This is a genomic window from Bradyrhizobium sp. SZCCHNRI1029 (assembly GCF_032487555.1).
GTDB lineage: Bacteria > Pseudomonadota > Alphaproteobacteria > Rhizobiales > Xanthobacteraceae > Bradyrhizobium.
Window position 1 is genome coordinate 1 of sequence record NZ_JAUEUK010000001.1, and the last position, 460349, is coordinate 460349.

The window sequence follows — 460349 nt, forward strand, 5'->3', positions numbered from 1 at the left end:
GATCTCGTCACCGTCAACGGCGTCCGCGTCACCGTCGAGGACGGCAGCTGGGGTCTGGTGCGAGCGTCATCCAACAAACCCGAGCTCGTGGTGGTGGTCGAAAGCCCGGTGTCCGAGCGGCGCATGCACGACATGTTCGAGGCGGTCAACGAGGTGCTGCGCACACACCCCGAGGTCGGCGCCTACAATCAGATGATCTAGAGATGTTCTCACGCAGCCGGCAAGATGCAGCGCTTTTGAGCACTCGGCTTCTACGAACCTGTTCAACCGCTGACGGACCCCGGCTGGCGATGATGATTTGCCTTCCTTGCCGCGACACCGGTTCGTGTGCAGGCTCAATCGATCCGGCCCTGGATCGACAGCCCACACGGATGCCGGTGGGGTGCACGAAGCGATCCGTGCCGACCTGCGCCCACGAACTGGGCGGGACTGGACGATTCATGCGGCTGATCTCAACGATGTCGTGGATGACTCAACGCGATTGACCGATACCGGCGACGTCGTGATGACGCACAGGCCGTCCCACTCTGCAGCCGAGCCTCGCTCGCGCGTTCCTCGCCGGCTTCGATCGTTGGGACGAACCGCCTCAGAGCATGCTTTGGATGCCTGGCGTCGCGCCCCCGAGCGAGCGACCTGACGACATGCCGAACGCCTGACCACCAACTGATCTCGTTTGAAAACTCGACCTAAGCTGGTCGATGAAGTGCATTTCTCGAGATGCGCTAGCCTTCTCTACTACTAAGCCGTGGCCAGCGTTATGCCGGATGCAAGAAATGGTTGTCTTGCTCACTGTAATCAATTTTTCGTATTTCAGTACCTCAATGATTATCCCATAGTCATCGCTGGACATCGTGTCCTAATAGCAACGCGCGTGTTCTTTATGGAAAATCTTAAACCGCTGAGATGCACTCAGGATTATGGTTAATGTACAAGCCGAACTATAAGTGAGAGGCAATCCATTTTGTTGTACGCCATAGAAATAAAACTTGTGCGGGTACTGACGAAAATCTCAATATGGCTTCAGAAAGATTCTTTTCCAACACAGAAGCCAAATGGAGCCCCTTTTGAGCTTTGCAAGATCGGTGATATAGATTGCGATTTTCCGAAATGCTCATGCGATGCGGCGAGGAAATATTTCTTGCGGCATCTTTCCAGTGATCACCTTGGACCTGTCCAGTGATCGCCTTGAATTAGCAATTACGGACGTGTTGACGCCACTCTGCTGCCGAAAAATGCCTAGGCTTGCGACCTCTCCAATGAAGCGGTCATCGTTTCTTGGACTGTACGAGACTGAATACTGAGCCGTCCGAAGAAGAGGTAAATGGCTGGTCCGGACTGGCTTTTCCGCACCTTGAGTGTTTTGGATTGCAGGCTTTCACAGGCAGTGGCTCGGAAGCCTGCAATTGCACATTGAGATTCCCTTGAATCGCTGAGCCTGCTCGATGGGACATCGGCGGGACCGACGGGACCGAAGAAGCCCGTGAGAGAGCGAGGTGAGCGAGGTCGTGTCCCCGGGCGTGGTGTAACTCGGTAGAGCAAAGCCGTCCGCCCGCGCGCTCCCCAATTGCGCCGTAGCGGGTGGACGGCTTTGCGGTGGTCACCGGCGATTGCCCGGTAGGTCGGGTTGCTGACACCAACCTGATTCGAGGAACCACCGATGACCGACGAGATGATGAACCGTCGCGCGCTCGTGGAGAAGGCCCCGGACGCCGATCTTCTGCGCGAGATGATCGGCTTTGCCGCCCAGCGGTTGATGGAGATGGAGGTCGCCGGGCTGACCGTGGCGGCCTATGGCGAGAAGAGGTCCGAACGCCTGGCGCAGCGCAACGGCTACCGCGACCGGAGCTGGGAGACGCGCGCCGGCGCGGTCAAGCTGCGCATCCCCAAGCTGCGCAAGGGAAGCTACTTTCCGGGCTTCCTTGAGCCGCGCCGGATGGCTGAGAAGGCGCTGACCGCAGTGATCCAGGAGGCCTATGTGCAGGGCGTCTCGACGCGCTCGGTCGACGACCTCGTACAGGCGATGGGGATGAGCGGCATCTCCAAGAGCCAGGTGAGCCGGCTCTGCGGCGAGATCGACGACAAGGTGAAGGCCTTCCTCACCCGTCCGATCGAGGGCGACTGGCCGTATCTGTGGATCGACGTCACCTACGTGAAGGTGCGCCAGAACGGGCTCATCGTCTCGGTCGTGGTGATCGTCGCGATTGGCGTCAACAGCGATGGCCGGCGCGAGGTGCTCGGCATGGACGTCGGCCCGTCCGAGGCCGAACCGGTCTGGACCGCGTTCCTGCGCCAGCTCGCCCGCCGAGGTTTGCGTGGCGTCAAGCTCGCATGCTCACGAGGGCATCAAGGCCACCGTAGCCAAGGTGCTCAATGCCACCTGACAGCGTTGTCGCGTTCACTTCATGCGCAACGTCCTGGCCCATGCCGGCAAGAGCGGACGTCGCGTGGTCTCCGCCTTCATCGCTACAGCCTTCGCCCAGGACGACGCCGAGGCAGCCAAGGCGCAATAGCGCCGATCAGCTCCGTCCCAAGGTGCCCAAGCTCGCCGCCTTCATGGATGAGGCCGAACCTGATGTGCTCGCTTATATGAGCTTCCCGGCGCAGCACCGCGCCAAGCTGCACTCGACCAATCCAATCGAGAGAGTCAATGGCGAGATCAAACGCCGCACCGAGGTCGTCGGCATCTTCCCAAACGAGGAAGCCATCGTCCGTCTCGTCGGTGCGATCCTGCTCGAACAGAACGACGATCGGGCCGTCCAGCGCGCCCGTTACATGAGCTGGAAACCATTGCGCCTTTGAGCGATGATCCATTGCCGGCCTGCCCGCCGCGGCAGGCTGACAGCTTGGCCCGCACCGGATTTACCCGGTGACCCACCATGCCAGCTACACCACTCTATGGGATACGATCCGTGAGCGAGGAAGGCGATCTATTCCTGGCCAGACTCGAATCGGATCGTCAACATGTTGCACGAGCTGGTTAAGCTCGCGGCCAAGCTCGACCGGGACTAAATTGGCAAGCAAGGCGCAGCTTAGCGCTGATGTTGAGGGCTTTGCTGGCTGAAATCCTGATTGCCCGTTGGTGGGCCGGCGCATGCTATCCGGCATCAAGCAGGCTTCCCTCAGCGGACGACCATCGAACGAATGCTTTGAGCGGGTGCTCGGCAAGATTGGCGAATGAGGCAATAAACCGATATAAGGCGAGAACCGTATGAGCGGCTGCATCATGGAACCAGTCGCAACCAGTCGCGGGAGAGAAAGGTTCTCTGCCTCCTACTCGCGGCGGTAATCGTCCTCGATCCGGATTATGTCGTCCTCGCCGAGATAGGATCCGGTCTGGACCTCGATGAGCTCCAGAAGGATCTTGCCCGGGTTTTCCAAGCGATGAACGGAGCCCATGGGAATGTAGATCGACTCGTTCTCGTGTACGGTTTTCACCGTCTCGTTCACGGTGACCCGCGCCGCCCCGCGCACGACGATCCAATGCTCGGAGCGGTGATAGTGCTTTTGCAGCGACAGCCGCTGCCCGGGCTTCACGATGATGCGCTTGACCTGGTGCCGCTCGCCATTGTCCACTGACTGGTAGCTGCCCCAGGGACGGTGCACCCTGATGTGGGCTTCGGTGACTTCGGGCGCCACAGTCTTCAGCTTGGCCACCAGCCGCTTCAGCCCATTGCCGTCCCGCTGGCGCGACACCAGCACCGCATCCTGAGCCGCAACGACGACGAGATCCTCCACACCTTCGAGCGCGACCAGCGCCTTGTCGGTAATCACGTTGCAGTTGCGTGACTGCTCGAAAACGGCCGCGCCTCGCGCGGCATTGCCCTGCTCGTCCTTTTCCGACAGCTCCCAGATCGCATGCCAGGACCCCACGTCCGACCAGCCGCATGACAGGGGGACGACGGCCGCGCGCTCCGTCTTCTCCATCACGGCATAGTCGATCGAAATGGGCTTGGCCGCGGCGAACGCATCAGCATCCAGAAGGATGAAACCGAGATCTCGGGCAGCCTTGATCACCGCATCGGTGACCATCTGCACGCTGAATGAATCGAACTTGCGATACTGGTCCAGGAGAACGCCAGCGCGAAACATGAAGTTACCACTGTTCCACAGGTAGTCCTCGCTGACATAGCACTCGGCCGTCGGCTGGTCCGGCTTCTCGACAAACCGCGCGACCGCCCGAACGGCGCCCGAAACTGGCGCACCCGGACATATGTAGCCGTACTCAGTAGCGGCGCGTACCGGAGTCACCCCGAAAGTAACCAACAGCCCGGCATCGGCCGCTCCAAGACCTTCGCGGCAGGCAGCTAGGAACGCCGCGTTGTCCCGCACTACGTGGTCAGCCGCGAGTGCCAGGACGACCGCATCCGGATCGCGCGATTGCGCGAACGCTGCACCGGCTGCGATGGCGGGCCCCGAATCGCGTCGCATGGGCTCCAGCAGGACATCTGCCTCGATCCCGATCTCCGCAAGCTGCTCCAAGACCATGAACCTGTGGGCCGTGTTGGTGATGATGATTGGCCGCTCGAACAAGTCGGCGTCGCTGACGCGCAGCAGCGTGTCCTGGAACGTGGAGCGGGCGCCGAACAGAGGCAGGAACTGCTTCGGCCGAACCTCACGCGAGGCCGGCCAAAGTCGCGTGCCGATGCCACCGCACATGATGAGAGGAATGATGCGTCTGGTCATGAACTCTGTCCGTAAAATCAATGGCTGTTATAGTTCGGCTTGCTTGGCTCGATTATGAGTGCATAATTTGCGAGCGCATCCGCAATCGCGCGGCGTCAGCTTAACTCCCACCTCCACTCTCCGAGGCAGGCATTAAGCATGCCGCGTTCGAGCTTTCGTCCCCGAAAAACGCCCCGGGGGTCGAATATTGCACAGGCGGGCTGACGCGCGATAGCGCCTAGGTTTTTTATGAGTGTAGCTTGCTAATTCCGTTCCTTGGAACCAGAACGTGCCTCTCAAATCCACAAGCACATTCATACTCGTCAACAACATATTCCTCACCCAAGTCAATTCAGCTCGCGACCGTCGAATTATGAAATGTCAATGAGTCTCGTTTCATGTAAGCACTTTTTCCGCAGCATTTGTGGTATACGCCACTTTGAGGCGCACCCTTAATCGCCGCGGCTCAATCTTTCTTCACGCGCTCGGAGCCAGTCCGCTTCTAACAATATATGCTGTTGAGCAACTCGCCCATTACCGTTATCGACGTGATTTCCAGGCGTCAAGACTAACACCTCTAGTCGCGCCAGAAAGCGCCTAAACTAAGATACCGGGGCGGCGTATTACGATTCTACAAGGCCCGTTTCGTGAGCCGTGACTTGGTCCACCTCTCAGCCGAGGTCTTGATGGACCAGACTGCGGTCCGTCATAGATCATAACGCATATAGATACTGAGCGTATCGATTCACGGAGCGGGACCGGGTAAAGGCCGGCCCCCGCTAGCACGCGGCGGTATCGGATCGCCACAGAGGGCTCGCCGACTGAGAAAAGCGATTGACTGTGTGCCCACCGTCATCGTCCACGGAAGATTTGTATCTAGCCAGCGCCTTGCTTGATAACGTTGCGATGGCGAGCCGGCCGATCACTCTCTCGATTTCTTCTCGACGATTTCGTAGCCACATTCGTCTAACCACGCGAGTAGTCGATCTGCCATATCATAGTCCCATCCAGGATAGGAGCGCGCGATCACCTCTCGCGCGGACAGCCTGCGTCGTATCGCACTCCCTTTCGAATTCTCGGATGTCATACGCCCCCCCCCAAATCCGCATACTCAATGTGCCTCGAAGCCCAACAACGTGCAATGAAAACGCATACTTTAAGAAAACACAGAGCTACTCCAAGAATTCAACCGGCCCTGTTTGACTTCTGCTCTGGGTATCGATCTGCGTATCGTTGCGGCGGACTGGGCAGAAAACCAACTCAACCAAAACAGGAACATTTACTCATCTCGCCTGACTAGATACATCGGAGCCCTACGCCTTGTCCGCCAACCACTCGGGCTTCGAAATCTAGCTATTCGTGGTCCCGACAAAACCGGGATAGCTCAGTTCTATCACGCTGTGACCGAGTGACCTGCCACCGAAGTTTCATCCAGCCGCAGTTAGAGCCCCGTTGGTTTGTACGCCGATTGGCGCGGTCGGCGGAGCTGGTCAAGCTGACCAGTACCAGTTTTGGTCCAACACGACTTCGAGTAGCCCAGCCGCGCTGGCTTCCCACGTCAGCTGGCCAATTGCGCTCGAACTAGGAGCATTGCCCGAATTCTTGATCAAACTCCACGCCGCAGCAAGCTCATCCGCCAGCTCCTTTGCGCCATCGATCCCCACGTAGATCGCATGCTCCTGAGCGACCTCGACGAAGCTTTGAATGCGTGAGCAGACGATCGGTCGACCATAATGAGCGGCCTCGACCAACGGCAGGCCGAAGCCTTCGCCCTTGCTGATGAACAACAACATTGAGGCGTTGCGGTACAGAAACGCAATTTCTGCGTCTGTTGCGGCTTCGAACAGGAATATTCGCTTATTGAGCTGGATGTGGGACCGCAGCCGGTCCATCAGACCATCCACCATCCAGCCGGGATTACCAGCAATAACGAGATTGAGATCAGATCCTGACGCCCAAAGAAGCTCGAAAGCATCGAGCGCAAGCGTATGGTTCTTCCGGGGCTCAATCGTGCCGACCATTAGCGCATAGGGTCTAAGGGACGCATTGCGCACACGGTTCGCAGCGTCGGGCTCAGCGGAAATTGGCAGTGTCGATCCCAAGTGCCACCAACCGACCCTGAGGCCAGATCGGGCCAGCTTGTTCTCACGAATGTACGCGATAAGGTCGTCGGCAACAGCTTTCGAGATGCAAACGAGCCCATCGCTTGTCGCAATGGCCTTACGCAACCAGGCCTCGAACCACTCCCTGCCACCGGGCACAAAGTTGCCCGGAGGCAGGGTAATCGGTAATAAGTCATATACGGCAGTGATGATTGGAATACGCGCTTTCCGTGCGGCGGCGAAAGTCGCCGCGAACTCATCATAGGCCGCCCAGGACGAGTCGAGCATCAGGAGATGGTCTCCGACCTCAAAGCGGACTGGGATGCTATCGCTCGCAGTGGTCTCGTGGGGAAGCAATAACCGTTGCTGAGAGAGCCAACTGACCGCTGGCACGATCTGATCGCCGATCCTTTCAACAGCTATCGCCTCAAAGCCAGGACGCGTGCTGCAGTACGCCGCCCGTACGGTTTCCCGAACGACGCGCTGAATTCCCGTCCCATGGTCATGTTGTACGATATGACTACAATCGACGATCAGGCGCGCGCGCCCGAAGCGCGACCTCGGCCGCGCTTCGAAGTACGCTGAAGCGAGCTTTGCTGCCCCCCCGGCATCCGACACCGTGGCCAGATGCGGCGCGACGTTGTCGACAAAATGATCGGCCGATCGAACTCTGTCACGAGCTGTGAAGTCGTGTATCGCGGCTGCATACTGCGCAGCGAGGCCCTCCGGATCATGAACATCTTTGACGTACTGAAGTCCTCGCTCTCCCAATTCTTTGCGTCGGTCTGCATTCTCGTGCAGGTCGACGAGTTCCATAGCAATCTCGCCTGGGGTCGGGTTCGGGGTCAGCTTGACGACGACATCATCGGGATAGTCTTCGTAGCTCGCCTCGTTATTGACGACCACAGGCACTCCGAACGCCAGACAGTCCAGAACGCCCCTGGGGGTGCCGCCGCGGGATTTCGTCCGCAACTGCACGGCGACGTCGGCAATGCGCAAGTAACGTCGATAGTCTTCCTCAGAGAGAAATCCAGTTATTCTTATTCGATCGCGCAAGCCTGATCCACGAATTTGGTCATTCAGCTTCAGTCCAAAATCATCCTTTGACAATTCGCCAGCAAAGATCAGATGGCACTTCGGTTTTCGCGCGAGCTCCGATTGTAAGAATGCCTGGAGCAATCGATCGCCCCACTTGGTCCAAGCTACGTGGCCGAAGGTCGTGATGATAAAGTCATCCTCCTCGAACCCGAGCTCCGCCTTTATGGAAGCAATCTCGCCTTCACTCTTAGGACTTGCCACCCTGATCATTTGCGGAATGATCCGATAAGGAGCCAGCCACCCTTGCGGATAGTTTGTTCGCGCAATCTCTAGATTGAACTTCGAATGTGAGATGATGCCGATAGATTGGTCGATGACACGCTTTGTGCACGGTAGATTTATCATCGCAGCACCGTTCGGGTCGGACTCACCTCGCACTGGAGCGAACAGTCGCCGGGCCACCGCGCCATGAGCGTGAATCATTTCTCGGCTAAATCGATTGGCCTGCCCCATGTTGAACTCAAGGTATCCAATCAGTCCGCTCAGATATGCATCGTGAAGGCCAACCACGCCAGGGAACTCCTCCAGCAACGGCAGCATGTACTGATGAAACTCAGAGTTGCCGAACTCGTAGAAAATGACATCGTACGACGTTGCGCACTTGCGCAGATCGGCGGCGTCGAAAATACGAAACGACGAATTTAGTGCAATGTCCGTGCATTGATAGCCATCAACGAAGAGATCGATGTCGAAGTGATTGGCCAAGTACGGCAGGAACTGGGCGTTGTAGTCGGCGATTCCAGAACGGCACGGCGGCAATGGTGTCAGCATTGCCATGCGCGGCTTGGGCAGATAACCCGCGACTGCTGCGGAGGCAGCTGCCGTCCGTTTGCGCGCCAAGGCCTCGTCGAACGCTTCGAGCGCGCGTCGGGCCACGCCGGACCAAGTGAACGCCTTGGCGCGCTCTAAACCGTAGAGTCGCAGATCATCGGCAAAGGCCTTTTCGGTCAGAACTGCAGACAGCCGTTCCGCTATCGACCCGGCGCTGGCGGAATTGAATGTGGCATCACGCCGGGCGACTAACTCCGGCAGGCTCGAGTTGTCCCCGCATAGCACGGGCGCACCACAAGCCATGGCTTCAATGACGGGAAAACCTAGACCCTCGTATAAGGATGGAAAGAAGAACACGTCGCACACAGAATAGAAGCCGACGAGATCTTGCTCGGGAACAAAACCAATAAAGTGCACGTCACCCGTAGTTAGTCCCGCTTTCCGCGCGAGCGAGCGGAGCCACTCTCTCCGATGATCCTCCAGGGCGCAGATCACAACCAGTTGGTTGGCCTCCCTCAGTGCATTTGGCAACGCAGCGAAAGCCTCTATCGCACCGATAAGATTTTTCCTGTGATCATCACCACCGGTGTATAGGACGATGCCTGGGCGGTTAAGCCCGTATCTCCGCCGCAGATCAGCCCTTGTCGCCGACCGATCCAAGACGGGTTGAAAATGCTCCGAGACACCACCCAAGATAGTCACAATTTTGTCGGGTGAAATGCCCAGCAACTCGATCGCATCCTGGCGGCTGGCCTCGGAGATCGCTAGCAGCAGGTCGGCTTGATGGTAGAACGAAAGACGGTGAAAGTACCATCGCTTGAAGTCGGTGCTCTGGAAATATTGTTCGGGAAAGCGCATTGGGATGAGGTCATAGAGTGTCGCCGACAAGACCTGTCCGGGCGCACGATTCAGAACCTCTGGAATTGCGACGCGATCTCCGAACCCCTCAAATACATGAGAGACATGAATAACATCGGGCGAGACCGTCGATGCAACTGCAGAATACAAACGCGAGTCAATAGCATCCTGCTCCCCACCAGAGAAGAACCGATCTGTTTGGAAGTCAGGGAGCGGGTCAGCCCACAACAGGTTTGCGCGAGGGAACCTGGATAGAACCGGCTCGATTGCGTGTTGAGCGCCAAGGAGTCCAAAAATCTGGCGTGGCCAAGCCAAAACGGTCATCGCCTCGAACAGCGCTTTGGAATAGCGTCCAACGCCCCTTTGAGCAGAGCCCGCAGTCTGGCAAGCTTGGAGGTCGACCAGGACGCGAATGGAGCGCAAGTCAACTTCACGCATGAATTCTCTTTCCTAAACGCCACTTGGAAATAGCGGAAAGTAATTTGGGCTCCGCTTGCTTCGGAATACTCTCATTCAGCATGGACCCGTCCCTGTCTGCGGGAGTCAGAGGTTCTTGAGCGGGATGCTGTTCCATTCCCTTCGGGCGGGCAGGAGGGGACAGGGGGGATTTAGTAATCTGCTTGTAGATGGACCTTAGCCACCGTGCCGCCGCTAGTCTTGAGTAGAACCGAGGTGCACGACGGTGCACGAACAGCGCCACGCGCCGTACAATGCCTCTTGGAGCCGGACGTATGAGCGACGACCCGCTCTTAACAACGACTCCTACACGCCGAATGGGGGCTGTGATTTGCCACGAGGTCGAATTGCGCAGCGACTCGATCTCCGCTGCTAGCTGGTTGACATGGCGAACTGATGCCTCGCCCCACGTGCTTTGCTCGCGAATGACGTCATGTAGACGCGACACCTCCTTCGCCCCCGCCTCGACTCGGGCACGTAGTTCAACCTCTCGCGCGGCATGCTCGGCAGTTAGCCGTCCAAGCTCGGACTCTGCATGCTGCTTCTCGGTCGTGACCGCCTCGAGTTTCGCGCGGAGGTCAGAGTCGCGCGCGACATGCTCGGCAGTTAGCCGCCCGAGCTCGGAATCCGCAAGCTGCCTCTCAATCGTAACCGCGTCGAGTTTCGCGCGGAGGTCAAACTCGCGCGCGGCGTGCTCGGTCGCCAGGTGCTCAAGCTCGGCATTGGCTCGCTGCTTCTCGGCCATGGCCGCCTCGATCCGCGCAACGAGATCCGCTTCACGCGACGTGATATATCTATCTATCGGGTTGGGTTGGATCCACGCACAGGAAAGGATCTCTGTTTCTTCCCGTGAGACATAGAAGCTGTTTAAGCCATCGAAATAGACATGAACATAATCGTTTTCAGCTAGGAACGCGTCGATCTCTCTCGCATCGACGCTCTTTACATTGGACCACGGCTTCGTGATCTCACAAACAATTACCTTAGGCCTGTAACTGACGAGATCGCTTCCGCGCAGGACCTCCAATTCATTGCCCTCGACGTCGATCTTCAAGAAGTCGATTGGCGTCGTAACGAATCTGTCGCAAACCTTGCGGAGAGTCCAGACATCGATGTCAAACCTCTTGCCTCCGGTTCCTCCGACAATTGAGGCCTCGCCAGCGGAAGGGCCTTCAACCAGCACCCCCTTTCCAACATTAGACGATATCCCGACTTGAAGATTGACGTCCCGAGGACGGGCGTTGCAGAGCGCTTTGAATGTTTCCGGATGCGGCTCGATGTTGATACCGCTCCAGCCCGCGTCGTAAAATAGCTTTGTAACGGACCCGTCATCGGGCCAGCAGGCACCCACGTCGATGTAGAAACCTTTCTTCCTTGCCCCCAGCACTCGCCAGAGAATAACGTCCTCTCCGTTCTGAGCATACGAGACAACCATTACTCCTGCTCTCCACTTTCGACGCGATGCTCGCAACTAACGTTCAGCATCGATGTGCCGATGGCAAACGGCCGCTTCGTGTTAGCCACCTCGAATGCTAGCATGTTCTCCACCCAATCGTAGTTTTCGACCAATACGGCATCACTATCGACGGCGGCAACGGAGATAGAGTAGACACCCTCGCCAAGGTTCATTTCAAAGCTGAAGTCGATCTGGACCCGCTCGCCGCGCTTTAGATCCTTGATGTCATGACGGAGATAGAATGTATTTGTTCCGAAAACGTCGTTTCCACGCCTGTCTCGGATCAGGAATCCTTGCGTGAGCCGGGCAATGTCTTCAGTGACGCCTAGTGTGACAGTGAGGACGGCCTCGGTCCCCACCTTCAAGACTTCAAGGGGCTTGCCGCGCTCCCTAGCCGAAGATAGTCGCACCGATTCGATTTTCACCCGACCTGAGCCCGACCGCGTAACGACACGGCCTTCACGAAACTCCTGTCGAATGGATTCTTTCTCGAGTCTGTTTGACACTATGCCCTGATAGTAGTCGCAAATATCCGTGGCCGGCCCATGGCGCTGCACCCGCCCGGCCTCGATCAGATAAGCCTGATCACAGATCGACTTCACCGTGTTGAGATCATGGGACACGAGAATGACGGCAACGCCGTTCGAGGTGAGCTTTTTTACGCGAGCGAAGCTCTTGGCCTGGAAATAGGCATCGCCCACCGACAGGACCTCATCCACCACCAGCAGGCTGGGCTTGATGGACGTTGCGGCCGCAAACGCGAGACGGGCGACCATTCCGCTAGAGTACGTCCGCAGCGGCTGCTCGAAGAACCTTCCCAATTCGACGAACTCTATGATGTCGGGCAATATCACATCGATTTCAGATGAGGACAAACCCATCATCCCACACGCCTGGAAGACGTTCTCGCGCCCAGTGAACTCCGGGTTGAAGCCCAAACCCAATTCAATAATAGCACCTAGGCGCCCATTGATATGGACGCCGCCTGTGGTCGGCTTGATGATACCGGCAAGGATCTTCAGTAGGGTACTCTTTCCGGCTCCATTTGGGCCGACCAACGCTATGGATTGTCCAGCCTCCAGTTGAAAGGACACATCGCGGACTGCCCAATACTCTTCCACCGGTTCGATCGGAAGGTTAAGCCAATTCATGGCCCGACTGGCAATCGATGAGTAATTGACGTACCGCTTCGATATATTCTCGACTTTAAGAACGAAGTCGCTCATAGCGCGTCTACCAGTTCGGAACTAGACCGTCGAAATAGGAACAACGCACTAAATAGAAACCCGACCGATACTATGCTCGGAAAGATGAGCCCAGCTGGATCGGGCCATTGGTTTCGCAGCAGAGCGTCGTGGTAGATGTTGACCACGGATGTCATGGGATTCTTGTCGAGCATGGCCCTCACTGCGTCGGGCAATGCCTCCGGAGGATAGGCGATCGGGGTCAGCCAGAACCAGATCTGCAGGATGACGCCGAAGGCGTTTCCGACGTCGCGCGAGAAGACATTGAACACACCAAAGATCAAGCCAATTCCGAAGCCGAGCGCAGCCACCAGAACAATACCTAATGGCAGTGTCAGCCATGTTACGCTAGGGTAATAGCCAAACAGACAACATAGCACCATCGTCGCCATAAGGACCATCGCGTGATTGACCAGTGCGGTGCCCAGAACGATGACGGGTAGGCAGAGTCGCGGGAACGCGATCTTCTTCAAGGTGGAGCCGTAGTCGGTGAAGATGGTGATGCTACGGTTCACGATCTCGCTGAAGAACCCCCACGCCGACATGCCTGACAGAACGAACGCAGCATAGGCATATTTGTTCTCGACATTGGGCAAGCGAGCACCAAGTCCCTCTGAGAGCACCATCGTGAAGATCAGGGCCTGAGCCAAGGGTTGGAGAATGAACCAGCCCGCGCCGATATAGGATCTTGCTAGCCGCGCCTTCAACTCGCCGCGGATCATTGCAAGAACGAAATGACGATATTGCCAGAGCGCGCGAAACACGGACACCTCTGCTTTCGTTAATGAGTTGATCGCGGAGGATTTTCGCAAATGGAGCGTCGGCACACCTGCTCCATACCCCCACCCACGCTAGCGTTGAAGCTGTCGCGCGGCCTCCACTCGACGAGTAGCTTGGCCATCTCTGCAGAGCGGCGAAAATACGGCCTGGCCGCATGCCTCATTCGGGGCGGATCGCCTTCAGTCGAGATCTCACTGCCGTCGTGTTCGGCCTCCCTAAGCTTGCCCACTCCGCGCGATGGGGCCGATGTGACAACATTTACAGGCGCTGCGAGGGTGAAGGGATCGAACCTGACGATCGCGAAAGCATGCGCTCCCTCGAAATCACGTGCGGAAATAGAGCCGCGCTCAGCCTTGAGAGATCCCAACTGTATGAGGGGGAAGGCTGGGGACCCTTCAATCATTTCGATCTGCATCGCAACCGCACCCCGAGCCTTGCGTCGGATCCAAGCTATCTTTTGCCGGACTAATTGTATGAACATTGCCGCGATTGTCTCCCCCCAAATGACCGGCTCGCCCCCAGGTCCGGCGCGTCAGACCCGCTGTGTTAGACGCTCCTTCAGCCGCTCCCTCCGACGGCCGGACCGCGTGCCGACGAGACATCATCGCACCGCCCGCGATTCCTACCGCGAGCACGTACAGCCAGAGTTCGTATGAATCGACCAGATGAGAGTTGAAGACGGAGCTTGCGATGTTTTGTGCCGTTGCGAGCATGCCCACCCACGCAGCGAAACTCGTGTTCGACAAGAATAGTCCGAGATGTGCGATCCACATCATCCAGACAATGAGAACACCGAGAATTCCCCATTGGATCGCAGCCGCAAGTGTTTGACTATGCGGATTGCTGACGGCCAGCGCCTCGATTCCGGTCTTGCCAACCGCAGCGTTCTCGAACAGCCGTCTGATCGAACCCGTGCCGTGGCCCAGGATCGGCGCGCTTTCCACAAATCCTACCGATTTGCGCCAGAATTCGAGACGAACGGCTGCTGACGGCTGCTGTTCACCAACAGGCGCATCCGATCGCACGTTGAGCTCTGCGAAAGTGGTACGGACCTTCGTTTGGATGTTCGGCGATATCTGCCAAAGTCCAACCATCGCTACGGGCAGCACGAGCATTCCGAGAAGTGCCGCTCGTCCGGTACAATACCGAGCCATCAGAATGGCGATCATGAGCGGCCCATAGATGAAGGCTGTCCGAGCGAGGCTCACGAAAATCAAATTGAGAAGGAATAGGCCGGAAAGGGCGCCGATGGCGACAGCGTCCTTCGATCGATTTGACATCCACGCCTCAATGGCGCCCCCTGCCAAGATCACAGCACAAAACGTAAACCCCTGAGTTTGATCGATATAGTTTCTGACGGGTACACCTGATTGATTGAGCCGCACGACCATCGAGAGCGTTGGAAACGTGGCAACGATAAAGGAGTACGCGAGCAATACCACGTTGGAGCTGATGAAGGCTGCCATCAGCATTCTGGCTCTCGGGCTCCCCTGGAAATGTACGAGAAGAAAGGGAAGGAGAGCTAGCTTGCTCATTTTCTCGACTGCACTGAGGCGCTCTAACCACGGCACGTCGGTTGCCCATAGCGTCCCCGCCGCGACCAGCAGAATGAGCACGATTGGCATCGCTCCGGCTGGGCGGCGCACGCTATTCAGGAGACCAACTGGGTCCGCGGTGACGAGAAGTCCGATCACCATCGCAGCACCGAATATACTGGTCGCAGTCGATGACCACGGCAAAACGATCAGCAGACAGGCAGCGAGGTAATCGACATTGCGAAGTCTCAGGTGGTCCGCAAGCGGCTTTCCGGGCCCCCTCCAGACCGTGAATGCCATAGCAATCTCTTTGGCATATCGGCCCGCCGTCCTCGGGACGTTTTCAGCGGCCGCACCCACAACTTTTACTTGCACTTGACCGGCCATTTCCCATTATCGGCATTTTGTTCGACAGATGCACTCCGAACCGGTCAAAGCGCCCCCTCCAGCAACCGGCCCTGTCCACGCGTTCACAGCACTCAGGTCTCATCCGCTCGTTCATAGAACGACGGCCCTTTGCCCCGCAACTCGACAGCGAGGATGACTGGGCGCTGTTTCTATGCCGGATTGGCGGTCGTGCATTGCTATACCCGTTCCGGTTGCTCGCGGCGTGGTCAATTGTTTCTGGCCTACTTTCCGTCCAGCTTCTGTTGACTCCTCAACGGGCGACACGCCACTTGGCGAACAAACGTTTCATCAAGCAACAAACTTGCCACTTCCTTCGACGATGTCTCGCGGTGCCGCATTTTACCACTTGCCGCAATTTAACGGATCTGTATAGTGCAAAAAAAATCTACCCATGATTGCAAATCGAGAGCGAATTAGGCTTTTTGTTTGTTCTACCATCGGTTGCACCGACAATTCCATTAACCCAGGGAAGCCCTGATTGGCGGGGCGAGTATCGAGTGAAGAAAAAGACAGCCCTTATCACTGGTGTCACGGGCCAGGACGGCGCGTATTTGGCTGAATTACTTCTCGAGAAGGGCTATTCCGTCCACGGCATTAAGCGGCGCAGCTCGCTTTTCAATACGCACCGGATCGACCACCTTTATCACGACCCGCACGAAAAAGGGGCCGACTTCACTCTTCATCACGGCGATCTGACGGATTCATCGAGCCTGATCCGAATCGTTCAGCACGTTCAACCAGATGAGATTTACAATCTGGCCGCGCAAAGTCACGTTGCGGTCTCGTTTGAGGAGCCCGAATACACGGCGAATTCGGATGCATTGGGCACTCTGCGTCTGCTTGAGGCCATCCGCATTCTCGGTCTTGAGAAGAAGTGTCGGTTCTATCAAGCCTCGACGTCCGAACTCTATGGCCTGGTTCGTGAAACGCCTCAGACTGAGGACACTCCGTTCTATCCGCGTTCTCCATACGGGGTGGCCAAGCTCTATGCGTATTGGATCACGGTCAATTACCGCGAGTCATACGGAATTTATGCGTGCAATGGCATCCTCTTCAACCATGAGTCTCCATTGCGTGGCGAAACATTCGTTACACGCAAGATCACGCGAGGACTCTCACGCATCAAGCTGGGTTTGCAGGAGCGTCTTTATCTCGGAAATCTCGATGCTCGCCGTGATTGGGGGCACGCTCGCGACTACGTCCGCATGCAGTGGCTAATGCTGCAACAAGACCGGCCCGAGGATTACGTCATCGCGACAGGAGAGCAGCACAGCGTACGCGAGTTTGTGGAGATTGCTTCGCGCAAACTTGGAATGATTATCCGGTGGGAGGGTACAGGCATAAACGAGAAGGCTTTCGACGCCGAAACGGGTCGCTGTGTGGTCGAGATCGACCCTCGCTATTTCCGTCCAGCCGAGGTCGAAACCCTTCTTGGAGACGCCTCAAAGGCGAGGCGTCAACTCGGATGGGAGCCGACCACGAGCTTTGAGGCATTGGTAAGTGAAATGACCGCTGAAGACTTCAAGGGCGCCGAACGCGATGCGCTCGTCAATCGTCATGGCTATCGGACATACAGATTGAGCGAGTGACCGCCTTAACATCGAACCGAGCAACCGAGGATGGCTTGAGCAGGCGAGTTCTCATAACAGGCGCTACCGGGCAAGACGGCCGGTACCTGATAGAGTTGCTGCGCGGTGAGGATTGTGAGATCCACGCGCAGACACGCGGTCAGCCGCCGCAGGACCCGCATGGTGTGGTGTGGCATCGCGGCAATCTGGTTGATTTGGAGTTCCTGACCTTTCTATGTGTCGAGCTTAAGCCGGACGAGATCTACAATCTTGCAGCGCAATCCCGCCCCATCAGGTCCTGGGAGTCGCCAAGAGACACCACGCAAATCAACGCCATCGTCCCTCAGAGCATTTGCGAGCTCCTGGTTCGCTATAATCCGACGGCCAGGCTATTCCAGGCGACGTCGTCGGAAATCTACGGGGAATGCATGGGCGAGTTTCAGAGCGAGGAGACGGCCTGCCTCCCGCTCACGCCGTACGGCATCGCCAAGCTCTACGCTCACCACGCCATCGGTGCTTTTCGGCGGCAATATGGCTTGCACGCCTCGTCGGGGATCCTATTCAATCACGAGAGCCCCTATCGGCCCGTTTCGTTCGTATCTCAGAAGATCGCACATGGGGCGGCTGCAATAGCATGCGGGCTCGACAGCACTGACGCGGTCGACGATCTCGGATTTCCAATCGTCAAGGACGGCGTTCTCTCGCTTGGCAACCTAGCTGTGCGCCGCGACTTTGGCTTTGCGCGCGATTACGTCGAAGCGATGCGCTTGATGGTCCGACATACCACTCCTGGCGATTACGTGGTTGGGACAGGCCTGACTCATTCTATTGAGGAGTTCTGCGAAACAGCTTTTGCTGCGGTGGGCCTGGACTGGCGCGACCATGTAAAGGTCGATTCCAGCATGATCCGCAAAACCGATAGCCATTTCACTTGTGCCAGCGCCTGGAAAATCACTCGCCTGCTCGGTTGGCGACCAAGCGTTACATTTCAAGAACTCGTCACTATGATGGTTCGAGCGCAAATGGACCTCCTCCGCTCCAAGCCGCTGTGCACCGAAGTCGCAAGTCGCACCGGAACGGCCGAATAGATCATGCGCGTGCTCCACGCCTATAAAATCTACCGTCCTGATGTTTACGGTGGCATCCCCCACGTCATGTCCACCCTGAGTGACATGGATGGCATGACCAGAGACATCCTTGTGGCTCGCCGCGTCGGAATGGGGCGTCGGTTCTGGGACGGAACCGACCGAGTGACGGCGGTTTCCTCGCTCGGCACCCTCTTCTCCACTCCGGTCGCTCCGACCTACGTATTCGCGCTGGCGCAGATGGCCCGCGCGGTCGATTTGGTCGTTCATCACGCCCCTTTTCCACTGGTCGATTTAGGTCTATCGGGCGGCCTGCCTCCGACGACGGCGCTCGTCGTTCACTGGCACGCAGAAATGGTCACCCGTCCATTTCTCGCAAAGCTCATCGCTCCTCTGGTCCGCCGAACGTTGCAACGGGCCGATCGGATTATCGTGTCCGATTCCGTCATCATCCAAAATTCCGAATTTCTCCCTGGGTACGAGCGGAAGTGCGTGGTTCTACCCTACGGGTGCGACACGGATTTCTGGGCCCGATCGGAAGAACTGGGTGATCAATCAAGACCGCTCCCCGGGTTCAATGGATCCAAGAGGATCGTCTCGGTCGGGCGCCTCGTCGCCTACAAGGGTTTCGAGGTTCTGCTCAGAGCGCTGCCATCGCTAGACGCACATGCCGTGATCATCGGAGACGGGCCACTCCGGCCTAGTCTAGAAGAGAAGGCCAAGGCCCTCGGGGTCAAGCACAAGGTCTCATTCGCCGGAAATCTATCGAACGATGAAGTTCGGCAGTATCTGCAGGCAGCAGATGTGTTCGCATTTCCCTCCATGACCTGTGCCGAGGCGTTCGGTCTTGTCCAGATCGAGGCCATGGCCGCCGGTTTGCCTATCGTCAATACCTCGCTCAAAACGGCCGTGCCCTTCGTAGCCCGCCACAATCGTGAAGCACTCACTGTGCCGCCGGGAGATTCCGTCGCGCTTGCAGATGCACTGCGACGCATCCTCGAGGATCCCCAGCTTGCCTACCGGCTCGGTCGGGCAGGTGCCGATCGAGCGCGATCTGACTTCGACCAGAGGCGGTTCGTGGCTCAGATTCGGGATGTCTACAAGGAGGCTGTCGCAAGCCGACAGTTGCCGTCGTGAACAGCTCGCCGCCGACACGGACCGGGGGATTGCACGGCAACTGGTCAATGGTTGCTCCCGGCAGCAGCCGATTTCGTCGCAGCGTCTTTCTTGCGGCATTGGACATTCGGGACGCGCTCTTATTGTGGCGCCTCTGGGGAACGCTCGGCTGGAACGATATCGTCCAACGATATCGCCGCTCGCTACTAGGCCCTCTCTGGCTAACGGTGAGTATGGCTATCATGATAGTGGCGCTGGGCATCGTTTATGCCAAGATCTTCAAGACGGACCTTGATGACTTCGTGCCCTTCTTGAGCATTGGGCTTATCATCTGGGGCCTGATCAGCTCGGTGCCGATGGAGGCCGGCAGCATCTTCACGGGCGCAGAGTCGTTCATCAAGCAGGTGCGTCTACCGTACTCGTTCTACGCGTTCCGGTTCGTCTGAAGCAAGATCATCATATTTGTGCACAACGTCGTCATCTACTTCGGAATTCTCGTGTATTTTGGCATCTGGCCTGGCACCGCGACGAGATCATCGAAAAATACGCAACTAGCATCTAAACACGGCCACGGAGTCACACATGAGCGGCAATCGGCGCTACAAGGCTATCGAGAGATGCCGGATCAGCCAAAGCCCCAATCTTATTCCTGTCCTAAATCTGGGACATCAGAAGCTGACCGGCGTGTTCCCACGCGACCCCTCCACCGAGCTGACGACCGGACCGCTCGAGCTCGTTTGGTGCCCGGACTCGGGGCTGTTGCAGCTTGCCCATTCATACGAAGCTGAGGAGATGTACGGCGAAAATTACGGCTATCGATCCGGACTTAACCAGTCCATGGTCGACCATTTGACCCGAAAGATCCGCCAGCTCTCAGTCCGTGCCGATCTTTCGGCCGGCGACACCGTTCTGGATATTGGCTCCAACGACTGCACGTCTCTCAAGGCGTACACCACCGCCGGAATCCATCGGATTGGTATCGATCCGACGGGGCAAAAGTTCAGGGAATATTACCCTGAAGACGTAAAGCTGGTACCCGAGTTTTTCTCGGCCGAGGCATACCAGAGCGTCTCGCGCGAGCCGGCCAAAATCGTGACGTCGGTTGCCATGTTCTACGATCTCGAGGATCCAATTGGATTCGCACGGTCTGTCGAGAATATCCTGGCCAATGACGGCATCTGGCACTTCGAGCAGAGCTATATGCCCTCGATGCTGCGGATGACCTCGTATGACACAATCTGCCACGAGCATCTGGAGTTCTATTCGCTTTCGGTGATCAAGCACATCCTGGACGCAGCGCAGATGAAGCTGATCGACGTTCAGATGAATGCGGTCAATGGCGGCAGCTTCGCCGTTACGGCCGCGAAGAAGGGGGGGCCTCACAAGGCAAATGAGGCCGTGCTGAATTGGACGCTCGAACAGGAGGATCGCGCAGGCCTCCATACGCCGCGGCCTTATCGAGAGTTTGAGGAGCGTGTCTTCCGGCACCGCGAGGACCTGCGCCGCCTCCTAAAATCTCTCGTTGCCGACAACAAGCGAATTGTCGGCTATGGGGCATCTACGAAGGGTAATGTTGTCCTGCAGTTCTGCGGAATCACAGAAAAGGAGGTGTGCGCGATTGCCGAAGTAAATCCCGACAAGTACGGCGCATTCACTCCGGGCACAAACATCCCGATCGTCTCCGAGGCCGACGCCCGGCGCATGAAGCCGGACTACTTTCTCTTGCTCCCCTGGCATTTCAAGGACGGAATCCTCAGGCGTGAGCAGGCCTTTCTCGACAACGGTGGCAAGATGATCGTTCCATTCCCTGAAATCGAAATCATCTGATGCCGTCCCCCCACCAGCGATCGGCGAAGCGCGTCTTGATTACGGGCGCTGACGGGTTTGTCGGAAAACACTTGTGCGCGGCATTGCTTGCGCGCGGGAATGACGCCGCAGTGCTGAGGACATGCCGGCGATCGACGACGGCCGGCGGCGACGCGCGCGTTGAGCTCCTTGACGTGCGGGACGCCCGGGCTGTCGAGGGCCTCTTGTCGGACTTCAGGCCGAGTCATGTGGTGAATCTTGCGGGAATAAGCACGCTTGCCGAGGCCGATGCGGATGTCGATCGCACTTGGCAGGTTCATCTGCAAGGCAGCCTCAACATTGCACGAGCAATCCTCAGATCCGTACCGGATTGCGTGATGCTGGCGGTCGGCTCCGGCGAAATGTACGGTTCGAGCGCGCTTTCGGGGATGCCCTTGGATGAACAGACGGTGCTTGCACCCGTCAGCGAGTATGCAGCGAGCAAGGCCGCCGCCGATCTTGCGATCGGCGCGCTGACACGCAAGGGACTGCGGGCAGTGCGATTGCGTCCCTTCAATCATAGCGGGCCAGGGCAATCCGACCGCTTCGCCTTGCCAGCCTTTGCCAGACAGATCGCCGCAATCGAACTTGGGGGTGCCGATCCCGTGATCAAGGTCGGCAATCTCGAGGCCGAGAGAGATATCGTCGATGTTCGGGATGTCGTCGAGGCCTACATCACCGTGATCGAAGGGTCCGACAAGCTGCCATCAAATGCCGTCTTCAACATCGCGTCCGGCAAGTCAGTCAGGATCGGTGATTTGCTCGATCTGATGCTTTCCTTTGCCTCCAAGAAGATACGGATCGAGCCAGATCCAGGCCGAATGCGGGCCATCGAAATTCCTCGCTACGTGGGCAATGCAAACCTCGCTCGCGAGGTACTCGGATGGAAGCCAGAATTCACTATCTCCAGGACGCTCAGGGACATGTATGACGCTTATCGCTCAACCACGACGCCTAGCTGACGATGTGTTCGCCCACTATGAGCAGAGATCCGTATCGCGGCAGAAGCACTCCAGTCGGGCCTGGCGGCATCAACTCAACCCGGCCAGTAGAGGTCATCTGACTTCCGATCTGCCGGAGGCAATCACGCTAACACCAACATGAGCTTGCCTTCGGGACCTATAAGGGAGTGAGAATGCAGATCGGAATAGAGCGATCGGTTCTAAGTCAATCGACCACGGGAATCGCAAACTACGCGCGGCACATTGTCGGCGCCGTCTGTCTGGCCTACCCAGATGTCCGCTTCAAGACGTTCGGCCGAATTGATTGGCGACCACTGGATAAATCGGAAGCTTCGTTTCTCAGCGGTGCTACTAAGGTGGACGAATTCATCGCCGAACGCCGCCCCACCCTCCCCGGTCGTCTTCTCAGGACGATGCGGCCCATCGCCTCTGATCTAGCTTTGGCCCGCGAGCTCCGCGCGATCCTCCGCAGATTCAAGCAGGCGGCATTTGCACGTTCCGCACGGACCCAGAACCTCAATATCTTCCACGCATTCAATTTCCGTCCGCTGGCCGACCCAGGAGTTCCGGTGCTTCCGGTCGTCTATGACCTCTCCACCTTTCGCTATCCGGAATTCCATCCTCCGGATCGCGTTCGCTGGCTGAGTTCGCTTGGGAAGATCGTCGAGCGTGCCCCCCTTGTGCACACCATCTCGTCCTTCAGTAAGAGAGAGATCGCGAGCTATTTCGGCTACCCGAGTAGCCGGATCTTTGTTGCGCCGCCAGCTGCTGCGGCAATATACGTGCAACGGCGAGAAGACGTGACGCGAAGAGAACTTCTGCCACTAGGCGTGAACTATGGTGAGTTCTTCTTGACAGTCGGAACGCTGGAGCCGCGCAAGAATCTCCGCATCATTATAAGCGCCTACGCGAGACTTCCTGCGCACGTGCGCGCGCGCTTTCCTCTCCTGGTCGTCGGCGGACCAGGATGGGGCGCGCTAAACCTGCCCCGTGAGACGGATTCGCTCGTGGCTGATGGGCATCTCAGGCTGTTCAAAGCCTTGTCCGATGGTGGTCTTCGCACGTTGTATGAGGGGGCGCGATTGATGCTGATGCCGTCCCTCTACGAGGGATTTGGCATGCCCGTCGTTGAAGCGCTGTCCTGTGGCACGCCCGTGGCCGTCAGCGCGGGAACGGCAATGGAAGACGTGGCGGCTGAATTTGGAAGCGCTGTCGACCCTCTGAATATCGACCATTGGACCGAGATACTTAACAGGTCGATCGATTCGTCCGATTGGAGCGATCAAACGCTTCGAAATGCTCGGAGCTCACACGCGGCGAAATACAACTGGGGACGGAGCGGCGCAATGGTTGTCGAAGCCTATCGGCAGATCATGTCCATATGAAACTCTGAATTGGCTTGCCCAGCTTCGCTGAGAGGGAACCAGACTGGCTCCCATAGGCAATCCCTCGCGCAGAAGCGACATTCCGAGAATCCTTATCCCCCTTATTCTGTGCGGAGGCGCAGGTACACCGCTGTGGCCCGTGTCGCGCGACACTCATCCGAAGCAATTTGTTTCGCTGCTCGGGCTTCGCTCCACCTTTCAAGCTGCTCTTCTGCGCGTTGACGATCCAGATCTTTTCGATAGGCCAATCGTCGTGACTCAGGCCTCCTACCTTTCCCTTGTTCAAGGTCAGATATAGGCGGTTGGGATGCAAGCCGACGTTGTTCTGGAACCGTTTAGAAGGGAGTCCGGTCCCGCTATCGTCGCCGGCACGATGCTTGCCGACGCGCAGTCCGGTGATGCGATTATCCTTTGCGGCAAACTCTGATCAAGCGATCGACGATGTTGACGCCTTTCGCGTGACCTTGCCCCCAAGTTTTATCCAGATCTGAGTTCGTTCGGGCGGTTTGATGTGCCCATCTGGGCGGTCGTAGCGGCGGGAGCTGGCGCGGAGCTCTCGGCATAGCGCAGCGCCAGATCCCGACGCGGATTGCAGGTGGCGGCGAACTCGGATGGCGTCTTCGTGCGGCCGAGCGTCGTTATAGTCGGTCCGCCAGCATCGGAGCGCGACGCGTGCCTGAGCAAGCGAGGTGAACAGCGTCTCGTTCAGCAGTTCATCCCGCAGGCGACCGTTGAAGCTCTCGATGAAGGCGTTCTGCATGGGTTTGCCCGGCGCGATGTAGTGCCAGGCGACACGGCTCTGATCGGTCCATGTCAGGATGGCATTGCTCGTGAGCTCGCTGCCGTTGTCGCTCACCACCATCTTGGGCTTGCCGCGCTCGGCGACCAGCCGGTCCAGCTCCCGGGCGACCCGGGCGCCCGAGAGTGAAGTGTCGGCCACCAGCGCCAGGCACTCGCGGGTGCAGTCGTCGACCACGGTCAGGATGCGGAAGCGCCGGCCATCGGTCATCTGATCCGACACAAAGTCGAGTGACCAGCGATCATTCGGGAGCAGCGGCACCGTCATCGGCGCTCGCGTCCCGATAGCGCGCTTGCGGCCACCTCTGCGGCGCACCGTGAGCCGTTCCTCCCGGTACAGCCGGAACAGCTTCTTGTGATTGACCAGGTAGCCCTCCCGCTTGAGCAGGACGTGCAGGCGACGATAGCCGAAGCGGCGACGCTCATGGGCGATCGCCCTCATGCGCTCCCGCAGCCCGGCATCACCGGCCCGGCTCGTCCGATATCTGACCGTCATGCGGCAACAGCCGATGGCTTTACACGCCCGCCGTTCGCTCATCCCGTGAACGCGCACGAGATGTGCGACAGCTCTCCGCTTCGCCGCAGGCGTCACCACTTCTTTCCCAGGAGATCCTTCAGGGCGGCATTGTCCAGCATGGCGTCCGCCAGCAGCCGCTTGAGCCGCGTGTTCTCGTCCTCCAGCGTCTTCAGACGCTTGGCCTCCGAGACGTCCATTCCGCCGAACTTGGCCTTCCACTTGTAAATGCTGGCGTCGCTCACGCCATGCTTGCGGCAGAGATCGGCGACCGGAACGCCAGCCTCGTGCTCCTTCAAAATCCCGATGATCTGCTCTTCCGTAAAGCGGCTGCGCTTCATGCTCTGGTCCTCGTTGGGCCAGAACGAACTTCAAACTGGATTAAGCCCCAGGGGCAAGGTCAGCAGGGACGAGTTCGATGTAGGCAAGGAGGTGTTGTAGATCGTCGTTGGCACCGCTCGACTGTCAAGAAGCGTGGCCTCGATCCCGCTGGGCTTCTCGCCAATCGTCACAGGTACCGCGCAGAAGGAGCGGTACGCGCTGATAGCGTCAAACGTGATGTCGTGGCGGAGCGGATTGTTGTTTGCTGCTGTGGGTAAGCCGCACTGGTCGTCTACATCTCTGCACAACTGACCGTCGCGCCGAATCAGGCCGCGCCATTTGGTCGCGCTCGATCGAACTAAAGCGGCGTGATGTCGACGTGCAGCACCGTGGCGCGACCGCCATCGACGGCTGCGATGCAGCGTTCGATGGCTGCATCGAGCGCCTCGGGATCGTCGACCCGCTCGCCATGGGCGCCGAATGCGCAGGCGATGTCGGCAAGACGACGCTGCTCGTCCTGACGGCCGGTGCAGAGCCGGGAAAGAAATGAGTCGGTCTGCTGTGCCACGCCGTCCGGATAGACGCGCTGAACCGATGCCTTCACCGCCTGCCAGCCGTTATTGTCGAGGATCACGGTCAGGATCGGGAGCTGATATTGCTGCGCTACGGCGTAGACGGAATCCGGCGCGGCGAAATGATAGGCGCCGTCGCCGACGATCTGCACCACGCGCGCTGAGGGATTGGCGAGCTTGAGTCCGAGCGCCATGCCGCCGCTGAAGCCGAGGCCGCCGCCCGCCAGGCCCACATAGGTCATCGGCCTGGTGCGGCGAAGCTGCTGCTGCAGGACCGGCGCGTTGCGGACCGCCTCGTTGACAACGATGTCGTGCTCCGACAGATGCGCCTGCAGCCGCGCGAACAAATGGGCCGGGTTGATCGCGCCGATTGAGCCCTTCTGCGCGGCCGCCGACGTATGTCTCGCATGCGCGGCCTTGCGGGTTGGCTGCCAGCTCGCGATCCTGTCGCGCACCTTCCTCAAATATGTATCGTCGGCACGGGCGACGACAAGCTCCAGGACCTGCCGAAGAATGACAGCCGAATCGCCCTGAATGCGGAGGTCGGTGGCAAATCCCCACATCGGGATGTCCGCCTTCAGGGCGTCGATGTCGATCTGGATCCAGCGCAGCCGATCGGCCGCCTTCAGCGTCTGCGGAATGAAGGGGACGTCGATGTCGATGAGCAGTCCGAGATCGGCGCCAGCAATAAGCGCGGCGGGGTCGGCGCCCGCAAAGCAAGGGGAGTCCTGGCAGATGTTCATCGTGATGGGATTGAACTCGGCGACCCGGATTCCGCAGACCAGCGCCAGTCGCTCCAGCACAGAGACGGCCTCGGCGCTGCGTCCGAGGTATGCGGTCACTGCGATCGGATTATCCGCCTTCATCAGCGCGTCCGCGATCGCCTGCGCGCGTTCCGGCTCGATGCCTCCCGCTTTGACGCTGCCATAGCGCGCGGCCGGGTAGGCCGGCATCGCCTGTTCGTCCCAGGTCTCGGCAAGGGTTTCTCGCGGCAGCATCATGTAGACCGGGCCGGGCGGATCGCTGTGCATGAACGCGGCAGCGCGGGCCACCGCCTCCTTGACGACGACGCCCGACGGCAGGGTGTATTCCCATTTGACATAGGGCCGCACGACGCTGCCCTGATCGAAGCTCTCCTGCACGAAGTGGACGTAGGTGTCACGTCCTCCCGGCAGCTCGCCATGCAGCGCGAACGGAGCCCGCCCAGCGAACAGCAGCACCGGCAGCCGGTAGCGAAAGGCGTTCTGAATGGCCATGCACGCGTTCGCCGTGCCGGCATCGACGTGGACGAACACGGCCTGGCCGCGGCCGGTCGCGCTCGCATAGCCCATCGCCATGTGCACCGCGACCACCTCGTGGGGGCACAGGATCACCTCGGGGTGCCGTCGACCTTCGCTGTCCCAGCGTGCAAGTTCCTCGATCAGCGAGACATGATCGGTGCCGAGATTGGCAAAGATGTAGTCGATGCCGATCTCGACGAGCGCCTCGAGGAAGTAGTGCGCGGTGGTGTGGCGTGTCATGGCGCGCTGGCGAGGATCAGGCGACGACGACATTGTCACGGCGCACGGCCTCAGGCCGGGTTGGGAGGCCGCGCAGGCGGTCCAACAGGTCGTCGGGCTCCTGAGGTGCGGCAGCGCCGCGCCAGGCGATGTGCGAATCCGGTCGCACCACGAGCAGGCTGTCAGCGAAGTCGTAGCCGGCCTTGGCCCGGTCGACGTCGACGAGCGTCAAGGGAACGCCCTGGCGGGCTGCGGCCTCGACCAGCGCCTCGGCATTGATGGTTGGATCGAACCGGACCAGCGTATAGGCCGGGCCGAGCGCGTCGAGCAGCGAGCGGCCATCGGCGAGCCACACATGCGGGGCGCGTGCGCCCGGCACGGTCGACGCGGTGAAATGGCCCATGCCGTAGGGCGGCGGCGTCTCGCCATCGTACGAAATGGCCGGTGACCGGTCGTAGTAGTAGCCGAAGTTCAGGCCGGCGCAGCAATATTGCTGCACGTTGAGGTCGTAGGCGGCCTGTCCCACCTTGCGGCGCGCCTCATCGCCCACGGGGCCGTCCATTTCGACTTCGGCAGGCACGCTGCGTCGCTGGCTCATCACGGCGAGCGCATGGTTCATCGCGAAGTGCGACACCTGTTCGGTGATCGGCTGCCGCTCCGCCTCATAGGCGTCCAGCAGGGCAGGGGCAGCCCAGCCGTGCAGCACGCCGGCGAGCATCCAGCACAGGTCGACCGCATCGGCGATCCCGGCATTCATGCCGTAGCCCGCATAGGGAATCCACAGATGCGCCGCATCGCCACAGATGAAGGCACGGCGATCGCGAAAGCGATCCGCCACCAGGCGGCGTCCGATCCAGTCCTCCTTGCTGATGACCTCGTACTCGAAGCGGTCGTCGACACCGAGAATGGTGCGCAACGCCCAATCGCGATCGACACTGTCGAATTCGACTTCCTCGGCCGCGAGGTGGTTGTGGATCAGCCAGTTGTCGCGGCCGTCGATGGAGACGGTGGTGCCGCAGCGCCGGGGGTTGAGCGACATCGTCATCCAGGCCGGCTTCTGGGTGATCAGGTCCTTCAGCGCAGGGGCATGGATGTAGGTCGACTGCACCCGCTGCACGACATCGGTGCCGCTGAGCCGCGCGCCGATCAGCTTGCGCACCGCGGAGCGGCCACCGTCGCAGCCAATCAGATAATCGGCCGAAATGGTGATGTCCCGGCCGGCGTCGAGATCGCGTGCCCACGCGATCACGCTGTTTTCATCCTGGTCGAACCGATCGACCTCGACGCGGTTGAGAATCGTGATGCCGCGTTGCGCCTCGGCGCAAGCGAACAGGATGGGCTCGAGATAGATCTGGTTGATGCGATGGGGCGGCTCGGGCGTCGGCCAATCGGTGTCGGGTCCACCGGTCGCCGTATAGCGGTCCTGGCGGGACGGAATCGGGATGCGCGTCAGCTCGCGGCCGACGACCGCGGTGCGATAGGCGCAGTCGTTGGGAAAGTCGGCCGGCAGGCCGCCTTCGCGCACTTGTTGGACGATGCCAAGGCGGCGGAACACCTCCATCGAGCGCGCGGAGACGTGGTTGCACTTCACATTGGGCGGCTCTCCGGCGCGCCTGATCTCCGCGACCACGACGTCGATGCCGCGCGAGGCGAGATCCATGGCGGCGGTCAGTCCGACCGGGCCGGCGCCCACGATGAGCACCTGGGTTTGAATCGTCTTCATGTCAGTTATCTTCTGCTTTGAACCTAGGCACGCTCGGCTGTCGAAAGCGCATCCCGCTGCGTGTCGTCGGCGGTCGGAAGACTGCCGCGCATGCCGAGGACGGCAAGGCCCAGGATCACCAGTGCCGAGAACAGTTGCGGCACCGCGCTGGCCTGAAACAGCGAGGACACGTCCCATTTCGCCGCGAGCATCAACCCGCCGATCGTGACGCCGAGGATCGAGCCGAAGCGGCCGATGCCCAGTGCCCAGCCGATGCCGGTGCCGCGGATGTAGGTCGGATAGATGCGCGCCGCGTAGGCGTTGCAGCCGATCTGTCCGCCGATCACCGCGACGCCGGCAATGAAGACGGCCGGCACGAGAATCGGCAGTGACGCTCCTGCGATACCGATGGTGATGATCGAGAGGAAGCCGGCAACGTAGGTCGCGAACAGGACGCGATCGAATCCGAACTTTTCGATCAGCAGGCCGAGCCCGACGGTGCCAAGCATGCCGCCGAGCTGGAAGGCGATGCCGACGGCGATCGCCGCCTGGACGTCAAGCCCGACACCATGTGTGAGCGTGGGCAGCCAGCTGTTGAGGAAATAGATGTCCATCATGTTCATGAAGAACATCACCCACAGCAGCAGGGTCGGGAGCAGGCGCCGCTTGGTGAACAACTGCGGCAGCAGGAAGCCCTTGCCACTCTCCTCGATGATCGTAAAGCGCGCGTCGGCGGGGAGGCGGTCCGACGGATCGATCCGCCTCAGCAGCGCGCGCACGCGATCATTCTTGTTGTCGTCGAGAGCCAGCAGCGAGAGCGATTCCGGCAGCCAGATAATGAGGACCGGACAGAGGATGAGCGGCAGAATGCCGCCGATGAGAAAGATGATCTGCCAGCCATAGGCGGTGATGAGCTTCGCCGCGACCGCTCCGCCGATCGCCGATCCGAGCGACACCGTCATGAACATCAGCATGATCAACAGGGTCCTGCGACGCTGCGGCGAATATTCGCCGGTCAGCGCGATCGTGTTGGGCAGGACGCCGCCGAGCCCGAGGCCGGTGAGGAACCGAATGATGACGAGGTCGGAGACGCTCGTGGCCTGGGTGGTCGCCAGCGAGCCCAGCGCGAACACGAGAACCCCGGCGACGACGAGCCATTTGCGTCCGAGATAGTCGGCCAGCGCGCCGAACACCAGCGAGCCGATCATCACGCCGAACAGGGACGCACCGAACACGGGCCCCAACGCGCCCGGCGCCAGATGCAGGTCCTTGCTGAGGGCAGGGGCGACGAAGCCGAGCGCCTGGGCATCGAAGCCGTCGAGCCCGACGACCAGCGCGCACAGGCAGATCACCCTGATCTGGAAGCCCGACAGCGGCCGCTCGTCGACGTAGCGCGTGAGATTGATCGCTTGCGTCAAATGTCCCTCCCCATGTGCTTGTTGTTGCCTGGCGCGCTTCGCAGCAGCCGCCGGCTGTTTGCAAATATGTTGCATGATCAAACTCTTTCGATTAGCCACAAAATTCTCATTCATTCATGAGGAAAGCTAATGCCCCCGACCTTGCGGCAATTGGAGGCCCTGGTCCTGGTGTATCGGCTCGGCAGCATCACCAGGGCGGCCGCCGAGCTGCGCGTCACGCAGTCGGCGATCAGCCTGCTGATCCGGCAGATCGAGGAGAACTTTCAGCTCAAGCTGTTCGATCGCACGACGCGGGCGCTGCACCCGACGGCGGCCTGCCGTGAGGCGATCACCGCCGCGGAACGCATCCTGGCGGGGACGCAGGGGCTGTCGCAGCGGATGCGCGACCTTGCCGAGATCAAGGCCGGCCGAATTTCCATCGCGGTCTCAGCGGGCGTCGCGTCGGCGCTGCTTCCACGCGTGTTTGCGACGTTTCGATCGCGCCATCCCGAGGTGAGGATCGATCTGCGCGATGTCGCGCCCGACGAACTCCTCGCGATCGTGATGGCCGGGCATGCGGAGTTCGGCCTCGGCAGCGTCGAGGACGAGGGCGTGCCGGAGGTCCGGATTGACACACTGATGCAGAGTCCGCTCTCGGCCATCGGCATCAAGGACGGCCGGTTCGAGAAGCACCGCCGCCTGACGTGGGACGGCATCATGAGCTCGGACCTGATCACGATGCGTCACGGCACGCGGATCCGCAGTCAGATCGACGAGGCGCTGGCGCAGACCGGGCGGGCGCTGAAGCCGGCCTGGGAGGTGTCGCTGATCACGACCGCGCTGGCGCTCACGGCGGAGGGCGCCGGCATCAGCATCCTGCCCGCGCACATGCTGCCGAAGGCACAATTTCCGACGCTTGCCGCGGTCCCGCTGTCGCAGCCGACGATCCATCGGCATGTCTCGCTGCTGAGCCGCGCCGACTTTGGATTGTCACCGGCCGCGCAGCGCTTCGTCGAGATCGCGAAGGCCGTGCTGTCGCGCAAGGGCGGCTGATCACGGCTTCGAAGACGGGGGGCGCTCCTTTTCCAGTCGCTTCGCCTCATTCCACAATTCGTCCATCTCGTCGAGCGACGCTTCTTCGAGTGTACGGCCCTTGGCCGTCAGCGCCTGTTCGATGTGCGCGAAACGGCGCTCGAACTTGGCGTTGGTGCCCCGCAATGCGGTCTCCGGATCCACCTCGGCATGGCGGGCAAGATTGACCAGCGCGAACAGGAGATCGCCGGTCTCCTCGGTCAGCTCGGTCGCATCCTTGTTGTCGAGCGCGGCCTCGATCTCGTCGGCTTCCTCGCGGATCTTCTCCAACACCGCGCGCGGATCGTTCCAGTCGAAACCGACGGTCGCGGCCTTGCGCTGCAGCTCCATCGCGCGCACCAGCGCAGGCTGTCCGGCCTTGACGCCTGACAGCAGCGAGGACTTGCCCGTCTCCGCCTCGGGCGGCCGTCGCGCGGCGCGCTCGGCCTTCTCCTCGGCCTTGATGCGGTCCCATGTGCCTTTGATGGGCTGGGTGACGTTGCCGTCCTTGTCCGGAAACACATGCGGATGGCGGCGGATCATCTTCTTCGTGATGCCCTCGACGACGTCGCCGAACGCGAACGCGCCTTGTTCTTCGGCGATGCGGGCGTGATAGACCACCTGCAGCAGGAGATCGCCGAGCTCCTCGCGCAGATCGTCGAGATCGTCGCGCGTGATCGCATCGGCCACCTCATAGGCTTCCTCTATGGTGTAGGGCGCGATGGTCCGGAACGTCTGCTCGATATCCCACGGGCAGCCGGTGACCGGCGTGCGCAGCGCCGCCATGATCTCGATCAGGCGTGAGATGTCGCGGGAGGGGATCATGGGCAGGTCCTGACAGCATCGTTCGATCGTGTCCTGTATGCCCCAAGCCGCGCGCGGCTCCCAGCAAAAAGGGCGATTGCGCGGGATCGCTCCGCGGGTTGGCCCGACCCGTCGATGATGCTAAGCGGGGGGCCATGAGTGAGCAGGACATGACAGCCCTGGTGCTGTTCTCGGGCGGGCAGGATTCCACGACGTGCCTGGCCTGGGCGCTCGACCGCTTCGCGCGCGTCGAGACGATCGGATTCGCCTACGGCCAGCGCCATGCCATCGAGCTCGCCTGCCGCGACCGGCTGGTCGAGGGCATCGCGCGCCTGCGTCCCGACTGGGCGGCCAAGCTCGGTGACAGCCAAACGCTGGACATTCCAACGCTGGCTGCGATCTCCGAGACGGCGCTGACGCGCGACGTCGCGATCGAGATGGGTGCTGACGGCCTGCCCAACACCTTCGTGCCGGGCCGCAATCTGGTGTTCCTGACCTTTGCGGCGGCGCTCGCCTATCGCCGCGGCATCCGCCACATCGTCGGCGGCATGTGCGAGACGGACTATTCGGGCTATCCTGACTGCCGGGACGAAACCATCAAGGCGCTGCAGAGCGCGCTGAGCCTGGGCATGGCGCGCGCCTTCGAGCTGCACACGCCGCTGATGTGGCTGTCGAAGGCCGCGACCTGGCAGTTGGCGCATGATCTCGGCGGCACCGGGCTCGTGGACCTGATCCGCGACCGGTCGCACACCTGTTATCTCGGCGAGCGCGGCGCGCGGCACGATTGGGGGCACGGCTGCGGACAGTGTCCCGCCTGCGAGCTGCGCGCCAAAGGATGGCGCGAATACATCGTGGCGGGCGGGCCATCCTGAATCGGAAGCGGGGCCCTCGGGCCCCGCGGAGAGTTGCGCGACAGACGAGCGCTCAGGCGGCTTCGTTGTCCGACGGCTCACGCTGACTGACGATGACGAGATCCGCATCGGCGAGGTCGTGGCCGTCATCGGCCTCATTGGCTGCGGTGGAGGCCGCCTGCGCGACGAGGCGCGCGGTAATGTCGTGATTGGCGTCCTTGCCGCTCTTCTCCCAGGCAGGCGCGTTCAGCACCACGATGTCGTCGTCGTGGGCGGCACCGTCGTGATCGGCGGGCACGATCGACGGCGACTTCACCGGCTTGTCGACGACACGCAGGGTCGGGGCCTCGGCTTCGACCGGCACCGGTGCGGCTGCGGCCGGTTCGTCCTCGGCCATTTCTGCCTGCTCCGGCGCCGGGTCTACGGCCTCTTCGGCGGGAGCATCCGTGTCGGCGCCCGCAGCGCTGGCCACCGCCTCGGCGGCTTCGGCGGGCTGTTCGGCGGCCGCGGCAAGGCTCTCTGTGGCCGGCGCATCATCATGCGGCGCGAGACCGAGATGCTGCGAGATCTCCTTGATCACGCGGTCGATCGCCACCAGCACGCGATATTCCGGGATCGAGGCCATGTGCTGCTCGAACCGGTTGCGCGCATATTGCAGCGAGTCGATCACGTCGGTGGCGATGGAGGAGCCCGACGCTTCGGTGCCGTGCAGGGCTCCGGCGGCCTTCTCGGTCGAGCTCTCGATCAGCAGGAAGGCCTCGTATTGCGGAATCGATTTGAGCTTCTCATGATAGTCCTGACGCACGCCGGCGAGCGTGTCGACGATGGTGGCGAACTCTGGCGCGGGCATTTTCAACGTCCCCTCAACTTCGGCAAAGAAGATGCGGGACGCTACGGACGCACTGATGAATGTTCAATTTCGAACGAATACGGCTGTTCGCGGCATGAATAGCCGGCCGTTAAGACCGCACCATCAAAAGCAGGATCGCCCGCTCACCGGGCATTAAGCATCCTCGCGACCCTTGCGAAACGCTCAGCCGGCAAAATCCTCGGGCCGGAGCTCGATGGGCTTGCCATGTGGGGTGCGATCGGCCGCGTGATCCCAGGCGTCGCGGTAGCGCGCGAGCGCATCGGCGGAGGTGACGCCCTTCTCGGCGACCAGACGTTCGAGCGTCGCCAGCCAGTGTCGATAATACGTATCGCCGCAATCGGCGTCGCCGGCCGCTTGCGCGCGTGAAATCTCCTGGGCGAGCGCAGCGGCCCATTCGGGCCAGGTGAATAGCCCGCGGGCGTGCAGCGTGACGGCCATCGCGAAGGCGTGCGCTTCCCACGGCTCGCGAAATACGGGCCCGCTGTCATCAACGGGAATGCCGGGCAGGGCGCGCGTCGCCGCGACCGCCGCCTCACGGTCCGGTTTCATCGGGCTGGCTCCAGATAGGGCTCGAAAGCGTCGACCGTAACCTCCAGCAGCGGATCGGGCGCATCGGCCCACAGCTCGGCGCCGCTGAACGCCACCGTGTAGAGCCATTGCGGATCTTCGCCGCCGCCATGGGCGTTGCTGTCCGGAAACACGTGCATGCCTCTGACCGCCGCGACGCGGCCGAGATGGCCGCGCACGTAGCGCGGCAGCCGCGTGTGTGTCGACGGATTGATGTCCTTGGCCCGAACACTGTCGCCGACGGCGAACAGCGCCGGCTGCGTCGCCACGCGTTCGGTCGGGCCACCGCGACGCAGTGTCGGCGCGACGGCATCTGCAGTGAGGATCTTGGCGACGGGCTTGGCCGGATGCAGCACCTTGCCGGCGGCGATCTCATCGGCGTCGACCAGATGCCGCTCCTGCATCAGCCGTTCGAGGCCCGCGAGCCAGATCTGGTAGTAGCTCATGCCGAGGTAGTCGTCTGGGGGACGGTTCTCGCGCGCGAACCGCGACATGTCGATGTTCCAGCCGCCGGGGGTCGCCATCGCCAGCGTCATGGCGAACGCGCGGCGCTCCCATTCGGCGTGAAACACCGGCTCGTTCGGCTCGGGGCGGACCGGGCCGAAGCCGGCGACGCCGCCCATGTCATGCGCACCATCCATCAGCGGCCGACCTCGTGCGGCTGCTTCGGCAGCCCGGTGCCGATCATGCTGTCGCGCGTGACGAGCTCGGCGAGCCGCTCCGCGCTCCAGCCGTCGGTCCCCGCGGGACGCATCGGCAGCACGAAATAGCGGACCTCGGCCGTCGAATCCCACACCCGGATCTTCGTCGTCGGCGGCAAGTCGAAGCCGAAATCCTTCAGGACGCCGCGCGGATCCTTCACCGCCTTGGCGCGATAGGGCGCCGACTTGTACCAGACCGGCGGCAGGCCGAGCACGGGCCACGGATAGCAGGAGCACAGCGTGCACACGACCATGTTGTGCAGATCCGGCGTGTTCTCGACCGCCACGATGTGCTCGCCCTGGCGGCCGGCATAGCCGAGCTCACCGATCGCCGGCGTGGCGTCGGCAAGAAGGCGTGCCCGATAGGCCGGATCGGTCCAGGCCCGCGCCACGACCTGGGCGCCGTTGCGGGGACCGACCTTGCTCTCATAGGTCTCGATGAGCACGTCGAGCGCAGCGGGATCGATATATCCCTTCTCGGTCAGGATGCTTTCGAGCGCGCGGACCCGCAGATCGGTCTCGGACAGGTCCGAGTGATCGTGCGGATGGTCGTGATGGTGGCCGTGATCCGTCATGGTACAACCATAGGCGTAATCGGGCACCGCTGTCGAGCCGAGGACGTTACAAACCGACGGTGCGAGCAGTCGCGTTTCAACGCTGCCGCAGCCGTGCGGCGGTCACAATGCCGGGCGCGGCGCCGTCGGTCATTGACGCGCCGATTCCGGACGCAGATGTGATCGAGGCCGCTCCCTTGCCGCCACCTCGGGCTGTTCAAATCGGAGCGCAGATATGGTTCGTGATGCTTTCGCCGTCCCGATCGGGCACGATAGCAACAGAGGTTTGAGGTTCATCAATGCCGAACGACGTCTCCCGCCGTGATCTTGCAAAGCTGGCCGGGCTGGCCGCCCTCGGGGCGGCCAATGGCCCGGCGCAAGCGGAGGAGGGCGCGGTGAAGGAGGATGCCGGGCGGCGGTTTCCCGCCGATTTCGTGTGGGGGACGGCGACGTCGTCGTACCAGATCGAGGGCGGGGCCACGGCCGATGGCCGTGGGCCGTCGATCTGGGACGTGTTCACGCATTTGCAGGGCAACATCGAGGACGGCAGCACCGGCGACGTCGCCTGCGATCACTACAACCGCTACAAGGACGACGTGCGGCTGATCAAGGAGCTCGGCTGCCGGGCCTATCGGTTCTCGATCGCCTGGCCCCGGCTGTTTCCCGACGGGGGGCTGACTCCCAATCCGAAGGGCCTCGACTTCTACAACCGCCTCGTCGACGAGCTCCTGGCCAACGGCATCACGCCGTACGCAACGCTGTATCATTGGGATCTGCCGCAGGCGCTGCAGGACCGCGTCGGCGGCTGGCTCTCGGTCGACACGGCCAGGGCCTTTGCGCACTATGCGGGCTACGTCGCCGAGCATCTCGGCGACCGTGTGAAGACCATCTTCACCATCAACGAATGCGGCCGCTTCGTTCCGTTCGGCTATGGCCTCGGCGTCGACGCGCCCGGGCTGAAGCTGCCGCAGCAGCAGGTCAACCAGGCGCGCCATCACGTGGCGCTGGCGCACGGTCTCGCCGTCCAGGCCATCCGATCCGGCGGGCGCGCCGGCATGCGCGTCGGCATGGCCGAGAACATCACGGCCTGCCTGCCGGCGATCGACACGCCGGAGAACATCCGCGCCGCCGAGATCGCGACGCGCGAATTGAATGCCGGCTTCCTCAACGTCATCCTCGAGGGGCGCTACACGGAGGGTTTCCTGGCGTGGTCCGGCAAGGATGCGCCGAAATTCACCGCCGACGAACTGAAGATCATTTCGGCGCCGGTCGATTTCGTCGGCCTCAACATCTACGCGCCGCAAGCGTATGTCGTCGCGTCGGACCGCGCGACCGGATTCGACGTGCTGCCGATGCCGTCCTCGTTCCCGCACATGAGCTCACCCTGGCTGCTGGTCGGTCCGGAGACGGCCTATTGGGTGCCGAAGCTCGCCGCCAAGATCTGGAATCTCCAGACCATCTACATCACCGAGAACGGCACCTCCTCGGACGACAAGCTGACCGCCGATGGCAAGGTCCACGACCTCGACCGCGTGATGTATCTGCGCAACTATCTCGCCCAGCTGCAGCGCGCAACGTCCGAGGGCGTGCCCGTGAAGGGCTACTTCCTGTGGAGCCTGCTGGACAATTTCGAGTGGGTGTTCGGCTACAAGCAGCGCTTCGGCATCTATCACGTCGACTTCGACACCCAGGTGCGCACGCCCAAGCTCAGCGCGTCGTACTACCATCACGTGATCAGCCGCAACGCCGTGAGCGCGTGAAGCGCCGCGACGCCACCCGGGGTCCCGCCGGGCGCAGTCCGCGCCATTCAGGCGGCCGATGTGCCGTCGGCATCCGACGCATTGAGTGTCGGCGCGCCGGCCTTCACGTCGCGATTGCAAATCCATGATGCGGAAAGCACACCTCGTGCGACTCTTTTGCGCGCATGCCGTTTTCGTGGCGAAAGCTGGCTGCAGATGACGTAAACCGGCAATCTGCCGGCCCCTCAAGCGAGTTTTCCAGCATGCAAGTTTCCGTTGTTTGTCCGCCAGCCGTCCGCGCGGGCGTTCTGTTCTGCGTCCTCGGAGTGATCGCTGGCTCCAGCGCCTGGGCCCAGGGAGCCGCGAACGATGCGGCCAAGCCCGCCACGGAGCAGTCTGCCGCGCCGACGGCCGAAAAGCCCGTAGAGTCCGAGCCGAAACCCGCGGTTGCTCAAACCAGGCCCGCCGAGCAGCCCTCGGATGCCGCCGGCAAGCTTGCGGCCGAGCCTAAGAAGACGGCCGAGAAGCCCGGCGAGCCAGCCGCTGCGGACACCAAACCCGTTCAGGCCACAGACAGCGCGAGCCAGCAGCCGGCGGACAAAGTATCAACCGAAAAAACCGCGACGGATGCTGCGGCCGAGAGCAAGCCGGCCGAGGCCAAATCCGAGACCAAGGTCGAACCGAACTCCGGCACCGACGTCGGCCAGAAGCCGGCCGTGACCGAGTCGAAACCGGCAGAGCCCGCTCCGGCCGTTCAGCCCGCCGCCGTCGCCAAGGACGCGCCCGCACCGGAGAAAGCCGAAGAGAAGGCTGCGGAGAGCAAGCCCGCAGCCGCGGCGCCCGCCGAAAAGCCGGCTGCCGCCGCCGAGGTGAAGCCCGCGGTTGCGCCGGCCGAGCCCAAGACATCCGCGCCGCCGGCCGCAGTTTCTTCCGCGGCCACGCCGGGGAAGGCGGCTGCGAAGCAGGACACCGCGTCCCCGTCGGCCAAGCCCGGACGGCACGGCCACGCGCATGCCCAACATGCCGAGGACGACGCCAAGCCCGCCAAGCGCGAGCAACGCGTCCGCAAGCCCAAGAGCGAACAGAAGAGCGAAATGAAGCGGGAGGCGAAGAGGCGGGGTGTGAACTGCAAGAGCTTCCGCACCTATGACGCGGAGAAGGGCATCTACCGCGGCTACGACGGGCGCGTTCACACCTGCTCGTAACGGGCCGATAAGGGGCCGATCGGCAAGCGCGCGGATCGGCGGCGGCCAAGACCGCCACCGGTGAGCACGGCCGATCACACCATCAACGCGGCATCGGCGGCTGAATGCCCGAGGTGTTGCGGGTAAAGAGTGTCCCGAACGTCGAGCCCTGCGGCTGCGCCGGCTGCGGCCGGGCCATTCCCGTGGTGGTCCGCTGCTGCGGCGTCACGATGATCTGCTGGGGCGGGCCTGGGGGCACCGTGCCGCGTGCCTGCACCGACTGGTTGGACATTCGTGACACCAGACGCATCAGCTGATCCTGGCCGGCTTGCAGCTGCTCGATGGCGCGGGTGTGATCGCGGCTGGCCTGATCCTGCGTCGACTTGATCTGTTCGATGCCCTGCTGCAGATCGGCGATGTCACGCGCCATCCTCTGCATCAACGTCGCGGGCTCGCGGGGGCCGGTGGTGTCTTCCGCTCCCCTCAGCGAGGCATTCGACATCATGGCATCCTCGCTACCCTGCTGGGCTGACGCCTCGTCCTGCGGAGCTTCGCTGGCGCCCGGCATCCAACGGTCCATCAGCGAGGTGCCGGCGTCGCGCTGCGACCAGGCGACCGAGCCACCGACCAGCACGACCAGCAGAGCGAGACCCACGGCGTTGCGCCCGCGCAGCCTGCCGAGCGGTGCCTTCATCCGCGCCCAGCGGCTGGCCCCGGCGTCTGCCGCCCCGCTCGTGCTCGCTGCCGCCGCGGCATCCGCCGCCACGCCGGGCCTCTCGATCGCCGCGAGCCGCGTATCGATCCGGGTCAGCACCTCACGCAGGACCCGCCGGTACAGTTGATCATAGCTTGTCTTCTCGGGCTTCCCAGGGGCGAGGCCGATCTCGCTCTGATCAATCTGTTGCACGTTCTGTGTGGACTGCATTGCTGATCCCCAAACCCTTGGCCCGCCGCCGACGCCGATGTTCTCTTTGAATTTTCAAACGTGACTCGACCCGCCGCTTTGGCCGAAAGCAAGACAGCGTCGTGACGAGGAGGGGGCCTTTTCGGACCATCTCTCCCTCGCTGCAGCGCCAGTCGATCGCTTCGAGAGGCCTGAATCGCCCTCTTGTTGCGCGCTGCCGAGCCTTCGAGGTACTATCCGACCGATGTTCTTGGGGGGATTGGGGCCGGTGCAAAGCTTGATTGTCATTGCGCGCGCAATGTTGTGCGCAGCGTTCGTCGTCCTGTCCGCTCACGCGCAGGCCGTGCCTCTGGATGAGGCCACGCGCAAGGCTGAACTGATGGCGGCCTGGCAGGCGGCGAGCCAAGCGGGCACCGACGGACCAAGCGACATCGTGCTGATCGACCAGGGCACGCTGAAGCTGCCGGCCGACTACTTCTACGTCCCGAAGAACGAAGGCCTGCGGGTCCTTCGCGCGCTCGGCAACGTCGTCAACGACGCGACCTTCGTCGGGCTGGTCGTCGGCAGACGCCAGAACGACGACTGGATGGTGGTCATCAAGCACATCAAGGAAGGCTACATCAAAGACGACGACGCCAAGAGCTGGAACGCGGACGATCTGCTGAGCAACCTTCGCGCCGGCGCCGACGAGGCGAACAAGGACCGTGCGGCGCGCGGATTTCCGGAAATGGCCGTGGTCGGCTGGGTCGAGCCGCCGGCCTACGACGCCACGACGCATCGTCTCGTCTGGTCGCTGCTCGCCAAGGAGAAGGGCCAGCCCGACGATGCGCCGAAGAACGTCAACTACAACACCTACGCACTCGGGCGTGACGGCTATTTCAGCCTGAACCTCCTGTCCGGCTCGGAGCGGATCGCGGGCGACAAGGCGGTGGCGCACGAGCTGCTGTCCGATCTCTCCTACAATGCCGGCAAGCGTTATGAGGATTTCAGTGCCAGCACGGATCGGATCGCCGAATATGGATTGCTGGCGCTGGTCGGCGGCGTTGCCGCGAAGAAGCTCGGGCTGCTGGCGCTGGCCGGTGCGTTCGTCCTGAAGTTCGCCAAGATCATCATCTTCGCCGTCGTCGGCGCCGGGGCCGCTGTCATGAACTTCCTGCGCCGCAAGCCGCGCGGCGACAACGCGGGCGGGCCGACGTGAAGGCTCTCCTGCTGATCCTGTTCTCCGGCCTGAAATGGGGGAAGCTCGCCATGAGCGGCGGCACGATGCTGCTGTCGCTGGTCGTCTATGCCGGCATCTGGGGCTGGCGCTATGCCGCCGGCTTCATTGCGCTCCTGTTTGCCCATGAGATGGGACACTACGTCGCCGCACGTCAGCGCGGCCTCGACGTCGGCGCTCCCGCCTTCATCCCGTTCGTCGGCGCCCGGATCGCGCTCAAGGAGCAGCCGGTCGACGTCGAGACGGAGGCCTATGTGGCACTCGCCGGTCCGCTAGTCGGGACCGCGGCCGCGCTTGCGGTCTATCTGTGGGCGCGATCGGACGACAGCAATCTGCTGCTTGCGATCGCCTATTCCGGCCTGTTCCTCAACCTGTTCAACCTGCTGCCGATCTCGCCGCTGGACGGCGGCCGCGTCACCAGCGTGCTGAGTCCGCGCATCTGGCTGCTTGGCGTTCCCATGCTGCTGGCCTTGATGCTCTATCGGCCGAGCCCGATGCTGATCATCATCGCCATCCTCGCAGCCCCGCAACTGATGAAGGCCTGGCGCTACGATCCCGGCGCGCCCGAGAACGTCGCCTATTATGGCACGACGCTGCAGACGAAGCTCGAATATGCCGGGACTTATCTCGCGATCGCGGCGCTTCTCGCCGTCATGACCTACGACGTGCACGAGATGCTTGGGCACGTGCGTCAGTTTGGCTGAGTTGAGGTTGCCGCTTCAGTCGAGAAGCTTCATGTAGGTCAAAGGGCACCGCCTCGTCGTAAGGGATCGCCTCGTCGTAAGGACGTGGCCCTCTTCAACTCGGAATATCCGCTGCTGCAATGCAGCGGATATATTTGGTCCGCGCGCAGGAACCATGCAGTCCTGTAAGACATTCCGTGAGCCATGAGCGCGGCGCGCTATCACAATGCGCTGAGCGCAGAGCACGTCTCGGGATGTTCCCTTGCTCACTGGCATGTGGGAGACCAAAGTCGAGCCTGCCCGTCAGAGGCATAAGGATTCGGGAGGTTTCATGATTTCGCTCAAGTCCATCTTGCTTGCGAGCTGCGCAACTGCGCTCGTCTCCTCGGCCGCCTGGGCCGCAGACCCGATCAGGATCGGTGTCATCTCCGAGGCACAGGCCGTCGCCGGCTCGTCGATCGCACCCGCAGCGCAATTGGCCGCCGAGGAGATCAACGCCAAGGGCGGCATCGACGGGCGCAAGATCGAGATCGTCGTCTACGACAATCACTCCTCCTCGGCGGAATCGGTGCGCGCCTTCCAGCGCGCCGTCAGCGAGGACAAGGTCAACGCGGTCATCGCGAGCTACATCTCCGAGGTCGTGCTGGCGCTGGAGCCGTGGGCAGGGCGCTTCAAGACGCTGATGATCACGCCCGGTGCCGCGTCCGACGTCATCACCCAGAACATCGCCAAGAACTACGACCAGCTCAAATACACCTTCCACGGCTATCTGACCTCGACCTCGTTGGCCGGCCTCGTCTGCGACGCGGCCAAGGACCTGCTGGTCGAGCCCTACAAGATGAAGACCGCGGTGATCATGAGCGAGGACGCGGCGTGGACGACGCCGCTCGACGCCGGCTACGAGAAATGCCTGCCGGAGATCGGGCTCAAGGTCGTCGACCATATCCGCATGTCGCCTGACACCACCGACTTCACGCCGATCTTCAACAAGATCGAGGGCCTGAAGCCGGACGTCATGATCACCGGCATCTCGCATGTCGGCACCCAGCCGACCGTGCAGTGGAAGAGCCAGCAGGTGCCGATCCCGATGTTCGGCATTTCCTCGCAGGCGACCAACTCGACCTTCTGGAAAGACACCAACGGCGCCGTCGAGGGCGTCATGTACAATGCCGTGTCGGGACCGGGCGTCGCGGTGACGCCGAAGACGCTGCCGTTCGTGGAGGCCTATCAGAAGAAGTTCGGAAACTTCCCGTCCTATGCCGGCTACACCTCCTATGACGACGTCTACATGATCGCGGATGCGATCCATCGGGCCGGCGGCACCGATCCCGACAAGATGGTCGAGGCGATGGAAGCGACCGACTATGTCGGGACGATCGGCCGCATCGCCTTCAAGCCGAAGGGCGACCCGAACCCGCACGCGCTGCGGACCGGAAAGGGCTACATCACCGGGCTGATGCTGCAATGGCAGAACGGCAAGCAGGTCAACGTCTGGCCCAAGGAGCTCGCCGCCGGCACCGCCACCTGGCCGTCCTTCATCAAGCTCAAGGCGGCCAGCAACTGACGCATCGCGGGCCGCTCCTTCAAGGAGCGGCCCATTTTCTTGGTGCCTCAGTCTGACGTTGCAGGTCGATTTTCAATGCTTTTCTGGCAGATCTTGATCGATGGCTTTGCCATCAGCGCGCTGTATGCCCTCGGCGCGACCGGCTTCACACTGATCTTCGGTGTCTCGGGCGTGCTCAACCTTTCCCACGGCGCCATCATGGTCGGCGCCGCGGTTGCAGCCTGGGCTGCCGCCAGCGAATTCGGTGTCGGGCCCTACACCGGCGCGCTGATCGGAGTCCTCGCCGGCTTCATTTTGGCCTTCGCCACCTACTTCATCGCCGTCAGGCCGATCCAGCGCTCCAAGGTGATTGCTGAATCGGAGAAGGAGATCTTCATCCTGACCGCGACGCTGCTGTGGGGCATCATCATCCAGGAGGCGATCGCATATTTCTTCACCAACAATGCCAAGACCGTGCTGCCGATCGTCGAGGGCGTCACCACGGTGTTCGGCGTGCGCACACCACGCAACGAATACTTCACCGCCGTGATCTGCTGGGTGGCCATCGGGCTGTTGTGGTTCCTGGTCAACCGCACCAGGCGCGGCAAGGCTGTCATGGCGGCGTCGATGAATCCGCGCGGCGTCACCTTGCTGGGCATCGAACTATCGTCGATCTACCTCACCGTCTGGGCCATCTACGGCCTGCTGGCGGGGGTGGCCGGCATCCTGCTCGGCATGTTCTTGGGGGTCAGCTCCTACAGCGTCGGGCCGCTGACGGCGAGCGCGTTCTCGATCGTGGTGCTCGGCGGCCTCGGCAGCGTGTCGGGCTCCCTGATCGCGGCCTATGTGGTGGGCTATCTCGAGACCGGAACGGCCTATCTGATCTCGCCGGCCTACCGGACGATCCCGGCGCTGCTGCTGCTCGTCGTCGTCATGTATCTGCGCCCGCAAGGGCTGTTCGGACGGAGGTGAGCATGCCTGCATTCGTTACGTCGCGGCTGTTCTGGATCGCGCTCCTGACCGTGATCGTGGCTCTGGTCCTGCCGGCCTACGTCTCGGGCTACGTCCTCGGGCTGCTGACGGTCGCGTACTACACGGCCGTGTTCGCGATGTCCTGGGACCTGCTGTTCGGCTTCGCCGGCGAGGTCAATTTCGGACCGACCTTCCTGATCGGCGTCGGCGCCTATACGGCCGGCATTCTCGATGCGCACTTCTCGCCGGGCCTGTCGATCTGGCTGTGCATCGCCGCCGGCGCCCTGGCGGCGGTCGTCGGCGGCGTCGTGCTGGCGCTGCCGGCGCTGCGCGTCAGCGGGCCGTATTTTGGCCTGACGACGCTGGTCGCCGTGCTGATGCTGCAGAACTTCATCGTCGTCGCCGCGGGGCTGACCGGCGGCGAGATCGGCCTCGCCGTGCCGGACGTGATCTCGATCGACGCCAAAACCAACTACTGGATCGCGCTCGGCTTCATGCTGGTGAGCGGTGCGATCCTGTTCGGCTTGTCGCGCAGCGCCATCGGGCTGATCCTGCAGGCGAGCGGGCAGGACAAGATCCAGGCCGGCGCGCTCGGCTTCAATGTCACCAAGCACAAGCTCGCCGCCTTCGTCGTCAGCGCGTTCTTCTCCGGGCTCGCCGGCGCACTGATGGTGTTCTACATGGGCACGGCCTCGGTCTCGACCTTTGTCGATGTCGGCGTCGGCGTGCAGATCATCATCGCCGCGGTGCTCGGCGGCCGCCGCACCGTCATCGGCGCCGCGATCGGCGCGATCTTCCTGATCGGCATGGGCGAGCTGCTGCGGCCGCTCGGCGAGCTCGCCACCCTGATCGTCTCGGTGATCGCGCTCGTGGTCATCCTGTTCTTCCCCGACGGCTTCCTCGGCATGATCAGGGGAGGGGCCAAAGCATGAAACAAGGCATGAGCAGCGCTCCGATGCTGGAAGTCAGCGGCCTCACCAAGCGCTTCGGGGGCCTCGTCGCCGTCAAGAATTTGAGCTTCTCGATCCGCCGGGGTGAGATCCTCGGCCTGATTGGGCCGAACGGCTCGGGCAAGTCGACCGCGATGAAGAGCGTCATGGGCGTCGAGCGGCCGACCGCGGGCTCGGTCAGGCTCGACGGCATCGAGCTCGCCGGCCTGCCGTCGCACCGCATCGCGCGCATGGGCGTCGGGCTGGTGTTCCAGCATTCGCGGCCGCTGGCGCGCCAGACCGTGCTGGAGAACATCAAGGTCGCGCTGCTGCCGGACAAGTTGACGCGGCTGTTCGCCGACAAGGACGTCGATGCCAGGGCGCGCGCTATCGCCGAGCGCGTCGGCCTCGGCGGCGTCATCGACCGGCGGCCGCCGACGCTGGCGTTTGCCGATCTGCGCCGGCTCGAGCTCGCCAAGGCTGTCGCGCGCAGCCCGAAGCTGGTGCTGGTCGACGAACCCTTCGCCGGCCTCACGGCGTCCGAGGTCGCCGACTTCTCCGAGCTCATCCGCGAATTCCGCGACGACGGCCACGCGGTGCTGCTGGTCGACCACAACGTCAAGAGCGTGTCGGCACTGGTCGACCGCGTGCTGGCGATGTATCTCGGCGAGAAGATCGCCGAGGGCAGGGCGACCGAGGTGATGCAGGACGAGACCGTCCGCCGGGTCTATCTCGGCGGCGCGCTGGTCTCGACCGCGCGGCCGGAGGCGAGCTTCAAGGACGTCACGCCGGCGCTGCAGGTCGACAAGGTCGGCGTGCTCTACGGCAAGGCGCAGGCGCTGCAGGACGTCTCGCTGCACGTCCATGAGGGCGAGTTCGTCTCGGTCGTCGGCCTCAACGGCGCCGGCAAGACGACGCTGTTCAACGCGATCTCGGGCCTGGTGCCGTATTCGGGCGACGTGAAGTGGGCAGGGCGCAGCCTTGCCGGCGGCACGGCGGCGCAGATCGCCCGCTCAGGCATCGTGCAATGTCCGGAAACGCGCGAATTGTTCGGCGACATGAGCGTGCGCGAAAATCTCGAGCTCGGCGGCAATGCGCTGTCCGACGCCGAGCGTGCCGAGCGGCTCGAATGGCTGTTCGGTCTGTTTCCGATCCTCAAGTCGCGGCAGCCGCAGCTGGCGCGCACGCTGTCCGGCGGCGAGCAGCAGATGCTGGCGATCGCGCGCGCACTGATGATGAAGCCGAAGCTCCTGATCCTCGACGAGCCGACGCTCGGACTTGCGCCGGTGATCCTAGAGACGTTGTCGAAGGCGCTCGATCGACTGCGCGAGACCACCAAGATCACGGTGCTGCTCGGCGAACAGAACGTCACCTTCGCGCTCCCGCACGCCGACCGCGTCTACGTGCTGGATCATGCCAAGATCGTCTGGGAAGGCCCGCCGGATCGGTTCGAGGCCGAAGCCGCGGCGAACTATCTGTGAGGGACGGGGGCAGGGAGCAGGGGTGTCCCTGCGCCCTGCCCGGATCTCATGAGTTCGGAGCTACGGGAAACGAGGCGGGCGCGCCTGTGGCGGCCGGGGCGCGAGGCGCGCCGCGGCGCCGACGGTCGTCGGCTCGGTCTTCGCTGCGCGGAACGCGCGTGCGAGCTGGTCCTGGCTGGCCTGCAGCTGTTCGATCGCCCTGGCGTGATCGCGGTTGGCCTGCTCCTGGCTGGACTTGAACTCCTGAAACCCGCTCTGCAGTTCGGCCACGTCATGCGCGATCTTGTCGATCAGCGGCGCGACGTCCCGGTCGGGAGCAGAGGGCACGTCATGCTCCGGCGTAGCCTCCGCCATCGCGGAGGATGGATCGCTGGCGCGCGTTGAGGTCGATGCCGATGACGTCTCCGGTGTTGGTGAAACGGATGGTGATGGTGAGGCAGGGCCCGTCTCGGCCGCACTCGATCCGTTCGCCGCCGTCTCCAGCGCCACCGGCGGATTCGCCGCCTGAGCATTCTCACGCCGGATGGATTGAACCGCCGCTTCGATCCGGTCGGTGACGGAGGTGATGGTCTCGGTATGGTCCCGCGCCAGGGTGATGGCAGCGCCGATGAGCCCGGCCGAGGCCATCAGCGTGATCATGGCCCGCAATACGGGCCGGCGCCGGGCCGGAGGAGGCGTTTCCACGTGCTCGCTGCCTGCAGCGGGTTCGATAGCCTCGACCGCATCAGCGGCGGCCTGGGCCTCGATGTCGGCGATCCGCTGATCGATACGTGCGCGCACCTCGGCCAGCACCCGCTGATAGATCTCCTCGCAGACAGCGTCGTCAGGCGGCAGCGCGACATCACCCGGATCAACTTCCTTCGACGTCGACTGAACTGGCATGTCTTCGGATCCCATTCACGATACGCCCGTGCCCAATCCTGAAGGATGCGGTTTTGACCTCTGGGCTTTGACCAAACGAAGACTGCGGGGTGACGAGGCGGGGGCGATTTCGCACAGGCGCCGACGTGCGCTGGGCGGGCCGATGTGCGGCTTCCACCGTCAGGCAGTCGTCCATAGCCAATTCGCATAAGGTATATTATGGAATATTTATATGCGTAGCGAGTTCAACGACTTGGCGCCAAATCCTCGAATTTGCGGCAGCCGCGGGCCCTTCAGAACCCCCGGCCAGCCCGAGCTGACGGGCGTTCGCCATAGCCGAGACTCGCGCTGCGCATGACCTGCTGCGAACGCCGATATTGCTGCTGCGGCTCATCGCTGCAATAAGCGCAGACGACGTCGCTGATGTCGCTGGATTCGTCCGGCGATGCTTGCGGCGGCGCGATGCAACAAGAAGAAGCTTCTCCAGGGAGAAACGAGCATGAGCCTGTCACGACGCGCGCTGTTGAAGGCCTCCGCGGCGACAGCCGTACTGGGTGGAATTGGCACCGTCGCAGCGCCGCATGTGGCGCGCGCGCAGAGCGCCGAGTTCACCTACAAATACGCCAACAACCTGCCCGACTCCCATCCGCTCAACGTCCGCGCCAAGGAGATGGCGGCGGCGATCAAGGCCGAGACCGCCGGCAAGTTCGACCTGCAGATCTTCCCGAACAACCAGCTCGGTTCCGACACGGACATGCTGAGCCAGATCCGCTCCGGCGGCGTCGAGTTCTTCACGCTGTCCGGCCTGATCCTGGCGACCCTGGTGCCGGCCGCGTCGATCAACGGCATCGGCTTCGCGTTCCCGGACTACGACACGGTCTGGAAGGCCATGGACGGCGATCTCGGCGCCTACGTGCGCGGCCAGATCAACAAGGCCGGCCTCGTGGTCATGGACAAGATCTGGGACAACGGCTTCCGTCAGACGACGTCGTCGACCAAGCCGATCAATGGGCCCGACGACCTCAAGGGCTTCAAGATCCGCGTGCCAGTGTCGCCGCTGTGGACCTCGATGTTCAAGGCGTTCGAGGCCGCGCCCGCCTCGATCAATTTCAGCGAGGTCTATTCGGCGCTGCAGACCAAGGTGGTCGAGGGCCAGGAAAACCCGCTGGCGATCATCTCGACCGCCAAGCTCTACGAGGTACAGAAATACTGCTCGCTGACCAACCACATGTGGGACGGCTTCTGGTTCCTGGCGAACCGCCGCGCCTGGGAGGCCGTGCCGGCCGACATGCGCGCGATCGTCGCCAAGCACATCAACGCGGCCGCCGTGAAGGAGCGTGAGGACGTCGCCAAGCTCAATGCCGGCCTGCAAGCAGAGCTCGCGTCGAAGGGCCTGACCTTCAATCAGCCCAACGTCGCGCCGTTCCGCGACAAGCTGCGTACCGCCGGCTTCTATGCCGAGTGGAAGGGCAAATATGGCGACGAGGCCTGGGCGCTGCTGGAAAAGGCCGTCGGCAAGCTGTCGTAACCTAGAGCGTGATCCGGAAAAGTGGGACCGGCTTTCCGAAACGATCATGCTCAAAACAAGAATGACGTAGACGCGTTCGGGTGACGTCATGGCGCATGCCGAGTTCACGGAAATTGCGATCAGCGAGGTGGTCATCGAGATCCCTCGCCGCCGGTCCTGGCTCGATGGCTTGGATGCCTTGCTGGGTCTCCTGGTCGAGATCCCAGCCGCGCTGCTGGTCGTGGCCGAGATCGTCATCCTGTTCGCGGGCGTCGTGGCGCGCTACGTCCTGCACCGGCCGCTGATCTGGTCGGACGAGCTGGCCTCGATCCTGTTCCTGTGGCTCGCTATGCTCGGCGCTGCGGTTGCGTTCCGCCGCGGCGAGCACATGCGGATGACGGCAATGGTGGCGCGCGCCAGCCCCGGCTTGCGCGCCTATCTCGATCTGGTCGCGACGAGCGCGGCGCTGGCGTTCCTTGTCATGATCGCCTGGCCGTCCTGGGAGTACGCCTACGAGGAAAGCTTCATCACGACGCCGGCGCTGCAGATCGAAAACATCTGGCGCGCCGCCGCGCTGCCGGTCGGCATCGGACTGATGGCGCTGTTCGCCCTCGTCCGTCTCGCCCGCACGGCCAGCGTCAGGATGATGCTGCTGGCTGTCGTCTCTATCGCAGCGATCATCGCGCTGTTCTGGGTGGCGCAGCCGCTGCTGAAGCCGCTCGGCAACATCAACCTCGTGATCTTCTTCGTCGGCGTGGTCGGCTTGTGCGTCTTCGCCGGCGTGCCGATCGCGTTCGCCTTCGGGCTCGCGATCTTCGGCTATCTGGCGCTGACGACGCGTACGCCGCTGATGGTGCTGGTCGGGCGCATGGACGAGGGCATGAGCCATCTCATCCTGCTGTCGGTGCCGCTGTTCGTCTTTCTCGGCCTGCTGATCGAAATGACCGGCATGGCCCGCGCCATGGTCGCGTTCCTGGCGAGCCTCTTGGGTCACGTCCGCGGCGGGCTACATTACGTGCTGGTCGGCGCGATGTATCTCGTCTCGGGCATTTCCGGCGCCAAGGCGGCCGACATGGCGGCGGTCGCGCCGGTGCTGTTTCCGGAGATGAAGGCGCGCGGCGCCAAGCCCGGCGATCTCGTCGCCCTGCTCGCCGCCACCGGCGCACAGACCGAGACAATCCCGCCGAGCCTGGTGCTGATCACGATCGGCTCCGTCACCGGCGTCTCGATCGCGGCGCTGTTCACGGGCGGCCTGCTGCCGGGCGTGGTGCTGGCGATCACGCTGTGCGCGCTGGTGTGGTGGCGTTACCGCAACGAGGACATGAGCGGTGTCCGCCGCGCGACCGGAGCCGAGATCGGCAAGGCCTTCATCGTCTCGCTCCCTGCCCTGGCCCTGCCCTTCGTGATCCGCGCTGCCGTCGTCGAGGGCGTCGCGACGGCGACGGAGGTCTCGACCATCGGCATCGTCTATGGCGTGCTGGCGGGCCTGCTGGTCTATCGCCGCTTCGACTGGCGCCGGCTGATGCCGATGCTGATCGAAACGGCGGCGCTGTCCGGCGCCATCCTGCTGATCATCGGGACGGCGACCGGCATGGCCTGGGGCCTGACGCAGTCCGGCTTCTCACGCGCGCTGGCGGCGGCGATGACCGGGCTGCCGGGCGGCCCGGCGACGTTCATCGCGGTCTCGATCGTCGCCTTCACGATCCTGGGCAGCGTGCTCGAGGGCATCCCGGCGATCGTGCTGTTCGGGCCGCTGCTGTTTCCGATCGCGCGTGCCGTCGGCGTGCACGAGGTGCATTATGCCATGGTGATCATCCTGGCGATGGGAATTGGTCTGTTCGCACCGCCGTTCGGGGTCGGATATTACGCCGCCTGCGCGATCGGCCGGGTCGATCCCGCGGAGGGCATCCGCCCGATCTGGGGCTACCTGCTGGCGCTTCTCATCGGCCTCGTCATCGTTGCGATTTTTCCGTGGATTTCGATCGGGTTCCTGTAAACTCTTCAGATGACGAGGGAGGGTGGTGATGAGCACGAACCAGTATCAGCTCGGTCTGGACAAGACGCCGGCCAACTACGTGCCGCTGACCCCGCTCAGCTTCCTGGCGCGCAGCGCGGCCGTCTATCCCGACCACGTCAGCACGGTCTATGAAGGCCGCAGCTTCACCTGGCGCCAGACCTATGACCGCTGCCGGCGCTTCGCGTCGTACCTCGCGGGCCGCGGCATCGGCGTCGGCGACACCGTGGCGGCGATGCTACCGAACATCCCCGCGATGAACGAGGCGCATTTTGCCGTGCCGATGGCCGGCGCCGTGCTCAACACGCTCAACATCCGCCTCGATGCGTCCTCGATCGCGTTTCAGCTCGACCACGGCCAGGCCAAGATCATCCTGGTCGATCCGGAATTCTCCGGCGTGATCAGCGAGGCGCTCAAGCTGATGAGCGGCCCCAAGCCGTTCGTGATCGATGTCGACGATGCCTCCTATGCCGGCGGCAGCCGCATCGGCGAGATCGAGTACGAAGCAGCCGTCGCCTCGGGCGATCCCAGCTTCGAGCCGCGCCGTCCCACCGACGAATGGGACGCGATCGCGATGAGCTATACGTCTGGCACGACGGGCAATCCCAAGGGCGTCGTCACCCATCACCGCGGCGCGTACCTCAACGCCGTCAGCAACATCCTCGCCGGCGGGCTCGGCCAGCATCCGGTCTATCTCTGGACCCTGCCGATGTTCCACTGCAACGGCTGGTGCTTCCCCTGGACCATGGCCGCTGCGGCCGGCGTCAATGTCTGCCTGCGCAAGGTCGAGCCGACCAGGATCTTCGAGCTGATCAAGACCCACGGCGTGACGCATATGTGCGGCGCGCCGATCGTCTACAACGTCCTGATCAACGCGCCCGACGCGCCCAAGGGCAAGCGCGACAAGCCGGTGGTGGGGCTGATCGCGGGCGCCGCGCCGCCGGTCGCCGTGCTCGAAGGTGCCGAGAGCATCGGCATCAAGCTGACCCATGTCTACGGCCTGACCGAGGTCTACGGCCCCGCCTCGGTCTGCGCCGAGCAGCCCGGCTGGGACGACCTGCCGGCGCCTGAGCGCGCGCGGCTGAAGCGGCGCCAGGGCGTGCCCTATCCGCTGCAGGAAGCCGTCACCGTGCTCAATCCGGAGACGATGCAGGAGGTGCCGCGCGACGGCGAGACCATCGGCGAGGTGATGTTCCGCGGCAACATCGTCATGAAGGGCTATCTCAAGAACGAGAAGGCGACGCAGGAAGCGTTTGCCGGTGGTTGGTTCCACACCGGCGACCTCGGTGTGCTCGACCAACAAGGCTACGTCATCATCAAGGACCGCTCCAAGGACATCATCATCTCCGGCGGCGAGAACATCTCCTCGGTCGAGGTCGAGGACATCCTCTACAAGCACCCCGCCGTGATGTTCGCGGCCGTCGTCGCCAAGCCCGATCCAAAATGGGGCGAAGTCCCCTGTGCCTTCGTCGAGCTGAAGGACGGCGCGCAGGCGACCGAGGCCGAGATCATCGCCTATTGCCGCAGCCACATGTCCGGATTCAAGACGCCGAAGGTGGTAGTGTTCGGCCCGATCCCGAAGACGTCGACGGGCAAGATCCAGAAATTCCTGCTGCGCAACGAGGTGAACTCGGCCAAGGCGATCTCGGCGTAGGTGCCCATGAGTAGGGCGGGTTAGCGCCTCGGCGCGTAACCCGCCGTCCTTGACGCCAGAATGGCGGATTGCGCTCCGCTAATCCGCGCTACGCACTGCGCTCGCAATGACGAAAATGATCAAGAGCCCCTGCTCTTCTCCGAATAATATTGCGGCGCCTCGCGTCGGTCGTACATGCCGTAGTCGCGGGTGACTTCGACGACGCGGATGTTGTCGGCGCCGGGTTCGGTGAGCAGGCGCGTGCTCATGGCAATGCCCCTAGCTTCGTCCGGCAGTTCGATGAGATGCGCGAAGCGTTCTTCCCGGTAGACGCTGGAGAAGCTCGCGACCGGCAGGTCCTTCACGCCGCTCAATTGCGGGGCCGCCGTCTCGACGGCCAGCACATAGGTCGGCGCACGCCGCTTCGGATCGTTGTAGGTGCCACGCCGCTCCGGCTGCCACGCCGCCTGCCCCGGCCTCACCTCGTGGACCAACTCCGCGACGCGCAGGCGGTAGTCGGAGAACACCTTGTCGCGGCCGAGGGTCTGGATGTCGTGATGATGGGCATGGACGCGCCAGGCGGTCATGGCGCCCTCGTCCTGCCAGATCTGGTAGGACAGGATCAGATTGTCGCGCGACAGGCTCCGGAAGCGGTCGAGGAACAGGCAGCCGCCGAGCGCATCGAGCTCGGGCCGCAGCGCCGCGGCGAGTTGCAGATACTGGTCGAGGCGGCCCGGCTTGACCTCAACCTCGAAGAACAGCGACAGCATGGCAGCGTCTCCGTGTTTTTGGACGTCGGCTGAACTTCAAACGCGGTGGCCATCGCAGCCGGCCGCGCATGAAGGTCATTGCGAGCGAAGCGAGGCAATCCAGAAGCATTCCGACGACTCTGGATTGCTTCGTCGCCTTCGGCTTTTCTCAATGACGGCCTTGGCCGACGGACGATCGCCCTACCCGACCTCCAGCCGCATCCCGTCATAGGCCGGCACCACGCCCGCCGGCAGGCTCTGGCGCAGCACCTCGTAGTCGAGATCGGCGGTCATGTTGGTGATGACGGCGCGCTTCGGCTTGAAGCGCTCGATCCAGGCCAGAGCGTCGTTGACCGAGAAATGGCTCGGATGCGAGGCAGGGCGCAGGCCGTCGACGATCCAGAGGTCGAGATCCTCCAGCGCGCCCCAGCTCTCCTCGGGGATGTCGTTGAGGTCCGGCGTGTAGGCGGCATCGCCGATGCGATAGCCGAGCGCGGGGATGTTGCCGTGCTGGACCAGGAACGCCGTCAGCTTCAGCTCGCCGCCCTTGCCTTCCACCGCCTGGGTCTCGCCCGCCTCGATCGCGTGCTGGGTCAGGATCGGCGGATAGTCGCTTCCCGGTGGCGAGATGAAGCAATAGGAGAACCGGTGCATGATGTCTTTCGCGGTCGACTGGTTCAGGTAGACCGGAATGCGCCGGCGCTGATGCATCACCACCGAGCGCAGATCGTCGATACCATGGGTCTGGTCGGCGTGCTCGTGCGTGAGAAACACCGCGTCGATGTGATCGACGTTGGTGTCGATCAACTGCTCGCGCAGATCCGGCGACGTGTCGATCACGACCCGCGTGACGCCATGGGCTCCGCAGCGCTCAGCCAGAAGCGAGCAGCGCCTGCGGCGGTTCTTCGGGTTGCTGGGATCGCAGGCGCCCCACCCCAGCGCCGGGCGCGGCACGCCGGCCGATGAGCCGCAGCCGAGGATGGTGAGCGTCGTCGTCATGCAGGCACCTCGGGCCGCGGCACCTTGGAGAACAGCTTGAAGAAGGTCTCGGTGGTCTGGCGCGAGAATTCCTCGAACGAGACGCCGCGGGTTTCCGCCAGCACCTTCGCCGTCTCGACGACGTAGGCCGGCTCGTTGCGCTTGCCGCGGAACTTGCCGGGCGCGAGATACGGCGCGTCGGTCTCGACCATGATGCGGTCGGCCGGCACCTCGGCGGCCAGCGCGCGAAGTGCGTCCGACTTCTTGAACGTCACGATGCCCGTGAACGAGATGTGCAGTCCGAGGTCGATCGCCTTCATCGCCAGCTCACGCCCGCCGGTGTAGCAATGCAGCACGGCCTGGAAAGGTCCGCGCGCCATCTCCTCCTCGAGGATGCGGCTGCACTGCTCGTCCGCTTCGCGGGTGTGGATCACCAGCGGCAGGCCGGTTTCGCGGGCGGCTGCGATATGCGCGCGGAACCCGCGCTCCTGGGCGTCCTTCGAGCCGTGATCATAGAAGTTGTCGAGTCCGGCCTCGCCGAGCGCAACCACCTTGGGGTGATCGGTCAGCGCGATCAGCTCCTCGGCCGGAATGCCGTCCTCCTCATCCGCATTGTGCGGATGGGTGCCGACCGAGCAGAACACGTTCTCGAACCGCTCGGCGATGGCGAGCAGCTCGGGCAAGCGCCGCACCCGCGTCGAGATCGTCACCATGCGGCCGACGCCGGCGGCGGCGGCACGCGTGACGATGCCATCCAGATCCTCGGCGAAATCCGGAAAATCCAGATGGCAATGGCTGTCGACCAGCATCACGCCGCCGTCGGCTCGATGTAGCGCGGGAACACCGCCTGCGGTGCCGGCAGCTGCGTGCCAGCCGCAATCCGGACGTCGCCGCCGAGTCGCGCAAAATTCCGTTCGTCCTCGGGAATGCCGAGGCTGTCGAGCAGCTTTGCCGACGCGGCCGGCATCACCGGCTGGGTCAGGATCGCGACCTGACGGATGACCTCGGCGGTGACATAGAGCACCGTATGCTGGCGCTGCGGATCGGTCTTCGCCAGCGCCCACGGCGCCTCGCCCGCGAAATAGCGGTTGGCCTCGGCCACGACCGACCAGACCGCATTGAGCCATTGGTGGATCTGCTGCGTCGCCATGGCTTTCCGCGCCGCGCCGATCATCGCATCGGCCTCCGCCAGGATCGCCTTGTCATTGGCCGAGAACTCGCCGGGCTCCGGCAGCACGCCGCCGAGCTGCTTTGCGATCATCGACAGCGAGCGCTGTGCGAGGTTGCCGAGGTCGTTGGCGAGATCGGCGTTGATGCGCGCGACGATCGCCTCGTGATTGTAGTTGCCGTCCTGGCCGAACGGCACTTCGCGCAGGAAGAAATAGCGCAGCTGGTCGACGCCATACTGGTCGGCAAGATTGAACGGATCGACGACGTTGCCGACCGATTTCGACATCTTCTCGCCCCTGTTGAACAGGAATCCGTGGGCATAGACCCGCTTCGGCACGGGCACGCCCGCCGACATCAGGAACGCCGGCCAGTACACCGCATGGAAGCGGATGATGTCCTTGCCGATGACGTGCACGTCGGCAGGCCAGTATTTCCAGTTCGCATCGCTCTCGTCGGGAAAGCCGACGCCGGTGATGTAGTTGGTCAGCGCGTCGACCCAGACATACATCACGTGCTCGTCGTCGTGAGGCACACGGACGCCCCAGTCGAAGGTGGTGCGCGAGATCGACAGGTCCTTCAAGCCGCCCCTGACGAAGCTGATGATCTCGTTGCGGCGCGCATCCGGCCCGATGAAATCGGGCTGGCTCTCATAGAGCGCGAGCAGCTTCTCCTGATAGGCCGACAGGCGGAAGAAATAGCTCTTCTCCTCGACCCACTCCACCGGCGTGCCCTGCGGTCCGCGGCGGACGTTGTCCTCGCCGACGACGGTCTCATCCTCGGCGTAATAGGCCTCGTCGCGTACCGAGTACCAGCCCGCATAGCTGTCGGCATAGATGTCGCCATTCTCGCGCATGCGGTTCCAGATCGCCTGGACGGAGCGATGGTGCGCGGGCTCGGTGGTGCGGATGAAGCGGTCGAACGAGACGTTCAGCCGCTCGTCCATCTCGCGGAACCGGCCGGCATTGCGGGTCGCGAGTTCGGACGGCGTCATGCCCTCGTTCTGCGCGGTCTGCACCATCTTCAGACCGTGCTCGTCGGTGCCGGTCAGGAAGTACACGTCCTTGCCGTCGAGCCGCGCAAAGCGCGCGATGGCGTCGGTCGCGATCGCCTCATAGGCGTGGCCGATATGCGGGTTGCCGTTGGGATAGGCGATCGCTGTCGTGACGTAGAAGGTGTTCTTGTCGACGGGAGCTGCGGCGACCTGCGCTACGATCTCGTCGATCTCGACGACCACGGCCTCGACCTTCGGCTTGCGGGGTGCCTTCGGCTTCGCGGCGCGTGGCGGCTTCGGCGCTTCAACGATGGCCGGCGCGACCTTCTTCGGTGCGGCCGGCTGTTTCGGAGCGGCGGGCTTCTTCGCTGCCGAAGGCTTGTTCGTTGCTGCCGCGGGCTTGGCGGCCGTCTTCTTGACCGGCGGCGTGGCGGGCTTTGCCACGGCCTTCTTGGCCGCAGACTTCGCAGCTTTCTTGACCGCTTTCTTGGCGGCGCTCTTCGAAGCTTTCTTGGCCGCGCTCGCCGCCGGGGCTTTGCTCTTGGCTTTCGCGGGCGCCGTCTTGGATTTGGCGGTCTTTTTCTTGGCGTCCTTGTCCTTCGCCGCCTTCGCCTTGGCGGCGCTGGCCTTGCCCTTCGCAGGCCCCTTGGCGGCAGCCTTCTTCGCGCCGCTCTTGCTCGCGGGCTTGCCCTTCTTCACGCTTGTCTTGCTGGCCTTCGCCACGGCAGATTCCTCTTTGACGACGTCGGTCGACGGATTGATCCTGATGATCCCGGGATGATGGTCGGTGCGGTTACCGCGTGGCTTCGGCGAGCATCCCGAACACCGAGAAAACCAGCGGTTTTCGCTCCAGATTATAGGATTCGGTGTCGCGCGCGGCGCGGACGATCTTTTCCCATACCTCCGCCAGCCGTGCAAGGCGCGGCAGTTCCGCGTTGGGATCTGCAGCCCGCAGCCGTTCCGCCACCCAGCGCTCGATGCTGTCGAGGAAGCTCGCCAGCGCGACGCGGTCGCTGGTGCCGAGCGCATCGCCCAGGGCATGCAGCTCGCCCGGGTCGATCCGGGGCAGGCTCGCGAGCAGCGCGGCGGTCCGGGACTGCAGCTGCAGCCCGTCGCCGCCCATCAGCATCAGGGTCCGCGCGACGCTGCCCTCGGAGGCCCAGGCGGCCTCGCGCAGCGCCGGATCGGCTCCGTCCATTCCGGTGGCCTCGGCCGCGGCGCTGACGACATCGTCGGTGGACAACGCCCGCAGCGCCAGCCGGCGGCAGCGCGACTTGATGGTGGCGAGCACCCGCGCCGGAGCGTGGCTGACCAGCAGGAACAGCGACTGCTGCGGCGGCTCCTCGAGGATCTTGAGCAGCGCATTGGCGGCGTTGGGATTGAGCTCGTCGACGGTGTCGACGATGCACACCCGCCAGCCCTCGACCGCCGCCGTCGAGCCGAAGAACGAGATCGTCTCGCGGGTCTCGTCCACGGTGATGACGGTGCGCAGCACGCCCTTGTCGTTGGCCGAGCGCTCCAAGGTGAGCAGCCCGCCATGAGCCTCGGAGGCGATCAGGCGCGCGACGTGGTCCTCGGCGTCGACGTACAACGAATCGGCAGCGCGCACCTCGGCGGTGGTGGGATCGCGGTGAGCCAGCACGAAGCGCGCCATGCGGTAGGCCAAGGTGGCCTTGCCGATGCCTTGTGGGCCGCCGATCAGCCAGGCATGCGCCATCCGTCCGCTGCGGTAGGCGGACAGCAGCGCCGCCTCGGCGTCGCGATGCCCGAACAAGGCGGTGGTTTCGCGTGGATGGCGGGCCGCGATCTCCGGCTCGACCTTGCGTGCGCTCATGACGCCGCCGCCACTTCCGTGAACAGGCGCTCGCGCACGGCGTCCCAAACGAGCTGCGAGACCGTTTCCGCGCTCGCCGTAGCGTCGATCAGCACGCAGCGCCGGGGATCCTCGGCGGCGATCTTGTGAAAGGCGTCGCGCAGCCCCTTGTGGAACTTGATGTCTTCGCCTTCGAACCGGTCCGGGGTTCCGGCGCCGCGCCGCGCCCCGGCACGCTGCAGACCGATCTCGACGGGAACATCGAGGATGAGGGTCAGATCCGGCTTGAGGTCGCCGATCGTCACCCGCTGCATCGCATTGAGCACGTCCGGCGCGACCTTGCCCTGGCTGCCCTGGTAGGCCCGGGTCGAATCGAAGAAGCGATCGCACAGCACCCAGCTGCCCTGGTTCAGCGCCGGCAGAATCACGTTGCGGACGTGGTCGTCCCGCGCGGCCGCGAACAGCAGTGTCTCAGCTTCCGGGCCCAGCAGCTTGCCCATGCCCGACAGCACGAGGTGGCGCATGATCTCCGCGCCGGGCGATCCCCCGGGCTCGCGGGTCAGGACAACGCGCACACCCTCTTTCTGCAGATGGTCCGCCAGCATCTTGATCTGCGTCGATTTTCCGGCGCCCTCGCCGCCCTCGAAGGTGACGAATCGGCCGCGGCCAGGACCACGTTTCAAAGCTGCATCCGCCATCTCTCTAGAGCTTCTCGGCCCCGGCGCGGAACATCCCGATCACGAGCTCGCTGACCCCATCGATCGCACGCCGCATCGTGGATCCCCTGCCCACCGCCTCCGCAGCATAGACAGGGGCCTCCATGGCGATATTGGGGCCGCGCCAGACCCTGACAACCCCGACCTTCTGCCCGGGCTCGATGGGAGCCCTGACCGGGCCGCTGTAGACGATGCGGGCGATCAGCTTGTCGCCGCCGTTCTTCTGAACCATGACCTTGACCGGCACCGGGCTCGACAGCTTGACCGAGCGGCTCTCGCCGCCGAACACCTTGGCATAGCCGATCGGCTGCTCCGCGGCGAACAGGGTGCGGGTCTCGAAATTGCGGAAGCCCCATTCCAGCATCTTCTTGGCCTCGGTGGCGCGGTCCTCGGAATCCTCCAGGCCATTGACGACCACGATCAGCCGCGTGCCGTTCTGCACGGCCGAGCCGACCATGCCGTAGCCGCCTTCCTTGGTGAAACCCGTCTTGAGGCCGTCGGCGCCTTCCATCGCGTTCAAGAGCGGGTTGCGGTTCTGCTGGCGGATCTTGTTCCAGGTGAACTCCTTATCGCCGAAGATCTTATAGAACTCCGGGAAATCCAGGATGATGTGCCGGGCGAGCATGGCGAGCTCGCGCACCGTCATCTTGTTGCCGGGATCGGGCAGCCCGTTGGAATTGGCGAAGGTCGATTTGGTGAGGCCGAGCTCGCGCGCCCGCTTGGTCATGTAGTCGGCGGCGAAGATCTTCTCGTTGCCGGCCATGCCCTCGGCAAGCGCGATGCAGGCGTCGTTGCCGCTCTGGATGATCGCGCCATGCAGGAGGTCGCTCACCGACACCTTGCTGTTGAGCGCGGCGAACATCGTCGAGGTGCCGGAGGGCGCCCCGCCCCGGCGCCAGGCATTCTCGCTGATGCGGTATTCGTCGTTGAGCTTGATCGTGCCCTCCTTGACGGCGTTGAACACCACCTCGGCGGTCATCAGCTTCATCATGCTGGAGGGCGCTCGCAGCTCGTCCGCGTTCTTCTCGAACAGCACGCTGCCGCTGTTGGCCTCGATCAGGATCGCGGTCGGCGCATCGCCGTCGAAGCCGCCATCCTCCTTGCGCGCGCCCTGGACGCTCTGGTTGGCGGCGTACAGCGCGCCGCTCCAGCCGACGGCAACCGCCACCGTCAAGGCGATGAGCGCACGCGTCGCCCGTCCGGACGTGAAACCGGAGCGGCGCAGCGGTAAGGTCATGAAATTCATCGGCTAAGCTCTGGAGCGCACTGGGATTCTAGCAGTTGCGGGGGACGCAAACAACTCGGCAATCCCGCGGATGCGTCCGCTGTCCCGTGGATTTGCACGGCCCGTCGCGCGGTGCGATAGGTCGAGCGTCGGCAATCAACACGGCCAACTCGAAAATCGAGCGATCGAGGGTGGAAACAGTGTCATCGACGCGGATCATCAAGGCCAACGGAATCGAGCTGTTCGTGCGCGAACAGGGCGAAGGCCCCCTCGTGGTGCTCTGCCACGGCTGGCCCGAACTGTCGTATTCGTGGCGGCACCAGATCCCGGCCCTCGCCGCCGCCGGCTATCGCGTCGTGGCGCCCGACATGCGCGGGTTCGGCCGCTCGCAGGCGCCTGAGGATATCGGCGCCTATACTATCTTCGACACGGTCGGCGACATGGTCGGACTGGTCGGGGCGCTCGGCGAGCGTCAGGCCGTCATCATCGGCCACGACTGGGGCGCGCCGGTGGCCTGGCATGCGGCGCTGTTCCGGCCGGACGTGTTCACGGCCGTCGCGGGCTTGAGCGTCCCTCCCCCGTTTCGCGGTCGCGCCCGGCCGCTCGACACGCTCAGTGCCGGCGGCATCGAGAACTTCTACTGGCAGTATTTTCAAACGCCCGGCGTGGCGGAGACGGAGCTCGAGCGTGACGTGGCGCTGACGATGCGCACGATGCTGGCGCGCGGATTCTCCGATCCGCAGTCGCTGTTCGTCGCACCGGACAAAGGCTTTCTCGGCGACGTCGCCCCCGATCTGCCTTTGCCTGCGTGGCTGAGCGAGGACGATCTCGCCGAGTTCGTCGCGGCTTACGGCGCCTCCGGCTTCCGCGGTGGCCTGAACTGGTACCGCAACATCGATCGCAACTGGGAGCTCACCGCGCCGTGGCAGGACGCGCAGATCCGCCAGCCGTCGCTGTTCATCGCCGGCAGCGCGGACGCCGTCGTGACCGGGCTGATTGGCGCCAAGCGCGTCCAGGACATGGCGCGAGTTCTGCCGGATCTGCGGCGCAAGCTGATCATCGAGGGGGCCGGGCACTGGATCCAGCAGGAACGCTCTGCCGAGGTGAATGCGGCGCTGATCGCGTTCCTGCGCGAGGTGGCTCCTGCTCGCTAGCGCGCGAGCGGTAGCTCCATCATGCGATGCGACGCCATCGCCTCGTCCGCCACATCGCGGAACCCCAGCCGCACGTAGAATCGGATCGCGTCCTCATTCGTCGTCGCGACCGCGAGCGAGAGCACGTCGGCGCCCTGCTCCCCTGCCGCCGTGGCGACCGCCTGCATGATCTCGCGTCCGACACCGGCGTTGCGCGCGCCCGGCAGCAGCGCGAGATCGACCACGCGCCATCGCGACACCGCGCGGTCGAGCAGCAGCCGCCCGACCGGCGCGGCATCGCGGAGAATGATCAGCGACTGCGCTACAGGACATTGCGCCGCGTGGCCCGCGACCTGGGCGCGATACTGCTGCGCCAGCACGAGATCGAGCATCGCCTGCGGCAGACCGGCCGCGGCGAGCTGCGCACCTCTGACGGAGCCAAAGAGGTCGCGCAGGAACGGCTCGTCGGCGGTCTCGGCGGGCCGCAGCCGCAAGCGAACATCCCGCGAGACGATCTCGCTCCCGGTCGTCACTCCGAGCCTGCTCGGCTCAGGAGTTGTTGAACGACGGGAAGATGCCCGCATAGCAGATGCACCAGATCAGTGCCTGGGTCGGCTGCATGTTGTCGTGCGGGATGCTCTGCCCGGACGTCGTGACCGCGTTGGGAGCGAAGTTGACGTTCGCCGGCGGCGCCACGAAGCCGTTGAACGAGGGATCGATCGCCACCATCGTCCCGGGCGTCCCCGGCCCGGGGGCCGCGTTCGGCGCGGACCTGCTGCCGAGCTGCAGGTTATGCGTGTGCGCGGGCATTTCGGCCGAAACCAGCCCGACAGTGCTGCTGCCCATCATCTCGCCGATCACGCGGGGCTGCAGGCCGGGTCCGTCGCCTTGGCCGTTGGTGATCGCGCCGCTCAGATTGGGGAGCTGGAAGTTGGTCGTGCCGTTGCCGCCGAAATAGGTGCCGATCAAGGCGAACAACGGCGTGTATTGCTGAATTGGAAGCAGCTGGCCGAAGCACGGCAACCACGCACTATTGAAGCCGCCGGTTGCAAAAGTGAAGGGAAAGGCCTGGATTTCGCCAACAAAGGGATCAGACACGTCGTCTCTCCTCGAGAATGTGCGATGAAGCCGGTCGAACCGCGACGCCTCAGCCTGGCGAGGGATAGACGCCGTTGATGCAGATGCAGTAGTTGCCCACGACGGTCGGCATGATGTTGTTGTGCGGGACGCTCTGTCCCGCGGCGGCCACGCAGGGCGCCATGACCGAGTAGGTGCCGGCATCGGCGATGGGGGCATCGAGATTCCCGGTGGACGCGGTCGCCAGATGGACCGTGGGTCCGGGGATCGCCGTGTCGGCCGTGACCGTCGACGACAGCAGGGCATGGCTATGCGCGGGCAACTCGGTCGTGATCAGCAGGTGCTCGTCCTCGCCCGCGACCTCGCCAAGCACATACGTCGCGCCACCGGGCGGCGTGCCCTGCCCGAGCGGCACGCGGCCGCGCAGATCGGGCAGGTTGAACGTCTGGATGCCGTCGCCGCCATAGGTCGTTCCGAGGATCGTATAGAGCGCATCGTAGTTTGAAATGGACAGCGAGCTGCCGTCGCAGGCCAGCCAGCCGTCCGGTATGCGCGGAAAGGCGAACAGCCTGATCTCACCGAGAAACGGGTCTGACATCCCGACATCCTTTCATTGAGCCGTGGGCGCCGCGAGAGCAGGCGCGGCGCGGAACTGGGGGGATTCGATCGATCCGAAGACGCTCAGTTGCGCGAGGGGAAGACGCCCTGCATCGCGATCAGGTAGTTGATCACGAGGTAGGGCTGCATGTTGTTGTGCGCCTGCCCGCCGCCGATCTCGGGAATGTTCGTGCCCACGGCCAGCGGGACCTCGCCCGATCCTGCGGTCGCGAAGATCTTCTTGGGATCGTCCGCCGGCAGCGTATTGGTCCCGAACAGATTGTTCGTGGGACCCGCGCTTCGGCCGGCACCATTGGTCGTCGAGGCCTGCACCAGGTGATTGTGAGCCGGCATCTGAGCGAGGGTCAGCGTCACGGTCGTTTCGCCGCTGACCATCCCTGCGGGAAACTGACCGGAGCTGCCCGTCGATCCGAGGATGGCCCGGCCACGCAGATCCGGCAGCGCGAATGTCGTCACGCCGTTGCCGCCGTAATAGGTGCCGAGCAGTGAGAACAGCGCCTGGTTGGTCTGGATGGCGAGTAGCGCGCCGTTGCAGAACGCCCACCCTCTCGGCGGCTGAGATCCCGCAAAAGGCATGATCTGCCCCAACACAGGCGTCAACGGCATGCGCGTCTCTCCCCAATGTCATTTTGAAACGAATGGCGGCGGCTTGATCAAACAGCCTCCGCATTGAAATTTTTGAGAGCGTGAGAAACAACCTGTAGGAGAAGTCTAGGTTGCGTCGCTCGGATCCGTCAAGACAATAAAGTTCCGTAGATTGCGCTGTTGCCGCTATGCAACGCCAAGCAGAAGTCGTGCCCGGTCTGGTTGAATCGACTTGCCCGGAAGGCGCTGCTTCTCCAAGGTTACGATTGCGTTACCAAAATTTCTTCGAACCAATTTTTTTCAGCGGCACTCTCAGCCAATGAGGGGCCGTAAGGGGCACGACCAAATTGTCAACCGGGACTTGGCGCCGGAATTTTCATGCGGCATGCACGCCTCTGCGGCGTGCGCTGGGTTTTGTTTCGGTGGTTCTTGCCTTGATGCTCGCCTCGATGGTGGGCGCGCAGGCGGCCTGTAACTTCACGACCGGCTCGACCACCAGCACCAGCATCACCATCAACGGAACGGGCGCCGGCAATGCCGTCGGTCTGTGCGTCACCAACGACGTGGTGCTCTGGGGTCTCTACGGACACTCGAATGGCACCAACAGCCCGCCGATTGATGCGTTCAACAATCTCCCGATGACGGCGGGCGGCCTGAGCTACACCAATCTCAGCTACACCGGCGCCAAGGCGACCTACACCCTGATTCCCGTGCCGATCGGCGGCGACTTCACGCAGGTGCCGGAATACACCATCCGGATCGATTCGCTGTCCGGATCGGGAACCGAGAACATCACGCTCTTTTATGCGAGCGACTGCTCGCACACCGCCGGCAATTGTAGCGGCGCCGGCACCACCAACACCTCGTTCACGATCACCGTCACGTTGCCCGGCCCGACCGCGACGCAGGCCATCGCGTCGAAGTCGCTGACCGTCAATACCGCCGCGACATCCTTCACGCCGGTCACCGGCTCCGGCGGCACCGCACCGCTCAGCTATGGCATCGCCCCGACGCTGCCGACCGGTCTGTCCTTCAACACGTCCACGGGCGCCATCACCGGTACGCCCACGGTCACCAGTGCCGCGACCACCTACACGGTCACGATCACCGATGCCAACTCCGCGACCGCCAGCAATACCTTCAGCCTCACGGTCAACGGCGCGGTGACGGCCACGCAGTCCGTTGCCTCCAAGACGCTGACGCAGAATCAACCATCGACCAACTTCACGCCGGTCACCGGCGGCGGCGGCACCCCGGCCTACACCTACAGCGTGTCACCGTCCCTGCCCACCGGTCTCACGCTCAACACATCGACCGGCGCGATCACCGGCACGCCGACGGCCGCGAGCGGCGCCACGACCTACACCGTGACCGTGACCGACGCGAACAGCGCGACCGCCTCGAACACGTTCAGTCTGACAGTCAACTCGGCCGTGACCGCGACCCAATCGGTCGCTTCGAAGACGCTGACGCAGAATGTGGCCGCGACATCGTTCACGCCGGTCACCGGCGGCGGCGGCACCCCGTCGCTCAGTTACAGCATCGCGCCCGCGCTGCCCGCCGGCCTCTCGCTCAACACCTCCAGCGGCGCGATCACGGGCACGCCGACCGCAAGCAGCGGCGCGACCACCTACACGGTGACCGTCACCGATTCCAACAGTGCCACAGCCAGCAATACGTTCAGCCTGACGGTGAACACCGCCGTCACCGCGACGCAGTCGGTGAGCTCGGCCACCGTCACCGTGAACACGGCCATCACGACGTTCACCCCTGTCACCGGCGGTGGCGGCACAACGCCGCGGTCCTATGCCATCGCGCCGACCTTGCCGACCGGACTCAGCTTCAACACCAGCACCGGCCAGGTCAGCGGCACGCCGACGGTGACCAGCAGCACGACCACCTACACGGTGACGGTGACGGATTCCAACGGCGGCACCGCCAGCAACACCTTCCAGCTCACCGTCAATGGGCCAGTGAGCGCGACGCAGGCGATCGCCTCGAAGACGCTGACGCAGAATGCCGCAGCGACGTCGTTCACGCCGGTGACCGGATCGGGCGGCACGCCGCCGCTCTCCTACGGCGTTGCCCCCGCGCTGCCGACGGGCCTGACGCTCAACACCTCGACCGGCGCGATCACCGGCACACCGACCGTGACCAGCGGCGCGACGACCTACACGGTCACGGTCACCGACGCCAACACTGCCACGGCCAGCAATACGTTCAGCCTGACGGTGAACAGCGCGGTCACCGCGACGCAGGCGATCGCCTCGCGGACCTTCACCGCCAACCAGGCCATCACCGCCTTCACCCCGGTCACCGGTGGCGGCGGCACGGGGACACTGACATATTCGATCTCTCCGTCCCTTCCGGCCGGCCTCAGCATCAGCGCCTCCACGGGCGCGATCTCCGGCACGCCTTCGACGAGCGCGGCGACCGCGACGTACACCGTGACCGTCACCGACACCAACAACGGGACCGCCACGAACACCTTCAGCCTGACAGTCAACGGCGCTGTCAGCGCCACCCAGTCGATCCCGGCCAAGTCCCTGACCGTCAATGTCGCCGCGACATCCTTCACCCCGGTGACCGGGGGCGGCGGCACGTCGCCGCTCACCTATGGCATCGCACCGACACTGCCCGCCGGGCTCAGCTTCAACACCTCGACGGGTGCCATCACGGGCACGCCAACCGCGATCAGCACGGCCGCGACCTATACGGTCACCGTGAGCGACGCCAACAGTGCCAGCGCCAGCAACACGTTCAGCCTGGCCGTCAACGGTGCCGTGACGGCGACCCAGGCGATCGCGTCCAAAGGATTGACCGTCAACACGGCGGTGACCTCCTTTACACCGATCACCGGCGCCGGCGGCACCTCGCCGCTGAGCTACGGCATCGCGCCGGCGCTGCCCGCAGGGCTCGCCTTCAATACGACCTCGGGTGCGATCACGGGCACGCCGACGGCCACCAGCGGCGCCACGACCTATACGGTCACGGTCACCGACGCCAACACTGCGACGGCGACCAATACGTTCAGCCTGGCGGTGAACGGCGCGGTCAGCGCGACCCAGGCGATCGCGTCGACCACCCTGACTGCGAACCACGCCGTGACGCCGTTCACGCCGGTCACGGGCGGCGGCGGCACCGCGCCGCTCGCCTATTCCGTCTCGCCGACGCTCCCCGCGGGACTGTCCCTCAATGCGGCCAACGGCAGCATCTCCGGAACGCCCACGGTGACCAGCGCGGCGACGACATTCACCGTGACCGTGACCGACGCCGCCAACGCGACCGCGAGCAACACATTCAGCCTGACCATCAATGGTGCGGTGACGGCCACGACGGCCGTGCCGTCCAGCTCGCTGCCGATCAACCAGGCGGTGACGCCATTCACGCCGGTCACGGGCTCGGGCGGTACGGGCACGCTGGTGTTTGCCGTTTCACCGGCCCTGCCGGCCGGCTTGAGCTTCAACACGAGCAATGGCCAGATCACCGGCACGCCGACGGTTCCGGCGGCAATGACCACGTATACGGTGAGCGTGACCGACACCAACAGTGCCTCGGCCAATGCCACCTTCAATCTGTCGGTGGGCCAATTGGTCACGACGGTCGCGCTGACCTCGTCGCAGAACCCGAGCCAGTTCGGGCAGCCCGTGACCTTCACGGCCACGGTTTCAGCGTCGGGCGGCACCCCGACCGGAACGGTCACCTTCAACGACAATGGCACGCCGATCGGCACGGCGACGCTGGCGGGCGGCGTTGCGACGTTCGCCACCTCGACGCTCGCGGTCGGCAGCCACACGATCACGGCGAGCTATGCCGGCACCACGCTGTTCACGGCGAGCACCTCGCCCGGCCTTGCCCAGACCGTCAACGTGCCGGTCGACAGCGTTCGGCTGCGCTCGCTGCAGCAGACCGTGAGCAAGCTGGTCGCGCAGAATTCCGGGCAGGCGATCTCCGGCGCGATCGATGACGCCATCGCCGACGGCTTCAACGATGGCGGTTCGTTCCTGACGCCCGGCAATGCCCGCATGCGCTTCAACTTCTCGGCCGATCCGCGCGATCAGGACGAGCGCTCCCCGGCCGGCGACCGCGCCGGCAGCGGCGACAGCAACGCCTATTCCTCGCTGCTGCCGGGCGCGTCCCAGCCACGTGGACGTGGTCGCGGCCGGATCGACGATGCGTTCGCGGCCATCGATCGCGGCGACAGGAAGCAGGCCGCGCCGAAATGGCACGAGCAGAAGGAGTGGCTGCTGTGGGCCGATGTGCGCGGTTCTGGCGTCGACCGCTGGGGCAGCACCAGCATCGGCGGCGTCACCCAGGCCAGCCAAGCCTCGATCTATGGCCAGCAGCTCAACGCCACGATGGGATTGACCTACCGCGCCGCGCCGAACTTCCTCGTCGGCGTGCTCGGCGGCTACGAGACCTTCAGCTACACCCAGCAGGACATCAACGGGAAGCTGAAGGGCGACGGCTGGACCACCGGCGCCTATCTCGGCTGGAAGATCATTCCCACGCTGCGCTTCGATGCAGCCGTGGCCTATTCCGGCATCGGCTATGACGGCAGTGCCGGAACCGCCCAGGGCAATTTCAGCGGCCAGCGCTGGATGGTTTCCACCGGTCTGACCGGCACGTATAAATGGGCCGGCCTGGTGCTGGAGCCGTCCACCAAGGTCTACGCATTGTGGGAACACCAGAACGCCTATACGGACTCGCTGGGCACGCGGCAGGGCACCAATGATTTCGCCAGCGGCCGCGCGTCGGGGGGCCTGCGCGCCGCCTACCCTGTCGTCTGGCTCGATAGCGGGCTTCTTCTGACGCCGTTCGTCGGCCTGTACGGCGACTACTACTTCACCAGGGAGGATGCCAACACGCTTGCCGCCGGCGCGCTGGCCTCGACGCCGCTGCTGCAAGGCTGGTCGGCCCGCGCCACCGGCGGTCTCGGCATCCAGACAGCCGGCGGCATCGGTGTCGGCCTCGGTGCCGAGCTCGGCGGCATCGGCAGCAACACCCGCGTCTGGACGTTTTCGGCCAAGGCGCGGGTGCCGTTCAGCGCCCAATAGGCATTCCCAATAGCCGTTGGCGGCGCACTCGAATCGAAACCGCCCCGGCTGGGGCGGTTGGTTCGACGTGCGAGATCGTATGGAAGATCAGTACAGTCCGCGGCCGCCAAGGATCTCGCGGGCCTCGTCAGCGCCGTCCGCCGCGCCGCTCGATGACGGCACGTATCGGCCGCCCTGATCGTAGGACACCGCGCGCGGGTTTTCGAGGCTCCGTCCGCGGGTCCGGCTGGAGGCCGACATCTCCGACGTCGCGGCAACCGATGCCAGGTCGGCGGAGGTGTTGCCGAGCGTGTAGGGACGCCCCTCGGGCAGCGGGACCTCGCCGCGAATCGGGCGGCCTGCGCCGATCTCGGGAACGAACGGCCGGGCGGAGGCGACGCGGACGAGAGAAGGCGCCGGCGCCGGGATGCCGGTGCGCAGGGTTGCCATCAGCTGGGTATCGTCGGACCCTTCGAGAGGGGCGCGGCCGACATATTCGACGCGGACGCGGGCGACGCCGTTGCCCTTGAACTCGAGCAGATCGGCCGCCTTGTTGGAGACGTCGATCAGCCGGTTGCCGTGGTACGGGCCGCGATCATTGATGCGGACGATGAGCGATTTGCCGCTGGCGAGATTGGTGACGCGGGCGTAGCTCGGCAGCGGCAGCGTCGGATGGGCAGCCGTCAGCGACGTCATGTCGAAGACCTCGCCATTGGCGGTCAGCCGGCCGTGAAAATCATCGCCATACCAGGAGGCCATGCCCTCGGCGCGATAGTTGGTATCCTCCTCGGGAACATAGGTCTTGCCGGCGACGGTATAGGGCTTGCCGATGCGGTAGACGCCACCGCCCTTCGGCACCGGCTCGCCGAATCCGACGACGCGCGGGCTCGACGACACGCCGTATTTCGGATCGACCTTGCTGGCGAATTTGTTGGACGAGGCGCAGTTCGCGACCATCAGGCAGGCGAGGACGGCGACGGCACTGCGCACCGCTCTCTCGACCGGATCTGTTTGACCAATCCCCATCGACCCCAATTACCAATGTGCCGGTCGCAGCCGAGCCCTCCCATCAGGCCCGCGCGTCCCGGCTTGTCCCCGAGTCGCATCCCCGCAACTCAATGCACAAGGATAACGCAACCCGAAGACGGCGGAAATGGGGTGGGCCCCGCCGTGGTTAACCGGAGCTTTCCTGCGGTTGTGACGTGGACGGTGGCCGCCCAGGCGTGCACCTCCGCTGTGCCTCCGTGTTGCGAGTGCACCTTTTTGGACACATATGTTGCGTGAAATCCTCACCTACGAGTGTTCTCATTTCCCGGGACCTGAATCATTTTGACTGTGCAGGGCTGCACGTCGTTTGCTTCACGTGGGGCGCAACAGGGTGTGTTCGCTATGATCGAAGCAATGACGGCAGTGATGGGCTTGGTTGGCGCCGGGATCTTCCTTGCTCATGCGTTTGAAGGCGTCCGCTCGCGGGCCTGAGTCCGGACATATCGGACAGCCGACGCCATGGTCGGCTCTCGTCCGCGTCGATGTTTGCGTCCGCTTCAATAACGACACTTCAGGAGCATCCCTGAAGCTGGCAGTTTCGACCAGCAGATCATCCAGACCGCTCATCGCCCGGCCCTCGGTTTTCTCCGGCCGGTGCGAGATCGGACCGGTAGCGCAGCCGCAGCAGGTGGCCCATGCGACACCAAGATTTACGACATCAAGCGTTGCGACACCAAGACTTGCTCTCGGGGAGCTTTCTCGCCCTGGCAGCGCTGAGCACCGCAATCTTGTGCTCCGGCCTGATGGCTTTTGCGCTCAGGTGAGCGCGGGCCTTGAGCTGAGGCCGTCCGGGCAGGCGTGAATGCGCCGTTGACGAGCCGCAAGCCCGCACCCTAAACAAGGATCGCGTCGATACCGCGCTGCCGTGGCGTGGACGTCGCCGACGTCCCGGACACGACGCCGGATGGAAGGGTGGCCGAGTGGTTTAAGGCACCGGTCTTGAAAACCGGCGTGCCCGCAAGGGTACCGTGGGTTCGAATCCCACCCCTTCCGCCAGTCCGGAACAGAACTGCGCACCCCGCCTGTAAGCCGATTCTACGCCCGAAATGGCGGCGAGCGTTCTGAGCAAGTTGCTCTTTGGACCCATGATTCGGGCCTCCCGGTCGTCCACCTCAACCCGCTGGGCTAGGCGCGAAGACGATCGCGGCGATATCCCGCCTTCGATTCGCATCCGCTTACGGACCGTAGCAGCGAATTTGTGTAGCGCCGTTGTGGTGATTGGCTCTCCAACAAGGCGGATGCCGGAAACCTCATCACTCTGCGGACAAATGTCTCCGTGCCCGCACAGCGGGATAGCGTTCCTACGTGCAACGCCAGCGCTGGTTCATAGTCGTCGGTCCTGATGCCGAATTAGCGACCAGGGCGCAAGCTTTCGCCACGGCTCTAACGTCCGTTCCACGAGTCCAAGCTCGGCTCGATGGTCTCAAGTGAGCGTTCCGCCAAGCATACCATCGTCACTGGCGGCGACCATAGAACGCCGGCCGGCTCAGTGCTAAGTTTGATCAACCGCGTGTCAAATGGAGCCGTTGGCTGCGAGGTTGAGTACCCGTTGAGAGACAGATCTGTATGAGCGCACCAATTCTTGAACCGCAGATTTTTGATGAACTGAAAGCCGCGCTTAACCACGGCATCGCGTCAGGCGAGTTGCTGACACCGTTGCAGATCGAGCAGCAGACAGCGCTCTTCCGTGATCGCTTTGGACCCGCCGTGTTGCGCGATCTTGACGGTGAATCCCTGCTGCGTCTGATGCACGGACGCCTGAGTGGTGAAACTCGGTGTTTGGCCTATTGGTTGGAGTTCAAGAACGATGACGAGTTCTCCGGCAACCAATTTGGCGGTATTGGTGGTGGGTCAGCGCTAAAATTTGGCATCTTTCAGCGCCAGAGTGACAACGCCTGGATGACGGGGTCGCCGAAGGCACAGAATGTCCTGTCGCTTGAGGACGCCATAGACATTGCACGAAAACAGAGGGACCAATTGGTGGCTGGCGCTGACGTGTTGTCGTCGCTGAATACAGGAGATACTTCAGATGAGGCATACGTCAAGCTTCAAGCTGCCATGGAGAAGGCTGCTCCAAAACTAGCGCATGACGGCTGGGCTCACAAATACTGGTTTCTTACCAGCCCAAACCGACTCGATACCTACCATAGCCCCCGTTACCAGCGATTCCACCTCTTTAAGCTTCTACAAATGCCTCCCGACAAGGTCGGGATCTTGGATGGCGGTTCGCCTCGCTTCGTCTGCGCAGGACGTTTCGTTGCCGCTGCACAGGAACTTGAGGTGCCGGTCACAACACTCGACACAATCCTCAACCGGCGCGATGGTGCCTTTCACCGATATTGGAAGGTAGGCACTACAGAAGGGAGTGACGGCCGAAGCCACTGGACAGAAATGCGCGAGGGCGGTTTCGTGTCTATCGGTTGGTCCGAGCAAGTTCCCGACCTGTCAAAAACGATTAGTCAGGACAAGACGACTGCGAAAAATAAAATCCGGGATCTTCTGCTTCCCGTTTACACTGCTAACGTAGGCGTCGCGTCTAGAAAGGCTGGAGAAATACTGAATTTTGCTCAAGAAATATCGGAGTTAGATTTAGTGCTCGCGTGTGAAGGCCAAACCGTTCTGGGCGTAGGGAAAGTCCGCGGGCCTTATGAGTATGACAGCAAGCTTAGCTTCCCACACAAACGTCCTGTTGAGTGGCTTAGCCTCGACTCCTGGCGAATGCCCGACCAGGAGGGGTCGCGTACCACGATTTATGAACTTGGCAGGAGCGCAGCTAACCTCCTTGAGCTTGAACAGCGGCTATCCCGACGAGGGGCGGTGCCTGCCACAGTATCTGCACCGCATCCAGTTGTTCCGGCAGCCGAAACCGTACCTATGCCGCCGCTCGATCAGTTTGCCGCGCGAATCGAAGCCATCCTACGCCGCAAGGGTCAGGTGATATTGTACGGGCCGCCTGGCACGGGGAAAACCTACCGGGCGTTGGCCGTCGCCAACGAACTTGCCGCCCGCCATGCGTTCCGGAAGAGCTTTGTCGATTTGATCCCATCTGAGCGCAAGACGGTAGCCGACAGCGAGGGCTTCGTGCGCGTCTGTACCTTTCATCCCGGGTGGGGTTACGAGGACTTCATCGAGGGTCTACGGCCTACGACAGTGAACGGCCAGATGGTTTTTGAACCGCGCGGCGGCATCTTCAAACGTCTCTGTACAGATGCATCCAAGCAACCGAACCGCAATTTTTTTCTTGTCGTGGATGAGATTAACCGTGGCGACCTACCACGCATCTTTGGGGAATTAATTACGGCGATTGAATACGATAAACGGGATCGACAGATCGTATTACCAGTCACCGGCGCACTGTTTTCCGTGCCAAAAAATGTGTTCGTCATTGGCACGATGAACACGGCGGATCGTTCTATTTCTCTTATGGATACCGCGCTTCGCCGGCGTTTTGGTTTCGTCGAAGTGATGCCAGAAAGCAATTTACTAGTTGGACGGAAAGCTGGAGGGTTGCCGCTTGGTCCTTGGCTGGACGCGCTGAATACAAGACTTCGCCTCCATCTGAAACGGGACGCCCGCAACCTTCAGATTGGCCACGCCTATTTGATGCCACCTCAGCCCGTCACTTCGGTAGCGGAGTTTGCTCGCATTCTACGCGACGACATTATCCCCTTGCTCGAAGAATATTGTTACGACGATTTCGGTATGCTCAGAGACATTCTTGGTGGTGAGCTGGTCGATGCAGAGGCTGGGCGTATTCGAGAAGAGATATTTGGCACCAACCGGGAAGGAGATCTGATTCAGGCTGTGTCATTCGAGGAAATGCAGCCACTTGTACTCGATCAGGAGCCGGCCGATAGCACTTTGGTTGGCGAGCCGTATGATCTCCCAACCGACGACAGCGAGGGAGACGATGACCCCGCACCCTGACGGCACGCCCCCATTCGTCGTCGAGCTAACGGAATGGAACCGGGTCGGCCCCGCAGAGGACTCGCGCTTAAGGGGCCGTTCTCTAGCGGGCGATATGCCGTCGCGCCGACTGGCCGAGACGCTGCGTGGACGGTTGGACATCCGCGAGGCATACGACGGACTTGAAATCACCAGCACATCTTTCGTCGGCCGCGTGGACGTGGGGCCGCTTCGCATCGCGATTGAGCCCAAGCTGCCAGCGATGCCGCTCGCTCGACTGCTCCGCTACGCTTATGGGCTGCGCGATGTCTCGGCGGTCGAGGAGACGAGGTCACCAACCACTCGGCACGGTCTACACGACTTGCTAGTTTCGTTGCTCGCGGCGGAGGTGGAGGAATTAATGCACCGGGGTCTGGCGCGTCGCTACATTCCACTATCGGAGAATCTGGAGAGCCCACGCGGCCACATCATGATAGATCAAGTGATCCGTCAGGGCGGCGTGCGGGAGGCTCGGCTTCCCTGCGGGCACTTCGAACGTCGGGCTGACTGGCATTTGAATCAAGTGTTGCGCGCAGGCCTTGAGGCTGGTGCGCGACTTGTTGAAGACAGGAACCTCCGACGGCGTGCGCATCAACTTTCGTCGATGTTTGGAGATGTCAAGCGCTTGGTGAGCCTCGGTGCTGATGACATCGACCGGGCGGACCGTGGCCTTACCCGTCAGACCGCCGCCTGTGGGCCGGCGCTGACGATCATCCGGCTACTGCATGACGCCCAGGGTATCGCCTTCGATTCGGGACAAGTGCCGAGCCGGACGCCCGGGTTTCTGTTCGATATGAACGTCTTCTTCCAACGCCTGCTCTCTCGCTTTCTGCACGACAATCTTGCCGGTGCGCGGATCGCGGACGAACTTGCGATCCGCAACCTGTTTGCCTACGCGCCTGACGCCAATCCGAGGCGGCGCCGTGCGCCGGCACCGCGGCCAGATTACGCTTTATTTTACAACAAGGTGCTGCACGGTTTCCTCGACGCAAAATATCGCGACGTTTGGGAAAGGAGCCTCCCTGCGGAATGGCTGTATCAACTTTCAATATACGCACTTGCCTCGCCAAGCGAAGTTAGCGTGCTGCTGTACGCCTCGATGTCTACGGAAGCACGTGACGAACGCGTGGAAGTTCGCCAGCCTGTGACGTGGTCCAACAAGCGGCCTGCTTCGGTCATCTTGCGTCCGGTCTCGCTACCTTACCTAGCCGAACTTCTCGATCCCGACCGAGCGAGGAGTCTGGCCGGCGAGCGGCGGCGGTTAGCAGACCAACTGGTGGCGCCCGGAACTCGTCAGAACGACATGCTAGCGGCCTGATGGTCGTATCTCATCGGCTTATGCGCTTCTGGTGTCGCTCATAGGGATATGGCGTAAACATAGTCCTCATCATCGTCGTTCGTGGCCCGCCAAGTCTCCTGCCACGTCCCCCGAACTTGCTGCTGACCGCAGCCCGCCCGCCGCCTCCCCGTGCTCAGAGCCGGGCGCCTGGCCTACGACCAGGGTGCGCTCCAGGGCTTGCCTGCGGCGCGCGGTGGCCGTTCACAGCGCCGGCGGTCTCGGGCGGCACGCCGACCCGCTCCATCAGTTCGCGAACGTCGCGGATGCGGCTGTCGAGAAGGCCGTGCATCTCAGTCAGCGTCCAGCGCAGCTCATCCACCGCGCCCGGCGCCGCGTCGGGAAAATGCGAGAGATGATAGATCATCTCGTTGAGCACCTGCCGCAGCCCATACAGGTCGTCATGGGCGAGCTTCTGGACGTCGAGCTGGCCGAGCAGCCGCTGCACGAAGCTGCGCCGATCGGGCGGCACATGGCGCAGATCGACGAACCGGTTGACGTGGAAGGCGCGCGGCGCCTCGGCACTGCCGGCCGCTTGGGCCAGCGCGAGGCGCACGCTGTCCGCGTTGAGGTCCTCGGTATCGACGGAGAGCGTGTTCGGGAACAGGCTCTTGTAGCGTTCGATCAAGGCGTGGGTCTTGTCGTAGTACCAGCCGAACTTCTCGGCCAGCGACAGATCCATCCATTGCTGCTTCGACATCTCTCCGAGGTGGAAAGCGGTCGGACGCTTGCGCTGCGCGGCCGGCGAGTCGGCGTAGTAGAGGTGGTTCTGCGGCGACAGCTCGGCATTCTCCACCAGGCTTGCGATGCATGCCGCGCGGTCACGCCGGCGCAGATGCACCAGCGTGACCTGATCGCCGAGGAGCTCGGCGATGATCGGCAGCACGGCCGCGTAACCGTTGCCGACGACGCAGGCATGGGGGCAATCGAGGATCGTCTGACGAATCTGATCCGCGAAGCCGGGATCGTTGGTTTCCTTGAGCTGGCAGAACAGCTCATTGAGCTCGCTCGACGCCCATTCGTGCACGGCCCTGTCGCCGTTGCCCTGGTTGTCGAACACCTCCTGCATCATCCGCGTCAGCGACGTCGTGCCGTCCCGGCCGGTGCCGACGCACAGCACCCGCAGCGTGGAAGGCGGAGAATTCCTCAGGGCCGCGTCGCGGCCATTGCCGGAGGGGCGCGTCGCTCCATTGTCCGAGACCACGGCCAGGCGCTTACGCGCCAGCCGGCGAAGCTCCGCGGACGCCGCCTCCCACTCGAGCCTATAGCCGTCGCGCTCGTCGCGCAGGCGGCCCATGATCACGCCCCTTTCTTCCGTGATGCGCCTGTACCGCTCGGACTCGTCCTTCGCGGCGATCAACTCCGCTTGCAGCGCATCGACGAAGCGTTTCACATCCGCATCGAGGCGGCTTTCGGTGCTGGCGGTGTCAATCCCCAACCGGTTCTCGATCCACCGGCGCAGTCGCACTCTCGACAACAATAATCCTCCAAGAAATCGAGCCGAACGGCCTGCTGATCGTCTGCCGCAAAGGCCGCCTTGCCGGCTCCGGCTCTCCATGTAATACAATTGCAATGTACATCAAACTGCATCGCAATTCGGTTGCAGAGGCAGCGATGTTGGCCGGCACGTTGCGCGAGCCGCGCCCGCTCGTGCCCGAAAAATGTGCATGCCGCGCGACTAATGGCCATTTGAGGGTATTAATACACCGCGATGCGGCGCGGGCGCGGTGGTCATGCGTCACGGCACGCCGCCGGCGCCGCTGCTGCCAACGGGCACGGCCGCGACGACGCCAACTCCGTTGAGCTAGTCCAGCCCGCGCTCGCGACTCAGGCGCACCATCTCGTCGATGAAGATCTGCTTCTGCTTGTCGTCGAGGCTGGTGAACAGCGGTTCCGATGTGTCGGCCACCGCGCGCTGGTCGGCGGCGCGATCGACCAGGAACTGAGCCTCGTTGCGCATCTGCTCGACGATGTCGTCCGGCGGATCGCGCTTCGACCGCGCGATGCGCAGCTCGAGTCGATCCGCGCCGTTGCGGCCGAGCGCGTGCATCGCGTTGGCGAACGGACCCCAGTTCTTCGCCTGCTCTTCCGTCAGGTTCAGCCCGGTCTTCAGGCGCTCGATATTGCTATCGCTGTTGGCGACGATCTGTTCGGCCGTGAGTTGCGGGACGCCCGGCTGCGTCAGCATCGGCGTCGCCTTGGCGACCTTGCTCGTCTTCGTCGCCTTGGAAGGCTTCGCCTTCTTGCCCTCGGCCGGCGGTGCCTCGGGCTGCGCACTCTGCTGGCCGCTGTTGCCGGTGAACGCCCCGGTCACGCCGGTGACCACGCCGACGACACCGCCGATCGCGCCGCCGATCGCGCCGCCGAGCACACCGCCGACCGGGCCCGCCGCCCTGTTGCCTTCGCGCGCCCCCTGCTCGACGCCCTTGAACAGGCCCTGTGCGGCAGGCTGACGCGGCAGGCCCACAAGGCCGATGAGGCCTATTGACACTCCTATTGCGATGCACCGGAAAGACCGGCGCCAGATGCCGGGGCTCATCATCATCAGTTCAGGCTCCGTGCGCAGTCGCAGGTCGTGACGACCATGATTCCAACGAATTCTACCGTTGCCGCAACGCGCAAGTCCATCTGCCGCATGCAGTGCGATGCATCGGACGCGCCCAGCTACACTGATTCCTCTCGGCTTCCTGCTCGGCCGAGACGCGCTTTGCACTGCAACGCTCAGTACTGCGATGCAATCAGTTGCGGAACCTGCGACGAATTGTGCACGCCATTAGTTCTAGGATTCGCCTCACCGGCTTTCTCGACAGCCGCTCGCAATTCTGCTCTGATTGCATCCAAGCGAAATCCATGCGCGCATGACGCGACGCAACAACTAACAAATCGGATTCGCATCGACAGAATGCTTGGCTCACCAGGGAGGGAACGCCATGTCACGGAGGAAGCTGAACCGCCGACAATTCGTTGCTGCGACTGCTGCCACCTCGGCGGTCATGATTGCCGCGCCCTACGTGCGCGGCGCCCACGCCGCCGGCAAGCTCTCGATCGGCTTCTGGGACCATTGGGTTCCGGGCGCCAACCAGGCCTCGACCGATCTCGTCAACGAGTGGGCCGCCAAGGAGAAGGTCGAGGTCCAGATCGACTACATCACCAGCCAGGGCAAGAAGATCGAGCTGACGATCGCCGCCGAGGGCGCCGCGAAGTCCGGCCACGATCTGATCGCCATGCCGACCTGGTGGCCGCATGCGCATGCGGAACTGCTGGAGCCGGTCAACGACATCATGGGGCCGATCATCCAGGAGAACGGCGAGGTCAACGGCACCGTCAAATATCTCGGACAGTCCGGCGGCAAATGGCTCGCCGTGCCGGCCTGCGTCGGCAGTCAGATCAAGGGTCCCTGCTCCCGCAGCGATCTGATGAAGAAGCATGCGGGCATCGACGTGCAGGAGATGTATCCGGCCGGATCTCCACCGAAGGCCGACAATTGGACCACGGAGACCTTCCTGAAAGCGGCGGAGGCCTGCCATAAGGCTGGCGTGCCGTTCGGCATCGGGCTTGGCGAAACCACCGACAGCGTGGACTCCGCCGGCGCGTTCTTCCAGGCGTTCGGCGCGGATCTCGTCAACGCCAAGGGCGATGTCACGGTGAAAACGGATGCCGTGCGCCAGGCGCTCGAGTTCTACAAGCGGCTGATCGCGGCGCTGCCGCCGGATGTCGCCTCGTGGGACGACGCGTCGAACAACAAATGGCTGGTCTCGGGCAGGGGCGCGATGATCATGAATCCGCCGAGCGCCTGGGCGGTGGCCAAGCGCGACGCGCCGCAGATCGCCGAGCAGTGCTGGACCCACGGCTTCCCGGCCGGCCCCAAGGGCCGCTTCGCGCCGTTCCTGCCCTACTTCTGGAGCATCTGGTCGTTCTCCAAGAACAAGGAGGCGGCCAAGAGCCTGATCGTGCACCTGTCGAAGCCGTCATCGATCGAGAAGATGGTGGTGGCGAGCGGCGGCTACGATCTGCCGGCCTATCAGAAGCTGACGACGCTCAAGGTGTGGCAGGAGGAGGGACCGCCGAAGGGGACCCTCTATCACTATCCCAACCCCTATAATCACCAGACGCTGTCGATCGCAGCCTCCCCTGCTCCGCCCAAGATCGCGCAGCAGATCTATGCGCAGGCGACGATGACCAAGATGTGCCTGCGCTACGCTCAGGGCGAGAAGATGGAATCGACCCTCGCCTGGGCCGAAGGCGAGTGCGAGGGCTTCATGCGCAGCTGAGGCATGCTCGAAGCAACGCCGGCGGTCCGCTTCAGCAGGCGGGCCGCCCCCTTTCACCTTGTCAGTGTTTCCCATCCAGTGAGGACCCCGCTGTCGCAGGGGACATCACGAGGAGCCTTTTCTCATGGTTGATGCCGCCATCGGTGAGAACGCCGTCGCCCGCCCTCGCGCGGCCCGCCGCAATGGTCTGCACAGGGCGTTGAAGCGGAAATCGACCGCCGCTTTCCTGATGACGCTGCCGCTGATCCTGCTGATCGTGCTCCTGGTCGTCTATCCCGCCCTGTATTCGGTGCATCTGGCGACCCTGAACAAGTCGATGCAGCGCTTCGTCGGCTTCGGCAATTTCGAGTTCCTGTTCAAGCGCGACACGTTCTGGCTGGTCGTCAAGCAATCCTGCATCTTCGCGATCACGGCCGTCGTGTTCAAGGCGCTGATCGGCTTCATCGTCGCTCATTTCGTCCACAACATCCCCGCCAAGGGGCAGCGCAAATGGCGCGGCATGCTGCTGGTACCCTGGGTGATCCCGCCGGCGATGAGCACGCTGGCCTGGCTGTGGCTGTTCGACCCGTCCTACAGCGCTTTCAACTACACGCTCGCCTTCTTCGGCATCGGCCCGATCCCGTGGACCGGGGAAGCCGCCTGGGCGCGGTTCTCGGTGATCCTGGTCAACATCTGGTACGGCGCGCCGTTCTTCATGATCATGTACCTGGCCTCGCTGAAATCTGTCCCGGACCAGCTCTATGAGGCCGCGGCGATCGATGGCGCCAATTGGTGGCAGCGGATCTGGTACGTGACCCTGCCGATGATGCGCAACATCATCGCGATCACGACGCTGTTCTCTCTGATCGTGACGTTCGCCAATTTCGACATCGTCCGCATCCTCACCGCCGGCGGCCCGCTGGACAAGACGCACATCTTCGCGACCTGGGCGTTCCGCGTCGGCATCGAGGGCAGCGACATTCCGCTCGGCGCCAGCGTCTCGCTGTTCATGGTGCCGATCCTGGCGGTCGCCGCCATCTTCATCCTGCGCGACGTCAACAAGCGGGGGAACGAGTCCTGATGAGCACCGTCACGATCGACAAGGCCGGCCCGACCCGTACCGTCAAATATGGCTCGATGAGCCGCGACCGCGCCTGGGCGCTGCGCTGGTCGTATTTCTTCCTGACGCTGTTCGCGATCTTCTCGCTGGTACCGCCGCTCTACATGCTGATCACCTCGCTGAAGGGCAGCGCGGAGATCTCCGCGGCGACCAATCCGTGGTGGGTATTCCATCCGACGCTGGAGAACTATGTCGAGCTGCTCACCTCGAACCAGTTTCAGCGCTTCTTCTTCAACTCGGCCATGGTCTCGATCGTCGTGGTGATCATCACCATGCTGATCAGCATCCCCGCCGCATTCGCGCTGTCGCGGATGAAGTTCTGGGGCTCGGCGACGCTGGCGACCGGCGTATTCCTGACCTATCTGATCCCGGACAGCCTGCTGTTCATTCCGCTGTTCAAGATGTTCGCGCTGATCGGCGACGTCACTGGCATCCAGTTGATCAATCGCTGGTACGTGCTGCTGTTCATCTATCCAACCCTGACGGTGCCGTTCTGCACCTGGATCATGATCGGCTATTTCGCCTCGATCCCGAAGGAGCTCGACGAGGCCGCGATCATCGACGGCGCCTCCTGGCTGCAGACGCTGACGCGGATCTTCATTCCCGTCGCCCTGCCCGGTCTGATCGCCGCGACGATCTTCGCCTTCACCGTCTCCTGGGCGCAGTTCCTGTATCCGCTGGTGTTCACGACCTCGACCGACCAACTGGTGCTGCCGGTCGGCATCGTCACGAGCCTGATCAAGGGCGACGTCTTCAACTGGGGACAGATCATGACCGGCGCGCTGCTGGGCGCGGCGCCGCCGCTGATCATCTACGCGTTCCTGATGGACTATTACATTGCCGGGCTCACCGCCGGCGCGACCAAAGGCTGATGACGGGGGTTGATCACACATGGCTGAAGTGAGCTTGCGCAAGGTCGTGAAGCGTTATGACGACGTCGAGGCGGTCAGGGGCATCGATCTCGATATCGCCGACCACGAGTTCGTCGTGCTGGTCGGCCCGTCCGGCTGCGGCAAGTCGACGACATTGCGGATGATCGCAGGGCTCGAGGACATCTCCGACGGCGACATCACGATCGGCGGCGATGTCGTCAACGACGTGCCGCCGAAGGATCGCGACATCGCCATGGTGTTCCAGAACTACGCCCTCTACCCGCACATGACGGTGGCCGAGAACATGTCGTTCGGGCTGCGGCTGAAGCACTACCCGAAGGCCGAGATCAAGAGCCGCGTGGCGGAGGCCGCGCGCATGCTGGATATCGCCGACCTCGTCGACCGCAAGCCCAAGCAGCTTTCCGGCGGCCAGCGCCAGCGCGTCGCGATGGGCCGTGCGATCGTGCGCAATCCCAAGGTGTTCCTGTTCGACGAGCCGCTGTCCAACCTCGACGCCAAGCTGCGCGTGCAGATGCGCATCGAGATCAAGAAGGTGCACCAGAAGGTCCGCACCACGACGGTCTACGTCACCCACGACCAGGTCGAGGCGATGACCCTGGCCGATCGTGTCGTGGTCATGAACAAGGGCCGCATCGAGCAGATCGGCACGCCGAACGAGCTGTACCACAATCCGGCGACACGCTTCGTCGCCGGCTTCATCGGCTCGCCCGCAATGAACTTCGTGCCGTGCCGGCTCGAGGAGGCCAATGGCCGGCTCCACATCCGCCTCACCGACCGGATCGCCTTTCCGCTGCCGCCGGCGCGCGCCGCGCGCTATCAATCCGTGTCGCGGAACGAGCCGCTGCTGCTCGGCATCCGGCCCGAGCACATCGCCGAGACCAAGCCGCATGCGGAGCCTGGGATTGAGCCGTTCGAGGCGCTGCTCGACGTCACCGAGCCGATGGGCATGGAGACGCTTGTCTACTTCACCCTCAACGAGACGCCGGTCTGCGGGCGGGTCAACCCCAACGCCGGCGCGCGGGATGGCAGCCCTCTGCGCATGGCAATGGACCTCAACAACATGCACCTGCTAAATGAGGCTTCAGGCCTCGTCATCTGACGAGCATAAGAAGCTTCAAGGGCAGGACATGACCACCAGGACGGCAACCAACAAGAACAAGATCCTCGTCACGGAATCCTTCTCGGCCAAGGGCCGCGCGCTGCTGGCGGCGCGCGATGATGTCGAGATGATCGAGTTCCCCAACATGATCTCGGCGGTGGATTTTTCCGACCTGCTGAAGTCCCACGCGCCGGTGCACGGCGTCGCGCTCGGCGCCACGCGCTTCGGAGAGCCGGAGCTGATCGCGGCCGGCGACATGAAAGTCGTCACCCGAATCGGCGTCGGCTTCGACGCGGTCGATGTGCCCGCGCTCTCCAGGCACAAGGTGCCGCTGATGGTCGCGGGCACGGCGAACTCGCCCTCGGTTGCCGAGCAGGCGCTGTTCATGATGCTGACGCTGGCCAAGCGCGCCAACGAGATGCATGCGATGGTCAAGGACGGCACCTGGGGCGCGCGGCTCGGCGTGCTGCCGTTCGATCTCTACGGCAAGACCGTGCTGATCATCGGCTTCGGCCGCATCGGCACCCGCACCGCCAAGCGCTGCCTCGCGATGGAGATGCAGGTCCTGGTCTACGATCCCTACAAGCCCGCAGCCGACATCACCGCCGCGGGCTGCGAGCCCGTTGCCGATCTCGACACTGCGCTCCCGCGCGCCGACTTCGTCAGCATCCACTGCCCGAAGACCCCGGAGACCATCGGCCTGTTCAACGCCGCGCGTCTCAAGCTGATGAAGCCGACGGCGTATCTGATCAACACCGCGCGCGGCGGCCTGATCGACGAGGCCGCGCTCTATGACGCGCTGTCCTCGGGCCGGCTCGCCGGCGCTGGCCTCGACGTGTTCGAGCAGGAGCCGCCGCCGGTCGGCCACGCGCTGCATGCGCTGCCCAACGTGATCATGGCTCCGCACGTCGCTGGCGTGACGCGAGAGGCGGTCGACCGCATGAGCGAGCAGACGGCGCGCAACATTCTCAGCGTGCTCGATGGCGATCCGATTCGGCAGAACGTGATCAATCAGGACGTCTTGTAGTCGTCCGGCCGGTGCAATGGTCCTGTCCCGTCGGCGACGAGGCAGGACCCGCCCTCATCACGCGGATGTCAGGACCTTTCTCCACCGCTTTGGCGCCCAACTTTCAACGCATTCTTGCAACTTGGCCAAATCCAGCTACAACTGTGACTATCGGCGCCGGATTTTACGCGCGCCGGTAGGAACAGAGGCGGCCATGAGTGTTGCGACCGAGCACGCGCTCGCAACGATAGCGAGCATTCTCGATCAGCCTGAAGCGACGAGGTCGGCAGACAAGGCGGCGCCGTCGTCGAAGAAGGCTGCCGCGACTGTCGTCTCTCTCGATCAGGCCGACGGCTACACCAAGCTCGGACCTGGGCCGATTTCCGCGATCCGCTTCCGCTGGACGGCACGGCGGGGCGAGGACGGCTACTATGTCGACGAGACCGTCGGGCCGACCTCGATCGCCGTGAGCAGCGGACCGATGACCGCCGAAGCTGCCGTCAAGACGGTCGACACCCGCGCGCGAGAGGCGATCGAGCGCTTCGAGGCGCTGAAGAACGAGATGACCGGCAAGGGCCCGGTTGCGCCCAGCGAGAGGTAGCGCTCCGGCCGCCCGGACCACTCCGTCTTCGTTGCGATGTCTCCAAATCCCATGGCCGGGTTCCATCCTGGCCATTCGTATTTTGTGGACCTTGAGGCCGCCTGCCGTCCCGCTCCGGAAGGGCCTACCTCCGCGCGCCCAGATAGTCCGGCTTCGCCAGCGGCACGCCGGCGTGACGCAGGATGTCGTAGGCCGTGGTGACGTGAAAGAAGAACTGCGGCAGGCTGAACGTGAGCAGCAATGAGCGACCATCGTCGAAGCTGCGCGTCGCACCGTTGCGGAAGGTGAAGCTGACCTCCCGCTTCGCGCCCTCCTCGATCGCCGCAGGTGGCACGCTGCGCACATCGTCGATCGCGGTTGCAATCCGCGCCTTCAACCCGGCCATATCCGTGTCGCTGTCGGCAACGGTCGGCTGCGCGCGGCCGGCGAGCAGCGCGCAAGCAATGGTGGCGTGGCGGTTGGCTTCGCAGACCTGCCGGATCAGGTTGTACATGTCGGGCGCGAGCCGGGCCTGCAGCAGGTCGGCGGGATCGATGCGGCGCGCCTCGGCAAAGGCAGCGGCCTTGTCGAGCACCCCCGAGAGGTTGTGAAGATAAGGCACGAACACCTCGACCGACGCCTGCACCAAGGAAATGCTCATCAACCAACCTTCCTGCTTGCCCCTCGTCGCGCGTGGCGACCTCCGCTATGAATAGCGCGGCCACATCATGCGAGGTGATTCAATATGGGATTTTTCAACCGGACCGTCGCCGCCGTGACCGCAGCCGTGCTGGCCTGCGGTCTCGCCACTGCCGCACTCGCCGACCAGCCCTCGCGCCTCGACGAGATCGTGCAGCGCGGCAGCTTACGGGTCGGAATGACCGGCGACTACAAGCCCTTCACCTATCTTGACAAGGCGACCGGAAAATTCTCCGGCTTCGACGTCGACATGGCCGAGTCGCTCGGCAAGGCGCTCGGCGTCAAGGTCGAGTTCGTGCCGACGAGCTGGCCGCAGCTCATGAAGGATTTCGAGGCCGACAAGTTCGATGTCGCGATGGGCGGCGTATCGATCACGCTCGACCGCCAGAAGAAGGGCTTGTTCTCGACGCCGATCATGCGCGAGGGCAAGACCCCGATCGCGCGCTGCACCGACACCTCGAAGTACCAGACGCTGTCCGACATCGACAAGCCCGGCACCCGGGTCGTGGTCAATCCGGGCGGCACCAACGAGCGCTTCGCCCGCGCCAACATCAAGTCAGCCGACATCCGCGTCCACCCCGACAACGTCACCATCTTCGACGAGATCGCCAAGGGCGACGCCGACCTGATGATGACCGACGCCTCCGAGACGCGCTATCAGCAGAAGCTGCATCCCGGCGTGCTCTGCGCCGTGCACCCGGAGAAGCCGTTCGATTTCTCCGAGAAAGCCTACTGGCTGCAGCGCGACGTGGCGCTGAAGGCGTTCGTGGACCAATGGCTGCACATCTCGACGGAGAACGGCAGCTACCAGGCGATCTACAAGAATTGGTTCGATTGAGGCCGGCGTGCCGCGCAGACGGCAGGTGCTGACTGTCTGCCGTCTTTCCTACCAAAGTCAGACAAATCAAGCTGCATGAATGAGGTCCCGGCTCGGAGGCCGGGACGACAGCGGAGTGTGGTGTTGGAGCTCGCCTCACCGCGACGCTGCGGGGGATGGTGAAACCGCCCTCAGCCGTTGCGATACGTGTAGCTGTAGCCGTTGATCGCCGGGGCGCCGCCGAGATGCGCATAGAGCACCTTCGACCCTTCCGGGAAGTAGCCCTTCTTGACGAGGTCGATCATGCCCTGCATCGACTTGCCCTCATAGACCGGGTCGGTGATCATCGCCTCGTTGCGGGCGGCCAGGCGAATGGCCTCGTTGGTCTCGGCGCTCGGCACGCCATAGGCCGGATAGGCGTAGTCGTTGAGGATCACGATCTCGTCGTCGCGGACCTTGCGGCCGAGCTCGACGAGCTCAGCGGTGTTGTCGACGATCTGCCGCACCTGGCTGCGGGTCTGCTGCGGCGTGCCGGAGGCGTCAATGCCGATGACGCGGTCGGCGCGGCCGTCGGCAGCGAAGCCGACGATCATGCCGGCCTGGGTCGAGCCGGTGACGACGCAGACGATGATGTAGTCGAACTTGATGCCCATCTCGGCTTCCTGCGCCCTCACCTCCTCGGCGAAGCCGACATAGCCGAGACCGCCGAACTTGTGCACGGAGGCGCCGGCCGGAATGCCGTAGGGCTTGCCGCCGGCATCCTTGACCGACTGGATCGCATCTTCCCAGCTCTTGCGGATGCCGATGTCGAAACCGTCCTCGACGATGCGGCTGTCGGCGCCCATCAGGCGCGTCATCAGGATGTTGCCGACCCGGTCATAGACGGCGTCCTCGTGCGGCACCCAGCTCTCCTGCACGACGACGCACTTCATGCCGATCTTGGCCGCGGTCGCCGCCACCATGCGGGTATGGTTCGACTGCACGCCGCCGATCGAGACCAGGGTGTCGGCATTCGATTCGATCGCATCGGGCACGATGTATTCGAGCTTGCGCAGCTTGTTGCCGCCCATCGCGAGACCGGAATTGCAGTCGTCGCGCTTGGCATAGATCTGCACCTTGCCGCCGAGCGCCGCGGTCAGCCGCGGCAGATGCTCGATCGGGGTGGCACCGAAGGTGAGCGGATACTTCTTGAACTTGTCGAGCCGAAGCACGGGTCTCTCCGTGGGTGGATGAAAGGGCCGGCCGAAACATACGAAAAAGGCGGAGAAAGGTGCTCTCTTTATTGGCCTGCGTTTTTGTGCTCACGTCCGCAAGAATTGATACCGGCAAGAGATATGTCCGCACATGACGGAAAAAATGAGAGAATCTTCCACCGCTGATCTCGACCGGGTCGATCGGCGCATCCTGCAACTGCTGCAGAAGGACGGCCGGATGAGCAATGCCGAGCTTGCCGCCACCGTTCATGTCAGTCCGGCCACCTGCCATCGCCGCACCCAGCGCCTGTTCGAGGAGGGCTACATCAAGGGCGTGCGCGCCCAGATCGCGCCGGAGAAGGTCGAGCGCAGCGCGCTGGTGCTGGTCGGCGTCGTGCTCGATCGCTCGACGCCGGAGAGCTTTCGCACCTTCGAGGCGGCGATCCGCAAACTGAAATTCGTGCTCGATTGCCATCTCGTCGCCGGCGATTTCGACTTCTTCCTGAAGATCCGCGTTCGCGACATGCACGACTTCAACCGGATGCATGGCGACCAGCTGATCTCGCTGCCGGGCGTGCGGCAGACGCGCACGTTTTTCGTGATGAAGGAGGTGGTCGACAATGCGCCGCTCGATTTCTGAGCAGGCCGGGCATTGAACCGGTGGCGCCGCATCGGCGACTTACCAGCGCGTGAGCTCGCTCACATCAGCAACCGACATCGCGGAGACACGGATGAAGAGGCTGTTGGCCGTCGCGGCTTTGGTTCTGGCCAGCAGTGCCGCCGAGGCGCAATACGTCATCGAGTATGGCGGCAAGACGATCCGCATCGATCCCGACCGCGGCACCGTGCAGATCCCCGGCGTCTACGACAATACCGAGCAGAAGAAGACCAAGCGCACCAAGCGCGACCAGGACAATGCGACCAAGCCGCCTCCGGCGCCCACCGAGGCGGCGGTCACGCCGGCCCCGCCCGCGCAGGCTCCGGCTACGACCGCGCCCCCTGCTCCCGTCCCTGCGGCGCCCGCTCCGACGGCAGCCGCACCAGCGAGCCCGCCGGCGGCGCCTCCTCCCGTCCAGGCGGCCGCGCCACCGGCGCCGCTGCCGCCACCTCCGGTGGCCCCAGCCGCCAACGCCACGGCACCGGTTGCGCCGCCAGCCGCTGCAACGGCCGCTGCGGCTCCTGCTGCCGCGCCGGCTCCCGCCGCCGCGCCGCCGCCACCGCGGCCAGCCCAGACGCCTGCCGTGACCACGGCAGCTGCGCCGCCCGCCGCGGCGCAGACCGCCGGTCGCGATCCCAGCTCGCCGGTCGGCATCTGGTTGACCGAGGAGAAGGAGGGCCAGATTCGCATCGAGCCCTGCGGCACCAATCTCTGCGGCTACGCCGTGGATGCGAAGACCAAGCAGAACGGCGAGCAGATCCTGATCAACATGCGGCCGAGCGACAAGGCCCAGGAGAAGAAGTGGACCGGCCGCATCTTCGATCCGAACAGCGGCAGCACCTACGATTCGACGATCGCGCTGAAGGGGTCGGACAGTCTGCGCGTGCAGGGCTGCGCCTTCGGCGGCATGTTCTGCGGCGGCCAGACCTGGACGCGGGTGAACTGAGCCCGGCGCGCGACGCGCCTCCAAACGCAAAGCGCGCGGCCCTGCGACCGCGCGCTCGCACCGTTCTCAGTGATGTATCAGCCGACCGGGGTGGCGTATTCCTCGTCGGTGACGTGCTCCATCCAGGTCACGTGCTCGCCATTGAGCGATTCATGCATGGCGACGTGGACCATGCCGGTGGTCGGCGCGGCGCCATGCCAATGCTTCTCGCCCGGCGGGATCCAGACGACGTCGCCGGCCTTGATTTCGCGCACCGGCCCGCCCTTGGCCTGCACCCGGCCGACGCCCTGGATGACATAGAGCGTCTGTCCGAGCGGATGAGTATGCCAGGCCGTGCGCGCGCCCGGCTCGAACGCGACGCGCGCCGAGGCGACGCGGGCTGGAGCCTGCGGCGTGATGATCGGGTCCTGCCAGACCGTGCCCGTAAAGCTTTCCGCAGCTGCGCGGCGCGTGGGACGCGAGCCCGCGAGATAAACATCGACCATTGTTCTGCCTTTCCTGAAGCTGTGTCGTTGATCAATCGGCGCCGTGAACTACTTCTTCGACGCGGCGTAGCGCGCCTTGGTCTCGGCGTTCATCGGATAGAGACCCGGCAGCACCGCGCCCTTGTTCACCTCATCGACGATCCAGGCTTCCATGCGCTCCTGCTCGGGACCTTCCGCGAGCACGTGATCGAGCATCGCCTGCGGGATCAGCACGGCGCCATCCTGGTCGGCGACGATGACGTCGTTCGGAAACACGGCAACACCGCCGCAGCCGATCGCCTCGCCCCAGCCGACGAAGGTGAGCCCTGCGACCGACGGCGGCGCGGCGTAGCCATCACACCATACGGGAAGGCCGGTGCCGAGCACGCCTTCGAGGTCGCGCACGACACCGTCGGTGATCAGCGCGGTGACGCCGCGCTTGACCATGCGGGCGCACAGAATGTCGCCGAAGATGCCGGCGTCCTTGACGCCCATCGCATCGACCACGGCGATGCAGCCTTCGGGCATGGCCTCGATCGCGGTGCGGGTCGAGATCGGCGACGACCAGGATTCCGGGGTCGCCAGATCCTCGCGCGCCGGCACGAAGCGCAGCGTGAAAGCGGGACCGACCAGCCGCTTCTGTCCCGGGCGCAGCGGCTTGGCGCCGCGCAGCCAGACATTGCGCAACCCCTTCTTCAGCAGGACCGTCGTGATGGTCGCGGTGGTGACTTGAGACAGGGTGGCGATGGCTTCGGGAGTGAGGGACATCTTGAGACTGGTGCTCCAAACGGGCTGGCAGAAAAAGTAGGCGCATCTTGCGAGCGACGAAGGCGGCGTCAAGGGCGTGCGCGGTGCGTCCGGCGCATGCGGGGCTTGCGTGCACCCGATAAGGCCTCCTTATCGCAAGACATCCGATTAATTTATTGAATTTTCGAGACTTTTTGCCTTGGACCCAATTCCACTGGCGCCTGAAAACAGCTAGATGAGGAACACCAACGCGGATCACTTCGGACTCATGGCCGACCCTTTTCCACCTCCTCGCCTGCTGCCCAGCGGCGACAGCGCCGTCACCGTCGAGTTCAGCCGGACGATCGACGAGACCGCCAACCGCCGCGTCCTGGCGCTCGACCATGCGGTGGCAGCGGCCGGGATCGAGGGCATCACGGAGACGGTGCCGACCTATCGCTCGCTGCTGGTGCACTATGATGCAGGTGTGATCGACCACGACACCCTTGGAGCAAAGCTGCTGGCGCTGTCGGCCGGGTCGCTCGCGCCGGAAAGTGAGGTCAGGCGCTGGCGGGTTCCCGTCTGCTATGGCGGAGAGAATGGCATCGACCTCGAGGATGTCGCCAAGGCGTTGAGCCTCACGCCGGACGAAGTCGTCGCACGCCATATCGCCAGCACTTATCGCGTCGCAATGATCGGCTTCACGCCGGGCTGGTCCTATTTGTCCGGTCTCGATCCCACGCTGCAGATGTCGCGCCGCCAGAATCCGCGGCTCTGGACACCGGCCGGCATCATCGCCATCGGCGGCATCCAGACCGGCATCCAATGCCTTGCCGGGCCGTGCGGCTGGCACCTGCTTGGCCGCACCGCGATGCGGACATTTCAACTGCATCGCGAGCCGACCTTTCTGCTCGAGCCCGGCGACGAGGTCAGCTTCTATGCCGTTGACGTCAAGACCTTCGCGGAGCAGGAGCGCGCCGCCGAGGGCGGCGTGCTCATCGCCGAGCGGATCGCCGCATGAGCACGCTGGTCGTCTCACAGATCGGCCCGGCAAGCTCGGTCCAGGATGGCGGGCGTTTCGGCGCGCAGCGCTACGGGCTGACGCCGTCCGGCGCGATGGACAAGCTGGCGCTGGCGGCAGCCAACAGCCTCGTCGGCAATGCGCTGATGGCGGCTGCGATCGAGATCGGCCCGTTCGGCGCGACGTTCGCGGCGAAGGGCGGCGCGGTGCGCGTGGCGCTCGCCGGCGCGCAACGGCTGGCGGATGTCGCCAAGCGGCAGGTCGAGATCAACACGTCGGTGACGCTGAACGACGGGGAGCAGCTCACGCTCGGCTTTGCGCGCGGCGGCTCGTTCACCTATCTCGCCATCGCCGGTGGCATCGCCGGCGAACCGATGTTCAACAGTCTCTCGGTGAATGCGCGCGCCGGGCTCGGCAGCCCCTACCCCCGCCCGCTTCAGGCCGGCGACGTGTTCGAAGTCGCGCCCGCCGGCGATGCGCCGGAACTGCGGATCGATCTGCCGAAAGCCGGCGGCGCGATTCGTGTCGTCATGGGACCGCAGGACGACGAGTTCAGCGACGAGATGAAAGCGCTATTCCTCGGCAGCGACTGGATGGTCTCGGCGACCAGCGACCGCATGGGCTATCGCCTCGAGGGGCCGCAGATGCGCCACCTGCACGGTCACAATATCGTCTCGGACGGCACCGTGGACGGCAGCATCCAGGTGCCCGGCAACGGTTCGCCGATCGTGCTGATGTCGGACCGCGGCACCAGCGGCGGCTATCCGAAGATCGCGACCGTCATCACGGCCGATTTCGGCCGCCTGGCGCAGACGCCGGCCGGCACGCCATTCCGCTTCAAGGCCGTGAGCATGGCCGAGGCGCAGGCCGAACTGCGTCGTTACAAGGATCTGCTGCGCAGCTTGCCCGGCCGCGTCACCGAGCTTGCGAGCAGCGACTTCAACGTCGATGCGCTGTTCACGGCCAATGTGGCCGGTCATGCCGTCAGCGCAACCGACGCCACCACCTGGCCCGGAGTCACTCCCGATTAGTTTGATCACATCTCACGTTGCTTCGGACCCATCAACGAGCGGACCCTGACATGACCAGCACCGTCGATCTGAACTGCGACCTCGGAGAGAGTTTTGGCCCGTGGGAAATGGGCAATGACGCCGCCATGATCGAGCTGGCGACATCGGTCAACGTCGCCTGCGGCTTTCATGCCGGTGACGCTGACATCATGCGGCGGACGGTCGAGATGGCGAAGGCCAAAGGCGTCAGCGTCGGCGCGCATCCCGGCTATCGCGATCTGCATGGTTTCGGTCGGCGTCCGATGCCGGGGCTGAAATCATCGGAGATCGAGAACCTCGTCGCCTATCAGATCGGCGCCCTGCAGGCGATCGCCACCGCGGCCGGTCACAAGGTCACGCATGTGAAGGCACACGGCGCGCTGTCCAATGTCGCCTGCGAGGACGACATGACGGCGAACGCCATCGCCAAGGCGATCAAGGCCGTCGATCCGAGCCTGATCTTCGTCGTGCTCGCCAACTCCAAGCTGGTGACCGCTGGCGAGAAGGCCAATCTGAGGATGGCTCACGAGGTGTTTGCCGATCGCGCCTATGGCGACGATGGACTCCTGGTGTCGCGCAGCAAGCCCGGCGCCGTGCTGCACGATCCCAAGGTCATCGCCGATCGTGTGGTGCGCATGGTTCAGGACGGCGCGGTGATTTCGGTGACTGGCAAGGTGATGAAGATGCGGACCGACACCGTCTGCATCCATGGCGACACCGCCGGCGCGGTCGAGATTGCGCGGGAGGTCCGCAAGGCGCTCGACGCGGCCGCCATCACGGTCGCGCCGTTCAAGAGGTGATGAGAATCAGAACGGATGCGTGAAAGACGTGCCCAGGGTGATCGCGGCAATCAGCGCCATCGCGCTGTAGAAGGCAACCAGCGCGACGGTTGCGCCGCGTTCGCGAATGGCGCGGGCCTGGGGCATCTGTCGCAGGGGCGTCGATATCGTGCGCATGGCCGGTCTCCTGAAGTTCCGGCCATGAGAAAAGCGTTCCCGCGGCCGGGTGCAAGGCAACCGGCGAAATAACGACAAGCCCCCTGTTTCGGGTCCGCTTGGAACCAAAAAATTCTCGGCCGATGTTGCGACCGAGAATATTCTCCGCCGGTTCCAGCTCAGTAGACGTCGAGCTGGAACCGGCCCTTCTTCTTGAGGTCCGCGACGAAACTCACCGCCTCGTCCGTCGAACGCGCGCCGAACTGGGCGACGATGTCGACCAGGGCGCGCTCGACGTCCTTGGCCATGCGCTTGGCGTCGCCGCAGATGTAGAGATGGGCGCCGTCGGCGAGCCAGGTCCACACCTCGCGGCCGACCTCGCGCATGCGGTCCTGGACGTAGAATTTCTTGTCGCCGTCGCGCGACCACGCCAGCGACAGCCGCGTCAAGAGGCCGGCGGTCTTCATGGCGTTGAGCTCGTCGGCGTAGAAGAAGTCGCAGTCGCTGCGCTGATGGCCGAAGAACAGCCAGTTCTTGCCCGGCGCGCCGGTCGCCCTGCGGTCGTGCAGGAAGGCGCGGAACGGCGCGACGCCGGTGCCGGGGCCGACCATGATGATCGGCGTCTTCGGATCGGCCGGCAACGCGAAGCCATGCGCCTTCTGCACATAGACGCGCAGCTTGTCGCCGGGATTGATCCGCTCGGCCAGGAAGGTCGAGGCAAGTCCCAGCCGCTTGCGCTTGCCAACGACGTAGCGGACGCAGTCGACCGTCAGCGACAGCTTGCCGGGCGTGGCATTGTGCGACGACGAGATCGAGTAGAGCCGCGGCTGCAGCGGCTCCAGCGCCTCGACGAAGGCCTCGGGATGCGGCCGGACGCCGGAGAACTTCTGCAGCACCGCCATCACATCGAGCGTCGCCGCGTCGCCATCGGGATCCTCGCCCTGCGCCAGCTGCCGCGCCTTCTCGCGGGTCGCGCCGCCGGTGATGAAGGAGATCAGCTCGAACAGCGAATCCGGCGCCGGCGCCAGCGAGACGTCCTCGAGCAGGCACTGCCGCAGCGGCTTGCCGTTCACCTCGGTCATGTGCGAGGCGCCGAGCAGCGCGATGATCTGATCGACCAGGCCGAGATCATTCTTGGCGAAGATGCCGAAGGAATCACCGACGACGTAGTCGAGCCCGCTCTCTCCGAGATCGAACTCAATGTGCCAGGTCTCCTTCTCCGAGCCCGGCTTGTTGAGCAGACGCCGCGACAGGAACGTCGCCTCGACCGGATTGTCGCGCGAGCGACCGGGCTCGCTGACGACGACGGAGACGGTGGCCGGCGCAGCCGCAGCGGGCTTGGCCGCGGCCGGAGCCTTGTCGATCTCCTCGTAGAGCGCCTTGAGCATTCGCGCGGTTTCCTTGCCGCCGGGGACGCACAGGTTGAGCCGCGCCTCGCTGCGATCGGCAATCGCATCCGAATAGTCGCTGCAATTGTAGCCGCATTGGCCGCAGTCCTGCTGTGCCATGGCCGCCATCATGCGCCGGCGCAGCGGACGGCCCTCGGCGAGCTTCATGCGCTCGCCGATCGGCATGGTCTGATCGTGCCATGGCGCCTCGCCGTCATCACCGTCGCCCGCGGGCGCGAGCACGGCGCCGTTCTGCGCCGGCGACAATGCCGTCGCGCCGTCGAGACCGAGCGCTCCGGCCAGGAAGCCGTTGAGCCACGAGCGCTGCGCCTCGGAAAATGGCGCCGTCGGAGGAATGATCTCGATCTTGGACATGGGCGTGATCTGGTTCATGCTGAGACCTCCGACGAAATCTGGGCTTCGGCGAGATTGCGCAGCGTTTCGCCGTCGTGACGACGTGCGAACGACAGGAAGGTCTCGTCGGGTGAGGTGCGGTGCGCGAGATAGGCCTTGAGCAGCTTCTCGACGGTGCGGGGCGCATCCTCGGCCTTGAGATCGCGATAGACCTCGCGGCCGATATCGGCCTGCGGGCCGAAGCCGCCGCCGGCGAACAAATGATAGCCCTCGACGGTGTCGTCGCCATCGCCGACCGGCACCTTCGCGCCGATCATGCCGATGTCGCTGATGTAGTGCTGGGCGCAGGAGTGATGACAGCCGGTCAGATGGATGTTGAGAGGCGTGTCGACATCCACCCTCGTCTCGCACCAGTCGCCGATCTCGGCCGCATGTTTCTTGGTGTTGGATGCTGCGAACTTGCAGCCGGCGTTGCCGGTGCAGGCGATCAGTCCGGCGCGGATGTGCGAGGCCTTGACCGACAGTCCGATCTGCTCGACCGCGGCGCAGGCCAGCGCGACCTTGTCGTCGCGGACGCCCGATAACAGCAGGTTCTGCCACACCGTGAGCCGGATCTCGCCGTCGCCGAGATCCGCAGCGATCTTGGCGAGCGCGCGCATCTGTTCCGTGGTCAGCTTGCCCAGCGGCAGCACGACGCCGATCCAGTTCAGCCCCTGCTGCTTCTGCTGGTGCACGCCGATATGGGCCATCCGGTCCGAATCGGGACGCGGCTCGAGCGCCTCGTCGGGGACGCGCGCCAGCTTGCGGCCGAGCCTTGTTTCAACGGCTTCCATGAATTTGTCGTGGCCCATGCTGTCGAGCACGTATTTGAGCCGCGCCTTGAGGCGATTGGTGCGGTCGCCGGTCTCGATGAACAGCCGCACGATGGCGTCGGCCACCTCGGTCGCCCGCTCCGGCTCGACGATGATTCCTGTCGGCTTGGCGAAATCCTTGTGTCCGGTGATGCCGCCGAGGCCGAGCTTGAACCACACGCCCGGCGCAACGCCGAATCCGTCCTTCACCTCGACCGCCGAGAACGCGATGTCGTTGGTGTCCTCCAACGCCGCGATCCGACCGGCGCCGTCGAAGGCGACATTGAACTTGCGCGGCAGGCCGTAGAGCGAGCGGTCGTTGAGGATGTGGAAGTGCCATTCGCGCGCGAAAGGACGCGTGTCCAGCAGCTCCTGCGGATCGATGCCGGCGGTCGGCGTTCCCGTCACGTTGCGGATGTTGTCGGCGCCGGAGCCGCGCGCCGTCAGGCCGAGATCCGACAGACCTTCCAGCAGCATCACGGCATGCTTGGGCGGGATCTCGCGTAGCTGCAGATTGGCGCGCGTCGTGACGTGGCCATAGGGACCGCAGAGCCGGTCGGCGAGGTCGGCAAGCCCCGCGAGCTGCCAATGCTTCATCACGCCGTTGGGAATGCGCAGGCGGCACATGTAGGAGTCCTGCGCCGGCGCGACATGAAACAGGCCGTAATAGCGCCAGCGGAAATTGTCCGCCGCGGACGGCGCAGCATTGCTGCGGGCCTGCTCCTTCAGCCGCTCATAGGCATCGAACGGGTGCAGCTCGCGCTTGACCTTCTCCTGGTCGGCGAGCTTGCGCCCGGATGCGATGACCTTGTCCTGCGCCTTGATGTGAATGGCGTCAGGCCCGGTCGGCTCAGCAATCGTCGTCGCGGCAGCAGCCTGCCCGCGGCCGGCGAGCGTGACCTTGAGGCCGGCGGCCAACCCCTCAAGGTAGCGCTTCTGCTCGTCGTTGAAGTCGACTGACAAGGGTTCGATTTTCATGATGGCGGACGAAGCTCCAGCGGCCAGGACGAATGGCGTTTGCGGATGGGACGAGGATCGCGTCGTCGAACGGCCGATGGGGGGGCGGTTCAAATGAGCGATCCGACCAGCTTCGTTGCTGCGGAAATCCGGTAATGGACTGCAGTCAGCGGCATCTGTGGCGGCTGACTGCACTGCAATATTCAAATTGCGTGCCAGCCGGGACAAGCAGGAAATGTAAGAGAATTCAGAGGGCTGCTCGAATCGGCGAACCCGCGCTGGCAAGGCTCAAGCCCTCAAACGCGGGCACTCCGCCCAAAATTTGATCGGCGGAGCGAGTTGCCCAAATTGAGTACTGAGTGGAAGACCTCAGGCCGTCCAGCGGCCGATCTTGAAGGCCTTGAGGTGGCCGATCACGTCGTCCGCCGCGAAAGGCGGACCGGCGAAGGCGCCGATGGCGCCATCCGTGCCGACCGCGGCCGTGCCCATCGCCGCGTCGTAGATGTCCGGCCGGAACACGCCCATGGCGGTGCCCAGGGCTTCAGTGCTGAGGGGAGTCTGGCCCCACCGCACCATCTGGGCATAGAGCCAGGCCGCCTGGATCTTCTCGGGCCGTCCCGCCTCTTCCCGGCCCACCAGCAGATAGCGCGAGCTTTCGCGGAAGGTGCCGTCCGGCGAGATTTTGAGGCGGCCGTCCAGCGTGCGCTGGAGCACCTCCGCATCGACGCCGATCCGCTCCGGCTGGGCTAGGATACGCGCGGCTTCTGCGTGGTTCTGCTCGATGAATTCGGCGGCCTTGGCGCAGGCGCGGACCAGGCCGGCGAGGGCGTCGGGATTCTTGTCAGCCCAGCTCTGCCTGACCGCCAGCACCTTTTCGGCCGCGCGCACCAGCACGTCAGACACGAAGTGGAGAATATGGCCGATGCCGAGATCGACCGCGATCGAGTTCCACGGTGCTCCGACGCAGAACGCGTCGACGTGACCGTTGGCGATGCTCTCCACCATGTAGGGCGGCGGCAGCACCACGAGACGGACGTCCTCATCGGGGTCGACACCGCCTGCGGCCATCCAGAACCGCAACTGATAGTTGTGGGTCGAGAACGGAAACGTCATGCCGAACGTCAGCGGCTCGGCGCCGGACTTGCGCCGTTCAGCGACGACGCGCGCCAGCGCCAGCGCCGTCGCCATCGGGTCGAAACGATCCCCCTCGAGGTGGGCCATGATCGCCGCATGCAGCGCTGGCGTCACGGTGATCGCGTTGCCATTCACTCCGAGATTGAAGGGAGCCACGATCGGCACCTTGACATGGCCGATGCCCAGGCTCGACGCAATGGCGACGGGAGCCAGCAGATGCGCCGCGTGGAACAGGCCGATGTTGAGCTTGTCGCGCACGTTCGACCATGACACTTCGCGGACCAGCGTGACATCGAGACCTTCAGCCGCGGTGAATCCGTTGTCGACGGCGACGATCAGCGCGGCGGCATCGACCAGCGGGATGAAGCCAATGCGAAGCGGGCCGGTCATTTCAACATCTCCGAGGCGGTCAGGATCGATTGCGCGATCTCGCCGATCTTCTTCTTTTCGCGCATCGCCGTGGAGCGCAACAGCACATAGGCTTCCTCTTCGGTGAAGCCCTTCATCTTCATCAGAATGCCCTTGGCGCGGTCGATCACCTTGCGGTCTTCGAGCGCGGACTTGGTGCGCTCGAGCTCGTCCTGAAGCTTGGAGAACGCATTGAAGCGGGAGATGCAGAGATCGAGGATCGGCTTGATCCGCTCCTTCTTCAGGCCGTCGACGATGTAGGCGGAGACGCCCGCCTCCACCGAGGCCTGGATCGAAGCCGCGTCGCTCTGGTCCACGAACATCGCGATCGGCCGGCGGACGGCGCGGCTGACCTGGAACATCTGCTCCAGCACGTCGCGACTCGGGTTCTCCAGGTCGATGACGATGACGTCCGGATCCAGGGCATAGATGCGCGCCAGGAGACCCTGCATCTCGCTGACATGCACGACGCCGGTAAAGCCCGCTTCCCGCAAGCCTTCCTCGAGGATGGCCGCGCGGATCGGGCTTTCGTCGACGATCACGATTTTAGGCGATTGCTCGGCGCTCATCGATCACCAGGTTGTCCGGGCCCTCACCCATAGCATGGACGTGGCCGCGTCAAAGCCTTGTCTTTCTGGGCAATTCGGACTAGCTGACGCCTATCTCATCAGGCAGTTCCAAGATGCAGCAGGGTTCGGCGCCCAAGATCAGCTTTGTTTCGCTCGGATGTCCCAAGGCTTTGGTCGATTCCGAGCGCATCATCACGCGCCTTCGCGCCGAGGGCTACGAGCTTGCCCGGAAGCATGACGGCGCCGACGTCGTCATCGTCAACACCTGCGGGTTCCTCGACAGCGCCAAGCAGGAATCCCTGTCGGCGATCGGCTCGGCCATGGCCGAGAACGGCAAGGTCATCGTGACCGGCTGCATGGGCGCCGAGCCGGAGCAGATCGAGCAGGCCTATCCCGGCGTGCTGTCGATCACCGGCCCGCAGCAGTACGAGAGTGTGCTGGACGCCGTCCACCGCGCATCGCCGCCTGCGCACAACCCTCATCTCGACCTGGTTCCTCCGCAGGGCATCAAGCTCACGCCCCGGCACTACGCCTATCTGAAGATCTCCGAAGGTTGCAACAACCGCTGCACCTTCTGCATCATCCCGAAGCTGCGTGGCGATCTGGTGTCGCGCCCCGCAGCCGACGTGCTGCGCGAGGCCGAGCGGCTGATCGCGGCCGGGGTCAAGGAACTCCTGGTCATTTCGCAGGACACCTCGGCCTATGGGCTGGACCTGAAATATGCCGAAAGCGCCTGGAAGGACCGCAGCGTCCGGGCTCGCTTCCTCGATCTGGCGCGCGAGCTCGGCGAGCTCGGCGCCTGGGTCCGGCTGCATTACGTCTACCCCTACCCGCATGTCGACGAGGTGATCGGCCTCATGGCTGACGGTAAAATATTGCCTTATCTCGACATCCCGTTCCAACATGCCAGCCCGAACGTCCTGAAGGCGATGCGCCGCCCGGCGGCGCAGGACAAGACGCTGGACCGGATCAAGGCGTGGCGGACCACCTGCCCTGACCTTGCGCTGCGCTCGACCTTCATCGTCGGCTTCCCCGGAGAGACGGACGCCGATTTCGCCTATCTGCTGGACTGGCTGGATGAGGCCGAGATCGATCGGCTCGGATGCTTCAAATACGAGCCTGTGGCCGGCGCGACCTCCAACGCCCTACCCGACCAGGTCCCGGACGCGGTCAAGCAGGAGCGCTGGGACGCCCTGATGGCTCGCCAGCAGAAGATCTCGGCACGCCGGCTCAAGCGCAAGGTTGGAACGCGTCAGCAGGTGATCATCGACGAGGTCGGGCCAAGCGTCGCCAAGGGCCGCACCAAGGCTGATGCCCCCGACATCGATGGCGCCGTTTATCTGTCCAGCCGGCGGCCGCTGCGTGTCGGCGAGATCGTCACGGTCAAGATCGAGCGTGCCGACGAATACGACCTGCACGGCACGGTTGCTGGGTTCTAGCGCGGCTCTCTCGCGTCTCGGGCCACCCGCCGGGAACTCGGGGTAATCGCAGACGGGCGTGTAAATGAGTCCTGGACCTGCGACCGCCCCTCAGTGCGAGGAGCCCGTGGTGCGAACCGACCAGAGATTCAGCAGGCGAAGCGCCTCGTCCTGCTTCAGTTCGAGATATTTGTTCTTGAGCTTGGTCAGCTCGTCGGGGGGCGTTGCACCTGAAACGAACCGGCTATCGAGGATCGCGGCAACCGTGACCCAGCTCAGTCCAGCGGCCTTGCACGGCACGAGAATGCCGTCGCTGCGCAGGCTCTGCATCAGCGGCCGTACCAGCTCGATACTGCATTTCGCGACCTCCGCGATGGCCGCGATCGTCTCGCCGTAGCGCCGCTGGCGGGCAAATTCGAGCAACTCGGCCTCGGTGAGCTTTCCGCCCTGTTTGAGTTGGCCGATCGCCGCCTTGGCGCTGCCGCCGACGCGGTTTCGTGACATATCGCGCTCGGCGTCGAGCGTGGCCGCTGAAATGGCGCTGCGGATTTCCTCGTAGAGATGCGGCGGCGCCGAGGCGAGCAGGCGCACCCTCACCGCCTCCGTCGCGCGCTGCAACAGGGTCCTGCGCAAGGCTGCCGGCAGATCGGCGCGGATGCCGGCCGCGACCGTGAGCTCCGCATCTCCAGCCGCTTGCGCCACGATGGCGGCAAATCCGGCGGGAGACACCCGCGCACCGGGATTCTTCATCAGTTGCCGGCTCACGCTCGGATAGCGTCGCGCGAGCAGCGCATCGGTGACGATCTCCTGCAGCCACCAGCGCCCGGCGATCGCCACCAGGTGCTTCTCGCTGCGCGTCTGCGCGATCTCGATCAGATCCTCGCTGCTCAGCCGCGGCGATTCCGAAAGCACCGGCCCCGCGACGGCGATGTCGTCATGATGAGCCAGCCGCCGGATCACGCCAGCCGGCGCCTGCGGGATCGGGGCAAGCTGGGCGCTGAGTTCGGCGAGTGCGATCCGGGCACCGACGTCGGCCAGCGCGCGCAGCTCGATGGTGTTGACGAGACGCTCGAAGACGTCGGCAAACAGCGCGTGCTGCTCGATATCCAGGCTGCCGGCGGAGGCGACGAACAGGGAGGCGACTCGCTCGGCCACGCCGGAGCAGCGATCGGCTGAGCCGGTGGCTATGGCCGCCTGCACTTCTTCGGCGATCGTGAGATGGGGGTTCGACATCGCTCATCCTGAGCAGCTTGCATTTTCAAGCTGGCCGGCAAAGTAAACGCAGCCGCTAAATGTTTGGTAAAGTTGTCACTAAAGCGCGAGACCCGAGATTGGATCGTGCGGCCTTCGCGCCGGCCGGCGCTTCCCTCGCCGCTTCCCGGAGCGGCGGCCCGTATTGCACCCTGCAGGCCGGCATCTTGACACCGGTTGCGATTTGCCTGTATGGCCGCCGCATGATCTTCAACCGGACCAACCGCCGCGCCGCCGTTTGCCGTCGTCACCGCCGTGACGATGCCGGGGCGCGCCATGTCCGAAGACGTTGCTGATCAGCTAGCTCATCAGCTCCAGGTTTTCGAGAAGGCCGCTCCCGCAAAGGAGCGGCCTTCTCGCTTTTTGGCCCACCGTTTCCCCCTGAGCACAGGAGATTGCACATGCTGACCGCCTCCCATCCCTACGACGCTCTGATGGAGATCACGGCGCGTCCGCGCACCGTCTTCGTTCAGGGCAAGGGCTCCTGGCTATGGGACGACGACGGCAAGCGCTATCTGGACTTCATCCAGGGCTGGGCCGTGAACTCGCTCGGCCATGCGCCGCCGGAGCTGGCCAGCGCGCTCGCCAGCCAGGCGGCGCGCCTGATCACCCCGAGCCCAGCGTATTTCAACGACACCAGCCTGCAGTTCGCCAAGGCACTCGTCGACCGCTCGTGCTTCGACCAGGTGTTCTTCACCAATTCGGGCGCCGAAGCCAATGAAGGCGCCATCAAGCTCGCGCGCAAATACGGCGCTCTGCGCAAGAACGGCGCGTATGAGATCATCACCTTCGAGGGCGGCTTCCACGGCCGCACGCTGGCGACGATGTCGGCTTCTGGCAAGAAGGCGTTCGAGCCGCTGTTCGAGCCCAAGGTCCCGGGCTTTCCAAAGGCACGCCTGAACGACATCGCCTCGGTCGAGGCCCTGATCTCCGACAAGACGGTGGCGATCATGCTCGAGCCGATCCAGGGCGAGGCCGGCGTGTGGCCCGCGACGGACAGTTTCCTGCAGCAGTTGCGGGCGCTGACCACCAGGCACGGGCTGCTGCTGATCGTCGACGAGATCCAGACCGGCATGGGCCGCACCGGAAAGCTGTTCGGCTATGAGCACGCCGACGTCCTCCCGGACATCATGACCTTGGGCAAGGGCATCGGCGGCGGCGTTCCGCTCGCCGCCCTGCTGGCGACCGAAGCGGCGTCTTGCTTCGAGCATGGCGATCAGGGCGGTACCTTCAACGGCAATCCGCTGATGTGTGCGGCGGGACTCGCCGTGCTCGACGTCATCGAGAAGCCGGAGTTTCTGAAGGCTGTCACGGACAACGGGATCTATCTGGAGAGCGAGTTGCAGCGCATCTCGGCAAGGCACGGCCTGGGCGAAGTGCGCGGCCGTGGTCTGTTGCTTGCGCTCGACGTGATCAGGCCGATCGCGCCGGCGATCGTCGCGCATGCCTTCGAGCTCGGCCTGCTGCTGAACGCGCCGCGTCCGGATGCGCTGCGCTTCATGCCGGCCCTCAATGTGACTCGCGATGACATCGCGGCGATGATCGACACGCTGGACGGAATCCTGACCAAGGTCGGCGCCGCGCGCTGCGTCGCCTGATCGAATGCCGTTCGGGACGCAGGCTCCGTGCCATACGCGAAGCCTGCGTCCCGCTGCCTACAGATGAGGCACAAACATCGAGGTCGGGCTCGCCGCCATTTGACCTGGATCAAGGACAGCCGTCCCTCTGAACAACGATCCTGATCGCGCCAAACACCTGCGATCCGATGACTTACGTTATATCTCTACTGATATAGCGTTGTACGGGATGTGATCAGCTCGGAGGAAAGAGGCTTGCCGGGACCAAGCTGATGATCATCCGCCGACAACGAGGTCGGCACGATAGAGGAGATGTAAGAATGGCGAGAGACAATCTGGCTCGGGCGTTGCCGGTCGAAGACAGCGGCAGCCAAATCGCCCTGGCCGCGACCGAAGAGGTGCTGATCCACGTTCGCTTCTTCCCGAACTCGGACATCAACTCGATCGGCGAGAAGCCCGCCAGCCTGACCGCCAATGAATGGTATGAGCGCCTGCTCGACATGGCGCGTCCGCATTATCAGACCTTCGCCGGCGGCCGCGGCTTCTTCCGCATCCCCCGCCCCTGTTTCGAGGCGATCCTGAAGGGCGTTGCTGCCTGACGTCGGCTCTCTCTCCGGATGAGGCCGCGAGCGTCCTCTCTGCCTCATCCCTGTCGACCGCGGTGCGCCGGGTGCGCCGCGGTCGCTGGCGTTTTGGTCCGTGCGCGCGTCGGAGGACAACATTGAGCGAAGCGGCTTTCAACGGACTGCGACGGGTCTTCAACGCGCTGCTGGCGTCCGGGCTGGCCTCGCAGAACCTGGCAGACATGCTCGCCGACCGCGCCTTCGATCTGTTCGAAGCCAACATCGATGCCCAGACGGCGCATCTGCCCACCCTCGCCTGCGCCAAGGGCTGCCCCTCCTGTTGCGCGCTGCGCGTGACCGCGACGGCACCGGAGATCTTCCTGCTCGCGCGCTACGCCCGGCAGATCGATCAGCGCATGCCGGCGACCGCGCTCGGCTCGCTGTCACGTCGGATCAAGCTCGCCAACCGCGCGACGCGTGGCTTGAGCGAGACCGAGCGAATGAAGCTGCGCCAGCCTTGCCCATTCGTCGTGCGCGGTGGCTGCATCATCCATCCCGCGCGTCCGCTCGCCTGCCGCGGCCATGCCTCGTTCGACCGGCGCGCCTGCGCGCAGGCCATGGCCGGTCGCGAGGTGGACGTGCCGGTCTCGGCGCCACACGTCGCGCTGCGCGCCCTGGTGCAGGATTCGCTCAGGGAAGCGCTCGGTGCTGCGGGGCTCGCCTCTGGCCTCTATGAGCTCAACCAGGGTCTCGTTCTGGCGCTCGACGCCCCCGAGCGCGAGCGCGCCTGGCGCGACGGACAAGACAGCCTGGCGCCGGCGCGGATCGAGGCGTCGACGACGGCAGCGCAGACGGACGCGGGGCTCTGGAGCCGGGCGGCGGGTGACGCTTCGATCCGGGACGAGGTTGCAGCCGCAGAGCCAGGTCGCCAATCTCCTATGGCTTGAGGATCGAGGCCCCGGTCGTGACGCGGCTTTCGAGATCGGCGTGCGCCCGGCCCGCATCCTTGAGCGCATAGGCGTGATTGATCTGCACGTGCAGCTTGCCGCTGATCACCGCCGAGAACAGCGTGTCGGCGCCCTCCAGCAGCTCGGATCGTTTGCCGATGTAGTCGTTGAGCTTCGGCCGGGTCGCGAATAGAGAGCCGTGACTGTTGAGCTCGGCGATCGAGAATGGCGGCACCGGACCCGAGGCATTGCCGAAGCTAACGAACAGACCGCGCGGCTTCAGGCAGGACAAGGAGCCGGGGAAGGTCGACTTGCCGACGCCGTCATAGACCACGTCGCACAATTCGCCGCGGCTGATCTGCTTGACCCGCGCGACGAAGTCCTCCTCGTTGTAGAGGATGACGTGGTCGCAGCCATTGGCCAGCGCCAGATCCGCCTTCGCCGTGGAGCCGACGGTGCCGATGACGTGCGCGCCGAGCGCGCGCGCCCACTGGCAGGCCAGCAGGCCGATGCCGCCCGCGGCGGCGTGGATCAGGACGCGATGGTGCGGCTCGACCTTGAAGGTCTTGTGCAGCAGGTACCAGACCGTCAGCCCCTTGAGCATCAGCACCGCGCCCTGCTCATAGGTGATGTGGTCGGGCAGCTTGACCAGCCGCTGCCAGCCGATGTTGCGCTCGGTGGCATAGCCGCCGAGGTTCTCATAATACGCGACGCGATCGCCGGGATGGAAATGCGTGACGCCCGGCCCCACGGCGATCACCTCGCCGGCCGCTTCGTTGCCGGCGATGAACGGCAGGCCGGGCGCCTTGTACAGTCCGGTGCGATAGTACACGTCGATGAAGTTGAGGCCGATCGCGTGCTGGCGGATGCGGACCTCGCCGGGGCCGGGCGCGACGAGATCAACCGGCTCATAGACGAGCGCTTCGGGGCCTCCCACCTTGTGCACGCGCACCGCCTTGACCATCCCGCCATCTCCCCTTCGGACTCTCCATCGCCGCCTCCGGGAATCCGGCGAAAGAACCTTCGACACTTACCTGATTCTCATCGACATCCGGCTCCGTTGAAGGAGCCGACCTCCGGCCGCGCATCCGGCGCTGCCGGCGGCAAAAGCGAAGGCGATCACGACGGCCTTGTCAACTCGGCGCCTGTCAGGCGTTGCGCTTCCTGCGGTTGCGCGAGGCCATCACGTTGAAGGCTTCGACTGCCAGCGCAAAGACGATCGCGAAGTAGATGTAGCCGCGCGGGATGTGGAACTCGAAGCCGTCGGCGACCAGCGCGACGCCGATCAGCACCAGGAAGGCGAGCGCCAGCATCTTGGTGGTCGGATGGTTTGCCACGAAACGCGCGACGGGTCCCGAGGACACGTACATGATGACGACCGCGATGATGACGGCGGCGATCATGATCTCGAGATCCTGGGCCATGCCGATCGCGGTGATGATCGAGTCCAGCGAGAACACGAGATCGATGACGATGATCTGCAGAATCACCCAGAAGAACTTGTTGGCGCCGCCGCCCTGCGACCCCTCCTCCCCCTCACGCGCCTCGACCTCGGCATGGATCTCGTGCGTGGCCTTGGCGATCAGGAACAGGCCGCCGGCGATCAGGATGATGTCGCGCCAGGAGAAGCCGAGGCCACCGATCGTGAACACCGGCTGCGTCAGCCCGATCAGCCAGACCAGCACGCTGAGCAGCAGGATGCGGAAGATCAAGGCCAACGCCAGCCCGATCTGGCGGGCGCGTGTCGCCTGCGGCTGCGGGATGCGCGAGGTGATCACCGACAGGAAGATGACGTTGTCGATGCCGAGAACGATCTCGAGGGCGGTCAGGGTGAGCAGCGCGGCCCACGCTTCGGGACTGGTCAGAAGGTCGATCATGCTTTCAAGGATCTCAACAGGCGGATCGCGGAGTCGCTCGCGACGATGTAGAGGGCGATCGCGCACAACAGCGTCGTTACAATCGGGCCCACGGCGAAGTTGTTTCCCAGCGCGTCGATGACCAGGACGCCCCAGAGCGCGACCAGCGGCAGCGTCAGCCAGCGCAGCCGCTCGACGCGCACCGGGTGGATGACATGGAATGGGACGAAGGTCAGCGCGATCAGGACCGCGAGACCCAAGGTCGCCAACGATGGCGAGGGATGCAGCAGGAACAGGTAGAATGCCGCGATGTTCCAGAGTCCCGGAAACCCGCGAAAATGATTGTCGTCGCTCTTCATGCGGCGATCGGCGAAATACAGTGCGCCGGTGATGGCGATGCCGACGCCGATGACCGGCGCGGCGAGCGGCAGCAGCATCCCGCTGGCGGTGATGGCGTAGGCCGGCACGAACACATAGGTCGTGAAATCCACCACCAGATCGAGCACGTCGCCCGACCAGTCCGGCTGCACATGGACGACGTCGAGCCGGCGCGCCAGCGGCCCGTCGATGCCGTCGATGATGAGCGCGCCGCCGAGCCACCAGAACATCGCAGTCCAATGCTCGCGCACGGCCTCGAGCATCGCGAGCAGCGCGACGCCCGCACCGAGCGCGGTGAAGACGTGCACCGAGAACGCCGCGGCACGATGCGCGGGCGTTGCGGCCACCCTGCTCTCTGGTCTCAACTGATCCATGCGACGCCAGTGCTATCAGGAATCGGAGCCAATTGCATATCCGCCGTTGCGGCCATGCGCCGCGCAGGCTCACGCAATACCCTTGAAAAAGCCCTGCAGGAACGTCAAATGTTCCCGCATGAGCAACACAGACGCCAGCTTTGATGTCATCGTCGTCGGCGGCGGACCCGCCGGGCTCGCCGCCGCGATTGCATTGTCGCAGACCGGGGCGCGGACGGCGCTCGTGGCCCGCAAGGCTCCATATGCCGACAACCGCACCACCGCCCTGCTCGGCGGCTCGGTCGATTTCCTCGACGAGATCGGCGTCTGGTCATCGTGTCGTGACCGCGCCGCCGGCCTGAAGGCGATGCGGCTGGTCGACGATACCGGCCGGCTGTTCCGAGCCCCGGAGGTGCGCTTCGTCGCCGACGAGATCGGTCTCGACGTGTTCGGCTACAACATCGCCAATGCCATCCTGGTCGAGGCGCTGGAACAACGCGCCAGCGAAATCGACGGCCTGGTGCGGATCGCCGAGGATGCGGAAAGCGTGCGCAGCGATGCCGATGCGGTGACCGTCACCAGCGCATCGGGCCGCGTGCTGACGGCGCGGCTCGTGGTCGGCGCCGATGGCCGGCATTCGCTGTGCCGCGAGGCCGCCGGCATCGGCGTGAGCCGGCGCACGCTGCAGCAGTCTGCGCTGACCTTCAACATCACCCATGCGCGGCCGCATCACAACGTGTCGACGGAATTCCACACGCCGCAGGGCCCCTGCGTGTTCGTGCCGCTGCCGGGCGACCGCTCCAGCGTCGTCTGGGTCGCAGCCCCGAAGGAGGCCGACCGGCTGTTCGCGCTCGACGACGACGCCCTGTCCGACGCCGCCGAGCGGCAGTCGCATTCGATCTTCGGACGCGTTCGCGTCGAGCCGGGCCGCCATGTGTTTCCGCTCGCGATCGAGCGGCCCCTGCGCTACGCGCAAAACCGCATCGCCCTGGTCGGCGAGGCCGCGCATGTGGTGCCGCCGATCGGTGCGCAGGGACTGAACCTCGGCCTGCGCGACGGCATCGACATCGCCGATGTCGTGCGCAAGGCCAATGCGGCCGGCGAGGATATCGGTGCCCCGCAGGTGCTCGCGCGCTACGGTGCCGCGCGCCGCGCCGACATCCTGAGCCGCACCTTCGCCATCGACGTCGCCAACCGCTCGCTGCTCAGCGATCTCCTGCCGATGCAGTCGCTGCGCGCCGTCGGCATGCACCTGATGAGCGGCATCGGTCCGCTGCGGCGGCTCGCGATGCGCGAGGGCTTGGCGCCGTCATGGAGAGCCACGCGCAGGGCCGGTTGAGCACCGTCAGGGAAACACCAGCCGGCCAGTCTGGATCAGCCACATCACGCTGGTCAGGGTGATCACCGAGGCGAAGGTGCCGATCAGCACCGCCGATGAGGCCGGCTCGATCCAGCTGTCATTCTGGCGCGCGATCACGAACACATTGAGCGCCGGCGGCAGCGCCGCCATCAGCACCGCGGTCGCCGCCCAAGGCTGCGCGAACGGCCCGAACAGCAGCATCAGCCCGAACGACAGCAGCGGGTGGACGACGAGCTTCACCACGGTCAGGACCGGCACCTCCCAGGGCAGCCGCTCGAACGGGCGCAGCGCCACGGTCACGCCGAGCGCGAACAGCGCCGTCGGCGCAGCGGCGTTCTGCAGGAACTGCAGGGTGCGGTCGAGCACGGTCGGCGGATGCAGCTGAAACGCCGCCGCCAGGATGCCGGCTGCCGTCGCCATGATCAGCGGGTTCTGCAGGATCTGGCGCAGCACCGTGCGCAGCGCATGCACCACCGAGGCGTGGTCGCGCTCGGTCAGCTCGACGAGCAGCGGCACGATCGAGAACAGGAAGATGCTGTCGCAGCAGAAGATCAGCGCGGTCGGCGCCGCCGCCTTGGTCCCGAGCACGGCCAGCGCCAGCCCAGGCCCCATATAGCCGATGTTGCCGTAGCCGCCCGCGAGCCCGGCCATGGTCGCCTCGCGTAGCGACAGCCGCCCGATGGCCTTGCCGAGCACGAGCGCCAGGGCGAAGGTGAGCATGGTAGCGAGCGTCGTTGCAACCAGGAAGGGAGGGTTGCTCAGCTCCGTGAACGGCGTGCGCGCGATGAGGTTGAACATCAAAGCGGGCAGCGAGACGTAGAGCAGGAAGAAGTTCATCCAGGCGAGCCCGGCTTCGGGCAGCCTCCTCCACTTACCGCAGGCGAAGCCTATGAAAACGACGCCGAAATAAGGCAGGGCCAGATTGAGAATGTCGAACATGGGCTCGGAAGATGACCCCCTGAGGGGGCCTGGGAAGGGCCTGGAATGCGGGGGCGTCGCGGCTTGACACGAATCGGATCGGTCTAGATCAAATCCGCCCGCGGGGCACTAGCATCGCTCCCCATCCTGGTCTATTCGACTGGGATGATCAAAGCGCGAACTGCCAAGTTTCAGATCGGCCAGATCGTCCGGCATCGGGTGTTCTCGTTCCGGGGCGTGATTTTCGACATCGATCCGGAGTTCAACAACACCGAGGAATGGTGGTTGTCGATTCCCGAGGAGGTCCGTCCGCACAAGGACCAGCCATTCTATCACCTGCTGGCCGAGAACGCGGAATCCGAATACGTCGCCTATGTCTCCGAGCAGAACCTGGTTCCCGACGAGTCCGGCGAGCCGATCCGCCATTCCCAGGTTGCGGAGATCTTCATCAAGGACAAGTCCGGCGGCTATCGTCCGCGCAATCCGCTGATGAACTGACCTGTCGACCGGAGGGCTTCAACCCAGCGCCGGCGGCGCAGGCTTGATCTTTGGTCCCGGCGCGCAAGTTCCCCTCACATCCGTCCGCAGAACGAAAAAGGCGCTCCGAATGGAGCGCCCTTGATTTTGCGGAATGGACCCGACCGGCGTTACTGCTTCGCCTGCGGCTGGCCCGGCTGGGTCTGCTCGAGCTTCTTGCGCTGCTCCTCGGCGCGCTTCTGCAGCTCTTCCTGCAGCTTCTTCTGGGTTTCTTCGAACTGCTTCGGGTCGGTCGGCGGACCATCATAGGCCTTGGCGAAGCTGCTGTTGCCTTCCTGCAGCGGCAGCGGCAGCGTCAGCGCGGTGCCGTTCGAGTTGATCGCCTGGACGTAGAGGGTCTGGCCCTTCTTGAGGCTGTTCACGAATTCGGGCGTTGCTTCGTAGTCCGACATGCAGCCGTTCTGGAAGCAGATGACGTATTTGCCTTCCATGAACTGGTTGTTGTCGATGACGATGCGGGTTCCGGGCTGCAACTGCATGCCGAGCGGCAGGGTCACACGCAGGATCTTCTTCGGCTCGCCTTCGGGCTCGATGATGACCGCTGCAACCACAGGCTGACCGGATTCGATGCGGCCGTCCTTGCCAATGAAGCAGACCTGCTTGGCGTTGGCATCCTGCCCCTTCAGGCAGAACTTGGTCCACGGCGCATAGATCAGCTGCGGCATCTCCTGCTGAGCCTGGGCCTGAGGCTGGCCGCCGGCGGGAGGAGTGGCAGGGGCCTGGGCGGCCGGAGCGGGAGCCTTGGGAGCGGCAGCCGGAGCCTTCGCCTTCGGCGCTTGAGCCTGCGCAACCGAAGGAGCGAAGGAAACGGCCAGCGCGGTGACCGCGAGCAGCGCGACAAGCCGCCCACGCGGCCCAACCGACGAGGCCAAGTCACGGAAATTCATTGCGGAAAACCCTTTCTGAACGGCAGCGCCCGAGACCGCCAAAGGCGCCACACCAAGCCGTTGAAGCGGCTGTCTCCTCAGGAAATGAGGCGGTTAAGTGACAGGCGTTGCCGCCTTCACTCAATCGCCCGCCTTCTTAACGCGGTGCGCGGAAGAATCAATGCCGCGAGACCATGTCGAAGCCGCGGTCTAGCGCTGGCGAGCCTGTGGTAAAAGCCCCTTGTGACCTGTTCCGAATCAAATGCTTGCGCCCCGATCCTGATGCTGCAGCGAATATTCAGTGCGGCCGCGAGATGGGCCGCCGTGATCCTGGCATTGTTGCCCGCGGTCTACACCCCCACGGCGAACGCAGCAGAAACTGCGGCGATCGCCATGCATGGTCACCCGGCCTTGCCGGCCGACTTCGACCACATGCCCTATGCGAATCCCGACGCGCCCAAGGGCGGTCGTCTGGTCTGGGGACTGCTCGGCACCTTCGATAGCCTGAACCCGTTCATCGTCCGCGGCATCGCGGTGCAGCAAATCCGCAGCTATGTGGTCGAGAGCCTGCTCACTCGCGGCAATGACGAGCCGTTCACGCTGTATGGCCTGCTGGCGAAATCCGTCGGGACAGACGAGAACAGGACCTATGTCACCTTCCGGCTCGACCCGCGTGCCCGCTTCTCCGACGGCAGCCCGGTGCTCGCCGAGGACGTGGCGTTCTCCTTTGCGCTGCTGCGCGATCACGGCCGCCCCAACCACCGGCAGTTCTACGGCAAGGTCGCCAGGGCCGACCTGCTCGACCCGCTGACCATCCGGTTCGATTTCGGCGGAGCCGAGGACCGCGAGCTGCCGCTGATCCTCGGCCTGATGCCCATTCTGGCGAAGCACGCGACGGACGTGGCGAGCTTCGAGGACACGACGATGACCGCGCCGCTTGGGTCAGGCCCGTATCGTGTCACCGCGGTGCAGCCGGGATCCAGCGTCACCCTCACCCGCAATCCGGACTATTGGGGACGCGACCTGCCGGTCAACCGCGGATTGTGGAACTTCGACGAGATCAGGCTCGATTACTACCGCGAGTCCAATGGACAGTTCGAAGCCTTCAAACGCGGGCTGTACGACTTCCGCGTCGAGACCGAGCCGCTGCGCTGGCACGACGGCTACGACTTCCCGGCCGCGCGCAATGGCGAGGTCATCCGCGACAGCTTCACCTCGGGGATGCCTCAGCCCTCGCAGTTCCTGGTGTTCAACACGCGGCGGCCGGTGTTCGCCGACGTGAAGGTGCGCCGTGCGCTGACGCTGCTGTTCGATTTCGAATGGATCAACCGCAACTACTTCTTCGGGCTGTACCGCCGCAGCGGTGGCTATTTCGCCGGATCCGAGCTTTCGGCCTATGGACGTCCAGCCGATGCGGCCGAGCTCGATCTGTTGAAGCCGTACGCCGCGCAGATCCCCCCCGATATCATGGACGGCAGCTACCGCCTGCCGATCACCGACGGGTCCGGCCGCGACCGCGCAACGCTGAAGGCGGCGCTCGATCTGCTTGGCGAGGCCGGCTATGGCTTCGACGGGACGGTCTTGCGGTATCGGACGACGCGGGCCCCCCTCGCCTTCGAGATCCTGGTCACGACGCGCGACCAGGAGCGTATTGCGCTGGCTTACGCCGGCAGTCTCAAGCGGGCCGGCATCAATGCGTCCGTCAGGGTCGTCGATCCCGTGCAGTTCGACCAGCGCCGCCTGAGCTTCGAGTTCGACATGATCCAGAACCGCTGGGACCAGTCGCTGTCTCCCGGCAACGAGCAGGCGTTCTATTGGGGCAGCGAGGCCGCCGACCGCACCGGAACCCGCAACTACATGGGCGCCAAGGACCCGGCGATCGACGCCATGATCGCGGCGCTGTTGCGCGCCCGCGACAGGCCGGAATTTATCTCGACGGTTCGCGCATTGGACCGTACCCTGATGGCGGGGTTCTACGCTATTCCAGTGCTCAATGCCGCCGAGGAATGGATCGCGCGGTGGAATCGTATAGAACGGCCAGAGAGGACAGCTTTGACGGGAGCGCTCCCGGAGAGCTGGTGGCAGCGGCCGGAGCCGGCACGGAAGTGACCAATCGGGGCAATTGGTCGTGGCCGGGTCCGTGAAAGTACGGGGCAACAGGTGAATCAGGCCAATACGTCGCCGACGCTCGACGCGTTGTTTCAACGCATCCTGGCGCGCAAGCCGGATGCGGTTGCGCTGGTCGATCCGATCAACAAGCAGCGCGTCACCGGGCGACCGCCGATGCGCCTGACCTATGCCGAAGCCGATCGCGTGATCTCGGCGCTGGCCGCGCACTTCGTCGACGCCGGCCTGCCGGCTCATTCGGTGATCGCGGTCCAACTGCCCAACACGATCGAGTTCGTGCTGACGGTGCTGGCCGCGCATCGCGCCGGCCTCGTGGTCGCCGTATTCCCGCTGCTGTGGCGTCAGTCGGAGCTCGTGGCGGCGCTGAACCGCACCAGCGCGCGCGCCATCGTCACGATGTCGAAGATCGACGGCGTGATTCACTCCGATCTCGCGATGAATGCGGCGGCGGAGGCGTTCTCGATCCGCCACGTCTGCGGCTTCGGCTCCGATCTGCCCGAGGGGATGTATTCGCTGGACCAGTCGATCGCAAAACCCTCGCGCTCGACGCGCGGGCTCATGCCGGACGGCCGCAAGGCCGCGATCGTCTCCTTCGACGTGACCGCCGACGGCTTCCGCGCCGTGCCGCGCACCCATTTGAGCCTGATCGCCGGTGGGCTCGCCGTCTCGCTCGAGAGCGATCTGCCGCAGGGCGTGAACATGATGTCGGCCTTCCTGCCGTCGTCATTCGCCGGCCTCGCCGCCTCGGTCGTGACATGGCTGTTGTCCGGCGGCACCCTTGCGCTGCACCACCCGTTCGACGCCGACGCGCTGGAACAGCAGCTCGCGGAGCTGGCCTGCGATACGCTGGTCGCCCCGGCTCAACTCGCCTTGCGTCTCGACGAGGGCAATCTGGCCGCGCGGCTGCCGAACCTGCGCTATGTGCTCGGCCTGTGGCGCGCGCCCGAGCAGGTGGCGTCGAGCGCATCGTGGAAGACGCGCGACATCGAGATGACCGACGTCTATCTGTTCGGCGAAGCCGGACTGTTCGCCGTGCGCCGCACCGCGGCCGATGGCAGTCCCGGGCCGGTCAAGCCGGGCCGCCAGGGCGCGCCGCGCGAACAGCCGGGCTCGTCGATCGCCGGCGAGATCCTGGTGACGCCGAAGGGCACGCTCGGACTGCGTGGGCCCATGGTCGTGTTGGCCGCCTACGCGCCGCCGCAACCGCCGAGCGACTCGCTGATGCCGGCAGCGCCGCGCGACTACGTCGACACCGAATACGCCGTGCGCCTCGACCGCGCCCAGGACACGATCTCGATCACGGCGCCGCCGGCCGGCGTGATGGCCGTTGGCGGCTACCGCTTCCTCGCCCAGGATCTGCACGAATGGTCGAGGCGGCTGGGCCAGGGCGCGCTGCTCACCGCTCTGCCCGACCGTCTCAGCGGTCACCGCCTCGCGGGCCGCGCGATGGACAATGCGCGCGCGCGGGAAGCGCTCGCCGAGCTGGGACTCAATCCGCTGATGGTCGAGGCCTTCCGCGACCGCGCCGGCTCGGGCGGCTGATCCTGCCGTCCGGACAGCTACGGAACCGTCATGTTTGGAACAGTGTTGACGCTGCGTTAACGGGAGGGACCTAGGATCGCGATGTAACGTCAGCGTATCCTGAGTTCCCTGGATGTCCCCACAAGGCCCGCTTCTCATCGTCTCCTCGTCCACGCGGCCTTCGCTGAGTGCGGCCCTCGCGGTGGCGCAAATTCTCCCCTCCGTCGAGACGCGCTGGGCTGATGCGATCAGCATGATGTCCAAGGTTCAGCCGGCCGCGGTCGTTGCCGTCGTCGAGGATGCTGATGCAACCGAGCTTGCGGCGTTCTCGCGTCATGTCGGCGCGCGCAAGCCGTACGTGCCGCTGATCGCCATCGCACCCGGCGGCGCTATCCTGCCCGACCACGCCATTCCCTTGCATGGCAGCGACAATCACGAGCGGCTGCTGGCGCGGCTGCGCGCGGCGTTGCGCGTCCGCACGCTGCACACCACCGTGCTACGCCGTCTCGATGAGAAGAAAGCACCCGACGCCACATTGCCGGAAACAGATCCGCTCGATGACGCGACCGTGCTGCTGCTCGGCCGCGGCAGCTCCCTGCCCGGCCTGTCGGTCGCGCTCGGCGAACGCATGGCGGTCGTCGGCGCGCTGAGCATCGAAGCCGCCGCCAAACATCTGTCGAGCCGCGACATCGACGGCATCGTGCTCGGCGAAGGGTTTTCGCCGCGCGTGGTCGATGCGTTCCTCGCGGTGCTCGCCGAGGACACCCGCTTCCGCAACCTTGCCGTCGTCGTCACTGCCAACCAGCCGGCGCCGCTGCAGGAACTCGCCAATCTCGAGATCATCGCCGGCGCTCCCGCGCACATCGCGGCCAGCGCGCTGCCCTTGATCCGCCAGCACGCCTTCGAAGCCCGCCTCAACCGCACGCTGCGCGCCATCGAAGCCGGCGGCATGCTCGACCCGCAGACCGGCCTGCTCACCCGGAACGCCTTTGCGCGCGACTTTGCCACCGCCGTCAGCCAGACCCAGAAGAGCGGCGGCAGCCTGGCGGTGGCCCGCTTCGCCTTCGATCCGGTCAATCCGCGCGCCCAGTATGACGGCGCCCGCATCATCAGCCGCCTGATGCGGCGGATGGATTTCGGCACCCACGAGGACAACGGCTCCGTCGTCGTCGTGTTTGCCGAGACGGATCTGCGCTCGGCCCACGCCATCGCCCGCCGCCTCTCCAGCGTGATGCGCCACACCTCGCACGGCAAACGCGACACGCGCACAGAGCCTTCGGTCACCGTCGCCGCGCTGCAGCCGGGCGACACCGCGCGCACCTTGCTGGCCCGCGTCTACGGCGAGGCGCAACGCGCGGCTTCATAGAACGATGTTGCCTGCGTCACGGGCGTCATTGCGAGTGACCTGCCACCGAAGTTTCATCCAGTAGCATTTAGAGTCCTGTTGGGTTTTACGCCGAGTGGCGTGGGTGCAGCAACGGGCGATTGGCGGAGCTGGTGGTGGTTGCGCATCCGATCGCCCGTTGCGGTGAGATTGGCCGCATAGGCCGCAAACTCCTAGGGGCAGGTCACTACAACAAAGTATATAACGTCAGATCTGAGCCCTTCGTCTGGACCAAGAAAAAGGCCCGGCAACGCCGCTTCAAAGACCGCCGTATCACCGAGCTATGATTCCGGGTACCAGGTCCGCTTACGCACGCCAGTTGAAACGGTCTCGTGTGCACGCACATGGGTGCAGATCGTGATAACGAGCGCAAGCCGGCTGCACTGCCAGTCAGCGCCGAGCGCGGCGCTAGTGGGTGACGTCACGTTGACCGACAATAATGCCGCTACGCTGGCAAACATCACGCACGCCGCGATCAGCACCGCTCCCTTGTGGGTCCTTGGGTGGGAAATCATGGCCTTGGCTCCTGTACGATGGCCGGAAGAATAAAGGGCAGGCTCCACAGTCCTTGTGAACTAATTCACGACCTGACCCACAGTTTTCGCTGGTGGCCCGAAGGCGTGCGCGATTGCTGGCGCTGGATCAGCGCCGCAGCCGGACTCGCGCGCCGGAGCAAACAGAATCTTTGTTCGGCCACCTCGTCGGCCCGAGGCGGGCGGCGTGGACGGAATGTCAACGCCGAGCGCCTTGGCTGTCTTGAGATTGACGACCAGCTCAAACCTGGTTGTCTGCTCGACGGGCTTCGCGTCCGGCTGCTGCCTCGGCTTGATCTTGATCAAGTTCAGCAGCGTCGCCGCCACGATCATCACCAGGACGCCACCAACACTGAGCGCGATCTGCATCGTCAGCCCCTCCGAGATGCCGAGCAGCGCCAGGCGGCTGGCGAACGTCAGCAGAACGCCGAGGCAGTAGATTGGCAGCGAATTCTGGCCACAGAGAATGGCGCCGCGCATCACCGGCGTCGTCAGCCCTCGCCAATTGCGAGGCACTAACCATACCACCAAAACCGCAAGGGCCAAGAAATGCAGCAGTCGCAACGGATCGAGATTAGATTTGTCCATCGGGTAAAGCAGCGTCAGCAGCGCCTGCGGGAGCAGCGCTTCCAGCGGTTTGATGCTCCAGCTCAATGCGATGATGAGGCTGAACACCAGATAGAGAGCGGCAGCCACAAGCGCGGTGCGTGAGGTCACCCATGGCCGGGCTCTCTTGTCTTCGATCATCCACCACACGCCAAGCACGACCAGCAGCTGCCAAGCCAGCGGATTGAAGGCCCAGTGGCCGTTCGGCCATGCCGGGATGGTCCATCCGAAGACGTGCACCAGTGCGTAAAGCAACAGCGACGCGCCGAGCGTTGCGTTCGGCGCTCGCAGCAGCAGCCACAGCAGCGGCGCGAACAAAAGGTGATAAAGCACGAAGAGCGGCAAGACGTCGGTGTTGACGGGGCAGTATTGCAGGATCGCCGCGTGCGCGAGCGTCACGCCCGGCTGTTCCAACAGAATGCGCGTATTGCTCTCGTCGGCAAGATGGCCGCCGCCTGCGAGGTGAACCATGATGGCGCAGGCGAGCGTGAGCAGCAGAAATGCGACATAAATATCCCAGCTTCGCCACAGCGTCCGGCCGATCACGCCGGTCCACCCCCCGCAGCGCCATGCCTTGCCGTAGGCCAACGTGCAGCTTACGCCCGACACGAACATGAACACTTCCGCGGCATCGCTGAAGCCGTAGTTCCGCAGTGTCAGCCAGCTCCCGATGTTGTTGGGGACATGATCAAGAAAGATGCACCAGAGCGCGATGCCGCGGCAGGCATCAATGCGCAAATCGCGGCCGTAGCCTTTCAGCTCCGGCAACGCGCCTACCGATGGCTTCAGGTCGGCAGTTCGATCATGCATCTGATTGCCCCGTCCGGCGTACGAGCACGCTTCAAGAGGGACCGAATTTGACAGAAAGTCACCGCCGCGCTGCCGGATCGTGACAACGCCGCAATCTAGATTTGCTTCACGCCGACCCCGGCCACCAAAGCTATTACGATAATGATCATATGGCGGCTGGCGGCGCTTGGTAGAACCTGCTGGCGCGTGAGGCTGTCCGTTTGACGATCATCGTTCAAACGGCAGAGCGCGTAAATCAGCCGGAGGTCCACAGAGAGAGGTTCCTAGGTCCTATGATCAAGGTACCGTACAGATCTCGGCATCAATCACCTTTGCCTACAGGCGAAGGAGACCCTGAGTCCCACGACTTTCGTGGTCCGTACTCGCGCTCCTACCGTGCGGTGACTACAATTACACCACACAACGGCATTCGGCTCCTACCTTGAGTGCCCGGCGGCGCACCGCTGGTTGGGCCAAGGATGATGGTGGATAGACGGTATCGAGAGCCAGTCTTCCGCCAGCTTCTTCCTCGCCAAAGACCCGAAGGTGGGTGTATGTTTTTTGAGTTGGATCTCCGTGCAATGGGATGACGGAGAGCTTTTATGAAAGTTCTTATTGTCGACGACCATGCATTAATCCGCGAGGCGTTGCACGCTGTCGTGAAACAACTGAAGCGAGACTCCGTCATTTTTGAAGCTTCGAACGGCCGTGAGGCAGTGCACATAGTCGAGGAACATCCTGACATCAGCCTCATTTTGCTTGATATCAATTTGCCTGATCGAGATGGCTTCTCTGTCCTCCGCGAACTGCGTGACCGCTATGCGACCATTGCTATCGTCATTCTCTCGTCCTCGGATGATCAAGATACAGTCAAGCGTGCCTTCAAACTTGGCGCTCTGGGTTTCATCCCGAAAACTACCGAACGTGAGGTCATGCTCAACGCCATCAAGTTAGTGTTCTCTGGCGGCATTTACATTCCCTCGGAGATACTTGAGGAACCAACGTCTCCGCGGCCTGCAAATAAGCTAGCGACGCGGGACTCTCCCAAGGGTCTCGGGTTGACCGATCGGCAGATTGAAGTGCTTGCGCTCCTGATGAAGGGAAAAAGCAACAAGATCATTGCCAAGACCCTCGATATGGCCGTGCCGACCGTGAAGAACCACATCACGGTCGTTCTCAAGGCACTCAATGTAACGAGTCGCACCGAGGCAGTAATAGAAGTAGGAAAAATGGGCTGGGACTTGTCGCCGAAATCTGATTCATAACGCCGCCCCGGTGTCTCTCCGATCGCCTTGATCCCTCAAGAACTCGTGCATGACAGCGCGGAGCCGCATTGGGTCGACAGGTTTGTGCAGCAAAATGTACCCTCTGTCCTTAGCGTCACGTAATGGTTCGGGTGCCGTATCGCCGCTGGTGAGGATAGCTGGAATTGACGAGCCAAACGCCGCACTAATTTGTTCAATTGCTCGGATACCGGTCTTTCCGCTGGCAAGATGATAGTCCGAGATTATAAGATCGAGGCGTTGTTGGCGCTCAGCCAGTCGGATGAGCGCAGCTTCGTCGGATCCGGCGGTAAGGACGGAGTATCCCCATTTGCCAAGCAATCCGCCCGTCTCCTCTCGCACAATTGGAGCATCGGCAATAACAAGAATTACCTTACCTTCGACCGCTGCGGGGCGAGGTGAGTCGACGGGCTCAGTGGACCTGACGCATTTATCGGCCATCGGAATCAGGATTGAGAATCGCGAACCTCGGCCCACAGTCGAAGCTAAGTCGACTTGATGGTTGAGAAGTACGCGAAGCCTGTCGACAATAGCCAGGCCGAGCCCCAGGCCGCCGTACCGGTTCCGTTCTGGGCCGGGTAGTTGAAAAAACTCGCCAAAGATATTCTGCTTCTGATCCTCAGGAATGCCGGGACCGCTATCCCATACTTCGATACGCAACATTTCACCGCGCCGACGACATCCGACGATGATCCCGCCCCGTGACGTATAGCGCACAGCATTGGATACCAGATTGAGCAGTATGCGTTCGAGCAGCATGGCGTCGCTCCGCACCCAGGCGTCACTTCGCCGAACGCGTAGACGCAAGCCTTTTTCTCGCGTTGCCTGATCAAACCTAGTCTCAATTGTTTGCAACAGGCGCGCGATCGGGAATTCGGTAATTTTGGGTGTAAGGATTCCAGCATCGAGCCTGGAAATATCCAGGAGCGAGTTGAACATTTCATCCATTTCTTTGCGCGTTGCATCGATCCGCTCGATCGTCTTTGTCCTTTCCCCCGATTTGAGCGGCGTGCGCAGCTGTGCAACGAACAGGCCTAGTGCATGTAATGGCTGCCGCAAATCATGGCTTGCCATGGCAAGAAAGCGCGATTTTGCTGCATTGGCGAGCTCCAGCTCTTGCGTACGCTCAGCGACCTTCCGTTCGAGTTCCATCTGCGCGTGGCGCAGACTTTCCTCCGCTTTCTTGCGCACCTCGACGTCGGCGCTCAGTAGCAAGCTTGGAACGGCAATACTGATCAAAAACATCAATACTAGCAGGAATGAAACGTTGAGATCCACGGTCGTGAAGGGGCCGCCGCCCGTGAGCGTCCCCCAAATCGTGATCCCCGCAAGCACCAGCGCAACCGTTGCGGTGTCACGTGGACCGCGGCGCAGCGCCGCCCACAACATTGGCAGGATCGCGAGAAAACCCAATGGATTTCGGCTCGGCGTTTGCTCGATCAGGGGGCTGAAAGCAATGAGTCCAACAGCCGCCGCTGTTGCGAGGACGCCGACCGTCTCCAAAAATTCCTTGCGGTTGAAAGCATGGTAGGGGCTTGATGCCCAAAGCACGATAACGGGGGCAATGACCAGCGCGCCGGTCACATCTCCCAGCCACCATGTGACCCAGGCGTTTGCGAAATTCGTCCGTTCGATGTACCCGGCGGTTGCCAGGCTGGACAGTCCAATGCTGGCGCTGATCGGTGTCGCGATCACGAGGCAAATCAAGGTAAACTTCGCGACAGAATATGGCGTCGAAAACGTATTACATCCGCTCGACCATCGATTGATTAGGTAAGCGCCAACAACCGCTTCAAGAGAGTTACCGGTCGCAATCGCAATCGCGGTGGCAACCGAGCCGGCGGTCGTCGCATTGGCGATCACCGCCGCCGTGAAAATTGCGGGCCAAGTCCGATATCCCCACAACAGCACCGCCGCCAGCGCGACACCTGTCGGTGGCCAAATTGGCGTTGCACTGGGATGAATAGAGGCGAGAGCAAGGCCACCTTTTGCCAGGGCGAAATAGATCAGTCCAATTGCGACCAGACCGCCGGCATAGCTAATGCCTCGGCGGAAATTTATCTCCGGCGATAGTGATCGTGGATCGGACATCGTCGATGCCTGAACTAGGCAGTTGGATCGCCCCCCACAACTGACCTTTGATCTTCTTGAAGATCTGCGAAACTGATCTCGTTGATAAAAATCTGTGAAACATTAATCCTCTTTAGGGACTCGTGCGACCATCTCAAGGTTGCACACGCGTTCGAGCCGGACTTAGCTAGCGCTCGCATGATGCCGATACCGGCGAGCATCGCAGGCCCGCCCTGTTCTGCAACTGACCTGCCACCGAAGTTTCATCCGGTAGGATTTAGAGTCCTGTTGGGTTTGACGCCGAGTGGCGCGGGTGCAGCAACGGGCGATTGGCGGAGCTGGTCGGGGTTGCGCAGCCGTTCGCCCGTTGCGGGGAGGTTGGCGGCTGAAGAATGGCGGCGGCCTTGCCGTCGCGCGCTTCGCCTTCGATCACGTCAACCCCCGCGCCCAATATGACGGCGCGCGCATCATCAGCCGGCTGATGCGCCGGATGGATTTCGGGACCCACGAGGACAACGGCTCGGTCGTGGTCGTGTTCGCCGAGACCGATCTGCGTTCGGCCATGCGATCGTGCGGCGGCTGTCGAGCCGTGATGCGCCATACCTCGCATGGCAAGCGCAACGCGCGCATGGAGACGGCGGTGACCGTCGCCGCGCTGTAGCAGGGCGACACCGCACGCACGCTGCTGGCCCGGGTCTATGGCGAGCCGCAGCGCGCGGCGTCGTGAAGCCCACTAGTAAGCCTGCCTCAGGCAAGCACTTCAATTCCGATGAGCCGCCCATCCGCATCGAGATCCAGGATTATGTCGGCGCCAACGTATGAAAGAAGGTCAGACAATGGTACTTGCCTGGCAGAGCACCCCTTTGTTCCTGACCCGGGATGCTCAGGCAACATCAGATACGCCACGTTCGGATCGTCTGCACTGATGCGAAGTGCGATGTTACGTTGCGTCATCGACATCTCCCAAGCAGGCGCATCAACGTCCGTAAGGTGGGTACACGCGCATGCACGATCTCGCCATATGTGAGCGCAAGACGGCGCCGTGCCCGCCATCGCAAGAAATTAGCCGAGCGTACCATAAATTGTAAGGGATCGCTTCCAGCAAGTCCAAGACACGGCGTGTGCGCGTGGCTCGCATATCCTGACTTCGGTCGTCAGATCTCATCGGCTTGGCCACGATCTCAACCGAACACTGGCATCTTCAGATCGCGCATTTGCCCCACTCGTCTGATGCTATCACCCTTAGTTCGGGGGCGTCTGACGAAGCGAAGGATGGCGCGATGCAAAACCGACAATCTCGCGATGAGACCGACTGGATCAGCGTGATCGCGATCGTCTCAGTCTTCACGATCGCCAGCCTTGCGTTGCATTTCGGCTGGATGCTTCGCTAACGCTCCATTGCGCTACGCCGCCTTCTTCTTCTCCGCGAGCTCCGCCAGGTCCTTCAGAATATCCGTGGTCCCGGCCAGCCGCTCTTCCAGCGTCTCCCAGACCTGCAGGAACACGACCTTCATGTCCGGGCGGACCTTGGCGGCCTGGCCGTGACGCTTGATGAAGGCGACGAGGCGGTCCGGATAGGCAAAACTGTTGTCGCGGAAGGCGATGACGGCGCCCTTCGGGCCGGCATCGACCTTCTCGACATTGGCGCGGCGGCAGTAGTTCTTGATCGCGGCGACCTTGAACAGATAGCGCGTCTCGTCCGGCAGCTTGCCGAAGCGATCGCGCAATTCGGCGGCGAAGTTCTCGATCTCGTCGTCGGTCTCGAGATCGGCGAGCCGGCGGTACAGCGACAGCCGCACGGAGAGGTCGGAGACGTAGTCCTCGGGGATCAGCACGGGCATGCCGATCGTGATCTGCGGCGACCAGCGGTCGACCGTCGGCTCGGTGATGCCGGCCTTGAGGTTCTCGATCGCCTCCTCCAGCATCGACTGATAGAGCTCGAAGCCGACCTCCCTGATGTGGCCGGACTGTTCGTCGCCCAGCAGATTGCCGGCGCCGCGGATGTCGAGGTCGTGGCTGGCGAGCTGGAAGCCGGCCCCCAGCGTCTCCAGCGACTGCAGCACGCCCAGGCGCTTTTCGGCCAGTGGGCTGATCTTGTGCGTCGACGGCAGGGTGAACAGCGCATAAGCGCGCAGCTTGGAGCGGCCGACGCGGCCGCGCAGCTGATAGAGCTGGGCAAGGCCGAACATGTCGGCACGGTGCACGATCAGCGTGTTGGCGCGGGGAATGTCGAGGCCGGATTCGACGATCGTGGTCGACAGCAGGATGTCGAACTTGCCGTCGTAGAATGCGCCGATGATGTCCTCGATCACGGTCGGCGCCATCTGGCCGTGCGCGACCGCGACCTTCATCTCCGGCACGGTCTTGTCGAGGAACTCCTTGACCTCGGCGAGATCGTCGATGCGCGGCACCACGTAGAACGCCTGGCCACCGCGATAGCGCTCGCGTAAGAGCGCCTCGCGGATCATCACGGGATCATGCGGCGCGACGAAGGTGCGAACGGCGAGACGATCGACTGGCGGCGAGGCGATGATCGACAACTCGCGCACACCGGTGAGAGCGAGCTGCAAGGTGCGCGGGATCGGCGTTGCCGACAGGGTCAGCACATGCACCTCGGCGCGCAGCTGCTTGAGCCGCTCCTTGTGGCTGACGCCGAAATGCTGCTCCTCGTCGACGATGACGAGGCCGAGATCGCGGAACTTGATCGCCTTGCCGAGCAGCGCATGGGTGCCGACGACGATGTCGACCGAGCCGTCGGCGAGGCCCTTCTTGACCTGATTGAGCTCCTTGGTGCTGACCAGCCGCGACGCCTGTGCGACGTTGACCGGAAAGCCCTTGAAGCGCTCAGCGAAAGTCTTTGCATGCTGGCGCGCGAGCAGCGTGGTCGGCACGACGACGGCGACCTGCTTGCCGTCGAGCGCGACCGCGAACGCGGCCCGCAACGCCACCTCGGTCTTGCCGAAACCGACGTCGCCGCAGACCAGCCGGTCCATCGGACGTCCCGCTTCGAGATCGGCGAGCGTCGCCTGGATCGCAGCGAGCTGATCCTCGGTCTCGTCATAGGGGAAGCGCGCGCAGAACTCGTCATAGAGGCCGGCCTGCACCGGCAGCTTCGGCGCCTCGTGCAGCATGCGTTCGGCGGCGATCTTGATCAGCTCGCCGGCCATCTCGCGGATTCGGTTCTTGAGCTTGGCCTTGCGTGTTTGCCAGCCGGAGCCGCCGAGCTTGTCGAGCTCGACATTGGTCTGGTCGGAACCGTAGCGCGACAACAGCTCGATGTTCTCGACCGGCAGATACAGCTTCGTTTCGCCGGCGTAGCGCAGCTCGAGACAGTCATGCGGCGCGCCGGCGACCTCGAGCGTCTGCAGCCCGACGAAGCGGCCGATGCCGTGATCGACATGAACGACGATGTCGCCGATCGCGAGGCTCGTCACCTCCGAGATGAAATTGTCGAGCTTGCGGCTCGCCCGGCGCGGCCGCACCAGGCGGTCGCCGAGAATGTCCTGCTCGGAGATGACCGCGATCTGATCGGTCTCGAAGCCGGTCTCGAGACCGAGCACCGCGAGCATGGTCTCGTTGCGCGGCGTCGCCTGCACCACGCGCCAGGTGTTGACGCTGGTGACATGGATCAGCTTGTGATCCTTCAGCATGCTCGCCATGCGGTCGCGCGAGCCTTCGCTCCACAGCGCGATCACGACCTTCTTGCGCACCGATTGCAGCGCTTGCACGTGCGCCACCACGGCCTCGAATACGTTGACGGCGGAATCGTTGCGCTCGGGCGCGAAGTTGCGGCCCTGTCGCGCGCCGATGTCGACGACGTTGGCGCTCTCCGGCACCGCGAACGGAGTGACACGCGCCAGCGGGACGGCGGCGAGCCGCTCGGCCCATTCGGAGGACGTCAGATAGAGGCGGTCGACCGTCAGCGGCTTGTAGATCGCCCCGCCGCCGGGATGCTCCATCGCCTCGCGGCGCGCGTCGTAATAATCGATGATCTGCTTGAAGCGCTCGCGCGCGGCATCCTCGCCCTGCGGCTCGATCACGATGGGTGTGTTCGGCAGATAGTCGAACAAGGTCTCCATCTTGTCGTGGAACAGCGGCAGCCAGTGCTCCATGCCCGGATAGCGGCGGCCTTCGCTGACGGCCTCGTACAGCGCATCGTCGCGCTCCGGCGCGCCGAACTCGGCGACATAGCCCATGCGGAAGCGGCGGATGGTGTCGGTGACGAGCTGGAATTCGGAAACGGGCACGAGGTCGAGCGAGCGCATGTCGAGCAGGGTGCGCTGGGTCTCGGCGTCGAAGGTGCGGATCGATTCCAGGCTATCGCCGAAAAAGTCGAAGCGCACGGGCTGGTCGAGGCCGGCCGGGAACAGGTCGAGGATGCCGCCACGCACGGCATATTCGCCGCTTTCGCGGACGGTCGACGAGCGGTGGTAGCCATTGTGCTCAAGCCAGGCGATCACCGAATCCATCGGCACGACATGGCCCGGAGCGACCGACAGCGCCTGCCCCGCCATGGTGTCGCGCGAGGGGACGCGCTGCACGATGGCGTTGACGGTGGTCAGCACGATCAGCGGCTTGTCGCTGCCGGCGAGGCGCGACAGCCGTGCGAGCGTGGTCACGCGCTGGGCGAGGATGCCGCCATGTGGCGAGACGCGGTCATAGGGCTGGCAGTCCCAGGCCGGGAACTGCATCACCGGCAGATCCGGCGCGAAGAAGTCGAGCGCTCGCGCCAGCTGCTGCATCCGGTTGCCGTCGCGGCAGACCACGGCGAGGCTCACCGCCGGCGGCTTCGGCTTGGCCGCGGTGGCGCGCGCGAGGTCGGAGACGACGAGGCCTTCGGCGCCTTCCGCGACGTTGGCGAGCGTGAGCGCGCGCCCCGGCGCGAGGTGCTCGGCGGGCGACTTGACCGGGCTCTTCATCAATCGGCGCCCACCGCGCGGAACGCCTTGATGCGCTCGAACAGCGCCGGAGTCTGCTCCGGCGGCAGCGGCCGGGCGCCGGTGACCGCGGCATAGAAGTCCGGGTCGGGGACTTCGAGCAGTTGCTCAAGCTCGGCCAGCTCGCCTTCGCTGAGGGCGCCGATCTCGGCGTCGGCAAAGCGGCCGAGGATCAGATCCATCTCGCGGGTGCCGCGATGCCAGCAGCGGAACAGGAGCCGCTTGCGGCGGTCGTCAAGGCCTTGGCTCGATCGGGTCGTTCCGGTCATCGCGACATCCTGCTGTTCAACGCCAAAAGCCCGGACGGTGCCGGGCGCGGTTGATATAGCGGTGCACAGCGCCCCTGTCAGCCCCTCCCGGGCTGCAGAACCGGCATGCCCGGCACCTCGAACCTGAGAAAAAGACGTGGATGTCTCGGCATTCGCGGCTATTCCGGCTCCCAAACGGCTTTAAGTGTTCGCTCCATGCGCCCCAGCATCCTCAATCCTCTGTTTGCGCCGGTCACGACCCTGTCGGGGGTCGGACCGAAGCAGGACAAGCTGCTGCGCTACCTGCTCGGCTGCACCGAGACGCCGCGGCTGGTCGACCTGCTGCTGCATCTGCCGGCCAGCGTGATCGACCGCCGCAACCGGCCGAAGGTCCGCGACGTCGAGGTCGGAACCGTGGTGACGCTCGAAGTCACGGTCGACCGCCACCGTCCCTCGCGCAACGCGCGCGCGCCATACCTCGTTTACGCCAGCGACGAGACCGGTGACGTCGTGCTGACGTTCTTCCGGCCCAAGGGCGACTACATCGAGAAGATGCTTCCGGTCGGCGCCAAGCGCTACGTCTCCGGCACCGTGCAGATGTATGACGGCGTGCCGCAGATCGTGCATCCCGACCGCATCCTGGACGAGGCCGGCTTCGCCAAGCTCTCGGGCATCGATCCGGTCTATCCGCTGACCGAAGGCTTGGCGCTCGGCTCGCTGCGGCGGGCGATCGCTGTGGCGCTGACCAAGCTGCCTGAGCTGCCGGAATGGATCAGTCCGGAGGTGCTCCGACGCTGCAACTTCCCCTCGCTGAAGGAGGCGCTGACGCGGGTGCACGTCCCGCAGGAGCTGACCGACATCCTGCCGGAGAACCCGTTCTGGTCGCGGCTGGCCTTCGATGAGCTGCTCGCCGGCCAATTGGCACTGGCCCTGGTGCGGGCGCAACTGCGCCGGCCCGCGGGCAACCGCCATGCCGGCGACGGCCGGCTGCGCCGCAAGATCATCGACGCCCTGCCCTATGCGCTGACGAACTCGCAAGCCGAGGCGATGGCCGCGATTGCCGCCGATCTCGAAAAGCCGGTGCGGATGCTGCGGCTGCTGCAGGGCGACGTCGGCTCCGGCAAGACGGTGGTGGCGTTGCTGGCGGCGGCCGCCGTGGCCGAGGCCGGCAAGCAGGCCGCGCTGATGGCGCCGACCGAGATTCTGGCGCGCCAGCACGCCAAGACCATCGCGCCGCTCGCCGCGCGCGCCGGCATGAACGTGGTCATCCTGACCGGACGCGAGAAGGGCAAGGAACGCCGCGACATCCTCGCCCGGCTCGAAGCCGGTGAGATCGACATCCTCATCGGCACGCACGCGCTGATCCAGGACGACGTGATCTTCAAGTCGCTGGCGCTCGCCATCGTCGACGAGCAGCATCGCTTCGGTGTGCGCGAGCGGCTGGCGCTGACCTCGAAGGGCGAGGCCGTCGACGTGCTGGTGCTGTCGGCGACGCCGATCCCGCGCACCCTCGTGCTGACCTATTTCGGCGACATGGACATTTCCGAGCTGCGCGAGAAGCCGGCCGGTCGGCAGCCGATCGACACCCGCGCGGTGGCCGACACCAGGCTCGGCGAGGTCGTCGACGCCGTCGGCCGCGCGCTCGATGCCGGCAAGCTGGTGTACTGGATCTGCCCGCTGGTCGAGGAATCCGAGGCCGAGGGCATCGATCATCTCACCAACGCGACGGATCGCTTCGAGAGCCTGCGCGAGCGCTTCGGCGACAAGGTCGGCCTCGTCCACGGCAAGATGAAGGGCAGCGAGAAGGACGACGTCATGGGGCGGTTCGCGGCCCATGAGCTGCGCCTGCTGGTTGCGACCACCGTGGTCGAGGTCGGCGTCGACGTGCCGGCGGCCAGCATCATGGTGATCGAGAACGCCGAGCGCTTCGGCCTGGCGCAGTTGCACCAGCTGCGCGGCAGGATCGGCCGCGGCTCGGAAGCCTCGACCTGCATCCTGCTCTATCACGAACCGCTCGGGCCGATGTCGAAGGCCCGCCTCGCCGTGATCCGAGAGACCACAGACGGGTTCCGCATCGCCGAGGAGGATCTCAAGCTGCGTGGCGAAGGCGACGTGCTCGGCATCCGCCAGAGCGGCCTGCCCGGCTACCGCATCGCGCGGCCCGAGGTGCATGCCCAACTGATCACCCAGGCCCGCGACGAGGCGCTGCGGATACTCAAGGAAGACCCGAAGCTGAAGGGCCCGCGCAGCGATGCGCTGCGCTGCCTGCTGTATCTCTACGAGCGCGACGAGGCGATCCCGCTGCTGACGGCGGGTTGATCAGCAGAAGGTGCATCAACAAACTCACCTGTCGTCCCGGCCTTGAGCCTGGACCCATAACCCCAGGGAGCAGTTTGAGGCAGGGTGGCGATTGGCTTTTTCGCACCTCACAACCGCCGCGGAGTATGGGTCCGGGTCTGCGCCACGATGGGCTATCGCGCGTCGTGGCTCGCACGGGACGACGAGCTGAAATCGTCTACTTCGTTTTGCAACTCTCGGCGAACGCCACCAGCTGCGCCGCGTCGGTGCCCTCGCCCTGCACGTCCGCCGCAATGTGCTCGAACAACCGCGCAAAGCCCTCGTAGATCAGAGCAGCCGGATGATCCTCGCCGAGGAACCCCGCGATCTCGCGCATTTCGGCGACCCAGCGATAGGCCTTCGGCAGCATGTCCGGCAGTGCGTTGGCGAGACGGGCCTGGACGTGCGGCAGGCTCAGCGCCAGCTCGTCGCGCAGCGCGTCGGCTGCGCCGGCGCGGGTGGCGGCCAGCACCATCGCGGCGCCGAGCCCTGTCAGTCCCTTGTTGATGCCGGCATAGGCCATCTTCAGCGCCGAAGCCGCGCCGATCGGCCCTTCGATCCGGCGCAGATCGAGCCCGAGTTCGCCCAACGCGGCGACATCGGCGGACGCCTCGCCGCTCACATAGAAGGCCGGTCCCTTCGTGCCGGGCTTCGGCGGCAGACCGATGATGGCGGCGTCGACCAGGCGCGCGCCCGACGACAGCACGATGTCCTCGATGGTCCGGATGGTCTCGACGTTGACGGCGTTGCAGTCGACGATGATGGGCTTCTTCGAATTCCGGTTGATGACCGTCGCGAGCTGCTCCGCCAGCGCCACAGCCTCGCCCGGCGGCACGATCGACAGGATGATGTCGGCATTGGCGATCTCGGCGTCGCTGGCGCCGACCATGCCGGATGCGGCCGCCCTCGCCCGCGTCGCCGCGCTGCGCTCCTCGAGCGACGTCAGGACCTTGCAGCCGTGCTCCACGAGACGGGCGGCGATGGCGCTGCCCATGGCGCCGGGCGCGATGACGGCAATGCTGGGAGGCATGATGACGCTCCGATTCCAACGATGGTCTCGAAGACTATGCGCACCCCATGACAAAATTGAAGGCACGAAAACGAAGGGCAGCCCTTCCGGGCTGCCCTCGCCTTGGCCGCAACGTCAACGCTCCCCTCAGAGCCCCCGAGAACGCTGACCGCCGCGGCAGACCTCAGAACGCAATCTTCAAGCCTCCGCTGCCGAAGAAATCGTCGCCACCCGTGCGTCCGATCGTGCGCGACACGTTCACCGTCAGCGCCACATTGCTCCAGAACGGCGCCACGACGCCGGCGCTCACCCGGCCGTAGACGTTGTGCGAGGTGCCGTTCGGAACCGTCCAGTTATTGACGATGACGGGCGCCGAGGTCGCGTTGTACTGAATCAGGCGGCCGTTGCCGATGATGTCGTCATCGAGCGTCAGGTTCAGGTACGGATTGATGACGTTGCCCTGCACCTGGAACGGGGTGCGCAGCTGCACGCCGACGCTGCCGATCAGGGTCTCGGCGGTCTGCGAGCCGACCGCGAGCGTGAGCGCAGGATCGCCGGTCTCAGTGAAGCCGTCGACGCGGGCGCGGGCATAGGTCAGCCCGCCGATCGGGCCGAGCTTCGCCCCGCCTGCATCGAACAGGTAACCGGCTTTGCCGGCCGCGACGAAGGTGGTGCCGCCGGGATTGGAGGTGATGGTGTCGACCACGCCCGGCCGCGTGTTGCGATAGTCCTGATGGCCGATCGTCGCCAGGCCCTCGGCAAACAGGCTGCTGCTGGCCCAGGCCCCGTAGAGGCCGAACTGATAGGAGTTGGCATCCGTGGTGCCGGCGCTGTTGAACAGCCTCGCCTTTGGATTGGAATAGTCGAAGGCGGTACCGATCATGGTGTTCGCCGACAGCCGGTACTCGACGCCAATGGTGCCGCCGATGCTGTCGAGATTGAAGCCGTTCGAGGCGGCGCTGCCCTGGCGGTCGCTGACGCCACCATTGCCCTGCATGTAGAACGACCATGGACTGACCGGCGCGAGCGGCGGCGCCTTGGTGTAGGGCGGGCGGCCCATTGCCCCATAGGCGTTCATCGTCGACGGAGCAAAGCCCGCGGTCTCGCGGAACATGTCGAGCTTGCCGAACAGGGTCGAGGCGAAGCCCATCGCGGTGATCGACCCCACCTCGCCTTGCGGCGCGAAGGTCAGCGGCGCGTTGAGGCGGTTGACGATGTACTGCCCCAGCACCTCGAAGCCGTGTGACGTCAGGTGCACGCCATCGACGTAGAACAGATACTGGTTCTGCAGCGCAGGATTGCCGATGCAGGCGATCGGACAGGAGCCGACATTGGTGAAGCCATAGCGCGACGGATTGGCCTGGATCAGCGTGCCGATCAGTCCGGTGTCGACGTACTCGACACGCACGCCCGAGCGCGCGACGCCAGCGAGCGACTGCTGCATGAGGCTGTTGTAGGTCGTGCTGTAGGCCTTGCCGGCCGGGGCATTGGCGTTGCCAACGGCCTCCGGCAAGGTGCTGACATCGCCGGCCGTGAACACGATACTGCGCGCGCCGTCCCCGACCAGCGCGTTGATGCCGGCCATGGCCTGCTGGGCCGTGACGGCCGCGGCCGTCGGCGCGCCAGCGAGCGAGCCGCCGGCGCGGTAATAGGCCCGCGCATCGTTGCCGCCGACCGAGATCTCGACCAGGTCTGTCGACGAGATCCTGCCGGAGAAGCCCGTCAGTCCGCTCCATTCCTGGAAGAAGCCGGGAATGCCCGGCGCCACCACGTTGGTATCGCCCGCCATGGCGCCGCCGATCGCGTAGTTGAGCTGGGGAATGCCGAGCAGCGCCGAGGTCGTGTCGACGAAATTCGTGCCGCCGCTGAAGCGACCGGTGGGATAGAGCGGCAGCTTGCCGGCGCCGCCGGTGAAGGTCCAGAGATTGCCCGTGTCGGCGTAGCTGTCGCCAAAAGCCTGAATGCGCGTATAGGTGGTCTGGGCCGCTGCCGGCGCGGTCAGTTGCAGGGACGCCGCGGACAGCGCGACCGCACACAACGATGTCGTCCTACTCACAGGCATCCTACGCGCCTCCCCAACGCCCTACTTTTGTTTGCCCGATGTTTCCATGGTGACCATTCGAAACACCACCGCCCGCTGGTTGTAGGAACGACGACATCCGTGGCTGTGCTTTCCGCGCATCATCATGCAGTGCAAAGCGCCGCGATGCGCACGTTTGCCCGCTGGGCGGACCGGACCGCCACCGACCATGCTCACGAAGGCTGCTGACAGAATCTGGCAGAGGGCTCGGCTAGTCGTGTGGCTGAAGCGCCGCAACCGGCGCCGCCACCGGAGAGACGATGATGCCCGACTTCAATTTTCTTATCCTCTATGTCGACAACCCGCCGAGGAGCGCGGCCTTCTATGCGGATCTGCTCGGGCGGCCCGCGGTCGAACAATCGCCGACGTTCGCCATGCTGCCGCTGCGCGAGGGCGTCATGCTGGGCTTGTGGTCGCGGCACACGGTCGAGCCGCCAGCGACGGGCGCCGCAGGCTTCGGCGAGGTCGCGTTCGCGGTCGGCGATGCCGGCGAGGTCCAGCGGCTGCACGACGACTGGAAGGCGCGCGGACTTTCGATCGCGCAGGCGCCGACACGGATGGATTTCGGAACGACGTTCGTCGCGCTCGATCCGGACGGGCATCGCCTGCGCGTGTTCGTTGCGCAGGATGCGGCCTAGCTCTTCCGCGGTGGCTGGCCTTTCGCGCCAGTCGGCCTTTCAGCCTAGTCCGCCTTGGCCGGCTCGGGCTCGCGGTGCGGCGCTGGTTGCGCGGGTGTGTTGGCGAGGCGCGCGGCGTTGGCCATGTTGGCCAGCGCCGCGACCTTTTTCTGCTGGTCCGATCCCGGCTGCACCACGCCGCAGGACATGATCAGCGTCGCCGCGTCCTCGGCGCTCATGTCGACCTCGATGATCTTGCTCCGCGGCAGATAGAAGAAGAAGCCGGTGGTGGGGTTCGGTGCGCACGGCAAGAACACCGAGATCTGCTCGTCGTCACCGGGCAGCCGGCTCGAAATCTCCGCGCTCGGCGGCTGCGAGATCAGGACGATCGACCACATGCCGGGCGAGGGAAACTCGACCAGCCCGACACGGCGCAGGCTCGATCCCTTGCCCGAGAACAGCGTTTCGAACACCTGCTTGAGGCCGCGATAGATCGCGCGCACCGCCGGGATGCGGCCGAGCAGCCGCTCGCCGAGGTCGACCAGGGTGCGGCCGATCAGGTTGGCCGTCAGGAAGCCGAGCAGCGTCAGTCCGATCACGGCCACGATCAGGCCGGAGCCGGGCACGCCGAACGGCAGATAGGTCTCCGGACGATAGACCAGCGGCACGAACGGCCGGACCAGCCCGTCCACCCAGGTCACGAACCACCAGGTGATGTAGAGCGTGATGGCAACGGGACCGGCGACGACGAGGCCGGTCAGGAAATAGTTGCGAAACCGGAACATCAGCCCATGGTGGGGCGTCTCGGCCGGAGCATCGGCCAAGGGATCGGTCTCAGGCGGCAGGTCGTCGCGGGAACTCATGCGAACTTCCGGGTCGGATCAAATCTCACCTAGGGGTCTTAGCAGATTTTTGAAGGGCGAAGGCCCTCTTTCCGACACATGCGCGCTTTGCCGCTGACCTGTGGCCCGGCAGCCGGGCACCAAGTCAACGCGCAAGGCGTCGATTTCAATCCCTGCTGCGGCGAGGAGCCACTCAAAAGGGCAAACGCGCTGCCCTAGGCGCTACGCAGCGGCAGGGCCAGGCCGACCGCCACGAAGATGCCGCCGCAGACCTGGTTGAAGCGCCGCCCGACCCGGGCGAGCCATGGACGAACCTGGGCCGCCGCGCTGGCAATGGCGCATTCGGTGACAAACTCGGTCACCGTATAGGTGACGGCCACGACGGCGAACTGCACCGCCAGGCTGCGATCGGGGTCGATGAACTGTGGCAGCAGGGCGCTGAAGAACAGCAGGCATTTCGGGTTGGTCGCCGCGGTCAGGAAGCCCTGGCGGAACAGCACGTGCGAGCGGGCCGCCACGATCTGGCCGGTCAGATCGACGCCCACCGGCGGCGCGAACCATAGCTTGATCCCGAGCCAGGCGAGATAGAGTCCGCCAACCCACTTCAGGACCACAAGCCAGGTGATCGACGATTGCACCAGCGCACCGATGCCGAACATGCACAGCGCGATGACGAGGATGAAGCCGATCAGGCCGCCCGCGATCGTGAACAATGTCCTGCGGCCGCCATGCAGCGCCCCGTGGGTCAAGGCGAGCAGACCGTTCGGCCCGGGCGTCAGGGAGATGCCCACCGACGTGACGAAGAACAGCAGCCAGGTGTTGAGGGCCATCGGGATCCCTATCCGGAAGCGGACCGGCCGATCCGCTGCCGGGGTCGTCGCGACATGCTGATGTCGGATTGTGGATCCGATGACAAGCGCGTCGTCGGTAAAATCAGGGCTGCGCCAAATCCGGCAATTAACTCCGGGCCATGCCCCGGCTCGTCCCGCCTGCGCGGCCGAAGCCGCTTCGGCGAGGCGACGGCCCGGGCATCCACGTCGTTCTCAGCGCGCCGGAGAACGTGAATGGCCGGGACGAGCCCGGCCATGACGATGTGACGAGAGCGAGGCATGAGCCCACAAGGTGCTGGCTCCAGCAGCGAAGCATCCCAGGCGACGTCGCCGCCTACTCCACCGTGACCGACTTGGCGAGATTGCGCGGCTGGTCGACGTCCGTCCCCATCACCACGGCGGTGTGATAGGCCAGGAGCTGGACCGGGATGGCGTAGACGATCGGCGTGAACGTCGCGGCCATGTCCGGCATGATGATCGTGACCAGCGAGTCCACGGTCGCCTCCTCGGCGCCCTTGGCATCGGTCATCAGGATGATCTTGCCGCCGCGCGCGGCGACCTCCTGCATGTTCGACACCGTCTTCTCGAACACGCGATCATAGGGCGCAATGACGACGACCGGCATGGTCTCGTCGATCAGCGCGATCGGGCCATGCTTGAGCTCACCGGCGGCATAGCCCTCGGCATGGATGTAGGAGATCTCCTTCAGCTTCAGCGCGCCTTCCAGCGCCAGCGGATAGGAGGTGCCGCGGCCGAGATACAGCACGTCCTTCGACTTGGCGATCTCGCGCGCGAGCTTCTCGATCTGCGGCTCGACCGTCAGCGCCGCCGCAATCAGCCGCGGCACCTCGACGAGGCCGTGCACCAGCTTGGCCTCGTCGGCCTCAGAGAGCTCGCCGCGGCCGCGGCCGGCGGCAATCGCCAGCGCCGCCAGCACCATCAGCTGGCAGGTGAAGGCCTTGGTCGAGGCGACGCCGATCTCGGGGCCCGCAAGCGTCGGCATCACGATCTCGCTCTCGCGCGCGATCGTCGAGGTCGGGACGTTGACGACGGAGAGCGTATGGACGCCCTGCGACTTGGCGTAGCGCAGCGCCGCCAGGGTGTCGGCGGTCTCGCCGGATTGCGAGATGAAGATGGCGAGATCGCCCTTGCGCAGCGGCGCCTCGCGGTAGCGGAACTCGGAGGCGACGTCGAGCTCGACCGGCACCCGCGCGAAGCGCTCGAACCAGTATTTGGCGACGAAGCCGGCGTAGCTTGCGGTGCCGCAGGCGGTGATCGAGATGCGCTGGATATCTTTGAAGTCGAACGGCAGCCGCGCCGGCAGCATCACGCGCTCGGTGCCCATGTCGACGTAGCGTGCCAAGGTGTGGCCGACGACCTCCGGCTGCTCGTGGATTTCCTTGGCCATGAAATGGCGATAGTTGGCCTTGTCGACCAGGAACGACGACGCGCCGGATTTCAGCACCTCGCGCTTCACCACCGCGCCCGTTGCATCGTGGATGATGCCGGCGTCGCGGGTGATCTCGACCCAGTCGCCGTCATCGAGATAGCTGATCGTATCGGTGAACGGCGCCAGCGCGATCGCGTCCGAGCCCAGGAACATCTCGCCGTCGCCATAGCCCATCGCCAGCGGCGAGCCCTTGCGGGCGCCGATCAGGAGATTGCCGTGGCCCTTGAACAGGAACGCCAGCGCGAACGCGCCCTTCAACTGCGGCAGCGACGCAGCCACGGCCTGTTGCGGGGTGTGGCCCTTCAGCAGATAGGAATTGACCAGATGGACGACGGTCTCGGTGTCGGTCTCGGATGCGAATTTGGCGCCCTGCTTTTCGAGCTCGGCCCGTAGTTCGCGAAAATTCTCGATGATGCCGTTATGCACCACGGCAACGTTGTCAGTCGCATGCGGATGCGCGTTGCTCTCGGTCGGTTTGCCGTGGGTGGCCCAGCGGGTGTGACCGATGCCGGCGTGTCCCTTCAGCGGCTGCTGCTCGAGCCGCTTCTCGAGGTTCTTCAGCTTGCCCTCGGCGCGCCGCCGGTCCAGATGATCGCCCTCGAGCGTGGCGACGCCCGCGGAATCGTAGCCGCGATATTCGAGACGTTTCAGGGAATCGACGAGATGCGCAGCAACCGGCCCGCGTCCCAGGATCCCGATGATTCCGCACATCAGCGCCAGTCCCCAAATCGTCGAGAGAGATTCAAAAGCGTGGCATTGTCTTAACGAAAACGGCGCGCTTTCAGGATTCAATAATTATTGCGGATTGCGACAGGGTTAAGTGGGAGCCCTAACCGAGGGCCTGCAGGCAACTCCGGTTCGATGCGGAGGTCCAGTTCGGAGCGCACTTAACGCCAGGTCAACGCTTTTGCGCAGAGACTGTCGCGTCGGAGAGGACGCCATGACCTATAGCCGCCGCCCAACTGATCCCAAGGGCACCAGCCCGCTGAGCCTGTCGCATCCGACGTCCGGGAGCCATCTGGCGCACTGGCCGCCGCCGACCTTGAGCAACGAGCTCAAGCCGATGCCTATCAAGCACCGTACCAACGAGCCGGTCAAGCACGCCACCCGCCGCGGCTGGCGTTTGACACGTGCGATGTTCGCCGAGTTCCAGGACGACGAAGGCTGATGTTTCAGCTCACTTCTTGTGGCGTTGCTTGGCATTCCGAAAGCGCGCCGCGGCGCCTTCGCGCGTCGTTTGCGGGCTGCGCTCCAGCGCCAGCGCATCGTCGGGCACGTCGCGCGTGATCACCGAGCCTGAGCCGATATAGGCGCGCGCGCCGATGTTGATCGGCGCCACCAGCGAGGTGTTGGTGCCGATGAAGGCGCCCTCGCCGATGTTCGTCTTGTGCTTGTTGAAGCCGTCATAGTTGCAGGTGATGGTGCCGGCACCGATGTTGGAATTGGCGCCGACATGGGCGTCGCCGATATAGGACAGGTGATTGACCTTCACGCCCGCCTCCAGCACTGCGGCCTTGGCCTCGACGAAATTGCCGATCTTGGCGCCTTCGCCGAGCGACGTACCGGGCCGCAGCCGCGCGAACGGCCCGAGCAGGCTGTTGCGGCCGAGCTTGGATTGCACGATGTGCGAGAACGAATGCACCACCGCGCCGTCGCCGATCGACACGCCGGGGCCGATCACGACGAACGGCTCGATAGTCACGTCCTTGCCGAACGTCGTATCCGCGGCGAGATAGACGGTCTCCGGCGCGATCAGCGTCACGCCCGCATCCATCGCCGCGCGGCGCAACCGGGTCTGCATCACGGCCTCGGCCTCGGCGAGCTGCGCCTTGGTGTTGATGCCGCGCACTTCGTCTTCAGACGTCTCGATCACGACCGCGTCGAGCCCCTGCTCGCGCGCGATCGCCACCGCGTCAACGAGATAATACTCGCCCTTGCTGTTGGCGTTGCCGATCCGGTCGAGGATCGCGAGCGCGCGACGGCCGTCCATCGCCATCACGCCGGCGTTGCACAGCGTGATCGCCCGCTCCGCTTCGCTCGCATCGGCCTGTTCGCGGATCGCGACCAGCTTCGATCCGTCGAGCAGCAGGCGTCCGTAGCCGGTCGGATCGGCGGCGCGAAAGCCGAGCACGGCGAGCGCTGCGCCCTGCGCCAGCGCCGCCCGCAGCCGCGCGAACGTCTCGGCCGTGATCAGCGGCGTGTCGCCGAATGCGACCAGCAGATCGTCTGCGCCGCGCGCGATCGCCTGCCGCGCCGCCAGCACCGCATGCGCCGTCCCCAGCCGGTCGCGCTGGACGAAGATATCCGCATCCGGGCGCAGGCGCCTGGCTTCCTTCTCGACCGCGTCGTGCCCCGGCCCCACCACCACCGCGATGCTGGCGCCATCCCCATGCGGCGCCGCCGCCAGGACGTGCGCGAGCAGTGATTCGCCGGCGATGGGATGCAACACCTTGGGCACGCTCGTGCGCATCCGGGTGCCCTCGCCTGCCGCAAGCACGATGGTCAGACTGGATCGAGCGGTCATGAAACACCTGGGATGAAGGGAGCGCATAGGTCGCGCTGTCATAATGCGTTTTCTGCGCGGGGCAAGCCGCACCGGCTCAAGCCCCTGGTGGTTTTCCTGTTAATGTTCGCTTCGTGATTCGATTAAGGCAGGTTCATGGCTAGGGACTCCCGCAAATCCGCCGGCACGAATGGAGCTGAGAAGACGGGCGCGACTCTGTCCGGACTGTTTGCTGACGAGAACGAGTTCGATCGCCGCGCGCTGTGGCGGCTCGGCTGGTGGGGGGCTGGCGCCGTCGGCGCCGTCGGCCTGGCCGTTTTCACCAATCAGGCCGCACAGGGATGGCGGCAGGACCGTGTTTCCGCGGCCGATCTGTCGCGCCAGGCGCAACTGCTGCAGTCGCTGGCCCGTGAGACCCAGGGCGAGGCGCGCCAGCTCGGCGCGGCCATCGAGACGCTCAACACCGATCGCGACCGGCTGTACGCGCGCGTGACGGTGCTCGAGCAGGGATTGGACTCGGTGACCGGCGCGCTGGCCAAGCAGAGCGCCCAGGCGACCGCGAATCCCGCCCCCGGCAGCAAGGCGCCCCCCGCGCCACAGATCGCTGCCGTCGAGTCCCAGGCCCCGGTGGCGGCCCCGTCGGGTTCCCCGCCACCCGGCCCCTTGCCCGCATACGCGAACGCGTCGCCGTTCATGCCGGTTCCCAACGGGGCGGCCGGAACCAGTCCGGCTCAGCCGAGTACCCCGCCGGCTGCCGCGAGCGCCGACAAGACGAAACAGGAGCAGGCCAAGCCGATGTCGGCCGGGCTATCGGGGGCTTCGTCATCGCCGGTCTCTTCCGCCCCTTCGCCGACACCGTCAGCCTCGTCCGCATCGCCGGCTGCGACCGGTTCCAAGCCGACTGGTGGTGCCTCGGACCCGGCCGGCAAGCCGGCCGAGACCGACAAGCTCGCAAGAGCCGAACCCGCAGAGGCCGCCGGCGCCAAGGGCAGTGACAGCACCGACGCCGCGGTCACGGCGGTCCAGAAGACCGAATTCGCCGTCGATCTCGGCGGAGCCAACTCGCTCGGCGGCCTGCGGGCGCTGTGGCGGGATCTCGTGAAGACCCATGCCGACCTCGCCCTGCTCAGGCCGATCATCATCCTGAAGGAAGGCCGGAGCGGTCCAGGTATGCAACTGCGGCTCGGCGCCGGCCCATTGGGCGACGCGGCGACGGCGGCGAAGATCTGCGCGGTCCTCGCCGAGAGCCAGCGCGCTTGCGAGACCACCGTCTATGACGGCCAACGCCTCGCGGTCCGCGAGGAGCCGGAGGCGGCCAAGCCGGCCGCGCCCGCGGCTGCCGCCCAGAAGCCGGTGCAGCGCCGGCGCACGTATCAGCCACAGGCCCAGCAGCAGCGTCACGGCAAGCGCGAGGAGCCGCCGGCCGCGGCCGCGCCGGCACCGCCGCCGGCAGAGGCGCCCAAGCCCGAACAGCCGTCGGCGCTGTCGTCGTTCTTCCGCCGCTCCTGAGGCTCGAATCGACGTGCGGCCAAAGCCGGTTGGGACGGATTGTGAAAGCAGTCCGCGAACCGGCTTTGCGGCTTGTCCGCACGTCCTTTCCGCAGCATAGTCCCGCGCATGAAAAAGACCCCGTTCCGCCTCTCGCCCTATCAGGTGCAATGGCTCCTGATCATAGGCTTCGTCACCGTCGGCTATGCCCTCTATCTGCGCTATCTGGCGATCGAGCTGTCGAGCGTCGCGCTCGCCTGCGACGCCGGCCTGCAGACGCTGGCCTGCAAGAGCCGGGCGGTTGCGACCACGCTGTTCAAGAATTCGGTGTTCGGCGCCACGGCGCTGGTGATCGCAGTGCTGCACGTGATGCGGCCGTCGATCGTGCTGCTGACCGGCGGGCTGATCGCCGCTGGCCTCGGCATCGTGCTCTACAACATCGTGCTGTCGGGACTGGCGATCGGCCTGCTCATCCTCGGCTTTGCGCGGCCCGCGCCCGCCACAGCGTGAACGCCAGCAGCAGATACATCGCGCAGGTCCACATCGCCTGCCAGTTGTCGCGGCCCTCGTTGTAGATCACGTAGACCGAGGAGATCGCGAGCAGGCCGGCGAAGCTGGCCTCGGCGATCGGCCGGGGACCCTGCGCCGGACGATTGCCGAGCAGCATCGCGAACGGCACCACCGCCATGGTCAGGCTGGCGAACGGGAAATCGCGGTAGCGCGGGTCGAACACGAAGCCGAGCGCCGTCTCGGCCGCAATCAGCACCGTCACGACGAGGACCAGGCCCAGCAGGTAGGTGATCTTCAACTGCTTGCGGCCGTCATTCGGTCCGAGCAGGTCGAGGAAGGTCGGCAACGGCCGCCCGGCCATCGTCGCATTGGCGCTGAGGATCGGCGCCAGGACGCCGGCCGCGAGCAGCGCCCCCCAATGCAGCCAGCCGCCGGCACCGAGGCTCTCATAGAACATCTTGTCCGCGGCCATGCCGAACAGCACGCCCGCTGTCGTCGCGGAGAACCCGACCCCGATCCAGGCCGAGACGTGCGGCGGCCAGGGCCGGCGCCGCACCGTCAGCCACCCGGCCAGGAACACCACGAACGACAGGATCATGCCGCCGCCCATCTGCAGCTTCCACAGCGGATAGTTGCTGACGGGCTCGCCCGGCGGATATTTCAGCGCCCGCGTATCGTCGCTGATCAGGCCCCAATAGCCGCCGACCGTGCCTTCGAGCTTGCGCTTCCACGGCTGGTCATAGGCCTCGATCAGGTTGACGCGGAAGTTCTCGCGCTTGGCGAGGCTGAGGATCTCCGACACCACGCGGGCCTGGTTGGCCCGCGACGGCAGCGCGCCCTCGCGCATGCGCCCCTCGCTCGGCCAGCCGGTCTCGCCGATCAGGATCTCCTTCCCCGGAAAGGCGACGCCGACCTGCTGGCGGATGGCGTCGACATGGGAGGCGGCGAATTTCGCGCGCACCGGGATGTCCTCCCAGTACGGCAGGATATGAACCGTGACGAAGTCGACGATGTCGTAGAGCTCGCGGTTGCGCAGCCAGAACTCCCAGACGTCGGCATAGGTGACGGGAATCGTGACCTGCGCCTTGACGCCGCGGATGGTCGCGGCCAGATCGGCTGATGTCATCTCGCCGCGCAGCAGCACCTCGTTGCCGACCACGACGGCCGTGATCACCTTCGGATAGCGCTTGATCAGGTCGACCGCGACGCCGATCTGCTGCTGGTTCTTCAGCTTGTTGGAGCCGAGCCAGATACCCTGGATCACCTTGATGCCGACGCGGGCGGCGATTCCCGGCACCTGGTCGAGACCGTTCTCGATCGAATAGGTGCGCACGCATTCGGAGATCTTGGCGAGCTGCACCAGGTCCTGCTCGATCTGCTCGGCGTCGATATGGGTGGTCGGATCCAGCGGGCTCTGCTGGCCGCGGAACGGCGCATAGGACACGCACTGCAGCTTCGAAGCTGGTTCGATCGGCGCGCGCGCGAGCATGATCGGCTGGGCCAGCCACCACCACGCGGCGGCGATGACACCCAAGGATATGAGCAGAAGCGCCAGCGGCGTAGGAAGGGATTTCAGTTCCGTGTCTCCAGGCAGGGTGGTGTCGATTACCCGGTCGGCGGCGATCTGCCAAGTAGGCGATCGGGCCCTCCGGCGCTCCCGGCGTACCCGCTCCACATCGCCCTTTTACGATGACGCGAGAAAGTTGGTACGTTGCTGGACAAAATCCGAGATTCCGGTCATTGGGAATCCCGGTTGGCCCCGGCCGTCGCAACGTCGCAACCCAGATTGGGCCCCTGCGCAAGCGCCCGTTAGGAACGCTCTGCGACAGTCGGAATCAATCTCCCGCCGCAATCGGGGCTGATTTGATCGGCATCAACACTGCGTCCGTCAGGGGACGGCACGAAGGCAACAATCGGGGAATTTATGGGTCGACGCGTGCTCCACTCCAAGTTTTCGGTTTCGCGCCTGTCGGCGGCTCTGGGCCTCGTGCTCCTCATCGGCGCGCCCGGCGCGCTCGCCCAGAGCGGCAGCGACCATCCCCAGGACCAAAAGCCGCAGGCGGCCAATCCGGCCGACGTGTCGAAGGAGAACCAGCGCAAGGCCGACGAATTCACCGAAGCGTCCCAGGCGCTCAGTGGCGGCCCGGCCGGCAATCCCGAATGCGTCTGGCTCGGCCGCCGCGTCGTCCAGTTGATGTACAACGACGACCTCGATACCGCCTTCCGCCACCTTGATCTCTATGACCGGTTCGGCTGCCCCGGCGGCCACGTTCAGGCCGCCTTCCGCTGCCTGACGCGCTTCATCCCGCAGATCGATCCGAAGATGCCGAACTCGCTGAACAACCACGTCCACGGCTGCTGGATCAATCCGGACGCCAAGCCGCAGGTGGCTGCGGCGCCTGCGCCGGGCCCGGCCTCGACCCCGGCCGCGCAGGCTTCGCCAGCGCCGACGCAGCAGCCCGCTCCCCAGGCATCGCCCTCGCCCGCGCAGCCTCCGGCGAAGTGACCGGCGCCTGAAGGCAGGCGGGACGCACGATCCCGACGACCAGGCGCCATGCGCGGCTGCGGCATGACAGCGCTCCGATCACGTGGCAGGATACGGCCGAGATACGATCGAGGTCCTCGACGCGCGCCTGAGCCTCGCCCCGGTTCAGGCACCGTTCAGCAGGATTGGGCTCTGTTGGGATGACATATGATGTCGCGGCCTTCGGCTGTGACGGCGTGAGAATGATCGCCTTCGCCGCTCGTCGTCGGACGTCGCCCGCGAACGTGATCCCGGTAGCATCGGATACCCGAGATGGAACGGCGATCGACCGCTCCGCTTCACCGCTGACTTGATCCTAGGAATGGTTGCCCCTCCAATGCGTGCCGTTGTCGCCGTCCTGCTCCTCGTCACCGCTGTGCACGCCGCCCTCTGGGGACTGCTGCAGGACAAACAGGAGGCCCCCAGTTTTACCGGCCTGCTGCAGAGCGTCTCCTACGATCCGCATGAAGGAACCGGGGCTCCCGGCGCCAACACCGTGGCCTCGCCGGAACGCATCCGCGCCGACATGAAGAAGCTCGCCACGATGACGCGGGCCATCCGGCTCTACTCGTCTACCGGCGGCCTCGAGATAGTGCCGCCGCTGGCGGCGGAGGCGGGGCTGAAGGTGATGCTCGGCGCTTGGATCGACAAGGATCCAGACCGCAACGAGCGCGAGATCCAGTCGGCCATCACCCTGGCCCGCCGCAACAGCAACGTCATCGGCATCGTGGTTGGCAACGAGACCATCCTCACGGCGACCCAGAAGGTCGATGAGCTGATCGAGAAGATCAAGCGCGTGAAGAAGTCGGTCAACGTGCCCGTCACCACCGGCGACGTCTGGAACACCTGGCGCGACAACCCCGAGCTCGCGGCTAATGTCGACTTCATCGCCGCGCACGTCCTGCCCTATTGGGAATTCTTCACCGACGACCAGGCCGTCGATCAGGCGGTGGATCGCTATCAGCTCCTGAAGAAGCAGTTCCCCGGCAAGCGCATCATGATCGCCGAGTTCGGCTGGCCGAGCCAGGGCTACAGCCGCAGCGGCGACAACCGCGGGCCCGCCGTGCCCGGCCCGCTCCGGCAGGCGAAGGTGCTGCGCAATTTTCTGGCCCAGGCCGCCTCGATCGGCATGGAATACAACATCGTCGAGGCGATCGATCAGCCCTGGAAATATTTCGAAGGCGGCGTCGGCCCGTACTGGGGCGTCCTCAACGCCGCGCGCGAGGCGAAATTCGCCTGGACCGGCCCGATCGTGAATCCCGACTATTGGCAGCTCGCGACCATCGCGCTCCTGGTCGGCGTGCTCTTGTCGCTGCCGATCGTGCGGCTGCGCCAGCCGACCGTGCTGCAGGCGATGATGCTCGCCATCACGGCACATGGCGTCGGCGCCTGGGTCTCCAACGTCTTCGCCTATTGGAACGTGCACTATTTCGTCTGGGGCTCGACCTTCGCGCTGACGCTCGGCCTGATCCTCCTGGTTCCCCTGATCCTCATCGCGATGGCCCGCATCGAGGAGATCGCCGCGATCGCCTTCGGCCGCGAGCCGCGGCGCCTCTTGACCCGCGACAAGGTCGCGCAAGAGCGCGCCGCGATGCCCGAGGGCTACTGCCCCAAGGTGTCGATCCACGTGCCGGCCTATTTCGAGCCGGTCGACATGATGAAGCAGACGCTCGATGCGCTGGCCCGCCTCGACTACCCGAACTACGAGGTCGTGTGCATCATCAACAACACGCCCGACCCGGCGTTCTGGCAGCCGATCCAGGATCACTGCCGCATGCTCGGCGAGCGCTTCAAGTTCATCAACGCCGAGAAGGTCAAGGGCTTCAAGGCCGGCGCGCTGCGCATCGCGATGGAGCGCACCGCTGTCGATGCCGAGATCATCGGCATCATCGACGCCGACTATGTCGTGACGCCGGACTGGCTCTCCGACCTCGTGCCGGCCTTCGCCGACCCCGCCGTCGGCTTGGTGCAGGCGCCGCAGGAGCATCGCGACGAGCACCTGTCGCTGATGCACTACATCATGAACGGCGAGTACGCCGGCTTCTTCGACATCGGCATGGTTCAGCGCAACGAGGAGAACGCGATCATCGTGCACGGCACGATGTGCCTGATCCGGCGCGCGGCGATGGACATGGCCGGCGGCTGGTCGAGCGACACGATCTGCGAGGACACCGATCTCGGCCTCGCGATCCAGGAGCTCGGCTGGCAGACCCACTACACCAACACCCGCTACGGCCAGGGCCTCCTGCCCGATACCTACGAGGCGTTCAAGAAGCAGCGCCATCGCTGGGCCTATGGCGGCTTCCAGATCGTCAAGAAGCACTGGCGCCGCTTCCTGCCCGGCCACAGCCGGCTGACCACGGACCAGAAGCGCGAGTTCTCGCTCGGCTGGCTCAACTGGCTCGGTGCCGAGAGCCTCGGCGTCGTGGTCGCGATCCTCAACCTGATCTGGACGCCGATCGTGGCCTTCGCCGGCATCGCCATTCCCGACAAGATCCTGACCATCCCGATCCTCGCCGCCTTCGTGGTCTCGCTTGCCCACTTCCTGATCCTCTACCGGCTGCGGGTGGCGGTGAAGCCGTGGCAGATGCTGGGCGCGATGGTCGCGGCGATGTCAGTGCAATGGACGGTCAGCCGCGCCGTGGCGCAGGGCCTGATCACCGAGCACCTGGCGTTCGCCCGCACGTCCAAAGGCGGCCTGTCGCGGATGTCGATCGAGTTCCAGGCGTTCTGGGAGGCCGTGATCGGCGCCCTGCTCCTGATCGGCGCCACCATCCTGATCGTGACCAACACGCTTGCCATCACCGAGCTCTACATCTTCGCCGCCGTCCTGATCCTGGAGAGCCTGCCGTTCCTCTCAGCGGTCGCCATCGCGCTGCTGGAGATGTCCCGCATCAACTCCTTCGAGTTCTGGCGCCACGCCACCGTCCGCACCGCCGAGCTGATCGGCCTGCGCCCGGTCTGGGTGCCCGAGCTGGCCGGGCCCGGAATGCAACCGGCGCCGCTGAGCGCGGCGGCAACGAAGGCGGCGGATAAGGCGTAGCGCCGAGCGAGGCCTGCGGAAACGTAGGCCGCGTAGCCCGGATGAGCGGACGCCTGGGCCCGAGGGGGCGCAGGCGGCAGCGACATCCGGGGTCATCGCGACGGCCCGTGAGCCCCCGCAGGTCGCCTCCGCCGCCGCTCTCTCGAGCGCCGACGGCGTCTCATGACGGCGCCTCATGGCGGGCTACGGCACCGTCATCGCCGCGCCCGAAACGATCGTCGATCTCCCGTGGTTTCCCCCGCCCGCCCTATTGACCGGAACGGACCCACCCCCTACACAGCGCCCACGACAGCATGCGGCCCAAGGTCGGGGTTTTTTGCCGCCCCGATCTCATGCCGCAGTGAACCACGGCCACGCCTAAAGCGTTCCGATGGGGACCTGCCGACGATCCGGACAGTGACGGCCCTGCCGTCGCACCGCTTCTTGGAAGCGAGCGCGTAGCTCAGCCGGTAGAGCACGTGACTTTTAATCATGGGGTCCCGGGTTCGAGTCCCGGCGCGCTCACCAAGATCCCGAACGATCGAATAGTCAGCCTGGCAGACGCCTCCCTTGGCCACGTCGGCACATCGGTAAGACGATGCGTGGCCTGGATCGCCCGTAAGCGGCAGCCTGAATGCGTCTCGATCGGAACTCGATTTCATACTCGATGAGTCGAACGCCCTCGATCCTCACGCGGCTTTGGATCCTCAGTCATTCCCTTGGCTACGATGCTCGCGCGAAGCTGGCGGGACGTCTCCATGATCTCTTCCACCAAGGCGATGTCACGAAGAAGCTGCCCAATCACCGCGCGTCAGCTCGATCATGTCGGCACCTCCGCGTCTGCCGGAATTGCAGTCTGCGCAACCAGGGTGCTAAGGTCGACAACCAAAGGTATCGCAAGTCATTTTCATCGAATTCCAGTAAGGCCTTTTTGGCTAGGCGTTCGCGCCAGTGGAGCCAGCATGTCTGCAAGCTATGGCGCCGTGATCAACCGGCTGCTCAACGGCGTCGGCTTCCAACTCATTCGCCAATCGACGCTCCATCAGCTGGTCTCGTCGGCCCGCAATGCCAGCGAGCAGGACAACGAAGCAGGACCGAACGACGCCGCCGAACTCGATCCCGCGCGATTGGGCAACGAAGGTGAGGATCAAGTCCCACCGGATTCGCAAGCCAGCGAACCGACCGAGACGGTATCGGCCAGCTATCTCCAGAACCTGCAGCGCGAGAGTTTGGCGCTTCGTGAGATGTCGACCGAGCTCATCAAACTCAAGCTGCAACTGGCCGGAGCGAACGACGGCACCAACTCGAGCGAGCCCTCGACTCCGGACGTTGCCGGCCCCCGGCTCTACACACCCGTATACGACTACGCCGGACTGCGAACCGATCCCGCGATCGTGCACAACCATGACTTCATGCGGGATCCCGGCTTCGTCGCCGCCTACGAACGAGGCGCCGCCGCCGAGGGCTATGAGCCTCGCTATTTCTGGCGGACGCATGTTGCACTGTGGTGCGCCAGCATCGGCGTCAGCCTTGGCGGCGATTTCGTCGAATGCGGCGTCTGTCGCGGCATGCTCAGCTCTTCGATCATGCACTATCTCGACTGGAACAACCTCCAACGTCGATTTTTTCTGTTTGATACGTTTACCGGTGTCGACGAGCGCCTCGTCACCGATGAGGAGGTCGCAAGCGGCAACCTCGGCTACTTCAGAGAGATGTACAAGACCGACATCTATGAGGATACCGTTCGCAACTTCTCCGAATACAACAACGTCGAAATCATTCGTGGCAGTGTCCCATCGAGCCTGTCGACCGTCGACATCAATGCCGTCGCTTATCTCTCGATCGACATGAACAACGTCACGCCCGAGATCGCGGCCATCGACCACTTCTGGAGCAAGCTCCAGCCCGGCGCCCCGGTTCTGCTCGACGATTATGGTTTCGTCCGCTACGAAGCCCAGAAGCGTGCATTCGACGCTTGGGCCTCTCAGCATGGCGTCGCCATTCTCGCGCTTCCCACAGGGCAAGGCCTGATCATCAAGCCGCCACCGGCGCCGGGGGCTGTACGCCGGAAGCGGCGCTTCATAGCTCCATTTTTGTGCACCGCCACCGTGAAGCGGTTTTTTGGGATGACGACGGCGTAAGGTTGTCCACATGCCGACTGGCTAGTTCGGCCAATCCAAGGCACAATCGAGCGTTGCAGTCCTTGATTTATTGAATTCGGGAAGTACGGTGACGGTGCACAATATTAGCCGTCGCCTTTCCCGAGGGGGCACCGATCGTTCAACTTGGTGCTCCGTCTTCGTAGTCCAGGGATATTTCGGCGCGTCATTTTTTCTGTATAGACAGCAGCCGTTTCTTTGATTTTGTGCACTCGCATTTGGCATCGCCGCTGATAGAGCTACAGTAGCAATCCGCTCTTTCGCCAGGATCGCAGCTAGTGCTACAGCTGCTTCCATTCGAGCACGACTGACTGCATGACTTTCCTTTTGGCGTAGGTGTGCTCACCTGCTTGTTGCTTTGCTGGGCCAGAATCCAAGTTTCAGCACGACTATTGACCGGCTCAGCCGCCGCTGTAATAGTCAGTGTCGCCGGCAGCAGCAGGATTGCGACGAGCATCATTCCAAAAGTACGCACTTTCGCCCCCGAGAGAATATACGAATTCCACCACCCACCATTTATTCGGCTTGCAGTTGCATCATTGATAGAGATCAAACTTCGATATCATCTTGATTTCAAATTCTCGTTACGGCAGACCAGAGCTTTCCATTAGTAAGCGACGACCGAAGTCCGGAATTACGGTGACAGTGCTGGACTGCCCCCCTGAAGTGAGACACGATAATCTCGGTGACAGAGCGGTTGCCACAACGTGCTATCGTGCTTTGTTTTGCGCGAACGCGGCTTCGAACTCAAGAGGCGATCGGTAGCCGAGCGCCGAGTGCAGGCGTCGCTTGTTGTAGACGTCCGCGATGAAGCGATCGATCCGGCGACGAGCGTCTTTGATGTCGGAGAACGCCTTGCCGTTAACCTCTTCGGCCTTGAGCGTCTTCATGAAGCTTTCAGCCTTGGCGTTGTCGAACGGGTTTCCAGGTCTGCTCATGCTGATCGTGATGTCACGATCCGCCAAGATCTGGCGATAGGCGATCGAGGCGTACTGCACGCCGCGATCTGAGTGATGGATCAGGCTGCCGCGCTCGGGCTTGCGGGTCTCGGTTGCCTTTTCCAATGCCGAGATTGCGAGCGAGGCATCGAGCGTGCTCTCGAATGCCCAGCCAACCGCCTTGCGCGAGAACCCGTCGAGTATGACCGCGAGGTAGGCGAAGGTCGTGGCGAGATGGACGTAGGTGATGTCCGCGACCCAGATCTGGTCAGGAGCGGACGGCACCAAGCCACGCACGAGGTTCGGTACGACAACAATGTCCCTTGGCCGCTCTGCCAGCGGCTTCAGGAATGGCACCTTACGCTGCGCGAGAAGATTATCCTCGCGCATGAGTCTAAGCACTTTCTTGGCATTGACGACCATGCCTTTGCGCCTGATGGTGGCTGTCACGCGCCGGTAGCCGTAGAACGGATGCTTGAGGCAAATGCGTTGGATCTGGTCGCGCAACTCGCAGTCGGCCACCTCACGACTGCGTCTGTTGAGATGCCGGTAATAGGTCGCGCGCGGCAGACCGGCCAAGCGGCAGAGCCGTTGCACATCGGCATTGGAGTCCGTCGTCTCCGACGTCATGGCTTGGACGACTTCGACGATGCGGGTGCGGGTTTGCCTTGCGCTACCGGCCGCTCCAATGCGCGCAAGGCTTGCCGAAAAAAATCGAGATCCATCTGCTGGCGGCCGACCAGCCGTTCGAGTTCGACGATGCGGGCATTCGCCAGCGCCAGTGCGGACCGCTTGTCGTCGTAGGTTGCTGGAGCTTTGAGCTTCCGGGGGCCGGGCTTCGGTCCCGGCTTGCGGTTTAAGCCGTCGGGCCCTTGCGCCTTCCAGGCCTTGATCCAGTCGTGCAGGATCTTGCGCGATATCCCAAGCTCTCGCGCCACAGGCAGAACGCCTTCGCCTCGCTCGACACGCTTGATCGCCTTCAGCTTGTAAGCCGTCGGAACTGACGCTTCTTCCCTCTTGCTGCCACAGGTCATCCTCGGAATGCCTGTCACCGAGATTATCGTGTCTCACTTCAGGGGGGCAGTCCAGCACTGTCACCGTAATCCAATGAGGGGGATCAGCGCGAGGGCTCTCATGGCGTGAATGCCTGGCATTGATGTCGCTCCGCAGCATGGCGCCGGCGCGGGGATCGAACGCACTGTCGCCGCACCAACCGGCGATGTCATCACGATTCCGGGCCGGCATGTCCCGTTGATCTGAATGTCCTGACCATTCGGGCGACACCAGGGCGCACGAGGCAACCGGCGAAGATCCCCAGCAGGGCGGCGCCGGCGAGTTGATGATCCCATCGCGCCCCGGCATGCCCCATCGCGTTGACGAGCACCTTGTAGGCGATCAGGAACAGGACGGCGCTGAAGACAAATCGGCGCAAGAATTCTGACCAACGAGAAGAGTGTTCCGAACACCACGCCAACCAGAATGGCGGGCCAATAGGTCGTCAGCCATTCCGACATTCTGCTTCTCCGACCGAGTGCTTCTTGGAGCGGCCAGATTACGGTGACAGTGCACTAAACTTCCATCGACGTCAGGTAACGCGGCCGCACTGCCTTAGCCCCTCACCCGCTCACCGCAAACCCAAGCACCAGCTGCTTCGGGCTCTGCTTGAATTCCTTGATCACCGCGGCCCGGACCTTCTCCGACAGCTCCGACAGCGGCTTGGCGGTGTAGAGCTTGGGGAAGGTCACCATGACCGACGTCAGCGTGCCGTTGTTCCAGTTGAAGCCGACTGCGGGACGCACGCCGGTTTCGGCGAGGAGGTCGGCTTCGACAGCCCGGCTGTAGGCAAGTCCGTTTTGAACGGCGTCGACCATCCCGCAGCCGGCGAGGCATGCGATCAGGGGGATCAGCGCGAGGGCTCTCATGGTCGTCCACTCCAGGGTTCAGTATCCGGCGACGCGCCGTCGCCACGCGTGGCGCCTGCCGAGGTTGCAGCGGCCGGCCAGCATGAAATGCGGCCACGGCCGGATCATGGCGCGACGGCGCAACGTTTTCCAGCGTGACGCGCCGGGACAGGTTAGACGGGCGTGAGCCATCCATGAAGGCGGACAATCGTCAGGCATTGGCGTGCATGGTGCTGATCGCTGTCCTGATGGTCGCGCTCCTGTCGGCCAAGTATCAAGTATGACGACTGCCGGTGGCGCGGACAGTCTGAGACCGAGTGCTTGCGGCAGGCCCGGGGACTGCCTCCGGTCGGGCGGCCTTGAGCGAGAATTCCGGTGCGCTAAATTGACCTCGCTACTTGGCGCGGCAGTTTCATGCACTGTCACCGCAACCGTAACCGCCAATGACGAAAGATCCGTCCCTTACCTGCCGGGGGCAGCATCGGCCTCCAGCACGACCTTCGCCACGGGATAACGCCAGTCGTTCTTCGTGTTGTCGGCGGCCGCATCGATGCCTGCCACGATGACCGCACCAAGGATCCCGCCGTTGACGCCGCTGGCCAGACGAGCCTGGCGCGTCGCATCGAACGGCGCGACCGTGATCATCCGCTTTTGATAGCCGGGCTTTTGGCAGGTCACGGCAAGCGTGCTCGACTGTCCGCGATAGAGCGGCACGCGCACCTTCGCGGGGCTCGTCATGGTTGCGCTGAAACCGGTGGCTTCCAGTGAGCAGGAGGCCCCGGCCATCTCGACCTCGCCTCCTCCGCCGGGATTGTGAAAAGTCCGCACCTCCACGAGCTGGTCACCCGCGAACTCGGGCACGCTTGCGTCGGTTCGGCGCTTCGGCTCGTAGACGTCGATTCCTCGGCTGCCCGTGCTGGACCTGATGTCGGTCACATTGTTGACCGCAAGCGGCGCAGCACACCCGCCAAGGCACGCCCCTCCAAGGATGGCCACCCAGGTGGCCATCCAACGCAAATAGTCCATTTGAGCCCCCACAGCACCCCTACTGTTGTTGACTAGCGGTAGCAGGGGCCGATCTGGGGAACAATAGCCGCAACCTTAGGGGGAATAGAGCGACTATCAAAAACCGATGACGTTGCCGACAGGACACAGTCGCTGTCGTCCCCCAGCATCAAATACGTCGGTGGTCATGTATCAGACGATCGCCAGCGGCGGGAATTCAGGGTCATCAACATGACGCGGTTGCTCCGCCACGACCTTCCTCGCGATCAATGCCAAGGCGGCGCGTTCGGTACCCGCGCAGGTTGCGGTGACCGGTGGGCATTCCCGGATCATGGCGCGACGGCGCTGCGCTTTCCAGCAACATGTGCTGTGAGGATGCGCGGACAAACTTATTTCATCAGGCCGCTCAACACGATCACCCCTGTCCAGTCCGCTTCTGAAAAATATTCCTCTTCCATTTTTCCGAAATTCATGATTGACTGTCCCCATCCCGTGCTCCTCGAGAGGGGCGGATCGCGATCGTCACGGACGTTGGGCGCGGGATGCGGTGGCCGCAGGCGGGTCGCAGCGTGCTTGAGGCGCGCGGACGAACGACTCCTTGCGGACGCGAAATCGCGTGGTCCTGGCGCCCCGAAGCTGGCGCCAAGTCCTGGGGGTGATGATCCCCGAGGGCGACGGTGGCTATCAAGCCGGACACCGGGGAGATCGCGTATAAGCGTGAAGACCATCGCGCGGGGAATGCCGGGTTGATCCGGCTGAACCTGTGGTGACTGCCGCCTGCTTTTTCTTCTGCAGGCGGGCCATGGGTGAGGCCCTCACCCGGCATTCCCCGCGCCCTCTGTTTCATGGGGGCGAGACGACCGGCACAGCTCGGGCGCGCAAGGCGTTGCGATGACGGTCGAACACGTCCCCTGCCCCGCCCCCCCCCCCCTGCAACGTGATGAGGTTCAGATGATCAGGCCGATCGATCGTCATGCGGCGGGACTGAGCGACGTCGCCCGTTGCGTCCCTGCGGTGCGGACGCGCGCGGCTTGCAATCACCGGCTGCCGGGAGTGCGCGCACGAACAGCAACAAGATCTTACATGGCGACATCCGACCTGCGCAAAAGCGCCGCGTCCGCGGCGTGTGTTCGCATGTGTGGCCGCACCCGATCGAACCGATGGCGATCGTCGCGGTGCAGTCGCGATCGCGTCAACCGTATCGTGAGGAAGTCCCGATGTCGTCACCCGCGCCAACAGGACGGCGGGCCATGCTCGTCCTGCTCGCCGTTCTCCTCCTCGGCAACATCGCCGCCATCATCGCCTGGCCGTCGCATTGCGGCACGAGCCCACGGCTCACGATCGGCGGGGTCATGCTCGCCGGCTGCGGCGAGGCCGACGCCGCCGGCCCTCGCCTCGAGGCGATGCAGCGGCCGCATCGGGCGTCCGAGCCGGTTGAAATGGCGAGGGCTCCCTGACATCGTGGCCATCACCCGTGTTCAGCGATCGGCAGCCCGCCGAGATCGAGCGCGGCGATGCGCCGAGGCTGCTGCCGCGCCTTGCGGGCTGATGCGCCTCGTCTCGCCCAAGGAGCTTTCCCGATGTCCACCGCCTTCCTCTTGACCTCGCTGATCGTGGTGGCCTCGCCCGGCACCGGCGTGCTCTACACGCTCGCGGTGGCGCTGACGAAGGGATCGCGGATGAGCGTCGCCGCGGCGTTCGGCTGCACGCTCGGCATCATCCCGGCGATGCTCGCTGCGATCATCGGGCTTGCCGCCGTGCTGCACACCAGCGCGCTGGCCTTCGCCGCGCTGAAATGGTGTGGCGTTGCGTATCTCTTGTACATGGCCTGGCAGACGCTCGGTGAGCGTGGCGCGCGCTCGGTGGAGGCCAAGGATGACGCGAAGGACGCGGCGCGCTCGGCCGGGCGCGTGGTGCTGACCGGCTTTTTGATCAACATCCTCAATCCCAAGCTGTCGATCTTCTTCCTCGCCTTCCTGCCGCAGTTCATCGCCGCGGACGACGCGCATCCGCTCGCCGCCATGCTCAAGCTGTCGGGCACGTTCATGGCGATGACGTTCGCGGTGTTCGTGGTCTACGGGCTGTTCGCGGCAGCGGTGCGCGATCGCGTCGTCAGCCGCCCCCGGGTGATGGCGTGGCTGCGCCGGGCGTTCGCCAGCGGCTTCGCCCTGCTCGGCGCGCGGCTGGCGCTGAGCGAGCGCTGAGGGCTCCCGCGACCGGATGAGACAGTCGCATATGGGAACATCGTCAGCCACACGACTTGGTGTCGATTTGTTACTCGTCATGGCCGGGACAAGCCCGGGCATGACGTCGCGGAGGGAGCCGAACATGAACTTGCAGATGCGCGGTCGCTGCCCGCCATGCGGCCTGGCCCCAAAAAGCGAGACCCGCCTGAAGCCATCGGCTCCAGGCGGGTCTCTTTACTAATCAGTCAGCCAAGCTCAGCCGAACTGGTTCATCGTGTTGTGCGCGCCGCCGGCCTTCAGGGCCTTCTCGCCAGCAAAGTACTCCTTGTGGTCGTCGCCGATGTCGGAGCCGGCCATGTTCTGGTGCTTGACGCAGGCGATGCCCTGGCGGATCTCGGCGCGCTGGACGTTCTTGACGTAGCCCAGCATGCCCTGCTCGCCGAAGTACTCGCGGGCGAGGTTGTCGGTCGAGAGCGCGGCCGTGTGGTAGGTCGGCAGCGTGATCAGGTGGTGGAAGATGCCGGCGCGCTTGGCCGAATCCGCCTGGAAGGTGCGGATGCGCTCGTCGGCTTCCTTCGCCAGCGGGGTGTCGTCGTACTCCGCCTTCATCAGCTCGGCGCGGTTGTACTTGCTGACGTCCTGGCCCGCCTCCTTCATCGCGTCATAGACCTGCCAACGGAAGTTGAGGGTCCAGTTGAACGACGGCGAGTTGTTGTAGGCCAGCTTGGCGTTCGGGATCACCTTGCGGATGCGGTCGACCATCTTGGCGATCTGCTCGATATGCGGCTTCTCGGTCTCGATCCACAACAGGTCGGCGCCGTTCTGCAGCGAGGTGATGCAGTCGAGCACGCAGCGGTCCTCACCGGTGCCGGGACGGAACTGGTAGAGGTTGGAGGGCAGCCGCTTCGGACGCAGCATCTTGCCGTCGCGGTTGATGATGACGTCGCCGTTGCGGGCGTTCTCGGGCGTGACCTCCTCGCAGTCGAGGAAGCTGTTGTACTGGTCGCCGAGATCGCCGGGCTGGCTAGAGAAGGCGATCTGCTGCGTCAGGCCGGCGCCGAGCGAGTCGGTGCGGGTGACGATGATGCCGTCCTCGACGCCGAGCTCCAGGAAGGCGTGGCGGCAGGCGCGGATCTTGGCCAGGAAGACGTCATGCGGCACGGTGACCTTGCCGTCCTGATGGCCGCACTGCTTCTCGTCAGAGACTTGGTTCTCGATCTGCAGCGCGCAGGCGCCCGCCTCGATCATCTTCTTGGCGAGCAGATACGTCGCCTCGGCATTGCCGAAGCCGGCGTCGATGTCGGCGATCACAGGGACGACGTGGGTCTGGAAGCCGTCGATCTTGGCGATGATCTCGGTCTCCTTCGCCTTGTCGCCGGCCTTGCGGGCCGCGTCGAGGCTGCGGAACAGGTCATTGAGCTCGCGCGAGTCGGCCTGGCGCAGGAAGGTGTAGAGCTCCTCGATCAGCGCGGGCACCGAGGTCTTCTCATGCATCGACTGGTCCGGCAGCGGGCCGAACTCGGAGCGCAGCGCCGCGATCATCCAGCCCGAGAGATAGAGGTAGCGGCGGTCGGTCTTGCCGAAATGCTTCTTGATCGAGATCAGCTTCTGCTGCGCGATGAAGCCATGCCAGCAGCCCAGCGACTGGGTGTACTTGGTGCTATCATTGTCATAGGCGGCCATGTCGGCGCGCATCACGGCCGCGGTGTAGCGGGCGACGTCGAGGCCGGTCCTGAAGCGGTTCTGCAGGCGCATGCGCGCCACGGCTTCGGCGGTGACGCCGTTCCAGGTCGGGTTGGTCTCGAGCAGCGCACGCGCCGCCTCGACCTCGGCCTGGTAGGACGAGGGGCCCTGGAGAGCCTGGTCGTTCAGTCCACGCGGTTGAAAGTTCATGTCCGTGATCCCTTGGTTAAGGACAACCTGGGACCTGTTGTAAGCACCCGGCGCCGGCGGACCAGACATTGCGCGGAAAACTTGTCACACTTTACAAACTTCTCGTGTATAGCTGTAAGGGGATTACAAGACCGGAATTTGGCCATGACCACCGCCACGGCACGATCGATCTTCATGGGCCCGCGCCTGCGCCGGCTCCGGCGCGAGCTCGGCCTGACCCAGGCCGACATGGCCGCGGACCTCGAAATCTCAGCGCCTTACGTGGCGCTCTTGGAGCGGAACCAGAGGCCGGTGACGGCCGACATGCTGCTGCGGCTGGCGCGGACCTACAAGATCGACCTTGCCGATCTCGCCGGCGACGGCGGGGCCGACCACACCGCGCGGATGCAGTCGGTCCTCAAGGACCCGATGTTCTCCGACATCGACATCCCCGCGCTGGAGATCAGCGATCTCGCCGTCAGCTATCCCGGCATGACCGAGGCGTTCCTGCGCCTCTACACGGCGTATCGCGAGGAGCAGCTCGCGCTGGCCGAGCAGCGCGCTCCGGTGCCGGCCGGCAGCGCGCCCCGCGTTGGCAATGACGGCTTCGACGCCAACGATCCCGTCGCCGATGTCCGCCGCTTCCTCGCCGCCCGCCGCAACAACTTTGCCCAGCTCGACGATGCCGCCGAGCGGCTGGCGCAGGCCATCTTCCAGGGGGCGCCGACGGGGGCTCCGCAGGTCTCCGCCGGGCCGGCCGGCTTCATCGAGCGCTTTCGCGTCCGGCATAATCTCCAGGTCCGCTACATGCCGCCGAACGTGATGCTTGGCTCGCTCAGGCGGCTCGACCTGCACCGCCGGCAATTGCTGATCGAGGACTCGCTGGACAGCGCGAGCCTGAAATTCGAGCTCGCCCGGCAGCTCGCTTATCTCGAGCTCGACACCGAAATCGGCGCGGCACTCGAGGATGGCAAGTTCGCCAGCAAGACCGCCGAGCTGCTGGCGCGCCGCGCGCTCGCGGCCTACGCGGCGGCTGCGATCATCATGCCCTATTCGATCTTCGCCAAAGCCGTCGATGCCAGGGCCTACGATCTCGAGGCGCTGGCGCGGCAGTTCGGCACCAGCTTCGAGCAGACGGCGCATCGCGTCACCACCCTGCAGAAGCCGGGCGCGGAACGGATCCCGTTCTTCCTGATCCGCGTCGATCCCGCCGGCAACGTGTCGAAGCTGCTCGACGGCGCCGGCTTCCCGTTCGCCCGGCATGGCGGCGCCTGCCCGCTGTGGTCGGTGCACGGCATCTTCAAGACGCCGCGCCAGATCGTGACGCAATGGCTGGAGCTGCCCGACGGCCGCCGGTTCTTCTCGATCGCCCGCACCGTGACCGCCGGCGGCGGCTCCTATGGCGCGGTGCGCGTCGAGCGGGCGATTGCGGTCGGCTGCGCCGCCGAGCATGCGGGGCAGCTGATCTATACCCGCGACGGCCACGGGCCTGATGCCGACGCGCCGACCCCGATCGGCGTTGCCTGCCGGGTCTGCCACCGGCCGAAATGCGCGGCACGCTCCGCGCCGCCGATCGGGCGCGAGATCCTGCCGGACGATTTCCGGACGTCGTCGGTTCCGTTCGGGTTTTCGGCGGATTGAGCAGGGGATGGTCGTGGAACCAGGAACTGGTCGGTATGCCTGGCCGCGGGCGATAATCCATCGGATCGGGCTGCAAATCGTCCCGGGACGCCTGGGCCCTTGACGGAACAGCCATAAACCGGACAAAGATTGCGCCAAAATGTCGCGGCGGAGGTTGGCCATGAGATACGTCGACGGCGTTGTGATGTTCCTCAGCCTGTGGCTGCTGGCATCGATGGTTCTGGACGCCGTGACGCCGCCCGAGCTGAACTTCTACATGATCGGCCCGATCATTGCGCCGGCCGCGATCATCACCGGCTTCCTGTACTGGCTCCGCATCCCCTCCCGCGACTTCGTGCTGGCGTCCGCAGCCATCTGGATGGTCTGCGAGATGACGATGGAGATGGTCACCCCCAAGCCGCTGTCGCCGCTGCTGGCGGTGGCCGCCGTCGCGCCGCTGCTGGTGGCCGGCATCCTCCTGCACGTCCAGCACTGGCGCCAATCGCGCGGCCGCTTGCCACCGCCCGCTTCGACGCCGACGACCAATCTGCCAGGCTCCTCCAACGCGATGTCGAGCCGGCGGCCGTTCTGAGCCGCGCGACGCCGCGGCAATGGCGGATAGCGTGCAGATTTTCCGTTGTTCTACGGGATCGAATGTTTACGAGGAAATCAGAAACCCCCTCTTAAGTTCCGCGGGTCCATCTGTAGCCGACACACCAGCCGCACGGGGACCATGCTGAACGAACTTCTCGTGATCGAAGATGCCGACGTTCATCTGTCGATCCTGCGCAAGATCGCCGTGCAGGCAGGCTTTGCGACGACCGGCGTGAACTCGGTCGACGGCGCGATGAGCGTGCTGCGCCGGCGCAATTTCGAATGCATCACGCTCGACCTGAATCTCGGCGAGCGCTCCGGCACCGAGGTGTTGCAGCTGTTGGCGGACATCAAATCCCGCACCCCGGTGCTGATCATCAGCGGCTCCGACGATCAGACCCGCGACGTCACGGTCCGCGCCGGCAAGATCCTCGGCCTGAATGTCTATCCGCCGTTCTCCAAGCCGGTCGACCTCGCTTTGCTCCGACAGACGCTGCGCCAGATCGCCGCCGACACCGACCGGCAGCGCCTCGTCAAAGCCAGCATCCGCTAGCCCGAACGCACGCTCGTTTTCCCGCTTGATCCAGATCAAGGCGCCATACCTCTGCCGCTTGTTGGCTGCAGAGGGGCGAGCGGAAATGAGATGCGATGACGGCAGCGAATTCGGCCAGCGAAGCAGAAGCAGTTGTGAACGAGGCGACGCCCTATGAGCTCGTCGGCGGCGAAGCCGGCGTGCGCCGTCTGGCGGAGCGCTTTTACACCATCATGGACCAGGAGCCCGGCGCCAGCCGCATCCGCGCGATGCACGACGCCGATCTCGGTCCGATCAAGCAGTTGCTGTTCGAATTTCTCAGTGGATGGCTGGGCGGGCCAGCGCTTTATTTCGAGCGGGCCGAACATCGCTGCATCATGTCCGCGCACCGTCCGTATCCGATCGGCGACGCCGAGCGCGACGAGTGGATGACATGCATGCGCCGCGCGATGTTCGATTGCGACATCACCGGCGACATGTATGCGTTGCTGGATCAAGCGTTCCTGCGGATGGCGAATGCGTTCCGGAGCCGCAAGGCGAGCTGACAGGAACGCCCGTCAGCCCGACTTGGTGGCGGCCTCCCGCGCCAGACGCTCGGCCCTGAGCCGCTCGCGGTTGGCGTAAAAGGCCCGCTGGGCCGCCTCGTGATCGCGCATGGCCTGCTCGGCATCAGCCCTGCGGGTGGCGTCACGCGCCCGACGCTCTTCCGGCGTGAGGACGCGAGGCTGTCTGTCTGTGCTATCGTAAGGCATGGGCAGATAACGCCCAAGCGGCCGGGATGTTCCCAGCATACGATGGTTCAGTCCGACTTTCGTGGAAACAGCTGGTCGCGGATGTAGCGCGACGTCGGCGTCAGGCTGAGTCCGTAGGGCTTTTGCCACACCGCGCGGTCGATCTCCTTCTTGTCTCCGATCTCCAGGCGCCCTTTGGCATGCTTGGCGATGAAGATGGCGTCGCTCATCTTGCGACCCGAGCGCTTGTTTTTGGCGGTGACTTCCTTCCATAGCCGCAGCCGGCCGAGCTTGAGCTTGGGAAGCTCCTCCTTGATTTCGCGCTTCAGGCAGTCCTTCGCCGTCTCCTGCGCGCGTTTGCGGCCACCCGGAAACATCCAGCGCCCGTCGGCCCGGCGCCGGACCAGGAGAACCCTTCCGCCCTTGGCGGCAACCAGCTTGGACGCCTTGGTCATGGCCCCGGAGCTCTCACCTCTCGAACAGTGACGAACAATGAAGTGGAGTCTATCAAGATTCGCTCCAACTCCCGCTCCGGAGCTTTGCGGAGATTCGGCCAGAGCTCCGCAGCGGCCAACCAAGCTCACTGCAGCGCTCCGACCGTCGGCAGCGCTCAGTAGCAGGAGCGCGGATCGACCGCCACATACTCTCCCGACGGATATCGATAGTAGCAATTGCCCTGCGACAGATAGTAGCCTGGTCGCGCCGCAGCCGTAGCGCCGGCGATCGCGCCGGTGGCACCACCAAGCACGGCGCCCGCCGCGGCACCGCCCGCCTTGCCGGTGAGGATACCGCCGAGCACCCCGCCGATGATCGCGCCCCCGAGCGCGCTGGCGCCCGGATCGACTTCGGCCGGAGGCGGCGCCGGCTCGTAGGCAACCGGCGGGGGCGCCTCGTAGGCCGCCGACGGCGCATAGACCACATCGTCAGCATAGTCCTCCGACACGTAGGTCGGCGGCCCTTCCATGGGCTCGGGATAATAGTACCAGACGCCGCCGACGTCCCACCACCAGCCCGGGCGGCCGTTGTGAACCTCGTGCCGCCATCGGCCACCCTCCCAGCCGACGCGGCCGCGATAAGACTGCCCACCATAGTCGCGCACCGCGACCCGGCCGTGCGCATAACGCGCATCCGGTCCCCGCCCGGCCATCGCCGGACCAGGGCCCGGGCCGTGGCCCGCTGCGAAGCCCTGACCGGCTCCCGGCGGACGTCCCTGAGGGCCAACGGCAGCCCGCGGCGGTGCGCCCGGCTGTGCTCCCTGCGGCTGGCCGGCCATGGGGCCGGCTTGCCGCGGGATCTGGACATGGGGCTGGCCGGCCGGTTGCCCACCCTGGGTCGGCGCTTGGCGAATGACACCCGGCGGGCGGGCCTGGGGCGAATGCCCGGCGCCAGGACCAGCCTGGTCCTGGGTTTGCGCCCAGGCTTGGGCGGGGATCACGACCGCGGTCAGGATCGCGATCGCGGGCAGCCACCGTGTGCTCTGGTTGGACAACGTCATTCTCCCCTACCCTTGATCGCCCGCCGTCTGCGCTGGTTGCCGCGCACGCGGGGTGTGATGCGGATTGATGATCCCGGATCGCCGGCTTCGGCGTGGATGGTCCGGACACACCATAGTTTGCGCGACAAACGGGTAAAATCCCGACGATTTTGCGGCCAAGTCAACCTGCTGCCGTCAACCTGCTGCCGTCAGGTTAACCGAGACGCCGGCTGATTCGCCGCTCCGATCATGCAAACTCGCCGGCGCGGCCTTGCCGATCCGGTACGGGCAGATCGGCGGTCACCGGTCGGGCACGATCACATTGCAGTTGGTTCGTCCCGACATCAGGCAGTCCTGCATCCGGCTTGCGGAGGTCAGGCTGCGGGCCAGCCACAAGCCGAAGGCCACGACGAGCGCCGCGAACACGAGTGCCGCCACGGCGCCACGTCTATCCGGCCCCTGCGTACTCATCGCCGGTGCGCCTAGGCGGCACGCAGGCCAGCGGCCTCACCGTGCGGTTGCTGCTGCTGGCGCGATGCCGGCGAGATCGATTCGATCCGGGTACAGCTCGTCACCCAGAACAGCTGCCCGCATTCCCATTCGGAACCCAGCACACCGGCCGAAACGGGCCTCGGGCGGGCGAGGACCGCCGTCATCACGCATGCGCTGACCACGAGAGCGACGAGCGCGAGGCCGAGCGCCATGCGCCCGCGGCGAACAGAGGTCATGCCGGTCAACTCCGTTGGATGTCGCACCCGGGCGGTGCGCTGGTGCCCGCGAGGCGTGAAGCGACTCACGGCCGGCCGACCTGCGTCAGCGACGGGGATGGTTACATAGCCTCCGGCGAGCGCCATGCAAGCGCCAGGCAGGACGGATGTGGAGGAGCGGCGATAAAGCATTTGTCATCGACGCATGCGATCCTATACACACGGGCTCGCGTCGGCCTCCGCTCGTGTTCACGAACTCGTGGAAGAATTGCCTGGCGGCGCGTGCAGCCCCTGACCGACCACACCCTGATCGAACACCCAAATAGCGAAGTGACGACGTCTCCATGAGAGGATTCAAGGAACCTGGATTTGCCGATCGGCAGAAGGCCGCGCAGCAGGCCCGCCAGAGCATCGTGCAGAAGTTCAAATCGCAGCCGGGACCGGACGATCCCGAAGTCGTGAAGCGACGGCAGGAGCGCGAGGCCGCCGCCACCCGCCGCGAGCAGCAGCGATTGGAGCGCGAGGCCGCCAAGGCTGAGCAACAGCGTCTCGAGGAAGAGGCCAAGGCCGCCGAGAGTGCCCGGCTTGCGCGCGAGGCGGAAGAAGAAGCCGCCCGCTTGGCCGAGATGGAAGCTGAGCAGAAGGCGAAGCGTGATGCGCGCTACGCCGCGCGCAAGGCCCGTGGAAAGAAGAAGTAAGCAGCGACGCCGCCGCCACGAGACCTGCGTGTCGTCGCGTCCGGCATCGCGCGACTCCTCAATTCATCGGCGATGGGACTGATACGGTCGTCCCATCGCACGATGCCGTGCGAGACGAGCTAGTTCTTCTTCATCATGCCGTCGTCCTTCTTCATCCCGTCCTTGGACATGGCATCGTCCTTCTTCATGGCGTCTTTCGCCATCGAGTCCTTCTTCATGCCGTCGTGGGACATCGCGCCCTTTTTCATCCCATCGTCCTTGCTCATCTTGTCCTCCGCGAAGGCCGCCGGCGCGACGGCCACGTTGAACGCGAGGGCGGCAGCGGAGATACCGAGGATGAGGCGGCTACGATTGGTCATGATGATCGCTCCTTCGTATGACGGGGTTCGACGGCGACGGACGCGCCGTTCTTGGATATCGACGTTCCGATGAAGGCGATTGTTACGAGCGCGGGCGAGAATTTTGTTCGATCAAATTTGACTCGAATGCGTCCCGTTCCGGAATCGAGGACACAATTTTGCCCGGCAAGATCATGTTAGTACAACCGCGCAAGGGATTCACAGGCCGGTACGTGCGCCGCAGCAATATGTCGCTTCCCATGCATTTGGCCTCGAACGAACTGTCTAGTTCGGCTAGAGGTAAGCTCGACAGATTGGCTGGTATAAGTCACGCCAACGAACCGGGTCGGGAACCCAACCAGAAGTTGTTCAGGGGAAATCTCATGCTCACACGCCGTCATGTCATCGCATCCGCGCTCGCTGCGCCGGCCATGCTGCGTTTTGGAACCGGTACGGCCCACGCAGCAACGACGCTGAAGATCTCTCACCAGTTTCCCGGCGGCACCATTGACAAGGGCGATTTCCGCGACCGGCTCTGCCGGGTGTTCTCCGAAGAGGTTGCGAAGCGCTCCGGCGGCGAGATCGCGACCGAGATCTATCCCAACTCCTCGCTCATCAAGACCGTCGCGCAGTTCTCGGCCATGCGGAAGGGCGCGCTCGACATCAGCCTCTATCCGATGCCTTACGCCGGCGGCGAAGTGCCTGAGACCAACATCGCGCTGATGCCGGGTCTGGTCACGACCTACGACCAGGGCATGCGCTGGAAGAATGAGCCGGTCGGCAAGACGCTGAGCGATTTTCTGGCCGACAAGGGCATCATCCTGCTGACCTGGGTCTGGCAGGCGGGCGGCGTTGCCAGCCGATCGCGGCCGCTGGTGACGCCGGAGGACGCCAAGGGCATGAAGGTGCGCGGCGGCTCGCGCGAGATGGACATGGTGCTGCAGACCGCCGGCGCCTCGGTGCTGTCGGTGCCATCGAACGAAATCTACACCGCGATGCAGACCGGCGCCTGCGATGCCGGCATCACCTCGTCGACCAGCCTGATCTCGTTCCGCCTGGAGGAAGTGTCGAAGGCCCTGACCTCCGGCGCCAAGGCGTCGTACTGGTTCATGCTCGAGCCGCTGATGATGTCCAAGGCCTCGTTCGACAAGCTGCCGAAGAACCAGCAGGACATCCTCCTGGCGGTCGGCGCGGAGATGGAGGCGTTCGGGCGCAAGGGCGCGCAGGACGACGACATCGAAGTTGCCAAGGTCTACGAAAAGGCGGGCGCGAAGGTTGTGGAGCTCGATGTCCAGACCGTCAACAAATGGCGCGACATTGCCCGTGACACGGCCTGGAAGGACTATGGCGGCAAGTCTGCGAACTGCGCCAAGCTCCTCAAGCTCGCTTCCGACGTCGCGGCCTGATTGATGCACGCGCCCGTTATCGATACCGAGGCCACGACAGCCATCGGCGCCAGCGGTCCGCTGGCGCCGCTCCAGCGTGTTGTCTCGCTGCTCAATCGCATCATCGTGGTTCTGGCCGCGTTCGCACTGGTCGCGGCCTGCCTCATCCTGAGCTACAGCGTGGCGGGCCGTGCACTGTTCAAGGCCGCCAACTACTGGCAGGACGAAGCCGCCGTGTTCTTGCTCGTCGGCGCCACCTTCATGACTGCGGCCTATGTGCAGGAGCATCGCGGCCACGTCAGCATCGAAGCCTTCGTTGGGCTGATGTCGCCGCTCGCCAACAAGATCAGGCTCTGGCTGGTCGACGTCGCGAGCTTTTTGTTTTGTGCCTTCTTCACTTGGAAATCCTGGACCCTGACACATGAGGCCTGGGTCGATGGTCAGGTCTCGAATTCGATGTGGTCGCCGCCGCTGGCGATTCCTTACGGCCTGATGGCCGCCGGGATGACCCTGCTGTGCCTGCAGATGCTGCTGCAGATCGTGGCTCCGCTGACCGGAGCGCGTCGATGAGCGTGTTCGGGATTGGGGTTGCCTACGGACTCTCGACCCTGTTTGCGATGTTCGCGGGCATGCCGATCGCGTTCGCGCTCGGCGCCGTGGCCGTCGTGTTCATGGCCATCTACATGCCTGCCGCGTCGCTCGATACGGTCACGCAGAACGTCTACGAGGAAATGGCGTCGATCACGCTGCTGTCGATCCCGCTGTTCATCCTCAAGGGCGCGGCGATCGGCCGCTCCCGCGCAGGCCAGGACCTCTACTCGGCGCTGCATGCGTGGCTGCATCGCGTGCCCGGCGGATTGGGCGTCGCCAACGTGTTCGCCTGCGCGCTGTTCGCGGCGATGGCGGGATCATCCCCCGCGACCTGCTCGGCGATCGGCTCGGCCGGAATTCCCGAGATGCGCAAGCGCGGCTATTCCGGGGGCTTCGCCGCCGGCATCATCGCGGCCGGCGGCACGCTCGGCATTCTGCTGCCGCCCTCGATTACGATGATCCTGTTCGCGATCGCGGCGGAGAAATCGCTGGGACGGCTGTTCCTGGCCGGTATCGGCCCCGGGCTGCTGCTGGTGACCCTGTTCGGCGTCTATTCGGTGGTGCGCTTCCGGCAGGAATATGCGCGCGCGAAAGCCGTCTATGAGAAATCGGGCGCGTGGTCGGACATCCTGACCAAGGACGATTTTACGATGGCGCAGCGCTTCTCCGTGCTGCCACGCGTGATTCCGTTCGTGCTGCTGCTGACCGGCGTCATGGTCGCGCTCTATGGCGGCCTCGCCACGCCATCGGAAACAGCCGGTCTCGGCGGTATCCTCGCGCTCGTGCTGATCGCGATCATCTACCGCGTCTGGAGCCCGGCCGATCTCGCGCCCATCATGAAGGCGACGCTGCGCGAATCGACCATGCTGATGCTGATCATCGGCATGTCGCTGCTGTACTCCTACGTGATGAGCTACCTGCACATCTCGCAGTCGGTGGCGGAGTCCATCGTGGCGATGCACCTGCCGCGCTGGGAACTGTTGTTCGCGATCCTGCTGATGGTGGTCGTGCTCGGCTTCTTCCTGCCGCCGGTATCGATCATCCTGATGACTGCCCCGATCATCCTGCCGCCTCTGCGGGCAGCAAACTTCGACATCATCTGGTTCGGCGTGGTGATGACGATCGTGATGGAGATGGGCCTGATTCACCCGCCGGTGGGTCTGAACATCTTCGTCATCAGGAACGTCGCGCCGGACATCCCGCTGCGCGAGGTGATCTGGGGCACGCTGCCGTTCGTCCTGCTGATGATGGCCGCCGTGCTGCTGCTCTGCTTCGTGCCGCAGATCTCGACGGCGCTGCCGGATCTCGTGATGGGGCCGGATCTGAGCCGCTGACGCGGCCCGTGAATGGCGAATAGGCATTAGCGAATAGGGATCTAGCGAGTGGGCCCCCTATTCGCTACTCGCCATTCGCTATTCGCCTGTTCTTCGCGTTCAGCGCCGCTGCAACACGGCTGACGGGTGGCCGACCGAGCAGCCGGCTCATGTCGTTGGTGGCGGCCAGCAGTTTCGTCATGTCGACGCCGGTGCGGATGCCCATGCCTTCGAGCATGTAGACGACGTCCTCGGTCGCGACGTTGCCAGTCGCGCCCGGCGCAAACGGGCAGCCGCCGAGGCCGCCGGCCGCGGCATCGATGACGCGGACGCCCTCCTCCATGCCCGCATAGAGATTGGCCAGCGCCTGGCCGTAGGTGTCGTGGAAATGCATCGCCAGATGCGTCACCGGCACATCGTCGCAGACGGCGCGCAGCATCTGCTTGGCCTTGAGCGGCGTCCCGACACCGATCGTGTCACCCAGCGAGACCTCGTAGCAGCCCAGATCCCACAGCGCCTTGGCTACGCCGGCTACGGCCTGCGGCTTGATCTCACCTTCATAGGGACAGCCAAGCGCGCAGGAGACGTAGCCGCGCACCTTGATGCCGTCGGTCCTGGCGTGGGCGATCACCGGCTTGAAGCGCTCCAGCGACTCCGCGATCGAACAGTTGATGTTGGCGCGGGAGAAGCTCTCGGAGGCCGCAGTGAACACGGAAATCACCCTGGCGCCGGCGGCGCGCGCGGCCTCATAGCCCTTCACATTGGGCACCAGCACATGGAATTCGCCGGGCAGTGCAGCCACGCTGCGCATGACCTCGTCCGAGCCCACCATCTGCGGGATCGCCTTGGGCGAGACGAAGGCGCCGACCTCGACCGTGGTCAGGCCCGCCGCGACCAGCGCGCGGATGAAGGCGATGCGATCGGCGACGCTGATCGACATCTTCTCGTTCTGCAGGCCGTCCCGCGGGCCCATTTCGATGATGCGCACGCTCTCGCTCATGCCGACCTCTTCGGTTCGAGGATCAGGCGGACGGTTCGAGGTCCGCCAGTTCGACGCCTTCCTGCACGATGTCGCCGACCTTGCACTTGATCGCCTTGAGCCGGCCTGCGAACGGCGCCCGCAGGGTCTGCTCCATCTTCATGACTTCGAGCGTCAGGATCGCCGCACCCTTCTCCAGGACGGCGCCTTCCTGCGCAAGCAGCGCCACGACGGTCCCCGGCAACGGCGCCACGATCTTGTCCTCGCCGGCCTGCTCCTCGTCGTCACCGCCGAACGGATCGATCCAATGCAGATCGAAACGGCCGTTGCGGGTCCGCAGGTACAGCTCATGGCCCTCGATGACGGCCACCACATGGGATTTGACGCCGTCGCACACAAGGTCGAAGCCGCCGTCATCAGTCGGAAGTGCCGAGAACGAGGTCTCACGGCCCTCGATCGACAGGCGCTGCACGCTGGGACCATAGGCCAGCGTGGCGGTCCGCGGTTCATTCCCAGCGCTTTGGCGGAACGAGAACACGCGCTGCCGCAGCCCCACCGGCATCCAACCGGATGCGCGCCACGGCGAGCCTTGCTCCTTGGCCGCAGTCTGCTCGCCGATGAGAATGGCCGCGACGGCTGCACTGAGCTCGAGGTCGCCGGCCACCGCCCCCGACGGGGTCAGATGTGTCAGATGGCGCTCGATGAAACCGGTGTCGATCGCGTTCGCCACGACGTCGGGATGCGTTAGCAGCGACGACAGGAACGGGATGTTGCTGACGATACCTCGGACGTCGGTGTCCTCAAGGCCGCGGTTGAGCCGCTCGATCGCGACCTCGCGGGTCGGCGCCCAGGCGATCATCTTGGCGAGCATCGCGTCGTAATAGGGCGAGACCACATCGCTCTCGCGATAGCCGGCATCGATGCGCAGGCCGCCGGTTTCAGCGGGAAGCCGCCAGGTCTTGATCGTGCCGACCGAGGGCATGAAATTCTTGGCGGGATTCTCCGCGTAGACGCGTGCCTCGATGGCATGGCCATGCAAGCGGATCTGGTCCTGCGTCAGCGGCAGCGCGTCGCCGAAGGCGACGCGCAACTGCCATTCGACGAGATCGACGCCGGTGATCAACTCGGTGACGGGATGCTCGACCTGCAGGCGCGTGTTCATCTCTATGAAGAACACGTCGCGGCCGTCGGAGACGAACTCGATGGTGCCCGCCCCGACATAGTTGACCGCGCCGGCCGCGCGACGCGCCGCGGCGCAGACCGTCTCCCGCTGCTCCGGCGTCAGCGTCGGCGACGGCGCCTCCTCGATCACCTTCTGGTGCCGACGCTGCAAGGTGCATTCGCGCTCGAACAGCGACACCAGATTGCCGTGGCTGTCGCCGATGATCTGCACCTCGATGTGGCGCGGGTTCTGGACGAATTTCTCGATCAGCACACGGTCGTCGCCAAACGCCGCCTTGGCCTCGCGCTTGGCGCTGGTGACGGCATCAGCGAGATCGCCGGCTGCATTGACCACGCGCATGCCGCGGCCGCCGCCACCGGCGGAGGCCTTGATCAGAACGGGAAAGCCGATCCGCGCGGCTTCATTGGCGAGCGTCGCCTCGTCCTGCGCCTCGCCGTGATAGCCGGGCACCAGCGGCACGCCGGCCTGCTCCATCAGGAATTTGGAGCCGGACTTGGAACCCATCGCGGTGATCATCGCGGCCGTCGGCCCGACGAACACCAGGCCCGCGTCGAGACAGGTCTGCGCGAATTCGGCGCTCTCGGACAGGAAGCCATAGCCGGGATGAACCGCCTCGGCGCCTGTCTGCCTCGCAGCCTCGATCAAGCGCTCGATGTTAAGATAGGAATCGCGGGCGCGTGCGGGGCCGAGCAGCACCGCCTCGTCGGCGAGCGCGACATGCAGCGCGTTTCGATCCGCCTCGGAGTAGACCGCGACGGTCTTCAATCCCATCGCGCGTGCCGTGCGGATGACGCGCACGGCGATCTCGCCGCGGTTGGCGATCAGGAGCTTGCGAAAACGACGATACAATCCGGGACGAGCCATGATCACATCCTGAACAGGCCGAATTTGGTCGGCTCGACCGGGGCATTGGCGGCGGCAGACAATCCGAGCCCGAGCACAAGGCGGGTATCGGCGGGATCGATCACGCCGTCGTCCCACAGCCGCGCCGTCGCGTAGTAGGGATTGCCCTGGGCCTCGTATTGCGCACGGATGGGGCTGCGGAATTTCTCTTCCTCTTCCGCAGGCCAGCTCTCGCCCTTGGCCTCGATGCCGTCGCGGCGGACCTGGCTCAGCACCATCGCGGCCTGCTCGCCGCCCATCACCGAGATGCGCGCGTTCGGCCACATCCAGAGGAAACGCGGCGCATAGGCGCGGCCGCACATGCCGTAATTGCCGGCGCCGTAGGAGCCGCCGATCACCACGGTGAACTTGGGAACCGACGCGGTCGCGACCGCAGTCACCAGCTTGGCGCCGTCACGGGCGATACCGCCGGCCTCGTATTTCTTGCCGACCATGAAGCCGGTGATGTTCTGCAGGAACACCAGCGGAATGTTGCGCTGGCAGCACAGTTCGATGAAATGCGCACCCTTCAGCGAGCTCTCGCTGAACAGGATGCCGTTGTTGGCGATGATGCCGACCGGATGACCCCAGATGTGGGCGAAGCCGCACACCAGCGTCTGGCCGTAGAGCTTCTTGAACTCGTCGAACTCCGAGCCGTCGACCACCCGCGCGATGATGTCGCGCACGTCGAACGGCTTGCGGCCGTCGACCGGCACGACGCCGTAGATCTCTTCCGCCGCATAGCGCGGCTCGCGCACCTCGCGCATATTCAGCGCGCTGCGCGCGCCCGGCGGCTTCAGCGTGCCGACGATGCGACGCGCGATACCGATCGCATGGGCGTCGTTCTGTGCGTAGTGATCGGTGACGCCCGACTGGCGTGAATGCACGTCGGCGCCGCCCAGTTCCTCGGCCGTGACGACCTCGCCGGTCGCCGCCTTCACCAGCGGCGGGCCGCCAAGAAAAATCGTGCCCTGATTGCGCACGATGATGCTCTCGTCCGACATCGCCGGCACATAGGCGCCGCCGGCGGTGCACGAGCCCATCACGATCGCGATCTGCGGGATGCCTTGCGCCGACATCTGCGCCTGATTGTAGAAGATGCGGCCGAAATGCCGCTCGTCCGGGAAGATCTCGTCCTGCAGCGGCAGGAACGCGCCCCCGGAATCGACCATGTAGACGCAAGGAAGGTTGTTCTGCCGCGCGATGTCCTGGGCGCGCAGGTGCTTCTTCACCGTCATCGGGTAGTAGGTGCCGCCCTTGATGGTGGCGTCGTTGGCGACGACGACGCATTCGCGGCCGGCAATGCGGCCGATGCCGGTGACGATGCTCGCCGAATGGACGTCGCCGCCATAGAGCCCGTGCGCGGCCAATGGCGACAGCTCCAGGAACGCCGTTCCAGGGTCGAGCAGCAGGTCCACACGCTGACGCGCCAGCATCTTGCCGCGCGACAGATGCCGCTTGCGCGAGGCCTCGCCGCCGCCCTCGGCGACCTGCCCCAGCTTCGTCCTGAGGTCGGCGACCAGCGCGCGCATGGCGTCGGCATTGCGGGCGAAATCGGAGGACGATGGATCGATCGTGGAGTGAAGCGTCATGACCGGCGTCTTCGTTGCGAGGCTGGAGGGGGAAGCCGTGGGAGCACGCGTCAGAGCGGTCGCGGCCGTTCAGGCCGCTGAGAGCCCGGGTGTACCATCTTTGCCCGCATGCTGTCCTCCCTGCCCGTCGGCGGCCCGGTCTGCGGCCGTCCGTCCTTCTCGAATTAAACGATCATACGTTTTTAAATTCTATTCTCAAGCGGATTGTTGTAGGGTCCGGGGCGAGCAGCATTTGCTTGAGACCACGGAATTTTCAGACTTCACTACGGGCCCCTCCCGTGGCGGATCCGCCGCGATCGGCACCGGGACGGTCCAGCGAGGACGAGATGGCGCGCACGATCGGGTCACATGGTCCGACGACGATGGAGGCGATCCGCAAGGCCGGCCTGCGGCTGATCTTCCAGCACGGCTATGAGGCCATGAGCCTCCGCCAGCTCGCCGCCGAGGTCGGCATCCAGCCAGGCTCGCTCTACAATCACATCAGCACCAAGCAGGAGCTGCTGGCGGAGCTGATCCAGGACCACATCAACAATCTCCTGCGCGAGCTCGACCAAGCGCTGCGCGACACCCATGGCCCCGTCGAACGCCTGCGGGCGTTCGTCGCCTTCCACGTCAGCTATCACATGACCCGGAAGCGCGAGGTCTTCATCGCCAATTCGGAGCTGCGCAGCCTCGATCCCCGCAACTATGAGGCGGTGGTGGCGCTGCGCGGCGCCTATGAGCGCCGGCTGGCCGACATCCTCGGCGACGGTGTGGCGCAAGGCGTGTTCGACGTCGACGACATCCAGGTCGCGACCTTTGCCATCATCGCGCTCCTGACCGGGCTGTGCAGCTGGTACCGTCCTGGCGGCCGGCTCACCAGGGAGGCGATCATCGCGGCCCACGAGAAGCTCGTGCTCTCCGGCGTCATGCCGCGCACCGTCGGGACCGATCAGGCCGGCGGTGGCCGGCCTGATCACCCGATCGGCTGAACGGGCCGCGCCGATGGCTGGCAGCCCGGAGCTCGACGCGATCGATCGCAGGATCCTGGCGGAGCTCCAGGCGGATGGCCGGATCCGCATGAACGAGCTCGCCGACCGGGTGGGGATCTCGCATCCGAACTGCCTGCGCCGGGTGCGGACGCTGCGCAGCAGCGGCGTGATCAAGTCCATCCGCGCCAGCGTCGATGAACGGTCGCTGGGCTATGAGGTGGTCGCGTTCGTGTCGATTCAGCTCGACAGCCAGCACCAGACGGCGCTGGAATCGTTCGAGGCCGCGATCGTGACGTTGCCCTGGGTCCAGCAATGCTGGCGGCTGTCGGGAGATGCGGATTTTCTGCTGAAATGCGTGTCGACCGGGGTCGAAGGCATGAGCCGCCAGCTCCGCCAGTTCGCCGCCCTGCCCGGCGTCCGGGCCATCAGGAGCTTCCCGGTGCTCGGCCTGTCCAAGGACGCGCCGCTGCCCATCCCCGGCGGGCCGCCTCAAACAGGGTGAACGGACGACGGCCGGGCCGGCCCCTCAATGCGTCCAGGGCTCGCCGCGGCGGAACGAGAAATTGTCGGCATAGGCGATCTGCCGCTTCACCGGCTCCTTCGGCTCGATCACCTGATAGGGAATGCCCTTGCGCTCGCAATAGGCGATCGCCTCGTCCTTGGTGTCGAAGCGCAAGGTGACCTGCTGCTTCATGTCCGAGGAGGACGTCCAGCCCATCAGCGGCTCGACCGAACGCGGCTGCTCCGGCTCATAATCCAACTGCCAGTCCCGGGTCTTGGCCTTGCCCGATTGCATCGCGTTCTTGGCGGGCTTGAAAATGCGTGCGGTCATGGCTGGAAGAGCCCCTGGAAGCTGCGTCGTCATGCGTTTGGCGGAAACGGCCGGGATGGGGTACAGGCAAGCGTCGGCACGGAACGGTGATTCCCATCCTGGACATGACCGTCTATCGTGCCCCGTATAGTCATTCTGCCGTCCCGTGACAATCTCGGTCGACTGCCACGGCGCCTCTGCTCCCCGAACGCTTTCCATTCAAAACAGTGCGTTGAAGCGGCCATGAAAATCAATGCCACGCTGCCCGAGCGAGGGCGCGACCTTCGGCTCGACCTGTTTCGCGGAATCGCCAACTGGGCGATCTTTCTCGATCACATCCCGGACAATGTGGTGAACTGGATCACCACGCGGAATTACGGCTTCAGCGACGCCGCCGACCTGTTCGTGTTCATCTCCGGCTATACCGCCTCGTTCGTCTATGCGCGCATGATGATCGACCGCGGCTTCATCGTCGGCGCCACCCGGCTGTTCAAGCGGGTGTGGCAGCTCTACGTCGCCCACATCGTGCTGTTCGTGATTTATATCGTGGCCATCAGCTATCTGGCGACGCGGTTCGGCGTCTCCGAGATCATCGACGAGTTCAACGTCGCAGGCCTCGTCGACCACGCCAGCGATACGCTGGCCCAGGGACTGATCCTGAAGTTCAAGCCGGTCAATCTCGACGTGCTGCCGCTCTACATCGTGCTGATGGGCTTCTTCCCGCCGGTGCTGTGGATGATGCTGCGCCAGCCCGACCTGACCATGATCGCCTCGATCGTGCTCTGGCTCGTGGCGCGACAGATGGGCTGGAATTTCGCGGCCTATCCGGCGGGCACCTGGTACTTCAATCCGTATTGCTGGCAGGTGCTGTTCGTGTTCGGCTCGTGGTGCGCGCTCGGCGGTGCCCGCCGCTCGATGGGCATCATCATGGCGCCGGCCACGCTGTATTTCTGCATCGCCTATATGGTGCTCGCCCTGGTCATGACGATGGCCGGCCGCTTCCCCGAGCTCGGATCGATGTTTCCGAACTGGCTCTATTCGGCCTTCAATCCCAACGACAAGACCAATCTCGCGCCGTACCGCTTCCTGCATTTCGTGGTGATCGTCATTTTGGTCATCCGGTTCGTGCCGAAGGAATGGCCGGGCCTGGAGTGGAAGGCGTTCGATCCCCTCATCGTCTGCGGCCAACAGTCGCTGGCGGTGTTCTGCGTCGGCGTGTTCCTGTCCTTCATCGGCCACTTCACCCTGATGCTGAGCTCAGGTTCGCTGCTGGCGCAGATCCTCGTCAGCGCGGCGGGCATCGCGATCATGACCACCGTGGCCTACTACATCTCCTGGTCGAAGCGGCAGGACAAGCCGCTGCCGAAGCCGCCTGCGCCGAAGTAAACCCCGCACATCATGGGCGCGGGGGGTGGTCCCCGCGTCCGTTGACCTGCATCAAGCCGGCCACGATCGGGCTCGCTAAGGTTTGCTTCACAACGAGTGCCGCCTTCCGCGGCGGGCGTTCCCTAGCGAACGCGCAAGGCCGCCACGCGGCGATTTGCTGACAAGGACCAGAATATGCCGACCCATTTCCATGCCGTCGTGTGGCTCGATCACAGCGAGGCCAAGGTGTTCCATATCGGACTGACCGGTGCCGACGAGTTGACGCTGCATCCACACCTGCAGACCAAGCACCTGCACCACAAGGCCAACGAGATCGGCAGCGGCCACGCGGCGCCCGACAAGAATTTCCTCGAGGAGGTCGCGCACGCGCTCGATGACGCCGGCGAGATCCTGATCATCGGCCCGGCCGGCGCCAAGACCGAGCTTGCCAAGTACCTGCACGAGAAGCATCCTGCGGTCGGAAAGCGCATCGTCGGCGTCGAAGCTGCCGATCACCCGACCGATCGCCAGATCGTCGCCTATGCCAAACAGCACTTCAAGATGGCTCCGCCCCGCGTGGCGACGGGTACTGCCGGCTAAGTATAGCCTTTCTCCCGTCGCAGGGTCCGTTCGATCATGGACATGCTGACGCCGGACCGATCCAACGCCATTGCTGCCCCGCCGGCCGTCGATCGCGGCCGGCGTCGTTTTCCGTGGCGCGGCCTGCTCTCGATCATCCTGCTGTTCGGCGCGCTGGCCGGGCTTGCCGCATGGTGGGTGCGTGGACCGCTGATCGCGACCGCCCGCATCACCCGCGGCACGGCGGCCGAGATCGTGTATGCGACCGGCGCGGTGGAGCCTGAGACGTGGTCGCGGAGCACGCCCCTGGTCCGCGGCCGCATCGTCGAGCGCTGCCGCTGCGAGGGTAAGCTGGTCAAGGCCGGCGACGTGCTGGCGCGGCTCGACGACAAGGAGGCGCTGGCCACCTTGAACGATCTGCGCGCACAGGAGGAATTCCAGCGCCTCGAATTCGAGCGGCAGACGCAGCTACTGGCACGCGGCGCGGCCACCTCGCAAGCGTACCAGCGCTCCGAAAGCGATCTTGCCCGCATCCGCGCCCAGATCGCGGCCCAGACCCAGCGCCTCGACTACTTCAAGCTGGTGGCGCCGATGGACGGCGTCGTCCTCAAGGAGGACGGCGAGGTCGGCGACATGGTCGATCCCGGCACCATCCTCTACCGCGTCGGCCTGGAGAAGCCGCTCTGGGTCGTCGCCGACGTCAACGAGGAGGACATCCCCCGTGTCCAGGTCGGGCAGAAGGCGCTGCTGCGCGCCGATGCGTTCGGCAACCAGGCCCTGCCCGGGACGGTGAAGCAGATCACGCCGGCGGGTGATCCCGTGGCCAAGACGTTCCGCGTGCGGATCGGCTTGCCCGACAACACGCCGCTGCGCGTCGGCATGAGCGTCGAGGCCAACATCGTCAGCCGCGAGACGGGCGACACGCTGCTCGCGCCGGCCAATGCCGTCGTCAACAACAGCCTCATGGTGATCGATGGCGGCCGTGTGCACCGGCGCGCGGTGCGGATCGGCATCCGCGGCTCCGCGGCGGTCGAGATCCTCGACGGCGCCCGCGAGGGCGAGCTGGTCGCGGCGCCGGCGACGGCCGACATCAAGGACGGCGAGCGGATTCGCGTGATCGAGCCCGAGACGTCCGTGCCATGAGCCTCGTCCTGACCATCGCCTGGACCCATGTGCGCCACCGCGCCCGCCAGACGCTGGTCGCGATCGCCGGCGTCATGACCGGCGTGGCGTTTTCGGTGATGATGGCGGCGATGATGGAGGGCTCCCAGGACGACTTCATCCGCACGCTGGTCGACGCGCTGCCGCACATTTCGATCACCGACGAGCTGCGCCAGCCGACCCGCCAGCCGGCCGACCAAGTCTATGCGGCGGCCGAATATCATCGATTGACCCCGAATATCCGCCGCCCTGGCATCAAGAACCCGATGGCCACCATCGCCTCGCTGCAGGGCTGGGTGCCGGGCGCGCTGACGGCGTCGGTGCAGTCCAAGGCCGTGCTGCGCTTCGCCGGCCGCAACCTGACGGTCGCAATCATCGGCATCGATCCGCGCACGGAGGGCCAAGTCTCGACGCTGGCGAGCCACATGCGGCAGGGCAACCTCAATTCGCTGTACCGGTCCTCGCATGCGATCCTGCTCGGCGACCGGCTCGCGGCCAAGATCGGCGCGCGGGTGAACTCCAACATCACCCTCGCCTCGGCCCAGGGCATCAGCATGAACGCGACCGTCGTCGGCATCTTCCATTCCGGCTTCCGCGGCACCGACGAGACCACCGGCTACGTGCTGCTGCGCACCGCGCAGATCCTGGAGCGCCAGACCGGGATCATCAACGAGATCCGCGTCCGCACCAACGATCCGATGCAGGCGCGCCTGATCAGCGAGCGCATCGGCGAGCAGACCGGCTACAAGGCGGTCTCCTGGCAGGAGGCGCAGGAGGACCTGCTGGCGGCGATCACGCTGCGCAACGTGCTGATGTACACCATCGTCGGCGCCATCCTGCTGGTCGCGAGCTTCGGCACCTACAACATCATCTCGACCATCACCCACGAGAAGACCCGCGACATCGCCATCCTCAAGTCGCTCGGCTTCCGCGACCGCACGGTCCGCACCATCTTCATCGTCGAGGCGCTGTTCATCGGCCTGACCGGTGCCGCCCTCGGCTGGGCGCTCGGCTACCTGCTTACCCGCGGGCTGGCCTCGCTCGAGTTCAAGACGCCGTTCTCCGACTACAATCATCTGCCCGTGCTGTATTCGCTGAAGCACTATCTGCTGGCGGGCGCGGTCGCGCTGATCTCCAGCGCGGTCGCCGGCTACTTTCCGGCCCGCGCCGCGGCGCGGTTGCATCCGGTCGACATCATCCGGGGGGCGACGTGAGCCCGCCCCTGATCGAGGCGCGGCAAGTGACGAAGGTGCTGCCTGGCGAGGTGCCGGTGACGCTGGTCGCCGACATCGATCTCGTGATCCATCCGCGCGAGCTCATCGCCATCACCGGACCGTCGGGCTCGGGCAAATCCTCCCTGCTCTACCTGCTTGGCCTGCTCGACCTGCCGAGCCAAGGCGACGTGCTGATCGACGGCCGCTCGACGACCGGCATGAGCGAGGATGAGCGCGCCGAGGTGCGGCTGTCGCGGCTCGGCTTCGTCTTCCAGTTTCATTTCCTGCTGCCGGAATTCTCGATCACCGAGAACGTCGCGCTGCCGATGCGCGCGCTGGCACGGCTGTCGCCGCGCGCCATCACCCAGCGTGCCGAGGAGCTGCTGGCGTCGCTTGGGCTGGCCGAGCATCTGCGCAAGACGCCGGACAAATTGTCGGGCGGCCAGCGCCAGCGCGTGGCGGTGGCGCGCGCGCTCGCCAACGATCCGCCGGTGATCCTCGCCGACGAGCCGACCGGTAGCCTCGACACCGCCGCGACCGCGCAGGTGTTCGGCATCCTGCGCGATCTGGTCACGCTGCGCGGCAAGACTGTCGTCGCGGTCACGCACGACCTCAACCTCGCCGCTCAGATGCAACGGCGCGTGCACATCATCGACGGCCGGCTGGCGCAGGACGAGTTGGCGCGCTGATCCACCCGCCGCGACCTCGGCACGGTCGACGCGCGAACCGCCTCCTGCGCCTGATTTGATTTAGCGCAAAGACGCGAGATTTCGATTCAGAGGATGCTGACGACCAGCGGATGTTCCTTCCCCGGATTCACCCGCACACTTCGGATGCTCCCGGGTTTTGCCGCTGCGGGAGCATCCGAATTTTTTTGGCCAGGCGCGCTCGCGGTCGCTCGTGCCGATTGACGGCTGGCGTCTGGCGGCCTGGCCGAAATCCTTCTCGCTATCGTGAGCGTCGAGCCGGAGTTCGCACCAGCAATTGGCCTCACCTGGGAAGCCGCGCCGCTGCGGAGATGGTCGGGGCAGCTGGATTCGAACCAACGACCTGCAGTACCCAAAACGCTTAATGTGCGGAAAATTGACGAAACGGTACGAAGATGTACGAAGGTTATCTCTTTGAAAATGCGGAACTTTGCTTCTCACATCCTCGTACATCATCGTACCGTTAATTTCGCAAAAAGGGTTCTGAGAACCCTGGGACGAATCCTGCCAGAACCCTTCCTGTAGCTAAGCAGGGCGAACGTAGACCCAATGGTATCCTTCTAACGGTACGCTTCCGCGAGCACCCCTAGCGTATTTATCAAAGCCGACAACTCGTAGGTTCCCATTTCAATGCTCTGATCGCCGTGCACGATTGCGTTCCTTACGCGAATCATTTGGCGAAGCGCACGGCCGGTTCCGCTATCTACGTGCCCCTGACTGACGAGCCATTCAACGATTGCACTTGGAATCATTGGCTCTAATGAGAACTCCTCGCTTTCGATCCGTAAACCCCGAGCGATGGCCTCTAAGGCGGCCCACCCCATCACAACAGCGGCCCGGACAAATCCGGCACTCGCCAACTGACGAACCTCGTCGACCAGCAAGCTCACTTCACCCTTAGTGGGTCTTCTGTACGCGGTTCTTGGAAAGTCGCCGCCGTAGTAGACCTCAAACTTCCAATTAGGTTGTCTTGCGACCAACTGAGCAATTCGCGATAGGCTTTTCTGCGACGCCGGGCTTCGAGCCGCTTTAACTTCGATTACGACCGACTCCCGTTCAGAGATTGCGAGCGCATCAGGTGTGTAACCCTGTAAGAATGGCGGCACGAGATCGCGAGCTGGATGCGCAATGAACGTAAAACCTCTCTGCTCATAGCGACTGCGTAAGGTGCGCAGTATGTCCGCCTCACGCTTTTCAGTGTCCGTTGTCATGTGATCACTTGTCCGAGCTGGCTTCGTTGTCGACGCGAATGTACACGACGGGTCGATCGGTTTCGACCGCTGACGCCAACCGCGGAGTTGGATCTTCGAACTGGAACGACCTATCGCTCTCGAACTTCTCAACCCATACTCGTTGCACTTGGTTGTCGTCCACGTAAATCCTTGGCATCAGCGAGTCGAGGATCGGCTTCACAATGTTGTCAATGTCGCCATACATTGGGCCGTCAGGAAAGTACAATATAGTGACCCGAATGGGCGATTGGGTGGCCCAGCCGGCAGGATCTAAGACGTTGTTGATCTCGGCTCGGATATCGTTCTTCCAGGCGTCCCTCGACCGCGCACTTGCCTGCAAGGATAGAGGAACGGCTTCGAGCACCAGCTCGATTGGAAACGAGGGATCCATCTCATCGGAAAGCTCGAGATTGATCTCATCGACCACTACAGGCTTTCGCACGGCGAATTTGCTCATTATGCTTGCCGCAAAGGAGCGACACCTACCGATCACGAGCATCAGCACCAAGGGCCTCATCGTAAGCCGTGCATTCGATTGCGCTTCACCGGGAAACTTTAGCGTTCCGCGCTCCTAGCCTCTTTTCGACATAGAGCAACAACCTTTTCCGTAAATGGCTGCGTGCGAACATTGTCGCGATTGAAGTTTCCGGTAGCCGCTTTTTCAACGATTGCGGCGGCCTTTGCGCATAGGTCATCGGCTTTCGCATTGTCCCAAAGTATCTTTTGTATGCGGTCACAATAGCGCTGCATCTCATGTGCGTTCATGCGCGGGAGCACAGTCGGATTTGCCAACAATCTCATGGCGAGCAGAATATGAAAGCGAGCCGCTTTCAGTTTGGGATCGAGGCGCTGGGTTCTAAAGTTTACGTCCAACTTGTAGAGACTGAATGCTGAAACGTAATACGGCTCGAGACGTTGTCCCTTTGCAAATATCTCCTTTCCGATTGTCTCTCGCAGAGATTGATAGCTTCGGGTAGTTTGGTGCGGCACGCCCATAAACATCGCGCCAACAGCCCTCACCAAATTTCGGTGAGCCACAATCCTAGTCGCATGGACGGTTTGAAGTCGGGAATATTGACCGGACCTCCTTTCGTAGTAGAGCCTGTGCGCATCTGGTAGCGTCAGAAAATAATCTTCAAGCTGCTCGGCAAAATCGGTAAGCGCAAAAAATTGATCATCTTCAACCTTCGTTTGCCTATTTGTACCGCGGATGATGGATTTGATAACGTTCTCGTCTTGCGTGGCAACGATCCGAAGCGGAATTAATAGAGAGCTATCGGCTGAGTCATGACAATCGAATAGGATGTGCGTTGTCTGGCATCCATTGACGATCTGGAAATCCTCAATGTGAAAGCGGTCTCGTCTCAGTGCTCGTAGCGTTCGCGCAATCATGGTGATGCCGTTGTTCATAATCACGAAGCGGTCTTTGTGGTCCGACATCACCGTTTCGCGAATTTCGTCGTTCACGGGAGCCGTGTAGTCCTGCCAATCTCTGACATTTTCATAGAAGATGCTGCCTAGTAACTCCCCTTCATCATCACTTACAATCGACAGAAAATCATCCAGCGTGATGAAACCGATATATGCTTCCGTTACGCCATTTATCTCCGGCAGCAGTGTTCTGTTCGGAAAATTGAACTCCGCGCTAACGGCATTTTTTGTCTGCCGATAGAGCTGCTGGAGCTGCTCGGCACCCACGCAATTTATTGACACATCCCTAAATATCTTCAGCGAACGCAGATCCGCCTCGATAGCAGTACGACGCGCTTCCAAGTCATGGTCGTTCTGCCAAGTACCAGTAGTCACAAAGTATAGGCGGCATATTGGATTGCCCGGACGAAATTTGGTGCCGCTCTTGTAAAGTGCATCCATGATCTCGGCTGCATTCTTGATCGCGTCGTTGCGGGCCAATTTCGGCTTCGACTCAAAGAAGTCTTTCACGCCAAAGCCGAAGTCGCTCAGCTTTTTTCCGTCAAAGCCCGCTCCGCGATCTGCCTGTACAAAGATGAAGGAAACATCGAAGTGGCCACTCAAGTCCGCGTGCTCGGCCAGCCCCTCCACGTCCACGATCAGTGAGCCGTTCACTAGGATCGCGATCGCATCAATACCGGTATCCCCTGAACCGCCTGTGTGGATTTCGTCGGTTAAAAAGGTCTCGCCGTTATAATGGCGGCGAACGGCTACGAACGACGCGAAATGCTCGAATTTTTTGTCTGCTGCCAATCCAGTCAATTCATGCTCAACAACGAAATCAGCTAAAAATGAATCTGTTACCCTATCCATTTGCGCCCCTCACTAGAGTTTACGGAGGATGCTCTTTGAGGTGGTAGCCAAGCAAGCGGCTATCCGTTTAGCGAGGTAGAAATCCCCGACTTTGAGAAAGACGCCTTCACCCCGTTCTTGAAAGGGGTCTCATTTAGCCTTTGCGCGGCGTCCACCGGATAGCGGTTTTGGCGGCCGCTCCCCTCGTACTGGCACTCGAAAGAGATCGGAAATTGGGATCGAAAGCGCTGCCGCAAGCCTATCGAGCACGGATACCGTCGGATTCTCGATGCCTCGCTCCAAGCTGCTCACATACGTGCGGTCCACTTGGGCGTCGACGGCGAGCTTCTCCTGCGAGAGCCCGCGATCGACGCGATGCCGCCGCAAATTCCAAGCTACGAGTCGCCGACCGTCCATCCAGCGATGCGAACATTTCGCTGTTTATAAAACCACGGTCCATAGTCGACATATTTTGTAAGTTGGGGTTCTCTGTCAGCATCGTCGATACTGAATCTAATGATTGGAAAGATCAGGGAGATGAATGTGACAAACGAGAAAGAGGCTGATCAGGTGCCCTCCTTGCGACCGATGATATCGATAGCGGAAGTGCTTGAGCGGATCCCAATCTGCAGAACAACGCTCGACAAAATGGTCAAAGAAGGCGCCTTTCCGAAGCCTTACCATCTCACTCCGATGAAGCTGCGCTTCCTTCTCGACGAGGTCATCGAGTGGCAGCAAAGACTGATTGGCGAGGCCGGAGGTGCAAAACAGCAGCGTTAGGGTTCTGAAAGGGTTCTGGAGAACTGGAGGTCCAAATAACACCTCCGTAAGCTATTTATTTTATTAGTGTTTTGGTCGGGGCAGCTGGATTCGAACCAACGACCTGCAGTACCCAAAACTGCCGCGCTACCAGGCTGCGCTATACCCCGATGGTCTCAAGGACAATTGTCCTCGAGGACCCGTCACTACACGGTCGCGGCCTCCGCAGCAAGACTGCGGCCCGTCCGTGAAGATGGAGCCGGCATGAAAAACGGCCCCAGGAAACGCCGTTCCGGGGCCGTCAAATGCGGTGGTCGCAGGAAGCATCCGCTCAGTGCGAGGACGATGCCGGCGAGCCCGTCTCGGGGTGGATCTCGGCCGCCATCATGCCCTTGGAGCCGGGCCCGTAGCGGACCAGCACCCATTGACCGGGGCGCAGCTCGGTCATGCCGTAGCGGCGCAGGGTCTCCATGTGGACGAAGATGTCCGGGCTCCCTTCCCCGCAGGTCACGAAGCCGAAGCCGCGCAGCCGGTTGAACCACTTGACCTGGGCTCGCTCCAGCCCGCTGGTCGGCGTGACCGTCACATGGGTGCGCGGCGGCAGCATCTGTGCCGGATGGATCGCCGTCGACTCGTCCATCGAGACGATGCGGAAGGCCTGGTAGCCCTTGGAGCGCTGCACGCACTCCACCACCAGGCGAGCACCTTCATAGGCGGTCTGGTAGCCGTCGCGCCTGAGCACCGTGACGTGCAGCAGCACGTCCGGCCAGCCATTGTCGGGAACGATGAAACCGTATCCCTTCGAGGCGTCGAACCATTTGATGACACCGCTGATTTCGACGAGGTTCTCGCCAAGACCGGTCATCGCATCGATTGCCGAGTCGCGCGCGACGCCGGTTTGATATTCCGCCCCGAGCCGGGTTGGTGTCGATACACCAACGACCGGCACCCCAAGCTTCTTGGACTCAAATCCGTCCGACCCCATAACCCCGGACCTCACATATGAATTGTGAGCCGCCACCCCTGCAACGGCGCCCTCATACACGTGCTCACCACCTATACCCACGATGAGTCACGCGAATCTCTCGAATCAAAGATAACATTCCCTCGTGCCGCGCATAGATAAAAATCGGTTTCAGTGAGGCATATGAACAGAGATGCCGACAAAAATGCATCAATTTCCGTTCAATTACGGACGAACGATCCGAGTACTTCGCCGATGTCGTGGTGGATAACGAGGTCTGCAACGTCGTCCTGATCGGTCGGTTCCCGGTTGATGATCACGAGTTGCGCGCCAGCCCGCTTTGCCATCAATGGAAAGCCCGCGGCCGGCCACACAACCAGCGATGAGCCGATCGCGACGAACAGATCGCAGTGCTGCGCGAGTTCGCTGGCACGCTGCATTTCATGCTCGGGCATCGACTGACCAAAGGATACCGTCGCGGTCTTCACCGGCTCCGCGCATTCGGGGCAATCCGGCGCGGCACCGTCGGCCTCGAAGCGCTCGCGCACCCAGTTGAGCTCATAGCGCTGCCCGCATCCGATGCATCGCGCGTAGGTGGTGTTGCCGTGCAGCTCGATGACGTGATCCGGGGCGAAACCGGAGTCCTGGTGCAGGTTGTCGATGTTCTGAGTGATGACGGCCGGAATTTCCCCCGCACGGTAGAGCGACGAAAGCGCCAGGTGGCCGCGGCCGGGCCGCGCCGCGGCAAACGTCTCCTGCATCGCGAAGCGCCGCCGCCAAGCCTCGTCCCGCGCCTCCTGGCTGGCGACGAATTCGTCGAAATGGATCGGCCGGTTGCGCGTCCATAGACCGCCGGGAGAACGGAAATCCGGAATGCCCGTCTCGGTCGATATTCCAGCACCGGTGAAGGGGACGATCACCCGCGCCGCAGCGATCATGTCTCCCAGGCGGTTCACCCCGTCGTGCAGATCGGATGCAATCATCAGCGGCGGCCCCGAAGCATGAAACCTCGCATCATCATTGTCCTCCCTTCATAGCACGGCAAGCTGGCCCCCGCCTCTGGGCGTGTCCGGCTCGGCTGCGTCGTTGCGCCACTCCGCATCCACCGGAACCGGTCGTGAACGACGCAACTGCAAGCAAAGCGAGTCAGATTGTTTCGTGTCTACCGGAAGACGTTGGCGTTGCTCGCCTTCCGTCCCCAGCAAAACGCGCGAGCCGCCTGCAGCCGGGGCCGACCGTCCGCAATCACGCCCCAATCGGACATCCACATCGCGCCAGCGATTCGCCAGGAAGTTTGTCACGCGTCTCAGGGCGAGGCTCGCCGGATAGCGACCGGAGCAGAGAGGATCCGTGAGGCAGAACGAGACGCAGGACGACCGCCGCGCGAAGGAGCGCGCCGACATCACCGCAAGGATTGCACGGTTCAAGTCGACCCAGGAGAAGTTCGCGCGCGAACGCGAGGAATATGCCCGCTTGGCGTGGAAGAAGGCGCAGCGCGGCGAGGCCGCGGAATAGCAGGGATGAAAAAAGAGCCCGGAGGCTTTCGCCGTCCGGGCTCTCCTTGTCACGACTGGCGCTTACCAGTGATGACGCCAGTGGTGGTAGCGATGATAGTACGGTCCGCCGTAATAGGCATACGGCCCGGGCGCGTAGACGTAACGCGGGCCGTAGTCGTAGTAGTCGTAGCCGTAGCCCGGACCATAGTAATACGGGTGCGAGGCCGCGATCGCGCCGGCAGTCAACGCTCCCGCCGCGAGGCCGAATGCGAGACCCGGGCCGATGCCGCGCGCCTGTGCCGGTGCGGGTGCCGCGAGTGCGGTGATGGCGACGGCGCCCGCGGTCGCCAGAACAGCCAATGTCTTTCTCATGATCGAATGTCCTCCAATTCCCATGCGTCCAAACAACGCAGATGCGGGGGAGTTGGTTGCAGCCCGGCTCACCGCCGCGCGCGTTGGAACCGTGACCGTCGCCACACGTTCACCGCCATGAGGGAAATCCCCGATGGCATCCTGGCTGGAACTTCTGTTCAACATCATCGGCTATGGCGGATTCGTCGTGCTTGCGTCCTGTCATCCCAGGACCGAGGCGGCCGGTGCGGCGCCTGAAATAGCTGCGGACGACAGAGCGGATCTGACCGGCGAGCGCCGCTGAAGCCGAGCTTTGCGGGCGAGCGCCGGGCCTTCATCCACAGCCGATCCAACGCTTATCCACAGCTCCTCGCCTGGGCCCTTCGGATCGCGGATCAACGGCTTGCTGCGCCATATCCACCGGCTTCTCCCCAGCGCGCGCGACGGCGCTCCCGCGCAGGCCGGAGGGCGTACGGGCCGGTCAATCTTCCCGCAAAGACCTTTGAACCTTCCTGCGCCTCCCCGAGACACATCAGTACTGGGGATTTCAGGGCCCAGTTTCGAGGGTGGCGCCACGCGACGAAGATATTCCGTCGCGCTGGCGCTGCTGTCGTTTTTCGGGCCCCCCGCGGTGCCAACCTTCGCGGTCCGGGGACGCCGGCGCTTCGGCGACCGCAACACTCAGCCGCGCTGCAACCACACAGCCCGCAACGAAAAAGGCCTCCTTTTCAGGAGGCCTTTGACGTGATCACGACCGTGACTGACGGTTCAGATCAGGCAACCGCGTCCTTGGCGGCCTTGACCGGACGGGCGCGCACGATCTTGCGGGCCGGCTTGGCCTTGAACATCATCTCTTCGCCGGTGAAGGGGTTGGTGCCCTTGCGCGCCTTCACGGCGGGCTTCTTGACGACGACGAACTTGGCGAAGCCCGGCACCAGGAACACGCCGTTCTTCTTCAGCTCCTTGTGGCCGACGTCGGTGAGCGTCTCCATGACGTTCTTGACGTCGCGCTTGGACAGCTCGGTCGAGGTCGCAATCTTCTCGATCAGTTGCGACTTGGAAAGTTGGGTAGCCATCGTATCTCCTTGTGATTGATACCGGTGAATGACGTGACGACTGCGCGGCTATCAGCGCATTGCTGCGCAGACTGGTCGGGGCTTTCTGGCTGCATTGCACAGCCGGGACTTCAGTCGTCTAGTGGCGTATCACCCCGCGATTTTCGGGATTCTCCTGCATTTCAAGGGGCCCCGAAGCACCCACAGCGGCGCCAAAATTCCAACGGAGCGCGCAGAAGTCAAGCTGCGATGGCGATCGAACGGAGCAAGCGATTCATTTTCCCCTATATTTCCAGGCATTTTCGACGGTCCTGCGTGATTTTGGCCGCACATTGCAGGGGAAACATGCTGAAATCCCTGCATGCGGTCGCATCGCGCTCGTTCATCCATGCCGCGAATCACTGCCAAAACAGCGATTCGCTGGCATACGGAGGGGCTCTCGCAACACCGCGCAGCCCCGTCGAATGCGTCGTCGCGCGCACCGCACATCCGAGCGAGCCGGCGCCGCCGCAGCATCAGGCTCGATACACGGGCGGGCGAATTGCTGCTATGGATCGGCGTCCGCAGGCGGCCGTTGACCATCCGCTTCGAGTTCAGGGAGAGAAGACACGATGCGTTATCTCCACACCATGCTGCGCGTGCGCAATCTCGACGCCGCGCTCAAATTCTATTCCGATGCGCTCGGCCTCAAGGAGGTGCGCCGGATCGACAACGACAAGGGTCGCTTCACACTGGTGTTTCTCTGCGCACCCGAAGATGAATACCTGCTGAAGAGCCTGCCGCCGACGCGTGGCGCCCCGCTGGTCGAGCTCACCTACAATTGGGACGAGGAGAGCTATGGCGAGGACCGCTTCTTCGGCCATCTCGCCTATGAGGTCGACGACATCTACGCCACCTGCGACCGGCTGATGAAGCTCGGCATTACCATCAACCGGCCGCCGCGCGACGGCAACATGGCCTTCATCCGCTCGCCCGATCTGCACTCGATCGAGCTGTTGCAGAAGGGCGAGCCGAAGGCGCCGGCCGAGCCCTGGCTGTCGATGCCGAACACCGGACATTGGTGAGTCATTCGCCTTCATGATCCAGCCGGAACATCGTGGCCACCCTCGCGTTGTCGCTCCGATTGATGGAGAGGATTCGAGGAGGCCGAGATGGGTCGAGGAATTCTACTGTGGTTGTTGGGCGTGCCGATTCCGGTGATCATTCTGCTGTGGCTGTTCTTCGGCCACTGATCGCCGCGAACGACGCGTTCGACGGAAAAGCCCCGCTTCGAGCGGGGCTTTTTTGCGTAACATTCGCTAGCAATGCCGCTCGCCCAGACAGGAGCCGGACGTGTCCGCCGACAACAGACTGACGATCTGGGGCCGCCCCAATTCGGTGAACGTGCAGAAGGTGCTGTGGTGTCTCGCCGAGCTCGATGTCGCTTATGACCGTATCGACGCGGGCATGCAGTTCGGCCGCAACAACGAAGCGGATTATCTCGCGATGAATCCGAACGGCCGCATCCCGACGCTGGTCGAGGGCGATTTCGTGCTGTGGGAGAGCAACGCGATCATGCGCTATCTCTGCCTCGCCCATGGCGATGGCACGCCGCTTTATCCAACGACACCGCGGCACCGCGCCGCAGTGGAGCGCTGGCTGGACTGGACGCTGTCGACGGTGCAGCCGATCGAGCGTCCGCTGTTCTGGGGATTGGTGCGAACGCCGGCGGAGCAGCGCGACATGGCCGCCTTGCAGAAGGCGGCCGACGACGCCGCGGCGATGTGGCGCATCCTCGACACGCATCTGGCCACGCGCAGCCATGTCGAGGCCGAGCGCTTCACGCTCGCCGACATCGCGCTCGGCGCCTATGCCCGGCGCTGGTTCGGAGTCGAAGGTGTCGTCAAGCCGGAGCTGCCGAACCTCGCGCGCTGGTACGGACAGATCGCGCAACGCCCGGCCTTCATCCGCCACATCGCGCCGCCGCTGTCGTGAGCAGCTCAGCGGCTGGTCGAGGTGCCCATCTCGACGCGCAGGGCGCCGCCGACCTTCACGCAGGTATCGGTTCCCTCGACGCGTACGAAGTTGGCGCCGTAGGACGCGCAGGGATTGCTGATGGCGGCGCCTGAACGGGGTGCGGCCTTATTCGGTCCAGCCGCCTTCGGCCCGGGAAGCGATGGCGCAAGAAGCGACGACCCCGGCGAGCCAGCGGCTGCCACGGTCACGGCGGCGAGCACCGCGAGGGCGCCCAGGATGAGAGATCGACACATGCCGCTTGTTAGCGCGTCTGCCGCAGCGAAGCGACACCGGCCGCCTACTTGCCGATGAACTTGACGCCGACCGAGGCGCCGCGGCGCCACACCACCTGGCACTGGCGGCCCGTTCTTGCGTCGCGCGCGAAGGCGAGCCGGATGGTCGCCGGCAGCGCCGCCGCGTCCTGCAGGGTCAGCTTGGCGCCGGCGCTGGAAATGTCCTGAACCAGGCAATGGCGCACGGCGAACCCGCCATCCAGCGTGATCCACGCCGGCTGCTTCATCGATTTGCGGGCTTCCCGCTTCTTGGGCGCGGCCATCATCCTGCTCCTGCTTCGCCCGCTGCAGTACGGCAAGGACCCTAATGGACGGTTGACCGGACCACGTACTCGCCTGCGGTGCATGAGCGCAGACCTCGCGCCGACCGCATCTCGACACGGACCGTGGATTTCAAGATCGGGGGATGGGTAAGGAAAGCCGGCGCGGAGTGGCGCTCCCTAGCGGAATCGAACCGCTCTCTCCACCGTGAAAGGGTGGCGTCCTAACCGATAGACGAAGGGAGCAATACACACGATGCCAGAGGGCACGAGGCCCCGGTGCCATCGCCGCTTGCACGTTTCGGTAAAACCTTCAGCAAATCAGTCGCTTGAGGCGGTGACCTGCGAGGTCGGCTGAACCACCGACGGTGATTCCGTGCCGCGCGCCGAACGTATAGAGGCGTTTCGCCGGCCGGGCAAGCCACCCCTCGGCGGTCTTTCCGCGCCTCCTCCAGCCATGCTCAACGCGCCGCAAACAGCGGGGAGATGCCGTCCGTGTCGATGTAGACCACGCCCTCCTCGACCTTGACCGGATATTGCGCCAGCGCGCTCTCCGGCGGGTGGAGCGGCGTACCGGTGAAAGCATCCCACGTCCAATTGTGCACGGGGCAACTGAGCACGCGGCCGTCGAAGCCGGCCTCCTCCATCGGCGCCGCCGTGTGCGGGCAGACGCCCTGGAACGCTTTGAGCTCGCCATTGTCGGGCCAGGCAAGGATGACGAGCTGGGCGTCGGCGATGACGAGGCGCATGCCGCCTTCGTCGATGGTGTCGGCCTTGCAGACGCGGGTGAACATTCGCTGGCCTCATGCTCCATTGCGACCATCGCAATCGAAGGACCACGAGCAAAACTCGTTCCGCGGACCGCGCTGTGCCCGCGAGCCCGACAAGACCAAGCCCGACAAGACCGTGGCACCCTTCTTGCTGCCCTTCCCGGCATCTCTCGTCGAACGAGCCATCGTGTCGCAAAGGCGACAGACCGCTCGGCGGCGAGTTGCGGCGGAGTGCGACATGACCGACATGACCGAGCTGAGAACACGCAAGGAGCCGCTCAATCTCGCCATCGTGCATGTCGATCCCGACGCCTTCATCGCCAACCTCATGGCTTGGCTCGAGATCACCACCTTCATCAAGGCGCAGCGCGCCGGCGAGGCCGCGGTGCCTGCCGACGGCAAGACACCCGCATTGTCGGCGGCGCAATTGCAGAACGGCGGCGTCCACGAGGTCGGCAACGACGCGCTGTTCGCCTTCGCGATGACGGCGTCGCTGAAGGGCGACAAGGCCGCGGTCGACAAGGTCGAGACCGCCTTGCTCGATGGCATGGGCAAGGATTTTCCCGGCTCGTTCGCGCTGTGGCACTTCCGCGCCACGATCGATGCGCCGACCACGCTCGACGATTTCGTCGGCCAGGCCGGCAAGAAGATGCTGACAGGCGATCTGCCGCCACCGCCGCTGCGCGCCAAGGAATATTGGAGCGCCGGACTGCGCTTCTTCGAGAAGGCGCGCAAGTCGAACTTCGTCCACGAGATCATGTATCCGCTGGCGAAATGGACGCGGGCGCGCTGGACCGAGACGGCGGAGAAAGGCGTCGCCTTTCTGCATCACATCGAGGACAACGTCCCGGTGCTGCGCGAGGTGCTGGAGGAGCCGCGCAACGACCAGGCGTTCATCGCCAATGTCCTGCTGAAGCTCGCGCCTGCCGTCGATATGGAGTTGAACGAGGAATATCAGGGCTTCCTGCGCTCGCTGGCGCGGCGCAACTGACGCAAGGGTGCGGTGTCATTCCAGCCGACCCGCCCACGCAAAAAGGCCGGCGGGCGTTACGCCGCCGGCCTCTTTTCGCGACTGCCGGCTCCGGCCGTCCGGTTCCGTCGCATTCCTGGGGTATGCGAACAGGGTCGCGCGATCTGGTTAATGATAGGTTAACGCGCGTATACCGGAATAACCACGATCATGAACTACAACCATGATCCCGGGTTTGCGTTCCGGCCATGAACCAGCGCGGGGACCAGCGAGCGGCGAGATCGGACAAGACCGTCAGCTCAGTTGCAAGGCGCGCTTCGTCTCACGGCGCAGCGCCTGCTCCTGGCAGCCCGACAGCCGGACGAGTTCCTGGGGATACATGTCATAGCCATGGCTGCCAAAGGCACTCTGCTGCGCCATCGGGACCTGCGCAGGCGTTCGGGCCGCATCTGCCCCTGCCCCTGCATTCGACGAACCTCGGACCGGATCGAGCCCAGTGTTCAAAGCGGCCATAGCCAGCTCCGCGAAAGAGTGCCTGCCCCGACTGGAACTATAGTCCACCGGTCGCGGGGCGCAATTGGGCAAAACGCCATCAGCCGGCGGTGGCGCGCGCCTGCTCCGCCTCATGTTCCCAGCGCAGGATGGTCCGCTCGAGATTGTGGAATTTCTCGGCGACGTCGCCGTCGAACAGCGGGTCCTTGCGGTCCGACATGCGGGCGTCGATATCGGCCCAATCCTCCGCCTGAAGGGCGCGCAGCGCCGCCGGAAACAGCAGGGTCTCCTCCTTGCGCAGATGCTCGCGCTGGCTGTCGATGAACTCATGCACGGCGGCGTGGAAGCTCTCGCGCAGGATCTCCTGGTCCGACAGCACCGCGTTCACGGCGTCGGCAAAGCCGCGCAGCCGCTGCGCCTCGGTCTCGTGCTCGTCGTCGACGTCGCCATAGGCTGCGGCCGCGGCAGGGTCGCGTTCGCGCAGCTTGCCGAAGATCATCTCCTCCTTGGGATGATGACAGCGCTGCGGATAGTCCTCGAAATAGGCGATGATGCTCTGCAGGATGTCGTAGTCCGGCCGCCGATTGTGATCGAACAGCTCCAATTCGTGCTCGAGCACCGAGAGAAGCTTCTCGAGATTCTCGTGCTCCTGCAGCAGCGCTTCGATGATCCTTGCCATGGCCGCCCTCGCCTGTGCGCCGGCTGGGCCTTGCCGAACCGGCATTTTCCCTGAACGCAACAGACTACGCCCGCGCGAGCGCGGGCGGCATTGCGGCAGATCAAACTGACAGACCGATGTGACAGGTCAGCGGAAACGGCTCACTCCGCGGCCAGCGCCTGCGGCGCCCGCGCAAGGCCGAGCCGGTCCCAGACGTCGACCAGCGCCTCGGCCAGGGCGTCGATCAGGCCGTCATCATGGTAAGGCGATGGCGTGATGCGCAGCCGCTCCAGGCCGCGCGGCACGGTCGGATAGTTGATCGGCTGGATGTAGATGCCGTGCTCGGACAACAGCAGGTCGGACGCCGTCTTGCACTTCTCGGGATCGCCGACATGCACCGGCACGATGTGGGTGTCGGACGGCATGACCGGCAGGCCCGAGGCGTTCAGCACGGCCTTGAGCCGCGCCGCCCGGTCCTGGTGCCGGTCACGCTCCCACTGCGAGGTCTTGAGATGGCGGATCGCGGCGGTCGCGGCGGCGCAAACCGGCGGCGGCAAGGCGGTGGTGAAGATGAAGCCCGGTGCATAGGAGCGGACGGCGTCGATCAGATTGGCATTGGCGGCGATGTAGCCGCCGAGGCAGCCGAAGGCCTTGGCGAGCGTGCCCTCGAGGATGTCGATGCGGGCCATCACGCCGTCGCGCTCGGCGATGCCGCCGCCGCGCGGGCCGTACATGCCGACCGCATGGACCTCGTCGACGTATGTGAGCGCGCCATAACGCTCGGCGAGATCGCAGATCCGGTGCAAGGGCGCGACATCCCCATCCATCGAATACAGGCTCTCGCAGACGATCAGCTTGGGACGGTCGGGATCGGCCGCCCGCAGCAGCTCTTCGAGATGGGCGAGGTCGTTGTGCCGCCAGACCTGCTTCTCGCTCCCGGCCTTGCGGACGCCCTCGATCATCGAATTGTGGTTGAGCGCGTCCGACAGCAGCAGGCAGTTCGGCAGCAGTTTTGCAATGGTCGAGATGCCGGTCTCGTTGGAGACGTAGCCCGAGGTGAACACCAGCGCGGCTTCCTTGCCGTGGAGATCGGCAAGCTCGCGCTCGAGCTCGATCAGCGGATGGTTGGTGCCGGCGATGTTGCGGGTGCCGCCGGCGCCGGTGCCCATGCGCGCGGCGACGTCGACCATGGCGCCGATCACCTTCGGATGCTGGCCCATGCCGAGATAGTCATTGGAGCACCAGATCACGACATCCTTTGGCCCCTCCGGCGAATGCCAGATCGCGCGGGGGAAGCGGCCGGCGAGGCGCTCCAGATCGGCGAAGACGCGATAGCGCCGTTCCTGGTGCAACTGGTCGAGGGCACGGTCGAAATAGCTGTCGTAGTTCATCACCTGATCCGTCCTTCCCCTGCCCGCGTCCCGAACCTGCGTTCCGGCGCGCCCTTGGAGGCCTGTTCGGGGTCGGACCAAAGCGCAATCCGTCGCGTCCTTCGTTGATCCAGATCAGGGATCGCGCACGATGCCGGGCATCCGGATGCCGCTCGCCGCGGTCCGCGACGCCCCCCCGGAGGCGTTCAGGCGCGCAGCGGATTCTCCGCATCGGCAACCTCGAGCCGCAGCGGCGCACCGGTGTCGAGGAAGGCGGACAGAGCTGCCTCGTACGGCGCGGGGTCGAGACCGCGCGCGGAGAGCCATTGCGGCTCGTAATAGGTTTGGCGATAGCGCTCCCCGGAATCGCAGATCAGCGTGACCAGTGAGCCGCTCTGTCCATCCTGCCGCATCTCGGCCGCCAGCCGGCAGAGCGCCAGGAAGTTGGTCCCGGTCGAGCCGCCGACCGGCCGGCGCAGCCGCCGCGTCAGGACGTTCATCGCCGCGACCGAGGCGGCATCCGGCACCTTCATCATGCGATCCACGACCCCCGGCACGAAGGATGGCTCGCAGCGCGGACGGCCGACGCCCTCGATCAGCGACGGCCGTTCGCACGTCCGGGCGCTGTCGCCGTTGCAGAAGGCGTCGAAGAAGGCCGAATGCTCGACATCGGCGACGCACAGCCGCGTCGGGTGCCGGCGGTAGCGCAGATAGCGGCCGATCGTCGCCGACGTGCCGCCGGTGCCCGCGCCCATCACGATCCATTCCGGCAGCGGACGGCGCTCGCCCTGCAACTGGTTGAAGATCGACTCGGCGATGTTGTTGTTGCCGCGCCAGTCGGTAGCGCGCTCGGCGAAGGTGAACTGGTCCATGTAATGGCCGCCGAGCCGGCTCGCGAGCGCGGCCGCCTCGGCATAGAGAAACCGGCCGTCATCGATGAGATGGCAATTGCCGCCGTAATGCGTGATCGCGGCGATCTTCTCTTCCGAGGTGGTGCGCGGCATCACCGCGTAGAACGGCACGCCGATCATCTGCGCGAAATAGGCTTCCGATACCGCTGTCGACCCGGAGGAGGCCTCGACCACGGGCGTGCCTTCCCGGATGTGGCCGTTGCAAAGCGCATAGAGAAACAGCGATCGAGCCAGCCGATGCTTGAGGCTCCCGGTCGGGTGGGTCGATTCGTCCTTCAGGTAGATGTCGATGCCGGCGAGCGCGGGCACGATCAGCCGGATCAAGTGCGTGTCGGCGGTCCGGCACTGGTCGGCCTCGATGGCCGCCACGGCGTCGTCGACCCAGCCACGGCGATAGCGTGGACCACAGGCTCTGTCGGAAGCTGACCAAGACGGCGAATTCATCGCGGCAACCGACCATGATCCCTTCGCCGCATCAAGCCCGCCCGGCCGCCCATGCCGAGCAAGCTGGGGGCAAATGGCAGTTCGGCGCCGGCTGCCGCGCCTTGGCACCGCAACGGAGCGAAAGGGCTTCGCGTTTGCGCCAGCGAAAAACGCTCGCATCGCTTGCAACTCATGGAATGCACGCGCGAATTTCGGAAGAATTTTTGAATGACGGCGAGAATGGTCAAATATTTGCACGCTTTTGCGGCCAAGCTGGGCATCATCGAATGGCACGACCGAGTCGAGCCTGCATCACGGGCGACCCAAGCCTGCTCCGAGGGGCACCATGAGAGTTCTTTCGATTGTTCTGGTTGCGTGCGCGATCAGTCAGGCCGCTTTCGCTGAAGGTCTGGAATGCCGGCGTGTGGCCGACCCGACACCACGATTGAGCTGCGTGGAAACGCCGACGACCGCCCAGGCGCCAACCACCTCCCGCACCGACGCCTGGACCCCGGTCGAACCGCGCCAGGAGGCCCCGGTGCGCGGCGGCGATGCGACGGCGCCGAGAGCCTCCCGGCCCCGTTGAGACCAGCCGGGCGGCAGCCGACGGCGGCTGCACTCGGCCCTGCAGCGGTCCCTCCCCCAATCGAGCCCCCGGACGGGGTTCTTTCCCTTGAAGGGCGGCTCATTCTGCCGACATGTAGATCTTGCCGTGCGGCCACGGACCGATGTCAAATCCATTCTCCGCGCGGGTGGTGGAGGGTCGGTTCGGCCCCGCCGCATTGGATGATCGGAGACCATGGCTTACTTGCCATCGCAAATGAACCTTCTCGAAGCCCTCGCGACCGTGATCGGCACCGCCGCGATCGCGCCCGCGCTGCTGATCCTCTGGCTGGTGGTCGCCGCCGGTGACAATTCAGGCCCTCCGCTCAAGATCTGGACCGCCTTCCTGCTCGGGGCAGCCAGCGTGCTCCTGCTCGGCATTATCAGGACGCCGTTCCAGCATGTCGGGCTGACATTGGAGAATCCCTGGATCGCCCAGGCGGTCCGGGCCCTTTTTGGCGTCGCCTTGCCGGAAGAGCTCGCCAAGGTCGCGGTGATCGCCGCGCTGTGGTCGCGGCGCCGGCAGGTCGGCAATGCCATGGACACGGTATTCTACGGTGCCGCCGTCGGGCTCGGCTTCGCGGCTTACGAGAACCTGGCTTATCTCGTCCAGCATGCCGAGATGTGGCGCTCGCTGGCGGTGCTGCGCAGCGTGCTCACCGTGCCGTTTCATGGCGCGCTCGGCATCATTGCCGGTGCCTATCTCGCGATCGCCCGCACCAGTACGGCGCTTGGCGCCAACCGCCACAATCGCGAAGGGGCGCGGCTGTCGAGCTGGGCGCTGGTGCTGGCCGCACCCGTGATGCTGCATGCGGCCTTCGACTATCCATTGCTGTTGCTGCAGCGGGCATCGACCCTCGACACCGCCGCGCGCCTCTGGCTCGGCGGCATCAGCGTGCTGATCGGGTTCTCGTCGATCGCCCTTGCCGTGCGGCTGGTGCGCCGCGTCGCCCATCACCACACGCCGCGCACCGAGGTGGCGCGGGCAAGGCTGAGCCAGCTGCGCAGGATGTGGGCGCTGCTCCTGCTCGGCGGCGCCGCCGGCTTCGTCGGGCTCGGATTCGTGCTGACCTCCATCCGGCATTGGCTGCTCAACCCTGACCGCAATGTCGCCGCGGTTCTGGTTCCCCTCGGTCTCACCGCGATCATCGTCGGGATGGCCCTTCTGATTGTCACAACGACGATCTATGTTTTCGGTCGCAACCGGATTCGGACGACGGCATAATCCCGGCATCGCGGGGCCGGCAGAGCAACCAAATGCGCATTGCGCGCTTGTCCGGGCCGCAGGTCCTCACCATGTGCGTGGGCAGGCGGCCGCGGCGTTAAGCGCGTGAGCTTGCCCGGAGTGACGATCATGACCCTTCCCCAGGATACGATTCCGCCCGAGCTCGAGCGCATGAAGTCGCAGATGGGCGCAGCCGTGCGCGCGCATTGGAAGGCCTTCCTGATCGAGGGCATCCTGCTCGCCGTTCTCGGCCTGCTCGCGATGATCCTCACCCCGCTGGCAAGCCTCGCGGTCACGATCTTCCTCGGCTGGATGTTCCTGATCTCGGGCATCGCGGGACTCGCGCTCACCTTCTGGGCCCGCGGCATGCCCGGCTTCTGGTGGTCGCTGTTGTCGGCAGTGCTCGCCATCGTCGCCGGAGTCATCCTGGTGGCGCAGCCGGTCCAGGGGACGGTGACGCTAACGATCGTGATCGGCGTCTATTTTCTCGCAGAAGGCGTCGCCACCATCATGTATGCGCTGGAGCACCGCCGCGAGCTGTCCGGGCGCTGGTCGTGGCTGGCAATCTCGGGCGTGGTCGACATCGCGATCGCCGGCATCATCATTTCCGGTCTGCCCGGCACGGCGTTGTGGGCGATCGGTCTGCTGGTCGGCATCAACCTGCTGTTCGGCGGGCTGTCGATGATCGGCATGGCGCTCGCCGCGCGCAACGGTTGACGCCGGAGGGCTCGATTTTCGGGATGACAAGCGGCCGCGCGGCCGCTATAGGATGGGCATGATCAACGCCGCCACCAGCTTTTATTGGTACTTTAGCTACGACAGCTCGCTGGCGGCGGGAGGATCGCGCTCAATCTGACACATTGCAGCAAGATATCCGAACGAGCCGCCAGACCTGGCGGCTTTTTTATTGCCGGCAGGTGCCCACCCAAGAGACCCAGGAGCCCGCCGTGCTGAGCACCACAGACGATCTTCGTATCAAGGAAATCAAGGAATTGAGCCTGCCGGCGGAGGTGATGGGTGAAATCCCCCGCACCCTCACCGCCACCCGTGTGGTGATGGCCGCCCGCAATGCGATCCATGCCATCCTGACCGGCAGCGACGACCGCCTGCTGGTCATCGTCGGCCCCTGCTCCATCCACGATCCCGACGCGGCGGTCGACTACGCCGGCCGCCTCGCCGCCTTGCGCGAGCGCCTCGCCGACCGCCTCGAAATCGTGATGCGGGTCTATTTCGAGAAGCCGCGCACGACCGTCGGCTGGAAAGGCCTGATCAACGATCCCGGCCTCGACAATTCCTTCGACATCAACAAGGGCCTGCGGCTCGCGCGCAGCGTGCTGTCCGCCGTCAACAATCTCGGCCTGCCGGCGGGATGCGAATTCCTCGACATGACGACGCCGCAGTACATCGCCGACCTCGTCGCCTGGGCCGCGATCGGCGCGCGCACCACCGAGAGCCAGATCCACCGCGAGCTGGCCTCCGGCCTGTCGTGCCCGGTCGGCTTCAAGAACGGCACCGACGGCAACATCCGCATCGCCGCTGATGCGGTCAAATCCGCGGCCCACCCGCACCATTTCATGGCGGTGACCAAGGGCGGCCGTTCGGGGATTGCGGCCACAACCGGCAACGAGGACTGCCACATCATCCTGCGCGGCGGCAGCGGCCCCAATTACGACGCCGCCCATGTCGAGCAGGCCGCGGCCGAGCTGATCAAGTCCGGACTGCCGGCGCGGCTGATGATCGACACCAGCCATGCTAATTCGAGCAAGAAGCCGGAGAACCAGCCGCTGGTCGCCGCCGACGTCGGCCGCCAGCTCGCCGCAGGCGAGCAGCGCATCATGGGCGTGATGATCGAGAGTCACCTCATCGCGGGACGCCAGGACGTCAAGCCGGGCGTGGCACTGACCTACGGCCAGAGCATCACCGACGGCTGTATCGGCTGGGACACGACGGTGGAGGTGCTGGAGCAGCTCGCCGAAGCCGTCGCCGCCCGGCGTGCGGCGCTTCGCAACTCCCCGCGTGAGCGCTCGGCGTAACACTCACGACCGATCAAGCGGCGCGCGTCGGGCGCGCCGCAGATCGCGCTCAGCAGCCGCGGCAGATGCCCTTGATCTTGCGATCGAGCTCGCGGTCTTCCTTGGTCGTGCCGCTCATCGAATTGTCCTCGGCCTGCTCGGCCTTCGGCAGGTCGCTGGGGCGCACCTGACGATGGCCGACCGGCGCCTGCGGCGGCATGCCGCTCTTCGATCCGGTGCCGGCGGAGGAGCCGCTGCCGCTCTGCGCCAGCGCGATGCCATCGGTGACGGCCATCAGGAGCCCCATCGCGATCGCAAATTTCTTCATGTTGCTCCTCCGTGTCAGCGGAATCGGCAGGACACTTCATCCCGCGGCGGGCGGATAGAGGTGCGCCTCACCGCAATAGTCAATCACACGATAGCGCGTTTGCGCAGCTGCCGCATGATCCTGCTCAACAGTTTCATCCGCAGTGAGGTATTGCGGCCCCACCGGCGCCTTGCCGTAGCCGCCGGGGATGTCGAGCACGTAGTCGGGCTGGCACAGGCCGGACACCCGGCCGCGTAGCGTTCGAATCAGCGCCTGCCCTTGCGCCAGCGTGGTGCGCAGATGCGCCGTGCCCGGCGCGAGGTCGCCATGGTGCAGGTAATACGGCTTGATGCGGGTCTCGACGAAGCCGCGCATCAGCGCCTCCAGGGTCGCCGCGTCATCATTGACGCCGCGCAGCAGCACCGACTGGCTGACCATGGGAATGCCGGCCTCGATCAGCCGCGCGCAGGCCGCGCGCACCGGCGGACTCAATTCGCGCGGATGATTGGCATGCAGCGCGATCCAGGTCGTTGCGCCCGGCGCCTTCAGCGCGTCAACCAGCGCCGGCGTGATGCGCTGGGGATCGGCGACCGGCAAACGGGTGTGGATACGGACGATCCTGACGTGATCGATGCCGGCGAGATCGGCCATGATCTCCTTCAGCCGCCGCGGCGACAGCATCAGCGGATCGCCGCCGGTGAGGATCACCTCCCAGATCTCGTCATGTGCGCGGATGTAGTCGAGCGCCGCGCGATAGGCCTCCTCCGACAGCGCATTGTCCTTGCCGGGCCCGACCATCTCGCGACGGAAGCAGAAGCGGCAATAGACCGCGCAGACATGCACCAGCTTGAGCAGCACCCGATCGGGATAGCGGTGCACGATGCCCGGCACCGGCGCATGCGAATCGTCGCCGATCGGATCGCCGCGCTCGCCAGGCGCGGCCTTCAGCTCATCCGTGCTGGGCACGAACTGGCGCGCAATCGGATCATTCGGATCGTCGACGTCGATCAGGTCGGCGAGATGCGTCGTCACCGCCACGGCATAGCGCTGCGCCACGCGCGCCAGCGCCGGCTGGTCCGCCGCGTCAGCCAAGCCCTGCGCGACGAGATCCTCGGCGCTGCGCAACGTGGTCGGACGTTCGATCCTGTTCATCGCTCACCTGCCGGCGGCGTCCACACCACCTGATCGATCCTGGTGGCGCCGGCCGCCAGCATCACCAGGCGGTCGAAGCCGAGCGCCACGCCGCTCGCCTGCGGCATCGCGGCCACGGCGGCGAGGAAGTCCTCGTCGAGCGGATAGCGCTCGCCATAGCGGCGCTCCTTCTCGGCCATCTCCTGCTCGAAGCGGCGGCGCTGCTCGGCGGCGTCGGTGAGCTCGCCGAAGCCGTTGGCGAGCTCGACGCCGCAGGCATAGACCTCGAACCGCTCGGCGACGCGGGGGTCGGCCGCCACCCGCGCCAGCGCGGCCTCCGGCGCCGGATATTCATGGAGCACCGTGAGCCGACCCTGCCCGAGATGCGGCTCGACATGCTCGACCAGCACCTTGCTGAACAGGTCCGACCAGGTGTCGTCGTCGCTGATCCGGATCTTGCCGGCGGCGGCCTGGGCCAGCGCCCCACGGTCGCCCGCACCGTCGCGGATGGTCGCGAGCAGGTCGATCCCGGCATGGCGCGCGAACGCGCCGGCAACCGTCAGCAGCTCTGGCTCGGCGAAGGGATCCGCGGTGCGGCCACGGAAGGCGAACCGCCGGATTCCGGTCGCCTGAGCCGCATGGGCGATCACCACGACCGTGTCGGCCATGATCGCGTCGTAGGGCACCTCCGCCCGATACCATTCCAGCATGGTGAATTCCGGCAGATGCAGGTCGCCGCGCTCGCGGTCGCGGAACACGCGGGCGAACTCGAAGATCCGCCGCTCCCCGGCCGCCAGCAGCTTCTTGCAGGCGAATTCCGGCGAGGTTCGAAAATACCGCCGGTGCCGGGTCCCGTCCGGCGCCGTCAGGTCGGTGCGCGGTGCGTGCAGATGGGTCTCGTTGCCCGGCGACACCTGCAGGATGCCGGTCTCGACCTCGGTAAACCCCTGCTCGTCGAACCAGGCCCGCAACGCCCTGGTGATGGCGGTCCGGGCGAGCAGGAACGGCCTGACATCGGCGTGCCGCTGCGGCGACCACCACGGCGAAGGCGCGGGCTCCCGGGACATCAGGAGGTCGCCCGTTCGGGCCGCAAAAGACTGGCAACCCCGGACAAAATCAGTATGTTGCCGCCCGAAACCGCATTCCGCGTCGCGTGGCGCCCCGGCTTGGTCCGGCGCCCCCTTTTCAGTGTCAGGAAAACAGCTTTGAAAGTCATCGCCAGCTCTATTCGCAAGGGTAACGTCATTGAGCAAGATGGAAAGCTCTATGTCGTCGTGACCGCCGAGAACATCCATCCCGGCAAGGGCACCCCGGTCAGCCAGATCGAAATGCGCCGAATCAGCGACGGCGTGAAGATCTCCGAGCGCTTCAAGACCACCGACCAGGTCGAGAAGGCGACGATCGAGGAGCGCAACTTCACGTACCTCTACGAGGATGCCGACGGCTTCCACTTCATGAACCCGGAGACCTACGACCAGGTCCAGGTGCCGAAGGACGTGGTCGGCAACCAGGCCGCCTATCTCCAGGAGAACATGACGGTCAAGCTGTCGATGCACGACGTGGTCCCGGTGGCGATCACGCTGCCGCAGCGCGTCACGCTCGAGGTCGTCGAGACCGAGCCGGTCACCAAGGGCCAGACCGCGTCGTCGTCCTACAAGCCGGCGGTGCTCTCCAACGGCGTTCGCACCGGCGTGCCGGCGCACATCACGGTTGGCACCCGCATCGTCGTCATGACCGAGGACGGCTCCTACTGCGAGCGCGCCAAGGACTGAGGCATCTCGAGGATCTGACGCCGGGGGGCGCGGGGGGATTTGGGGGCACGGATCATCACACTCATCGCCGCCCTGGCGGCGATCATCACGCTGGCCGCGCCGTCCACGATGCGCGCGGCCGATGACTTTGCTCCGCCCGCCCTCACCATCAACCGCGCCGACTGGCGCGCCGCGTTGGACCAGCTCCGCTCCGAACTCAACGCGGCGCCCGAGGTCGCTGCCGACTTCGCTCTGTCCGCGCACCGGAGCAGCGTTTCGGCCGGCGATGCGCGGCGCAGGCCAGCGCTGGTCCAGCTCAACGGCGTGACCTCGACCATCTTCACGGGGATCGGACGCAGTCCGGTCCCCGTTTTGCTGCCGTTCGACGCCACATCCTATCTTGCTGCGCGCCGCAGCGCCGCCATCGCGGCGCGCGATCTGCCGCGCTATCAGGCCGACTTCCAGACCGACCTGTTCGATGCCGGCCCGTCGGGCTACGACGCCGTGTTCTCGCTGCCGCCGGAGATGACCTCCGGCCTGCCGCCGCGCGTCTTCGCCAAGCCGGTCGAGATCCAGATCACCGGCTCGCTCCTCACCTACGAGGTCGCCGATCCCGCCGGCGGCAAGGGCGAAGGCGTCAAGGCGCTGTCAGCGCAATATCCCGATCTGCGCCGCTTCATCCGCGAGGGCTATGTCCGCTACGCCTTCACGCGTTTCGGCGTGCCCTATGTGGTCTCGATCCAGTGCCTGGACAGCGCGCCGCGGCCGCGCCGGCTCGCCTGCCGCGAGGCCTATCCCATCGCCGAGCGCTTCCTCAAGGCGCTCCGCATCGCCGGCGGACAGCCGTCGCGAATCCCGCCGGAGATCGCGCCGCTCGCCGCCGAGCGCCCGCTCACGCTGGATGCCGATTTCACCTATCGGCCTGTCGGCGACATCGTCGCCAACAGCGGCGGACGCGGCCGGAGCGGGCGGCCCGACCGCACCGTCTATTCGCAGATCCGCTATCCGCTGGATGCGCCGGCCTATGTGCATTCGCAGTCGTTCGGCCGCCGGCGCGCGAGCGACAAGTTCGACCAGCCATGGAGCCAGTATCCCTGGCGCGACAATTTCTGCGAGGCGCGCAGCTTCAACGTCGGCCAGTGCGCCAGCGGCTTCGGCCATCAGGGCCAGGATCTCAGGCCGGGCGCCTGCCCGGTGCGCCGCGACGGCGCCGACGGCTGCAACCCGTGGCGGCAGCGCGTGCTCGCCGTGCGCGACGGCGTCGTGATCCGCTCGACCCGGCAGCAGGCGGTGACGGTGCAGGTCAACAGCGGCACCGAGCACATCCGCTTCCGCTACATGCACATGAACCCCGCGGCGATGGATGCCGACGGCCTGCTCAACGGCCGCAGCCTTCGCGAGGGCGAGCCGATCGGCGTGGTCTCGAACTATCTCGACCATCCCAACGGCACCACGCGCCATCTGCATTTCGACGTCCAGTTGTTCACGCGCGACGGCTGGATCTGGGTCAATCCCTACGTGACGCTGATCACAGCCTATGAGCGCCTGATCGGCGGCCGCGGCCGCGAGGTCGGGCTGGAGGAGATCGCCGCGTCGCCGCCGTCGACGACCGGCGCACTCGGATCCTCACCGCTCGGACCAGCGGCCGACGCCGCCGCAGGGCGCGACCGGAACTGATCGCCGGCGGGCCCGGAACCGAGACCCACCGCTCCGGGTTGTCTGTCAGGAGGATCGCAGATGATGACAGCCAACCCGCATCGCAGAGCCGGACCCGCGCTCGTTTCAACCGCGATTGCGCTGCTCTGCGTGGGCGCGCTGACGATGCTGGTGCGCGACCGCTGGCATCCGCCGGAAATCAAGTCCGCCGAGGCGGCACGGCATTCGATGACCGGCCAGGTCGCCCGCGCCGCCGGCGCGCGCGTGATGCCGACCGACCCCAGCCTCGCGGTCGAGCCGAAGCCGGAAGGTCCCCAGCGGGCGCAGCCGGCGAATCCGTTTTGAGCGCAGCCCCCTTGCTGATTGGTTCGAGCTGACTGCAAGCGGCATGTGTCTCTTGCAACTCCAAGGAGACGGCCAAGGAGCAAGGAGTCACGCCGACCACTTGTCCTCTTCGCGGCGGTGCTCCTCGGCGTTGAGACGATCCGCAATCTCTTGCGCCATCGCCTCGTTCTTCGTCGTTGCGATCGGCTTGCCGTCCTGGCGCTGCACGCGCTCCTTGTCGGCTTCCAGCGGAAAATCCTCCGGCTTGAGCGGTTCGTCCGTCCCGGTCATGCGCGCCTCCTCTGCCTCCCGCGTACAATCCGCCGGGCCGTGCTGCGGTTCCGGACAACTCACGAAGCCGCCCGCACCGGCCGCTCCGCCGGCGTCCAGCGGAAGGCGACGCCATAGCGATTCCAGAGATTGATCACGCCGACCGCCGACGTCAGGAACACCAGCTCCGTTTCCGAGAATTCGGCCCGGGCCTGAGCATAGACCTCGTCGCTGACGCCGCCCTGCAGCGTGGTCAGCGCCTCGGTGAACGCCAGCGCCGCGCGCTCGCGGGCCGAGAATTGCGGCGCCTCGCGCCACACCACGACGAGATTGATCTTGTCGGCGGACACGCCGAGCTTCTCGGCCAGCAGCACATGATGCTGCACGCAGAATGCGCAGCCGTTGATCTGCGACGCCCTGATCTTGACGAGTTCGAGCAACTGCTTGTCGAGGCCGGCCTTCGCCGCCTGCTGACTCACCGCAAGGATGGCATCGTAAAGCTCCGGCGCCTGGCTCCGGAACGCGGTGTACTCGCTTCGCGCATGTGACATGGGCCTGTCTCTCGTGTTATCAGATGTCTGACAACTTATCAGGGCTCTGATGATATGCGCAAGGCACCGGAATTGACGACCGCGCGAGCGCCGCGAAAGGCCGGCCCCGCGCGTCGGCCCAGGAGTCAAACCCGGACTCGACCCAGGACGGCGGCCCGCCCGCCATCGCCCGGCGAGGGCAAGCGCGGCGAGGATGGCTACCTCGCCTATCTGCTGCGCCAGGCGCAGGCCGCGGCGCGGCTGTCGCTCGACCGCGCGCTCATCCCAACCGGGCTGACCCATCCGCAATTCGTGGTGCTGACGATGCTGAAGGCCTATCCCGGGCTGTCCGGCGCCGACCTCGCCCGCGTCGCGCTGCTGACGCCGCAGACCGTCAACGTGATCATCGGCAATCTCGAACGCGACGGCGCCATCGAGCGCACGCCGCATCCCGTCCATGGTCGGATGCTGCGATGGAGCCTGACGCGCCGCGGGCTGGCGCTGCTGGCCAAGGCGCGCCGGCAGGCCACCATCATCGAGCGCAGGCTGGCCCGCGGCTTGAAACGGAGCGAGCTCGCGACCATCCGCCGCTGGCTGGCGCACGTCGCGGCCGACCTCCACGGCGCCTAGCCGGTTCCCGCCGCTCCCAAGGCTTTGCCGCGCCCCGCCCTGACCGGGTAGACTGGCGCCATGACCCAGCCCGATTCCATGACCCGCCGCGCCTTGCTCCGCTCCGGCTTTGGCGCTGCCGCGCTGCTCGTCCCCGCGCTGCCAGCGGCGGCTGCCCCAGCCGAATTCGAGACCTGGCGCGACGGCTTTCGCGCCCGCGCGCTTGCCAAGGGCATCTCGCAGGCCACCTGGACCCGCGTCATGGCACGGCTCGAGCCCGACATGACCGTGTTCAAGGAGATGCGCAACCAGCCGGAGTTCAAGGAGCAGCTCTGGCAATACATCAACCGTCGCGTCTCCGACTGGCGCGTCATCAACGGCAAGATCGCGCTGCAGAAGAACGAGGCGCTGTTCGCGCGCATCGAGAAGGATTTCGGCGTCGAGCGCGGCACGCTTCTCGCGCTGTGGGGCGTCGAGTCAGCGTTCGGCGATCCCCTGGTGCAGCAGAACCACATGCGCCCGGTGTTTCCGGCGCTCGCCGCGCTCGCCTGGAACGAGCCGCGGCGCAAGGCCTATTGGGAGACCGAGCTCACCAATGCGCTGAAGATCGTCGACCGCGGCTGGAGCACGCCGGAGGAGATGCGCGGCTCCTGGGCCGGCGCCATGGGTCACACGCAATGGATGCCCGAGGTCTGGCTCAATGTCGGCTTCGACTATGACGGCGACGGCAAGATCAACCCGTTCGGCCGGCCCGACGACGCGCTCGGCTCGACCGCGCGCTATCTCGTCAACCGCGGCAAATATCACCGCGGCGAGCACTGGGGCTACGAGGTGCGCGCGCCTGGCAACATGTCGGGCAGTCGCAGCTATGCGGCGTGGCAGGCGGCCGGCGTCACCCGCGCCGACGGCCAGCCGTTCCCGCAGCCCGATGCGTCAGCGCAGCTCTGGATCCCGGTCGCAGGCGGCCCCGCCTTCCTGCTCGGCCCGAACTTCTACTCGGTGAAGTCCTACAATCCGGCCATGAGCTACGCGCTCGCGATCTGCCATCTCGGCGACCGCATCCTGGGGGCACCGCCGTTCCTGCAGCCCTTCCCCGGCTCCGAGCGCGCGCTGACCTTGGCCGAGGTGCAGGAGATGCAGAAGCGCCTGACCGCAGCCGGCTTCGACACCGGCGGCACCGACGGCCGCGTCGGCAACGACACCATGAAAGCGATCCGCGACTTCCAGGCCAAGGCCGGCCTCCAGCCGGCCGACGGCTATGGCGGGCTCAAGGTGCTGGCGAAGCTGCGGCAAGGCGGCTGACGGCCGTCCGCGCGGGTCGGATCGCGCATACGTGCTTACCGCTCGCCGCACGAATTCATCGGGATCAGGAACCTATCGACCGGAGTGAGCAATGACGATGATCGTGGCCGAGCGCACCTACCGGAATGTGGCGACAGGCAACGATGTCGCCGCGCGGGTGTTCCCGCCCGAACGGGTCGACGACTTCGAGTGGCGCTGCAGGATTGCCATCGAGGGGTTGGAGAGCCCCGTCGACAAGTGGATCAGCGGTGTCGACTCGTTTCAGTCGCTGTGTCTGGGGCTGAAACTCCTCTGCAGGCTGCTTACGGAGGACGAGGGGAGCCTCGCCTTCCTCAATGGAGACCCCGGTGACGTCGATGTCCCGCTGATCGCAGACTGCTGCTTTCCGCAAACGCGGACCGAGGCTTTGCGCTTCATCACCGAGCGCGACCGCGAGCTGCTCGACGCCCTGCCTGGTCCGATCCCGTCGGTGCCGCCGGAAAATGTACCCGAGACGAAATTGACCGAGGTCGTCGCCGAGCGTGTGCTGCGCGATGTGACGACGGACACCGCCGTCGTCGCCAGACTGTCCGCGCCCAGACGGGCCGGACCGAGATCCTGGTACTGTGACATTGAAATTCGCGGCTTGGGCAACCCGTTCGAAATGGCCATCTCCGGCGTGGATTCGTTCCAGGCCTTGTATCTGGGCCTTTACCGGATCTGCGTCCATCTGGAGAAGCACGAGCATCACCTGGCCGATGCCGTGGACGGCGCACCGGCGGGAGACGCCAATCTTCCCTTCATCTCGTTCTGTCCGCCCGAGGCGAAGCAAGAGGTCCATCGCGACATGCGCGACAAGCTCACGACGGAGGCCCGGCCGTAGCGACGGCGCGGAGTACGACGACCACTGGTCATTGTTCGCGATGACGGAGGGCTGAGGGCCTCCTCGATTGCGGCCACGGTCACACCTTGGCCGCCCACACGCCGGCTAGACTTCGGTGCCCTAGCTCTGGGCGGCGAATACGAATTGCGGGGATTGTTTGCAGGTTCCGTGAACTACACCATGGGAACTCAAACTTCATAGGACAGTCGTATTGTCCAACTGGACACAATTTACCCATTCTTTTGATCTGATTTCGAGCATCTGACGGCATGTTTATCAGTATGCGTGTGTACATCAACTAACAACGGAGCGACGCCATGCGTGTCGCGTTGATCCTCATCGTCATGGCAACCATGACGTCTCCATCGCAAGCGTCTCCTTCGTGTATGAACAAGAGCGAGGCGCGTCATCACTTCGGTTCGGTGCATATTTACTGGCATGGCTCAAACCACTGTTGGGACGCCACACCAATGACGAGGCGCCGCCACATAGCGAGAGTTGAACGCCAAACTGCCGAGCGCAAGCTGCAGAAGGAGCAGCCGCCGCATTGGCGCGACGCGCGATCGGAAATGTTGGCCGCCGCCCGGCCGTTTGAGCCGAGCACTGAATCAGACGACCCGCCCGAGACGACGATGACCAGATCCAACTGGTCAGCGCGGTGGATCGATGTCGCGCAAGTTGGTCCAGTGTCTCTACCCCAGAGCCTCCCCGCCTCCATACCCGCAGCGTCAAATTCCAAACATCAGGCCGAATCCGGCGCGGAGTCTTATGGCGTCGCCCTGATCGTTGTAGGCTCAATGTTGCTGCTTATCGTTGTCGTCGGATTCATGTTCCGACCTGGCGATACGCGCATAGGAGTGATGTTCGCGGCCGTGCACCGCCGAATGTACTCTTGAGTTCGTGGCCGCTCGCAAGTTCTCTCCGACCACGACACGCTGCCACCGACTGGATCACGATTTGGCCGTCGCCTCGCGGTGGCCGGACCTCGACGCCCGCGCCTTGGGCTGCGACGCGCTCGCCGCCTTCACGCGGATGCGCACCGAGCCGCCGCCCTTGGACTGTTCCTCGATCTCGAAGCCGCCCGTCTTGCGCACGAGGTCGCTGAGCTTGCGGCAGCCATAGGTGCGTGGATCGAAGTCGGAGACCAGGTTGGAGAGCTGCTTGCCGACCTCGCCGAGCGCGACCCAGCCGTCCTCGCTCTCCATCTGCGTGATGACCTTCTTGATCATCGGCGTCGCCGCGCTGATCGGCAGCAGCGACTTCGGCGCCGCAGCGCTGTCCGCGTCCTTGCTGCTCGCCGCGTCGCTGCGCAAATTCTCCGTGTAGATGAACCTGCGGCAGGCCTGCCGAAAGCTCTCCGGCGTCTTCTGCTCGCCGAAGCCGAACACGTCGATGCCCTGCTCGCGGATGCGCGCCGCCAGCCGGGTGAAGTCGCTGTCGGACGACACCAGGCAGAAGCCGTCGAAGCGTCCGCTATGCAACAGGTCCATCGCATCGATCACCAGCGTGATGTCGGAGGCGTTCTTGCCGGTCGTGTAGGCGAACTGCTGCTGCGGCACGATCGCGTGGCGCGCCAGCGTATCGGCCCACGGCCTCGAGCGCGGGCTGGAGAAGTCGCCATAGATCCGGCGCACGCTCGCCTCGCCGATCTTGGCGATCTCCTCGAACAGCCCGTCGACGATCTTGGCGGAGGCATTGTCGGCGTCGATCAGGACGGCCAGACGCGGCGAGCGGGGTTCGGACGGCATCAGATGGTCCTTGAGTAGGCCTTGGTCTCATTCCTTATACGCGGGCCGACGTCCATTCGAATGATTTTCTTGAGGCGAATGACGGGACTCGCGATGCGCGACAGGGCGCGGCCACGCGAGGCGCGGCGTGCAGAGGCCACAGAGATATGCGCTGCTGCGCCCCCCACCATTCGTATACGAACAAATTCCGGGTTCCCGGCCTGTTCTGGCGATCGTTTTCACCTTCCCTTAATTTGGGTCGCACAACGATGCGCTCACCCAACGATGGGATCTGCGGCAGATGATCAAGGAAGGCACTTATTCGGCCTGGTTCAGGACCCCCAAAGGCCAGGGAACCGGGATCGTCGAGCTGGTGGGCGGCAAGGTGTGCGGCGGCGACACCGTGCTGAGCTATGCCGGAAGCTACGAGGCCCATGGCGATCGTTTCACCGCCATCATCAGGACGAAGCGCCATGCCCCGGGACAGCCGTCGTTGTTCGGCCCGGACGAGCTGACGCTCAGCCTCGAAGGATGCTGCAGAGGCACGCCCGTCACGTGCACCGGTTATGCCGCGGAAGCACCCGACGTGCCGTTCGAGGCGTTGCTGCTGTTCTCGGCGTCCGACGACGCCCCATCTCCGCCCGCGCCCCGGCCGACGGCAAAATTCAGTCCCGATCATCTGCCGAAGCCGTCCTGGCGCTAGCATCCGACGCGATTGACGTCATCCTTTCCCCTGGGAACCGAACGCCTACGCGGTCGCAGCGGCAGCTTGCGTTCGGCCACGATCCGCACCGGCGGAAACACGACGCAATCAATCGCATCGGAGGTTGATCGCCAGGGCCATCGACGTCCTGCTCAAGGAACCGACGCGCTGATCTTGCCGACGAGATCGAGGAAGCGCTGCGTTCGGACGCCTGTCCGATTCACGGCCAGATCGACCAGCTCGACGACCACCAGGTGCTTCGAGGGAACGACCACGATCTGCTGTCCGCCGTAGCCGGAGGCAAAATAGCCGCTGATGCCGGATCGGACGCTGCTGAAGGTCCACCAGAGATAGCCGTAACCCCGTCCGGGCTGCTCGGTGTCCGAGAGACGGCTGGTCGATTCCGTCACCCATGTCGGCGGGATCAGTTGAGCCCCATTCCAGCGTCCGCCGTTCAGGAACAGCAGGCCAAACCTCGCCAGGTCTCGCGCGCTCATCCGAAACACATAGGCCGGATGCGACGAGGAGGCTTCCTTCACGTACACGCCGTCTGCGGCGGAGAAATCCTCCATCCCGATCGGCCGGCCGATCCGTCTGTCGAAGCTTGCGAACACGTCGTCGACGGACTGCCGATAGATCGTGCCGAGCGCGTTGAAATCCCAGTTGTTGTAGTACCAGAAACTGCCCGGCGGATGGCTCTCGCGCGCCGGCCGCCTCTGCTTCATCTGCCCCGTCTCATAGGACGCGAGATGATAGACCCCGGAGCGCGCCATCAGTAGCTGACGCACAGTCGCGGTCTGCTCGGCCGGCGAAAGCCCCGGCGGAACGTCGTCGATCTCGAGCGCGGCAAGCGTGCTGTCGAGGTTGATCCGGCCGGCTTCGACGGCGATGCCATACAACGCGCTGAGCAGACTCTTGCGCACGGACCGGACATTGACCTTCGCACCGAGATCGCCGAACGAGGCAACAATGTCGTCGTCCCTCACGACCATGATCGCTGTCGGCTTCTGTTCGACCGCAAACTCCTGCACCTCGCGTGCGATCGGTGCAGACCAGGGCGTCTCGTCCGGGCTTGCCGTCCGCCAATGCAGTCCCGGCTCGGCCTGAGCCCAGGACCAACCCATCGCAAGGATTGCCAGCACGGCAAGCGGACGTCGCATTGGCACGTTCATTCCCGTCTCGACAAAACCGATGTCGAGAATGCTAGAGCAAGACCGACGGACGGTACAGAGGTCACCGGCCATCGATGTCTCTGTCTGCATGGCCGCGGATCTCCACCGCTCGATGACGCAACATGCCCCGTTGCAATTTTTTTATTTTCACCCGCAGCATCAGCCAGATGGCCGCCGCAGCCAGCCCCGCCCTCAAACTTTCCGCTTGCTTTTGTTCCGAAAATCGGAAATAACATCCGCATCCCGTCCTCATGAGAGGGACGTTTCGCGATCGTCATGAACGTGGAGGGCGGGATGCGGTGGCCGCGATCGTGTTGCAGCGTGCTCGATGTACGCGGACGAACGGCAGGTTGCGGACGTGAAATCGCGTGGTCCTGGCGCCCCGATGCTGGCGCCAAGCTCTTGGGAGATGATGATCCCGGGGGCGACGGTGGCTAACAAGCCGGACACCGGGGAGATCGCGTATAAGCGTTAAGACCTCCGCGCAGGGAATGCCGGTTGAAACGGCTTTGCCTGTGGTGACTGCCGCCTGCTTTTTGTTTGCAGGCGGGCCATGGGTGAGGCCTTCACCCGGCATTCCCTGCGCCCTCTTTCATCGGGAGGGTCCTTGACGATGCATCACTCGGGCGCGATGGCGCGGCGGGATGTGAAATCATGCGCGCATTATGGGAAGCGCGACGGCCGTCATACTCCGATGTCGTCCCGGCCTCCGCGCCGGGACCCATACCTACCGGGAGCAGTTCGAGGCACGATCGAGGTGGGCATCTCGTTCTCACAACAACGGCTGCGGCATATGGGTCAGGATCGGCGCTTCGACGACGCACGCAGCTTGTCCGGGACGACTCGTCGATGTTGCTCTACCTGATCATCGCCGGCCCATGGTCCGGCACGGCGACATCGAGCACGCGCAGCTGCACGCGCTCGACACCCTGGTAGCGGTCGACGGTGAGGGTGCCGGCGACGTGCAGGATCTGGCCGCGATGCTGAACCAGGGCGTTGCCGAGCTTCTGGCCCACGCTGCGGAATGCGATCGCATTCACGGCGGCGCCGTCGCCGGATTTGAAGCGCAGCTTGAGATGCGCCTGCCCGACCTCGTCGGCGTAAACCAGCTGATGCGACGGCAGCGCCACGATGGGCTCGGGATTGCCGCTGCCGAAGGGACCGGCGCGATTGAGCGTCGCGACCAGCTCGGGTGTCGCGGCGCGCGCGCTGATGGCGCCGTCGATCAGGATCTCGTTGACGTGACGTGCGTCGGCGACGTCGGCGGCGAGCGCGCTTTCGAGAAAGGCGCGAAACTCGGCCAACCGCTCCTTGCGCAAGGTGACGCCGGCGGCCATCGCGTGCCCGCCGCCCTTCATCAGGATGCCCTGCTCCACGGCGTGGCGGACGGCCTTGCCAAGATCGACGCCCGGAATCGAGCGGCCCGACCCGGTGCCGATGCCGCCCGGCTCGAGCGCGATCGCAAACGCCGGCCGGGCAAACTTTTCCTTGAGCCTGGATGCGACCAGCCCGACCACGCCGGGATGCCAGCCTTCGGATGCGGTCACGATGACGGCGCCCTTGTCCTCCAGCCCGAGCGAGGCCAGCGCCTCCGCTTCGGCCTGCGCTTCGGCCTGCTGCTCGATGATCCGGCGCTCGCTGTTGAGCCGATCGAGCTCGGCGGCGATGCGCGCGGCTTCGGAGATATCGCTTTCCAGGAGCAGGCGCACGCCGAGATCGGCGCGGCCGATGCGCCCGCCGGCATTGATGCGCGGTCCCAGCATGAAGCCGAGATGCCAGGCTTCGGGCGGACCGTTGAGCCGGGCGACATCCATCAGCGCGGTGTGCCCGACATGGTCGCGCCGGCGCATCGCGATCAGGCCCTTGGCGACGAAGGCGCGGTTGAGCGCGATCAGCGGCGCGACGTCGGCGACGGTGCCGAGCGCGACGTGATGCAGCATGCTGAGCAGATCCGGCTCCGGGCGCGTGCTGCTCCAGAAGCCGCGGCCGCGCAGCTCGCGATTGACCGCAACCAGCGTGACCAGCGTCAGCCCGACCGCGGCGAGATAGCCGAGGCCGGAAAGATCATCCGGCCGGTTCGGATTGACCAGCGCCTCGACCTCCGGCAGCTCCTCGCCGCATTGATGGTGATCGATCACCACCACGGACATGCCGAGCCGCCGCGCCTCCGCCAGCGGCTCGAGGCTGGTGGTGCCGCAGTCGACCGTCACGAGCAGCGTCGCGCCCTTGCCGGCGAGCGCCCGGATGGCGTCGACGTTCGGGCCGTAGCCTTCGAAGATGCGGTCGGGAATGTGGATCAGCGGATCGAGCCCGCAATGGCGCAGATGCCAGGCGAGCAGCGCCGCCGAGGTCGCGCCGTCGACATCGTAGTCGCCGAAGATCGCGACCTTCTCGCCCTTGACCACGGCGTCGGCAATGCGCTGCGCCGCCGCCTCCATCTGCGTCACCGTGAACGGATCCGGCATCAGCTTGCGGATGGTCGGATCGAGGAAGTCGTTGACCGCGTCGATCTCGACGTCACGCCCGGCGAGCACGCGCGCTAGCATCTCGGGCAACTGATAGCGCTGCACCATCGCAAGCGCGCGCGCCGCGCCGCGCGCATCCAGCCGGTCGCGCCACAATTTGTTGGTCAGCGACAGCCGCACGCCCAGGAACGCCTGCGGGGCGCTCAGGGGCAGTGCAAGGGCGGATGGTGCCATGATGCGCGGGGCCTCGCTTGCAGCGCAGCGATTCGAAATGGACGCAGTCGAATCTACAGCAACTGGCCTGCCTCAGCAGGTTCCATCCATGAAACCCACCAGAATCGTCCCAGAACTTGGCGGAACTCACAGGAAATCAGGGAAATGCCGCCATATACGGCTGGTTGCCTAAAATTAGAGCTGCGTTCGATGGAGTGCATTAAACAGCCATTAGGCGAACTCCGTAACATTTCAATCAATTATTACGTCCGATTTGTCCGCCCTCTTCGTGCCGACCAGGAGGCGCGGCAACATGGAGTTCATTGCCGATGCTGACCGCGCCCGAGTTGAAGACGCAGCCCTCCGCCGCTCCGGCACAAACGACTCCCAAGGATGACGAGACCGACGTCTCGGCGCTGATCGCGCGGCTCACCGGCGAGGTCAATCAGATCGCCTGCGAGAAGACCAAATCGATCCAGCAGATCACCAACCAGATGAAGATGCTGGCGCTGAACGCGCTGATCGAGAGCTCGCGGGTGGGCGCGCAAGGCGCAGGCTTCGCCGTGGTGGCCCAGGAGGTGCGCGCCGTCGGCCAACTCGTCGAGACCATCGCGCGCGAGCTGGAGGGCCAGCTCACGACGCGCACCGGCAATCTGAAGAGCTCGATCGAGCGCATGACCGAACGCGCCCGCGGCGAGCGCATGGTCGATCTGGCGCTGAACGCGATCGAACTGATCGACCGCAATCTGTATGAGCGGACCTGCGACGTCCGCTGGTGGGCGACCGACTCCGCCGTGGTCGATTGCGCCGCCGCGCCCGATGCCGCCCGCGTCACGCACGTCTCCGAACGGCTCGCGGTGATTCTCTCCGCCTACACCGTCTATCTCGATCTGTGGCTGTGCGATCCGAGCGGCAAGGTGATCGCCAACGGCCGCGCCGACCGCTTCAACGTCGTCGGCCAGAGCGTCGCCGACACCAAATGGTTTCGCGAGGCGCGGGGCTTGCGCTCGGGCGACGACTACGTCGCCGGCGACGTCGAGTGCCAGCCGCTGCTCGGCAACGCCCAGGTCGCGACCTATTGCGCCTCGGTGCGCGAGGACGGCAAGGCGCATGGCAAGCCGCTTGGCGTGCTCGCGATCCATTTCGATTGGGAAGCGCAGGCGCGCGCGATCGTCCAGGGCGTGCGCGTCAGCGAGAGCGACAAGGCCCGCGTGCTGCTGGTGGATTCCAATCTGCGCGTGATCGCATCCTCGGACGGTCAGGGCATTCTCAGCGAGCGCGTTTCACTGAAGCTCGATGGCAAGCGCAGTGGCTTCTATCAGGACATCTCCGGGCGCATGGTCGCGTTCCACGCCACGCCCGGTTACGAGACCTACAAGGGGCTCGGCTGGTATGGCGTGATCGTGTCGGGCGCGTGAGGCAGGGCGATCAGCAGCCGAGCCGGTCGGCGATGCCGTTGAAATCATCGGCGACGATGTCCCAGGCGCCGGTGGCGTCGAAGTCGCGGCTCTGCAGCGGGCCGTATTCGGTGGGGCGGGCGACGAAGGCGGTCTTCAGTCCGTAGCGTTGCGCCGCCTCGAGATCATTGTTGTGCGCGGCGACCATCATCACCTCGCCGGGCGCAAGACCGAGCAGACGCGCGGCGCCGAGATAGGTTTCGGGGTCGGGCTTGTAGTGCGCGAACAGCTCGGCGGAGAGCACGAGGTCCCAGGGCAGACCCGCGAACTTCGCCATGTTGGTGAGCAGCGCGACGTTGCCGTTGGAGAGCGGCGCGATGATGTATTTGGACTTCAGCCGGGTCAGCCCGGCGACGCTGTCGGCCCACGGATGCAGCCGGTGCCAGCCACGGGTGAGATGATCGAGATCGGCTTCGGTCAAGCCGGTGATGCCGAGCTGGGCGACGAGCGTCTCCAGCGAGCGCCGGTGCAGCACGTCGAGGATGACGTAGCCGCGCTCCGGATGCCTGCGGACCTCGTCCATCGAGCCGACATAGAGCCCGCGCCAGCCATCGACCAGCGCGGTCCAGTCGCCCTGGATGCCGCGGGTCTTCGACCACGCGGTGAAGTCGTTGATCAGGCTGGTGCGCCAGTCGACGACGGTGCCGAACACATCGAACACCAGCGCCTTGACCATGGACAGGTCGGACATGCTGAGTCGCTCTCCAATTTCGTCATTCCGGATGCGCGCACAGCGCGCAGACCCGGAATCTCGCGCCACGATCTCGAGATTCCGGGGTCACGCTCCGCGTGCCCCGGAACGACTGTGCTGGATCAGTCGAGGTGGAACTTCGCCAACTGGCGATGCTCCGCGCGGATGTAGCGCACCGTGCCGGTGACCGAGCGCATCACGACGGTCTCGGTCTCGATCACGCCGTCCTTGCGGAACTTGACGCCGGAGAGCAGCGAGCCGGTAGTGACGCCGGTGGCCGCGAACAGACAGTCGCCGCGGGCCATGTCCTCGATGCCGTAGATCATCTTGGGATCACCGACGCCCATCTTGTGGGCGCGCTCGCGCTTCTCCTCGGTGTCGAGGATCAGGCGGCACTGCATCTGGCCGCCAATGCAGCGCAGCGCCACCGCGGCCAGCACGCCTTCCGGCGCGCCGCCGGTGCCGAGATACATGTCGACGCCGGTGTTGTCGGGATCGGCACAGTGGATCACGCCGGCGACGTCGCCGTCAGTGATCAGGCGCACCGCAGCGCCGGTCGAGCGGACGCCCTGAATGATGTCAGCGTGGCGCGGACGGTCGAGCACCAGCACCGTGATCGCGCCGGGCTCGACGCCCTTGGCCTTGGCGAGCCGTCGCACGTTGTCGGCCGGCGTCGCGTCGATGTCGACGACGCCCTTGGCGTAGCCGGGGCCGACCGCGATCTTCTGCATGTAGACGTCGGGGGCATGCAGCAGCGTGCCGCCATCGGCCATCGCCATGGTTGCGATCGCGCCCGGCATGTTCTTGGCGCACAAGGTCGTCCCCTCGAGCGGGTCGACCGCGATGTCGACCTTGGGCCCGGCATTGAGGCCGACCTTCTCGCCGATATAGAGCATGGGCGCCTCGTCACGCTCGCCCTCGCCGATCACGACCGTGCCCTCGATCGGCAGCTTGTTGAGCTCGCGGCGCATCGCATCCACGGCCGCCTGGTCGGCCGGCTTTTCCTGGCCGTGGCCGCGCAACCGCGCCGCCGACACCGCCGCCCGTTCGGTCACGCGCACCAGCTCCAGCGTCAGGATGCGCTCGAGCAGCAATTGTTGCGGGACAGAAATCTGCGTCGACATCGATCAACTCCTCAAGACGTCAAGGCGGACATCCGCCATCAAAATCTACCGCTCGCACGCCGCCCCCCTGGGCGGCATCCGGGTCAGGCGGTCGGCACGAACGGCCGCTCCCCGCCTGTCTATTCTCCCGGTTTGAGCATGAACCTATACCAAACGCCACGCGTTTGTTTGAGCAGGGACAAGTGGTTCCCTGGGCATCATGCGCTAGTTCTTCTCGATCCGGATCACCTGCGGCTTGCCGCTGATGACCTTGTCGCGCTGCACCGCCTGGAGCGCGCGATGCACGGCGTCCTCGTGTGTCGCATAGGTGATCAAGATGACCGGCACCGGCGCAGACTTGCCGGCCGTCTTCGCCGGCTCGCTGCCATTGGGATGGCGCTGCACGATCGATTCGATCGAGATCTTCTGCTCGGCGAGCCGGGTGGCGATGGTCGCGGCCGTGCCGGCGTGGTCACGCGCCATCAGGCGGATGTAATAGCCACCCTCGTGCCGCTCCATCGGCGCCTTCTCGGTCGCCTGCAGCCTGTCGACCGGACGCCCGAACGGCGCGGCGCGGATGCCGCGCGCGACGTCGGCAATGTCGGCGACGACGGCGGACGCCGTCGCGGCGCCCCCTGCTCCCGGACCGACCAGCGTGATCGGCGGGATACCGTCGCCGTCGATCGTGACCGCGTTGGTGACGCCCATCACCTGGGCGATCGAGGAGGATTTCGGCACCATCGTCGGGTGCACCCGCTGCTCGATGCCCTTGGCGGTGCGCACGGCAACGCCAAGCAGCTTGACGCGGTAGCCGAGCTCCGCCGCCGCGCGCAGGTCCTCCGGCGCGATCGAGGAGATGCCTTCGACATAGACCGAGTTCTGCGCCACCTGGGTGCCGAAGGCGAGGCTCGCCAGGATCGCGAGCTTCTGCGCGGTGTCGTGGCCATGGATGTCGAACGACGGATCGGCCTCGGCATAGCCGAGACGCTGGGCGTCCTTCAGACATTCGTCGAACGACAGCCCCTCCTGCTCCATCCGAGTCAGGATGTAGTTGCAGGTGCCGTTGAGGATGCCATAGACGCGGCTGATGCCGGTGCCGGTGAGTCCTTCGCGCAGGGTCTTGACCACCGGAATGGCCGCGCCGACGGCGGCTTCGAAGTTCAGCGCACCGCCATGCTTCTCGGCCGCCTTGGCGAGCTTCAGGCCGTGCTTGGCGATCAGCGCCTTGTTGGCCGTCACCACCGACTTGCCGGCCTTGAGAGCGGTGTCGATCGCCGACAGCGCGGGATCGCCGGCACCGCCCATCAGCTCGACCAGGCAGTCGATTTCGGGATCGCTCGCCAGCGCGATCGGATCCTTGGCCCATTTGATCCCGGACAGATCGATGCCGCGCTTCTTGGCCTTCGACCGCGCCGTCACGGCGACGACCTTCACCGGGCGCCCCGTGCGTTCGGTGAGCACGCGTCCCTCACGCTCGATGAGACGAACGACCTCGACACCCACGGTGCCGAGGCCCGCGATGCCCACTCTCAGGGGTGCGACCATGGAATCAAAGAACCTGTCGAAAGGAAAGTACGGGAGTTCTCAGCGCCGGTTGGCGATGGGAACGACGTTGTGCAACGTTTCGATCCCGCTTTCAAGGAAGCGGCGGACGCCGCGCGCGGCCTGCCGGATGCGCTGCTCGTTCTCGACCATCGCGATGCGGACATAGCCTTCGCCATGCTCGCCGAAGCCGACGCCCGGCGACACCGCGACGCCGGACTTCTCGACCATGAGCGTCGCGAACTGCATGCTGCCGAGGCTCTTGAACTTCTCTGGCAAAGGCGCCCAGGCGAACATCGACGCCTCAGGCGACGGAATCTCCCAGCCGGCCCGGCCGAACGCCTCGACCAGCGTGTCGCGGCGCTTGCGGTAGACGTCGCGCATCTCGCGAATGCAGTCGTCGGGACCGTTCAGGGCAGCCGTGGCCGCGACCTGCACCGGCGTGAACGCGCCGTAGTCGAGATAGGATTTCACGCGCGCGAGCGCCGCGATGATGCGCTCGTTGCCGACGGCAAAGCCCATGCGCCAACCGGCCATCGAATAGGTCTTCGACATCGAGGTGAACTCGACCGCGACATCCATCGCGCCAGGCACCTGCAGCACCGACGGCGGCGGGTTCTTGTCGTCGAAATACACCTCGGCATAAGCGAGGTCCGACAGGATCAGGATCTCGTGCTTCTTCGCGAATGCGACGAGGTCGCGATAGAAGTCGAGGCTCGCGACATAGGCGGTCGGGTTGCTCGGATAGCAGACGATCAGCGCAAGCGGCTTCGGGATGGAATGAATGATCGCGCGCTCGGCCGCCTCGAAGAACTGCGGCGTCGGCTCGGACGGCACCGACCGGATCACGCCGCCCGCCATCAGGAAGCCGAAGGCATGGATCGGATAGCTCGGATTCGGGCAGAGAATGACGTCGCCCGGCGCGGTGATCGCCTGCGCGACGTTGGCAAAGCCTTCCTTGGAGCCGAGCGTCGCCACGATCTGGGTGTCGGGATTGAGCTTCACCCCGAAACGGCGATCGTAATAGGCTGCCTGCGCCCGGCGCAGTCCGACGATGCCGCGCGAGGCCGAATAGCGGTCGGTCCGCGGCTTGCCCAGGGTCTCTCTGAGCTTCTCCAGCACGTGCGGCGGCGCCGGCAGATCCGGATTGCCCATGCCGAGATCGATGATGTCGGCCCCGGCGTTCCGCGCGGCCGCCTTGGCCCGGTTGACTTGCTCGAACACGTAAGGCGGCAGACGGCGGATGCGATAGAAATCTTCCATGGGTCTCTCGGCTCCGGCAACCGGGGGCGGATTCGCCAGCAGAGCTGGCGCCGCGGCGGCGCACGCCATGCCTTGAAACCGGTGCTGGATCAGGAGCTTAGCACGGGCTCGCGGCTTGGCTGGCAACGACACGCGGAGGTGTTGATTCCGGTTGTTTTATCATGGCCGCCGCGCCGCGCCAGACAATTACGCCGCTCCGGGCGTCCGATCGCCCAGCCCTTGTCCCTGGCCGATCATTTGGGCCTGGTGCTGGTGCCCGCCGAGGCTTGGCGGTCGCGCGCCGCGAGCAGCTCCTTTTCGATCTTGTCGCGCTCCTGCGGCGAGATGATCGGCGCATCGCGGTCGCGCGGCACGTCGTTGACGGGCAGATACCCGCCCGGCTCCTTGGGCCGGGCGATCGCATCCGCGTCGAGCGAAGGCATGTCCGCTATTGGACTGGAGCACCCGGCAAGCGCGAGCGCGCCGAACACAACGAGCCCCGCAACAAGGGCGCGCCGTCCCGAACTCCAGCCTCGCCCCTGCGTCCCCACGCGCACGTCCCTCAGCCCCCAACTTCCAGTCGACGGTCCCCGGCCCGACCGCAACGCGGCGCATTTTGCCGCAGCACAACCAATTGTCACTCGAAACGTGACCGGCTTGAACAGGAATTTCATCCAGCTACGTGATCATGATGTCGGAAGCGAGAGATTTTTTCGCAGCGCAACAATCAGAAATCGAATTTGCCGCAAACTCGCGGATTATTGATCTCGCTCGGTGACGAAACGGTCCCGACGCGATAGTGTGATCCAGCCATGACCGACGTTCAGAACAGCAGCAATCCAGAAAAAACATTCGATGCGGAAGCGTTCGCGATGAACATCGCGAAAGCCATGGAAAGCAGCGGCAAGGCGCTCTCGGCCTACCTGAAGCCGCGCGAGACGGGCGAAGTTCAGGACCGGCCACCAACCGAATTGACCGAAGTCGTCAAATCCTTCACCGCCGTCGCCGACTACTGGCTGTCGGACAAGGATCGCGCCAGCGACATCCAGACCAAGATCGCCAAGGGCTATCTCGATTTGTGGGGCTCGGCCGCGCGCCGTCTCGCCGGCGAAGACGTACCCCCGGCCATTTCGCCCTCCCCGCGCGACAAGCGCTTCGCCGATCCGGAATGGAAGTCGAACCAGTTCTTCGATTTCGTGATGCAGGCCTATCTGCTGACGACGCAGTGGGCGCAGGACCTTGTCCACAATGCCGAGGGCCTCGATCCGCACACGCGCAAGAAGGCCGAGTTCTACGTCAACCAGATCACCAATGCGCTGGCGCCCTCGAATTTCGTCCTGACCAATCCGGAGGTGCTGCGGCAGACGGTAGCGTCGAGCGGCGATAATCTTGTGCGTGGCATGCAGATGCTCGCGGAGGACATCGAGGCCGGCAAGGGCTCGCTGAAGATCCGCCAGTCCGACCCGGCCAATCTCGAGGTCGGCGTCAACATGGCGACGACGCCGGGCAAGGTGATCTTCCAGAACGAGATGATGCAGCTGATCCAGTACGCGCCGTCGACGGAGAGCGTGCTGCGGACGCCGCTCCTGATCGTGCCGCCCTGGATCAACAAGTTCTACATCCTCGATCTGCGCCCGGAGAAATCCTTCATCAAATGGTGCGTCGATCAGGGCCTGACGGTGTTCGTGATCTCCTGGGTCAATCCCGACAAGTCGCTCGGGACCAAGACCTGGGAGGACTACATGAAGGAAGGCCCGCTCACCGCGATGGACGTCATCGAGAAGGTGACGGGCGAGATGAAGGTGCACACGCTCGGCTATTGCGTCGGCGGAACCATGCTCGCGACGACGCTCGCCTGGCTGGCCGACAAGCGCCGCCAGCGCGTGACCTCGGCGACCTTCCTCGCCGCACAGGTCGACTTCACCCATGCCGGTGATCTCCTGGTGTTCGTCGACGAGACCCAGATCTCGGCGCTGGAGCGCGACATGCAGGCCTCGGGCGTGCTCGAGGGCAGCAAGATGGCGATGGCCTTCAACATGCTGCGCTCGAACGACCTGATCTGGTCCTATGTCGTCAACAACTACCTGAAGGGCCAGCCGCCGCAGGCATTCGACCTGCTGCACTGGAACTCGGACGCCACGCGGATGTCGGCGGCGAACCATTCCTACTACCTGCGCAACTGCTATCTGGAGAACCGGCTGACGCAGGGCACGATGGTGCTGGACAACACGCTGCTGGATCTCTCCAAGGTGAAGGTGCCGGTCTACAACCTCGCCACCCGCGAGGACCACATCGCGCCGGCCGACTCCGTGCTGTACGGATCGCAATTTTTCGGCGGTCCGGTGAAGTACGTGCTTTCGGGCTCGGGCCACATCGCCGGCGTCGTCAATCCGCCCTCCTCCGGCAAGTATCAGTACTGGACCAATGACCAGATCCACGACATCTCGCTGAAGGACTGGATGAAGGGCGCGCTGGAGCACAAGGGCTCGTGGTGGCCGGACTGGCGCGAATGGCTGAGCCAGCTCGATCCGGAGGAGGTTCCCGCGCGCGGCGTCGGCAGCGAGGCCTATCCACCGCTCGAGGATGCGCCGGGCTCCTATGTCCGCGTCCGCGCATAGCGCGATCCGCCGCGATTGACTATAAACGCTCCGTCCCGCCGGGACGGGACGGGAATCAGTTGAGGGGATCTCGATGACGCGCGAACTGTTCTGGCTGACGCTCACGGTCATTCTGACCGGCCTGCTGTGGGTTCCCTACATCCTGAACCGCTGCCAGGTCCGCGGCCTGACGGGCGCGATGGCCAACCCCTCCCGCAACGACAAGCCGCACGCGCCGTGGGCGACCCGGCTGATGTTCGCGCACGACAACGCGGTCGAGAACCTCGTGATCTTCGCGCCGCTGGTGCTGATCCTCAACGCGATCGACTATTCGACCAAATGGACCGTGCTCGCCTGCGCGGTCTATTTCTGGTCGCGCGTCGCCCACGTCATCGTCTACGCGATCGGCCTGCCCGTATTTCGCACCCTTGCGTTCGTCGTCGGCTTCATCGCCCAGGCCGTCCTGGCGCTCGCGATCTTCGGCTGGCTCTAGGCCTATCGGCTAGGGAAGATTGTCCCGCAGGAAGATATCGATGCGGATGCGCTCCTGATCGGGGCTGATCGGCTCGCCCGAGCAATGCGCGAGCAGGACGCGCGCAGCCGAGCGCGCCTCGTGGCCGGGATCCTGGTTGATGATGGCGTCGCACGTGCCGCGGACCAGGAACCGCCTGGTGTGCTGGGTCAGCTCATGGGTGATCCAGACCACCTCCCGGGCGCGGCCGGATGCCTCGAGCGCATCGGCGATGCCACGGTTGCCGGCGCCACAACAGTAGATGCCGCGCAGATCCGGATGGCGCGCGAGCAGCGCGGCGGTCAGCTCCCGCGTGCGCTCGCTCTCATCGCGGCCTTCGATGGCCGGAAGCGCGAGCAGGTTCGGGTACTCGCTGGACAGGATCTGGTGAAAGCCGAATTGCCGCTCGGCGTGATCGCGCAGCGACAATGATCCCGCGATCACGGCAACCGTCCCCTCGCGACCGCCGAGATAGCGCCCCATCAGCGTGGCCGCCGTCCGTCCCGCGGCAGGGTTGTCGATGCCGACGTAGTGCAGGCGGCGCGAGCTCGGGGCGTCCGAGACCAGGGTCACCACCGCGACGCCGCGCGCGGTGAGCTCGTCGATCGCGGCGCGCACTCTGGGGTGATCGAGCGCGATGACCGCAACGCCCTGATAGGCCGGCGACAGGTTCTCCAGCGCACCGGCCAGCACGTCAGGATCGAACACGTCGACGTGGAGGATATCGATGAAGCCGCGCTGACCGGCCAGCCACTCTGCCGTGCGCTGGACCTGCTCGGTCAGGATGGTCATGAAGCTGTTGCCACCGGTCGGCAGCACGAAGGCAAAGCGGAAGCTCTGGCCGCGCGCGAGCCGTGCCGCTGCGACGTCGGCGCGATAACCCAGCTTGGCAACAGCGGCCTCCACCCGGGCAACGGTCTTGGCACGCACGCCCTCGCGCCGGTTGATGACGCGGTCGACGGTGGCGAGCGACACGCCCGCCGTCCGCGCGACGTCCTCCAGCGTGGCCCGGACCGGTAACGGGTTCGCGTCAGCCGTCACTCGCGCGCCGCCCATAGCATGCCGCGGGTCATCAACGTCCGGATCTCCGGCACGTCGAGCTCGTAGGCACGGTGGCCGAGCGAGGAATAGAATACCCTGCCCGCGCCGTAACGCTTCTTCCAGACCACCGGCATCACCACCCCCTCGATCCATGGGGCGTGCTCTCCGGTGAAGGTCGTGGTCGCCAACACCTCGTTGGCCGGATCGACGTGCATGTAATACTGCTCGGAACGGTGCTCGAAACTTGTCAGGCCCTTCATGATGGGATCGTCCGGCCTGGTCAAGTCGACCCGGTAGTCGATGATGTTGCCGGGATGGGCGACCCATTGCCCGCCGCACAGGAACTGGTAGTCGACCGAATCGCGGAAGGCATCGCACATGCCGCCATGATGGCCGGCGAGCCCAACGCCGCTGCGCACCGCCGCGCAGAGGTTGAGCGCTTCCGCCTTCTCGATCTTGGACATCGTGTAGATCGGGATGATCAGCGACAGATCGTGGATCGCAGGATCTGCGAACGCGGCCGTCGTGGTCTCGATCCGCACCTCGAAGCCTTCCGCCTTGAGCCAGCCGCGGATCATCGAGGCACAGAGATCGGGGTCATGTCCTGGCCAGCCGCCCCATACAATCATTGCCTTGCGCATGTCTCTGTCCTCAGTCGATCTGTCCGGTGTCGCGTCCAACAGGCAACATCGCCGGCCGCTCCACGCGGCTCTCGATCTTGACCCGCCGCCCTTCGCTTGCGGAGGTCTGGAACGCCTCCATGACCTCCAGCACGTGGAAGGCGAGCGCACCGCTGGCCCGATGCGGCCGGTCGTTCAGGATCGCGGTCGCCATATCGGCCACGCCGATGGAGCGGAACTCGCCGTCGACGTGACCATGCGTCAACGGCATCGTCTGCCAGTCGCCGCCGGTCTTGGCGACCTGCACCTCGCCGCCGAAGCGGTTGGGGTCCGGCACCAGCATGCTGCCCTCGGCGCCATAGATCTCGATGGGCGCGTGCCGGTGCTTCGGAACGTCGAAACTCATGGTGACCGAGACCACCGCCCCGCTCTCGAACTCGAGCGTGCCCGCGACGTGGGTCGCGACCTCGACCGGGATCAGCGTGCCGTTCATCGGCTGGCTGGTGACCAGGCGTTCGGATCTCGGGCGCGCGGTCGAGCCCATCACGCTCGCGACCGGGCCAAGCAACTGCACCAGATCGGTGATGTAGTATGGGCCCATGTCGAGCATCGGGCCGCCGCCGCGCAGGTAATAGAAGCCCGGCGCCGGATGCCAGCGCTCATGGCCGGGACAGCCGAAGAACGCGCTGCCCGCGACAGGCGTGCCGATCGCGCCGTCGTCGATCAGCTTGCGCGCGGTCTGGTGGCCGCCGCCGAGGAACGTGTCGGGCGCGCAGCCGACCCGCAGGTTCTTCTGCGCGGCAAGCTCGATCACCTTGCGGGCTTCCGCGACGTCGATTCCGAGCGGCTTCTCGGAATGAACGTGCTTGCCGGCATTCAGCACGGCGAGACTGACGTCGGTATGGGCGAGCGGCACGGTGAGATTGATGACGATCTCGACGTCATCGCGCTTCAGCAATTGATCGACCCGCATCGCCGGCAGGCCGAAGGCTGCGCCCTGTCGCTCGGCTGCGTCGCTGCGCATGTCGGCGAGCGCCTTGATGTCCAGAACGGGGAAGCGCTGGGCCGCCTTCAGATAGGCGGTGCTGATGTTGCCGCAGCCGATGATGCCGATGCCGACTTTTCTCATTGGGGTCTCCGTGAGGTCCCGTTCATCCCTTGACCGCGCCCGACGTCAGGCCGGCAACGATGTGCTTCTGCGCCAGGAGGAAGAGGATGATCGTTGGCAGGATGGTCAGGGTGATGAAGGCGAGGATCAGGTGCCACTCGGACGAATACTCGCCCTGATAGACCATGATGCCGAGCGGCCATGGATACAGCGCATCGGTGTTGAGCATCACCAGCGGCAGCAGATAGGCGTTCCAGCTGTTGACGAAGGTAATGGTGCCGACCGTCGCCAGGATCGGGCGCGACAATGGCAACGTCACGTAGCGGAAGAATTTGATATAGCTGCAGCCGTCGACCAGCGCGGCCTCGAGCAGCTCGTAGGGGATGTCCTTGAAGAAGCGGCGCAGCAACAGCACGCTCATGGCGAGGCTGAAGGCGACCTGCGGCAGCGCGACGCCGAAATAGGTGTCGAGCAGCCCGAGATCGCGCACCTTGATGAACAGCGGCAACACCGCGGTCGCCGCCGGAAACAGCAGGCCGAGCGTCAAATAGCTCAGCAGCATCGAGCTGCCGTAGAATCGGACATGGGCAAAGGTGAAGGCCGCCATCGACGCGACGATGAGAGTCAGAACGACCGTCAGCGTGGAGATGATCAGCGAATTGCGCAGGAGCTGCCAGTAGCGCCCGGAGAACAGGATATCGGCATAGTTCTGCCACGCCCAGTGCTGCGGCAGGCCGAACGGATTGACGCGCAATTCCCCGAGCGACTTGAAGCCACCGAGCAGCGTCGCAAGCAGCGGCACCAGCACGAAGATGGCGACGATCGCGAGGAAAACCGTCTTGAACAGCACGGCGGGATCGAATGGTGCCCGGGTCGTCTCCACCTTATTCATCGCGCATGAACCATCGCTTGTAGGTGAAGGCAAAGGTGACGCAGATCACGAACAGGATGACGCCGATGGCGCTGCCATAGCCCACCCGCATCCGGGAGATGCCGTTGTTGTAGAGAAAGCTCACCATTGTATTCGAGGAGTCGGCGGGCCCTCCGCGCGTCAGCGGCATCACCAGGTCGAACAGCTGCAGCGAGCCGACGATGGCGAAGAACACCGAGAGCCGAATCGTCGGGTAGAGCAAGGGAATGACGATGTGGCGCAGGCTCTGCGACCGCGTCGCACCGTCGATCCGGGCGGCCTCGATCAGGCTCTTGTCGATGCTCTGCAGCGCGGCGATGAACAGCATCATGTGGAAGCCGAAATACTTCCAGACGATCACGATCAGCACCGCCAGCATCGCCGTGTCGGTCGAGGCCAGCAGATGCGGCGGCTCGGCGCCGAAGCTGCGCCAGATCGACGCGACCAGGCCATAATCGCCGTCATAGACGAAGCTGAAGATCAGCCCGGTCGCGATCTCGGCGAGGATATAGGGCATGAAGAACAGCATCCGCAGCGCCACCGCGCCGCGGAACCGCTCCGCGAGCATCAGGGCCAGCGTCAGCGCCAGCGGCAACTGGACACACAGCGAGACCGCAATGATCAGGCCGTTGTTGCGCAGCGCGAGCCAGAACGCGCGCGTCTCCAGCACGAAACGATAGTTGTCAAAGCCGATCCAATGGGTCGGCCTGCCGAACCCATTCCAGTTGAAGCCCGAGTACCAGGCGGCCTCGCCGATCGGCAGCACCACGAAGAGCGTGAACAGCAGCAGCGCAGGCGGCAGGAACAGGATCAGGACGGTGAAGCGGCCGTCCCAGCTCGGGCCGCCCACCGCGCGCGTGGAGAGCGATGCCGGCGATACACCCATCGCCGGCGAACTCGCGATCGGACGTGCCACGTCAGTTGCCCTGCTTCCGCGCTGCCTCGATCGCCTTGGCAGCCTCCTGCGGACTCATGCTGCCGCCGGCTATCTCCGCGGAGACATCGTTGACGACGCGACCGACGGAGGGGCCGAGGCTCTGGTCATAGAAGTTCTGGTGATAGTTCGATTTGGCCAGATTGGACGCGATCAGCTTCATGAAGGAATTGTTGAGGCCGGCGTCCGCGCCCTGCACCACCGGGATGATGAAATTTCCCGCCGCCAACCGTGTCTGGACGTCCTTGGAGATGAAGTACTTCAGGAAATCGACGGCTTCCTTGGGCGAGCCCTTGGTGACCAACCAGCCGGTGATGCCGCCGAGCGTATCCGTCGGCGCGCCCTTGCCGCCTTGCACGACCGGAAAATCGAACCAGCAGATCTTGTCTTCGCTCAAGCCGACCTTGTCGGCGGCGAGCGCCCGCTGCAGATTGTAGACGGAGCTGATCGCGAGCGTCATCGCCGCCTTGCCATCGCCGAAATATCCGACGGCCTGCGGGTTCTTGAAGCCAAGAAAGCCATTCTGGAATGGCTGGAGATCGACGAGCTGCTTGAACAGCTCGCCTGATTTGACGAAGGTGTCGCCGGCAAAGCCGCCATTCTCGCCGCGCAGCGCCGCGTCGAATGCCGGCTTGCCGCCGATCCGCACCGCAAGATGCGTCCAGTAGAAATGCAGCGGCCATTTGTCGGCGCCGCCGACCACGATCGGGGTCACGCCGGCCGCCTTCAACGTCTTCACGGCGCTCAGCAGATCGTCCCAGCTCTTGATCGCCGTGGGATCGACCTTGGCCTTGGCCATCAGCTCCTTGTTGCAGACGAAGCCGACCTGCGACAGCGAGATCGGAAGGCCGTAGACGTGGCCGCCATCGGTGAATGCCGCGAGCGCCGCCGGAGTCACGCTGTCGCTGTAGCCTTTCACCTGCTCGGTGATGTCCTCGAGCACGCCAGCCTCGATCTGCGCCTTCAGGACACCGCCAGCCCAGCTATAGATGATGTTCGGCCGGTCCTTGGACTGCAGGATGGTCGGCAGCTTGGCCTTGCAGGCCTCGTTTTCGAGGAACTGCATCTCGATCTTGACGCCCGGATGCGACGCCTCATAAGCGCGGGCCACCTCCTCCCAGATCTTCACCTGGGCTGGATTGACCTCGATATGCAGCCATTTCACGGTGGTATCGGCGCTCGCGACGGTGGCCCAGAGCAGGCATGCGGCAGCGGCGAGTCCCAGCTTCGCGAGCAGTCTCATCACAATCCTCCCAACCGTCTTCTTTGTTGCGGTAATCCTGTCCTCATTTTTTGAGGTACGCAACTAAAAAACTGACCTGACAACCTCAGACGATGAGCGTCGCGCGTGCGACCGGAATGACGTGCCTCACTCCGCGCGCGTGAGTTCCATTCGACCGCGTGAGCAGGTCGTGGCGCAAAGAAGCGAGAAAGGTGCAGATAAGGCAGCAAGCACCGCGTCGGCGGAGGCGTGTTGCTGCAATGCAATGGACGTCCACGACCTCGCTGCGCGAGGCCGCTGGCGGCCTCAGCCGTCGAGAGCGTCGATCAGCGTTTCGTCGACCAACGGACGCAGGCTGAAATCGTCCTTCAGCCGCGTGCGTCCATACCAGTCGAGCAAGGTGACCTCCTTGCCGAGATAGCGCTGCATCGCCAGGCCGAACAGCGGATTGTCCTTGTTGGCGATCGCAAAGCTCTTGCGGTCGAGATCGCGGTCACGCTGATAGACGGCCTCGATCTCATCCAGGAAGCGGGAGAGCATGCTTTTCAGTCGCGCCTCCACCTCATTCACCGCGGCCAGATCGACACCTGCTTCGACCAAGTGGCCTTTGACGTCGTCCAGCTCTTCATTGAGCGCCAGCCAGGCGATGTCGCGCTCGCGCAGGAACGACAGGCTGCGATGGATGCGCAGGTACCAGGGGCACTTGATCTTGACCATGTCGCCATTGGCGAACTGGATGACGTAGCCTTCCCTGCCCTCCATGTCGGCCAGCGAGTCAATGGCGGCGGCAAGCGACAGCCCGTCGAACCGATGCACCAGCGGAACGCCGTGGCCGGCGACCAGGTCATGAACGGCATGACCGCTGTCCAGCATGACATATTGGCCGGTGACGTTGTCGCGCACATGCAGCAGCCGCAGCTCGGGCTGCTCCTGCGCGACGACGATCCGCGCATCCGGATGGGTCAGCTCGAAGATCGCGGTCATGCCGGCGCTCGCGACCTCCTTGGCGAAGGCGTTGATGTGGGCGTGCTCTGGCTGGTCCAGCAGCCCTGCAGCCAAATGGACCACATCCGAGTTGAAAGACTTTTTCGACCGCCACTTCAGCTGGCCCTCGACCCAGGCGGTCGCGACCATGCTGCCGTCGAGCTTGTCGTAGATCGCGACGATGTCGTCACGCGACAGCAGCCGGTCCGGCGCCAGCCATTCCTTCTCCCCGACGTTGAAGAACTTGTGCAGCGGCCGCGAAACGATGTGGCCGGAGCGGTCGAACGCGATGCCGCGGCACTCCAGCGCCTCCGGCGAGTCGAAGGTCTTGGAGTCCATGAACAGATAGCAGCCGAGCGTGATGCCGTTGGGCTGGGAGAGGAAACGAATCTCCTTCTTCCCAGCGACCGCAGGCTCGACGTCGGAGATGTGCCGAATGGTCTTGAACATCGTTGACGTTCCACAATCCGTATCGTTGGGAGGCGCGCTCAGGTGCAGCGCGCCTTGAAATTTGCGGCGACAAGCTTCGCCATCACGTCGTTGAGATGCGCCTGGTCGCGCGTCTCGATCACCAGCTCGAGCAGGGTCGCCTTGGCCGGCAGGTCCGAGAACGTTCGCTGATGCGACACCTCGATGATGTTGGCGCCGGCATCGGCGAGCAGCGTCGACACGGCAGCGAGTTGTCCGGGACGATCGACGATGTCGATCGACAGCTGCGTCAGCCGCCCCTCGCGAGCGAGCTCGCGGGTGAGCACCGAGGCGATCAGTCGGGTGTCGATGTTGCCGCCGCTCAGCACCAGGCCGACATTGCGGCCGGCAAACTGCGCGGGATGCGCGAGCACTGCGGCGAGACCGACGGCGCCGGCGCCTTCGACCACTGTCTTCTCGATCGAGATCAGCGTGGCGAGCGCACGCTCGATCTGCGCCTCGTTGACCAGCAGGATATCGTCGACGAGATGGCGGATGATCTCGGTCGTGATCCGGCCCGGCGATTTCACCGCGATGCCCTCGGCGAGCGTGTCGCCGCGCATCGGCAGCTGACTGCTGCGGATGGCGTTGTACATCGACGGATAGAGTTCGGCCTGAACGCCGACGATGCGCAAGCCCGGCTTGATTGCGCGCGCCGCGACCGCCATGCCGGAGATCAGCCCGCCGCCGCCGATCGGCACCACGAGCGTATCGAGCTCGGGGACCACCGCGAGCATCTCCAGCGCCACCGTGCCCTGCCCTGCGATGATCAGTGGATCGTCGTAAGGATGGATCATGGTCATGCCGTGCGCCGCGCCGTGCTCCCTGGCGAACGCGCCCGCCTCCTCCAAGGTGGCGCCGGAAATCACGACCTCGGCGCCGTGCCGCTTGGTGTTCTCCACCTTCACCATCGGCGTGCCCACCGGCATCACGATGGTCGCGGGAATGCCGAGACGCCGCGCGTTATACGCGACGCCCTGCGCGTGGTTGCCGGCCGACATCGCGATCACGCCGCGTTCGCGCTGCTCGGCGGACAGCGCATTCAGCCGGTTCAGCGCGCCGCGCTCCTTGAACGACGACGTGAACTGCAGGTTCTCGAATTTCAGCCAGACGTTGCAGCCGCAGATCTCGCCGAGCGTCCGGCTCTGGTTGCAGGCCGTCGCGAGCACGGCGCCACCGATGGTCTCGGCGGCGGCCCGCACATCGTTGGCGGTGACGGGCAGCGCGTTCAGATCAGTGGCGGTCATGGGTCTGCCCATCCCTCAGCGTGCGTCATTGCACGCGATGCCGGCGGCGCGCCGACCTCGCATGATGTTGCCGATCGTGCCGGCGCGTCTGCGGCCGGACGATCCAGATCGGTCTCAGCTCCCGAGATCGGGCAGTCCGAGCATCAGCCGCATGTTCTGCACGGCCGCGCCCGAGGCGCCCTTGCCGAGATTGTCGAGCCGCGCCACCAGCACCGCCTGGTGATGCTGGTCGCTGGCGAAGACGTAGAGCTCGAGCTTGTTCGTCTCGTTCAGCGCCTCCGGCTCGAGCCGGCCGCTCTTGGCCGCCGCGCCATCGAGCGGCATCACCGAGACGTATTTGCTGCCGGCATAATGCTTCGTCAGGGCCGCCTGCAGGTCCGAGCCTGACGGCTTGCCCGGCAGTGTGTCGAGTTGCAGCGGCACGGAGACCAGCATGCCCTGCCGGTAGTTGCCGACGGAGGGAATGAAGATCGGCCGCCGGGTCAGCCGCGAATAGAGCTGCAGCTCAGGCAGATGCTTGTGCTCGAGGCCGAGACCGTACAGCTCGAAGTTCGGCGCGGTGCCATTCTCAAAGGCCGCGATCATCGTCTTGCCGCCGCCGGAATAGCCGCTCACCGCGTTCACCGTGACCGGATAGTCCTGCGGCATCAGTCGGGCATCGACCAGCGGCCGCAGCAGCGCGATGCCGCCGGTGGGATAACAGCCGGGATTGGAGACCTTGCGCGCATTCCGGATCTTGTCGGCCTGGTCGGCGGCGAGCTCGGGAAAGCCATAGGCCCAGTCCGGCGCGACCCGGTATGCGGTCGACGCGTCCAGCACCTTCGGCGCAGAGCTGCCCATGCCGTCGATCAGCGCCACCGTCTCCTTGGCCGCATCGTCCGGCAGGCAAAGGATGACGAGATCGACCTCGGCCATCAGCGCCCGCTTGGCCGCCGGATCCTTGCGCTTGTCCTCGGCGATCGTCTTCACGACGATGTCCGGCTGGTGCCGGAGACGCTCGGCGATTCCCAGGCCGGTCGTTCCCGAGCCGCCGTCGACGAACACGGCGCGTGTCGCAGTCCCGGAGGCGGCGTGAGCTTTCGGCACGTTGCTGTCGATCACGGTCATGACACGCTCCTTAGGTCTGGGTTTCGCCGGCAAAGGCCTGGGGCCGCGCCTGCCGCATGAGAGAGGAAATCTGTTGCGAGCCGATGTCGGGCTGCTCGCCGAGCCTCGTCGCGATCGTCGCGTAGTCGGCCTCGGACTTGTGCTGGTTGAGCTTGAAGCTGCCTTCGACCTGGTCGATCGTCATGACGATGCCCACAATCGCCTTGCGCATCGCCTCGAGGCGTCCCGCCGTCATCTTGTCCGAGGTCCAGGGCTTCTTCGGCAGCAGCCGCTGCTCGAACTTCGCACTGACCTCATCCGTCTGCCGCGCGAGCTCGGCCTCCGACAAGATCCGCGCCGTACCGGTCAGATGCACGGCCTGATAGAGCCAGGTCGGCACCTGGTCGGGCGACACATACCAATCGGCGGAGACGTAAGCATCGGCGCCGCTGACGGCCAACAGCCAGGGCGTCGTACCGTCGGCGATCCTTGCCAGCGGATTGCCGCGCGCGACATGGAAGAACGCCTGCGGCGTGCCATCGTTCAAGGCGCCCAGGTGAAACGGTACCGGTGACGCGATCGGCTTTGTGCCGTCCCACGCGCAGACCATGCCGAAGCCGCGCGCGTCAGCGAAGCCGAGGCTCGCGGCGCGATCGGGCTTGAAGGGCGGTGGCGTGTACATCGGAAACTCCTGCTGGACGAAGGAGCCGCCTGATCAATCGCGCTGCAAGGAGAAAGTCTGCCGCGGGATCGGATCCGGCGGCAGGGGCTGTGATCTAGACGCAGATCATCGCCCGTACCGCGGAGGTACGACGGCGCATTTCGGCGATCATGTGGGTCGCTGCGTTGATCATGGGGGCAGGCCTATAAGGCTGCCGGGTTCCTGCGTCAAGCTCGCAAGTCGGCCCGGCGCGTTCAGGGCTGGCGTCAGACCGCATGCCACAGCCATTCCATGATGCGCCCGATGATGTCGCCGAACAGCAGCAGCACCGCCGACCACACCAGCGCCGACACGAAGTTGGCGATCTGGAACACCATGTAGGGCATCTCGAAAATGCCCGCCGCCAGCGGCACCGATGCGCGCAACGGGCCAAAGAACCGGCCGATGAAGATGCTCGGCACGCCCCAATCGCGCACGAAGGCCTCGCCGCGCGGCAGCAGCTCCGGGTAGCGCGACAGCGGCCACATCTGGGCGACGCGGTCCTTGTAGCGGTAGCCGAACCAGTAGGAGACCCAGTCGCCGAGCGCGGCGCCGATGCCCCCGGCCAGCCATATCGGCCAGAAGCTGATCCCGGTGGCGCCGATCAGGGCGCCGATCGCGACCAGGGCGCCCCAGGCGGGAATCAGGAGCGAGACGAAGGCCAGGGACTCGCCAAAGGCAAGCAGCAGGACGATCGGAGCAGCCCAGGCCTGATGGTCGCGCACGAAGTCGGCAACCGCGCGGCCAAAATCTTCCATCTGCTCGACGCCTTTCTGCTCCGCGGCGCTTAAGTGCTTGAAGGCCTTCGCGGTTCCATGGCGCAGACTGGTACGCCACCGAACCCGCCCACTTCAAGTCACAACAACCGGCTGAACCGCGTGAACAGCGGCGATCCAGCGTTCGGAACCGGCCAAGACGTGGCGGGCCGGTGAACGTCGTTGTTTCCCGGGGTCATTGTTTTATGCCGGTCCATGGCATAGTCAGGCCCAACGATTCGTTCCATCTTGCGCACACGCAACATCAGATTCCATGGGTAAGCCGTTGAAATCAGCTGCAAAAGCCAAGGCCAAGGGCGTCACGGACCCGTTGGCGGCGTTCGCCGCCAAGGGCAAGGCTCCGGCCAAGCCAGCCGCCCGCTCGGTGGGTGCCGAGGGCGATTACACTGCCCGTGACATCGAGGTCCTCGAGGGCCTGGAGCCGGTGCGGCGCCGCCCCGGCATGTATATCGGCGGCACCGACGAAAAGGCGCTGCACCACCTGTTCGCCGAGGTCATCGACAACTCGATGGACGAGGCGCTGGCCGGCCACGCCACCTTCATCGAGGTCGAGCTCGACGCCGAAGGCTTCCTCACCGTGACCGACAACGGCCGCGGCATTCCTATCGATCCCCATCCCAAATTTCCGAAGAAGTCGGCGCTCGAGATCATCATGTGCACGCTGCACGCGGGCGGCAAGTTCGATTCCAAGGTCTACGAGACCTCGGGCGGCCTGCACGGCGTCGGCATCTCCGTGGTGAACGCGCTGTCGACCCGGCTCGAGGTCGAGGTCGCCCGCAACCAGAAGCTCTACCGCATGGTGTTCGAACGCGGACATCCCAAGGGCAAGCTCGAGGAGGTCGGCAAGGTCGCCAACCGGCGCGGCACACGGGTGCGTTTCCAACCCGACCCGACCATCTTCGGCGCCAAGGCGACGTTCAAGCCGCAGCGCCTGTTCAAGATGGCGCGCTCGAAAGCCTATCTGTTCGGCGGCGTCGAGATCCGCTGGAAGTGCGATCCGTCGCTGCTGAAGGGCATCGAGGACGTCCAGGCCGAGGCGACGTTCCATTTCCCCGGCGGTCTGAAGGACTACCTGGCCGCAGCGATCCATGCCGACACGCTGGTCCATCCGGATATCTTCGCCGGCAAGTCGGGCCGCACCGGTGGCCATGGCGGCTGCGAATGGGCGGTCGCCTGGACCGCCGATGCCGACGGCTTCCTGTCCTCCTACTGCAACACGATTCCGACGCCGGACGGCGGCACGCACGAATCCGGCATCCGCAGCGCGCTTCTGCGCGGCCTGAAGGACCACGCCGAGCGCGTCGGCCAGGGCAAGCGATCGGCCAACATCACCTCCGAGGACATCATGGCGGGCGCCGCCATCATGCTCTCGGTGTTCGTGCGCGAGCCGGAATTCCAGGGCCAGACCAAGGACCGCCTCGCCACGGCAGAGGCCCAGCGCATCGTCGAGCAGGCCGTCAAGGACCCGTTCGACCACTGGCTGTCCGGCAATCCGGTGCAGGCCAACCGGCTGCTCGATTTCGTCATCGAGCGCGCCGAGGAACGCATCCGCCGCCGGCAGGAGAAGGAGACGGCGCGCAAGACCGCGACCAAGAAGCTGCGTCTGCCGGGCAAGCTCGCCGACTGCACCGACGCCGGCACCGAAGGCTCCGAGCTGTTCATCGTCGAGGGCGATTCGGCCGGCGGCAGCGCCAAGCAGGCGCGCGACCGCAAGAAGCAAGCGGTGCTGCCGCTGCGCGGCAAGATCCTCAACGTCGCCTCCGCCGGCAAGGACAAGCTGACCGCCAACGCCCAGCTCGCCGATCTCGTGATGGCGATCGGCGCCGGCACCGGCACGTCGTATCGCGAGGAGGATCTGCGCTACCAGCGCATCATCATCATGACCGATGCCGACGTCGACGGCGCCCACATCGCCTCGCTGCTGATCACCTTCTTCTACCGGCAGATGCGGCCGCTGATCGACGAGGGGCATCTCTACCTCGCCGTGCCGCCGCTCTACCGGCTCACCCATGGCAGCAAGACGTTCTATGCGCGCGACGATGCCCATCGGGACGAGCTCCTGAAGCGCGAGTTCAATGCCAACGCCAAGGTCGAGATCGGCCGCTTCAAAGGTCTAGGCGAGATGATGCCGGCCCAGCTCAAGGAAACCACCATGGATCCGGCCAAGCGCACCCTGCTGCGCGTGGTTCTGCTGGCCGAGGATCGCGACGGCACCGCCGACTCGGTCGAGCGGCTGATGGGGACCAAGGCAGAGGCCCGCTTCGCCTTCATTTCGGAAAAGGCCGAATTCGCCAGCGACGAGCTGCTCGACGTCTAGCTTTTGACCCGATTTCACGCCTCGATTGCAGGTTCCATTGGCTCGCGCGAGCCTGCAATCGACCTTTCCAATCAGAGGGTTACGAGAATCCCGAGCATCCCGCAGCGCACTTTCCCCTCCGGTGTGCTCAACCTGCAACAGCTTTTGGGCACCAATCGGCTATAGTTCGGGCACATCTGGCGAGGGAATCGCCGCCGCAACCCGGCACCTGCGACACGACGATCTTGGGGAATTGGATATGAAGAAGTTTTTGCTTGCTGCCACTGCGCTGGTTGCGATCACGGGTGCCGCCTCAGCTGCTGATCTGGCGGCTCGCCCCTACGTGAAGGCTCCGATGATGCCGGTGGCGCCGAGCTGGACCGGCTTCTACATCTTCGGTGGCGCCGGCGGCGGTATCTGGGATGCCGACTCGCACACCAACTTCAACGGCGTGCCGGTGACGATCGATCAGCGCGTCGGCGGCGACGGCTTCCTCGGCACGGTCGGTGCAGGCTATGACTGGCAGGTCAATCCGACCTGGGTCTTCGGCGTGTTCGCTGATGGCCAGTTCGGCAGCCTGCGTGGCACCTTGCAGGATCAGTTCGCTGCCCTGACCGGCCGCATCAAGATGGAAACCGCCTGGGCCGCTGGCGCCCGCGTCGGTTACTTGGTTGCGCCGAACGTGCTGTCCTACGTCAACGCGGGCTACTCCGGTTCGCACTGGTCGGGCACCGGCCTGACCACCCTCACGGGCGCGGCGTCCGGCTTCCACACCGACTCGTTCAACCGCAACGGCTGGTTCGTCGGCGGCGGCGTCGAGAACAACCTGAACATCTTCGGCATCTCCGCGCCGGGCTGGTTCATGAAGACCGAATATCGTGCTGCCTATTACGACCGCAAGGACATCGCGGTCCGCACCGATGTCGGCAACCTCGTGACGACCGACTCGGTCAGCTTCAAGCCGTGGGTGCAGACCATCAGCACCTCGCTGGTCTACCGCTTCAACTGGACCGGCCCGGTCGTCAAGTACTGAGCCGAACGCACTCGGTCTTTCAATAATTCTGCGAAAAGCCCCGGTTGATCCGGGGCTTTTTGTTTTTGGCTCGGATATTGGCGGCTGGAGCCGCTGGTCATCTGCCGCGCCGGCCGCTAGCCTCCTCGTCACAAAACTTCACAAAAAAGACGGCAGCAGCGTTTCCGATGCTGTGACGCGGTCGACGAGGGAGGACATGGTCATGCGGAAATTCCTGATGATCGGCGGCCTGCTTCTGCTCGCCATCGGCCTGCTCTGGGTCGGTCAGGGCACCGGGGTGGTGGCATGGCCGCGGACGAGCTTCATGATCAACCAGCTGCAATGGGCCGGCTATGGCGTCGGCATGGGTGCACTCGGCCTGGTGATGATCTGGCAGGGCACCTGCTGACGTCTGACAACAACGACATGGAGACACGACATGGCGGGCCGTTTCGACCTGAGTGGCAAGGTTGCGATCGTGACGGGAGGCAACGGCGGAATCGGCTTGGGGATGGCGCGCGGGCTTGCCGATGCCGGCGCCGACATTGCCGTGGTCGGCCGCAACGAAACCAAGTCACGGGCGGCGGTGGCTGATCTCGCCGGTCGCGGCGGCCGTGCCATCACCGTCACAGCCGACGTCAGCGACAAGGACGACGTCGCCGCCATGGTCGCGCGCGTGACCAGCGAGCTCGGTCGCATCGACATCCTCATCAACAATGCCGGCATGAGCATCCGCAAGCCACCGCACGTGCTCGAGCTGGAGGAGTGGCAGCAGGTGATCGACACCAATCTAACCAGCGCGTTCCTGTGCTCGAAGGCCGCCTACCCGGCCCTCAAGGCGAACGGCGGCGGCAAGATCATCAACATCGGCTCGATGCTGTCGATCTTCGGCGCCAGCTTCGCGCCGGCCTATGCGGCCAGCAAGGGCGGCATCGTGCAGTACACGCGCGCCTGTGCCTGCGCCTGGGCGCCCGACAACATCCAGGTCAACGCGATCTTGCCGGGCTGGATCGACACCGACCTGACGCGCGCGGCGCGCAGCCAGATCGACGGCCTGCACGACCGCGTGCTGGCGCGCACGCCCGCGGCACGGTGGGGCGACATCGACGACTTCGCCGGCATCGCGACGTTCCTGAGCTCGCCGGCCTCGGACTTCGTCACCGGCACAGCCATTCCCGTCGATGGTGGCTATTCGATCATGGCCTAGCCGAGGCCTCAGCGTCGAAAGCTCTTGATCTCGGAGACGCTGCCGTCGCGATAGGTCAACTCCACCGAGACGAACTTCGTCGCTGGCGGCAGCTTCAAATAGGGCGTGGCGTTGGAGGGAATCGCAATGGGATCGCGCATGTCGCAGCCGGGCATGTTGAGGACCTTGTCCGGCACCGCCGTGTCGATGCCGATGCGGACCTCGCGGATGGCGCAGCGATACGACATCAGGTGCGTGTAGTAGACCAGGAGACCGTTGAACTCGCGGAACGACAGCCAGCTCGTCGCGGTCATGTCGAGGATCTTGCGCTGGTCATGCACCAGCGCGGCCTCCGGCTCGAAGCGGATCGGGAACGGTCCCTGCATCTCGCCGGATGCATCGACATAGCGGACCTGGATTGTGCCCGCGGGCGCATCCGCCGGCAGCTGGATCGAGGGATTGGGCATGCGCTTGCGCGTGCGCGGATCGAGCACGTCCATGAAGCCGGTCTCGCGAAACTCTCCTGCCTCACCCATGCGCCAGGAAATGCCGAGCGTCGGATCGGCGATCGAGAACGTGACGGTCCAGCCGCCATTGTGGCGCGAGAACATCGCAATCGGTGCGTTCAGGCTCTCGTTCGCCGGCGGAATGCGCGGCGCCGAGACGGGAGGCAGCGCCGCCAGCTTCTGCTGCGGCTCGGCCGGCTTGTCGGCTGCAGCCGGCCCCTTCGCCATGCCGTTGAGAAAGACATCGTCGACCATCTGGTCGAAATAGACCGGAATCTGCTTGTGCCGCACGGTCTCGGCGAGCTCGCTGACCAGCCGGCGCGTGCGTTGCGCCACCTGCACCAGATTGACGCCGGGCTGCGTCAGCTCCTTGGCGAAGGTGCGCGTGAACACCGAGTTTGGATTGACGTCATCGTTGGAGAGCCGGTCGAGCGCGGTCTGGCGCGGACCGGCCGAGAACACTGAGAATACGCCTTCCGGCAACTGCGTCATCGGCGCCAGGCCACCCCCGCCCGCCACCGCGCGCGTGCCCGAGCGCTCGAACGGATTGTTGCGGCAGGCGTCGAACACCAGGATCGAGGTGCGCGCCTTCTTGTTCTGCAGCCGCTCGATGACGCGGTCCGCGAGGATCGAGGCGTCGCGTACCAGCTCTTCCTGGCCTTCGGTGGCCGCGGGCACGTCGGTCGGCAACAGGAAGTTCTGACCGGCGATTTCGAAGCCGTGACCGGCATAGAAGAAGAACGCGGTGTCGCCCGGCTCGACGGCGTTGTCGAACGCCAGCAGTGTCTGGCTGAACTGCTGGCGATTGAGATTCTCCGCGACCATGACATTGAAGCCGAGTTGCTTCAGCGTGTCGCCCATCGTCCGCGCGTCGTTGACGGCCTTCTGCAGCTTCGGCACGAAGCGGTAGTCGTTGTTGCCGATCACGAGCGCAATGCGCTTCTCGGCACGCGCGGCGGCCGGCGCCAGAACCACTGCCAGCATCGCCAGCCCGCACGCCAGCCACGTCCGCATCGATCTCATCGTTCGTCCCTGCCCTCATCGCGTGGGCTGCCGCCCTCGGATAGTCGACGGCACCGCGCCACCGGTTCATGCCCGGCGGCACACGCGGCTGCTCCCCTGCCGAACACACGCCGCAATTCCATCGACAATTCGACCAGAGCGCTTTCCGCGACCGGCCGTAGGAAGCTTCGGAGCACCCGAATACGACAGCTCGACGACAGGTTGCCTGCAAATAATGCAAAAACATTAAGCTTTTTCGGTACTTCGCTCCCCTCTTCCATTGACTTTGCAGAATTCGCCCCTATCTTCCGGAGCAGCGCGGCCGGATCGCATCCGATTCCTGAGAGATTGACCGCGGGTCGGCGTTAGTCAGAAAACCCCCAGCTTCGTTAGAGCATGCCGTTTCGGGGTTGAGCGCGACCACAGCCTTTTACCCTCGATTCCTAACGGCGGCGTCGAATAGAGGCCCCGTCGCCTATCGGCGCGTGACATAGAGGCTCGATGTCTTTTTCCAATCTCGGCTTGTCCGACAAGGTGTTGGCTGCAGTTGCGGCCACTGGTTACACCACCCCGACCCCCATTCAGGAACAGGCGATTCCTCATGTGCTGGCGCGCCGCGACGTGCTCGGCATCGCCCAGACCGGCACCGGCAAGACCGCCGCTTTCGTCCTGCCGATGCTCACGATCCTCGAGAAGGGCCGCGCCCGCGCCCGAATGCCGCGCACCCTGATCCTGGAGCCGACCCGTGAGCTGGCCGCCCAGGTCAAAGAGAACTTCGATCGCTACGGCGCCGGACAGAAGCTCAACGTCGCCCTGTTGATCGGTGGCGTCTCCTTCGGCGACCAGGACGCCAAGCTGACTCGCGGGGTCGACGTGCTGATCGCCACGCCAGGCCGACTGCTCGATCATACGGAACGCGGCGGATTGCTGCTCACGGGCGTGGAACTCCTGGTCATCGACGAAGCCGACCGCATGCTCGACATGGGTTTCATCCCCGACATCGAGCGCATCTGCAAGCTCGTCCCCTTCACCCGCCAGACCCTGTTCTTCACCGCGACCATGCCGCCGGAAATCCGGCGCATCACCGAAACCTTCCTGCACAACCCGCAGAAGGTCGAGGTCTCCAAGCCGGCCACGACCGCCGTTACCGTGACCCAGTTGCAGGTCCCATCCGGACGCGAGGCGCATCAGAAGCGCGAGGTGCTGCGCAGGCTGTTGCGGAACGCCAAGGATCTCAACAACGCGATCATCTTCTGCAACCGCAAGCGCGACGTCGCCATCGTTCACAAGTCGCTGCAGAAGCACGGCTTCAGTGTTGGCGCCCTGCACGGCGACATGGACCAGTCGGCCCGCACCGCTGCGCTCGATCAATTCCGCAAGGGCGAACTGCCCTTGCTCGTCGCCTCCGACGTCGCCGCACGCGGCCTCGACATTCCCGAAGTCAGCCACGTCTTCAATTTCGACGTGCCGCATCATTCCGACGACTACGTTCACCGCATTGGCCGTACCGGCCGCGCCGGACGGACCGGCACGGCAATCTCGATCGTGGCCCCGGCCGACCAGAAGTCGATGGTCGCCATCGAGAAGCTGATCGGACAGGGCATTCCGACGATCGAGGGTGACTACGAAGTGCAGGAGTCCTCGGGCGACGAGGATACGCGTGAGCGACGTCCGCGTGACGCCGCGCGTCGCGGCAGCCGCGGCAAGGCCCGGGAGCGCGATGCGGCCCCGCGCGAGCGTGATCCAGCCCCGCGGGAGCGCGAGCCGCGCGCGGCAGCTCCGCGCGCCGCACAGGCAAATTCTCCGCGGCCTGCGCCGAGCGCTCGCAAGGAACAGCCTCGCAACGAACAGCCTCGCAATGAAGCGCGGCGGCCGCGGCGCGACCACGACAACGAGCCCGCCGATCACTCACATCTGCCCGCCTTCCTGCTTCGCCCGGTGCGGGCACCGCTTCCCTGAGCGCGGGCACAAGATTCCGGGCTGCCCCCCATGCGGTCGCCCGGAACATCAGCCGCTGCATTCGTAGACCTGACTTAAGTCGACAGCGCTGAGCTCTCGGCGAGGCGTGCGTCGAGCGAACAGTTCCAGCTCGCGTCAGCAGTTTCCGGCAGCATCCTATGTAGCTCATTGAACATATGAGCTGCCGTTCCCGTATCCACGGCGCGGCGCATCCGGGACTCTACGGCCGTATTTACCCCTGGTTCACAAACGTCCTTTAGCTTGGCCGGCATTGTTTATTTCATTGCTGTGACGACGACGGCGACGCGGGCGATTGGGGGGAACCTGTGGTGGTCAATGCGCTTGACGAGCACGAACGCACGATAGGCTTTGCCGAAGTCGCGCTCAGCCAGATCAGAACGCTCCGCCATTCGGCCAATCCGCGCAATTACGAGGTCTGGTACGTCTACGCGACGGGCTACAACGCACCGCTGAACGAGATCATCAACGAGACGCTTTCGCGCAACGGCAAGCTGTCGCAGTCCGATCTCGATCAGCTCTACGACTCCTACCTCGCGCAGCTCAAGACGTCGGATCGCATCGACAAGGTCGGCGCGCGCGTCGTCGGCGAGATCGACGACCTGGTGAACATGCTCACCGATGCTCTCGGCAGGACGGCGAGCTACGATGCGAGCCTCGCGGGCGCCGATCAACGACTCGCGTCGGCCACCAGCCGCGAGCAACTGGTCGACATCATCGAGGCGCTGGCCCATTCGACCAAGCAGATGCGCGAAACCAACCGGATCCTCGAAGAGCGGCTGACGCTGTCCAAGGACGAGATCAGCGGGCTGCAGCACAGCCTGGAGGTAATTCGGGCCGAGAGCCTGACCGATCCCCTCACCGGCCTCGGCAATCGCAAATATTTCGACCGGATGATCGAGACGACGGTGCAGTCGGGGCTCGCGACCGAGCAGCCGCTGTCGCTGTTGATGTTCGACATCGACCACTTCAAGTCCTTCAACGATTCCTACGGACATCTCACCGGAGACCAGGTGCTGCGCCTGGTCGGGATGACCCTGAAGCACGCCATCAAGGGCCAGGATATCGCAGCGCGCTATGGCGGCGAGGAGTTCGCCGTCGTGCTGCCCAACACCTCGCTACAGCACGCGCTGACGGTGGCCGATCACATCCGCCGCGCCGTCACGGCAAAGGAGCTCAAGAAGAAATCGACGGGAGAGATTCTCGGACGTGTGACCATCTCGGTCGGCGTATCCGTGCTGCGGGCCGGCGATGACACCGACGCCCTGATCGAGCGCGCGGACGCCTGCCTCTATGCCGCCAAGCGCAACGGCCGCAACAAGGTGGTATGCGAGAACGATCCCGAATACGCGACGACGACGCGAGGTCAGGTCGCCTGACGGCAAGGTCGCCAGCGACGCATATGGAGCATCAGCGTGCTCGCGATGATGCTGCGCGCGACGTCTGCCGGCCCCGCGCCACTGTCGCGCTGCGTGTTTTGCGACCGGCGGGACCCTTGTCTGCGCTCTTGTCAACGCTCTTGGCCACCTTTCCCGTCTTGGCCGGCTTGGTCTTTTTCACTGCCGGCCTGGTTGGTCCAGGCTTCGCCCCACCCCGGGTCGGGACCAGTCCGTTGCCCCGCGCCGCCCGCTTCTTGCTGGTCCGCTTGCTCAAGGCCGCCCTCTGGGCCGCTGCGAATGCATCTCTCGCCCAGACCGCGAACTCGTCGGTGTCATCGAACAGATGTGCCGGCACCTGCCAATACGACCGCACCGTCATGGTCCGCGCGCGGGTCTCGTAGGAAAACGGCTTGGATCCGGCCTCCTCGAATCTGGCAAAGCTGGTTTCGTCAGCACGGAGATAAAGGCCGCTGCGCAGCGCGAGCGCGAAGTTGATGCCGTCGGCGGAGATGCCGAAGCCGGAGAACATCCGCCGGATCGTGACCGGACCGAAGCCGGCGAACAGATCGATCAGGAATTCGCGGTCCATCGCGCCAGCTCCCGCCAACACCCCACTTGCTCGCCCGGAGTTTTCGGTCGGGAAGGTGGCGCGTGTCAATGTCCGGAACGCGACAGCTCCGGAGCCGCACTGGCTGGAAGCGGACGATCAGACCTCGGCCGGCTTGAGCTGCACCGACTCGCCGCAGCCGCAGGCACTGATCTGGTTCGGATTGTTGAAGACGAACTGGGCCTGCATCTTGTCAGCCTGATAGTCCATCTCGGTGCCGAGCAGAAACAGCACGGCCTTGGGATCGACCAGGATCTTGACGCCCTTGTCCTCGACGACCTCGTCGGTCGGCCGGATATCATGGGCATACTCGACCGTGTAGGACTGACCGGCGCAGCCGCCATTCTTGACACCGACACGCAATCCGATGATCTCGGACTCGGCGCGATCGGTGAGCTCACGGATGCGCTTGGCCGCCGCATCGGTGAGCCGCATCACCTGCGGGCGGGGCCGCGGCTTGGGCTTGGCAACAGGCGCTGTCGAATTCGTCGTGCTGGTCATGGCGTCATCCCGGCGGGGTATGTGATCCGCCCTTACTATTCAAACTTCGTGCCCGCTCGTCTCACCACATGTTCAGGACGAGCCGGGCCTCGTCGCTCATCCGGTCCGGCGTCCATTGCGGCTCCCAGACGATGCTGACGTTGACGACGCCGACACCCGGGACGCTCGCGATCGCGTTCTCCACCATCGTCGGCAGCTCGCCGGCCGCCGGACAGTTCGGCGTCGTCAGCGTCATCATGACGTCGACGCTGCGGTCGTCCTTGATGTCGACCTTGTAGATCAGGCCGAGCTCGTAGATGTCGGCCGGGATCTCCGGATCGAACACCGTCTTCAGCGCCGCGATGATCTCGCTGGAGAGCCGCTCGGTCTCCTCCGGCGGCAGCGCCGAATGCGTTTCGACGGACTGAGTTTTGACGTCGGCCGTGTCGGTCATGCAAACAATTCCCGCGCCTTGATCAATGCCTGTGCAAGCTGATCGACCTCTTCCCTCGTATTGTACATGCCAAACGAGGCCCTGCAGGTCGCCGTGACGTTGAATCTCTCCAAAAGCGGCATCACGCAGTGCGTGCCCGCACGCACCGCGACGCCCTGCCGATCGATCACGGTCGCGATGTCATGGGCATGCGCCCCCTTCATCTCGAACGAGATCACAGGGCCCTTGCCCTTGGCGGTGCCGATCAGCCGCAGCGAGTTGATCTCACGCAGCCGATCCTGGGCATAGGTGAGCAGGTCGTGCTCATGCGCGGCGATGCGCTCCTTGCCGACCGAGTTGACGTAATCGATCGCGGCGCCGAGCCCGACCGCCTCGACGATCATCGGGGTGCCAGCCTCGAACTTGTGCGGCGGATCGCCATAAGTGACCCAGTCGCGCGCAACCTCGCGGATCATCTCGCCGCCGCCATTGTAGGGGCGCATGGCAACGAGGTGGTCGTACTTGGCGTAGAGCACGCCGATGCCGGTCGGCCCGTACAGCTTGTGGCCGGTGAAGACGTAGAAGTCGCAGTCGATGTCCTGGACGTCGATGGCGAGATGCACGGCGGCCTGGCTGCCATCGACCAGCACCGGAATGCCGCGCGCATGCGCAATGCGCACGACCTCCTTCACCGGGACCAGCGTGCCGAGCATGTTCGACATCTGGGTGATAGCGACCAGCTTGGTTTTCGGCGTGAGCAGCTTCTCGAACTCGTCGATCAGGAAATTGCCGTCGTCGTCGACCGGAGCCCACTTGATCACCGCGCCCTGGCGCTCGCGCAAGAAGTGCCAGGGCACGATGTTGGAATGGTGCTCCATGATCGAGAGCACGATCTCGTCGCCCTCGCCGATGTTCGGTCCGCCCCACGACGACGCCACGAGATTGATCGCCTCGGTCGCGTTGCGGGTGAAGATGATCTCCTCGCTGCGCCGTGCATTGAGAAAGCGCGTGACCCGCTCGCGGCCGCCCTCATAGGCCTCGGTCGCGGCGTTGGCGAGATAGTGCAGGCCACGATGCACGTTGGCGTATTCGCTGGTGTAGGCCTGCGTCATGCGATCGAGCACCGCGCGCGGCTTCTGCGCCGACGCCGCGTTGTCGAGGTAGACGAGCTTCTTGCCGTAGACCTGCAGCGCCAGCGCAGGAAAATCCTCGCGGATGCGGGCGACGTCGTAGGATCCGTTGGAGACGGCGGGATGCGTGCTCATGCGCGCGCCTCCATCCAGTCCTGGGCGGCTGCAATGACGCGCTCGCGCAGAGCATCGTCCTCGATCGCTTCGATCGCCTCGCCGACGAAGGCCTGGATCAGCAGCGCCTGGGCCTGCTTCTCCGGCAGGCCGCGGGCCTGCAAATAGAACAACAGGCTGTCGTCGAGCGCGCCGGCAGTGGCGCCGTGGCCGCAGGAGACGTCGTCGGCGAATATCTCGAGCTCCGGCTTGCTGTCGGCCTCGGCCTCGTCGGACAGCAGGAGCGCACGGGTCATCATCTTGCCGTCGGTCTTCTGCGCGTGGGGGCGGACGACGATGCGGCCCTGGAACACGGAATGAGCACGATCGTCGAGCACCGCGCGGAAGTTTTCGCGGCTGGTGCAGCCCGGCACCGCGTGATCGACGACGAGCGTCAGGTCGCCATGCTGCTTGTCACGCAGCAGGTTGACGCCGTTGACGATCAGCTCGCTGCCTTCGCCCTTGAAAGTAATGAAGCCCTGCAGACGACTGACGGCGCCGCCTGTCGCCATGTTGAAGAGATTGAGTTTCGACCGCGCACCGACCTCGTACTTGGCTGAAGTGATGTTAACGGCGTCCCTGGCATCGCGCATCAGACGAATGGTGGACAGCGCAGCGTCATCACCGAGGGAGACGACCACGGCGTCATTGGCCTGATAGCCTGAGGCACCATCGGCGGCGATCGCGCTTTCGATCAAGGTGGCCTGCGCGCCGTTCCCCACCGAAAGATGTGAGCGACTGGCACGCGATGCTTGCGATGCTGTCGCGATGTGAATGATCTGCAGCGGATGCGAGAGCTTTGCACCGTCCGCCACGGAGATCAGGACTCCGTCGGTCGCAAGCGCCCCGTTCAACAGGACCATCGCATCGTTGACGGTCGTCTCCAGCAGCCGCTCGCTGCCGGCGCTCTGCAGCGCCTCGCGAAGCGTGCGAACCTTGACACCATCCTCGGAGGCCGAAATATCCGAGAGCTCCGCCACGAACACGCCGTCGACCAGCACCAGCTTCCGAGCACCGTCGACGGCAACAGAAGCCAGCACGGCCTTAGCCCGCGCCAGCGCCGCCGCATCCGGCGCGCCTGCCAGCGGCAGCACCTCGCGCATCAGCGCACGCAGATCGGTGTACTTCCATTCCTCGATACGACGGTGCGGCAGGCCTGTGCGCTCGAAAGCCGAGAAGGCTTCGCGCCGGATATCGGCCACCTTGCCGGTGCCGGGCAGACGGCCCCAAGCGGCAGAGAGCAAGCTGCTCGCCGCCGGACCGCTGTCGTTCTTGACCAAAGCTACGTTCATCACAGATCCATTCACGCGAGGCTCAGGCCGCGTCTTCGAACTGGGCGTAACCGGACGCCTCCAGCTCGAGCGCGAGCTCCTTGCCGCCGCTCTTCACGACGCGGCCCTTCGACATCACATGAACGACGTCGGGGACGATGTAGTTCAGCAGCCGCTGATAGTGGGTGATCACGATCATCGAGCGCTCCGGCGAGCGCAGCGCGTTGACGCCGTCGGCGGCGATGCGCAGCGCGTCGATGTCGAGGCCGGAATCCATCTCGTCGAGGATGCAGAGCGACGGCTGAAACAGGGCCATCTGCAGCACCTCGTTGCGCTTCTTCTCGCCGCCGGAAAAGCCGACATTGACGCCGCGCTTGAGCATGTCCTGCGGAATGCTGAGCGATTTCGAGATCTCGCGCACCTTCCTGAGGAAGTCCGGCGTCGAATACTCCTCCTCGCCGCGCGCCTTGCGCTGCGCATTCAGCGCGGTGCGCAGGAAGGTCATGGTGGCGACGCCGGGGATCTCGACCGGATACTGGAACGCCAGGAACACGCCCTTGGCGGCACGCTCGTCCGGCGCCATGGCAAGCAGATCCTCGCCCTTGAACAGGATCTCACCGCCGGTCACCTCATAGCCCGGCTTGCCGGCGATGACGTGGGACAGCGTCGACTTGCCGGAGCCGTTCGGCCCCATGATCGCGTGCACCTTGCCGGCGTCGATCGACAGCGTCAGGCCGTGGAGAATCTCACGCTCCTCGACGCGGACCTGCAGGTTGTTGATTTCGAGTAGTGCCATGATCTGTTTCCGCTCAACGCTTGCCCTGGCGCCACCGATTCCATCGGGTTCCGAGGGCGTATGATATCGATGTCAGCACGAGCGGGCCGCGCCGCGGCCCCGCTGCAATGTGGCCTCAGCCGACCGAACCTTCGAGGCTGATCGAGATCAGCTTCTGCGCCTCGACCGCGAACTCCATCGGGAGCTGCTGCAGCACGTCCTTGACGAAGCCGTTGACGACGAGCCCGACCGCCTCCTCCTGCGAAAGACCGCGCTGGATGCAGTAGAACAGCACGTCCTCGGAGATCTTGGACGTGGTCGCCTCGTGCTCGAAGGTGGCCGAGGAATTCTTGGCCTCGATATACGGCACGGTATGCGCGCCGCATTTGTCGCCGATCAGCAACGAATCGCAGGCGGTGAAGTTGCGCGCGCCGGTGGCTTTGCGATGCGCCGTGACGAGACCGCGATAGGTGTTCTGCGAGCGGCCTGCGGCGATGCCCTTGGAGATGATCCGGCTGGTCGTGTTCTTGCCGAGATGGATCATCTTGGTGCCGCTATCGACCTGCTGATAGCCGTTCGAGATCGCGATCGAATAGAACTCACCGCGCGAATTGTCGCCGCGCAGGATGCAGCTCGGATATTTCCAGGTGATCGCCGATCCCGTCTCGACCTGGGTCCAGGAGATCTTGGAATTGTCGCCGCGGCAGTCGCCACGCTTGGTGACGAAATTATAGATGCCGCCCTTGCCTTCCGAATTGCCCGGATACCAGTTCTGCACCGTCGAGTACTTGATCTCGGCGTCGTCATGCGCGATCAGCTCGACCACGGCGGCATGCAGCTGGTTCTCGTCGCGCTGCGGCGCCGTGCAGCCTTCGAGGTAGCTTACGTAGGCGCCCTTGTCGGCGATGATCAGCGTGCGCTCGAACTGGCCGGTGTTGCGCTCGTTGATGCGGAAGTAGGTCGACAGCTCCATCGGGCAGCGCACGCCCGGCGGCACGTAGACGAACGAGCCGTCGGAGAACACCGCCGAATTCAAGGTCGCGTAGAAATTGTCGGACGTCGGCACCACGCTGCCGAGATATTTCTGTACGAGCTCGGGATGCTCGCGGATGGCTTCCGAGATCGGCATGAAGATCACGCCGGCCTTCCTCAGCTCCTCCTTGAACGTCGTCGCCACCGACACCGAATCGAACACGGCGTCGACCGCGATCTTGCGCGTCTCGGGGCTGCCGGCGCCGGGCACCGGCTCGACGCCTTCGAGGATCGCGACCTCGCGCAAGGGAATGCCGAGCTTCTCATAGGTCTTCAGGATCTCCGGATCGATCTCGTCGATCGAGGAGAGCTGCTTCTTCGGCTTCGGCGCCGAGTAGTAGTAGAGATCCTGGAAATCGATCTTCGGATAGTCGACGCGCGCCCAGGTCGGCTCGGTCATGGTCAGCCACCGGCGATAGGCCTCAAGGCGCCATTCGAGCATCCAGGCGGGCTCGTTCTTCTTGCCCGAGATGAAGCGGACGGTGTCTTCGGAAAGCCCCTTCGGAGCCTTCTCGGATTCGATGACGGTCTCGAACCCATAGCGATATTGGTCGACGTCGATCCGCCTGACGCGGTCGACCGTCTCTTGTACGGCTGGCATTCAATCCTCCGCTCGCGGTTTCAAGGACCGCGGTGGACACGTTCTGGAACCGTCTTACGACGTTTCCTCGACGAAATCACGCCCTTAGAATCACTCAAGCACGGTTTCGTCGCCACCTTTAAGTAGGGTCAATGACAGCTTTCGCCAAGCCTGCAGGCCGCGATCGACGTCCGCCTCCGTCGTGGACCAGCCCAGACTGAGGCGCACCGCTCCCTGGGCCGCTGCGGAACTGGCGCCCATCGCTTCCAGGACATGGGAGGGCTGGACCTTGCCGGACGAGCAGGCCGAGCCGGAAGACACCGCGATTCCTTCGAGATCGAACCCGATCACGGCCGTCTCGGCCTTCAGCCCCGGCGCCGTGAACAGCGTCGTGTTCGGAAGCCGCGCCGCTTCGGAGGAAAATACCGTCACGCCAGCGGTTTGACGAAGGCCCGTTTCCAGCCGGTCGCGCAGCGCCGTGATCCGGGGCAGGTCGACCTCGAGCTCAGCCAGGGCAGCACCGGCCGCGGCGCCAAATCCGGCAATTCCTGCCACGTTTTCGGTTCCAGCCCGGCGACCGCGCTCCTGGCCGCCACCGCGGAGAACCGGAATCGGCTCCTCCACACCAGCGCCCAGAACCAGCGCGCCGACGCCCTTGGGTCCGCCGATCTTGTGCGCAGAGATGGTTACAAGGTCTGCGCCCATCTCTTTGATATCGAAGGGTATTTTTCCAAATGCCTGGACCGCGTCGACCTGCAGCAGGCCGCCCGCCTGGTGCACGATCTCAGCAACTTTCGAAGCCGGTTGAAGCACCCCGGTCTCGTTGTTGGCGGCCATGACGGATACCAGCGCCGGCGGCCCTCCGGCCAGCAGGGCTTCCAGGCGGCCGAGATCGACCACGCCGGAGGAGTCGACCGGGATCGTCTGCACCGCTGATGGCGCGAACCGGCCGCCGGCCAGCACCGAGGCATGCTCGACCGCCGACACCAGCAGCCGCTCGACCGGGCCGGCCGGCGCGCGCAGGCCGGGGCTCAAGGCGAGCACATTGGCCTCGGTTCCGCCGGAGGTGAACACCACGCGGCGCGCGACGGTGCCGAGCCCCCGGGCGATCACCTCGCGGGCCTCCTCCGTCAGCCGCCGCGCCTTGCGGCCTTCGGCGTGAACCGACGAGGGATTGCCGACCAGATCCATGGCGGCGAGAATCGCCGCGCGCGCTTGCGGTCGCAGCGGGGTCGTCGCATTCCAGTCGAGATAGATCCTGTCGGCCATGGCTCGTTCTTATCAACTCGGGTTACGAACGACCATCGCTCGTCCGCGCCATGATGGTGCGCCAAGGCCCGCGTGATATTGTCGGGCGCGAGATTGAGATAGCGGGTCCCGTGCCATGAACAAGCTTGTCGGCTCGATGCTGCGTCCGAATGATCGGACCTTCTACGCGATCATGGCCGGGCTCTCGCTCGGCATCGGCGTCGTCAACGCCCTTTCCGCCGCCCACGATGCCGTCAGGCGGGGCGCGGCCTATGATCTGGAAAAACAGTTGCTGTGGGAGATGACGAGCATTGTCGTCCTCATCCTGCTGGCGCCGCTGCTGGTCGCTACGGTTCGTTCCATCCGGCTGGGTCCGGCTGCCATGGCACGTCACATCGCGCTCGCCGTTGCCGCCGTGGTCGCCTTCTCTTCGCTTCACATGATCGGCATGGTGACGCTGCGCAAGCTGCTGATGTGGACCGCGGGCGGCGCGTACGACTTCCAGCTCTCGCTGGCCACCATCGTGTACGAGTTCCGCAAGGACGTCATGACGGCGCTCCTCATCGGTGCCACGCTCTGGCTGTACGACGGCTATCGCGCGAGCGCTGTCCGAGAGCCGACACGGCGATCCGAGCCGCCTGCCCCTGCCACGCTCTGGCTGCGCGACGGCGCGAGCCGCATCCGCATCTCGCCGGCCGACATCCTGTGGGTCGCCGCGGCTGGCAACTACGTCGAATATGCCATGGCCGACGGCAGGCGACATCTGATCCGCGGCACCTTGTCGGCCGCCGAGGTCGAGCTCGCTCGCTTCGCGCTCGTCCGCATCCACCGCGGCCGGCTGGTCAACATGGCCCGGGTCGCCGCGCTTTCGGTCCTGCCAACGGGCGATTTCGGCCTGACCTTCGACAACGGACAATCCGCGCAGGGCAGCCGCCGCTATCGCAGCGCCGTTGCGCAGCTGGAGCAGACGGCGTCGCTGCGCTGAACGGCCGGGCTGCAGACGAAAACGCCAGTATTTTCATCGAATTGCAGGCGCATTCGGATCACGTTCCGCGACCGCTTCGCCCCGCCACTGTATCGGCAGCCCGGCCTGCATCCCTGCCGCAGCCGCCTTGCCGGGCGTTGAAAATCCTTGCTTTTTGCCCCGCGCTCCATGCTAGAAGGCCAACTTCCAGTCACGCCAGCGCTGCTCCGTCCAAGCGAACGGATGGCGCTCGATCACCACTTTTCCTGCTGAACTCGTCGGCGAGGCGCCAGATGAAGCATGGACGAAGTCGGTCGACGCTCTGCCAAGGATTCTCTGATGCCTGAAGTCATCTTCAACGGTCCGGCCGGCCGCCTCGAAGGCCGTTACCATCCGGCGAAGCAGAAGAACGCGCCGATCGCGATGATCCTGCATCCGCATCCGCAGTTCCACGGCACGATGAACCATCAGATCGTGTACCAGTGCTACTATGCCTTCGCGCATCGCGGCTTTTCGGTGCTGCGCTTCAATTTCCGCGGCGTCGGCCGCAGCCAGGGTTCGTTCGATCACGGCACCGGCGAGCTGTCCGATGCGGCCTCCGCGCTCGATTGGGCGCAGACCATCAACCCCGAAGCTCGCGCCTGCTGGGTCGCCGGCTTCTCGTTCGGCGCCTGGATCGGCATGCAGCTCCTGATGCGCCGCCCGGAGGTCGAGGGCTTCATCTCGATCGCGCCGCCCGCCAACCTCTACGACTTCTCGTTCTTGGCGCCCTGCCCGTCCTCGGGCCTGATCGTGCACGGCGAGCGCGATGCGGTGGTGCCGCCCAAGGACGTCAACACGCTGGTCGAGAAGCTGAAGACGCAGAAGGGCATCGTGATCGACCAGCAGGTCATCCCCGGCGCCAACCACTTCTTCGACGGCAAGCTCGAGCCGCTGATGGAAACCATCACCGCCTATCTCGACATGCGCCTCGCCAATGTGAGGTGAGGTTGCGTCATCACCCGCGAAAGAAAGCGGGTGATCCAGTACGCCGCGGCTTCTCGGCTGATCATCAGCGTCTCGGAATACTGGATCGCCCGGTCAAGCCGGGCGATGGCACTGTGAGTGGCGTGAACGCTCGGTACGACAACAACGTTCCTACGCCGCCTGCTTCAACAAATACGCATCGTGCCGCGCGAGGAACGCGCGCAGCAGCTGCGGATAGTCGGCGCTGACCGCCGTCCTCACGCTCGGCCGCTGCGCGAGCCGATCGCGCCACGCCCGAACCTTCGGCGTGGACGCAAAGATGCCGAGATCGCCGTAGCCATCGAACACATCGAAGTAGCGGAAGATCGGCGCGAAGACGGCGTCGACTAGGCTGAAGCGGACGCCATCGAAATACGGCCCCTCGCCCAACGCAGCCTCAACGCGGACGAACTTCGCCGTCAGCGCCTCGCGCTTGGCCGCGAACACCGCGGCATCCTGCGTCGTCTCCAGGCCCCAGAGATCGCCGAGGATCGCTGAACCGAACTCCATCCAGGTGCGATGCTGCGCACGCGCGAGCGCGCCCTCGGGATGCAGCCGCGCGCCGGCTTGCGTGTCCTCGATGTACTCGCAGATCACGTTGCTCTCGAACAGCGCCACCTCGCCTTGCGCCGTCGGCACGACCAGCACCGGCACCTTGCCGAGCGGCGATATCTTCAGGAACCAGTCGGGCTTGTTGGCGAGATCGATGTCGATCCGCTCGAATGCGACGCCCTTCTCGGTGAGCGCGATGACGGCGCGTTGCACATAGGGGCAGAGCTTGTGGCTGATCAGCTTCAGGGCAGGCGCCATGACATCCTCGGCAGTTTGATGCAGATGCATCAAACTAGATGCATGCGCATGGAACTGTCAAGGTCCATGCAGATGCATGGATCATGGCCGCGCGATCACTCCGCCGGTCATCGGAAACGGCACGCCGGTGGTGGTGGGATAGCTCAGCGGCAGGCCCTTCATGCCGCGGACCGCCAGGAAGCCGAACGCCTGGGCCTCGATGGCGTCCGCCGACCAGCCCAGCGCATCGGCCGATTCGACGCTCGCCGGCGCGACACGCTCCCGTAGCATCCGCATCATGGTATGGTTGCGGGCGCCGCCGCCGCAGACGATCCAGCTCGCCGGCGGCTTCGGCAGCAGCGGGACGATGCGGGCAATCGCTGCGGCCGTGAACGCCGTCAGGGTCGCGGCCCCGTCCGCCGGCTTCACATCGCCCAGCTTCAGCGCGGCAAAATCATTGCGGTCGAGAGATTTCGGCGGCGGCAGCGCGAAGAAGGGCATTTCCAGCGCACTGGTGATCCAGGCCTCGTCCGGGTTGCCCTGCTCCGCCACGCGGCCATCCTGATCGAATGCCTGTCCCGTGGTCCGGTGCATGAAATCGTCGAGCAGCGCATTACCGGGACCGGTGTCGCAGGCGATCAGCACGTCGTCGCCGTCGATATAGGTGATGTTGGAGACGCCGCCGATATTGACCACGGCGATCGGCCCCGCGCGCGACAGCGACTGCGCCAGGGCGCGGTGATAGACGGGTACGAACGGCGCGCCCTGCCCGCCGAAATCGACGTCGGCGGCGCGGAAATCGTGCATCACCGGGATGTGGACGGACTTGGCAAGCACGGCCGCGTCGCCGATCTGCACGGTCAGGCGGCGCTCGGGGCGGTGCAGCACGGTCTGGCCGTGGAAGCCGATGATGTCGATGTCCTCGGGCTTGAGCCGGTGCTGCGCCAGGAACGCGGCGACCGCCTCGGCATGCGCCACCGTCACGACGCGCTCGGCGTCGCGCACCCGTCCGGGGCGCGCATCGCGCCGCTCGATCTGCACCGCATCGGCGAGCGCCTCGCGCAGCAGGCTGCGCTCCGCGGCGCTATAGGCCCGGTAGCCCGAGGGACCGAGGCTCTTGATCTGCCGCCCATCGGTCTCGATCAGGGCCACGTCCACCCCGTCGAGCGAGGTGCCACTCATGAGGCCAAGTGCGGTCAGAATCATTGCAGTCGAACCTGAAAACCCTGCCCTGCTTGCCAAGTACGGCCGATTTGAGGTCCCGCCCAGGCCGTGCACATGCTTGTACAAGCCCGGCGCATCTTATAATGCCACAACGCCCGTATCCGTGGCATGTGCCTCCCGCACGTCCCCGCGACAAGCGGTCAATACCGTAAACAAATGCTCAGAGTCGCCGACAATGACTGGCTTCAAGTCTGATTTCCTGAACGTGCTGCAGAGCCGCGGGTTCATTCATCAGTGCTCGGATTTCGAGGGGCTGGATGCCCTCGCCGCCAAGGGCCAGGCGACCGCCTATGTCGGCTACGACTGCACCGCACGCTCGCTGCACATCGGCAACTTCCTGACCATGATGATGCTGTATTGGCTGCAGCAGACCGGGAACAAGCCGATCACCCTGATGGGCGGCGGCACCACCATGGTCGGCGATCCCTCCGGCAAGGACGAGACGCGGGCGATGCGCACGGTCGAGGAGATCGAGGCCAACAAGGCGTCGATCCGCGGCGTGTTCGCCAAGGTGCTGCGCTACGGCAATGGCGCCACCGATGCCATCATGCTCGACAATGCCGAATGGCTGACGAAGCTGAACTGGATCGAGATGCTGCGCGACATTGGCCGGCATTTCTCGGTCAACCGCATGCTGACCATGGACTCCGTCAAGCTGCGGCTCGAGCGCGAGCAGGAGATGAGCTTCATCGAGTTCAACTACATGGTCTGCCAGGCCTACGACTTCGTCGAGCTGGCGCGCCGCACCGGCTGCCGGTTGCAGATGGGCGGCTCCGACCAGTGGGGCAACATCGTCAACGGCGTCGAGCTCGGACGCCGCATGGGCACCGAGCAGCTCTTCGCGCTGACCACGCCGCTCTTGACCACCGCATCCGGCGCCAAGATGGGCAAGACCGCGCAGGGCGCGATCTGGCTCAACGCCGACCAGTGCAGCCCGTATGACTTCTGGCAGTACTGGCGCAACACCGAGGACGCCGACGTCGTCAAGTTCCTCAAGCTGTTCACGACGCTGCCGCTGTCCGAGATCGAGAAGCTCGGTGCACTGCAGGGCGCCGAGATCAACGAGGCCAAGAAGGCACTGGCCGATGCGGCCACCACCTTGCTGCATGGCGAAGAGGCGGCACGCACCGCTGCCGAGACCGCCCGCCGCACCTTCGAGGAAGGCGCCATCGCCGAGAACCTGCCGACGGTCGAGGTGCCGCAGGCCGAGCTCGACGCGGGCCTTGGCGTGCTCAACGCCTTCGTCAAGGCCGGCCTCGTCGGCTCCAACGGCGAGGCGCGGCGGCAGATCAAGGGCGGTGGCCTGCGCGTCAACGACATTGCGGTCACCGACGAGAAGATGGCGCTGACGCCGGCTGCACTGACCAGCGAGGGCGTGATCAAGCTGTCGCTGGGCAAGAAGCGCCACGTGCTGGTCAGGCCTGCATAGCCGCATTCGCTTTTGCCTGCTTGTCAGGGAAGGCCGAAAGGCGCTCCCTCAGGGCATGACGATCAGCGCGCCGCGAGAGCCTGCGCAAGCCGAGGAAATTCCGACAGCTCCACCACGAGTGCGCATGGCGTTCGTGGTGCTGGGTCTCTGCTTTGCGCTATCGGTGATTGGCCGCGGGCTGGGAGAAAGCTTCACCGTCTTTCTCAAGCCGATCTCCGACAGCTTCGGCTGGGACCGTTCCGAAGTCGTCTCGATCTATTCACTGACGGCGCTCGCCGGCGGCCTCGCCGCACCGCTGATCGGGCGGCTGTTCGATCACTCCGGACCACGCGCCGTGTATGCGCTCGGCCTCCTGCTGCTTGGTTCCGCCTTCACGGCCGCGGCGCACGCGCAGGCGCTGTGGCAGTTCCAGATCAGCATCGGCCTGTGCGTCGGCATCGGCATCGCGCTGATCGGCAACGTCCCCAACTCGATCCTGCTGGGCCGCTGGTTCGGCAAGAAGCTGCCGACCGCGATGGCAGTGATCTATTCCGCCACCGGCGCCGGCGTGCTGATCCTGCTGCCGGGCTCGCAACTGCTGATCGACGCGATCGGGTGGCGCAGCACATATCAGGCGTTCGGCGCCGCCACCTTCATCCTGCTGGTGCCGCTGGCGCTGCTGCCCTGGCGGCTGTTTGCCGCCGGCGCGCCCCACATCACCAGGCCCATCGCCGACGAACTCGCCGGCGATGCCTGGACCTTGTCGCGGGCGCTGCGCCATCACGCCTTCTGGGCGTTGTTCTCGACCTTCTTCTTCACCGCCGTTGGCATGTATGCGATCGCGCCGCAGGTCGTCGCCTATCTGATCGATGCCGGCTTTGCGCCGCTGCAGGCCGCCACCGCCTGGGGCTTCTCGGGCGTGGTGCTGCTGTTCGGCATGCTCGGCGTCTCGGCCCTCGACGGGCTGATCGGCCGGCGGCCGTCGGTGCTGTTCTCCTACGCCGTATCGATCGCAGGAATCCTGATGCTGTGGGCGCTGCAATTCTCGCCGAACATCTTCCTGCTCACCGGCTTCGTCGTCTGCTTCGGCAGCATGATCGGCTCGCGCGGGCCGCTCCTGTCGGCGACCGCGATGAAGATCTTCCGCGGCAGGCGGCTTGGCACCATCTACGGCACGATCACGATCGGCAGCGGGCTCGGATCGGCACTGGGATCATGGAGCGGCGGCGTCATCCACGATCTCACCCACGGCTATGATGCCGTCATTCTGCTCGCGCTCGTGAGCGTCGTCATCGGCATGATCCCGTTCCTGGTCGTTCCGGCACTTCGCACGTAGTTGGCCCGCGGTCCAAGCACGATGTGCTTGCGCGCTCCGACAGCCGCCCGTCCACATAGTGGACGGCGCACAACAACCACGCGTTCATGATTAGTAGGCTGCTTGATGATAGTTATTTCGGCAAGGACGCGCCGTCGAAAGCGCGCGCCATACCGACGGGATCGTCCGCGCCCTGGCCGATGGCGCCAAGCAGATCGAGCACGTCGCCGAGCTGATCTCGAGCATCGCGGGCCAGACCAACCTGCTGGCGCTCAACGCCACGATCGAGGCCGCGCGCGCCGGCGAAGCCGGGCGCGGCTTTGCCGTGGTCGCGGCGGAGGTGAAGAGCCTGGCCAGCCAGACCGGCACAGGCCACGCAGGAGATCGGCGACCGCATCGCCCGGATCCAGAACGCGACGTGGGAAGCGGTCGGCGCGCTCGACGGCATCACCCTGACCATCGAGGAGGTGTCCGCGATCGCGGCCACGATCGGATCGGCGATCGAGGAACAGGGACCGGCCACCGCGGAGATCGCGCGCAACGTCACCCAGACCGCGCAGGCCACCCGCGAGGTCACCGCCAACATCGGCGGCGTCTCGACGGCGGCCAATGAGACCTGGAGCGCCGCCGGCCACCTGCTGATCGCGGCCGGCAACCTCTCCAAGCAGGCCGAGCAGCTCTCCAGCGAGGTCGACACCTTCCTTGCTGGCGTCAGAGCGGCCTGAACCGCATCGATCGGTTCGTTGACGTCGCCGAACGCCGGCGGCCGGCAACGTCAATTGTTCGGCGGCAGCTCCGCCGGCGGGTATGGCTGCTTGCCGGTGTTGAAGTCCATGATCTTGCGCGTCACGCCCGGCAGCATGGCCGAGATCGGGTTGATGCGCACCACAGGCTGGCTTGGCGTGCCCACAACTTCATAGGTCACGCCGAACAGACCTTCATTGCTGCCGCCGAGGAACAGCCCGACGATAGGGATCTGGTTGAACATGTTGTTCAGCCCGTACAGCGGCACGATCGTGCCCGAAGCCCGGACCTGGTTGACGTTGTAGTCGATGCTGCCCTCGATGGTCAGGCCGAGCGTCGGTCCCTTGACGACGCCGTCGCGGATCGAGAGCAGCCCGTTCTGCCGCGTGAACTCCGCGCGCAGCATGGTGAAGGCGATGCCTTGCGAGGCGCCCTGTGCTGCGCCGGAGGCGGCGCGATCCAGCGCCTGCTCACCCCTGACGGTGAAGTTGCGAACGATCGCCAGGCCTTCCTTTGGGCTGGAGTCGGCCGTCGGCGGCTCCATCGCCAGTTCCAGCTCGCCGCCAGCCATCTTGGAATAGGTGTCGGCGAAGCGCAGCAGCGCGCCGGCATCGTTGGTTACGAGATAGATCACCTCGCGGCCCTGGCGACGCGCGCGAGGATCGGCGCTCGGCGCCTCGCGGCCGACGCGGATGTCGGCGGTGACGGGCGTGTCGCGGCCGACCTTGCCGGTCAAATTGAAGCTCTTGAAGGCGCCGCCGCGCCTGGAGAACTTGAGGTCGACGCTGCGCAGCGCCTCGCCGTTGAAGCCGGCAACGGCGCCGAGCTTGACCTCGGCGTCGAAGTCGAGGTTGGAGCGTGCCTTGTTCTTGTCGGCGTCCTTGTTGGTGCCCGAGATCGCCGACTTCAGGAAGCCGCGGCCGTCGAACACGTCGCCGCGCATCGACAGCTTCAGCACGCCGTCCTGGCCGCGCTCGGCCTTGAGCTGCGTCTTGTCGCCTTCCGACGGCGAATAGGTCGGGAAGTTGGCGTTCATCAGGTCGCCGTTCTGGTCGACTTCCAGCGAGCCCTTGATGGAGACGCCGCCGCCTTCGATGTTGATGTCCTCGAAGCGTGTCGATTGCTGCTTGGCGACAACGTTGAAGGTGGCCTTGCCGGATTTGCCCGGATTCTTCACCCAGCCCGGCAGCAGGTTGTCGAGCTTGAGCTGGGTCAGATCGGCCTCGACGCCGATGCGGCTGTCGCGATCGCTGGAGCCGGCGATCTTGCCATTGAGCTTGAGCGGCACGTTGCCGGTGATCGCAGTGCCCAGATCCATGCCGAGCCGGGCCCGGCTGGCATCGTCGAGGATCGCCTGCATCTTGATGTCGGCGTCGCCTTCCGTCGGCTTGCGATAGTCGAGCGTGGCCGGCTGGCCGTTGATCTTGACGTCGCCCTTCACCTGATAGCCGGCGGTGTTGGCCACGATCTTGAGCGTGTTGGCCTCGAGCTTCTGGTTCATCACCAGTTTGTCGGCGGCAAAGCCATTGAGATCGGCCGTGACCGCGTAGCTGGTGTCGGCCTTGGTCAGTTCGCCCTTGACCGGCATCGCGAGATTGACGCTGGCCTGGAACGTTCCCTTGGTCTGGTTGGGATCGATCGGCATCGACGACAGATCGTTGAGCCGGTCGGAGGCGAGGATTTCGGCGGCAGCGGCGACCTGCCCTTCGACGCGCATGCGTACCCGCGACGGCGACGGCTTCGGCGCCATGTCCGGTACTTCGAACACGACGTCGGAGAAGTTGAGCTTGCGCCCGGCCGGCGTATCCGCGACGCCCTGCCCGATCGTCACCGTCGCGGTGCGGCCGGTGACATGCGCCTTCACGTCGGCATCGCGCACCGACGGCAGGCCGTCGACCGGATGCACGGTGACATTGGTGGCGACGATGTTGACGTCGAGACCATCGTCGGGAATCGGCGGCCCCTTGCGCGGCAGGTTGCGCGTCGGCGAATTGACGGCGACGTCGATCCGCTGCACCGAGCCGCGCTCGATGCGCTCGATGATCCAGGCCCGCACCTCCGGCACGATCAGCGCCGGCCAGATCCGTTTCATCGCCAGCGCGGGCATCGGCGTCGCCGCGAAGCCGAGCTTCAGCCGCGGCTCGCCGGCATACTCGACGCTGCCGGTGCCGGCGACGCCGATTTCGCCGTTGGACACCTCGGCCTGGGTCAGCAGCACGCGCTTGCCCTCGGTGTCGAAGCGGAAGTTGATCGAGATGCGGTTGAAGATCAGCGGGGGCTCGTTTTCGATGGCGCCGAGCAGAATGGTGCCGCCGTTGAGACCCAGCCGCCAGTCGTTTGCGGTGTCGTTCGGAGGCTCGAGATTGGCGTTGAGCGTGATGCGGTTGGCGCCCGAGATCACCTTCAACGGCGCGATCAGCACGCGGCGCCCGGCGTCCCATTCCATGCTGATCTCGGCGGAGTCGATCGCCATCGGATAGTCGGGCGTATCGGTGTCGATGATCTTGCCCGCGCCGATGTTGATCTTGCCGCGCAGATAGGTCGGCAGCCCGTCGCGCGCGAGCTCGCCCTTGATCTCGCCGGTCATGGGCAGGTCCGCCATGTAGGTGAGATCCTTGAGCCGCATCGCCAGCAGGATGTTGCTGGTGGAGACCTTGTCGGCCTTGATGTCCACCGTGCGCACGCCGTTGGCCTGGGGCCCGACCAGGATGCGCAGCTGCCACGGCTTGGCGCCCTCTTCGCCGAGGCTCAGCGCCACCCCGCCGCCGGACGGCCGGCGCAAGCTGAGGCTGATGTTCTCGAACGTCCATTTGTTGCCGCGCTGCTGGTCGTCGACGATCAGCACGCCGTTCTTCAACCCGATCTCGTTCAGGTTCTGGCCATCGAGCCCGGTGAGGCTGAGGCTGTCGAGCCAGTCCAGGCCGGCGAGCAGGCCGTTCGGCGCAGCGGTCGCGGGCACAGTCGACATGGCCGGCGGTGCTGGCTGCGAGCCGGCCTGCGGTCCCGGTGCGTTGGGCGGTGGCGCGGCCTGTCCCGGTCGCGGGAATGTCGGCGGCAGGCCGGCATCGCGCTTGGAGGCGACGCCCGTTGCCAGCGGCTTGGTGGTCTCCCCCGTCGACACCGTGACGGTGCCGTCCGGGGTGATGCGAATCGCGAGCTCGGCGTCGACCAGCTTGAGGCTCTCGGCACGCAGCTGGCCCATCAGCAGCGCGGCGCCGGACAGCCGCACCTCGGCCTTGGGCGCGCTGGCGACGATGGCGTGATCCTGATCGCGCACGATGATGTCGCGGATCCGGACCGCGATCCTGATCCGGCCGGCACGCTCGATCTGGGTGCCGCCGACCTCGACGGTGTTGCCGTGGCCGATATTGTCCTCGATCGCCGCCGCGAGCCACGGCGTCGCCAGATCGAGGCTGATCGGGCCCGCACCGAGCCGCAGCCACAGGCCGGCGAAGCCGAGCCCGACGAGCAGCATGAGCGATGCCAGCGTGATGACGACCCGCTTGGCCACGCGGCCGCCCGGCAGACGCGGACGCGCCCAGCCGAATCGACCGGTGCTCCCGCCCGAATCGGGCCGCGACAACAGGCGCCGGGCGCGCTGCCCGACCGTCTCGTCGTGCTCGGCGGCAGCCTCATACTGGTCGGCCACATCCCAGTCGGCCTCATCCCACTGCTGGCCCTGGGTGTCCGCTTGCAGATGGGGCCGGTGGGGTGATGTCTGTCTTGCCATTGCCTCTCGGTGCCGGCCCCTCGTGTCCGAAACATTCGTGCCAACCTGGCCTCGGCCAGGTTGGTCGCCGGTGTGGCCCCGCCCGTTCACGCAGCGCGCGTGCTCACTGCCGGCAGGACTCGATGCCCCAAATGATCCCGTCACGCTTCGGCGGGTGCTGTCAACACGCCGCTGGCGCTTCGCCGGCGGCGCGGACGACGCGCGACATCCTCGTCACTATACCCCGCCGCCGTCAGGTTTGCCCACCTGCTCGCGCCAGCGGACCGGCGCCTCTCCACCGCCGGACGAATTCTGTGGCGGGGACGTCTGATCCGGAGACGGTACGAGAGTCGTCATTGCACTGTGCTCAACTGCGCTGGTGCTCACGCCTGCTGGTAGCCATGATCTTCGCTTCATCGCAAGAGGCGCAATCCCCTGCGCGCCGCGAAGCACGGATTCCAGATCGATCCCGGGACACCGGACAAGAACCGAGATACTTTCATTTTTGAGCCGCCGAAAGCGACGAAAGGAAGGCGTATGTCAAAGGAATCACAAAAGAAATCCTCCAACCCGGCGTCCTACGGGGCGATTGACGGGAACCGGCTCGCCACCGCGGCCAAGAAGGCCACCAAGAAGACGGCCAAACCGGCAGTGACGAAAGCCGCCAAGACGACCTCCGCAAAGACCGCGACGTCCAAAGCCGCGACCACCAAAACGGGAGCTGCGAAGGCCGGGCCCAGGACGCCAGCCACCACTGGAACGGGCCTCGCCGAGGGCGTCAAGGCACCCGCGTTCAAGCTGCCGCGCGATGGCGGCGGAACCGTTTCGCTGGCCGATTACGGCGGCCAGAAGCTCGTGCTGTTCTTCTATCCCAAGGCCAATACGCCCGGCTGCACCAAGGAGGCGATCGACTTCACCCGCCTGTCGAAGGACTTCGCGGCCGCCGGCGCCGCAGTGCTCGGCGTCTCCGCCGATTCGGTCAAGGCGCAGGACAATTTCCGCGACAAGCACGATCTCGCCGTGCCCCTGATCTCGGACGAGACACATGAGATGCTGGAGGCCTACGGCGCCTGGGGCGAGAAGTCGCTCTATGGCCGCAAGTTTCTCGGCATCATCCGAAGCACCGTCTTGATCGGCGCCGACGGCCGCGTCGCCAAAGTGTGGCGCAACGTCAAGGTCGACGGCCATGCCGACGCGGTGCTCGCGGCGGCGCGCGCGCTCTGAGAACGCACCTGACGGCGTTGGCGGAAAATTAACCATGCAGGGGTCAAATCGCTCCCGTAAATGACGCCGCTGGAACGACGATCTCCGGCCGGCGCGGGAGTGCCGATGTCGCATCGTTCCGGCCATCACGCCGAATATCCCCAGCACCATTCTCATGACCGTGGGCACGCCCATCACCATCGGCGCGCCCCCGTCAGCCATCCGGCGCCGGTCGCGGCCGCGTCGCAGAGCGACTACACGCTGGTGCATGCCGGCAAGCAGGTGCGCATCGGCCCGGTGGTATTCTGGATCGTGGTCGGCACCGTCAGCCTGCTCGGGCTGTGGTCGGCGGCGACCGCGACCTATTTCGCGTTTCGCGACGACGTGCTGACGCGGCTGATCGCGCGCCAGGCCGAGATGCAATACGCCTATGAGGACCGCATCGCCGAGCTACGCGCCAAGGTCGATCGCGCCACCAGCCGGCAATTGCTCGACCAGGAGCAATTCGACCAGAAGCTCGACCAGATCCTGAAGCGCCAGAGCGCGCTTGAAGGCCGCGCCACCGCGCTCGGCAGCATGCCCGACATCACCGGCTCGATCCGCGCCCCGGCGCGCGCGCCTGTCTCCATCGAGCCGCCGTCGGCGCCAGCCACGCCCAAGCCGTCGCCGATCAGCGACACCGTGATCTTCACCGCGCCGCCGGACCGCGAGGCTCGGCTCGAATCGCGCAGCCCCGTGATGGCCAACGCGCAGCCGAACCCATCGACCAAGCTCGCCGGCGTCGACAACGTGCTGACGCGGCTGACGCGCTCGCTCGACCAGGTCGAGGCGCGGCAGATCGCGATGCTGTCCTCGGCCGAGGAGACGCTGGAATCGAAGCTGCGCCGGATGCGCGGCGTCATCACCGATCTCGGCCTCGACATGGGTCAGCTCGAAGCCGCGGCGCCGAAGGGCGGCATGGGCGGCCCATTCGTGCCGGTCAAGCTCGGCGCCGAATCCGGTCCGTTCGAGCGCCAGCTCTACCGCATCAGCATCACCCGCGCCCAGGTCGAGAAGATGAACCGCACGCTGTCGCTGGTGCCTTATCGCAAGCCGGTGATCGGCGAGGTCGAGTTCACCTCCGGCTTCGGCGAGCGCTCCGATCCGTTCCTCGGCCGCCCAGCCATGCACACCGGCCTCGACTTCCGCGCCGCCACCGGCGATCCGGTCCGCGTCACCGCCAACGGCAAGGTGGTCAACGCCGGCTGGGCCGGCGGCTACGGCCGCATGGTCGAGGTTGATCACGGCAACGGCCTCTCCACCCGCTACGGCCATCTCTCCGAGATCAACGTCAAGATCGGCCAGCATGTGAAGATCGGCGACATCATCGGCGAGGTCGGCTCGACCGGCCGCTCGACCGGCCCGCATCTGCACTACGAGACCCGCATCGACGGCGAAGCCGTCGACCCGCAGAAATTCCTGCGCGCCGGCGTCCGGCTGAGCGCGGGCTAGGTCAGTCAGCTCACATCAAGTTGGTGCGGTGCAGCGCCCCGCGGGGGCGCTCCGGAGCCGGGCCTATCGCCTGGCCGGGAGCATGAAGACCTGCCCCGGATAGATCAGATCGGGACTTCGGATCTGCTCCCGGTTTGCCTTGTAGATGACCGCGTAGCGCGTGCCGCCCCCAAGCAGGCGGCGGCTGATGTGCCACAAGCTATCGCCGCGGGCGACCGTTACCGTCGTCATCTTCGGCTCGCCTCTGGCAGAGGGCACGATCGCCTCACGCGGGTTGCCTGCAGCCGCGACCAGCGTGGACTGAGCGGCCGCGCGTGCCTTGGCCGTCTCGGCCCCCGCAACAACCGAGGACAGCGATGCAGTCGTCGCGTCGTCGGGCAGGCTCAACGGGACCTCGGCGCGCGCCTGGACGGAGCCGGATGCCGGATCGACCTCGTCGAGCCTGATCCGGTCTTTGCCCGCCCGGCTGACGTCCTTGCCGATCGCGATGCTGAGACGTCCGTCGGCACCCGCCACCGTCGATGAGATCAGGCGATCGTTCAAATAAAGCCTCACCGTCGCGCCCGGACGCGCCCGGCCGTTGACGCGCAGGACGCCATTCGTCTCGTGATCCACCGCGTCCACCGCCAGCGCCTGCGGGATCGCGCCGGCCGGCTTCGACAGAACGCGCGTCGGCTCATCCGGCGACAGCAGAGCCACCGTGGCCTGCTGCCGCCCGGCCTCGACGTTCACCGCCACGCTCTGCTTCGACGTCACCTCGTGTCCGTCGGCGAGCTTCGATCGCAGGGTCAGATCGTAGGTTCCGGCAGGGAGACGGGGCGGCACCATGGCGAACTGTCCGGCCCGGTCGGCAACGACGCGGTCATGAACCTCGCCGTTGCGCAGCAGTTCCACGGTGGCGCCGGGCGCCGCGCGCCCGGCGACGACGGCGTCACCCGAAGGAGCGACGTTGACGACATCGAACGCCGGACCATCGCTTTCGGCGCCCGACTGTGGAACCAGCGGGCCCAGCGCGTCGGCAAGACCACTCGCCTGCTGCTGCATCGTCGCAAGCGGGCTTGCGCCGCGACCATGGTCCGCGGCGGACGGCGCTTGCTCGGCGGTCGGAACCGATGCGGACTGCCCCGGCGCTTCGGCCGCCGGGATTGCCGCTCCGCTCGCGGCCGTTTTGTCCCGCCCGATAATCGGGACGTCACGGATCAGCGTGGGATCGAACACGACGACCAGCGCTGCCGCCGGGACCACGAGGGCCGCGACCCCAAGAATGATCCGGATCACCGGCTTGCCGCTCATGATCATGCCTTGGTCCATTGCTGGTCGCGTCGATCGCGCGTGTGTCGAGCCATACCATCCGGTCCGGCGAAACACCATTGCAGCCGGGCGGGCACGACACCGGACAATTCCGGGATACCGGCCGCCGAGGCCGCCCATGGCTGGCCCGGCCGCGCCCGGACCCGGCCGGCTCACGCCGCGCCGAGCGCGTCGACAAAGCGCGACAAATCTTCCCCCAACTCGCCCGGCTCCTCGAGGCCGATGCTGAGCCGCACCAGCACATCCTTGAGCGCCTTGCGCAAGGCCAGATCCTTCACCGTGATCGCGCCGAGCAGCAGGTCGGAATGGTCGCCGACCGACGGGCACGAGACAACATCCGGTCATTTGCGCGACGCGCGTGCCCTGCTCCGGCCTTCGGACGCAATCTGCGCCGCGCATTCGGCGAACACCTGGCGCAGGAATTTGTGGCTGGGGTCCTGATCCCTGAACGAGGGCCAGATCATGGACTCGTTCAGGCGCGGAATCTCGAACGGGAAGCCGACGAACTTCACGGGATAATGCAGCGCCAGATCCTGCGCGAGCAGCCGATGCAGTGTCGCGATCCGGTCCGTCCCGCACAACATCCTGGGCAGCAGGCAGTAGGAATCGACCGTACAGGCAATCCTTCGCGGCCGGCCGGCGCGCGGGAAGAACAATTCCTCGAACGAGAAGGAGCCGGCTTCGCCGAGGCGGACGTTGACGTGATCGGCCGCGAAATAATCGTCCTCGGACAGCTTGCCGCGCCGCAACGGCCGCTCCCGGCACATCATGCAGACATGATCGTCCGACAGCAGATGCGTCTGCGGATGCGCTATCCGTGATGCATACTGCTCGGGCAATATCAGCAGGTCGATGTCGCCGAGCCCGAACACCTGCTCGACATGCTTGGGCAGATGCGCGATCTCGAGCTGGAATCCGCTCGCGCGCTGCGCGAGCGCGATCGCCACTCGCGACACCAGCACATAGGTCGCGTAGTCGGATGCACAGATTCGGAACGTGCGGCTGATCGTCGAGGGATCGAAGTCCGGCCTCGTGCTGATCGCGGCGCGCGCACGAACGAGCGTGTCCTTGACCGGCTCGACCAGCGCCTGGGCGAGCGGCGTCAGCTCGAACTGCCGTCCGACCTGGGTCAACAACTCGTCCTCGAAGAACTCGCGCAGACGCGCCAGCGCGGCGCTGGTCGCGGATTGACCGAGCCGGAGGCGATCCGCAGCCCGCGTGACGTTGCGCTCGTCGAGCAGCGCGTCGAGCGCCACCAGCAGATTGAGATCGAACCTGTCCAGCCGCATCGCAGCGCGCTCCCTTCCCCTGGACTTGTCACTTGGTATCGATCGTATCGATGACGATGCGCAATTCAATCGATTTTGCCGGATCACGGGTTCGACCTAGCGTGTGCTCGGACCAGCGTCGGCAGAGGGCGCGAAAGCCCGGGCCAAGGGGCCCCCCGCGACTGGTCCGTTCACGGGGAGGGAAACATGAGCCGATCGAGCTCGGGTGGAGTCGTGCTCGCCACGTGCCACGTGGCCGGCATGCTGGACCTGGTGGCGCTGCCGGTCTGGGTCGGAACGTTCATCGAATTCTACGGTCTGTCGCCCGCGCAGGCGGGTGCGACCGTCACCAGCTTCCTGGCGGGCATCGTGCTCGCGAGCCTGGTGACCGCGCGATCGTTCACGCGGCTCGACGCGCGCAGCATCGTGGTCGGCGGCTTCATCGTGGCCGCTGCGGCGTTCGGCTATCTCGCCGGCAGGCCGCCAGAGCTGGTGCCATTCTGGGTTCTGCCGATCATCCACGCCATCGCGGGCCTCGCAGCCGGTGCCGCCTTGTCGATGACGCACGGCACGATGGGCCGTACCGACAATCCGCACCGCCTGTTCGGCCTCGCCAATGTCGCGCTCGCCGTCTTCAGCGTCGCCTTCTTCGCCACCGTGCCGGCCCTGATCCATGCGATCAGCCCGCGCCTGCTGTTCGCGGTGTTCGCAGCCAGCATGGCGGTCGCGGCGCTCCTGGCCTCTCTCGGCTTCCCGCGCTCCGTCGCCGCCGCCGAGACCGGCGGCGAGATGCTGCACGCGATGCCCGGCCGAGCCTGGCTGATCATCGCCGTCGTGATCTGCCTCGCCTTCAACCAGTCGCTCGTTTTCTCCTTCCTGGAGCGCATCGGCCATCACAAGGGGCTGTCGCAGGACGACGTCACCAAGGTTCTGATCGCCGTCGGCTTCATCAACCTGCTTCCCGGCGCGCTGGCGGCGGCCCTGCAACGACGCCTGTCGCCGATCGCGATCGGCATTGCCGGCCCGCTGCTGCAGGCCATGCTGGCTTTCGTGATCGTCAATGCCCAGGGCTTCTCGACCTACGCGGCCTTTGCGATCCCCTACGTCTCGATCGTGATCTTCACCCACACGTTCCTGTTCGGACTGCTGTCGCAGATCGACCCGAGCCGGCGCGCAGTCGCGGCGACACCGGCGATGATGATGATCGGATCGGCCGCGGGACCCGCCGTCGCCGGCGCGATCGTGGAGAGCCTGGGCTACGGCGGCCTGAGCTACGTGGCCGGAACGATATCCACGCTCGCCGTCGTCCTGATGCTGACCTTCAAGGCACGCACCGCCGCATCACCGGCCATGCTGCGCTCCGCCTGAGCCCCCTGCCCCCAAGGAGAGTCCCATGAACAAACACGTCACGCAGCACAACGGCCTGGAGTTTCCGCAGGATATCGTGTTCTCCGGCTATGCAGCTCCGGTGCGGATCGAAGGCGAGGTGCACGACCTCGAGGTGATCGGCCGCATTCCGGCGGGGCTGGAAGGCGTCTACTACCGCAACAGCGCCGACCACACCTACCCGCCTCTGCTGGGCAAGGACATCTTCCTCAACGGCGACGGCATGGTGCACATGGTCCGCATCCAGAACGGTCATGCCGATCTGGCGATGCGCTACGTCCGTACCCGCAAGTTCCTGATCGAGCGGCAGGCGCGCAAGGCGCTGTTCGGCGCCTATCGCAATCCGTTCACCGATTCACCCGAGGTGGCGGGCGAGGATGCCAACACCGCCAACACCTCGGTGATGTGGCACCATGGCAAGCTCTATGCCCTGAAGGAATCCGGCCGCCCCTACGAGCTCGATCCGGTCACGCTGGAGACCCGTGGCGAGACCGATTTCGGCGGCCAGCTCCGGAGCCGCACCTTCACCGCCCATCCCAAGATGGACCCGCTCACCGGCGAGTGCATCGCGTTCGCCTATAATTGCGAGGGCACGGCCAGCAATGACATCGAGCTCTACACCATCGCGCCGGACGGCGAGTTCACCCGCACCGAGCGCTTTACCGCGCCCTACTGCTCGATGGTCCACGACTTCCTGGTATCACGCAACTACATCGCCTTCGTGATCTGCCCGATGGTCTGCGACTGGGATCGCGTCAGGAAGGGCGAGCCCTATTGGCATTGGGACAGCCACAGGCAGACCCATGTCGCCGTGATCCCGCGCCGGCAGGGCGTGGCCGGCATCCGCTGGTTCACCGCGCCGAAGCTCGCGATGCAGACCCACACCTTCAACGCCTGGGAGCACGGCAGCCGCCTGGTGCTCGACCAGTTCGTCACGGAGTCCGGCTGGCTCAGCCAGTTCCCGGACATCCGCGATCCCGAGGCCAAGGAGCTGCCGCCCTTCGGCGAACGTTGGACGATCGATCTGTCGAGTGCATCTGGCGCCATCGACATCTCGCGCTTCATCGGACACATCGGCGAGATGCCGGTCATCGACCAGCGCTTCGCGATGGCCCGCGTCCGGCACTTCTGGTTCGGCACCAACAATCCCAAGCTCGGCCCGATGCTGCCCTTCGGCCCCAAGGGACCGCCCTTCACCTGCCTCGGACATTTCGACGAGGAGACAGGCAAGCTCGACTTCTACTACGCCGGCCCCGAGAGCTCGCCCGAGGAGCCATGCTTCGTTCCCCGCAGCGCGCACGCAGCCGAGGGCGACGGCTGGCTGCTCAGCATCGTCGGACGGCGGGCGGAGAACCGCACCGATCTCGTCATCCTCGACGCACGCAATCTGTCGGCCGGCCCCATTGCGACAATCCGCTTCCCGTGCCGGGTGCACGAGGGTTTCCACGGCATCTGGGTGAACGCCGACGTCCTTTAACGCATCCGGCCACCGGAGGCGCCAGCCGCGGATCCGCCAGCGCCTCGCGCTGAACGACAAACACTCCAATGACAAAGAGCCTCGCAGCAGGCCTGTCACAACCGGGGAAACACCATGATACGTCTGTACGGCTCGATGCACTCGCGCGCGCATCGCTGCGCCTGGATGCTGAAGGAGCTCGCGCTCGACTTCGAGCACGTTCCGACCGGCTTCACCGACGGCAGCACCCACACGCCGGACTTCCTGAAGATCAATCCCAACGGACGCGTGCCCGCGTTCGTCTCCGACGAGATCCGCCTGTTCGAGTCGCTCGCGATCAACCTTCATTTGGCGCGCCGCTACCGCAGCGACCTTTCTCCGGCCACCCTGGAAGAAGACGCGCTCGTCACCCAGTGGAGCTTCTGGGTCGTGACCGAGATCGAGAAGCCCCTGCTTCTCGCCGCAGCCAATCGCGTCCTGTTCGATGCCGACAAGCGCGATGCCGACGAGCTCGGGATCGCGCTCACCAAGCTCGGCCGTCCGCTGGCGGTCCTCGATCGGCATCTCACCGAGAGGCCCTATCTCGTCAGCGGCCGCTTCACCGTGGCCGACCTGAATGTCGCCGCCGTCATGACGCTGGCCCGGCTCGGCACGCTCGACATGTCACCATGGCCCCATGTCGACCGCTGGCTCGATCGCTGCCTGGAACGGCCGGCCGCTGCGGACTGGAAGACGATCAGTTTCCGCGTTCCGCGGCCCGAGAACCCTCTCGGCATCCTCGCGATGTTCGTCTGAGGCACTATCGCAGATTGAATGAGGAACCGCACATCATGCTGATGCTCGCCGACGCAGTGATCATCATCGACGCCGCGCTGCGCGAAGCGCGTGCGAAGAACCTCGCGCCGCTCGCGGTCGCCGTGCTCGATCCAGGCGGACACCTGATCGCCTATCAGCGCGAGGACGGCGCCGGCATCGTCCGCTTCGACATCGCCTTCAGCAAGGCCTTCGGCTCGCTCGGCATGGGCTTCGGATCACGCGAGCTGAGCCGTCGCGCCGGCAACATGCCGACATTCTTCACGATGCTATCAGCCACGACCGGCGGCCGCCTCGTCGCCTCGCCCGGCGGCGTCCTGGTGCTCGGACCGGACAGGCAGGTGCTCGGCGCCGTCGGCATCTCCGGCGATCTCGGCGACAATGACGAAGCCTGCGCGATCGCCGGCATCGCCGCGGCGGGCTTTCGAACGGAAGAGCCGCCCGGCGCGTGAACCGGTGAAGAACGGCCAAGCGGACCGCCGAAACGGTCCACGCGGCTGATCATCGCTTGGCCGGGAGCACGAAGACGTGGCCGGCCCCACCGCGGGCGGGTGCCCATCATTCGGCTGAAGGGGAGGACCACGCCCGGCAGCAACTCCCTCATCCGAATTCTCCCACGCGATTTTGTTATTTCTTTTTTCCAGAAATCATGTATGATCCCCCCATCCTGCCCTCTCTGCGAGGGGCGTACGCGTCGTCACGGACGTTGGGGCGGGATGCGGTGGACGCGGGCTGCGATGCACGACGGGCATGGCGGTCGCGGACGATGAAGTCGCGTGGTCCTGGCGCCCCGATGCTGGCGCCAAGTTCGTGCCGGTGCAGATGCGCTGGCGCGGATGACGGGGGCAAGAAAGCCGGTCCCCGGGGAGATCGCGTATAAGTTGTTAAAACCATCGCGCAGGGAATGCCGGTTACGGCTTTGCCTGTGGTACCTGCCGCCTGCATTCTTCTCGCAGGCGGGCCATGGGTGAGGCCTTCACCCGGCATTCCCTGCACCCTCGCGTCGAGGGGGCGCTGCCGAAGACCCCGGGTGCACCGCGCCGCGGGAGCTCTTTCTGCACGCTGAATCACATACTTGCGCGCGAGAGCGAGCATTCCATACAAATTGCAACCTTTATGAGCAGTGCGTAGTCGTACGGTGCCTAGGTTTTACGCAACTTTTAAGGAGTCGGCGCCTTCTAAGCGGTGATCTGAAACTCTGCATCCAGTGTCCGCATGCAGGTGGGACAATTTGGAGTCATACCGTGCGCAAAAATCTGCCTGTCACCCACAACGAATACCCGATCACCGACGAGACGCTGATCGTCTCGCGCACCGATCTGAAGGGCAAGCTGACCTACTTCAACGACCAGTTCGTCGATGCCGCCGGCTTCACCCCCGACGAGCTGATGGGCCAGCCGCACAACATCATCCGCCACCCCGACATGCCGGAGGCCGCATTCGCCAATCTCTGGGACACGCTGAAGCAAGGCAAGCCGTGGGCCGGCGCCGTCAAGAACCGCCGCAAGAACGGTGACTTCTACTGGGTACTGGCGAGCGCATCCCCCATCCGCGAGAACGGCCGGATCACGGGCTACACCTCCATCCGCACCAAGCTGCCGGCCGAGCAGCGCGCCGAGGCCGAGAAGGTCTACGGGCTGTTGAATCAGAACAAGGCGCAGGGCTACGCGATCAGCGCGGGCGTCATCCGCCGCCGCTCGGTGTTCGACCGCCTGTCGCTCTTCACGGGTACGCTCAGGGCGCGCCTGACGACCTTGGCCGCGGTGCTGGGCGTGTTCATGCTGATCATCGGCGCGGCCGGCCTGCTGTCGACCCGCTCCACCAACGTCGCCATGAAGTCGCTGTACGAGGATCGCACGATCCCGCTGGCGCAATTGCTCGAGATCAACGATCGCACCTTGCAGAACATGTCGTCGCAACAGTCTGCGGCGGCGAACGGCAAGGCCGGAAAACCGATCGACGGCATCAGGGCGCTGGTGGACGGAAACAGCGCCAGGATCACCAAGGTCTGGGCCGACTACATGGCGAGCTACCTGACGCCGGAGGAGAAGATCGTCGCCGATGCCTTCGCGATCAAGCGCAAGGCCTATCTGGAGGAAGGCATCAGGCCGGGATTGGCTCTGCTCGAGCAGGGCAAGTTCGACGAGGCGAGCCAGCATATCGCCACCAAGGGGCATGATCTGTTCGAGGCCGCCAAGCACGAACTCGACAAGCTCGTTCAGATCCAGGTGAAGGAAGGCAAGGCGCTCTACGAGGAGGCCGAGAGACAATATCTGGTGGTGCTCGCGATCATTTCTGTGATGATCCTGGCCGGTATCGGAATCGGCGCTACGTTCAGCCTGCAGAGCATCCGCGCGGTGCTGCGGCCGCTCAAGGTGCTCAACGACGCCATGCAGAACATCACCGCCGGCAAGCTCGACAACCGCATTCCGGTGGAGCGCGACGACGAGCTCGGCGAGGCGCTGCGCAACCTGCAGACCGTGCAGGCGATCGTCCGTTTCAACAGCGAGGAAGTGAAGGCCGTGCAGCACTCGGCCGAGGTCAAGCGCAAGGCCGGAATGAACAAGCTCGCCAGCGAATTCGAAAACGCGATCGGCGGCATCGTGCAGACGGTGTCCTCGGCCTCGTCGCAGCTCGAGACGTCCGCCGGCACGCTGACCTCGACCGCGACGCGCTCGCAGGAGCTCGCCACCACCGTGGCCGCCGCGTCCGAGCAGGCCGCGACGAACGTGCAGTCGGTCGCCTCGGCCACCGAGGAACTGACCTCGTCGGTGACCGAGATCAGCCGCCAGGTGCAGGAATCGGCGCGCATCGCCAACGGCGCCGTCGATCAGGCGCGCACCACCAACGACCGCGTCAACGAGCTCTCGAAGGCAGCCGCGAGGATCGGCGACGTGGTCGAGCTGATCAACACCATCGCCGGCCAGACCAACCTGCTGGCGCTGAACGCCACCATCGAGGCGGCGCGCGCCGGCGATGCCGGCCGCGGCTTCGCCGTGGTCGCGTCCGAGGTCAAGGCGCTCGCCGAGCAGACCTCGAAGGCCACCGGTGAGATCGCCCAGCAGATCTCGGGCATCCAGGCAGCGACACAGGAATCGGTGTCGGCGATCCGCGAGATCAGCAGGACGATCGAGCGGCTGTCGGAAATCTCCTCGACCATCGCCGCCGCCGTCGAGCAGCAGGGCGCGGCGACGCAGGAGATCTCGCGCAACATCCAGGAAGCGTCGCGCGGCACCACCGAGGTCAACACCAACATCGTCGACGTCCAGCGCGGCGCCTCGCAGACCGGCTCTGCTTCGGGCAACGTGCTGTCGGCGGCGCAGTCGCTGTCGCGGGAGAGCGACCGGCTGCGGCAGGAGGTCGACCGATTTCTCGGCAACGTGCGGGCGGCCTGAGCCGCCCCGCGCTCACCGCCCGGTCAGCCGGATCGGGCGGCCCTGACTGATGAAGGCGTAATGGCCGGCGCCGATGCCGCCGACCATCAGCGCCTCGACGACGGGCTCGGCAATCTCACCGGTCGCGGCCCAGTCGATGACGAAATTGGCGCCGGTGCCGCCGCGGGTGTCCTTGATGGGCACGAAGACCTCGACGGTCGCGAACGGCCTCAAGGCGACGGGCTCGCGCAGATGCGCCTCCACCAGCGTGCCGGCCGTATCGTAATAGTTGATGCGCCGGACGATCAGCGGCCGCTGCTCGGAGGCGTTGTGGATGCTCAGCGTCACCGAGAAATCGGCCTGGACCCGGCCCGGGGTCATCGCGACGCTGGAATAGACGGGGACATAGACGGCGCCCGTGACCGTGACGGGCTCCGCCGGAACTGGCGTCAGCGAGCTCGCGAAACCGGTGGTCACGTCGTCGGCGGCCTGCGCCGCGCCGGCCGCAACAGCTGCGATGAGCAGCAGCGCGAATGCGCCCGTCCGGATGTGACAGATTGCGGGTTTCCTTGCGCGGCGGCACGACATAAGTTGCCGCCTTGGGGGTTGCTTCATGCATGAACTGATCGGCGACATCACGCTCTGCATCCTGTTTGCGTGGGTGCTTGGACTGGCGGCACATAGATGGCGCCAGCCCTCGATTCTCGCTTATCTGGTCGCGGGCTTCGCCATTGGCCCCTTCGGCACCGGCTGGGTCAAGTCCCAGGAGTCGATTTCGGTGATCTCCGAGCTCGGCCTGATCTTCATGCTGTTCATGATCGGGCTCGAGATCGACCTCAAGAAGATCATCCGTGCCGGCCCGGTGATTCTGATCGCTGGTGGGGTCCAACTGCTCGGGGGTGCCGCGCTCGGCATCCTGTTCTTCGTCGCGATCGGCATGCGGATGGGCGCCGAGAGCTACGACGCACTCTATCTCTGCGTCGCCTGCGCGCTGTCCTCGACCGTCATCATCGTCAAGGTGCTGTACGAGAAGCGCGAGCTCGACACCCTGCCCGGCCGCATCACGCTCGGCGTGCTCGTGCTGCAGGACGTGTTCGCGATCCTGTTCCTGGCGGTGCAGCCGAGCCTCGACGACCTCCATGTCAGCGTGATCCTGCTGTCGTTCGCCCGCGCCGGCACACTGGTCGCGATCGCCCTGCTCCTCAGCCGCTACGTCTTGCCGCCGGTGTTCCATCGCATCGCGCGTACTCCGGAGCTGATCCTGCTCGGCGCGCTGGCCTGGTGCTTCCTGATCGGCGAGATCGCTGAAAGGCTGCACCTGTCGCGCGAGATGGGCTCGCTGGTCGCGGGCGTCTCGCTATCAACCTTCCCCTACGCGCTCGACGTCACCGCCAAGGTCACCACGTTGCGCGATTTCTTCATCACGCTGTTCTTCGTCGCGCTCGGCATGACCATCCCGATCCCGACGATGTCCGTGGTGGGGCTGGCGCTCGTGATCGCGCTGTTCACGGTGGCGAGCCGGCTGCTCACGACGTTCACACCGCTCTACATGATGCGGCAGGGCCTGCGTGCCAGCCTGCTGCCGGCGCTCAACCTCGCCCAGATCAGCGAATTCTCGCTGGTGGTGATCCAGACCGGCGCCGCCGCCGGGCACCTCAAGAACGGCACGTCGAGCGCGGCGTCCTTTGCCTTCGTGCTGCTCGCGGTGCTCTCGACCTTCGTCATCGTGCGCTCCGATCCGATTGCGCGGCGAAGCATCCCGCTGCTCAAGCGGATCGGTCTGCGCGACCTCGATGCAAGCAAGGATGGCGAGGCCGGTCATGAGGGCGGACACGGCGCCGGACGGCCGATCGTTCTCCTCGGATTCTTCCGCACGGCAAGCGCCCTGCTCAGCGAGATCGAGCGCAACGAGCCGGCGCTGCTGGAGCAGATCGGCGTGGTCGATTTCAACCCGGTCGTATTCCGAACCTTGTCCGATCGCGGCATCCAGGTGACCTATGGCGACATCAGCAACGTCGACACGCTGATTCATGCGGGGGTGGGCCAGGCCGAGCTGATCATCCTGAGCATCCCGGATTCGCTGCTCAAGGGTGCCAATAACGAAAAGCTGGTGCGCCATGTCCGCAGCATCAATGCAACGGCCAAGATCATCGCGACCGCCGACCTGCTCGCCGACGTCAACGACCTCTACGCTGCCGGCGCCGACTACGTGACCGTGCCGCGGCTCAGCGATGCGCAGGTGCTGCTCAACCTGATCCAGGACGTCAGCGCCGGGCTCCTCTCCGAGCGCCGCAGCCAGGCGGAGACGATGCTCGCCGACCGCCGCGAGGTGCTGCCATGAGCCCGGCACGCATCCATCTCCCACAGAACCTGCGATCCTGCTGGACTTGAATCATGGCAAACACGAGCGTTCACGTCGTCGATCACCCGCTGGTCCAGCACAAGCTCTCCTTGATGCGCGAGCGTGACCGCTCGACCAAGGGCTTCCGTGAGCTGTTGAACGAGATCGGCATGCTGCTAGCCTACGAGGTCACGCGCGACCTGCCGCTCGAGCTGGTCGACATCGAAACGCCGATCGCGCCGATGAAGGCGCCGAAGATCGCCGGCAAGAAGCTGACGCTTGCGCCAATCCTGCGCGCCGGCGTCGGCTTCCTCGACGGCATGCTGGCGCTGATGCCGTCCGCGCGCATCGCCCATATCGGACTCTACCGCGATCCCAACACGCTGCAGGCCATCGAGTACTACTTCAAGGCGCCGCAGGACCTGAGCGACCGCACGGTGATCCTGATGGACCCGATGCTCGCGACCGGCAACTCCGCCTGCGCGGCTGCCGAGCTGCTCAAGACGCGCGGCGCCCGCGACATCCGTTTCGTCTGCCTGCTGGCGGCACCGGAAGGCATCGCCAAGTTCGAGAAGGAGCATCCGGACATCCCGATCTGGACCGCGGCGATCGACGAGAAGCTGAATGACCACGCCTACATCGTGCCCGGTCTGGGCGATGCCGGCGATCGGATGTTCGGCACGAAGTGATGGTGCGCGTGCAGTTCAGCAGGACGGTCGCGGTGAAGGGCGAATGACGCTGAAGATGCGACCGTCGATCACCAGCAGCGCACTCCCGATCACCAGCGCACCGCTGATCTCTCCCAACGAGATACTTTCACCGAGCACCAGCGACCCGAGCAGGATCGTCGTCAACGGGATCAACAACGTCACCAGCATCACGTTGGTCGCCCCGGAGCGGCGCAGGATTTGGAAGAACACGATATAGGCGAACGCCGTCGACAGCGCCGCAAGGCTTATGACCGCGACCCAGGTCTGCAGTCCGGGAAGCGGGAGACGCCAGGGCTGGTCGACCGCGCCGGCGACCATCAGCATCATCACGCTGGACGCCGAGAGCTGGAAGGTGGCGGTTGCAAGCGGCGGCGAATGGGCGAGATGGCGGCGCACCAGCAGCGCGGCGATGCCGTAGCTGAGCGACGCGCCAAGACCGAACAGAATGCCGTAGCCGCCTGCCGAGCCGCCGAGCCCCGGTCCGCCCCGCAGGATCACGACCCCGACGAGGCCGACGACCAGACCCGCTGCCCGCCGGGCCGACAGCCTTTCCTCTCCCGCGGCGGCCATCACCACGATTGTGAACAGCGGCGTCGTCGCATTGAGGACGGCAGCAAGGCCGGAGGTGATGAACGTCTGGCCGATCACGATCAGGCAGAACGGCACGACATTGTTGAACAGCGCCACGGCAAGGAACGGCAGCCAGCCGACAACCCCCTTGGGAAAGCCGAGCCCGCGCAGTCGCGCCACCGGCAGCAGAATCGCCGCCGCCAGCACGATGCGTAGCAGCACCAGCGTCAGCGGGGGCAGTTCCTTCAAGGCGAGGCCGTTGAAGATGAACGATCCGCTCCACAGCAGCGAGAGCAGGCCGAGCAGCGACCAGTCCCGCGCGTCCATGCTCTCGTTCTGGGATGTCATCGCCGCAAGCCGCTGTTTCATCTGCGCGAGCCTTGCAGGCGAAGACTCGCGCCGTCCACCCGCTTTCCGTTGGTGTGTCTACGGCATGGATCTCGGCCGCGACACCAGCTCGATCATGCGGCCTTCGTCCTCATCCGGCATCGCCGCCTTCGCCCGCGCATAGGCATCGACGGCTGCCTGGGCCATGATGGGACGCTCACCAAGCAGCTGCTCGGCGAGCTGCAGCGCATAGGCTGCATCCTTGTGACGGAGCGCCGCGGTGAAGCTTGCATCGGCGAAGTTGCGCGCGATCATGCGCGGCGCGTGGCGCAGAACCTGGGGGCTCGCCGCGACGCCGCTCTGGATCGCCTCCAGCACGAGCTTCATGTCGAGGCCGGCCTGCTCGGCGATTGCGAGCCCCTCCGCAAGACCTGCGATCTGCATCGCGCCAAGCAGGTTGTTGATCAGCTTGTAGACTGTCCCGGCGCCCACGGGCCCGAAATGGCGAATGGCCGAGCCGATCGGCGCCAGATACGGCCGCGCGCGGTCGAGATCGGCAGCGTCGGCACCGACCAGCAAGGTCAGCTTGCCGCTCGCGGCCGCGTCGGGCAGCCCGGTCACCGGGCAGTCGAGATAGGTCACGCCGCGCGCATCCAGCTCGCGCGACAGACGCAGCGCATGGTCGCGCGATACGGTCGAGCATTCGATCGCGATCGTGCCGACCCGCATGGTGGCCGCGGCGCCATCCGGCCCGAGCCAAACCGCGCGCGAGGCGTCGTCATCAGCCACCATCGTAACGACCGCATCGGCATCGATTGCCGCATCAGCTGGCGAGGTCGACCAGCGCGCGCCGCGCGCGATCAGATCCTCCGCCTTCGCCCGGCTGCGATTCCAGACCGCCACGGAATAGCCTGCGTCGAGATAACGACCGGCCATACCATGGCCCATGCGCCCGAGCCCGATGAAGGCAACGCGCGCCACGCTCAATCGACGTCCTCGATCGCAGCGCCTGGCGTCGTGCCGAACGCGCGCTGCGCCAGCGTCGCCGCCATGAACTCGTCGAGATCGCCATCGAGCACGCCGGCGGTGTCGGACGTCTGCACGCCCGTGCGCAGATCCTTCACCATCTGATACGGCTGCAGCACGTAGGAGCGGATCTGGTGGCCCCAACCGATCTCGGTCTTGGCCGCCTGGTCGGCCGCCGCTTTCTCCTCGCGCTTCTTCAGCTCGATCTCATAGAGACGTGCGCGCAGCATGTCCCAGGCCTGGGCGCGGTTCTTGTGCTGTGACCGGCCAGCCTGACAGACCACCGCAACGCCGGTTGGGATGTGCGTCAGCCGGACCGCCGATTCGGTCTTGTTGACGTGCTGGCCGCCGGCGCCACCGGACCGCATGGTGTCGACGCGGACATCGGACTCCTTGATGTCGATCTTGATGCTGTCGTCGATGACCGGGAAGATCTGCACCGAAGAGAACGAGGTGTGGCGGCGTGCATTCGAATCGAACGGAGAGATTCGGACCAAGCGATGCACGCCAGCTTCAGTCTTCAGCCAACCATAGGCATTATGCCCGGAGATCTGGATGGTCGCCGACTTGATGCCGGCCTCTTCGCCCAACGATTCTTCGAGATACTCGATCTTGAAACCGTGCTTCTCGGCCCATCGGGCGTACATGCGCAGCAGCATCTGCGCCCAGTCCTGGCTCTCGGTGCCGCCGGCGCCGGCATGGACCTCGAGATAGGTGTCGAACTTGTCGGCCTCGCCGGACAGGAGCGCCTCGAGCTCGCGCCGCGCGACCTCCTTCTTCAGCTCCTTCAGCGCATTCTCGGCTTCGGTGACGACACCGGGATCGTTCTCGGCCTCGCCAAGCTCGATCATCTCGATATTGTCGCTGAGCTCACGTTCGACCTTGCCAATGCCGGTGAGCGAATCCTCCAGCGAGGTCCGCTCCTGCATCAGCCGCTGAGCTTTTTGGGGGTCGTTCCAGAGATTGGGGTCTTCGGCGAGCTTGTTCAGCTCGGCCAGCCTTGCCGTCGATGTCTCGACGTCAAAGATGCCTCCTCAGCAGCCCGACCGACTGCTTGATCTCTTCTACGATTTTCTCGATTTCCGCGCGCATGTCGCTCTCTTCAGGCCACGGCTCGAAGCGCCGCAGCATCGTCTGTCACAGGGGATGTAACGGCGCTCGGCGCAAAGCGCAATCGCTCTGCACCGCACCGGCATCAGTTTCAGCCGGCCCAATGCCTAATAGAGGCTTCCCGTGCCTGGACGGATGATGAAGCTGCCAGCATCAGGCTGGCCGCCGCTCTGCGACGGCATCACGCGTCCATCGGCGTCGGCGACACCGATGACCGAGTAGTTGTCCGGCGGCGCCGTACCAGGTTTGAACGCTTCCATGATCGTGCGGCCGCCGTCGCCAGGGCTCGCGCGCATGCCAGTCTTGGCATCGACACGGACCAGCTTGATGCCGGCCGGGATCTTGAAGGGCGTGGCCGGCTTGTCGGCCAGCGCGAGCTTCATGAAGTCTTTTGCGATCGGCGCGGCCAGATGACCGCCGGTCGCAGCATTACCCCTACCGAGCGGCCGGGGCTTGTCGTAACCCATGTAGATGGCGACGGCGAGGTCCGGCGAGAAGCCGACGAACCATGCGTCCTTGGCCTCGTTGGTGGTGCCGGTCTTGCCGGCGATCGGCTTGCCGACCTCCTTCAGCACGGTCGCCGTGCCCGCCTGCACCACGCCCTCGAGCATCGAGGTGATCTGGTAGGCCGTCATCGTATCCAGAACCTGCTCCCGGCGGTCGACCAGCTGCGGCTCGCTCTGGTTCTTCCAGCCGTCCGGTGCGTCGCAGCCGCGGCACTCGCGGGCATCATGCTTGAAGATGGTGTGGCCGTAGCGGTCCTGGATGCGGTCGATCAAGGTCGGCTTCACCCGACGGCCGCCATTGGCGATCATCGAATAGGCCGTGACCATGCGCATGGCCGTGGTTTCGCCGGCGCCGAGGGCGTAGGACAGGTAATTCGGCAGCTCGTCATAGACTCCGAACCGCTTGGCGTATTCGGAAATCAGCGGCATGCCGACGTCCTGCGCGAGACGCACGGTCACCGTGTTCAGCGACAGACGCAGCGCGTTGCGCAAGGTCGTGGGCCCGAGATATTTGCCGTTCGAGAAGTTGTCGGGGCGCCAGACCTGCCCGCCCTGCCCCTGGTCGATCTCGATTGGTGCGTCGACGACCTGGGTCGACGGCGTATAGCCGTTGTCGAGCGCCGAAGAATAGACGATCGGCTTGAATGACGATCCGGGCTGCCGGTAGGCCTGTGTTGCGCGGTTGAACTGGCTCTGGTCGAAGGAGAAGCCGCCGACCATCGCGAGCACACGGCCGGTGTTCGGGTCCATGGCAACCATCGCGCCGGACACTTCGGGCAGTTGCTCGAGGCGATACTGGCCTTCGACCGGATTGCCTTCCTTGTACAGCGGATCGGCATAGATCACGTCGCCCGGCTGCAGCACCTGGGCGACCGACGTCGGCACCTTGCCACGGCCATTGGCCGTCGCAGCCCGCGCCCATTTCACGCCGTCAAGCGTGATCAGGCCAGTCTGGCGTTCCTTGCTGACGGCGCCGCCGAGTTCGCGCGGCGGCTGGAAGCCGATGCGGGCGGACTGGTCGCTGGTCTCGAGCACCACGGCCATCCGCCACGGTGAGATGTCCGAGAGCGATTTGATGTCGGCGAGCTTCACCCCCCAATCGCCCGAAGTATCGAGCTTGGAGACAGGCCCGCGATAGCCCTGCTCCTGGTCGTACCTCACGAGTCCGGCGACCATGGCCTTGCGCGCCATGACCTGAATCTTCGGATCGAGCGTCGTCCGGACGGACAGGCCGCCTTCGTAGAGCTTCTTCTCGCCATAGCGCTCGAAGATGTCGCGGCGAACTTCCTCGGCGAAATATTCACCCGCAAAGATGTGGGCGCCGGTGTTGCGGCTCGCGATCGTCAGCGGATCCTTGCGCGCCTTGTCGGCGTCGGCCTGCTTGATCCAGCCGTTCTCGAGCAGACGATCGACGACGTAGTTGCGGCGCTCGATGGCGCGGTCGCGATTCCGGATCGGATGCAGGCTGCCCGGCATCTTCGGCAGCGCGGCGAGATAGGACGCCTCCGCCACGGTGAGCTCGTTCACCGACTTGTCGAAATAGACCAGCGACGCCGCGGCGATGCCATAGGCGCCCGAGCCGAGATAGATCTCGTTGAGATAGAGCTCGAGAATCTTGTCCTTCGAGTAGGTGCGCTCGATGCGCATCGCCAGCAGCGCTTCCTTGATCTTGCGGGCGAACGACACCTCGTTGGTCAACAGGAAGTTCTTGGCGACCTGCTGGGTGATGGTGGAGGCGCCCTGCGGACGGCGATTGGAGCCGAAGTTCTGGGCGTAGACCACGGCGGCGCGCGCCATGCCGGTGAAATCGATGCCGCCATGCTCGTAGAAGTTCTTGTCCTCGGCGGCGAGGAAGGCGTTGATCACGAGCTTGGGAACCGCCTGGATCGGCAGGTACAGCCGGCGCTCCCGGGCATATTCACCGACCAGCGAGCCGTCGACCGCGTGCACGCGCGTCATCACCGGCGGCTCATAATCCTGCAACTGGGAGTAGTCAGGCAGGTCCTTGGAAAAATGCCAGATCAGGCCGGCCGCTGCTGCCACACCGACCAGGAACAAGACGGTACCGGCCGCGAACAGGAAGCCCAAAAACCGCACCAGAAAGCGCATCGGCGAATATCCGTTCCAACTCTTGTTTCGTCTCTCGGCTCGGACGCGGCGCACCCACAGGCGCTACCGCCAAAAATCACACGGTCGGCTGCAATGCCGCATGACCCATGCCAGAGAAACGCATGGTCAAGCCTATCAGCGGTCAAGCCTATCACAAGTCTGCCGAGAAGGAATCCTCACTGATTCCGGGTGCCTCGCAGCACGTTTATACGGATGTTGCTGTGGCCAAACTAGGGCTTTGCGCGTACCGCCGCCGGCTTGTCCGGCCTCTCGGGGCCCGCGTTGGCGATGCGCTTGGCCAGAAAGGCATCGATCGCCCGCGCCATTGCGTCCGCCGTGCGCGACCGCCATGCGTCGGAGACCAGGTTCCCCATATCGCCCTTATTGGAGACATAGCCGAGTTCGACCAGCACGGATGGCACGTCGGGCGCCTTGAGCACGCGGAAACCGGCCGATTTCAGCGGGCGCTTATGCATATGCACCGCCGTCTTCATGTCGTTCATCAGCACACGGGCGAACCTGTTGGAAAACGTGCGGGTTTCCCGGCGGGCCAGATCGATCAGGATGTCGGCGACGTCGGCCGGCTCCTCGGTCAGATTGACCCCGCCGATCTGGTCGGCCCGGTTCTCGGCCTCGGCCAGCCGTTCCGCCTCGACGTCAGACGCCTTGTCCGACAGCGTATAGATGGTCGCGCCCTGCGCAGTGCCCTCACCTCGCGGCAGCGCATCGGCGTGGATGGAGACGAACAGAGCCGCCGACTGCTTCTGGGCGATGCGGACCCGGTCTCCAAGCGGGATGAAGGTGTCGTCGTCGCGAGTCATGATCACGCGGAACTTGCCCGACCGTTCCAGCCGGTCGCGCAGCGCCTGGCCGAAGGCGAGCACCAGATTCTTCTCCGGCACCTCGCCGCCCTGGGTGCCGTAGTCGATACCACCATGACCGGGGTCGATCACGACCACGGGCCGGGTGTCCGGCGGACCATCCGTCGGAGGGGGAGCGATGGCGACCGTCGTCGGCGGCGGCCGGACTGCCGGCGCAGGGTTTCCTGCGACCGCGACCGACGCCGTCGCGGACCCCGAATCGGCAGGCCTCGACGCAAGACGGCTGTCGCTGCCGATGGCGCGGGCGAAGGTCGCCTCGTCGACCTCCTCCAGTTCGAGCACCAGCCGCGGCGGCTGACCGTTGGCGGCATCCAGCACCGTGGAGTTGGCGATTCGAGCCGGGCCGGTGAGATCGAAGACGATGCGGGACCCACCGGGCATCACCATCCCATAGCGGAACGCCTTCACCAAACCACGGCCGCTGGTCCCGGCTCCAGTGGGCAGATGAAAGCTGACCTGGGGCAGGTCGACGACGACGCGATAGGGTTCGCTGAGCAGGAAGGTTCGAAACGGCACCGTCCGGTCGAGATCGAGCACGAATCGGGTCTGTCGGGAATCGCCGGCGACCCGTGCGTCGGTGGCGATGGGGAACCCGGGCCCGACCACGGCAGGCGGCACCTGGCCGACCGGCCCGCTCTGGGCGCGGGCCGGAATGACCGCCGCACATAACATTTGCGTGACGCACAGCGACGCGCATCCCAGCAAGGAAAGGTAATTCGCCCGGCCAATTGCCAAATCGATGCCTCCGCGGGATCGTCTTACCGCAACCAATCCCAGGGGTTAACCGCCAAATTTTGTCATTTTCGTTAAAGGCCACCGATTGTTGCGGTTCCGCGACGCTTCGCTTGCGCGACCTGACCATTCCTCGTATGTACGAAGGGCTGAAGGCTAATCCTTACTGCCGGTTGTGTCGCGTTCAACCTCCGGTGAAACGCCGGAAGCTTCGTGATCGGGGTGCTCGATATCGGGTCCTCGGTCGTTGCGAAGAGTCCAGCGCCTTTCCGACGCTCCATCAAAGCCTGCGCGATCCCGCGCGGCCGCAACGGAGAGCCGGTCACGAGCCGAGTGGCGCCTGTCAGGGCGCCTCCTCGCAGAGACCGCCCGGGCACCAGGTCGGACACGGTATAGCCTGATACCGCACCCGTGACAGGGTGGGTATTCGATCCAGGCAAGCGTTTCGGCGCAATCTGGCCTTCGGCAACAGAGAAGGCGGCACCCGCTGCCGCCCACATATTCCAGACGGGCCGACGCTTGATGCGCCAGACTGAGTTGCCAACCATGACCAGCGGACGATCCGCGCCGATGCGGGGCCAGACCCCCGTCCGGCCAATCGCCCCGCCGGCATCAGGGTTGGCGCGGCGCGACCAGCTGCGTTTAGGCCTTCCCCTCACCCCCGAATCAGGTGGACCGTCGCGTCATCCGACAGCGCGCCACGCGCTCGCGGCCAATCGCGCCCGTCGCCTCCAAGAGTTCCAATATGCCCAACAAGATGTTGATCGATGCTACCCACCCGGAAGAGACCCGGGTCGTTGTCGTCCGCGGCAACCGCGTCGAGGAATTTGATTTCGAAACGGCCCAACGCAAGCAGCTCCGCGGCAACATCTACCTGGCCAAGGTTACCCGGGTCGAGCCCTCGCTGCAGGCCGCCTTCGTCGAGTATGGCGGCAACCGCCACGGCTTCCTGGCCTTCAGCGAAATCCATCCGGACTACTATCAGATCCCGGTCGCCGACCGGCAGGCTCTGATCGAGGCCGAGGAGCGCGCGCACCGCGAAGCCGAAGAGGAAAGCGAGAACCGCTCCAACCGCCGCCGCAACCGGCACCGCAGTTCACGGCGCCGCGGCAGCGGCGAACGGGTCCAGAGCGAGATCGTCGAGGTCGCCGAGGCGGGCCTCCCTGCCCCGACCGAAGGGCACGAGGCCGACCACGAGGCGCAAGACCACCACGCCTATGCGCAGGACGATCAGCCGCACGCCGACGCGACCGCTCCCAGCGAGGCGCAGGGCTTCTCCGAAGGCCCGGTCGAGGCTCAAGGTCGGGACGCCTCGGGCGAAGCTCGGCAGGGCGCAGCCGACGAATCGCGCGAGCATGCCGACCGTCAGCCTGATGCCGTTGCCGCGCAGGACCATGACGCTGCTACCGAGCAGCCCTCCGGCGAAGCTGCGGAGGCCGCGAGCGCGCAGACCGGCGGCTCGCACGCTGCCGAGGCGGCCAGCCCGGCTGTCGCGGCAGACGAGCATGACCATGAGCACCACGGTCACGACGAGCATCATGACGGCGAGCACGAACATGATGAGCACGAACATCACGAATACCACCATCATGAGCATGATCACGATGAGCACGACGACGATGACGTCGCTGCCGTGGGCGAACATGCTGATCACGGCGTCACCATCGTGCCCGGCGACGAGAACGGCTCCGACACCGCGTCCGGCGACCATGAGGACGACGAGGACGACGGCGAGGAGATCGAGGAAGAGCTCGTCGAATCCGTCGGCGGCGATGACGTGCTGGAGGAAGTGCCGGAGCGCACCTTCCGTCCGCGCCGGCAGTACAAGATCCAGGAAGTCATCAAGCGCCGCCAGGTGATGCTGGTGCAGGTCGTGAAGGAGGAGCGCGGCAACAAGGGCGCGGCGCTGACGACCTATCTGTCGCTGGCCGGCCGCTATGCCGTGCTGATGCCCAACACGGCGCGCGGTGGCGGCATCAGCCGCAAGATCACCTCGGCGCAGGACCGCTCGCGCCTGAAGGAAGTGGTGCAGGACCTCGACGTGCCCGAGGGCATGGGCGTGATCCTGCGCACCGCCGGCGCCAACCGCACCAAGCCCGAGATCAAGCGCGACTTCGAATATCTGCTGCGTCTCTGGGAAACGGTCCGCGACATGACCCTGAAGTCGCAGGCCCCGACCCTCGTGTATGAGGAAGGCTCGCTGATCAAGCGCTCGCTGCGCGACCTCTACAACAAGGAGATCGACGAGATCCTCGTGGCCGGCGAAGACGGCTACCGCGAGGCGCACGATTTCATGAAGATGCTGATGCCGACCAATGTCCGGGCGGTGAAGCAGTATCGCGACGGCCAGCCGCTGTTCTCCCGGATGGGCGTCGAGAGCCAGCTCGACGCGATGTTCTCGCCGACCGTGCAGCTGCGCTCAGGCGGCTATATCGTGCTCAACCAGACCGAGGCGCTGGTCTCGATCGACGTGAACTCCGGCCGCGCCACGCGCGAGCATCACATCGAGGACACAGCGCTCAAGACCAATATGGAGGCGGCCGAGGAAGTGGCGCGGCAGCTCCGTTTGCGCGACCTAGCCGGGCTGATCGTCATCGACTTCATCGACATGGACGAGAAGCGCAACAACCGCTCCGTGGAACGCAAGCTGTCGGACTGCCTGCGGCAGGATCGCGCGCGCATCCAGGTCGGCCGGATCTCGCATTTCGGCCTTCTGGAGATGTCGCGGCAGCGCATCCGGGCCAGCGTGCTCGAAAGCTCGACCGAGCCGTGCGCGCATTGCGGCGGCACCGGTCACGTGCGCTCGGTGTCCTCGGTGGCGCTGCAGCTGCTGCGCAGCCTCGAAGAGACGCTGATGAAGGGCGCGACCCACAATCTCGTGGTCCGCACCCGCACCGAGGTGGCGCTCTACGTGCTCAATCACAAGCGCGGCCATCTGCGTGACCTCGAGAACAGCTTCAAGGTCTCGCTCGCCGTCATCGCCGATCCGAGCGTGAGCGGCCAGCAATCCTTCATCATCGATCGGGGCGAGCAGGTGCACACGCTCGAGGCCGCCAAGGCGCTGCTCGCCGCGCAGGCCTCTGCCCCGCCGCTGGCGGCCGAGGAAATCTACGACGAGGAAGAACCGTTCGACATCGAGACGGAATCCGAGGTCGAGACCGAGGAGACCGAAGGCCTGTCCGAGGACGCAGCCGACGGCAGCGCAGCCGAAGGCGAGCGGGACGGCGCGCGCCGCAAGCGGCGACGGCGCCGGCGTGGCCGCGGCAGCGAGGCCCGCGAGGGCGCGCTCCCAGAAGGCACGGCCGGACTGCAGCCCGCCGAGCCGGGCTCTGCCGCCGAGCAGTCAGCCGAGGACGCCGACGGCGAAGACGACGAGTCGGAGGAACAGCCTGCGTTCGCACAAGGCGAGCAGACGGATCAGCCTGGCGGCGAGCGGCGTCCGCGCCGGCGTGGACGCCGCGGCGGTCGTCGTCGGCGCGGTGGCGCGGAAGAAGGTCTCGCCGCGTCGATCGGCGACGAGCTCGCGCCGGCTTCGGCATCGGAGGCAGAAGCCGCCGTGGCCGATTTCGACGGCAATGGCGCTTCCCACCACGACGAGGAAGAGCCGGCAGAACCTGCGGCGCCGGTCCATGCGTCGGCCGCAACCGAGGCAGATGAGTCCGTCGCTGGCGCCTCCGTGCCCATGCCACAGGCTGCTCCGGGACAGCCCGAAGTGCAGCAGACCGAGGCTCCGAAGACGGAATCCGAGAAGACCCCACGCCGTTCGACGGTTCGCGAGAAGGTCAGCTTCCTTACCGAGCCGAGGCCGGAGGGCGCGGTTTCAGCCGTCAACGTCGCCGAGAGCAGCGCACCCACTCCGGCTGTCGACGTCGCGGCGTCCGGACCGGTTGCCTCCGAGCCGGCGGCCACCGATTCCTCGTCCCCTGCGGCGCCGCGCCGGGCCGGCTGGTGGTCCCGCCGTTTCGGTGGCGGGCAGTAAACCCCCACTCTCCGACGCTTCAATGCAAAACGCCCGGCCAGATTGGCCGGGCGTTTTTCATATGGCGTTCTTCGTATGGCGATCGTTCTTGACCGTGACGACCGGAGGCCGCTCAGCCGGTCGTCACGGCCGTCTCGACATCCGACGGATCGATCTGCTGATTGAGCCGTCGCTGCAGGAGATCATGGTCGAGTTCGTCTTCGCGCCACGAGACGAACACGGCGGCGATGCCGTTGCCGATGATGTTGGTCAGTGCACGCGGCTCGCGCGCCCTAGCCTAACCAGCGCGCGATCCGGGCCACCGCCTCACGCATGTCCTCGGCCGAACGCGCATAGGAAAAGCGCACGAAGCTGCGGCCGTGGATCGGATCGAAGTCGACGCCCGGCGTGGCCGCCACATGGGTCTCCTCCAGCATCCGCTTGGCGAAGTCGTAACTGTCGGAGGTGAAGTCGGACACGTCGGCATAGAGGTAGAAGGCGCCGTCGGCCGGCAGGAACCGGGTCAGGCCGGCCCTCGGGAAACCCTCGATCAGGATGTGCCGGTTCTCCTGGTAACCGTGCTTGATGGCCTCCATTTCGGTTCGGCCGTCGAACGCCGCTTCCGCCGCGATCTGCGACAGGGTCGGAACCGAGATCGCGAGGTTCTGTTGCAGACGCTCGATCGGCCGCACCAGCGCATCTGGCACCACCATCCAGCCGATGCGCCAGCCCGTCATGCAGAAGTACTTCGAGAACGAGTTGATGATCAGGGCCTCGCGCGACAGCTCCGCCGCCGTCACCGCCGGAAACGCGTAGTCCAGACCGTGATAGATCTCGTCGGAGATGAAGCGGATGCCGGCGTCGCGTGCGGCTGCGATGACACCGCCCAGCGCCTCACGCGACATCATGGTGCCGGTCGGATTGGCGGGACTTGCCACCAGCACACCCTTCAGCGGCGTCTTGCGGTGCGCGGCGAGCAGCGCTTCGCCGGTCAGGGCGTGACGGTTCTCCGCCGTGGTCTCGATCAGCACCGGCTCGCAGCCCAGCGCCGTCAGGATATGGCGATAGGGCGGATAGCCCGGCACGGTCACGGCCACGCGGTCGCCGGGCTCGAACATGGCCAGGAACGCCAGGATGAATCCGGCCGAGGATCCCGTCGTGATCACGATTCGCGCCGGATCGACCTCGCAAGCGTGCGTCTCACGATAGTGCCGCGCGATTCGCTGTCGCAGCGACAGCAGACCGAGCGCCGAGGTGTAGTCGATGCGGGCCTGATCGAGCGCGGCATGCGCGGCCGCAATGGCCGCTCGTGGCGCAGGCGCCGCCGGTTGGCCGACCTCCATGTGGATGACATGTCCACCGCCCGCCTCGATCCGCTCGGCCGCAGCCATCACGTCCATCACCATGAACGGCGGAACATTGCTGCGCGCGGACGGCGCCGTCAGGTCGGCGATCCGCTGTTCCAATGTCGGTATCACTGTCGCATCCACCATCGATATCTGCTATTGACCCCGGCTGTTCGGACCCGCTCCGTGAACCGGTCGGGGTCAGCCCATGGGCCTCGTTCGCCGCAGATGAGCCGCATTCCGCCGTTTGGTGGGCAATAGCCCGTCTCGCGCCTCGCGCCAATTGCAAAGATCGCCTGATGTCGCTCCGTATCGTGCTTCGCAAGAAACTGTCCGGCGGGCTTGCCGCGGTCGTCGCGGCGGCCGTGACGCTGGCGCCGGTCGCGCCTGCGTCGGCGCAGCAAGGCAAGGGACCGCCGATCCTGCGCGACACCGAGACCGAGGTGCTGCTGCGTGAATATACCCGGCCGATCCTGCGCGTCGCCGGGCTCGAAAAGCAGAACATCCAGATGGTCATCATCAACGATGCGTCCTTCAACGCGTTCGTTGCCGACGGCCGCCGCATCTTCGTCAATTACGGCGCCATCCTGCAGTCGGAAAATCCGAACCAACTGATCGGCGTTCTCGCGCACGAGACCGGCCATCTCGCCGGCGGCCATCTCGCCAAGCTGCGCCAACAGCTCGCCACCGCCCAGACCCAGATGATCATCGCCACCATTCTCGGCGCCGGCGCCCTCGCGGTCGGCGCGCGCGGCGGCGGCAGCGGCCTTGCCAATGCCGGCGCCGCGACGCTGTCGGCCCCGGGCGAGGTCATCCGCCGATCGCTGTTGTCGTATCAGCGTCAGCAGGAGGAGAACGCCGACCGTGCGGGGGTGAAATTCCTCACTGCGACGGCGCAATCGCCGAAGGGCATGTACGAGACGTTCAAGCGCTTCACCAATGAGAGCCTGTTCGCCGCGCGCGGCGCCGACCCCTATCTGCAATCACATCCGATGCCGGCCGATCGCGTCGAGGCGCTCGAGGGCCTCGCGCGCCAAAGCCCCTATTGGGACAAGAAGGACGACCCCGCATTGCAGCTCCGTCACGACATGGTCCGTGCCAAGATCTCGGCCTTCATGGAACGGCCGGACACGGTGGCACGGCGCTATCCATTGTCGGACACCGGCCTGCCCGCCCGCTACGCCAGGGCAATCTCCACCTACCTGCATGGCGACCTGCGCAGCGCCCTGAGCCAGATCGATGCCCTGATCCAGGTGCAACCCAACAACGCCTATTTCTACGAGGTCCGCGGCCAGGCCCTGCTGGAGGGCGGCCGCCCCACTGAGGCGATCGCCCCGCTGCGCAAGGCGGTGCACCTGTCCAATAACGCCCCGCTCATCGAGATGTTACTTGGTCAGGCCTTGGTGGCATCCGAGAACAAGGCCTACACTGACGAGGCGATCTCGATCTTGCGCGCGGCGGTCGCGCGCGAATCCGAGGCGCCGCTCGGCTATTCCCAGCTCGCGATGGCCTACGGTCGCAAGGGCGATTATGCGGAGGCGGATCTCGCCTCGGCGCAGGCCGCCTTCCTGCGTGGCGACAACAAGACGGCGCGCGAGCTTGCCTCGCGTGCAAAAACCCGCTTCGCGGTCGGCTCGCCGGGCTGGGTCAGGGCCGACGACATCGTCATGGCAAAGCCGCTTTCCGGCCAGTAGGTGTCGGACAGCGGAGTTGGCGCCCGCTGAAGTTTTGAACTACTGCTATCATCCGATCCAGAATATCAAAATACCGTCACGACCATCGACAAGGACCCGATCATTTGACCCAGAGGACCTCCTTCATGCCGTCAGTCCGCACGCTCATTCCCGCGATGTTGCTCGCGCTTTCGCTCTGCGGCGTGCCTCAGCTCGCGTCGGCGGAGAGCTTCTCCGACAGCCAGCGGGGCGAGATCGAGACCATCGTCCGAAACTACCTGATCGCGCATCCCGAGGTGCTCGAAGAGGCGATGGCCGAGCTGCAGAAGCGCCAGACGGCAGCCGAGGCGGCCAAGCACGAGGCCAGCGTCAGCAAGAACGCCGAGACCATCTTCAACTCGCCGCGCGGCGTCGTGCTCGGCAACAAGGATGGCGACGTCACCTTCGTCGAGTTCTTCGATTACAATTGCGGCTACTGCAAGCGCGCGATGGCCGACATGATGGAGCTGATGAAGAGCGACCCGAAGCTGAAGGTCGTGCTCAAGGAATTTCCCGTGCTGAGCCAGGGCTCCGTCGAGGCCGCGCAGGTCGCGGTTGCCGTTCGCATGCAGGCCCCGCAGAAATATCTCGACTTCCACCAGAAACTGCTGGGCGGCCGCGGCCAAGCCGACAAGGCCCATGCGCTCGCGGTCGCCAAGGATCTCGGGCTCGACATGGCGCGCGTCGAGAAGGACATGGCGAGCCCCGAGGCCAAGGCGACGATCGAGGAAAACTTCAAGCTCGCCGAGGAGATGGGCATGAACGGGACGCCGAGCTACGTGATCGGCAAGCAGGTCGTGATCGGCGCCGTCGGCGTCGAGGGCCTGCGCGAGAAGATCAGCGCGGCCCGCTGCGGCAAGGCGAGCTGCTGAGCATCTCTGCCAAAGCGTCTCGCCATCACGGGATCAATCGAAGGCCGGCTGTCTCAGCCGGCCTTCTGCTTTTGCCGTGAGCCGGTGGCGAAGCGGCAGCCGGGTGGCGGCAGCGCCCTCGCCTATCCCTTCAGCTTCATGCCGAGCCGGGTTCGAAGTGCCTCGCGGATGTGCCCGCGTGCAATCGCCTCGGCCCGATCGGGATCGCGGATCGCGATCGCTTCGATCAGCTCACCATGCTCGGCCGCGGCTGTTGCTGCACGTCCTTCGGCCGCAAACGTCGTGGTTCCCAGCAGCGCTGTCGCGACATGCATGTCCTCGAGGGCGGCATCGAGGTAGCGGTTGCGCGCCGCGCGCTGGATCGCACCGTGCATTAGCCGGTTCAGCCGCGCGAGCTCGGCGGCGTCGTCCCCCCCGCTGACAAAGCGTGCATGAATGTCGCGGAGCGCCGCGATCTCGGCCGACACGGCATACTGCGCGGCGAGCCGGGCCGCGGCGCCTTCGAGAATTTCCCGCATCGCGTACAGCTCGAGGACTTCATTCTCGTCGAGACTGCGCACGATCAGGCCGCGTCCACCAGCCGGCTGCACCCACCCCTTGGCCACCAGCTTGCCGAAAGCCTCACGGACCGGCGTCCGGCTGACGTTCAGCTTCTGGGCGACCTCGTCCTCACGCAGCCGATCGCCGGAGCGATAGAAGCCGTTCTCCAGCGCATGGCACAGCGCACGAAATACCGCTTCGCCGAGAGAGACGTTGTCACGATCGATGGTGAGCGATGGCGCTTCCGAGGACATGGGGGTCACGATTTCACAATCTCGTTGCGAACAACAGCCTATCTTGCATATTTTTGTATACAATGGCATACCAATTCTATGCCTACTGCAGCCTTTACTTCCGTACCATCCATCATCGCTTGGCCGACGGCTGGCATGCGGAGGGGTGGCTGTGTGGACCAAACCCGGTCCAGGCCCCGCCGCCTTGCGTCCGCGAGGGCCTGCAATGACTGATCAGAGCGATATCGCCGACCATCCCCTGACCTACGACGTCGTCGTGGTTGGCGGCGGCAACGCAGCCCTCTGCGCCGCCATTGCGGCACGGCGCGCCGGGGCCTCGGTCATCGTGCTGGAGGCTGCCTCCAAGTTCTATCGCGGTGGCAATACGCGCCACACCCGCAACATGCGCTGCGCCCATGACGCGGCGACCGCGACGTTGAGTGGCCCCTACACCGAGGACGAGTTCTGGGACGATCTCCTGCGCGTCACCGAAGGCCAGACCAACGAACAACTGGCGCGCCTGATGATCCGCGAGTCCAAGGACATGCTCGACTGGATCGTCGCACAGGGCGTGCGTTTCCAGCCGTCGCTCGGCGGGACGCTGAGCTTAGGGCGGACCAACTCGTTCTTCCTGGGCGGCGGCCGGGCCATGCTCAATGCGTTGTATCTCACCGCCGAGCGGCTCGGCGTCGACGTGCTGTATGAGGCGGAGGTCGTCGGGCTCGACATCGATGAGACCCGTTTCGACGCTGCGATCATCCGGCAGCGTGACGCCAGGACGCGGATCTGCGGCAAGGCGCTGGTTGCGGCAGCGGGCGGCTTCGAAGCCAACATCGACAGGCTGGTCGAGGGCTGGGGCGAGATCGCGCGCAACTTCCTGATCCGCGGCACGCCCAACAATCGCGGCACGGTGCTCGACATGCTGCTCGGCGCCGGCGTCGACAGCATCGGCGATCCGACCCAGTGCCACGCGGTGGCGATCGATGCGCGCGCACCAAAATATGACGGCGGCATCATCACGCGGCTCGACTGCGTCGTGTTCGGCATCGTCGTCAACAACAACGCTGAGCGATTCTACGACGAAGGCGAGGACGTCTGGCCGAAGCGCTACGCGATCTGGGGACGCTTGGTTGCCGCTCAGCCGGACCAGATCGCCTACATCATCTTCGACGCGAAATCGGCGAACCTGTTCATGCCGTCGCTCTACCCCGCGATCGAGGCGGCCAGCATCACCGAGCTCGCTGGCAGGCTCGGCCTCGATCCGGACAAGCTGACCGCCACCGTCGCGCATTTCAACGCATCGGTGCGCGACGGACAATTCAATCCCGACATCCTCGACGATTGCCGCACCGAGAACCTGACGCCGCCGAAATCGCATTGGGCGCGCCGCATCGATAGCGGCCCCTACTACGCCTATCCGGTTCGGCCCGGCATTACCTTCACCTATCTCGGCGTGCGGGTCGATCACGCCGCAAAGATGCTGATGAAGTCCGGCGGTCCCGCCGACAACATGTACGCCGCAGGCGAGATCATGGCCGGCAACGTGCTCGGCCGCGGCTATGCGGCAGGAATCGGCATGACGATCGGCAGCGTGTTCGGGCGTATCGCCGGCCAGGGAGCAGCGACACATGCAGCGCAGTGAGGCGTTGACCGAGGCGGATCGGCTGATGACGATCTGCAATTCCTGCCGCTATTGCGAGGGACTCTGCGCCGTATTTCCGGCAATGGAGATGCGCCGCGCCTTCACCGGCGGCGACCTCAACTATCTCGCCAATCTCTGCCATGCCTGCGGGGCCTGCTACGTCGACTGCCAGTTCTCCCCCCCGCACGAGTTCGACGTCCGCGTCCCCTCCGTTCTGGCCCGGGTGCGGCACGAGAGCTATGCCGACTATGCCTGGCCGCACGCGCTGGCGCCGCTGTTCAGGCGCAATGGTCTCGCGGTGTCGCTCATCGCGGTGGTCAGCATGGCCGCGTTCATCGTCGGCATCGTGGCCTTCAACGATCCCGCCGCGGTGTTTGCAAGCCGGCACGGCCCCGGCTCGTTCTACGCGCTCATGCCCCACAACGCGATGGCGCTGTTGTTCGGCGCCGCCTTCCTGTGGGCCATCATCGCCTTCATCATGGGCGCTCGGGCGTTCTGGAATGATATCGGCGAGCCGAGCTCGACCTTGACGCGCTCACGTCCACTGCTGCGCGCCGTTCGCGACGCAGCCAGCCTGCGCTATCTCGATGGCGGCGGCGTCGGCTGCTACAACGAGGACGAGCGGCCACGCGACACCCGGCGGTTCTATCACCATCTGACGTTCTGGGGCTTCATGCTCTGCGTCGCATCGACCAGCGTCGCGACGCTCTATCACTATCTTCTGCACCGTGAGGCGCCCTATCCGTTGTGGGACCTGCCGGTCGTGCTCGGCACGCTGGGCGGATTGGGCATCGTGGTCGGTCCGCTCGGACTCTACACCGCCAAGCGCAGGCGTGAGCCTGCGATGATGGATGCGGGCAGTCGCGCCATGGATGTCGCGTTCCTGGCGATGCTCGTCCTTACCGGCGCAACCGGGCTCGCCCTCCTCTTGCTACGCGAGACCAGCACGATGGGCCTGCTGCTCGCGCTCCATCTCGGTGCGGTGTTCGCGCTCTTCATCACGATGCCCTACGGCAAGTTCGTGCACGGCCTCTATCGATTCTTGGCGCTCGTCCGCTACGCGCGCGAACGTCACGGCGCGTAGCTCATGCGAAGTCGCCGGCGACACGCAACGGATCACTGTTGTCGTCATGCAGCATTCATGACCCTGAGCATCCGTTCATAAAGTTGCGATCTGCGACATTTTTCCGGAACGATCAGCGACGCACGGAACGACTCCTACCTCCTGCCGTTGTCGGCGCGGGCAGTGCAAATACGAGGAGGATAGAGGATGACCAATCGCTTGATGGTATCAGTTGCTGCAATCGCGCTCCTGGCGGGTGCAGGTTTTGCTCATGCGCAAGGTACCGGCGGTGCGGGCGGCGCAGCTGGACAGTCCGGCGGCGCAGCCATGCAGGGCGGTGCGACCGGTGGTGCTGCCGGCGGAGCATCGAGCGGTGGCATGAACGCGCCCGGCGGCGCGATGCATCGCGACAGCGGCTCGCCTGCGTCCGACATGCGCTCCAGTCAGTCCGAGCAGAAGCCCGGTGCGACCAAGGGCCAGCGCGCCGAGGAAGGCATGAAGGGTCCGAATGCCAAGGGCGCGACCTCCGAGACCGACAAGGCCGGCTCCAAGAACATGAAGGCCGAGGGTCGCGACAGCAAGAGCGGCACCAGCACGAACGCCGAAACCAAGACCGGCAGCGACCGGTCGCAGACCACCACCGGACAGGCCGGCGCCGGCGCCAAGCTCACCACCGAGCAGCGCACCAAGATCACCAGCGTGATCCGCAGCCAGCGCGTCGAGCCGGTGACCAACGTGAACTTCAACATCTCGGTCGGCACCCGGGTGCCGCGCGACGTTCACTTCCACCGGCTCCCGGCGGAAGTCGTGACGATCTATCCGGAATGGCGCGGATACGACTTCATCCTGGTTCGTGAGCAGATCATCGTGATCGATCCCCGCACCTACGAGATCGTCGCAGTTCTCGACGCCTGATCCCGACCAGGCAGGCGATGAGGACATGGGGCGGGCAGCAATGCCCGCCCCATTCTATTGCGCAAAGAGCACGTAAGGGCGATCACACGCAGCCCGTGCAGCCCGGTGGACAAACCTGGTTAACCAGCAATTTCGTACACTTAAGACGGTTTTTTCGTCTGACGGACCAAGCCTCGGGCAGCCGGCCCGGCTGCCGAAAGGCTTCCCCTTGGCGGCTTTGTTACCTATAACGCCGCCCACTGCCGCCACACCGCCGGGATGGGAATGGCCGACGCCGCGCACAACACGATCTATGTCCTCAACGGACCCAACCTCAACCTGTTGGGCACCCGCGAGCCGGAGACCTATGGCCATGCCACCCTGGCAGACGTCGAACGCCTCTGCGTCGAGACGGCCGCCCGCTTCGGCCTGACGGCGGAGTGCCGGCAGTCGAACCATGAGGGTGTGCTCGTGGATTGCATCCATGAGGCCCGCAGCCGCGGTGCGGTCGGAATCATCCTCAATGCCGGCGCCTACTCTCATACCTCCATTGCCTTGCACGACGCGCTGATGGGGGTGAAGATTCCCGCCGTCGAAGTGCACATCAGCAACATTCACGCCCGCGAGAGCTTCCGGCACCATTCTTTCACCGCGAAGGCCGCGTTTGCCTCGATCTGCGGCTTCGGCATCGACGGCTACCGGCTGGCGATCACCGGCCTCGCCGCCAAGATCGGCGCCAAAGCCGTCACGCAGACCGACATCTAGCGCAAGCCTGACGTCACAGTCCTCACGCACCCAACGTTCCGGATCAGATCATGGCGCCCCAGCCCGACGACAAGACCATCGCGAAATCCGAAGACAGCCAGCTCATTCGCGAGCTCGCAGCGCTGCTGGATGAGACCAGCCTGACCGAGATCGAGCTGGAGCGTGCCGGCCTTCGCATCCGCGTTGCCCGCAACGTGACCGTTGCGGCGGCCGTCCATTCGGCCATCGGAACGGCCGCCGCTGGCGTTCCCGTGGTCGCAGCCGCCACCGCGGCAGCCGCCGGCGCAGACTTGTCCAAACATCCCGGCGTGGTGCCCTCGCCCATGGTCGGCACCGCCTACTGGGCGCCCGAGCCCGGCGCCAAGCCGTTCGTCGAGGTCGGCTCCAAGGTGTCCGTCGGTCAGACCCTGATGATCATCGAGGCGATGAAGACGATGAACCAGATTCCGTCACCGCGCGCCGGGACGGTGACGCAGATCCTGGTCGAGGACGGCCAGCCCGTGGAGTACGGCGAGCCGCTCGTCATCATCGAATAAGCGCGACTAGCGGACGGCGAAAGCGAATGGTCCACCATTCCATGTTCGCCGCTCACTACTCGCCACTCGCGCCCGAGGCACCATGTTCGACAAGATCCTCATCGCCAATCGCGGCGAAATCGCCCTTCGCATCCTCAGGGCCTGCAAGGAGCTCGGTATCTCCACCGTCGCGGTGCATTCCACCGCCGACGCCGATGCGATGCATGTCCGCCTCGCCGACGAAAGCGTCTGCATCGGGCCGCCGCCGTCGAAGGACAGCTATCTCAACATTCCCGCCCTGCTCGCCGCCTGCGAGATCACCGGCGCCGACGCCGTGCATCCCGGCTACGGCTTCCTGTCGGAGAACGCGCGCTTCGCCGAGATTCTCGCGGACCACAATCTGCATTTCATCGGGCCGAAGGCGGAGCACATCCGCCTGATGGGCGACAAGATCGAGGCCAAGAAGACGGCCAAGCGGCTGGGCATTCCCGTCGTTCCAGGCTCAGATGGCGCTGTCACTCCGGACCACGACGCGATGGCGATCGCCAAGGAGATCGGCTTCCCGGTGCTGGTCAAGGCAGCCGCCGGCGGCGGCGGCCGCGGCATGAAGGTCGCCCACACCGAGGCCGACCTGCAGCTGGCGCTGACCACAGCGGCCAACGAGGCGAGATCAGCGTTCGGCGACGCCTCGGTCTATCTGGAGAAGTATCTGCAGAAGCCGCGCCACATCGAGATCCAGGTGCTCGGCGACGGCCGCGGCGGCGCCATCCATCTCGGCGAGCGCGACTGCTCGTTGCAGCGGCGCCATCAGAAGGTCTGGGAGGAAGGCCCCTCCCCGGTGCTTGACGCAGCGGCCCGGGCCAAGATCGGCAACACCGTCGCCAAGGCGATGCAGGAGCTGAAATACATCGGCGTCGGCACCATCGAATTCCTCTACGAGGACGGCGAATTCTATTTCATCGAGATGAATACCCGCATCCAGGTCGAGCATCCCGTCACGGAGATGATCACCGGCATCGACCTCGTGCTGGAGCAGATCCGCATCGCCGCCGGCGGCGACCTGCCGATGACCCAGGACCAGGTTGTCATCAACGGCCACTCCATCGAGTGCCGCGTCAATGCGGAAAACCCTGTCACCTTCCGGCCCTCGCCGGGCAAGATCCTGCAGTACCACCCGCCTGGCGGCCTCGGCGTCCGCATCGATTCCGCCGTGTATCAGGGCTACGTGATTCCGCCCTATTACGACTCGCTGGTCGGCAAGCTGATCGTCCACGGCAAGACGCGGGTCGAGTGCCTGATGCGGCTGCGGCGCGCGCTGGACGAGATGGTCGTCGACGGCATCGAGACCACCCTGCCGCTGTTCAGGGCCCTTGTCCGCGAGCCGGCCATCATCGATGGCGACTATCACATCCACTGGCTCGAACAGTACCTCGCTGGCCAGAAGGCGGAGTGAGCGGCTAACCGCAAAATTCCACTGACGCGCCGGAACCCTTCAGCCCGCACTGCGTTCTGCTCTTTCGGCGGTTCCGCTGAGGGGGCAGGTATTTCAATTGGCATGCGAGTGAGCGGTGGCGCCTGAGATTGGACAAAGGCGCACGCTGGGACAAATCCTGCTGCTGTCGGCGGGATTCCTGGTGCTGGTCGTCGTCAGCACGGCCTCGGTGCTGCTCGTCAACAAGGCCCGCAAAGACAACGCCTGGGTGGTGCATACCATCGAGGCGGAGAACCAGATCAACGCGCTGCTGCTCGAGGTCCGCCGGGCCGAGAGCGGCGCCCGCGCCTACCTGCTGACCCAGGATAATACGTTTCTGACCGATCACGACGCCGCCGTCACCGCGATCGCGCCGGTGCTCGACAAGCTCGGAACACTCGTGGCCGACAATCCTGCCCAGGTCGAGCTGCTCCGCCAGGTCCGCGCCGAAATCGACACCCGCCTCGGCCAGTTCAGGCGCGAGAAGGAGCTGGCCGCGCAGGGTGACCTCGCCGCCGCCGCCGCGCTCGTACGGAGCGCCGCTTCCGGCAACACCAGCATCAACATCCGCGATCTCGCCAATCGCATGCGGCTGGAGGAAGAGCGGCTGTTCGTGCTGCGCACCGCCAATGCCGACCGCAGCCAGCAGCTGGCGACCGTCGTGACGGTGACTGGCTCGGCCCTGGTCGTCCTGCTCGCGATCATCTCGGTGCTCCTTGTGCGCCGCTCGGCCAGCGCGCGCGACGAGGCCGAGGCCAGGCTGCGCGAGAGCAACCTCAACCTCGAAGCCACCGTCGACGAGCGCACCGCGGACCTGCGCGAGGCCAATGAGGAGATCCAGCGCTTCGCCTATATCGTGAGCCACGACCTGCGCTCGCCGCTCGTCAACATCATGGGCTTCACCAGCGAGCTCGACGAGCTGCGCAACGACATCTTCCGGCGGATCGCGACGCTGGCGCGGGCGGCCTCCGACGCGCCGCCGCCGGCGGAAGGCGCTGAGCCCGAGCTCGAAGGCGCCGACCAGCAGCTGTCGGAGGATTTCAGCGAGGCGCTCGGCTTCATCAAATCCTCGATCGCCAAGATGGACCGGCTGATCACGGCCATCCTCAACCTGACCCGCGAGGGCCGCCGCGAGTTCGTGCCGGTGCGGATCGATACCCGCGAGCTGATCGAGGGCATCGTCTCGACGCTGGCGCATCAGGCTGCGGAAACCGACACCACCATCCGCGTGGAACCGTTGCCGGCCATCGTCAGCGACCGCCTGGCGCTGGAGCAGATCTTCTCCAACCTGATCGACAACGCCATCAAATATCTCAAGCCGGGCGTTCCCGGCGACATCGCCATTCGCGCCCGTACCAAGCTCGGTTTTGCCATCTTCGAGGTTACGGACAACGGCCGGGGGATTGATCCCAGGGATCATCAACGTATCTTTGATCTGTTCCGTCGCGCCGGGACCCAGGACCGTCCGGGTCAGGGGATTGGATTGGCGCATGTCCGCGCGCTGGTGCGTCGGCTCGGCGGAACCATGTCGGTCGCGTCGGAGCTCGACCAGGGCAGCACGTTCACCATCACGCTCCCGATCAACTGGAACGCCTCAAACCGGAACTCAGACCGATGACCATGCCCGTGACGATCATCATGATCGAGGACGACGAAGGCCACGCCCGCCTGATCGAGCGCAATATCCGCCGGTCCGGCGTCAACAACGAGATCAAGCCGTTCACCAATGGTACAGATGCCGTGAAGTATCTGCTGGGTGCTGACGGCACCGGCCTCGATCACAAGGGGCACGCATTGCTGATCCTGCTCGACCTGAACCTGCCGGACATGACCGGCATCGACATCCTCAAGATGGTCAAGCAGAACAGTTTCCTGAAGAGCGCGCCGGTGGTCATCCTCACCACGACGGATGACTCGCAGGAGATCAAGCGCTGCTACGAACTCGGCTGCAACGTCTACATCACCAAGCCGGTCAACTACGAAAGCTTCGCCAACGCCATTCGCCAACTCGGCCTGTTCTTCTCCGTCATCCAGGTTCCGCCCGCCGCATGAGCTCCGCCGCCCCCACGCTGCTCTATATCGACGACGACGCAGCGCTGGCGCGGCTGGTCGAGCGCGGGCTCAAGCGATTGGGCTTCACGGTGGAACACGCCGCCGACGGCAGCGCGGGCTTGCAGCGGCTGGAGCGCGGCGGCATCGACGTCGTGGCGCTCGACCAGTACATGCCAGGCTTCGACGGACTCGAGACGCTGGAGCGCATCATGGCGCTGCCCGAACCGCCGCCGGTGGTGTTCGTCACCGCCTCACAGGATTCCAAGATCGCGGTCACGGCCCTGAAGGCCGGCGCGGCCGACTACCTCGTCAAGGACGTGCAGGGCGAGTTCATTCCCCTGCTGCAGGTCGCGGCCGAAGGCGCGGTGCGCCAGGCCCGGCTGCAGAAGGCCCGCGACGAGGCGGAGGCGGAAGTGCGGGCGTCACGCGACCGCTACGCGGCGCTGGCGGCCGAGCGCGAGGTCCTGCTGCGCGAGGTCAATCACCGCGTCGGCAATTCGCTGCAGATCATCGCCTCGCTGCTGCATCTTCAGGCCAACTCCAGCACCCAGGACGACGTCAAGGCCGCGCTCACCAATGCAATGGGCCGCGTCGCCGCCGTAGCGCAGGTGCATCGCCGCCTCTACACGTCTCAGGATCTCAAGAGCGTGCTGCTCAACCAGTATCTGGATTCGCTGCTCGACGACCTGCGCCGCTCGGCGGAGGGCAACCGGATGTCGCGGCTGACCCTGAAGGCGGAACCGGTCGAGATCGACCCGGATCGCGCGGTCGCGATCGGCATCGTCGTCAACGAGCTGGTCATGAACGCGGTCAAATACGCCTACCCCGATGGGCCGGGCCCGATCCATGTCGAGCTGAAGCTTGCAGGTGAGGACATCGTGCTGTCGATCGCCGACAACGGCGTCGGCCTCAACGCAACCAGCGATCCGCGCTCGACCGGCATGGGCCAGCGCATCGTCAGCGCCATGGCGACCAAGCTCGACGCCACCGTCGGCCCCGATCCGAGCCATGCCGGCACCAGGATCGTGGTCCGCTTCCGCCTCGAAAAAGATGCTCCCAAGCCCGCGGCTGCCGCGGTCGGCTGAGCCGACGCAGCCGGCACGCAACCATCGCGCGCCCGGCATCGGCCTGCTATGCTGATCCCATGAATACGCGCGACTCTGCAGCGTCCGAGATTACGCCCGAGGTCCTGCTGCGTGCCTATGCCTGCGGCATCTTCCCGATGGCCGAAAGTGCCGACGACCCGACCTTGTTCTGGGTCGAGCCGGAGCTGCGCGGCGTCATTCCGCTCGACGGCTTTCGCGTCGCCTCGCGCCTTGCGCGCACGGTCCGGTCGGACGCCTTCGCCGTGACCGTGAACCAGGCGTTCAAGGCGGTGATGGATGGCTGCGCCGAGCCGCAGCCTGGCCGCGAGGACACCTGGATCAACAGGCGTATCCGCGAACTCTACACCGGCCTCCACGCGCTTGGCCATTGCCACAGCGTCGAATGCTGGCAGGATGGCGAGCTGGTGGGCGGCCTCTACGGCGTCAGCCTGGGCCGCGCCTTCTTCGGCGAGAGCATGTTTCACCGCACCCGCGACGCCTCGAAGGTCGCGCTCGTGCATCTCGTCGCGCGGCTGATCGCCGGGGGCTTCGAGCTGCTCGACACCCAATACGTCACCGAGCACCTCAAGACCTTCGGCGCCGTCGAGATCCCGCGCCGGCGCTACACCGTGCTGCTCGAAAAGGCCCTGAGGGGGCCGGCCGCCAATTTCGCCAGGCTGGCGGTTGATCGGCCGATCTCGGGCACCGAGGCACTCGCGATCATCGCAGCGCGCGGCTGAGCGAGGTTATCTGAACACTCCGCCGAACGGTCCACCCGCCTGGGGCGGCGGCGGTGGTGGCGGCACCTGCTGGGTCTGATTCTGCTGCGGCGGCGATGGCGGCCTGGGCGCCGCCTGCCGCTGCTGCGGCGGACGCTTTTGCGCAGGCTGCGGCGCCGCGGCCGGCTTCTGATCCGGCGCGGCGGCGCTGACGACCGTGGTCTGCGGCTCTTTGCAGTCAACCAGCCAGATGTCGTAGATCGGGTGCTCGACGCCGTGCAGACCGGGGCTGGCCGCGAACATCCAGCCCGAGAAGATGCGCTTCACCTCGCCCTGCAAGGTGATCTCGTCGACCTGCACGAACGCGTCGGTGTTGGCGGCCTCGGTGGCTGGCCTCGTGTAGCAGGCGTCGGTCTTTACCCGGAGCGCCCCGAACTGCACGGTCTCGCCGATATCCTCGTCGAAATTGATGATGCGGCCGGTGATCTTGTCGAGCCCGGAGAAGCTCGCCTTCTTGTTGACGATCTTCTGCGCCGGCGGTTCGGTCACGACCTCGTCGCCCGGCTGGATGGTGGCCGGGGTCTGCGGTACCGCGCCGTTCGGCGGGATCGCTGCATTCTGGGGTGCGCCGCGTGGCGGGGCCTGCCGCTGACCAGGCGCAGCCCCCGGCTGGCCGGGTGGCGGCACGGCCGCAACCGGAGGATTGTTCTGTGGCAGGATCGTCGTTCCCGGCGGCGGCGCCAGCGGCTGGGATTGGACCGGACCCGGCAGGGCGGCGCCCTGCCCTGGCGGCGGACGGGTTGGCGCCGGCAGCACCCGGCCCTGCGGCAGCTCCGGGATCTCCTCCTCTTCCTCAGGAGGCGGAATCGGCTCGCCACGGCGCGGAATGTTGCCCGGCGGGCGCGGAACGGGATCGGAGAAAATGGTACCGATCTGCGCGCGCGCCGGCACGGACAGCGTGAGGGATGTGGCGGCCAGCAATGCCGCGATACCGGTCAGGACGATTGTTCGGTGCATCTCGCGCGGCTTTATCAGGCGAATCGGGGTTCGGGACAATCAAATCGCGTCATGACCCATCCGCCGCTCTCGATCAGCCCTCCCGTTAACATGTCGAATACGGCGGGGGAAGGGCGAGCTGCCAGCACTCCGCGTGCTGGTCAGCCGGTTCTTCCAATGAGATAGTCGTGATCAAGAGCCGGATCGGAACCGGCGCCAAAGGGAAGGAAATCGATGTCTGATTCGATCCGTCTCGACGGCCGAGTGGCCGTCGTTACCGGCGCGGCCGGCGTCATCGGCGCCGCGACCATGCGGCTGCTGGCCGCGCGCGGGGCCCGCATCGTCGCCGTGGACCGGCGCGAGGCCGATCTCGCCGCCGCGACGGCCGCCCTGCCGGCGAGCGCCGAGGCGCTCGCCGTGGCCGCCGACGTCACCAACGAGGACCAGGTCGCGGCTTATGTGCGACAAGCGTGCGATCGGTTCGGCACCATCGACGTGTTCTTCAACAATGCCGGCATCGAAGGCGAGATCAAGCCGATCACCGCATATCCGCTGGAGGCGTTCCGTCGCGTGCTCGACGTCAACGTCGTCGGCGTCTTCCTCGGCCTCAAGCACGTGCTGCCGGTGATGCTGAAGCAGAACCGCGGCTCGATCATCAACACCGCCTCGATCGCAGGCCTGATCGGCTCGCCGCAGATCGCCGTCTACAGCGCCAGCAAGCACGCGGTCATCGGCCTGACCAAGAGCGCGTCCTGGGAGTGCACCGGCACCAATGTCCGTGTGAACTGCATCTGCCCCGGGCTGATCGAGAGCCGCATGCTGAGCGCGATCATCGAAGGGCGCAGCGGCGCCGCGGTTCCGGCCGACAAGGTGGTCGATCGCGTCCCCGCGCGCCGGCTCGGCCAGGGCGCGGAGGTCGCCTCGATCGTCGCCTTCCTCGCCTCCGACGATGCCAGCTACGTCTCCGGCGCGGCCTACACCGTCGATGGCGGCCGCACCGCCGCCTGACGTCCCTTCAACTTGACCGTCTTTCAACCCGACAGGTTTTTGCAATGCCCGTGCAACTCGATGCCGATGCCGCTGCCGTCTACAAAGCATTTCAGGAGGCCGGTCGGCCGGCCTATGAGACGCTGACACCACAGGAGGCGCGGGACTACTATCTGGCCGCGCGCGTCGTGAGCAATCCCGAGCCGCCCGAGCTTGCGGACGTCAAGGACCTCGCCATCCCTGCCCCGCATGGCACAATCCCGGCACGGCTCTATCGGCCAAGGACGGTGCGGCAGAACAACGGTCTTGCACCAGGATTGGTGTTCTATCACGGCGGCGGCTGGGTGATCGGCAATCTGGAGTCGCATGACGTGGTCTGCCGCGCGCTGGCGCACGAAGGCGAACTGATCGTGATCTCGGTCGACTACCGCCTCGCGCCCGAGCACAAGTTTCCGGCCGCGGTCGACGACGCCGCCGCGGCCATACGATGGATCGCCGACAATGCCGCCGCGCTCGGCATCGATGCCGCCAGGCTCAGCGTCGGCGGCGATTCCGCCGGCGGCAATCTCGCCGCCGTCGTCGCGCTCTTGGCGCGTGACGGCAAGGGCCCGAAGCTCTCAGGCCAGGTGCTGATCTATCCGGCCACCGACTTTTCGATGAGCCATCCCTCGCACAGCGAGCCCGAGACCAGCGTGCTGCTGACGCATTCGGTGATCCGCTGGTTTCGCGACCATTATCTCAACAGTGCCGCCGACATCCACGATTGGCGGGCCTCCCCGGCGAAGGCGGAAACCCTAGCCGGGCTACCGCCCGCCTATGTGCTCACGGCCGGCGCCGATCCGCTGCGCGACGAGGGCGACGACTACGCGCGCCGCTTGCGCGAGGCCGGCGTGCCGGTGACGCATCGCAACCATCCCGGCCAATTCCACGGCTTCTTTACGATGGGCAAGCTGCTCGACCAGGCCAATGTCGCCGCACGCGACATCGGCGCCTGGCTGAAGCAGCTCGACCGGCCCGGCGGCATCTGAGCGTTACCGCGCTGAGCTCAGAACGCACCGACCCGCGAGTTCGCGGGTCGTGCTCACATGCGGCCGAAGTCGTCGCGTGTGAGATCGGCTTGCTCGCGCTCGAGCAGCAGCTACATCCCGCGCAAGCCGGCCGGGACGACTGGACAGCTCACATTTCATTCCTCGCAGCAGGAGACTCCCACATGAAGACCGTGAACCTCGCCGACAAGCTGAGCCAATTCTCAGGCCATTGGGACCCGCACGTGGTCGCGGACTACAACGATAATGACGTGATGGTCGTGAAGTTCATGGGAGAATTCCCGTTCCACAAGCATGACACGACGGATGACTTCTTCCTGGTCCTGGAAGGCGAGATGGAGATGGACATTCAGGGGCAGCCGTCGCGGACGGTGAAGGCCGGCGAGTTGTTCGTCGTCCCCAAAGGGGTCGTCCACCGGCCGCGCGCGGCCAAGGAGGTCAAGGTGCTCCTGATCGAACCCAAGGGCGAACCGAACTCCGGCGACTCCGACCGGGTGCCCGCGCCCAAGCCGCGCATCTGACTCGCCGGAAGGCGTCAGACCTTCGGGCCTCCGCGAGCTTGAGATATCATTCAGAGCGGACAGGTGAGCAGGATAAACATGGAGCCAACTCTGGAGATTGCGCTGGCTTGGTTCCAGCCCGAAGAGTGGGAGGACATCAGGCGGATCTGCCCGGATCTGCACGACACTTATGAAGAATGGCTGGCCAGCGCTCAGGAGGTCATCGACACGATCGGCAGTCGCCCGGACGAGCGGATCGTGAAAGTGATCCTGACCGCGGCCGAGCTTCGGAAATGGCAACGTGCGACAGGCCGCAAAGTCGATGGCAGGGTTCGCTCACAGCTTGCCGCCAGGCGCGCGCGCAAGATCCGCAACGAGTCCCCACATCCGGCTCCCGAGCCCCGTTCTGGCTCAGAAGGCAGTCGCTGACGCTTGTCGCTCAGTTCGCTCAGGCGGGCCACGGCAAGTTCTGAGGGCGCAACGGCCGCCCATGCAGCGAACGAAGCGGAGCATCGCCGAAATGTCCGCTGTTCTTGCGCTGCAACCGAGATAGTGTCCCGTCGCCCGCAAGGACGGCTTATGGCCGTCTGGCAGGCCCCTCCTCCAATAGGATCGCCCCGATGTTCGACCGCTTGACCCGCCAGCCCGAGGATCCCCTGCTCGCTCTGATCGGCATCTTCAAGGCTGACCCGAGAGCCGACAAGGTCGATCTCGGCGTCGGCGTGTATCGCGACGAGGCCGGCCATTCGCCGATCTTCCGCGCTGTGAAAGCTGCGGAGCGCATCATCTGGGAGAGCCAGGACAGCAAGAGCTATGTGGCGCCGGAAGGCGACCAGCTCTTCCTCGACCTGTTGTGGTCGCTCGTCGGCGGCCCCGCGCCCTCGGTCCATGCCGCAGGCGTGCAGACCCCGGGCGGCTCGGGTGCGCTCCGCCTCGCCGCCGATTTGATCCGCCAGGCCGGCACCGGCAAGATCTGGCTCGGACTGCCGAGCTGGCCCAACCACGCCGGCATCTTCGCCGCGGCGGGGCTCGAGGTCGAGACCTATCCCTACTTCGACGTTCCGTCGCAGACGCTGCAGTTCGACCGCATGCTGGAGGCGCTGCAGCGCGCCGCGCCCGGCGACGCCGTCCTGATCCACGCCTCCTGCCACAACCCGACCGGCGCCCCGCTCAGCACCGAGGACTTTGCGCGCATCACCGCCGTGATGGCCGCGCGTGGCCTCGTGCCGCTGATCGACTCCGCTTATCAGGGTTTTGGCGCCGGTCTCGAGGGCGATGCCGCCGGCCTGCGGGCAATGGTCGCGGCCGTGCCCGAGGCGCTGCTGGCGGTGTCCTGCTCGAAGTCCTTCGGACTCTACCGCGAGCGGACCGGCGCGCTCTACGCCGTCGCCTCGGCACAGGCCGCAGCCGAGACCGCGCGCTCCAATCTCGTCTCCATCGCCCGCACCAGCTATTCGATGCCGCCCGACCATGGCTCGGCGATCGTCAAGACGATTCTCGACACGCCGGACCTCTATGCCGACTGGAGCAGCGAGCTCGAGACGATGCGCCAGCGCCTCGCCGCGCTGCGCCGCTCTTTTGCCGAGGCGCTCGGCGGGCGCTGGTCCAACACGATCGCGATCGGCGTCCAGGAAGGCATGTTCTCGCTGCTGCCGGTGACGCCGGCCGAGGTCATGACTTTGCGCGAAAAGCACGGCGTGTACATGCCGACCTCGGGCCGCATCAACATTGCAGGCCTGAAGCTCGCCGACGTCGCGCGCGTTGCCGGCCTGTTCAAGTCGCTTTGAAACATCGCCTGCAAGGATCAAGGCCGTGACAGAGATCGTCGCTCAGGAGCGGCACAAGCTCTACGAGGACGCGATGGCGCTGACGCTGGGCACGCTGTTCGTGTCGCTCGGCATGCTGATCTACAGCAAGACGGTGCTGCTGGTCGGCAGCACCGCCGGTCTGTCGCTGCTGTTGAGCTACATCAGCGGCTATGGTTTCGGCGTCAGCTTCTTCCTGATCAATCTGCCGTTCTATGCGTTGGCCGTCCGGCGCATGGGCTGGCCGTTCACGATCCGCACCTTTGTCGCGGTCGGGCTCGTCGCCCTGTTCTCACGGCTGACGACGTCATGGATCGACATCAGCCATATCGATCCGATCTATGCCACCGTAATCGGCGCCGGCCTGACCGGGACCGGCCTGTTGATGCTGTTCCGGCATCGCACCGGGCTTGGCGGGATCAACATTCTGGCGCTGTATCTGCAGGAGCACTGGAAGATCCGCGCCGGCTATTTCCAGCTCGCCGTCGATTTCCTCATCATGATCGCCGCATTCTTCGTCATCCCCGTGAACCGGCTGGCGCTGTCGATCCTCGGCATCGTGATCGTCAACGTCATCATCGCGATCAACCACAAGCCGGGGCGCTATATGGCGCTGAGCTGAACGGCCGAGCTCCAAGCGCACGGTCGATCTGCGCTCGGATAGCCCCACCGTGACACGCGCCGGATGCCGCACGAGTGCGCTGCACCTTGCCAGACGGCGCATTCCGTGGGATGAAAGCTCTGGTATGCCAGCAACCGAGGCAATGGGTTACCGCATCCGTCCGCTCCTGCCGGACGCCTGACGGACTCGTCGGTACGGCTGGATCGCCAACAAGAAACGCGAACGCAAAATCTCGAACCGATCTCTGGGGACGACCAAGGTATGGCACGCAACATTCTGATTCTCGGGGCCTCCTACGGCTCCCTCCTCGGCACCAAGCTGCTGATGGCCGGCCACAACGTGACGCTGGTCTGCCGCAAGAAGACAGCCGAGCTGATCAACCGCGACGGCACGGAAGTCCGCATCAAGCTGCGCGACGAGCCGGCGCATCGCTCGATCTTCTCGCGCGACCTGCCGGGCAAGCTCGACGCGGCCACGCCCGATAGCGTCGACCTGTCGCGCTACGACCTGGTCGGTCTTGCGATGCAGGAGCCGCAGTACACCAACCACACCATTCGCGTGCTGATGGTGAAGATCGCCGAGGCCAAGCTGCCGTGCCTCTCGATCATGAACATGCCGCCGCTGCCCTATCTCAAGCGCATCCCGGCGCTCGCCAACGTCGACCTCGACGAGGCCTACACCAATCCCGCGGTGTGGGAACGCTTCACGCCCGGGCTGGTCACGCTGTGCTCGCCGGATCCGCAGGCCTTCCGTCCGCCGGAGGAAGCCGCCAACGTGCTGCATGTCGGCCTGCCGACCAACTTCAAGGCCGCCGCGTTCGAGGACGAGACGCACAACGCGCTGCTCCGCGAGCTGGAGCGCGACATCGACGCGGTCAGGCTCGACGGCCAGGACGTGCCCGTGAAGCTGAAGGTGTTCGACTCGCTGTTCGTGCCGCTGGCGAAGTGGTCGATGCTGCTCACCGGCAACTACCGCTGCATCACCCGCGGTGAACCGCAGGCGATCCGCGATGCCGTTCATGGCAATCTCGCCCAGTCGAAATCGATCTACGAGCATGTCGATGCCATCGCCCGCAAGCTCGGCGCCGATCCGAGCGACCAGGTGCCGTTCGAGAAATACGCCAAGGCGGCCGAGAGCCTGCTCAAGCCGTCGTCGGCCGCGCGCGCCGTCGCCGCGGGCGCGCCGTTCATCGAACGCGTCGACCTTCTGGTGAAGCTGATCTCGCAGCAGCTCGGCATGCCCAACCCCGAGATCGAGCAGACGGTGCAGACGGTCGACTTCAAGCTCAACGAGAAGATCGTGGTCGGCGGCTCCAGCGCGCAGTGATGCGCAGGCGCCGACATCGTCCGTAACCAGATGTGACTTTGCATGAACGCGCGGCCGACGCATGGTTCGCGCGTTCATTGATTCCCATCGTTCGGAATGAAGATGCCGTCCTTCGGGCCTCTCGCTTTTCCTCTGCAGGCCCTGAGCTGGCTCGGCAATCAGGGCACCCGCGCCATCGTCGCGGTTCTGCTGGCGGCAATCGCCGTGCCGCCGCTGGGCGAGCTGGCGCGGCCCTACGTCACACAGGCGATCTTCCTGCTGCTCTGCATCTCCTTCATGCGCGTCGACGTCGCGATGCTAACAGCGCATCTGCGCCGCCCGCTGCTGGTGGTGGCCGCGACCGCATGGACCACGATCGCCGTGCCGACGCTGGTCGGCACGATTGGGCGCATCGCCGGCGTCGATGCCACCGCGCCCGACCTGTATCTCGCGCTGATGCTGCAGGGGACGGCCTCGCCGATGATGGCCTCGCCCGCACTCGCCGCGCTGATGGGGCTCGACGCGACGCTGGTTCTCATCACGCTGGTGACCTCGACCGCGCTGGTGCCGCTGACGGCGCCGCTGTTCGCCTATGTGTTTTTGGGCGAGACATTGTCACTGTCTCCGGCCGCGCTCGGGCTGAAGCTCGCCGCCATCCTTGCGGGCGCCCTGGCGGCGGCCGCCGCGATCCGCCTTGCCCTCGGCATCGCGACGATCCGCCGCCACCGCGCGCCGATCGACGGCGTCAACGTCCTCATCCTGTTCGTGTTCGCGTCCGCCATCATGGCCCATTTCCTGGCCGACCTGGCCGCCAGCCCGTTCCGCATGCTGGGACTGGCGCTGCTCGCCTTCACCGTGTTCTTCCTGTTGCTTGGTACCACGGTGCTGCTGTTTCGCGGCGCGGGGCGCGAACGCGCGATGGCGCTCGGCATGATGGTGTCGCTACGCAACATGGGGCTGATGCTCGCGGCGACCGAGGGCGCGATCCCCGGCACCACCTGGCTGTATTTCGCGATGAGCCAGTTCCCGATCCACCTTGCGCCGCAACTGTTGCGCCCGCTCGCCGAGCGCCTGCGTCCAAAGCCGCTTCCACCGGGCGGGACCGATCACGGCTTGATCAATCCTGCATCGGAATGAGGCAGAGCAGCAACGGCATGCGGCCGCTCCGGCATGACGCGACGGCCAGCCGCTTACTATCAAGGCCGACATGGTTGTTGCTGGCGTGCAAGGCCGGCGCTACGCTCCGTGCCTGTTGGTGCAGGAGGATTATGTGACCACGTCAGACGATCAGAAAATTTCCGAAGACCGCCGCGATGCGCTGCGCTACGCGCTCGCCATCGGCTCCGGTGCCGCGCTTGCGTCCGCCATGACGACGACGCCCGCCTCGGCGCAAGCGGCCGACAACACGCTCGACCGCGTCCGCGCCAACAAGGTGCTGCGCATCGCCGTGCTGCCGGGCGAGCTGCCCTATTTCAACAAGGATCTTGCCACCGGCACCTGGTCGGGCTTCTCGATCGAGATGGCCAACGACATCGCCAAGCTGCTCGACGTGAAGCTCGAATATGTCGAGTCGACCTACGGCAATTCGGTGCTCGACCTGCAGGCCGGCAAGATCGATCTCGGCTTCGCCCTCAACCCGACGCCGCAGCGCGCGCTGGTCATCGACTTCTGCGGCACGGTGTTCCCGCATCCGTTCGGCGCCATGCTGAAGAAGGGCATGGAAGCGAAGACCTGGGCCGACATCAACAAGCCGGAAGTGAAGATCGCCGTCGACGTCGGCTCGGCCAACGAGGCGGTGGCGCGGCGCTTTGCTCCCAACGCCACGATCAAGTCGCTCAAGTCGCGCGACGAAGTGATGCTGGAGATGGCCTCGGGCCGCGTCGACGTCGTCGTCAACGCACTGATCCTGGGCCTCACCGCAATCGCCAAGAACCCCAATCTCGGCTCCTACAAGATCCTGCAGTCGCCCTCGGTCGCGATCCCCTCCAGCATGGGCGTGCGCCGCGAGGCCGACAAGCGCTGGCGCGACTTCCTCGCGGTGTGGATCGACTACAACCGCGGCATCGGCCAGATGCGCGAATGGTTCGTCAAGGGCCTGGGGCTGGCCGGCGTCAAGGCCGAGGACGTGCCGGTCGAGGTGAACATCTAAGCGAAGCCACGCTCTCTCCGAGCGTCATTGCGAGGAGCGCAGCGACGAAGCAATCCAGGACCGTTCGTGCCGCCCTGGATTGCTTCGCTTCGCTCGCAATGACGGAGGCATTCGATGATGTATCGCCTCACGCCTTGTCGTACGTCATGCCGCGCTCGAAGCGGCGGCCCAGGAGCGTCGCCGGAAACAGGATCGCGAAATAGATCAGCGCGATGATGGTGTAGACCTCGAGCGGCCGGTAAGTATCGGCGTTGATCAAGGTCGCGTTGTAGACGAGATCGGGCACCGCGATCACCGACACCAGCGAGGTGTTCTTCAACTGCGTCACCGACTGGTTGACGTAGGGCGCGAGCATCGGCTTCAAGGCCTGCGGCAGGATCACGAGCCGCATCATCCGCCACGGACGCAGGCCCAGCGCGCGCGCCGCATCCCATTGCCCGCGCGGCACGCTCTCGATGCTGCCGCGCACGATCTCGGCATAGAACGCCCCGGCATAGAGCGACAGCACGGTGACCGCGGCGACATGCGCCGGAATGTTGACGCCGATCACCACCGGGAACGCGTAGTAGAACCAGATGATCTGCACCAGCAGCGGGGTGCAGCGGAACAGCTCGATATAGCCGATCAGCAGCCAGTCGATCACGACCGGACGGCGCAGCCTGACGATGCCGACGACGAGCCCGATCACCGAGCCGAGCAGGATGGTGCCGAGCGTGTACGCCATGGTCCAGCCGAGCCCCAGCCAGAACAGATGGCTGTACTTGGCGAGGATGGCGAAATCCCAGGTATAGTTCATCGCAGCTCCGGCGTGACGCGGTCGCGGCCCCTCACAGATACCGGCTCGGAGCAAAGGCGGAGACGTCGAACGACGGCGCCTCGCCCGTGATCATCGCGGCGATCGCCGCGCCCGTGGCCGGCCCCGTGGTGAAACCGATATGCTGATTGCCGAATGCAAGCCACAGGCCGGAATGGCGCGGCGCCGGCCCGATCATCGGCAGCGAATCCGGCAAGGTCGGCCGCGCGCCGCGCCATGGCTGGGCCACGGCCTCGCCGAACTCGACCACGCCGCGCGCCAGCGGGACGACCTGCTCGAGCTGGGCGAAATTCGACGGCGCATCGCGATCGGTCAGCTCGACGCCGGAGGTGACGCGCACGCCGTTCTCCATCGGCGTCATCAGGAAGCTGCCCTCGGCGTCGTGGATCGGACGGTGCAGCATGCGCTCCGGATTGGGCGTGAACTCCTGGTGATAGCCGCGCTCGAACGCCATCGGCACCCGGTAGCCGAGCGACCTGAGAATGTCCGGCGACCAGGGACCGAGCGCAACCACGACATGACGGGCGCGAATCTCGCCGTCGCCGAGCACGACACGCCAGCCGTCACCGTCGGACAGCACCGCCCTGATCTCGGACTGCCGCAGCACGCCGCCCGCGCCCTCGAACATCCGCGCATAGGCTTTCGTCACATTGCCGGGCGAGTCGACCGACGCGGTCTGGCTGTGCAGCAGTCCCACTTTGTAGACCGGCAGCATATTGGGCTCGAGCGCGGAAATGCCCTGGCGGTCGAGCAACTCGCTCTTGATGCCGTATTCGGCCAGGAGAGCCTGCTCCGCCTTGGCCGCTCCGACAGCGTCGCTGCGCCACGCCTTGAGCCAGCCGGTCTCGCGGATCCGCTGCGGCTCGCCGGCGCGAACGATCCAGTCGCGATGCAGTTTCAGCGACGCGCCGATCAGGCCATGCAGCGCGGTGGCGCGCGGCTTGACGCGGGACTCCACGGCATTGGCGAGAAAGCGCAGCACCCATTCGACATTGCGCAGCGTCCATGCCGGATCCCAGCGCAGCGCCGCGCTCTTGTTGCCGAGATAGGACGGCAGGGCCTTGAACAGCGAGGGCTTGTTGAGCGGAAGGATCGAACCGGAGGAGAGAATGCCGGCATTGCCGTACGATGTCTCCTCGCCCGGCGCCTTGCGGTCGACCAGCACCACCGAGAGCCCGCGCTCCCGGATGGCGTAGGCGGAGGAGACGCCGACGATCCCCGCTCCCAGCACGACCACGTCGGCTGTCTGCTGCATACGCTCCATCGTCTCTCGATCCATCTGCTGCTTACATCAGGGTCAGGCCGCCATCGACCGGCAGCACCGCGCCGGTGACGTGGCCGGCGTCTTTCGACAGCAGGAAGGTCACGGCCGCGGCGATGTCGTCGGGCTCGGCGAGGCGCTGTTGCGGATTGGCCGCCGCCGCCGTCTGCCACGCGGCCGGATCGAGCGAGCCGAGCCGTCCCGCATCCTTGCGCGTATAGCCGGGCACGACGACATTCGCGGTGCCGCCGCACGCAGCCAGCTCGATGGCGAGGCATTTCACCAGCGCCTCCAGCGCCGCCTTGGCGGCGGCCGAGGCCGGGAAGGTGCCGCCCGGCACGAAGCGGTGCGCGACGAAGCTGGAGATCGCGACCACGCGCGCATGGGTGCTCTGCACGAGGTCAGGGAGCGCGGCGCTGGCGAGCTCATGAAATGCCGCTGGCATCACTGCGAGTGAGCGGTCGAGCCCGTCGCGCGGCAGATCGCGAAAGCTGCGGCGGTCGGCAAAGCCGGCAGCATGCACCACCGCGTCGATCCGGCCGAACCGCGTTCGTGCCGCAGCCGCCAGCTCGGTGGCAACGCCCTGCCTGGCCAGATCGCCGCAATGAAACTCGGCTTCGGCGCCGGCCTCCCGGCACGCCGCGGCGACGTCCCGCAGACGCGCGAGACCTGCTTCGTCAGCCCCCTGCCCGTGCAGCATCAAGGCCTGCCCCGGTGCGGCCACGCGGCGCGCCACCGCAGCGCCGATGCCGGCCCCGCTGCCGGTGATGATGGTGACACGCATCGCGCCTCGTCTACCCCTCGGTTTCGCGGGGCGGACTATAGGTCTCACACCTGCCGATGCCAACACGCGGACGGACATGCGCCGATGTCCGTCGCGCGGGACTTCTTGCGCCTCAGACGTTCAGAACGTCCAGGTCGAACGGCTGAGTTCGCCGCTCAGCACTTGGCGCCGACTTTGCACTTGTTGGTCGACTGTGAAATCGTGCCGCCCTTGCCGCTGCAGGTGGCGGCATAGGCATTCACGCAGGCGACCTTCGCGGATGTGCAGCCCGCATGATCGTTCTTCACGCAGATCGTCTCGCTATAGGTCTCGATCGTGCTGCCGCCTTTCTTGCAGACGCACATTCCGGTGACTTCGGCTTTGGCCGCAAAAGCGCTGTCGACACTGCCGACCGCGGCAGCAGCAAACAAAATCAGGGACAGAAATACGCGCATCGTATCCTCCATGGACAAAGTGGCAATGCGCGTACTATGCGCGCTTCGCGCATGTCACACAACTTTAAATTGTATCAACTGCCATCGAGAATCGTCGCCCGCCGCCGCTCGTCCACTGATCCAGGTCAGGCGGTGAGGCGTGCCGCGCGCCGCAGGGCCTGCGGCGGCTGGCCGAAGGCGCGAATGAAGGCGCGGCGCATCCGCTCAGGATCGCGAAAGCCGGTCGCCTCGGCCACCAGCTCGATCGGCTGATGCGAAGCCTGCACGCGATCGCGCGCCACCTCCAGCCTGAGACGCTCGATCGCCTTCGACGGCGTCGTGCCGGTCTCGGCCACGAAGGCGCGGGTGAAATGCCGCGTGCTCATGCCGGCACGCTCGGCAAGGTCGTCGACCGTCAGCGGCGCATCGAGATGCTCGCGCGCCCAGGTCAGGAGCTCGGCGAAGCGGCCGCTCGGCGCCTTCAGCTCCAGCAGCGAGGAGAACTGCGACTGCCCGCCGCTGCGGCGATGATACAGCACGAGCTGACGTGCGGTCTTCTGCGCGATCTCCTCGCCGTGATCGTCGGCGACCATGGCGAGTGCGAGATCGATGCCGGCAGTGATCCCAGCCGAGCTCCAGACATTGCCGTCGCGGACGTAGATGCTGTCAGGCTCGAGCTTCACTTGGGGGTAGGCGCGCAGGAACTGCCGCGTGCGCTGCCAATGCGTGGTCGCGCGCCGCCCGTCCAGCAGGCCCGCTTCGGCCAGCACGAAGGCGCCGGAACAGATGCTGGCAAGCCGGGTGCCGCGCTGCGCGACCTTACGAACGAAGTTCAGCGTGCATGCGTTGCGGCTCGCAGCTTCCACGCCCTCGCCGCCGGCGATCAGCAGCGTGGTCAGCGCCGACACCGGACCGAATTTCCGCGCCAGCATTTCGGCCCCTGACGACGACCGCACGGGTCCGGGCGTGGCGGCGACGACCCTGATCGATGGCGCGGCGCGCGCATAACGCGAAGCGATCTCGAACACCGAGATCGGTCCGGCGGCGTCGAGCAACTGAAAATCGGGGTAGATGAGCACGCCGATCATGGTGGATGACTCCGTGAGCCCAAGTCCGTGAGCCCAAGTGTGAAATCCCAAGCCCGTCCGGAAACGAGGGAACTTTGGCATATGCGCCATCCAGCGGACCATGCAGAATGCCCGCCGTCAAGCACCACACCTGCGAGCACCGCCATGGCCCAACCGCTCTCGATCGCTCTCGTCCTGTTTCCACATCTGACCCAGCTCGATCTCACCGGTCCGGTGCAGGTGTTCTCCAGCGTGCCGGGGGCGACACTGCATCTGGCGTGGAAGAGGATCGAGCCGATTCCGACCGACTCGGTCCTCACACTGATGCCGACCACCACCTTCGCTGACTGTCCGCAGGCGGACGTGATCTGCATTCCCGGCGGCTTCGGCGTCGACGCCATCCTCGATGACGCCGAGGTCATCGGCTTCATCCGCCGCCAGGCCGAAGGAGCCAGGTACGTCACCTCGGTGTGCACGGGCTCGCTCGCGCTCGGCGCCGCCGGCCTGCTGGATGGCTATCGCGCGGCAACCCATTGGAGCGCGCGCGAGTGCCTGCCGCTGTTCGGAGCAACCGCCAGCACCGAGCGCGTCTGCATCGACCGCAACCGGATCACCGGCGGCGGCGTCACGGCCGGCATCGACTTCGCGCTGACCCTGGTGGCGCAGTTGGTCGATCGTCAGACAGCGGAGGCAATCCAGCTCAGACTCGAATACAATCCGGCGCCCCCTTTCACCGCTGGATCCCCCGACACGGCGCCGCCCGAGGTGGTGTCACGGATGCTGGAGCGGATCGCACCGTTCCGGAAGCGGCGAATCGAGGCGGCGGAGCATGCGGCGGCCGCCCTCAAGACCAACCCGGCGTAGCGCAGGCTTGGCAGGCTCCCGAAAGTAAAGAGGCCGCCCGGAGCTCGGGGTGGCCTTTTCCGATCGGGTCATCTCGAGCGAAATCGAATCAGCCGCCAGGAGTCCAGGGCTGATAATCACCGGTGGCCTTTGGCCTGCGACCGCTGCCCAAGGTCGAGCCGGCCGGGCGATACGCCAGCACAGTCCCCGTCAGGTTCGGCTCATGCGGCTTTTCCCACTCGCGCGGCTTGTAGCCCTCCTGAGTCGGCGGCACGTCGACCATATGATGCATCCAGCCGTGCCATTCGGGCGGAATACGGCTGGCTTCGGCCAGGCCGTTATAGATCACCCAGCGCCGCTCGAAATGCAGCACCGGGTCGATCTTGCCGCCGGCAGTCCGATAATAGCGGTTGCCCTGTGCATCCTGCCCCACGAGCTCGCCGAAGCGCCAGGTCCACAATTGCGTGCCGAAAGTCTGGCCGTTCCACCACGTGAAGAGCTTGAGAAAGAACTGTTTCATGGGCTTGGGGCCGGTTCTGTGAAGGTCCCGGTTCTGATGCCACCCCGCCCGCATCTTGTCCAGTGTTGCACCGCTCCGCCCGCGACGATGTATCGGTTCGCGGCGGGGAACGACATCCGCGGCCTGCGGTTAGGTCACTTTCCCCCCTGATGGAGCGATAGCGATGACCAGACTGAAGAGATGGAGCACTGCGGCGGCAGTGGCGCTGATTCTGCCGCTGGCGGCAGCGACGACGAGCTTTGCCCAGGGTCCCGGCGGCGGTCGTGGTCCGGGCGGCGGTGGTGGTGCCGCCATCGGCGGGGGCGGTGGCGCGGCCATCGGTGGTGGCGGCGGCGGAGCGATCGGCGGCGGCGGACGCGGCGGCTTTGCGGCCGGCCCGGGTGGCGCCGGGATGAGCGGCGGCAGCTTCGCCGGACGCGCAGCCGTTGGCGGCGCAGCGCTGGCGGGTCGCGGTCCGGCGGCCGGCGCCAACGTCGCCGTCAACACGGGTGGCGGCCGCGGCAACTGGAGCGGCGGCAATTGGAGTGGCGGCGGCTGGCAGGGCGGTCACCGTGGCGGCTGGCATCACCGCGGCGGCGGCTTCTGGCCGGGTGTCGGCGTTGGCGTCGGGATCGGATTGGGCAGCAGCTATGCCTACTACAACGATCCGTATTATTACGGGCCCGACTATTACTCCGACTACTCGTACTATGACGACTCCGCGCCTGTCGCCATCGTTGGAACCGAAGGCGTCGACCCGAGCTACTGCGCACGCAGGTACCGCTCGTATGATCCGGCTTCGGGAACCTATCTCGGTTATGATGGCTTTCGCCATCCATGTCCGTAAGAGTCTGACATAGTAGCTGCGACAACAGAGGGCGGCGAGACTATGCTCGCCGCCTTTTTCGTGCCGTATTGTTGTTTGTTCTGTGTCTAATGCGCCACGTTGCAGGCCGATTTTCGCCCATATTCCAAAATGTGCCCCGCGACGTGCAGATGATCGTCCCGTTTCGGTCCAATATTGTTTGAGCTCGTGATTCTGCCCGTTTGGCCGCTTCGCAGGCTTGGTTGATATCAGTTGATGGACACATGGATTTTCGCGGGACTCGCGCAGTGCAAACGCCGCGGGTGAGCAGCTTGGACCTGCCGCCCGCGAACGCGCCAAGAACTTCGAACAAGGAGGCGCGCCTTGCCGACATATCTTCACTGCTTGGACGCAGCTGCATCGAAACTCGGATGCATGGGGCTGGCCGCGATGATCCCCGGCCCAGCTGGCGGACATGTCGATGATTGAGAAACGCAGATGACCTATCAGCGCCTCGCATTGGGGCTCGGTCTTGGAACGCTGCTGGCGATCGGGGCCGCGTCCACGGCGCTCGACATCAAGTCGCGCCACGACGCGGCCTGGGTGAATTCATCGCTCGACATCCTGCAGAAGACCTCCGATCTGCGTCTGCTGCTACGCGAAGCGGAAGCGACCTCTCGCGGCTACGCACTCGTCGGTGACGATCAATTCAGGACGGAGTTTGCCGATGTCAGCACGAGAATTCCGGTCGCCATGGCCGAGCTGCGGCGCGCCGTGGCCGACAATCCCGAACCGCTGAAGCTTCTGACCGAGACCGAAGCCCTGATTGTCCGCAGGGTCGAGCTCGCTGCGGAGCTGATCCGGTTGCACGCCGCCTCGGATCGTGCGGGGCTCGAAGCCCTCAGAAGCCGCGCCGAAGGGCCGGCGACCATGAGCGAGATCACGGCCCATCTCGACCGTTTCGTTGCCGATCAGCGCAAGCTGCTGACGCAGCGTTCGATGACGTCGAAATCCACCGGATCGCTGCTGCTCACGATCGACCTGTGCGGTCTCGCGCTGCTGCTGATCATCGCCTTCTACCTCATCCGGCGGACCTATCTCCACGATCGTGCGCTGCGCGCGTCGCTGGTCCGCTCCGAAGCCGAGGCCAACTCGCTGGCGGAAAAGGCCGAGCAACAGCATCTCGACCTGATCGCCGCCCATGAGAAGCTGCGCCATTCCGCCGAGATCCTGCAGAACACGTTCAACAGCATGGCAGAGGGTGTGCTCGTCATCGATGCCACCGACACCGTGGTATTCTCGAACCCCGCGGTCGAACATCTGCTCGGCTACAGCCCGGAAAAGAATCTGGCCGACGTCCGCGCGCGCCTCCGCGTCTACGAAAGCGACGGCGTGACGCCTGTCGCAGCACACGACCTGCCGACGCCGCGAGCGTTGCGGGGCGAGAGCTTCGACCGCCGCGAGCTGATCGTCTACCGGCCCGACCGGGACGAGACGCTGCGGCTGATGATCTCCGGCCGCCCGCTGCGCGACGCCGCGGGCGGCATTACCGGCGCGGCGATGGTCTATCACGACATCACCACGGCGCACGAGACCGAGCGGCTGCTGCAGCAGGCGCAGAAGCTGGATGCGATCGGCAAGCTCACCGGCGGCGTCGCACACGACTTCAACAACATGCTGACGATCATTACCGGCACCATCGAAACGCTGGCCGACGAGGTGAAGGACCGCCCCGCCGCCGCGGCGACCGCGGCGCTGATCGGACAGGCGGCAGACCGCTGCACCGAGCTGATCCGGCATCTGCTCGCCTTCGCCCGCAAGCAGCCGCTGCATCCGCGCGACAGCGACGTCAACAGCACGATTCTCGACATCGCAAAGCTGCTGCGTCCGACGCTCGGCGAGCAGATCGAGATCAACTCGATCCTCGAAGAGGAGACGCTGATCACGCACATCGATTCGGCGCAGCTCGCCAACTCGCTGGTCAACATGGCGATCAACGCCCGCGACGCGATGCCCAATGGCGGCAAGCTGCTGCTGGAATCGCGCAGGGTGGAGCTCGATGAGGCCTATGCCTCAGCCAACGCCGGCGTGACGCCCGGCCCCTATGTCATGGTCGCCGTCAGCGACACGGGTACTGGCATGTTGCCGGAGGTCCGCGACCGCGCCTTCGAACCCTTCTTCACGACGAAGGAAGCCGGCAAGGGCTCCGGCCTCGGCCTCAGCATGGTCTACGGCTTCGTCAAGCAATCCGGCGGCCACATCAAGATCTACAGCGAGGAAGGACGGGGCACCACGATCCGGCTCTACATCCCTGTGCCCAAGGGACAGGCTGCGAGCCCTGCTCCGCCCGAGCCCCCGCCGCCGCGCGGCGAGGAGACCATCTTCATCGTCGAGGACGATCCACTGGTGCAGGACTTCGTCGTCTCACAGTTGCAGAGCCTCGGCTACAAGACCATCACCGCATCGACCGGGGTCGAGGCGCTGGCCAAGATCGACTCCGGCCAAAGCTTCGATCTCCTGTTCACCGACGTCATCATGCCCGGCGGCGTCAACGGCAAGGAGCTCGCCGAGGAGGCGCTGCGGCAGCGGCCCGGCACCAAGGTGCTGTACACGTCCGGCTATACCGACAATGCGATGGTCGAGCACGGTCGCCTCGACCAGGCTGCGCTGCTGCTCACCAAGCCCTATCGCAAGTCGGAGCTCGCCAAGATGGTGCGGCTGGCGCTGGCAGGCCCCGTGGATGACGCCTTGGCCGATGATGCCTTGGCCGAGAACGCCTTTTCCGAGGACGCGCCGACGCGCGCTCACTTCTCCTGACTTGACCATCGCGCAGATCGGAACTGCGATCGTCACGGAGCTGGGCGCCACAAATTCCAATGGAAACCTACCCCATGCAATTGGCAGGACGCGACGGCATCCCGCGCCATTGGAGGCCACCGATGATCCGCCGGCGGGTGGTGATCGGGCTTGGCCTTGGAACCCTGCTCGCGATCGGCGCCGCGTCGACGGGACTGGACATCAAGGCGCGCAACGATACCGCCCTGGTCGAGCACACGATGGAGGTGCTGGAGAAATCCTCCGAGCTCCGCGCCCTGCTGCGACAGTCAGAAGCCGCCTCGCGCGGCTTCGCATTGTCCGGAGCCGACCGGTTCATCGCAGAGTTTCAGGCGACGAGTGGACTTATTCCTGCGGCCTGGGCGGACCTGCGAGAGCTCGTCCGGGACAATTCCTCGCAGAGCGAGCGGCTGCGATCGATTTATGGCATCGTGCAGCGGCGTATTCAGCTTGCCGGCGAACTGATCCGTCGCCACGCGGCGAACGATCGCGACGGCCCGGAGGCGCTGGCGGCGAGCGCGGCCGGTCCGGCGGCGATGACGACGATCAACCAGGCGCTCGACGCCTTTACCGATGAGGAGCGCCGGCTGCTGGCGGACCGCGCCACGATCTCGCGACGAACCGGATCCTGGCTGCTGGCGATCGACCTCGCCGGCGTCGGCCTGCTGCTCCTGATGTCGGCCTATCTCGTCCGGCGCGCTCATCTTTCCGACCGGGCGCTGCGCTCGTCCCTCACCCGGTCACGGGAGACCGCGACCTCGCTGGAAGCCCAGGCCGTGCAGCAGCGCAGCGATCTCGCCGCCGCCTATGACGCGCTGCGCCGCTTCTCCGCCATTCTCACGAACACCTTCAACAGCATGGCCGAGGGCGTCCTCGTCGTCGATCCCGAAGGCACGATCATGCTGTCGAACCAGGCGATGGGACGTTTCCTGGGAACGAATGTGGGCAAGACCTTCGCCGAGATGCAGGCTGCCAACCAGTTCTACGAGAGCGACGCCGTCACCCGCATCGTCGACGAGGAGCTCCCGATCGCGCGCGCCTTGTGCGGGCTGTCGTTCGACCGCCGCGAGGTCGTGGTCAAGCCGACCGACGGCCGGCCGCAGTTTCGCCTGATGGTCAGCGGGCGGCCGCTGCGCAATTCCGCAGGCGCGATCAGTGGCGCCGCGCTGGTGTATCACGACGTCACCGACGTGCACGAGACCGAGCGCCTACTGCAGCAGGCGCAGAAGCTCGATGCCATCGGCAAGCTCACCGGCGGCGTCGCGCACGACTTCAACAACATGCTGACGATCATCACCGGGTCGATCGAGGTCCTGATCGACGCGGTGCAGGACCGGCCGGCGGCGGCCGAGTTCGCAGCCCTGATCGGCAGGGCCACCGATCGCTGCACCGAGCTGATCCGGCATCTGCTCGCCTTCGCCCGCAAGCAGCCGCTGCGTCCGCGCGACATCGACGTCAACGCCACGGTGGAGGACATCGCCAAGCTGCTGCGGCCGACCCTCGGCGAGCAGGTCGAGATCAGGACCGTTCTCGCCGACGAGGATCTCATCGCCCATGTCGATTCCGCGCAGCTCGCGAACGCGCTGGTCAACATGGCGATCAACGCGCGCGATGCGATGCCCGATGGCGGCAGGCTGCTGCTGGAGACGGCGAAGACCACGCTCGACGCGGCCCATGCAGCGGCCAATCCCGGCATCGTGCCCGGTTCCTACGTCATGGTCGCGGTCAGCGACACCGGCAGCGGCATGCCGCTGGAGGTGAAGGACCGCGCCTTCGAGCCGTTCTTCACCACCAAGGATGCCGGCAAGGGCTCCGGCCTCGGCCTCAGCATGGTCTATGGCTTCGTCAGGCAGTCCGGCGGCCACGTCAAGCTTCAGAGCGAGCAGAACCGCGGCACGACGATCCGGCTCTATCTGCCGGCGGCGCAGGCGACGCAGCAGATCGAGACGGAGCACGAGCAGGCGCTGCCGCATGGCCGCGAGACGATCCTGGTGGTCGAGGACGATCCGCTGGTGCGCGACTTCGTGCTCGCCCAGTTGCAGGGCCTCGGCTACACCACCCTCGTCGCCTCGCAGGCCTCGGAGGCGCTGGCGATCGCCGCGCGGAACCAGCCCTTCGACCTGCTGTTCACCGACGTCATCATGCCCGGCGGCATCAGCGGCCGGCAGCTCGCCGAAACCATCATGACCACGCGCCCCGCGCTCCCAGTGCTCTACACCTCCGGCTATACCGGCGATGAGATGGTCGAGAATCGGCAGCTCGTGCCGGACGCGCTGCTGCTGACCAAGCCGTATCGCCGCGCCGAGCTCGCGCAGATGGTGCGGCGGGCGCTGGACGGCAAGCCGGCGGCCGGCTGGCGTTAGCCGCGGGTCGCCATCGCCACCGCGGCCAGCGTGAAGGCCAGCGCGGCCACCTGCCCTGCCCCGAGCGGCTCGCGCAGCGCGATCGCGGAGGCCAGGACGCCGATCACCGGCACCGCCATGGTGCCGATCGCCGCCACCGAGGCCGGCAGCCGCGACAGCGCCGCGAACCAGGCGACATAGGCGACGCAGAACTGGATCACGGTGGAATAGAACATCAGCGCCCAGTCGAGCTGATCCAGCTTCGTCCAGTCGGAATGCTCGACCGCGAAGCCCACGAGCACGATCGGCACGCAGCCGATGCCGATCTGCCAGGCCGCCGCCGACAGCGGCGGCAGCCTGATCGGGAGCTTCTTGGCCATGACCGTGCCGAGCGCGAAGCCGAACGCGCCGCCGAGCACCATCAGGATGCCCGGCAGCTTGTCGCGGCTGGCGGTGAGCCCGTTGCTGCCCATGATCGAAGCCAGCCCCGCGAACGCCAGCACCAGCGCGAGCACGCGCAACAGCGTCGGCCGCTCGCCGAGGATCGGCCAGGCCAAGAGCGAGGCCCACACCGGCATGGTGTAGGCGATCAGTGCCGCCTCGCTCGCCGGCAGCCACAGCAGCGCCAGCCCCATCAGCACCATCCAGGCGGTGACGTTGAGCATCCCGGCCAGGATCAGCCGCGGCCAGACCTCCCGCGGCACGGCGAGGCTCTGGCTGCGGATGACGGCCAGCAGCGCCAACAACAGCGCGCCCACCACCCCGGTGGTGCCGCGCAGAGTGAGCGGCGGCAGCACGCCGACCAGATGCTTGGTGACCGGCCAGTTGAAGCCCCAGCCGAGCGAGGTGATGGCGAGGAACATCAGCCCGGCGGGCGTGATCCGCCCGCTGGCCACTGGCTTGTCTGTCATGGAATCACCGGCGCCGTCCGTGGGAGGATGAGCTTGCCGGCGTTTTCCCGGCCACACCAGGGATTGTGGGGCATGCCTGCCCCGCGAACGCTCCGTAGGCGCCCGTGAGTCCCGCCGATGCAAGCGAAACACGTCGTCCGCACGCGAATAAATCTGGCCCTGTGAACAGCGGGACGAAGCCCTGTGGACAGCCTGCGACACAAATTTTTTCGGTTTCGAATCCGCGAGGACTCGCCGATAGTTACGGCCATCACGATACCGGCACACGCCCTGGTTATCCCGTACTTTCCCCCATATTTAGTGTTTGGTTAGGGAACCCCCACTAGTCCTTGACGCGGGAAGCGGAGTCGTCCTAGCTTCCGGCCCGGTTCGGCGCACAGTCATGTTTCGGGTCTGGCCGGCCGCTTCCCTTGAGAGGGTTCGAAGACGACCACGCCGCCGTCGCCACGGCAGCGGGCGTGGGTCGCCGTCTGCCCTGTGGACCATCGCTGCGCCGCCGCGCCCCAACGGGGAACCCACTAGATGTGGGGGCCTCCCCTGCAGGGACGACGGAGCGGAACGGCGGGAGTGACGCGTTGAGAACGGACGGTGCGGGCAGCGGACGGGCTGCACGCCCCGCGCAGGAAGACGGGGCGAGACGCCGGACAACGGCGCAAGGCCTTCGCCTTCGAGGCTGAACAGATGCGGACCGGGCAACCGGTTGAACTGCGGCGGCAGACGAATTTTCCGGCAGCGTCCGGGGACTTCCAGCCGCCGCCCTTGGATGCAATGATCCCGGCCGCCAACAACGCGGTCCGGCAAGAACTATTGGGGCTCGCGATGCGGATTGAACGGCGCAACACCACCGAAGGACAGTCGCCCTATGCAGGGATCGACTTCCGCCTGACCACGTCCGAGATCAAGAATCCGGATGGCTCCGTGGTGTTCCGGCTCGAGAATGTCGAGGTCCCCGAGTTCTGGTCGCAGGTCGCCTCCGACGTGCTGGCGCAGAAGTATTTCCGCAAGGCCGGCGTTGCCGCCAAGTTGAAGAAGGTCGAGGAAGAGAGCGTGCCGTCTTGGCTGTGGCGCTCGGTGCCCGACACCGAGGCGCTGGCTGCGCTGCCTGAGAACGAGCGCTACGGCAGCGAGCGCTCGGCCAAGCAGGTGTTCGACCGTCTCGCCGGCTGCTGGACCTATTGGGGCTGGAAGGGCAACTACTTCTCCTCGGAAGCGGACGCGCAGGCGTTCTACGACGAGCTCCGCGTCATGCTCGCCAAGCAGATGGTCGCGCCGAACTCGCCGCAATGGTTCAACACCGGCCTGCACTGGGCCTACGGCATCGACGGCCCCGGCCAGGGCCACTATTACGTCGACTACAAGACCGGCAAGCTGACCAAGTCGAAGTCGTCCTACGAGCATCCGCAGCCGCACGCCTGCTTCATCCAGGGCGTCGAGGACGACCTCGTCAATGACGGCGGCATCATGGACCTGTGGGTGCGCGAGGCGCGCCTGTTCAAATACGGCTCCGGCACCGGCTCCAACTTCTCGCGGCTGCGCGGCGAAGGCGAGCGGCTGTCGGGCGGCGGCCGCTCGTCCGGCCTGATGAGCTTCCTCAAGATCGGCGACCGCGCCGCCGGCGCGATCAAGTCGGGCGGCACCACGCGCCGCGCCGCCAAGATGGTGGTGGTCGACGCCGACCATCCGGACATCGAGGCCTATATCGACTGGAAGGTGAAGGAGGAGCAGAAGGTTGCCGCGCTCGTCACCGGCTCCAAGATCAACCAGAAGCACCTCAAGGCCGTGATGAAGGCCTGCGTCAATTGCGAGGGCTCGGGCGACGACTGCTTCGATCCCGAGAAGAACCCGGCACTGCGTCGCGAGATCAAGCTCGCGCGCCGCGCGCTGGTGCCCGACAACTACATCAAGCGGGTGATCCAGTTCGCCAAGCAGGGCTACAAGGACATCGACTTCCCGATCTACGACACGGACTGGGATTCCGAGGCGTATCTGACCGTCTCCGGCCAGAACTCCAACAACTCGGTGTCGCTGAAGGACGACTTCCTCCGCGCGGTCGAGACCGACGGCGACTGGAGCCTGATCGGCCGCACCAACAAGAAGGTCGTCAAGACGCTGAAGGCCAGGGACCTCTGGGAGAAGATCGGCCACGCCGCCTGGGCCTCGGCCGATCCCGGCCTGCACTTCAACACCACGATGAACGACTGGCACACCTGCAAGGCGTCCGGCGACATCCGCGCGTCCAATCCGTGCTCGGAATACATGTTCCTGGACGACACCGCGTGCAACCTGGCCTCGGCCAACCTGCTGACGTTCTACAACACCGAAACGAAGCACTTCGACGTCGGCGCCTACGAGCATCTCTGCCGGCTCTGGACGGTCGTGCTCGAGATCTCCGTGCTGATGGCGCAGTTCCCGTCGAAGGCGATCGCCGAGCTGTCCTACGAGTTCCGCACGCTGGGCCTGGGCTATGCCAATATCGGCGGCCTGCTGATGACCATGGGCCTGTCCTACGACTCCAAGGAAGGCCGCGCGCTGTGCGGCGCGCTCTCGGCCATCATGACCGGCATCGCCTACAAGACCTCCGCCGAGATGGCCGGCGAGCTCGGATCCTTCCCCGGCTACAAGAAGAACGCCGCGCACATGCTGCGCGTCATCCGCAACCATCGCCGCGCCGCGCGCGGCGAGGCGACCGGCTATGAGGCGCTCTCGGTCGCCCCGGTGCCGCTCGACCACGCCCACTGCCCGCAGGTCTCGCTGGTCAGCCACGCCATCCAGGCCTGGGACGACGCGCTCGCGCTCGGCGAGACCAACGGCTATCGCAACGCCCAAGTCACCGTGGTCGCCCCCACCGGCACCATCGGCCTGGTGATGGATTGCGACACCACCGGCATCGAGCCTGATTTCGCGCTGGTGAAGTTCAAGAAGCTGGCCGGCGGCGGCTACTTCAAGATCATCAACCGCGCCGTGCCCGCGGCCCTGCGCGTGCTCGGCTATCGCGAGAGCGAGATCGCCGAGATCGAGGCCTATGCGGTCGGTCACGGCTCGCTGTCGAACGCCCCCGGCGTCAACGCCACCACGTTGAAGGCCAAGGGCTTCACCGACGAGGCCATCGCCAAGGTCGAGAAGGCGCTGCCGACCGCGTTCGACATCAAGTTCGTGTTCAACAAGTGGACGCTCGGCGAGGACTTCATCGTCAAGCAGCTCGGCGTCACCACCGATGCGATCGCCGCCCCCACCTTCGACCTGCTCACCGCGATCGGCTTCACCAAGCGCGAGATCGAGGCCGCCAACGTGCACATCTGCGGCGCGATGACGGTCGAGGGCGCGCCGCATCTGAAGGCCGAGCATTATTCGGTGTTCGACTGCGCCAATCCCTGCGGCAAGATCGGCAAGCGCTACCTCTCGGTCGAGAGCCACATCCGCATGATGGCGGCAGCACAGCCGTTCATCTCGGGCGCGATCTCCAAGACCATCAACATGCCGAACGACGCCACGGTCGAGGACTGCAAGGCGGCGTATCTGCTGTCCTGGAAGCTCGCGCTGAAGGCCAACGCGCTCTACCGCGACGGCTCGAAGCTGTCGCAGCCGCTCAACTCGCAGCTCATCGCCGACGATGACGACGAGGACGATGCGGTCGAGTCCTTCTACGACAAGCCGATGGCGGCGCGCGCCACGCAGGTCTCGGAGAAGATCGTCGAGAAGCTGGTCGAGCGCATCGTGGTGATGCGCGAGCGCGAGAAGATGCCGGATCGCCGCAAGGGCTACACCCAGAAGGCGGTCGTCGGCGGCCACAAGGTCTACCTGCGCACCGGCGAGTATGATGACGGCCGCCTCGGCGAGATCTTCATCGACATGCACAAGGAGGGCGCGGCGCTGCGCTCCTTCATCAACAACTTCGCCATCGCGGTGTCGCTGGGCCTCCAGTACGGCGTGCCGCTGGAGGAGTATGTCGACGCCTTCACCTTCACCCGCTTCGAGCCGGCCGGCCCGGTGCAGGGCAACGACTCGATCAAGTATGCGACGTCGATCCTCGACTACGTGTTCCGCGAGCTCGCCGTCAGCTACATGTCGCGCTTCGACCTCGCCCATGTCGATCCGTCCGAGAGCAATTTCGACGCGCTCGGCCGCGGTGTCGACGAAGGCAAGCCGTCGGAGGACGGCCCGAGCCAGCAAGCCGCGAAATACGTCTCGCGCGGCCTGACCCGCTCCCGCACCGACAACCTCGTCGTGATGCGCGGCGGCTCGTCGTCACCCTCCCCTGCAGGGGGAGGGTCGATCGGAAGCTCCGCTTCCGATCGGGGTGGGGTGAATCTCACCGCCCTCTCCCACGCCCGCGCCGGCGACTCCCTCGACGGCGCCACCGCCCTGAAGCAGGAGCCGCAGCACGACCTCTCGCCCACCGAGAAGCTCGAGGCGCTGCAATGGAGCAAGGCCGGCACGGCGACCACCCAAGTCGCCTCCAAGGCCGAACGCCGCGCCGAAGCCAAGGCCAAGGGCTACGAAGGCGAGATGTGCTCGGAGTGCGGCAACTTCACGCTGGTGCGGAATGGCACGTGCATGAAGTGCGATACGTGCGGAAGCACGACGGGGTGTTCGTGAGGCAGCACGATCAGGTACAATGAAAAAGCTCACCCCAACCTGAAGCAGGGCTTAACACAAGAGAAAGGGCGAGATATTCTCGCCCTTTCTTGGCAATATTAATTCTTAACACCTTGGTTCGAATCTGATTCCGGGCAGTGAGATATCGCCCTCATGACATCTCCCGACTCAAATCCGTTGGCCCCTCCAAAAGCGGCAGACTTTAAAGCGGCAATTCTGAAGCATGGGCTCGAAGCCGCCGCATCAACACACCTAATGGAGCGCGTTCCATTTGTATTTGACGATGATTGGGAGCTCTATCGCACTTGGAAAAGAAAGCTCGCAAAGTTAATTGAAGTAGATCCATTAAACATAACGGTGATAGGAAGCGGCAGCATCGGGTTCAGTCTCAATCCACGCAAAGACTTCAGAGCATTTTCGCCCCAGTCGGACATCGATGTTGCCGTAATATCTGACTATCACTTCTCAATCGCTTGGCGCGCCCTAAGGTCTCTGAAGCTTCCAGATGTTCGCACACATAGGGACCGCGAAGCCGTCAAAGAACATCGGACAAACTACATCTATTGGGGAGTGATCGCTACAGACAAAGTGCTCCCCTATTTGCCCTTCGTCCGCACGTGGACCGAAGCGGTTTCCGCAATGTCTGGGGAGCGCCCCACCGAAGAGCGCGACATCAAACTGCGTCTTTACAGGGACTACGACGCGCTTCGAGCTTATCACATGAATGGCCTCGAAACACTTTCAGCAACGCTTATGGCCCTCTAATGGACAAGAACCTACTTTCGTCAACCACGCACAATGTGGCTTGGCTGAACAAACGATATCAAGCAGAGGAACTGCAACTTCGTCCGCCATTTCAAAGGAATCCGGTTTGGACTGAAAAACAGAAGTCATACCTTATAGACAGCATCTTGCATGGCTATCCAATTCCCGAACTCTACATGCAGGAATACACCGACGCACAAGGGAATGACGTATACGTCGTGGTAGACGGCCAACAACGCGTTCGAGCGTGTCTCGAGTTCATCCGCGGCGGCTATACGCTCTCGGGCGAGGATAGCCCTAATTGGGCTGATATGGCATTCGACGACCTTAGCGAAGACGAGCGCAAACGAATATACAACTACAATTTCGTTGTTCGCACCCTTCCGGAAATACCAGAAGAAGAATTGCGCTCGATCTTTAGCCGCCTCAATCGCCATGTTGTCGCGCTCAATAAGCAGGAACTTCGACACGCAACTTATTGGGGTGAATTCATCCACTCCGTTGAAAAGATCTCTGACAATGAAGCCTGGGCGGAAATCGGCGTATTTACGCCCAACGACGTCCGGCGCATGATCGACATCGAGTATGTGAGCGAGCTCGCAGTTGGATTTCTGCACGGCCTCCAGAACAAGAAGGAGACACTTGATCGCTGGTACGAGGCCTACGAAAGAGAGTTTCCTGACCGCCGAAAAATGGAAAAGGCCTTCAACAGCACGCTGATCGAACTTTCGGAAGTATTGCCCACCATCAACAAGACACGATGGAAGAAAAAATCCGACTTCTACACTCTATTCCTCCTTTTTTCGGAACACTCGCAGAAATTCCCGCTTCCGGAAGCAAAGAGACGGCGGCTTCAAAAACTTCTCGAGAAATTTGCTTCTGATGTCGACTCGTACCTGAGAGAGCCAAATCCCAGAACTCCACGATCGATCAGAGACTATTGTGAGGCTGTCGAGCGCGCGGCATCTGATTTGGCTCGAAGGAAAACTAGGCGACAAGAATTGGCGAAGCTAATTGAGCCAATTCTAGCCTAAGCACTCCTCGCATCAGCACTATCCAACAGAGCGGCGGACACTAGAAGCGCAAGGACCAAATGAATCGATAAATAACTTGACAGCAGAGGAGGTTCTCATGGGCGGCGGCTGGCGGGAATTGATCGGTCAATACAGATGCGAATGCGGCGCATTGTATAAGAAAATCTCGACCACAACTCCATTTCCGGACACGGACTACGAAGATTGCCAAATTTGCGGCCGCCGTATGGATAGCTGGATAAACTCGACGAGCTTCAGATCCTACGAATTGATTAGCAGCCCTGAATGATTCCGGCAGGTCAAATAGACCGGATGACTTCGGCAGATTATACAGGCGTGCGGATTTGCCAGCGTAGGGCGGATTAGCGGAGCGTCAACCGCCGCTTGACCGGAGCGGCGCGTTACGCTTCGCTAGCGCGCCCTACGCAGCGAGCCCTGGGCTCCACCTCCCTGCCCCACATGCACCTCCACATCTTCTCCGATCTCCACGCCGACGTGGCCGACATCAAGCCGATCGAGGCGCTGCCCGGGGTCGATGTGGTGGTCGTCGCCGGCGATGTTGGCGAGGGGGCGGTGAACGGGTTTGCGCGGCTGCGCGAGATCGTGGCGGAGGACGTGCCGATCGTCATGGTGATGGGCAACCATGAATATTATCACCGCACCTACCCTGAGGAGCTGAAGCTGGCGCGGGCCGAGGCGGCGCGGTTCGGCGTGCATCTGCTGGAGAACGAGGCGGTCGTGCTCGCGGGCGTGCGCTTTTGCGGGCGCCACGCTGTGGACCGACTATGCGATCTTCGGCCCCGACAGCGAGGCGGAGGCCATGGCCGCCTGCGGGGACACGATGCACGACCATCGCTGCATCATCTGGCAGGACGAGCCGTGGCTGCGGTTCACGCCGCGGGAGGCGCTCGGCCTGCACCTGACATCGCGCACCTGGCTCGCGGGCCTCTTGGAGACGCCGTTCGACGGCCCGACCATCGTCGTCACCCACCACGCCCCCGGCTGGGGCTCAGTCGCCGAGCGCTACCGCAACGACCGCGTCACCGCCGCCTACGCCTCCGATCTCTCGGCGCTAATCCTGGCCACCCAGCCGGCGCTGTGGGTCCACGGCCACATCCACACGCCCTCGGACTATTCGATCGGCGCCACCCGCGTGATCTGCAACCCGCACGGCTATGGCCGCGAGAACCCGGATTTCGATCCGGAGCTGGTGGTGGAGGTGTAGTCGCCTGCTCGGCGTGGCTGGGCAGGCTCTCTCTTCCGTCATTCCGGGGCGCGCGAAGCGCGAGCCCGGAATCCATAAGCACGAGCGGCTATGAGTTGCGAGATGCAGGCCGCGGCGATGTGTGCCCAGCCCCGCGGCCTGTGAGTATGGATTCCGGGCTCGCGCTTCGCGCGCCCCGGAATGACGTGGGGAGAGAACACGCACCCTTCTACTGGCTCGGCCTCCGGCGCTACTTGAAGCACACCGCCTTGTCGCCCGCCGCGAACGAATTCCCCGGCATCGGCCGCAGCGGGAGTTACAGTGACGCTGCACTTTACTCGATCTGTTTGCGCTCGAACGTCCTCACCCACTCCCGCTGATCTTCCGTATCCGGCACGCGCACGCCGCGTGCGGCGGCGATCCGGTCGAAGGCCTCAGCTCCATCAATGCTCAGCCGAATCATCACGCAGGCCGCGATGACGGCGGAGCGGCCGATGCCGGCGCGGCAATGGATCAGGACCGTCTGGCCGTCCGTCAGCCGCGCGGCGACGTCGTGCGCGAGCTGCAACGCTACGCTGCGGCTCTCAGGAAGACCACGGTCGGGGATCGGAAATGACACGAAGGCCATGCCGTGTGACTGGCACAGCGCGGCCTCGCGCTGAAGGCCGAGGTCATGAACCTCAGCCGGCTCCAGCAGGCTGACGACGACGGCGATGCCCTCGCCCACCCAGGCCGCGATGTCCTCCGCCAGCCAGTCCTCCGCCCTCGGCCGCGCCGCGATGGCGAGGCAGCCGGCGGTGGGCAGGTCGATCCGGTGCAGGCGGGACATGGTGATGGTCCTGTCATGAATGAGCGTTCGTAACCCGGATGAGCGAGAGCGACATCCGGGATCGCGGCTGCCGAGACGGATGCACTCTCAGGCCGCCCGAACATCATACCGCGTCTGCTACTCGATCCCCAGGATTTCCCGGTGCAGCGGAACGATCGCCGACACGCCGCTGTTTACTACGAACCCAACAACGAAGGAGGTTCGTTCATGAAGATGGCAATCGTCTTGACGGCGGCTCTGTTCGCCGCTTCGCCCGTGTTCGCCGCAGAGACCGGCGCAAGTTCGCACGGCGCGTCGAAGAAGGCGCCCGGTCAGCAGATGCAGCGTAGCAAGACGTCGACGGCGCCCGGCGCTTCGGAGTACGCGCCCGGTCATCAGAGCAACACCGCCGCCGGCCCGGGGCATTCCGAGAGCGCTCCCGGCCAACGCATGACGACCACCGGCTCCAGCACGCATAGGAAGTAGTGGGCGCGCGAACGGGATACGATCCCGCTTCTCGGCCCCCCTTTCGCTTGAAGACACAGAAAAGCCGTAAGCCTCTCAGTTCATCTTCCAGACATCCGAGGGAGTCACATGCGCAAAGCGATCCTCATCTTGGCAACATCGATTTCAACCGCGCTGATCGTGCCCGCCAGCGCGTTGCCTCGCGCTCCCCTTCAGGTCGATCGCGGCGCATCTGATCTCATCGAGGTGAGAGGCGGTCATGGCCATGGTCATGGTCATGGCTGGGGCCGCGGAGGCGGTCACCGGGCCTTCGGCTGGAGTCGCGGCCGAAAGGTGGGTTGGCGCGGTCATCACTGTCCGCCGGGCCACTGGAAGAAGGGATGGTGCTGATCAGCCGGACCAGGAGCGTTAGCAAGCGTAGGGCGGATGAGCGGAGCGTAATCCGCCGCTCGACCAGATCGGCGCGTTACGCTTCGCTAACGCGCCCTACGCAGCGAGCCCTGGGCTCCACCTCCCTGCCCGCCATGAACCTCCACATCGTGGCGTGCCGATCGTCATGGTGATGGGCAACCATGAATTTGATCACCGCACCTTTCCCGAAGAGCTGAAGCTGGCGCGCGCCGAGGCGGCGCGGTTCGGCGTGCATCTCCTAGAAGACGAGGCGGTCGTGCTCGCGGGTGTGCGCTTTGCCGGCGCCACGCTGTGGACACAGCCACGCGCTTCCCGCGCGCTTTGGTTGACCTGCATCAACAGGGTCGAAGTGAATCCGCATCAAGCTGTCATCGTCAGAGAAGCGGAGGCAGTATCATGGCCGACTCGCAAGCATCTCTCGTCCCATCCCACGACGCGCCCGATCCGCACCGTCAAATCGATTCAGCCGCTTGGGCCGTATTCTTCATCTGGCTCGGCGTGGTCATGCTCGCAGGGCTTCCCTGGGGCTGGTTCCTGGTGGGCGTCGGCATCCTCATCCTGGGCGCACAGATGGTGCGGACGCAACGGAGCCTAAAGGTCGACAGGTTCGGCGTGGTCATCGGGGTCATCATTCTTGCGGCCGGCCTGTGGGATCTTCTTGCCTTGCCGTTGCCGCTCATGCCGATGATCCTGATCGTGCTGGGCGGATATCTGCTCTGGAAGACGCTCTCGACGACGGAATCCCCCTAAACGGCGCACGAAACATCAGCAGGCTCGGATGAGCGGGATAGCCCTTAGGGTACGGGCGGTTCGCAATGGTGGGCACGCGCCGCCTTGCGGCGGCGCTTTGCCCGCCCTGCGGCGCTACTTGAAACACACCGACTTGTCGTTCGGGTCGAACGAATTGCCCGGCATCGGCCGCAGCGGGGTCAGCTTGGGGTTGGCGGCCAGCAGCCGCTTCGCATAGGCGCCCAGCGCGGCGTTCATCGTGTTCAGGCGGTCCTGGGCGTCGGTGCGTTGCAGCGGCAGGGTGACCACGCCAGAGTTGTAGACCTCCGCCCGCGACCATTGCTGGCCCTGCACGATGCGGCCGACGAGGCGCGACTTCAAATCGGCGGCGCTGTCACCGGCCGCGCTCTTGGCCCCGACGACATCAGGCGGCAGCAGACTGGGGTTGACGATCCAGCCGCGCGGCTTGGCGACGGTGTTGCCGAACAGGATCAGCTCGTCGACGGTGTTGTTCAGCGCTACGTAGTCGCGCAGCGGCAGGCTGGCGTCGCCGGTGCCGGTCTCCTGGACGTGGCTCGCCAGATGCGGGCCGGTGGCGCAATAGGTGCCGAAGCTGAGCTTGATGCTGCCGGAGCTCATGGCCATGTAGCTGCCGACATCCGAGCCGCCCGGCGGCGACGGCGCGTCGTCGCCGCAGAAGGTGCCGTGCGACGAGGCATCCTGCAGGGAGTGCAGATAGAGCCCGATCCGGGCGATCTGCACCGGCACCGGCGGCTTCCTGGGGTCGTCGAACAGCACGCCGGTCGTCTTGCTCTTGTCGTCCAGCCAGGATTTGAGCTGGGTGTAGTCGACGACGCCGTTGCTGTTGTCGAGCACCTTCGGTCCCGAGGTGATGTTGAGGGCCGGCCCGATGGCGTAGTTCTCCAGCAGCGGCACGTTGCCGCTGATCGGCACGTTCGCCAGGCATTGCGGGCCGCTGAAGTTCGAGGAGCCGTTCGGCACCGTGTATCCGGCGGTGCACAGCAGGCCCGGGCCGTCGTCGGGCTTCATCGCCCATTGCCGGAGATCGTACAGCGTGCCCTGATAGACGCTGTCGATGGTGATGGGATAGCCGGGGGGCGGATAGTGGAACGGATACACCGCCTGCACGCCGCTGGCGCCGTGCACGTCGGTGCCCTGCCCATTCGGCGAGAAGTTCAGGAGATAATGATAGAGCGGCCCGTCGGTGGTGTTGTTGGTGCGCTGGAAGCCGTTGAACTTGGCGGTGATGTAGCTGGCGCCGGAATTGGTCGATGTCGCCTGCCCGCCGCACTGATCGATCGGCGCATATTGCGCGTAGTCGGAATTCTCGTTGTAGGCGGCGATCCAATACGCCACGTCGGCGCGATAGCCGAGCGCCTGGGCGATGAAATAGGTGGAGTCGGCGTGGACCATGCTGCGGCCGGGCGGGATGACGGCGAACTGCACCGCCTCGAGCAGGCAGCCCCGGTTGAGCGCCTCCGCCGGATTGCGGCACGCGCTGGCCGGCGCGAGACAATTCCTCAAGCCGTCCTTCACGCGCGGGATGCAGATGTCCTCCAGGAACGCCTGCGCGGGGTGCGGCGCGGTCAGGCCCCAGCCGAGAACGGACGATCCCACGACGACGGAGAGGGTCGACAATGCAAAGCCAATGCGCATGAAAAACTCCTTGGTGATTGAAATCCAGCCGGTCGGGACTGAACGATGGCCAAACGCCACGCCTCTCAAGCCACGCGAAACGCTGCGTGAGGCTTGCCTCGCGGATTCGGCGAGGATGATTTGTCCCCATCTCGATCAAAATATCAACCTATAGTTGTTATAACAAATGCATCGCTTTCGCAAAGATGGCGCGCTGCTTGGCCCGCCGGCGGCTCGCCGTTGACGCAGGTCTTTCAGACTCGCATCATCACGCCCTGATGTATCGCGATGTCACCGAGCCGCCGTCGGAGGTGCGCTATCGCTGCCCGTGCTGCCGCTTCCTCACTCTGGGTGAGCGCGGCGGGTTCGAGATCTGCCCGGTCTGCTATTGGGAGCACGACGGCCAGGACGACCACGATGCCGACCTCGTCCGTGGTGGTCCCAATGGAGCGCTGTCGCTGACCGAGGCACGCGCCAATTTCAAGACCCACGGCGCCTCGGAGGCGGCGCATCGTGCGTGCGTCCGTCTCCCCCGGCGGACGACGAGCGCTAGCTCGTCGCACGATGCGGGACCGTCATCGGCCCGACGGGAGACGCCGGATGTTGTCATCGCTGGATGCCACCACGCCAGCATAGCGATCGCAGGCGAGCACCAAGCGCCAGCGTCATGTCGCAGGGAACGAGCCGTTCAGCTCGCTCCGTCTCGTTTGCCATGAGCGTCGTTCTTCTCGCGCTGAGGAGAGATCTTCCAGTCGCGACCTGCCTTACGGTGGTCCCAATCGATGCCGGGTCCCATCCGATGCAGCGTGTGCTGCTTCTGACGTTCGCTGGTCGACTGCCCCTTCTCTCTTGCCGGCACGCCTGAACTCGCTTTGGTCTCCGCGGGATTGGGGGAAGGTTTTCCTTGCCCCTGAGCGAACAAGGGATTGAGGCTGACTGACGCCAGCAAGACGATCATGAAGGCAAAAGTACGCATGGAACGGCTCTCCCTTTGCATGTCACATCGACCATCCGGCCGCGACCTCGACAGGAGCACTCTGAAGGTCGCGGGCAGCTGCGGATTGATCTGGATCAGATATCCCGCGGGACCAGGCAATCGCGGCTCGCCGGAGCGGATTGACCAGCGATGGATGGAACATGCCTTTGCCTGAGCCGTTCCTGGCTGAAGTGCGGATCGCGGCTGTTTACAGAGCAGACAGATGACCAAGTTTGCGAAGGGCGACCACGTCTCCTGGAACTCGGAGGCCGGCCGCGTGACCGGACGCATCGTCGCGGTGCATGTGCGCGACTTCGACTACAAGGGCTATCGTCACCGCGCCAGCAAGGACTCTCCGCAATACGAGATCAAGAGCGACAAGAGCGAGCACATCGCCGCTCACAAGGAGAGCGCCTTGACCAGGGTGAGCGGCAATGAGGCTCGCGGTTCGCAGGGATGACCGAGCACTCACCCGCCAAGACCGCAATGACACGGGCGCGCGACGCGCTTCCCGTCTTCACCATCGGGCACTCCACGCGGACGATCGCCGAGTTCGTCACGCTGTTGCGGGCCGGCGAGGTTCAGCTCGTCGTCGATATCAGGCGCATCCCGCGCTCGCGGACCAACCCGCAGTACAATTCGGAGGTGCTGCCGGCCGAGCTCGCGCGCCATCAGATCGGCCATCTGCGCATTGCCGAGCTCGGCGGCCTGCGCAAGACGAGCGGCATTTCACCGGACACGAACGGCTTCTGGACCAACAAGAGCTTCCATCATTACGCTGACTACGCCCTGTCCGATGACTTCCGGCGCGGCTTCGATCGCCTGCTGACCGTGTCGGCCGCGCAACGCACGGCCATCATGTGCGCGGAGGCGGTGTGGTGGCGCTGTCATCGTCGCATCGTCGCCGACTACCTGATCGATGCCGGCCGCGCCGTGTATCATCTCATGGGCCACGACGAGGTTCGTGCGGCGACGTTATCTGAGGGTGCGGTGCGAGCCGGCGACAAATTGACCTATCCCGGCTCGAACAACGAATGACACGCAACTCGCGGCGCAGCCGACGCGCTCCGCAGGCTAGGTCTCCTCCTCCATCGTCACCGCGACGGCGCCGATGGCCGACAGCCGCACCTTGTCGCCTTCGACCTCGGCGACGAGACCCTTGTCGATGAAGTGATGATGCCCCTTGTGGCTGCCCTCGCCGCTGTCCTTCCTGGTCAGCTTGATGCGGTTGCCGTCGACGCGGTCGACGGTGCCGACATGCACGCCGTCGGCGCCGATGACTTCCATGTGTTCCCTGATGTCCTGCATGACGCGTCTCCTTCGTGGCTGATGATGGGTCTGAAACGGCCTCAACCGGCGGGGTGCCCGAACTGTTCCGTCCGCGCACGGAGCCGTCGGGCGGATCAGCGCAGCGTGATCCGCCCTTCCTCCGCAGGCGGCGGTTACGGCTGCGCCAAACCCCGCCCTACGGACTCTCGTCATTGCGAGGAGCCGAAGGCGACGAAGCAATCCAGGGCGGCATGAGAATTCTGGAGTGCTGCGGATCCTGCCACGGGCTGCGCCTCGGCGCGGACCCGTCGGCTCGCAATGACGCAAAAACCCGCCTGCGCCGACAAAGCTATTTCATCAGCGGCCTCAAGCTGATCTGGCCTGTCCAGTCCTTCGGTGAAAAATAAATCACTTTCGCTTTTTCAAAAATCATGATTGTCTACGCCCATCCCGGCCCGCCGAGAGGGGCGCATCGCGATCGTCACGAGACGTGGGCCGGAGATGCGGTGGCTGTGAGTGTGCCGCAGCGGGCTTGAGGCCCGCCGACGAACGGCACGCTTGCGGACGTGAAGACGCGTGGTCCTGGCGCCCCGAAGCTGGCGCCAAGTGCGGTGGTGATGATGATCGCGCCGTGCGACGGTGGCTAACAAGCCGGACACCGGGGAGATCGCGACATAAGCGTGAAAACCATCGCGCGGGGAATGCCGGGATGCCTCGGCTGAACCTGTGGTGACTGCCGCCTGCTTATCTTCTGCAGGCGGGCCATGGGTGCGGCCAGCGCCCGGCATTCCCCGCGCCCTCTCCCTTCAGAGGGCCAACGACCGGCAAGGCTCGGGCGCCATCTGCGTCGCGGGATCGCGCCCGCTTGGCGATGCTACGCCTTGCGCACGGTGCCGAGGAAGCCCTCCACCGCCACGCGGAAACGATCGGCATCCGTCGACATGCGGCGGACGGAGTCGACCATCGCCGCGCCCGCATTGCCGGTCTGGCGGTTGAGGGCTGCGACCGAGCCGATCGTGTCGGTCACGGCGCGGGTGCCCTGGGCGGCATGCTGGAAGTTGCGCGAGATCTCGGTGGTGGCGGCGCGCTGCTCTTCGACCGCCGCGGCGATCGCCGTCATCTTCTCGTCGATGCTGGAGATGTTGTGGCTGATGGCGCGGATCGCCTCGACCGACTCGCCGGTGGCGGCCTGGATCTCGGCGATCTGGCGGGTGATGTCGTCGGTGGCGGTCGCCGTCTGCGCCGCGAGGTTCTTGACCTCGCCGGCGACCACGGCGAAGCCGCGGCCGGCTTCGCCGGCGCGCGCCGCCTCGATGGTCGCGTTGAGCGCCAGCAGGTTGGTCTGCGCGGCGATCGCGGTGATCATCTTGACCACCTCGCCGATGCGGTTGGCGGCGCGGTCGAGCATCTCGACGGTGGCGTTGGTCTGCGCCGCCTTCTCCACCGCCTGGCGCGCATCGGCCGCGGAGGCCTGCACCTGGGCCGCGATCTCGGAGACCGACGCGGTCAGCTCCTCGGTGGCGGCGGCGATGGTCTCGAGATTGGTTGTCGCGGTCTCCGCGGCGCTGGCGACCGCGGCCGTCTGCTCGGTGGACTCATCGACCAGCTTGCGGACCTCGCCGGCGCTGGAATCGAGCTGGCCGGTCGAGTTGCCCATGCTGACGATGACCGCCTGCACGGTGTCGTCGAAGCTCTTGCAGGCGCTGTCGATCGCCTGCGAGCGCTCCAGCCGGCGGCCCTGGTCGAGCTCGCGCTCGCGCGACAGCTGCTCGGCGGTGGCGGCGCTCTCGCGCAGGCCCTCGAGGGCGGCAGCCATGGCGCCGAACTCGTCGGCATGAGCGAACTGCGGCACCGGCGTCTGGTAGTCGCGCTGGCCGATGCGCTGGATCGCCTGCATCAGGACGCCGACCGGGCGCATCAGGCGGACGCGCACCGCGCGCAGCGCCAGGCCGGCCACCACGAGCGCGGTGATGAAGGCGAGCGACTGGACGATCAGGCTGCTCAGCGCCGCGGTCTTGATCTCCTCGGCGCGCGCGATCGAGCCGTCGAGCGCGGTCATGCCGATGGCGATGATGCCGGCGAACGGGCCCTGGCAGAACGCGTTCCATTCCGGCGCCGGCATCGCCGGCTTGCCGCTGCCGTCAAACCCCTTGGCGAGCTGGTCCATGCGCTGATGCGCGGCCTCGACCTCGGCGCGCGAGGTCTTCACGGCCCCGGCGAGCCCGGTGCTGCCGCCCCCCGCCAAGAGGTCGTCGAGCCCGGACCAGCCGGCCGCGACGGTGCCGCGCCATTGCGCGATCGCGCCCTTCTGGGTGTCGTCGAGCGGCTTGGAGGCGTTGATGTTGGGACGCAGCGCCGAGCATTGCAGGCCATAGCGGTCGCGGACCTGCCAGGCCAGCCGCCGCGCCTGCACCATCTTGGCGATCGCCGGATCGGTCATCCAGGCGCGGTTCGAGACGGCGAGCGAGGCAGCGTTGGCGACGTCCAGCGTCTTGGTCATTGCCTGGTACCAGGCCTGCGTACGCGCCAGCACGCGTTCGGAGCGCGGCTTCGCGGCTTCATCGAACAGCAGCTTGAACTGCGGAACCGTGGCGTCCCAGCTCGATTTCAACCCGGCCATGAGGTCGTCGCGCTCGGGCATGTCGACGCCGGCGAGCGCGGCGACGATGCCGTCATAGCCCTTGGCCTCGATGCCCTGATATTCGGTGAGCTTGGCGCGCGGATCGTCCTCGCTCAGCAGCACGCTCTGGATGTCGCCGCGGTGGGCGCGCATGACCAGGACGTTCTGGAAGATCGCCTTGTCGGCCGCGGTCAATTGCTCGGTCGCGACGCTCTCGCGATAGCGGCCCGCGGCGCCGCTCATCAGGATCGCCGTGGACACCAGGATGCCCGCCGCCAGCACCGACAACAGCACCATCAGCAGAGTACTGACCGATTTCTTCATCACGCCCCGCCCCACACCAGAAAGTGGCAGGATGACGCGATTGCACAAATTCTTCCTTAACCATGGACCGGCACACCGGCGGCCGAGGTAATCAGTTGCCGAAATCCCCTGCCCCACGCCAACAAAAAATGCGCAAGCCGCAACGCGGCAGCCGCTGGCGCGCGCTGCGGCGCGATGCGAAGCGAATCGCAGGGCGCGGTGCGCAGTGGCTGGGCCGGACGGTGGGCGCGGCGCCGCGATGGATCAAGATCGCCTGCGGCGCCTTGGTGCTGCTCGTGACCTTCGCGCTGGTCAATCTGGCCTATCACGTCCTGCGCAAGCCGACCGAGCTGTTCGTGGTGACGGGTCATTCGCTCGACAAGGAGCCGGAAGAGACTTGGCGCCAATATGGCGCGCTGTTCCGTGAGAGCTCGACACGATCGATCACGCCGGAGCTGCTCGCCGCCCTGGCGCAGACCGAGAGCTCGGGCAATCCGGTGGCGCGCACCTATTGGCGCTGGCGCTTCGCATGGAATCCGTTCGCGCTGTATCAGCCGGCGTCCAGCGCCGTCGGCTTGTTCCAGATGACCGACGGCGCCTTTGCCGACGCCGCACGGTTCTGCATCCGGGATCACGAGGTGGTCAGCGACGGCTGTGGGTCACCGAGCCTGTACGTCCGCGCATGGCCGGCGCATGCGGTGGCGCTCACGGTGATCTCGCTCGACCGCCAGGTCGCTGCCGTGCTCGCGCGGCAGCCTGGCGCCAAGCCGAGCGCGCAGCAGCGGCAGGATCTCGCGGCCGTCATTCATCTGTGCGGCGCCGGGCCGGCGGCCGGGTTCGCGCGCCGTGGCTTCAAGCCGGCGGATGGCGAGCGCTGCGGCGACCATTCGGTCGCCGGTTATCTCGGCCGCGTCAATGCGATGAAGAAGCAGTTTCAGAAGCTCTCGGCGGCGGAGCAGAGCTAGCGCATGGCGCCCGCTCGGCAACATCGCAGCCCGCCCGGTTCCGCGTTAAGCACGTCGGATTCACTGATGTGGGCAAAGCGCGCCCGTTAAGACATTGGCAACGAACTGCCGCGCATTTTCTCCGTCCCATTAGTACAGGAGTCACCATGTCAGAGATCGGCATTCCCGGCGCGCGCATCCGGTCCTTCATCGAGCGGATCGAGCACCTCGATGGCGAATTGGCGGAGCTGAACGAGCAGAAGAAGGAAGTGTTCGCCGAGGCCAAGGGCGAAGGCTTCGACGTCAAGATCCTGAAGGAGATCATCAAGCTCAGGAAGCAGGACCAGGACGAGCGCGACGAGCACGAGACGCTGCTCGACACCTATCTCCGGGCGATGGAAGCGGCCGAGACCGGGCCGGCCAGCAAAACCCCCGAGCGCAAGGCGGCGTGACGCTGCCGACCGACGATGGCGGCGCGCAGCCCATCTGCGCCGCGCGCTGCCCTCCCCGGGATTTTCCTTGCCCGGTTCCATCCGAGCCTCTAACGCTGCGCTACGCTTCTGCCCGCGCCCGAGGATGAGATGACCGACGCAATGACCTGCCCGCAATGCCGCTCCGAGCACGCCTATCAGGACGGCGCGCTATGGGTCTGTCCCGAATGCGGCCATGAATGGAGCGGCGACGCCGCCGTTGCGGCATCGGCCGGCGACGACGCCAGCATCCGCGACGCCAACGGCAACGTTCTGGCCGACGGTGACAGCGTCATCGTCATCAAGGACCTGAAAGTGAAGGGATCGTCGTCGGTGGTGAAGGGCGGCACCAAGGTGCGCAACATCCGCCTGCAGGAGGCGAGCGACGGCCACAACATCGCCTGCAAGATCGACGGCATCGGCCAGATGAACCTGAAGTCGGAGTTCGTGCGCAAGGCGTAGAGCCTAGTGCTCCCGGAACATTCGCGACGCCATGGCGTTCGGATCAACAACGGGAGGATGGCCATGCTGACGGACGACCAGATCGCGACGCTTTCGGATATCGGCCAGGCGATCGCCTTCTCGCCCGACCGGCAGGACGAACTCGATGGACTGATCCGCGAAGGTTATGTCGCCAAGGACGGCGACATCTACGAGCTGACGGCGAAGGGTCAGAAGATCCTGACCGATCGAGGTGCCGGATTGAACGAGGCCTGACGGACCGGAGGCTCGCAGCACCGGGCATCGGGGCGTCGGTATCAGCGCCACCGGAAAGTCTGGCATCCGGCCAAATATCATGCGGGGAATCGGCGGTTCGTCTGCAGACACCCTTGCGAATCGAACTCTGATTCACCCAATGAACGGCGATATTCCGCCCGAAGACCGAAAACAACGTCCGCGGGCGCCGCAGGACTGCGCAGGCGCTGCCTGTTATTTGACGCAACAGGTCCGGCTCAGGCCCGGCACTCAGGCCGAACAGCACAACACGGGCAAATCGCCAATTGATCGAGCAGCAAACGCAGGCCGGTTGCCCAACGCTGCGTGATCCAAGCAGTGAATCCGTCACGCTTCTGTGGTCATGAAGTGACACCCGTAGCAATCCGTTCCGTAGCAGCACGGCGTGGATTCATAACTTGGCATGAACTCTGCTTTCCCGATCCTGACCGGGTCCCACTCTTTGGAGGCAGAATCAACGTGCTCGTCACTCTCGTCGCAATGCTATGCAACGGCCAGCTCTGCATGGAGAAGGTCGTCACCAACAGCGAGATGTCCGGCATCACGATGACATCCTGCGCCGTCAGCGCGCAGATCGGAATCGCAGACTGGATGTCCAAGGGTCCCTATCACGAGTGGCATCTGCAGAGTTACAAGTGTGTCGCCGGCAAGTACGTGCCGAAGACCAACGCCTGATCCGCTTTGTCCGTCCGGCTGGCGCCCGGATATCCGGGGCCGGCCGGCCAGGCGGAAGAGCTCTGCACTGCTGTCGAATGTTCGACCCCAGTCGCGTCGCATTCGGGACATGCGCAGCAAAAAACGCTGCCGTCAGCGTGCAAACGCGCCCTGAATCGGCGAATTCGATGCGCAATGGCGCTGGCCCGCTTCGTGCAACGCCCCTCAGCGACAATGAGGGATGACGTCATGCCGTTCTACAGCTTCCATTGCGCAGCCTGCGCAGAGGATATCGAGTTGCTGATCGGGATTTCTGAAAGGCCGGTCTGTCCGACCTGCGGCAGTCGCAAGCTGACCCGCCTGCCCTCGCTACCGGCGCCGCCAGCGCGCAGCCCCGGCCTGATCAAGGCGGCGCGCAGCCAGGCAGCACGCGAGGGGCACCTCAGCAACTACAGCCGCGCCGAACGGAAGAAGCGCTGACCCGGCCGCGGCCGCCGGCCCTCGGCCTCAGTCCGATGTGATCTGCACGTCGGGCACGTCATCCTCGGGATCGTCGATGTCGAGGCCGTCCTCCTCGTCCAGATCGATCCCGGAGAGGCAGATGTCACCGTCGTCGATCACAAGCTCGACTGGAGCCAACGTCCGGCCCTGACAGGGCCCGATGAAGCATTGTCCGGTATCGAGGTCGAACTGCGCACCATGCTCGCCACAAACGAGGAAATTGCCTTCCTCGTCCATGAACTCGCCCGGGTGCTTGTCGAGGCGGGCGCCCTGATGCGGGCAGGCATTCTCGAAGCCATAGAAATTGTTGCCCTTGCGCGTGACCAGGATCGGCCAAGGCTTGGCGCTGCCGTCGGGCTCGCGGCGCTGGAGAACGAAGCCCCGCGCCGCGCCATCGTCCACCTCATAGGTCGCGCAGATCGCAAACAGCGTGCTCATCATCCGCCTCTTCTCGCCTCGCCCGGCGTTCTTGGCGCATCCGCGACATCACAGGCGCGCTGAAGAGGGTCGCAGCAAGCAGCATGCCAGCCAGTGCCTGACAGGCAGATCGCGGGCCTCAGACCGCTCGCATGCCGAGGCGGCCGATCCCGGGAAATTTCAGCGCCGGCCGACGCAGATCGACGCCGAGAACTCCCCCGAAGAAGTTCAGCTCGACGCCCTCGATCCACCCGACGGTGACACCGAGATAGCCGCCGAGCGATACGAACAGACCGGTCCCGGAGGCCGTGCGCCCCCACCAGCCGTCAAAGGGGAAGTCCTTGCCGATTGCGGTTGGCGGCAGCACGGCGTTCAGCTCAGGAACCGCGTTCAGCGCCGCCTGCACGAAGGTGTTCGAATTCGGCCCCGGCCAGGCGTTGTAGTCGCCATAGGCGCGGAAGCGGTAGTTCTCGATCACGCTGCGGATCCTCGGGATCACCCGCTCGGCTTCATCGCCGTCGACGGCCAGCACTGTCTCCGGCAATGCACCGAACCAGCGACCATCGGGCGCGAAGCCATCGACCCGGATCGGCTCACCCCACGCGGTGTAGTCGTAGCGGGTGTAGCGCGGGCCGCCCTTCTCCTTCACGACGATCCAGGTGTGGACCGCGAAGATGCCACGCCAACGCACCGTGCGCGCAGCGAATACGCGCACCATCGCGTCGGCATGCTGCGCCGGCGATGGCAGCAGGCCCGCGCTCGAACGGTCCGCAGTCTGCCAGCTGCCGCGACGATCGCCGCGCAGATAGTTCGCGGCCGACAGCGAGATGGGCACGAAGATGAGCAGGAGGAAAGCGAGCACGGGCTTTTTCACGATGGGCGAGAACAATGGAGGCACCGAGGAGTGACAGCCATGTAGTCATCGCGCCCGCCCTCGCCAGCGCCGGCCGGCACGCCACCTTCACAATCCGGACACCAGGGCAGCGCTGATGACTCAGTGCCGACGGAAACCACCGTCCGGGCCGGAACGCCCGCCGCCGCCGCGAGGGCCACTGACGCCGACACGCGCAGCGCCCATGGCGGGGCCGCCCCCGATATGCGCCAAGCCGATTTGCGGCGAAGTCCCGATCATGCGCATGCCGCCCATCTGCGCGCGGGCGCTCTGCGGCGCACCGCTGCTTCGGCTCATCAATGGCTGCACCATGGGTGGCGTTGCAGCTCGAGCGGGAGCACCAGCCACGACCGGAGGTGCGCCGGGGCCGGCGGCAGTCGCAGGCGGCACACGACCTTGCATGCCCGAAGGCGGGCCGGATCGTTGGCCCGTGCCGGCGACCGCGCCCGCTCCGCCGCCAGGCTGGATCATCCCGCCGGGACCACGACCCGGCATCCCCGGGGTCATGCCAGGCTGAGGCGGATTTTGCGCCATGACCGGCGGATGGCGATGCCAGTAGCGGTTCCAGAACGCGTGCCGATGATACCAAGGCCGTCCGAAATAGAAGCTGCTCCAATAGGTGGTCAGCGTGAAGCCGACAGTCGGCACGTACTCGACATATTCGGGCAGGTAGACGTACTGCTCACGATACAGATAGGCGAGCGTCCGCGCCGCGACCCAGCCGCGTTCGCCTCCGAAGCTGACATCGCACCATGCGCCGCCTTGAATGCAGCCATGGATGGTGATCCTGGCGCCGACTGGAATGCGCTCGACGACGGGAAAACCGGGGCCGGGTCCTGCGCGCATGGTGGCCGCGGTGCGCACCAGGCCCGGCGCGGCCACCGCCAGCGAGGCGGGCGTGACAATCAACAGCGCAGCAACAAGACACGGTCTGAGTTTCACCACGGGCGCCCTCCTGTCTGTTTGCCCGAGCGAGCTCGGGCGCGAGACTCTCGCGCCCCGCATGCGCGGCTCAGGCATCCGGTCCACGGGGATGGTGGCAGACTATCGCGGCAACCTCACGGCGCTCCGTTGTCGGAGAGGAGTTGCGCTGCTCCACCGAGAGCACGGCGAAATGCCTCGTCGAACGTCACGCCACGGAATTGCCACCGATCCTGCTTGCCAGCGCGATCGAGGCGCCATTGCGTGACCCAGCCCAGTTCGGCATCGTCCCAGGTGAGATCGCCAAAGAGCATGACATCAGCGCCGGGAAACCACGACGCAACCGCCGCGGGCTGGACATCGTTCAACTTGGTCCGCTCAATGGCGGCCTTCGAGACCTCGGAGGCGCTTGGCAGAGCGATCTCGAGTCCACGCTTGACGGCCGCTGCGCGCAGCGCGTCGCGCTGCAGATCGGACCTCCGGTCGTCGGATGCAACGAAGAAAGTACGACCGCCCGACGTCATCGCCACGATCACGGCAATCGACGGGCGCGGCGCCGGCCACGGCTTGATGTTCAAGCTCGCAAGCAACTGATCGATCCGCGCGCGATCGAATGACACAGTCAAGTCATATGGACGGTCGCGCGTGCCCTGCTCGTCGTGCTTCGGCTTGCCCGACATCTGATCGTGATAATCGAAGCCGGTGACGAACTCCGCTGCCCGCGCCTCGAGTGGCGCGAGCCTTGCGTCGTTCCTGAGCTGAAATGCACCGGACACCTTGATCAGCACGTCTTCCAGACATGCTGCAAATGCCGCCCGGCGATTGTCCTCGCCCTGACCGGTCACGACCGTCTGCGCCTGGTACAGGTCGGTCGGAGCCGCATTCGCAATAGTGCAGGCCCCGACGACCATCATCGCCCAGAGCCCGAGACGCCATACGCCCCAACCGCGGAGAGCACCGCACTGCCTCATCGCGCCCTCGATCCGGCTATGTCGGCTATTTCTGCCGGTCGAGCTTGACGATCGTCGGTGTGGCGGCGTCGGACGTCGAGAACGTCACGCGATCGCCGGCGTGGATGTTCTCGATCATGGCATTGTCCTTGATCTTGAACTCCTGGGCCGCTCCGGCCGTGTTGGCACCGACGGTCCCGTTGGGAACGCGCTTGATCGCGATCGTGCCGTTGAGACGGTTGATCCCCGTGACCATGCCCGCCGTGTCTTGCTCCGCTGCCAGAGCGGGCCAAGTCCCCGCAAACAGGGCGACCGTCGCCAGAGTAATGCCAACTGCTCTCATCGCTGTTCTCCTGCCTTGCTTCTCGCGGCAAACAAAACACCACGAATTCTTTGGTTCCCGGAACCTTCAGCTTCGTCGCTGACGACTTTGGGCCGTCTAACGCGCCACAATCAATGCGCCGTGCAGCCCGTTTGTCGCCCCCAAGCACTACGCCTACATAAAACATGCTGATCGTCTCCGCCGCTGTGGACGACGCGCGCTCGACCGGGCGCAATCGCGAACCTTCTTCGACCGACACGGCTCGGCCACCCTCATGTAGTGATTTGCACGGATTTGTCATCAGACCAGCGCGTGATCAAAGTTTTCCTGCACTCGCAGTATCGACGCCCCGTAACGCCGAATTCATCAATGCGTCAGGATGCGCCTTGACAGCACAGGCAGCCGGGAGGACGATAACAGCGTCGTCCAATCTCGGTGGCCGTTCCTGACGACGCCGCGATGTCCGAACGACAACAAACCATCTGATTGCAGGGAGGTTCTATGACTCCACCTCCGTACCAGATCCGCTGAGTGCGACGGGACTCGCTTCGGACCATCGCATAGCGGCAAATCACGAACGGCACGCCGGGTCGCGGCTTAGTGGGCTGCATCAGCGAGGCATGGCCCCTTGCCCGCCCGGCGCTGTGCCGTCCATCTGGATCACTTCAGCGCGAGCTTTGTAGCTATCTGCGGCTCGAGGCCCGATACTCGGGTTGATACTGCCCAACGCGAACATTGGAACGTGTGATCAGTCGATCGCGTGCAGCGATCAGTTGACCAATGGCAGCCGAGATACCCGCTCGCGGCATCGCCGCATTCCCAATGTCCCCGACCAATATCCCCGAACGAAATCCTTCATCGCCTGATGCACGGCGGGTGCAGGCGTCACCCGCCGCCGAAGCAATCTGCCGCAGCTACTTGCTGTAGTCGTAGAAGCCCTTGCCGGTCTTGCGGCCGAGCTGGCCTGCGGCCACCATCTCCTTCAGCAACGGCGCCGGCCGATACTTCGGATCGTTGAAGCCGTTGTAGAACACCTCCATCACCGACAGCATCGTGTCGAGACCGATCAGATCGGCCAGCGCCAGCGGACCGATGGGGTGATTGCAGCCGAGCTTCATGCCCTCGTCGATGTCGGCCGCGGTCGCAATGCCTTCCGAATACGCGAAGATCGCCTCGTTGATCATCGGGCACAGGATGCGGTTTACGGCAAAGCCCGGGCTGTTCTTCGCGGTGATCGCGACCTTGCCGATCCGCTTGGCGAAATCGGCGGCGGCCGCATGGGTCGCATCCGAGGTCTGCAGGCCGCGGATCAGTTCGAGCAGCGCCATCATCGGCACCGGATTGAAGAAGTGCATGCCGATGAAGCGGTCGGGCCGGTCGGTGGCGGTGGCCAGCTTGGTGATCGAGATCGAGGAGGTGTTGGTCGCGATCAGCGCCTCGGGTTTCAGACCGGCACAGAGGTCCTTGAGGATCTTGAGCTTCAACTCCTCGTTCTCCGTGGCGGCCTCGATGACCAGGTCGCAGTTCGACAGCTTCGCCTTGTCGGCGGTGCCGGTGATGAGCGACAACGCCCTGTCCTTGTCGGCGGTCGTCATCTTCTCCTTCTTGACCAGGCGATCGAGGCTGGAGCCCACCGTCGCCAGCCCGCGCGCCACGGCCTGCTCCGAGACGTCGACCATGACGACCGGAACGCCCGCGGCGGCGCACACCTGCGCGATGCCGTTGCCCATGGTGCCTGCTCCGATGATGCCGACCGTCTGAATCATTGCCGCTTCCTCTCAGTCTCGTATCCGCGGGGACCGCCCCGTCCTGCGCAGTTGCTTAACAGGCTATCGGCCGGCCGGGTAGACCCAAGGCGGCGGGCTGAGAAGGGGCCGGCTGCCCCGCGGTTCGACGGCACCGGGAGCGAACGGTCGCCCCGGGGTCCAAACGAAGAGCCGGCAGACAACCGGCACGGCGCCCAGCCAGAGCCAGCCGCCCGCACCCGCGCCGACGGCGCCGCGCAACGACGCGGCCGGCGACAGCGCGCGCGGCACCGGTCCGCTGAACAGGACCGCTGACCGACACGCCGGCACGGGCGCCCGGGCGGCGGCGGCCGTCGCGTGACGTTGCGTGAGCGCCACGCCAAATCCGTCGGTGTCATCGGAACACCTGTTGAGGCCGACGGTTCTCCACGCTGCAACAGGTCCAATCGAGGAGACCGCCGTGGCGACCGCCGAAACCACCCGACCATCCCCGGAGCCAACGGCGCAGATCGCACGGCATCCGATCCATCCGATGCTGGTGCCGTTCCCTATCGTCTGCTTCATCGGAGCGTTCGTCACCGACATCGCCTATTGGCGGACCGCTGAAATCATGTGGGCGGATATCTCCGCCTGGCTGCTGCTGGTCGGACTGATCATGGGCGTGCTGGCCGGCATCGCCGGGCTCATCGACTTCCTTGGCAATCGGCTGATCCGGTCGCAGGCACCGGCCTGGCCGCACATGGCCGGCAACCTCATCGCCCTGGTGCTGGCCTTCTTCAACAACTTGGTCCATTCACGCGATGCCTGGACCTCGGTCGTGCCGACCGGCCTCATCCTGTCGCTCGTCACGGTGCTGATCCTGCCCGTCACCGGCTGGCTCGGTTGGTCGCTCGTGTATCGTCACAGGGTGGGAGTCGCACGATGACGCCGTCCGGCTCCTCCCGCCTCGCGCCTCTGCTCACAGCCCTCCTGCTCGGAATATCCGCGCTTGGTCTCACCGCGTGCAACGAAGGCGGCGATCCGAACGCCGAGATCGGCGCCAACGTCAAGCTGCCCGCATTGACGCAATACCTGTTGCCGCCGATGAACGTCGCCACGGTGGTCGGCTGGAAACAGGGCGAGACTCCCAAAGTCGCGCCGGGCCTGAAGATCGAGGCGCTCGCGACCGGCCTGCAGCATCCGCGCTCGCTCTACACGCTGCCGGACGGCGACGTCCTGGTGGTGGAATCGAAAGCGCCGCCCCCGCCGCCGGCGAAACGGCCGAAGGATCTCGTGATGGCCCTCGTCGAATCCTGGGCCACGTCGGGCGGCAACACCGGAGCGAGCAACCGCGTCACATTGTTGCACGACGCCAATGGCGATGGCATTCCCGAGCAGCAGAGCCTGTTCATCGACCATCTCAATTCGCCGTTCGGGATCGCTCTGGTCGGCAACGATCTCTACATCGCCAACACCGACGCCATCGTTCGATATCCCTACACGCCGGGCGAAACCCAGATGAAGGATGCGGGCACGACGCTTGCCGCGCTGCCGGGCGGCCCGATCGATCATCACTGGACCAAGAGCCTGGTGGCGAGCCCCGACGGCCGGTTGCTCTATGTGGGCGTCGGCTCCAACAGCAACATCACCGAGAACGGCATCGAGGCCGAGAAGAACCGTGCCGCCATTCTCGAGGTGGATCGCACCACGGGACGCTGGCGGGTATTCGCGAGCGGCCTGCGCAATCCGAACGGATTGAGCTTCGAGCCGCAGAGCGGCGCGCTGTGGACGGTCGTGAACGAGCGTGACGAGATCGGTCCGGACCTCGTGCCCGACTACATGACCTCGGTGAAGGACGGCGGCTTCTATGGCTGGCCATACAGCTATTACGGCCAGCATGTCGATCCCCGCGTGCAGCCGCAGCGGCCGGACCTGGTCGAAAAGGCCATCGTCCCGGACTACGCGCTCAGCTCGCATGTCGCGCCGCTCGGCATGACGTTCTACACCGCCAGCGCACTGCCGCAGGCCTATCGCGGCGGCGCGTTCGTCGGCGAGCACGGCAGCTGGAACCGCACGCCGTTGAACGGCTACAAGGTGGTCTACGTCCCCTTCGATGGCGGCAAGCCGAACGGCGAAGCCCAGGACGTCGTGACCGGCTTCCTCAATGATCGGAACGAGGCGCGCGGCCGGCCGGTCGGTCTCGCCGTGGACAAGACCGGCGCCCTGCTGATTGCCGACGATGTCGGCAATACGGTCTGGCGCGTCACGGCATCCGGCGGCTGACGGCCTTCAGCCGAATGACGCGAAGAATGGAGGACGATATGGGATTGGCTCAATACGCCATCGTTGCGGTCGGCGATCATTGGAGCGTGCTGCATGACGGCAACGCCCATGGCGACTACGCGACCAAAGAGGCTGCGTTCGAATCCGCTGCATCAGCTGCGACGCTGGCCATCAAGCAAGGCCACGAGGTGCATCTCAGCGTTCCGGGCAATGACCCCGATCGCTCGAACAACTAATCAGCACCACAACACTCATCGCGGGTTCCGACGAGACCTCCAGGGATAGTGAAGTGCACGCTAACGTGTGTTAGCGACAGCCCCTCGGCAGGGCAGCAGACTCATGTTCGGAGGATCAACAGGAGTTTCGCCATGAAGGTCACCCGGAACCGGCGCAAGCAGACGGTGTCGTTCCGCCAGCGGCTGCAGCAGGCTGCAGCCGCTGCCCGCGAGGCGGCAGCACGTCTTCCCGCAGGCCCCGAACGCGACATCATGCTGAAGAAGGCGATGCAGGCGGAGACGGCGGCGCATATCAACGAGCTGTTGAGCGCGCCGGTGCTGCACGCCGCGGAGCGCTAGACCACGCACCGTATCGTCTGCTGCGGCTTTGAAAGGAACCCGAACGCCATCACGACGCTTTGCTTTCGAGGTCTTGTCTCGGCGAGAGGACGATGATGGCCCGGGTCGTGATAGGCACATCGGGATGGCACTACGAGTCCTGGCGCGGCGCGTTCTTTCCGCCGGGACTGCTGATCAGACATCGGCTGCCCTACTACGCCAGCCAGTTCGAGACCACCGAGCTGAATGGCGTGTTCTACAGGACACCGACGGAAGCTGCCGTCCGCGGCTGGCGCGATCAGACCGGGCCCGATTTCGTTTTCGCATGGAAGGCCTCCAAGTTCATCACGCATTGGAAGCGCCTGTCTGCGCGCTCGGTCAACAGCATCGCGCTGATGGAGAGCCGGCTGTCGCTGCTCGGCGACAAGGCCGGCCCCGTGCTGTTCCAGCTGCCGCCGCAATTCGAAGCGAATCCAGAACGGCTCGAGTCGTTTCTGCCGCTGCTGCCGACGCACCGGCGCTACAGCTTCGAATTCCGTCACCCGAGCTGGTACACACCGGCCATCATGCGCCTGCTGAGGGATGCGAACATCTCGCTCTGCCTGTCGGACCATCACGACGCGCCGGCGCCGTGGAGGCGCACCGCCGATTTCGTCTATGTGCGCGGCCATGGTCCGGGCGGCCGCTACAAGGACAACTATCCGGACGCGACACTCGAGGCCTGGGCCAAGCGCATGCGCGCCTGGGCGTCGCACGGCATCGACGTCTACGTCTATTTCGACAACGACCAGAAGAGCGCGGCACCCGCCGACGCTCTGCGGCTACGCCGGCTGCTCGCGGCGTCTTCTCACCGGGCACGCCGCGCAGCGCGCGCCAGCTCGTCGGAACATCGTGCACATCTCTCGGTTTAGGTCTGCAACCAACGAGAGGAACGCTCCGCGCGACGCACACTCATCACGCTCGGCTGCCTGGTGGCGGCGGGCCCTGCCCTCGCCCAATCAGTCGGCGAAAAGACCGGGGTGAATTCGGCGCTCGGCATTGCGCCGATCACCGAGGACTTCGTGAAGCAGGTCGCCATCAGCGACATGTTCGAACTGCAAATTGAACCAGTTCGGCGAGCAGAAGGGCAACGGGCAGGAGAAGAGCTTCGCCGCGCAGATCGTCAAGGATCACCAAGACTTCGACCGGGCTGAAGAGCATGGTCGAGAGCGGCAAGGTCAAGGTCCAACTGCCCGCCGTTCTCGACAGCGCGCATCAGAGCAAGCTCGACAAGCTGAAGGCAGCGAGCGGCAAGGACTTCAGCTCGGATTTCGACGACATGCAGGTCAGCGCCCACAAGAACGCGGTGTCGCTGTTCGAGCGTTATGCGGAGGGCGGCGACAATCCGGCGCTGAAGGAATGGGCCGGCAAAACCCTGCCGGCCCTGCAGCATCATCTCGAAATGGCGCAGAACCTCGACAAGGGCAAGCGAGCGAACGATATGAGCGCCGGTCCGAGCTGGCCCTCATGATGTTCGGATGCTGTGCCGTGCAGTCCCGTCGTCAGGCGGCGCGGACGGAGGATTGCCGAGTTGATCGATGCTCGACTCGATCCGTACGCGATCGACCTCGATCCGGCCTTGCGGCGCGGTCGACCATCGCGCGCACGTCGGTGAGCTTTGCCTTGGCAGCGCTCAGTCCGTCGAAGATGGCTTGGCTGTCGGAGAGCGTCTCAACGGCCGCTTTCGCTTTGGCGAAGGCGGCGTCGGCCTGCTGCCCGGCCTTGTCGACGGACTTGATCGCTTCGGTTCTGCTCGCGTAGGCGCGATAGTGAGATACCAGCACCTCGCCCCCGAGAACACAGGCAAGCGCCGTGACCGAGAGCATCGATGCCGAAAAGAGCTGACCGACTCGCATTGATGCATTTCCAGTTGCTTGTTTTGATCAACCCAGAAGCCGGAACTAAGGGGGCCTTAACTACACAGGTTTCGCCGAGCGCCAGATCGTCGCGATCACGCATCGGGTCCCGTAATTTCACGGGCTTCGACGGTGATGCCGCATCAGATTTCATGAGAGTTCCACGACAGGGGCGCGAAGGACTGGTCGGACTCGCGCGATGTTGCCCAGCTCCGAGCATGCTGAGGGCAGGAGCATCGCCAAGATGCCGCAGCAGTCCCCGGCCGCGGGCCGCACTTTGGTTCCGCGCGCAGGTGCAGAAAGATCAGCGGTCAACGCGGTATCATGCTAACATAAGTTATTGAAGTCGCACCGAATGGAACCCCAATAAACCAACTCGGGGGAACCACTCTTTGAGTCATCTGGTCCGCAAGCTCGAGAATTTCGTCCGCCTCTCTGCGGCCGACCGCCTGATGCTCAACCGCGCGGCGGCTCAACGGGTAAGGACCTTCGCGCCACGCACCGACATCGCGCGCGAAGGCGAGAAGCCCAAGGACGTGCATCTGATCCTGAACGGCTGGGCCTGCCGCTACAAGCAGCTCGAGGACGGCCGCCGCCAGATCGTCTCGTTCTTCCTGCCTGGCGATATCTGCGATCTCAACATCTTCATCCTGCGCGAGATGGACCATTCGATCGGCACCATCACGCCGGTGTCGATCGCCGACCTGCCGCGCGAGTTCTTCGACGAGATCAGCGCCGGCTATCCGCGCATTGCGACGGCGTTCTGGTGGGAGACGCTGGTCAACGCCGCAATCCAGCGCGAATGGACCATGAATCTCGGGCAACGCACCGCGTCCGAACGCATGGCTCACCTGTTGTGCGAACTGTTCTTCCGGCTGCGGCTGGCGGGCCTGGCCGACGACAGCAGTTGCAGCTTCCCTCTCACCCAGGCAGATCTCGCCGAGGCGACAGGCCTGTCGAAGGTCCACGTCAACCGCACGCTGCAGGAACTGCGCGCCAGCAACCTGATCGTGCTCAAGGGCAAGATGCTGGTACTTCCGGACCTCGAGCGCCTGATGAGCGCCGGCCTGTTCAACGCGAATTACTTGCATTTGGACCGCGAAGGCCGTCAGCTCGACGCGAATGAGTGAGAGGTTCGGAGCGCTGGCGCTTGCGCTATGCTGACCGTGTCGGCACTCTGCCGGGGAAACGGCGATGGTCGAACAGCGCATGGTGGACGGACCCTTCGAGCAGGAGATCGTGCAGCGCCTCGGGCTGATGCCCAACCTGTTCAGGTCGGCGCCGTCGGCGCCTGAGGCGACCCGACAGCTCTGGCAGTTCGCCAAATGCGCCTATCTCGACACCCCGCTTCCGGCCCTTTTCAAGGAGCGGCTCGCCGTCCATCTGTCGCGCCTCAACCGCTCGCCTTATTGTCTGACCCGGCATTTCGGATTTCTGGTCGGATTGGGCAAGCCCGCGGGTGACTCGACGTCTCGCCCGGAGACGATCGATCGGGCGCGTCACCTGCTCGCGCGGCCGCTCGCGGATCCCGCGTGCGCCGCGGCGGCGCTCGACCGGCTTGAACTCGTCCAGCCCCCGCTCGACATCCCGGAGCCGGGCAGCGATGGTGAGGCGGACCTGTTCGAGGCCGCGTCGGTGCTGTTCATGCAGCGTGCTGATTCCGACCGCTCGCGGCGCGCAATCCGACATGCCTTCGGCAACACCAGGTTCGATCTGCTGGCGGCCTTCCTCGCCTATCTGCGCACAGCCCATTTCTGGGCCGATGTACACCTGCTTGCGATCGATTCGGACGTGCTTGCCCTCGCACAGACCGATCCCGAGCTTGCCGTCTGCCTCGGGTGCAGCGAGCTGCCGGAGGCAGGGCCGTCCGCACGGCAGCCGCATTCGAACGGCGGCGATGCCGGCGATCATCGGCTGCGCCGCCTCCTCGAGATCGATTCGGTCGGCGTGCTGTTCTTCGATCATGCAGCCGGCACCCTGATCGACGCCAACGAGGCCTTCTTGGCGATGACAGGCTATTCGCGCCAGGACATCGACAGCGGCGAGCTGACCTGGAAGAGCCTGACACCCCCGGAATGGATGCGCACCTCGAGCGACCAGATCGAGCTGCTGCGGCAGACCGGCCGGATCGGTCCCTATGAGAAGCAGTATTTTCGCAAGGACGGGGAACGCGCCTGGATGATGTTCGCCGGCCGTGACCTCGGCGACGGCACCCTGGTCGGGCTCGCGATGAACATCGACGACCGCAAGCGCACCGAGGCCGCGCTGCGCGACAGCGAGGCGCGCTTCCGCCAGTTCGGCGAAGCATCCTCCGACGTCGTGTGGATCCGCGATGCCGAGACCCTGCGCTGGGAATATCTCAGCCCCGCATTCGAGACGATCTATGGCGTCCCGCGCAGCGCTGTGCTCCGCGGCGACCATCTGGCATCGTGGACCGAGCTCATGCTGCCGGAGGACCGGCCCCGCGCCATCGAGAGCCTCGAGCGCGCCCGGCGTGGCCAGCGCGACAGCCTGGATGTCCGTATCGTCAGCCAGCCGGACGACGTCACGCGCTGGCTGCGCATCCGTAGTTTTCCCATGGTCGACGAGCTGGGACGGGTGCAGCGCATCGGCGGCATCACCCAAGACATCACGGCGCTGGTCTCGGCCTCCGAGCACCAGAAGCTGCTGCTCGCCGAGCTGCAGCACCGCGTCCGCAACATGCTCGCCGTGATCCGCTCGATCATCCGCCGCACGGGCGACTCGAGCGACAGTGTCGAGGATTTCGCCAGTCACCTCGAAGGCCGCATCACAGCGCTGTCGCGCATCCAGGCGGTCGTCACGCGCGATCCCCTCGCCGGTTTCGATCTGGCCGAACTGATCGCCGATGAGCTGCGCGCCGGCGCCGCGCGCGAGGACAGGCAATTCTCGCTGTCGGGCCCCCAGGTGCGACTGAAGCCGAAGGCGGCCGAGAGCATCGGGCTTGCCATGCACGAGCTCGCGACCAATGCGCTGAAATACGGTGCGCTGACAGTGCCGCGGGGCTTCATCAGGATCGAATGGCGGCTCGATGAGCGCGACGCGGCCGACTGGCTGGTCATCGACTGGACCGAGACCGGCATGTCCGGCCGTCCGCTGGGTGCGCAGCGCCAGGGTTTTGGAACCGTGCTGCTGGAACAGATGCTGCCGTACGAGGTCGGTGCCCGCGTTGTCCGGCGCTTCGAACCGAGCGGCCTCTGCTGCGAGATCCGGGTGCCCACGGGCGACATTCTCAAGCGTTGACGGGCCGATCGACGCTTCATTTCGCGGCACCGGTCGGTAACAATGGCCAGGATCTCGCCGGCACGGCGAAACGCCGTCGGCATAGCCTTCGCGGTGCATTCGGGGTATGCTCCGCCTGCGGCCAGAGGTGGAGGTCGCATGGGTCGCGCAACCGCCATGTCTTCGCCTTGGTTGGGGCGGATATGACCAAGTGTCGATGAGAATGGGAATCAGCAGAGCGTCGGCGCGACGGAACGATGATGGGACGTTCCCGAGTATGCGGCTCTGGCCAAGATGGATCACCGTGAACATGCAGATGCGTGGGCACGAGGGACAACCGGTATCCAGGTTCTGTGCTGATGCGGCCGGAGAGGCCGAGCGTTTCGTGGCGCAGTCGTCATCCGACGTTGGTGTCACGAAGCGTCAGTACGATGCAGCGTGAGTACGCGAAGCGTGGGTGCACGAGGCGTTGGTAGGACGACGCATCGGAACAGAGCCGAGCGCCGCCTGCGAGGCGGACGACAACGGAGGACGGAGCGTCAATGCTTGCAACGACGACCAAGGACGGCGATCAGCAGCCTCATGCCGTGATCGATCCCGAGATCGTGCTGGCGGCCCGCGCCGATCGCACTGCCGCCGAAGCGGACAGGCGCAGCTCGCAACGGCCACCGGACGTGCCCTCGCCGAAGATCGACCCTGACTACAGGACGCAGGCGACCAGCGACTTCGCGGTCACCGGAGAGCGCAGCACGTTCGCCACCTGGGCCGTGCGCACCATTCTGGCGGTGCTGTTCGCGGTCGGCAGCGCCGTCGCCGCAGCCGCCTGGCAGAGCTATGGAGACCAGGCCCAGGAGATGATCGCGCATTGGATGCCGCGGATCTCGCTGGCTTCGAACGCCGACAAGGATGCCGCGGCACAGCCCGCCGCGACCGCGCCCCAGCAGGCGGCCGCAGAAGCGCCGGCCGAGGTGCAGGAGCACGCAACGAGCGCGGTTGGCGCGACCTCGCAGGAGCAGGCGCAGTTGCTGCAATCGATGGCCCACGACCTCGCTGCCTTGAGCCAGCAGATCGGCGAGCTGAAGACGAGCCTCGCACAGCTGAAGGCCGGGCAGGAGCAGATGGTCCGCGACATGGCGCGGGTCGCCGAGGCCAAGTCCAGCGACAGGCCCGCCGAGCGGCCGAGCGAGCGGACCGCGGAAGCACGGTCGTTCGATCCGCGCGCCATCGAGCAGACGATCCGGCCGCGCCCGGCCGCGCGCCCTGCAACGGCGGCCGTGACCCCGGCACAGCCTGGTGCGGCAGCACCGCACCGGCCGCGCATGCCGCCGCCGGCCGCAACCAGCATGGCCCCTCCGCCGCCCGCCCCGATGCCGCTGCCGTCGGCGCCGGTCGATCCGGATCAGCCCGTGGTGCGCCCGCCAATGCCGGTGCGCTGAAGGATCCGCACAGGCGCCCGCGCTGGTCCGCGCCGATCGGCGCGGCGGTGATCGATGTCGTCGATCCACTTGTGGCGACGCGGCTTTCCGAGCTAAGGAACTGCGCCTGACAATGCGCATCCCCGAGGGGTTCATGAGCCTGACCGATCCGACCGTCCTGTCCGCCTCCGACCTCGCAGACCGCATCGCGATCCTGCGCGACAACATCCGCCAGATCACCGAGCAGGCCGCCTCGCAGTCGGGTGCCGCGGACGAGGAGCGCAACGCCGACCGCCTCGCGCAGCAGAGCGAGGAGCTCGACGTTCTGCTCAAGGAGCAGGAGCGGCGGCTGAACAAATAGCCGGCGACCCCTTCGATCAATTCGCGCGTGCTGCACTGCGCTCGTTGTTGCCCGCGCTTCGCCCACAGGCTAGCCTCGCCGAAAACAAGCGGGAGGTAGCCAGAGAATGCGAAACGGTCTGCTTTACACGTCAACCCTTGCGGCATTGACCATCGCGGCATTGCTGGCGGCCCTGACACCGGGCAGCGCCGAGCCACGCCACATGTATACGACCATGGTACTGGAGGCGTTCGCCACCAAGGTCGAATGTCCCGGCGTCGATGTCGTCTATCAGGATCTGGTCCAGAAGGCGCAGGACATGAAGATGCCTGACGGCACGACCGAGAAGGTGCGCAAGGCGATCGCCTACATGCACACCGGCGGCAAGATGGGCGAGAAGCAGGACGACGATCTGATGGCGGAGGTGGCCGTCGCCACGCAGGCCATCGACATGGATCAGCGCCGCCTCGGCATGACGAACTGGTGCGAGGAGCAGAAGAAGACGCTGGCCGGCTTCATCCGTCCCAAGGGCTGACCCCGGAGCGGCCTCGGGGCTACCGACGGAGTGGAAAGACCGCACGGCTCGTCGGTCTGCGCACAGCCATAGCGGGCACGGCACAGCCCGGCGGCGGGCAGGAACCCGGATGGCCGCTGCCGCTTGGCCTTGAGCTGCTACGCAGCAGACATCCAGCCCGGAGCGAGCCATGCGCATCGAAACCGCCTTCCTGTTCGACCTCGACGGCACGCTGGTCGACAGCGTCTATCAGCACGTGCTCGCCTGGAAGACGGCGCTGGATGCCGAGAACATCGAGCTCTCGGTCTGGCGCATCCACCGCAAGATCGGCATGAGCGGCGGCCTGTTCACCAACCAGCTGCTGCGCGAGACCGGTTTTGCCATCGAGCCCGAGCGGATCGAGCGGCTGCGGAAAGCGCATGCGGCGGCCTATCAGAAGCTCGGAGGCCAGGTCCGGCCCCTGCCCGGCGCCCGCGAGCTGCTGGGTTTCCTGACCGATGCCGGCATCCCCTGGGCGATCGCGACCAGCGGCAGAATGGAAACGGCGGCCGTCAATCTCGCCGCGCTCGGCGTCGATCCCAAGACCAGCGCCGTCGTGACCCGCGACGAGGTCCGCTACGCCAAGCCTGATCCCGACCTGTTTCTCGCGGCCGCCGCCCGCCTCGACGCGCCGATCGAGCGCGCGGTCGTGATCGGCGACAGCATCTGGGACATGCTTGCCGCAACCCGCTGCCGGGCGCTCGGCGTCGGCCTGTTGAGTGGTGGCTATGGCTCGGAGGAATTGCGCCAGTCCGGCGCCATCCGCGTCTACGAGGACCCGGCCGACCTGCTCGACCACATCGACGAGGTCGGGGGCCGGCGTTGACTCCAGCCAGTCAGCTCTGCGGGCCCGACAGCGAGATGTCGCGTTCGGCGCGGAACACGTTGGCATAGAGGTTGGCGATCCACTGGCGCCCCGTCGATGTCATGTTGAGATAGCGGATCTCGGTCTGGATGTGCGGGGCGACGCTGTTCCAATAAAACTGCGGATAACGATTGACGATGTCGGCCGGTGACTCATAGCCGAGCTGCCGGTTGATGCCGACCTCCTCGAACTCGTGATACAGCGCGTTGGCCTTGCGGATGTAGTTGGGGTCGCCGAGCTGGCCGATCAGGTCGGCGGCGCGCACGATCGACTGCTCCTCGTCGAACTGCTGGCCGGCGAGCGGCGGAAAGCGCGTGCCCTCGATGGCGCGGGCGATGCGGTCCTTGTCCAGCGGCGCCATGCCTTCGATGCGGTTGATCACGTACAGCTTCGAGCGGTCGACGTGATACGGCATCAGGCTGGCATCGGAGGAGCCGCGCGGCAGGCAGATCTTGCGGCCGCCGCGATCGACGACGAAGCCATTGACATCGTCTTCCCTGAACAAGCCGCGGACATAGCCGATGTCGTGAAGCAGGCAGGCCAGGATGACGTGGACGTAGTCGTCCGCCGTCATGTGGCTGTGCAGCGCACGGCCGCGCAGGATCTCGTGGCCGGCCAACGTCACCAGCAAGGTGTGCTCGACGTTGTGATACAGCGCATCGCTGTTGCCGATGCATTCCAGCGCAATGCGCGCAGCTGCCGGAAGCATCTCCGTCAACTGGGTATGAGACGATCCGAAACGGCGTCGCATATAGGAGCTGAGGAAACGCTCCAACGCCGCTGCCGCGAGCTCCGGTAAGGTCATCATCGCCGCTGCCCCGCCTCAGACAGCCCAAACACAACGTCAAAAGACATAACGCCCGAAAACACAATCACGATAACGCGGCTCGTGGCACGACTGAGACGTCACGATGATCCGGCTCGGGACGGCCAGCTTCGCACGGACACGCGCGAGATCGGCCTCCCGGGGGCGTCGAGCACCTTGGCCGACGAGCATAGCCCAGGTCGAGGATATCGGCCACACCCGGACGGGCACACACCGGAAAACTGCGGGCCGAGCGGCTGCACCTGAGCAGCTCAAATTCGATCGCCGCGGCCCGTTCACCTCACGTGACGAGAGAGGCGGAGCGCGACGTGCAGCGCGATCGCTAACGTCCCCGCACCGGCAGCGGCGGCCGCGGCGGTCGTGTCTCACCACGATGGGCCGGGCGCCGCGAAGGGGGACGGCGGGCCGGCGCGGCTGCCGGCGCATCGACCGACTGCAGATAGGTGCTCAAGGCCGACGCGGCGTCGTCGCTGCTGGTGTAGTGCTTCTGCAGGAACAGATAGAGCGTCAGGCGAAAGCGCCCCTTGGCGAGCCCACGTGCCGAGCGATGACAGGTGGCGCAGCTGTCCGCAAACAGCCGCGCACCGGATTTGCCGGCATCGAGATTTTCCGCCCGTGCACCGCTGATGACAATCAGCAGCAGCACGGCCGATCCAACAAGCCTCAGCCGCGCTCCGGCGCGCCTGCGCGCGTGGACGCGCTCAGGCGACATCAGCCTGCGGGCTTTCCTCGGCCTGCGCACCCAGCGCATCGAGATCGACCAGCGCCGGATCGTCGGGCATCGGCTCGCTCTGCTGCTGTCCGCCGCCATGGACGTGCATCAGCGTCTGGACCCGGCGCGCGTTGAGATAGTCGACGTGCTGATGCGCCAGCGCCAGCGGCAGCAGGGCCTTGGGCAGCGCCGTCATGGTGAACGCGGCGACGCGCTTCACCTCCTCGCCCTCGCGCCAGGTCAGCGGGCTCAGCGTATAGATCATCTGACGGTCGGTCTCGGGCGCCGGCAGTTGCCGCGTCTCGGGCGGCGCCAGCAGGGCCACGTTGATGTTGCCGGCCCGCGTGCGGCTTGCGGCGGCGCGCAGCTCCCAGCAGATCAGCTCCGCGGCGGAGAGCACCTCGCGGCGGATGTCGTCGACATCGGACGCGAAACGGCTGGCCTCGCTCAGCGCCGCGCGGCCGCGCGTGACCGCATCGACGAGCGCCGCCGCACCGATTTCGAAGCGAGGAACCGCCTGCTCGATGGCGGTGGCGACGGCCTCGATGTCGTTGGCGGCGCGGTCGCGGTCGCGCTGCGCCACCGCGTCGGCGAAGGCGCGCTCCGCCAGGATGATCTGCTCGTCGCACTCGGCGACGGATGCGCGCAGCGCCTTGGCCTTCTGCTCGACGGCCTGCATCTTGGATTCGGCACGATCGAGCTGCCCGTTGCTGGCGCCGGCTTTGGCAAGCCGCTCCGCGACGACGCGCTTCTCGTCCAGCGCCGCCTCGGCCACGCGGAGACGGTCCGTCAGCCGCTGCCGCGCGGCCTGCTTGTCCTTCAGCGCACGCTCGAAGATCTCGACGGGGCTCAGCTCACGCTTGAAGAAGACCATGGCAATAATCCCTGGACGGCGGGCGCGCCGGCAACGTTGGTCAGCGGCGAATCCACTGCCGAATCATGTTGCCCGATTCTTGCGTGGAAAATGGGTCGGAAACCAGGATGAGATGCGGCACACGTTCCCTTGACGGAACGTATCCACCGCCGGCTGGTGCGGAGCAGAGTCGGCGGATCCGACGGACCGCGCGGCGATATTCGGTAAAATGGAATCCGATGTCAGCTCTGATGCGGACCGCGCATCATCCTCATGGCGTCCGCGATGTGGCGCCATTCGCGGGCCTCCTCGGCCTCGCCACTGGCTTCGCATTGCTGCGCCTTCTGCGCAGCCTGCGCGACGGCCGAGGCGGCGTGCATCTCGAGCATCTGCCGGGCGATCGCGTGGATCTGGACTTCAGACATCATGTCGAGCTCCTGTCGCCGGATCGAATGGTTCGCGACAACTTCCTCTGCGCCGATGCGTTCCGTGAGCTGGATCACTGCACGTCCGGTTCCACCGGCCCAGACTGCGCCCCGTAATTTACCTTACGTGATCAATCCGATTTCGCGCGCGCCGCCACGCTGTTACTTCTGACTGAGATTCGCCGGAGGGCGATTGAGGAGACGGACATGACGCAGGTCTTCTTCCACTGCTCCAATCCCGATGAGTTCCTCGTCGATCGGCGTGGAACCGCGGTCATCGATCTCGCCGAGGCCTGTGATCACGCCGAGCGCGTCATGCAGTCGCTGATCTCGTCCGAGAGCGAGGAGGATTGGCGCGACTGGGTGCTGCACATTTCCGACGATCTCGGCGAGGAAATCATCGCCATGCCATTCACGTCGGTGCTCGGCCCGATGCATTGAACGGAGCTGCGCACTGCGCCCTCCCCGGCGCTGAGACATTGTGTCCGCATTAGGGTTACCGGCTTCCTTACAAGTTCCGCTCCTCGCATTCTTCTCGCCACATTTGTCCGCCATTTCGGCGCTGTTGCGACGGAGGGGACATCTCATGACCAGACTGCTGACGGCCGCGGCCTTGGCGCTGACATTGACGGCATCGGCGGCGATGGCCGACGAGCACCGCGGCGGCGATGCCGCACTGGGCGCCTTGTCGGGCGCCGTCGTATTTGGACCGGTCGGGGCCGTTGCCGGCGCCGTCGTCGGCTATACCGCAGGTCCTTCGATCGCGCGCTCCTGGGGCTTCCGCCGCTCGCGTGCAGCCCGGTCGCAGCAGGTTCGGCGTCCGGTCAGGGACAGCCAGGCTGCGATGACCGAGTCTCAGCAGCAGCCGCAGGCCGCGCCGCGCAGCGCACCCCCGCCTGCACGGACCGTCGCTGTCGCTCCGCCGGCGCCGCGCGGCCCGGTCGCGCCGCCGGTGCAGACACTCGAGTAGACACGCTGGTAAATCAGTAGCCGCGGGCGCGATCGACGACGTTCCGCAACGTCTCTCCGCGCAGCAACCGCCGCGCATTCTCCGCGACCTGCTGCGCGATCACCTCCCAGGAGGCGATCGCCGCCATGTGCGGCGTCACCAGCACGCCCGGCTCGCGCCACAGCGCATGGTCCGCGGGCAACGGCTCATGCGCGAAGACATCGAGCACCGCGCCGCGCAGATGGCCGCTGCGAAGCAGCGCGACCAGATCCTCCGTCACCAGGTGCTCGCCGCGGCTGCACAGGATCAGCGCGGCGCCCTTGGGCAGCCGGCCCAGGCGCCCGGCATCGAGCAGGCCCTCGGTCGAGGCCGTCAGCGGCAGCAAGCAGATCAGGATCTCCGTCTCGCCGAGGAAGGCGTCGAGCGCATCGGCGCCGCCATAGGTCCGCACACCGGCGAGCGCCTTGGGCGAGCGCGACCACGCGCTCACCGCGAACCCCAGCTCGACGAGACGGATCGCCGCCGCAAAGCCGAGCTCGCCGAGACCGAGAATGCCGACCCGGCGGTCCTTCGCGGCGCGCTGCTCGTAACGCCGCCACACGCCGTTGCGCGCATTGCTGACGACGCGATCGAAATCGCGGTGGAAATACAGCGTCCCCCACAGCACGAACTCGGTCATGGCCGCGGAGATATCGGGATCGACGATCCGGCACAGCGGCACGTCCGGCACGGTCGGATCGGACAGGATGTTGTCGACGCCCGCTGCGATCGAATGGATCAGCTTCAGCTTCGGCATCGCCGCCAGCGCGCCGGGCTCCGGCTTCCAGCACACGGCAAGGTCGGCGTCGCGTGCCGCCGACTCCGGCCATGACGCGACGGTCACGCCCGGCAGCTCGCGCGCGAGCAGCGCCTGCATCGGATCCATCAGTCCGGGACGGCTGAGGAGCGCGACCGTGATCATGCCGGCCGCAGTCCGCACCATTGCGCGACGAACATCGCGATCGACAGCGTGGTCTTGCGCACGCTGTCGAGATCGACACGCTCGTCGAACGCGTGCGGACCGATGCCATAGGGCCCGTAGCACAGCGCCGGGATGCCATAGTCGACCTGATAGTAGCGGGTGTCGTTGACCGCCGTAGAGAGCCGCACGTCGAGCGGCTTCTCGAATACCCGTGCATGTACCTCGGCCAGCGCCGCCTCGGCGGCGCTGCCGGGCTCGCACACCGCAGGATCGGCCTGGAAGCCGCTCCACACCAGCTCGACCGGATTCTCCGACAGGAAGCTGTCTGCGGCCTGCGCCTTCGCGAGACACTGCTCGATGCCGGCCATGGCCTGCGCCGGCGTCTCGCCCGGCAGCACGCCCAGCCGGCAATCGAGGTCGCACCAGGCCGGCGTCGAGCTCGCCCAGTCGCCGCCCTTGATGATGCCGACGTTGAACTTGATCGGATCCTTGACCGCAGCGAACCAGGCGTTCGACTTGGCACGCGCGTTGATCTCTTTCGTGTGCTCCTGGAAGGCGCGGATCAGATGCATCGCCGAGAGGATCGCATTGGTGCCGGTCTCGGCATAGGCAACGTGGACCGGCGTGCCGCGGACGCGCAGCCGGAACCAGATGGCGCCGACCTGCGCGCGGGTCAGCGTGTGGCCGGTCGGCTCCGGGATCAGGCAGGCATCCGCCGTGTAGCCGCGCATCAAGGTCGAGAGCGCGCCGTTGCCGGTGCTCTCCTCCTCGGTCACGGTCTCCAGGTGAATGCGTCCGTCCGGCACGAAGCCGGCGGCCTTGATCGCGTCGAGCGCGAAGATCATCGCGGAGACGCCGGCCTTCATGTCCTGCGCGCCGCGGCCGATCATCCAGCCGTCGCGCACGATCCCCTCATAGGGTGGATCGTCCCAGAGATCGGTCGGCCCTTCCGGCACGACGTCGATGTGGCCCTGCAGGATCAGGCTGCGGCCCTTGCCCGCGCCGTCGAGCGTCGCCACCACCTGCTGCGAGCCGTCGAGCGCGATGCTGTCCATCGGCGCCGCCTTGGGATGGCGCATCAGGTCGACATCCTCGAGGCTGAAGCGGTCGACCTGATAGCCGCGGGTCGCGAACTCGCGAGCCAGCCAGTCCTGCGCCGGCGCCTCCTCGCCACGCAGGCTGCGGAACTGGACGAGTTGCTGCAGGAAGGCGACCTGCTTGGCGAAGTTGGCATCGACAGCGGCGGCGAGCCGCTCCATCACGTCATTCGGCACAGCCGCCGCAGCGTCGGTCACGTCTCAAACCTCCAGCCTTCCAGTTCACCTCGGCCACGCGTCAGGCGGCCAGGCACTTCTCCAGGATCGCGAGCCCTTCGTCCACGATCTCGTCGGACGCGGTCAGCGGCACCAGGATGCGGATGGTGCTCGCGGTGACGCCGCAGGACAACAGGATCAGTCCGTTCTCGTGCGCCACGCGGGTCACGCGCTTGGTCATTTCGGAATCCGGCTCGTCGCTGCCGCGCTGCTTCAGGATATCGAATGCAACCATCGCGCCAGGACCGCGCGGCCCGGAAACCGGAACCAGGTTGTTGGCGCGCGAGAAGCGCTCGATCGCCGCGCGCAGCCGCTCGCCGATCGCATTGGCGCGGTCGAGCAGCTTCTCCTGCTCGAACACGTCGAGCACGGCGAGCGCCGCCGCGCAGGCCAGCGGATTGCCGCCATAGGTGCCGCCGAGGCCGCCCGGCTCCGCGGCGTCCATGATTGCGGCACGTCCGATCACGCCGGACAGCGGCATGCCGCCGGCGAGACTCTTGGCGACGCAGATCAGGTCCGGCTGCACGTCGTAGTGCTCCATCGCGAACATCTTGCCGGTTCGGCCGAAGCCGGTCTGCACCTCGTCGGCGATCAGCACGATGCCATTGCTGTCGCAGATGCGGCGCAGGCCGCGCATCAGGTCCGGCGGCGCCTGGTGGAAGCCGCCCTCGCCCTGCACCGGCTCGATGATGATGGCCGCGACCTGCGAGGCGTCGATGTCGGCCTTGAAGATGAAGTTGATGTAGGACAGCGTATCCTCGACCGTCACGTTGCTGCCGGAGATCGGGAACGGCGCGTGCCAGACGCCTGGCAGCGGCGGCCCGAAATGCTTCTTGTACGGCATCACCTTGCCGGTCATCGCATTGGCGAGCGCGGTGCGGCCGTGGAACGCGCCGGTGAAGGCGATGATGCCGCTGCGCCCCGTGGCCGCGCGCGCGATCTTGATGGCGTTCTCGGTCGCCTCCGCGCCGGTCGTCAGCAGGATCGACTTGGCCGGCCCCGAAATCGGCGCCAGCGCGTTGAGCCGCTCGCTCAGCCGCACATACGGCTCGTATTGCAGCACCTGGAAGCAGGTGTGGGTGAAGCGGTCGAGCTGCGCCCGGATCGCGGCAACGACATGCGGATGGCAGTGGCCGGTGTTGAGCACCGCGATGCCGCCGGCAAAGTCGACATAGCGCTTGCCCTCGACGTCCCACACCTCGCTGTTGAGGGCGCGGTCAGCAAACAACGGCGTCGCATAGCTCACGCCCCGGACGACGGCCTCGTGTCGTCGCGCCAGCAGGTCTTCGTTCGCAGCCGAATTCGCAACCATGGCTCAACTCCTCGTGGGAAAATCGAGCCGCAGGCTACGCCGAGAGCCGTCGCGATCAATCAGCTTGTTCCCGACGACAGGTGCCTGCAATGCACCGGACCCAGCGGGACGAGCGCGCAGCTACGCGGCGAGCACATTCTTCAGCCAAGCCCGCAGCGCGACGATCGCGGGCTCGTCCCAGCGCTCCCGCAGCGCGACGAGCTGATAGGCTCCCATGTGGAGTGCCGAGGGGATCACCTCGACCAGCGCACCGCTGCGCAGATCATCGGCGACCAACACCTCGTTGGCGAGCGCGACGCCCTGGCCGAAGCGGGCGGCTTCGATGGCGAGATGCGCGTGCCACAGCCGCTGACCGCGCAACGTGACCGGCTCCCGATACCCCGCCAGCTCGAACCATTGCTCCCATTGCGCGGTGGATTCCTCGTGGATCAGCGAGGCCCTGGCGAGGCCCGGGAGTGTCGCGATCGCCGGAAACCTTGCCAGATAGGCCGGGCTTGCGACCGGGAATACGCGTGGGCGCACCAGCTCCTCAGCGACCAGGCCGCCGCTCCGGTCGACCGCTTCGGCATAGACGATCTCCGCATCCGCTTCGCCGCGCTGCAAATCGGGGTGCGCCAGCGTCGGCTGCAGATTGATGTCCCAGTTGCGCGGCGGGCCGCTCAGCTCGGGCAGCCGCGCCAGCAGGCGGCGATTGGCGAGGCCCGGAATGCACCAGATGTTCAGGGTCGGACGCGCCACGGGCCGCACCGAGATTGTCGCGCGGGCGATGATGTCGAAGGCCTGGCTGACCTCGGCATGAAACTGACGTCCGGCCTCGGTCAGCGCGAGGCCCCGCCCCTCCGCCCGCACCAGCGCCACGCCCAGACTGCGCTGCAGATTTTGCAGATGGCGCGAGACCACGGTGTGGCTGACCGCGAGCTCGTCGCCGGCGGCGCGCACGCTGCCCTTGCGGCCGACGGCCTCGAAGGCACGCAGCGCGATCAGGGAGGGCAATCGGGGTCTCGTCATGCTCGCACAGTTCTCAGCCTGCGCGATCTCCCTCCCGCCCTGAAGCGGAACCGCCGCGATCCGTGATCGCGCGGCTGATGTCGGAGCGCCGGCTGCCATGGCGGCGTCCGTTGTCCGCACAAGGCGTTCCGGGCGGAGCGCCGCATCGCGGTCACGAGGGCGCTTGCGCGCGTCACGCCGCTCTTAGCGTCAGCATTGGCGCAACGCCAGCCCAGAGAAAGCCACGCGCGCGGCCGGGACCTCCGCGGACGTCTTAACGAGGCAGGCCACGTCGCAAACGATCCTTAAGCCTCCCGCCACAGCAGGCGCCATTTGCCTAAAAGTTTCCACAATTCGACTTTGAATCGGGAGTGCTTCGAGCAGGAGAACCCCCAAGATGCGGATCAGCCAAATGATCTACGTCGGTTCGCTGGCAGCCCTCGTCGCGACGGCCGCCCCCGCACTGGCGAAAAGCTCCCAGACGCCCAAGCCGGATGATCAGACCACGTCGTCCCTGCCGTGCCGCGCCTACCAGCAGGCCCCCGACGGAACCTGGATGGAGCGGCCATGTCAGGGCCAGGGCGCAAGCGCCCCGGCGCGTCAGCGCGCGGTCACCAACGGGACCGGCAGCGCCGAACAACGTTAGCGGACCTGGTTCGCGGACTTGGCGTAAGAGCCGGAGCGCTTGCGCTCCGGCCTGCACTGATGCCCGCGCTCAGTAAGGTGGCGCCCGGCGCGCCCGCTGCTCCCTGCCCGCTTCGACCCACCACAAGAGATCGTCGGCAAAACGCGGAAACGCGCGTTCCAGCGATTGGCCGGAATCGCCGGTCGGCCTGCCGTCGGCGGACAGCGCCTGACCGATCGGGCCGACGGCAAGCGTGCTCGACACCACCACCATGCCCATCTCCGACAACGTGCCGTGCCACGCAGTAGCGGCCCGCGCCCCGGAGAGCCGGCCGGCGGAATAGCTCGCGATCGCCGCCGGACGCCAGAACCATTCCTCGAGAAAGTGGTCGGTGAGGTTCTTCAGTCCCGGCTGCATGCCCCAGTTATATTCGCCGGTGACGAACACGAAGCCGTCGGCGGCACGGATCTTGGCCGCAAGCTCGGCCATGGCCGCTGGCGCCTGGCCGGGCGGATATTCCTTGTACATGCGGTCGAGCATCGGCAGGCCGACCGCCCTGGCGTCGATCAGTTCGACGTCCTGGTCCTTGGCGCGCAACCCGTCCACGACGAATTGCGCGAGCCGGATGCCCATCCGGTCGGAGCGATAGGAGCCGTAGAGGACGAGGATGCGGAAGCTCATGGCGCGTCAACTCCTGGCGCGGACGATCCGCGCCAGACTACCACGCCGTCATGTCATGGAGGTCATTATGGTCACGCCGCAGATCGATGGACCGGCGGCGCGTGGTTGCAGAAACGAGGCGAGGCAGGCTCAGCGCGTCACCGTGGCCGACGCGGAGCGCTCGGATGGCCGGCCGAACACGCTGCGGCAGCCGTCGCTGAGGCTGGCGCGCTGCTTCATCATGCAGGCAATGATGCGGTCGCGATCGGGAATCTCCGACGAGCACAACCGGAACACGTCGCCCGTGCACAGCCGCCGCTGGTCGTCCTCCGTGAAGGCATGGCCTGCGCGCGGGCTGGCGACCATCGCCAGCGCAAGCCCTGCCATTGCCACATTCCAATTCCGCATCCTGAACAGATGAGTTCGCATCGCCGTCCCCAATTCGCCCGCTGTTTGTCCGGTTCACCCGCTGCTTTCACTGATGTCGCGAAGCAGTTGCCGCCGCAGAATCAAATGATGACACGTCGCGGCGCGCCTTCAACAAGCGCTCTCGTTCCTGCACCACAATTTTGCGGCCTGTTGCATCTTCGACTCCTTTTGCGCTGCCGGAACCCGTGAGACGCCGCCAAATTGTCATTAGGCGAACGCAATCCGGCCCAGCCGCGCTCACACTCTCACGGCGTAGTGGCGGCGTCCTGATGGTGCTTCGGACCATCAGGTGTCCCGAGTTCAGGTGTGGGAGTCAGGTTCATGGCGTACACGATGGTGGCTGAGCGGGAGCAGCAGACAATCCGCAAGCAGCGCGAAAGCGCCCTCATCGTTCTCGCCAACGCACAGGTGATGGAGGCGGAAGGCTGGCAGGTCGTCATCACCGACGAGGACGGCAACAGCATGCCGCTCGCCGAGTTCGAAGCTGGCATCTCGCAGAAATTTTCGTCCTGGTACAAGGCCAAGCAGCGGCCGGTGGTGCCCACCACCATTCCCGCCCCCAACCTGTTCTCGACGCCGGCCAATGACGATGCCGGGCCGGAGGCCGTCGTGGCCGCCGAACTCGCCGCCGAGCAGGTCGAGACGGCCGAGGTCCAGGAGGCTCCTGTCCAGGAGATCGCCGAGGACGATTTCGAAACGGCCGAGACCGCCAACGCTCCGACGGCCGAGAAGGCCGAGCGCGAGGAGATCGCGCTCGACGCCGCCGAGATGGCCGACTGACGCTGCGGCCGCGCCGCAGCATCAGCGAGAGTCACTCGCCGCCTTCGTAGAACAGCTCCAGCGGCAGCCCGGCCTGGGCCTCGCCGATCCATTCCCGTGCAATGATGTTGGACGGCCCAGCGCGTGCATCGCGGCATGCACGCGAAGACCATCCCCGGTCGTTTCGCGTGGCGCGGATCGAGCGTGCTTCGGCCTGTCGTCGCTTCCTCGCGCGATCAGCGTGCGCCGGGCAACCAACACACATGTTCGCAGCGCGGCTCTCGGTCGATAGGCGATCGACGGGTCCTTCTTCATCAGAAGCGCTGCATCATACCGCTTCGCTACAAAAGTGTTTTGGCAGACAGAGAATGCTTCCCGTCGGGGCATTCAGACGAGCCCAGCATGTTGGGATTGCTAGGCTGGTCGAGGCAGGAGCGCACCGAGTGCGCCTGCTGATTCGCGGGGATACGGTCGGGTATGGACATGGCGCGAGGCGCTACGTCAGTTGACCGGGGACCAGATCGGCCGGCCCGACATACGCCATGTCGATTTGCGCGCGATCGGCGTTGACGCTGGCAACCAGCAAACCCTTCCGTCCGGGATGGAGCGGATTTGCTAGCGTACCTAAGAGCTCATGATCCGGCGACAGAATCTGGCATCCGCCCCCGTTTTGCGCGGTTACGATCCGGACTGGCGATCCGGCTGCTGGGACACGAATGGGACTCATCCATTGAGCGTGATCCGAATACGTCCAGGATTTCCATTCCGACCGATCCCGCGGCTCATAGCCCGATTGAAACGCAATCCATGCTTCATGGCTCGCTTCCGTCGGCCAGTCGGCGGCCTGCGAGTGCTGCGCAACATCGTCGGACAAAAGCCACGTCCGAAGACCACCCGCGTTCTCGAATGTGGCCCCGGTATCGGCCACGGCCTTGATCGCGGCAAGGCGCGAAGTGAACCCGGCTTGCATTAAGATGGCGGCGCTTCGGTTGAGCGTGCCCGTCTCAAGAGCTGCGACGGCGACGCCAAGCTCATAATCGTCGAGGCTTGTGCCATCGGCAAATGTATCGCCCGATGACAATCCTCGAACACGAACCGCTTCCATCGCCCAAGGTAGGCGATAGATCAGCGCCTCCTCAACGAACCGCAAGACGTCGCTATCCTTCTCCGCCAGATCGGCGATCGTTTCACCGAGCAACCAAGCTCGCAACACGTCGCGCCACGCGACCGGCTGTGTCTCCGGCGCGAATGGAGAAATAACGAAGAGGAGTTCCGCCAGGGCTGTGAAAGCCGCAATTGCGTTTTCCGTTTCTCCAAGGAGCACGGCCCCATTTACATTAGCCAGAAGCTGATTAGCTTGAGGCGCGACCTGATCCAGCCGCTTTCCGGTCTCATAGCCGACGCCCGCGAGAAAATAGGAACGTCTCTGCGTGCTATTGGAGCGCGACCAGAGATATTTCGCGCGGCCAACAAGAGCTATCCGGTAGGCGACTTGCCGTGCCTCGTCCCGCCGCGCAAGACGTCGCTCCCAAAGCGAGGATGCGAGAACTTCGTCGAGTTTGGTCTCGACCGCATCATCCGGAATGTCGCTGTCGCCGACAAGACTTAGGATCGCGGTATCCAGCGATGTCAGATAGCGTTCCCAGTCGCGTCGTTCGACGTCTTGTTGCTGAGCTGTCTCGCCGGCGACGGCGGGGAATGACCAGGGCTCGGCATTATTCATCACATATTCGACGAGTTGGTCCATAGGAACGCGTAGGCTCTTTTGCATACGCTGAAGGAGCGTCACAACAAGACGCACAAGTCCGCTTTCCATTTCGCGGCCGCTATCGCCTGCCTTCAACCCATTTCACTGCGCGGCGCGCAAGCTATGCGGCTCAAAGAACGGCAGCAGGACAAGGCCGTCGACATCGACGAAAGCACGTCCCGCGCGACCGATGACGTTTCGAAATTCCGACTGTTCGATCAAATTTTTGTTGCGAATGATGCCATGCATCACGACCGTGGTGGCCGACAAGTTTAGCCCTTGGGCCAAGGTTGGCGATGAAACCGTCACCTTCAGCACACCATCCCGCAGAAGTTTCTCTACCTCTTTCCGAAATGGCGTGGGGAGCGCGCCGTGGTGGATCGCAACGCCGAGATTGAGGCACTTCAGGATGTCGTGGTTCGCCCCCAGCCACTCGGCGCCGATGGCAAGAGCAACGGCAATCTTGTCAGCGTTGCCTCCAATCAAGGATGTGATTAGCCCGTATTTATGGAGGCCGACGATGGCGGTCGCATAAGGTTCGACGGAACGCCGCTCCGGACAATAGATCAGGACTGTCTGCCCATCGCCAGCAAGCTGCCACGTCGTTGCCAGCACCAGCTCGCGGTGGTCGGAAGGAAAGGGCTTCTGGCGTCGCCCGGCCGTCGGCATCCGAACGGGGAAGAAGTGCTCGATAAAGGGGTTTTCGTTTGCGACGTGAATATCCAGCCGCGCGTGGTTTTCGAGCGGATCGTCGTTCCGTCGCCATATCACTTCGCCGAATCGCAATCTAGTCGGACGCCACGCGCTCTTGATCAGGCTGTTTTGGCCATCGCTGCTCAGCCAGGCGACGAAATCCACAAGTTGATCGTTGTCCGGGAGAATAGCCGAGAGGCAAACGATGCGGCGCTCGCGCGCATCGGCGCGCTTCAACAATCGCTGAATCTGGACTTCATAGCGAACCTCCCGTTCCCCAAGTCCGATCATGTGCCCCTCGTCCAGGATGACAAGACCGACATCGTCCAAAAGGGATGGGTCGTTGCGAAGCGCGAAATCGAGCTTTTCGGGGGTGCCGACCACGATGTGCCGGGTGCCGAGCGCATTCGTCTCGAAGTCGCTCGTTCCGATGCTCCCATACAGCGTCGAGATGGTCTTCCCAAGCGGTCCGAATGTTCGGTGAAGGGATGTTTCTGTCTGCGCCGATAAGGCGCGGAGCGGCGTGATGAACACCACCCGCTTTCCCGCGGCAAGGCAACGGAGGATACACAGCTCTGCAATCCGTGTCTTGCCGGCGCTCGTTGGCAGTGACACAATGAGCGCTTGATCTTCGAGTATCGCTCTTGCGGCGGCGTCGAGCTGACTTGGCCAAAGATCGACCTCGGCCCTGGAGCGCCGATGGAGAACTGACACGAACCGCTTCCTGAGATCCGCCCACGCTTCGGAGTCGGACTCGTTAGGGCGGAGTGGAAGGCGCGCATGAAAGCTGGAGGACCAGAAGTCATCGAGCAAGTTTATTGTGAGCCGGTGGGCCCACCATTGCGGCAGGAGATTTACTTCTGCGCATACCGAGAGTCCGATGCCCAGCCGTTCGCGCGCCTGCGCGACGAACTGCGAATCGCCCCGCTCAAGGGCAAAAAGGAAAAGCCCCATGCCTGCGAGAAAATTATCGATGACGGCGGTGGCCAGCGCATCCGCAACATAGGATCCGTCTTCAGGCACCGCCCCCGCTGCAGGCGGCGCTTCATTGAAGCTTGCCTGGAGACGTTCAACGATGTTGGAGTCCGTCCCGGGGCCACCCACGCGCCACGCAACAATGTCCTGTTCGAGGGCGGACAGATCGCGAAGGATGAGGTTGCATAGGCTTCGCTCGATCGGAGAAAACGATGCGTCGCGCTGTCCATGCGTCAATATCGAGAACGCTCGCGCCGAAAAGCGGGCAAGGTGATAGGCCGAGGCGGCGACGACATAATGAAAGCTGTTAGCGGCGTCTTGGCGCGGTCCTCTTAGAAGCATGGACTCCAATGCCATCGCCGAATGTTCAAACGCCTGGCGCGCGATTGTCTCGTCGCCGCCTGCTTCGCGCAATCGAAGCCCCATGCCAAGCAGCGCATACGCGTACGACATCAGATCGTAAGATAGGGAAGCCGCGAAACCCGGCGAACCTGGCGGGAGAGCACCTTCGCGCCAAATCATCGACCGCGCTTCACCCCTGTCCAGCAGGCGACCGCGGAAGCCGGCGCCAACAGCCTGGCGAATGCTGTTCTGCAATTCGTCAATCGTCGTCGCCATTGGCGATCACCGCATCATAGACGTCTTGAATGAATTGGCCGTGGTTCGCGACCTGCAAGCCAACGCTGTATTGTTCAATGGTCCCAGCGTATTTTTGAAGTTCGTTTCGCAAAAGATTAGTGGGGTCGTTCCCCGAAAGCACGAAAAGCATGTGGCAGATTTGGTCAGCCACGATTCCGTCCCTCAGTTGCGCATCGTCGATGATGTCGGAAAGCTCGGTTTCGCCAAGCTCGCGCAGCCTGTCCGCGACAAAGGACAGAGCGTGAGGCGAGGGCAAGCCGCCATCGGCGTTGAGGGATGTTCTTGCTTCAGCAATGACACTGGATTGTAGCGCGGCGCGGCTCTTGGACTCCGCCTTCAAGAACAGGATTGGGCTCTGGTCATCGTCCGGTAGATGGACGGCGAGAATATCGTCTCCACGCATGGCCATTTCGCGATGGTCTTTCCATCGCAGCCGCTTGATAGGCACGGTGAAGACCAATCTTTCTGAAATATATTCTGTGGCGAGTATCTCTCCCAGATCGCCTGATCGGATCCGGCTGCCTTCGGGAAGTTTTTGCTCAATGAATTGGGCCGCTGCACTCTTTCCGAGTCGCCGCAGCAGCTCGGCCATACGCTCTTCCGAAGCATAGTGCGAGGGAACGCAAAGTGCGGTCGCATCGCACCCGACCTCCAGATCGGCTGCCCGGGCTGCCAGTGTAATCAGGCTATGATCGCCGACGCCTTCCTCTGCAACGTCGCACCAGTCTGAGAAGGGCACGATCCCTCCGCCTCATTCTTGTGTTCAATTCTGGATAAGAGGACGGTGCCTACCGCAACCGTTCTGCAAAGACGCTCTTTTTAAGGCGCAACGCAAGGGTGTAACTGCTGGTTTGAGGAGTAGGGTCGGGAAATCCACCGAAAACGTCAGCTATTCCGCAGTGCAGCGCGACTGATAGACTGTTGGTCAGCACAATCTGGTTCGATCGTTGAAAGACTTAGCCGCCTGATTCCGTGTCAGGTCGACAAGCAGTGGGTTTGTTAATCGGTTGGTCAATCTGTCGGGCCGTCTCATCTCGGCCAATAGGTAGACGGCATACGCAACTAACCGGCCCCCTTCGGTACTCCGGCCGCAATCAGTCGTCGGGGTCGTATGCAGCGCGGTTGCTAGACACGCCGCTCGGGTCGGCCGGGTTAGCGGCCACCTGGGCAACGGCAGAACACTTGGCCTGAGCTGTGCGTCTCCATCACGACCGCGAGCTTCTGCGCGTCACCAGGCTTCATCGAACTCGCCTTTCGGACACCATCCGACTGGATCTGCGATCCACCGGTTGACGTCGTTTCGGGCGAATCGAGGCGCATATCCAACTCACGGCGTCGCGCCCAGGGGCTAAATCGACAGCAACGGCGATGCGCGTGAGAACGATTTTCTTCAGGCCCATCAAGCTGATTTGGCCTGTCCAGTCCCGCCGCCAAAAATATTCTGCTTTTCCTAAATCTAATTCAGTGCTTTTGTCGCGCCATCTCCCGCTCGCAGGAGGGGCGGTTCGCGGTCGTCACGGACGTGGAGCGGGAGGAGCGGTGGACGCGATGGCAGCGCAGCGCATCTTTGCGCCGACGAACGCTGACGTCGCGTACGGTCAAGTCGCGTGGTCCTGGCATCCCGACGCTGATGCCCCCACGGTAGCGCGCCCAAAGCGCGTTGTCGTGCACGGTGACCAGAACGCCCGGCGCACCGGGGAGCGCGCGAAGCAGCCGTTAAGATCATCGCGCGGGGAATGCCGGTTGCCCGGCTGAACCTGTGGTGACTGCCGCCTGCTTTTTTTCTGCAGGCGGGCCATGGGTTGCGGCCAGCATCCCGGCATTCCCCGCGCCCTCTGCTGTGCGGAGGGCAAGACGGATGGATCACTCGGGCGCATCAGCGCGGCGAGAACGCGAGGGCGTGCGTGAATGAGACTTCGCAGGACGGTGCTTCAAATCGCTCGGTGTCATTCCGGGGCGCGCGGAGCGCGAGCCTGGAATCCATACGCCGCAGCAGAACTGATGGAGCACGCTGGAGCGACACACCTGGCCGACACGCCCGCTCGTGGTTATGGATGCCGGGCTCGCGCATGCGCGCGCCCCGGCATGACGATGTTGAGAGACCGTGGCGCCACCCACCGCCGTCATGCCCCGCCCCCGGGTCTCGCCTTCGGCGAGCCCGAGGACAGGCTCCGGCGGGACATCCACTACGCCGCGGCCTCTCGATCAATCACGACTGCGGCGGCGTACTGGGTCGCCCGGTCCCGTCTTCGCCCGATGGGCTTCGACGCGGCAACGAGCGCCAGGGCGCGCCGCAGCTTTAGCGGAGGCGGCAAGCCGGGCGATGACACCGAATGTAAAGCAGGCATCAACACGAGCCAGAGGCCGCGGGTGCCCTGGGGGATGATCCAGTCTCACAACAGCTTCGCGCTCACGAACAGCGTTCGCACGGCGTTGGTGGCCTGCACTGTCATGATGGCGTTGTCGGCCGCGGCCTGCAGGGCGGCCATGGCCTGGTCGTGCAGCGACTTGAACTCCATCCACTCGACGGCGTTGAGGCTGGTGAGGAACTGATGGGCCTGCCCGACCGTCGAAATCACGACCGGCTTGCCGTTCACCTTGATGTTGAAGGTAGTACGCAGACGCGTTTCCGAGTTTGCGGGATCAATCATGGGGACCTTCCGGAAGATGCGACGGGCGTCACCGCCGAGGTCGCGCCGAGGCCCAGCAACAAAACGTCACTCGGTCTTTTGCGCGGTCCGCGTCGGGGTGCCAGCCTCGAGCCCGACGACGACAACGAGTCGGTTGAACTCGCCGTCATCATACGCCTTCAGGAAGCGATCGTAATTCTTGATCGAGACGCAGCCGTTCGAATCACCCTCCGGACCCAGCATATAGGGGTGGGTCAGCAATCCGCTCCGGCCGAGCGTCGATCCTTCCACCACGTTCATGCGCAGGGCGCGAACGCCGTGAAACGGTTTTTCGCGCGGCTTCAGGTCATAGGTGGCGGGCGGGGTCGCGCCAACCATGCGCTGATTGACGTGCTCGGGGTCGTCGCGCAGGCTGCCCATGCCGGAATGGGCCTCGAGCCCGATGCCGGACGGCAGATACACCATCTTGGCCTTGATGTCGTACACGGCGGTCTTGTCATAGCCGAGCGCACCGAGATCGATTCCGGATCGGACGATGCCGCTATCCGGACCGAGCGAGGCGAACTTGGTCGGGCTCGGCAACAGGTCGGACAGCTTCTGCAGGATGGAGCGATCGTCGACGCGTCCGACCGCTTCAGGCGCACTGGCCGAAACCAGGCTGGTCGGCAGGTTGGCGACGGACGGGCGCGGGCGCGGCAGCGGCACGCCCGGTGCAGGCATCGTGACGGTATTGCCCTCCGTCAACATCGGCCGCCAATCGCTGTTGCTGGGGTCGCGAGCGCCCGGATCACGCGCTTCCATGCCCTTCACCAGCGCGGCCCGGGCATCGAGCAATTGGCGGTCGATCGCGCCGCGAAGGGCGAAACGGTCGAGCGCGCGAACCGCGTCTTTTTCCGAATAGGCCGTGGCCGAGGCGGAGGCCGGCGCGAAACGTGTTTCGAAGGTCATGGACGGCGCGGCGGCGGCCGGAATCGCCGCGCTCGCAAGCGACGTCTCATCGCTGTTGGCTCCGACCCATGCGGCCGCGCCCGCTGCGACCGCAAGTGCTGCAAGCACGAGTGCGATCGCTTCGGAGCGCCCGAAGCGGCCTTGCGACAACAGAACGTCTACGCTTGCTTCACTGGAAGCCATCACGTCCCCGATATACCCCCCTTTTCGGACCACCCGGGAAAGGTGACCGACCCCAAGGGGTACGATTCGACCCGTCATGACATAGGATGGCAAGAGTGCGGCATAATCTAGACAAACGCCAGTCCGGAGTGATCCGGCGTGAACCGACGCCCAAGCCTCGCACGGGCTGCGCCGCGACCGTCCCAGAAAGCCGATTATATCGATGAATCAGCCGGTTGGAGGAATGTATGAACGCCGAATGGGATGATCTCGGCCGATTTGCCGACGCACAGGATTCGATTTATTCGCGCGTGACCGCCGAACTTGCGGCCGGTGCCAAGCAAAGCCACTGGATGTGGTTCATCTTTCCCCAGGTCGAGGGGCTCGGCAGGTCCGCCATGGCGCAGCGCTACGCGATCCGCTCCCGCGCCGAGGCCGAGGCCTATCTGGCGCATCCCCTGCTCGGCCCGCGACTCGTCGAATGCACCCGACTGGTGCTCGCGGTGCAGGGCAAGTCGCTGCGCGACATTCTGGGTGTTCCGGACGATGCCAAATTCCGCTCCTGCATGACGCTGTTCGATTCGATCAGCCCGAACGGGATCTTCGCGCAGGCGCTCGATCGCTATTGCGACGGTGCGCGCGACCCGGCGACGCTCGCGTTTCTGCAGCACAGCACCGCATGAGCACACGGTTACCGCAGATGCGCATCTCGGCCTCATAGGGCTGACACGGTAATGAACCAACTCTGCCCCGCGGCCGGATTTCGGGTGCCGAGCCCGAACAGGAAACTTGATCGCGCCAAGATTTGCGGGTCCCATCCGCCGCGTTGTTTGTCCCAAGGAGACACACTCATGAAGAAGTTTTTCCTGATTGCCGCGCTCGCGACCTTCGCCGCCGGATCTGCCTTCGCCCAAGACACCTGTGAGACCAAGGCCGTGGGCAAGGACGGCAAGGCGCTCGCCGGCGCCGCCAAGACCTCGTTCATGAAGAAGTGCATGGCCGAGACCTGCGAAACCAAGGCGGTCGGCTCCGACGGCAAGAAGCTCGCCGGCGCGGCCAAGACCAGCTTCATGAAGAAGTGCGAGGCCGGCGGCTGACGCGCTGGCGGCTGACGACACTGGCGCCCCGCCATGATGCTTGGCGGGGCAAGGCCATGCCGGCGGGCTCCATCAGTGCGAAGCGTATCGGCAAGCGACGACGCGGGCGGCGAGCGCCTCGATGTCGAACGGCTTGGTCAGCAGGGCGCAGCACGCCGCCATAGCGCTCGACCCAGCCCTCGGCCGGCACCATCTCGCGGACTTTCTGCCCGATCACGTTCGGATGCCCGCATGCAGGGCGTAGGCCGGATTGGCTTCAACGTGGGCGTAATCGCTCAGCGGGCCCTGCGGACCGTCGAAGAACTCGATGGGCGAGATGGTGGAGAGCTGAGGAGGACCGGCACACTGTTGAACCGAGGGGAACCCGCAGGACACCACTGCATGTCGCCCGCCCTGGCGGGCCCATGCGAGATCAACATGCTCACCGCATCCGCCCTGCTCTGGACCCGTGTCGCCGCCGGCATCTTCGGCTTTCTCGCCCTCAATTCCGGCTACGGACTCTGGCTTCAGCGCAAGAAGACCAGCGGCGGCCGCGCCTGGCCGGTCGTCGAGGGGGAGATCGTGGCCTCGGCGGTGTCTGTCGCGACGACGCATCGGTCGGCAGATGACACCGATGCCAAGCCTGACATCCGCTACCGCTACGAGGTGTCGGGCAAGAGCTACGAAGGTCGCCGCATCCGTTTCGGCAGCCCGAGCCGCGTCACGCGCCTGCAAGCCGACGAGCTCACCGGCAAATATCCGCAAGGCGCGAAGGTCCGCGTTTTTTACGATCCGAAACGCCCCTCGCAATCGGTGCTCGAGCCTACCAATGCCAGCGGGACGGCGGCGCTTGTGGCGCTGTTCGTCGTGCTGTCGGCCGTGACCGCCGTTTTGGTGGCGCATTCGCTCGCCGGCAAGGTGCTCACGACCGAGGCTGGCGTGCCGCTGTTCGCCTTCCTGATGCCGTTCGCCCTGTTCGGCTTCGGAGCCGTCGCACTCGCCTCCTACTGGAAGCTGCGGCAGGAGCGCCTGGCGAGCCGCTCCTGGCCGACTGCGCCGGGACGCATCACGCGCTCCGGCGTGACGATGGAGATCACACGACGTGAGGACGATCGCGGACGAGAAACGGAAGAGGAGCGCTTCCGGGTCACGATCGAATACAGCTACACGGTGGATGGTCGCTCTTTCCACAGCACGCATTGGAATTGGGGCTGGACCGCGCTGCATTCCGACAGGTCGAGCGCTGAAGCCGTCGCCGCCAAATACCCGGTCAACACCGACGTCACCGTCTACTACGATCCGCTACAACCCGAGACGGCCGTGCTCGATCCCACAAACAAGAGCGGCGTCGCGGCGCCGCTCTGGGCCGGCATCTTCCTGATCGCGATCGGCGCGCTGTTCCTGTTCGTCTTCACCCACGTCCAGATGAGCTAGCCGGGGATGATGCGAACAAAGCGCAAGCAGAGCACGAACGACGAGTATGGCCGCGTCGTCAGCTGCGCAGGCCTGGCGCTTCGTGGCCGCTGCGGGCGACATACTCGGTATAGCCGCCGCCATACTGATGGAGACCGTCAGGGGTCAGCTCGAGCACGCGGTTGGAGAGCGCGGCGAGGAAATGACGATCGTGCGAGACGAACAGCATGGTGCCCTCGAAGTTCGACAGGGCCGCGATCAGCATCTCCTTGGTCGCCATGTCCAGATGGTTGGTCGGCTCGTCCAGCACCAGGAAGTTCGGCGGATCGTAGAGCATCTTGGCCATCACGAGCCGCGCCTTCTCGCCCCCCGACAGCACCCGGCATCTTTTCTCGACGTCGTCGCCGGAGAAGCCGAAGCAGCCCGCCAGTGCCCGCAACGAGCCTTGACCGGCTTGCGGGAACGAATGCTCGAGCGACTCGAACACGGTCTCGTCGCCGTCCAGCAGGTCCATCGCATGCTGCGCGAAGTAGCCCATCTTGACGCTGCCGCCGATCGTCACCGAACCGTCATCGGGCTCCGCGCTACCGGCGACGAGCTTCAACAGGGTCGACTTGCCAGCGCCATTGACGCCCATCACGCACCAGCGCTCGCGGCGCCGGATCATGAAGTCCAGCCCGTCGTAGATGCGGCGGCTGCCGTAGCTCTTGGACACGCTCTTCAGCGCTACCACATCCTCGCCCGAGCGCGGCGCGGGCAGAAAGTCGAACGCCACGGTCTGGCGCCGCTTCGGCGGCTCGACCCGCTCGATCTTGTCGAGCTTCTTGACCCGGCTCTGCACCTGCGCCGCGTGCGAGGCCCGCGCCTTGAAACGCTCGATGAACTTGATCTCCTTGGCGAGCATCGCCTGCTGGCGCTCATATTGCGCCTGCTGCTGCTTCTCGTTCAACGCCCGCTGCTGCTCATAGAAATCGTAGTCGCCGGAATAGGTCGTGAGCTGGCCGGCGTCGATCTCGATCACCTTGTTGATGATGCGGTTGATGAATTCGCGGTCGTGCGAGGTCATCAGCAGCGCGCCCTCATAGCCCTTGAGGAAATGCTCCAGCCAGATCAGGCTCTCGAGATCGAGATGGTTGGACGGCTCGTCGAGCAGCATCACGTCGGGACGCATCAGGAGGATGCGCGCCAGCGCGACGCGCATCTTCCAGCCGCCGGACAACAGGCCGACGTCCTTGTCCATCATCTCCTCGGAGAAGCCGAGGCCGGCCAGCGCCTCGCGGGCGCGGCTGTCGAGCGCGTAGCCGTCGAGCTCCTCGAACCGCGCCAGCACCTCGCCATAGCGCGCGATGATGTCGTCCATCTCGTCGGCGCGGTCCGGATCGGCCATGGCGGCCTCGAGCTCCTTGAGCTCGGCGGCGACCGACGACACCGGCCCGGCGCCGTCCATCACCTCCGCCACCGCGCTGCGGCCGGACATCTCACCGACATCCTGGTTGAAATAACCGATCGAGACGCCGCGATCGATCGAGACCTGCCCCTCGTCGGGCTGCTCGCGGCCTGAGATCATCCGGAACAGCGTCGTCTTGCCGGCCCCGTTGGGGCCGACCAAGCCGATCTTTTCACCGCGCTGGAGCGCGGCGGAGGCTTCGATGAAGAGAATCTGGTGGCCGACTTGCTTGCTGACGTTATCGAGGCGGATCATGAGGGCTCAGGCGGTGGACAGGTTGCCGCCGCTCTTAGTCGATGCGCGGCGCCGGTGGAAGGCGCAATTTGGGCGCCCTCCCCGCACCGTCCGCCCCGCGCCGGTCAGCGGCCTGGAGGCCGAAAATCCTGGTTGCCGAACGGTTTGTCGGTCGGGATGCGGATCGCGACGTAGCCCCGATCCATGGTCGCGTGGCAGGCGTTGCATCCCGACGTCAGCTCGGTCACGGCGGAAGCGAAACGCTTGCCATCCTTGGCGGCGATGGCGTCCGAGATCGACTGGATCGGCTGGCCGAGCGTGGTGACATTGTTCACCGGCAGGCCCGAATAGAAGACCGCGGCGTCGGTCAGGCTCTGCCTCAACTGGGCGAGCTCATAGGACGCGAGATCCCAATTCTTGGACTGTCCCGCGAACCAGAGCTTCGCGTGTCTGACCTGAATCAGATTCATGATGTCGCCGAGCCGCGGCAGATATTGTTCTGCACTGGACTGCGACTGCCCTGCAGCCAGGGAGATGGCCGAACAGGCGATCAGAACGCCTGAAACCCACTTGCGATAGCTCATTCCATGCCCCGCTTCCAAACAAACCGCTACGGAAAGACATACCGCTGCGATCGAAACCGGACTTGCGATTGATCAAGGCCGAGTCGGCCTCCGATCGTTCGAGCCCGCCAAACGAATGATCCGCCGAAGCGGCTGCTCCGGCGGATCATCATATCAGCCCCCGGCCCCGGGGTATTGTGGTCGGCGTCTTAGGCTGCGGCTTTCGCGCCGGTCGGAACCATCGCGATCGTCTTCAGGACCTGAGACGCGATCTGGTAGGGGTCGCCCTGGGAGTTCGGACGGCGGTCCTCCAGATAGCCCTTGTAGGCATTGTTCACGAAGGAATGCGGCACCCGGATCGAGGCGCCACGGTCGGCCACACCCCAGCTGAAGGTGTCGATCGAAGCGGTCTCGTGCTTGCCGGTCAGGCGCATGTGGTTGTCCGGACCATACACGGCGATGTGGTCGGCGCGAGCTTCCTTGAAGGCGTCCATCAGCTTCTCGAAATACTCCTTGCCGCCGACTTCGCGCATGTACTTGGTCGAGAAGTTGCAGTGCATGCCCGAGCCGTTCCAGTCGGTGTCGCCGAGCGGCTTGCAGTGGAACTCGATGTCGATGCCATACTTTTCGGTCAGGCGCAGCATCAGGTAGCGGGCCATCCACATCTGGTCAGCAGCCGTGCGCGAGCCCTTGCCGAACACCTGGAATTCCCACTGGCCCTTCGCCACCTCGGCGTTGATGCCTTCGTGGTTGATGCCGGCCGCGAGGCAGAGGTCGAGATGCTCTTCGACGATCTTGCGGGCGACGTCGCCGACGTTCTTGAAGCCGACGCCCGTGTAGTACGGGCCCTGCGGCGCCGGATAGCCGTATTCCGGGAAGCCGAGCGGACGGCCGTCCTTGTAGAAGAAGTACTCCTGCTCGAAGCCGAACCACGCGTCTGGATCGTCCAGGATGGTGGCGCGGGCGTTCGACGGATGCGGGGTCTTGCCGTCCGGCATCATCACTTCGCACATCACCAGCACACCGTTGGTGCGGGCGGCGTCGGGATACACGGCGACCGGCTTCAACACGCAGTCGGAGCTATGGCCTTCGGCCTGCATCGTCGACGAGCCGTCGAAGCCCCAAAGAGGCAGCTGTTCCAGGGTCGGAAAAGAGGAAAATTCCTTGATCTGTGTCTTGCCGCGCAAATTCGGCACCGGCTTGTAGCCGTCGAGCCAGATGTACTCGAGCTTGTATTTCGTCATTGAGCCTCTCTGTCTTATCGAAAGGTGGGAGCCCAGCAATCGAAGGCTCCCCGCTTACCCGGCCACGATCGGCCAGCGCACTCTTAAGCATGGAATGTGCCAAGTCCCGCGACGTCCCGTCGCATGGACGAAGACCGATCGGGGCCGAGCTGCCGGCCGGTTTTGCACGTCAGGGGTGCGGCAAAGCAGCGCGACCGGGATTGCACGGAGCGCATGGCGGAGCGGAGAGCTTGTCGAAAACCCGCTTGATTCCTTGGCATTTGCGGCGACGCGCAAGAGAGGCCGAACAAGCCGTCAGCAGTTACGGGACATTTTCGAAAAGAGTTGGAGCTCTGTCCGCAACCTTTGGTCCAGCCCAAGTGTTGGTCAGATGAACATTGCTGCTGGGGGAGCACATGCAGAAATGCCTGCAAAACGCGCAACATGTGATTTCGTTTTGATCATGTTGCATTCCCTCCGGGCAGCACTGATATCGACGCTGGTAACCACAACGGAACGAGTCGGGCGCAACCTGATGTGTGGCCGATGGAAGGAGAATGAGGAATGGGCACCAATGTGGACGAGGGATCCGCAAGGATCTACCAATTTCCGCGCGGAGGGCGAGCGGGTCTTGCACCTCGCCAATCCGGATCGCCGCCTGAGCGGCCGATCGCGCCGTCGATCCAGCCGACGATCTACAGCGCGAGCTGGTATCATGACGAGGCGATTCAGGAAGCCAAGCCGGTGTGGGACCGCTGATGTCAGACTGTACCGTGACGCCAGCACGCCTTTGCTGAAGGGTCGGACCGACAAGGTTCCGGCCCTTTTTTCTTGCGCCGCTGTCTGCATGTCTCTCGCCGCTGCTGACGGCCGCCGGCGGGCTCGACGTGCCGGGGTCAAACAGGCCGCCGTCGTGACCCGTTTCATGGTCTTCCCTATCCTGTCGAAGGCTACGCATACGCGTCGCGTCGATGAAACGGCGTTTCACATCGAAGCCCGCATCCCCTAGAATGGGTTGATGTCTGCCCATCCGCTCCGCCATCTCGGCCTTCACGGTGCCAGCAATTTCAGAGATCTCGGCGGATATCCCAGCAGGGACGGCCGGCACGTGCGATGGCGGCAGCTGTTTCGGTCGAACCATCTCGGACAGCTGACCGAGCCCGACGTCGCGGTCCTGCGGGAGCTTGGCGTTCGGACGGCGTTCGATTTCCGCGGTCGCAACGAGCGCGCTGCCGGTCTCTGCACCATCGCCGAGATCACCGTGCATTCCGTGCCGATCGAGCCGAGCGTGGTGCCGGCGCTGCGGGCTCTGGCGACACGAGGACAGCTCACAACCGACCATGCCTTGGAGCTGATGCGCGAGTCCTACCGCAACTACGTCCGCAGCTACACGCCGCGCTTCCGCGCGCTATTCCAGCATGTTCTCAATGAGGACGCCCCGTTGGTGATCCATTGCACGGCCGGCAAGGATCGCACCGGTGTGGCCTGCGCGCTGGTCTTGCACGCGCTCGAGGTTCCGGATGACGCCATCTTGGAAGATTACCTGCTCACGAACCAGCTCTATCGTCGCGAGACTGCAGCTCACCCGGATCTTCCCGCTGATGTCGTCCAGACGATCGGGACAGTCCAGGCCTCGTTCCTGGCAGCTGCGTTCGACGCCATGCGTGATGATTTCGGCGACGTCGACACCTACCTGCGCGACGGTCTCGGCATCGACGGCGCGGCACGGAAGACGCTACAGGAGCGCTATCTCACGCTGTGAGCCTGGGCGGCCCGAATACGCTTGAGCGATCAGGCCGCTTCGATATCGGCTGTCTCGGCGGCTTCCATCGCGTCGAGATCGGCAATCACCTCCTCGAATGCGGAAATCGCCTGTTGAACCGCCGCGATCTGCATCAATTCCCAGCCGGTCACCGGACCTGCACGGTTCTGCAAGGCGACCACCAGATCCCGCCGCTGCTCCTTCAGCTGTACCAGCGGCAAACCATGGTCCGGCAGATGTCTCATCATGTCAAAGCTCCAACGCCCCTCAAGCGGCATAGCGACAGGCTAGCGGGCCGCGCTGGCAATCCACTTACGAAAGTCCGGCTAATTTTATCGATCAGGCCAGCGCGCCGGCGCCGTCATGATGGCGCTGGCCAAAACGTCGCTGATCTTCGCGGTGGCGGCTTCGCTCACATGCAAGCGGTCGCCGTGCCCGTCGTCGAGCGCCGACAACGGAATCTGGCCGGCCTCATGCCAGCTCTTCATCAGATTCCAGCGCCTGAAGACATTGACGTCGGCCGCAGACGTGACCTTCTCGATGCGACGCTGAATGTCCTCGGCACGCGCCAGCCTGCTGGGCACCGTCACGATGGCAGCCGTATATTGCAGGTCCATCACGATGGCATCGATGGCCAGCCCCGCCAGCCATCGAAGGCCGACGCGCAGCGCCGCCTCGACGTCATCGGGACTGTAGACCTCGGGCCTGTAGGCGGCGTTGGTGCCGACCTGCCAGATGACGAGCGAGGGCTGCTCCGCAATCACGTCGCATTCGAAACGCGAGAGCTCCTCCGGGGATTCCTGTCCGCCCACACCCCGATTGAGGACGTCGATCAGGCAGCCGAAATTGGTCTTGCGCAGCGACTGCTCGATCCGGGCCGGAAAAGCGACAATTCCGTTGGTGCCGGCGGTGGAAGATGAGCCAAGCGCCACGATCCGGGTCTTGCGCTGCGCATCCAGACTCTGCCTGAACCGTCTGATCGGACGAGGAAAACCGGTGGAAACGTCGGGAAATTCGAGAGAGCCTGTCGCGGTCATGGTCACCTCTGACGAACCACGCTTTCTGATTGCAATTGCATGCCCCGGCCGCCCGGCCATTGCAACTCATCGGCAGGGCCATAGTATAACGAGCGGCGCTGTGGGGCGCGTCAACGGAGACCAGGGACGGAATGAACGGAGCAGTGATTGTCATTACGGGTGCGCAAGGGGCGCTCGGACGCAGCGTGGCCGATCTCGCGCTCGCACGGGGCGCGCATGTGGCCGGGATCGATCATGCCCAGGCCGAAATCCCGGCGAGTGACGACCGCATCGAGCTCGGAGGCGTCGATCTCTCCGACCCCGAGCAGGCAAAGGTCGCGATCGACTCCGTCGCCGCCCACTTCGGCACTCTGGATGCGCTGATCAACATCGCCGGCGCGTTCGCGTTCGAGACGACTGCCGACGGCGACGATTCCGTCTGGGAGACGATGCATGCGCGAAACCTGATGACCGCGCTGCACGCATCGCGCGCGGCGATTCCGCATCTCGTCCGCTCCAGCACGGGCCGCATCGTCAACATCGGCGCCATGGGCGCGCTCCAGGCCAGTGCCGGCATGGGCCCGTATGCGGCCTCCAAGTCGGGAGTGCATCGCCTGACGGAAGCACTCGCGGCCGAATGGAAGGGCAAGATCACCGTCAACGCCGTCCTGCCGTCGACGATCGATACGCCGGCCAACCGCGCCAGCATGCCCAAGGCCGATTTCGACAAATGGGTGACGCCGCAGGAACTCGCGGAGGTCATTCTGTTTCTAGCCAGCGACGCCGCGAGCGGCGTGACCGGCGCGCTGCTACCGGTTGTCGGCCGGGTGTAGCGAAGCCAGCCGTTCACCCCGACTTGGCGCTGACATCACCGGACTCGGCGGGCTAGACTCGCGCGCGCTCTGAGTCGCACACATCGGACGGCCCCTTGGAAACCGCGCTCTACCTTCCCGTCAAACGCTTCCTCGAAAACCTCGGCTTCTCGGTCAAAGGGGAAATCGGCGGTTGCGACGTGGTGGCGCTCAAGGGCGACGACCCGCCGGTGGTCGTCGTCTGCGAGCTGAAGCAGGTCTTCAACCTGGAACTGCTGCTGCAGGCAGTCGATCGGGCCGGTGCCTGTGACGAGGTGTGGGTTGCGGCGAACCTGTCGGCACGCGGCAAGGGCCGCGAAAGCGACTCCCGCTACCGCAATCTGTGCCGCCGGCTCGGCTTCGGCATGCTGGCCGTGACCTCAGCCGGAGACATCGAAGTGCTGGTGCAGCCGCCCACTACGGCGCCGCGCAAGAACCCCAAGAAACGTTCGCGTCTCGTGATCGAGCATCAGCGGCGCAAGGGCGACCCCGTCGCTGGCGGCTCGACCCGTGCTCCCATCATGACGGCCTATCGGCAGCAGGCGCTGGCCTGCGCCTCGGCGCTGTCGGGCGGGCCGAAACGCGTCCGCGACCTCCGAACGGACATTCCGGATGCGCCGAAGATCTTGCAGCGTAACGTCTATGGTTGGTTCGACCGCGCCGAGCGCGGCGTCTACGTCCTCACGAAAGCCGGGCTCGCGGCCTTGCGCCGCTGGCCCCAGGATATCCACATGACGCAGGCAGCGTTGCCCAATCGCGACATGGTGAACGCATAGCTGGGCTGCCCCGCGGAATATATATTGCAATGCAACAATTCTGCTTCTAGGTATCCCGGACGATTCACGAGGCCCCCATGAGCGAAGATTGGAACACCAAGTACGGTCCGCGTCGCGTCAGGCGTGATCCCCCGACACTGGAAGAAGCGATCTTCGCTGCGTCAGGCATCACCGACGACGTGCAGGCTCAGGCCGAGATCGCGTCGGCGCTGATGGGTCTGCCGCTCGAGCAGGTGCTCCCCGAGGTGAAGAAGGCAGTCCGCGTTGCCGCGCGCACCAACACGCGCGTCATCACGGCCGACCAGGGCACGCAGCAGCGTGCCGTCGTGGTCGAGCGCCGCACCGTGCGCCGCTTCAATTTCGACAAGCGCACCGGCACCTGAACGCCGCCCTCCGGGGCGCATCGGCAATGCAATCAAACGAAAAGGCGCGGCAGCGGTGATCGCTGTCGCGCCTTTGTCGTCGCAGCAACGGCTCGGATCAGGCGGCGCGCTTGTCGCCGTACATCCGGGTCACGAGCTTCCAGCAGGCGCGATTGAGGGTGAAGAACGCGCGCGCTGCCGCGATCGGCGCATCGATCACGAGCTTCGCCAGCTCATCCTGGGGCTGCTCGGTCAGATCGATCGTGCCGGTCGATTCGCCGTGACGGAACGCCAGATGCGCACCGAACTTGGCAGCCAGCGCCCGCATCGCATGGTTCTGCGATCCCGTCGTGACGCGGAGCTTGCGATAGCCCTTCCACCGCGCCTCCGAGATCACGCGCTGGAACAGCAGGCTGCCGACCCCGCGACGACGCACGCAAGCCTCCACGCTGAACGCAATCTCCGGAAGCCCGTCCTCGGACTGCTCCGGCGGATGCAGCTCGGCGGCGCCGCGCACCATGCCATTTTCCATGTAGGCGACGACGATCGTGCCATCGGCCGCACAGCGGGCCGCATAGCGTTCGATGAAACTGTCATCGAGGAAGCCGTTGAATCGATCGTGCCGGCTTTCCGCATCGAGCCGCAACAGATGATCGCGCAGCAACGGCAGTTCTTCGTGCTGGCTGAGGGTCCGCACATAGCCGAAGCCCGGCCGGGGACGAAAAGTATCTACCTGTGACACTGCCTGAGACTCCTCTCGAGAGCCCTCGCACACAGACGTCTTTCCCTAGACAGGAGCTATATTGTGCATCGCAACATTCATTGCAAGCCCCGCGCTCTACGGAGAGAACATGCGGCCATGCAAGGATCGCGTGAGTTAACGATTCGTTTGTGTACGAATCATCACAGCACGAGCTGAGTCTGGGTCACGAGTGCGACCAGCCTGCCGTCGTCGGTCTCGATCCGGGTTTGCCACACCTGGGTGCGGCGGCCGCGATGCACGGGCGTGGCGGTTGCCGTCACCACCGTCCCCTCCTTGGCGCCGCCGATGAAGTTGGTCTTGCTCTCGATCGTCGTGGTGCCCTTGGCGTCCTGCGGCAGGTTGATCACGGTTGCGGCCGCGCCGACCGAATCCGCCAGCGCCATGACGGCGCCGCCATGGATGGTGTGATGCAGAGTGCAGAGATCCGGCCGCACCTGCATTTGCGCCACGACGCGATCGGCGCTGGCCTCGGTGAAGGTCACACCCTTCAATTCCGCGAACGGCATCTTCATCGCATTGATCTTGTCGAGTGGCGTCATGCCTTCCCTCCCCCGTTGATCGGACGACCCGTCTTCGCGGGTCAGCGCCGCATCTGGATGCGCCGGGCTTCGAACCCGAAGCAATGACCTGAGAGGTCATTGCTTCGGTCCGATCGTGCCGCCGCTCAGACCTTCTCGATCCCGCACCACTCCGCGATGAACAGCGCCATGGTCTTGGTCACCTGGCGCAGCGAGTCGAGCTCGACATATTCGTTGAAGCCGTGCATGGCGGCGCCGGTCGCGCCGAAGCAGAGGCTGGGGATGTTGTAGTTGAGCCCGTAGAAGCGGGTATCCGTGAGCGCCGTGAAGACGAGATCCTGGACCTCGCCGCCGTAGACGGCGGTGAAGGCCTTGCCGAACGCCGCCTCCGGCTCGGCCGAATTGGTCAACTCGTAGCCTTCGGACAGGAAGCCCGACCACTCGACGACCGGCGGATTGTTGGAGAGAAAACGATGATCACGCGAAGCCGCGGCGACGCAGGCGAGGATCTCGTTCTGGCAATCCTTGACCGACCAGCCCGGCAGGATGGCGATGCGGCAATCGACGTCGCACCAGGCCGGCACGCTCGAGGCCCAGTCGCCGCCTTTGATGATGCCCGGATTGAAGTTGATCGGATGCGTGAGCGTCCTGAAATGACGATCGCTCTTGGCGCGCTCGTTCCAGTCCGCCTCGAGCTTCTCCAGCGCATGGATCAGATGATAGCTCGCCTGGATCGCATTGGCGCCGACGCCGGCCTCGAACACATGCGCCGGAAAGCCGCGCACCTTCAGGCGGAACCAGATCACGCCCACCTGAGAACGCACCATCTTGCCGCTGGTCGGCTCCGGGATGAAGCAGGCATCCGCGCGGTAGCCGCGCTGCAGGGTCGACAGCGCGCCGACGCCGGTGCTCTCCTCCTCGATGACGGATTGGATGTGAATTCGCGCCGTCGGCTTGAAGCCGGCAGCCTTGATGGCATCGAGCGCATAGAGCGCGCCGATGGTACCGGACTTCATGTCGCAGGCGCCGCGGCCATACATCCGACCGTCGCGGATCACCGGCGAGAACGGCGGCGTCTCCCACATGTCGAGCGGACCGGCCGGCACCACGTCGCAATGGCCCTGCAGGATCAGCGATCGCCCGGCCGACGTCGCCGGCCGGTAGGTTCCGACCACGCTGCGTGCTCTCGAGAAGTCGTGCTCGATCGGGCCGTAGCCGCGCATCTCCTTGAGATCGTCGAGATCGATGTGCCAGTCGTCGACCTCGTAGCCGCGCGCGCGCAGGAGATCGCTGAACATGTCCTGGCACGGCCCTTCGGCGCCGCGGGTCGAGGGGATGGCGACGAAGTCGCTCGTGGTCGCAAGCTGCCGGTCGAAGTCGGCATCGACGGCGTCGACGATGCGCTGCGTAATGTCCTGGGTGATCATGCCTGTCGAGGTTCCAATTGCCGATGACTGCAGCAAATCACAATCTCATGCAGAGTTGCACCGGATTCGCCGCTGCTTTCAGAATCGCAAGGCCGCCCGTACATTCGCGCATACGAAAATGACCGCAACATACTTTGGAATTTAACATGTCGGATCACCGCAATATCCTTTATTTCCTCCTCGGCATTCTCAGCGCGGCGATCATCGTGCTCGGCTACAATTTCTATCAGGCCAAGAAGCAGCCGGAGGGTGTCCAGATCAATATCGGGCCAAACGGACTGAAGATCGAAGGAAAGTGATGCGTTCTCAAATCTCCTCGTTCGCGAATGTCGCAGCGCGCCCTCTCGGCGTCCTCGGTGTCCTGCTTTTGGTTGCCGCACCCGCGCAGGCGCAATATGTCGGGCGCGAGCAGGACATCACCGATCTCCGGCTCGGCCAGCGGGTGCTGGTCGATGACGGCACCTGCCCCGCCGGCCAGGTGAAGGAGGTCTCCGGCTCCAAGATGGCTGAAACCGGTATTGTCCGCACCACGAAATGCGTGCCGCGCTTCGGGCCGAAGAAGAAGTAGCTGACCTCGTTCGATGCGGCTCTCGCCGCCGACCTCCGGCGCGTGACCTTCCGCACAGTCCCACAGCCGCGCATCGACGATGCTCCTGCCCGTGGACAAGCGGGGACGCAGCATGTCGATGTCAGCGGTGCAGGATCACGGCTTCTTCGAAGCGGCCGACCGGCCGCAGCCGGTCAAGGCCGATTTCAGCCGTTACGCCCTGCTCGGCTATCTGTCGATCGCGCTGGTGTTCGGCGGCTTCGGCGTGTGGGCGGCCTATGCGCCGCTCGATCGCGCGGCGATCGCACCGGGCACCGTGTCCGTCTCCGGCGATCACAAGGTGGTTCAGCACCGTGAGGGCGGAATCATCAGGGAGATCCTGGCCAAGGAAACTCACGCCGTGCATCGCGGCGACCTGCTGTTTCGGCTGCAGCCGACCGAGGCCCAGGCCAACACCGACCTCCTTCGCAAGCAGATGGACGCGTCGCTGGCCGAGGAGGCGCGCCTGCTCGCCGAGCGCGGAAATGCGCGGATGATCACGTTTCCCGACACGTTGCTCAACCGCCAGAACGTGCCGGAGGCGGCGCTTGCCATCGCCGACCAGCAGCGGCTGTTCGTCGAGCGCCGCAATGGCCTGATCAGCCAGATCAACATCCTCAACTCGCAGATCGCCCAGCAGCAGCAGGAGTTCGCCGGCCGTGACCGCCAGCGCGCCGCGCTCTCCGCGCAGCTCGCGAGCTTCGAGACGCAGATGAACAATGTGCGCCCGGCGGTCGCCGCAGGCTATTATCCGCGCAACAAGTTCCTCGAGCTGGAACGCGAGCGCGCCCGCGTCGAAGGCGATCTCGGCCAGGCGCAGGCCGACGTCGCGCGGCTGACGCAGACGGCCGCGCAGACGCGCCTGCAGATCGATCAGACGCTGCAGAAGTATCTGACCGAAGTCGGCCAGCAGCTCGACGGCACCCGGGCCAAGCTGTCGGACCTGCGCGAGAAGCTGGTCATCGCCGAGGACGTGCTGCGCCGGGTCGACATCCGCGCCGAGCGCGACGGCATCGTCATGAACATGAAAGTCCACACCGTCGGCGCCGTCGTGAAGCCCGGTGATACGCTCGCCGAGATCGTTCCGGTCGGCGAAGGCGTCGACGTGATGGCGCACGTCTCGCCGCGCGACATCGAGAGCGTCGCCATCGGCCAGAGGGCCGAGGTGCGCTTCTCCAATTTCTCCTCGCGCACGACGCCGACGATCTTCGGCAAGGTCTCGAGCGTCTCGGCGGACGCGATGTCGGACGAGGCGACCAAGCAGAGCTACTATTCGGCGCGCGTCGTGATCGACTATTCGACCATCCCGCCCGAGATCGCCGAGAAGATCCTGCCGGGCATGCAGGCCGACGTCATCATCTCCACGGGAGAGCGCACCGTGCTCGAATATCTGGTCGGCCCGCTGCTCAACACGCTCGCCAAGACGTTCCGTGAGAAATGAGCCGAGAACACCTATGCCGACGGCACCGGTGGCGCGCCCGCGACGACAGCAAGGTCGCGCGCACGCCGCACGCCGATGATGTCCAGCTCGCCGCCCTGTTCCGGATCGGCAAGCCTCTCACGTATCGCTCCATCCAGATCAGCAAGGCCGCCTGCTGCCGCCACGCCACCGGACATCGCGAGCTGCCAACCTCTGGTGTCGGCCAATTCAGCTAGAAGCGCCGGCCACTCCGTCCCGAGCCCGAGCACAGCCACCTGCGACGTGCGTCCAAGGGTCAGTTGCCCGACAACGATGTCGCCAAGGTGAGCACCAATCGCCAGCTCGACGGGCCGACCGATCTCCGCGGCGATCTTTTCGTTGACGCGGTCCATGACCACGTCCATGGCGCCGATCGCCTGCAGCGCATCGCGGCAGCCTTGTTCTGCTCCCTGCTCCTCGCCGAAGACGGCGAGCACGCCATTGCCGAGGAAACGATCGATGCGCCCGGAATGGGCTTCGATCGCCCTGCCAATGGCGCCAAAGATCTCGTTCATCATGAACCCGAGGTCGGATGGCAGCCGGTCGCGCGCAATGGCCGCAAGCGGACGGACGCGGACGTGGACCAGGCATACCGCACGGCGCTCGGCGGTAAGGTGGTCGACGAGGGGCGCCCTCTCCGCTTGATCGCCGCCGAGGAGACGCGTGATCGTCAGCGGCGCCGCCGGACGGATCTGGCAGGCCAGGCGCACATTCGCCGGTGCCGCCAAGTCGGCGAGCATGACGCGCTCCGCGTGGCCGGGCGGTGCCAGCGTCTCCGCACCTTCATCAACGCGGACGCGACAAAGACCGCAGCGGGCACGGCCGCCGCAGTCGGATCGCTGCGAAAGATCGTTGCTGCCGATGATCTCCAGCAGCGTCGGACCGACCGCGGCCCGCACCGTCGCACCACCCGTGAAAGCAATGGCGATCTTCGGCGCCGCGAGGGACGCGACGTGACGGAACACGATGAGCGTCACGCCTGCAACGAGCAGCGCGACGACCGCGATCTGCGCCGAAACCTGCAGCAGGGCGATCCACTTTCCGTCGAGTTCGCTCGGCCAATGGGTGACCTGGCGCATCTGCTCGGCCATACCGGGATTGCCGAGCAACGTGGCGACGGCGCGTCCGGACACCACGAACCCCATCAGCGCCGCCATCGGCACCGCGACGGCGAGAACAACCAGCAGCGGCTGGACGAGGCGGTACCAGCTCCGGAATTTCAGCCAATGATGCAGGCCGACGCAGCCGTGGATCCAGACCAGCAGCAGCAGCGCGGTCTGAATCCAGGCCGCCTTGGGCCACAGCAACGCCAGCGCATAGAGGTAGCCATCCTGAACGCCGAACAGCGCATGAGCCATGTGGGTCTCGATGACATGCGGCAGCAACAGCAGCGGGATCGCAAATCCGGTGGCGATCTGAACAAACTCCCACGAGGACAGCCGCCACGTGCCGCGCTGAACCGTCTTGGCGAACGCCAGCACGACATGCGCGAGCAATGCCGCCGACAGCACGATCATTCCCGGCCACGATCGGGTGACGACCAGTCGCCATTCCTGCACCTCGTCCATCGCCTCGAGGCTGAACAGACCCACCGCATGGTTGAAAAAATGCGTCGCGGCGAACGCAAACAGGACGAGGCCGGACATGAGCCGGATGTTCTGGGACGTTACGGCAGGCATGAGCTCACTGTGATTCAGGCAAGCTGCGAAATCTGAGCACGACTGAACCATCCGGTAGCGGCTGCCACCGGCCAACTCAAGCGCCGGCAGATCAGCCTCGAGCTATGTGAGGTCAGTCACGGTCGACGACGGGTGCCCCAGGCGAAGCTCCCCAGCACCATCGCAAGGGGATCCGACATGACGAGCACCACCCGAAGCCCGCTGGGAACCGCGCTCCGCGCCTGCTTTCCCGCGCTCACCGCGACCTTCGTGCTCAGCCTCTTCATCAATGCGAGCATGCTCGCCTCGCCCCTCTATTCCATGCAGGTCTACGACCGCGTCCTCACCAGCCGCAATCTCGGCACGCTGGTCATGCTGACGCTCATCGTCGGTGTCTTCCTGGTGCTGTATGGCGTCCTCGAATTCGCCCGTTCCGGCGTTTTGGCCCGGGCCGGCGTGCAGTTCGAAGGCACGCTGCGCCACCCGCTGTTCGAGACGATGATGAAGGCGGAGCTGTCGCCGCGGCATCGCTTCGGCCAGCAGATCATCCGTGACGCCGAGACCATCCGCGACTGCATCTCCAGCGGCACCGCCGCCATCGCCTGCGATCTGCCGTGGACGCCGGTGTTCGTCGCGCTGTGCTTTCTGCAGCATGCCTATCTCGGCATCCTCTCGCTGCTCGGCGCGATCGTGCTGTTCTCGCTGGCGCTGCTCACCGAATTCTACACGCGCGCCAGCGTCGAGCGCACCAACGCGCTGGCCAACGAGGCCTCGCGTTTCGTCGCGGCGGCGCTGCGCAATGGCGAGGTCGTGCGCGGCCTCGGCATGGGCGACATCGTCATGGACCGCTGGAGCTGCCGGCAGTCGGCGATGGTCGATGCCCACAGCACCCTCGTCGAGCGTGGCGCCGCGATGCATTCCGTCACCAAGTTCGCGCGCATGGCGGTGCAGACCTCGCTGCTGTGCATCGGCGCCTGGCTCGCGATCGAGCAGCAGATCTCGCCCGGCGCGATGATGGCGACGTCGATCATCATGGGCCGCGCGCTGGCCCCGGTCGAGCAGGTCGTCGGGCAGTGGAAGCGCATCATCGCATTCCGCTCGGCCTACCGCAGGCTGGAGGAGCTGTTCCAGGCCTTGCCGGTCACGGCCGCCCCGACCGCGCTGCCGACGCCGCGCGGCGACATCGACGTCGAGAACGCCGTGGTGTGGCCGCCGGCGGCCGGCCGCCCCTCGGTCAAGGGCGTCAGCTTTTCGCTCAAGGCCGGCGAGAGTCTCGCGATCGTCGGCGCCTCCGCCAGCGGCAAGTCGAGCATGGCGCGCGCCATGGCCGGCGTCTGGCCGCTGCGCGAAGGCGTGATCCGCATCGACGGCGCCGCCTACAGCCAATGGGACCCAAACCGGCTCGGCAAGCATATCGGCTACCTGCCGCAGGACATCGAACTGTTCTCGGGGACCGTCGCCGACAACATCGCCCGGCTTGCGAAGGTCGACGAGGCCGCCGTTGTCGCTGCCGCCAAGGCCGCCGGCGCGCATGAGGTGATCCTGCGCCTGCCCAACGGCTACGACACGCCGATTGGTGAAGGCGGCGTGGCATTGTCCGGCGGCATGCGACAGCGCGTCGGCCTCGCCCGCGCGCTCTACGGCAATCCGCGGCTCCTGATCCTCGACGAGCCGAACTCGAACCTCGACGAGGACGGCGAGCGGGCGCTGGCGCAGGCCATGGCCCAGGCGAAGGCCGCCGGCCGAACCGTGATCGTCGTCACGCACCGCCCGCAGCTTCTGGCGCATGTTGACCGCATCATGGTGATGGCCTTCGGCAAGACGCTGGCATTCGGCCCACGCGACGAGGTCATCGCCAAGATGCGCGGCCAGCGTGTCGTCGTCGCCCACGACCGGGCGACGGCCAGCGCCGCGGCCTGAACGAACCCAGTGCAGATCTCACACCGCAAGGAGCCGGCCATGATCAAGTTCACATCGTCTACGAGGACCCTGCAGCTGGCCTTCGCGACCGCCGTCCTGTTGCCGATCTCGGCTTCGGCGGAGACGCCGATGACCGCGCGGCAGATGCTGGCCCACGCGCAAACTCAAGCCCTCAATGTCCCCAGCGATATCAGGAAGCCCGAGCTGGACCGCAGCGAAAAGATCACCAGCGAGGCCGCCTCCGCAGGCAATGCGGCCATCGCCGCCCCGCTTCCGGTGATCGAACCGCCGGCGCCGATCTCGCCGCCAGCCCCGGCGCTCACCGCACTGGCTGCGCCCGTCCCGGCGCCTGAGGCAGCTTCGTCGCAGACGCGTACCAACTCGCTCACGGCCGCCGCCCCCGTTGCTGAAGCTGCCAAGACGTCGAATCCAATGCTCGCGACACCGCCCGTGGCCGCCACCACCGAAACACGCCCGATGGCACCGGCCGCGACGCCGCCCGTCACGGCCGCAGCTTCACCGGCCCTCGTCCCCGCGACCGCTCCCGTTGCCGCGCCGCCCCAGTCCGGCCTGCCGGCCGCGGCGGCCACCCAGACCACGGGGACGCAACCGGCCGCCTCGTCGTCCGCCGAAAAGCCCGCTCCTGCGGGACATCAGCCAACCCGCGCAAGCGCGGCAGCGGCCCGCCCTGCGCCCAAGCCTACTGCGAGATCGTCGAGACACAGCGACGAGGATGCCATCAGTACCCGGATCTCGCGCATCATGCGCCGGCCGGACGTGCAGTCATTGATGTCGCAATATGGCCTGGACTGACGACGAGCACCGCGGACGATGGACGCTGATCGACATCGGTTCAGGCAGCCAATCAGTTGGCCGGATCGAACATGCACTGCAGCGCGGGCTTCGCGATCTTGGTGAACGTGGGACCGATCTCCGCTCGCTTCGGCGCGGGCACCCAATCGGTCTCGATGGTCGGCACGCCGGTCTCACTGATCCCGCGCAGCAGCGCCTCGCGCAAGTCGGCATCCTCCACCATCGCGGCCGCATGGTCATGCAGGCAGGAGCAGACAGCTTCAGGATGCGTCCACCGGTCGAGCATATGAGGCGCACACTGCCGTACGAACTCGCCGCGCAGATCTGGCAATCGGGTCGTCGTCCGCGCCTCGACGAAGGACCAGAAGAGGCACGGCAGCACGGCAAGCGCCGCAGCATCCAGTCGAAAACGCATGGTGGACCGCTGGTGTTTGTTTTTCGTCATGTCATCCACGCAGGCCGCGACGACACGATTCGCATGCCGCGCACGCTTTCATACCCGCTTCACGTTTCAAGCGGCCTGCGGCACGGGCACAAAATGGTTTCATGGGCCCGCCGCTCCGTTTCATCGCAACCCACCCGACGACACAAAATACAATCAAAACGAGAGTGATCTAAAGCGCCACCTGCTTGGCCGAGCCAGCGCGATCCGGGGCGACCGTCAATCTGCCGATGGAGACCTTCTTAACGACCTAGCGTTAACCGTGGCCGGCAGGGAGAACCTCCCAGATCGCTACGGCGACCCAGCAGCGCGGCGCGTTGGGGGACGACGTTGCTCCCTCAGGGTCACCATGGACAGGCGCTTGCACACACCCAAGCCGAAGGTATCTCGCCGCAGCTCGCTGGCTACGCCGATGGCGCAGCAGCGAACCGAGGGCAATGCCGGCTCGACGCCACAGAGCCTGGTCCGGCTGATCGGCTGCCACGATCCTGCCAAGCACAAATTGCCCAGCGAGGTTTTCGGCAGCCGATCGTCCCTTGGCAGGTCCCTTATTGAATGAAATCACCGCACTTCTGGACTGCGCCGTCATCGGATTTGCCCCAAGGCATGATCGGGACGGAGGAGGTCGAGTTCTTCGGTGAGCCCTCGATCAGCCTGTCCGAGTAAACCATGTAGACCAACACGTTGCGCTTGGCGTCGCAGCCACGAACGATCTGCATCTTCTTGAAGAACAGCGACCGCCGCTGCCGGAACATGTCGTCGGCCTGTTCGAGCTTGCGCTTGAACCTGATCGGGCCGATCTGCCGGCATGCGAGCGAGATGTCGGAGACCTCCTCGGCCAGGCCCAGCCAACCGACATAGCCGCCCTTCTGCGGCACCGTGAAGTGGCAGGCAACGCCCTCGACCTCTGGATCATCAACGCCATAGGTCGCGAGCTTGTCATTCGGGCTGAGCAATTTGAACACGGTCGACCGACGGAAGATCAGATCCGGCTCGTCCGCGGCGTATGCTGAGATCACAGGCGAGGACAATCCGATAAGCAGCAGGCAAGCGAGGGTTTTCAGCCACAGATCAAACCGTTTGGTGGCTCTGAACGACATGTCGGTCTCCGTTATACCGCCGATGCTCGGCATACCGCCCATGTAGGGACACAAATGCCTGCAAGGAAGGCGCTCCAGCCCGTGACCTTCCACTACCCGTTTAACGGGATGTGAGGCTTTTCTGCTACGATTGGAACGAAATCACGCAGGGCAGAAGCCCCAAGCTGGTGAACGCAGACTCCGTCTGCGACACTAAAGACCAGATGGTTCTTGAGGATTTGCCGGAATGCTCTGCGTTCGTGCAGCCGCCAGGGGGCGGTTCTATTGTGCAGCAATCGTTTCAGTTCCGCTTGCCATAGCAGCGACCTCACAGGCTGACGCAGCGTCATATTACTACTGGAACGACGCTCAGCCCGTCACCATTGCTCCGACCATACGCCCGGCCATGCCGCGCAAGCCCAAGGCGCGCCACCTCGACAAGCTGACAAAGACCGAGAAGGAGGCTGCCAAGCCGCAAGGACCGGTCACGATCGCGGTGTCGATCAACAAGCAGCAGCTCAAGGTCTACGACGCAAACGGTCTGTTCGCGGAAGCACCGGTCTCGACCGGCATGAAGGGACATTCCACGCCGTTGGGCGTGTTCAGCGTCATTCAGAAGCAGAAATTCCATCGCTCCAACATCTATAGCGGCGCCCCGATGCCGTTCATGCAGCGCATCACCTGGTCGGGCGTCGCGCTCCATGCGGGCGTGCTGCCCGGCTACCCAGCCTCGCATGGCTGCATCCGCATGCCGGCAAGCTTTGCAACCCGCTTCTATGGCTGGACGCGCATGGGATCCCGGGTCCTGGTCACGCCGAGCGAAGTGGCTCCTGCGAGTTTCTCGCATCCGATGCTCGCTGCCCTGAAGGCACCGCAGCCGAGCGCATCGGTGCAACCCGACGCGACTGCGCCGGCAGCGATCAAGTCGGACAAGGGCGCCGCCGTCACCACCGCGATCACAGTCGCGACGACGGATCTGCGCGCCACGATCGGTCATGCCGAGAGCCCGCGCTCCGGCGAAGGATCGCCCGCCGCGTCGCGCCAGGTGCGGACCGCCGATGCCAGCAACGCCAACGGACTCCCTCCGATGGTCTCGGACGCTTCCCCAAGCGCCGAACCATCGCGCTCGCTCCCGATGGAGGTTCAAAGCGATACTGCCGATCTGAAGCCCAGTGTCGCCGAGATCAAGATTGAGCCCGCGACCGCCGACGCAGAGGCAAGGTCTGCCCCCGGCGACGTGGCTCCGGCGAGCGAGCCCACGAATGTTGCGCAGGTGGCCGCTCCGGCTCTCGAGAAGCCGGCTGAGGCATCGGCGAATGCCGAAGCCACCGGTTCGACCGAACTCAAGCCTGCTGAATCCAAGTCGGTAGAGTCCAAGCCTGCCGACGCCCCGATCGCGGAGCAGCCTGCGTCGCCGCCCACACCGGCGGCAGAGGCACCGGCGAAGCCGGTCGATCCCAACGATCTCGCCAGGGATCAGTCGCGTGTTGCCGCACCGGACAAGCCGATTGCGCCCAAGCCCGAATTGAAGCGCAACAGCCAGATCGCGATCTTCATCAGCCGCAAGGATTCGAAGCTGTACGTGCGGCAGAACTTCGCTCCGGTGTTCAACACCCCGATCACCATCGCACCGGGCGACAAGCCGCTCGGCACCCACGTGTTCACCGCGACGGCTGACAAGGCCGATCCGGCGACGATGCGCTGGTCCGTCGTCTCGCTGCCCTCCTCGGCGCGGAGCACCGCGGCGAACGATGGCACTGCCAGGGCGGTCCGGCGGGGTAAGAAGTCCGCGGGCGCCGATGCCGAGCCGAAACAGGTTGTTCAGCTGAGCAGCGCGGCCGAGGCGCTCGATCGCATCACCATTCCCGCCGATGTCATGGCGTGGCTCGGCGAAGCCCTGTCGACCGGAAGTTCGCTGATCGTGTCCGATCAAGGCATCAATCAGGGCGAAACCGGCGAGGGCACCGAGTTCATCCTTTCGCTGCGCTGACGACCGACGACGTCCCTCTTTCCGCCCCACGGCAGGGGTATCCCCGTGCCGGAACGCAGTCTGATCCAGCGCAACGTGGCGGCCGTTGAAGCAGCGGCCGGTCGAGCGCGGGCACATTCATGCTGACGGGGCTGGCTCTGCTCAGGGAGATTCACATGATCGATCGCAGGATGGTTGTTCTCGGCATTGGCGCCTCGTTGTCGGGTGCGACGCTCACGTCGCAGGCTGCTCGTGCCGACAATGCAGCGAGCAAGATGACCGCCTATCGCTTCTCCTTCCCGGCGCTGGCCGGTGAGCCGATTCGGCTCGCCGATTTCGCGGGCAAACCGGTGCTGGTCGTCAACACGGCCTCCCAGTGCGGCTACACCCCGCAGTACACCGGGCTCCAGAAGCTGTGGAGCGAGTTCCATGAGCGCGGGCTGACGATCATCGCCGTGCCGTCCAACGACTTCAACCAGGAGCCTGGGATCGCCGGCGACATCGCCGAGCAGGCCAACAAAGACTATGGCGTGACCTTCCCGATGACCGCAAAAGCGGTGGTCACCGGTTCCAACGCCCACCCATTCTACCGCTGGGCCGCCGAGGCGCGGCCCAAGGAGACGCCGCGCTGGAACTTTCACAAATATCTGATCGGCCGTGACGGCTACATCGCCGACGTGTTTGCCTCCTCGGTTGAGCCGACGGATACGCGGGTCAAGACCGCAGTTGCCCGGCTGCTGGCGAACGGCTGAGCAACACTCGGCAGGAATGCGGCGGAAGCTGGCAACTTCCCCGTGTTTTTGCCTTGTTTCCTTTTGGCGCCACTCCGGCTGCTGGGCTAATATCCCGGCCGGATGACGGAGCGACTCTCGACGCTGGCGCTCCCGTTGCAACAACCCCGAGGAAACACGATGCGGATTGCAGCAGGATTGGTGTTCGCAAGCTCTTTGGCGGCTTCGCTGTTGACGTCTGGCGCGGCCTGGTCCCAGGCGCAGCGCACGGCGGCGGCGCCGACCCCGGCCGCTGCTGCTCCCGCACCGGCCCCTGTTCCCGCCGTCGCCGCCCAGACGCAGCCGCCGCGCGCGCCCTGCATGAACCCCGATGCGCTCGGCGTCGGCCGCACCGTCGAGATCGATACGACCGGAGGTCCGGGATTCGGCTTCGAGCACTTCAAGGACCTCGACTTCCTGAAGGATCACGAGGTCGTGCTGACCTTCGATGACGGTCCGTGGCCGGAGAACACGCCCAGCGTGCTCAAGGCGCTTGCCGACCAGTGCACCACCGGCATCTTCTTCATCATCGGCAAGCATGCGACCTATTATCCGGAGATCCTGAAGCAGGTCTACAATGCCGGCCATACGGTCGGCACGCACACCTGGTCGCATGCGACGCTGACCAACAAGAAGCTGACCGAGGATCAGCGCAAGGAAGAGATCGAACTCGGCATCAGCGCCGTGAAGTGGGCGCTCGGCGGCAATTCCCCGGCGCCGTTCTTCCGCTTCCCGGCATTGCAGCATCCGCCGGAGATCGTGACCTATCTCGGCACCCGCAACATCGGCATCTTCTCCTGCGATCTCGACTCGTTCGACTTCAAGGCGCGCAATGCCCAGGCGGTGATCGACGTCACCTTCAAGAAGCTCGACAAGCTCGGCAAGGGCATCATCCTGATGCACGACTTCCACAAGCATACCGCCGAGGCCCTGCCCGAGATGCTGCGCCGCCTCAAGGCCGGCGGCTACAAGGTGGTCGCGATGCGCGCCAAGGCGCCGGTGCAGTCGCTGCCGCAATATGACGAGCAGCTCGCCAAGGTCGCGAAGCTTCCGACGGTGAGCCAAAGGCCGGTGTCGAGCGTTGTGACGACAGTGTCCGAATGAGACGGGATTCCTTTCGTCAGTGACCAAGCTTCGTATCGAAGGTTACGTGATCGTGTCGGCCGACGGGATGTTGGCCGACGCGAGCAATGCGATGCCGCCCGCCCTGAAATTTCCCGGCGACGCCGCATTCTTTTCCCAGGCTCTCGATGGCGCCGATCTGATCGTCCACGGCCGCAACTCCTATGAGGACCAGCCGAACTCGCCGAAGCGCCGGCGCATCGTCGTGACCGGGAAGGTGGCGGGACTGGCGCCGGATCCGGAAAAGCCGCTCTCCACCCTTTGGAATCCGGCGGGGGCCTCCTTCGAAGCCGCCTGTGAAGCCGCGGGCGTCAGCTCTGGCACGGTGGCGGTTATCGGCGGTCCCGTCGTGTTCGAGATGTTCATGGACCGCTACGACACCTTCTTCCTGTCAATAGCCCCCCACGTCTCCCTGCCCGGCGGCGCACCGTGCTTTCCCGGCGTCGGTCCCGACCGTTCGCCGCAGCAGGTGCTGACGGCCCACGGCTACACGCCCGCCAATCAGCTGATGCTCGATCCCGCCCACGACGTCAGCGTGACCGCCTGGAAACGCAACGCTGAGAGCTCCCTCTATTAGAGCTCCCTCTAGATGTCTCCATACGCGCTCTGCTCCGGTGCCCTCGGACCCTTGCCATAGCCGAAGATCATGAACAGCGCGCCGATGATCGAGAGGTTCTTCAGCGCGTCGATCAGGGTCTTGGCGTTGTCGGGCGGGGCCTGGTTCCAGAAGTCATGGAAGTAGAAGATGGTCGCGCCGACGAACACGATCATCAGAGCTGCGAAGAAACGCCCGAGAAAGTTGAGCGCGATCATCACGCCGGCGAGCACCTCGAACGCGCCGGCCGCGATCGCCAGGATCTGCGGCATCGGCATCTTGGCAGCGGCCTCGAGCTGCGCCGCATAGGGCGCGAGCATCGTGGGAATCGTGACCTTGGCGGCGATGAGATCGGCGGTGGCGGGAATGCCGAACAGCTTGGTCGCGCCCGTGTAGATGAAGATCACGGCGAACAGAACGCGCCCGAATGTAATGAAACCCGGCATTCTCGCCCTCACGGATCAACTTCAAACGATGTGTCGCCGGCCCACCGGGCCGGATATGTGACGTCGCGAACGCTTTTCAACAATAAAGGCGGGCGGAATACGACCGAAACCGGACGAATTCCGCCACACTTCGATCACGCCAGCAGCGTCACGCGAACAGCGTCGGCTGCGCCCTCCCCGCCCGTTCCTGGGCTTCGACCGCGGCCACCGCTGTCATGTTGAGAATGCCGCGCGCCGTCACCGACGGCGTCAGGATATGCGCCGGCCGCGCCGGACCGATCAGGATCGGCCCCACCGGGACCGCATCCGCCAGCACCTTGATCATCTGATAGGCGACGTTGGCGGCGTCGAGATTCGGCATGATCAGGACGTTGGCCGAGCCTTCGAGATCCGAATGCGGCAAAATCGCCTTGCGCGCGGTCGCCGACAGCGCGGTGTCGCCCTGCATCTCGCCGTCGGCCTCGAGGTCGGGACGATGCTGCTTCAGCAATGCCGTCGCCTGCCGCATCTTGCGCGACGAATCCGTGTCGTAGCCGCCGAAATCCGAGTGCGAGACGAAGGCGATCTTCGGCTTGATGTTGAAACGCGTGACGTGGTTGGCCGCCAGCGAGGCCATCTCTGCGAGTTCCTCGGCCGTGGGATCCGGCCGCACCTGGGTGTCGCCGATGAAATAGGCGCCCTTGCTGGTGATGGTGAGCGCCAGCGCCGCGTAGTCGCTGACCCCCGGCATGAAGCCGATGATCTCACGGACGTGGCGCAGATGGCTCATATAGCGCCCCTCGACGCCGCAGATCATCGCATCCGCCTCACCCCTGACGACAGCGAGCGCCGCAATCACGGTGGCATTCGTGCGCACCACCGTGCGCGCCGCATCCGGCGTCACGCCGCGCCGTCCCGCGACCTCGATATAGCTCTGCACATAGGAGCGGTAGCGCGGATCGTCCTCGGGGTTGATCAGGTCGAAATCACGCCCGGCCTTGATCGACAGGCCGAAGCGCTTGATGCGGGCCTCGACCACGGAAGGACGGCCGACCAGGATCGGCCTCGCCAGCTTCTCCTCCAGTACCACCTGGGTGGCGCGCAACACGCGCTCGTCCTCGCCCTCGGCATAGATCACGCGGACCGGCTGCGTCTTTGCCTTGGCGAACACCGGCTTCATCACCAGGCCGGAGCGGAACGCGAAACGCTCCAGCAGCGCAGTGTACTCGTCGAAATTGGTGATCGGCCGCGTGGCGACGCCGGACTCCATCGCCGCCCTCGCCACCGCCGGCGCAATGCGCAGGATCAGGCGCGGATCGAATGGCGAGGGGATCAACGAGCCCGGACCAAAGCCCTGGGTCTCGCCGGTATCGAAGCCGCGGGACACCGCGTCCGACGGCGGGTCCTGGGCGAGCTGCGCGATCGCATCGACCGCGGCCTGCTTCATCGCCTCGTTGATCGCGGTGGCGCCGACGTCGAGCGCGCCGCGGAAGATGAACGGGAAGCACAGCACGTTGTTGACTTGGTTCGGGAAGTCCGAACGCCCCGTGCAGATCATCGCATCCGGCCGTGCCGCGCGCGCCTCCTCCGGCATGATCTCCGGGTTGGGATTGGCGAGCGCCATGATCAGCGGTTTCTCGGCCATCTGCTTGAGCAGCTCCGGCTTCAGCACGCCGCCGGCGGACAGCCCGAGGAAGATGTCCGCGCCGCCGATCACCTCGGCCAGGGTCCGCTTGTCGGTCTTCTGCGCATAGACCGCCTTCCAGGGATCCATCAGCGTGTTGCGGCCCTCATGGACGACACCGTCGATGTCGCAGACCCAGATGTTCTTGCGCTGCGCGCCCATCGACACCAGCAGGTTGAGGCAGGCGATGGCAGCGGCGCCCGCGCCGGAGGTCACGATCTTGACCTCGGAGAGCTGCTTGCCCGCCAGGGACAGCGCATTCTTGATCGCAGCGCCGACGATGATCGCGGTGCCGTGCTGGTCGTCATGGAAGACCGGGATCTTCATGCGCTCCTTGAGCCGCGCCTCGATCTCGAAGCATTCCGGTCCCTTGATGTCCTCGAGGTTGATGCCGCCGAAGGTCGGCTCCAGCGCCGCGACCGTCTCGACCACCCGGTCGATCGTGTCGGCCGCAATCTCGATGTCGAACACGTCGATCCCGGCGAATTTCTTGAACAGGACCGCCTTACCCTCCATCACCGGCTTGGAGGCCAGCGGGCCAATATTACCGAGCCCGAGCACGGCGGTCCCGTTGGAGACGACGGCCACCAGGTTGGCCCGCGCGGTCAGTGAGGCGGCCTCGGCCGGGTTGCCGGCGATCTCGGTGCACGCAGCGGCAACGCCGGGAGAATAGGCCAGCGCCAGGTCGCGCTGGTTGGCGAGCGGCTTGGTGGCCTGGATCTCCAGCTTGCCGGGCCGCGGCAGGCGGTGATAGGCCAGGGCTGCGGAACGAAGATCTTCAGAATAGGACGACGACATACGTGCTCCAGCGTTTCCGACCCGGATTTTTGGTCTCTTGAGTCTCGGTCAGACGTCGGTTTTTCCGGCCGGTGGAAGCGCATGTGATGCACGTTGGGCGGCTTTCATGCAACATCCGAAACCATGCTCGCCGGCATCCCGGGCCAGCGATTCCCCAGTTCGCAGAAGCACATCCCTACTCCATCGATTTCATTGAGACCATCACCACTTGCTGCCTAAGCCTTGGGCGGAGCACATCAAATGACCCGTATCCTGATTGGAATTGTCACGGCGGTCGCGCTGGCCGTCGCCGGCTTCGTCGGCGTGCCCTGGTACGCCCAGGGCCGCGCCGAGCGCGAGGTCGAGGCAAGCTTTGCCCAGATCCGACAGAGCGGCGCCACGGCGACCCACGGCAAGGTCGCCTTCGACCTGTGGAGCCGCAAGTTGACCATCGCCGACGTCAAGCTCGAATCGGCCGCCCAGCCGCCGGCCAGCGTCACGCTCGGCACCATCACGGCGACCGGGCTGAGCCAGCCTGATTCCGGGCATGTCACGGCCGCCAGCATCGAGATCAGCGACATCGCCATGGCCGGCCAGATCCCCGGCCCCTCGCCGCTCCGTCTGAACTACAAGCTGCCGCAACTGGTGGTGAAGGATTACGCCGGCCCCGCGCGGCTCGCCGCGATCCCGGCCGGTGCGGGTGCACTCGAGACCACCCGCGCGCTTGCCCAACAGCTCGCCACCATCAGCGCCACCTCGGCCACGGTGCCGCGGGTCACCGGCACGATGGAAGGCGGCCCCTCGGTCGGGCCGACCGAGTTCGGCTATTCCGGGCTGGTGGTGGACGACATCAAGGACGGCCGCATCGGCAACTACAAGATCCAGGAGGTCACCTTCAGCACGGCGGCGCAACCGCCGAACGGCAAGGTCGAGACGGTGCGCGGCCGCATGCTCGACATCGTGACCAAGGACATCGACGTCAACGCCATCGTCGCCCTGCTCGCGCCCGAGTCCGCCAATGACGATCGTGTCGTCCGCCTGAGCGGCGTCGCCGGGGCTGGCCTCTACGAGATCACGTCCGATCTCGGCATGCGCATGCGCATCGACAGCCTGACGATGGACGAGTTCGGCGTGCGGCCGTCGCGCATCCAGCTTCCGGCGCTGGTTGCCGCCCTGACGCCGACCTCGCCGCGAACGAGCGCCATGACGCCCGACCTCATCGACAAGGTCGCCAGCATCTATGATGGCGTCCTGTTCAAGAACGTCGAGGTCAAAGGCCTGGCGGTCGAGACGCCCGACGGCCCGGTCAAGGTCGCGCTGACGCGATTCGACCTCGACGACGGCAAGGGCGACGTCGCGTTCGAGGGCTTCGACGGACGGACCCCGAACGGGCCGGTCAAGCTCGGCCGCTTCGCGGTCAAGCGCTTCGACATGGGCGGTATGCTGCGCCAGACCGCCAAATTCGCCGTGCCCGGCGCCAAGCCCGGTGCGGCCGAAGCCATGGCGCTGTTCAAGCTGATCGGCGGCATCGAGCTGAAGGGGCTGACGACCTCCTACAAGGCGAGCACCAAGCCGGTGCAGATCGACAATTTCAGCCTCGACTGGGGCCAGTTCGTCGGTCCCATCCCGACCCAGGCGCACCTGGTGGCCAAGATGGCCGGTCCGCTGGATGCGTCCAATCCGGCGCTGCTGCCGCTCCTCATCGCCGGCATCGACACCGCCGCATTCGACGCCGATCTCGGCCTCGGCTGGACCGAGAGCTCGGGCGCGTTCGCGCTTCAACCCTTCAAGCTCGAGGTCAGCAACCTCATCGCGGCCTCCGCCAATGTCTCGCTGTCGCAGGTGCCGCGCGACGTCTTCACCATCGACCTGCAGCAGGCGACTACCGCGGCGGCGCAGATCGAAGCCAGCGGACTGGAATTGACCTTGCACGATCTCGGCGCGGTCGACCTGCTCGTCGCCAACTACGCGCGCGGTCATGCGATCACGCGCGATGCCGCGCGCAAGGCGCTGGTCGACAGCATCAAGGCGATCGGCGCCCAGGTCGCGGCCGACAACATCGATGTCGCCGGTGCGGTCGACGCCATCGGCCGTTTCGTCCAGACCCCGCGCCAGACCCTCACGCTGAAGCTCTCGCCGCGCGCCAAGGTCCCGGCCCTGCAGCTCGCCCAGCTCATCGCGATCGACCCGCCGAGCGCGCTGGCGCAATTCAAGATCGAGGCGCAGACCGCGCCGTGATGTCTTTCCTGATCTAGGGAGAGAGAGAGGAGTCCGCACTCCTCTCCTCCGTCATTCCGGGGCGCGCACAGCGCGAGCCCGGAATCCATACTCCCGACAATGATTCGCGAAGGAGTCGACGGAGCAGGCATCTCGATCCTTCTCGCACGGTCGTGGTTATGGATTCCGGGCTCGCGCTGTGCGCGCCCCGGAATGACTCGCGGAGGGAGCGTGCTCGTAACCGCCGATGCTGCGCAATGGGACTCGCGCTACGCCATCCATGAACACGGCAAGTCCCGTTCACCCCAAGACGCGCGTCCTCAAGCCCGCGGCGCGATCGCCCGAGTTTGTCCGGTCGTTCGGCCCTCTCATCCGAAGAGGGCGCAGGGAATGCCGGGTGCTGGCCGCAACCCATGGCCCGCCTGCGAAAAAAATGCAGGCGGCAGGTACCACAGGTGCTGCCGATCATCCGGCATTCCCTGCGCGATGGGCTTTTCGGCTGCTTCGCGCTCTCCTCGGGGACCGGCTTGTTTGCCCCCGTCATCCGCGCGATGCCCGAAGGCATCGACGCGAACTTGACACCAGCATCGGGGTGTCAGGACCACGCGACTTGACCGTCTGCACCGTGCCGTTCGTCGACGCGCACTATCAGCACGTTGCGAACACGGTGCAGCCACCGCCTCCCCGCCTCACGCCTCGTGACGACCGCGAACCGTCCCTCTTCATCGAGGCGGGATGGCCGGAAATGTGAAGGTGATTTGCCCGACGGTGCAAGGGGCAAAGCTGCGGCAAACTAACACGACGGGCAATTAGCGCATGGCGGAGTTGCTGGGATTGCCTGTCGGGCAGAGTGCAACGTAGCTACTGCGATCATGTAAGAACCGTGAGAGATGTCGACGCGTATCGCAAGATGTAGGGCTTATGGGCCGGCCTCCCCGCCGGATGCCGTGATCCAAAGAACGCAACATAACAATCGTAGCCGCCGATCTCTTCCTCCAGCCAACAGTGCACGACGACGCCATATTCCGGGACACCATCCTCGACACCATCATAACGGACCGCCGTTCCCGGCAACAGATATCTGTCAGGAGTAGATTGATTGCTGGACATGCGAACTTGTTCTTCCCCAATGCTGTCGTCCAGGCGAACCCGGCCGGGCTTGCACCAAACGGGCTCCATACTCACGGGATTTGGTTGGAGGGCGCGCACACGTCGCTCAAACCTTTCCTCACAAACCCGCTGAGGTGATGGGTCCTGGGTCGGCGCCGCACCGCGCTGTCGCACGGCACGGCTTGCACAGGACGACAGCGGAGGCAGGCCCCTACAGCCGTCTCTCGAAAAACGCCGCCCCCTGTCTGAGTCCGCTTTGCCACGTCCGAAGGATTGCCCTACACATCTCCTCACCCAACAAAGAAATCCGATGCCCGACGTCCCGACCTTCCTTCTATTCCTCTCCGCCGCCCTCGTCATCGCGCTCACGCCCGGCCCCGGTATCTTCTACATCGTGGCGCGCACGCTGGCCGGCGGGCGAAGCGAGGGACTGGCCTCTAGCGTCGGCCTCGGGCTCGGTGGCCTCGTGCACGTGGTCGCCGGTGCGCTCGGGCTGTCGGCGCTGGTGATGGCGAGCGCGGAGGCGTTCACGGTGCTGAAGATCGCGGGCGCGTTCTATCTGATCTGGCTCGGCATGAAGACGTGGCGGGAGGCTCGGGCCGCCCAGCCGGCCGACGTGACGACGACAGGCAGCCGGCGCGCGTTTCGCGAGGGCATCATCGTCGAGGCGCTCAATCCGAAGACGGCGGCGTTCTTCCTCGCCTTCATCCCGCAATTCGTCGATCCCGCCGGCGACGTCGCCGCGCAGTTCGTCGTGCTTGGGCTGATCTCGGTGACGCTCAACACCAGCGTCGACCTGGTCGTGACGTTCTGGGCCGCCAAGGCGCGGCATCGTCTCGCCCGGCGGCCAAGCCTCGTGACGCGGATGCGGCAGGCGTCTGGCGCCGTCATGTGCAGCCTTGGCGGCGCGCTGTTGTTGGCGCGGCGCACGAGCTGACGACCAGACTGGCGCCAAGTCGTCACGTTCATACGCACATTTGCGCGGCGTGCCGGCAGCGCCATGCCGGCGCACACGAGCCGATGCTGCTTTGCGACCACCCCCGCTGAGCTAGTCGCGATAGCGGCAGAACTCGTCGCCATTTTCGTATTCGTAGCAGATCTTGACGCGCCGGTAGGGCCGTTCGCTATCGAAACTGCGCGCGCGACGATCCATATCGTCATCATCGCGTTGCATTCGCGCGTTTCGACCCGTGGTGCGATGGTCCATGTCCTGGTCCATCATGCGGCCCATGCGGTGCTGGCGCATCCGATCCATGTCCATGCGATCCATGCCCATGCGGTCGTCATCGCGCTGTTGTGTCGTCCAGTCGCGGTTCACCCGCGTGTCTTCGGCCCTCTGGCGCTCGCGTTCACGGGCCTGGTCCGACTGCTGGGGCGTGCGTTCCGGCTGCACGGGAACGGCCTGGGTCTGGCTGGTTCCCGGCGTGCTGTCGGCCTGCTGGGCCCACGCGCCTGCGGAGAGGAGACAAGAGGATAGTAACACGACGGTCGCTGCTGCTGGAACGCGCATGGTTCATCCTCCAAGGGAATGCTGTCTAACCGCGCGGGTCAGCGTTGGTTCAAACGACATCGCCTGTTTTGGTGCTGCGCCGCACAGATGACAGCCGGACGCAGAAGCGAGCTGGGCCGGGGCGGCCGCGGGCCGCTCTCTGGCGTCAGCCCGAGATCAGGTCGTGGTTGATTCCACGCCGGCGCCAATATCGCGCACGCAGCCGCGGTGCGATCTGCCACGAGACAATGGCTGACAGCACCACGCTCAGGGCAATCATGACCGGCATTGCGAGCATCGCGTGATTGCTGAGCGGCGTGAGAAGAATCGTCAGAACTCCCGCACCGAACAGCACGGCCTGAACCATCATGAAGACCATCGCCGAAATCTGTGTTCGCATGGACATTGCGGTCGCTCACGGTTGTTGCGCCTGCAAGTCAATGAAGCATCCGTCGAACAGTTCCGGCATGATCTCGAGGCCGGATCCGTGCCGCCCGGCCGCCCGCAAGCCGGCCGGGGGACGTTGTTTGCACTGCGGCGTTGACGGGGGGACGACAAGTTCGGCTGCGTCCCCCCCGCCCGTCATTCCAGCTCGATCGCCTGGTAGGTGCCGGTCTCGTCGAGTGCGGTGCCCCAGATCTTGTGCGAGGCCTGGTGCTCGGCGCGTCCGAACGACAGCTTGCTGCCAAGGCCGAGGTCGATGCTCTGCATCGACTCCAGCGTGTCGACCAGCCGCTCGGTCTCGAGCGGCGTCGTCTGCTTCAGGGCCTGGATCAGGATGCTTGCCGAGATGAAGCCTTCGAGCGAGGTGTAATCCGGCGCTTCGCCGGGGAAGTACTTTTCCAGCGCGGTCTTGTAGTCGAGCACCAAGCTCGAATAGCCGGCGACCGAGGGAACGCCCTGCGTGACGATGACGCCGTTGGTGTATTTCGAGCCGAGCAGCTTCAGCTCGGCCGCGAGCGACGACGATCCGACCGCCGAGATGTTGGCATAGATCAGCCCTGGAACCGCCTCGTGGGTCTTCTCGATGAATTTCGCCGCCGCGCGGTCGGTCGCGATCATGATCACGGCCTTGATCGGCGGCTTGGTCTGCGCCTTCAGCTTGCCGACGGCCTCGTCGACGTCGAGCGTACCGCGCGGGAAACCATAGCGGATGATCGGATCGGTGATGCCGTTCGCGCGGAACGCCTTGGCGACACCGTTGGCGCCGTCGTCGCCATAGGCGTCGTTCTGCGCGAATACGGCGATCTGCTTCGCCGGAATGCGCTTGACCTTCATCAGATAGCGCACGATCGCGGCGGTCTCTTCGGCGTAGCTCGCACGATAGTTGAAGACGTAGCGGTCGGGCGGATCGCGGCGGACGACGGCGGAGCCGCTGTAGGGCGCAAAGAACAGCGCCCGGCGCTCCAGCGCGTAGGGAATCGCCACCGCGTTGTTGGCAGTGCCCATGTTGCCGATATAGCCGAACACCTGATCCTTCTCGTACAGCTGTGTCATGGCGCCGAGCGTCCGCGTGGGATCATAGCCATCGTCGGCAGCGATCAGCCTCAGCTTGCGGCCGTTGATGCCACCGGCATCATTGGCGCGGGCGAACGCGGTCTCGATGCCGAGTTTCATCTGGCGCGCGGACTCCTTGCGGACTCCGGAGAACGGGATGACGGTGCCGAACCGGATCTCGGTGTCGCTGACGCCGTGCGGAAGCGGAGGCGGCAGGTTGGCCGTGGGCTGCGTCGACGCGGCCGCGGTCGACGGCGCCAGCGCGAAGGACAGCGAGGGAGCCGCCGACTGCTGCTGGCTGAGTGACCGCTCAAGCTCTGCCAACTGGCGCTCTGCGGTCTGACAGTTCACCTGCGAGGACGCGACCCGGCCGCGACCCTCGGCGATATAGCTGTTGAAGGTGCGGATGAGCCCATCGCGCTCGCCGCCATTCGAAGAGCCCTGGCGGATCACTTCGCTGAATTGATCGATGATGGTCTGGACGCGCCCCTGGGCGATCTCACGGCACGTCGCGGCCTGGCCGACGACCGGTCCGACGCGGGCGGCGAGATCACGAACGACATCGGGGGAAATCGGGACAGCAGAGGCGGCAGGGACGAAGAGGCAAGTTCCGAGCAGGAGCGCACACCAGCGAACGGTCATTTTGAACTATCCGTCTTCTTGTGATTGGTTGGCTATGTTCACTACATGAGTCAGACAGGCTTCCTATTAAGGACAGGTTGCATGACACCGCAACCGCCATTCGACTGATCGGTGCCGCCTGGAACTCATAGCGGCCCACACCGCTCGATCGCGTTACGCGCCGCGTCGCGCAAGGTGCCGAACTAACAAGCGGCACGAACGATTAGTTCTCAGAATCAACGGTTTGCCGTAGGGGCACGATGACCGCTCTGGCCGGCCGCTCGACCACGTCAGCGCGATGCTCCCGATCGTCCGGCGCTGCCTGGACGCGACCGGAGACCCGGATGAAGTTGTTCGCAGTCTTAACCAGCATTAACGCGAGAACATCAAATGCAGAGCGACGCCTTTAAGGCCGGGTCATCTTGCGCCGCAGTCTCGAGTCACCGGCGACGACATGCCGCAGCTCAGCATCCGATAACGACGAGGTGAGACTGAATTGACGGGAGAAGCGTTCTGACCCGCCGGCCCATCGCTGGCTCGCTGCCGATTTTGGCGATAGCAGCAGATCGCAGCTCATAACAGTGGGAAGAGGTTCGTGATGCCATGGAAGAATACGACGATGGAGTTCGGTGCGATCGCCAAGCTCTTCCACTGGACCGGCGCCGCGGCCTTCATCGCGGCCTATGCCGTCGTGTACTATGTCATCTGGTTCATGGACGACACTTCCCCGGACGCCTTGCCCGTGCTCAACGTCCATTGGGTGCTGGGCATGATCGTCGGCCTGTCCGTCCTGCCTCGCCTGCTGTGGCGGCTCGTCAACGTCCAGCCCGATCAGCCGCATGCATCAGATGCCGAGGCGTGGCTCGCGCACGCCGCGCATTGGGGATTGTACGTGCTGCTGATCCTGATGCCGCTGACCGGCTATATCGGCACCGATGCCGCCACCGACTTCGGAGCGTTCGCGCTGCCGAACTTCCGTGAGACGGCGCTATTCGGCTGGATCGAGACGCGCTGGGGGATCACCTGGGAGGCGTTCGAGCCGCCGGTCGACGCAATCCACCATGTCGTCGGCAAATGGATCGCGTGGATCGTGGTGGCCCTTCACGTCGCGGCCGCGCTGTTTCATCACGTCGTCCGCCGCGACGGCGTCCTGACACGGATGCTGCCGGGCCGTTCGGCCGCGTGAACGATGCGCGACCCGTGACGACCGCTCTGCGATCCCCACACGATCGTCATTGCGAGGAGCCGCAGGCGACGAAGCAATCCAGGGTCCTCGTGCCACCCTGGATTGCTTCGCTGCGCTCGCAATGACCAAGATTCGAGCATCAACCTCAGTCCGCCGAACTACTTGTTCGGCAAGTTGGTCCTGATGTGCAGCTCGCGGAGTTGCTTCGTGCTGGCCTCCGACGGCGCGCCCATCAGCAGGTCCATGGCCTGCTGGTTCATCGGGAACAGCGAGATCTCGCGCAGGTTCGTGGTGCCACAGAGCAGCATCACGATGCGGTCGACGCCGGCGGCCATGCCGCCATGCGGCGGGGCGCCATACTGGAAGGCGCGGTACATGCCGCCGAAGCGGTCGACCACCTCCTGCTCGCCGTAACCTGCGATCTCGAACGCCTTCACCATCGCCGCCGGCTTGTGGTTGCGGATGCCGCCGGAGGCGATCTCGTAGCCGTTGCAGGTGATGTCGTACTGGAACGCCTTGATGGTCAGCGGGTCCTGCGTCTGCAGCGCCTCCAGGCCGCCCTGCGGCATGGAGAACGGGTTGTGCGAGAAGTCGACCTTCTTGTCGTCCTCGTTGTACTCGTACATCGGGAAGTCGACGATCCAGGCCAGCTTGAACTGATCCTTGTCGGACAGGTTCAGCTCATCGGCGACCTTGTTGCGGGCGATGCCTGCGAACTTCCAGAACTTGTCGGGATCGCCGGCGACGAAGAAGGCAGCGTCGCCCTCCTTGGTGCCGAGCTGGCTGCGAATCGCAGCCGTGCGCTCCGGACCGATGTTGTTCGCCAGGGGACCTGCGCCCTCGCCGCCCTCGCGCCACATGATGTAGCCGAGGCCGGGCTGGCCCTCGCCCTGCGCCCACGAGTTCATGCGGTCGCAGAACGCGCGGCTGCCGCCGGATGGCGCCGGGATCGCCCAGACCTGGTTCTTGGGGTCCTCCAGCATGCGCGCGAACACCTTGAAGCCGGAGCCGCGGAAGTGCTCGGAGACGTCGGCCATCTCGATCGGGTTGCGCAGGTCGGGCTTGTCGGAGCCGTATTTGCGGATCGCCTCGGCGAACGGGATGCGCGGCCAGCCCTTGGTCACTGGCTTGCCCTTGGCGAAATCCTCGAACACGCCGGTGATGACCGGCTCCATCGCCGCGAACACATCCTCCTGCTCGACGAAGCTCATCTCGACGTCGAGCTGGTAGAACTCGCCGGGCAGGCGGTCGGCGCGCGGGTCCTCGTCGCGGAAGCACGGCGCGATCTGGAAGTAGCGGTCGAAGCCCGACATCATCAGCAGCTGCTTGTACTGCTGCGGCGCCTGCGGCAGCGCGTAGAACTTGCCGGGATGGATGCGCGACGGCACCAGGAAGTCGCGCGCGCCCTCCGGCGACGACGCGGTCAGGATCGGGGTCTGGAATTCGAAGAAGCCCTGCTCCTTCATGCGCCGGCGCATCGAATCGATGATCGCGCCGCGCGTCATGATGTTCTGGTGCAGCTTCTCGCGGCGCAGATCGAGGAAGCGGTATTTCAGCCGGATGTCCTCAGGATATTCCTGCTCGCCGAACACCGGCAGCGGCAGCTCGTCCGCGGGGCCGAGCACCTCGATGTCGGAGACGTACAGCTCGATCTTGCCGGTCGGCAGATCGTCATTGTCGGTGCTCTTGTTGTCGGCGCCGGCCGGGCGGCGGCGCACCTTGCCCTCCATGCGCACGACCCATTCCGAGCGCAGCTTCTCGGCCAGGCTGAACGCCGGCGAGTCCGGATCGACGACGCATTGGGTGATGCCGTAATGGTCGCGCAGGTCGACGAACAGCACGCCGCCATGGTCGCGGATGCGATGGCACCAGCCGGACAGCCGGACCGTCTCTCCGATGTTGCTCTCGCGGAGCGCGCCGCAGGTGTGGGTCCGGTAGCGATGCATGGTCGTCCTGAATGGTCGTCGTGAGGAGAAGGAATCGGCGCAGCCGCAGGGGCGCGCTCCGAATGCGCGCAGGGTTTAGCCGAGCCGCCCCGGCGCGGCAACCGCAGGAACGGGCCTTTTCGGCTTCGCGCCGGAAAAGGCCGCCCGCCCTGGGCCTCACCGCAACGTCGGCGCCGATGCTGAATTGAGCTGGCGCCGAAACGCTCACCTGACGGCCGTTTGGGCTCGAAAAGCGGCCGCCCCGCGCCTATCTTGGAGCCATGACCGTGCATTTCCCCTTCCAGAACTCCTACGCCACGCTGCCGGACAATTTCTTTGCCCGGGTGGCGCCGACCCCGGTCGCAGCGCCTCGTCTGATCAAGCTGAACCGGCCTCTCGCCGCGGAGCTGGGGCTGAACCCGGCCGAGCTGGAGACGCCGGAGGGCGCCGAGATCCTGGCCGGCAAGACCGTGCCCGAGGGCGCCGAGCCGATCGCGATGGCCTATGCCGGCCACCAGTTCGGGCATTTCGTGCCGCAGCTCGGCGACGGCCGGGCGGTCCTGCTCGGCGAGGTCGTCGACCGCAACGGCGTCCGCCGCGACATCCAGCTGAAGGGCTCCGGCCCGACGCCATTTTCGCGCCGCGGCGATGGCCGCGCGGCGCTGGGGCCGGTCTTGCGCGAATACATCGTCAGCGAGGCGATGGCGGCCCTGGGCATTCCGACGACGCGCTCGCTCGCTGCGGTCGTGACCGGCGAGCAGGTCTATCGCGGCACCGCCCTGCCCGGCGCGGTGCTGACCCGTGTCGCCACCAGCCACATCCGGGTCGGCACGTTCCAGTATTTCGCCGCGCGCCAGGACGTGGACGCCGTGCGCCGGCTCGCCGACCACGTCATCCACCGGCACTATCCGGATCTCGCCGGTACCGAGCGCCCCTACCACGCCCTGCTGGATGCCGTGATCGCCCGCCAGGCCAAGCTGATCGCCGAGTGGCTGCTGGTCGGCTTCATCCATGGCGTCATGAACACCGACAATACCTCGGTGTCCGGCGAAACCATCGACTACGGCCCCTGCGCCTTCATGGACGCCTACGATCCCAAGCAGGTGTTCTCCTCGATCGACGAGTTCGGCCGCTACGCCTTCGCGAACCAGCCGCGCATCGCGATGTGGAACCTGACCCGGCTTGCCGAGTGCCTGTTGCCGCTATTCGGCGACGACAAGGACCAGGCGATCAAGGAGGCCGAGGCTGCGCTCGACGGCTTCGCCACCCAGTTTACGGACGCGCACCAGGCGGGCCTGCGCCGCAAGCTCGGCCTGGCCACGCAGCGCGAGGGCGACCAGCCGCTGGCGCAGGCATTGTTCGACGCGATGGCGGCGGCCCGAGCCGATTTCACGCTGACGTTCCGCCGTCTCAGCGACGCCGCCGGCAGCGGCGATCTCAGCGAGGTCCGCGTCCTGTTCGAGGATCCCACCGGCTTCGACGAGTGGGCCCAGCGCTGGCGCCAGCGCCTGGCGGAGGAACCGCAGACGGCGGCGGAGCGGAGCGCGGCCATGCGCAAGGTCAATCCCGCCTTCATCCCGCGCAACCACCGCATCGAGGCGGTGATCACGGCAGCGGTCGAGAACGACGACTACGCGCCGTTCGAGGAGCTGCATGCGGTGCTGGCCCGGCCCTATGACGACCAGCCGGACCGGGCTGATTATGCCGATCCGCCGCAGCCGGAGGAGCAGGTGTTGCAGACCTTCTGCGGCACCTGACACGCGGTCTTAACCTCGCGTCCACCATCGCCCTGACAGCGCCCGGGCCCTTAAGAAACGATCAACGCAGCCCCGACAAGTTGAACCAACAAGTCGGGGAGGTCTGAGACGTGGACGCGCTGGTGTTCGAATTCATGGGTCTGGCGATGATCGCCTTGTGCCTGATCGTGCTCGCGGTGCCCTCGGCGCGCCGGCCTGCGGGCCGCGTCCGGCATCGCTGACCGGCGCCGGACGCGCCCTATCATCAACCATAGAGCGATCAGCTCGCGTCGCGGTGCTTGCGTTCGGGGCGGATTGGGCCGACAAGCGGACACGAATTCGTCCCGTACCCTTTGCCGACACCCTTGACTTGTCAGCGTTTTCGGACGACGGCGTAAGAGCCTCGTCATGGATCGTTCATGGACTTGATCACCACCACCGCGGACCTCGCAGCCGCCTGCGCCCGCCTCGCCCGCCACCCGGTCGTCACCGTCGATACCGAGTTCCTGCGGGAAACCACCTACTATCCCCTGCTCTGCGTCGTGCAGATGGCGAGCCCGGACGAGGCCGTGGTGATCGATGCGCTGGCCGAGGGCCTCGATCTCAAAGCCTTCTTCGAGCTGATGGCGAACGAGAAGGTCCTCAAGGTCTTCCACGCCGCCCGCCAGGACATCGAGATCATCTGGCACCGCGCCGGCATCGTGCCGCATCCGATCTTCGACACCCAGGTCGCCGCGATGGTGCTGGGGTATGGCGACAGCATCGCCTATGACCAACTGGTCGAACGCATCACCGGCCATCGCCCCGACAAGACCCACCGCTTCACCGACTGGTCGCGCCGGCCGCTGACCAAGGAGCAGGCGCACTACGCCGAGGCCGACGTCACCCATCTGCGCGACGTGTTCGCCGCGCTCGATGCCGATCTGAAGAAGCGCGGGCGCAGTGACTGGGTCAGCGAGGAGATGGAGATCCTGACCTCGCCGAAGACCTACGACTTCCACCCCGAGCGCGCCTGGGAGCGGCTGAAGACCCGCGTCCGCAAGCCGAAGGAATTGGCCGTGTTGATCGAGGTCGCGGCCTGGCGCGAGCAGGAGGCGCAGAGCCGCGACGTGCCGCGCAGCCGCGTGATGAAGGACGACGCGGTCGGCGACATCGCCACCCATGCCCCGACAACGATCGAGAAGCTCGGCAATCTGCGCTCGCTGCCCAAGGGCTTCGAGCGCTCCAAATGGGGCTCCGACATCGTTGCCGCCGTGCAGCGCGGCCTGGCGCGCGATCTCGCCGCCCTGCCCAAGCTGGAAAAGCCGCGCAACAACTCCAACGGTGCTGCGATCGTCGAGCTGCTCAAGGTCCTGCTGCGCATGACCTCGGAACGCCACGCCGTGGCGAGCAAGGTCATCGCCACCGTCGACGATCTCGAGCAGATCGCCGCCGATGACAATGCCGACGTTGCTGCGCTGCAGGGCTGGCGCCGCGAGCTGTTCGGCGAGGCCGCGCTCGCGCTAAAGCACGGCAAGCTCGCACTCGCCATCGAGAAGGGCCGCGTCGTCCGGGTCGACCGGGCCTGATCGGCGTCGCAGCGGCTCTGGCCGGCTGCGTCTTCCCGAGTCTGCCAAGTTGATTGCAGCAGGCGGCACGGGTGGTCATGATGCCGCCCATCATTCGGCGCTGGTCTGCCCCCTCAACTCCGCCTCGATTGTCTGGGACACCTCAACCAGAGCCATCGAAAGGATGTAGGCGCTGGTCGGCAGATTGAGCTGGCGCGCCTTTGCGATGGCTGCCCGGAGGCTGCTCGCCAGCTCTTTGAGCTCTTCCTCTCGGGTCATGTCGTGGTCTCGGTCCTGGAGCTGCCGCGTGAGCAAAGACGATTGCGAACCGCCGGAACAGAGGCTGCTGCGGCTGCTCAGCGAGAATCCGGTCGACCTGCACGTCGTCGAGGCCCTTCGCCTCGTCGTCGCGTTCAACAAGATCAGCGATCCGGCCGATCGCCGTATGATTATCGATCTGGCCGAACGACTCGCCTCAGGATGATACCGCCAATAGCCGCCGCGGTCACACCGCGAGCCGGCCGCCGGCGCCGATAAGCTCGGCGCTGTCGAGGACGCCGGCAAAATTGCCGATCACCTTGGTTACAACCAGCTTGTACAACGCGGCGTCGCCGGCGCAGGCCTGCCGGCAGGCGACGGCGTCTCCGATCACCTGATAGCGGTGACTGCGGTGAAAGCCGTCCACCACCGTCGAGAGGATCGTCTCGTCCAGCGAGAAGCCGAGCAGCACGCAGCGCATGCTGCGCATGTTCGCCATGTACTCGGCGAACCGGGCCGAGCTATAGGCCGAGGGCAGTGGATGCTCGAACGCGAGCTCCCCCGGCGTTGGCTTGAAGTCCGGAAGCCAGTTCGTCAGGTTGGAGGCCGGGTTGAACCAGGCTGCCTGTGCGATCCGCTTGAGATGGACGACCGGCCACAGGTTGTCGCGCCAGAGCGCGATCAACTGCCGGCACAGCGCCATGACGACGTCGCCATCGGCGATCAGATGCCTGCGTCCCTCGGCGAGATATTCGCACTGCAGATCGGCGCAGACGAGAACAGGCGGATCCGCCTCGGTGGCACCGAACAGATCTCGGCCCGTCATCACGGTCTCGCTGCGGCGAAGTCGTGCAAGGGCGACGATGCCGGCCGGCCGGCCGAGAGATCGAGCACACCCGGCCGATCCCAGTCGCCTTCCGGACGAATGATCATGTAGGGATCGCTGTCGAGCGTGATCGCATCGTCGCACGGCTCGAGGTCCAGCACCATCTCCGTGTAGGAGAAGTCGGAGAATGTAAGCTTGCGATTATGGCCGAGCGGCTTGGCGCCGAAATGCGCCCAGAAATCGACGAGACGATCCTGCGCGTGGCCATAGGCCTTCTTGAAGCCCTTTCGCCTGCAATAGTCGAGAGCCTCGCGAACCAGCTTGAACGACAGCCGCGAACGCCGGTACTGATGGCGCACCGCCAGCCGCTCGACCTTGGCGAAGTCGCCGAAGAAGCGCACGCGTACGCATCCCGCCGGCTCCTTGCCGACGAAACCGAGGAAGTGGGCTGCAACCAGATCGTTGCCGTCGAACTCCTCCTCCATGGGACAATCCTGCTCGGTCAGGTAGACCGCCGAGCGGATCGCGGTAACGAGCATGAGGTCATTCGGATCGCGCGCGATGCGCACCGTGATCGCGCGGGGATTTGTCTTTGCCGCCCTGGCCGAACTAATGCTGTGCATCCGCAATGCTCCCTTGTTCGAAACCCTTCATCGACTGGATCGAAGGCGCGATCATCTCGGGCATCCGGTTCCACGGCCGCTGATACCACCAGAGATCGGGCTGAAAGCTCGGCACCGGCGTGAAGCCGAGCGCGCCGAGAAACGCGCGCCCTTCCGGACTCGATGGTTGCGCATAGTAATCGGCGGCGCGAAATCTCGCGCCTTGCAGCGCCTGCGCGACATTGCCGAGACCGATCGCTCCTCGCCCTTGCGCGACGAGCGCCCAGACATAGATGGCGGCTACGTCTTCGTCCGGCCGCGCCAGAAATCTGCGCGGCGGATCATTCAAATTGAACTCATCCAGGAGCAACGCATCGAGGCCTGAGCAGTTGAGATAGAGGAAGGCGATGCCGCCGAGCAGGTTCCTGCCGCGGTAGAGCGCGAAGATCGAGTCCGGATCGTGCCGCAAGAACTCCGCAAGCTCGTGTTCTGAGGCACGAACGCCCGGTATTTCCCGGCGTGCGAGCGCCGTGAGCTCGCCGAGCCGATCGGGCGTGACCGCCTGAGCCGCGACCCGATCCGTCCGCGGCAGCGCGTCGAGCTGATGTCGCAGCGTGAATTCTGTGCTTCCGCGGTGAGGGTTCTGCATCTATGTTTCCAGCTTGGCTTTGATGACGTCATCATACTTGTCGGAGCTGGAGTGTATGCGGCAACATTTGCATCGGGGTGCTGCATCCACGCAGCGCAGGAAGTCTGACGAAACGCTTAACCCCTCATGGGAGGATTTGAGAGCATTTCTGCTCTGTACGCGTCACCGCAGCTTCCGAAACGCGGCGGATGTTCTCGGACTGACCGGCACAACCCTGATGCGCAAGATCGACCGGCTCGAGGAAGAGCTCGGATGCAAGCTCTTCATCCGTGATCAATCCGGCTTGTCGCTCAGTGACGAGGGACGATCGTTGCTGTTCGACGTCGAGCAGATGGAGCGGCTGAGCTTCAACATCTTCCGGCGCGCTTCGCTGTCGACCGACACTCAGGGGTCGGTGCGCGTCGCCGTGACCGAAGGCCCCGGCAATTTCTGGATCCTGCCGCGACTGATCGATTTCCAGAAGACCTATCGCAGGATCACCGTCGATCTGAGCTGCGCGATGCAGCAGGCCGACGTGTCGCGGCTGGAGGCTGACATCTCGATCCAGTTCGAACGGCCGACCAACCCTGACGTGATCGTTGCAAAGCTCGGCCGTCTGCACATCTACGGCTTCGTGTCGGAAGCCTATCGCGACGCGCATGGACTGCCGACATCGCTGGCGGAGCTCAAGGATCATCGCATCATCAAGCAGCACGGCGTGCAGCTCGACGAGACCGGCTATGCGCGCATCCTCGGCTTGGAGTCCCTCGAAGGCATCGTCGGCATCTCAACCAATTCGAGCGTTGCCGTGCTTTACGCGGTCGAGCGCGGCGCCGGCATCGGCTTTCTGCCGACCTCGGCGGTCGCGCTCGGGGCGCCGCTCGTTCCTGTCGATCTCGGCATCAACTACCACATGGATCTGTGGCTGACCTATCACAAGGAGTTTCGCAACTCCGACCGGCACAAGGTCGTCATCGACTGGTTGAAGCGCATCTTCGATCCGAAGGTCCATGCCTGCTTCCGGGACGAGTTCATCCATCCGCTGAATCTCGTGCCGCTGATGGCGCCCGCGCGGGATGTCGTCGGCTTCAACGGCTACGTCGCGCCGAAACCCGTATGAGGAGCTACCATTTGAACTCGACGCCGAGCGTGCCCTGATGCGATTGCAGCAGCGAGCGAAGCTTCGCATCGTAGTTGAGATAGAGGCGTGCCGTTCGATTCAGGGATAGCGACAGTGCCGCGCCGGCGTCGGCGCCGTAGCGGCCCTCGCCAAGGCCCTGCAGCGTGATGCTCTGCGGACCGAGGCTGACGGTCACCGCGCCGAGATTCTGGCTGAAATTGTCGACCAGCTTGCCATAGGCCGAGACGTCGAGGATCTTGCCGTCGACGATGAAGTAGCGGCCGAACTCGGCGCCGACGAGAACGCGGGCGCGCTCCAGCGAGGTACCGCTGACCGACAGCGGATCGAGCCCGCCCGCCTCCTGGAATGCCGCCGTCGTGGCGCGCGTGTATTCGAAGGCAAGCTTCGGAACGATCCGGCTCTCACCGATGCTCCAGTAGTAGTCAAGCTCGCTCAGCACGCCCGTGATGTGGGCGCCGTAGACCGACGTCGCCGTACCGAGGCTGGTGTCGCGCCGCGCACTGATCCCGCCGAAGCCATGGACGACCGCGATCGCCCAGGTCCAGGGTCCCTGGTCGACCGAGGCGTTGAACCCGAACTGTGTGAGATCGAGCGTCGCCGCTTGCAGCGCCAGCGGCAAATCGACCCAGGTCCGGCTCTGGTCGACGGATAGTCCGACATTCACGCCCGGCATGAGACGCATGCCGATACCGGCGACGCCGCCCCAAGTCGTCCTCTTGTCGCCGGCGAAGTCGCCTTGCCCATTGCTGCGGACGGTTACGCCATACATCTCGCCCCAGGTCCGGAACCGAGGCTGTTCCGAAGCCTCCGGCGCGCCGCCGCCGCCGGGATTGCTCCGCTGCAGCCGGGTGACGCCCTGTGTGGCCTGAGTACCGAGGCGTTCGAGGAAGCTCGAGCCGAGATCGAGCACGGTTCGGTCGGCCGAGCGTTCGGAACTGATCGCGCCCGGTGCAGGACTGGGCAGCGGGCTCGGCGTTGGTGTCGGGCTTGCGGCGATGCTCGGCAGGCTGGCCTGCGCGGCGCACGGCGAAGAAGCGGCGACCAAACCGAGCCCGCCGATGAGCAGCATCGCCCCGGATGCGCCGCTGCGCATTCGCCAACCCAGCCTGGCCTGAGACGCCCCGCGCATCGATGCCCCGTTCGCCGCCCGCTCAAATTCGCTTCAATATTGCAGCGATGTTCTGCCCGCAGTTCCCGATCGCGGTCAATGAGGATTGCCATGTCGCGGCTGCCCTGCAAGGATTTGTGGTTCCAGCGCCACAAGCCACGCAGTTGCAGCAGCAGCCGGCGACGCGACGCCGCGACGCGTTCTCATCAGTCCGCCAACCTTGATATCGGCGGAAAATCGTGTTGCAATCTCCCGTACAATCGGATTGGCCGTTCGACTGTGCGTTTCGCGACTTCGGAAATTGAGCAGATCCCGGGAAGCCCGTTTGTGGCGTGGCACGCGCGAGCGTGGCCGCGTCTTTTTTTCGTCTAGACGAGGAGACAGCGATGCCGACCTACAAGGGCAGCGTGAAGTGGTTCAACCCGACCAAGGGATATGGCTTCATCAAACCGGCTGGCGGAGACAAGGACGTGTTCGTCCACATCTCGGCCGTGGAGCGTGCTGGACTGACCACGCTCAACGAGAACCAGACGATCGAATATGATCTGGTGGAGAGCCGCGGCAAGACGTCGGCAGAGAACCTGAAGCTCTCGTGAGCATCGTCCCGGCGGAGGGCGCCACAGCGCGGGTTCGTAAACCAACTCACGAGCTCCGCGTCACGCTCGCTCGCCGCGGATGATCAGACTTCGTCAGCCTTGATGTACCCCGGCCCCGCCGGGGATTTTTTTCGTCCGGCGACAGCTACCGGACGACGGGCCAGATCAGCGCGTGATCGCCCTGCTCCACGGACGACGTCCGGCAGAGATCGCCTTCGAGCCGCACTAGGCCCTTGGCCAGCAGCTTCAGCGCCTCGGGATAGATGCGATGCTCGACGCCGAGAATGCGCGTCGACAGGGTGTCCGGCGTATCGTCGTCCCTGACCACGACCGCGCCCTGCATCACGATCGGACCAGCATCCGTCTCCGGAATGACGAAATGCACGGTGGCGCCTGACAGCTTGACGCCGGCACGCAGCGCCTGGCCGTGCGGATCAAGGCCGGGGAACGACGGCAGCAGCGACGGATGAATGTTCAGCATCCTGCCATACCAGCGCTGCACGAACTCCGCCGTGAACAGGCGCATGAATCCGGCCAGGCAGATGATCTCGATGCCGCGTGCATCGAGCGCCTGCTGCAGTCTGGCTTCGAACCCTGCGCGGTCCTTGCCGAACGGCTTGCTCTCGATGATTTCGATCGCGACGCCGCTTTCCTGCGCTTTCTGCAGTCCGGCCGCATCGGCTCGGTTGGAGATCACGATGGCGACCTCGGCCGGAAAATCCGGCTGCGACGCCGCGTGGATCAGCGCGGCCATGTTCGACCCACGGCCCGAGATCAGGATGGCGACGCGGCGCTTCATCGGCTCACCCGTCTCACAGAGCCAGATCGAGGGCGCCGGTGTAGATCACCCGCTCGTCGCCTGTCGCAGCAACGACCTCGCCGAGCCGTGCGACGTGCTCGCCATTCGCGGTGAACACCTCGATGACGGCATCGACGGCCTCGGCCTTGACGATCGCGATCATGCCGATCCCGCAATTGAAGGTACGCAAGAGCTCGCGCTCTGCAATGCCACCCTGCTCCGCCAGCCATTTGAAGACCGGCAGCACCGGCAGGCCCGTCAGGTCAATCGAGACGCCGAGATGCTTCGGCAGCACGCGCGGAATGTTGTCGGTGAAGCCGCCGCCCGTGATGTGTGCGAGCCCCTTCACCGCACCGGTCTCGCGGATGGCGCGAAGGCACGACTTCACATAGAGCCGGGTCGGCGTCAGCAGCGCCGCGCCGAGAGTCAGGACCGGCGCGAACGGTGCCGGCGCATCGAAGCCGAGGCCGGACTGGGCGACGATCTTGCGCACCAGCGAATAGCCGTTGGAGTGGACGCCGGAGGATGCGAGCCCCAGCACCACGTCACCGGCCGCGATGTCGGGAGACGGCAGCAGCGTCCCACGTTCCGCCGCGCCGACCGCGAAACCGGCAAGATCGTAGTCGCCGTCCTTGTAGAGGCCCGGCATTTCCGCGGTCTCACCGCCGATCAGCGCGCAGCCGGATTCCCGGCAGCCTTCGGCGACACCGGCGACGATCGACGCCGTCGCCTCCGGGTCGAGCTTGCCGCACGCAAAGTAGTCGAGGAAGAACAGCGGCTCGGCACCCTGCACGACGAGATCGTTGACCGACATGGCGACCAGGTCGATGCCGATGCCGCCATGCAGCCCGGTCTCGATCGCGATCTTCACCTTGGTGCCGACGCCGTCGGTTGCCGCGACCAGCACCGGATCCTTGAATCCGGCGGCCTTGAGGTCGAACAGGCCGCCAAAGCCGCCGATCTCGGCATCCGCGCCGGCGCGGGCGGTTGCGCGCACCATGGGCTTGATCAGATCGACCAGACGGTTTCCGGCATCGATATCGACGCCCGAATCTGCATAAGTGAGCCCGTTCTTGCGCTCGGTCATGGTAAAAACCCCTAATCTGGCCGCTGGTTACGTCGGAATCCGGCCGCGCGCAATGGCTCGCAAGGGGCTCGTCCCCATACTATCTAGGAACGGACCGGTTCGCCCTGTTTCGGAATCGGATTGTCTTTTGATCGAGTCGTCGTCGGGACCCGCTGCGTGACCATTCCCCACAGTATCCCCAATCTGATCACGCTGGGTCGAATCCTGCTGGTTCCGATCGTCGTCTGGGCCATTGCGGCCGGCCAGATGGAGATCGCATTTCTGGTCTTCGTGGTCGCGGGGGTGAGCGACGCCGTGGACGGCTTCCTGGCCAAGCGCTTCAACCTGCGGTCCGAGTTGGGAGCGCTGCTCGATCCTCTCGCCGACAAGGCGCTGCTGGTCTCGATCTTCGTCACGCTTGGCATCTGGGGCGCGATCCCGCGTTGGATCGTGATCCTGGTGGTCTCGCGCGACATCATGATCGTCTCGGCGGTGATCGTGTCCTGGCTGTTCGACCGGCCGGTCGCGATGAAGCCATTGATGGTGTCCAAGCTGAACACGGTCGCCCAGGTGGGATTCGCGGCGCTCGTGCTGGCCTCGCTCAGCTTCGGCTTCGAGCCCCAGCCCTACGATGTGGTGCTGATGGTGCTGGTCACCGTCTTTACCCTCGTGTCGGTCGGGCTGTATCTCGTCGACTGGGTGCGCCACATGAGCACCATCGAGGTCCGGTGATCCTCCGCGGAGGGCCCGTCCCGACCTCACGCACCACACGATACGGAGCAATTCGATCTTGGCCGGCCATATCCCCCCTCGTCAGCTGGCCTTCGCGCTGCCGCATGCGGAGAGCCTGACGCGGGACAATTTCTTCGAAGGTCCAGGCAACGCGGCCGGGCTCGCTCTGGTCGACGCCTGGCCGGAATGGCCGGCGCGGACCATGTTCCTGGTCGGCCCCGACGGCTCTGGCAAGAGCCACCTCGCCGCGATCTGGGCCGAGCGGGCTGGCGCCCGATCCCTGTCCGCGCATGCCCTCGAGGCGAGCGTGGTCCCTGGGGCACTCGCCACCGGCGCGCTGGTGCTGGAGGATCTGACGGCCACCGATCTCGACGAGCGAGCGCTGTTTCACCTGCTGAACCTCGCCCGCCAGGACGAGGCCTTCGTGCTGATCACGGCGCGCGAGGCCCCGGCGGCCCTGCCCATCGCCCTGGCCGATCTGAGGTCGCGGCTGCGCGCCGTCCCGGTCGTCACGCTGCTGCCGCCCGACGACCAGCTGTTCCGCGCCTTGATCGTCAAGCTGGCCGCGGACCGGCAACTGGCGATCGACGAGACCGTGGTCAGCTATCTCGCAAGCCACATCGAACGGTCCTACGCGGCCGCCCGCCAGACCGTCGCACTGCTGGACGACGAGTCCCTGCGGCTCGGACGGCCGGTCACCCGGGCGCTGGCGGCGGAGCTGCTCCGCCCGCTTTGACCCGCGACCATCTTGACGGCGGACGGGCACGGAACCCCAATGGTGCCGGCAACGTCATCCCCTGGTTACCCAGATTGGGCTACGGTCGACCGTTCGCGACTGGTTTGCGACTGGATGGATATGGATCGAATTCCGATGGATACCGAGCAAGTTACTGAAATCTCAGAGAAAGAACCGGTCGCCGTGCCGTCCATCGAGATTGCCTCGAGCCCCGAGCGATTCATCAATCGGGAATTGTCCTGGCTTCACTTCAACCGCCGCGTTCTGGAGGAATCGGTCAATCCGCGGCATCCCGCCCTGGAGCGAGTGCGCTTTCTGTCGATTTCCGCCAACAACCTTGATGAATTCTTCATGGTGCGCGTCGCCGGCATCCGCGCCCAGGTCCGCGAGGGCATCGCCGAGCGCAGCCCCGACGGGCTGACGCCGACCGAGCAGCTGAAGCTGATCAACGAGACGGTGTCGCAGCTCGCGATCGACCAGCAGGCGATCTGGCGCGACCTGCGCAAGTTTCTCGGCGAGCTCGGCATCGTGCTCGTCGACGGTCAGGACGTCACCAAGAGCGAGCGCGCCTGGATCGAGGACCACTTCCTCGCCAACATCTTCCCGCTGCTGACGCCACTCGCGATCGATCCGGCGCATCCGTTCCCATTCATCCCGAGCCTCGGCTTCACGGTGGCGCTGCAATTGATCCGCTCCGCCGACGGGCGCCCGATGAACGCCCTCATCCGCATGCCCGGCAAGATCGACCGCTTCATCCGCTTCCCCGGCTCCAAGGATGGCGTGATCCGCCTGATCACCCTGGAACAGGCGACCGGCCTGTTCATCGGCCGGCTGTTTCCCGGCTACACCGTAAAGGGCCAGGGCGCCTTCCGGATCATCCGCGACAGCGAGATCGAGATCGAGGAAGAGGCCGAAGACCTGGTGCGGCTGTTCGAAACCGCGCTGAAGCGGCGCCGTCGCGGCTCGGTGATCCGGCTCGAGATCGAGGCCAACATGCCGGAGGAGCTGCGCCGCTTCGTGCAGAATGCGCTCTCGACCACCGATGACGAGGTGTTCCTGGTCGACGGCGTGCTGGCGATGAACGAGCTGTCGCAACTGACGCGCGTCGACCGGCCCGACCTCGAATTCGCACCCTATGTGCCGCGCCATCCCGAGCGTGTCCGCGACCATGGCGGCGACATCTTCGCCGCCATCCGGCAGAAGGACCTGATCGTCCATCACCCTTACGAGTCGTTCGACGTCGTCGTGCAGTTCCTGCAGCAGGCGGCGCGCGACCCGGACGTCGTCGCGATCAAGCAGACGCTGTACCGCACCTCCAACAACTCGCCTATCGTGCGCACGCTGGTGGAAGCTGCCGAAGCCGGCAAGTCGGTGACGGCGCTGGTCGAGCTCAAGGCGCGTTTCGACGAGGAGGCCAACATCCGCTGGGCCCGCGATCTGGAGCGCGCCGGCGTGCAGGTCGTCTACGGCTTTCTGGAGCTGAAGACGCATGCCAAGCTGTCGATGGTCGTGCGCCGCGAGGGCGGCAGCCTCACCACCTATGTCCACACCGGCACCGGCAACTATCATCCGGTGACGGCGCGCATCTACACCGACCTGTCCTACTTCACATCGGACCCGGTGATCGGCCGCGACGTCACGCGGGTGTTCAACTACATCACCGGCTATGCCGAGCCGATCGACATCGAGAAGATGGCGGTGTCGCCGCTCACGCTTCGCAAGCGCATGATCGAGCACATCCACGGTGAGACCAGCTTCGCCCGCCAGGGCAAGCCGGCCGTGATCTGGATGAAGATGAACTCGCTGGTCGATCCAGACATCATCGACGCGCTGTATGAGGCCTCGCAGGCCGGCGTCTCGATCGAGCTGATCGTGCGCGGCATCTGCTGCCTGCGTCCCGGCCTCCCCGGACTGTCGGAGAACATTCGCGTCAAATCGGTGATCGGCCGCTTCCTCGAGCATGGCCGCATCTACTGCTTTGGTATGGGTCAGGGCCTGCCGAGCGCCAAGGCCGCCGTCTACATCTCCTCGGCCGACATGATGCCGCGCAATCTCGACCGCCGCGTCGAGGTGCTGTGCCCGCTTCAGAACCCCACCGTCCATCAGCAGGTCCTGGAACAGATCATGGTCGCAAACCTGAAGGATACCGAGCAGAGCTGGCAATTGTTGCCGGACGGGTCGTCAACGCGTATGAAGGCCGCGAAGGGCGAGGAGCCGTTCAACCTGCACAATTACTTCATGACGAATCCGAGTCTGTCCGGCCGTGGAAAGTCGCTCAAGGAATCATCGCCGCGCCGGCTCACGCGCCGGAATGAACGCCCTCCTTCATAGGGGCTGTCTGCACCGGGGCCTTCTGCAACGGGACATGCCGTGGTGAAGCGGCCCGGCACGAGGTCCGCCAGCGTCGGTGTCATCGACATCGGCTCGAATTCGGTCCGTCTCGTCGTCTACCAGGCGATGGAACGCAGCCTCGTGACCGTGTTCAACGAGAAGGCGCTGTGCGGGCTCGGTCGCGAGGTCCAGACCACCGGCCTGCTCGCGGCCGATGCCGTCGACAAGGCGCTGACCGCGCTGAAGCGCTTCCGCGCGTTGTGCAAGGTGCAGCGGGTGGGGCAAGTGCATGCCATCGCGACCGCCGCCTGCCGCGATGCTTCGAACGGCGCTGATTTCATCGCCAAGGCCGAGAAGATCTGCGGCGTCCCGATCCAGATCCTCACCGGCCCCGAAGAGGCGCGCTATTCGGCGCTCGGTGTCATCTCCGGCATTCACAAGCCCGACGGCATCGTCGGTGATCTCGGCGGCGGCTCACTTGAGCTGATCGACGTGCGCGGGCACCAGGTCCGCAGCGGCGTCACCCTGCCGCTCGGCAGCCTGGCGCTGCAGGATCTCGCCGAGAAATCGCTGAAGAAGGCGCAGCGGATCGCGAGCGAGGCGCTGACCGACCTGCCGCAACTGCTGGCCGGCCAGAACCGCACCTTCTATGCGGTCGGCGGCACCTGGCGCGCGCTGGCGCGCATCCACATCATCCAGAGCGGCTATCCGCTCGGGGTGATGCACGGCTATGCGATTCCGGCGGCCGATGCGCTGGCCTTCGTGCGCCGGCTGCGTCGTCTCGTCGCCGCCGACATGCTGGCCGACATCGAAGCGATCGCCGAGGCGCGGCGCCCGCTGCTTGCCTATGCTGCGCTGGTGCTCGAGCACATCATCCGCGTCGCCAGGCCGACGACTGTCGTGTTCTCGACCTTCGGCGTGCGCGAGGGCCTGCTCTACTCCAAGCTTCCAGACGCCGAGCGCGCCAAGGACGGGCTGCTCTGCGCGGCGCAGGGCCTCAACGAGCTGTTGTCGCGCTCGGCCCAGCATGCCCGCGAGCTGATCGACTGGACCGACCGCCTGTTCCGCGTGATGCACATGCGCGAGACCGAGGACGAGCGCCGGCTGCGGCACGCCGCCTGCCTGCTGTCCGATATCGGCTGGCGCATGCATCCGGACCATCGCGGCGAGCAGACCTACGGCATCGTTCTGAACGGCAATTTCGGCTCGATCAACCACGAGGGCCGCATCTTCGTCGCGCTGTCGGTGTTCTTCCGCTACGAGGGCCTGCGCGACGAGGCGGCGGCGCCTGCCCTCACCGAGCAGCTGAGCCCGGCCCAGATCGATCGTGCGCGCCTGCTCGGCACCGCGTTTCGGGTCGCGCATCTGATCTCGGCGGCGCGGCCCGGCGTGCTGCCCGCAACGCATTTCCGCACCCAGGATCGCAAGCTGATGCTGGTGTTCGAGCACCAGATGGTCGACCTCGTCGCCGATCGTGTCGGCGGGCGCTTCAAGCAGCTCGCGCGTCTCGTCGGCCGCTCCGGCTCGATCGTGCGCAGCTAGATCCGGATCAGGGCCGCCGAGCGCCGACCGAAATTGCGATCATGCGCTTGGCGATGACGCCATAGACTTTGCGCCAGGCCTGCTCGACCTCATCATTCCAATGCGGACCAAGTCCTTTGGCGAGGCTCCACAATAGTGCTTCGCCGACCACCGGATAGTGCTCAGGCCGGACTCCATAGCGCGCATGATTGCGGCCGAGGATGTCGGTGCTCGACAACAGACCAGTCGTCTGATCGAGGCTGCCGACGAGGACCGCCAGGGTCGCGATGAAGTCCCGTTTCAGCACGTCCATGTCGGCGGGAAACATCGCCCGACATTCCGGCGCGAGCTCGAAGACGCGGTCATAGAACGTCGTCGTCATCTGTGTAGCATTGGCAAATACCAAGTCGAACGACGACTTGACGTGCGCAATCTCATCTGCAGTCAACATGCGCAAGTCCAATTCGAAACAATTCCAATCATGGCCCGATCAGTGGAGCTCGACGTGGTGGTGTCGCGGCGGCGCGAACGGGTTCAAGATTATAAGAAACAGAGGACCGCGCCCTGCGGTACCTGGCAAAGGCGCGGCACCGTGCCGCATCGCTGTCGATTGGCTTGTGATCCTGCCGCGACGATGGCTGGCCGACTCAGTGATCGAAGACGGTAACGGCAACAAACACGACGGCCATCGTGCTTCTCACAGGCCATCGGAGGACGCCGACACGCCAGCCGCCGACCGGCGCCAAGGCCGACTGATCCGTTGGATCGCGCAGACGGCCGCCGATGCGAATGGCGGCCGTCCGCGTCAGCCGACGCCTGGCTCACACCGCGAGGTTCATCCAGACGGATTTCGGCTCCGTGAAGTTGTCCAGCGCGGCCGTGCCGTGCTCGCGGCCCAGTCCGGAGTCACGATCGCCACCCCAAGGCAGCCGCACATCGGTGTAGCCATAGGTGTTGATCCACACGGTGCCAGCGCGCAGGCGCTTGGCGAAGCGATGGACGCGCCCCATGTCGCGGCTCCAGACGCCGGCGGCCAGGCTGTAGGCCGTGCCGTTCGCCATCCGCAGCGCCTCGGCCTCGTCCCTGAACTTGATCACGCTGACCACGGGTCCGAAGATCTCTTCCTGCGAGATCCGCATGTCGTGCGTGACGCCGGCGAAGACGGCGGGGCTGACGAAATAGCCGCGAGCGGCCGCGCGCTGGCCGCCGGTGACGAGCGTGGCGCCTTCGTTGCGTCCGATGTCGACATAGTCGAGGATCGTCTTCATCTGTCGTTCGGAGATGACCGGTCCGAGCGACGTTGCGCGATCGAGCGGATCGCCGATCCGCAGCGCCCGTGCGCGCTCGGTCAGGCGCTCGACCACCTCGTCATACACGCGCTCGTGCACCAGCACCCGCGATCCGGCCGAGCACACCTGCCCGGTGTTGAAGAAGATGCCGCTCGCCGCAGCCTTCGCGGCGGCCTCGATGTTCGCATCGTCGAAGATGATGTTGGCCGACTTGCCGCCGAGCTCGAGCGAGACGCGTTTGAAGTTGCCGGCCGCCGCCTTCATGATGCCGCGGCCGACGCCGGGCGAGCCGGTGAACGTGACCTTGTCGACATCGGGGTGGTTGACCAGCGCCTCGCCGACGGTGCACCCGGGGCCGGTCACGATGTTGAGAACACCGGGCGGCAGTCCGGCTTCGAGCGCGAGCTCCCCGATCCGCAGCGCCGACAGCGACGTCAGCTCGGCGGGCTTCATCACGACGGTGCAGCCGCAGGCCAGCGCCGGCGCTAGCTTCCACATCCCGATCATCAGCGGGAAATTCCACGGCGCGATCGCCGCGACCACGCCGACCGGCTCGCGCACCGTATAGGTCAGCGCATCATCGCGCGTGGAGACGACTTCACCGCTGATCTTGTCGGCCCATCCGGCGTAATAGGTGAGCGTATCGATGGCGGCGGGAAGATCCTGGCGCAGGATCGCCGACACCGGCTTGCCGGCATCGAGGCTTTCGAGCTCGATGATCTCGTCGGCATGGTCGCGCAACAGCTGCGCCCATTTCAGAAGGATCGCGCCGCGCTCCGCCGCACGCATCGTTCGCCACGGCCCTTCGAAGGCCTTGCGGGCCGCGGCGACTGCGAGATCGACATCCTCGGCATTGCCCTCGGCGACCGTCGCAATCGCCTGCTCGGTTGCAGGATTGAGCGACGTGAAGGTGCGTCCCGAAACCGAGGGAACATGCCTGCCGCCGATCAGGAGCTGGAACGGCTTCGTCAGATAGGACGTCCCCCTCGAGCCGCGCTCGTAATCATATGCAATCGACATCATATTTCCTCCGTTTGTTGTATACCAATGAAGGTAAGAACAAATATCTGTTCGTAAATATGATATCTGTTGCCTATGGCCGGCGGTCATATGAAGCCGACTTCACAAGCGGGCACTGATGTTGCGGATCGCGATCGAACCTGTCTGGCGCTTCTACAAGGACGACGGCCCGCAGAGCATCGTCGTGATGCTCCGCGTGCTCAGTGAAATCGGGAGGACGGGCAAGATCACCAGCGCGGCCAGTGACGCGCATCTGTCCTATCGTCACGTCTGGAATCTGATCGAGCAGTGGTCTGAATTCTTCGGCGTGCCGCTGGTCGAGACCCAGCGCGGCAAAGGATCGAAGCTCACGGCGTTCGGCGACAAGCTGGTCTGGGCCGGCGAGCGCATGCAGGCTCGCCTCGGCCCGCAGCTCGACAATCTGGCGCAGGAGCTGGTGACCGAGATCAAGCCGTTCCTGCAGCCGCATCCTGGCGTGATCCGCGTTCACGCCAGCCACGGCTTTGCCGTCGCCAAGCTGCGCGAGCTGTTGGATCGCGAGTCAGGCGTCGGGGTCGATGTCCGCTATGTCAGCAGCCAGCATTCGCTGGCCTCGCTGGCGCAAGGCGAATGCGACCTGTCGGGACTGCATCTGCCGCGCGGCGAGCTGCGTGCCCAGAACATCCAGGCCTGCCGGGATTGGCTCGATCCCAAGCAGGACTGCGTCATCAGCTTCGTGACCCGCGAGATGGGGCTGATGGTCAAGCGCGGCAATCCGCTGTCCATCCGTTCATTGGCCGATCTTGCCGACGGCAGGGCGCGCTTCGTCAATCGCGATCATGATTCCGGCACCCGCCTGTTGTTCGATCAGTTGCTCGCGTCACAAGGCATCGACGAAACCAGCATCAATGGCGCGCAGCAGATCGAGTTCACCCATGCAGCCGTCGCCGCCTATGTCGCGAGCGGCATGGCCGACGTCTGCTTCGGCGTCGAGGCCGCCGCGCGGCAGTTCGGGCTCGACTTCATCCGTATCCTCACCGAGGATTATTTTTTCGCCTGCCATAAATCGTTTCTGGAAACCGACCCGATGCGGCGGGTGCTCGAGGTGATGAAGGGCGACGAATTCCATCGCGCCGTCGCTGCCCTGCCCGGCTACCAGCCAGCCGCCACGGGATCGGTCCACACCGTCCGCGAATTCCTCGATCGGCTGGATGCGGAGTCCTGACGCCGCCCGGTCGGATGCGGCGCGTCCTGACGATCAGCTACGGCAGATCGACGCCGCGCGCCGGCACCGGCTGCAGCTCGCTCTCGGCCTGACGCTGCAGCGCGCGGCCGCGCCAGATCGAGCCGGCGATCAGCACCACACCGGCGCCGATCAGCGACATCAGCGTCTCCATGACATCGACATGGCTCGCGAGATTGGTCTTGCCGGCGAACAGCGCCGAGGTCGCCTCGATGTTGATGAGGACGGTGCCGTCGAGCAGATGGTGCAGCATCGGCTCGATCGCGGGATCGGTCGCGATCACCTCGCCGGCCACCCAGCCGAGCAGCATCGCGCCGAGCCAGACCAGCAGCGGGACCCGATCGAGCACCAGCATGATCAGCGCGGCACCCGCGATGATCAGCGGGATGCTCATGGCAAGGCCGATGATCAGCAGGGACGCCTGGCCGTTGGCGGCCGCAGCCACCGCGATCACGTTGTCGAGGCTCATCACGAGGTCGGCGAGCGCGACGATGCGGACCGCATGCCACAGCGTCGTGCCGGCCGCGATCTCGTCGTTCTCGTCCTCGGGCACCAGCAGCTTGGCGGCGATCACGATCAGTGCCAGCCCGCCGATCAATTTCAGGTATGGCAGCGCCATCAGGGTGGCGACGATGCCGGTAAAGGCGATGCGCAGTGCGACGGCAATGCCGGAGCCGGCCACCATGCCCCAGAAGCGATGCTTGCCGTGCAGGCCGCGGCAGGCGAGCGCGATGACCAGCGCATTGTCGCCCGACAACAGCACATTGATCCAGACGATCTTGCCGAGCGCGAGCCAGAAGCCCGGGCTCTGCAGGTCGGCCTCGAATTGAGCGAGCACATGGCCGAAGCTGGCGGAATCGGCGAGTTGCGATAGCCAGTTCACGGCCGGGCCTTTCAGATAAGTTCAGCGCAGAGCACGAAGGTCGTGCGGCTGAGGGGGCCCTCAGCCGCACGAGGATCGATCAACCGACGATCTCGTTGCCGGAGAAGAACTGCGCGATCTCGATCGCTGCCGTTTCCGCCGCGTCGGAACCGTGCACCGAGTTCTCGCCGATCGACTTCGCATGCAGCTTGCGGATGGTACCGTCGGCCGCCTTCGACGGGTCGGTGGCGCCCATCACGTCGCGGTACTTCAGGATGGCGCCCTCGCCCTCCAGCACCTGGACCACGACCGGGCCGGAGATCATGAAATCGACCAGTTCGCCGAAGAATGGCCGCGCCTTGTGCACGGCATAGAAGGTCTCGGCCTGATCGCGGGTCATGCGGATGCGCTTCTGGGCCACGATCCGCAGGCCGGCCTTCTCGATCAGCGCGTTGATCGCGCCGGTGAGATTACGCTCGGTCGCGTCGGGCTTGATGATCGAAAAGGTGCGCTCAATCGCCATGATATCGTCCTTGGAGGTGCGGGATTTCGGTGAGTTGCGGGCTTATATCGACGCGATCGGCCGACGGCAAGCGACCGGGGCCCCTGCCGGAGCGCGACGCCTTACGACAATTTCACAATTCTGAACATAGTCTGAAGGCTCCGTGCCACCCGTGTTCAGCTCGAAGCTCCTAGGGTGTTGGCATCGGGCGAGGACGAGCCAGCAATACGACCGGTGGCCGCCCTCTCCCAGCCTCATCCGTCGGACAATTTCGGCGCCACCAGCGCTGTCATCCAGGAGACGATCATGTTGCGCAAACTCTCCCTCATCGCGGCGGCCACCGTTGCCCTCGGCGCAGCCGCCCTCGCCCCGACTGCCGCCTCGGCTCACTGGCATGGCGGCTGGCATGGGGGCGGTTGGCACGGAGGCTACGGCGGATGGCACCGTCCGTTCTACGGCCCGCGCTTCTTCGTCGGTGGCCCGGTCTACAGCTACGGCTATGGCGGCTGCTACGTGCGCCGCGTGGTTCCGACCCCGTGGGGACCGCGCTGGCGGTGGATCAACCGCTGCTATTGATACGAGCCTCGGCGCGGCACCCGCCCCCCGCCGCACCGAACTCGCATCGCCCCGGCGTCTCCCCCACGCCGGGGCTTTTTTTGTGCATTTTCAACCTCATTTCGGGGTCTTCCGGTCGGGAGCGGGAAACAAATCGAGCGGTCACGACTTGTTACGGCATCGTCCTGCAACTGCTCGTGGAACTCCCTCATGTCTGGCCGCACCGCCGATTTCAGCGAGGCGCTCGATCGCAAGACCAGCCGGTCGATCTGCGAGGCCGTCGGCGAACGCCTGCAACGCAGCCTGCCGCCGGACGGCTCTCGTCTGCCGGCTCAGCTTGCGGACCTGATGAACGAGTTGCGAAAGCGCGACGAGACCGGGATGAGCCTCTCCGGCCGCTGAGACCGCGACAAAGCGGTTGCCTTTGGCCGCGCGCGCGGTGACAAGGCGCGCATGCTTTCCATCACCGACATCTCCATCCGCCTCGCCGGACGGCTTCTCATCGACCAGAGCTCAGTGCAGATTCCGCCCGGCGCGCGCGTCGGACTGGTCGGCCGCAACGGCACCGGCAAGTCGACCCTGTTCAAGGCGATCCGCGGCGAACTGTCGCTGGAGACCGGCAGCATCACCGTGCCGCCGCGGTGGCGCATCGGCAGCCTGGCCCAGGAAGCCCCGAGCGGGCCCGAAAGCCTGATCGAGGTGGTTCTCCGGGCCGACCTCGAGCGGCATGCGCTGCTGCAGGAGGCCGAGACCGCCCATGACGCACACCGCATCGCCGAGATCCAGACCCGGCTCGTCGACATCGACGCGCATTCCGCCCCGGCGCGCGCGGCCGCTATTCTCAGCGGCCTTGGATTTTCCGCCGCGGATCAGGCGCGAGCCTGCGCCGAGTTCTCCGGCGGCTGGCGCATGCGGGTCGCCCTTGCGGCAACGCTGTTCGCCGCGCCCGACCTGCTCCTGCTGGACGAGCCGACCAACTATCTCGACCTCGAGGGCACGCTGTGGCTCGAGGATCATCTGGCGCATTATCCGCGCACGGTGATCGTGATCAGCCACGACCGCGATCTCCTGGAAACCTCCGTCGACCAGATCCTGCATCTCGACCGTTGCAAGCTCACGCTGTATCGCGGCAGCTACTCCTCCTACGAGGAACAGCGCGCCACCCGCGAGATGCTCGATGCCAAGGCGGTCAAGCGCCAGGAAGCGGAGCGCGCGCGGCTGCAGGCCTTCGTCGAGCGCTTCAAGGCCAAGGCCTCGAAGGCGCGCCAGGCGCAGTCCCGCGTCAAGATGCTGGAGCGGATGAAGCCGATCACCGCGCTCGTCACCCAGGACGTGCACGAGATCACCTTCCCCGCACCGGAGCGACTGCTGTCGCCGCCGATCATCGCGGTCGACAACGCCTCGGTCGGCTACGATCCCGCGCAACCGGTGCTCAACAGAGTCACCTTACGCATCGACAATGACGACCGCGTCGCATTGCTCGGCGCCAACGGCAATGGCAAGTCCACGCTGGTGAAGCTGCTCGCCGGCCGGCTCACACCGTTTTCCGGCAAGGTCACGCGCGCCGACAAGCTGTCGATCGCCTATTTCGCCCAGCACCAGCTCGATGAGCTGGACGAGACCGGATCGCCGTATAGTCACGTGCGCAAGCTGATGGGCGATGCGCCGGAATCGAAAGTGCGCGCGCGCGCCGGCGCGATCGGATTTTCCGGCAAGGCCGCCGACACGCTGGTGAAGAGCCTGTCGGGCGGCGAGAAGGCGCGGCTGCTGCTCGGGCTCGCGACCTTCTTCGGCCCCAACATGATCATCCTGGACGAGCCGACCAACCATCTCGACATCGACAGCCGCGCCGCGCTGGCCGAAGCGATCAACGAATTTCCCGGCGCCGTGATCATGGTGTCGCACGATCGCTATCTGATCGAGGCCTGCGCCGACCGCCTCTGGGTCGTCGCCGACCGCACCGTGAAGACCTATGATGGCGACCTCGATGACTACAGGCGCATGGTCTTGTCGACGCGCAGCACGCCGGCCCGCGACAACGAGCGCTCTCAGGTCGCCGAGAAGACCGAGCGGCCCCGCAGCGATAACAAGCGCAGCGGGCTGAAGCAGAAGATTGCGGCAGCCGAAGCCGAGATCGCCCGCATCACCGAGATCATCGCCAAGATCGACGGCGCGCTGTCGCTGCCCGACATCTTCACGCGCGACCCAAAGCAGGCCGCGCAATTGTCGAAGGCGCGGGCCAATGCCGCCGACGCGCTGGCGCGCGCCGAGGAGCAGTGGCTGGAAGCCAGCACGCTGCATGACGAGGCGGGGAGCTGAAGTGCCCCGAGCCTCGGATCGGCATTCGGCCGAAAGTCGCCGATAGCTCGGCTTTCAGCTGCTTCCAAGTCGAAAGCCTTCGCGGTCGGCGGCTAACACGGCTGAATGCGGGATCGGAGCGAGCGACCGGATCAATTGGTTCGCTGGAACAGGTCGGCACCCGGCAGATTGCCGAGATCACCGTTGGGCTGAATGTAGAAGAGATTCCAATTCGCCCGAAGTTGATTGCCGCCGACTTGGCCTCTCCAACGCGTGATGGAATTGCACTGGGCAAAAGTCACGACCAGCATAACGGCGCTGCCGGCGGATCTGCCGGATACCGGATAGGGAATACCCTGGCATGCGAACCCAGATGCGTTGTTGGTGAATTGCCCTCGCACCTGCCCATCGGTGACTGACCAGATCTCGAGAACCGAGCCTCGTTGATTGGTCCATCTCGACGGCGCCGGCAGGACGTCGGCACGCGCAGCAATCGACGAAACCACGACAATCATGCCTGCGAAAAGATACTTGCTGAAGAACCACTTCATGGCGCGCCTCGCTATGCCCAGAGCTAGAGGTAGCAACGATGACTACATACATCCATAAGATTGAAAGCGCCATTGTAGCAGAATCAAAATTACTCTACTTTTGGTAGCTGACGTTGATGTTTGAGGTTCGATTGAGGCGATTCAGGAGGACGAAACATGAACAAGCAGCTTTACGCTCGACTTGACGGCCTGCTCTACGACGTCTGCGTCAAGGCCGGTCAAAAGGTGAAGACCGGTGAGGTCCTCTACGTCATCGAGGCGGCCAAATCACAGCTGTCGGTGAAAGCTCCCTACTCCGGGACAATCAGTCAGGTCAGGCGCAAAGCGGGCGATACGTTGAACGCGACCGATGTCGTGATGGAGCTGGATGCGGAGGACGCGGCAGCTTAATCGTCGCCGAAGTTCGGAGTCCTCTGCAGATGGATCGGCGACGACGCGCCGTTGTAGACCGTCGCTCGATCCAGCACGCGCTCGGCCTCGGCGGACGGCCAGGATCTTTCGATCTTGGGCCGCTTTCTGTCGAAGGCGCATTGCAGCCCCTCCGGGAGATCCGACCAGAACGGCACGAAGGACAATACGATCAGGGCTCGGTCTTCGCTCGAATTGTTCGCATGGGATGCGTGAAGGAGCCTGCCGTCGCGAACGATGAGATCCCCCTTCCGAACAGCAACATCAACTTCGTCTGGCCTCGTGGAAACCAGCACGTCGTCGACATGCAGAACCCGATCGGGATGTGTCGGCCTGCCCTCGATCAATTCATGTAGATCGTTCTTGCGCCGATGACTGCCGGGAAGCACGCGCAAGCATCCGTTTGCAGCACTCGTGTCGGTCAAATAGTACATGAAATAGAGAATTGGAGGCGTGGCGCCGTAACTCACGGCGCTCGACCAGCCCCACCAATCCTGGTGCCAGTGCAGCCTCGGACACCCGGCCGGCTTGGAGATCAGAAATCCAGCAAAAAAGCGCGCATCCCGGTATCCGGCGCGCTCCAACAATTCATATTGTGCATCGAAGAGAATGATCGGCGCGAAATCGACCGAAAAGTTGACCGAGACAACAAGCCCGAGATGGGGCTCCGCTCTCGCCTCAAGACTGGCCCGAGACTTGATTCGATTGCCGGCCTCCAACAATTCGCGAGGAAGAAAATCACGGCGTACCGCATACCCGGCCTCCTCCAACTCGCGACGGAGGCCGGTTATTTGCATGGCCGCCTCCCGCCGTCAGCTCGTCCGCTTCTTCGCCTTCGGCTTCGCCACCTTCGGCGCCGGTCCCGGATCGGGCGCGCGCTCGACCGAGGTCAGGCGGCCGGAGCTGAACGTGTAGACGCCGGCGCGTGCGCCGCGCAGCCAGGTCACCGTGGCCACGCGCTCGCCGCCATTGCTCGAGATGTTGACGTTGTCGGGTGCACCGATGCCGCGCACCACGTCGCATTCGGTGTGGCCGAGTGCGACGGTGCCGCCGGCAGCCGGCGTCGCGGCGGCGGGATCATTCGCCAGCGCGTTCGCGCCCGCAGCATCGGCCGCAGGCGCCATGCCCGGGCATGCGCCTTCGGCGCTCACAAGATCCTCAGCCGTGACCGGCTTGTCCGGCGTCAGCGGCGGCGCGTCGATCGAGATGTTTCTGATGAACAGGCGCTGCGGCCGGTTGAACCACTCAGCGTCCTTGGACAGGAAATCGGGCGTGCTCGAGCATCCGGCGACGACCGGGGCAAGCACAAGGAACGCCAGAGCGCGCGTCAGCTGTTTGGTGTGGTCTCGCACGATGAACCTTGCTGAATTGCAACCTGTGGACACTCTAACGTGTTGTCCCAACATCACTTTGCGGCACGTTCGTGACTTTGCCAACGCTCTGCCGGTAAATCGGCAGATTATCATTAATCACGCGGCGCTGCCATCATCGGCGCTTCACGGGCCTCCGTATCATTGGCGGCGCTGCCAGCGCCCCCGCTCATCCGCCTGCCAGTAGGTGACCTCGAATCCCCGCGATTTGCAATCGGTCCACGCCGATCTCGCAGCCGCGAGCGCGTCCGCATCATCGCCGTTGAACACGAGCACCATGCGCTCGTAGCTGTGCGAGTCCGATGGCAGCGCCGCGTTATCCACCAGGAAACGGACGTTCGCGCCGTTGGGATTGCTTTCTTCCACCGCGAGCACGATCGGCTGGTCGGCCACATCGGCCACCCGCCAGGTGGCGTGCGGCAGAAACGAATCGTCGCGATAGGTCCACAGATGCGCATCGAGCGCATCCGCGCGCTCCTCCGATGTCGACTGCACCACGACGCGCCAACCGCGCTCGAGCGACTTCTCGAGCAGCGGCGGCAGCACGCCTTCCACGGTCATGTTCTGCAGGTGGTAGAACAGGACTTCGGTCATCGCCCCGCGTCACGCCTTGCCGCCGGATTTGGCTTCGGCTTTGGTGTCGGATCTGGATTCGTAGGAGTCCCACACCAGCCGATCGAGCAGCCGGACGCCATAGCCCGATCCCCAGCTCTGGTTGATCTCCGATTTCGGCGCGCCCATCGCGGTGCCGGCGATGTCGAGATGCGCCCACGGCGTGTCGTTGACGAAGCGCTGCAGGAATTGCGCGGCGGTGATCGAGCCGCCATGGCGTCCGCCGGTATTCTTCATGTCGGCGAACTGCGAATCGATCAGCTTGTCGTATTCGTGGCCGAGCGGCATGCGCCACACCTTCTCACCCGTCTCCTGCCCCGCCTTGAACAGCTTGTCGGCGAGATCATCATTGTTGGTGAAGAGACCGGCATGCTCGGTGCCGAGCGCGACCATGATCGCGCCGGTCAAGGTCGCCAGGTCGATCATGAATTTCGGCTTGAACTTGGTCGCGACGTACCACAGCACGTCGGCGAGCACGAGGCGGCCCTCCGCATCGGTGTTGATGATCTCGATGGTCTGGCCCGACATCGAGGTGACGATGTCGCCCGGACGCTGGGCGTTGCCGTCCGGCATGTTCTCGACCAGGCCGATGGCGCCGATCACGTTGGCCTTGGCCTTGCGTGCGGCGAGTGCATGCATCAGGCCGACCACGCAGGCCGCGCCGCCCATGTCGCCCTTCATGTCCTCCATCGAGCCGGCCGGCTTGATCGAGATGCCGCCGGTATCGAAGCACACGCCCTTGCCGATGAAGGCGACCGGCTGCTCGCCGCGCTTGCCGCCATTGTAGTGCATCACGACGGTGCGGCTCGGCCGTGCCGAGCCCTGGCCGACGCCGAGCAGCGCGCCCATGCCGAGTTTCTTCATCGCGGGCACGTCGAGGATCTCGACGGTGACGCCGAGCTTGCGCAAGGCGGCAGCGCGTTTGGCGAACTCTTCCGGGTAGAGCACGTTCGGCGGCTCGTTGACGAGATCGCGCGCCAGTATCACCCCGTCGGTCACGTGGGATCGCGGCGCGAAGGCCTTCTTGGCCGCCGCGACGTCCGCCACGGCGATCGAGACATTGGCGCTGACGGCGCCCTCCTCGTCCTTCTTCTTGGTCTTGTAACGGTCGAACCGATAGGCCCGCAGCCGGATCCCGGCGGCCAGCGAGCTGACCTGATCCGGCAACAGCGGTCCCGAAGGCAGCTCGGCGAGCACCGCCACCGCTTCAGTTCCGGCGTTCAGCTTTCCGGCTAAAGTCCCGCCGTATTTGAGGAAATCCTTGTCCTTGAGGTCCGAGCCCTTGCCGATGCCGATGACGATCAAGCGCTGAATCTTGATTCCCTCAGGAGCCAGCAGATCCAACACCGCGCCATCCTTGCCCTTGAACCGGGCTGCCCCGGCCGCGCGCTTGATCAGGTCCGAGGCCCCCCCGAGCGCCTTCTCGGTCGCAGCTCCAAGACGCAGGGTGTCATCGCAGAACGCCACCACGATGCCACGCGGGGCGGTCGACAGCGGGACGAAGCCGACCTTGACGGCGTCGGACATCAAGCAATCCTCCAAATTTCGACGTGATGAGCCGCCACGTCCGGCCGAAAACCTCAAGGGCCAGACGCGGATGGCGGCAGTTCGGAACCCAACTTGACAGCAGTATGGCCTGCCCGGACCGCGGCTGCCAAGCGCCGCGTGGCGGGCCAGTCACAATCATGAAATTTTGACCGTATTTTCGGGGCGCCACGCCACAGCCATTTTGTCGACGGATCAACGAGATGGTAATGATATTCACTGCTCTTGGAACGTCACGGCGACAGCGGCCTTGGGGGACCCGTTTCAAGGGGGGCTGCAGCGCTCGTTCCGGGACTGCTGATTGGGGATCGAGCGCAGACGATGGGGTCCATCGACAGGTACATCTTTCGCACGACGCTGGCGTCGTTCGCGCTGGTGTTGGTCAGCCTCACCGGCGTGATCTGGATTACGCAGGCGTTGCGCGGCATCGACCTGATGACCAGCCAGGGCCAGACGATCCTGACCTTCCTTGGCATCACCGGGCTCGTGATTCCCTCCCTGCTCGGCGTCATCGCGCCGATCGCGCTGATGATCGCGGTCTCGCACACGCTGAACAAGCTGGCGACCGATTCGGAGATCATCGTCATGAACGCCGCCGGCATGTCGCCGATCCGGCTGTTCGTGCCGTTCGCCTATGCCACCTGCGCGGTAGCCGTGCTGGTGACGGTGATCGCCGCCTTCTTCGCCCCCGATGGCCTGCGCCGGATCAAGCAGTGGGATGCCGAGATCACCGCCGACGTGCTCGCCAACATCCTACAGCCCGGGCGGTTCGCGCAGCTCGACCAGAACCTGACCATCCGGATCCGCGAGCGCCAGCCCGGCGGTGAGCTGTCCGGCATCCTGATCGACGACCGCCGCGACCCCAAGGAGCGAATCACGATCATCGCCGAGAAGGGCACCGTCGTGAAGAATGCCGACGGCTCGTTCCTGGTGCTGGAGGACGGCAATCTGGAACGCTTCGAGCTCGGCAAGCGCGAGCCGGCGATGGTCGCGTTCGCCCGCTACGCCTTCGACATGTCGAAGTTTTCGAACCAGGGCCGCGACGTCACGCTCGGCATCCGCGAGCGCTATCTGTGGGAACTGATGGCGCCCGCCGAAAACGATCCGATCTACAAGCAGATCCCGGGACAATTCCGCCAGGAATTGCACGACCGCTTCCTGGCGCCGATCTATCCGTTCGCCTTCGCTGCCCTCACCTTCGCATTCCTGGGCGCGCCGCGGACCACACGCCAGAGCCGCAACTTCTCGTTCGGCAGCGCCATTCTCGCCGTGTTCGGCGTCCGCATGGCGGGCTTCGCCTGCTCGGTCATGACCGTGAAGACGCCGATGGCGGCGCTGGTGCAGTACCTCATGCTGTTCGGCGTGCTCGGCCTCAGCATCTGGATCATCATCGGCGGCGTGGTGGTCGAGCCGCCGGCGCGGCTGATGGAAGCCATCAACCGCTCGAACGCGCGGATCGCACGCCTGTTCGGAAGGCCGGCCACCGCATGAGCATGGTCACCAACACGCTCGGGCGCTATTTCGCCGGCCGCTTCCTGGTCTCGGCGGTCGGCGTGTTCGCGAGCATCTTCATCCTGCTCGTGCTCGTCGACTACATCGAGATGGTGCGCAAGACCTCCGGGCTCGCCTCGGCCTCGGCGCTGATGGTGGCGGAGACGTCGCTGTTCCGGGTGCCGCAATTGCTCGAGAAGATGATGCCGTTCTGCGTCCTGATCGGCGCCATGACCTGCTATCTCGCGCTGTCGCGCCGACTCGAACTCGTGGTGGCGCGCGCGGCCGGGGTCTCCGCCTGGCAGTTCATCGCGCCGGCGCTGGCAAGCGCCATCGTGCTCGGGCTAATGGCGACGACCCTCTACAACCCGATGTCGGCAAATCTGCGCGAGCTCTCCAAGCGCATGGAGGCCGAGCTGTTCGGCGCCGCCCCGGGCGGCGGCGTGCAGGACGCGGCCGGCTTCTGGCTCAACCAGATCAACCCCGACGGCTCGGTCATCATCAATGCCGCGCGCAGCGAGCAGCAGGGCGTCCGCCTGACCGGACTGACCCTGTTCCGTTTTGATACGGACAAGCACTTCAAGGAACGAATCGAAGCGCGCGAGGCGACCCTGGAAGAAGGCCGGTGGGTCTTCCGGTCCGTGCGCCGATTCTCCCTCGATGCGCCGCCGGTCGACGAACCGACGTACATTCTTCCGACCAGCCTGACGCCGGCACAGGTCCGAAACAGCTTCTCCACCCCCGAAACTGTGTCGTTTTGGCAACTTCCGACATACATCCGCTCGTCGGAGAGCTCGGGCTTCGCGACCGCGGGGTACAAACTGCAGTATCATAAGCTGATCGCGCAGCCGTTTTTGCTGGCTGCGATGGTCATGCTGGCTGCGTCCGTGTCGCTCAGGTTCTTCCGAATGGGTGGCGTACAGAAAATGGTTTTGAGTGGCGTGGGCGCCGGGTTTCTGCTCTACGTTCTGTCGAAAGTAACTGAAGATTTGAGCAAGGCTGAGTTGATGAATCCGATCGCTGCGGCGTGGCTGCCGGTGTTCGTCGGCGGCCTCACCGGCTTCATGGCCTTGCTCTACCAGGAGGACGGCTAGTGTCGTTCGTTGCCGTCCGTCAGACAGCGCTCGCCGCGCTTCGGCAGCATGCCGTTGCGCGCGTCGGTTGCGCGCGCGTGCGTCGCGCCGGGTCTGGCGTACTTGGATTCGTTATGGCCTGCGGGCTCGGCCTGATGGTCGCTGCTGCGATCGCGGTCGTGGCGCCGACCCCTGCCGTGGCGCAGGGCTTCACCTACAATCCGCGCCCGCCCAAGGCGCCGCCGCCGCGCGTCGCCAACGACAACCAGATGCTGGTGCAGGCGACCGAGGTCGATTACGACTACAACAACTCGCGCGTGTCGGCGGTCGGCAACGTGCAACTGTTCTACAACGGCACCTCGGTCGAGGCCGACCGGGTGATCTACGACCAGAAGACCAAGCGCCTGCATGCGGAAGGCAACATCCGCATGACCGACGCCGACGGCAAGATCACCTACGCCAACAGCCTCGATCTGTCGGACGACTATCGTGACGGCTTCGTCGATTCGCTGCGCGTCGAGACCGAGGATCAGACGCGGATGGCGGCGACCCGCGCCGACCGCTCCAAGGGCAATTACACCGTCTTCGAGAACGGCGTGTACACCGCCTGCGCGCCGTGCAAGGACGATCCGAAGAAGCCGCCGCTGTGGCAGGTCAAGGGTGCGCGCATCATCCACGACCAGACCGAGAAGATGCTGTATTTCGAGAACGCCCAGCTCGAATTCTTCGGCGTTCCCCTGGCCTACATCCCCTACTTCTCGACGCCCGATCCGACCGTGAAGCGCAAGAGCGGCTTCCTGATGCCCGGCGTCACCCAGACCGGCGGCTACGGCTTCGGCGTCGACATCCCCTATTACTGGGCGATCGCGCCGGATTACGACGCGACCTTCACGCCGCGCATCACCTCCAAGCAGGGCGTGCTGCTGCAGACCGAGTTCCGCCAGCGCCTCAGCAATGGCGGCTATCAGGTGCGCCTGTACGGCATCGATCAGCTCGACCGCAACGCCTTCGCCGGCCAGCCGGGCGACCGCCAGTTCCGCGGCGGCGTCGACACCAAGGGCCAGTTCGCGCTCAACGACAAGTGGGTCTGGGGCTGGGACGGCATCCTGCTGTCCGACTACATGTTCCTGTCGGATTACCGGCTGGCGCAGTACCGCGACCCGTTCAACTCGTTCATGAGCCTGCCGACCGAGGCGATCTCGCAGCTGTATTTGACCGGCGTTGGCAGCCGCAGCTTCTTCGACGTCAGGGCGATCCACTATCTGAGCTTCTCGGGCAACCAGCAGACCGTGCCGGTGGTCTATCCGGTGCTGGATTACTCGAACGTGCTGAACTATCCCGTGTTCGGCGGCGAGTTCAGCTACAAGACCAACTTCGTCAATCTGAGCCGCCAGACGGCGGTGTTCGATCCGATCACCACCACGGCCAACACCAACGGCCTGTGCACGACGACATCGGCTGACCCGCTTGCGCGCCTGCCGACGCAGTGCCTGCTGCGCGCCACGCCCGGCACCTACACCCGCCTGACTGCGCAGGCGGAGTGGCGGCGGTCGTTCACGGATCCCTACGGCCAGATCTGGACGCCGTTCGCGATCCTGCGCGCGGATGCGATCAACGCCAACGTCTCGAACCAGCCGGGTGTGGGCAACTTCCTGCAGACCGGCGACACCCAGGCGCTGCGGCTGATGCCGACGGTCGGCCTGGAATATCGCTACCCGTTCATCAACGTTCAGCCGTGGGGCACGACGACGATCGAGCCGATCGCGCAAGTGATCATCCGGCCGAACGAGACCTATGCCGGCCGGCTGCCGAACGAGGACGCCCAGAGCATGGTGTTCGACGCCAGCAACCTGTTCAGCGTCGACAAGTTCTCCGGCTACGACCGCGTCGAGGGCGGCGGGCGCGCCAATGTCGGCGTCCAGGCGACCACGCAGTTCGACCGCGGCGGCACCATCAACGTGCTGTTCGGCCAGTCCTATCACCTGTTCGGGATGAACTCGTTCGCGGTGCAGGACGCCAACAACACCGCCATCGGCTCCGGCCTGGACAAGAACGTCTCGGACTACGTGGCGCGGGTCGACTACTCGCCGAACCGCACTTACACGTTCAGCATGCGCAGCCGGTTCGACCAGCAGACCCTGAACATCCAGCGCTTCGAGGCGGAAGCCAAGGCGAACTTCGACCGCTGGTCGGTGGCCCTGACCTACGGCAACTATGCTGCCGATCCGGCGATCGGTTACCTCACCCGTCGTGAGGGCATCCTGGGCAGCGGCTCGGTCAAGGTGGCACCGAACTGGGTCGTGACGGGCGCCGCGCGGTGGGACCTCGCTGCCAACAAGATCAACCAGTATGTGATCGGCGCGGGCTATGTGGACGACTGTTTCGTGCTGGCCGCCAACTATGTAACGTCGTATAACTATACGGCAGGCACCACTCCACCCGTTCTGAGCCATGCCTATATGCTCCAGATCGGGCTTCGGACGCTTGCCACGACCTCGTCGACGGGAACCGGGGCTGGCGGCCTTCAGTAGTGCGCGCCAGTCTCCGACGGGCCGCTCCGTGGGGTTCGAAAGTCCCTCGTCGGGAGCCGTGGCGCGGCTTCCAGTTGGATCAATAGCGACAGCGAAGCTTGGTCATGACGATCGCGTTCTCTCCTCGCCTTCGGGCCCTGGCCATCTGCACTCTTGCCGCACTCGCCTGCGGCATCGGAACGATGTCGGCTCGCGCCCAGAGCATCGTCGTCATGGTCAATGGCGATCCCATCACCGACTATGACATCGAGCAGCGCACCAAGCTGAACTTCCTGAGCACGCGCAAGCATCAGTCCCGCCAGGAGATCATCGACGAGCTGATCGACGACAAGGTGAAGATCAAGGAAGGCAAGAAGTTCGGCGTCGAGCCGACCGCCTCCGACGTCGACCAATCGTTTGCTGGCATGGGCTCTCGCATGCGGCTCAACCCGGAACAGTTGACCAAATCGCTGGAGAGCCAGGGCGTGCGGCCGGAGACGCTGAAGGCCCGCATCAAGGCGGAGATCGTCTGGAGCAGCCTGGTGCGCGGCCGCTACAAGGAGCGTCTGCTCGTCTCCGACAAGGACGTGGCCGCGGCCGTCGCCGCTGCCGGCGGCGACGGCGATCAGCAGGGCCAGGCGTTCGAGTACAAGATGCAGCCGATCGTGCTGATCGTGTCGAACTCCTCGAACCAGGGCTTGATGGAAGCACGTCACAAGGAGGCGGAAGCGCTGCGCTCACGGGTGCAGACCTGCGCCGAAGCCAACAACATCTTCAAGACGACGGCGAACGCGGTCATCAAGGAGATCGTCGTCAAGACGTCCGCCGACATTCCGCCGAATCTGCGCAAGCTGCTCGATGACACACCGATCGGCCACCTGACTCCGCCGGAAGCGACGCGGCAGGGCATTCAGATGGTGGCGCTCTGCTCGCGGACTCCGACCACGATCGACACGCCGAAGAAGCGCGAGATCAAGGAGCAGATGTACACCAAGAAATACGAGGCCACCTCCAAGGCCTATCTGCAGGAAGTCCGCAAGGCGGCGATGATCGAATATCGCTGATGACGAAGCCGCTCGCGCTGACCCTGGGGGAACCGGCAGGCATTGGCCCCGACATCACCCTGCAGGCGTGGCTGCGCCGCACCGAGCTCGGCCTCCCCGCCTTCTACGTGCGCGGTGATCCTGCCTTCCTGGCTCAGCGCGCCAAGCTGCTCGACCTCCCCGTCACCGTGGACGAGGTTCGTCCCGAACAAGCGGCGCAGGCGTTTGCGACCGCGCTGCCCGTGGTCCCCACCGGGCACGCCGTGACGGCCCCGCCGGGCCGCCCGGACACGACGAGTGCCGAGGCGGCCATCGGCTCGATCCGGGAGGCCGTGGCCGACGTGAGGGCCGGACGCGCCAGCGCCGTCGTGACCAACCCGATCGCCAAGGCCGTGCTCTACCGTGCCGGCTTCTCGCATCCCGGCCATACCGAATTTCTCGCCGAGCTCGCCGCGGATGGCGGAGCCACGCCACAGCCGGTCATGATGCTGTGGTCGCCTGTTCTCGCCGTGGTGCCTGTGACGATCCACGTCGCGTTGCGCGATGCGATCGATCAGCTGACGAGCCCGCTGATCACGTCGACGACGCGAATCGTCGCGGCGAGCCTGCGCCGCTATTTCGGCGTATCGCGGCCGCGCATTGCGATGTCGGGCCTCAATCCGCATGCGGGCGAGGACGGCACGCTCGGCACCGAAGAGGACACGATCATCGCGCCCGCGATCGCAACCTTGCGCAATGCTGGCCTCGACGTGCAGGGACCGCTGCCGGCAGACACGATGTTTCATGAAGCCGCGCGCAAGACCTATGACTGCGCCATCTGCATGTACCACGATCAGGCACTGATCCCGATCAAGACGCTGGCGTTCGACGAGGGCGTCAACGTGACGCTCGGCCTGCCCTTCATCCGCACCTCGCCCGACCACGGCACGGCGTTCGACATTGCCGGCAAGGGCACCGCCAATCCGGCGAGCCTGATCGCGGCGCTCGAGCTCGCGGCGCGCATGGCCAGCCAGTCGTCATGAGCGCGATCGACGACCTCCCGCCGCTGCGCGAGGTCATTCGCGATCATCAGCTGTCGGCTCGCAAGGCGCTCGGCCAGAACTTCCTGCTCGATCTCAATCTCACCGCCCGGATCGCGCGCGCCGCCGGCCCGCTGGAGGACGCCACCGTGGTGGAGATCGGCCCCGGTCCGGGAGGCCTGACGCGGGCGCTGCTCGCGCTCGGCGCGCGCCACGTGATCGCGGTCGAGCACGACGAGCGCGCGATCCCGGCGCTGCAGGCGATCGCCGCGCGCTATCCGGGGCGGCTCGAAATCGTCTGCACCGACGCCCGCACCTTCGACGTCCGGCCCTACCTCGGCAGCACCAAGGCGAAGATCGTCGCCAACCTGCCCTACAACATCGCGACGCACCTCCTGATCGGCTGGCTTTCCGCAGAGCCGTGGCCGCCCTGGTACGACATGATGGTGCTGATGTTTCAGCGCGAGGTCGCCGAGCGCATCGTCGCGCGCGAGAACGAGGACGCCTATGGCCGGCTCGGCGTGCTCGCCAACTGGCGCTGCGAGACCAAGATCCTGTTCGACATCTCGCCATCCGCCTTCGTGCCGCCGCCGAAGGTCACGTCGTCCGTGGTGCGGCTGGTGCCGCGCCCGTCGCCCGAACCCTGCGACCGCCGCGCGCTCGAGCAGGTCGCCGCCGCCGCCTTCGGCCAGCGCCGCAAGATGCTGCGGCAGAGCCTGAAGTCGCTGCCGGCGGATCCCGCGCGGCTCGCGGCCGCCGCAGGCGTCGATCCCACCCGCCGCGCCGAGACCATTCCGGTGTCGGGCTTTGTTGCCATGGCCCGCGAATTGACCAATAGTCGCGACGCGAACAAGTCTTAATCAACAAGCATTTCAGGGAGTTTCATCATGGCGTTGATGCGCCGTCAGTCGCTCGTCAAGTTCGACGCACCGCTGTGCGAAACCATCGTCGAGACGCCGAAGCCGCAAGGCCGGGAAGTTCTGGTTCGCATCGAGCGCTGCGGCCTGTGCCACTCCGACCTGCATATCCAGGACGGCTATGCCGATCTCGGCGGCGGCAAGCGCCTGGACACCACGCGCGGCATGACCCTCCCCTTCACGCTCGGACACGAGATTGCCGGCGTCGTCGATGAGGTCGGACCCGACGTGCCGAAGGAACTGATCGGCGCGCGCCGCGCAGTGTTTCCGTGGATCGGCTGCGGCCAATGCCGCGACTGCGCCAATGGCGACGAGAATTTGTGCGCCAAGCAGCGCTTCCTCGGCGTCTCGATTGACGGCGGCTTCGCCACCCACGTGCTGGTGCCGGATGCGAAGTATCTGCTGGAATACGATCCGCTGCCGGTCAATCAGGCCGCGACGCTGATGTGCTCCGGCGTAACGGCCTATGGCGCGCTCAAGCGCCTCGTGGATCGGCCGCGCCAGCGCAATCTGCTGCTGATCGGACTCGGCGGCGTCGGCATGATGGGCCTGTCGTTCGCGCAGGCGATGTTCAAGCAACCGATCTCGGTGGCCGACCTCTCGGCGGCCGCGCGCGAGACCGCGCTGAAGAATGGCGCCGCGACGGCCTACGATCCGGCCGAGCCGGATGTGATCAAGCGCATCCTCAAGGAGACCGAGGGCGGCTTCGACGAGGTCGTCGATTTCGCCGGCAACGAGAAGTCGATGGCCTTTGCGGTGTCCGTCGTTGCACGCGGCGGCAAGATCGTCGTCTCCGGACTGATGGGCGGCCAGTTCACCCTGCCGATGGTTCAATGGGTGTACAAGCGCATGACCATCGAGGGCTTCATGGTCGGCACGCTGACTGAGGCGCACGAGTTGATGGCGCTCGCGCGCGCCGGCAAGATCAAGCCGCCGCCGATGCGCGAGGAGCCGATGGCTGACGTACAGAAGTGGATCGATGCGCTGCGCGCCGGCCATGTGGTCGGACGTGTGGTGCTGACGAACTGATCCCTCGTCCGTTGCGACATCGCACGCGGCGGCGGTGCTGCACCGCTGCCGCCGTGGCCAATCATTTGTCCACAAACGTAGAGGTTGTCGGCGCCGCGCCTCGGATCCCTGAGGGTGAAAAGTCAGGTCCATCTTCACGGATGTGACCGATTTGGCGCGCTAGCGCGGCCAAAATCGAGACGGGATGCGGATCCTTTTGTGGGAAAAAAGCCGCACTCGGGCACGAAAGGATCGCGACAGAATTAATCCGGAATTGCGGCTCATTGCCACCCAACTTCTCTCCGAGAACGCGCCGTTGCGTAAGCGTATCCGGAGTCTTCAATGGCAAGCCGAACGGCAGGAGTTGCGTTTGCCATTGCAGCCGGAATCGCCGGCACCGTCGTGCTCGTGCTGCCGCGCGTCGTGTTGGCGGCGGAGGAATGTCTGACCGAGCCGACGGGAGAGAAGTCTGACGCGCAACGCTGGTACTATCGTTTCGATCGTGGCACCAATCGGCGTTGCTGGTATCTGAAGGACGCCAACGGCAATACCCGTGACGCCGCGGCACCGATGCGGGCCGCGCAGCAGCCGACTCCCTGGGACTTCGCCCAGCCCGCTCCACCCAAACTGACGCCGAGACGCAGCGATGGCCCGGTCGCTCGCACCAGCGACGCCCTCGCCGAAGCGCCGCAGCCGCGGCTGCGTGCCGATCTCGCCGTGCGGGGCACGCCGAAGCCGCAGAATCTCGCCACGCCGACGACGCTGACGGCATCGGACACCAGCCTGCCGCGCAGCCTCGATAGCTCGCCCTGGCCCTCTGCCCCGCCGCAACAGGCGGACCCGATCGCGGCCGATGCGCCACCACCGGCAATGGCCGACGACGGCAATGCGGAGCCGGACGCGAATGCGGCGCCGACTGCCGACGGGCCGATCATCGCACCCAAGCCGAGCAAGCCCGAAGCGCCCATCCACGTGCTCATGCTCGTGGTCATCGGCGCACTCGCGATTTCAGGACTGCTGGCGAGCGCGCTCTATCGGCTCAGCCGGATGGGACGGCGGCAACGGCGCAACGGCAGCTGGCACGCGGACGCAGTACGGATGCGCCGCAGTCGCATCAAACCACGCTCCAAGGCGCCGCAGGGCGGGATGCGTGCGAACCGCGGCAGCATGCCGGCGGCACCATCCCATCCAGGCGGCAGCCGCGGCTCCCAGCCGGCTTCGGCGCTCGACCTCGCCAGCGCGCGGCTGTCCGCTTCAACGGACCAGATCGACCCCCGTGCGCAGCGACCGGCGCCGTCTCCCCAGCATCAGGATCACCCGGCCGTGGCCGCACGCCGACGCGACCGGGACGCGGCTGCGGAGATGCAACGATCACAATCCACCGACGCAGTATGGCAGGCGGTCGATGAGTTGGTGGATCGCGCAGCAGTGCGCCGGGCCGAGCCTTCCGGGGCACAGATCGCTGCGACCAACGCGCCGCCATCGCCGGTTGCCGCAACTGCCGCATCGCCTGCTGCTCCGGCGCAGGCACAACTGACGGCTGCCCAGATGGCCGCGGCGCAGGCCGCTGCCGCCAAGATTGCAGCAGCCCAGGCGAGCGCCGCCGCTGCAGCCGCCTCGCCGCGCTCGCCGACCTATGCGGCACCGACCGCGCCCGCCGAGCCCTGGCCGGCGGCGCAGCGGGTTGAACCAGCGAATCCCACCCGCATCCAGGCAGCCGCAGCAATGCCGCCAGCCGCCCCGCCACCGGCGCAGGCTGCCGCGACCGCCGCCCCACCTGCCCCTGTCGACGTCAGCGAAATCGTGTCGGCGCTGCGCAAGGCCCGAAGCAGCGATGTCACGTCCCCCTCTGCCGGCGCTCCGATCGACGCCGCCAAGGTGATTGCCGCGCTGCTGGTGTCGCGCGCGGCCAAGCGGCACGCCACGCAACCCGGCGAGGCTAGCGATGATCCGGCTGCAGCGGCCCTCGCTGAGACGGCTCCGCCAACGCAGGCGGACGCTGCACCCCGGACCGCGCAGGCGTCGCAACACCTGACGAACCATCCGCGTGGCGGCCAGCCCGTCGCTCAGCCCGTTCCCGGGACGCCCGATCAGCCTGCCTCCCCGCGCGCGCCGTCAACGGCACCAGCCGATCCAGCGGCCGCACTGATCGAGACGCTTCGCGCGCATGCGGCACGACAACCGGCCCCTCAGCCTGACGATGACATCGCCGTGGGCGGACCCGCGATGATGTCGGAAGCCCCTGCCGCCGAAGACGATGAGCTCGACGATCCTGCGGCGGCGCTGATCAACCTTCTGCAGTCGCGCTTTTCATTGCCCGAAGACGAGCTGGAGGCAGAGCCGCAGCAGGAGGAGTTCTCCGTCGAGGCTCAGCAGGACGTCGCGCACATGCATGATGATCCCGCGGCCCGACTGATGAGTCTCCTGGAATCGCGGTCGTCGATCCCCGCCGCGCTACCTATCGACAGACCGCAGGCGCAGCAGCAGCCACAGCGCCCGTCGCAGCAGCGTCCCCTGTTCGTGCCGACGCCGTTCGAGGATCCGGCGACCCCGCCGCTCGACTTCATTCCGCGGCCTCCGGCGCTGCGGCCGCGGCCGCGCAACATTCAGCAGGATGATGAGCTCGACGGCATCCAGGACATCCTGGCGCGCCTCGGCCGGCGGGCGTAGACGGAAGGCGTTTCAGCTCTCGAGCTGGCGCTGCAGCTCGCGCACGAAGGTCGTCAATCCGGTCCGGCGCTCGCGCTTCAGGCGCTCGGCCTTGAGGATCGACTGCACCTCGGCGAACGCATCGTCCACGTTGCGGTTGATGACGATGTAGTCGTACTCCGCCCAGTGGCTCATCTCGTGGCTGGCGCGGCTCATGCGCCCGCGGATGACCTCGTCGGAGTCCTGCGCGCGCGTGTGGAGACGCTTCTCCAGATCGGCGGCGGACGGCGGCAGGATGAACACGCTGACGACGTCCTGCCGCGCCTTCTCGCGCAGTTGCTGCGTGCCCTGCCAGTCGATGTCGAACAGCACGTCCTGGCCCGCCGACAACGCCGCTTCGACCGGCGCGCGCGGCGTGCCATAGCGATTGTCGAACACGGTGGCCCATTCGAGCAGCTCGTTGCGCTTGGCCATGTCCTCGAAGCGCGCCCGGTCGACGAAGTGATAGTCGCGGCCGTCGACCTCACCAGGCCGCATCGGACGCGTCGTCGCCGAGACCGACATCCGCAGGCCCGACATGCGCTCGATCAGCAGGCGCGACAGCGTCGTCTTGCCTGCCCCCGAAGGCGATGACAGCACGAACATCAGCCCGCGCCGCTCGACCCCATCGAAGCTTCCGTCGTGAGCCGCCATGGATCACTCCAGATTCTGAACCTGTTCGCGAAACTGCTCGACCACGGTCTTCATCTCCAGGCCGATGTTCGTCAGCTCGATGTCGTTCGACTTCGAGCAGGTGGTGTTGACCTCGCGATGGAATTCTTGGGCGAGGAAGTCGAGCCGGCGGCCGACGGGCCCGCCCTTGCCGAGCATCTCGCGCGCCTGCGCGATGTGCGAGGCGATGCGATCGAGTTCTTCGCGCACGTCGGCCTTGGCCGCGATCAGCAGCGCCTCCTGCGCCAGGCGATCGGGATCGAAGCGGTCGGAGGTTTCGAGCAGGGCTGCCACCTGTTCGGCCAGCCGCGCCTTGATCGCCTCGGGCTTGCGGCCCGGCGACGCCTCCGCCCTTTTCGCCAACGCCTCGATTTCGTCGACGCGCTGATTGAGGATCTGACCGAGCGTGTCGCCCTCGCGCCGGCGCATCTCGACGAGATGTTTCAGAGCGGTGTCGAAGCCTGCAATCGCCGCCTCTTTGGCGGCCTTGTCCTCGGCCTCGTCACTCTCCGGCTCGGCCACCTCGATCACGCCCTTGATCGACAGCAGCCCGTCAATGCTCGGTGCGACCGCGTCAATCCTGCCGGCGAGCGAGCTCGCCATCTTCACCACCGCAGCCAGCACGTCCTCGTTGATTCGCACCGTCGACCCGGTCTCGGTGCGCTTGACGGTGAGATTCGCATAGACCGTGCCGCGCGACAGGACTTCCGTTGCGCGCTTCTTGGCGAAGGCCTCGACCTCGTCCCAGCCCTGCGGCAATCGCACCCGGACGTCCAATCCCTTGGCGTTGACCGACTTCAACTCCCACTCGAACGAGTAGGGACCGCTTGCCCCGTGGCTACGGGCAAAGCCGGTCATGCTCGACAGCGCCATTTCGTCCATGTCTCCGGCACATTGGGAACGGGGACAGACTCAACCCCCGCCGAAAGTGCGCGAACCTTACGGCCTTTTGGGCAAATGTTAAGCCCGGTTCTGCGCGGCCGACATGCGTGGGAAATTATTGCTGAACGACCGGCGGGCTCGGCTGCGCCGCCCCCTGACGGGCGCCGTTGCCAGGTGCGGCCCCCGGTGCAACTCCGCCGGTGGCGCGGTTGGCCGGCGGCTTCTTTGCCGCTGCGGGCGCCCGTGGGGTCGCTCCGGCCGCCGGATCGGCCGCGCCACCCGCGACGGCAGGCGGCGCCTCGTCGGGCTCGACGGTGTCGTTCTGGGTCTGCCGCTCCATCGCCCTGAGCTTGGCGACGTTCTTCTGGTGCAGGTCGTAGGTTTCGGTGAAAGCATGGCCGCCGGTGCCGTCGGCGACGAAATAGAGATCGCGCGTGCGCGCCGGATTGGCTGTCGCCTCCAGCGAGGCGCGGCCGGGGTTGGAGATCGGTCCCGGCGGCAGGCCCTCGATCACATAGGTGTTGTAGGGCGACGGCTGGGTGATCTCGCTGCGCTTGATCGGACGGCCCAGCGTGCCCTTGCCGCCGACCAGACCATAGATGATGGTCGGATCGGACTGCAGCTTGATCCTCTGCTTCAGCCGGTTGACGAATACTGCGGCCACCCGGCTGCGCTCGTCGGGCTTGCCGGTCTCCTTCTCGACGATCGAAGCCAGCGTCACCAGCTGCTCCGGCGTCCTGACCGGCAGATCCGGACTACGCCGTTCCCAGATCTCGGCCAACACGCGCTTCTGCGCCTGCTGCATGCGTTGCACGACCTGATCGCGGCTGGTGCCGCGCGGAAACTTGTAGGTCTCCGGCAACAACGTGCCTTCGCGCGGAATCTCGCGGACGCTGCCGGTGAAGATCTCGTTCTCGGACAGGCGGGCCACGATCTGCTCTGACGTCAGGCCCTCGGGCACGGTCACCGAATGCTGCACGACCTTGCCTTCGACGATGACGCCGATCACGTCGCGCAACGATGCATTCTTCTGGAACGCATACTCGCCCGGCTTGAGGTCGGAACTGGCCTTCAGGGCATAGACTCCACCGATGAAGATCCACGGATTGACGTCGATCACACCTTCACGCGCGAGCACGTCGGCAATATCGCGTTTGCCCGCGCGCTGCGGGATGTTGACGACCTTGTCCTCCTGCAGCGGTCCTGCCGCTTCCAGGATCTGCCGTCCATAATAGTAGGCCGCGCCCACGCCGAGCATGGCCAGGATGAGCAAGGTGATGATCGCGTTGCCGACAACCACGAACGGATTGCGGGCGCGGTCGGAGCGGCGCGGCGGCGGCGGCACGCGTTCCGGCTCCAGCGCTGCGCGCGGGCTGCGGGGCGAGATGGGCGGCCGTTCACTCATCGATGCAACCTTCAGTCCTGTCGCTCTCGTCGTGGCCGTGCGCTCCCCAACGCAAGCGACCTGAAGTCCACGCCCATTTAACGATTCGTCATCTCGTCATCGAATACGGCGAAAAGGTGTTTTCGCCGGGCCTCACCGCCATGCGCATCCACTTACCGCATCGGCGCCGAAGGCCGACCTGCGAAAGACACGCGAAGTCTTGGGTTCTAGTGTGGCTGCAGTCGGATATCCGCGTGACCAAGCGACAATCGGCCCGCGCGGCATCCGTCCTTCCGCACTAGGTCACCACGCGCCGTAAAACCACCGACGCGTTGGTGCCGCCGAAACCAAACGAGTTCGACAGTGCCACGTTGATCTCGCGTTTGCGAGGTGCATGCGGCACGAGATCGATCGCGGTTTCCACCGACGGGTTCTCCAGATTGATCGTCGGCGGGGCGATGTTATCCCGAATCGCGAGAATGCTGAAGATGGCTTCGACGGCGCCGGCCGCGCCGAGCAGATGTCCGATCGACGATTTGGTCGACGACATCGAGATCTTCGAAGCGGCATTGCCAAGCAGGCGCTCGACCGCGCCGAGTTCGATCTCGTCGCCGACTTGAGTCGAGGTGCCGTGCGCGTTGATGTAGTCGAGGTCGGCGGCCGTGATACCGGCGCGCTTCAGCGCCGCACTCATGCTGCGAAAACCGCCGTCGCCGTCCGGAGATGGCGAGGTGATGTGATAGGCATCTCCGGAGAGTCCGTAGCCGGAGACCTCGGCGTAGATCCGCGCGCCACGTGCCTTGGCGTGCTCATACTCCTCGAGCACGACCACGCCGGCGCCCTCGCCCATCACGAAGCCGTCGCGGTCCTTATCGTAAGGG

At 64.9% G+C, this 460349-nt stretch carries 417 protein-coding genes, 4 tRNA genes and 9 pseudogenes (1 of these 430 running past the window's edge); 219 read left to right on the top strand and 211 right to left on the bottom strand.

Translation table 11 applies throughout. The annotated features are described in order from the left end of the window. Both QW861_RS00005 and QW861_RS00010 read left to right on the top strand, forming a co-directional pair. Positions 1–201 (top strand): annotated as a pseudogene (locus QW861_RS00005) (phosphomannomutase/phosphoglucomutase); the annotation flags it as partial. A gap of 1456 nt (positions 202–1657) precedes the next feature. Next, positions 1658–2870 (top strand): annotated as a pseudogene (locus QW861_RS00010) (IS256 family transposase). A gap of 400 nt (positions 2871–3270) precedes the next feature. Here QW861_RS00010 and QW861_RS00015 read toward each other — a convergent pair. The 6 genes from QW861_RS00015 to QW861_RS00040 all read right to left on the bottom strand — a co-directional run bounded on the left by QW861_RS00015 (position 3271) and on the right by QW861_RS00040 (position 15349). After that, positions 3271–4683: a mannose-1-phosphate guanylyltransferase/mannose-6-phosphate isomerase gene (locus QW861_RS00015; protein ID WP_315751525.1), complete on the bottom strand. Its 1413-nt coding sequence runs from the start codon at positions 4681–4683 to the stop codon at positions 3271–3273. A 1469-nt stretch (positions 4684–6152) separates the two neighbouring features. Continuing rightward, complete coding sequence (locus tag QW861_RS00020) at positions 6153–9929, bottom strand: glycosyltransferase (protein ID WP_315751526.1); 3777 nt, start codon at positions 9927–9929, stop codon at positions 6153–6155. After that, positions 9922–11382, bottom strand: a complete 1461-nt coding sequence (locus QW861_RS00025; protein WP_316192540.1) for an FkbM family methyltransferase — start codon at positions 11380–11382, stop codon at positions 9922–9924. The genes QW861_RS00020 and QW861_RS00025 overlap by 8 nt, the downstream gene beginning before the upstream one ends. Beyond that, positions 11382–12629, bottom strand: a complete 1248-nt coding sequence (locus QW861_RS00030) for an ABC transporter ATP-binding protein (protein WP_315751528.1) — start codon at positions 12627–12629, stop codon at positions 11382–11384. Before QW861_RS00030 ends, QW861_RS00025 begins: the two co-directional genes overlap by 1 nt. After that, positions 12626–13474 (bottom strand): ABC transporter permease, encoded by an 849-nt coding sequence (locus QW861_RS00035; RefSeq protein WP_315751529.1) that lies wholly within the window; start codon positions 13472–13474, stop codon positions 12626–12628. The genes QW861_RS00030 and QW861_RS00035 overlap by 4 nt, the downstream gene beginning before the upstream one ends. 348 nt (positions 13475–13822) lie before the next feature. Further along, positions 13823–15349: an O-antigen ligase family protein gene (locus QW861_RS00040; RefSeq protein ID WP_316192541.1), complete on the bottom strand. Its 1527-nt coding sequence runs from the start codon at positions 15347–15349 to the stop codon at positions 13823–13825. 518 nt (positions 15350–15867) lie between these two features. Between QW861_RS00040 and gmd the strand changes: the two genes are divergently transcribed. The 8 genes from gmd to QW861_RS33960 all read left to right on the top strand — a co-directional run bounded on the left by gmd (position 15868) and on the right by QW861_RS33960 (position 23629). Then, on the top strand, positions 15868–16959 hold the full coding sequence (gene gmd / locus QW861_RS00045) for a GDP-mannose 4,6-dehydratase (protein WP_315751531.1): 1092 nt from the start codon (positions 15868–15870) through the stop codon (positions 16957–16959). 35 nt (positions 16960–16994) lie between these two features. Further along, positions 16995–18026, top strand: coding sequence for a GDP-mannose 4,6-dehydratase (locus tag QW861_RS00050; RefSeq protein ID WP_316172326.1), 1032 nt, complete (start codon positions 16995–16997; stop codon positions 18024–18026). 3 nt (positions 18027–18029) lie between these two features. After that, on the top strand, positions 18030–19160 hold the full coding sequence (locus QW861_RS00055) for a glycosyltransferase (RefSeq protein WP_315751533.1): 1131 nt from the start codon (positions 18030–18032) through the stop codon (positions 19158–19160). Further along, on the top strand, positions 19157–19585 hold the full coding sequence (locus QW861_RS00060; protein ID WP_315751534.1) for an ABC transporter permease: 429 nt from the start codon (positions 19157–19159) through the stop codon (positions 19583–19585). Before QW861_RS00055 ends, QW861_RS00060 begins: the two co-directional genes overlap by 4 nt. Positions 19586–19721: 136 nt before the next feature. Beyond that, the gene (locus QW861_RS00065; RefSeq protein WP_315751535.1) at positions 19722–20966 is read left to right on the top strand and encodes a class I SAM-dependent methyltransferase; all 1245 of its coding nucleotides are present in this window, start codon (positions 19722–19724) and stop codon (positions 20964–20966) included. After that, positions 20966–21946, top strand: coding sequence for a GDP-mannose 4,6-dehydratase (locus tag QW861_RS00070; RefSeq protein WP_315751536.1), 981 nt, complete (start codon positions 20966–20968; stop codon positions 21944–21946). The genes QW861_RS00065 and QW861_RS00070 overlap by 1 nt, the downstream gene beginning before the upstream one ends. 173 nt (positions 21947–22119) lie before the next feature. Beyond that, entirely contained in the window at positions 22120–23331 is a 1212-nt protein-coding gene (locus QW861_RS00075; RefSeq protein WP_315751537.1) for a glycosyltransferase family 1 protein, read from the top strand. Positions 23332–23437: 106 nt separating this feature from the next. Beyond that, complete coding sequence (locus QW861_RS33960) at positions 23438–23629, top strand: sugar phosphate nucleotidyltransferase (protein WP_409998651.1); 192 nt, start codon at positions 23438–23440, stop codon at positions 23627–23629. A 179-nt stretch (positions 23630–23808) separates the two neighbouring features. Here the strand turns inward: QW861_RS33960 and QW861_RS00080 are convergent. The 4 genes and pseudogenes from QW861_RS00080 to QW861_RS00095 all read right to left on the bottom strand — a co-directional run bounded on the left by QW861_RS00080 (position 23809) and on the right by QW861_RS00095 (position 30155). Then, positions 23809–24984 (bottom strand): annotated as a pseudogene (locus tag QW861_RS00080) (IS3 family transposase). Positions 24985–25322: 338 nt separating this feature from the next. Continuing rightward, positions 25323–27056, bottom strand: coding sequence for a thiamine pyrophosphate-requiring protein (locus QW861_RS00085; RefSeq protein ID WP_315751538.1), 1734 nt, complete (start codon positions 27054–27056; stop codon positions 25323–25325). A gap of 16 nt (positions 27057–27072) precedes the next feature. Beyond that, complete coding sequence (locus QW861_RS00090) at positions 27073–28758, bottom strand: FAD-dependent oxidoreductase (RefSeq protein WP_316192542.1); 1686 nt, start codon at positions 28756–28758, stop codon at positions 27073–27075. 23 nt (positions 28759–28781) lie between these two features. Beyond that, entirely contained in the window at positions 28782–30155 is a 1374-nt protein-coding gene (locus tag QW861_RS00095) for an MFS transporter (RefSeq protein WP_316192543.1), read from the bottom strand. 129 nt (positions 30156–30284) lie between these two features. On the opposite strand from QW861_RS00095, the gene QW861_RS00100 reads away from it, so the two are divergent. Beyond that, positions 30285–31187: a LysR family transcriptional regulator gene (locus QW861_RS00100; RefSeq protein ID WP_316192544.1), complete on the top strand. Its 903-nt coding sequence runs from the start codon at positions 30285–30287 to the stop codon at positions 31185–31187. Here QW861_RS00100 and mazG read toward each other — a convergent pair whose 3' ends face one another. Then, a complete protein-coding gene (gene mazG, locus QW861_RS00105) occupies positions 31188–32030 on the bottom strand; it encodes a nucleoside triphosphate pyrophosphohydrolase (protein WP_316192545.1) in 843 nt (280 codons plus the stop codon). A 134-nt stretch (positions 32031–32164) separates the two neighbouring features. Between mazG and queC the strand changes: the two genes are divergently transcribed. Then, positions 32165–32881 carry a 7-cyano-7-deazaguanine synthase QueC gene (queC, locus tag QW861_RS00110; protein WP_316192546.1) on the top strand — a complete coding sequence of 239 codons (717 nt, stop codon included), beginning with the start codon at positions 32165–32167 and terminating at the stop codon, positions 32879–32881. A 52-nt stretch (positions 32882–32933) separates the two neighbouring features. Here the strand turns inward: queC and QW861_RS00115 are convergent, their stop codons facing one another. The 4 genes from QW861_RS00115 to nthA all read right to left on the bottom strand — a co-directional run bounded on the left by QW861_RS00115 (position 32934) and on the right by nthA (position 35574). Then, positions 32934–33710, bottom strand: coding sequence for a hypothetical protein (locus tag QW861_RS00115; protein ID WP_316192547.1), 777 nt, complete (start codon positions 33708–33710; stop codon positions 32934–32936). A 183-nt stretch (positions 33711–33893) separates the two neighbouring features. Next, positions 33894–34280: a nitrile hydratase accessory protein gene (locus QW861_RS00120; protein ID WP_315751545.1), complete on the bottom strand. Its 387-nt coding sequence runs from the start codon at positions 34278–34280 to the stop codon at positions 33894–33896. Next, complete coding sequence (nthB, locus tag QW861_RS00125; protein WP_315751546.1) at positions 34277–34939, bottom strand: nitrile hydratase subunit beta; 663 nt, start codon at positions 34937–34939, stop codon at positions 34277–34279. Before nthB ends, QW861_RS00120 begins: the two co-directional genes overlap by 4 nt. Beyond that, positions 34939–35574, bottom strand: coding sequence for a nitrile hydratase subunit alpha (gene nthA, locus QW861_RS00130; RefSeq protein ID WP_315751547.1), 636 nt, complete (start codon positions 35572–35574; stop codon positions 34939–34941). The genes nthB and nthA overlap by 1 nt, the downstream gene beginning before the upstream one ends. 278 nt (positions 35575–35852) lie before the next feature. Here nthA and QW861_RS00135 point away from each other — a divergent pair, with 278 nt between their 5' ends. Then, a complete protein-coding gene (locus tag QW861_RS00135; protein WP_315751548.1) occupies positions 35853–37313 on the top strand; it encodes a GH1 family beta-glucosidase in 1461 nt (486 codons plus the stop codon). A 242-nt stretch (positions 37314–37555) separates the two neighbouring features. Continuing rightward, positions 37556–38497 (top strand): hypothetical protein, encoded by a 942-nt coding sequence (locus QW861_RS00140; RefSeq protein WP_315751550.1) that lies wholly within the window; start codon positions 37556–37558, stop codon positions 38495–38497. Between the two features lie 82 nt (positions 38498–38579). Here QW861_RS00140 and QW861_RS00145 read toward each other — a convergent pair whose 3' ends face one another. Continuing rightward, positions 38580–39401 (bottom strand): hypothetical protein, encoded by an 822-nt coding sequence (locus tag QW861_RS00145; protein ID WP_315711919.1) that lies wholly within the window; start codon positions 39399–39401, stop codon positions 38580–38582. 322 nt (positions 39402–39723) lie between these two features. On the opposite strand from QW861_RS00145, the gene QW861_RS00150 reads away from it, so the two are divergent. From QW861_RS00150 to QW861_RS00175, 6 genes are all read left to right on the top strand, one after another. Then, positions 39724–40578, top strand: a complete 855-nt coding sequence (locus tag QW861_RS00150) for a DUF2167 domain-containing protein (RefSeq protein ID WP_315711920.1) — start codon at positions 39724–39726, stop codon at positions 40576–40578. Further along, complete coding sequence (locus tag QW861_RS00155; RefSeq protein WP_316192548.1) at positions 40575–41300, top strand: site-2 protease family protein; 726 nt, start codon at positions 40575–40577, stop codon at positions 41298–41300. The genes QW861_RS00150 and QW861_RS00155 overlap by 4 nt, the downstream gene beginning before the upstream one ends. Positions 41301–41610: 310 nt before the next feature. Next, the gene (locus tag QW861_RS00160; RefSeq protein ID WP_316192549.1) at positions 41611–42843 is read left to right on the top strand and encodes an ABC transporter substrate-binding protein; all 1233 of its coding nucleotides are present in this window, start codon (positions 41611–41613) and stop codon (positions 42841–42843) included. Between the two features lie 75 nt (positions 42844–42918). Then, the gene (locus tag QW861_RS00165) at positions 42919–43794 is read left to right on the top strand and encodes a branched-chain amino acid ABC transporter permease (protein ID WP_315751552.1); all 876 of its coding nucleotides are present in this window, start codon (positions 42919–42921) and stop codon (positions 43792–43794) included. A 2-nt stretch (positions 43795–43796) separates the two neighbouring features. Then, positions 43797–44726, top strand: coding sequence for a branched-chain amino acid ABC transporter permease (locus tag QW861_RS00170; protein WP_315751553.1), 930 nt, complete (start codon positions 43797–43799; stop codon positions 44724–44726). An 8-nt stretch (positions 44727–44734) separates the two neighbouring features. Further along, positions 44735–46204, top strand: a complete 1470-nt coding sequence (locus tag QW861_RS00175) for an ATP-binding cassette domain-containing protein (RefSeq protein ID WP_315751555.1) — start codon at positions 44735–44737, stop codon at positions 46202–46204. Between the two features lie 60 nt (positions 46205–46264). Here the strand turns inward: QW861_RS00175 and QW861_RS00180 are convergent, their stop codons facing one another. Further along, positions 46265–46996 (bottom strand): hypothetical protein, encoded by a 732-nt coding sequence (locus QW861_RS00180; protein ID WP_315711927.1) that lies wholly within the window; start codon positions 46994–46996, stop codon positions 46265–46267. A 568-nt stretch (positions 46997–47564) separates the two neighbouring features. Between QW861_RS00180 and QW861_RS00185 the strand changes: the two genes are divergently transcribed. From QW861_RS00185 to QW861_RS00195, 3 genes are all read left to right on the top strand, one after another. Next, the gene (locus QW861_RS00185; RefSeq protein WP_315827609.1) at positions 47565–48593 is read left to right on the top strand and encodes a TRAP transporter substrate-binding protein; all 1029 of its coding nucleotides are present in this window, start codon (positions 47565–47567) and stop codon (positions 48591–48593) included. Positions 48594–48681: 88 nt separating this feature from the next. Next, a complete protein-coding gene (locus QW861_RS00190; protein ID WP_315711929.1) occupies positions 48682–50568 on the top strand; it encodes a TRAP transporter large permease subunit in 1887 nt (628 codons plus the stop codon). Between the two features lie 28 nt (positions 50569–50596). After that, on the top strand, positions 50597–52240 hold the full coding sequence (locus QW861_RS00195; RefSeq protein WP_316192550.1) for an acyl-CoA synthetase: 1644 nt from the start codon (positions 50597–50599) through the stop codon (positions 52238–52240). A 119-nt stretch (positions 52241–52359) separates the two neighbouring features. Here the strand turns inward: QW861_RS00195 and QW861_RS00200 are convergent, their stop codons facing one another. The 7 genes from QW861_RS00200 to QW861_RS00230 all read right to left on the bottom strand — a co-directional run bounded on the left by QW861_RS00200 (position 52360) and on the right by QW861_RS00230 (position 59882). Next, positions 52360–52989: an antibiotic biosynthesis monooxygenase family protein gene (locus tag QW861_RS00200; RefSeq protein WP_316192552.1), complete on the bottom strand. Its 630-nt coding sequence runs from the start codon at positions 52987–52989 to the stop codon at positions 52360–52362. 180 nt (positions 52990–53169) lie between these two features. Continuing rightward, the gene (locus QW861_RS00205) at positions 53170–53967 is read right to left on the bottom strand and encodes an MBL fold metallo-hydrolase (protein WP_316175404.1); all 798 of its coding nucleotides are present in this window, start codon (positions 53965–53967) and stop codon (positions 53170–53172) included. Further along, positions 53964–54755, bottom strand: coding sequence for a TatD family hydrolase (locus tag QW861_RS00210; protein ID WP_316192553.1), 792 nt, complete (start codon positions 54753–54755; stop codon positions 53964–53966). The genes QW861_RS00205 and QW861_RS00210 overlap by 4 nt, the downstream gene beginning before the upstream one ends. Beyond that, the gene (gene metG, locus QW861_RS00215) at positions 54755–56830 is read right to left on the bottom strand and encodes a methionine--tRNA ligase (RefSeq protein ID WP_316192554.1); all 2076 of its coding nucleotides are present in this window, start codon (positions 56828–56830) and stop codon (positions 54755–54757) included. The genes QW861_RS00210 and metG overlap by 1 nt, the downstream gene beginning before the upstream one ends. Positions 56831–56900: 70 nt before the next feature. After that, positions 56901–57941 carry a DNA polymerase III subunit delta' gene (locus tag QW861_RS00220; protein WP_316192556.1) on the bottom strand — a complete coding sequence of 347 codons (1041 nt, stop codon included), beginning with the start codon at positions 57939–57941 and terminating at the stop codon, positions 56901–56903. Next, positions 57938–58618: a dTMP kinase gene (tmk, locus tag QW861_RS00225; RefSeq protein ID WP_315751564.1), complete on the bottom strand. Its 681-nt coding sequence runs from the start codon at positions 58616–58618 to the stop codon at positions 57938–57940. The genes QW861_RS00220 and tmk overlap by 4 nt, the downstream gene beginning before the upstream one ends. 4 nt (positions 58619–58622) lie before the next feature. Next, positions 58623–59882 carry a D-alanyl-D-alanine carboxypeptidase family protein gene (locus QW861_RS00230; protein ID WP_316192558.1) on the bottom strand — a complete coding sequence of 420 codons (1260 nt, stop codon included), beginning with the start codon at positions 59880–59882 and terminating at the stop codon, positions 58623–58625. A gap of 179 nt (positions 59883–60061) precedes the next feature. Between QW861_RS00230 and QW861_RS00235 the strand changes: the two genes are divergently transcribed. Continuing rightward, positions 60062–61015 (top strand): alpha/beta hydrolase, encoded by a 954-nt coding sequence (locus QW861_RS00235; RefSeq protein WP_316192560.1) that lies wholly within the window; start codon positions 60062–60064, stop codon positions 61013–61015. Here the strand turns inward: QW861_RS00235 and QW861_RS00240 are convergent. The 4 genes from QW861_RS00240 to QW861_RS00255 all read right to left on the bottom strand — a co-directional run bounded on the left by QW861_RS00240 (position 61012) and on the right by QW861_RS00255 (position 63295). Then, the gene (locus QW861_RS00240; protein ID WP_316192561.1) at positions 61012–61488 is read right to left on the bottom strand and encodes a GNAT family N-acetyltransferase; all 477 of its coding nucleotides are present in this window, start codon (positions 61486–61488) and stop codon (positions 61012–61014) included. The two genes, QW861_RS00235 and QW861_RS00240, sit on opposite strands and share 4 nt — an antisense overlap. A 55-nt stretch (positions 61489–61543) precedes the next feature. Continuing rightward, a complete protein-coding gene (locus QW861_RS00245) occupies positions 61544–62092 on the bottom strand; it encodes a phage tail protein (protein WP_315827621.1) in 549 nt (182 codons plus the stop codon). 49 nt (positions 62093–62141) lie between these two features. Then, complete coding sequence (locus QW861_RS00250) at positions 62142–62669, bottom strand: phage tail protein (RefSeq protein ID WP_315751568.1); 528 nt, start codon at positions 62667–62669, stop codon at positions 62142–62144. A gap of 83 nt (positions 62670–62752) precedes the next feature. Then, entirely contained in the window at positions 62753–63295 is a 543-nt protein-coding gene (locus QW861_RS00255; RefSeq protein WP_315751569.1) for a phage tail protein, read from the bottom strand. Positions 63296–63696: 401 nt separating this feature from the next. On the opposite strand from QW861_RS00255, the gene QW861_RS00260 reads away from it, so the two are divergent. Next, positions 63697–68331: a beta strand repeat-containing protein gene (locus tag QW861_RS00260; RefSeq protein ID WP_315751570.1), complete on the top strand. Its 4635-nt coding sequence runs from the start codon at positions 63697–63699 to the stop codon at positions 68329–68331. Between the two features lie 87 nt (positions 68332–68418). Here the strand turns inward: QW861_RS00260 and QW861_RS00265 are convergent, their stop codons facing one another. Further along, positions 68419–69336 carry a septal ring lytic transglycosylase RlpA family protein gene (locus tag QW861_RS00265; RefSeq protein ID WP_316192562.1) on the bottom strand — a complete coding sequence of 306 codons (918 nt, stop codon included), beginning with the start codon at positions 69334–69336 and terminating at the stop codon, positions 68419–68421. Between the two features lie 927 nt (positions 69337–70263). On the opposite strand from QW861_RS00265, the gene QW861_RS00270 reads away from it, so the two are divergent. The 3 genes from QW861_RS00270 (at position 70264) to QW861_RS00280 (ending at position 74620) form a co-directional block, all read left to right on the top strand. Next, positions 70264–70353 (top strand) — tRNA-Ser (locus QW861_RS00270). A gap of 570 nt (positions 70354–70923) precedes the next feature. Then, the gene (locus QW861_RS00275) at positions 70924–73284 is read left to right on the top strand and encodes an AAA family ATPase (protein WP_315751572.1); all 2361 of its coding nucleotides are present in this window, start codon (positions 70924–70926) and stop codon (positions 73282–73284) included. Then, the gene (locus tag QW861_RS00280) at positions 73268–74620 is read left to right on the top strand and encodes a 5-methylcytosine restriction system specificity protein McrC (RefSeq protein WP_315751573.1); all 1353 of its coding nucleotides are present in this window, start codon (positions 73268–73270) and stop codon (positions 74618–74620) included. Before QW861_RS00275 ends, QW861_RS00280 begins: the two co-directional genes overlap by 17 nt. Positions 74621–74774: 154 nt before the next feature. Here the strand turns inward: QW861_RS00280 and QW861_RS00285 are convergent, their stop codons facing one another. Both QW861_RS00285 and QW861_RS00290 read right to left on the bottom strand, forming a co-directional pair. Next, positions 74775–76196: a hypothetical protein gene (locus QW861_RS00285; RefSeq protein ID WP_315751574.1), complete on the bottom strand. Its 1422-nt coding sequence runs from the start codon at positions 76194–76196 to the stop codon at positions 74775–74777. Positions 76197–76442: 246 nt separating this feature from the next. Continuing rightward, positions 76443–77099: a Spy/CpxP family protein refolding chaperone gene (locus tag QW861_RS00290; protein WP_315751753.1), complete on the bottom strand. Its 657-nt coding sequence runs from the start codon at positions 77097–77099 to the stop codon at positions 76443–76445. 469 nt (positions 77100–77568) lie between these two features. Here QW861_RS00290 and QW861_RS00295 point away from each other — a divergent pair, with 469 nt between their 5' ends. The 6 genes from QW861_RS00295 to QW861_RS00320 all read left to right on the top strand — a co-directional run bounded on the left by QW861_RS00295 (position 77569) and on the right by QW861_RS00320 (position 83607). After that, positions 77569–78909, top strand: coding sequence for an ABC transporter substrate-binding protein (locus QW861_RS00295; RefSeq protein ID WP_315751575.1), 1341 nt, complete (start codon positions 77569–77571; stop codon positions 78907–78909). A gap of 124 nt (positions 78910–79033) precedes the next feature. Next, positions 79034–79969, top strand: coding sequence for a sugar ABC transporter permease (locus QW861_RS00300; RefSeq protein WP_315751576.1), 936 nt, complete (start codon positions 79034–79036; stop codon positions 79967–79969). Then, positions 79969–80880 (top strand): carbohydrate ABC transporter permease, encoded by a 912-nt coding sequence (locus QW861_RS00305; RefSeq protein ID WP_315711960.1) that lies wholly within the window; start codon positions 79969–79971, stop codon positions 80878–80880. Before QW861_RS00300 ends, QW861_RS00305 begins: the two co-directional genes overlap by 1 nt. Positions 80881–80899: 19 nt before the next feature. Next, positions 80900–82000 (top strand): sn-glycerol-3-phosphate ABC transporter ATP-binding protein UgpC, encoded by a 1101-nt coding sequence (locus QW861_RS00310; RefSeq protein WP_315711961.1) that lies wholly within the window; start codon positions 80900–80902, stop codon positions 81998–82000. Positions 82001–82028: 28 nt separating this feature from the next. Next, a complete protein-coding gene (locus tag QW861_RS00315; protein WP_315751577.1) occupies positions 82029–83027 on the top strand; it encodes a hydroxyacid dehydrogenase in 999 nt (332 codons plus the stop codon). A gap of 193 nt (positions 83028–83220) precedes the next feature. After that, positions 83221–83607, top strand: coding sequence for a hypothetical protein (locus tag QW861_RS00320; protein WP_315711965.1), 387 nt, complete (start codon positions 83221–83223; stop codon positions 83605–83607). 124 nt (positions 83608–83731) lie between these two features. Here the strand turns inward: QW861_RS00320 and QW861_RS00325 are convergent, their stop codons facing one another. Further along, on the bottom strand, positions 83732–84247 hold the full coding sequence (locus tag QW861_RS00325; protein WP_315751578.1) for a DUF1993 domain-containing protein: 516 nt from the start codon (positions 84245–84247) through the stop codon (positions 83732–83734). 84 nt (positions 84248–84331) lie between these two features. On the opposite strand from QW861_RS00325, the gene QW861_RS00330 reads away from it, so the two are divergent. Further along, positions 84332–85123 carry a transporter substrate-binding domain-containing protein gene (locus tag QW861_RS00330; protein ID WP_315751579.1) on the top strand — a complete coding sequence of 264 codons (792 nt, stop codon included), beginning with the start codon at positions 84332–84334 and terminating at the stop codon, positions 85121–85123. Between the two features lie 170 nt (positions 85124–85293). Here QW861_RS00330 and QW861_RS00335 read toward each other — a convergent pair whose 3' ends face one another. Then, the gene (locus tag QW861_RS00335) at positions 85294–86313 is read right to left on the bottom strand and encodes a 1-aminocyclopropane-1-carboxylate deaminase (protein ID WP_316192564.1); all 1020 of its coding nucleotides are present in this window, start codon (positions 86311–86313) and stop codon (positions 85294–85296) included. Between the two features lie 145 nt (positions 86314–86458). Between QW861_RS00335 and QW861_RS00340 the strand changes: the two genes are divergently transcribed. Continuing rightward, positions 86459–86935, top strand: coding sequence for an Lrp/AsnC family transcriptional regulator (locus QW861_RS00340; RefSeq protein WP_315711971.1), 477 nt, complete (start codon positions 86459–86461; stop codon positions 86933–86935). Between the two features lie 91 nt (positions 86936–87026). Then, positions 87027–87899, top strand: a complete 873-nt coding sequence (locus QW861_RS00345; protein ID WP_315751580.1) for a DUF2147 domain-containing protein — start codon at positions 87027–87029, stop codon at positions 87897–87899. A 77-nt stretch (positions 87900–87976) separates the two neighbouring features. On the opposite strand, the gene QW861_RS00350 is transcribed toward QW861_RS00345, so the two are convergent. Both QW861_RS00350 and QW861_RS00355 read right to left on the bottom strand, forming a co-directional pair. After that, positions 87977–88384 carry a cupin domain-containing protein gene (locus tag QW861_RS00350; RefSeq protein WP_008965351.1) on the bottom strand — a complete coding sequence of 136 codons (408 nt, stop codon included), beginning with the start codon at positions 88382–88384 and terminating at the stop codon, positions 87977–87979. Between the two features lie 48 nt (positions 88385–88432). Continuing rightward, positions 88433–89131 (bottom strand): ribonuclease activity regulator RraA, encoded by a 699-nt coding sequence (locus QW861_RS00355; RefSeq protein ID WP_257164758.1) that lies wholly within the window; start codon positions 89129–89131, stop codon positions 88433–88435. A 247-nt stretch (positions 89132–89378) separates the two neighbouring features. Between QW861_RS00355 and pxpB the strand changes: the two genes are divergently transcribed. From pxpB to QW861_RS00370, 3 genes are read left to right on the top strand one after another with little or no spacing between them, the layout of a single operon-like run. Next, on the top strand, positions 89379–90110 hold the full coding sequence (gene pxpB / locus QW861_RS00360; RefSeq protein WP_315751581.1) for a 5-oxoprolinase subunit PxpB: 732 nt from the start codon (positions 89379–89381) through the stop codon (positions 90108–90110). Continuing rightward, positions 90107–91141, top strand: coding sequence for a biotin-dependent carboxyltransferase family protein (locus tag QW861_RS00365; RefSeq protein ID WP_315751582.1), 1035 nt, complete (start codon positions 90107–90109; stop codon positions 91139–91141). Before pxpB ends, QW861_RS00365 begins: the two co-directional genes overlap by 4 nt. 50 nt (positions 91142–91191) lie before the next feature. Next, the gene (locus QW861_RS00370) at positions 91192–91959 is read left to right on the top strand and encodes a 5-oxoprolinase subunit PxpA (protein WP_315711978.1); all 768 of its coding nucleotides are present in this window, start codon (positions 91192–91194) and stop codon (positions 91957–91959) included. A gap of 6 nt (positions 91960–91965) precedes the next feature. On the opposite strand, the gene QW861_RS00375 is transcribed toward QW861_RS00370, so the two are convergent. From QW861_RS00375 to QW861_RS00395, 5 genes are all read right to left on the bottom strand, one after another. After that, positions 91966–92115, bottom strand: coding sequence for a hypothetical protein (locus QW861_RS00375; protein ID WP_315711980.1), 150 nt, complete (start codon positions 92113–92115; stop codon positions 91966–91968). Positions 92116–92273: 158 nt separating this feature from the next. After that, positions 92274–93875 carry a sulfite reductase subunit alpha gene (locus tag QW861_RS00380; protein ID WP_316167947.1) on the bottom strand — a complete coding sequence of 534 codons (1602 nt, stop codon included), beginning with the start codon at positions 93873–93875 and terminating at the stop codon, positions 92274–92276. Then, positions 93872–95665, bottom strand: a complete 1794-nt coding sequence (locus tag QW861_RS00385; RefSeq protein ID WP_316192565.1) for a NirA family protein — start codon at positions 95663–95665, stop codon at positions 93872–93874. The genes QW861_RS00380 and QW861_RS00385 overlap by 4 nt, the downstream gene beginning before the upstream one ends. Positions 95666–96013: 348 nt before the next feature. Next, positions 96014–97168, bottom strand: a complete 1155-nt coding sequence (locus QW861_RS00390; protein ID WP_316192566.1) for a CmpA/NrtA family ABC transporter substrate-binding protein — start codon at positions 97166–97168, stop codon at positions 96014–96016. Then, positions 97165–97755 (bottom strand): ANTAR domain-containing response regulator, encoded by a 591-nt coding sequence (locus QW861_RS00395; protein WP_008965342.1) that lies wholly within the window; start codon positions 97753–97755, stop codon positions 97165–97167. The genes QW861_RS00390 and QW861_RS00395 overlap by 4 nt, the downstream gene beginning before the upstream one ends. A 113-nt stretch (positions 97756–97868) precedes the next feature. Between QW861_RS00395 and rimO the strand changes: the two genes are divergently transcribed. Then, positions 97869–99194 carry a 30S ribosomal protein S12 methylthiotransferase RimO gene (rimO, locus tag QW861_RS00400; RefSeq protein ID WP_316185052.1) on the top strand — a complete coding sequence of 442 codons (1326 nt, stop codon included), beginning with the start codon at positions 97869–97871 and terminating at the stop codon, positions 99192–99194. A 90-nt stretch (positions 99195–99284) separates the two neighbouring features. On the opposite strand, the gene QW861_RS00405 is transcribed toward rimO, so the two are convergent. Then, entirely contained in the window at positions 99285–100406 is a 1122-nt protein-coding gene (locus tag QW861_RS00405) for a DUF2336 domain-containing protein (protein ID WP_316192567.1), read from the bottom strand. Between the two features lie 419 nt (positions 100407–100825). Between QW861_RS00405 and QW861_RS00410 the strand changes: the two genes are divergently transcribed. The 3 genes from QW861_RS00410 to QW861_RS00420 all read left to right on the top strand — a co-directional run bounded on the left by QW861_RS00410 (position 100826) and on the right by QW861_RS00420 (position 103511). Further along, complete coding sequence (locus QW861_RS00410) at positions 100826–102022, top strand: acetylornithine transaminase (RefSeq protein WP_315751588.1); 1197 nt, start codon at positions 100826–100828, stop codon at positions 102020–102022. 299 nt (positions 102023–102321) lie between these two features. Further along, entirely contained in the window at positions 102322–102600 is a 279-nt protein-coding gene (locus tag QW861_RS00415) for a hypothetical protein (RefSeq protein ID WP_315711990.1), read from the top strand. A 122-nt stretch (positions 102601–102722) separates the two neighbouring features. Continuing rightward, positions 102723–103511, top strand: a complete 789-nt coding sequence (locus QW861_RS00420; RefSeq protein WP_316192568.1) for a hypothetical protein — start codon at positions 102723–102725, stop codon at positions 103509–103511. On the opposite strand, the gene QW861_RS00425 is transcribed toward QW861_RS00420, so the two are convergent. The 3 genes from QW861_RS00425 to pcsA form a co-directional block, all read right to left on the bottom strand. Then, a complete protein-coding gene (locus QW861_RS00425; RefSeq protein ID WP_315751589.1) occupies positions 103501–104475 on the bottom strand; it encodes a quinone oxidoreductase in 975 nt (324 codons plus the stop codon). The two genes, QW861_RS00420 and QW861_RS00425, sit on opposite strands and share 11 nt — an antisense overlap. Before the next feature lie 184 nt (positions 104476–104659). Then, the gene (locus QW861_RS00430) at positions 104660–105388 is read right to left on the bottom strand and encodes a TerC family protein (RefSeq protein WP_315828489.1); all 729 of its coding nucleotides are present in this window, start codon (positions 105386–105388) and stop codon (positions 104660–104662) included. Next, entirely contained in the window at positions 105385–106119 is a 735-nt protein-coding gene (gene pcsA, locus QW861_RS00435; RefSeq protein ID WP_316192569.1) for a phosphatidylcholine synthase, read from the bottom strand. The genes QW861_RS00430 and pcsA overlap by 4 nt, the downstream gene beginning before the upstream one ends. Before the next feature lie 118 nt (positions 106120–106237). Between pcsA and QW861_RS00440 the strand changes: the two genes are divergently transcribed. Further along, positions 106238–107437, top strand: a complete 1200-nt coding sequence (locus QW861_RS00440; protein WP_316192571.1) for a UbiH/UbiF family hydroxylase — start codon at positions 106238–106240, stop codon at positions 107435–107437. A gap of 6 nt (positions 107438–107443) precedes the next feature. Here QW861_RS00440 and QW861_RS00445 read toward each other — a convergent pair whose 3' ends face one another. Then, entirely contained in the window at positions 107444–108397 is a 954-nt protein-coding gene (locus QW861_RS00445) for an AEC family transporter (protein WP_316167933.1), read from the bottom strand. A 144-nt stretch (positions 108398–108541) separates the two neighbouring features. Here QW861_RS00445 and hspQ point away from each other — a divergent pair, with 144 nt between their 5' ends. Continuing rightward, the gene (hspQ, locus tag QW861_RS00450) at positions 108542–108874 is read left to right on the top strand and encodes a heat shock protein HspQ (RefSeq protein WP_315711998.1); all 333 of its coding nucleotides are present in this window, start codon (positions 108542–108544) and stop codon (positions 108872–108874) included. 149 nt (positions 108875–109023) lie between these two features. Here hspQ and QW861_RS00455 read toward each other — a convergent pair whose 3' ends face one another. After that, the gene (locus QW861_RS00455; protein WP_315751592.1) at positions 109024–109800 is read right to left on the bottom strand and encodes an invasion associated locus B family protein; all 777 of its coding nucleotides are present in this window, start codon (positions 109798–109800) and stop codon (positions 109024–109026) included. A 261-nt stretch (positions 109801–110061) separates the two neighbouring features. On the opposite strand from QW861_RS00455, the gene QW861_RS00460 reads away from it, so the two are divergent. The 3 genes from QW861_RS00460 to QW861_RS00470 all read left to right on the top strand — a co-directional run bounded on the left by QW861_RS00460 (position 110062) and on the right by QW861_RS00470 (position 114793). Beyond that, positions 110062–111888 carry an extracellular solute-binding protein gene (locus tag QW861_RS00460; RefSeq protein ID WP_316192573.1) on the top strand — a complete coding sequence of 609 codons (1827 nt, stop codon included), beginning with the start codon at positions 110062–110064 and terminating at the stop codon, positions 111886–111888. A gap of 51 nt (positions 111889–111939) precedes the next feature. Beyond that, the gene (locus tag QW861_RS00465; RefSeq protein WP_315751594.1) at positions 111940–113448 is read left to right on the top strand and encodes a class I adenylate-forming enzyme family protein; all 1509 of its coding nucleotides are present in this window, start codon (positions 111940–111942) and stop codon (positions 113446–113448) included. Positions 113449–113560: 112 nt separating this feature from the next. Next, the gene (locus tag QW861_RS00470; RefSeq protein WP_316192574.1) at positions 113561–114793 is read left to right on the top strand and encodes a GGDEF domain-containing protein; all 1233 of its coding nucleotides are present in this window, start codon (positions 113561–113563) and stop codon (positions 114791–114793) included. A gap of 53 nt (positions 114794–114846) precedes the next feature. Here the strand turns inward: QW861_RS00470 and QW861_RS00475 are convergent. Both QW861_RS00475 and opgC read right to left on the bottom strand, forming a co-directional pair. Further along, positions 114847–114978: pseudogene (locus tag QW861_RS00475) on the bottom strand (IS3 family transposase); the annotation flags it as partial. A 408-nt stretch (positions 114979–115386) separates the two neighbouring features. After that, positions 115387–116760 carry an OpgC domain-containing protein gene (gene opgC, locus QW861_RS00480; protein ID WP_316192575.1) on the bottom strand — a complete coding sequence of 458 codons (1374 nt, stop codon included), beginning with the start codon at positions 116758–116760 and terminating at the stop codon, positions 115387–115389. A gap of 581 nt (positions 116761–117341) precedes the next feature. Between opgC and QW861_RS00485 the strand changes: the two genes are divergently transcribed. After that, positions 117342–118004, top strand: coding sequence for a response regulator transcription factor (locus QW861_RS00485; protein ID WP_315751597.1), 663 nt, complete (start codon positions 117342–117344; stop codon positions 118002–118004). Here the strand turns inward: QW861_RS00485 and QW861_RS00490 are convergent. After that, on the bottom strand, positions 117999–120113 hold the full coding sequence (locus QW861_RS00490; RefSeq protein ID WP_316192577.1) for an MASE1 domain-containing protein: 2115 nt from the start codon (positions 120111–120113) through the stop codon (positions 117999–118001). The two genes, QW861_RS00485 and QW861_RS00490, sit on opposite strands and share 6 nt — an antisense overlap. A gap of 346 nt (positions 120114–120459) precedes the next feature. On the opposite strand from QW861_RS00490, the gene QW861_RS00500 reads away from it, so the two are divergent. After that, complete coding sequence (locus QW861_RS00500) at positions 120460–120753, top strand: hypothetical protein (protein ID WP_315712009.1); 294 nt, start codon at positions 120460–120462, stop codon at positions 120751–120753. Positions 120754–120839: 86 nt separating this feature from the next. On the opposite strand, the gene QW861_RS00505 is transcribed toward QW861_RS00500, so the two are convergent. Continuing rightward, the gene (locus QW861_RS00505; protein WP_315712010.1) at positions 120840–121046 is read right to left on the bottom strand and encodes a DUF2283 domain-containing protein; all 207 of its coding nucleotides are present in this window, start codon (positions 121044–121046) and stop codon (positions 120840–120842) included. 215 nt (positions 121047–121261) lie between these two features. Between QW861_RS00505 and QW861_RS00510 the strand changes: the two genes are divergently transcribed. Continuing rightward, entirely contained in the window at positions 121262–121483 is a 222-nt protein-coding gene (locus QW861_RS00510; protein ID WP_315712011.1) for a hypothetical protein, read from the top strand. A gap of 12 nt (positions 121484–121495) precedes the next feature. Here QW861_RS00510 and mfd read toward each other — a convergent pair whose 3' ends face one another. Continuing rightward, positions 121496–125011, bottom strand: a complete 3516-nt coding sequence (mfd, locus tag QW861_RS00515) for a transcription-repair coupling factor (RefSeq protein ID WP_316170511.1) — start codon at positions 125009–125011, stop codon at positions 121496–121498. Then, complete coding sequence (locus QW861_RS00520) at positions 125011–125298, bottom strand: succinate dehydrogenase assembly factor 2 (protein ID WP_315751602.1); 288 nt, start codon at positions 125296–125298, stop codon at positions 125011–125013. Before QW861_RS00520 ends, mfd begins: the two co-directional genes overlap by 1 nt. 195 nt (positions 125299–125493) lie before the next feature. On the opposite strand from QW861_RS00520, the gene recG reads away from it, so the two are divergent. Continuing rightward, a complete protein-coding gene (gene recG, locus QW861_RS00525; RefSeq protein WP_315751603.1) occupies positions 125494–127596 on the top strand; it encodes an ATP-dependent DNA helicase RecG in 2103 nt (700 codons plus the stop codon). A gap of 196 nt (positions 127597–127792) precedes the next feature. On the opposite strand, the gene QW861_RS00530 is transcribed toward recG, so the two are convergent. Then, entirely contained in the window at positions 127793–128644 is an 852-nt protein-coding gene (locus tag QW861_RS00530; protein WP_315751604.1) for an NAD(P)-dependent oxidoreductase, read from the bottom strand. A gap of 163 nt (positions 128645–128807) precedes the next feature. Continuing rightward, positions 128808–130685: an autotransporter domain-containing protein gene (locus tag QW861_RS00535; RefSeq protein WP_315751605.1), complete on the bottom strand. Its 1878-nt coding sequence runs from the start codon at positions 130683–130685 to the stop codon at positions 128808–128810. 281 nt (positions 130686–130966) lie between these two features. Here QW861_RS00535 and QW861_RS00540 point away from each other — a divergent pair, with 281 nt between their 5' ends. After that, the gene (locus QW861_RS00540; RefSeq protein ID WP_315751606.1) at positions 130967–131341 is read left to right on the top strand and encodes a VOC family protein; all 375 of its coding nucleotides are present in this window, start codon (positions 130967–130969) and stop codon (positions 131339–131341) included. A 44-nt stretch (positions 131342–131385) separates the two neighbouring features. Here the strand turns inward: QW861_RS00540 and QW861_RS00545 are convergent, their stop codons facing one another. The 3 genes from QW861_RS00545 to glmS form a co-directional block, all read right to left on the bottom strand. Continuing rightward, positions 131386–132183, bottom strand: coding sequence for a DUF502 domain-containing protein (locus tag QW861_RS00545; protein ID WP_315751607.1), 798 nt, complete (start codon positions 132181–132183; stop codon positions 131386–131388). Positions 132184–132377: 194 nt separating this feature from the next. Then, a complete protein-coding gene (locus QW861_RS00550; protein ID WP_316192579.1) occupies positions 132378–132992 on the bottom strand; it encodes a LysE family translocator in 615 nt (204 codons plus the stop codon). A 334-nt stretch (positions 132993–133326) separates the two neighbouring features. Further along, complete coding sequence (glmS, locus tag QW861_RS00555; protein ID WP_315751609.1) at positions 133327–135153, bottom strand: glutamine--fructose-6-phosphate transaminase (isomerizing); 1827 nt, start codon at positions 135151–135153, stop codon at positions 133327–133329. 229 nt (positions 135154–135382) lie between these two features. Between glmS and QW861_RS00560 the strand changes: the two genes are divergently transcribed. Continuing rightward, on the top strand, positions 135383–135610 hold the full coding sequence (locus tag QW861_RS00560) for a hypothetical protein (protein ID WP_315751610.1): 228 nt from the start codon (positions 135383–135385) through the stop codon (positions 135608–135610). A 9-nt stretch (positions 135611–135619) separates the two neighbouring features. Here the strand turns inward: QW861_RS00560 and glmU are convergent, their stop codons facing one another. Continuing rightward, positions 135620–136966: a bifunctional UDP-N-acetylglucosamine diphosphorylase/glucosamine-1-phosphate N-acetyltransferase GlmU gene (glmU, locus tag QW861_RS00565; protein WP_315751611.1), complete on the bottom strand. Its 1347-nt coding sequence runs from the start codon at positions 136964–136966 to the stop codon at positions 135620–135622. A 135-nt stretch (positions 136967–137101) separates the two neighbouring features. On the opposite strand from glmU, the gene QW861_RS00570 reads away from it, so the two are divergent. Both QW861_RS00570 and QW861_RS00575 read left to right on the top strand, forming a co-directional pair. Next, complete coding sequence (locus tag QW861_RS00570; protein ID WP_315751612.1) at positions 137102–138454, top strand: hypothetical protein; 1353 nt, start codon at positions 137102–137104, stop codon at positions 138452–138454. Between the two features lie 108 nt (positions 138455–138562). Next, a complete protein-coding gene (locus QW861_RS00575) occupies positions 138563–138943 on the top strand; it encodes a hypothetical protein (protein ID WP_284416120.1) in 381 nt (126 codons plus the stop codon). Here QW861_RS00575 and QW861_RS00580 read toward each other — a convergent pair. After that, positions 138903–140432, bottom strand: a complete 1530-nt coding sequence (locus QW861_RS00580; RefSeq protein WP_315751754.1) for a beta-(1-6) glucans synthase — start codon at positions 140430–140432, stop codon at positions 138903–138905. The two genes, QW861_RS00575 and QW861_RS00580, sit on opposite strands and share 41 nt — an antisense overlap. 435 nt (positions 140433–140867) lie before the next feature. Between QW861_RS00580 and QW861_RS00585 the strand changes: the two genes are divergently transcribed. The 4 genes from QW861_RS00585 (at position 140868) to QW861_RS00600 (ending at position 146630) form a co-directional block, all read left to right on the top strand. Next, on the top strand, positions 140868–141449 hold the full coding sequence (locus QW861_RS00585) for a beta-1-3, beta-1-6-glucan biosynthesis protein (protein WP_315751613.1): 582 nt from the start codon (positions 140868–140870) through the stop codon (positions 141447–141449). Between the two features lie 355 nt (positions 141450–141804). After that, positions 141805–144510, top strand: a complete 2706-nt coding sequence (locus QW861_RS00590; protein ID WP_315751614.1) for a glycosyltransferase — start codon at positions 141805–141807, stop codon at positions 144508–144510. Positions 144511–144941: 431 nt separating this feature from the next. Then, positions 144942–145017, top strand: a tRNA-Lys gene (locus tag QW861_RS00595). A 434-nt stretch (positions 145018–145451) separates the two neighbouring features. Then, the gene (locus tag QW861_RS00600; protein ID WP_315751615.1) at positions 145452–146630 is read left to right on the top strand and encodes a TylF/MycF/NovP-related O-methyltransferase; all 1179 of its coding nucleotides are present in this window, start codon (positions 145452–145454) and stop codon (positions 146628–146630) included. Positions 146631–147358: 728 nt separating this feature from the next. Here QW861_RS00600 and QW861_RS00605 read toward each other — a convergent pair. The 5 genes from QW861_RS00605 to QW861_RS00625 form a co-directional block, all read right to left on the bottom strand. Beyond that, positions 147359–148216, bottom strand: coding sequence for an IS3 family transposase (locus tag QW861_RS00605; protein WP_316192580.1), 858 nt, complete (start codon positions 148214–148216; stop codon positions 147359–147361). After that, a complete protein-coding gene (locus QW861_RS00610) occupies positions 148213–148638 on the bottom strand; it encodes a helix-turn-helix domain-containing protein (RefSeq protein ID WP_316172328.1) in 426 nt (141 codons plus the stop codon). The genes QW861_RS00605 and QW861_RS00610 overlap by 4 nt, the downstream gene beginning before the upstream one ends. Positions 148639–149202: 564 nt before the next feature. Then, entirely contained in the window at positions 149203–149508 is a 306-nt protein-coding gene (locus tag QW861_RS00615) for a hypothetical protein (protein ID WP_315751619.1), read from the bottom strand. Between the two features lie 441 nt (positions 149509–149949). Continuing rightward, positions 149950–150513: a hypothetical protein gene (locus QW861_RS00620; protein WP_316192581.1), complete on the bottom strand. Its 564-nt coding sequence runs from the start codon at positions 150511–150513 to the stop codon at positions 149950–149952. 171 nt (positions 150514–150684) lie between these two features. Further along, positions 150685–150981, bottom strand: a complete 297-nt coding sequence (locus tag QW861_RS00625) for a hypothetical protein (RefSeq protein ID WP_316192582.1) — start codon at positions 150979–150981, stop codon at positions 150685–150687. Between the two features lie 761 nt (positions 150982–151742). On the opposite strand from QW861_RS00625, the gene QW861_RS00630 reads away from it, so the two are divergent. Then, positions 151743–151949: a hypothetical protein gene (locus QW861_RS00630; protein WP_315751621.1), complete on the top strand. Its 207-nt coding sequence runs from the start codon at positions 151743–151745 to the stop codon at positions 151947–151949. 123 nt (positions 151950–152072) lie between these two features. Beyond that, on the top strand, positions 152073–152696 hold the full coding sequence (locus QW861_RS00635) for a LysE family translocator (RefSeq protein ID WP_316192584.1): 624 nt from the start codon (positions 152073–152075) through the stop codon (positions 152694–152696). A 237-nt stretch (positions 152697–152933) separates the two neighbouring features. Here the strand turns inward: QW861_RS00635 and QW861_RS00640 are convergent, their stop codons facing one another. Next, a complete protein-coding gene (locus QW861_RS00640) occupies positions 152934–154571 on the bottom strand; it encodes an isocitrate lyase (protein WP_315751623.1) in 1638 nt (545 codons plus the stop codon). Positions 154572–154715: 144 nt separating this feature from the next. Between QW861_RS00640 and QW861_RS00645 the strand changes: the two genes are divergently transcribed. The 4 genes from QW861_RS00645 (at position 154716) to QW861_RS00660 (ending at position 157841) form a co-directional block, all read left to right on the top strand. After that, positions 154716–156191 carry a short-chain fatty acyl-CoA regulator family protein gene (locus tag QW861_RS00645; RefSeq protein WP_315712042.1) on the top strand — a complete coding sequence of 492 codons (1476 nt, stop codon included), beginning with the start codon at positions 154716–154718 and terminating at the stop codon, positions 156189–156191. Between the two features lie 160 nt (positions 156192–156351). Next, positions 156352–156762, top strand: a complete 411-nt coding sequence (locus QW861_RS00650) for a hypothetical protein (protein ID WP_315712044.1) — start codon at positions 156352–156354, stop codon at positions 156760–156762. Positions 156763–156903: 141 nt separating this feature from the next. After that, a complete protein-coding gene (locus tag QW861_RS00655) occupies positions 156904–157317 on the top strand; it encodes a response regulator (protein ID WP_315712626.1) in 414 nt (137 codons plus the stop codon). A 95-nt stretch (positions 157318–157412) separates the two neighbouring features. Then, a complete protein-coding gene (locus QW861_RS00660; protein ID WP_315712045.1) occupies positions 157413–157841 on the top strand; it encodes a group II truncated hemoglobin in 429 nt (142 codons plus the stop codon). Between the two features lie 12 nt (positions 157842–157853). Here QW861_RS00660 and QW861_RS00665 read toward each other — a convergent pair whose 3' ends face one another. From QW861_RS00665 to QW861_RS00685, 5 genes are all read right to left on the bottom strand, one after another. Further along, positions 157854–158048: a hypothetical protein gene (locus tag QW861_RS00665; protein ID WP_315712046.1), complete on the bottom strand. Its 195-nt coding sequence runs from the start codon at positions 158046–158048 to the stop codon at positions 157854–157856. Positions 158049–158095: 47 nt separating this feature from the next. After that, positions 158096–158482: an NUDIX hydrolase gene (locus tag QW861_RS00670; protein ID WP_315712048.1), complete on the bottom strand. Its 387-nt coding sequence runs from the start codon at positions 158480–158482 to the stop codon at positions 158096–158098. A gap of 155 nt (positions 158483–158637) precedes the next feature. Continuing rightward, entirely contained in the window at positions 158638–159522 is an 885-nt protein-coding gene (locus tag QW861_RS00675) for a hypothetical protein (RefSeq protein ID WP_409998647.1), read from the bottom strand. Positions 159523–159801: 279 nt separating this feature from the next. After that, positions 159802–159972 (bottom strand): hypothetical protein, encoded by a 171-nt coding sequence (locus QW861_RS00680; RefSeq protein ID WP_315751625.1) that lies wholly within the window; start codon positions 159970–159972, stop codon positions 159802–159804. An 11-nt stretch (positions 159973–159983) separates the two neighbouring features. Then, entirely contained in the window at positions 159984–160229 is a 246-nt protein-coding gene (locus QW861_RS00685; protein WP_315712050.1) for a hypothetical protein, read from the bottom strand. 323 nt (positions 160230–160552) lie between these two features. Between QW861_RS00685 and QW861_RS00690 the strand changes: the two genes are divergently transcribed. Next, positions 160553–160906, top strand: coding sequence for a DUF6481 family protein (locus QW861_RS00690; protein ID WP_315751626.1), 354 nt, complete (start codon positions 160553–160555; stop codon positions 160904–160906). Positions 160907–161025: 119 nt separating this feature from the next. Here QW861_RS00690 and QW861_RS00695 read toward each other — a convergent pair whose 3' ends face one another. Next, the gene (locus QW861_RS00695) at positions 161026–161265 is read right to left on the bottom strand and encodes a pentapeptide MXKDX repeat protein (RefSeq protein WP_315755521.1); all 240 of its coding nucleotides are present in this window, start codon (positions 161263–161265) and stop codon (positions 161026–161028) included. Positions 161266–161627: 362 nt separating this feature from the next. Here QW861_RS00695 and dctP point away from each other — a divergent pair, with 362 nt between their 5' ends. The 3 genes from dctP to QW861_RS00710 are packed head-to-tail and all read left to right on the top strand — an operon-like array spanning position 161628 to position 164554. Continuing rightward, the gene (gene dctP, locus QW861_RS00700) at positions 161628–162650 is read left to right on the top strand and encodes a TRAP transporter substrate-binding protein DctP (protein WP_315712055.1); all 1023 of its coding nucleotides are present in this window, start codon (positions 161628–161630) and stop codon (positions 162648–162650) included. Positions 162651–162653: 3 nt separating this feature from the next. Further along, entirely contained in the window at positions 162654–163199 is a 546-nt protein-coding gene (locus tag QW861_RS00705) for a TRAP transporter small permease (protein WP_315751628.1), read from the top strand. Beyond that, positions 163196–164554 (top strand): TRAP transporter large permease, encoded by a 1359-nt coding sequence (locus QW861_RS00710; RefSeq protein ID WP_315712058.1) that lies wholly within the window; start codon positions 163196–163198, stop codon positions 164552–164554. The genes QW861_RS00705 and QW861_RS00710 overlap by 4 nt, the downstream gene beginning before the upstream one ends. 64 nt (positions 164555–164618) lie before the next feature. On the opposite strand, the gene QW861_RS00715 is transcribed toward QW861_RS00710, so the two are convergent. Genes QW861_RS00715 through QW861_RS00725 form a run of 3 tightly spaced genes read right to left on the bottom strand, consistent with a single transcriptional unit; the run spans position 164619 to position 169169 of the window. Beyond that, positions 164619–165533, bottom strand: coding sequence for a hydroxymethylglutaryl-CoA lyase (locus QW861_RS00715; protein ID WP_315751629.1), 915 nt, complete (start codon positions 165531–165533; stop codon positions 164619–164621). Positions 165534–165555: 22 nt separating this feature from the next. Then, positions 165556–167559, bottom strand: a complete 2004-nt coding sequence (locus tag QW861_RS00720; protein WP_315751630.1) for an acetyl/propionyl/methylcrotonyl-CoA carboxylase subunit alpha — start codon at positions 167557–167559, stop codon at positions 165556–165558. Between the two features lie 2 nt (positions 167560–167561). Continuing rightward, a complete protein-coding gene (locus QW861_RS00725; RefSeq protein ID WP_315712061.1) occupies positions 167562–169169 on the bottom strand; it encodes a carboxyl transferase domain-containing protein in 1608 nt (535 codons plus the stop codon). 326 nt (positions 169170–169495) lie between these two features. Between QW861_RS00725 and QW861_RS00730 the strand changes: the two genes are divergently transcribed. Together QW861_RS00730 and QW861_RS00735 are read left to right on the top strand one after the other, a co-directional pair. Next, entirely contained in the window at positions 169496–170140 is a 645-nt protein-coding gene (locus tag QW861_RS00730) for a TetR/AcrR family transcriptional regulator (protein WP_315751631.1), read from the top strand. A gap of 13 nt (positions 170141–170153) precedes the next feature. Next, the gene (locus QW861_RS00735; protein ID WP_315751755.1) at positions 170154–170642 is read left to right on the top strand and encodes an Lrp/AsnC family transcriptional regulator; all 489 of its coding nucleotides are present in this window, start codon (positions 170154–170156) and stop codon (positions 170640–170642) included. Between the two features lie 24 nt (positions 170643–170666). Here the strand turns inward: QW861_RS00735 and QW861_RS00740 are convergent, their stop codons facing one another. Next, positions 170667–170972 carry an ETC complex I subunit gene (locus tag QW861_RS00740; protein WP_315751632.1) on the bottom strand — a complete coding sequence of 102 codons (306 nt, stop codon included), beginning with the start codon at positions 170970–170972 and terminating at the stop codon, positions 170667–170669. A gap of 222 nt (positions 170973–171194) precedes the next feature. Between QW861_RS00740 and QW861_RS00745 the strand changes: the two genes are divergently transcribed. From QW861_RS00745 to QW861_RS00765, 5 genes are all read left to right on the top strand, one after another. Further along, the gene (locus tag QW861_RS00745) at positions 171195–172337 is read left to right on the top strand and encodes an OpgC domain-containing protein (protein ID WP_315712065.1); all 1143 of its coding nucleotides are present in this window, start codon (positions 171195–171197) and stop codon (positions 172335–172337) included. A gap of 174 nt (positions 172338–172511) precedes the next feature. Then, positions 172512–172916, top strand: coding sequence for a translational machinery protein (locus QW861_RS00750; protein ID WP_315712066.1), 405 nt, complete (start codon positions 172512–172514; stop codon positions 172914–172916). A 42-nt stretch (positions 172917–172958) separates the two neighbouring features. Next, positions 172959–174038: an efflux RND transporter periplasmic adaptor subunit gene (locus tag QW861_RS00755; RefSeq protein ID WP_315751633.1), complete on the top strand. Its 1080-nt coding sequence runs from the start codon at positions 172959–172961 to the stop codon at positions 174036–174038. Beyond that, positions 174035–175270, top strand: a complete 1236-nt coding sequence (locus tag QW861_RS00760; RefSeq protein WP_315751634.1) for an ABC transporter permease — start codon at positions 174035–174037, stop codon at positions 175268–175270. Before QW861_RS00755 ends, QW861_RS00760 begins: the two co-directional genes overlap by 4 nt. Next, complete coding sequence (locus QW861_RS00765; protein ID WP_315751635.1) at positions 175267–175959, top strand: ABC transporter ATP-binding protein; 693 nt, start codon at positions 175267–175269, stop codon at positions 175957–175959. Before QW861_RS00760 ends, QW861_RS00765 begins: the two co-directional genes overlap by 4 nt. Positions 175960–176537: 578 nt before the next feature. Here QW861_RS00765 and QW861_RS00770 read toward each other — a convergent pair. The 4 genes from QW861_RS00770 to QW861_RS00785 all read right to left on the bottom strand — a co-directional run bounded on the left by QW861_RS00770 (position 176538) and on the right by QW861_RS00785 (position 179888). Then, positions 176538–177188 carry a hypothetical protein gene (locus QW861_RS00770; protein ID WP_316172329.1) on the bottom strand — a complete coding sequence of 217 codons (651 nt, stop codon included), beginning with the start codon at positions 177186–177188 and terminating at the stop codon, positions 176538–176540. Between the two features lie 4 nt (positions 177189–177192). Then, on the bottom strand, positions 177193–177708 hold the full coding sequence (locus QW861_RS00775; protein WP_316172365.1) for a RusA family crossover junction endodeoxyribonuclease: 516 nt from the start codon (positions 177706–177708) through the stop codon (positions 177193–177195). Between the two features lie 56 nt (positions 177709–177764). Continuing rightward, a complete protein-coding gene (locus tag QW861_RS00780; protein WP_316192585.1) occupies positions 177765–179492 on the bottom strand; it encodes an AIPR family protein in 1728 nt (575 codons plus the stop codon). Positions 179493–179621: 129 nt separating this feature from the next. Continuing rightward, the gene (locus tag QW861_RS00785) at positions 179622–179888 is read right to left on the bottom strand and encodes a helix-turn-helix transcriptional regulator (RefSeq protein ID WP_316172331.1); all 267 of its coding nucleotides are present in this window, start codon (positions 179886–179888) and stop codon (positions 179622–179624) included. A 120-nt stretch (positions 179889–180008) separates the two neighbouring features. On the opposite strand from QW861_RS00785, the gene QW861_RS00790 reads away from it, so the two are divergent. Then, positions 180009–180251 carry an AlpA family phage regulatory protein gene (locus QW861_RS00790; protein WP_316172332.1) on the top strand — a complete coding sequence of 81 codons (243 nt, stop codon included), beginning with the start codon at positions 180009–180011 and terminating at the stop codon, positions 180249–180251. A 72-nt stretch (positions 180252–180323) separates the two neighbouring features. On the opposite strand, the gene QW861_RS00795 is transcribed toward QW861_RS00790, so the two are convergent. The 3 genes from QW861_RS00795 to QW861_RS00805 form a co-directional block, all read right to left on the bottom strand. Further along, a tRNA-Pro gene (locus QW861_RS00795) sits at positions 180324–180400 on the bottom strand. 161 nt (positions 180401–180561) lie between these two features. After that, positions 180562–181215 carry a cold-shock protein gene (locus tag QW861_RS00800; protein WP_315751636.1) on the bottom strand — a complete coding sequence of 218 codons (654 nt, stop codon included), beginning with the start codon at positions 181213–181215 and terminating at the stop codon, positions 180562–180564. A gap of 200 nt (positions 181216–181415) precedes the next feature. After that, positions 181416–182177, bottom strand: coding sequence for an SIR2 family NAD-dependent protein deacylase (locus tag QW861_RS00805; RefSeq protein ID WP_316192587.1), 762 nt, complete (start codon positions 182175–182177; stop codon positions 181416–181418). A gap of 367 nt (positions 182178–182544) precedes the next feature. On the opposite strand from QW861_RS00805, the gene QW861_RS00810 reads away from it, so the two are divergent. After that, positions 182545–182709 (top strand): hypothetical protein, encoded by a 165-nt coding sequence (locus QW861_RS00810; protein WP_315712073.1) that lies wholly within the window; start codon positions 182545–182547, stop codon positions 182707–182709. Positions 182710–182771: 62 nt separating this feature from the next. Here the strand turns inward: QW861_RS00810 and QW861_RS00815 are convergent, their stop codons facing one another. Beyond that, positions 182772–183062 carry a hypothetical protein gene (locus tag QW861_RS00815; protein WP_315712074.1) on the bottom strand — a complete coding sequence of 97 codons (291 nt, stop codon included), beginning with the start codon at positions 183060–183062 and terminating at the stop codon, positions 182772–182774. 133 nt (positions 183063–183195) lie between these two features. On the opposite strand from QW861_RS00815, the gene QW861_RS00820 reads away from it, so the two are divergent. Continuing rightward, positions 183196–183345: a hypothetical protein gene (locus QW861_RS00820; protein ID WP_315751638.1), complete on the top strand. Its 150-nt coding sequence runs from the start codon at positions 183196–183198 to the stop codon at positions 183343–183345. Positions 183346–183814: 469 nt separating this feature from the next. On the opposite strand, the gene QW861_RS00825 is transcribed toward QW861_RS00820, so the two are convergent. Beyond that, positions 183815–184117: an HU family DNA-binding protein gene (locus tag QW861_RS00825; RefSeq protein ID WP_172109121.1), complete on the bottom strand. Its 303-nt coding sequence runs from the start codon at positions 184115–184117 to the stop codon at positions 183815–183817. A 590-nt stretch (positions 184118–184707) separates the two neighbouring features. Here QW861_RS00825 and QW861_RS00830 point away from each other — a divergent pair. Both QW861_RS00830 and QW861_RS00835 read left to right on the top strand, forming a co-directional pair. Continuing rightward, positions 184708–185160: a VOC family protein gene (locus QW861_RS00830; RefSeq protein WP_315712076.1), complete on the top strand. Its 453-nt coding sequence runs from the start codon at positions 184708–184710 to the stop codon at positions 185158–185160. A gap of 268 nt (positions 185161–185428) precedes the next feature. Continuing rightward, entirely contained in the window at positions 185429–186070 is a 642-nt protein-coding gene (locus QW861_RS00835) for a glutathione S-transferase family protein (RefSeq protein ID WP_316192588.1), read from the top strand. A gap of 5 nt (positions 186071–186075) precedes the next feature. Here QW861_RS00835 and QW861_RS00840 read toward each other — a convergent pair whose 3' ends face one another. The 4 genes from QW861_RS00840 to QW861_RS00855 form a co-directional block, all read right to left on the bottom strand. Continuing rightward, complete coding sequence (locus QW861_RS00840; protein ID WP_315751640.1) at positions 186076–186345, bottom strand: porin; 270 nt, start codon at positions 186343–186345, stop codon at positions 186076–186078. Between the two features lie 44 nt (positions 186346–186389). Beyond that, positions 186390–186647, bottom strand: coding sequence for a PilZ domain-containing protein (locus QW861_RS00845; protein ID WP_315712079.1), 258 nt, complete (start codon positions 186645–186647; stop codon positions 186390–186392). A gap of 168 nt (positions 186648–186815) precedes the next feature. Beyond that, positions 186816–186890: transfer RNA gene (locus tag QW861_RS00850), tRNA-Glu, on the bottom strand. A 215-nt stretch (positions 186891–187105) separates the two neighbouring features. Beyond that, the gene (locus tag QW861_RS00855) at positions 187106–187438 is read right to left on the bottom strand and encodes a Rieske 2Fe-2S domain-containing protein (protein ID WP_316192590.1); all 333 of its coding nucleotides are present in this window, start codon (positions 187436–187438) and stop codon (positions 187106–187108) included. A 214-nt stretch (positions 187439–187652) separates the two neighbouring features. Between QW861_RS00855 and QW861_RS00860 the strand changes: the two genes are divergently transcribed. Beyond that, entirely contained in the window at positions 187653–188405 is a 753-nt protein-coding gene (locus QW861_RS00860) for a hypothetical protein (protein ID WP_316192592.1), read from the top strand. 273 nt (positions 188406–188678) lie between these two features. Here the strand turns inward: QW861_RS00860 and QW861_RS00865 are convergent, their stop codons facing one another. The 4 genes from QW861_RS00865 to QW861_RS00880 all read right to left on the bottom strand — a co-directional run bounded on the left by QW861_RS00865 (position 188679) and on the right by QW861_RS00880 (position 192259). Then, positions 188679–188897 (bottom strand): hypothetical protein, encoded by a 219-nt coding sequence (locus tag QW861_RS00865; protein ID WP_315751642.1) that lies wholly within the window; start codon positions 188895–188897, stop codon positions 188679–188681. A gap of 79 nt (positions 188898–188976) precedes the next feature. Further along, positions 188977–189555 carry a hemerythrin domain-containing protein gene (locus tag QW861_RS00870; protein ID WP_316192593.1) on the bottom strand — a complete coding sequence of 193 codons (579 nt, stop codon included), beginning with the start codon at positions 189553–189555 and terminating at the stop codon, positions 188977–188979. 140 nt (positions 189556–189695) lie between these two features. Further along, positions 189696–190925, bottom strand: coding sequence for a 5-aminolevulinate synthase (gene hemA, locus QW861_RS00875; RefSeq protein ID WP_315751643.1), 1230 nt, complete (start codon positions 190923–190925; stop codon positions 189696–189698). Between the two features lie 185 nt (positions 190926–191110). Then, positions 191111–192259 (bottom strand): PLP-dependent cysteine synthase family protein, encoded by a 1149-nt coding sequence (locus tag QW861_RS00880; protein WP_315712086.1) that lies wholly within the window; start codon positions 192257–192259, stop codon positions 191111–191113. 778 nt (positions 192260–193037) lie between these two features. Here QW861_RS00880 and QW861_RS00885 point away from each other — a divergent pair. From QW861_RS00885 to QW861_RS00895, 3 genes are all read left to right on the top strand, one after another. Then, positions 193038–194066 (top strand): PrsW family intramembrane metalloprotease, encoded by a 1029-nt coding sequence (locus tag QW861_RS00885; RefSeq protein WP_315751644.1) that lies wholly within the window; start codon positions 193038–193040, stop codon positions 194064–194066. Positions 194067–194195: 129 nt separating this feature from the next. Beyond that, a complete protein-coding gene (locus QW861_RS00890) occupies positions 194196–194783 on the top strand; it encodes an HdeD family acid-resistance protein (protein WP_315712090.1) in 588 nt (195 codons plus the stop codon). Between the two features lie 230 nt (positions 194784–195013). Further along, positions 195014–196099, top strand: coding sequence for a 3-deoxy-7-phosphoheptulonate synthase (locus QW861_RS00895; protein WP_315751645.1), 1086 nt, complete (start codon positions 195014–195016; stop codon positions 196097–196099). A gap of 49 nt (positions 196100–196148) precedes the next feature. On the opposite strand, the gene QW861_RS00900 is transcribed toward QW861_RS00895, so the two are convergent. The 3 genes from QW861_RS00900 to epmA are packed head-to-tail and all read right to left on the bottom strand — an operon-like array spanning position 196149 to position 198583. After that, positions 196149–196406 carry a hypothetical protein gene (locus tag QW861_RS00900; RefSeq protein ID WP_315712092.1) on the bottom strand — a complete coding sequence of 86 codons (258 nt, stop codon included), beginning with the start codon at positions 196404–196406 and terminating at the stop codon, positions 196149–196151. 36 nt (positions 196407–196442) lie between these two features. Beyond that, on the bottom strand, positions 196443–197537 hold the full coding sequence (locus QW861_RS00905; RefSeq protein WP_315751646.1) for a lysine-2,3-aminomutase-like protein: 1095 nt from the start codon (positions 197535–197537) through the stop codon (positions 196443–196445). Continuing rightward, positions 197534–198583: an EF-P lysine aminoacylase EpmA gene (gene epmA, locus QW861_RS00910; protein WP_315751647.1), complete on the bottom strand. Its 1050-nt coding sequence runs from the start codon at positions 198581–198583 to the stop codon at positions 197534–197536. The genes QW861_RS00905 and epmA overlap by 4 nt, the downstream gene beginning before the upstream one ends. A 138-nt stretch (positions 198584–198721) precedes the next feature. On the opposite strand from epmA, the gene efp reads away from it, so the two are divergent. The 3 genes from efp to QW861_RS00925 are packed head-to-tail and all read left to right on the top strand — an operon-like array spanning position 198722 to position 201268. Further along, a complete protein-coding gene (efp, locus tag QW861_RS00915; protein ID WP_315712097.1) occupies positions 198722–199288 on the top strand; it encodes an elongation factor P in 567 nt (188 codons plus the stop codon). Between the two features lie 39 nt (positions 199289–199327). Further along, positions 199328–200944 carry a M23 family peptidase gene (locus QW861_RS00920; protein ID WP_315751648.1) on the top strand — a complete coding sequence of 539 codons (1617 nt, stop codon included), beginning with the start codon at positions 199328–199330 and terminating at the stop codon, positions 200942–200944. Positions 200945–201004: 60 nt separating this feature from the next. Beyond that, positions 201005–201268, top strand: a complete 264-nt coding sequence (locus QW861_RS00925) for a hypothetical protein (protein WP_315712100.1) — start codon at positions 201005–201007, stop codon at positions 201266–201268. An 87-nt stretch (positions 201269–201355) separates the two neighbouring features. Here QW861_RS00925 and QW861_RS00930 read toward each other — a convergent pair whose 3' ends face one another. Together QW861_RS00930 and QW861_RS00935 are read right to left on the bottom strand one after the other, a co-directional pair. Then, complete coding sequence (locus QW861_RS00930; RefSeq protein ID WP_315712101.1) at positions 201356–201538, bottom strand: hypothetical protein; 183 nt, start codon at positions 201536–201538, stop codon at positions 201356–201358. A 59-nt stretch (positions 201539–201597) separates the two neighbouring features. Then, complete coding sequence (locus tag QW861_RS00935) at positions 201598–202068, bottom strand: carboxymuconolactone decarboxylase family protein (protein ID WP_315751649.1); 471 nt, start codon at positions 202066–202068, stop codon at positions 201598–201600. 54 nt (positions 202069–202122) lie between these two features. Here QW861_RS00935 and QW861_RS00940 point away from each other — a divergent pair, with 54 nt between their 5' ends. The 4 genes from QW861_RS00940 (at position 202123) to QW861_RS00955 (ending at position 205716) form a co-directional block, all read left to right on the top strand. Further along, a complete protein-coding gene (locus tag QW861_RS00940) occupies positions 202123–202677 on the top strand; it encodes a MarR family winged helix-turn-helix transcriptional regulator (RefSeq protein WP_315751650.1) in 555 nt (184 codons plus the stop codon). 60 nt (positions 202678–202737) lie between these two features. Further along, positions 202738–203958 (top strand): lytic murein transglycosylase, encoded by a 1221-nt coding sequence (locus QW861_RS00945; RefSeq protein ID WP_315751651.1) that lies wholly within the window; start codon positions 202738–202740, stop codon positions 203956–203958. Between the two features lie 91 nt (positions 203959–204049). Then, on the top strand, positions 204050–204820 hold the full coding sequence (locus QW861_RS00950; protein WP_315751652.1) for a DUF6968 family protein: 771 nt from the start codon (positions 204050–204052) through the stop codon (positions 204818–204820). Between the two features lie 317 nt (positions 204821–205137). Next, positions 205138–205716: a hypothetical protein gene (locus QW861_RS00955; protein WP_315751653.1), complete on the top strand. Its 579-nt coding sequence runs from the start codon at positions 205138–205140 to the stop codon at positions 205714–205716. 54 nt (positions 205717–205770) lie between these two features. On the opposite strand, the gene QW861_RS00960 is transcribed toward QW861_RS00955, so the two are convergent. Further along, positions 205771–206568: an NYN domain-containing protein gene (locus tag QW861_RS00960; RefSeq protein ID WP_315751654.1), complete on the bottom strand. Its 798-nt coding sequence runs from the start codon at positions 206566–206568 to the stop codon at positions 205771–205773. A gap of 280 nt (positions 206569–206848) precedes the next feature. On the opposite strand from QW861_RS00960, the gene QW861_RS00965 reads away from it, so the two are divergent. Beyond that, positions 206849–207250 (top strand): hypothetical protein, encoded by a 402-nt coding sequence (locus QW861_RS00965; protein WP_316192595.1) that lies wholly within the window; start codon positions 206849–206851, stop codon positions 207248–207250. Positions 207251–207402: 152 nt separating this feature from the next. On the opposite strand, the gene QW861_RS00970 is transcribed toward QW861_RS00965, so the two are convergent. Next, positions 207403–208410, bottom strand: coding sequence for a serine hydrolase (locus tag QW861_RS00970; protein ID WP_315712112.1), 1008 nt, complete (start codon positions 208408–208410; stop codon positions 207403–207405). A gap of 869 nt (positions 208411–209279) precedes the next feature. Further along, positions 209280–211121, bottom strand: a complete 1842-nt coding sequence (recJ, locus tag QW861_RS00975; RefSeq protein WP_315712114.1) for a single-stranded-DNA-specific exonuclease RecJ — start codon at positions 211119–211121, stop codon at positions 209280–209282. A 308-nt stretch (positions 211122–211429) separates the two neighbouring features. Between recJ and QW861_RS00980 the strand changes: the two genes are divergently transcribed. Continuing rightward, positions 211430–212518: a methyl-accepting chemotaxis protein gene (locus QW861_RS00980; protein WP_315751656.1), complete on the top strand. Its 1089-nt coding sequence runs from the start codon at positions 211430–211432 to the stop codon at positions 212516–212518. A 10-nt stretch (positions 212519–212528) separates the two neighbouring features. Here QW861_RS00980 and QW861_RS00985 read toward each other — a convergent pair whose 3' ends face one another. The 5 genes from QW861_RS00985 to QW861_RS01005 all read right to left on the bottom strand — a co-directional run bounded on the left by QW861_RS00985 (position 212529) and on the right by QW861_RS01005 (position 217578). Continuing rightward, the gene (locus tag QW861_RS00985) at positions 212529–213248 is read right to left on the bottom strand and encodes a haloacid dehalogenase type II (RefSeq protein WP_315751657.1); all 720 of its coding nucleotides are present in this window, start codon (positions 213246–213248) and stop codon (positions 212529–212531) included. A 122-nt stretch (positions 213249–213370) separates the two neighbouring features. Then, positions 213371–214372, bottom strand: coding sequence for a class II fructose-bisphosphatase (gene glpX / locus QW861_RS00990; protein ID WP_315712118.1), 1002 nt, complete (start codon positions 214370–214372; stop codon positions 213371–213373). A 204-nt stretch (positions 214373–214576) separates the two neighbouring features. Next, positions 214577–215896: a homoserine dehydrogenase gene (locus tag QW861_RS00995; protein ID WP_315712119.1), complete on the bottom strand. Its 1320-nt coding sequence runs from the start codon at positions 215894–215896 to the stop codon at positions 214577–214579. A 39-nt stretch (positions 215897–215935) separates the two neighbouring features. Then, entirely contained in the window at positions 215936–217156 is a 1221-nt protein-coding gene (locus QW861_RS01000) for an LL-diaminopimelate aminotransferase (protein WP_315712121.1), read from the bottom strand. 233 nt (positions 217157–217389) lie between these two features. Beyond that, a complete protein-coding gene (locus QW861_RS01005) occupies positions 217390–217578 on the bottom strand; it encodes a hypothetical protein (RefSeq protein WP_315712122.1) in 189 nt (62 codons plus the stop codon). A 369-nt stretch (positions 217579–217947) separates the two neighbouring features. On the opposite strand from QW861_RS01005, the gene QW861_RS01010 reads away from it, so the two are divergent. Both QW861_RS01010 and QW861_RS01015 read left to right on the top strand, forming a co-directional pair. Beyond that, entirely contained in the window at positions 217948–219753 is a 1806-nt protein-coding gene (locus tag QW861_RS01010; protein WP_315751658.1) for a class I poly(R)-hydroxyalkanoic acid synthase, read from the top strand. Between the two features lie 73 nt (positions 219754–219826). Further along, entirely contained in the window at positions 219827–220225 is a 399-nt protein-coding gene (locus tag QW861_RS01015) for an MAPEG family protein (RefSeq protein ID WP_315751659.1), read from the top strand. Positions 220226–220234: 9 nt separating this feature from the next. Here the strand turns inward: QW861_RS01015 and QW861_RS01020 are convergent, their stop codons facing one another. The 11 genes from QW861_RS01020 to QW861_RS01070 all read right to left on the bottom strand — a co-directional run bounded on the left by QW861_RS01020 (position 220235) and on the right by QW861_RS01070 (position 231321). Then, complete coding sequence (locus QW861_RS01020) at positions 220235–221284, bottom strand: LacI family DNA-binding transcriptional regulator (RefSeq protein WP_315712126.1); 1050 nt, start codon at positions 221282–221284, stop codon at positions 220235–220237. Beyond that, positions 221281–221925, bottom strand: coding sequence for a ThuA domain-containing protein (locus QW861_RS01025; RefSeq protein WP_315712128.1), 645 nt, complete (start codon positions 221923–221925; stop codon positions 221281–221283). The genes QW861_RS01020 and QW861_RS01025 overlap by 4 nt, the downstream gene beginning before the upstream one ends. A gap of 10 nt (positions 221926–221935) precedes the next feature. Next, positions 221936–223033, bottom strand: a complete 1098-nt coding sequence (locus tag QW861_RS01030; protein ID WP_315712130.1) for a Gfo/Idh/MocA family oxidoreductase — start codon at positions 223031–223033, stop codon at positions 221936–221938. Between the two features lie 22 nt (positions 223034–223055). Next, complete coding sequence (locus QW861_RS01035) at positions 223056–223904, bottom strand: carbohydrate ABC transporter permease (RefSeq protein WP_315751660.1); 849 nt, start codon at positions 223902–223904, stop codon at positions 223056–223058. Then, positions 223897–224838, bottom strand: a complete 942-nt coding sequence (locus QW861_RS01040; protein ID WP_315712132.1) for a sugar ABC transporter permease — start codon at positions 224836–224838, stop codon at positions 223897–223899. Before QW861_RS01040 ends, QW861_RS01035 begins: the two co-directional genes overlap by 8 nt. A 1-nt stretch (position 224839) precedes the next feature. Then, on the bottom strand, positions 224840–226099 hold the full coding sequence (locus QW861_RS01045) for an extracellular solute-binding protein (RefSeq protein ID WP_316192597.1): 1260 nt from the start codon (positions 226097–226099) through the stop codon (positions 224840–224842). A gap of 285 nt (positions 226100–226384) precedes the next feature. Next, the gene (locus QW861_RS01050; RefSeq protein ID WP_315751662.1) at positions 226385–227512 is read right to left on the bottom strand and encodes an RNA ligase; all 1128 of its coding nucleotides are present in this window, start codon (positions 227510–227512) and stop codon (positions 226385–226387) included. 38 nt (positions 227513–227550) lie between these two features. Further along, a complete protein-coding gene (locus tag QW861_RS01055) occupies positions 227551–228777 on the bottom strand; it encodes a threonine ammonia-lyase (RefSeq protein WP_315751663.1) in 1227 nt (408 codons plus the stop codon). Positions 228778–228891: 114 nt separating this feature from the next. Continuing rightward, positions 228892–229884: an N-acetyl-gamma-glutamyl-phosphate reductase gene (argC, locus tag QW861_RS01060; RefSeq protein WP_315712138.1), complete on the bottom strand. Its 993-nt coding sequence runs from the start codon at positions 229882–229884 to the stop codon at positions 228892–228894. A 10-nt stretch (positions 229885–229894) separates the two neighbouring features. Beyond that, positions 229895–230545, bottom strand: a complete 651-nt coding sequence (locus QW861_RS01065) for an FMN-binding negative transcriptional regulator (protein ID WP_315712139.1) — start codon at positions 230543–230545, stop codon at positions 229895–229897. 245 nt (positions 230546–230790) lie between these two features. After that, a complete protein-coding gene (locus QW861_RS01070; RefSeq protein ID WP_315712141.1) occupies positions 230791–231321 on the bottom strand; it encodes a DedA family protein in 531 nt (176 codons plus the stop codon). A gap of 271 nt (positions 231322–231592) precedes the next feature. Here QW861_RS01070 and parE point away from each other — a divergent pair, with 271 nt between their 5' ends. The 4 genes from parE (at position 231593) to QW861_RS01090 (ending at position 235854) form a co-directional block, all read left to right on the top strand. Then, on the top strand, positions 231593–233656 hold the full coding sequence (parE, locus tag QW861_RS01075) for a DNA topoisomerase IV subunit B (protein WP_315826883.1): 2064 nt from the start codon (positions 231593–231595) through the stop codon (positions 233654–233656). Between the two features lie 238 nt (positions 233657–233894). Further along, positions 233895–234668, top strand: coding sequence for a porin family protein (locus tag QW861_RS01080; protein ID WP_316164781.1), 774 nt, complete (start codon positions 233895–233897; stop codon positions 234666–234668). Positions 234669–234870: 202 nt separating this feature from the next. Next, positions 234871–235056: a hypothetical protein gene (locus tag QW861_RS01085; protein ID WP_315712631.1), complete on the top strand. Its 186-nt coding sequence runs from the start codon at positions 234871–234873 to the stop codon at positions 235054–235056. Between the two features lie 30 nt (positions 235057–235086). Next, the gene (locus QW861_RS01090) at positions 235087–235854 is read left to right on the top strand and encodes a glucose 1-dehydrogenase (protein WP_315712145.1); all 768 of its coding nucleotides are present in this window, start codon (positions 235087–235089) and stop codon (positions 235852–235854) included. An 8-nt stretch (positions 235855–235862) separates the two neighbouring features. Here the strand turns inward: QW861_RS01090 and QW861_RS01095 are convergent, their stop codons facing one another. Further along, a complete protein-coding gene (locus tag QW861_RS01095) occupies positions 235863–237362 on the bottom strand; it encodes a caspase domain-containing protein (protein ID WP_410052320.1) in 1500 nt (499 codons plus the stop codon). Positions 237363–237842: 480 nt separating this feature from the next. Here QW861_RS01095 and QW861_RS01100 point away from each other — a divergent pair, with 480 nt between their 5' ends. Both QW861_RS01100 and QW861_RS01105 read left to right on the top strand, forming a co-directional pair. Beyond that, positions 237843–239300 carry a DEAD/DEAH box helicase gene (locus QW861_RS01100; RefSeq protein WP_315712146.1) on the top strand — a complete coding sequence of 486 codons (1458 nt, stop codon included), beginning with the start codon at positions 237843–237845 and terminating at the stop codon, positions 239298–239300. A gap of 329 nt (positions 239301–239629) precedes the next feature. Then, entirely contained in the window at positions 239630–240697 is a 1068-nt protein-coding gene (locus QW861_RS01105) for a GGDEF domain-containing protein (RefSeq protein WP_315751668.1), read from the top strand. A gap of 31 nt (positions 240698–240728) precedes the next feature. Here QW861_RS01105 and QW861_RS01110 read toward each other — a convergent pair whose 3' ends face one another. From QW861_RS01110 to QW861_RS01145, 8 genes are all read right to left on the bottom strand, one after another. Further along, complete coding sequence (locus QW861_RS01110) at positions 240729–241286, bottom strand: TfoX/Sxy family protein (protein WP_316170477.1); 558 nt, start codon at positions 241284–241286, stop codon at positions 240729–240731. 117 nt (positions 241287–241403) lie between these two features. After that, positions 241404–241805, bottom strand: a complete 402-nt coding sequence (locus QW861_RS01115) for an iron-sulfur cluster assembly accessory protein (protein ID WP_315712149.1) — start codon at positions 241803–241805, stop codon at positions 241404–241406. Positions 241806–241866: 61 nt separating this feature from the next. Next, positions 241867–242238, bottom strand: a complete 372-nt coding sequence (locus QW861_RS01120) for an SUF system Fe-S cluster assembly protein (protein WP_315712150.1) — start codon at positions 242236–242238, stop codon at positions 241867–241869. Beyond that, the gene (locus QW861_RS01125) at positions 242235–243482 is read right to left on the bottom strand and encodes a cysteine desulfurase (protein ID WP_315712152.1); all 1248 of its coding nucleotides are present in this window, start codon (positions 243480–243482) and stop codon (positions 242235–242237) included. The genes QW861_RS01120 and QW861_RS01125 overlap by 4 nt, the downstream gene beginning before the upstream one ends. After that, the gene (sufD, locus tag QW861_RS01130; protein ID WP_316192599.1) at positions 243479–244792 is read right to left on the bottom strand and encodes a Fe-S cluster assembly protein SufD; all 1314 of its coding nucleotides are present in this window, start codon (positions 244790–244792) and stop codon (positions 243479–243481) included. Before sufD ends, QW861_RS01125 begins: the two co-directional genes overlap by 4 nt. Before the next feature lie 22 nt (positions 244793–244814). Further along, complete coding sequence (sufC, locus tag QW861_RS01135; RefSeq protein ID WP_315712154.1) at positions 244815–245567, bottom strand: Fe-S cluster assembly ATPase SufC; 753 nt, start codon at positions 245565–245567, stop codon at positions 244815–244817. Between the two features lie 115 nt (positions 245568–245682). Further along, entirely contained in the window at positions 245683–247179 is a 1497-nt protein-coding gene (gene sufB / locus QW861_RS01140) for a Fe-S cluster assembly protein SufB (RefSeq protein WP_315712155.1), read from the bottom strand. A gap of 90 nt (positions 247180–247269) precedes the next feature. After that, positions 247270–248427 carry a cysteine desulfurase family protein gene (locus QW861_RS01145; protein WP_316192601.1) on the bottom strand — a complete coding sequence of 386 codons (1158 nt, stop codon included), beginning with the start codon at positions 248425–248427 and terminating at the stop codon, positions 247270–247272. A gap of 172 nt (positions 248428–248599) precedes the next feature. Between QW861_RS01145 and QW861_RS01150 the strand changes: the two genes are divergently transcribed. Both QW861_RS01150 and QW861_RS01155 read left to right on the top strand, forming a co-directional pair. After that, the gene (locus QW861_RS01150; RefSeq protein ID WP_316192603.1) at positions 248600–249391 is read left to right on the top strand and encodes a LytTR family DNA-binding domain-containing protein; all 792 of its coding nucleotides are present in this window, start codon (positions 248600–248602) and stop codon (positions 249389–249391) included. Between the two features lie 318 nt (positions 249392–249709). Next, the gene (locus QW861_RS01155) at positions 249710–250357 is read left to right on the top strand and encodes an alpha/beta hydrolase (RefSeq protein WP_008971476.1); all 648 of its coding nucleotides are present in this window, start codon (positions 249710–249712) and stop codon (positions 250355–250357) included. A gap of 150 nt (positions 250358–250507) precedes the next feature. On the opposite strand, the gene QW861_RS01160 is transcribed toward QW861_RS01155, so the two are convergent. Both QW861_RS01160 and QW861_RS01165 read right to left on the bottom strand, forming a co-directional pair. Continuing rightward, entirely contained in the window at positions 250508–251185 is a 678-nt protein-coding gene (locus tag QW861_RS01160; protein WP_316188373.1) for a glutathione S-transferase family protein, read from the bottom strand. A gap of 81 nt (positions 251186–251266) precedes the next feature. Further along, positions 251267–252370 carry an anhydro-N-acetylmuramic acid kinase gene (locus tag QW861_RS01165; RefSeq protein WP_315712160.1) on the bottom strand — a complete coding sequence of 368 codons (1104 nt, stop codon included), beginning with the start codon at positions 252368–252370 and terminating at the stop codon, positions 251267–251269. Positions 252371–252563: 193 nt separating this feature from the next. On the opposite strand from QW861_RS01165, the gene tyrS reads away from it, so the two are divergent. The 3 genes and pseudogenes from tyrS to QW861_RS01180 all read left to right on the top strand — a co-directional run. Continuing rightward, a complete protein-coding gene (gene tyrS / locus QW861_RS01170; protein WP_315712161.1) occupies positions 252564–253817 on the top strand; it encodes a tyrosine--tRNA ligase in 1254 nt (417 codons plus the stop codon). Positions 253818–253872: 55 nt separating this feature from the next. Then, on the top strand, positions 253873–255132 hold the full coding sequence (locus QW861_RS01175) for an MFS transporter (protein WP_316170472.1): 1260 nt from the start codon (positions 253873–253875) through the stop codon (positions 255130–255132). Positions 255133–255256: 124 nt separating this feature from the next. Then, positions 255257–255836: pseudogene (locus QW861_RS01180) on the top strand (methyl-accepting chemotaxis protein); the annotation flags it as partial. A gap of 50 nt (positions 255837–255886) precedes the next feature. On the opposite strand, the gene QW861_RS01185 reads toward QW861_RS01180, so the two are convergent. Beyond that, the gene (locus QW861_RS01185) at positions 255887–259585 is read right to left on the bottom strand and encodes a DUF3971 domain-containing protein (RefSeq protein WP_316192605.1); all 3699 of its coding nucleotides are present in this window, start codon (positions 259583–259585) and stop codon (positions 255887–255889) included. Between the two features lie 516 nt (positions 259586–260101). Between QW861_RS01185 and QW861_RS01190 the strand changes: the two genes are divergently transcribed. Then, complete coding sequence (locus QW861_RS01190) at positions 260102–260788, top strand: peroxiredoxin (RefSeq protein WP_316192607.1); 687 nt, start codon at positions 260102–260104, stop codon at positions 260786–260788. Positions 260789–260893: 105 nt separating this feature from the next. Next, entirely contained in the window at positions 260894–262258 is a 1365-nt protein-coding gene (locus tag QW861_RS01195; RefSeq protein ID WP_316192608.1) for a M23 family metallopeptidase, read from the top strand. 63 nt (positions 262259–262321) lie between these two features. Here the strand turns inward: QW861_RS01195 and QW861_RS01200 are convergent, their stop codons facing one another. Continuing rightward, positions 262322–263557: a LysM peptidoglycan-binding domain-containing protein gene (locus QW861_RS01200; RefSeq protein WP_316192610.1), complete on the bottom strand. Its 1236-nt coding sequence runs from the start codon at positions 263555–263557 to the stop codon at positions 262322–262324. Positions 263558–263910: 353 nt separating this feature from the next. Then, a complete protein-coding gene (locus QW861_RS01205; protein ID WP_316192612.1) occupies positions 263911–264858 on the bottom strand; it encodes a LysR family transcriptional regulator in 948 nt (315 codons plus the stop codon). 186 nt (positions 264859–265044) lie between these two features. Between QW861_RS01205 and QW861_RS01210 the strand changes: the two genes are divergently transcribed. The 5 genes from QW861_RS01210 (at position 265045) to QW861_RS01230 (ending at position 271887) form a co-directional block, all read left to right on the top strand. Further along, positions 265045–266205 (top strand): MFS transporter, encoded by a 1161-nt coding sequence (locus QW861_RS01210; protein ID WP_315751683.1) that lies wholly within the window; start codon positions 265045–265047, stop codon positions 266203–266205. A gap of 25 nt (positions 266206–266230) precedes the next feature. Beyond that, positions 266231–267700 carry a carotenoid oxygenase family protein gene (locus QW861_RS01215; RefSeq protein WP_315751684.1) on the top strand — a complete coding sequence of 490 codons (1470 nt, stop codon included), beginning with the start codon at positions 266231–266233 and terminating at the stop codon, positions 267698–267700. A 114-nt stretch (positions 267701–267814) separates the two neighbouring features. Then, positions 267815–268474 carry a glutathione S-transferase family protein gene (locus QW861_RS01220; protein WP_315751685.1) on the top strand — a complete coding sequence of 220 codons (660 nt, stop codon included), beginning with the start codon at positions 267815–267817 and terminating at the stop codon, positions 268472–268474. A gap of 35 nt (positions 268475–268509) precedes the next feature. Then, positions 268510–268944, top strand: a complete 435-nt coding sequence (locus tag QW861_RS01225; RefSeq protein WP_315751686.1) for a GlcG/HbpS family heme-binding protein — start codon at positions 268510–268512, stop codon at positions 268942–268944. Between the two features lie 792 nt (positions 268945–269736). Continuing rightward, positions 269737–271887: a methyl-accepting chemotaxis protein gene (locus QW861_RS01230; RefSeq protein ID WP_315751687.1), complete on the top strand. Its 2151-nt coding sequence runs from the start codon at positions 269737–269739 to the stop codon at positions 271885–271887. A 12-nt stretch (positions 271888–271899) separates the two neighbouring features. Here QW861_RS01230 and QW861_RS01235 read toward each other — a convergent pair whose 3' ends face one another. Continuing rightward, positions 271900–272454: a DUF3124 domain-containing protein gene (locus tag QW861_RS01235; protein ID WP_315751688.1), complete on the bottom strand. Its 555-nt coding sequence runs from the start codon at positions 272452–272454 to the stop codon at positions 271900–271902. A gap of 25 nt (positions 272455–272479) precedes the next feature. Here QW861_RS01235 and QW861_RS01240 point away from each other — a divergent pair, with 25 nt between their 5' ends. Together QW861_RS01240 and upp are read left to right on the top strand one after the other, a co-directional pair. Beyond that, complete coding sequence (locus QW861_RS01240) at positions 272480–274207, top strand: cation:proton antiporter (RefSeq protein ID WP_315712180.1); 1728 nt, start codon at positions 272480–272482, stop codon at positions 274205–274207. A 53-nt stretch (positions 274208–274260) separates the two neighbouring features. Continuing rightward, the gene (upp, locus tag QW861_RS01245) at positions 274261–274896 is read left to right on the top strand and encodes a uracil phosphoribosyltransferase (protein ID WP_315751689.1); all 636 of its coding nucleotides are present in this window, start codon (positions 274261–274263) and stop codon (positions 274894–274896) included. A gap of 15 nt (positions 274897–274911) precedes the next feature. On the opposite strand, the gene QW861_RS01250 is transcribed toward upp, so the two are convergent. The 5 genes and pseudogenes from QW861_RS01250 to QW861_RS01270 form a co-directional block, all read right to left on the bottom strand. Beyond that, positions 274912–275856 (bottom strand): DMT family transporter, encoded by a 945-nt coding sequence (locus QW861_RS01250; RefSeq protein ID WP_315751690.1) that lies wholly within the window; start codon positions 275854–275856, stop codon positions 274912–274914. Positions 275857–275913: 57 nt separating this feature from the next. After that, positions 275914–276816: pseudogene (locus QW861_RS01255) on the bottom strand (NAD(P)-dependent oxidoreductase); the annotation flags it as partial. Then, positions 276798–277932, bottom strand: a protein-coding gene (gene prfB, locus QW861_RS01260) for a peptide chain release factor 2 (protein WP_315712184.1) whose coding sequence is annotated in 2 segments (ribosomal slippage) — positions 276798–277862 and positions 277864–277932 — 1134 coding nt in all. Because the reading frame shifts where the segments join, the coding sequence is not laid out codon by codon here. The pseudogene QW861_RS01255 and the gene prfB, both read right to left, overlap by 19 nt. Positions 277933–278057: 125 nt before the next feature. Then, positions 278058–280565: a penicillin-binding protein 1A gene (locus QW861_RS01265; RefSeq protein ID WP_315712186.1), complete on the bottom strand. Its 2508-nt coding sequence runs from the start codon at positions 280563–280565 to the stop codon at positions 278058–278060. A 230-nt stretch (positions 280566–280795) separates the two neighbouring features. Beyond that, positions 280796–282118: an N-acetylmuramoyl-L-alanine amidase gene (locus QW861_RS01270; protein ID WP_316192779.1), complete on the bottom strand. Its 1323-nt coding sequence runs from the start codon at positions 282116–282118 to the stop codon at positions 280796–280798. A gap of 805 nt (positions 282119–282923) precedes the next feature. On the opposite strand from QW861_RS01270, the gene QW861_RS01285 reads away from it, so the two are divergent. After that, on the top strand, positions 282924–286157 hold the full coding sequence (locus QW861_RS01285; RefSeq protein WP_409998649.1) for an Rne/Rng family ribonuclease: 3234 nt from the start codon (positions 282924–282926) through the stop codon (positions 286155–286157). Between the two features lie 112 nt (positions 286158–286269). Here the strand turns inward: QW861_RS01285 and QW861_RS01290 are convergent. Together QW861_RS01290 and QW861_RS01295 are read right to left on the bottom strand one after the other, a co-directional pair. After that, positions 286270–286422, bottom strand: a pseudogene (locus QW861_RS01290) (dicarboxylate/amino acid:cation symporter); the annotation flags it as partial. 7 nt (positions 286423–286429) lie between these two features. After that, complete coding sequence (locus QW861_RS01295) at positions 286430–287629, bottom strand: pyridoxal phosphate-dependent aminotransferase (protein WP_315751693.1); 1200 nt, start codon at positions 287627–287629, stop codon at positions 286430–286432. A gap of 152 nt (positions 287630–287781) precedes the next feature. On the opposite strand from QW861_RS01295, the gene QW861_RS01300 reads away from it, so the two are divergent. After that, complete coding sequence (locus QW861_RS01300) at positions 287782–289176, top strand: M48 family metalloprotease (protein ID WP_316170461.1); 1395 nt, start codon at positions 287782–287784, stop codon at positions 289174–289176. A gap of 125 nt (positions 289177–289301) precedes the next feature. Further along, entirely contained in the window at positions 289302–290066 is a 765-nt protein-coding gene (locus tag QW861_RS01305) for a DsbA family protein (RefSeq protein WP_315712195.1), read from the top strand. Positions 290067–290188: 122 nt separating this feature from the next. Here QW861_RS01305 and QW861_RS01310 read toward each other — a convergent pair whose 3' ends face one another. Then, positions 290189–290860 carry a GntR family transcriptional regulator gene (locus QW861_RS01310; protein WP_315712636.1) on the bottom strand — a complete coding sequence of 224 codons (672 nt, stop codon included), beginning with the start codon at positions 290858–290860 and terminating at the stop codon, positions 290189–290191. Between the two features lie 205 nt (positions 290861–291065). Between QW861_RS01310 and tcuA the strand changes: the two genes are divergently transcribed. The 10 genes from tcuA to aat all read left to right on the top strand — a co-directional run bounded on the left by tcuA (position 291066) and on the right by aat (position 301066). Then, entirely contained in the window at positions 291066–292481 is a 1416-nt protein-coding gene (gene tcuA, locus QW861_RS01315; RefSeq protein ID WP_316192614.1) for an FAD-dependent tricarballylate dehydrogenase TcuA, read from the top strand. Then, positions 292468–293565: a tricarballylate utilization 4Fe-4S protein TcuB gene (gene tcuB / locus QW861_RS01320; protein ID WP_316192616.1), complete on the top strand. Its 1098-nt coding sequence runs from the start codon at positions 292468–292470 to the stop codon at positions 293563–293565. Before tcuA ends, tcuB begins: the two co-directional genes overlap by 14 nt. Positions 293566–293751: 186 nt before the next feature. Next, positions 293752–294459, top strand: a complete 708-nt coding sequence (locus QW861_RS01325) for a DUF1236 domain-containing protein (protein ID WP_316192618.1) — start codon at positions 293752–293754, stop codon at positions 294457–294459. 264 nt (positions 294460–294723) lie between these two features. Beyond that, complete coding sequence (gene aroQ, locus QW861_RS01330; protein ID WP_316170460.1) at positions 294724–295203, top strand: type II 3-dehydroquinate dehydratase; 480 nt, start codon at positions 294724–294726, stop codon at positions 295201–295203. Between the two features lie 50 nt (positions 295204–295253). Next, the gene (accB, locus tag QW861_RS01335; RefSeq protein WP_316164755.1) at positions 295254–295739 is read left to right on the top strand and encodes an acetyl-CoA carboxylase biotin carboxyl carrier protein; all 486 of its coding nucleotides are present in this window, start codon (positions 295254–295256) and stop codon (positions 295737–295739) included. Between the two features lie 82 nt (positions 295740–295821). Then, positions 295822–297171, top strand: coding sequence for an acetyl-CoA carboxylase biotin carboxylase subunit (accC, locus tag QW861_RS01340; protein ID WP_315712202.1), 1350 nt, complete (start codon positions 295822–295824; stop codon positions 297169–297171). 115 nt (positions 297172–297286) lie between these two features. Continuing rightward, positions 297287–298807 (top strand): sensor histidine kinase, encoded by a 1521-nt coding sequence (locus QW861_RS01345; RefSeq protein WP_316184967.1) that lies wholly within the window; start codon positions 297287–297289, stop codon positions 298805–298807. Then, positions 298804–299241 (top strand): response regulator, encoded by a 438-nt coding sequence (locus QW861_RS01350; protein WP_172109443.1) that lies wholly within the window; start codon positions 298804–298806, stop codon positions 299239–299241. The genes QW861_RS01345 and QW861_RS01350 overlap by 4 nt, the downstream gene beginning before the upstream one ends. After that, positions 299238–300326 carry a sensor histidine kinase gene (locus QW861_RS01355; protein ID WP_315712206.1) on the top strand — a complete coding sequence of 363 codons (1089 nt, stop codon included), beginning with the start codon at positions 299238–299240 and terminating at the stop codon, positions 300324–300326. The genes QW861_RS01350 and QW861_RS01355 overlap by 4 nt, the downstream gene beginning before the upstream one ends. A 59-nt stretch (positions 300327–300385) precedes the next feature. After that, entirely contained in the window at positions 300386–301066 is a 681-nt protein-coding gene (gene aat / locus QW861_RS01360; RefSeq protein ID WP_315712207.1) for a leucyl/phenylalanyl-tRNA--protein transferase, read from the top strand. Between the two features lie 6 nt (positions 301067–301072). Here the strand turns inward: aat and QW861_RS01365 are convergent, their stop codons facing one another. Then, positions 301073–302062, bottom strand: a complete 990-nt coding sequence (locus QW861_RS01365) for a DUF2155 domain-containing protein (protein WP_316164753.1) — start codon at positions 302060–302062, stop codon at positions 301073–301075. Between the two features lie 213 nt (positions 302063–302275). Between QW861_RS01365 and QW861_RS01370 the strand changes: the two genes are divergently transcribed. The 9 genes from QW861_RS01370 (at position 302276) to QW861_RS01410 (ending at position 310455) form a co-directional block, all read left to right on the top strand. Beyond that, positions 302276–303049, top strand: a complete 774-nt coding sequence (locus QW861_RS01370) for an SDR family oxidoreductase (RefSeq protein WP_315751703.1) — start codon at positions 302276–302278, stop codon at positions 303047–303049. 44 nt (positions 303050–303093) lie between these two features. Beyond that, positions 303094–304056, top strand: coding sequence for an alpha/beta hydrolase (locus tag QW861_RS01375; RefSeq protein WP_315751704.1), 963 nt, complete (start codon positions 303094–303096; stop codon positions 304054–304056). 182 nt (positions 304057–304238) lie between these two features. Continuing rightward, on the top strand, positions 304239–304595 hold the full coding sequence (locus QW861_RS01380) for a cupin domain-containing protein (RefSeq protein WP_315712213.1): 357 nt from the start codon (positions 304239–304241) through the stop codon (positions 304593–304595). Between the two features lie 78 nt (positions 304596–304673). After that, positions 304674–305003: a hypothetical protein gene (locus QW861_RS01385; protein WP_315826857.1), complete on the top strand. Its 330-nt coding sequence runs from the start codon at positions 304674–304676 to the stop codon at positions 305001–305003. A 191-nt stretch (positions 305004–305194) separates the two neighbouring features. After that, a complete protein-coding gene (locus tag QW861_RS01390; protein ID WP_316192620.1) occupies positions 305195–306361 on the top strand; it encodes an amino acid aminotransferase in 1167 nt (388 codons plus the stop codon). A gap of 25 nt (positions 306362–306386) precedes the next feature. Continuing rightward, positions 306387–307001 (top strand): YitT family protein, encoded by a 615-nt coding sequence (locus tag QW861_RS01395; protein ID WP_315712219.1) that lies wholly within the window; start codon positions 306387–306389, stop codon positions 306999–307001. A gap of 261 nt (positions 307002–307262) precedes the next feature. Further along, positions 307263–308327, top strand: coding sequence for a ketopantoate reductase family protein (locus tag QW861_RS01400; protein ID WP_316170459.1), 1065 nt, complete (start codon positions 307263–307265; stop codon positions 308325–308327). Between the two features lie 102 nt (positions 308328–308429). After that, on the top strand, positions 308430–309443 hold the full coding sequence (locus QW861_RS01405) for a Na+-dependent transporter (protein WP_316192622.1): 1014 nt from the start codon (positions 308430–308432) through the stop codon (positions 309441–309443). A 133-nt stretch (positions 309444–309576) separates the two neighbouring features. Then, the gene (locus tag QW861_RS01410; RefSeq protein WP_315712225.1) at positions 309577–310455 is read left to right on the top strand and encodes a transporter substrate-binding domain-containing protein; all 879 of its coding nucleotides are present in this window, start codon (positions 309577–309579) and stop codon (positions 310453–310455) included. 127 nt (positions 310456–310582) lie between these two features. Here QW861_RS01410 and QW861_RS01415 read toward each other — a convergent pair whose 3' ends face one another. The 5 genes from QW861_RS01415 to QW861_RS01435 all read right to left on the bottom strand — a co-directional run bounded on the left by QW861_RS01415 (position 310583) and on the right by QW861_RS01435 (position 314815). After that, positions 310583–311251 (bottom strand): amino acid ABC transporter permease, encoded by a 669-nt coding sequence (locus QW861_RS01415; protein WP_315712227.1) that lies wholly within the window; start codon positions 311249–311251, stop codon positions 310583–310585. Between the two features lie 31 nt (positions 311252–311282). Beyond that, positions 311283–312533: an FAD-dependent oxidoreductase gene (locus QW861_RS01420; RefSeq protein WP_315751709.1), complete on the bottom strand. Its 1251-nt coding sequence runs from the start codon at positions 312531–312533 to the stop codon at positions 311283–311285. A gap of 22 nt (positions 312534–312555) precedes the next feature. Further along, on the bottom strand, positions 312556–313314 hold the full coding sequence (locus tag QW861_RS01425; RefSeq protein WP_315751710.1) for an SDR family NAD(P)-dependent oxidoreductase: 759 nt from the start codon (positions 313312–313314) through the stop codon (positions 312556–312558). Positions 313315–313469: 155 nt separating this feature from the next. Beyond that, on the bottom strand, positions 313470–313748 hold the full coding sequence (locus QW861_RS01430) for a hypothetical protein (protein WP_315712234.1): 279 nt from the start codon (positions 313746–313748) through the stop codon (positions 313470–313472). A gap of 125 nt (positions 313749–313873) precedes the next feature. Continuing rightward, entirely contained in the window at positions 313874–314815 is a 942-nt protein-coding gene (locus QW861_RS01435; RefSeq protein ID WP_315712236.1) for a GlxA family transcriptional regulator, read from the bottom strand. Between the two features lie 144 nt (positions 314816–314959). Here QW861_RS01435 and QW861_RS01440 point away from each other — a divergent pair, with 144 nt between their 5' ends. Then, positions 314960–315658 carry a DJ-1/PfpI family protein gene (locus QW861_RS01440; RefSeq protein WP_315751712.1) on the top strand — a complete coding sequence of 233 codons (699 nt, stop codon included), beginning with the start codon at positions 314960–314962 and terminating at the stop codon, positions 315656–315658. A gap of 88 nt (positions 315659–315746) precedes the next feature. Here the strand turns inward: QW861_RS01440 and QW861_RS01445 are convergent, their stop codons facing one another. Next, complete coding sequence (locus QW861_RS01445; RefSeq protein ID WP_316192624.1) at positions 315747–316157, bottom strand: NADH:ubiquinone oxidoreductase subunit NDUFA12; 411 nt, start codon at positions 316155–316157, stop codon at positions 315747–315749. Positions 316158–316320: 163 nt separating this feature from the next. On the opposite strand from QW861_RS01445, the gene QW861_RS01450 reads away from it, so the two are divergent. The 3 genes from QW861_RS01450 (at position 316321) to QW861_RS01460 (ending at position 322139) form a co-directional block, all read left to right on the top strand. Further along, on the top strand, positions 316321–316983 hold the full coding sequence (locus QW861_RS01450) for a BA14K family protein (RefSeq protein ID WP_315712240.1): 663 nt from the start codon (positions 316321–316323) through the stop codon (positions 316981–316983). Between the two features lie 456 nt (positions 316984–317439). Next, positions 317440–319758: a CHASE3 domain-containing protein gene (locus QW861_RS01455; RefSeq protein WP_316170454.1), complete on the top strand. Its 2319-nt coding sequence runs from the start codon at positions 317440–317442 to the stop codon at positions 319756–319758. Between the two features lie 122 nt (positions 319759–319880). Continuing rightward, the gene (locus QW861_RS01460) at positions 319881–322139 is read left to right on the top strand and encodes a CHASE3 domain-containing protein (RefSeq protein ID WP_316192626.1); all 2259 of its coding nucleotides are present in this window, start codon (positions 319881–319883) and stop codon (positions 322137–322139) included. Here QW861_RS01460 and QW861_RS01465 read toward each other — a convergent pair. Next, complete coding sequence (locus QW861_RS01465) at positions 322136–323029, bottom strand: DMT family transporter (protein ID WP_315751716.1); 894 nt, start codon at positions 323027–323029, stop codon at positions 322136–322138. The two genes, QW861_RS01460 and QW861_RS01465, sit on opposite strands and share 4 nt — an antisense overlap. Positions 323030–323848: 819 nt before the next feature. Between QW861_RS01465 and QW861_RS01470 the strand changes: the two genes are divergently transcribed. The 5 genes and pseudogenes from QW861_RS01470 to QW861_RS01490 all read left to right on the top strand — a co-directional run bounded on the left by QW861_RS01470 (position 323849) and on the right by QW861_RS01490 (position 330649). After that, complete coding sequence (locus tag QW861_RS01470; RefSeq protein WP_316192628.1) at positions 323849–327625, top strand: vitamin B12-dependent ribonucleotide reductase; 3777 nt, start codon at positions 323849–323851, stop codon at positions 327623–327625. Positions 327626–327778: 153 nt separating this feature from the next. Beyond that, positions 327779–328390: a hypothetical protein gene (locus tag QW861_RS01475; RefSeq protein WP_316192630.1), complete on the top strand. Its 612-nt coding sequence runs from the start codon at positions 327779–327781 to the stop codon at positions 328388–328390. Further along, entirely contained in the window at positions 328390–329424 is a 1035-nt protein-coding gene (locus tag QW861_RS01480) for a DUF262 domain-containing protein (RefSeq protein ID WP_316192632.1), read from the top strand. The genes QW861_RS01475 and QW861_RS01480 overlap by 1 nt, the downstream gene beginning before the upstream one ends. A 459-nt stretch (positions 329425–329883) precedes the next feature. Then, positions 329884–330138 (top strand): annotated as a pseudogene (locus QW861_RS01485) (metallophosphoesterase); the annotation flags it as partial. A gap of 106 nt (positions 330139–330244) precedes the next feature. Further along, on the top strand, positions 330245–330649 hold the full coding sequence (locus QW861_RS01490) for a hypothetical protein (RefSeq protein WP_316192797.1): 405 nt from the start codon (positions 330245–330247) through the stop codon (positions 330647–330649). A gap of 313 nt (positions 330650–330962) precedes the next feature. Here the strand turns inward: QW861_RS01490 and QW861_RS01495 are convergent, their stop codons facing one another. Further along, positions 330963–331457: a protein-tyrosine phosphatase family protein gene (locus tag QW861_RS01495; RefSeq protein ID WP_315751720.1), complete on the bottom strand. Its 495-nt coding sequence runs from the start codon at positions 331455–331457 to the stop codon at positions 330963–330965. Positions 331458–331664: 207 nt separating this feature from the next. Between QW861_RS01495 and QW861_RS01500 the strand changes: the two genes are divergently transcribed. After that, positions 331665–331922, top strand: coding sequence for a hypothetical protein (locus QW861_RS01500; RefSeq protein ID WP_315751721.1), 258 nt, complete (start codon positions 331665–331667; stop codon positions 331920–331922). Positions 331923–332708: 786 nt separating this feature from the next. Next, entirely contained in the window at positions 332709–333062 is a 354-nt protein-coding gene (locus QW861_RS01505) for a hypothetical protein (protein ID WP_315826839.1), read from the top strand. A 114-nt stretch (positions 333063–333176) separates the two neighbouring features. Here QW861_RS01505 and QW861_RS01510 read toward each other — a convergent pair whose 3' ends face one another. Then, on the bottom strand, positions 333177–334718 hold the full coding sequence (locus tag QW861_RS01510) for a hypothetical protein (RefSeq protein WP_315826838.1): 1542 nt from the start codon (positions 334716–334718) through the stop codon (positions 333177–333179). Positions 334719–334975: 257 nt separating this feature from the next. On the opposite strand from QW861_RS01510, the gene QW861_RS33965 reads away from it, so the two are divergent. After that, positions 334976–335413 carry a CPCC family cysteine-rich protein gene (locus QW861_RS33965; protein ID WP_410052150.1) on the top strand — a complete coding sequence of 146 codons (438 nt, stop codon included), beginning with the start codon at positions 334976–334978 and terminating at the stop codon, positions 335411–335413. Here QW861_RS33965 and QW861_RS01515 read toward each other — a convergent pair. Then, positions 335386–335673, bottom strand: a complete 288-nt coding sequence (locus tag QW861_RS01515) for a hypothetical protein (RefSeq protein WP_315826837.1) — start codon at positions 335671–335673, stop codon at positions 335386–335388. The two genes, QW861_RS33965 and QW861_RS01515, sit on opposite strands and share 28 nt — an antisense overlap. Positions 335674–335896: 223 nt before the next feature. On the opposite strand from QW861_RS01515, the gene QW861_RS01520 reads away from it, so the two are divergent. Together QW861_RS01520 and QW861_RS01525 are read left to right on the top strand one after the other, a co-directional pair. Then, the gene (locus QW861_RS01520; RefSeq protein ID WP_315826836.1) at positions 335897–336133 is read left to right on the top strand and encodes a DUF2945 domain-containing protein; all 237 of its coding nucleotides are present in this window, start codon (positions 335897–335899) and stop codon (positions 336131–336133) included. Then, positions 336130–336711, top strand: coding sequence for a DUF488 domain-containing protein (locus tag QW861_RS01525; RefSeq protein ID WP_315826835.1), 582 nt, complete (start codon positions 336130–336132; stop codon positions 336709–336711). Before QW861_RS01520 ends, QW861_RS01525 begins: the two co-directional genes overlap by 4 nt. Positions 336712–336747: 36 nt before the next feature. Here the strand turns inward: QW861_RS01525 and QW861_RS01530 are convergent, their stop codons facing one another. Further along, entirely contained in the window at positions 336748–336981 is a 234-nt protein-coding gene (locus QW861_RS01530; protein WP_315751727.1) for a DUF2171 domain-containing protein, read from the bottom strand. 53 nt (positions 336982–337034) lie between these two features. Here QW861_RS01530 and QW861_RS01535 point away from each other — a divergent pair, with 53 nt between their 5' ends. Then, positions 337035–337349, top strand: coding sequence for a hypothetical protein (locus QW861_RS01535; protein WP_316192634.1), 315 nt, complete (start codon positions 337035–337037; stop codon positions 337347–337349). Positions 337350–337816: 467 nt separating this feature from the next. Here QW861_RS01535 and QW861_RS01540 read toward each other — a convergent pair whose 3' ends face one another. Continuing rightward, on the bottom strand, positions 337817–339886 hold the full coding sequence (locus tag QW861_RS01540; protein ID WP_315751728.1) for a methyl-accepting chemotaxis protein: 2070 nt from the start codon (positions 339884–339886) through the stop codon (positions 337817–337819). 128 nt (positions 339887–340014) lie between these two features. Between QW861_RS01540 and QW861_RS01545 the strand changes: the two genes are divergently transcribed. The 6 genes from QW861_RS01545 to QW861_RS01570 all read left to right on the top strand — a co-directional run bounded on the left by QW861_RS01545 (position 340015) and on the right by QW861_RS01570 (position 343148). Beyond that, complete coding sequence (locus QW861_RS01545) at positions 340015–340830, top strand: transglycosylase SLT domain-containing protein (RefSeq protein WP_409999243.1); 816 nt, start codon at positions 340015–340017, stop codon at positions 340828–340830. 146 nt (positions 340831–340976) lie between these two features. Beyond that, complete coding sequence (locus QW861_RS01550) at positions 340977–341261, top strand: DUF2312 domain-containing protein (RefSeq protein ID WP_315712263.1); 285 nt, start codon at positions 340977–340979, stop codon at positions 341259–341261. Between the two features lie 129 nt (positions 341262–341390). Beyond that, complete coding sequence (locus tag QW861_RS01555) at positions 341391–341741, top strand: zinc ribbon domain-containing protein YjdM (RefSeq protein WP_315751729.1); 351 nt, start codon at positions 341391–341393, stop codon at positions 341739–341741. 63 nt (positions 341742–341804) lie between these two features. Beyond that, entirely contained in the window at positions 341805–341996 is a 192-nt protein-coding gene (locus QW861_RS01560; protein WP_315712266.1) for a hypothetical protein, read from the top strand. A 477-nt stretch (positions 341997–342473) separates the two neighbouring features. Beyond that, positions 342474–342689, top strand: coding sequence for a hypothetical protein (locus QW861_RS01565; protein WP_316170439.1), 216 nt, complete (start codon positions 342474–342476; stop codon positions 342687–342689). A gap of 228 nt (positions 342690–342917) precedes the next feature. Then, the gene (locus QW861_RS01570) at positions 342918–343148 is read left to right on the top strand and encodes a zinc ribbon domain-containing protein (protein ID WP_316170438.1); all 231 of its coding nucleotides are present in this window, start codon (positions 342918–342920) and stop codon (positions 343146–343148) included. A 27-nt stretch (positions 343149–343175) separates the two neighbouring features. Here the strand turns inward: QW861_RS01570 and QW861_RS01575 are convergent, their stop codons facing one another. The 6 genes from QW861_RS01575 to QW861_RS01600 all read right to left on the bottom strand — a co-directional run bounded on the left by QW861_RS01575 (position 343176) and on the right by QW861_RS01600 (position 348437). Next, entirely contained in the window at positions 343176–343610 is a 435-nt protein-coding gene (locus QW861_RS01575) for a Rieske (2Fe-2S) protein (protein WP_316192636.1), read from the bottom strand. 115 nt (positions 343611–343725) lie between these two features. After that, the gene (locus QW861_RS01580) at positions 343726–344448 is read right to left on the bottom strand and encodes a DUF3750 domain-containing protein (RefSeq protein WP_315751730.1); all 723 of its coding nucleotides are present in this window, start codon (positions 344446–344448) and stop codon (positions 343726–343728) included. A gap of 132 nt (positions 344449–344580) precedes the next feature. Beyond that, a complete protein-coding gene (locus tag QW861_RS01585) occupies positions 344581–345423 on the bottom strand; it encodes an SH3 domain-containing protein (RefSeq protein ID WP_315826833.1) in 843 nt (280 codons plus the stop codon). Positions 345424–345536: 113 nt separating this feature from the next. Continuing rightward, a complete protein-coding gene (locus QW861_RS01590) occupies positions 345537–346310 on the bottom strand; it encodes a DUF2066 domain-containing protein (protein ID WP_315767279.1) in 774 nt (257 codons plus the stop codon). A gap of 85 nt (positions 346311–346395) precedes the next feature. Beyond that, positions 346396–346692, bottom strand: coding sequence for a copper-binding protein (locus QW861_RS01595; protein ID WP_315712278.1), 297 nt, complete (start codon positions 346690–346692; stop codon positions 346396–346398). 893 nt (positions 346693–347585) lie between these two features. Further along, positions 347586–348437, bottom strand: a complete 852-nt coding sequence (locus QW861_RS01600) for a 3-hydroxybutyryl-CoA dehydrogenase (protein WP_315826832.1) — start codon at positions 348435–348437, stop codon at positions 347586–347588. A gap of 439 nt (positions 348438–348876) precedes the next feature. Between QW861_RS01600 and QW861_RS01605 the strand changes: the two genes are divergently transcribed. The 6 genes and pseudogenes from QW861_RS01605 to QW861_RS01630 all read left to right on the top strand — a co-directional run bounded on the left by QW861_RS01605 (position 348877) and on the right by QW861_RS01630 (position 352742). Beyond that, positions 348877–349341 carry a DUF2231 domain-containing protein gene (locus QW861_RS01605; RefSeq protein ID WP_315751734.1) on the top strand — a complete coding sequence of 155 codons (465 nt, stop codon included), beginning with the start codon at positions 348877–348879 and terminating at the stop codon, positions 349339–349341. After that, entirely contained in the window at positions 349338–350678 is a 1341-nt protein-coding gene (locus tag QW861_RS01610; protein WP_316164730.1) for a sorbosone dehydrogenase family protein, read from the top strand. The genes QW861_RS01605 and QW861_RS01610 overlap by 4 nt, the downstream gene beginning before the upstream one ends. A gap of 38 nt (positions 350679–350716) precedes the next feature. Beyond that, on the top strand, positions 350717–350914 hold the full coding sequence (locus QW861_RS01615; RefSeq protein ID WP_315712282.1) for a hypothetical protein: 198 nt from the start codon (positions 350717–350719) through the stop codon (positions 350912–350914). Positions 350915–351046: 132 nt separating this feature from the next. Beyond that, positions 351047–351253: a hypothetical protein gene (locus tag QW861_RS01620; RefSeq protein ID WP_315712284.1), complete on the top strand. Its 207-nt coding sequence runs from the start codon at positions 351047–351049 to the stop codon at positions 351251–351253. 95 nt (positions 351254–351348) lie between these two features. Further along, positions 351349–352143, top strand: a complete 795-nt coding sequence (locus QW861_RS01625; protein ID WP_316192780.1) for a DUF72 domain-containing protein — start codon at positions 351349–351351, stop codon at positions 352141–352143. Between the two features lie 42 nt (positions 352144–352185). Further along, a pseudogene (locus QW861_RS01630) lies at positions 352186–352742 on the top strand (DUF4142 domain-containing protein). A 31-nt stretch (positions 352743–352773) separates the two neighbouring features. Here QW861_RS01630 and QW861_RS01635 read toward each other — a convergent pair. After that, on the bottom strand, positions 352774–353127 hold the full coding sequence (locus tag QW861_RS01635; RefSeq protein WP_315751738.1) for a hypothetical protein: 354 nt from the start codon (positions 353125–353127) through the stop codon (positions 352774–352776). 392 nt (positions 353128–353519) lie between these two features. Here QW861_RS01635 and QW861_RS01640 point away from each other — a divergent pair, with 392 nt between their 5' ends. The 6 genes from QW861_RS01640 to QW861_RS01665 all read left to right on the top strand — a co-directional run bounded on the left by QW861_RS01640 (position 353520) and on the right by QW861_RS01665 (position 359501). Beyond that, positions 353520–354257, top strand: a complete 738-nt coding sequence (locus QW861_RS01640) for a Crp/Fnr family transcriptional regulator (RefSeq protein WP_315712288.1) — start codon at positions 353520–353522, stop codon at positions 354255–354257. 64 nt (positions 354258–354321) lie between these two features. Further along, a complete protein-coding gene (locus QW861_RS01645; RefSeq protein WP_316192637.1) occupies positions 354322–356388 on the top strand; it encodes a PAS domain S-box protein in 2067 nt (688 codons plus the stop codon). Positions 356389–356909: 521 nt separating this feature from the next. Then, a complete protein-coding gene (locus QW861_RS01650; RefSeq protein WP_315751739.1) occupies positions 356910–357803 on the top strand; it encodes a hypothetical protein in 894 nt (297 codons plus the stop codon). A 133-nt stretch (positions 357804–357936) separates the two neighbouring features. Further along, positions 357937–358143: a hypothetical protein gene (locus tag QW861_RS01655; protein WP_315712292.1), complete on the top strand. Its 207-nt coding sequence runs from the start codon at positions 357937–357939 to the stop codon at positions 358141–358143. Between the two features lie 106 nt (positions 358144–358249). Continuing rightward, positions 358250–358657 carry a hypothetical protein gene (locus tag QW861_RS01660; RefSeq protein WP_315712293.1) on the top strand — a complete coding sequence of 136 codons (408 nt, stop codon included), beginning with the start codon at positions 358250–358252 and terminating at the stop codon, positions 358655–358657. A 169-nt stretch (positions 358658–358826) separates the two neighbouring features. Beyond that, positions 358827–359501, top strand: a complete 675-nt coding sequence (locus tag QW861_RS01665; protein ID WP_315712294.1) for an HAD family hydrolase — start codon at positions 358827–358829, stop codon at positions 359499–359501. Positions 359502–359511: 10 nt separating this feature from the next. On the opposite strand, the gene QW861_RS01670 is transcribed toward QW861_RS01665, so the two are convergent. From QW861_RS01670 to QW861_RS01685, 4 genes are all read right to left on the bottom strand, one after another. Further along, complete coding sequence (locus tag QW861_RS01670) at positions 359512–360348, bottom strand: HD domain-containing protein (RefSeq protein ID WP_315712295.1); 837 nt, start codon at positions 360346–360348, stop codon at positions 359512–359514. A 340-nt stretch (positions 360349–360688) separates the two neighbouring features. After that, entirely contained in the window at positions 360689–361078 is a 390-nt protein-coding gene (locus QW861_RS01675; RefSeq protein ID WP_315751740.1) for a cytochrome C, read from the bottom strand. After that, entirely contained in the window at positions 361068–361952 is an 885-nt protein-coding gene (locus tag QW861_RS01680) for a hypothetical protein (protein WP_315712299.1), read from the bottom strand. Before QW861_RS01680 ends, QW861_RS01675 begins: the two co-directional genes overlap by 11 nt. A 221-nt stretch (positions 361953–362173) precedes the next feature. Then, positions 362174–362356: a hypothetical protein gene (locus tag QW861_RS01685; RefSeq protein ID WP_316192781.1), complete on the bottom strand. Its 183-nt coding sequence runs from the start codon at positions 362354–362356 to the stop codon at positions 362174–362176. A gap of 207 nt (positions 362357–362563) precedes the next feature. Here QW861_RS01685 and QW861_RS01690 point away from each other — a divergent pair, with 207 nt between their 5' ends. Both QW861_RS01690 and QW861_RS01695 read left to right on the top strand, forming a co-directional pair. Further along, positions 362564–362797, top strand: a complete 234-nt coding sequence (locus QW861_RS01690; protein WP_315712301.1) for a DUF6894 family protein — start codon at positions 362564–362566, stop codon at positions 362795–362797. A 145-nt stretch (positions 362798–362942) separates the two neighbouring features. Next, positions 362943–363326: a hypothetical protein gene (locus QW861_RS01695; RefSeq protein ID WP_315712303.1), complete on the top strand. Its 384-nt coding sequence runs from the start codon at positions 362943–362945 to the stop codon at positions 363324–363326. A gap of 13 nt (positions 363327–363339) precedes the next feature. On the opposite strand, the gene QW861_RS01700 is transcribed toward QW861_RS01695, so the two are convergent. The 4 genes from QW861_RS01700 to QW861_RS01715 all read right to left on the bottom strand — a co-directional run bounded on the left by QW861_RS01700 (position 363340) and on the right by QW861_RS01715 (position 367899). Further along, on the bottom strand, positions 363340–364266 hold the full coding sequence (locus QW861_RS01700) for a glyoxylate/hydroxypyruvate reductase A (protein WP_315751760.1): 927 nt from the start codon (positions 364264–364266) through the stop codon (positions 363340–363342). Next, the gene (locus tag QW861_RS01705) at positions 364263–365561 is read right to left on the bottom strand and encodes an ArgE/DapE family deacylase (protein WP_315751741.1); all 1299 of its coding nucleotides are present in this window, start codon (positions 365559–365561) and stop codon (positions 364263–364265) included. Before QW861_RS01705 ends, QW861_RS01700 begins: the two co-directional genes overlap by 4 nt. A 40-nt stretch (positions 365562–365601) precedes the next feature. Further along, complete coding sequence (gene gabT / locus QW861_RS01710) at positions 365602–366891, bottom strand: 4-aminobutyrate--2-oxoglutarate transaminase (RefSeq protein ID WP_316192638.1); 1290 nt, start codon at positions 366889–366891, stop codon at positions 365602–365604. 120 nt (positions 366892–367011) lie between these two features. Further along, the gene (locus QW861_RS01715; protein ID WP_315712307.1) at positions 367012–367899 is read right to left on the bottom strand and encodes a LysR substrate-binding domain-containing protein; all 888 of its coding nucleotides are present in this window, start codon (positions 367897–367899) and stop codon (positions 367012–367014) included. 376 nt (positions 367900–368275) lie between these two features. Between QW861_RS01715 and QW861_RS01720 the strand changes: the two genes are divergently transcribed. Continuing rightward, positions 368276–368524 carry a hypothetical protein gene (locus QW861_RS01720; RefSeq protein ID WP_315712308.1) on the top strand — a complete coding sequence of 83 codons (249 nt, stop codon included), beginning with the start codon at positions 368276–368278 and terminating at the stop codon, positions 368522–368524. A 69-nt stretch (positions 368525–368593) separates the two neighbouring features. Here QW861_RS01720 and QW861_RS01725 read toward each other — a convergent pair whose 3' ends face one another. Together QW861_RS01725 and QW861_RS01730 are read right to left on the bottom strand one after the other, a co-directional pair. After that, positions 368594–369184: an NAD(P)H-dependent oxidoreductase gene (locus QW861_RS01725; RefSeq protein WP_315751743.1), complete on the bottom strand. Its 591-nt coding sequence runs from the start codon at positions 369182–369184 to the stop codon at positions 368594–368596. Between the two features lie 129 nt (positions 369185–369313). Next, a complete protein-coding gene (locus QW861_RS01730; protein WP_315712310.1) occupies positions 369314–369550 on the bottom strand; it encodes a hypothetical protein in 237 nt (78 codons plus the stop codon). A 363-nt stretch (positions 369551–369913) separates the two neighbouring features. Between QW861_RS01730 and QW861_RS01735 the strand changes: the two genes are divergently transcribed. Beyond that, complete coding sequence (locus QW861_RS01735; protein ID WP_315751744.1) at positions 369914–370372, top strand: hypothetical protein; 459 nt, start codon at positions 369914–369916, stop codon at positions 370370–370372. Positions 370373–370847: 475 nt separating this feature from the next. Here the strand turns inward: QW861_RS01735 and QW861_RS01740 are convergent, their stop codons facing one another. The 5 genes from QW861_RS01740 to QW861_RS01760 all read right to left on the bottom strand — a co-directional run bounded on the left by QW861_RS01740 (position 370848) and on the right by QW861_RS01760 (position 378166). Further along, complete coding sequence (locus QW861_RS01740; protein ID WP_316192639.1) at positions 370848–372194, bottom strand: hypothetical protein; 1347 nt, start codon at positions 372192–372194, stop codon at positions 370848–370850. 6 nt (positions 372195–372200) lie between these two features. After that, positions 372201–374384 carry a DEAD/DEAH box helicase gene (locus QW861_RS01745; protein ID WP_316192641.1) on the bottom strand — a complete coding sequence of 728 codons (2184 nt, stop codon included), beginning with the start codon at positions 374382–374384 and terminating at the stop codon, positions 372201–372203. Next, positions 374368–375144: a Hachiman antiphage defense system protein HamA gene (locus QW861_RS01750; protein WP_315751746.1), complete on the bottom strand. Its 777-nt coding sequence runs from the start codon at positions 375142–375144 to the stop codon at positions 374368–374370. The genes QW861_RS01745 and QW861_RS01750 overlap by 17 nt, the downstream gene beginning before the upstream one ends. Before the next feature lie 1654 nt (positions 375145–376798). After that, on the bottom strand, positions 376799–377056 hold the full coding sequence (locus QW861_RS01755) for a hypothetical protein (RefSeq protein ID WP_315712312.1): 258 nt from the start codon (positions 377054–377056) through the stop codon (positions 376799–376801). Between the two features lie 66 nt (positions 377057–377122). Further along, positions 377123–378166, bottom strand: a complete 1044-nt coding sequence (locus QW861_RS01760; protein ID WP_315712643.1) for a DUF2778 domain-containing protein — start codon at positions 378164–378166, stop codon at positions 377123–377125. 227 nt (positions 378167–378393) lie between these two features. On the opposite strand from QW861_RS01760, the gene QW861_RS01765 reads away from it, so the two are divergent. The 3 genes from QW861_RS01765 to QW861_RS01775 all read left to right on the top strand — a co-directional run bounded on the left by QW861_RS01765 (position 378394) and on the right by QW861_RS01775 (position 380655). After that, the gene (locus QW861_RS01765; protein ID WP_315751747.1) at positions 378394–378828 is read left to right on the top strand and encodes a DUF1810 domain-containing protein; all 435 of its coding nucleotides are present in this window, start codon (positions 378394–378396) and stop codon (positions 378826–378828) included. Positions 378829–378996: 168 nt separating this feature from the next. Further along, positions 378997–379242 carry a hypothetical protein gene (locus QW861_RS01770; RefSeq protein ID WP_315751748.1) on the top strand — a complete coding sequence of 82 codons (246 nt, stop codon included), beginning with the start codon at positions 378997–378999 and terminating at the stop codon, positions 379240–379242. A 417-nt stretch (positions 379243–379659) separates the two neighbouring features. Next, positions 379660–380655 (top strand): DUF3592 domain-containing protein, encoded by a 996-nt coding sequence (locus tag QW861_RS01775; protein ID WP_315751749.1) that lies wholly within the window; start codon positions 379660–379662, stop codon positions 380653–380655. A 58-nt stretch (positions 380656–380713) separates the two neighbouring features. Here QW861_RS01775 and QW861_RS01780 read toward each other — a convergent pair whose 3' ends face one another. The 3 genes from QW861_RS01780 to QW861_RS01790 all read right to left on the bottom strand — a co-directional run bounded on the left by QW861_RS01780 (position 380714) and on the right by QW861_RS01790 (position 384122). Continuing rightward, entirely contained in the window at positions 380714–382336 is a 1623-nt protein-coding gene (locus QW861_RS01780; protein WP_315751750.1) for an ABC-F family ATP-binding cassette domain-containing protein, read from the bottom strand. Positions 382337–382440: 104 nt separating this feature from the next. Beyond that, positions 382441–382899 carry a hypothetical protein gene (locus QW861_RS01785; protein WP_315751751.1) on the bottom strand — a complete coding sequence of 153 codons (459 nt, stop codon included), beginning with the start codon at positions 382897–382899 and terminating at the stop codon, positions 382441–382443. Between the two features lie 188 nt (positions 382900–383087). Next, positions 383088–384122 carry a glutamine synthetase beta-grasp domain-containing protein gene (locus QW861_RS01790; RefSeq protein WP_315712320.1) on the bottom strand — a complete coding sequence of 345 codons (1035 nt, stop codon included), beginning with the start codon at positions 384120–384122 and terminating at the stop codon, positions 383088–383090. 543 nt (positions 384123–384665) lie between these two features. Between QW861_RS01790 and QW861_RS01795 the strand changes: the two genes are divergently transcribed. Both QW861_RS01795 and QW861_RS01800 read left to right on the top strand, forming a co-directional pair. Then, the gene (locus QW861_RS01795; protein WP_316172343.1) at positions 384666–384860 is read left to right on the top strand and encodes a DUF2735 domain-containing protein; all 195 of its coding nucleotides are present in this window, start codon (positions 384666–384668) and stop codon (positions 384858–384860) included. 259 nt (positions 384861–385119) lie between these two features. After that, the gene (locus QW861_RS01800) at positions 385120–385863 is read left to right on the top strand and encodes a tyrosine-protein phosphatase (protein WP_315749999.1); all 744 of its coding nucleotides are present in this window, start codon (positions 385120–385122) and stop codon (positions 385861–385863) included. Between the two features lie 29 nt (positions 385864–385892). On the opposite strand, the gene QW861_RS01805 is transcribed toward QW861_RS01800, so the two are convergent. Next, positions 385893–386111 carry a hypothetical protein gene (locus QW861_RS01805; protein ID WP_012044361.1) on the bottom strand — a complete coding sequence of 73 codons (219 nt, stop codon included), beginning with the start codon at positions 386109–386111 and terminating at the stop codon, positions 385893–385895. A gap of 84 nt (positions 386112–386195) precedes the next feature. Beyond that, positions 386196–386900 (bottom strand): SGNH/GDSL hydrolase family protein, encoded by a 705-nt coding sequence (locus QW861_RS01810; RefSeq protein WP_315749998.1) that lies wholly within the window; start codon positions 386898–386900, stop codon positions 386196–386198. A gap of 131 nt (positions 386901–387031) precedes the next feature. Between QW861_RS01810 and QW861_RS01815 the strand changes: the two genes are divergently transcribed. The 3 genes from QW861_RS01815 to QW861_RS01825 all read left to right on the top strand — a co-directional run bounded on the left by QW861_RS01815 (position 387032) and on the right by QW861_RS01825 (position 388889). Next, the gene (locus QW861_RS01815; protein WP_315749997.1) at positions 387032–387712 is read left to right on the top strand and encodes an SDR family oxidoreductase; all 681 of its coding nucleotides are present in this window, start codon (positions 387032–387034) and stop codon (positions 387710–387712) included. Positions 387713–387807: 95 nt separating this feature from the next. Next, positions 387808–388506, top strand: a complete 699-nt coding sequence (locus QW861_RS01820; RefSeq protein WP_315826817.1) for a DUF2161 domain-containing phosphodiesterase — start codon at positions 387808–387810, stop codon at positions 388504–388506. 77 nt (positions 388507–388583) lie between these two features. Continuing rightward, positions 388584–388889, top strand: a complete 306-nt coding sequence (locus QW861_RS01825) for a hypothetical protein (protein WP_172109527.1) — start codon at positions 388584–388586, stop codon at positions 388887–388889. Positions 388890–388986: 97 nt separating this feature from the next. Here QW861_RS01825 and QW861_RS01830 read toward each other — a convergent pair whose 3' ends face one another. From QW861_RS01830 to QW861_RS01840, 3 genes are all read right to left on the bottom strand, one after another. Further along, positions 388987–389643 carry an N-acetyltransferase family protein gene (locus tag QW861_RS01830; RefSeq protein ID WP_409977870.1) on the bottom strand — a complete coding sequence of 219 codons (657 nt, stop codon included), beginning with the start codon at positions 389641–389643 and terminating at the stop codon, positions 388987–388989. 128 nt (positions 389644–389771) lie between these two features. After that, positions 389772–390170, bottom strand: coding sequence for a PaaI family thioesterase (locus QW861_RS01835; protein WP_315712326.1), 399 nt, complete (start codon positions 390168–390170; stop codon positions 389772–389774). Between the two features lie 125 nt (positions 390171–390295). Then, positions 390296–391576: an ArgE/DapE family deacylase gene (locus tag QW861_RS01840; RefSeq protein WP_315712327.1), complete on the bottom strand. Its 1281-nt coding sequence runs from the start codon at positions 391574–391576 to the stop codon at positions 390296–390298. A 146-nt stretch (positions 391577–391722) separates the two neighbouring features. Here QW861_RS01840 and QW861_RS01845 point away from each other — a divergent pair, with 146 nt between their 5' ends. The 3 genes from QW861_RS01845 to QW861_RS01855 all read left to right on the top strand — a co-directional run bounded on the left by QW861_RS01845 (position 391723) and on the right by QW861_RS01855 (position 393603). Next, complete coding sequence (locus QW861_RS01845) at positions 391723–391875, top strand: hypothetical protein (RefSeq protein WP_315712328.1); 153 nt, start codon at positions 391723–391725, stop codon at positions 391873–391875. After that, positions 391875–392144, top strand: a complete 270-nt coding sequence (locus QW861_RS01850; RefSeq protein WP_315712330.1) for a DUF6719 family protein — start codon at positions 391875–391877, stop codon at positions 392142–392144. Before QW861_RS01845 ends, QW861_RS01850 begins: the two co-directional genes overlap by 1 nt. Before the next feature lie 112 nt (positions 392145–392256). Beyond that, on the top strand, positions 392257–393603 hold the full coding sequence (locus QW861_RS01855) for an HlyD family type I secretion periplasmic adaptor subunit (protein ID WP_315712331.1): 1347 nt from the start codon (positions 392257–392259) through the stop codon (positions 393601–393603). Between the two features lie 11 nt (positions 393604–393614). On the opposite strand, the gene QW861_RS01860 is transcribed toward QW861_RS01855, so the two are convergent. Then, positions 393615–395375, bottom strand: coding sequence for a 2Fe-2S iron-sulfur cluster-binding protein (locus tag QW861_RS01860; RefSeq protein WP_315749993.1), 1761 nt, complete (start codon positions 395373–395375; stop codon positions 393615–393617). Between the two features lie 102 nt (positions 395376–395477). Here QW861_RS01860 and QW861_RS01865 point away from each other — a divergent pair, with 102 nt between their 5' ends. After that, positions 395478–397199, top strand: a complete 1722-nt coding sequence (locus tag QW861_RS01865; protein ID WP_315749991.1) for a type I secretion system permease/ATPase — start codon at positions 395478–395480, stop codon at positions 397197–397199. A gap of 39 nt (positions 397200–397238) precedes the next feature. Then, entirely contained in the window at positions 397239–398012 is a 774-nt protein-coding gene (locus QW861_RS01870) for a hypothetical protein (protein WP_315749989.1), read from the top strand. A 52-nt stretch (positions 398013–398064) separates the two neighbouring features. On the opposite strand, the gene QW861_RS01875 is transcribed toward QW861_RS01870, so the two are convergent. After that, positions 398065–398427 carry a hypothetical protein gene (locus QW861_RS01875; protein WP_316170525.1) on the bottom strand — a complete coding sequence of 121 codons (363 nt, stop codon included), beginning with the start codon at positions 398425–398427 and terminating at the stop codon, positions 398065–398067. A 575-nt stretch (positions 398428–399002) separates the two neighbouring features. Beyond that, positions 399003–399554, bottom strand: coding sequence for a CreA family protein (locus QW861_RS01880; RefSeq protein WP_315826939.1), 552 nt, complete (start codon positions 399552–399554; stop codon positions 399003–399005). Between the two features lie 226 nt (positions 399555–399780). Here QW861_RS01880 and QW861_RS01885 point away from each other — a divergent pair, with 226 nt between their 5' ends. From QW861_RS01885 to QW861_RS01900, 4 genes are all read left to right on the top strand, one after another. Next, positions 399781–401523 (top strand): L,D-transpeptidase, encoded by a 1743-nt coding sequence (locus QW861_RS01885; RefSeq protein ID WP_315749987.1) that lies wholly within the window; start codon positions 399781–399783, stop codon positions 401521–401523. A 155-nt stretch (positions 401524–401678) separates the two neighbouring features. Continuing rightward, the gene (locus QW861_RS01890) at positions 401679–402254 is read left to right on the top strand and encodes a glutathione peroxidase (RefSeq protein ID WP_315712337.1); all 576 of its coding nucleotides are present in this window, start codon (positions 401679–401681) and stop codon (positions 402252–402254) included. Positions 402255–402413: 159 nt separating this feature from the next. Next, on the top strand, positions 402414–403376 hold the full coding sequence (locus QW861_RS01895) for a polysaccharide deacetylase family protein (protein WP_315712338.1): 963 nt from the start codon (positions 402414–402416) through the stop codon (positions 403374–403376). A 19-nt stretch (positions 403377–403395) separates the two neighbouring features. Continuing rightward, the gene (locus tag QW861_RS01900; protein WP_316192642.1) at positions 403396–403971 is read left to right on the top strand and encodes a dihydrofolate reductase; all 576 of its coding nucleotides are present in this window, start codon (positions 403396–403398) and stop codon (positions 403969–403971) included. An 8-nt stretch (positions 403972–403979) separates the two neighbouring features. Here the strand turns inward: QW861_RS01900 and QW861_RS01905 are convergent, their stop codons facing one another. Next, entirely contained in the window at positions 403980–404435 is a 456-nt protein-coding gene (locus QW861_RS01905) for a DoxX family protein (protein ID WP_316192644.1), read from the bottom strand. A gap of 148 nt (positions 404436–404583) precedes the next feature. Beyond that, the gene (locus QW861_RS01910) at positions 404584–406896 is read right to left on the bottom strand and encodes an NADP-dependent malic enzyme (RefSeq protein WP_315749983.1); all 2313 of its coding nucleotides are present in this window, start codon (positions 406894–406896) and stop codon (positions 404584–404586) included. Between the two features lie 240 nt (positions 406897–407136). On the opposite strand from QW861_RS01910, the gene QW861_RS01915 reads away from it, so the two are divergent. Both QW861_RS01915 and QW861_RS01920 read left to right on the top strand, forming a co-directional pair. After that, on the top strand, positions 407137–409113 hold the full coding sequence (locus QW861_RS01915; protein ID WP_315749982.1) for a hypothetical protein: 1977 nt from the start codon (positions 407137–407139) through the stop codon (positions 409111–409113). A 1399-nt stretch (positions 409114–410512) separates the two neighbouring features. Beyond that, the gene (locus QW861_RS01920) at positions 410513–411139 is read left to right on the top strand and encodes a LysE family translocator (protein ID WP_315749981.1); all 627 of its coding nucleotides are present in this window, start codon (positions 410513–410515) and stop codon (positions 411137–411139) included. A gap of 111 nt (positions 411140–411250) precedes the next feature. On the opposite strand, the gene QW861_RS01925 is transcribed toward QW861_RS01920, so the two are convergent. From QW861_RS01925 to QW861_RS01935, 3 genes are all read right to left on the bottom strand, one after another. Continuing rightward, positions 411251–411712, bottom strand: a complete 462-nt coding sequence (locus QW861_RS01925) for a hypothetical protein (protein WP_315749980.1) — start codon at positions 411710–411712, stop codon at positions 411251–411253. A gap of 145 nt (positions 411713–411857) precedes the next feature. Then, entirely contained in the window at positions 411858–412070 is a 213-nt protein-coding gene (locus tag QW861_RS01930) for a hypothetical protein (RefSeq protein ID WP_315712348.1), read from the bottom strand. Positions 412071–412273: 203 nt separating this feature from the next. Next, a complete protein-coding gene (locus QW861_RS01935) occupies positions 412274–413830 on the bottom strand; it encodes an ABC transporter substrate-binding protein (protein ID WP_315712350.1) in 1557 nt (518 codons plus the stop codon). Between the two features lie 577 nt (positions 413831–414407). Here QW861_RS01935 and QW861_RS01940 point away from each other — a divergent pair. Further along, positions 414408–414995, top strand: a complete 588-nt coding sequence (locus QW861_RS01940; protein WP_315712351.1) for a cytochrome b — start codon at positions 414408–414410, stop codon at positions 414993–414995. A gap of 158 nt (positions 414996–415153) precedes the next feature. Here QW861_RS01940 and aspS read toward each other — a convergent pair whose 3' ends face one another. After that, a complete protein-coding gene (gene aspS, locus QW861_RS01945) occupies positions 415154–416941 on the bottom strand; it encodes an aspartate--tRNA ligase (protein ID WP_315749979.1) in 1788 nt (595 codons plus the stop codon). Positions 416942–417201: 260 nt separating this feature from the next. Here aspS and QW861_RS01950 point away from each other — a divergent pair, with 260 nt between their 5' ends. Beyond that, on the top strand, positions 417202–418677 hold the full coding sequence (locus tag QW861_RS01950) for a protein adenylyltransferase SelO (protein ID WP_315712353.1): 1476 nt from the start codon (positions 417202–417204) through the stop codon (positions 418675–418677). Between the two features lie 398 nt (positions 418678–419075). Further along, positions 419076–420224 (top strand): ribonuclease D, encoded by a 1149-nt coding sequence (rnd, locus tag QW861_RS01955; protein WP_315712355.1) that lies wholly within the window; start codon positions 419076–419078, stop codon positions 420222–420224. A 90-nt stretch (positions 420225–420314) separates the two neighbouring features. Here rnd and QW861_RS01960 read toward each other — a convergent pair whose 3' ends face one another. Next, a complete protein-coding gene (locus QW861_RS01960; protein ID WP_315712357.1) occupies positions 420315–420482 on the bottom strand; it encodes a hypothetical protein in 168 nt (55 codons plus the stop codon). 28 nt (positions 420483–420510) lie between these two features. Between QW861_RS01960 and QW861_RS01965 the strand changes: the two genes are divergently transcribed. Next, positions 420511–420687, top strand: coding sequence for a hypothetical protein (locus tag QW861_RS01965; RefSeq protein ID WP_315712358.1), 177 nt, complete (start codon positions 420511–420513; stop codon positions 420685–420687). A 21-nt stretch (positions 420688–420708) separates the two neighbouring features. On the opposite strand, the gene QW861_RS01970 is transcribed toward QW861_RS01965, so the two are convergent. From QW861_RS01970 to QW861_RS01980, 3 genes are read right to left on the bottom strand one after another with little or no spacing between them, the layout of a single operon-like run. Beyond that, entirely contained in the window at positions 420709–421287 is a 579-nt protein-coding gene (locus tag QW861_RS01970) for an isochorismatase family protein (protein ID WP_315712360.1), read from the bottom strand. Beyond that, positions 421287–421910 (bottom strand): GNAT family N-acetyltransferase, encoded by a 624-nt coding sequence (locus QW861_RS01975; RefSeq protein ID WP_315826804.1) that lies wholly within the window; start codon positions 421908–421910, stop codon positions 421287–421289. Before QW861_RS01975 ends, QW861_RS01970 begins: the two co-directional genes overlap by 1 nt. Further along, positions 421897–422538: a hypothetical protein gene (locus QW861_RS01980; RefSeq protein ID WP_315749974.1), complete on the bottom strand. Its 642-nt coding sequence runs from the start codon at positions 422536–422538 to the stop codon at positions 421897–421899. Before QW861_RS01980 ends, QW861_RS01975 begins: the two co-directional genes overlap by 14 nt. A gap of 55 nt (positions 422539–422593) precedes the next feature. On the opposite strand from QW861_RS01980, the gene QW861_RS01985 reads away from it, so the two are divergent. Then, on the top strand, positions 422594–423637 hold the full coding sequence (locus QW861_RS01985) for a LysR family transcriptional regulator (protein WP_315749972.1): 1044 nt from the start codon (positions 422594–422596) through the stop codon (positions 423635–423637). Between the two features lie 4 nt (positions 423638–423641). Here the strand turns inward: QW861_RS01985 and QW861_RS01990 are convergent, their stop codons facing one another. Further along, positions 423642–424787, bottom strand: a complete 1146-nt coding sequence (locus QW861_RS01990) for an autotransporter outer membrane beta-barrel domain-containing protein (protein WP_316192645.1) — start codon at positions 424785–424787, stop codon at positions 423642–423644. Positions 424788–425152: 365 nt separating this feature from the next. Here QW861_RS01990 and QW861_RS01995 point away from each other — a divergent pair, with 365 nt between their 5' ends. Beyond that, positions 425153–425362: a cold-shock protein gene (locus QW861_RS01995; protein WP_315712366.1), complete on the top strand. Its 210-nt coding sequence runs from the start codon at positions 425153–425155 to the stop codon at positions 425360–425362. 145 nt (positions 425363–425507) lie between these two features. Here QW861_RS01995 and purN read toward each other — a convergent pair whose 3' ends face one another. Together purN and purM are read right to left on the bottom strand one after the other, a co-directional pair. After that, positions 425508–426161 carry a phosphoribosylglycinamide formyltransferase gene (gene purN, locus QW861_RS02000; protein WP_315712367.1) on the bottom strand — a complete coding sequence of 218 codons (654 nt, stop codon included), beginning with the start codon at positions 426159–426161 and terminating at the stop codon, positions 425508–425510. Positions 426162–426174: 13 nt separating this feature from the next. Beyond that, positions 426175–427248: a phosphoribosylformylglycinamidine cyclo-ligase gene (gene purM / locus QW861_RS02005; RefSeq protein WP_315712369.1), complete on the bottom strand. Its 1074-nt coding sequence runs from the start codon at positions 427246–427248 to the stop codon at positions 426175–426177. A 156-nt stretch (positions 427249–427404) separates the two neighbouring features. Between purM and QW861_RS02010 the strand changes: the two genes are divergently transcribed. The 4 genes from QW861_RS02010 to ppx all read left to right on the top strand — a co-directional run bounded on the left by QW861_RS02010 (position 427405) and on the right by ppx (position 432568). Beyond that, on the top strand, positions 427405–427959 hold the full coding sequence (locus tag QW861_RS02010) for a CDP-alcohol phosphatidyltransferase family protein (protein WP_315712371.1): 555 nt from the start codon (positions 427405–427407) through the stop codon (positions 427957–427959). A gap of 58 nt (positions 427960–428017) precedes the next feature. Further along, a complete protein-coding gene (locus tag QW861_RS02015) occupies positions 428018–428695 on the top strand; it encodes a DnaA ATPase domain-containing protein (protein WP_316164711.1) in 678 nt (225 codons plus the stop codon). A gap of 135 nt (positions 428696–428830) precedes the next feature. Then, entirely contained in the window at positions 428831–431026 is a 2196-nt protein-coding gene (locus tag QW861_RS02020; protein WP_316192646.1) for an RNA degradosome polyphosphate kinase, read from the top strand. A gap of 42 nt (positions 431027–431068) precedes the next feature. Further along, the gene (ppx, locus tag QW861_RS02025; protein WP_315826938.1) at positions 431069–432568 is read left to right on the top strand and encodes an exopolyphosphatase; all 1500 of its coding nucleotides are present in this window, start codon (positions 431069–431071) and stop codon (positions 432566–432568) included. A 7-nt stretch (positions 432569–432575) separates the two neighbouring features. On the opposite strand, the gene QW861_RS02030 is transcribed toward ppx, so the two are convergent. Both QW861_RS02030 and QW861_RS02035 read right to left on the bottom strand, forming a co-directional pair. Continuing rightward, on the bottom strand, positions 432576–432998 hold the full coding sequence (locus QW861_RS02030; protein WP_315777495.1) for a globin family protein: 423 nt from the start codon (positions 432996–432998) through the stop codon (positions 432576–432578). Positions 432999–433368: 370 nt separating this feature from the next. Then, the gene (locus QW861_RS02035) at positions 433369–434856 is read right to left on the bottom strand and encodes an aldehyde dehydrogenase family protein (RefSeq protein ID WP_315749964.1); all 1488 of its coding nucleotides are present in this window, start codon (positions 434854–434856) and stop codon (positions 433369–433371) included. Between the two features lie 118 nt (positions 434857–434974). On the opposite strand from QW861_RS02035, the gene QW861_RS02040 reads away from it, so the two are divergent. Next, positions 434975–436060: a substrate-binding domain-containing protein gene (locus tag QW861_RS02040; protein ID WP_315749963.1), complete on the top strand. Its 1086-nt coding sequence runs from the start codon at positions 434975–434977 to the stop codon at positions 436058–436060. A 37-nt stretch (positions 436061–436097) separates the two neighbouring features. On the opposite strand, the gene QW861_RS02045 is transcribed toward QW861_RS02040, so the two are convergent. Beyond that, the gene (locus QW861_RS02045) at positions 436098–436961 is read right to left on the bottom strand and encodes a TerC family protein (protein ID WP_315712379.1); all 864 of its coding nucleotides are present in this window, start codon (positions 436959–436961) and stop codon (positions 436098–436100) included. A gap of 79 nt (positions 436962–437040) precedes the next feature. Then, positions 437041–437463, bottom strand: a complete 423-nt coding sequence (gene ndk / locus QW861_RS02050; protein WP_315712380.1) for a nucleoside-diphosphate kinase — start codon at positions 437461–437463, stop codon at positions 437041–437043. Positions 437464–437748: 285 nt separating this feature from the next. On the opposite strand from ndk, the gene QW861_RS02055 reads away from it, so the two are divergent. The 3 genes from QW861_RS02055 to QW861_RS02065 all read left to right on the top strand — a co-directional run bounded on the left by QW861_RS02055 (position 437749) and on the right by QW861_RS02065 (position 440316). Beyond that, positions 437749–438018, top strand: a complete 270-nt coding sequence (locus QW861_RS02055; protein WP_315712648.1) for a sulfur globule protein precursor — start codon at positions 437749–437751, stop codon at positions 438016–438018. 189 nt (positions 438019–438207) lie between these two features. Beyond that, the gene (locus QW861_RS02060; RefSeq protein ID WP_315712381.1) at positions 438208–438399 is read left to right on the top strand and encodes a hypothetical protein; all 192 of its coding nucleotides are present in this window, start codon (positions 438208–438210) and stop codon (positions 438397–438399) included. A gap of 51 nt (positions 438400–438450) precedes the next feature. Continuing rightward, positions 438451–440316 (top strand): ABC-F family ATP-binding cassette domain-containing protein, encoded by a 1866-nt coding sequence (locus tag QW861_RS02065; RefSeq protein ID WP_315826797.1) that lies wholly within the window; start codon positions 438451–438453, stop codon positions 440314–440316. A 131-nt stretch (positions 440317–440447) separates the two neighbouring features. On the opposite strand, the gene QW861_RS02070 is transcribed toward QW861_RS02065, so the two are convergent. Then, entirely contained in the window at positions 440448–440846 is a 399-nt protein-coding gene (locus tag QW861_RS02070; RefSeq protein ID WP_315712383.1) for an avidin/streptavidin family protein, read from the bottom strand. 156 nt (positions 440847–441002) lie between these two features. Between QW861_RS02070 and QW861_RS02075 the strand changes: the two genes are divergently transcribed. Beyond that, positions 441003–441236 carry an acetyl-CoA carboxylase biotin carboxyl carrier protein subunit gene (locus QW861_RS02075; protein ID WP_315712384.1) on the top strand — a complete coding sequence of 78 codons (234 nt, stop codon included), beginning with the start codon at positions 441003–441005 and terminating at the stop codon, positions 441234–441236. Here the strand turns inward: QW861_RS02075 and QW861_RS02080 are convergent. The 4 genes from QW861_RS02080 to QW861_RS02095 form a co-directional block, all read right to left on the bottom strand. Continuing rightward, entirely contained in the window at positions 441233–442051 is an 819-nt protein-coding gene (locus tag QW861_RS02080; protein ID WP_315826796.1) for a phytanoyl-CoA dioxygenase family protein, read from the bottom strand. The genes QW861_RS02075 and QW861_RS02080 overlap by 4 nt on opposite strands. Positions 442052–442066: 15 nt before the next feature. Further along, positions 442067–442561 (bottom strand): hypothetical protein, encoded by a 495-nt coding sequence (locus tag QW861_RS02085; protein WP_315712649.1) that lies wholly within the window; start codon positions 442559–442561, stop codon positions 442067–442069. Positions 442562–442765: 204 nt separating this feature from the next. Next, positions 442766–443218, bottom strand: a complete 453-nt coding sequence (locus QW861_RS02090; protein ID WP_315749957.1) for a DNA polymerase III subunit chi — start codon at positions 443216–443218, stop codon at positions 442766–442768. A 9-nt stretch (positions 443219–443227) separates the two neighbouring features. Further along, positions 443228–444763 carry a leucyl aminopeptidase gene (locus QW861_RS02095; protein ID WP_316192647.1) on the bottom strand — a complete coding sequence of 512 codons (1536 nt, stop codon included), beginning with the start codon at positions 444761–444763 and terminating at the stop codon, positions 443228–443230. Between the two features lie 339 nt (positions 444764–445102). On the opposite strand from QW861_RS02095, the gene lptF reads away from it, so the two are divergent. The 8 genes from lptF (at position 445103) to QW861_RS02135 (ending at position 456512) form a co-directional block, all read left to right on the top strand. Beyond that, complete coding sequence (gene lptF, locus QW861_RS02100) at positions 445103–446272, top strand: LPS export ABC transporter permease LptF (RefSeq protein WP_315749956.1); 1170 nt, start codon at positions 445103–445105, stop codon at positions 446270–446272. After that, positions 446269–447366, top strand: a complete 1098-nt coding sequence (gene lptG, locus QW861_RS02105; protein WP_315712392.1) for an LPS export ABC transporter permease LptG — start codon at positions 446269–446271, stop codon at positions 447364–447366. The genes lptF and lptG overlap by 4 nt, the downstream gene beginning before the upstream one ends. Beyond that, positions 447366–449876 (top strand): LPS-assembly protein LptD, encoded by a 2511-nt coding sequence (locus tag QW861_RS02110; protein WP_315826795.1) that lies wholly within the window; start codon positions 447366–447368, stop codon positions 449874–449876. Before lptG ends, QW861_RS02110 begins: the two co-directional genes overlap by 1 nt. Before the next feature lie 104 nt (positions 449877–449980). Then, a complete protein-coding gene (locus QW861_RS02115) occupies positions 449981–450919 on the top strand; it encodes a SurA N-terminal domain-containing protein (protein ID WP_315712396.1) in 939 nt (312 codons plus the stop codon). Further along, the gene (gene pdxA / locus QW861_RS02120; protein WP_315712398.1) at positions 450919–451920 is read left to right on the top strand and encodes a 4-hydroxythreonine-4-phosphate dehydrogenase PdxA; all 1002 of its coding nucleotides are present in this window, start codon (positions 450919–450921) and stop codon (positions 451918–451920) included. Before QW861_RS02115 ends, pdxA begins: the two co-directional genes overlap by 1 nt. Beyond that, complete coding sequence (gene rsmA / locus QW861_RS02125; RefSeq protein WP_315712399.1) at positions 451917–452777, top strand: 16S rRNA (adenine(1518)-N(6)/adenine(1519)-N(6))-dimethyltransferase RsmA; 861 nt, start codon at positions 451917–451919, stop codon at positions 452775–452777. Before pdxA ends, rsmA begins: the two co-directional genes overlap by 4 nt. A gap of 27 nt (positions 452778–452804) precedes the next feature. Further along, on the top strand, positions 452805–453863 hold the full coding sequence (locus QW861_RS02130) for an alcohol dehydrogenase (RefSeq protein WP_315712400.1): 1059 nt from the start codon (positions 452805–452807) through the stop codon (positions 453861–453863). Positions 453864–454244: 381 nt separating this feature from the next. Beyond that, positions 454245–456512, top strand: a complete 2268-nt coding sequence (locus QW861_RS02135) for a hypothetical protein (RefSeq protein WP_315749951.1) — start codon at positions 454245–454247, stop codon at positions 456510–456512. A gap of 12 nt (positions 456513–456524) precedes the next feature. Here the strand turns inward: QW861_RS02135 and gmk are convergent, their stop codons facing one another. The 4 genes from gmk to fabF all read right to left on the bottom strand — a co-directional run. Then, positions 456525–457184 carry a guanylate kinase gene (gene gmk, locus QW861_RS02140; protein ID WP_172109343.1) on the bottom strand — a complete coding sequence of 220 codons (660 nt, stop codon included), beginning with the start codon at positions 457182–457184 and terminating at the stop codon, positions 456525–456527. 3 nt (positions 457185–457187) lie between these two features. Continuing rightward, positions 457188–458075, bottom strand: coding sequence for a YicC/YloC family endoribonuclease (locus QW861_RS02145; RefSeq protein WP_315712651.1), 888 nt, complete (start codon positions 458073–458075; stop codon positions 457188–457190). 124 nt (positions 458076–458199) lie between these two features. Next, entirely contained in the window at positions 458200–459489 is a 1290-nt protein-coding gene (gene mltG / locus QW861_RS02150; RefSeq protein WP_315767262.1) for an endolytic transglycosylase MltG, read from the bottom strand. Between the two features lie 277 nt (positions 459490–459766). Beyond that, on the bottom strand, positions 459767–460349 hold the end of the coding sequence (gene fabF, locus QW861_RS02155) for a beta-ketoacyl-ACP synthase II (protein ID WP_316192648.1). Its footprint extends 683 nt past the window's final position; the window shows 583 of its 1266 coding nt (coding positions 684–1266); its start codon lies beyond the right edge, outside the window — the gene reads right to left on this strand; it ends in the stop codon at positions 459767–459769.

Excerpts from the sequence above, each read along its gene's own strand:
- QW861_RS02130 (WP_315712400.1), top strand. The coding sequence starts at position 452,805 with ATGGCGTTGATGCGCCGTCAGTCGCTCGTCAAGTTCGACGCACCGCTG.
- QW861_RS01815 (WP_315749997.1), top strand. The coding sequence starts at position 387,032 with ATGAACGGAGCAGTGATTGTCATTACGGGTGCGCAAGGGGCGCTCGGA.
- QW861_RS00330 (WP_315751579.1), top strand. The coding sequence starts at position 84,332 with ATGGGATTTTTCAACCGGACCGTCGCCGCCGTGACCGCAGCCGTGCTG.
- sufD (WP_316192599.1), bottom strand. The coding sequence starts at position 244,792 with ATGAACGTAGCTTTGGTCAAGAACGACAGCGGTCCGGCGGCGAGCAGC.
- QW861_RS00685 (WP_315712050.1), bottom strand. The coding sequence starts at position 160,229 with ATGACCTCTGTTCGCCGCGGGCGCATGGCGCTCGGCCTCGCGCTCGTC.
- QW861_RS01050 (WP_315751662.1), bottom strand. The coding sequence starts at position 227,512 with ATGTTCAAGACCATTCGGCACATCTCCGACGTCGAGCCTGCGGTCGCT.
- QW861_RS01465 (WP_315751716.1), bottom strand. The coding sequence starts at position 323,029 with ATGACAGACAAGCCAGTGGCCAGCGGGCGGATCACGCCCGCCGGGCTG.
- QW861_RS01675 (WP_315751740.1), bottom strand. The coding sequence starts at position 361,078 with ATGTCGCCTGAGCGCGTCCACGCGCGCAGGCGCGCCGGAGCGCGGCTG.
- QW861_RS01520 (WP_315826836.1), top strand. The coding sequence starts at position 335,897 with ATGACCAAGTTTGCGAAGGGCGACCACGTCTCCTGGAACTCGGAGGCC.
- QW861_RS00750 (WP_315712066.1), top strand. The coding sequence starts at position 172,512 with ATGCCGACCCATTTCCATGCCGTCGTGTGGCTCGATCACAGCGAGGCC.
- QW861_RS02060 (WP_315712381.1), top strand. The coding sequence starts at position 438,208 with ATGTCTGGCCGCACCGCCGATTTCAGCGAGGCGCTCGATCGCAAGACC.
- QW861_RS01910 (WP_315749983.1), bottom strand. The coding sequence starts at position 406,896 with ATGTCGTCGTCCTATTCTGAAGATCTTCGTTCCGCAGCCCTGGCCTAT.
- QW861_RS01090 (WP_315712145.1), top strand. The coding sequence starts at position 235,087 with ATGGCGGGCCGTTTCGACCTGAGTGGCAAGGTTGCGATCGTGACGGGA.
- QW861_RS01990 (WP_316192645.1), bottom strand. The coding sequence starts at position 424,787 with ATGCGCGGGGCGTCTCAGGCCAGGCTGGGTTGGCGAATGCGCAGCGGC.
- QW861_RS00735 (WP_315751755.1), top strand. The coding sequence starts at position 170,154 with ATGGCTGGCAGCCCGGAGCTCGACGCGATCGATCGCAGGATCCTGGCG.
- QW861_RS01475 (WP_316192630.1), top strand. The coding sequence starts at position 327,779 with ATGACATCTCCCGACTCAAATCCGTTGGCCCCTCCAAAAGCGGCAGAC.
- glmU (WP_315751611.1), bottom strand. The coding sequence starts at position 136,966 with ATGACCGCTCGATCCAGTCTGACCATCGTGCTTGCGGCAGGCGAGGGC.
- QW861_RS00505 (WP_315712010.1), bottom strand. The coding sequence starts at position 121,046 with ATGACGCAACGTAACATCGCACTTCGCATCAGTGCAGACGATCCGAAC.
- QW861_RS01425 (WP_315751710.1), bottom strand. The coding sequence starts at position 313,314 with ATGCGTGTCACCATCATCACCGGCAGCGGGGCCGGCATCGGCGCTGCG.
- QW861_RS01690 (WP_315712301.1), top strand. The coding sequence starts at position 362,564 with ATGACGCAGGTCTTCTTCCACTGCTCCAATCCCGATGAGTTCCTCGTC.
- QW861_RS00570 (WP_315751612.1), top strand. The coding sequence starts at position 137,102 with ATGGCTAGGGACTCCCGCAAATCCGCCGGCACGAATGGAGCTGAGAAG.
- QW861_RS00375 (WP_315711980.1), bottom strand. The coding sequence starts at position 92,115 with ATGCGCACGATATCGACGCCCCTGCGACAGATGCCCCAGGCCCGCGCC.
- QW861_RS00760 (WP_315751634.1), top strand. The coding sequence starts at position 174,035 with ATGAGCCTCGTCCTGACCATCGCCTGGACCCATGTGCGCCACCGCGCC.
- QW861_RS00190 (WP_315711929.1), top strand. The coding sequence starts at position 48,682 with ATGGCGCATGCCGAGTTCACGGAAATTGCGATCAGCGAGGTGGTCATC.
- QW861_RS01665 (WP_315712294.1), top strand. The coding sequence starts at position 358,827 with ATGCGCATCGAAACCGCCTTCCTGTTCGACCTCGACGGCACGCTGGTC.
- QW861_RS00710 (WP_315712058.1), top strand. The coding sequence starts at position 163,196 with ATGAGCGTGTTCGGGATTGGGGTTGCCTACGGACTCTCGACCCTGTTT.
- QW861_RS01175 (WP_316170472.1), top strand. The coding sequence starts at position 253,873 with ATGACGATCAGCGCGCCGCGAGAGCCTGCGCAAGCCGAGGAAATTCCG.
- QW861_RS01865 (WP_315749991.1), top strand. The coding sequence starts at position 395,478 with ATGACGAGCACCACCCGAAGCCCGCTGGGAACCGCGCTCCGCGCCTGC.
- QW861_RS33965 (WP_410052150.1), top strand. The coding sequence starts at position 334,976 with ATGTATCGCGATGTCACCGAGCCGCCGTCGGAGGTGCGCTATCGCTGC.
- QW861_RS01365 (WP_316164753.1), bottom strand. The coding sequence starts at position 302,062 with ATGCACCGAACAATCGTCCTGACCGGTATCGCGGCATTGCTGGCCGCC.
- QW861_RS00405 (WP_316192567.1), bottom strand. The coding sequence starts at position 100,406 with ATGTCGAACCCCCATCTCACGATCGCCGAAGAAGTGCAGGCGGCCATA.
- QW861_RS01155 (WP_008971476.1), top strand. The coding sequence starts at position 249,710 with ATGCCTGAAGTCATCTTCAACGGTCCGGCCGGCCGCCTCGAAGGCCGT.
- QW861_RS01715 (WP_315712307.1), bottom strand. The coding sequence starts at position 367,899 with ATGACGAGACCCCGATTGCCCTCCCTGATCGCGCTGCGTGCCTTCGAG.
- QW861_RS00885 (WP_315751644.1), top strand. The coding sequence starts at position 193,038 with ATGGCTTACTTGCCATCGCAAATGAACCTTCTCGAAGCCCTCGCGACC.
- QW861_RS01045 (WP_316192597.1), bottom strand. The coding sequence starts at position 226,099 with ATGAGACTGCTCGCGAAGCTGGGACTCGCCGCTGCCGCATGCCTGCTC.
- QW861_RS00395 (WP_008965342.1), bottom strand. The coding sequence starts at position 97,755 with ATGAGCGCCGAGCAATCGCCTAAAATCGTGATCGTCGACGAAAGCCCG.
- QW861_RS01600 (WP_315826832.1), bottom strand. The coding sequence starts at position 348,437 with ATGATTCAGACGGTCGGCATCATCGGAGCAGGCACCATGGGCAACGGC.
- QW861_RS01145 (WP_316192601.1), bottom strand. The coding sequence starts at position 248,427 with ATGGCCGACAGGATCTATCTCGACTGGAATGCGACGACCCCGCTGCGA.
- QW861_RS00770 (WP_316172329.1), bottom strand. The coding sequence starts at position 177,188 with ATGACAACGGACACTGAAAAGCGTGAGGCGGACATACTGCGCACCTTA.
- QW861_RS00145 (WP_315711919.1), bottom strand. The coding sequence starts at position 39,401 with ATGCAGTCCACACAGAACGTGCAACAGATTGATCAGAGCGAGATCGGC.
- QW861_RS00930 (WP_315712101.1), bottom strand. The coding sequence starts at position 201,538 with ATGACCGGGACGGACGAACCGCTCAAGCCGGAGGATTTTCCGCTGGAA.
- QW861_RS01525 (WP_315826835.1), top strand. The coding sequence starts at position 336,130 with ATGACCGAGCACTCACCCGCCAAGACCGCAATGACACGGGCGCGCGAC.
- QW861_RS01415 (WP_315712227.1), bottom strand. The coding sequence starts at position 311,251 with ATGAACTATACCTGGGATTTCGCCATCCTCGCCAAGTACAGCCATCTG.
- QW861_RS00645 (WP_315712042.1), top strand. The coding sequence starts at position 154,716 with ATGACCACCGCCACGGCACGATCGATCTTCATGGGCCCGCGCCTGCGC.
- QW861_RS02095 (WP_316192647.1), bottom strand. The coding sequence starts at position 444,763 with ATGTCCGACGCCGTCAAGGTCGGCTTCGTCCCGCTGTCGACCGCCCCG.
- QW861_RS01825 (WP_172109527.1), top strand. The coding sequence starts at position 388,584 with ATGAGCGAAGATTGGAACACCAAGTACGGTCCGCGTCGCGTCAGGCGT.
- QW861_RS01250 (WP_315751690.1), bottom strand. The coding sequence starts at position 275,856 with ATGAAACAGCGGCTTGCGGCGATGACATCCCAGAACGAGAGCATGGAC.
- gabT (WP_316192638.1), bottom strand. The coding sequence starts at position 366,891 with ATGGTTGCGAATTCGGCTGCGAACGAAGACCTGCTGGCGCGACGACAC.
- QW861_RS01310 (WP_315712636.1), bottom strand. The coding sequence starts at position 290,860 with ATGTCCTCGGAAGCGCCATCGCTCACCATCGATCGTGACAACGTCTCT.
- QW861_RS00625 (WP_316192582.1), bottom strand. The coding sequence starts at position 150,981 with ATGGGGACAGTCAATCATGAATTTCGGAAAAATGGAAGAGGAATATTT.
- QW861_RS01660 (WP_315712293.1), top strand. The coding sequence starts at position 358,250 with ATGCGAAACGGTCTGCTTTACACGTCAACCCTTGCGGCATTGACCATC.
- QW861_RS00470 (WP_316192574.1), top strand. The coding sequence starts at position 113,561 with ATGTCCCCACAAGGCCCGCTTCTCATCGTCTCCTCGTCCACGCGGCCT.
- QW861_RS00025 (WP_316192540.1), bottom strand. The coding sequence starts at position 11,382 with ATGGTTGTCTCGTATGCTCAGAACGGAGAGGACGTTATTCTCTGGCGA.
- QW861_RS01645 (WP_316192637.1), top strand. The coding sequence starts at position 354,322 with ATGGTCGAACAGCGCATGGTGGACGGACCCTTCGAGCAGGAGATCGTG.
- QW861_RS01940 (WP_315712351.1), top strand. The coding sequence starts at position 414,408 with ATGCCATGGAAGAATACGACGATGGAGTTCGGTGCGATCGCCAAGCTC.
- QW861_RS00720 (WP_315751630.1), bottom strand. The coding sequence starts at position 167,559 with ATGGCTCGTCCCGGATTGTATCGTCGTTTTCGCAAGCTCCTGATCGCC.
- QW861_RS01065 (WP_315712139.1), bottom strand. The coding sequence starts at position 230,545 with ATGTACACGCCACCGCCCTTCAAGCCCGATCGCGCCGCGAGCCTCGGC.
- QW861_RS00845 (WP_315712079.1), bottom strand. The coding sequence starts at position 186,647 with ATGGCCGCGCCCAAGAAGCGGGAAGCCCGCAAATCGATGAAGCAGCCG.
- QW861_RS01615 (WP_315712282.1), top strand. The coding sequence starts at position 350,717 with ATGGGATTGGCTCAATACGCCATCGTTGCGGTCGGCGATCATTGGAGC.
- QW861_RS00785 (WP_316172331.1), bottom strand. The coding sequence starts at position 179,888 with ATGGACGGTCGGCGACTCGTAGCTTGGAATTTGCGGCGGCATCGCGTC.
- QW861_RS01165 (WP_315712160.1), bottom strand. The coding sequence starts at position 252,370 with ATGATTCTGACCGCACTTGGCCTCATGAGTGGCACCTCGCTCGACGGG.
- pxpB (WP_315751581.1), top strand. The coding sequence starts at position 89,379 with ATGGCCGACCCTTTTCCACCTCCTCGCCTGCTGCCCAGCGGCGACAGC.
- QW861_RS02065 (WP_315826797.1), top strand. The coding sequence starts at position 438,451 with ATGCTTTCCATCACCGACATCTCCATCCGCCTCGCCGGACGGCTTCTC.
- QW861_RS01500 (WP_315751721.1), top strand. The coding sequence starts at position 331,665 with ATGAAGATGGCAATCGTCTTGACGGCGGCTCTGTTCGCCGCTTCGCCC.
- QW861_RS01435 (WP_315712236.1), bottom strand. The coding sequence starts at position 314,815 with ATGATCGGCGTGCTCATCTACCCCGATTTTCAGTTGCTCGACGCCGCC.
- QW861_RS00325 (WP_315751578.1), bottom strand. The coding sequence starts at position 84,247 with ATGAGCATTTCCTTGGTGCAGGCGTCGGTCGAGGTGTTCGTGCCTTAT.
- tcuB (WP_316192616.1), top strand. The coding sequence starts at position 292,468 with ATGCAGCGCAGTGAGGCGTTGACCGAGGCGGATCGGCTGATGACGATC.
- QW861_RS01560 (WP_315712266.1), top strand. The coding sequence starts at position 341,805 with ATGCTGACGGACGACCAGATCGCGACGCTTTCGGATATCGGCCAGGCG.
- QW861_RS01295 (WP_315751693.1), bottom strand. The coding sequence starts at position 287,629 with ATGGTGGATGCGACAGTGATACCGACATTGGAACAGCGGATCGCCGAC.
- QW861_RS00015 (WP_315751525.1), bottom strand. The coding sequence starts at position 4,683 with ATGACCAGACGCATCATTCCTCTCATCATGTGCGGTGGCATCGGCACG.
- mfd (WP_316170511.1), bottom strand. The coding sequence starts at position 125,011 with ATGAAGAGCCCGGTCAAGTCGCCCGCCGAGCACCTCGCGCCGGGGCGC.
- QW861_RS01235 (WP_315751688.1), bottom strand. The coding sequence starts at position 272,454 with ATGTCGTGCCGCCGCGCAAGGAAACCCGCAATCTGTCACATCCGGACG.
- QW861_RS01195 (WP_316192608.1), top strand. The coding sequence starts at position 260,894 with ATGTCGCATCGTTCCGGCCATCACGCCGAATATCCCCAGCACCATTCT.
- QW861_RS00075 (WP_315751537.1), top strand. The coding sequence starts at position 22,120 with ATGCAGATCGGAATAGAGCGATCGGTTCTAAGTCAATCGACCACGGGA.
- QW861_RS00775 (WP_316172365.1), bottom strand. The coding sequence starts at position 177,708 with ATGCTCGTGATCGGTAGGTGTCGCTCCTTTGCGGCAAGCATAATGAGC.
- QW861_RS01100 (WP_315712146.1), top strand. The coding sequence starts at position 237,843 with ATGTCTTTTTCCAATCTCGGCTTGTCCGACAAGGTGTTGGCTGCAGTT.
- QW861_RS00900 (WP_315712092.1), bottom strand. The coding sequence starts at position 196,406 with ATGAAGAAATTTGCGATCGCGATGGGGCTCCTGATGGCCGTCACCGAT.
- QW861_RS00055 (WP_315751533.1), top strand. The coding sequence starts at position 18,030 with ATGCGCGTGCTCCACGCCTATAAAATCTACCGTCCTGATGTTTACGGT.
- QW861_RS01160 (WP_316188373.1), bottom strand. The coding sequence starts at position 251,185 with ATGGCGCCTGCCCTGAAGCTGATCAGCCACAAGCTCTGCCCCTATGTG.
- QW861_RS00090 (WP_316192542.1), bottom strand. The coding sequence starts at position 28,758 with ATGAAGACGATTCAAACCCAGGTGCTCATCGTGGGCGCCGGCCCGGTC.
- QW861_RS00445 (WP_316167933.1), bottom strand. The coding sequence starts at position 108,397 with ATGTTCGACATTCTCAATCTGGCCCTGCCTTATTTCGGCGTCGTTTTC.
- QW861_RS01920 (WP_315749981.1), top strand. The coding sequence starts at position 410,513 with ATGCCCGACGTCCCGACCTTCCTTCTATTCCTCTCCGCCGCCCTCGTC.
- QW861_RS01455 (WP_316170454.1), top strand. The coding sequence starts at position 317,440 with ATGACCTATCAGCGCCTCGCATTGGGGCTCGGTCTTGGAACGCTGCTG.
- QW861_RS01780 (WP_315751750.1), bottom strand. The coding sequence starts at position 382,336 with ATGATCCGCCTCGATAACGTCAGCAAGCAAGTCGGCCACCAGATTCTC.
- QW861_RS01350 (WP_172109443.1), top strand. The coding sequence starts at position 298,804 with ATGACCATGCCCGTGACGATCATCATGATCGAGGACGACGAAGGCCAC.
- QW861_RS02030 (WP_315777495.1), bottom strand. The coding sequence starts at position 432,998 with ATGTTGACTGCAGATGAGATTGCGCACGTCAAGTCGTCGTTCGACTTG.
- accB (WP_316164755.1), top strand. The coding sequence starts at position 295,254 with ATGGCGCCCCAGCCCGACGACAAGACCATCGCGAAATCCGAAGACAGC.
- rimO (WP_316185052.1), top strand. The coding sequence starts at position 97,869 with ATGCAGCAGGGTTCGGCGCCCAAGATCAGCTTTGTTTCGCTCGGATGT.
- QW861_RS00800 (WP_315751636.1), bottom strand. The coding sequence starts at position 181,215 with ATGGGGTCGGACGGATTTGAGTCCAAGAAGCTTGGGGTGCCGGTCGTT.
- QW861_RS00865 (WP_315751642.1), bottom strand. The coding sequence starts at position 188,897 with ATGGCCGCTTTGAACACTGGGCTCGATCCGGTCCGAGGTTCGTCGAAT.
- QW861_RS00745 (WP_315712065.1), top strand. The coding sequence starts at position 171,195 with ATGAAAATCAATGCCACGCTGCCCGAGCGAGGGCGCGACCTTCGGCTC.
- QW861_RS01575 (WP_316192636.1), bottom strand. The coding sequence starts at position 343,610 with ATGATGAGCACGCTGTTTGCGATCTGCGCGACCTATGAGGTGGACGAT.
- QW861_RS00440 (WP_316192571.1), top strand. The coding sequence starts at position 106,238 with ATGAGCAACACAGACGCCAGCTTTGATGTCATCGTCGTCGGCGGCGGA.
- QW861_RS00655 (WP_315712626.1), top strand. The coding sequence starts at position 156,904 with ATGCTGAACGAACTTCTCGTGATCGAAGATGCCGACGTTCATCTGTCG.
- QW861_RS00730 (WP_315751631.1), top strand. The coding sequence starts at position 169,496 with ATGGCGCGCACGATCGGGTCACATGGTCCGACGACGATGGAGGCGATC.
- QW861_RS01270 (WP_316192779.1), bottom strand. The coding sequence starts at position 282,118 with ATGTTATGTGCGGCGGTCATTCCGGCCCGCGCCCAGAGCGGGCCGGTC.
- QW861_RS00280 (WP_315751573.1), top strand. The coding sequence starts at position 73,268 with ATGACCCCGCACCCTGACGGCACGCCCCCATTCGTCGTCGAGCTAACG.
- QW861_RS01120 (WP_315712150.1), bottom strand. The coding sequence starts at position 242,238 with ATGACCGACACGGCCGACGTCAAAACTCAGTCCGTCGAAACGCATTCG.
- QW861_RS00840 (WP_315751640.1), bottom strand. The coding sequence starts at position 186,345 with ATGTGTCGATCTCTCATCCTGGGCGCCCTCGCGGTGCTCGCCGCCGTG.
- rnd (WP_315712355.1), top strand. The coding sequence starts at position 419,076 with ATGGACTTGATCACCACCACCGCGGACCTCGCAGCCGCCTGCGCCCGC.
- QW861_RS00605 (WP_316192580.1), bottom strand. The coding sequence starts at position 148,216 with ATGACGTCGGAGACGACGGACTCCAATGCCGATGTGCAACGGCTCTGC.
- QW861_RS00790 (WP_316172332.1), top strand. The coding sequence starts at position 180,009 with ATGAATGTGACAAACGAGAAAGAGGCTGATCAGGTGCCCTCCTTGCGA.
- QW861_RS00305 (WP_315711960.1), top strand. The coding sequence starts at position 79,969 with ATGAGCACCGTCACGATCGACAAGGCCGGCCCGACCCGTACCGTCAAA.
- QW861_RS01805 (WP_012044361.1), bottom strand. The coding sequence starts at position 386,111 with ATGATGAGACATCTGCCGGACCATGGTTTGCCGCTGGTACAGCTGAAG.
- QW861_RS01650 (WP_315751739.1), top strand. The coding sequence starts at position 356,910 with ATGCTTGCAACGACGACCAAGGACGGCGATCAGCAGCCTCATGCCGTG.
- QW861_RS00195 (WP_316192550.1), top strand. The coding sequence starts at position 50,597 with ATGAGCACGAACCAGTATCAGCTCGGTCTGGACAAGACGCCGGCCAAC.
- mazG (WP_316192545.1), bottom strand. The coding sequence starts at position 32,030 with ATGATCCCCTCCCGCGACATCTCACGCCTGATCGAGATCATGGCGGCG.
- QW861_RS00120 (WP_315751545.1), bottom strand. The coding sequence starts at position 34,280 with ATGAAACCGGACCGTGAGGCGGCGGTCGCGGCGACGCGCGCCCTGCCC.
- QW861_RS01590 (WP_315767279.1), bottom strand. The coding sequence starts at position 346,310 with ATGGTCGTCGGGGCCTGCACTATTGCGAATGCGGCTCCGACCGACCTG.
- QW861_RS01400 (WP_316170459.1), top strand. The coding sequence starts at position 307,263 with ATGGCACGCAACATTCTGATTCTCGGGGCCTCCTACGGCTCCCTCCTC.
- QW861_RS01735 (WP_315751744.1), top strand. The coding sequence starts at position 369,914 with ATGGCGTACACGATGGTGGCTGAGCGGGAGCAGCAGACAATCCGCAAG.
- QW861_RS01225 (WP_315751686.1), top strand. The coding sequence starts at position 268,510 with ATGCTGATGCTCGCCGACGCAGTGATCATCATCGACGCCGCGCTGCGC.
- QW861_RS00690 (WP_315751626.1), top strand. The coding sequence starts at position 160,553 with ATGAGAGGATTCAAGGAACCTGGATTTGCCGATCGGCAGAAGGCCGCG.
- QW861_RS01970 (WP_315712360.1), bottom strand. The coding sequence starts at position 421,287 with ATGACGGGCCGAGATCTGTTCGGTGCCACCGAGGCGGATCCGCCTGTT.
- QW861_RS00350 (WP_008965351.1), bottom strand. The coding sequence starts at position 88,384 with ATGGTCGATGTTTATCTCGCGGGCTCGCGTCCCACGCGCCGCGCAGCT.
- rsmA (WP_315712399.1), top strand. The coding sequence starts at position 451,917 with ATGAGCGCGATCGACGACCTCCCGCCGCTGCGCGAGGTCATTCGCGAT.
- nthB (WP_315751546.1), bottom strand. The coding sequence starts at position 34,939 with ATGGATGGTGCGCATGACATGGGCGGCGTCGCCGGCTTCGGCCCGGTC.
- QW861_RS00530 (WP_315751604.1), bottom strand. The coding sequence starts at position 128,644 with ATGCCTCCCAGCATTGCCGTCATCGCGCCCGGCGCCATGGGCAGCGCC.
- QW861_RS00580 (WP_315751754.1), bottom strand. The coding sequence starts at position 140,432 with ATGCTCGCGCGCGCGCCGATCGAACCAGCTTCGAAGCTGCAGTGCGTG.
- QW861_RS01205 (WP_316192612.1), bottom strand. The coding sequence starts at position 264,858 with ATGCGGCTGGACAGGTTCGATCTCAATCTGCTGGTGGCGCTCGACGCG.
- QW861_RS00265 (WP_316192562.1), bottom strand. The coding sequence starts at position 69,336 with ATGGGGATTGGTCAAACAGATCCGGTCGAGAGAGCGGTGCGCAGTGCC.
- QW861_RS01925 (WP_315749980.1), bottom strand. The coding sequence starts at position 411,712 with ATGCGCGTTCCAGCAGCAGCGACCGTCGTGTTACTATCCTCTTGTCTC.
- QW861_RS00870 (WP_316192593.1), bottom strand. The coding sequence starts at position 189,555 with ATGGCAAGGATCATCGAAGCGCTGCTGCAGGAGCACGAGAATCTCGAG.
- QW861_RS01670 (WP_315712295.1), bottom strand. The coding sequence starts at position 360,348 with ATGATGACCTTACCGGAGCTCGCGGCAGCGGCGTTGGAGCGTTTCCTC.
- QW861_RS00175 (WP_315751555.1), top strand. The coding sequence starts at position 44,735 with ATGAGCAGCGCTCCGATGCTGGAAGTCAGCGGCCTCACCAAGCGCTTC.
- QW861_RS01215 (WP_315751684.1), top strand. The coding sequence starts at position 266,231 with ATGAACAAACACGTCACGCAGCACAACGGCCTGGAGTTTCCGCAGGAT.
- pdxA (WP_315712398.1), top strand. The coding sequence starts at position 450,919 with ATGACGAAGCCGCTCGCGCTGACCCTGGGGGAACCGGCAGGCATTGGC.
- sufB (WP_315712155.1), bottom strand. The coding sequence starts at position 247,179 with ATGCCAGCCGTACAAGAGACGGTCGACCGCGTCAGGCGGATCGACGTC.
- nthA (WP_315751547.1), bottom strand. The coding sequence starts at position 35,574 with ATGACGGATCACGGCCACCATCACGACCATCCGCACGATCACTCGGAC.
- QW861_RS00040 (WP_316192541.1), bottom strand. The coding sequence starts at position 15,349 with ATGGCCGGTCAAGTGCAAGTAAAAGTTGTGGGTGCGGCCGCTGAAAAC.
- recJ (WP_315712114.1), bottom strand. The coding sequence starts at position 211,121 with ATGGCACCATCCGCCCTTGCACTGCCCCTGAGCGCCCCGCAGGCGTTC.
- QW861_RS01125 (WP_315712152.1), bottom strand. The coding sequence starts at position 243,482 with ATGAGCACGCATCCCGCCGTCTCCAACGGATCCTACGACGTCGCCCGC.
- QW861_RS01405 (WP_316192622.1), top strand. The coding sequence starts at position 308,430 with ATGCCGTCCTTCGGGCCTCTCGCTTTTCCTCTGCAGGCCCTGAGCTGG.
- QW861_RS00275 (WP_315751572.1), top strand. The coding sequence starts at position 70,924 with ATGAGCGCACCAATTCTTGAACCGCAGATTTTTGATGAACTGAAAGCC.
- QW861_RS02080 (WP_315826796.1), bottom strand. The coding sequence starts at position 442,051 with ATGCAAATAACCGGCCTCCGTCGCGAGTTGGAGGAGGCCGGGTATGCG.
- QW861_RS01835 (WP_315712326.1), bottom strand. The coding sequence starts at position 390,170 with ATGACGCCACTCGACAAGATCAATGCGATGAAGATGCCGTTCGCGGAA.
- QW861_RS01015 (WP_315751659.1), top strand. The coding sequence starts at position 219,827 with ATGACGCGCGAACTGTTCTGGCTGACGCTCACGGTCATTCTGACCGGC.
- QW861_RS00960 (WP_315751654.1), bottom strand. The coding sequence starts at position 206,568 with ATGCCGTCCGAACCCCGCTCGCCGCGTCTGGCCGTCCTGATCGACGCC.
- QW861_RS01620 (WP_315712284.1), top strand. The coding sequence starts at position 351,047 with ATGAAGGTCACCCGGAACCGGCGCAAGCAGACGGTGTCGTTCCGCCAG.
- QW861_RS00560 (WP_315751610.1), top strand. The coding sequence starts at position 135,383 with ATGACCTATAGCCGCCGCCCAACTGATCCCAAGGGCACCAGCCCGCTG.
- tyrS (WP_315712161.1), top strand. The coding sequence starts at position 252,564 with ATGACTGGCTTCAAGTCTGATTTCCTGAACGTGCTGCAGAGCCGCGGG.
- QW861_RS01890 (WP_315712337.1), top strand. The coding sequence starts at position 401,679 with ATGATCGATCGCAGGATGGTTGTTCTCGGCATTGGCGCCTCGTTGTCG.
- QW861_RS00250 (WP_315751568.1), bottom strand. The coding sequence starts at position 62,669 with ATGTCAGACCCGTTTCTCGGTGAGATCAGGCTGTTCGCCTTTCCGCGC.
- QW861_RS00210 (WP_316192553.1), bottom strand. The coding sequence starts at position 54,755 with ATGCTGGTCGACAGCCATTGCCATCTGGATTTTCCGGATTTCGCCGAG.
- QW861_RS02070 (WP_315712383.1), bottom strand. The coding sequence starts at position 440,846 with ATGAAGTGGTTCTTCAGCAAGTATCTTTTCGCAGGCATGATTGTCGTG.
- QW861_RS01510 (WP_315826838.1), bottom strand. The coding sequence starts at position 334,718 with ATGCGCATTGGCTTTGCATTGTCGACCCTCTCCGTCGTCGTGGGATCG.
- QW861_RS01385 (WP_315826857.1), top strand. The coding sequence starts at position 304,674 with ATGGAGCCAACTCTGGAGATTGCGCTGGCTTGGTTCCAGCCCGAAGAG.
- QW861_RS01550 (WP_315712263.1), top strand. The coding sequence starts at position 340,977 with ATGTCAGAGATCGGCATTCCCGGCGCGCGCATCCGGTCCTTCATCGAG.
- QW861_RS00370 (WP_315711978.1), top strand. The coding sequence starts at position 91,192 with ATGACCAGCACCGTCGATCTGAACTGCGACCTCGGAGAGAGTTTTGGC.
- QW861_RS00755 (WP_315751633.1), top strand. The coding sequence starts at position 172,959 with ATGCTGACGCCGGACCGATCCAACGCCATTGCTGCCCCGCCGGCCGTC.
- QW861_RS00020 (WP_315751526.1), bottom strand. The coding sequence starts at position 9,929 with ATGCGTGAAGTTGACTTGCGCTCCATTCGCGTCCTGGTCGACCTCCAA.
- QW861_RS00635 (WP_316192584.1), top strand. The coding sequence starts at position 152,073 with ATGTCCACCGCCTTCCTCTTGACCTCGCTGATCGTGGTGGCCTCGCCC.
- QW861_RS01895 (WP_315712338.1), top strand. The coding sequence starts at position 402,414 with ATGCGGATTGCAGCAGGATTGGTGTTCGCAAGCTCTTTGGCGGCTTCG.
- lptG (WP_315712392.1), top strand. The coding sequence starts at position 446,269 with ATGAGCATGGTCACCAACACGCTCGGGCGCTATTTCGCCGGCCGCTTC.
- QW861_RS01390 (WP_316192620.1), top strand. The coding sequence starts at position 305,195 with ATGTTCGACCGCTTGACCCGCCAGCCCGAGGATCCCCTGCTCGCTCTG.
- QW861_RS00860 (WP_316192592.1), top strand. The coding sequence starts at position 187,653 with ATGACCGACATGACCGAGCTGAGAACACGCAAGGAGCCGCTCAATCTC.
- QW861_RS00545 (WP_315751607.1), bottom strand. The coding sequence starts at position 132,183 with ATGAGTTCCCGCGACGACCTGCCGCCTGAGACCGATCCCTTGGCCGAT.
- QW861_RS00855 (WP_316192590.1), bottom strand. The coding sequence starts at position 187,438 with ATGTTCACCCGCGTCTGCAAGGCCGACACCATCGACGAAGGCGGCATG.
- QW861_RS01880 (WP_315826939.1), bottom strand. The coding sequence starts at position 399,554 with ATGTCGTTCAGAGCCACCAAACGGTTTGATCTGTGGCTGAAAACCCTC.
- QW861_RS00660 (WP_315712045.1), top strand. The coding sequence starts at position 157,413 with ATGACGGCAGCGAATTCGGCCAGCGAAGCAGAAGCAGTTGTGAACGAG.
- QW861_RS01420 (WP_315751709.1), bottom strand. The coding sequence starts at position 312,533 with ATGGAGCGTATGCAGCAGACAGCCGACGTGGTCGTGCTGGGAGCGGGG.
- QW861_RS00680 (WP_315751625.1), bottom strand. The coding sequence starts at position 159,972 with ATGAGTACGCAGGGGCCGGATAGACGTGGCGCCGTGGCGGCACTCGTG.
- QW861_RS00600 (WP_315751615.1), top strand. The coding sequence starts at position 145,452 with ATGTCTGCAAGCTATGGCGCCGTGATCAACCGGCTGCTCAACGGCGTC.
- QW861_RS00585 (WP_315751613.1), top strand. The coding sequence starts at position 140,868 with ATGGGTCGACGCGTGCTCCACTCCAAGTTTTCGGTTTCGCGCCTGTCG.
- QW861_RS00285 (WP_315751574.1), bottom strand. The coding sequence starts at position 76,196 with ATGGAGAGCCGGAGCCGGCAAGGCGGCCTTTGCGGCAGACGATCAGCA.
- QW861_RS00715 (WP_315751629.1), bottom strand. The coding sequence starts at position 165,533 with ATGAGCGAGAGCGTGCGCATCATCGAAATGGGCCCGCGGGACGGCCTG.
- QW861_RS01285 (WP_409998649.1), top strand. The coding sequence starts at position 282,924 with ATGCCCAACAAGATGTTGATCGATGCTACCCACCCGGAAGAGACCCGG.
- QW861_RS00160 (WP_316192549.1), top strand. The coding sequence starts at position 41,611 with ATGATTTCGCTCAAGTCCATCTTGCTTGCGAGCTGCGCAACTGCGCTC.
- QW861_RS02145 (WP_315712651.1), bottom strand. The coding sequence starts at position 458,075 with ATGGCGCTGTCGAGCATGACCGGCTTTGCCCGTAGCCACGGGGCAAGC.
- QW861_RS01570 (WP_316170438.1), top strand. The coding sequence starts at position 342,918 with ATGCCGTTCTACAGCTTCCATTGCGCAGCCTGCGCAGAGGATATCGAG.
- QW861_RS01725 (WP_315751743.1), bottom strand. The coding sequence starts at position 369,184 with ATGAGCTTCCGCATCCTCGTCCTCTACGGCTCCTATCGCTCCGACCGG.
- QW861_RS00365 (WP_315751582.1), top strand. The coding sequence starts at position 90,107 with ATGAGCACGCTGGTCGTCTCACAGATCGGCCCGGCAAGCTCGGTCCAG.
- QW861_RS00300 (WP_315751576.1), top strand. The coding sequence starts at position 79,034 with ATGGTTGATGCCGCCATCGGTGAGAACGCCGTCGCCCGCCCTCGCGCG.
- QW861_RS01770 (WP_315751748.1), top strand. The coding sequence starts at position 378,997 with ATGAAGAAGTTTTTCCTGATTGCCGCGCTCGCGACCTTCGCCGCCGGA.
- QW861_RS01655 (WP_315712292.1), top strand. The coding sequence starts at position 357,937 with ATGAGCCTGACCGATCCGACCGTCCTGTCCGCCTCCGACCTCGCAGAC.
- QW861_RS01265 (WP_315712186.1), bottom strand. The coding sequence starts at position 280,565 with ATGCGCTTTCTGGTGCGGTTTTTGGGCTTCCTGTTCGCGGCCGGTACC.
- recG (WP_315751603.1), top strand. The coding sequence starts at position 125,494 with ATGCGCCCCAGCATCCTCAATCCTCTGTTTGCGCCGGTCACGACCCTG.
- QW861_RS01515 (WP_315826837.1), bottom strand. The coding sequence starts at position 335,673 with ATGCGTACTTTTGCCTTCATGATCGTCTTGCTGGCGTCAGTCAGCCTC.
- QW861_RS00100 (WP_316192544.1), top strand. The coding sequence starts at position 30,285 with ATGCCCCCGACCTTGCGGCAATTGGAGGCCCTGGTCCTGGTGTATCGG.
- QW861_RS01980 (WP_315749974.1), bottom strand. The coding sequence starts at position 422,538 with ATGCAGAACCCTCACCGCGGAAGCACAGAATTCACGCTGCGACATCAG.
- QW861_RS01055 (WP_315751663.1), bottom strand. The coding sequence starts at position 228,777 with ATGACCGCCACTGATCTGAACGCGCTGCCCGTCACCGCCAACGATGTG.
- QW861_RS01085 (WP_315712631.1), top strand. The coding sequence starts at position 234,871 with ATGCGGAAATTCCTGATGATCGGCGGCCTGCTTCTGCTCGCCATCGGC.
- QW861_RS00320 (WP_315711965.1), top strand. The coding sequence starts at position 83,221 with ATGAGTGTTGCGACCGAGCACGCGCTCGCAACGATAGCGAGCATTCTC.
- QW861_RS00520 (WP_315751602.1), bottom strand. The coding sequence starts at position 125,298 with ATGACCGGAACGACCCGATCGAGCCAAGGCCTTGACGACCGCCGCAAG.
- QW861_RS01685 (WP_316192781.1), bottom strand. The coding sequence starts at position 362,356 with ATGTCTGAAGTCCAGATCCACGCGATCGCCCGGCAGATGCTCGAGATG.
- QW861_RS01960 (WP_315712357.1), bottom strand. The coding sequence starts at position 420,482 with ATGACCCGAGAGGAAGAGCTCAAAGAGCTGGCGAGCAGCCTCCGGGCA.
- QW861_RS00220 (WP_316192556.1), bottom strand. The coding sequence starts at position 57,941 with ATGAGCGCACGCAAGGTCGAGCCGGAGATCGCGGCCCGCCATCCACGC.
- QW861_RS01755 (WP_315712312.1), bottom strand. The coding sequence starts at position 377,056 with ATGATTGATCCCGCAAACTCGGAAACGCGTCTGCGTACTACCTTCAAC.
- QW861_RS01430 (WP_315712234.1), bottom strand. The coding sequence starts at position 313,748 with ATGCGCGTATTTCTGTCCCTGATTTTGTTTGCTGCTGCCGCGGTCGGC.
- QW861_RS01325 (WP_316192618.1), top strand. The coding sequence starts at position 293,752 with ATGACCAATCGCTTGATGGTATCAGTTGCTGCAATCGCGCTCCTGGCG.
- QW861_RS02055 (WP_315712648.1), top strand. The coding sequence starts at position 437,749 with ATGTTGCGCAAACTCTCCCTCATCGCGGCGGCCACCGTTGCCCTCGGC.
- QW861_RS01380 (WP_315712213.1), top strand. The coding sequence starts at position 304,239 with ATGAAGACCGTGAACCTCGCCGACAAGCTGAGCCAATTCTCAGGCCAT.
- QW861_RS01115 (WP_315712149.1), bottom strand. The coding sequence starts at position 241,805 with ATGACCAGCACGACGAATTCGACAGCGCCTGTTGCCAAGCCCAAGCCG.
- QW861_RS00650 (WP_315712044.1), top strand. The coding sequence starts at position 156,352 with ATGAGATACGTCGACGGCGTTGTGATGTTCCTCAGCCTGTGGCTGCTG.
- QW861_RS00880 (WP_315712086.1), bottom strand. The coding sequence starts at position 192,259 with ATGAATTCGCCGTCTTGGTCAGCTTCCGACAGAGCCTGTGGTCCACGC.
- QW861_RS01220 (WP_315751685.1), top strand. The coding sequence starts at position 267,815 with ATGATACGTCTGTACGGCTCGATGCACTCGCGCGCGCATCGCTGCGCC.
- QW861_RS00030 (WP_315751528.1), bottom strand. The coding sequence starts at position 12,629 with ATGAGCGACTTCGTTCTTAAAGTCGAGAATATATCGAAGCGGTACGTC.
- QW861_RS00640 (WP_315751623.1), bottom strand. The coding sequence starts at position 154,571 with ATGAACTTTCAACCGCGTGGACTGAACGACCAGGCTCTCCAGGGCCCC.
- QW861_RS00905 (WP_315751646.1), bottom strand. The coding sequence starts at position 197,537 with ATGAACAGGATCGAACGTCCGACCACGTTGCGCAGCGCCGAGGATCTC.
- QW861_RS01720 (WP_315712308.1), top strand. The coding sequence starts at position 368,276 with ATGCGGATCAGCCAAATGATCTACGTCGGTTCGCTGGCAGCCCTCGTC.
- QW861_RS00170 (WP_315751553.1), top strand. The coding sequence starts at position 43,797 with ATGCCTGCATTCGTTACGTCGCGGCTGTTCTGGATCGCGCTCCTGACC.
- QW861_RS00115 (WP_316192547.1), bottom strand. The coding sequence starts at position 33,710 with ATGCCCGCGCCAGAGTTCGCCACCATCGTCGACACGCTCGCCGGCGTG.
- QW861_RS01695 (WP_315712303.1), top strand. The coding sequence starts at position 362,943 with ATGACCAGACTGCTGACGGCCGCGGCCTTGGCGCTGACATTGACGGCA.
- QW861_RS01210 (WP_315751683.1), top strand. The coding sequence starts at position 265,045 with ATGAGCCGATCGAGCTCGGGTGGAGTCGTGCTCGCCACGTGCCACGTG.
- QW861_RS00070 (WP_315751536.1), top strand. The coding sequence starts at position 20,966 with ATGCCGTCCCCCCACCAGCGATCGGCGAAGCGCGTCTTGATTACGGGC.
- QW861_RS00950 (WP_315751652.1), top strand. The coding sequence starts at position 204,050 with ATGACGATGATCGTGGCCGAGCGCACCTACCGGAATGTGGCGACAGGC.
- glmS (WP_315751609.1), bottom strand. The coding sequence starts at position 135,153 with ATGTGCGGAATCATCGGGATCCTGGGACGCGGGCCGGTTGCTGCGCAT.
- QW861_RS00620 (WP_316192581.1), bottom strand. The coding sequence starts at position 150,513 with ATGGACTATTTGCGTTGGATGGCCACCTGGGTGGCCATCCTTGGAGGG.
- aroQ (WP_316170460.1), top strand. The coding sequence starts at position 294,724 with ATGGCCGACGCCGCGCACAACACGATCTATGTCCTCAACGGACCCAAC.
- QW861_RS01540 (WP_315751728.1), bottom strand. The coding sequence starts at position 339,886 with ATGAAGAAATCGGTCAGTACTCTGCTGATGGTGCTGTTGTCGGTGCTG.
- accC (WP_315712202.1), top strand. The coding sequence starts at position 295,822 with ATGTTCGACAAGATCCTCATCGCCAATCGCGGCGAAATCGCCCTTCGC.
- QW861_RS01190 (WP_316192607.1), top strand. The coding sequence starts at position 260,102 with ATGTCAAAGGAATCACAAAAGAAATCCTCCAACCCGGCGTCCTACGGG.
- QW861_RS00980 (WP_315751656.1), top strand. The coding sequence starts at position 211,430 with ATGCTGACCGCGCCCGAGTTGAAGACGCAGCCCTCCGCCGCTCCGGCA.
- QW861_RS01530 (WP_315751727.1), bottom strand. The coding sequence starts at position 336,981 with ATGCAGGACATCAGGGAACACATGGAAGTCATCGGCGCCGACGGCGTG.
- mltG (WP_315767262.1), bottom strand. The coding sequence starts at position 459,489 with ATGAGTGAACGGCCGCCCATCTCGCCCCGCAGCCCGCGCGCAGCGCTG.
- QW861_RS01080 (WP_316164781.1), top strand. The coding sequence starts at position 233,895 with ATGAAGAAGTTTTTGCTTGCTGCCACTGCGCTGGTTGCGATCACGGGT.
- QW861_RS00535 (WP_315751605.1), bottom strand. The coding sequence starts at position 130,685 with ATGCCTGTGAGTAGGACGACATCGTTGTGTGCGGTCGCGCTGTCCGCG.
- QW861_RS01785 (WP_315751751.1), bottom strand. The coding sequence starts at position 382,899 with ATGAGCTATCGCAAGTGGGTTTCAGGCGTTCTGATCGCCTGTTCGGCC.
- QW861_RS00415 (WP_315711990.1), top strand. The coding sequence starts at position 102,322 with ATGGCGAGAGACAATCTGGCTCGGGCGTTGCCGGTCGAAGACAGCGGC.
- QW861_RS01200 (WP_316192610.1), bottom strand. The coding sequence starts at position 263,557 with ATGATCATGAGCGGCAAGCCGGTGATCCGGATCATTCTTGGGGTCGCG.
- QW861_RS00355 (WP_257164758.1), bottom strand. The coding sequence starts at position 89,131 with ATGTCCCTCACTCCCGAAGCCATCGCCACCCTGTCTCAAGTCACCACC.
- ndk (WP_315712380.1), bottom strand. The coding sequence starts at position 437,463 with ATGGCGATTGAGCGCACCTTTTCGATCATCAAGCCCGACGCGACCGAG.
- QW861_RS00945 (WP_315751651.1), top strand. The coding sequence starts at position 202,738 with ATGACCCAGCCCGATTCCATGACCCGCCGCGCCTTGCTCCGCTCCGGC.
- QW861_RS01445 (WP_316192624.1), bottom strand. The coding sequence starts at position 316,157 with ATGAAACAGTTCTTTCTCAAGCTCTTCACGTGGTGGAACGGCCAGACT.
- QW861_RS00965 (WP_316192595.1), top strand. The coding sequence starts at position 206,849 with ATGATCAAGGAAGGCACTTATTCGGCCTGGTTCAGGACCCCCAAAGGC.
- QW861_RS00665 (WP_315712046.1), bottom strand. The coding sequence starts at position 158,048 with ATGCCTTACGATAGCACAGACAGACAGCCTCGCGTCCTCACGCCGGAA.
- QW861_RS00575 (WP_284416120.1), top strand. The coding sequence starts at position 138,563 with ATGAAAAAGACCCCGTTCCGCCTCTCGCCCTATCAGGTGCAATGGCTC.
- QW861_RS01470 (WP_316192628.1), top strand. The coding sequence starts at position 323,849 with ATGCGGATTGAACGGCGCAACACCACCGAAGGACAGTCGCCCTATGCA.
- QW861_RS00455 (WP_315751592.1), bottom strand. The coding sequence starts at position 109,800 with ATGAATTTCCGTGACTTGGCCTCGTCGGTTGGGCCGCGTGGGCGGCTT.
- QW861_RS01370 (WP_315751703.1), top strand. The coding sequence starts at position 302,276 with ATGTCTGATTCGATCCGTCTCGACGGCCGAGTGGCCGTCGTTACCGGC.
- QW861_RS01930 (WP_315712348.1), bottom strand. The coding sequence starts at position 412,070 with ATGGTCTTCATGATGGTTCAGGCCGTGCTGTTCGGTGCGGGAGTTCTG.
- QW861_RS01855 (WP_315712331.1), top strand. The coding sequence starts at position 392,257 with ATGTCGATGTCAGCGGTGCAGGATCACGGCTTCTTCGAAGCGGCCGAC.
- QW861_RS00135 (WP_315751548.1), top strand. The coding sequence starts at position 35,853 with ATGCCGAACGACGTCTCCCGCCGTGATCTTGCAAAGCTGGCCGGGCTG.
- QW861_RS00295 (WP_315751575.1), top strand. The coding sequence starts at position 77,569 with ATGTCACGGAGGAAGCTGAACCGCCGACAATTCGTTGCTGCGACTGCT.
- QW861_RS00935 (WP_315751649.1), bottom strand. The coding sequence starts at position 202,068 with ATGTCACATGCGCGAAGCGAGTACACCGCGTTCCGGAGCCAGGCGCCG.
- QW861_RS01460 (WP_316192626.1), top strand. The coding sequence starts at position 319,881 with ATGATCCGCCGGCGGGTGGTGATCGGGCTTGGCCTTGGAACCCTGCTC.
- QW861_RS00200 (WP_316192552.1), bottom strand. The coding sequence starts at position 52,989 with ATGCTGTCGCTGTTCTTCGAGGTTGAGGTCAAGCCGGGCCGCCTCGAC.
- QW861_RS01975 (WP_315826804.1), bottom strand. The coding sequence starts at position 421,910 with ATGCACAGCATTAGTTCGGCCAGGGCGGCAAAGACAAATCCCCGCGCG.
- QW861_RS01095 (WP_410052320.1), bottom strand. The coding sequence starts at position 237,362 with ATGAGATCGATGCGGACGTGGCTGGCGTGCGGGCTGGCGATGCTGGCA.
- QW861_RS00490 (WP_316192577.1), bottom strand. The coding sequence starts at position 120,113 with ATGTCCGATCCACGATCACTATCGCCGGAGATAAATTTCCGCCGAGGC.
- QW861_RS00670 (WP_315712048.1), bottom strand. The coding sequence starts at position 158,482 with ATGACCAAGGCGTCCAAGCTGGTTGCCGCCAAGGGCGGAAGGGTTCTC.
- QW861_RS00185 (WP_315827609.1), top strand. The coding sequence starts at position 47,565 with ATGAGCCTGTCACGACGCGCGCTGTTGAAGGCCTCCGCGGCGACAGCC.
- purM (WP_315712369.1), bottom strand. The coding sequence starts at position 427,248 with ATGACCGAGCGCAAGAACGGGCTCACTTATGCAGATTCGGGCGTCGAT.
- QW861_RS01035 (WP_315751660.1), bottom strand. The coding sequence starts at position 223,904 with ATGAATAAGGTGGAGACGACCCGGGCACCATTCGATCCCGCCGTGCTG.
- QW861_RS00985 (WP_315751657.1), bottom strand. The coding sequence starts at position 213,248 with ATGTCCGACCTGTCCATGGTCAAGGCGCTGGTGTTCGATGTGTTCGGC.
- QW861_RS00550 (WP_316192579.1), bottom strand. The coding sequence starts at position 132,992 with ATGGCCCTCAACACCTGGCTGCTGTTCTTCGTCACGTCGGTGGGCATC.
- QW861_RS01440 (WP_315751712.1), top strand. The coding sequence starts at position 314,960 with ATGGCCCAACCGCTCTCGATCGCTCTCGTCCTGTTTCCACATCTGACC.
- QW861_RS00425 (WP_315751589.1), bottom strand. The coding sequence starts at position 104,475 with ATGGTCAAGGCGGTGCGCGTGCACAAGGTGGGAGGCCCCGAAGCGCTC.
- QW861_RS00460 (WP_316192573.1), top strand. The coding sequence starts at position 110,062 with ATGCTGCAGCGAATATTCAGTGCGGCCGCGAGATGGGCCGCCGTGATC.
- QW861_RS01870 (WP_315749989.1), top strand. The coding sequence starts at position 397,239 with ATGATCAAGTTCACATCGTCTACGAGGACCCTGCAGCTGGCCTTCGCG.
- QW861_RS01700 (WP_315751760.1), bottom strand. The coding sequence starts at position 364,266 with ATGATCACGGTCGCGCTCCTCAGCCGTCCCGGACTGATGGATCCGATG.
- QW861_RS00995 (WP_315712119.1), bottom strand. The coding sequence starts at position 215,896 with ATGGTCGCACCCCTGAGAGTGGGCATCGCGGGCCTCGGCACCGTGGGT.
- QW861_RS01030 (WP_315712130.1), bottom strand. The coding sequence starts at position 223,033 with ATGAGAAAAGTCGGCATCGGCATCATCGGCTGCGGCAACATCAGCACC.
- QW861_RS01375 (WP_315751704.1), top strand. The coding sequence starts at position 303,094 with ATGCCCGTGCAACTCGATGCCGATGCCGCTGCCGTCTACAAAGCATTT.
- QW861_RS01850 (WP_315712330.1), top strand. The coding sequence starts at position 391,875 with ATGCGTTCTCAAATCTCCTCGTTCGCGAATGTCGCAGCGCGCCCTCTC.
- aspS (WP_315749979.1), bottom strand. The coding sequence starts at position 416,941 with ATGCATCGCTACCGGACCCACACCTGCGGCGCGCTCCGCGAGAGCAAC.
- QW861_RS01240 (WP_315712180.1), top strand. The coding sequence starts at position 272,480 with ATGCATGAACTGATCGGCGACATCACGCTCTGCATCCTGTTTGCGTGG.
- dctP (WP_315712055.1), top strand. The coding sequence starts at position 161,628 with ATGCTCACACGCCGTCATGTCATCGCATCCGCGCTCGCTGCGCCGGCC.
- QW861_RS00430 (WP_315828489.1), bottom strand. The coding sequence starts at position 105,388 with ATGATCGACCTTCTGACCAGTCCCGAAGCGTGGGCCGCGCTGCTCACC.
- QW861_RS00340 (WP_315711971.1), top strand. The coding sequence starts at position 86,459 with ATGAGAGAATCTTCCACCGCTGATCTCGACCGGGTCGATCGGCGCATC.
- QW861_RS00310 (WP_315711961.1), top strand. The coding sequence starts at position 80,900 with ATGGCTGAAGTGAGCTTGCGCAAGGTCGTGAAGCGTTATGACGACGTC.
- QW861_RS02035 (WP_315749964.1), bottom strand. The coding sequence starts at position 434,856 with ATGTCGATTGCATATGATTACGAGCGCGGCTCGAGGGGGACGTCCTAT.
- lptF (WP_315749956.1), top strand. The coding sequence starts at position 445,103 with ATGGGGTCCATCGACAGGTACATCTTTCGCACGACGCTGGCGTCGTTC.
- QW861_RS00740 (WP_315751632.1), bottom strand. The coding sequence starts at position 170,972 with ATGACCGCACGCATTTTCAAGCCCGCCAAGAACGCGATGCAATCGGGC.
- QW861_RS01680 (WP_315712299.1), bottom strand. The coding sequence starts at position 361,952 with ATGGTCTTCTTCAAGCGTGAGCTGAGCCCCGTCGAGATCTTCGAGCGT.
- QW861_RS01765 (WP_315751747.1), top strand. The coding sequence starts at position 378,394 with ATGAACGCCGAATGGGATGATCTCGGCCGATTTGCCGACGCACAGGAT.
- QW861_RS00890 (WP_315712090.1), top strand. The coding sequence starts at position 194,196 with ATGACCCTTCCCCAGGATACGATTCCGCCCGAGCTCGAGCGCATGAAG.
- QW861_RS01840 (WP_315712327.1), bottom strand. The coding sequence starts at position 391,576 with ATGATCACCCAGGACATTACGCAGCGCATCGTCGACGCCGTCGATGCC.
- QW861_RS01810 (WP_315749998.1), bottom strand. The coding sequence starts at position 386,900 with ATGACCGCGACAGGCTCTCTCGAATTTCCCGACGTTTCCACCGGTTTT.
- QW861_RS00085 (WP_315751538.1), bottom strand. The coding sequence starts at position 27,056 with ATGACACGCCACACCACCGCGCACTACTTCCTCGAGGCGCTCGTCGAG.
- argC (WP_315712138.1), bottom strand. The coding sequence starts at position 229,884 with ATGACCGTGATCGACAGCAACGTGCCGAAAGCTCACGCCGCCTCCGGG.
- aat (WP_315712207.1), top strand. The coding sequence starts at position 300,386 with ATGAATACGCGCGACTCTGCAGCGTCCGAGATTACGCCCGAGGTCCTG.
- QW861_RS00255 (WP_315751569.1), bottom strand. The coding sequence starts at position 63,295 with ATGCCGTTGACGCCTGTGTTGGGGCAGATCATGCCTTTTGCGGGATCT.
- hspQ (WP_315711998.1), top strand. The coding sequence starts at position 108,542 with ATGATCAAAGCGCGAACTGCCAAGTTTCAGATCGGCCAGATCGTCCGG.
- QW861_RS01495 (WP_315751720.1), bottom strand. The coding sequence starts at position 331,457 with ATGTCCCGCCTGCACCGGATCGACCTGCCCACCGCCGGCTGCCTCGCC.
- QW861_RS00410 (WP_315751588.1), top strand. The coding sequence starts at position 100,826 with ATGCTGACCGCCTCCCATCCCTACGACGCTCTGATGGAGATCACGGCG.
- QW861_RS01950 (WP_315712353.1), top strand. The coding sequence starts at position 417,202 with ATGACCGTGCATTTCCCCTTCCAGAACTCCTACGCCACGCTGCCGGAC.
- glpX (WP_315712118.1), bottom strand. The coding sequence starts at position 214,372 with ATGTCGACGCAGATTTCTGTCCCGCAACAATTGCTGCTCGAGCGCATC.
- QW861_RS00830 (WP_315712076.1), top strand. The coding sequence starts at position 184,708 with ATGCGTTATCTCCACACCATGCTGCGCGTGCGCAATCTCGACGCCGCG.
- parE (WP_315826883.1), top strand. The coding sequence starts at position 231,593 with ATGGGTAAGCCGTTGAAATCAGCTGCAAAAGCCAAGGCCAAGGGCGTC.
- QW861_RS00205 (WP_316175404.1), bottom strand. The coding sequence starts at position 53,967 with ATGACGACGACGCTCACCATCCTCGGCTGCGGCTCATCGGCCGGCGTG.
- QW861_RS00815 (WP_315712074.1), bottom strand. The coding sequence starts at position 183,062 with ATGAGAAAGACATTGGCTGTTCTGGCGACCGCGGGCGCCGTCGCCATC.
- QW861_RS01635 (WP_315751738.1), bottom strand. The coding sequence starts at position 353,127 with ATGCGAGTCGGTCAGCTCTTTTCGGCATCGATGCTCTCGGTCACGGCG.
- tcuA (WP_316192614.1), top strand. The coding sequence starts at position 291,066 with ATGACTGATCAGAGCGATATCGCCGACCATCCCCTGACCTACGACGTC.
- QW861_RS00970 (WP_315712112.1), bottom strand. The coding sequence starts at position 208,410 with ATGCGACGTCCGCTTGCCGTGCTGGCAATCCTTGCGATGGGTTGGTCC.
- QW861_RS02020 (WP_316192646.1), top strand. The coding sequence starts at position 428,831 with ATGGATACCGAGCAAGTTACTGAAATCTCAGAGAAAGAACCGGTCGCC.
- QW861_RS00675 (WP_409998647.1), bottom strand. The coding sequence starts at position 159,522 with ATGACGTTGTCCAACCAGAGCACACGGTGGCTGCCCGCGATCGCGATC.
- queC (WP_316192546.1), top strand. The coding sequence starts at position 32,165 with ATGAGTGAGCAGGACATGACAGCCCTGGTGCTGTTCTCGGGCGGGCAG.
- QW861_RS01110 (WP_316170477.1), bottom strand. The coding sequence starts at position 241,286 with ATGGACCGCGAATTCCTGATCGATCTGTTCGCCGGCTTCGGTCCGGTC.
- QW861_RS00380 (WP_316167947.1), bottom strand. The coding sequence starts at position 93,875 with ATGAACCAGATCACGCCCATGTCCAAGATCGAGATCATTCCTCCGACG.
- QW861_RS00540 (WP_315751606.1), top strand. The coding sequence starts at position 130,967 with ATGCCCGACTTCAATTTTCTTATCCTCTATGTCGACAACCCGCCGAGG.
- QW861_RS01595 (WP_315712278.1), bottom strand. The coding sequence starts at position 346,692 with ATGAGAGCAGTTGGCATTACTCTGGCGACGGTCGCCCTGTTTGCGGGG.
- QW861_RS00615 (WP_315751619.1), bottom strand. The coding sequence starts at position 149,508 with ATGAGAGCCCTCGCGCTGATCCCCCTGATCGCATGCCTCGCCGGCTGC.
- QW861_RS00390 (WP_316192566.1), bottom strand. The coding sequence starts at position 97,168 with ATGACCGGCCCGCTTCGCATTGGCTTCATCCCGCTGGTCGATGCCGCC.
- QW861_RS01625 (WP_316192780.1), top strand. The coding sequence starts at position 351,349 with ATGGCCCGGGTCGTGATAGGCACATCGGGATGGCACTACGAGTCCTGG.
- QW861_RS00315 (WP_315751577.1), top strand. The coding sequence starts at position 82,029 with ATGACCACCAGGACGGCAACCAACAAGAACAAGATCCTCGTCACGGAA.
- QW861_RS01985 (WP_315749972.1), top strand. The coding sequence starts at position 422,594 with ATGCGGCAACATTTGCATCGGGGTGCTGCATCCACGCAGCGCAGGAAG.
- QW861_RS01505 (WP_315826839.1), top strand. The coding sequence starts at position 332,709 with ATGGCCGACTCGCAAGCATCTCTCGTCCCATCCCACGACGCGCCCGAT.
- opgC (WP_316192575.1), bottom strand. The coding sequence starts at position 116,760 with ATGCATGATCGAACTGCCGACCTGAAGCCATCGGTAGGCGCGTTGCCG.
- QW861_RS02115 (WP_315712396.1), top strand. The coding sequence starts at position 449,981 with ATGACGATCGCGTTCTCTCCTCGCCTTCGGGCCCTGGCCATCTGCACT.
- QW861_RS00955 (WP_315751653.1), top strand. The coding sequence starts at position 205,138 with ATGCGTGTCGCGTTGATCCTCATCGTCATGGCAACCATGACGTCTCCA.
- QW861_RS00590 (WP_315751614.1), top strand. The coding sequence starts at position 141,805 with ATGCGTGCCGTTGTCGCCGTCCTGCTCCTCGTCACCGCTGTGCACGCC.
- epmA (WP_315751647.1), bottom strand. The coding sequence starts at position 198,583 with ATGTCCCGGGAGCCCGCGCCTTCGCCGTGGTGGTCGCCGCAGCGGCAC.
- gmk (WP_172109343.1), bottom strand. The coding sequence starts at position 457,184 with ATGGCGGCTCACGACGGAAGCTTCGATGGGGTCGAGCGGCGCGGGCTG.
- sufC (WP_315712154.1), bottom strand. The coding sequence starts at position 245,567 with ATGGCACTACTCGAAATCAACAACCTGCAGGTCCGCGTCGAGGAGCGT.
- QW861_RS01800 (WP_315749999.1), top strand. The coding sequence starts at position 385,120 with ATGTCTGCCCATCCGCTCCGCCATCTCGGCCTTCACGGTGCCAGCAAT.
- QW861_RS01305 (WP_315712195.1), top strand. The coding sequence starts at position 289,302 with ATGCCGTCAGTCCGCACGCTCATTCCCGCGATGTTGCTCGCGCTTTCG.
- QW861_RS00485 (WP_315751597.1), top strand. The coding sequence starts at position 117,342 with ATGAAAGTTCTTATTGTCGACGACCATGCATTAATCCGCGAGGCGTTG.
- QW861_RS01480 (WP_316192632.1), top strand. The coding sequence starts at position 328,390 with ATGGACAAGAACCTACTTTCGTCAACCACGCACAATGTGGCTTGGCTG.
- QW861_RS00230 (WP_316192558.1), bottom strand. The coding sequence starts at position 59,882 with ATGAATTTCATGACCTTACCGCTGCGCCGCTCCGGTTTCACGTCCGGA.
- QW861_RS00780 (WP_316192585.1), bottom strand. The coding sequence starts at position 179,492 with ATGGATAGGGTAACAGATTCATTTTTAGCTGATTTCGTTGTTGAGCAT.
- QW861_RS01555 (WP_315751729.1), top strand. The coding sequence starts at position 341,391 with ATGACCGACGCAATGACCTGCCCGCAATGCCGCTCCGAGCACGCCTAT.
- QW861_RS00820 (WP_315751638.1), top strand. The coding sequence starts at position 183,196 with ATGGCATCCTGGCTGGAACTTCTGTTCAACATCATCGGCTATGGCGGA.
- QW861_RS01995 (WP_315712366.1), top strand. The coding sequence starts at position 425,153 with ATGCCGACCTACAAGGGCAGCGTGAAGTGGTTCAACCCGACCAAGGGA.
- QW861_RS01905 (WP_316192644.1), bottom strand. The coding sequence starts at position 404,435 with ATGCCGGGTTTCATTACATTCGGGCGCGTTCTGTTCGCCGTGATCTTC.
- QW861_RS01760 (WP_315712643.1), bottom strand. The coding sequence starts at position 378,166 with ATGGCTTCCAGTGAAGCAAGCGTAGACGTTCTGTTGTCGCAAGGCCGC.
- QW861_RS00825 (WP_172109121.1), bottom strand. The coding sequence starts at position 184,117 with ATGGCTACCCAACTTTCCAAGTCGCAACTGATCGAGAAGATTGCGACC.
- QW861_RS01730 (WP_315712310.1), bottom strand. The coding sequence starts at position 369,550 with ATGGCAGGGCTTGCGCTGGCGATGGTCGCCAGCCCGCGCGCAGGCCAT.
- QW861_RS01000 (WP_315712121.1), bottom strand. The coding sequence starts at position 217,156 with ATGGAAGATTTCTATCGCATCCGCCGTCTGCCGCCTTACGTGTTCGAG.
- QW861_RS02075 (WP_315712384.1), top strand. The coding sequence starts at position 441,003 with ATGAACAAGCAGCTTTACGCTCGACTTGACGGCCTGCTCTACGACGTC.
- QW861_RS01775 (WP_315751749.1), top strand. The coding sequence starts at position 379,660 with ATGCTCACCGCATCCGCCCTGCTCTGGACCCGTGTCGCCGCCGGCATC.
- QW861_RS01300 (WP_316170461.1), top strand. The coding sequence starts at position 287,782 with ATGTCGCTCCGTATCGTGCTTCGCAAGAAACTGTCCGGCGGGCTTGCC.
- QW861_RS00925 (WP_315712100.1), top strand. The coding sequence starts at position 201,005 with ATGATGACAGCCAACCCGCATCGCAGAGCCGGACCCGCGCTCGTTTCA.
- QW861_RS00630 (WP_315751621.1), top strand. The coding sequence starts at position 151,743 with ATGCTCGTCCTGCTCGCCGTTCTCCTCCTCGGCAACATCGCCGCCATC.
- QW861_RS01885 (WP_315749987.1), top strand. The coding sequence starts at position 399,781 with ATGCTCTGCGTTCGTGCAGCCGCCAGGGGGCGGTTCTATTGTGCAGCA.
- QW861_RS01795 (WP_316172343.1), top strand. The coding sequence starts at position 384,666 with ATGGGCACCAATGTGGACGAGGGATCCGCAAGGATCTACCAATTTCCG.
- QW861_RS00705 (WP_315751628.1), top strand. The coding sequence starts at position 162,654 with ATGCACGCGCCCGTTATCGATACCGAGGCCACGACAGCCATCGGCGCC.
- tmk (WP_315751564.1), bottom strand. The coding sequence starts at position 58,618 with ATGGCGGATGCAGCTTTGAAACGTGGTCCTGGCCGCGGCCGATTCGTC.
- QW861_RS01545 (WP_409999243.1), top strand. The coding sequence starts at position 340,015 with ATGCGCAAGCCGCAACGCGGCAGCCGCTGGCGCGCGCTGCGGCGCGAT.
- QW861_RS00940 (WP_315751650.1), top strand. The coding sequence starts at position 202,123 with ATGCGCAAGGCACCGGAATTGACGACCGCGCGAGCGCCGCGAAAGGCC.
- QW861_RS00345 (WP_315751580.1), top strand. The coding sequence starts at position 87,027 with ATGAAGAGGCTGTTGGCCGTCGCGGCTTTGGTTCTGGCCAGCAGTGCC.
- QW861_RS00165 (WP_315751552.1), top strand. The coding sequence starts at position 42,919 with ATGCTTTTCTGGCAGATCTTGATCGATGGCTTTGCCATCAGCGCGCTG.
- QW861_RS01185 (WP_316192605.1), bottom strand. The coding sequence starts at position 259,585 with ATGGCAAGACAGACATCACCCCACCGGCCCCATCTGCAAGCGGACACC.
- QW861_RS01845 (WP_315712328.1), top strand. The coding sequence starts at position 391,723 with ATGTCGGATCACCGCAATATCCTTTATTTCCTCCTCGGCATTCTCAGC.
- hemA (WP_315751643.1), bottom strand. The coding sequence starts at position 190,925 with ATGAACTACGACAGCTATTTCGACCGTGCCCTCGACCAGTTGCACCAG.
- QW861_RS01150 (WP_316192603.1), top strand. The coding sequence starts at position 248,600 with ATGGCCGGGCTCTCGCTCGGCATCGGCGTCGTCAACGCCCTTTCCGCC.
- QW861_RS01790 (WP_315712320.1), bottom strand. The coding sequence starts at position 384,122 with ATGACGAAATACAAGCTCGAGTACATCTGGCTCGACGGCTACAAGCCG.
- QW861_RS00695 (WP_315755521.1), bottom strand. The coding sequence starts at position 161,265 with ATGACCAATCGTAGCCGCCTCATCCTCGGTATCTCCGCTGCCGCCCTC.
- QW861_RS01875 (WP_316170525.1), bottom strand. The coding sequence starts at position 398,427 with ATGCGTTTTCGACTGGATGCTGCGGCGCTTGCCGTGCTGCCGTGCCTC.
- QW861_RS01935 (WP_315712350.1), bottom strand. The coding sequence starts at position 413,830 with ATGACCGTTCGCTGGTGTGCGCTCCTGCTCGGAACTTGCCTCTTCGTC.
- QW861_RS00385 (WP_316192565.1), bottom strand. The coding sequence starts at position 95,665 with ATGAAAATCGAACCCTTGTCAGTCGACTTCAACGACGAGCAGAAGCGC.
- QW861_RS00140 (WP_315751550.1), top strand. The coding sequence starts at position 37,556 with ATGCAAGTTTCCGTTGTTTGTCCGCCAGCCGTCCGCGCGGGCGTTCTG.
- QW861_RS01025 (WP_315712128.1), bottom strand. The coding sequence starts at position 221,925 with ATGCGCAAGGCAATGATTGTATGGGGCGGCTGGCCAGGACATGACCCC.
- QW861_RS01745 (WP_316192641.1), bottom strand. The coding sequence starts at position 374,384 with ATGGCGACGACGATTGACGAATTGCAGAACAGCATTCGCCAGGCTGTT.
- QW861_RS00725 (WP_315712061.1), bottom strand. The coding sequence starts at position 169,169 with ATGACGCTTCACTCCACGATCGATCCATCGTCCTCCGATTTCGCCCGC.
- QW861_RS02040 (WP_315749963.1), top strand. The coding sequence starts at position 434,975 with ATGTTGCGGATCGCGATCGAACCTGTCTGGCGCTTCTACAAGGACGAC.
- pcsA (WP_316192569.1), bottom strand. The coding sequence starts at position 106,119 with ATGGATCAGTTGAGACCAGAGAGCAGGGTGGCCGCAACGCCCGCGCAT.
- QW861_RS00065 (WP_315751535.1), top strand. The coding sequence starts at position 19,722 with ATGAGCGGCAATCGGCGCTACAAGGCTATCGAGAGATGCCGGATCAGC.
- QW861_RS01490 (WP_316192797.1), top strand. The coding sequence starts at position 330,245 with ATGGCCGCCTGCGGGGACACGATGCACGACCATCGCTGCATCATCTGG.
- QW861_RS00805 (WP_316192587.1), bottom strand. The coding sequence starts at position 182,177 with ATGATTGCATCCGATCTGCACGACGGGGTGAACCGCCTGGGAGACATG.
- QW861_RS01005 (WP_315712122.1), bottom strand. The coding sequence starts at position 217,578 with ATGCCTTCGCTCGACGCGGATGCGATCGCCCGGCCCAAGGAGCCGGGC.
- QW861_RS01070 (WP_315712141.1), bottom strand. The coding sequence starts at position 231,321 with ATGGAAGATTTTGGCCGCGCGGTTGCCGACTTCGTGCGCGACCATCAG.
- QW861_RS01355 (WP_315712206.1), top strand. The coding sequence starts at position 299,238 with ATGAGCTCCGCCGCCCCCACGCTGCTCTATATCGACGACGACGCAGCG.
- QW861_RS01010 (WP_315751658.1), top strand. The coding sequence starts at position 217,948 with ATGACCGACGTTCAGAACAGCAGCAATCCAGAAAAAACATTCGATGCG.
- QW861_RS02090 (WP_315749957.1), bottom strand. The coding sequence starts at position 443,218 with ATGACCGAAGTCCTGTTCTACCACCTGCAGAACATGACCGTGGAAGGC.
- upp (WP_315751689.1), top strand. The coding sequence starts at position 274,261 with ATGGCAAACACGAGCGTTCACGTCGTCGATCACCCGCTGGTCCAGCAC.
- QW861_RS01450 (WP_315712240.1), top strand. The coding sequence starts at position 316,321 with ATGACCAGACTGAAGAGATGGAGCACTGCGGCGGCAGTGGCGCTGATT.
- QW861_RS01915 (WP_315749982.1), top strand. The coding sequence starts at position 407,137 with ATGACCCGTATCCTGATTGGAATTGTCACGGCGGTCGCGCTGGCCGTC.
- QW861_RS01610 (WP_316164730.1), top strand. The coding sequence starts at position 349,338 with ATGACGCCGTCCGGCTCCTCCCGCCTCGCGCCTCTGCTCACAGCCCTC.
- purN (WP_315712367.1), bottom strand. The coding sequence starts at position 426,161 with ATGAAGCGCCGCGTCGCCATCCTGATCTCGGGCCGTGGGTCGAACATG.